The following is a 445840-nucleotide window of genomic DNA, read 5'->3' on the forward strand; positions in this document are numbered from 1 at the left end:
TGGTGGCTTCTTCAGCCGCATGGTGTCGGGCGGACTGGCCGGCATCATGGAAGCCTATCGTTCGCCCGGCGATATCGAGGCCGAATGGGAGTCGAAGAACCGTGCCGCCGAGGCACTCGCGCGCCGCGCCGAGACGATCGACGCCAGCGAGGCGAAATGGCTGGCCGATCGCATCGGCACCGACCGCCCGCTGCGTGACAATGAACGCGCGCTGCTGACGCTGATCAAACTCGCCTCGCCGGAGATACATCCGGCGCTCAAGCCACTGCTCGACAAGGTTGCTTAAGCCGCGCCGTTTTCTGCGACCGTTTTGCAGAGGACGATATTGGAGTGTCTTCAGGCCAATCGCCAAGTTCGGCCACGCGCTCGAAACCGGCTTCCTCAGGCAAGCTCGGTTCGGTCGGAGTCAGATCGTGCTCGGTCAGAATGCGAGGCCATCAAATCCCGCCATACCAGTCATAGCCATTGTCTTCCCAATAGCCGCCGCGGCCGCCGCCAATATTGGCAAAACTGTCGACGAGCTCGATCTTGTAGAGATACTTCGGCATCTTGTAGCCGAGCTGTCGTTCGACGCGCACGCGCAGCGGCGCGCCGTTTTCGACCGGCAGCGGCTTGCCGTTGAGGCCGTAGGCCAGGATCGTCTGCGGGTGGCGGGCATCGATCAGGTCGATGGTGCCGTAATATTTGATTTCCCCGGAGAGGCTGCGATCGATCGTATCGAGGCAGTGGAACATGACATAGCGGGCCTGCGGCTTGACCACAGCCTGGTCGAGCACCAGCGACAGCGGGGTGCCGGTCCATTTGGCGATGCAGCTCCAGCCTTCGACACAGTCGTGGCGGGTGATCTGCGTGCGGCTCGGCATGTTCTCCAACTGCTCGCGGCTGAGCGACAGCGGCTTTTCGACCAGGCCCGTTACCTCCAGCCGCCAGTCGGCGAAATTGTTGGCGAGCAGGCCCTTGTAGGTGTCATCGTCGGGCGCGGTGACGCCGTTCGGCCGCTGCGGCTGGCGGATGTCGGCCTCGGTGAATTCCGGCGCCAGAGCATCGCGGCCGGCAAGCCAGCGTTGCGCGCGGTAGGTCAGGCCATTGGCGTTTTCGAGGAAACTGCGCAGGCCGTCGCCCATGCCGAGCTGGCTGTCGAAGGCATCGCAGCCCGACAACATGATGCCGGAAACGCCGAGGCCGGCACCCGTCAGGAACTTTCGGCGGCTGATCGGGAATTTGGCCATCTCACGCACTCCTCTCGCTGTCGCCATGCGTTGGCGGATCCGTGCGGTACCAGCCGGTGATGATCGAGCGCAGTTCGTTGATCGGGCCGGCAGCGAGGATCATCATCATATGGACGATGAAAAAGCCGACCAGCAGCACCATCACCGTGAAATGGATGGTGCGCGCCGTCTGCCGGCCGCCGAGCACTTCGTTTAACCAGGGCAGCACCGAGTTCATGCTCGGTGACATGGCGAGGCCGGTGATGATCATGAGTGGCAACAGCACGAACAGCACGCCGCCATAGGCTATTTTCTGCAGCGTGTTGTATTCGCGTGTGTGGTGGAACCTGAGCTTGGCGTGCTCGATGATGTCCTGCGGCAGCCGCTTGAGATCGTCAAGGCGCGGCGCCAGATCGCGGCGCAGATGGCCGTTGACCAGGCTGGCGACCAGCCAGACGACCAGGGTGGTGGTCAGTATCCAGGCGAAGAAGAAATGCACGACGCGGGCGGTGCCGAGATCGTAATAGGACGGGATCGTCGCCCAGGAGGGGAAGGCGCGCGAGGTTTGCTGACCGGCCGGGCCCGACCAGCCGAGCACGCCGGTGGTGTCGAAGCGATGGCCGAAGATTTCGGTATAGCCGCGCGGGCCGGTGGCGGTGTTTTCGGCGCCGATGGCAAAGACGGTGTTGTTGTACTCGAAGCCGGATTGCTTGCCGATGTAGAGCTGCGGCCGGGCATTGAAGATCTGCAGGCCGGACAAAAGCATGAAGAACAGCGAGATCGCCCACAGCCAGTGCGTCAGGCGGGTCCAGCGCGATTGCCGGTAGATCAGCGTCGCATCCTTCGTTGAGGCGGCATCGACGCCTGCGCCGGGCTGACTCACGGTAATGGTTTCCATCTTTTCCTCGCCTCCGGCTGCGCGATCCTGGGATGGCCGCGCTCGTCCTTGTCCTCCCAATACGTCGCTATCGAAAGCGATGTTTCATGCGGTCACGTTTTTATTACGGGCACGGGTTTATCGCGGGCACGGATACTCAATTGCCGAGGCTCACCGCGAGATTGACGACGGCGGCGACGATGACGGCGTTGAAGAAGAACGACAGGATCGAATGGACAAGCACCACGCGGCGCATATGCGAGGTCGTGATCGCGGTGTCGGCGGTCTGCGCGGTCATGCCGATCACCGTCGCGAAATAGAGAAAGTCCCAACCGTCCGGCCGTTTGCTGCCGGGAAAATCGAGGCCGCCGACCGGTATCTTCTTCTTGGTTTCGGCATCGATCGCGTCGCCGTCCATCCAGTAGACATGCGCATAGTGGAGGGCGGCCATGGCATGGATGGTGAACCAGCCAAGCGGGATCGACAGCATGGCGAAGCCGAGTTCGATGGGGTCGCGATCCTTGTGATTGATCAAAAGGAACAGCAGGACAATGGCCATGGCGACGATGCCGAGCGTGATGGCAAAGATGCCCAGCACTGGGAGGTCCAGTTCGCGCGCGTTCTTGCTGAGATAGCGGCCGGACAGCAGCGGCATCTTGGCGATGACGAGCGCGATGAAGACGACGAAGAAGGAATCGGCGGCAATCGAGATCGAATAGGCAAGCCGCGTGGAGACGGGGAGCGATCCAATCAAAGGCAATACCGCGGCAAATACGACCAGACCGACGGCTAGCGACACAAAGAACTGCTTGTGCCGCTGCAAGGGGTTATTCGGCGATGTGTCGGCCATAGCCCGACCTCGGATGATGCTTCACGTCTGGTCGGGTGTGACGGATTTCAGAGCCCGCCGCAAGATACGGTCGAGCTCACCCAGGAAACGCGAGCGATCCTGTGGCGCAAAGCTGGCATTGTAGCCCTTGCTCTCGCCGGTTTCGCGCAGATGCTGCTTCAAATCGCGCATTGCAACCGCCATGCCGATGGTCTCCGGCGTGAACGGCCGGCCGGTTGGCCCAAGCACATGCGCGCCGAGCCCCACGGTGCGAGCGGCAAGCGGGATGTCGGCGGTGATCACGATGTCGTTGGGTTTTGCGTTCTCGACGATCCAATCGTCAGCGGCATCGGCGCTTTTAGAGACGACGACGTTGCGAATCATCGGATCGCGCGACGGACGCAGCCCGCCATTGGAGACGTAGGTGACGACCACGCCATGGCGCTCGGCGACCTTCTCGACCTCGGCTTTCACCGGGCAGGCGTCGGCGTCGACGTAGATGGCGGGTGCGGGCATTATCTCTCCAAAACGGACATGGGGCCGGCATGTTACCCGGCCCCATGCCAGAAATCTCGTACCGTCAGGCCGGCAGCGCGCCCGACTTCTTCGCCGTCCAGGTGGCTATGTAATCCATCAGGCCGGGGTTGAGACAGTCATAGGGTTCGAGGCCGATCGATTTCAACTGGCCGCGAATGCCGTCCATGCGCTTGGGGTCGACACCGGATTCGATGATCGACGAGACGAAAGCGGTGAAGCCCGGCGGTGACCAGCCGTCTTCCTCGAAGCGCTCGGGATGGATGAAGGACAGACCCTTGAACGGATGATCGCGCTCGACCGGGCCGTGCATGTGGACGCCGCAACCGGTGCAGGCATGGCGCTGGATCAATGCTGCCGGATCGACCACCTTCAGCTTGTCGCCATTCTCGGTCACGGTGACGTCGCCAGTGCCGGCGACCGCCACGACCGAGAACACCGCGCCGTCCGGTTTCCAGCATTTGGTGCAGCCGCAGGCATGGTTGTGGGCGATCTGGCCCTTGACCGTCACCTTCACCGGCTTGCTGGTGCAGGCACAGACCAGCGTGCCGCCGGCAAAGCTTGCGCTTTCCTTCGGCAGGCCATTGTCGATTTTCGGATGCAGTTTCTCAGGCATTATCTTCCTCCCTTGTTGAACCCATGCAACTACAGTCGCTGGCCCTTCGGTCGGCGGCTTCTTCTCCTCAATAAACGACGACGCTCCTGATCGACTTGCCCTCATGCATGAGGTCGAAGCCCTTGTTGATGTCTTCCAGCTTCAGCAAATGGGTGATCATCGGGTCGATCTGGATCTTGCCGTCCATGTACCAGTCGACGATTTTTGGCACGTCGGTGCGGCCGCGTGCGCCGCCAAAGGCGGTGCCCATCCAGGTGCGGCCGGTGACCAGCTGGAATGGCCTGGTCGAAATCTCCTGGCCGGCGCCGGCCACGCCGATGACGACCGACTTGCCCCAGCCGCGATGCGAGGCTTCCAGCGCCTGGCGCATCACCTTGGTGTTGCCGGTGCAGTCGAATGTGTAGTCGGCGCCGCCGATCTGGTCGGCGCCGCGCTTGGTCAAGTTGACGAGGTGAGGAACGATGTCGCCGTCGATCTCCTTCGGATTGACGAAATGCGTCATGCCGAAGCGCTCGCCCCATGCCTTCTTGTCGTTGTTGAGGTCGACACCGATGATCATGTCAGCGCCGGCGAGCTTCAGGCCCTGGATGACGTTGAGGCCGATGCCACCGAGACCAAAGACGACAGCAGTCGCGCCTTGCTCGACCTTGGCGGTGTTGATGACCGCGCCGATGCCGGTGGTGACGCCGCAACCAATGTAGCAGATTTTGTCGAAGGGCGCCTCGGGGTTGACCTTGGCCACCGCGATCTCGGGCAAAACGGTGAAATTGGAGAAGGTCGAGCAGCCCATATAGTGGAAGATCTTGTCCTTGCCGATCGAGAAGCGCGAGGAGCCATCGGGCATCAAGCCTTGGCCCTGCGTGGCGCGGATGGCGGTGCACAAATTGGTCTTGCGCGACAGGCAGGATGGGCACTGCCGGCATTCCGGCGTGTAGAGCGGGATGACGTGGTCGCCCTTCTTGACCGAGGTGACGCCCTTGCCGACATCGACGACAACGCCAGCGCCTTCATGGCCGAGGATTGCCGGAAACAGGCCTTCGGGATCGGCGCCCGACAGGGTGAACTCGTCGGTGTGGCAGATGCCGGTCGCCTTGATCTCGACCAGCACCTCGCCTTCGCGCGGTCCGTCGAGGTCGACCTCCATGATTACCAACGGCTTTCCGGCGGCGACAGCGACAGCGGCGCGGGTTTTCATCAGGCAATTCCTCCCAAGGCGATTGGTCTTCAGGCTTTCAGGGTTTTTATACTGTTTCAACCCGATTTGGCGACCAAATATGGCGCAAATCTTGGCCCAGTCGTCGGCGAGCCCAACCTTCGCCCCTCGGCACGGGCCTGGCGGGCCGGGAGTGTCTTGATGGGTGCGCTGCCGGCGGTGCTTGAGCCCGGCTGCCGAAGCCCATAAGAAGGACGAAAGACCGAGGAAACGCCTTCGATGTTCACGAAAATCCTGATCGCCAATCGCGGCGAGATTGCTTGCCGCGTCATCAAGACGGCGCGCAGGATGGGGATTGCCACCGTAGCGGTCTATTCCGACGCCGATCGCGACGCCGTGCACGTCGAAATGGCCGACGAAGCCGTGCATATCGGGCCATCGCCTGCCGCGCAAAGCTATCTCCTGCCTGAAAAGATCATCGCTGCCTGCAAGGAGACGGGCGCGCAGGCCGTGCATCCCGGCTACGGTTTTCTGTCGGAGCGCGCCGCCTTCTGCGAAGCGCTTGAGGCTGAGGGCATTGTCTTCATCGGTCCGAAACCCAAGGCGATCAAGGCGATGGGCGACAAGATCGAATCGAAGAAGTTCGCCAAGGCCGCTGAGGTGTCGACGGTTCCCGGCTGGCTTGGTGTCATCGAAAATGCCGACCATGCCGAAAAGATCGCCGGCGAGATCGGTTATCCCGTGATGATCAAGGCCTCGGCCGGCGGCGGCGGTAAAGGCATGCGCATTGCCTGGAGCCAGTCGGAAGTGCGCGACGGCTTCGACCGGGCGCGCTCGGAGGCGAAAAGCTCGTTCGGCGACGACCGCGTCTTCATCGAAAAGTTCGTCGTCGATCCGCGTCATATCGAAATCCAGGTGCTGGCCGACGCGCATGGCACCGCCCTCTATCTCGGCGAGCGCGAATGCTCGATCCAGCGTCGGAACCAGAAGGTGGCGGAAGAGGCGCCGTCGCCATTCCTCGATGCCAGGACGCGCAAGGCGATGGGCGAGCAGGCCGTGGCGCTAGCCAAGGCGGTCGACTACCAGAGCGCCGGCACCGTCGAGTTCATCGTCGATGCTGAAAAGAACTTCTATTTCCTTGAAATGAATACACGATTGCAGGTCGAGCATCCGGTGACGGAGCTTGTTACCGGCATCGACCTGGTCGAGCAGATGATCCGCGTCGCCGCCGGCGAGAAGCTGGCGATCGAGCAGAGCGACGTCACGCTGAACGGCTGGGCGGTGGAAAGCCGGCTCTATGCCGAGGATCCCTATCGCAATTTCCTGCCCTCGATCGGCCGGTTGACGCGCTACCGGCCGCCGGAGGAGGGCACGTTCGGCGATGTCGTCATCCGCAACGACACCGGCGTCACCGAAGGCTCCGAGATTCCGATGTTCTATGATCCGATGGTGGCAAAACTCTGCACCTGGGCGCCCACGCGTATCGAGGCCATCGATGCCATGTCGGAAGCGCTGGACAGTTTCGTCGTCGACGGCATCGAGCACAACATCCCGTTCCTGGCGGCGCTGATGCAGCATCCGCGCTGGCGCGAGGGGCGGATATCGACGGGCTTCATCGCCGAGGAATATCCTGACGGCTTCGCGCCGATCGTGCCCAATGGCGATGAAAAGGCAGTGCTGGCGGCGATCGCCACCGCGGTCGAGCTTCTGCGCCGCGATCGGCTTGACCGGCTGGGCGGGCGGCTGGCGCCGCATTCGGGCGCACTCAAGCGCGATTGGGTGGTGAAGCTCGGCGACGACTATCTCCAGGCTTCGATCATCGAGGGCATGATCTCCATTCCGATGGAAATCGATCTGTCGGTCGATGGCGGCAAAGCGCTGACCGTGGCGTCCGACTGGCGGCCGGGCGACCTCATCTGGCGCGGCACTGTCGGTGCCCGCAAGGTCACGGCGCAGATCAGGCCGCTGCCGAACGGCCTGCGCATTGCCTGGAAGGGCATGTCGGTGACGGCGCGCGCCATGCTGCCGCGAACGGCTGAACTGGAAAGGCTGATGCCGGAAAAGGTGGCGCCGGACACGTCCAAGATGCTGCTTTGCCCGATGCCGGGCCTGGTCGTGTCGATCGCGGTTGCCGAGGGGCAGGAGGTCAAGGCCGGCGAGACGCTGGCCGTGGTCGAGGCGATGAAGATGGAAAACGTGTTGCGCGCCGACCGCGATCTTGTCGTGTCGAAGCTCAACGCCAAGCCGGGTGACAGCCTGGCTGTGGATGCGGTGATCATGGAGTTCGCCTAGAGATTGTTTGGAAATTCTACTCCGGCGGCCATCTGAAGGCGGTTTCTGCGCTTCCCGTGCTCACGGACCAATGGCCGCTGCGCTCCGGTTCTCGAAACCACCATCATATGACTCGCCAGAGCGAATTTCGAACAATCTCTGAGCCGTGCGGCTGGGTACGGAAGCCTGTGGTCGGTGGTCATTTGTGCTGGACTGGCATCGCCCGGTCCGGGACAATACATCTCCATCGACTCAAAGCCCTTCGAGCAATTTGATACATCATGGCGGATGACAAACTTCCACGCGATCCCCTGAAGCGCGAAGCAGCGCTCGCTGCTGCGCGCCCTGAGGCACCGGCGCGGCGGTTCATCCATCTGCGCGTGCATTCGGCGTATTCGCTGCTCGAGGGAGCCTTGCAGGTCGCCGCCGTTGTCGGTCATGCCGTCAAGGACGAGTGCCCGGCAATCGCCGTCACCGACACAAACAATCTGTTCGGCGCGCTGGAATTTGCCCAGAAGGCGGTGAAGGAAGGCATCCAGCCGATTATCGGCTGCCAAATCGATCTCGCCTTTTCCGGCGAGACCAGTGACGCACAGCGCGACCGCCGCCGCAACGGGCCGGAGATGAACGCCGTGGTGCTGCTCGCCGCCACTGAGGTTGGCTATAGCAACCTCGTCAGGCTGGTCAGCCAGGTCTATCTGGAGACGCCGCCGGGCGAGCCCGTACATCTGACGTCAGCAATGCTGGAAGGCCATAGCGATGGCCTGATCTGCCTCAGCGGCGGGCCGCGCGGCCCGATCGGCCGGGCGCTGAAGGAGGATCGCCGAGATCTTGCCGAGACGCGGCTTCTGGCACTCAAGGCGCTGTTCGGCGACCGGCTCTATGTCGAACTGGACCGCGTTTCCGGCTATGACCGCGCCATCGAGAAATCATCGGTCGATCTTGCCTATACCCATGATCTGCCGCTGGTCGCCACGAATGAGGCGTTCTTCGCCGCCCGCGACGACTATGACGCGCATGATGCGCTGATCGCCATTGCCGAAGGGTCGGTCGTTGCCGCCGACAACCGCCGCCGCCTGACATCGGACAATTTCCTGCGCAGCCAGGCCGATATGGCAAGGCTGTTTGCCGACCTGCCTGAGGCGATCGACAACACCGTCGAGATCGCCCTGCGCTGTTCCTACTATCCCAAGACCCGCAACCCGATCCTGCCGCGCTTTACCGGCGGCGATGTCGCCGACAATGAGGTGGCGCTGAAGGCCGAGGCCGATGAACTGCGCCGGCAGGCCCATGAAGGTCTCGACGCCCGGCTGGCGGCGCATGGACCCACCGCCGGCTACACGGTCGAACAATACCGCGAGCGGCTCGATTTCGAGCTCTCCATCATCGAGAAGATGAAATTTCCCGGTTACTTCCTGATCGTGGCCGACTTCATCAAATGGGCGAAGGCGCAAGGCATTCCGGTCGGGCCGGGCCGCGGTTCTGGCGCCGGATCGCTGGTCGCTTATTCCACGACCATCACCGATATCGATCCGCTGCGCTTCTCGCTGCTGTTCGAGCGCTTCCTCAACCCCGACCGCGTGTCGATGCCCGACTTCGACATCGACTTCTGCCAGGACCGGCGCGAAGAGGTCATCCGCTACGTCCAGCAGAAATATGGCCGCGACCAGGTGGGACAAATCATCACCTTCGGTACGCTGCAGGCGCGCGCGGTGCTGCGCGACGTCGGCCGCGTGCTGCAAATGCCTTACGGCCAAGTCGACAAGCTCTCCAAAATGGTGCCGCAGAACCCGGCCAATCCGGTCAAGCTGGCGGATGCCATCGCCAACGAGCCGCGCTTTGCCGAGGAGGCCGAGAAGGAGCCAATCGTGCAGACGCTGCTCGATATGGCGCAAAAGCTGGAAGGGCTCTACCGCCACGCTTCGACGCACGCCGCCGGCATCGTCATCGGCGACCGGCCCTTGTCGGAACTGGTGCCGATGTACCGCGATCCGCGCTCCGACATGCCGGTCACCCAGTTCAACATGAAATATGTCGAACAGGCCGGGCTGGTGAAGTTCGACTTCCTCGGCCTGAAGACGCTGACCGTGCTGGAGACGGCGGTGAAGCTGATCCGCCGGCGCGGCATCGAGATCGACCTGGCGACGATCCCGCTCGACGATCCTGAAACCTACGCCATGCTGTCGCGCGGCGAAGTGGTCGGTGTGTTCCAGGTGGAAAGTGCCGGCATGCGCAAGGCGCTGATCGGCATGCGGCCCGACTGCATCGAGGACATCATCGCGCTGGTGGCGCTCTACCGTCCCGGCCCGATGGAGAACATCCCGACCTACAACGCCAGAAAGCATGGCGAAGAGGAGATGGCATCGATCCATCCCAAGATCGACCATCTGGTGAAGGAGACGCAAGGCGTCATCGTCTACCAGGAACAGGTGATGCAGATCGCGCAGGAACTGTCGGGCTATTCGCTCGGCGAAGCCGATCTGCTGCGTCGCGCGATGGGCAAGAAGATCCGCGCCGAAATGGACAAGCAGCGCGAGCGCTTCGTCACCGGTGCGGTCGAACGCGGCGTCGGCAAGCCGCAGGCCGACTTCATCTTCGACCTTCTGGCCAAGTTCGCCGACTACGGCTTCAACAAATCGCACGCGGCCGCCTACGCCGTCGTGTCCTACCAGACCGCCTATCTCAAGGCGCATTACCCCGTCGAGTTCCTGGCGGCGTCGATGACGCTCGACATGGGCAATACCGACAAACTCGCCGATTTCCGCCAGGATGCGCTGCGTCTCGGCATCGAGGTGGTGGCGCCGTCGGTGATGACCAGCTTCCGCAATTTCGAGGTCGGCGAGAACCGCATTTACTATTCGCTGGCGGCCCTCAAGGGCGTCGGCGACGCTGCGGTCGAGCACATCGTCGCCATGCGCGGCGAAAAGCCGTTCAAGAATCTCGCCGATTTCTGTGAAAGGGTCGATCCCAAGATCGTCGGCAAGCGCGTCTTCGAAAGCCTGATCATGGCCGGCGCGCTCGACTGCTTCGGCCACGACCGCGCCCAGATGATGGCCGGCGTCGAACGGATGATGGGGCTGGCTTCGCTGGCGCAGCAGAATGCCATTTCGGGCCAGCACGACATTTTCGGCGCGTCGCTCGGCGCGCAGCAGCAGGCGCTCAATTTGCCGCAGACCGATCCGTGGCTTGCCGCCGACCGGCTGCACCGCGAATTCCAGGTCGTCGGCTTCTATCTCTCGGCGCATCCGCTCGACGAGTACAAGGCGGCCCTGCAGAAGATGCGCGTGCAAAACTGGGGCGAGTTCTCGGCCGCGGTCAAGCGTGGCGCCGCCGCCGGCCGGCTGGCCGGCACGGTCACCACCAAGCAGGAACGCAAGACCCGCACCGGCAACAAGATGGGCGTCATCGCCTTTTCCGACACTTCTGGCCAGTATGAAGCCGTGCTGTTTTCGGAAGGGTTGGCGCAGTATCGCGATCTGCTCGAGCCTGGACGTTCGGTGGTGATCACCGTTTCGGCCGAGGATAGGCCCGAAGGGGTCAATCTGCGCATCCAGACGGTGCAGTCGCTGGAGGATGAGGCCAGCCGCATCCAGAAGGCGCTGCGCATCTTCGTGCGCGATGCGGCTCCGATCGGCATGCTGGCCGGCCAGCTTGCGGTGAAGGGCGAGGGCCAGGTCAGCTTCGTGCTGATCAAGGAGGCCGGGCAAGGTGAGATCGAGATCGAATTGCCCAATCGCTACCGCATCTCGCCGCAGATCGCGTCGGCCATGCGCGCGGTGCCGGGGGTGGTCGAAGTCGAGCTCGTCTAGGCTGCCCTGATATACACGGCAGTCGCATCGACGTCGGCCAGTGCATGACGGCCTAAGAATGCTCTGGGCCTGACATTGCAGCCGATAGGGCCAGCGTGCGGGGCGTGGTTGAACTGACCTTCCTTTGAACCACATGCGTTGAGCAGAAACTTCACAGGAACGCACAATCATGCCCAGCCGCGAACGCGTCGAAGCCTTCCTCAAGGAGGTGGTCGAAGGCAGCCACGTCAAGGCGATCGCCGACTTCTACCATGACGATGCCACCATGCAGGAAAATCTCGGCGTCCCGCGGCGCGGCAAGGAAACACTGATGGCGCATGAGCAGGCAGCACTCGACCGGATCGAGAAGATGCACACCCATCCTGTCCAGACATTCCTGGTCGATGGCGACAATGTCGCCATCCGCTGGACCTTCGACCGTATCGACAAGGCCGGCACCGTGCGCCGGCTGGAAGAGGTGGCCCTGCAGCGCTGGCGTGGTGACCGGATTGCGGAGGAGCGGTTCGTCTACGACACCGCCTCGGCCTGGCGCCTCGTGGGGCCGGACGGCAAGGTGGTGGAGGGCTGACGATCACCGGGGCCACTAGATCATGATGAGATTCGGTTGAAATCTCATCATGATCTAACCCTTTGTTGGAGCATGATCTTTTCCGCAAACCGGCACCCACTTTTTGGGATCATGCTCTAGACGACCCCGGCTGGGACCGTTACGCACTTGGTGATGAAAGCAGCCGAGAAGGACGGATTGCAGCAAAGCTCAGCGATGGCGCGGCTGCGTGACAGGCTGCGCAAGCTCTATCACGGACGCACGCCGGCGGCGTTCCGGTTTCAACTGGTGGCGGTCATCATCGACCTCACCATCGTCGCCTTCTTCGTTGCCACGCCGGTGCTCCAGGACAAGCCGTCATTCCTGTGGCTCGACTATACCGTCGCCGCATTGGTCGCCGCCGACCTGATTGCCCGACTGTTAGCCTCCAACGACATGTTGCGGCTGATGAAACAGCCGACATCCTGGGTCGATGTCTTCATCCTTTTGACGCTGCTGATGCCGACGGCGCTGGCAAATCTGGCGTTCCTGCGCATCCTGCGGCTGTGGTCGCTGTCGCGCAGCGGGTCGCTGTGGCGGCATTTCGAAATGCGTGGCTTGAGGCCCTGGCGCGAGGCGAGCCACGCGGTCATCAACCTGTTGACGTTCCTGTTCGTCATCACCGGCTTCGTCTACACCTTCTTCTTCCGCACCGGCGCCGGCCTCGAAAACTACATTGATGCGCTGTATTTCACCGTTGCCACGGTGACGACGACCGGTTTCGGCGACATCGTGCTGCCGGGGATCGCCGGCAAGCTGACCGCGATCGCCACCATGATCATCGGCATCTCGCTGTTCGTCAGACTGGCGACCGCGATTTTTCGACCCGCCAAGGTGTTCTTTCCCTGTCCGCAGTGCGGACTGCAACGGCATGAGCCGGACGCCGTGCACTGCAAGGCCTGCGGGCATCTTCTCAACATACCGGATGAGGGGAATTGACCGACCGCTACGAGGCCGCGGCCTCAGCCGGCTTTGGCGCCTTGCGCTGCAGGTTGAGCAGATTGCCCATCAGGATCAGCAGGGCGCCGCCGGCTGTAAAGATGTCGATCTGTTCGCTGTAGAGCAGCCAGCCGATCAGCGCTGACAGCGGCACGCGCAGGAAATCCATCGGTGAAATCACCGTAGCGTCGGCATAGGTGAGGGCACGCGCCATGCAGAAATGCGACGACATGCCGGTGAAGGCAATCAGCAGGATCCATGGCCAGAGTTCGAGCGGTGGGTTGCGCCATTCATAAAGCGCCGGGATCAGGCCGACCACCGACTGGATGATCAGCATCCAGAAGATGATGCGCACGACGCTGTCGGTGCGGGTCAGCGACTTGACCAACACCACCGATACGCCAAAGCACACGGCCGCGCCGAGAACGACGAGGTGACCCGGATCCATGGAGCCGACGGCGGGGCGAACGATGACCACCACGCCGATCAGGCCAAGCACGACCGCCGCAATTTTCGGGCGGGAGAGCCTTTCGCCAAGAAACGCCACCGCCAGGATCGCGGTCCAGATCGGCGTGGTGAATTCGACCGATATGAGGACCGCAAGCGGGATCAGCGTCAGCGCATAGAGCCATGCGGCCTGGCCCGTATAGTGGATGACATTGCGAGCGATATGGGCCAACGGGCGCTGCGTGCGCATTGCAGCGAATCCGCCGCTCATCATCACCAGCGGCAACAGGATGAAGAAGCCGATCACCGAGCGCAGTTCCAGCACCTGGAAGACGTTGAGCTCGGCGGTGGTTGCGCGGCCGGCGACCGACATCGCCAGAAACGAGGCGATCGACAGCGCCATCCAGAACGCGGCTTTGGGGATCGATGGGGAAGGTGCCATAGGCGCTATGTCGCAAGCCGGGACTTCTATCGCAACCGTTAGGCCACGCATTCGACTGGGCCAGACCCGTTGCAAAACAGCCATGCTGGACGTGGAACCTGACGCTACGGCAGGCGTTGGTTCCCGGTATTGGCCAATTGCTGGACGCATCGTTTCTTCAACATCAACGGGGGAGAGATTCCGATGAAATCATTCGCGCGGTCTCTGCTAGCCGGCTGCCTGCTAACTGCAAGCGCCACGGCCCATGCCGACGAGGCGAATTTTCTCAGCTCCTTGCAAGGGAATTTCTCCGGCAAGGGGACAGTCAAGGTCACCACCGACGCACCGACGGTGAATGTGTCCTGCACCTTCAATTCCGACGCGACCTCGAGTTCATTGTCGCTTGACGGCAATTGCCGTGGTCTTGTCGTGGTGACGCGCGCCATCAGCGCCAATCTGAAGGCCCGCGGGGCGAAGTATACTGGCGTCTATGTCGGGTCGCGCACCGGGCCGGCACAGCTCGCCGGCAGCCGTTCCGGGAACGCGATCAGTCTCGGCATTCGCTGGGCGGCGGAGGTCAATGGCGATCGCAAGGCGCGGTTGACGGTCGAGAAAACCAGCGGCGACGGAATGCGGTTGACCGTTACCGACGTCGATCCGAAAACCTGCAACAACGTGGTGACGAGCCGCATCGATCTCAAGCGTATCTAAGCCGTCTCACTCCTCGATCGGCTCCGGCGGGTTGGCGTTGCGGCCTTTACCGAAGGTGTAGCCGGTTTCCACCGCCTTCTTGCCGAACTTGTCGCGCAGCGTATCGATGGCGCTTTCGGCCATGGCGCGCTTGCGCGAGCCGACGTCGACGAGATCGGGCGGATCGGCTTTCTCGTCATCCGAGAGATCGCTGACACCGATGCCGAGCAGCCGGTACTTTGTCCCGTCCGCCTCCTTGCGCAACAGCTCGAGACCGGTCTGGAAAATACGGTCGGCCAATCTGGTCGGATCGCCGAGTTGGCGGTTGCGGGTACGCAGCTTGAAATCCTGCGTCTTCAGCTTCAGCACCACGGTGCGCCCGGCAATGCCTGACTTCTTCAGCCGCGCCGAGACCTTTTCCGACAATCCCCTCAGCACTGGAACCAGTTCGCCCATTTCAGCTATGTCGGTGTCGAAAGTGGTTTCGGCCGACACACTTTTCGCATCCTGGTCGGGATCGACACGGCGGTCGTCCTGGCCGCGCGAGAGATGGTAGAGCCGGGTGCCCATCACGCCATAGCGGCGCATAAGATCGGCGCGCTCCATGCGCTGCAACTGGGCGATGCTGCGGATGCCGTCGCGTTCGAGCGTTGCGGCAAAAGCCTTGCCTACGCCCCAGATCAGCGTCACTGGCTGTTCGGCCAGGAAACCCAGCGCCTCGGCTTCGCCGATCACCGAAAAGCCGCGCGGCTTGCGGAAATCGGAGGCAACCTTGGCCAGGAACTTGCAGTAGGAAAGGCCGGCCGAAACGGTGATGCCGATTTCCTTTTCGACGGTCTGCGCAAAGCGCGCCAGCACCACCGCCGGCGGCATGCCGTGCAGGCGCTCGGTGCCGGCAAGGTCGAGAAACGCCTCATCGATGGAGAGCGGCTCGACCAGCGGCGTGAGCGCCTGCATCAAGGCGCGGACATCGCGGCCGACGCGGACGTATTTCTCCATATTGGGCGGGATGACGACCGCTTCCGGACAGGCTTCGAGCGCCTTGAACATCGGCATTGCCGAGCGCACTCCCTTGATGCGGGCGATGTAGCAGGCGGTGGAGACGACGCCGCGCTTGCCGCCGCCGATGATCAGCGGCTTGTCCTTCAGCGCCGGATTGTCGCGCTTTTCGATCGCCGCATAGAAGGCGTCGCAATCGATATGCGCCAGATGCAGCTGGTAGAGCTCGGGATGGCGGGTGAGTCGAGGGCTGCCGCAACGCTCACAGCGCCTGGTATCGCTGCGCTGAAAGGTCAGGCAGTCGCGGCAAAAACCGTGCTCGGGATTGTTGACAGGGGCCGCCATCGCTGCGAACATAAAGAGAACAGATGCAATGGTACGCCAGGACGGAAGCCGCCACAAGCGGTTAGCCGGGAGAGAACTCATGAGCACCACCATAGCGCCGCTGGCGCCTGACCTGTGGGCGGATTTCGAGGATCTTTTTGGCAAGCAGGGCGCCTGTTACGGCTGCTGGTGCACGCATTTCCGGATGGCGCCGGCGGTCCGACGGGCCAGCGACAAGCAGCGCAACAAGGATCATATCAAGGCGCGTATCGAGGCCGGACCGCCGCCGGGGCTTTTGGCTTTCGAGGACGGCATAGCGGTCGGCTGGATGCAGATCGGCCCGCGCGCCGACGTGCCCGAATGGAACAATCGGGGCAGGGGCTCGGCGCCGGTCGATCCAACCGACGCCGTAGATCCCGGCGTCTGGGCCATCTCCTGCTTCTTCATCCGCGCCAGCGCGCGCGGCCGGGGCGTCAGCCACCGCCTGGTCGAGGGCGGCATCGCTTTTGCCCGCCAGAACAAGGCGCGGCTGGTCGAGGCGTGTCCGATCGACGTGTCGCGCGATTCGCGTTCGATCGGACTGTTCGTCGGCTCGTCGCGTGTGTTTGAAAAGGCCGGCTTCGAGCGGCTTGTCGAACGCAAGGCCGGACGGCCGCTGATGCGGCTGGTGTTGTAGTCTAATTACCCGTCGGCGTTTGTTGATGTCCTGTGGAAGCTGTAGGTTGGTTTCATAGCAGACGAACGAAGCGTTCCTTTTTGGTCAAATGGAGAATTTTGTGAACCGTGTCTTGCCGCTTGCTTTCCTTCTCGCCCTCAGCGCTCCTGCCTTTGGCCAGGCTGTCGATGCCCAAGGTGCCAAGCAACTTTCCGATGAGCTCTCTCGCTATGTCGGCAAACAGGCGCTCAATGAAGGCATTTTGAAGATCTCAGCCGAGGAGGGTGCCTACAAGATCACCTTCGATGTGATGGCGCTTGTGGCGAAGATGCCGAAGCAGGATCTGAAGCGGTTCGATTTCCCGCCCGTCACGCTGCGGGTCAAACCGCGCAGCGACGGAGGCTGGGATGTCGCCTCGGATTTCTCTACGACTGGGTCCATCGAGGTAAATGGCCCAAATGGCCTGAACACCGGGCAAATCGTTGTCAAGGATGGCAAGTTCACGGGCGTCTATGACCCGGAACTGGCGGCATTTACCAGCGGCACCAGTTCGATTGCGGGCATGACGATGACGTCGCGCCAAGTCAGTCAATTGACCGATTTGAGCGTGGGGCTGGGCTCTTCCAAATTTGACGCCAGGAAGTCGGCCAACGGCGGCGTCGATCTTAATTTCACACAGGCGATGGCGGACTTCGTCGAAACGGTCAAAATCGATGACCGGTCAATCGCAGCGCTCCGGGCACCGGAGCTCGCTGTGAACGTGACCGCTAAGGCCATTCAGACCAAGCCGCTTCTGGATCTTTTGGCGTTCGCCGTCGCCCATGAGGACGAGGCCCGGCTGAAGGCCGATCAAGCAGAGTTCAAAACGCTTCTGCTCGGTGCGCTGCCGCTATGGGAACGGATCGATGGGACCTACGCATTCAAAAACCTTGCCATTGAAACATATGCCGGCAATTTCGGCGCGGCGCAGCTGAACACCGTTGTCGGCATGGACGGCATCACCAAGGACGGCAAGATCAGCTACGCATTCAAGGTTTCCGGCCTGACAATACCGCAGCAGATGCTGCCCAGTTGGACCGTTGCGTTGCTGCCGACGGATCTCGACCTGAATTTCGGCGGCGCCAACATCGATCTCGACAGTATGGCCAGGAAAACCATCGACACCCTCGATTTCAGCAAGGATCCACCGCTGCCGCCAGATTTCGGCGACGAGATTTCCGCCAATTTCCTGGCCAAGATACCAAAATTCGTTCTCGGGCACAGCACGGTGAAGAACGGCGACATCGAGGTCGCGATGGAGGGCGAAATGACGTTCCCCGGCAAGAAGCCGGATGCGAGCGTGACCGTCGACGTAACCGGCTACGACAAGATCGTTGAAACCTTGCAGGCGGCGGCTAAATCTGACCCGGAGGCCTCGCAGGCTTTCACAGGGGCGCTTGCGATTAAGGGATTCGCCAAGACGCTGCCGGACGGCCGTATCGAATGGGTGATCAACGCCAGGCATGATGGGTCGGTGACGGTCAACGGCGCGATGCTGAAGGGGCCTGATCCGGTCGTGGAAGACAACGCCGATCCGGATGCGATCCCTGGGACAGCAACGAAGCCTTGAGCACTGACCTCGGGGGCGGCTAACTCAGAGTCCCAGCGCGCTAGCAATCTTTGGCGCGGCCTCGTGCCAGTCCTCGACGGAGATGATGTCGTCCGGCACCGGCGGCAGGAAGGCGCGCAGCGAATTGTCGGCCATCAGGTGGAAGAGGTGGGCGTCGGCAACCGAGTTGCGTGCCGAGATGAGATTGGCGGGCTGGTCGTCGACAAAGGCTACCGGCCGCCCTTTGCTACCACGCAACTTAGCCACCGCGGGTCCCTTGGCCATCTCCGTGGTCAACAGCGGATAGGGCAGCCCGAGCGCATCGAGATGAGCGCGGCGGGCGGCGCGATGCCGGTGCGGCATGGCGGTCAAAAGGACGATCTCGACGCGGTCGCTGAGGCTGGCAAGCGCTTGTTCGGCACCGTCGGTAACGCTCTGCCAGTCGGCCTGCGTATCGAAGAAATCTCCGAGAAGTGCCGTCACCTCCGGCTGTTCGATCAGCCGGCCGCTCGCCGTTTCGGCAATGTTGCCGGTGAGACGGAAGGAGGCCAGGGTCAGGCCGAAGCCGCGCGATTTCAGGAAATGCGGAAACGGCCGGATGAATTCGAGCACGACATCGTCGACATCGAGGATCAGCAGAGGCCGGTCGTCGGCTGCAAGTTCGGCGATCTGGCGTGCCGTCTCGGGATCGTCGCTCATATCGAATGCTCATGGTCGTCGCCGCCAAGAGGCAGCGCGCGCAACGCCTTGCCGACTGAGGCCGGCGGAGTGTCGGTTTCCTCGGCAAAGCGCAGCAAGGTCGGCTCGTGGGCGAGGATGAACTGCAGCACGCCGGCAAGGAATCCCGGTTGGGCCGCGGCGCGGCGGATGGCGGACGCCTCGATGCCGGTGAGGGCCAGGAAGCGCGGCAGGAGTTCGGGGTCGGCGGCGACGAAGCCCAGTGCCTTCACGGCAATGGTTTCCGCTTCCTCGCGCATTGACGCTGCGTTTGCCATCACTACTTTCTCGTTGCGGAAATGAGTCTCTTTTCCGCAGTAATCGCAAGCGTCGCCTGCGGCAAGCCACAGCCCCGATCCAATGTGGTTTTCGAGGTGGAATCCGAATGGCTTTTGCCGCTTCGAGTTTCCATTTCGTCAATCATATTGCCTTAAGAGTGGGCGAGGGTTTGGTGTGCTTCGACAAGGGCGCATAGCGGCAGGGCTTCGGGCAGAAGCCTGGCCGGGACGGGAAATCGATGCCTAAGAAGGTCATGATCGTCGAGGACAACGAGCTCAATATGAAGCTCTTTCGCGACCTCATCGAAGCCAGCGGTTATGAAACGGTGCGCACGCGCAACGGGCTCGAGGCGCTCGATCTGGCGCGCCAGCACAGGCCCGACCTGATCCTGATGGACATCCAGCTGCCCGAAGTGTCGGGGCTGGAAGTGACGAAATGGCTGAAGGAGGACGACGACCTCCATTCCATTCCGGTCATCGCCGTCACCGCCTTCGCCATGAAGGGCGACGAGGAACGCATTCGCCAGGGCGGTTGCGAGGCCTACATCTCCAAGCCGATCTCGGTGCCGCGTTTCATCGAGACCATCAAATCCTATCTCGGTGATGCCTGATGCCTTCAGCCGGAGCCTTGTGACATGACCGCGCGGATCCTCGTCGTCGACGACATCCCTGCCAATGTCAAACTTCTCGAGGTTCGGCTGCTGGCCGAATATTTCGAGGTGTTGACGGCCTCCAACGGGCCGGACGCGATCGAGATCTGCGAAAACGGCAAGGTCGATGTCGTGCTGCTCGACGTGATGATGCCCGGCATGGACGGGTTCGAGGTCTGCAAGCGGCTGAAAAGCGATCCGGCGACCGCGCATATACCGGTGGTCATGGTGACCGCGCTGGGCCACGTTGCCGACCGGGTGCGCGGCCTCGAGGCAGGCGCCGACGACTTTCTCACCAAGCCGGTCAACGATCTGCAGCTGATGACGCGGGTGAAGAGCCTGGTCAGGCTGAAGTCGCTGACCGACGAGCTGCGGCTGCGCGCATCGACCACCCGCAACATCGGCATCGATGCGCTGTTGAGCCGCAGCTTCGCGTCGGAGGACGCCACGCCGAAGGTGCTATTGATCGACGAGCGCAAATCGTCGGTTGAGCGCATCCAGAAAATGCTGCGCGGCAGCGCCGAGCTCGACATTGCGACCGATCCGCATGCCGGCTTCTTCCAAGCCGCCGAGGCGCTCTATGAGTGCGTGCTGATCTCGACCGGTTTTGCCGATTTCGATCCGCTGCGGTTGTGTTCGCAATTTCGTTCGCTCGACCGCACCCGCTTCCTGCCGATCATCCTGATTGCCGATGGAGGCGAGGAGGGGCGCATCATTCGCGGGCTCGAGCTCGGCATCAACGACTATCTGATGCGGCCGATCGACCAGCAGGAGCTGACGGCGCGGCTGCGCACGCAGGTGCGCCGCAAGCGCTACAACGACCAGCTGCGCGCCAGTGTCACCCAGACCATCGAGATGGCGGTGACCGACGCGTTGACCGGGCTGCACAACCGCCGCTACCTCGACAGCCATTTGCAGACGCTGTTCGACCGCGCCGTGGCGCGGCGGCGGCCTCTGTCGGTGATGATCACCGATCTCGACCGCTTCAAGACCGTCAATGACTCGCATGGCCATGATGGCGGCGACGATGTGCTGCGCGAGTTCGCAAGGCGGCTGCGCAAGAACGTCAGGGGCATCGACCTTGCCTGCCGCTTCGGCGGCGAGGAATTCGTCGTTGTGATGCCGGACACGGACGGCACGGTGGCGGAGAAGGTTGCCGAGCGCATTCGCGCCGAAATCGCCCAGCTGCCGTTTGCCATCGGTCCTGACGGCAAGGCGATCGAAGTCACGGTCAGCGTCGGCGTGTCATCGGTTCTGAAGGGCGCGGACACGGTCGCGGCGTTGATGAAACGTGCCGACGTGGCGCTCTACGAAGCCAAAAGTGGCGGCCGCAACCGGGTCGTCGCCAAGGCAGCGTAGGCTAGACCACCGATTATGCAGTCAATCGGACAGGGTTAGGAATTTACCTTAATCCAAGCGATTCGGCAGGCTTGGTTAAGAAACTATTGATTTTCAAACATTGTTGCGCAAATGTGCGGTGCAAGAACAAGGGCGATGCGGGCACGAGGGTAGACAGCCGCATCGCTTCGCCGAATACCCCATGATGCTCAGGTCCGCCGCATCTCCTGGGTCCGTGGGGTCGGCCGGCCGGCGCTGGCACATAGTGGCCTCCTCGTACCGCTGCCATACGCCGACCGGCCCCCTTTTTTGCCAAAACATGAGATGAGCACTTCGCGCCAAACAGCGGAGGGTTCTGGCTTTTCGGGGCCTTGAATCAAAAACGCCGCCCGAAGGGGCGGCGCTTTTGACAGAGCGTATGAAAACCAGATTACTTGATCTTGGTTTCCTTGAACTCGACATGCTTCTTGGCGACCGGGTCGTATTTGCGGAACGACAGCTTGTCGGTCTTGGTACGGCTGTTCTTGCTGGTCACGTAGAAGAAACCGGTGTCGGCGGTCGACAGAAGCTTGATCTTGATGTTTGCGGCTTTGGCCATTGTATCAGTCCGTTATGTTCGTGGGGTTTTGGCCGCTGGAGCGGGGGAAAACACCCGGACGCGGGAAACTTGGCGCGACACATAAAGAACGTGCCCGGAAAGTCAAGCCCGACGCCTTGCCATGTCGTAAGCACATGAGTTGTCCGGATTAGGTAGCACATGGTTGTCCGGTTTTATCACCGGCTCGATGGAGGCTGAGGCTCAGGGCGTTCGAATCTTGAAAAGCCAAGCAATTGGCTTTTCGTCCGCTACGAGGCCGCTTCTCACCCCACAAGGAGAGAAGGTAAGGTCGCTGTTGCTCGCCCTCTGCGGGGCCGGATTTCTAGGCTTCTTCCTTAACTGGAAGCGCTTTCTTCCAGTCCCCGGTGGTGTTCCACCGGCGATTCGGATTGGCGCGGTCGTCCAGGCCCTTGGAGCGGCTGGCGAGGATTGGCTGGATGCGGATCACCGGCTCCTGGTAGGAATGCGCCTGGAAAATCGCCTCGACGACGCGGGCGGCGAGCGCCTGGTCGTCGGGCAACTCGAACGAGACCTCGACGGTGCCGGGGCGGCGGCGCAGTTCGGTTTCGACGCCGGCGGCTGCACCTTCCAGCGGCCGGTAGCGTTCGATGCCGTGCGCCGTTTGATAGGCGTTGCGATCGTATTTTCCCATCGCCAGCGGCGCGATCGCGACCACGGCGTCCATGATGCGGTCGACATCGGCTGCCGGGGCCTGGAAGCTGACAAGCAGCAGAAGCGTCATGCGCAGAGATGTGGTTTCAAAGCCGCTGTCGATCATCGCCGTATCCTCAAACTCGGGTTTTTTGGGACACCCTTTTAGCTGAGGTCTCCTGACACGGTTCTGTCAGCAGCGGCGACATCCCGTCAGGATTGCGCAGGCTGGCGACGGACAGGCTACCAGATCTTGCGGACCAGCCTGGCGCTGACCAAGGCGATATAGGCGGCAAAGAACAGGCCGAGCGACCAGCCGAAGCCGGAGGGCCCGAAGGCATCCATGCCGATGCCGATCGCCTGCGGGCCAAGCACCATGCCGACGCCGTAGCAGAGCACGAAGGCGGCATTGGCCGAGGCCAGTTCATGGCCGGAGAGCTGCGAGCCCAGATGGGCAAGGCCGATCGTGTACATGGCGGCCACCACGCCGCCCCAGACGAACAGAAGCGCCGCCATCAGGTGCCAATTGCCGGCGGAGAACGGCATGAAGATGGTGCCGGCAAGTCCGACCGTGGCACAGGCCAAAAGCAGATAGCGGCGGTCTGAGACGCGGTCGCTGATCATGCCGATAGGGATCTGCAACAGCACGTTGCCGAGGCCGATCATGGTGAGCAGGAGGGCTGCATCCGCCTCGGAATAGCCGATGCGGTTGCCATAGACGGGGAACAGCGCAAAGCCGCCGGTCTCGACGGCGCCGAACACCAGCACGGCGGCGGTCGCTGTCGGCACCAGCCAGATGTAGCGCAGGAAGTTGCTGGTTTCGCCGTCAACCACGATTGTGGGACTTTCATTCCGTGCGGCCAGCACCGGGATTGCGGCCAGCGCGACCAGGACGATGATGACGCCAAACGGCAAGAAGCCGGTGCTGCCGATATGGGCGAAGATCCATGGCCCGGCGGCGAAGCCGAGCGACAGCACTGTGGCGTAGATGCCGAGCACCAGGCCGCGCCGGCGCGGCGGCGCCGAGGTGCTGATCCAGAATTCCGACAGGATGAACAGCACCGTCAGCGCGATGTGCAGCACGACGCGTAGTGGGAACCACATCCAGAAGTCCGGCGCGAAGTGGAAGCCGACAAAGGCGAGCGCGCCGGCGGCGATCATGGCGATCATCGTCCAGGCGACGCCGAAGCGCATCGCCAGCGGCGTGGCCAGCGGGGCGCCGGCGATCGAGGCAAGGCCGGCGACCGCGGTGTTGAGGCCGATCATCGATGCCGAGTGGCCGCGGCTCTCGAGAATAACGCTGAGCAGCGGCATGCCGAGGCCTATGGCGATGCCGACGACGCTGATCGACGAGATCGCGGCGATCATCGGTAGCCAATGTACGCGCTCGTCGCCCTCTTGCTGGGTATCGACCGTCATGTGATGCCTGAATACTCTGTCTGTTTGATATTGCGTAATTCCGGACGGAAAACCGCGTCACACTTTTCCTGGAATTGCTCTAAAGAATTTCGCGAACGAAGCGGTTGCGGACAAGCCGGTAGAACGGCACGGACCCACCGGGTCGCAGGCGCGGATCGCCGGCAAGCCGCGTCTCCAGCTCCTGCAAGATCGTTCGGGTGATCTCGGGGATATCGGCCTCTCTGGCCTTGGCGAGCGGCAGCCAGACCAGTTCTTCCAGCTCATTGGTCGGGCCGCCACCCGGCAGTTCCACGGCGACATCGCTGCGCCAGGCGCTGAAGAAGCGGGTGTCGAAACGACGCACGCGATTGGGCGGGGTGATGGCGCGGGCAATGAAGCGCAGCGGCGCCAGCGAAGGCTGGACGCCGTGCTCGACAAAGCCCTGCCAGTCGCGTTTGTCGGTTGCGAACGAGCCTTTGCGGCCGATGAGCAGGCCGGCTTCCTCATAAGTCTCGCGGATGGCCGAGAGCGCGATGGCACGGGCCCGCGACGGGCTGATGCGGCCGACGCCGGCGGTCAGCCTGGCTTCTTCCTCCGGAAGCAATGGGGTGGCAACGGCAATGCGGCTGTCGGCCGAATCAGTGCGGCCGCCGGGAAAGACGAACTTGCCGGGCATGAAGGCGTGGCCTGCATGGCGCCGGCCCATCAGCACCAGAATCTCGTCGCCCTCGCGGTCGAGCAGGATCAGGGTGGCGGCATCGCGCGGGCGTATGGGCAGGCCGCTGTGGGCGGCTGCGCCACGGTCCATCCTGCTGACTTCCGCCTTGGTCATACCTTCCATGCGCAGGACCTAGCGGAAACTTCTGGCAAACGAAAGTGGCCTTTCACGGTCGGCATGTTGCGCCAGGCGACATTGCCCTGACGCAAACTAGGTTCCGGGATGCGGCTCGGTGCCGTCTTTTTCGCCGCCGAAGCCGTGCATATAGAGCGCCCATTGCAGTCCGATGACGGCGCCCTTGACCGGTTGCAGCAGAGCGACCGACAGCACGATGGTCAACGGCACCCAAATGGCGATGTGCTGCCACATGGAGAGCGTCGACGTCGCCTCGACGCCCATGAAGGCGCCGAGAACGATGTGGCCGACGATGACGATGACGAGATAAGCGGGCAGGTCGTCGGCGCGGTGGTGGTGGAACTCCTCACCGCACGCGGCGCATTTGTCGACGCTTTTGGTGAAGCCGGCGAATAACCTGCCTTCGCCGCAATGCGGGCAGCGGCCAAGGGCGCCGCGCTTCATCGCCGTCCACAGCGGGCGGGCGACTCGGCCCGAATGATGTTCGCCGCCGAAAACCTGCTTCTGGATTCCCATTTCGCTTGCCATTATCGTCTCCTGCCGCGCGACCCCGGGCGCGATTGCGACGCGCGGGCGCGGCCTTTTGCCTTGTGAAACGACCGTTTGGAGCCGGGCAGGGGCTTCGGGTCGGTCAGCATCTCGAAACGCATCGCGCCGGCCATAGGCGCCACCTCGATCAGGCGAACCTCGACGCGGTCGGCAAGCTGATAGCCCTTGCCGGTGCGTTCTCCGAACAGCGATCGCGCGGTTTCGTCATATATATAGTAATCGCCATCCAGACTTGACACCGGGATGAAGCCATCTGCGCCAAACTGCGGCAATTGGACAAATAGTCCCGATTTGGTGACGCCCGAAATGCGGGCGTCGAAGCGGTCGTCGATGCGCTCGGCGAGGTAGGCAGCGATCAGCCGGTCGACGGTGTCGCGCTCGGCCGCCATGGCGCGGCGCTCGGTGCCGGAGATCAGCACCGCGACGTCTTCCAGCCGCGTCTCTTCGTCCTGCGTCAGCCCGCCAGGGCCGAGCCCAAGTGCGGCAATCAGCCCGCGATGCACGATCAGATCGGCATAGCGGCGGATCGGCGAGGTGAAATGCGCGTAGCGCTTCAGGTTGAGGCCGAAATGGCCGATGTTCTTGGGCGAATATTCGGCCTGACTCTGCGAGCGCAGCACCACTTCGTTGACCAGCCCCTCATTGTCGGCGCCACGCACGCGCTCGAGAATGCCGTTGAACTGGGCGGGCCGCATCTGCGCGCCACGCGCCAGCGACAGGCCGAGCGTCTGCAGGAACTCGCGCAGCGATTCCTGCTTGGCCAGCGACGGCGCATCGTGGACCCGGTAGACCAGCGCCTGCTTCTTCGCTTCCAGCGTTTCGGCGGCGGCGACATTGGCCTGGATCATGAATTCTTCGATCAGCTTGTGGGCGTCGAGCCGCTCCGGGACGATGACGCGGTCGACGGTGCCGTCCGGCTTGAGCAGGATCTTGCGCTCCGGCAGATCAAGCTCGAGCGGCTGGCGGCCATCGCGGCCGCGCTTCAGGATGGCGTAGGCGTCCCACAGCGGCTTCAGCACCGTATCGAGGATCGGGCCGGTCTTGTCGTCAGGAAGGCCGTCTATCGCGGCCTGGGCCTGCGGATAGGCGAGCTTTGCCGCCGATTTCATCATGACGCGGTGGAAGGTGTGACGCAGCTTGCGGCCATCGGCGGCAAAAATCATGCGCACGGCAAGCGCGGGACGGTCCTGGCCTTCGCGCAGCGAGCACAGGTCGTTGGAGATGCGCTCTGGCAGCATCGGCACGACGCGGTCGGGGAAATAGACAGAATTGCCGCGTTTCAGCGCCTCGCGATCGAGTGCGGTGCCATAGCGGACATAGGCTGCAACATCGGCGATCGCCACCGTGGCGATCACGCCGCCGGGGTTCTTCTCGTCGAGGTCGGGCGTGGCGAAGACGGCGTCGTCATGGTCCTTGGCGTCGGCCGGGTCGATGGTCACCAGCGGCAGGTCGCGCCAGTCCTCGCGGTGAGCAAGCGTCGCCGGTTTTACCGCCTCGGATTCGGCGATGACGTCGGCCGGGAAGATATGCGGAATGTCGTGCGCGTGGATGGCGATCATCGAGACCGCCTTTTCGCTGGTCAGCGAGCCCAGCACCGCCAGCACTTTTGCGCGCGGCAAACCATACCGGGAGGCCCGCGCGGGCTCGACCTCGACAAGGTCGCCGTTCCTGGCGCCGTTCTGGAATTCCTTGTCGACGATCAGTTCGGGCTGGCGACGTTCGACCGGCTCGATGCGGAAGGTGCCGTCCCTCAGGATCCGGAAGACGCCCAGCACGGCATCTGTCCGCTTCTCGAAAATCTTCATTACGCGGCCCGTATAGGCAGGCCCGGTCGCCTCGTCGGTCGGGAAGGTCTTGGCCAGCACACGGTCGCCAATGCCAGGCTGCGGGCCATTGCCGCCGCGGGAGACGCGGATCGAGATCACCGGCGGTTCGCCGGTGCCGACGGCCTCCGCCGGATGCGCCAGCAGAATACCGTCGCCGTCGCGGCCGAAAATGTCGAGCACGGCGACATGGGGCAGGGCGCCGACACGGGCCAGCCCTTTGCGCTCCTTGGTCAGGATGCCTTCGTCCTGCAGGTCGCGCAGAATGTCCTTCAGCCAGATGCGGTCGTCGCCGCGCAAGGCAAACGCCTTGGCGATGTCGCGTTTTCCCGCGCGGTCGGGGTTCTCGGCGATGTAGCGCAGGATTTCGTCACGCGAGGGCCTGTAGTCGTCCTTGACCTTGGCCCTCGTGTCGGCGGTGCGCGGATCGCCGTGGCTTCTACCGGTGATCCTGCGCGCCACGCTGCTATCCCTTTTTCTTCGCCGCCGGCTTCTTGGTCGCCGACTTCTTGGCTGTGGTTTTCTTGCCAGTGGTTGTTTTGGCAGTGGTTTTCTTGGCTGTGGGGGCCTTGGCGGCTGCCGCCTTGCGGAACGGCTTCTTGCCGCCGCCCTTGGCTTCCTTCTCGGCAATCAGCGCCACCGCGTCCTCGACGGTCACCGACTGCGGATCCTTGCCCTTGGGCAGTGTCGCGTTGACCTTGCCGTAGTTGACATAGGGCCCGTATTTGCCATCGCGCACGACGATCTTGCCGCCGCCATCGGGATGGTCGCCGAGTTCCTTCAGCGCCGCCGCAGTGCCGCCATTGCGGCCGCCCTTGCCCTTCAGCTGCTTCTCGGCGATCACGGTGACAGCGCGGTTGAGGCCGATCGAGAACACATCCTCTATGCTGTCGACATTGGCATAGGTGCCATCATGCAAAACGAATGGACCATAGCGGCCAAGCCCGGCGGAGATCATCTTGCCGGATTCAGGATGCTTGCCGATATCGCGCGGCAGCGACAGCAGCGCCAAGGCCTTTTCATGGTCGATCGAGTCGGGCGTCCAGCCCTTGGGCAGGCTGGAGCGCTTGGCTTCCTTGCCGTCGCCGCGCTGGATATAAGGACCGAAGCGGCCTGAGCGCAGCGTGATTTCCTCTGCCGTGTAGGGATCGTTGCCGAGGACCTTGGTGCCGTCCTCGCCGCCGCCATTCTCGCCATTCGGGTTGGCGGCGTCGCCGAGCTGGCGGGTAAAGGAACATTCCGGATAGTTGGAGCAGCCGACGAAGGCGCCGAACTTGCCGAGTTTCAGCGACAGATTGCCGGAGCCGCATTTCGGGCAGATGCGGGGATTCGAGCCATCCTCCCGCGCGGGGAACACCAGCGGCGCCAGTTCCTCGTTCAGCGCATCGAGCACGTCGGTGACGCGCAGTTCCTTGATGTCGGCGACGGCGCCGGAAAAATCTTTCCAGAAGTCGCGCAGCACGTCCTTCCAGGCGAGCTTGCCGTCGGAAATCTCGTCAAGCTTTTCCTCGAGTGAGGCCGTGAAGTCATATTCGACATAGCGCTCGAAGAAGCTTTCGAGGAAAGCCGACAGCAGCCGGCCCTTGGCCTGCGGCACCAGCCGGCGCTTGTCGATGGTGACGTAGTCGCGGTCTTCCAACGTCTTCAGGATCGCGGTGTAGGTCGACGGACGGCCGATGCCGAGCTCTTCCAGCTTCTTGATCAGCGACGCCTCGGAGTAGCGCGGCGGCGGCTCGGTGGTGTGCTGGGTGGCATTGATCGCCTGACGGGCCAGCTGCTCGCCGGCACGGATCTCGGGCAGACGACGGTTTTCCTCGTCTTCGGCGTCGTCGTCCTTCTGGTCGGTGTAGGCGGCGATGAAGCCGTCGAAGCGAACGACGGAACCGACGGCGCGAAGCTCCGCGGTGCGAGCGCCATTGACCGCCTCGATTTCGACCGTGGTACGCTCGATCTCGGCCGACTGCATCTGGCTGGCGATGGCGCGCTTCCAGATCAATTCGTAAAGCCGCAGCTGGTCGGAATCGAGATACTGCCTGACCGAAGCCGGCGTGCGCATGAAATCGGTCGGGCGGACCGCCTCGTGCGCTTCCTGGGCATTCTTGGCCTTGGCTGTGTACTGGCGCGGCTTTTCCGGGAGGTATCTTGGGCCGAATTCCTTGGCGATGGTGTCGCGGGCGGCGTCGATCGCCTCCGGCGCCATCTGCACGCCGTCGGTTCGCATATAGGTGATCAGGCCGGTGGTCTCGCCGCCGATCTCCATGCCTTCATAGAGGCGCTGCGCCACCTGCATGGTGCGCGTCGCCGAAAAGCCGAGGCCCGACGATGCCGCTTGCTGCAGCGTCGAAGTGGTGAAGGGCGGGCCAGGATTGCGCCGCGTCGGCTTGGCTTCCACCGACAGAGCCTTGAAGGTCGCGCCTTCGAGCATGCCCTTGATATCGTCGGCCTGCGCCTTGCTGGCGATGTCGAGCTTCTGCAGCTTCTTGCGCTCGAACGCGGTCAGCCGCGCCTCGAAGCTGTCGTTACGTGGCGTGCCGAGGAGGGCAGCGATCTGCCAGTATTCCTCGCGGACGAAACGTTCGATTTCGGATTCGCGGTCGCAGACCAGGCGCAGCGCCACCGACTGGACGCGGCCGGCGGAACGGGCGCCCGGCAATTTGCGCCACAGCACCGGCGACAGCGTGAAGCCGACGAGATAATCGAGTGCGCGGCGAGCCAGATAGGCATCGACCAATGGCGCATCGATCTGGCGCGGATTGGCCATCGCTTCCAGCACCGACGACTTGGTGATGGCATTGAAGACGACGCGGCTGACCGGCTTGTCCTTCAATACCCGCTTCTGCTTGAGCACCTCCAGCACGTGCCAGGAAATGGCTTCGCCCTCGCGATCCGGATCGGTGGCGAGGATCAGGCCATCGGCATCCTTGACCGCGTTGGCGATGTCGGTGAGACGCTTTCCGGAAGCGGTGTCGACCGCCCAGGACATCGCGAAGTCCTCGTCGGGACGCACCGAACCATCCTTGGCCGGCAGATCGCGGACATGGCCGAACGAGGCCAGAACCTTGAAGTTCTTGCCGAGATACTTGTTGATTGTCTTTGCCTTGGCCGGCGATTCGACGACGACGACGTCCATGAGGTCTCATATCAGCTGTGGGGCGGCAGAAGAATTCCGCTGCGTGACGCATTCAATTGGTCGCTCACATGGCCGCGCTTTTGCGATCGGTCAAGGGCAAGCGGCCAAAATGCGGAGGCGTGTGCCGCAATACACTCTTAGAGTGTATGGAGAAGATCACAAAATTTTTGTCTGGGACGGTTCGTGTTTCGAGCCACCGGGAAAGGCGCCGCGACCAGTTCGTGCTGCCCGTAAATGCCGAACTGGTCGCCGGGTCGCTTGGAGCCGGCGGCCAGCCGAGTCCCGCCGATGGGGTGCGGGATAGAGGTTCGGACGATCAGTCGGCCTTGACGATGTGCCAGACTTCGCCGACGCCGTCGCCGGTGATGTCACCGGCCTTCTTGTCCTTGATGAAGGTGTAGACCGGCTTGCCGTCATAGGCCCACATCTTGGTGCCGTCAGTGCGGTCGACGATGGTCCATTCGTCGTCCGCCTTGGCGCCGTCCTCGGCCTTCAGCGGCGGCCAGTTGGTGGCGCATTTGTCGTAGCAGTTGGTCTTGCCCTTCTCGTCCTTGTCATAGGTATAGAGCGTCATGCCATTGGCATCGGTGTAGATCTTGGTGCCACCGACTTCCGCTTCCTTCCACGCTTCGGCGGCGAAGGATGCGGCGGTGCTGAGCAGAAGGGCGGCCAGGCCGACGGTGATCGTTTTCATGGAAATCTCCCTGGTGATCCGACGAAGCGCGCAGAAATCGCGGCTTCGCTCTGTGAACGTTCCGCGAGGGATATTTCTTCCCCGGCTTGGTCAACTTGGGATTGGCCGACAACAATTCGTCCGGCCGGATCGTATCTGTAGCCAAATTCCACACGATGGTGATTGGCGAACACGATTTTGCGTCGCTATATCGGCGCCAGGGAATCTGGAGTTCTGGAATGCCATTGGACATCGGCTATGTCAGCGCGGTCGGAGCGGGGGCGATCTCGTTCCTGTCGCCTTGCGTGCTGCCGCTGGTGCCTCCCTATCTCTGCTACATGGCCGGCGTATCGGTCGACGATTTTCGCGGTGACGATGCTGGCGTCACGGCCAAGGCCGGCGCCCGCGGCGCGCTCATCTATTCCTCGCTCGCCTTCGTACTCGGTTTCTCCACCGTGTTCGTGGCGCTTGGCGCCGGCGCCTCGACCATCGGCCACTGGCTGCGCGTCTGGCAGGAGCCGCTGGCGATTGCGGCCGGGGTGCTGATCGTCCTGATGGGGCTGAATTTCCTCGGCATCCTGCGCATACCACTTCTGTCGCGCGAGGCGCGCTTTCAGTCGCAGGGCAAGCCTGCCAGCATGGTCGCCGCCTATGTCATGGGGCTGGCCTTCGCCTTTGGCTGGACGCCGTGCATCGGCCCGGTGCTGGGGCCGATCCTGACCTTGGCCGGCGGCCGCGAGACGGTGGGCGAGGGCGCTCTTCTGCTTGCCGCCTATTCGCTTGGCCTCGGCATTCCGTTCCTGATTGCTGCCCTGTTCTCCGGCGCCTTCATGCGCTTCCTCGGCAAATTCCGCGTCCATCTCGGCCGCGTCGAAAAGGCGATCGGCGCGCTGCTGGTCGTCGCCGGCGTGTTCTTCCTCACCGGTGGCGTGCAGACGGTGTCCTACTGGCTGCTCGAGAATTTTCCGGTGCTGGGCCGGCTGGGGTAGCGATCCGCTGATCGAGAGTGAACTGCCTCATCACCTCACCGGAATTTAACCCCATTGGTGCAGCATGACGCCAGATGCTACCACTCTGCGATTCCTGATCCCATTTCATACGGTTGTCCTTCCATGAGCCAGAGATCCTGCTTGTCCGTCATTCTCGCCGCCGGTGAAGGCACGCGCATGAAGAGCGCTCTGCCCAAGGTGCTGCACCAGATCGCCGGACTGCCGATGGTCGCCCATGTGGTGAAAGCGGCCGAGGCCGCCGGCGCCCGCAGCCAGGCGCTGGTGATCGGCCATGGCGCCGATGATATGCGCAAGGCGGCGGCGAAATTCGCGCCCAAGGCCGAGACCTTCGTGCAGGAGAAGCGGCTCGGCACTGCGCATGCCGTGCTGGCTGCGCGCGATGCGATATCAAAGGGTTATGACGATATTCTCGTGATGTTCGGCGACACGCCGCTGATCGATGCTGAAGCCCTGGTGGCCGCGCGGCAAAAGCTTGCCGATGGCGCGGTCGTCGTAGTGATCGGTTTCCGTCCGCCCAGCCCGACCGGCTATGGCCGGCTGATCGAAAAGGGCGGCAAGCTCACCGCCATCTGCGAGGAGAAGGACTGCTCCGCCGAGGAAAAGAAGATCGGCTTCTGCAATGCCGGCATGATGGCGGTGGCGGGCAAGCATGCGCTCGACCTGCTCGACCAGGTTGGCAACAAGAACGCCAAGGGCGAGTACTATCTCACCGACATCGTCGAGATCGCCAGTGCGAAAGGGCTCGATGTCGTTGCCACCGAAACCAGCTTCGAGAGTGCGCTCGGCATCAACAACCGAGCCGAACTGGCGCAGGCGGAAAACATCTGGCAGACGCGTCGCCGGCACGAGGCGATGCTGTCGGGCGTAACGCTGATCGCGCCGGAGACCGTGTATTTCTCGCACGACACCGAAATCGGCGCCGATACGATCGTCGAGCCCAATGTCTGGTTCGGACCGGGCGTGAAAATTGCAACCGGCGCCAAGATCCACGCTTTCAGCCACATCGAAGGCGCAACCATTGCCTCCAACTGCGATGTCGGGCCGTTCGCGCGGCTGCGGCCGGGTGCCGATCTTCGCAACAAGGCCAAGGTCGGCAATTTCTGCGAGGTCAAGCAGGCGGTCATCGAGGAGGGCGCCAAGGTCAATCATCTGACTTATATCGGCGATGCCCGTGTGGGCGCGGGGGCCAATATCGGCGCCGGCACCATTACCTGCAACTATGACGGCTACTCGAAGTTTTTCACCGACATCGGCGAGGGCGCCTTCATCGGTTCGAACTCGTCGCTGGTGGCGCCGGTTACGATCGGCAAGGGCGGCTACATCGCCTCGGGTAGCGTCATAACCGAAAGCGTGCCGGACGATGCGCTGGCCTTCGGCCGCGCCCGCCAGAAGACCATTCCCGGCAAGGGCAAGGAATTGCGCGAGCGCTTCGCGTCTGCCGCAGGGGCGAAGAAAAAGGCCGGCACCGGCCATTAACCGCCGAAGCAATTGAACAACCGAGGAATTGCGGTAACCGGATTGCAAGAGCGGTGTGTCATGGTGCATCGGGTTGAGAAGCGTTCCGTTACAGCAGACGAAACGCAAAGTGACTTTCGCGGCGGGCCGGCAATCCCTAGATAGCGCTGGTTTTCCATCGGGACTGGTTTTCCAGGTGAATCGGGGGCAGGCGCATGTGCGGTATCGTCGGAATTGTCGGCCAGAGCCAAGTCGCGCCGCTCATTGTCGATGCTTTGAAGCGGCTTGAATATCGTGGCTATGACTCCGCCGGAGTCGCCACCGTCGAGAAAGGTGCGCTCGGCCGCCGCCGCGCCGAAGGCAAGCTCATCAACCTCGAACGCCGGCTGAAGGAAGAACCGCTCGACGGCACCATCGGCATCGGCCACACGCGATGGGCGACCCATGGCGTGCCCAACGAGACCAACGCCCATCCGCATTTTTCCAACGGCGTCGCCATCGTTCACAACGGCATCATCGAGAATTTCGCCGAGTTGCGCGATGAGCTGATCCGCGACGGCTATTCCTTCTCGTCGCAGACCGACACCGAGGTCGTAGCACATCTGGTGGCGCGCGAACTCGCCAAGGGGTTGAAGCCGATCGAGGCGGCGCATCAGGCGCTGAAGCGGCTGGAAGGCGCCTTTGCTCTGGCCATCATGTTCACCGGCGACGAGGACCTCATCGTCGGCGCCCGCAATGGCCCGCCGCTGGCCGTCGGCCATGGCGATGGCGAGATGTTTCTGGGCTCCGACGCCATCGCGCTGGCGCCCTTCACCAATTCCATCACCTACCTTGAAGACGGCGACTGGGCGGTGGTGCGCCGCGATGGCGTCACCATCTTCGACATCGACGGCAAAGAGGTTGCCCGCAAGCGCCAGCAATCACTGTCGACCAGCTTCATGGTCGACAAGGGCAACCGCCGCCATTTCATGGAAAAGGAAATCCATGAACAGCCCGAAGTGATTTCGCATACGCTGGCGCACTATGTCGATTTCGTCTCCGGCGTGTCGAAGCCGCTGGAACTGCCGTTCGACTTCGCCAAGATCGGCCGGCTGGCGATCTCGGCCTGCGGCACCGCCTATCTAGCCGGCCTGATCAGCAAATACTGGTTCGAGCGCTATGCGCGGCTGCCGGTCGACATCGATGTCGCCTCGGAATTCCGCTACCGCGAAATGCCATTATCCGCTGATGATGCCGCCTTCTTCATCTCGCAGTCCGGCGAAACCGCCGACACGCTGGCCTCGCTGCGCTATTGCCGCAAGGCGGGCATGAAGATCGGCGCCATCGTCAATGTGCGCGAATCGACCATGGCGCGCGAATCCGACGTCGTGCTGCCGACGCTGGCCGGGCCAGAGATCGGCGTCGCCTCGACCAAGGCTTTCACCTGCCAGCTCTCGGTGCTGGCCTCGCTGGCGGTGCGCGCCGGCGTGGCCCGCGGCACGATCTCGAAGGATGAGGAAAAGACGCTGGTGCGCGCTCTTTCGGAGGCGCCGCGCTACGCCAACCATGTGCTCAAGCTCGAGGAGCAGATCGAGCGCATTGCGCGCGAAATCTCGCGCTACAAGGACGTGCTCTATCTCGGCCGCGACACCAATTTCCCGCTGGCCATGGAAGGCGCACTGAAACTCAAGGAAATCTCCTACATCCACGCCGAGGGCTACGCCGCGGGCGAGCTGAAGCATGGGCCTATCGCGCTGATCGACGAGAACATGCCGGTCATCGTCATCGCGCCGCATGACCGTATCTTCGAAAAGACCGTGTCGAACATGCAGGAAGTGGCGGCGCGCGGCGGCAAGATCATCCTGATCACCGACGCCAAGGGCGCGGCGCAGGTCAGCGTCAAGACGATGGAGACGATCATCCTGCCCGACGTGCCGGAAATCATCTCGCCGATCATCTACGCGCTGCCGATCCAGATGCTGGCCTACTACGCCGCCGTGTTCATGGGCACCGACGTCGACCAGCCGCGCAATCTAGCGAAATCGGTGACGGTGGAGTAGTCGGCGCTCATCGGGGGTCTTAAAAACTTCGCAGTTCCAAAGCGCCGTCCGCTTCACTAGTGTGGCGCTGCAACCCGCGCCCCCGGTGAACCATGTCCGATGCTCCCAGAACTTCCGGCATGACCCGGCTGAGGAACTATTTCCTCACAGGCTTTATCGTCTGCGCGCCGCTGGCGATCACCGCCTATATCGCCTGGTCGTTCGTCGGCTGGGTCGATTCCTGGGTGAAGCCGTACATTCCGGCGCGCTACAGCCCCGACACCTATTTGCCGTTTCCGGTGCCCGGCTTCGGCCTGATCGTGGCGCTCGTGCTGATCACGCTGATCGGCTTCATGACCGCCAACATCGTCGGCCGCGCGATCGTCAATTTCGGCGAACGGCTGCTTGGCCGTATGCCGCTGGTGCGCGGCATCTACGGTTCGCTGAAGCAGATATTCCAGACGGTGCTTTCGAACAAGGGTGATATGTTCCGCCAGGTCGGGCTGGTCGAATATCCGCGAAAAGGCGTCTGGTCGCTGGTGTTCGTCGCCAGCGAGAAGGAAACCGAGATCAACCAGAAGCTCGACCATGCAGGCGACCCGATGATCGCCGTGTTCATGCCGTGCACGCCGAACCCTACCACCGGTTTCCTGATGTACGTGCCGAAATCCGACATCGTGCTGCTCGACATGACGATTGAGGACGGCGCCAGGCTGATCGTCTCGGCCGGGCTGGTGGCGCCCGAAGTCAAGCCGAAAATGGTGACTATGAACGGCCAGCCGATCGACGGAGATCTCGCCAACCCGCCGCTTGGCGGGATGATCGCCGAGGGCGCTCAGCCGGCGCGCAAGAGCCGTACGGCCTCGTCGCGGCCGAACAAATAGAGCAGCAGGCGCAGCGCCTCGCCGCGCTCAGACTGTAGTTCCGGGTCGCGCGACAGGATCAGCCTTGCATCGTCGCGGGCTGCTTCGAGCAAGTCGGCGTGCACCTCGATGCGCGCCACCTGGAAGCCCGGCGTGCCGGACTGGCGGGTGCCGAGCAATTCGCCTTCGCCGCGCAGCTTCAGATCCTCTTCGGCGATCAGGAAACCGTCCTCGGTCTCGCGCATCACCGACAGCCGGCGCTTTGCCGTCTCGCCGAGCGGGTCCTTGTAAAGCAGCACGCAGGAAGAAGGCTTGTCGCCGCGCCCGACGCGGCCGCGCAGCTGGTGCAGTTGCGCCAGGCCAAAACGCTCGGCATGCTCGATGACCATGATCGTGGCGTCCGGCACGTCGACGCCGACCTCGATAACGGTGGTGGCGATCAGGATGCGGGTTTCGCCGGCCTTGAAGGCGCGCATCGCCTCGTCCTTTTCGGCGCCCCTCATGCGGCCATGGACGAGGCCGATGCGATCGCCGAACAAGGGCTGCAGCGAGGCAAAACGGTCCTCGGCCGACATCAGCTTGATCTCTTCGGATTCCTCGACCAGCGGGCAGATCCAGTAGATCTTCTGGCCGTCGGCAACGGCATCAAGCATGCGCCCGACCAGCTCGTCCAGCCGTTCCAGCGGCAGCGTGACGGTGCGGATCGGCTGGCGGCCAACCGGCTTTTCCGTCAGCTTGGAGACGTCCATGTCGCCGAAGGCGGTCAGCACCAGAGTGCGCGGGATCGGCGTCGCCGTCATCACCAGCATGTCGGGGGCGTCGCCCTTGGCGGTGATGGCAAGCCGCTGGTGGACGCCGAAGCGGTGTTGCTCGTCGACCACGGCAAAGACGAGGTCGTGATAGGTCACCGTTTCCTGGAACAGCGCATGGGTGCCGACGACGATGTCGATCTCGCCGCTGGCGAGACCTGATAGCGTTTCAGTGCGTTCGCGGCCCTTTTCGCGGCCGGTCAGGATAGCGACGCGCAGGCCGGCCTGTTCGGCCAGCGGCGTGATTGTCGCCAGATGCTGGCGCGCCAGGATTTCGGTCGGCGCCATCAAGGCCGCCTGGCCGCCGGCCTCGACTGCGCGCCCCATGGCCAGCAGCGCCACTACCGTCTTGCCGGAGCCGACATCGCCTTGCAGCAGGCGCAGCATGCGATCGGGGTCGGCCAGATCGGCATTGATTTCGGCAAGCGCGAATTCCTGGCTGCCGGTCAATGAATACGGCAGGGCTGCGCGCAGTTTCTCGACGATGCGACCGTCGCCGATGAGCGGCCGGCCCGACAGCCGGCGCACTTTTGCCCGCACCAATGCCAGCGAGACTTGGCCGGCGAGAAGCTCGTCATAGGCAAGGCGGCGCCATGCCACCCCCTCGATGGCGACATCGATCGGGTCCGCGGGATAGTGGATGCGGGCGAGCGCGTCGGCGAAGGCGGGGAAAGTCTGCTTGCGCATGAAGGCGCCGTCCTGCCATTCCGGCAATTCCGGCAGCCGGCCGAGCGCCTGGCCGATGGCGCGGCGCAGCACCTTGCCCGACAGGCCGGCGGTCAGCGGATAGACCGGTTCGACCAGCGGCAGTGTTTCCGCCTCGCTCACCAGGGCGATATGGTCGGGATGGACCATGGTCGGGCGGCCGTTGAACCATTCCATACGGCCGGAGACGACGACATGCTCGCCCACCGGCATCGCTTTTTCGAGATAGGCGGCATGGGCGTGGAAGAAGGTCAGGCCGATCTCGCCGGTGTCGTCATGGGCATAGACGCGGTAAGGCACCGACCGGTTGCCGCGCGGCGGCGGCTGGTGGCGGTCGATGCGCACGTCGAGCGTGACGATGGAGCCGGCCGGCGCAAGCGCGATGCCGGGACGATTGCGGCGGTCGATGACGGTGTGCGGCAGCACGAACAACAGGTCGCCGGCGCGCGCCGGCCGTTCGCCGAGATCGGCCGCCACCACCTTCTCGATCAGAGCGCCAACCTTGGGGCCGACGCCGGCAAGCGAAGTGATGGGCACGAAGAGAGGGTCGAGGAGGGAGGGGCGCATGGCTTTACCCTCCCCCCCGTGGGGAGGGTCGATCCGCGAAGCGGAGCGGGGTGGGGGTAGGTGCGCGTCTAACTTCAGAAGAAGGCGGCGCACCAGCGCAGCACCCCGTCTCACCCGCTTCGCTTTGCGATGCGTGCTCGCCGACCCTCCCCACAAGGAGGGTGAAGTGCGGGCGGTATCCGGCACCAGCGTTGTCAGGAGTGTTCTTCACACCTGGGATGTTTAGCCGCCCACCCGTGCGTTGCAAGGCTGACACCGCCCTCTATCCACGCTATATGCGCCGCACCAAGGAAGGATGCGGCACGATGACCGGGACGAAACGATCAAGCGAGGGGCTGGATATCAGGTGCCGCAAGCTGTTGTTCCGCTCCTGGCATCGCGGGATGCGCGAGATGGACCTTATCCTCGGTACGTTTGCCGACAACGAGATCGGCGCCTTGACCGGCGATGAAATCGACCAATATGAAAGGCTCCTCGACATCCCCGACACCGAATTCCTGCCCATGGTCACCGGCGAACGCCCGGTTCCCGGGAATATCGACTGTGCCGTCCTGCAAAAGATCCTGGCATCGCGCCGGACCATGACATTTTAAACGTGCAACCATGAGCCTCATTCCCAGAATCGGTCTGCCGAAAGGCCGCGCCGGCCAGTTCATCGTCGATGGCGTTGCCGATGGCTACGAAGCTTTTGCTCTGGTGCAGGCGATCCATGAGATCGCGCCGGACAGACCCGTGCTGTTCGTGGCGCGAGATGGCCAGCGCCTGCCGTCGATCATCGAGGCGCTGACCTTTGCCGCGCCCGGCCTGCCGGTGCTGGAGCTGCCGGCCTGGGATTGCCTGCCCTATGACCGCGTTTCGCCAGGCTCGGATGCCGCGGCCAAGCGGCTCGATGCGCTGACCGCGATGATCGCGCTGGCAAAAAAGCCGCATCGCGCGGTCATCTTGACCACTGCCAATGCGCTGCTGCAGCGCATTCCGCCGGCCGATCTGGTCGAAGCGCAGACTTTCCACGCAAAGCCCGGCAACCAGATCGACATGAACGCGCTGGTGTCCCGGCTGGAGATTTCCGGCTTCGAGCGGGTGCCGACGGTGCGCGGTATCGGCGAATTCGCCGTGCGCGGCGGCATCCTCGACCTCTACGCACCCGGCTGGACGGAAGCACTGCGGCTCGATTTCTTCGGCGACACGCTGGAATCGATCCGCGTCTTCGACGCCGCCACGCAGCGCACCACCGGCCAGCGCAAGTCGATGGCGCTGCAGGCGATGAGTGAAGTGGCGCTGACCCCCGAAACCATCAGCCGCTTCCGCCGGTCCTATATCGAAGCCTTTGGCGCACCGCAGCGTGACGACGGGCTTTATGCGGCGGTGAGCGAGGGCCGGCGCTTCGCCGGCATGGAGCATTGGTTGCCGTTGTTCTACGAGCGGCTGGAGACGGTATTCGATTATCTGCCTGATGCACCGGTGATCTTCGACCACCTGGCGCATGAGGCGCTGGCCGAACGCCACACGCTGATCCTCGACCATTACGAAGCGCGCCGCAAACAGGCCGACGCCGCGTTGAAGGACGCCGTGCCGTACAAGCCGGTGGCGCCGGACCTGCTCTATCTCTCGCCGGAAAACCTCGTGGCGTCGCTCGGACCGCGCGAAGCCATCGACTTCACTGCTTTCGATGCGCCGGATGTCGGGGCCAGGAAGGTCTTCCATGGCGGTTCGCGCCATGGCCGCAGCTTTGCCGAGGAACGGGCTGACCCAAACATCAACGTCTTCGATGTCGTCGTAAAACACATCGCCGACGAGCGCGCGGCGCGCCGGCGGGTCATCGTCGCCGGCTGGACCGAAGGCTCGCTCGACCGGCTTGGCCAGATCCTGGCCGAGCATCATCTCGGCAATCTCGTGCCGGTGGCGACGCTGGCCGAAGCCGAAAAGCTCGAGCCGGGCCAGGCCGCCCTTGCGGTGCTGCCGCTGGAATCCGGCTTCGAGACCGAACAGCTGGTTGTCGTCGCCGAGCAGGACATTCTGGGCGACCGGCTGATCCGCCGCTCGAAGCGCAAGAAGCGCGCTTCGGATTTCATTGCCGAGGCCTCGTCTCTGTCGGCCGGCGACATCGTCGTCCACGCCGATCACGGCATTGGCCGCTTCATCGGCCTGCGCACCATCGAGGCGGTCGGCGCGCCGCATGACTGCCTGGAAATCCACTATGCCGGCGACGACCGGCTGTTCCTGCCGGTGGAAAACATCGAGCTTCTGTCGCGCTACGGCTCTGACACAGCCGAGGCGACGCTGGACAAGCTCGGCGGCGGCGCCTGGCAGTCGCGCAAGGCGCGGCTGAAGAAGCGCCTGCTCGACATGGCCGGACAGCTGATCCGCATTGCCGCCGAGCGCCAGATGCGTACCGCGCCGCCCATGGTGCCGGCGGAAGGGCTTTACGGCGAATTCTCGGCGCGCTTTCCCTACGAGGAGACCGACGACCAGCAGGGCGCGATCGATGCCGTCGTGGACGATCTCGGCGCCGGCAAGCCGATGGACCGGCTGATCTGCGGCGATGTCGGCTTCGGCAAGACCGAAGTGGCGTTGCGCGCCGCCTTCATCGCGGCGATGGAAGGGTTCCAGGTCGCGGTCGTGGTGCCGACGACGCTGTTGTCGCGCCAGCATTTCAAGACCTTTTCGCAGCGCTTCTCCGGACTGCCGATCCGCGTCGGCCAGGCCTCGCGGCTGGTCGGCGCCAAGGAACTGGCGGAAACCAAGAAAGCCATCGCCGAGGGGCAGGTCGACATCGTCATCGGCACTCATGCACTGCTCGGGTCGGCGATCTCGTTCAAGAATCTCGGCCTGCTGATCATCGACGAGGAGCAGCATTTTGGCGTCAAGCACAAGGAACGGCTGAAGGACCTCAAGACCGACGTCCACGTGCTGACGCTGTCGGCGACGCCGATCCCGCGCACGCTGCAGCTTGCCTTGACCGGCGTGCGCGAACTGTCGCTGATCGCCACGCCGCCGGTCGACCGCATGGCGGTGCGCACCTTCATCTCGCCTTTCGACCCGCTGGTCATCCGCGAGACGCTGCTGCGCGAACGCTACCGCGGCGGCCATTCCTTCTATGTCGTTCCGCGCATCAGCGATCTCGCCGAAATCCATGATTTCCTGCGCGAATCCGTCCCCGAGCTGAAGGTGGCGGTGGCCCATGGCCAGATGCCGCCGGGCGAACTCGACGACATCATGAACGCCTTCTATGACGGCCAGTACGACGTGCTGTTGTCGACCACCATCGTCGAATCCGGGCTCGACATTCCGACCGCTAACACGCTGATCATCCATCGCGCCGATATGTTCGGCCTGTCGCAGCTCTACCAGCTGCGCGGCCGCGTCGGCCGTTCCAAGGTGCGGGCATATGCGTTGTTCACGCTGCCGGCCAACCGCAAGCTCACCGACACCGCCGAGCGCCGGCTGAAGGTGCTGCAGTCGCTCGACACGCTTGGCGCGGGCTTCCAGCTCGCCAGCCACGACCTCGACATCCGTGGCGCCGGCAACCTTCTGGGCGAAGAGCAATCCGGTCATATCAAGGAGGTCGGATTCGAGCTCTACCAGCAGATGCTGGAGGAGGCGGTGGCCGAGGTGAAGGATTCCGGCGAGGTCCAGGACGGCGGCTGGTCGCCGCAGATCGCTGTCGGCACGGCTGTCATGATCCCGGAAAGCTACGTGCCGGACCTTCAGCTCAGGCTGGCGCTCTACCGCCGCCTTGGCGATCTCGAAAACACCGAGGAGATCGATGCTTTCGGCGCCGAGCTGATCGACCGCTTCGGCCCGCTGCCGGAGGAAGTGAAGCATCTGCTCAAGATCGTCTTCATCAAGGCACTCTGCCGCAGGGCCAATGTCGAAAAGCTCGATGCCGGCCCCAAGGGCGTCGTCATCCATTTCCGCAAGCGCGAGTTTTCCAACCCGGTCGGGCTGGTCAAGTACATCGGCGAACAGGGCTCGCTGGCCAAGATCAGGGCCGACCACAGCGTGGTCTTCATCCGCGACTGGCCGACAGCCGAGAAGCGTCTGGCGGGCTCGGCTGTCGTCATGACCCAGCTGGCGCGGCTGGTGGAGAAGGCCGCATAGCCCGCCGGCTACCATTCGCCAGCGCTTGAATTCCGGTCTAGAATAGGAAATCGGCTTCGTGTATGGAGCCGCCATCCCCATATGGGGCGGGAATGGCGGGCAAAAGCCTGCTGGAAAGAGCGTTTGGGTGCAGCGATGACGAAATGGTCGCCGAATTCTTGGAGAGCAAAGCCGATCAAGCAGGTTCCTGCCTATCCGGACCTCGCCGCGCTGAAGAACACGGAAGCCCAGCTCGCCACCTTTCCGCCGCTGGTTTTTGCCGGTGAGGCGCGCAAGCTGAAGAAGCAGCTTGCGGCTGTCGCTGCCGGCGACGCATTCCTTCTGCAGGGCGGTGATTGCGCCGAGAGTTTCGCCGAACATGGCGCCGACAACATCCGCGACTTCTTCCGCGTCTTCCTGCAGATGTCGGTGGTGCTGACCTTTGCCGGCGCGCAGCCGGTGGTGAAGGTCGGCCGTGTCGCCGGCCAGTTCGCCAAGCCGCGCTCGTCTGACAATGAGACCAAGGGCGAGGTGACGCTGCCAAGCTACCGTGGCGACATCATCAACGGCATCGAGTTCGACCCGAAGTCGCGCATTCCCGACCCGGCCCGCCAGGAAATGGCCTACCGCCAGTCGGCGGCGACGCTTAACCTGCTGCGTGCCTTCGCCCAAGGCGGCTACGCCAGCCTGGAGAATGTGCATCGCTGGATGCTGGGCTTCGTCTCCGACAGCCCGCAAGGCGAGAAGTATGGCATGCTCGCCAACCGCATCACCGAGACGATGGACTTCATGAAGGCCGTCGGCATCACCTCCGAGACCAATTACGCGCTGCGCGAGACCGACTTCTACACCAGCCACGAGGCGCTGCTGCTTGGCTATGAAGAAGCACTGACCCGCGTCGATTCGACCTCCGGCGACTGGTACGCAACGTCGGGCCACATGATCTGGATCGGCGACCGTACCCGCCAGCCCGACCATGCGCATGTCGAATATTGCCGCGGCATCAAGAACCCGCTCGGCCTCAAATGCGGTCCGTCGCTGACGGCGGACGGCTTGCTGGAGCTGATCGACCTGCTCAATCCGGAGAACGAGCCGGGCCGGCTGACGCTGATCGCCCGCTTCGGCTCCGACAAGGTCGCCGACCATCTGCCGAAGCTGGTGCGCGCGGTGCAGAAGGAAGGCCGCAGCGTCGTGTGGTCATCCGATCCGATGCACGGCAACACGATCGAGGCAGCCGGCTACAAGACGCGGCCGTTCGACCGCATCCTCAAGGAAGTCCAGACCTTCTTCGAGGTGCATCGCGCCGAAGGCACGCATCCCGGCGGCATCCATGTCGAAATGACCGGCAAGAACGTCACCGAATGCACCGGCGGCGCCCGCGCCATCACCGCAGAGGAACTGCAGGATCGCTACCACACCCATTGCGACCCGCGCCTCAACGCCGACCAGGCGATCGAGCTGGCGTTCCTGGTGTCCGACCTCTTGAAGAAGACCCATCCGATCCAGCACAAGCAGGCCGTGAACGGCTAAAACGTGTCGCGTTTGAACGGATTCAGACGAAGCTGAGCGGATATCGCATTGCGGATGATATGCGCTTGCAGCCGATTATTTCACACCTTGGTTGCGTCTGACTGTTCGGCGCCACAGTACAACTTGCCCTGCCAGATAAATAATTGCCCAGACGAGCGGGACTGCCGGGAATATTCGCAACAAGCGCAGCATATAATTGAACTCATCGAATTCGGCTGAGACAAGCAGCAGCCCTGAGAGATAATGCGACAGAATTAGAATTTGGATGGTTCTGATTACCCGTGGGCGAGCAGGAAGCGCATCCAATGCACCGAAAATTGCCCAGATAACCGGCGCGCCGCCGAAAATTGCGATATAGGCGCCGATGTCGCCAAAGCGGGTCAAAACGCCGAGCGGCGCGGATGAAATCAGAAATGGAATGTAGGTGCCGTGCCCAGCCCCCATCGCGGCAAAGGCCAGAACTGCAAGAATGGACCCGTAGATAAATCCAATTATCGTTCCAGTAAAAATTCTACGCGGCTCGGCTTGCATCGTGCTCGGTTCCGGATTGGAATTCGAAGTCTTGTTCTTACCTATCAATGGCCGCGTCCCCAGCGCAGGCCGTTCAAGCGGGGATCATTGGCGAAGGCGGTTCTGGAAAACTCGATGCGCCTTTCCGGAAATTCGCAGATCGCCTGGACGCCGAGGGAGCCCAGCCGGATGTGCCATGTGTGCGGCTCCAGCGGCTTGGCCTTGGTAAAGCCGCGGCATGTCAGCAGCGCCACATTGACGCCCTTCGGGTCGCGCGCCGAACCGTAACGGATCGCCTCCAGCCCAGCCTCACGGGCGACATCGGCAATCGCCTGGCTGGCGGCATAGTCGGTAGGATGCGTCCAATGGGCCCGGTCGCGGTCGAGCGGCGGCCGCGTCAGGTCGATGGCTTTGTCGGCGCGGATCGCGGCAGCGAAGGCGGTGTATTCGGCTGCGTCGTGCGGCCATGGCGTGTCGGGCGAATCGGCAAAGAACAGCAGGCGGTAGAAAGCCATTTCGGCGACCGCGGTCATGATTGTCTCGGCCGCATAATAGACGCCCAGGGTGCGGCCGGCGCGGCGGAAGCGCGAGCCGTACGGATAGATCGACCCGTAGCGGAACGGCGTCGCCAGAAGGTAGTGGAGATGCCGGCATTCCATGGGGATTTGCGGTTTGGTCTCCTCGATCAGATCCTCGAGCAGCGCCTGTTCGTCCAGCGTGTCGACGATCTTAAGCGTCGAGACGCGGTGCTGCGCCTCGACCATGCGCCAGTATTTGCCGTCGAGCCGGACGGCTTCAGACGAGAGCGCGTCGGGAGTCCAGATAGGCAATGACATCGACAAGCCCGGTAATGGTGAGGATCTTTTCAAGCGGGCTGCCATCGAAAGCCGTGTTGGCATTCTTCAGCCATGCCCGGGCTATCGTCTCGTCACCGCCGACAATGGCATCGAGCGAACGGAACAGCCGCACGAACAGCACCGCGAGTTCGAACGGCTTGGTGCCGCGCTCCAGCAGGAATTCCTGCCTGCGCATGCGTGAAACCGTGGCTTCCGAGACGCCGATGATCGACGCAAGCACCCTGGCGGTTATATCCAAGAGTTCGGCGGCGCGCAGCGTGGCCTTGGTCAGAACCGCGTTTTCGGCCGCCTTCGCGGTCAGATCAGGGGCGGCAGCATTGGGTGGTGTAACAGACATGGCCTCTCTCTTTCCATGGAAAATATAGTCCACGGAAATTCATATGGAAAGAGGCGGGATCCGATAAATTTGCCTGTGCCCGGGAATTGGCTGCACGCCGAAGCGTCAGTCTTTCTTGTAGAGCAGCCAGTTCTTGCCGGTGCGGCCGGCCATTGTCGAGTGCCGGGTGACGCGGTTGCGCCCGCCAACCTTGGAGCGGTAGAGCGCCCGGTCCGCCTTGGTGTAAAGATCCTCCGGGCTTTCCGCTTCGGAAGCCATGCAGATGCCCATGGAAACGGTCACTGTGCCGTAATTGGCGCCGGTCTGGCTGCTGGTGAACGGCGTCTGTTCGATCAGCACGCGGATGCGTTCGGCGATCTCGTAAGTGGTATCCTCGCTGGCGCCCTCGACGATCAGCGCGAATTCCTCGCCGCCGGTGCGGGCAACGAACATGTCTTCACGGATGCTGGTCTGGAAGATGTCGGCGACGATCTGGATGATCTTGTCGCCGACCGGGTGGCCGTAGCGATCGTTGACACCCTTGAAATGGTCGATGTCGGCAAGGATCAGGGCGTTGAACAGGATCCCCTTGTTGGAGGTGTAAATCGCCGTGATTTGCTTGTCGAAGGCGCGGCGGTTCCAGATATGGGTCAAGGGGTCGGTGTCGGCGAGCCGCTTGTACTCCTCAAGCTTCGACTTGACGCTCTCCAGTTCCGCCGTCTTGTCGCTCAGCGTGGTTGCAACCTGCTTGCCGTGGTCGAGGGTCGAGTTGGTGGCCGCCGCCATGGCGCTGGCGACCTTCTGCAGCAGATCCTGCGAAAGCAGGCTGCGGTTGGCGAGGCCACTCGATGTCTCATCGAGGATCTTGCCGTATTTCTCGATATGGCTACGTTCGCTGCGCAGCAGCAAGGCGATGTCCTCGAGTTCCCTGGCCAGCACGTCGCGCGCCTGCTCGACAATGCCGGGACCGTGATGCTGGGCAAAGAAAGCGCGGCCGATGCGGTCGAGATCGTCCTGCGTCGGCTGGTTGCTCAGCGCGACGACGGCCAGGCCGAGTTCGCGATTGGTGCCTTTCAGTGCTTCGTAGAAGATTTCGTAATTGCGCGGCAGGCCAAGCACGCCGAGCTGACGCATGGTCGCCACAACGGCTGTTGCAATGTCGCTGTTTCGGTCGGTCTGGACGGCTGCCGGCTGCATGTTCTGTTCACTCTGCCTCTGGGAACCATCGCAGACCGTGCGAGATGCCGCCGACCGGAGAGTGCCAGCCGTATTTCGGATCATCCTGCGAAAGACACGTCCCCAATCGCGACATTCGCTTGGCAACGACCATAGATGCGCCGGCGCTAAAGTTTCCTTAATTTGCCGCCAGGTAACGCGTCCGTTCTACCGCAGGCTGCAGAAATGGTTTGCAAAGATCCTGAGGTCAGGTCCGAACACGCCCACCCCATGTCGCATTTGCCGGTGCCCGGCTGCGGCAAAACTGAAATCCTCTCGGCCAGCGGCGAAGCCGTGGACGATGGCTGGTGGAGGTAGGGATGAGCAACAACCACAGCGGATCTTGCCTGTGTGGAGCCGTGCGTTTCCAGACGCGAGGGCCGTTGCGCGGCGTCATTTATTGCCACTGTTCGCAGTGCCGCAAGCAGAGCGGGCATTTTTACGCCGCGACCAACGTCGCCGACGGCGACATCACGATAACCGGCGCCGACAACATCAGCTGGTACGAATCGTCTTCCTTTGCCAAGCGCGGCTTTTGCAAGATCTGCGGCTCGGTGCTGTTCTGGAAGCCGGGTCAGGATGCCTATGTCTCAGTTCTGGCCGGATCGTTCGACAACCCGACCGGGCTCGAAGGCCAATGCCACATCTTTGTCGGCGACAAGGGCGATTACTATACCATCGACGATGGACTGCCGCAGTTCGAGAAGTCGACGCCGACGATCAAGGTTGCGGAGGAGTGATTTTGCGGCGGCTGCCTTATTCCCTTGATCCAGCCATTGCGATATCCCCTGCCGGTGATTCGAAGGGGATGCGGCATGCAGCGGCTGATCGGTGCTTACTTCAATTCTGTGCGAGCCTTTCGCAAGCTCGCCGCCAGCGAAAGGGCATTTCAGCAGGAACTGATGCTGCTGGTGCTGGCGCTGCCGCTCGGCTGGTTCGTCTCGGTCTCGTGGCGCGGCTACGCGCTGTTGATCGGCGCGGTGCTGCTGCTCATCATGGTCGAAGTGCTGAACACCGGCATCGAGGCAGCCTGCGATGCCTTCAGTCGCGAGTTCAACGTCGACATCCAGCTCGCCAAGGACTGCGGCTCGCTGGCGGTGCTGATTTCGGTTGTTATCGTCGCCGGCGTCTGGGGAATCGCCCTCATCGAGCGCATCACGGGACTACCGATCTGATCTGAACGCTCCCATATGTTAGTCACCAAAGGAGACTGACGTCGTGGAAGCCAATTTTCTGCTGCTTGAAAGAGCCGGCCTGCCGGAAGACCTGCGCTGGCTGGCGGAAAAATATCCGCGCGAGACATGGCAGGGCCACGCCAACATCCACGGCATGGCAAACATGTGGCTGCAGCGGCACGACATGTTCCGAGAGCTGGGCGGCATGCTCACCAACGGCATTGGCGACTATCGCGAAGGCAGGCTGACGGCGCCGGATTTCGCGCGCTGGTTCGCGCCGCGGCTGAACCACTTTCTCGGCAATCTCGACGGCCACCACAATGTCGAGGACTACCAATATTTCCCGGCCTTCGCCAAGGCGGAGCCGCGCCTGAAGCGCGGCTTCGAAATCCTCGATGCCGACCATCACACCATTCATGAGGGGCTGGAGCGCAACGCCGAGACGGCGAACGCCTTCATCCGCACGCTCGAGGAGAGCGAGGACAGGCAGCGCTTCGCCGCCGACGCCTATGCGGACGAGAACAGCCGGCTGATCGCCATGCTGAAGCGGCATCTGGCCGACGAGGAAGATCTCATCATCCCGCTGATCCTCGATCGCGGCAACCGGGCTCTGGTCGAGGACGACGACTGAACCTTACGATGTGGTTTCGCTGTCGCGGGCGTCCTTGGCGCGCTCCTTGCCGGCGACGGTGCGGGCGATGAGCCAGGCAAGGATGGCGACACCCAGACCTATGGCAAGCGCGATCAGCAGCCGTTCGTGATGGAGCAGTGCCTTGCCTATCATCTGCTCGGCGCCGAGACCGAAGACGTAGCCGATGCCGCAGAACAAAGCCGCCCAGACCAGCGACGACACCGCGTTGAGGATAACGAAGCGCGCTACCGAAATGCTGGCGAAACCGGCCGCGATGCCGCCGACCAGGCGCAGGCCATAGATGTAGCGGTTGGACAGGACGAATATGTTGGGATGGGACGAGACGAGACGGTAGGCGTGGTTGAAGCCGGGCCTCGCCTTCAGTTTCAGCACCCTGGGATGGTCGGCAAAGCTGCGGCCGAGGACGAAGAAAAACGTGTCGCCGACGAAGGCGCCAATGGCGGCCGCGAGGAAAGCTTTCCAGAGGATGAAGACATGCTGATGGGCGAAGAAGCCGCCGAGGATGGCCGCACTTTCGCCTTCGGCGACACAGCCCAGGAAAACCGCGATCAACCCGTATTGCTCGATGAGGTGATGGACGATCCCGGTCATTGAGAGGTTTGCCGGCCCGACAGTTTTTCGTCTATGCGGTTCACCTGTTCGGCCAGGCGCGCAATGTCCTCGCGCGCGCCGATGATCTGGCTGTGGCGCAGTTCGTCCAGCTTTTCATGCAGAGCCATGATCTCGATCTCGGCCTTGAGGTTGACCTCATAGTCATGCGCGGCGTCGATGCGGTCGCGCGCGGCCTGGCGGTTCTGCGACATCATGATCACCGGCGCCTGCAGGGCGGCGATCATCGACAGCACGAGATTGAGGAAGATGAAGGGGTAGGGATCGAATGAGTCTCGTCCCAGCAGCCACCAATTGGCGCCGATCCACAGCACCAGGAAAGCAATGAAGGACAGGATGAACGTCCACGAGCCGCCGATGCGGGCAATGGCATCGGCGATCCGGTCGCCGGCGCCCTGAAGGCCGGTGAGGCTGTCGTTGATATCCTGCGAGATGGGCTTGCGGTCGACAGTGCTCTGCAACACCCGCCGCTCGAGCTCGCTGAGGGTTTCAGGCGTTCGCCTCAACCAGCGGTTGGCAAGTTCTGGCACGGTCTTGTGCATGGATGTCTCCATAGGAAAAGCGTCGGCTTGGCAGCCTTGTTTGCATATAGGAAGATGGCGTTTCGTCAAAAGCGCGGCGCGAGGATGCAGGATGCCCGATTTCGCGAAGATTCGCGCCCGTGCTGCAAAACGCAAAGGCGGCGACGCGGTGCTGACCTCGCTGCTCGGGCCGGCGCCTGACAATGCTGCTGTTTCCGACATTACGGACGATCGCATCCTGTCGACGATGGCCGAGCGGGTATTTGCCGCCGGCTTCGTCTGGCGCGTTATCGAACAGAAATGGCCCGGGTTCGAGGACGCGTTTCTCCATTTCGAGCCGAAACGGCTGTTGTTTCAACCTGATGACTTCTGGCACGACCTGACGGCTGATCAACGCATCGTGCGCAACCCGCAGAAGATCAAATCCGTCCGCGACAACGCCGCCTTCGTTGAGCGTGTGTCGAAGGAACATGGCGGTTTCGGCAAATTCCTCGCGGAGTGGCCTGACGACGACCAGGTCGGGCTGATGGCGTATCTCGGCAAGCATGGCAGCCGGCTTGGCGGCAACACCGGCCAGTATTTCCTGCGCTGGCTGCAATGGGACGCCTTCGTCATCTCGGCCGATATGGTCGCGGCTTTGCGTGACGCCGGCCTCGACATCGCCGAAAGTCCGACGTCGAAGAGGGATCTCGACAAGATCCAGGCGCAGATCAACAAATGGGCGCAGGAAACTGGCCTGCCGCGCCGGCACATTTCGCGCATCCTGGCGATGTCGATCGGAGAGAACCGGTCGCCGGAGGCGCTACGCGAATAATGGCGGACTAGACACGATCGAAATAGATCGGTCCGGGACATGATCGAATTCGATCAGTCCGGGGTGGTCCTAACGAACGCCATTGCCGGGGCAAATTTGCCGCGCTAAACCGCAAGCATGACCAAGAAGACCGCTCCTGACACGCTTCGCATTGCCGTTGCCCAGTTGAACCCGATCGTCGGTGACATCGCCGGCAATCTCGCCAAAGCGCGTGAGGCGAGGGCGGATGCAGCCCGGCAAGGTGCCGACCTCATCCTGTTCACGGAACTTTTCATCTCCGGTTATCCGCCGGAGGATCTGGTGCTGAAGCCGGCCTTTCTGGAGGGCTGCCTAAAGGCAACAGACGAGTTGGCGCGCGAAACTGCGGATGGTGGTCCCGGCATCATCATTGGATTCCCCCGGCAGGGCGAGAAGGGCAAGCACAATTCGGTCGCTGTGCTCGACGGAGGCAAAATCCTTTCGACCCGAGACAAGGTTGATCTGCCGAACTATGGCGAGTTCGACGAGAAGCGTGTCTTCTCGGAAGGTTCGATCTCCGGCCCCACCAATTTCCGAGGGGTGCGGATCGGTATCCCGATCTGCGAGGAGATCTGGAACGATTTCGGCGTCTGCGAAACGCTGGCTGAGAGTGGGGCGGAACTGCTGTTGGTGCCGAACGGCTCGCCCTATTATCGCGGCAAGCTCGATGTGCGCCATCAAGTAGCGCTGCGCCAGGTCATCGAAAGCGGTCTTCCGCTTCTGTTCGCCAATCAGGTTGGGGGGCAGGACGAACTCGTGTTCGACGGCGCGAGTTTCGCGTTAAATGCGGACAAGTCTCTCGCCTTCCAGATGAGCCAGTTCGAGGAAACGCTTGCCGTCACCGAGTGGAAGCGCACAGCTGACGGCTGGGTCTGCTCGGAAGGGCCGATGTCGAAAATCCCCGAGCGCGAGGAGGCGGACTACCGCGCCTGCATGCTCGGCCTGCGCGACTACGTCAACAAGAACGGCTTCAAGAACGTCGTGCTGGGTCTCTCCGGCGGCATCGATTCGGCGATCTGCGCCGCATTGGCCGTCGATGCGCTCGGCGAGGAGCGGCTGCGGGCGGTGATGATGCCCTACCGCTATACCTCGGAGGATTCGCTGAAGGATGCCGAGGATTGCGCCCGTGCGCTTGGCTGCCGCTATGACATCGTGCCGATCTTCGAACCGGTCGAGGGTTTTCTGCATACGCTGACGCAGCTTTTCGAGGGCACCAAGGAAGGCATTACCGAGGAAAATTTGCAGAGCCGCGCGCGCGGCACGATCCTGATGGCGATCTCCAACAAGTTCGGCTCGATGGTCGTCACCACGGGCAACAAGAGCGAGATGTCGGTGGGCTACGCCACGCTTTATGGCGACATGAATGGCGGCTTCAACCCGATAAAAGACCTCTACAAGATGCAGGTCTATGCGCTGTCGCGCTGGCGCAACAGCCATGTGCCGCCGGGCGCGCTCGGTCCCTCAGGCGAGGTGATCCCCAGGAATATCATCGACAAGGCGCCGTCGGCGGAATTGCGCGAGAACCAGACCGACCAGGATTCGCTGCCGCCCTATCCGGTGCTGGACGACATTCTGGAATGCCTGGTCGAGAACGAAATGGGCGTCGACGACATCGTCGCGCGCGGCCACGACCGGGCGACGGTGACGCGCGTCGAACATTTGCTCTACATTGCCGAGTACAAACGCCGACAAGCGGCGCCGGGTGTGAAGATCACCCGGAAGAATTTTGGCCGCGACCGCCGCTATCCCATCACCAACCGTTTCAGGGATCGCGGCTAAACATCTGATTGAATTGGTAAACCTTTGGGGGGCGCATGTTTATCAGCTATTTCAAGGGAACGCCTGAGTATCACATCCTGCGCTTCAAGAACGGCAAGATCAGGGAGCAGGGGCGCGGCATCTCCTTCTGGTACGGCACGTTCGGCACCACGATAGCGATGGTGCCGGTGACGTCGCTCGATAACCCCTTCATCTTCACCGAGACGACGGCGAATTTTCAGGATCTGGCAATCCAGGGGTCGGTCAGCTACCGCATCATCGATCCACTCAAGGCAGCCGAAGGTTTTGATTTCAGCGCCAAGCTCAGCCGTGCCGACGTCGTCGGCGACGGCCGGGAGAAGATCGCCGAGCGCCTGGTGCTTGCGATACAGAGCCGCGCCCGCGCGGTGGTTTCGAGCATGACGCTGGAACAGGCGCTGGCCGAGGTGACCAAGCTCGGTGGCAATCTCGCCGAACTCCTGCGCAACGATCCGATTGCCGCGACCGCCGGCCTGTCGATCGAGGAGGTTCACATCACCTCGGTCCAGCCGACGCCGGAGATCCGCAAGGCGCTCCAGACCGAATATCGCGAGGCGCTGCAGCGCCAGGCCGATGCCGCGATCTATGGGCGCCGTGCCTGGGGCGTGGAGAAGGAGCGCGAGATCAAGCAGAGCGAGCTGGCGACCGAAATCGAGCTTGCCGAACGCAACAAGCTGCTGGTCGATACCGAGGCGCGCAACAAGCTGACGCTTGCCGAGGCGCAAGCCAAGGCCCAACAGCTGGAACTGACCGTCTATTCGTCGGCGCCGGCGCACGTGCTGACGGCGATGGCTTTCAAGGCCTGGGCGGAAAAGGGCGGTTCGGTCGGCAATCTGTCGATCACGCCTGATATGCTCACCAGCGCGCTCAGCCAGCTTTCCACTCCGAAAGCCGGGTCCTGAAAGGCAAGCTCGGGTGGCAAGCGACCAGAGCGGCAGGCCGATCGACCGGGTGATCGTCGTCACCCGCAAGACCGAGCTGGAGGAGCTGACGACGCGCTTCAACACGCAGGGACAGGCGCGCTTTTATCTCCGGCAGGCCGGCATGAATTTCGACCCGGTCAAGGCGGCGCATGACGTCTATCACCAGGCGCTCGACCGGGTGATGGGTTCGCTTCCCCAAGGCCTCAAACAGTTGCGGCTCGACCGCGAACTGGTCCCGCAGTTCGAATTCGGCTCCGACGCGGTGATCGCGCTCGGTCAGGACGGGCTGGTGTCCAACACCGCGAAGTACCTCCCGTACCAGCCGCTGATCGGCATCAACCCGAACCCGGCGCTTTTCGACGGCGTGTTGCTGCCGTGGAATGCCGACGATACCGAAAAGGTCCTCGGCCTGACGATCGCCGGCAAGGCGAAGCGCCAGGCGGTGGTGATGGCCGAAGCGCGCTCCAATGACGGACGCCGGCTGATCGCCTTCAACGATCTGTTCGTTGGCGCCTCGACGCATGTCTCGGCGCGTTACGAGTTGACCTATGGCGGCAGGACCGAGCGCCAGTCGTCGAGCGGCATTATCATCTCCACGGGCGCCGGCTCTACCGGCTGGCTGCGCTCGGTTATGGCGGGCGCCGCGGGACTGGCCGCGGCCTATGGTGACAACTCCGTGCCGACCGTGCCGCCGCAAGGCTATGACCGCGAAGGCGAACAGCTGTTCTTTTCGGTGCGCGAACCGTTTCCGAGCAACACGACCGGCGTGTCGCTTGTGCATGGCGTCATCACCCGCGACCGGCCGCTGGTGGTTTCTTCGCGGCAGAGCAGGGGCGGCGTCATCTTCAGCGACGGGATGGAGCTCGATTTCGTCGAGTTCAATTCCGGCACCGACGTGACCATCGCGATCGCCGACCAGAAGGCCTATCTCGTGGTGCCATAAGCGCGCCACGTGGGCAGCCAAATCACCGGCCGGACTGAATTCGGCCGCCCTCCATTCTTTGCGAGGCACCGTGCCCGACTGTGAAATCAGCTTCGACATGTCACGGATCGATTTCCGGGCGACCTCCGATCTGTTGAGGGCGAGTTATTGGGGCGCCGGCCGCAGCGATGACTTTCATCGCCGCGCCTTTGCCAACTCGTTCTGCACCGCGGCCTATATCGACGGGAACCAAGTCGGTTTTGGCCGGGCCATCACCGACCGTACGGTGTTTGCCTATCTCGCCGACATCATCATCTGGCCGCAGCATCGCGGCCAAGGCATTGGCACGCAACTGGTGCGGGCGCTCATCGACCACCCTGAACTCAGCACGGTCTCGCACTGGAGCCTGTCGACCAGTGACGCGCATGGCCTTTATGAGAAGCTGGGCTTCAAGGGATCGACCGAAGGCCGCTACATGCGCCTCGATCGCAACCCGGAATGAGGCACAGGCGGGGGGTTGGCCGGCTGTTGTTGCAAAATAACCTCACTGGTTGGACCAGTTAAGCTTTGCCACGTGCCTGGCCTTGGCGATCCTTCATGGCGTCTCTATAAGGACCACTCCGCAAGTGTCTTGCGGGAGGTCCGAATGGCAGTATTTCACATGGTAATGCGAGGCCGCGAAGCCTAGGTCTCACCTGGCGTCCGGCGAAGGTTTGTCCTTCGCACTGATGCCGGGTCGAGCACAGGCTTCTGCCGATGCCGGTCGCCACCCGACAAATCGGGCGCGCCGCCACCTATGCCGAACCTCCGCAGCCCCGGGCGAATTGCCCAGCGCGGTTTTCAATTTCAGACCTTACCGGGACCGGGCAGATTTGCGCCCGGATGACATCATGGCTCGTTTCCGAATCGATCTGCGCGCGAGCGCCTTTCGCAGCGTTCTTGGCTTCACGCTCAGCCATTGGCGGCGCCAGCCGTGGCGGCTTTCGCTGATCATGGGCTGCTTCCTGCTGTCGACCCTGGCCGACGTTCTGACGCCGCTCTATTCCGGCCGGCTGGTCGACGCCGTCGCCAGCAATGCGGCGGCAGACGCTGTCGCGTGGAATGCGGCGATGGCGGCGTTCTTGGCGCTCATCGCTTTGGCGCTGACCGGCGTGGTGCTGCGCAACCTGGCTTTCATGGGCATTGTCGAGCTGACGCTGAAGATGATGGCCGACATCGCCGCCGACGCGTTCTATCGCGTGCAGCGCTTCTCAACCGACTGGCACGCCAACAGCTTTGCCGGATCGACGGTGCGCAAGGTCACGCGCGGCATGTGGGCTCTCGACCTGCTCAATGACACCATCCTGATTGCGTTGTTGCCATCGGTCGCCATGCTGGTCGGCTCGACGTTGCTGCTCGGCTGGTTCTGGCCACTGATGGGGCTGGTCGTGGCAGTCGGCTCGCTGCTGTTCATCACGGTGACGGCGCTGCTGTCGCTCGGCTATGTCGCGCCCGCGGCACGGCTCGCCAACAGCTGGGATACGCGGCTTGGCGGCTCGCTTGCCGATGCGGTGAGCTGCAATGCCGTGGTCAAGGGTTTCGGCGCCGAGACGCGCGAGGAAACGCGTCTTGCCAAGGTCCTCGCCAAATGGCGCGCGCGGACCAGCCGCACTTGGGTGCGCGGCACCATCAACGGCACGACGCAAGGCGCCATGCTGCTGGTGCTGCGGACGGCAGTGATTGGCCTGTCGCTGATGCTGTGGGCCTGGGGCCAGGCAAGTGCGGGCGATGTCGCCTTCGTGCTGACCTCGTTCTTCGTGCTGCAGGGCTACCTCAGGGACATCGGCACGCATATCCGCAATTTGCAGCGTTCGGTCAACGATATGGAGGAACTGGTCGATTTCCAGTCGCAACCGCTCGGCATCGAGGACCGGCCCGGCGCCAAGCCGATCCGGATCACGCATGGCCACATCGCCTTCGATAACGTCACCTTCCACTATGGCAGCCATCGCCTGCCGCTCTACCGCGGCTTTTCGGTGGAGATAGCGGCGGGCGAGCGGGTCGGACTGGTCGGTCATTCCGGCTCGGGCAAGACGACCTTCGTGAAGCTGATCCAGCGTCTCTATGATGTCAGCGGCGGCAGGATCCTGATCGATGGCCAAGACATCTCCCAGGTTGCACAGGCGTCGCTGCGCGCGCAGATTGCCATCGTCCAGCAGGAGCCCATCCTGTTCCACCGCTCGCTGGCGGAAAACATCGCCTACGCCCGTCCGGACGCCACGCAGGCCGAGATCGAGCATGCCGCCAAGCTCGCCAGCGCGCACGACTTCATCACCAGCCTGCCGAAGGGCTACGGCACGCTGGTCGGTGAACGCGGCGTGAAACTGTCGGGCGGCGAGCGCCAGCGGGTGGCGATCGCGCGCGCCTTCCTGGCGGATGCGCGCATCCTGATCCTGGACGAGGCGACATCGAGCCTCGATTCGGAATCGGAAGTGCTGATCCAGCAGGCGATGGAGCGGCTGATGGTTGGCCGCACGACGCTGGTCATCGCGCACCGTCTGTCGACGGTGCGGGCGCTGGACAGGCTGCTCGTGTTCGACCGTGGCAAGATCGTCGAGGAAGGCTCGCATGACGAGCTGATCCGGCTGAAGGGCGGCATCTACCGCCGCCTGTTCGAGCGGCAGGCGCTGGAACTGACCAAGGGCCTGGTGATCTGAGCTGAACGCAGAGCCCTATCCGAGGGATAGGGCTCTGCCTGGTTCATCCAGGCATTCGCTCGAATGGCTGAAGCGCTGGGTCGATCGTGTCCCAGACGTGGCCGCGCACGGTGTAGGTGACCGCCTGCGGGTCGAACTGGCCGGGATCGTCGAGGCTCGTGGCCTGGATCGCCGTCACCTCCGGCATGGCGACGAACGTTACGTAGACCGGCGTGCCGCAGGTCGGGCAAAAGGCCTGGGCTTTTTCATTGCCGCTGTCGGCGATCATCCGCCATGTGCTCGGCTCGCCGGTGATCTTTACGTCAGCGCGCCGGCCGAAGGTCACATAGGAACAATGGCCAGTACCGCTGCGCTTTTGGCAATCGAGGCATTGGCAGTGGTTCTGAAAGATCGGCTCGCCGGTGGCCTCATAGCGGATCGCGCCGCAGGTGCAGCCGCCGGTAAAGTGCCTGGTCATCGTCGTTCTCCGCGGTTGCTTCAGGCCGATTTCGGCTTGGCGAACAGGTCGATGCCTGTGCCGGTTTCGAGGAAGGATTTCATGCTGGACAGCACGGCCGGCCAGCCCTGGCTGATGCCCTTGGCCATGCCGCTGCCGGCTTCGAGCTCGTCATGGCTGACGGTCAGCTTGACCATGGTGTCGTATTCCTCGATGGCGAACGTCACCCGGCTATGCTTGGTCGGATCGTCGGCCTGCGAAGCGTTGGCCCAGCTCATGACCAGGCGGGTTGGCGGCGAGATTTCGACCACCTTGCCGACGAGTTCGACAGAGCGCTCCTCATTGGCGCGAATATGTTCCCATTTCGAGCCGGGCTTCCAGTCGGAGACGTTCTCGTGGCCCCAGTAGCGCTTGGCGATATCGGGCCTGGTGATGGCTTCGAACACCTTTTGTGGCGTCGATCTGATGTAGGTCACGTAGACAAAACTGGTGGTTTCCCGGGTCATTGGTCGTCTCCTTCGAGTTCTTGTTTCAGGTCGTGCAGCAGGCTCAGCCGCTGCCGTTCGAATTTTCGCACCCACCGCTCGTAGACTTCGTGCAGCGGCACGGGGTTGATGAAATGCAGCTTCTCTCGGCCACGCTTGACCGTGCTGATCAGATTGGCCGCCTCCAGAAGATCGATGTGCTGGGTCGCGGATTGCCTTGCCATGTCGAGGGTTTGGCAAAGCTCGCCGAGCGTCTGGCCGTTCTTCTCACACAGAAGATCGAGCAGCCTTCTGCGGGTCGGGTCGCCCAGCGCTTTGAAAACCTTGTCGGCGTCCATCGGTCTCACTCATCTTGAAGACACAATATGCAGGTAAATACCTGCATGTCAAGCTGTGGCTAAGCTTGGCCTGAAGGGGAGGGATTTATAGTGTCGGATTGCTGGCGCGCGGAGCGAAGCACCGAGCCCGGAATCGGGGCAAGAACCGGTGCGGGCGCGCAGGACTATGCAGCGGTGGCTGTGAGCTAGGCTCTAACGACGAACTTGTCGGGATCGGCGCAGAAATGGGCGATGATCTGGCAGAGGTCCGGCTCGTTGACCATGCGTACGGCCTCGGCCCCATTGACCCATTTGCGGGTGCGCGCGCGCTTTTCCTTCCAGCGGTCGGCAACGTGCTCGACCTGCAGCGGAAACACCAGCACTTCGCAAGGGACTTCCTCGCCGGACGCGAGGGCCTTGGCGTAGAAGTAACGACCGGCCTCGAAAAGCGAAATCTTGCCACGCAATCCGGCTTCCTCGCCCGCCTCGCGCGCCGCTGCCTCGCAGAGCGGCTCCCTGGCCTCGGGCCAGCCCTTCGGCAGCACCCAACGCCCGGTGTCTCGGCTGGTGATAAGCATGATCTCGACGCCGTCTTCGTTATTGCGCCATGGCAAAGCGGCAACCTGCAGGCGACAAGGCGAAGTGCCGAAGAGCTTGCGGACCCTTTCAGCCAGATGGTCGTGTGTCGCCGGTGTCGTCAGCATCAGTGAAAGCTACCCCAGCCCTCAGAATCGTTAGCCGCCGTATGAATCTTACCGACAAGTGTAAGTCTTAAAAGTAAAAAACATCACACCAACCGTCCAATCCGCCAACAGGCGTCGATTCGACAGAATAATGTGCCTTCCAGTGTCTGTTTTCATAGCAGACGGGGCGGGTTTGGTCGTCTGGGCAGAAATGGGGCTGGCGCGAATCAGCCGGCGTGATCGTCGGCGATCGGCTTCTGGTAGGTGAAACCCATGTCCCAGGGAAAGTAGATCCAGGTGTCCTGGCTGACTTCGGTGATGAAGGTGTCGACCAGCGGCCGGCCTTTCGGCTTGGCGTAGACGGTGGCGAAATGCGCCTTGGGCATCATGGCGCGCACGATGCCTGCCGTCTTGCCGGTGTCTGTGAGGTCGTCGATGATCAGCACGCCCGCGCCATCATCGGCGAGCAGCGCCGGCGTGATCTCCTTCAGCACCTGCAATTGCCCCTGGCTGGTGTAGTCGTGATAGGAGGCGACGCAGACCGTCTCGATGACGCGTATGCCGAGTTCGCGTGAGATGATGGCAGCGGGAACCAGGCCCCCACGGGTGATGCAGACGATGGCCTTCCACTGACCCTTGTTGGCGCCGGCAAGCCGCCAGGCGAGCGCCCGGGCATCGCGATGGAACTGGTCCCAGGAGACCGGAAAGGCTTTTTCGGGAAGGGACATTCTGCACTCCGCGCGCACCATTGTGGAATGCGCGCGGAATTAACTGGAAAGTCAGGGCATTGGCAAGGGCGGGCCAGTCTGTGGAGTTACCGCGACAAAAAGGCCGCCACCGGCACGCTGCGCAACACGGTGCGCGTGACGCCGCCGAACAAAAGCTGACGCAGCCAGGAATGGCTGTAGGCGCCGAGCACCAGAAGGTCGGCTCCGGTCTCGGCGATCCGGGTCTGGATAACGTCATCGACCGAAGCATTGCCCGATTTCTGCACCGACACGCTGACCGTTGCGCCATGCCTGGAGAGTGCCGCGGCGATCTCGGCGCCGGCGGCTTCCGGGTTGTCATCCAGCGTATCCGGCGGATCGATGACCAGAATGTCGGTTTTCTCGGCCTCGATGATGAAGGGCAGCGCGTCGAAGGCGGCACGCGCCGCCTCCTTGCTGCCGTTCCAGGCCAGCAGCACATGTTTGAATGTGGTGACCAATGGCCCCTCATGCGGCACCACCAGCACCGGCCGGCCGGCATCGTAAACCAGCGTGTCGACATCGGCGCTCGTGTCGCCCCCGGTCTCGCGCTGCGCGGCAATAATCAGATCGGCGGCGCGCACGCTGGAAATACCCGTCAGCGCGCTGTCGCCGGAAAAGCTCTCGAGGCTGCGCCATTCGAAGGAAAGGCCGGAATTCTCGATCCGCCCAACGAAAAGCGCCTGCAATTTCTCGGCTCGCTCGCGGTTCATGTCGGCGGAGACCTGAAGGAACTCGGTGTCGGGGAAGCCGGTTGCCGAGGTGTAGGGGACGGGCAGCGCTTCGGCATGGATGCCGATGAGATGGCTCTCGAACCGGTCGGCAAGCGGGATAGCGCAGTCGAGCACGCGTTCGGCGTCCTGTTCGTTCTGCAATATGGCGACGATGGTCTTGAAGCGCATGCGAAATCCCTCAAATCTGCCGGCGCGTGCTGCGCTCGAGGGAAAACGTGGGAGTGCGGTGCTTGGTTCCGGCCCGGCGATGGTCCGCGAACCCAGGGTCAATTGGCGGCGGTGAAGCCGGCCACCATCGCCTCGACGTCCTTGCGTGCCGAATCCAGCGCCTCCTGGCTGCGGGCGCGGACCACCAGCTCGGTCCAGAATTTGCCGTCGCCATATTTCGGATAGGAGCCGATGATGGTGTCGGGATGCGCCTTCTGGATATCGCCCAAGGGACCACCGATCAGGCCTTCGCCGAACGGGCAATGGACGGTGGCCGACAGCATCTTGGTGCCGGCCTTCAGCGTCGGCACGACATTGTCGAGCATGGCCTGGAAAATCGCCGGCACGCCGGCCATGACATGGACGTTGCCGATGCGAAAGCCGGGCGCGACGGAGACCGGATTGTCGATATGGTCGGCGCCGCGCGGCATGCGCGCCATGCGCTTGCGGGCCTCGGTGTATTCGATGCCGCGCGCGGCATAGCTCTCGCCCAGCATGGCATAGGCCTTGGCGTCGTATTCGCAGGGCACCCCAAAAGCCTTGGAAATCGAATCGGCGGTGATGTCGTCATGCGTTGGGCCGATGCCGCCGGTGGTGAAGACATAGGTATAGCGGGCGCGTACGGCATTCACCGCAGCGACAATCTCGTCCTCCTCGTCGGGAACGATCCGCACTTCCTTCAGGTCGATGCCGATAGCCGTCATGATATCGGCGAGGTGGCCGATATTTTTATCCTTGGTGCGGCCGGACAGAATCTCGTCGCCGATGACAAGCATGGCGGCAGTGACGATTTCAGGCATGGAAGGCTCCGGCAAACAGGCCCGTTGGCAGACAAGGTCGCCTGAGGCAGAAAGAAGGTCGCCTGAGATAGCGCGACATCGAACTGGCGGCAATGCCGACACAAGCCGCCATCTGCCTTGCCGAGCGTTCGTCAGTGGGTGATGGTGCGCGCCGGTCCGCTCCCGGGTGAAAACATGCTGGTATCGATTCTGCTGTGGCTTGTTGCCGGCCTGTCCGTGCTGGCTCTCGTCATCGTAGCCTGCCTGGTCGCGGCAACGCTCTGGATTGCCGCCAAGGCCGAAAGGCTGGTGCCGGCCGGCGGAAACTTCGTCGAGATCGACGGCAGCCGCGTCCATTATATCGAAACGGGCGAGGGACGGCCGATCCTGTTCGTGCACGGACTTGGCGCGCAACTCCACCAGTTTCGCCACACGCTGTTTGAGCGCTTTGGCCCTGGCTACCGCCTCATTGCACTCGACCGGCCGGGATCGGGCTATTCTGTTCGCGCGCGAGGAGCCACCGGCCGTCTGCCTGAACAGGTCGAGATCATCAGGCGCTTCATCGAAACACTCGGGCTGGAAAGGCCGCTCGTGGTCGGGCACTCGCTGGGGGGCGCCGTCGCGCTGACCCTGGCCTTGGAGCATCCCGGCGCGATTTCCGGCATCGCTTTGCTGGCGCCGCTGACGCATCTGGAAGCCGGCGCCCGCGAGAAAGCGGGCCTGCTCTATATCCGTTCGCGGCTTTGGCGCTGGATCATGGTCTACACCGTCGCGATACCGACAAGCCCCAGATATGCGCGGCAGACACTGGAGTTCATCTTCGCGCCGCAGGCCGTTCCCGCCGACTACATGATCGATGGCGGCGGATGGCTCGGGCTGAGGCCAAGCCATTTCCATGCAACCTCCACCGATTTCGTAGCGGTCGAACAGGATCTTGGCCGCATCGAAGAGCGCTATGAAGAGATCGCCATGCCGGCCGGCATTTTCTTCGGGACAGCCGATCGCGTCATCGCCATGCGCATACATGGGGAGCCGGTGAAGGACAGGATCGAAGGGCTCGATTTCGAGACGGTCGAAGGCCTCGGCCACATGCCGCAATTCGTCGAGCCGGACCGCGTCATCGCCTTCATCAAGCGCATTGCCGAGCGGACATTCGCCGGCCAAGACCTCACCACAGCCTCACAACAATTTCACTGAACCATTCGGCTGATATCCGGTTTTACCCCGTGTCGCACCCAAGGCGGCGGATACGGAGTAATTCAATGTACAGGAAAGTTTTTGCAGCATCCGTGCTGACGATCGGTCTTGCCACATCGGCGATGGCGCAGTCATCGGACAGCACGTATTCCAACCATCACAGCTGGTGGCCGTTCGGGAACGAGCAGTCATCGACCGTCGACCAGAGCACCACCGGCAGCATCAATGCCGACGGCAGCCAAGGCTATGGCGGCGCTACGGGGCCGTGCGCCTCCGACCCGTCAGGACCCTATGGAAATGTGAGGCCCAACGTGAACGATCAATATTGCGGCAAGTGATCAAGCCGCGGCTTCGACTGACCGGCAGGATGTCCCGCCTGTTTGTTTTGACACGCAATTCCCAAGGGAATTGCTTAGGCGAGCATCCATGGCCGGCAGCGAAAGCTGAGGGGCAAGGATCAGTCGGAAACTTCGGTCTGCGGCCGGTCGCGGCCGTCGGCCAGTTCGTCGTGCCACTTGCCTTCGGCATCCTCATACTGGATGCCGTCCGTGGCGCCGGCGATCTGCTGTTCGGCCGAGGCGATCTCGGCGGCGCGCAGCGCATCCTGGTGGGTCGGGAATGTCTCCGAGAATGTCGAACCGACCTTGTAGGCCCAGCCCCCGTCATGCTCGACGATCTTGTAAGTCAGCTTCGCCATGAAATCCTCCGGTTCGTCCGTCCGCTCAATGCGGCCCGTTATTCAATGCTATCTGGGCTTCAATGCAACTTGGCGTCTGGCAGCCGGTCTTCGGGAACCAGCACTTCCGATTCCTTGGCCGCTTCGATCAAAGCGCTGCGTGCATCGGCCGTCGAACGATAACCTTCCAGCACTTTGAGGCAAGTGTCGAGAGCATCACGATGGCGCGGGCCGCGATTGAGCGGCCACACCGTCATCAGACACTCCGCCGCTTCCTGGGTGCTGCGGATCTGGCGATATTTGCCGACATGGCCGAGTTCGACCACGACCGGGGTTTCAAAAGGTTTGTTATCCATGATGGCCGCAACGCAAAGCAGCCAATATGGTTGCAAAAGTGGCCGTCAGCCTGCGCCCAAACGTCTCACCAACCGGCAACTGGTACCAGGTCGAAATCGGCGGACGGACCGGCTGGGCCAACGCCCACTGGCTGCGCAACGACTGCGGTTACTGAGACCAACGATTGCGTCGGCGGTCGAAAATCTCCGTGTGGTCGCCGTTGAACAATTGCCCGATCATGCGCGACGACGAGTTCGGCCGTACGCGCACGGCGAGAAACCCGCTGCCGGTATCCAGATCGTAGTGCCTGGACAGGCCGTGCACCGTGCCTTCGCAATATTGCGCGCCGACCGGAGACGACGCGGCGAACGACAGTGCGACCACCAGAGCGGCTGCCGCCGGATAGATTGCCCTTGATGCCATGGACTTTGCTCCCAATCCGGCCGCCAAGGCGGCCTGCCCCCAGGGACTATAGCGGGCGGATTAAAGCGAAGCTGCGGCAATCTGTCCAGCAGATGCGTTTGGCGCATCCGTCGGCGCTGCCTGTTCAGCCCTTCGTCCAATGCTGCATCGTCGTCACCGAGCGGGCGAGCTGTGGCGCGGGATGGATTTTCTCGCCGAAGGTGGCGGCGGCGCGCCAGCCCCAGCGCGGATCGGCGAGGAAGGCGCGGGCCAGCGCCACCATGTCGGCGCGGCCGTCGGCGACGATCGCCTCTGCCTGCGCGGGATCGTCGATCAGGCCGACAGCCCGGGTCGGGATGCCGGCGCCCTTGCGCACCGCTTCGGCCAGATGCACCTGATAGCCGGGGCCGGTCGGCAGCTTCTGCAACGGCGAATTGCCGCCGCTCGAACAGCAGAGATAGGCAACATCAAGCGCCTTCAAGGCTTTGGCCACCTCGATCGCCTCGTCGACCTCGAAGCCGCCATCGACCCAGTCCTTTACCGACAGGCGGGCGCCAAGCATCAGGTTTGGAACTGCCTTCCTCACCGATTTGGCGATCTCGATGAGGAAACGCATGCGTTTTTCCAGCGAGCCGCCCCAGCGGTCGGTGCGCTGGTTGGAAAGCGGCGACAGGAACTGAAAGATCAGATAGCCGTGCGCGGCGTGCAACTCGAGGAAGTCGAAGCCGGCGCGCTCGGCCCGCCTCGCGGCTTGAGTGAAGCGCTCGATAAGCTGCAGGATTTCATCCTCCTCCAGCGCATGCGGCACATTCCAGCCGGTGTCATAGGCGATGGCCGAGGCCGAGACGGTCTGCCAGGGATCCTCGCCCGGCTGCAATGGGCCGCCGCCTTCCCAGGGCTTTCGGTTGGAGGCCTTGCGGCCGGCATGGGCAAGCTGAATGCCGAATTTCGTTTCCGGCGCGGCGACGCGCCTTGCTGCATCCAGCGTGCGCCGGGCGGCCGCCTCGTTGTCGTCGGAATAGAGGCCGAGGCAGCCATGGGTGATGCGGCCGCGCCGTTCGACGTCGGTCATCTCGACGGTGACCATGCCGGCGCCCGACATCGCCAGGTTCATCCAGTGATAGAGATGCCAGTCGCTGGCCGAGCCGTCTTCGGCGGAATACTGGCACATCGGCGCCACCGCGATACGGTTCGGAAAGGTCAGGCCGTCGAGGGCGATCGGCTGGAAAAGCGCTGCGGTCATCAAAAAACTCCGGAGAGGGACTGCAGCTATTTAGGCGATGGCAGTTGCCGGCACCAGACACGAGGCGGTGAAAGCTTCGCCGTTTCGGTTGCGCGCAAAACCGTTCGCGGTTACGCCATGGCGCCGACAGCTTGGAGCTCATCATGGAAGATCGTATCCGCATCCGCTCGGAGGAAGTCCTGTCCGACGACTGGGCGGTCCTGAAGAAGACCGTCCTCGATTATCGCCGGCGTGACGGGCAGTGGGAGACGCAGATTCGCCAGACCTACGATCGTGGCGACGGCGCGGTTATCCTGCCTTTCGATCCCGAGCGCCAGACGGTGCTTCTGGTGCGGCAGTTCCGCTACCCCGCCTACGTCACCGGCCACCGCGAACCGCTGATCGAGGCCTGCGCCGGCCTGCTCGACAAAAACGATCCCGAAACCGCCATCCTCAAGGAGGCCGAGGAAGAGCTCGGCTATCGCCTACAGAACATCGAGCGGCTGTTTTCCCCCTATATGAGCCCGGGCAGCGTCACCGAACGGCTGTGGTTCTTCGTGGCGCGCTATTCACCCGCCGACCGCATCTCGGCCGGCGGCGGCGCGGCCGACGAGGGCGAGGACATCGAGGTTCTGGAAATGCCTCTTGATGAAGCGCTGGCCGGCATTTCAGACGGCCGCATCATCGACGCCAAGACGATCATCCTGATCCAGCATTTGAAACTGTACCCGATGAAGGGCTAGCTCGGCGAAGCTCGACGTGCCTCACTGCTGCGGGCAGGGTGGCACGTCCACTTCGCGGATGAAGTTGCGCAGGTTGCAAGGACACCGGAATGGCGCGTGGCGCAAAGGCATGGCTGAAGCGAAACAGCGCGCGGGCATCTCTCCTGTTGCTGAACGCCGCGCTGCTTGTCCGCTACCGCCGGTTGACCCAGCGTTTCCTTGAGCGGATGCGGCATCTGCCGAATTTTGCAGCCCCGGTGACGTTCACGGAAAAGATCCACTGGCGCAAGATTTTCGATGACGATCCTCGCTTTGCCGGTCTTCTCGACAAGCTCAAGTCCAAGGAAATCGTCAGGGAGCGGCTTCCCGGGCTCGCCATCCCTGAGGTGCTGTGGCAGGGCGACGATCCGCGCCAGATCCCCTTCGATGACCTGAAAATCCCCTACGCCGTCAAATGCAACCACGGTTGCGCCATGAATGTCATCGTTCGCGATCCGGCCAACGCCGACCGGGAGGCGATCATTGCCGAGATGACGGAATACCTTGGCCAAACCTATGGCGCCCGCAAGCTGGAGCGCAGCTATGCGCACATAGAGCGGCGGGTTTTCGTCGAAGCACTTGTGGGCAAGGACCAGGGCTATGACCCGGTCGACTACAAATTCTGTGTGCTGGCTGGCCGCGTCGCCTACATCGTCGTCGTCGCCTTCCGTTCCACGGTCAAGAATACCGCCCACCTGGATCGCGATTGGCGCCCGCTGAACATTGCCCAGGGCGCGATCGACTCGAGCCTGGAAATTCCCCCTCCCAAGAGCCTGGCGCGGATGATCGAGGCAGCCGAGGCGCTCGGCAGCGAGTTCGACATGGTGCGTGTCGATTTCTACGAGGAGGAGGGGGAGCCGATCTTCGGAGAATTCACGGTCTACCCACGCAGCGGCTTGCTGCAATTCGACCCGGCTGCCTTCGACCGCGAACTGGGCGCGCATTGGGATATTGGCGCGTCAGCTTACCTCAGCCGTTTGCCCAGCCGATTTGCCCGGCGATACAAGGCAATGCTCGTCGCCGCCGGCTATCTCGACGTTTGACGGCTACTCGGTGGCCTGCCACCCCGAAGCTCGAAGAGCGAAGGGTGGTGCGGAGAACCCATACCATTAGAGATCGAGGGAAACTGATAGCTCAGCAGGTCAATAGCCGTGATTTCGAAGTGCTGCCTCAACTGAGCCGTAGCGGTCATAGCGACGCCGCAGTCTTCATCGAGCAAGTTTTCGGCGCGCTTCCTGCTGCGACTCGGCCGATTACCGCTAAGGTTACCGGCAAGCTCTCCCACGTCCCGACTGGGTCGAGATCATTTGAAGAACTCTTTCAGCTTGTTGAGTCGGCTGTCGCCAGAGGCCTTCCGGCCTTCAGGACACGCCGCCTCGCCGATCGTATCCTGCTGGATAAAGCGAGGTTCTCAGCCACCATTTTCTCGCTGAGTACCAGCGCGAACTCGGTCTGTTTGATGCGCTGCTGAGCATCAGCGAGTTGCATCGTGAAAAGATCGGTTGCCATTGTTGATCCGGGATCCGCGAGATTCATGTTTGCGTAACACATGGCGGGCGAAATCGTTCCTGATTGTCGGGCGAAGCCGGTGCCGCAAAGGGCGGCTGAGTTTGAACTTCCCACCCGGCCAGACGTCCGCGAGCGCCAAGGCATCGAGAGCCCAGTGATCGGAGGGCCACGACGAGCGGGCGCAACCCGACCACTTAAGTGATCAGCCTCGCTACAGCCTTGACAGGTACAGTCGCGGCCTCATCAAGGGGAGGTATCAATGGTCTCGGCGATTGGAAACCAACATCGGCAGGCAGCTGAAACTCGACCGAAACCCGCAAAGACAGAACCGGGCGAAGGATTTGCGCCAGGCAAAAGCGCAGACAGCGTAGGACATCGCGCCAAGGCAATGGCGGCAGAAAGTGGCGACACGGATTCTGGCGCCCAGGGGCGCGCCGCATCGACAATCGCCAGGATGGATATCACCGTTTTGGCTCCACAGAGCGAAGAGCCGCCTTTGGAGTAGCCCGGGCGGTCGTGCCGCTGCCTCAGTCCTTGTGCAGCACAACGCGCGCTGGCTACGCTCGGTGGACATTGTCGCCTCGAAACACTTCGGGCGTTGCACTGCCGCGAGCCGCCTTCGCTGCTGGTCGAGGGGCTGTAACCCTTGGTGAGGCCGGCATCGCCTCGCCGGTCGTTGCGAGCCCACGATCGGGCGGCCAAGCGACCTTCCCTGTGTCGGTCTCTATTTGATACTAGGGGACGGCGGTTTCATCACGGGCAATTGCAGCTGGTCAATGGTTGCGACGATGCCGGCGGCAATGGCTTCCGCCTCATGGATCAGTTCCGGACCATAGAGCCCATTGACCATCTCTTCGCTCGGCAGCACGCCAGGAGGACAGTGCTCTTCCATTGTGCGCCGGATGAGCGTCAGCGCTGCCCGGCATTGGTCGGCTTCGATCTTCATAGCCCTTCAAACATCCAATTCGTCTAAAATGTTCCGGAACTAATTTAGTGATAGCTAATTGAAGTCGCGGTTCTGCGAGTCAGTGCATGCGTCTGAAATTCATCAAGCCCATGGAACCCGAACTGGTCGACACGCCGCCGATGGGCGATGATTGGATTCATGAGATCAAATTCGATGGCTACCGCACCCAGGTCATCAAGGATGATGACGGGATTCGGCTGATCACCAAGAACGGTTATGATTGGACGGGCCGCTACATCCAACTTGCCGGTGAGGCGGAAGCGATCGAGGCGAAAGACTTCATCATCGACGGCGAGACCATTACGATCAATGAGGCTGGCCTATCCGACTTCCATGCGCATCAATCAGCCGCGACCAGCCGCAAGCCGTCGCGCGATCTGTATCTGCCAGCATTCGACCTCTTGCATCTGAACGGGCATGACTTGCGGAACACGCCGGTGGAAGACCGTCGCGAGATCCTCCGGGCGTTGATCCCGGACGGTGGCCGAATCCAGTTCAGCGAAGCGATGCCGGGCACTGGCGACGCCGTCTTTCATCTGGTCGACCAGGCTGGGCTTGAAGGTATCGTTTCAAAGCGGAAGGGCAGTAAGTATCGGTCGGGTCCGACGACGAACTGGCGCAAGATCAAGTGCTATGCCGAAAAGGAGATGGACATCATCGGCGTGCAGCGCGAGGCCGGCAAGCCTGCCATGGTGCTGATGGCCGACAAAGGCCACTATGCCGGCGGCGCCTTCGTCACCTTCAAGGCGGACAAGCGCCAGCGCCTATGGGACCGCGTGCAAGGCAAGATGGGCGGGCCGGCGCCGAAAGGGCTCAAGAGTGACAAGGCCGAATGGCTAAAGCCGGGCCTGGTCGGCCGCGTGCGGTTCCTGAAGGGCGAGGAGAAGCTTCGCCATGCCAAGCTGCTGGATTTCCGGGAGGAGACTTAGCCCGGAGGCTTGTCCCGGGGCTGTGCCGGTCCTGTCCCGTTCCACTGGATGAACTTCGCCCTCTGGCCGGTGATGGTCTCGATCGACTTCAACAGGGGTCCATGGACCTTACGTAGAGCTTGGTAGTGCTCGCCGTGGTACGCCAGGAGCGGCCCGACGATGCTCTTGTGCAGCGCTTCGGCTGCCGCCAGGAAGCGCTCGATTTCAGCCCGGGAAAGTTGTTCCGAAGGTTTGGTTCTGGCCACTGGCGCTCTCCATTGAGGGGTCGCCGCAACGAGGACTATAATCCTACATGCCGGACTGCCTGACAAGAGGGCTCGCCGGCCTTACCCCGCAGGTAGCAGTAGGGCGACGGCGCCAAGCGCAGCCATCAGGAGCAGCCACCAGCAAAGATGAGCAACGGCAGGCCCGGCGACCTCCTTTGGCACACGGGACAAACAAGAAGGTCGCCGAGCCTTACCGGCGCTGCTTTGTGAGGGAGACGACGCCGGATGAGATGAGAGTATGCGATCGTGCTAATCTCTGCGAACCATGCGAACGAAGGAAGCCTTGTGGCACCGACGTTGAGATCAAGGTCGGCGGGGCGCTGATCGCTGCGGCAGGATTCTTCCAAAGCGGTAGTGAGTCCAGAGCGGAACATTAGCGTCGGCTAACGGTTAATTCGGCAGTGTTCCGAACCGTGATTGGTAGAGCGATGGTGACGTTTCATCTTGTCTATTTTTCCGGCCTGACGGCAGACCAGCTGCTAGGCAGCGCCGTTTCTATCCTGGCGTGTTTGCTGCTTTATAACGCTCTGGCTTCGGACGCCTGACTGATAGGTCGGCCAGCGGCCCGGCATCCTTGGCAGCCGGCGATTGCGATCCCGATGCCAACTTCAAGACCTATCACGAGGCCAAAGACAAGCTTGCCGACGAAATCAATGGCGAGGGCCGGACAGGACGCCACACGTCCAGGCAGGGCTCTCTGAGGGCATTGGCGATGCCCGTTGCCTCAAGGTGGCGAGTTTTCGTTAATAGGCCTCCGCGCTGGGCAATCTGTTCCGAGAGCTTCTGTGATGCCTCTATGACGCGGCAAACCTTGGAAAAGGTTTCCGTGGCAGGACCGGGGTACGATTCTAACCAACTAGGGCTGTATAGGCCACTAGCGCCCGACGATCCGGCTAATCATGTCGTCGTCAGGTGCGCTGTCGGTGAATTCCCGTAGGAGCGCCTTCGCGTGGTCTACCCAATGCTCTTCAGCCAGGTTCAGCTCCCGAACGGATCTCCTGAAGGTCTCGCACACCACATCGAAATCGAAGGCGTCAATGCTGTAGCCTTCCTCGTCATGGTCCATCGGCAGCTCCCCCAATGGGGGAAACTGTACGGAATCGTACGAAGCAAGTGCAAGGGCATTCAAAAGCAATTGGCTGATGCCGCCCGATCGTTCCACAATGTGTTGCTAATATGCAGCACCGACTGAATCTCCGATCAGCGGCACTTGTGGTTGGTTCCAACAGCTGCACGTTGACGGCAAGATGCCAAAGCCAACGACATGCGGGCGACGAAGATGGACAAGCGACAAAACACAAGAAATGTTGAGTTGGTCGGTCTTCTGGCCGTGCCGTTGTCAGTTTTAATCACGCTGCTGATAGCTGGAATGATCCTTTGCTGAAATGTTTGAGTGGCAAAAGGCTGGGGCGGCGGGTTTTTCCCCTTTGAAAGAAGTCACGATGTCCCAATCCGTCGAACCCCCGATATTGCCAGAGGATAGCCCAGACCGTGAGGTGAACTGTGAAGTCGCATTAGAAGCCGCGTTTGCGGCCTTGGTGACTGCGTCAGAAGCGCAAGGTTGGACGCCACAGGAAACGGCTGCAACTCTTCTTAAAATCGCGACGGGGCATGCCCACCGGGTTGAGGCCGCTGCGGCCCCAGCCGGCTCCCGTTCTGCGGCCACATCCTGATCTCATAATGACCGTCAAGGCCGGACGACGGGTATTTCTCATGTCGGCCTTCATTGTAAGTTCCGGTACTTCGGAAGGCATCCTCGATGTCGACATGCTCCATAGGTATGAAGAGCTACCAGCACGCTTGTAATATTGCTTTTGATCGCTTCGATGTGGTCGACGTTCCGACCGTGGCACGTCGATGACTATGAACTCGGCGTTTTGGTCGGCATTCGATGCAAATCCAGCGACACGGATACCGTCGTTTTTCGGATGCAGTAGATCCCCAACTGCCGAGCTTACGACCGAAGGGGCTACAGGTTCGGGATTTGGCTCAAGCGCAGTTGCGCCGTCAGCCCCGTCACTGTTCTTACGGCAGCCAATACCGAACACCAAAACTCCAGCATGGCAGTTCCCGGCTTTGTATCCCGGCTCTACGGCTACCCGCGTCAGCCTTTTCTATGGTAGCCAGTGAGTTCTTACAGAACCAATCCTAAGCATTTCAATTTGGTGCGGACGACGGGAATCGAACCCGTACGATCAGAGATCGAGGGATTTTAAGTCCCTTGTGTCTGCCATTTCCACCACGTCCGCAGGCCAGCCCTTTTCAGACGCCAGCGAAAACCCGTCAAGCCATCTTTTGCCGAGTGTCGAACTCATGAAAGGTGGTTCGTGATTTCAAAACAATTGGTTGTGGCGAAAATCTCAGTCGCCGAGAACGCTCAGAATTTGTAGCTGAGATTGATACCGACCGCGTTCAGCTTCACATCCTGATCGCGATCGTTGAAGGGTTCCGCCACGTCATAGTGCTCGGAGCCGAAATCGTAATAGCGATATTGCGCGCCGACGATGAATTTGTCGGTCAGCGCGTAGTCGACGCCGGCACCCAAGGTCCAGCCGACATTGGTGCGTGTGCCGGCGAACGACGCGCCCGCGACTTGCGAAGTTTCGATGCCGGCAAAGGCGACGCCGCCGACGCCGTAGACCAGCACGCGGTCCATGGCGAAGCCCGCTTTGGCGTCGACAGATCCGAACCACTTGATGTCCGTGCGGAATGTGCTTCCAAGGCCTGATACGGCCGTACCGTCGACGGCGGAATAATTGAGCTCCGCCTCGGCGCCGAGCACTGCCTGGTCGAACTGCCACAGGCCGGCGACATGGGCCCCGACGAAACCGCCGTCAATGTCGGGCGAGATGGAAAACGGCGCGCCTTCCGTCACTGATATGTCGGACTGGCCCCAGCCGTAGCCGGCCTGCAGGCCGGCATAGTAGCCGGTCCAGTCGAAGCCTGGTTCGGTCATCGGCACCGCCATCGGGTCGGCGGCGAATGCCGGCGCGGCCAGAGCAATCAGAAATCCGGCACTGGCAATCGTCAGACAGCGCATCGAGTTCTCCGAAAAGGCGGTTCAGAAGGCGCCTTGTCGGAAGGTAATCCTATTCGCCGCAAAACGGAACCCATTGTTCAACAATCGGAATGCACCCGTTGCTGCGCTGGGTGCTCTAGCTGGGGGCGCTATTTGGCGTCAATGAAGTCCAGCGCCGCCTGACTATATTCGTCCGGCGCCTGCAGCATGGCGAAATGACTGGCGTTGGGCAGGATGATGAGCTTGGCGCCCGGAATGACGGAGGCCATGTATTCGGTGTGTTCGCGCTTGATCGCCTCGTCATGGTCGCCGGCAACGATCGCGGTCGGCGTGGTTATCTTGCCGAGCTGTTCCTTGGTCCAGGCCGGCTCCGACTCCCACATGTGGCTGATCTGCGCCACGAAGTCATCGTACTGGTCGGGAGTCTTCGACAGTTTCTTGTAGTCGCGGCCCGAGCGGTCGATGTAGGCGGCAAAGGTCTTGTTGGTCAGCACACCCGGATCGACGCCATCGGTGGTGACGTTGGCGGCCTGCGCAAAGAGCCGTGTCAGCCGCTCCGGATGATGCAGCGCGATGTCGATGCCGATAATGCCGCCGTCGCTCCAGCCGACAAGAGCGGTCTTGTCGATCTTGAGATAGTCGAGCAGCGCAAGATAGTCCGACGCCATGAGGTCAGCCGTAAGGCTGCTCGGTGCGGGCAGAGCGGCCATGGCCGCGGCTGTCGGCGATGATAACCTTGTGCGTCTTGGACATGGTCGCCACCTGGCTTGCCCAGATGTCGCCATGGCCAAGGCCGCCATGAATCAGGAGAATCGGATCACCGGCGCCGAAAACGGCATAGTACATCTGAATGCCGTTGACCGGCGCATATCCGCTCTGATCCGGTTTGGGCATCGCCGCCGGCTCCGGCAAGGTCTGCCAACGCTCCTCGGCGGATGCAAAGCCGGACGAGATCAGGAACAGGGTGACGAAGGCGAATGCTTTCAGGAACCGGATCATGACTTCACCTCAGGAGGTTTCGGGCTCATCACAACAAAAACCCGCCTCGCGGCGGGTCGTCGGCGCAAATCAGCACCATCGCCAGAATAGTAGCATAAGTGCCGGCACAAGCCAAACTGAATGACTGCACCGTTGATGCTGTCGTCGGGGTGAACAGGTGCAGCGCATCCGCCCGGGCGAGTTCTCATTGACCGGATTTCGTCCGCAATCGCTGGTCAAAACGTTGCCGGCTTGGCACAGTCGGGCAAACAGGAGTCTTTCATGGCCAAGCAGCCGTCGGCGACGAAACCCAAGCCCTGGACCGAGATGGCGACGCATCTGGTCGACGTCGCGACGGGGCGCAAGCCTGCCGATCTCGTCATTCGCAACGGCCGCTGGGTGAACGTGCACTCCGGCGAAATCATAGCCGGCACCGACATCGCCGTTGCCGGCGGCCGCTTCGCCTATTGCGGGCCGAATGCCAGCCATGCCATCGGCCAGGGCACCAAGGTGGTCGACGCCGGCGGCCGCTATCTCGTGCCCGGCCTGTGCGACGCGCACATGCATGTCGAGAGCGGCATGGTGACCGTCACCGAGTTCTGCCGCGCCGTGATCCCGCACGGCACCACCTCGATGTTCATCGATCCGCATGAGATCGCCAACGTGCTGGGCCTGCCCGGCGTGCGGCTGATGCATGACGAGGCCGTCGCCATGCCGATCAACGTGCACGTCCAGATGCCGTCCTGCGTGCCGTCGGCGCCGGGTCTGGAGCATGCCGGGGCCGAACTGACGGTCGCCGATGTCACCGAGGCGATGACCTGGGAAAACATCATCGGGCTCGGCGAAGTGATGAATTTTCCCGGTGTCGTGGCCAACGATCCGGTGATGTCGGGCGAGATCGCCGCCACGGTGCGAGCGGGCAAGACGGTCGGCGGCCACTATGCGTCGCGCGATCTCGGCCTGCCGTTCCATGGCTATGTCGCCGGCGGGCCGGAGGACGACCATGAAGGCACACGCGCCGAGGACGCAATCGCCCGTGTGCGCCAGGGCATGAAGGCAATGCTGCGGCTGGGCTCGGCCTGGTACGATGTTGCCTCGCAGATCAAGGCGGTGACCGAGAGCGGTCTCGACCCGCGCAACTTCATCCTGTGCACCGACGACAGCCATTCCGGCACGCTGGTGCATGAAGGCAATATGGACCGGGTGGTGCGCCACGCCATCCAACAGGGATTGAAGCCGGTGACGGCGATCCAGATGGCGACGCTGAATACCGCCCAGCATTTCAAGCTGGAGCGCGAGATCGGCTCGATCGCGCCGGGACGGCTGGCCGATCTGCTGATCGTCTCCGATCTTGCCGCCATGACCATCGACGAGGTCTATGGCCGCGGTATCAGGCTGGCCAAGGGCGGCAAGCTCGAGATCGACATCCCGGCCTATGATTACCCCAAATCGGCGAAGAACACCGTCAAGCTCGGCAAGAAGCTGAAGCCAGGCGACTTCGACATTGCGGCGCCCAAGGGCGCCAACGAGGTGCGGGTGCGGGTCATCGGCGTGATCGAAAACCAGGCGCCGACGCGGGCGCTGGAGGCCGACCTGCCGGTCGAGGACGGGCTGGTCGCCATGGACCGCCGCAACGACATCTGCCAGATCGCGCTGGTCGAGCGCCACCGCGGCACCGGCGGCGTCACCAATGCCTTCGTCTCAGGCTTCGGCTATATGGGCGACTGCGCCATTGCGTCGAGCGTCGCACATGATGCCCACCACATCATCTGCGTCGGCACCAACAAGGAAGACATGGCGCTGGCCGTCAACCGGCTGGGCGAGGTCGGCGGGGGCGTGGTGCTGTTTTCGAAGGGCAAGGAGCTTGCGCTTGTCGAAATGCCGATCGCCGGGCTGATGTCGGACGAGCGCGCCGAAATCGTGGCGGCCAAGGCCGAGAAACTCACCGAAGCAATGCGCAAGATGGGCTGCTCGCTCAACAACGCCTACATGCAGCACTCGCTGCTGGCGCTGGTCGTCATTCCGGAGCTCAGGATTTCCGATGTCGGCCTGATCGACGTGACGACGTTCCAGAAGGTCGGTTTGTTTATCTGAGATCAGCCCCGGTGCTTGGCTCTCATCCGCCGGTGGCGATGGTCAGCACCTTGAATGGCGTGGTGATGATGATCTCGGCGACGGATCCGACTGCCTTGCCGAGGCCTCGGCCGAGATTGTCGATCTGGCCCTGCGTGGGTTCGTCCGATGCCAGGCCGGCTGGAGCGCGCAGACGGTCGCCGAGCAATTGCACCAGGAACGGGTTGTCGGCGAATTTGGCGTGGTTCAGGCGGTCGCCGCCCTTGATCTGGCTGAGGTCGGCCACAACGACGCCGTAACTGGCAATGTCGGCGGCGTTGCCGTAGTCGCCGACGCGCGGCTTGTCGCCGGATAGCAGGCTGGACAGTCTCAGAGCACGGTCGTCGGCGGAAAGCAGGATGACGAACGGCCTGTCGGGCTTGCCGTAGCGGATCATCTGCTTCTTGAAGACGTCGACATCGATATCGGGCGATGCCAGGACGACACGGCCGAGCTTGCCGTCGAGATCGCGGTCGCCGGTGATGGCGAGCTGGCGCAGCGCTTCCATCGTCACCCAGGTTCCCATCGAATGCGCGATGATGTCGATGCTCTTGACCTTTGTCTTGGCGAGCATCCTGAGCGTCGCCTCGAGGTCGTCGCGCGCGGCGTTGGCGCTGTCCTTGTCGTAGATATAGCCCGTGGTCTTGCCGCTCGAAGCCCACGAAAACAGGATCGGCGTGCCGGGATATTCGGTGTCGTGGGCGATCTGCGTCAGCCGGTAGACCCCGTCGTCGAAGCCGTTGTTGAAGCCGTGGACGAAGACCAGCGCGCGGTCGCCATTCATGGTGATGTTGGCACCGACGGCCTTGGCGAATTGCGAGGCGTCGCCATAGTGGACGACGTCGGTGGCGGTGAATTGCTTGGCCGGGTTCGAATTTGCCGAGCCCTTGGCGCGCTCGATGGCGCCGACCTGGTGGACCTTCGGCACGGTGACGTCGACGCGGGCGTAGCTGGTGGTCAGCGAGCGATCGCCATCGAACACCTGGCGTGGGTCCTTGGTCGCCTGCTTGCGGGTGGTGGCGACGAAGATTTCGTGGGTGGCCGCGATGTCGGAGGCAGGCACCGAAACCGTCGTCTTGTTCAACAGGTCATGGGTGTTGGGGCCGGCGCAGCCGGCGGCAGCGAGCGCGAACGCAAGGACCAGGACAGTCTTCCAACGCTCGTTCACGCGGGCTCCCGCTGGCGCATTGGCGCCGATTTCAATGTCGTAGAGGCAGAGACCGGCCCGGTCCAGTTGAAAGTGATCGGGCCGAGCGGCATTCGCGACCTCACGCGCGACGGTCGCCGCAAGGCGACAGCCTCATTGTCCGAGCGCGCTGATACGGTCGGTCACCGTCTGGTCGCTGGCAAAGCCGTCATCCTCGCGCAGCCGCTGGCCGATCATCTTCACCAGTTCGGGATTGTCGGCGAATTTGGTGTGGTTGAAGCTGTCGCCTCCCTTGACCTTGGAGAGGTCGACCACGGTGACGCCATAAGCGGCGAGGTCGGCGGCATCCTTGTAGTCGCCGACGCGTGGCCGCGAGCCGGCGATCAGGCCTGAGAGCCGCAGCGCCCGGTCGTCGTTGGAGAGCAGCAGGATGAACGGCTTGTCCGGCTTGCCGTAGCGGCGCATCTGGCTCTTGAAGACGTCGACGTCGATGTCGGGAGAGGCCAGCACGACATCGCCGAGCTTGCCGCCGAGATCGCGGTCGCCGGTGATGGCCATCTGGCGAAGCGTTTCCATGGTCACCCAGGTTCCGAGCGAGTGGGCGACGATGTCGATGCGCCGCGCGCCGGACTGCTGCAGCATGCGCAATGTCACCTCCAGCTGATCGCGGGCGGCGCTGGCGCTTTCCTTGTCATAGACATAGTCGGTGGTTCTGGCGCCCGATGCCCAGGAAAACAGCACCGGCGTGCCGGGATAGCCGGAATCGTGGACGATCTGGGTCAGGCGGTAGACCGCGTCGTCGAAGCCGGTGTTGTAGCCATGCACGAAGACCATGACGCGGCCGCCGCGCGCGGCGATGTCGGCGTTGAGCGCGCTTGAGAATTGAGGCTGCGCATCGTAGCCGACGACCTCGGAAGCCATGAAGTATTTCGCCGGGTCGTTCGACTTGCCGCGCGAGCGGCGCTCGATCTGGCCGGTCTGGTGGACGCCGGGAACGGTGACGGTGACGCGGGCGTAGTTCAGCGTCGCCGAGCGTTCGCCGTCGAAAACTTTGTTGGGATCGTCGGATTTCTTGCGTGTGGTGGCAATGAAGATCGAGTGATTGCCCGAGATTTCGGTCACCGGCGTGGACATGACGGCGCTGCCGAGCAGTTCCTCGGTTTTGCGGCCGCCGCAGCCGGCGATCAACAGGGCAAGTGCAAGAATGCAAATCGTCTTCAAACGCACGTCAAAAATTCCACTCCGGCCAAAAGGCCCATATACCCCCGCGGCACCTCCCGGACAGTGAGAGTGCGGCAGAAGTAAGTCGTGTCCAGCCGAAATGTGGTCAGCGTCGAGCCACGGTCATCGCACTGTTGCGCGAAAGCCAGAATGGCGGCAGGAACGCAGGGATGTTGGAGAAGGGCAATACCTCGGGCTTGAGCCTGATGCCGAGCACATCGCCCATGAAGGCGCGGCGCGCCTCGATGCGGCGCCATGCCTCGGGATAGCGGGCCGCGATCTCCTCGCGCAGGGACTCATCGGCAAGCGCGATACCGTCTTCGATGTTGGTGGTGAAATAGCTGGTTCCGGTCGCCGGAATGATGTCGACCTGCAGCGCCATGCCCGATTGCAGCTTGATGTCCGAGCCGGAAAACACCGGCGAATGCATCCATTCGTCGATATGGACGAGATGGCCGGGATTGAGCGAGACGCCGAAGAACGGGTCGCCTATGCGGTCATGCACGGCTTTCCAAAGCGCTCCGCCGGCAACGCCTATGCCGATGGTCTCGTACCAGTCGACGACGGCGGCGAAATAGGGCGCAACCAGCTGTTCGACATAGTCGCTTATCTCGCGCGGCAGTTCGGCCGCGCTCTCGACCAGGAAGCCGGCGCGGGCGTTGAGCGAGCCCTGGATGCCATAGGCCATGGTGACGGGATCGCCGCGCTTGATGATGTCGAGGCGCGGGCTAGGCAAGCCGTAGGGCGCACGCCTGCCGGCGGACAGCATCGGGTGGCAGCACAGGGGCAGGCCGTTGATCCCCATCAGCCGCGCGGCCTGCAATTCGCTCATGCCGGGCTCAATATTCCCAAGCACGTTGCGCAGGCCCTGCGAGGAAAAGGTCGCGGCGAATTCGAAGGACGCCAATTGGTCTGCCTCGTTGATGGCGCGTAGGCCGTCGGATGGGTTCATCAACAGGTTGGCGGCGTTGACCACCGCGCCTCTGTCGCCGGCCAGTGTGCGCAGCGTATCGGCGATGAAGGACGGCAGGTCGAGCGTCGTCTCGCCAACGCCGCCATCGCCGGGCCCGAACGGCTTCCAGCCGATGGCGCCGATCTTCTGGCCGGCTTTCAGGCCGCAGGCGGCAAGCGTGTCGGCAAGCGAGGCGGAGCGGTCGCGTGGCTGCGCCGGCAGCGAGAAGGTCTGGTAAAGGACGCGCTCGTAAGGCCCGTCGCAGATTTCGGCATAGCCCCAACCCTCATTGCCGACGAGAAGTTTTGGCTGGCTGCCGGGGACGATGACCAGCAGCGTCTCCTCGAAACGCGGATCGTAACCACTGAGATGGGCGACATTGGCCGCGTGCTCGCGGTCGCCATAGACGGCGAAGGCATCGAGCCCGGCCTCGGCGCCGCGCGCCAGCAGAGCCTCGATGCGCGCTTCGTAGGTCCGCCGCTGAACCAGCGGCATCACTGTTGGCTCGCCGAATTCAGGCAGGTCTACGGTCTTCAGGGCGACAGCCGAAACAGGCATGAAGATGGCTCCAATGGATTTCCTGCTGGCGCGCCAAAGCGGCCGCGCCGCATCGGTGGCTGCAAACGGCGAATTGTGCAATAGGCTTCGCCTTCGAACCATTCGATCCAGAGGTGACGGCGCCATGAACAGTTTCTCCTCCCGTGTCGCCACCGCCGCAGCCGCGATCCGCGAGATCTTTCCCGAAACGCCGCTGCAGGAAAACGACTATTTGTCGAAGAAGACGGGGGCTCGGGTGCTCTTGAAGCGCGAGGATCTTTCGCCGGTGCGCTCCTACAAGATCCGCGGCGCCTTCAACTTTTTCCGCAAGGCGCTTGCCGCCGGCAACGAGGCCGAGCTGTTCGTCTGCGCCTCGGCCGGCAACCATGCGCAAGGCTTTGCCTTCGTCTGCCGCCATTTCGGCAAGAAGGGCGTGGTCTTCATGCCGGTGACGACGCCGCAGCAGAAGATCGACAAGACGCGGCTGTTCGGCGGCGATTTCGTCGAGATCAGGCTGGTCGGCGACTTCTTCGACGACTGCTACCGCGCCGCCTTCGAATTCACCGAAAGTTCCGGCGCGCATATGGTGCCGCCCTTCGACCACAAGGACATTATCGAGGGGCAGGCGACGGTCGCCTATGAGATCGCCGACCAGATGCCGGGCGCGCGCATGCCCGACATCATCATGCTGCCGGTTGGCGGCGGTGGCCTGGCGGCCGGGGTGACGCACTATTTCGCCGAGCAGCAACGTGACGCGCGCTACGTCTTTTGCGAACCGGCCGGTGCGCCGAGCCTGCATCAGAGCCTCGCCAGCGGCAAGCGCGTCCGGCTCGCCAATGTCGACAATTTCGTCGACGGCGCGGCGGTGGCCGAGATCGGCCGCGAGCCGTTGCGCCACCTCAAGGAGTTCGCCGCTCAGGCGGTGCGGCTGATCCCTGAGAACCGGCTCTGCGCCACCATGATCGAGATGCTCAACATCGAAGGTGTGGTGCTGGAGCCGGCCGGTGCCTTGGCGATCGACGCGTTGAAGGATTTTTCGCGCAAGGAAATCCGCGGCAAGACCATCGTCGCGGTGGTGTCGGGCGGCAATTTCGATTTCGAGCGGCTGCCCGACGTGAAGGAGCGGGCGCTGCGCTTCGAGGGGCTGAAGAAATACTTCATCATCCGCTTTCCGCAGCGGCCGGGCGCGCTGCGCGACTTCCTCGAACTGCTCGGTCCCGACGACGACATCGCGCGCTTCGAATATCTGAAGAAATCGGCGCGCAATTTCGGCTCTGTGCTTATTGGCATCGAAACCAAAGACCGGCGAAACTTCGATTTGCTGAGGGCGAATTTCGAGGCCGAGGGCGTCCACTATCAGGACATCACCGACAACGAGACCCTGGCCGGGTTCATCATATGAGCGGTACAGCCTGCCACCCGAAGCTCGAAGAGCGAAGGGTGGTCTTCGTCGCGCTGTTTTCCGGCATCAATGTCGGCGGCAACCGCATCGTCCAGATGGCGGAGTTGCGGGCGTTATTCGAGGCGCTAGGCTTCACCGATGTCGCCAGTTATGTGCAGAGCGGCAATGTCGTGTTCCGGACCAAGAAGGGCGACGCCGCCACGCTGGCGAAACAGATCGAAATGGCGTTCGAGAAAAAATGGGGCTTTCACTCGCGCATCATGGTGCGCGATCTCTCCTGGTTCGAACGGTTGGTGAAGGAGAATCCTTATCCGGAAGTCGCCGGCGATCCGACCAAGCTTCACGCCTACACGCTGGAGCGCCAGCCGACGGCGGACGAGATCGCCAGGCTTGCCGAAAAATGCACCGGCCCGGAAAGCTTCGAGGTCAGGGACGACGTGCTCTACCTCAAGGCGCCGGACGGGCTCGGCAAATCGGTGTTCGCCAATCTCATCCCGCGCGTGCTGAAAGTGCCCGGCACCGCGCGCAACTGGCGGTCGGTGCTGGCGCTGCTGCAGATGGCGCGTTCGCTTTGAATCGCTTAGATCTGCGTTGCGGTTGCGATGCTAATTAAGTCTCGGCTAAACAGTTGTTTTCTCCAACAATTTCCGATTTTCCGGCCTGGGCAGCTTAATGAATATTGCATGTCTGTGCTATGCTCTTTCCGACTGCATTGGGGAGTTTCATGAAACGTCTGCTTCTCGCATCCACTTTCCTGATTTCGGCTTGCGGCGCGACGTTCGCCGCCGACGTGATTGAGACCGTACCGGCAGGGTTTGTCTGGTCGGGTGGCTATGTCGGCATCAACGCCGGCTATGGCTGGGGACGCGGTGACGCGGTCGACCAGACGGATTCCTTCTTCGACGAGGAGCTTGGTCAGACCCATGACGTCGATACCGACGGCTTCCTCGGCGGCGTTCAGGCCGGTTACAACTGGCAGTCTGGAGCATTCGTCTATGGCGTCGAAGCCGATCTGGGCTATCTCGGCCTCGATGGCGACAGGACTATCGTCGAAGAGCCCGACAATTTCGGATCGGCGAAACTGGGCGTCTATGGCGATCTGACGGCACGTCTGGGCTACGCCACCGACAGGCTGGTGATCTACGCCAAGGGCGGCGCGGCGGCGACTCACTACAAATTGAGTTATGGCGATACTTTCGATTTTGACGGGGTGCCCGACCCGGACAGCAGCGCATCGAAGAGCGGAGGCCGCTTCGGCTATACGATCGGTGGCGGTGTCGAATGGGCCTTCGCCGACAAATGGACCACGAAGCTGGAATACCAGTACTTCGACTTCGGTAAGGTCCGTTTGACAGATATCGAGGGCAACGACGCAAAGGTGAAGATCGACGCCCATACGATCAAGATCGGCCTGAACTACAAGTTCTGATCGATCCGTCGTTCCGACGGTTCAGATGGCGTCGCAACCAAGTGACGCCATAACGTCGCCCGGGGCTGGCAGCTTCCGGCGTTCGGCGTTGCGGCTGACAGCAGATCAGGTCGCCGGAGCCTGCTTCCACTCGAAAGTCAGTTCCTCGCGGAAGGCAAAGCGCTTGATGTGATCGGCAACAACGCTCTCCATGCGCTCCAGCGATCCGCTTTCCTCCGTCGACACCGTGATATGCAGCGCTGCCGCATCGGCATCGAGAACCGTGCGGCCGAGCGACAGATCGATGGTGCCGTGGTTTGGATCGAACACGACGGGAAATTTGTGCGCCCAGTGCTTGCACAGCTGCTGCAAATAGCGGCTGGCATATGCGGTGGTGACATCGGCACGGCTGGTCGGCATAAATGAATTCTCCTGGATGAGGCACTGGCTTTGCTTGGCTGGCGCGACAGGCAGGTAAATAGGTGCCGTTGGTCGAAATGGCAAAGGCGGCCGGCTTGTCGGCGCGGCCGCCTCGCTCAAGATGGCGTGATCGCTACCAGGTGCCGGTGTTCGGCATCGATGCCCACGGCTCGGCCTTGGGTTTGGCCGGGCCCTTCTGCAGCAGTTCGAAGGAGATGCCGTCCGGCGACTTGACGAAGGCCATGTTGCCGTCGCGCGGCGGCCGGTTGATGACGACGCCATTGTCCATCAGATGCTGGCAGGTGGCGTAGATGTCGTCGACCTCATAGGCGAGATGGCCGAAATTGCGGCCGCCCTTGTACTCCTCCGGATCCCAATTGTAGGTCAGTTCGATCAGCGGCGCCTTCTCAGTGATGCCGCTTTCTACATCCTCGGAGGCGGCGAGGAAGATCAGCGTGAAGCGGCCCTGCTCGTTTTCGTAGCGGCGCACTTCCTTCAGGCCGAGCTTGTTGCAGTAGAAATCGAGCGAGACATCGACGTCGGCGACACGGACCATTGTGTGGAGGTAGCGCATGGGATTTCCTCGGGGATGTTTGGGTTGCGAGGCAACATAAGGTCCACCCCGTCGGAGGGCAACGAGCATCGGACTGGAAAAGTGATCACCGGTTTTTGGAAAATCAGGTTGCTCTGACAAAAGCGTCCGACCACAAGTGGTTGCCGATTTCGGCAAAATCCGATGCAAATTGCCGACCGGTTGACGGCCTTGACGGATCGCCATTGCAGCCGGCAGCGACGCCGGCAAACAACAAGTCAGCTATTCCTGTATTCAACCGTGAAAAAAGGCACGGCAGGTCTTGCACACCCCGGAAGCGGCGGTGTTAATCTAATGTCAAGAATCACTTGCGGTTTTCTTGAAAAAAGGGGGCGTTCTTATGGGGGATAAGGCCTCTTTCACGAGGCGGGATGAGAACCTTGACGACGCCCTGAAGCGCGACAGTGGCGGCGATAGCGCCGACCTTGTCGAAATCGCCGGCGCCATCAAATGGTTCGACGTGGCCAAGGGCTACGGTTTCATACTACCCGATGACGGTTCCTCGGGCGACATCCTCCTCCATGTCACCTGCCTTCGAAAGGACGGTTTTCAGACGGCATTGGAGGGCGCGCGTGTCGTGTGCCTTGTCAAGCATGGCGACCGTGGTTTGCAGGCTTTCCGGGTGCTGTCCATGGACACCGCCACCGCGGTCCATCCGGCCGAGATGCAGGAACAGCGCACCCATGTGGCGGTGACGCCGGAAAGCGGGCTCGAGCGGGCGCTGGTTAAGTGGTTCAACCGCACCAAGGGCTTCGGCTTTCTGACGCGCGGCGAGGGCACCGAGGATATCTTCGTCCATATGGAGACGCTGCGCCGCTATGGCATCACCGAGCTCAGGCCCGGACAGGTCGTGCTGGTGCGTTTCGGACGCGGTGACAAGGGCCTCATGGCTGCCGAGATTCACCCTGATATGGGCACCTTGCCGGTCGCGCATTAGGACGCGAGCCTTCCTGAGGAAGTCAGGACGGCGTTTTTCTTGGTTTCACCACGATCTTATCCGAATACCTGAGACCACTTTTAGGGATCATGGTCTTTGGTCGAGGATTTCCAATGGCGTACAGGAACTGGCTGACAGCGGGCGCGCTCTGCGTCATCGTTGCGGTAGCCGCAGGCGCTTACTTCTATTCCGGGCAGCCGACCGCATCCCAGCAGACGATCGCCGGCGGTCAGGCGATGATCCTTCCCGTCGATCCGACACCCTTGGTCGTGGCGACGAAAGGGGGCGATAAATCCTTTTCGATCGAAGTCGCCGACACCGACTCGGAACGCGAGGCCGGCCTGATGTATCGCCAGGATATGGCCGACAATCATGGCATGCTGTTCGTCTTCGAGATGCAGAAGCAGGTCGGCTTCTGGATGCACAACACGCCGATGCCGCTCGACCTGATCTTTGTTGGACAGGACGGCAAGGTCCGGGCCGTCAAGCACGGCACTCCATTGTCCGATGCAGTCATCTCGCCGGGTGTGCCAGTGCGCTTCGTGCTGGAGCTCAAGGCCGGCACCGCCGCCAAAAACGGCATCGACTATGGCGATCTGCTGCGCCATCCGGCCGTCGGCACGGTGTCCGGCCCCGGCATGCCGCCATCGGACAAGGGCAACGCGCCCACGCCCGGCGCCGGCTGAGCCGCTCCCGATGCAATTCTTCTCCCATGACGGGTTCGACTTCGCCTTCCTCGACCGCCAGCCGGCGTCGGGGGCGGGCGATCCGGTGCTGATGATCCACGGCTTTGCCTCCAGCCACTATGTCAACTGGGTATCGCCCGGCTGGTTCAAGACGCTGAACGATGCCGGCTATCGCGCCATCGCCTTCGACAATCGCGGCCACGGCTCGTCGTCGAAAAGCTATGACGAGGCCGACTACACCCCGGCCAAGATGGGCTCGGACGCGGCGGCCCTGCTCGACCATCTTGGCATCGGCCGCGCGCATGTCATGGGCTATTCGATGGGCGCGCGCATCGCGGCGTTCCTGGCACTGTCGGATCCCGACAAGGTGGCGACGCTTGTCTTCGGCGGGCTCGGGATCGGCATGGTCGACGGCGTCGGCGACTGGGATCCGATCGCCGAGGCGCTGCTGGCCAACGATCCGGCCGCCACCAGCCATCCGCGCGGTCGCTCGTTTCGCGCCTTTGCCGATCAGACGCGCAGCGACCGCCGCGCGCTGGCCGCCTGCATCGCCACGTCGCGCGAACTGCTCAGCGAAGACGACATGACGCGCATCGCCCAACCAACGCTGATTGCGGTCGGGACGACAGACGATATCGGCGGCTCGCCCGACGAGCTCGCCGCGCTGATGCCGAACGCCAAGGTGTTTCACATAGACGGCCGCGACCATATGCTGGCTGTGGGCGACAAGACCTTCAAGCAGCGGGTTTTGGAGTTTTATGCCGAAAATCCGCTTTAACCGGTAAGCGATTTTCGGGCGATATGGATTGGGCGGCCGGCGAGGGGTGGCAAACAATGGCACAATGGGGAAGAAGCGCCGACGCTCTGCCGGGCTCCGTCGTGACAAGCAAGTTCGGCAAGCGTTCCGTCATCCTGGCGCTGCTCGCCTTCGGTGCCGGTGTGATAGCGCTGACCACAATGGTGGCGCTGCCGACCCACGCATCCGAGCGTGCCCAGAACATCGCCACGGGTTTCTTCATGGCGGTTTTCCTGCTGGCAGGGCCGTTGGCGCATATTGCCGGATTGATTTTCGGGCTGATGGCGCTGGTGCGTTCGAACGATAGCCGCGCGCTTGGGGTCGTCGGCATCCTGCTCAACGGCGGCTCCCTGGCGGTTGGCTTCCTGCTGCTTGTGGCAATGGCATCGACGATAGGCGCTTTCACCTGATCGGGGACGAGTAATGGCCGGATGGGGAAGAAGCACGATAGCAATGCCCGGCGTGGTGGGGCGGAGCAGCTTGGGCAAACGCTCGGTGATCCTGGCCCTGCTGGCGTTCGCAATGGATTTTGCGGCGGTGGTCACGCTGGCGTTGATGCCAGGCGAGGCGTCGCTGGCCGCTCAAAACGTCCTCGGCGGGGTTTTTCTGGTGGTGTTTCTCGTTGCGGCGCCGCTGGCGCACATCACCGGCGTGGTTTTTGGCTTGATGGCACTGGGACGTTCAAACGACAATCATGTCCTCGGCATCGTGGGTATCCTCCTCAACGGGCTATCGTTGGTGATCGGCCTGTTCTTTGTTTGGGCGGCGACCAAGTCCGTTGGCGCCTTCAGGTGATCGATCTTCGTCTGGCTTGCAGCCGGAGGCGGTGCCGCTTTGGTTGATCTTCTCGTCACCTACATGGAGATGCGCCCGCGCGATTTGGCGCCTGCACGCGTCAGCCCTGCAGCAGCGACCACGGTGGCGCCGGAAAGGCTGGACTGCGCCGCTTACATCGACCTCTACCGCGCTGTCGGCGAGCCGGTGCAGTGGGACCAGCGGCTGCGCATGCCGGCGGAAGACCTCGAGCGCCTGCTGGCGCTGCCCTCGACACATATCCATGTGCTGCGCGTCGAGGGCGAGGCCGCTGGTCTGTGCGAATTCAACGGCGTCGGCCAGCCTGAGGTCGAGCTGGTTCATTTCGGGCTGGTTCCCGCCTTCCAGGGTCGCAGGCTCGGCCCGTTCCTGCTCGACCAGGCGCTTCGCGCCATCTGGTCGCGGGCGCCGCAAAGGGTCTGGCTTCATACCGACACATACGACCATCCGGCCGCGCAATCGGTCTACAGGCGCGCCGGTTTCAAAGCCTATGCGCAGCGCATGGAGACATTTCCGGATTAGGATTTGAGCGTTTCTAGAGACCGCGCCAGGTTTTGCCTGGCCTGGGGCTCGAACCTGTGGCGGAATTCCTGCGTGTGAAAAATATGCTGGCGCGCGAGGAAAGTCTTGAGAATCGCGCCGCGGCCGGCGCGCCACATAGGCTCCTCGACCCAGCCATATTCGCGTCGGACCGCTTGTTCATAGGCGTCGAAAGCGTCGGCTGACGCACCCAGTATCGCCAGGTCCATGTCGAGGAAAAGCGCCGCGTCGCGGAGGGCGTTCTCATCGGCAAGGCCCCGTGGTTGAAGGCTGGGCAGTTCATGCGTGGCAGTGGCGACGATCATCGCCGCGATGCGGCCGAGGCGCTCCGGATCGGTGCGGGCGGCAAGTTTGTCCTGCGCAAGTGCCGCACTCCTGGCCTCGTTGTCCTTGGCGCGGCTGTCATATATGGCGTCATGGAACCAAATTGCGGCTTCGACGGCGCCGGAATCATGCAGCGATGCTCGATATTCGTCCGCCAGCGCCAGCAACGCCTCGATATGGGCGAGGTTGTGATAGTGGCGATCCGGAGCTTGATAGAGCGCGGAGAGCGCGCGTTTCAGCGGAGCGTCGATCAAGGGTTCGTTTTCCATGGCGGCTTGAATTTCCGTGAACCAAATCCATTTCACCGAGCACTAAGGAAAATTGAGTTCAATCGTGCTATGATCTGGCTTATATGTGCCGCCGGAGAATAGGCAAGCGGCCAGGACGCAGGATAAGACGTCGATGAACAGCATCAGCATTTCCCGCCCCACAATGGTCCAGCCGGTCGATCCGATCTGGCGTTCGGTCCGCGACGAGGCGATGGAAGCGGTCAACCGCGACCCGCTTCTGGCGGCGTTCCTCTATTCGACCATCCTCAACCAGGAGAGCCTGGAGGAAGCTGTCATCCATCGGCTCGCCGAGCGGCTCGCGCATCAGGACATCGGCTCCGACCTCATCCGCCAGACGTTCAAGTCGATGCTGGCCGACGACAAGGAATGGTCTTCGATCGTGCGTGTCGACATCCAGGCCTATTACGACCGCGATCCGGCCTGCGACCGCTTCATCATGCCGGTGCTCTATTTCAAGGGTTTCCATGCGATCCAGACGCACAGGCTGGCACATTGGCTGTGGAATCAGGGCCGCAAGGATTTCGCGCTCTATCTGCAGAGCCGCTCGTCCTCGGTGTTCCAGACCGACATCAACCCGGCCGCGCGCATCGGCAAGGGCATCTTCATCGACCACGCCACCGGCCTCGTCGTGGGCGAGACGGCGGTGATCGAGGACGATGTGTCGATCCTGCACGGCGTGACGCTGGGCGGCACGGGCAAGACCGGCGGCGACCGCCACCCCAAGATCCGTTACGGCGTACTGATCGGCGCCGGCGCCAAGATTCTCGGCAATATCGAGATCGGCCATTGCTCGAAGATCGCGGCAGGCTCGGTCGTGCTGTCGCCGGTGCCGCACAACAAGACGGTTGCCGGCGTACCGGCCCGCGTCGTCGGCGAGACCGGCTGCGACCAGCCTTCGCGCCAGATGGACCAGCTTTTGCCGTCGCAATCGATGGACCAGGTCGTCAGCTTCGACATCTGATTTGCAACACCCGGCGCGCCGGACTGAAGTCCGGTTGCCGGCGCCGTTGCCTCTGAAGCATGATGCCGAAAAGTGTGAGGCGGTTTTCGGACGACATCATGCTCTACCTCCTTGATTTAGAGGCGGATTTGGATTCGACCTGAAATCATCCGGCCCCAGGGTTCGCGTTCTATCCAGCCGGCTTGCCTTTACATCGCCATTGTCGACGTGCCAGAAGCGCGTTCCAACGAGCAAGCCCGACGATCGGAGAAGACTTTTGAAGCCGGACGAAATCAGAAAGCTGGACGCCTATTTCAAGCGCGTCTTCCAGAATCCCAAACTCGAGGTGAAGGCGCGGCCGCGCAAGGAAGATTCGGCCGAGGTCTATGTCGGCGACGAGTTCCTCGGCATCGTCTTCAAGGACGAGGACGACGGCGACTATAATTTCTCGATGGCGATCCTCGACATCGATCTGGCCTGATCGCGGAACTGGGGATCGGAGTTGCCTATCTCCAACGAAGTGGGGAGATGAAGAGCAAGCCTCGGCGATCCTTCCCACCCCCCTCTGTCCTGCCGGACATCTCCCCGCAAGGGGGGAGATCGGCAGTTCCTCGGCTCTTCTTCTGCAACCTCGATAATTGGCGAAAGCAGTGATGGGGGCGTAATCTCCCCCTTGCGGGGGAGATGTCCGGCAGGACAGAGGGGGGTGCTGTCCCGCCAACGTTCGTAAACTTCTGCGCCGCTTCGCTTCGCCCGAACAGAGGCAGGCTAGCGCCCGGTCTTCAGGACGCGCGTGGCCTCGGCGACGATAGCGGCGTCAAGCGCCGGCCAGTTGCCCAGCAACTCCCGGGGAAAGCGGTAGGTCAGGCTGAGGCTGTCGCCGACCTGGATGTCCCGCTCGCAGGGCGCCAGCGATTCCTCGGCGCTCGGTCCGCTCAGGCAGCGGGCGACGAACGGGTCCTTGCCGGCCCGGCCGGCGACCGCGAGCACCTCGTTGAGATAGCCTGATTTTTCCGTAAAACCGTAAATCGTCGTGCCGCCGGGGCCGGGCGCGCCGGGCTGGCTGATGAGCGCGCTATAGATCGGCGCGAAACGGCCGCTCATGTCGCGCGACATCATCTGCGGTTCAAACGACAGGAAGATGATGTTTTTGGCGGCCCCCGTGTGGTTGAAATCGTCGCGGGCGGCTTCGCTGTAGCCGTCCATCTGGGGATAGCGCAGATAGAGGTCGAGGCGCGAAGCGATGCCGTCGCGCCGCGCCTGCAGGAAGCGGATGGCGTTGGCCGGCACGGCAATGACATTGTTGCCGATCACTACCCTGTGGACCGTGATGTCGTCGGTGTAGCCGGCCATGGCGATCGAGCGGCCGAACCATTTTCCGCCAAGGCTGATCGCCAGCGACAGCAGCGCCAGTGCGGCAAAAGCATAGAACACCCGCTTCATCAGCACGGAATCGACGACGTTGAACTCTTCTGCGGTCGCTGCCTGCTTCATCGCAATCCCCATAGTCGCCGCCCTCTGTCCCTAGGCGGCACACATGCCGCGGCATGGCTCTTGCTGCGCTGGACGCGACTGTGCGATTTCATGGTAAACGGAAGGTAAAGATGAGCCTGCTGCTACCCGTTCTCTTCGCTTTTGCCGTCGGGCTCACCGCCTGCGGGCTCGCTGGGTCCGTGATGGAACTGGCGGCGGGCCGCCGGCTTGCCTTTGCCGAGCCTTATGTGTCGCCGGAGTACATCCTGCGCTCGCTGGCCACGACCGCTTGCGCCGGGCCGTTCATGCTCGCCAACGATGCGCTCGATGCGCGGCGCGAGGGCCGCATTTCGACGCTGATGCTGATGTCCTGCGGCTGCACGGTGATCGCCTGGGCGCTGACGCTGGGCATCGTGCTGATCGCCATTGCCTCCTGGGGCATTGGCTCTCCTGGTGCGCTTCAGCTTTTGGTGGAATCGCTGGCGCGGTATTTGCCTTGAGGCAATTGCTGGGGGAAACCGCTACGCGGTTTTCGTAGGATTGTTCTAGGGTTTGTCCCGGCCTGCGACGAATCGGAGACTGCAAATGCCGACCTATGCAATCGACGGAAAAGCGCCCCGTTTCGATGATCCCGACAGCAACTGGATCGCGCCGGACGCGACGTTGATCGGCGACATCAGCGTCGGTCGCAATGCCGGCTTCTGGTTTGGCGTGGTCATCCGCGGCGACAACGAGGCGATCGTCATCGGCGCCGACAGCAATGTCCAGGAACACACGGTGATGCACACCGATCCCGGTTTTCCCCTGACGATCGGGCAGGGCTGCACGATCGGCCACCGCGCCTTGCTGCATGGCTGCACGATCGGCGACAACAGCCTGATCGGCATGGGCGCCATAGTGCTCAACGGCGCCAGGATCGGCAGGAATTGCCTGGTCGGCGCCGGCGCGCTAGTCACCGAAGGCAAGGAGTTCCCCGACAATTGCCTGATCGTCGGCTCGCCCGCGCGGGTGATCAGGACGCTGGACGATGCCGCTGTCGCCAGGCTGCGCGCCTCGGCCGCGCACTATGTCGCCAACGGCAAGCGCTTCAAGGCCGGGCTGAAGAAGGCCTGAACTCTATTCCTGTTTGACGATGATCTTTTCCGAACGGCAGGTCAGCGCAGCAAAAATCGTTTCTCGCTTTCGCTGACGCGGTCCTTCGGTTCGGGATCATGGTCTGAAATGGTGGAGCCGGCCAGGGGACGGGGCCGGCTCCTTAAAACCCGGTCGTTGGGGACGGGGAGGGTGGGGACTCGACCGGGCTTTCTCGTTAGGCACGTCGCATTATTCGATGTGCTTGACCTCTGTGATGGCGTTTTAGCGGACGCTGGCAACCGCGTCGGCGCGGCCGTCGTTGATCGTCACCCACACGCCGGAATTCTGGTCGGACTGGCGCTTCAGGTAGGTGTAGTCGGTGTCGGTCCAGGACAGCACCTTGGACTCCAGATTGTCGAGGATGAACTCGCCGAGGCTGGTGCGCACGGTCAGCACCGCGTGGCCGTCGCCATTTTGTTGGCGCGCCACGGTCATCAAGAGATTGCCGGCGGGAACGCCGAGCGCCATCAATTCGCGGCGCTTCTCCAGCGCATAGTCCTCGCAGTCGCCGAAGCCGCTGTCGGGATAGGACCAGACCTCTTCCTTGCCCCACATTTCCATATCGGTGCGCGGCACGATCCGGGTGTTGACAGAATTGTTGACGTCGACGATCGCCGCCCACAGCTTGCGCGTCAGTTCGACGGGCGCCTGCTTCGGCGTGCGCTGAGCGCATTCCTGCGGCAGCTTCTGGCAGAATTCGTAGTGACCGACCGGCTGTGTCGTGCGGCCGCCAGTGTGCATGTAGGCCGGTCCTGCTGCTTGCGCCGTTCCCCAAGCGGAAAGCTGCATCGCCATTGCCAAGAGCAACAGCTTGCCCCACGTCTTTGCCATTCGTCAGTCTCCCCGTTTGAGGAGACAATGACAGCGTTGGATTTATTTGACGCAAAAACCCGAAGTAGACATTGAGTAAAACCTCAATAGAATACGCGTAAAATTTGATCTATTTGAGTATAAAATCGTTCAGGGTCTCGGCGTAAAACCGCGGTGTCGGGGCGCGGATTTCCGGGTGGAGCCGTGGATTTGCTGCGTGCCGCTACAAGCTGCAGAGGCAGGCGGAACGCCGGCAACAAAAAACCGGCCGCGCAGGGCCGGTTCGTTTTTGCTGCCTGTTGCCGATCGTTCAGCCGCGCGGGGCGTTGAACTCGGAATCGAGCGTTTCCGGGCGTTGGATGACGGCGAATTCGATGGCGACGCCATCCTCGAAATGACGCACCACCTGGCCACGCATGGTGCCTAGCATCACCTGGATGCCGAGCGCCGGCTTGACGTCGATCTCGACCGCCGCGCCCGATAGCGACAGGTCGATGATGCGGCACTGATACTGGCGCCCATCGGTGAGCTGCAGCACGCTTGTCGGGTTGCGCGGCGCCACGCGTTCGTGGCGGCGGTCTTCCGGCAGGTCGAGTTCATGCTTGTTGGCGAGCCAGGTCAACTGCGCGGCCAGTTTGTCCTTCTTGCGATCCGAGGCAATGACGGTCATGGCAAAGCCGTCCTGCGAAGTGCGCGTCACCACGCCCTCGATGCGGCCGATATGATCGATATAGGCAATGATCTTTTCGCCCGGCATGCCGACGCGCTCGGTGCGCAACGCGACATTGCCCGGTGACATATCGACGACCTGGCAAGGGTGTTCGGTGCGGTCCTCCAGCATGAAGCGCCCGTAGATCTTGACCCGGACGCGCTGAAAGTTACGCCTTTCGGCGCGGGACGGCGCGTATTCGACCGCCGCTGACCTCATGACTGCCTACACCCCGTTGGCATTCCCGCGTCGTGCGTGGAATCTCGGCCAAAACTACAGCCAAGCAGGTTAACAAAGGAGAAAAGTGGGTCGCCGATAGTTAAGATTAGCGCCGGCTTGGAGACTATTGCTCGCGCCCGCCGTCGAACACGACGAGGTGGCGGATACGGCGCGACCGACCGAGCGCCGAGATGGTCTCCGGCGCTTCGAGTTCGGGAGCCAACGACGGAACGGATATTTCCGGCCGGTTTTTCAGGAACATCGGTTCCTTGTCGGGATCGATGACCCGGATGGCGTCGATCAGCGCGTCGGTGATCGGGTCGGCGCCCAGCCAGAACGGCTTTTCCACGGCGCTGATGACGCCGAGGCAGCGCGGGTTCTCGACGCCGCCGTCGAGCGGCAGCGCAAGCAACTCGAAGTGGTTGGACCGGCCGCTGCGGCTGAACCCCTCATAAGTGATCGACACCACGGATTTCTGCTCGAAAACGCCGTGAATGAGGCGCGACACCAGCCGCTGGTCCTTCTCGCGCCATAACGAGGGGAACGAAAAACCCTTGAGCTCGCGGCCGTAGCCGGCGCAAAGCCTGGTGCCGGCAAGCCGGAACACCGCTTCGCCGCGCGTATCCCTTTCCAGGATGAAGGTGTCGGCCAAAAGCGCCTTGATATCGGCTGGTTCGACTTCCGAACGCTTTGGGGCAGGACGTCCATGACGCAGGCGATTCCAATAATGGAACAGCGCGATTGATCCGTTCTGGTTCATGCTATGAAACTCCGCGCATTCTGCCGTCTGATGGTCCCATCGGTGAACAGAAAGGGCGCCCTCCGATGACCTACATGCGTTCCGGAGCAGGATGCGTGCCAGCGTCGTTAAGACTTGTTCACGGGTCGGGGGCGTTAAGGTTAACAAGTGGTTTACGTTGCGCGCGCAGGCTTGCCATGGCACACCAAAACCACTCCAGAAGCGGTCGTTTCGCGACGACCAACAGCACTTCGGTCAATAGTTTAGGGGAGCAGGGGGCTCGACCAGCCGTTCAAGGGAAACCTTGGACGGCTTCTTTTTGATTCGCGCCCCTGGTGATTCGCGGTTGTGATTCGTAGTTTGTGATTTGTCCGGGCATGGCCTAGATGCTCGCGACTACACGCAAATCCCTGGATCAGAGCATATGAGCGAACCGGCCGGCCCCTTGGAGACCGAACAGACCGCGGAGGCGCCGCCGCCGCGCCGCGAGCCGGTGTTCAACCTGCCACCGGTGGTGCTGGCGGTGATCGGCATCTGCGTTGCCATCTTCCTGCTGCAGCAATATGTGCTGACCGAAGAGCAGCAGATAACATTGCTCACCGACGGCGCCTTCATTCCGGTCCTCTATACCGGCCAATACGGTTTCGACTGGTTCCTCTTCACCCGTCCTTTCACCTATGCCTTCATGCATGGCGGCGTTGCCCACATTGCCATCAACATGGTTGCGCTGGCCGCCTTCGGGTCGCCGCTGGCCAACCGTCTCGGCTGGTTCTGGTTCGCCTTGTTTTTCGCCGCCACCGGGCTGGCCGCGGTGGTGCTGTTCTGGGCGGTCCATCCATACGGCGAAGCACCGCTGGTCGGCGCTTCCGGGGCGATATCGGGCATGATGGGTGCGGCGGCTCGCTTCGGGTTCCGTACCGACCGCTCCTCCGGCAGGGCGGCCTTTGCCGGTCCCGTGCTGCCGATCGCAATCGTTTTGCGCATGCGCGGCGTCGTCAATTTTCTCGGCGCCTGGATGGTCATCAATCTCGCCACCGGCCTTTACGGTCTCGGGCTCGGAGAGCCCGGCCAGATCGCCTGGGAAGCGCACATTGGCGGCCTCGTCGCAGGCTTCTTCGGGTTGCGCTGGTTCGACCGGCGCTGGCGGGCGCCTGAATGGGAGATCCCCGACGACCAGCGCACCCCCGACTAGCGCACTCTATTGGCGCAGCCCACTGGCACACCCCACTGGCACACTTGAAAAGCAACCGATCACGGCGCACGATGTTCACTCTTATGTGAAGCCGGTCAGGGCGGGAGCTGGCTAGCCAAGCAGGAGGAGGAGGACGCCATGACGGTTAAGGCAATTCTCGAGAGAAAAGGCCATGACGTGTTCACGCTCGGGCCGAATGTAAAGCTCAGCGAAGCCATTCGAATCCTGGCCGACCACAAGATCGGTGCACTGGTCATCACCAATGGCGATCGCAAGATCGTCGGCATCCTTTCCGAGCGTGACATCGTGCGGGTCGTCGCCAGGGAAGGCGCTGCCGCACTTGATATAACGGTACGCTCGGCGATGACGCCGAAAGTGAAGATCTGCAACGAGAACCACACGGTCAACGAGGTGATGGAGATCATGACCAAAGGCCGTTTCCGCCATCTGCCGGTGGAAAAGGATGGGCTGCTCGACGGCATCGTGTCGATCGGCGACGTGGTCAAGCGCCGCATCGAGGATGTCGAGCGCGAGGCCGACGAAATCAGGGCCTATATCGCAACGGCCTGACCTGACGAAGAAACCGCCGACCGAATACCGGCCGGCGGCGTTCATTCTATCGGTTGCCGAGCGGCCGAAAGGGGCTGAAAAGACCAGCCCGCTGCTCTGCGCTGCTTTGGGCGCTTGTCTCGCGAAGCGGTTTGCACTAGCGAAGACCGATACCCAAATTCGCGAAAATCGCAGTTTTCGCGAGCCAAAAGCGCAGGCCACCATGACCCTTATCGATACCCGCACGCCCGATGCCAAACGTTTTATTCCCGGCGCTACCGGCGATTGGGAGATCATCATCGGCCTCGAGGTTCATGCGCAGGTGACCTCGGAAGCAAAGCTGTTTTCCGGGGCGTCGACGACTTTCGGCGCGGCGCCCAACGCCAATGTCAGCCTGGTCGACGCGGCCATGCCCGGCATGCTGCCGGTCATCAATGAGGAATGCGTCAAGCAGGCGATCCGCACCGGCCTCGGATTGAAGGCGCAGATCAACCACAAGTCGGTTTTCGACCGGAAAAACTATTTCTATCCCGACCTGCCGCAGGGCTACCAGATATCGCAGTTCAAGCAGCCGATCGTTGGCGAAGGCACGATCGTCATTTCGGTCGGTCCCGACCGGCAGGGCGAGTTCGAGGATATCGAGATCGGCATCGAGCGCCTGCACCTGGAGCAGGACGCCGGCAAGTCGATGCACGATCAGCATCCCACCATGTCCTATGTCGATCTCAACCGCTCCGGCGTGGCGCTGATGGAGATTGTCTCCAAGCCCGACATGCGCTCCGCCGACGAGGCCAAGGCGTATGTCACCAAGCTGCGCACCATCGTGCGCTATCTCGGCACTTGCGACGGCAACATGGACGAAGGTTCGATGCGCGCCGACGTCAACGTCTCCGTTCGCAAGCCCGGCGGCGAATTCGGTACGCGCTGTGAGATCAAGAACGTCAACTCGATCCGCTTCATCGGCCAGGCCATCGAGTTCGAGGCGCGCCGCCAGATCGCCATCCTCGAGGATGGCGGCAAGATCGACCAGGAAACCAGGCTGTTCGACGCCGTCAAAGGCGAGACGCGCTCGATGCGCAGCAAGGAAGAGGCGCATGACTACCGCTACTTCCCCGATCCCGACCTTTTGCCGCTGGAGTTCGACCAGGCCTATGTCGACGCGCTGGCCAAGGAGTTGCCGGAACTGCCCGACGACAAGAAGGCGCGCCTGATCTCCTCACTTGGCCTGTCGACATACGACGCCTCGATCCTGGTGTCGGAAAAGCCGATCGCCGACTATTTCGAGCAGGTGGCCTCGGGCCGCGACGGCAAGCTTGCCGCCAACTGGGTCATCAATGACCTGCTCGGCCAGCTTAACAAGGCCGGCAAGGGCATTGAAAATGCTCCTGTAACACCGGAGCAGCTCGGTGCCGTGATCGACCTGATCAAGGAAGGCACCATCTCCGGCAAGATCGCCAAGGATCTGTTCGAGATCGTCTGGAACGAGGGCGGCGATCCGCGCCAGTTGGTCGAAAGCCGCGGCATGAAGCAGGTCACCGACACCGGCGCCATCGAGAAAGCGGTCGACGAGGTGATCGCCGCCAACCCCGACAAGGTCGAGCAGGCTCGCGCCAAGCCGACCATGGCCGGCTGGTTCGTCGGCCAGGTGATGAAAGCCACCGGCGGCAAGGCCAACCCGCAGGCGGTCAACGATCTGGTCAAGGCCAAGCTCGGTATCGAATAGAACAATGTTCGTCCGCACCGCCAGCGAACGTGACCTTGCCGCTGTCCGCGCGCTGCTGGTCGAAACCTGGCACGCAACCTACGACGCGATCTATGGCGCCCAGCGGGTGATCGAAATTACCGACGACTGGCATTCGATCGCCTCGCTCAAGGCGCGGCTGACAAGGCCGAACTCGGAATTCCTGGTCGCCGATGACGGCAAGCGTATCGGCGGCATGGCTTTTGCCGCCGCAACGACGGATGCGAAGATCGTGCTGCTGAACCAGCTCTATGTACTGCCGGCCTGCCAGCGGCAAGGCATCGGCCAGGCCTTGCTGGACGAGGTCGAAGCCAGCTTTCCCGAGACGAACAGGTTGCGCGTCGAGGTGGAAGAGGCCAACGTGCCGGCCATCGCCTTCTACCGTTCGAAGGGATTTTTGCCGGTCGGCAGCACCGCCGATTGCGGCGGCGGTTCGGGGTTGCCGGCGCTGATCTTCGAGAAACCGCTGGGATAGGCGCCCGACGAAACGCTCAGTGCTGTCCTTTCAGCACGACCAGATAGCCGCGTTCCACCGGCTGCCGGAAGGCGATCTGTTCGGATGTGCCCGGATCTTTCGATTGCTTTTCGATGACGTAGCCGCCGGGGTGAGACTTGAGCCATTCCTCAGGCTTGTCGGCGTTCTCGAATGGCTTCTCTATTCGCCCAAGGAAACCGACCTCGCCCTGATAGTCGTAAGCGACGGCCCAGTCGGCGTCCTTTCGTTCGTCGATGAAGCTCGCCAGCTGCGTGAGATCGTAGCGTTTGAACACGGTCGCCGAGGCGGCGGCGTGGCCGATGGCGAAAAGGGCAAGCATGACAAAGGCCGTCGCCCTCAGCCTGGCGACTGAAATCTCGGCCATGAAATAGCCCAGCAGAATGGTCGCGAACGGTAGTGCCGGCACGACATAGTGCGGCTGCTTGCCGGATATGGCGCTGAAGACCAGCAGCACCGCAATGAACGAGAACGACAGCAGGCGCAGGGCACGCAGATCCGGGGATTTGGTGTCGATCAGGCTGCGTATCCGGGCAACCGGCCTCAGCCGCCACACCGGGGGGATAAAGGCCCAGGGCACGAACATGAGCGGCAACAGCATCAGGTAAAAGTAAAACGGCCGGCCATGCGAATTGTGCAGGCTTCCGGTAACCCGACCTGCCGACTGGTTCCAGACGAGATCGTAGACGAAACTGCCCTTGGTCAGGATGGTCGCGGGCGCCAGCCATATAGCGACCGGGGCAAGGGCGGCGAGAATTGCCAGGCCGGCTCCGGCAAAGAACTGCAAAGGGGCAAGGCCGGCTCGCCGGTCACGCCAGAGGGGATAGAGCAGGACGGGCGCGCCGATGTGAATGAGCACGACCGGGCCTTTGGCCAGCACGCCGAGCCCGATGAAGAGACCCGCCAGCACCGCCTGCCAGCGGTTGCCGGTCCTGGCGAAGCCCAGCAACGCCAGCAGTGCGGCGACCACACAGGCCGTCAAAAGCATGTCGAACAGGATCAGGGTCGAATAGATGACAAAGACGGTGCTGCCGGCCACCAGCCAGGGGATGCGACTGGCGATTTCCGGGCGCTCGGGAAACAGGGTTTTGGCCAGAAGTGTCGTCAGCCAGATGACCAGCGACGAGGCAGCGAAGATGACGAGCATCGCCGCCGCGCGGCTCACACCGAAGATGTTCCAGACGAGATCGATGAGCCAGAACAACAGCGGCGGCTTCTGCAGATAGGGCGCAAAGTTCATCGTCGGTACGAAGACATGTCCACCGAGATACATCTCCCAGGCGACGCTGAGATAACGCGTCTCGTCGACCGGCAGTAGCGGACGGAAAGCGAGCGCGATGCAAAGCAGGGCCAGCAGGAAGAGGTAAGGCAGCAGCCGTTCAATTCGTGTCGGTATCAAGTTCGGGGACCGCCCAGGAAATGGTTTTCCACGTCCGGTCGTGCACGATGCACCGTCTCCGGACCGGAGCAGAACCGCACCATGATTTTGGCCGAATTGCAACGATGCCGGCTTGGTATTGTGGATTACGCCTGCGTACCGGCAAATAGTTGAAAAATTTGATGATTGGCTCCGAGTATGGCTTCAGGCCGAGCGCAGCGGCGGCGTCAATTCGCGCATCAGGAGTTCCAGCTCTCGCTGGTCGCCGGTGGCGGTCTTGTCGAAGATGGTTGCCAGCTGTGATTTGACGGTGCCGTCCGAGACGCCGCTGGCAGCCGCGATTTCACGCCGTGTCAGCCCGGCGGCGACATGGCCGGCGACACGCTTTTCCGCTGCGGTCAGTCCGAACAGCGCAGCGATCGCTTCCAGCGCCGGCACTGATGCGGCGCCGGCGGCGGCAATGAAGATGGCCGCGGCGGCGCGCGGCGACATGCGGGCCGAAATGTCGCGTCGCGCCAGAGGCATGACATGCGCCACCGCCGGAGACATGGCCTTCACCAGCGGAATGTTGATGCCGGACGGTCCGAGCGCGAATTCGTCGCGCGTGCCGAGCTGGATGGCGCGGCCGATGGCGGTGTTGGCGTTGGCATAAGCGAAGGACAGCTGGCCGCGCACCGAGGACACTGAGGCGGTTTCGGTGAGCAGGGCTTCGGCTGCCGGATTGGCGAAAATGATCTGCATATCGTCGGCGACGATCAGCACTGGATGGTCGAGGCTCTCAAGGATCGAGCGAAAGATGTCGGCCTTGCGCCGCTCGGCCTCGAACAGGTCGCCGATGGTCACCGCACGCCGGACATGGGGGGCGAGCCTGGACATCAGGTCGATATCCCTGGCTGAAATCTGGGGCCTGTCCTTGTCGGTAACCACCATCAGCGTGCCGGTGCGCGCCGGCTGCTTCATCAGCGCTACCCAGAAGAAATCGTCGAGACGGTTGGGTTCCACCCACTCGCGCACGATGCGGCTTTCGAGCCAGTTCTGGCGGGCGTCAGGGCCTTGCAGGGCGTAGACGCTGTCGACGGTCAACGGTATGTCGACTTCCATCTTCGGCACCGCCTTGAAAAAGGGCACCTCGCAGGCGTAGTCGCGCTGCAGCGGCTCAAGCAGAACCGGATCGCCGCAGGAAGTCGAAAACCGGGCCGAGTTTCTCGCCGTATCGACGACCGCCAGCATGGCAAGCCGGCCGAGCGCCAATTTGCAGATTGATTCAAGCGTCGATGGCCAACGGCCGACATCGACAATCGAATCGTAGATTGCCTCGACGATCTGCGGCAGGGCGCGACCGACTATGTTGGCCTGGACAGACACGTAGAGCCTCGTAAGGATTGCAGCGTAGTGGCAGGTCACACACTGTCTCTGCCTGGGGTCGCACACAACATAGCCGGCTTGGTTACGTCTGTGAAACGTCTCACAGCGGCGTTCGGTGTATCGTGAGCGCTTACGGGCTGGCCAGAACGTACCTGATGAGCCGTTGTCTAAGAGCGCTCGGGCCGCTCTGCGATACAAATCAAAGTGAACGGAATTGGAATTTTTCAGGGAATAAATGAGTAAACTTCCACATTGTCGATCAACCTGGTTCTGCCAAGCCACGCCGCGGCAAGCAGGCGGCCATCGCCGTCACGCCGCCACGAGGTGAGCGTCAGGCTCTCGCGCGCGGCGACATAGTCGACGCTGTCGAAGCCTGCCTCGAGAAGCGCGGCAGTGGCTTTACCGGTCACGCCGTTTTCATCGGCACCGGCCGCGAGCGCTGCCGCCGTCTGGCGCAAGATGACATTGAGCTGTCGCGCGACGTCGAGCTCGGCGGCGTCGAGATAGGCGTTGCGCGACGACATTGCCAGGCCATGCGCATCGCGCACGGTTGGCGCGCCGACGATTTCCACCGGAAGGTCAAGATCGCGGCAGAGCTTTCGGACGACGCAAAGCTGCTGGTAGTCTTTTTCGCCGAAGATGGCGTAGTCGGGCAGGGCTTGCAGAAAGAGCTTGGCCACGACCGTGGCGACGCCCTCGAAGAAGGTCGGCCTGAAATCCGATTCCAGGCCAGAAGACGGGCCGCCGACCGAAATCTTCGTCGCAAAGCCTGCCGGATACATTTCGGAAACCGTAGGCGTGAAGGCAAGCTGTGCGCCGGCCTCGGTCAGCCGGTCGAGATCGCGGGCCAGCTGCCGCGGATACTTGTCGAGATCTTCAGTGGGGGCGAACTGGGCCGGGTTGACGAAGATGGAGACGACGCAGCGATCGGCCGTTGCGAGCGCAGCCCCGACCAGCGAGATATGGCCGTCATGCAAAGCGCCCATGGTCGGCACCATGGCGACGCTCAGGCCTTCGCGCCGCCATTCGCGGATCTGCGCGCGAAGGCCGGGCACGGTGTCGACGACGAGCGGCTGGCGGATGGGGGGCCGGTTCATGCCTTGTCCTTGTCGCTCGCGGCTGAAAAGACGTGGCCCGGCCCGGGGAAGGTGCGGCTGCGCACCTCCGCCGCATAACGCGCCGCGGCATCGGCGACAGCGCTGCGCAAATCGGCGTATTCCTTGACGAATTTCGGCACCCGGTCGACCGTCAGGCCGACCATGTCGTCGATGACCAGGATCTGGCCGTCGCAATCGCGGCTGGCGCCGATGCCGATGGTAGGAATGGTAATGTGCCGGGTGAGGTCGGCGGCAACGGTCTCGACCGTGCCTTCGATGACCAGCGAAAACGCGCCGGCCTTTGCGACCGCGTCGGCGTCGCGCATGAGCGCGGCCACATTCTCCGGCGTGCGGCCCTTGATCTTGTAGCCACCGTCCTTTTCCACCGATTGCGGCTGCAAGCCGATATGGCCCATCACTGGAATGCCGGCCGTGACGATTGCGGCGATCTGGAGGGCGACTTCGACGCCGCCTTCCAGCTTCACCGCCTCGCAGCCGGTTTCCTCAGAGATGCGGCGCGCCGAGGCAAGGGCTTGCGCGGCCGAAGTCTCGTAGCTGCCGGCCGGCATGTCGACCACCACGCAGGCCTTTGACGAACCGCGCATCACGGCCTGGCCATGGGCGATCATCATCTCCAGCGAGGCGCCGAGCGTGGTCTTGTGGCCATGCAGCACCATGGCAACGCTGTCGCCGACCAGGAGAAGGTCGACATGATCGTCGAGCAGGCGGGCGACGGGATAGGTGTAAGCGGTAAGGCATACGACCGGCACGCCGCCCTTGCGGGCGCGTATTGTCTCCGCACTGATCCTGGCGACAGCTAAGGCCATTCCTCACCTCCCGCAGCCGGCGTTGACTACAGCGCCGCGCGTCCCGTGGACGCGCAAAGGACGCTGTAGCACTTTGGTTTGCGCATGATCCTTTCCGAAAATCGATTTCGATTTTCGGGGTCATGCGGCAGCGCCGGGCGATGAGAGCTTTAGGAAGACGCAGCCGGCTTGGCAAGCGTCGGTTCGCAGGTGCGAAATGGATCGGCCAATGACCGAGCGTTTCGGCATGCCGTCAGTGCCGCAGGCGCCGCAAAACCCTTGCCTTCGCCAAGGCCTGACGCCATAAGCAGGGAACAGCCACCGCCGCGCGCCCGCGAGGATCTGAATGAAAACTTTCCTTCTGCAGTTTTTCACCTGGTGGAACCGCCAGACGCTGGGAACCCGTTTTCACACCTGGCGCCACGGCAACAAGGTCGGCCAGGATGGGGCCGGCAATGTCTACTACGAAGGCGGCGTCGATTCGGAAGGCCGCACCCGCCGCTGGATCATCTACGCCAATTATTCGGAGGCGTCGGCGATCCCTCCGGGCTGGCACGGCTGGATGCATCATCGCGTCGATGTGGCGCCGCCAAGCGACGACTATCGGCCGCGCGAATGGGAAAAGGCGCATGAGCCGAACCTCACGGGAACACCGGCGGCTTATCGCCCGAAGGGTTCCGTGCTCACCAATCAGCACCGTCCGCAGGTGACGGGCGACTACGATGCGTGGACGCCTGGTTCTTGACCGCCGGCCGGTCCTTTGTCGCCACAATTGGCGTTTAGCTGCTTGCTGATATGACAACGGCGAATAGCCTTGGGCGTGACAGAATCACCCGGGCCCAAACCACCGGTATCTCCGCATGAACATTTTCAGCCTGACATCGATGGCCGGACTGGCGGCAATTGGCGCTGTCGCCATGTTCCCGACAGCGTTTGCCGCGGCGCAGGCGCCTGCGGCAGCACCCGCAATCTCCGATCGCATCACCAATCCGGTCGCCGAATTTGCCGGCATCGACAAGATCACCGGCCGGATCATCACCTTCGATGTCTACATCGACGAAACCGTGCAGTTCGGCGCTTTGCAGGTGACGCCGCGCATCTGCTATTCGCGGCCGGAGAATGAAGAGCCGAAGACCGATTCCTTCGTCGAAGTCGACGAAATCACGCTCGACCGCAAGATCCGCCGCATCTTCACCGGCTGGATGTTCGCCGAGAGCCCCGGCCTAAACGCCGTCGAGCACGCCGTCTATGACGTCTGGCTAAAGGGCTGCAAGCAGAAGTCGGATGTGCCGCCGCCCGACGCGGCCAATGCCGAGACGCCCAAGGTCGACACGTCCAAGCCAAAGCCCGCCGCTGCTCCGGCCGCCGAACAGCCGGACCCTACGGAACCTGACGCGACCAACACCAACTGATCCTCCGGAACCGTGGTGGCAACTATGCGTTGGGCCATGGACGATGACGCATTTATGCGCTTGGAGGATATTCTGATGTCGGACAGCAAACGGATCACGGCCAGCAAAGACGACCTGCTCGAACTCGAAAAGGGGTTCTGGACGGGCGACGAAGCTTACTACGCCGCCAATGTCGACACAGAATGCCTGGTAGCATTTCCTGAGATGGCACAGGCAATGGACAATGCCGATCTGGCCAAGACCGCGACCAAGCCCAACCGCTGGCGCGACCTTCAGATCGACCTCAAGGGTATCATCGAGCCCGGCAGCGACATTATCATGCTGACCTATGAGGCTCATGCGACACGAGAAAACGGCGAGCCCTACGCCGCGTTGGTTAGCACCGGCTATGTTCATCGTGTCAACGGCTGGAAGATGATGTTCCATTCGCAGACGCCGATGGAAACCACGAAGGGCTGACCCCTTTCACCGGTCGAGCCGGCTCGGCCGCTCGGTCTCCGGTCAGGGATAAAAAACGGCTTCGCCCTTCAGCGCGTCGGCCAACATCTTCTCGTATTTGACGCGCGGCACGTCGACCGCGCCGAAGCGTTTGAGATGCTCAGTGGTGAATTGCGTGTCGAGCAGGGCAAAGCCGCGCGCCTTCAGCCGCTCGACCAGATGATACAGGCAGGTCTTGGACGCGTCGGTTTCCCGGGCGAACATGCTTTCGCCGAAGAACACGCGACCGAGCGAGACGCCATAGAGGCCGCCGACCAGCCGTTCCTCGCGCCATGCCTCGACCGAATGGCAGTGCCCCAGACGGTGCAGCTCGATATAGGCTTCGCGGATCGGCGCGTTGATCCAGGTCGAGCGGCGCTCCTCGCGCTTTTCGGCGCAGCCGTCGATCGTCGCCTCGAAATCGAAATCGAAGCGGATGTCGAACGGGTGCTTGCGAATTGTCTTCCGCAAGCTCTTCGGCGTGTGGAAGCCATCGAGCGGTATGATGCCGCGCGTCTCCGGCCGCACCCAGAACACTTCCGGGTCGGAAGCGCTCTCGGCCATCGGGAAGACGCCCGAGGCATAGGCCTTGAGCAACAGGTCGGTCGGAATGCGATAGCCGGGAGCGTAAGGACGGGTCATCGCGGCATCATAGCGGCAAGTCGGGCGCTATTCCTCTTTGGCCAGATACTTTTCCAGCCAGTGGATGTCGTAGTCGCCATTGGCGATATCGGCATTGCCGACCAGGTCGCGAAACAGCGGCAGCGTCGTTTTGATGCCGTCAACGACGAATTCGTCGAGCGCCCGGCGCAGCCGCATCATGCATTCGACGCGGTTGCGGCCGTGCACGATCAGCTTGCCGATCAGGCTGTCATAATAGGGCGGGATCTTGTAGCCGGAATAGACACCGGAATCGACGCGGATGCCGAGACCGCCAGGCGTGTGGAAATGCGTAATCGTGCCGGGCGAAGGCGTGAAGGTGCGCGGGTCCTCGGCATTGATGCGGCATTCTATGGCGTGGCCGTTGAACTTGATGTCCTCCTGGCGCACCGAAAGCCCGCCGCCGGAGGCAACGCGGATCTGTTCGTGGACGAGATCGATGCCGGTGATCGCCTCCGTCACCGGATGCTCGACCTGCAACCGCGTGTTCATCTCGATGAAGTAGAACTCGCCATTCTCGTACAGGAATTCGATGGTGCCTGCGCCGGAGTAGCCGAGGTCGGCGATGGCCTTGGCACAGATATTGCCGATGCGGGCGCGCTCCTCGGCGTTGAGGGCCGGCGAGGGCGCCTCTTCCCAGACTTTCTGGTGGCGGCGTTGCAGCGAACAGTCGCGCTCGCCGAAATGCACGCCGCGGCCGGCGCCGTCGCCGAATACCTGCACCTCGATGTGGCGCGGCTTTTCCAAGTATTTCTCGATGTAGACGGCATCGTCGCCGAAGGCGGCTCCCGCTTCCGTGCTCGCTGTCTGCAAGGCGATCTCGAGGTCAGCCTCGGTAAGGGCGACCTTCATACCGCGCCCGCCACCGCCTGCCGATGCCTTGATGATCACGGGATAGCCGATCTCGGCGGCAATGCGCCTGGCTTCCTTTTGATCGGTGACGGCGCCGTCGGAGCCCGGCACAACCGGAATGCCGAGCCGCTTTGCGGTGCGCTTGGCCTCGATCTTGTCGCCCATGATGCGGATGTGGTCGCCCGACGGGCCGATGAAGGTGATGTTGTGGGCGGCGAGAATGTCGGCGAACTTGGCGTTTTCCGACAGGAAGCCATAGCCCGGATGCACGGCATCGGCGCCTGTGATCTCGCAGGCTGCGACGATCTGGTGGATGTTGAGATAGCTGTCGCGCGACGGCGGCGGACCGATGCACACGCTTTCGTCGGCGAGCCTGACATGCATGGCGTCAGCGTCGGCGGTCGAATGCACGACCACGGTCTGGATGCCGAGTTCCTTGCAGGCGCGCAGCACCCGAAGCGCGATTTCGCCGCGGTTGGCGATGAGGATCTTCTGGAACATCCGGCCCGCTCTACTCGATCACGACGAGCGGCATGCCGTACTCGACCGGCTGGCCGTCCTCGAACAGGATCGCCGTCACCGTGCCGGCGCGCGGCGAAGGGATCTGGTTCATCGTCTTCATCGCTTCGATGATCAGCAGCGTCTGGCCTTCCTTGACCTTCTGGCCGACTTCGATGAAGGCCTTGGCGTCGGGCGAGGGCGCGAGATAGGCGGTGCCGACCATCGGCGAGGGGACCGCGTTCTTGGACGGGTCGGCCACTGCTGGTGCGGTAGCCGCGCCCGCCGCGGGCTGCTGCGCTGCCGGAGCATAACCGGCCTGCGGTGCGGCGATGGCGTGGACGGCCGGCGCCTGGCGCGATACGCGCACCTTCAGGTCACCGAGCTCGACTTCGATCTCGGTGAGATTGGTGTCGTTCAGTATGCCCGCCAGATCGCGGATCAGTTGCTGGTCAACACCGGTCTTCTTTATCGACATTTTCGAGCCTTCTGTTTGTGGGCCGGTCATAGGCGTGCCGCCAGCCCCTGCAGCGCCAGCGAGTAGCCAAGCGGCCCGAACCCGCAGATCATGCCGACAGCGACCGGCGCGACCATGGAGATGTGGCGGAATGGTTCCCGCGCGTGGATGTTGGAGAGGTGAACTTCGGCGACGGGCAGCGGCGCGACAGCGCGGATGGCGTCGTGAATGGCAATCGAGGTGTGGCTGTAGGCACCCGGATTGATGACGATGCCGGCTGCCTTGTCGCCGGCTTCCTGGATCCAGTCGACGAGGTCGCCCTCATGGTTCGACTGGCGAAAATCAATCTCGAGGCCAAGCGCGGCGCCCGCCTGCTTGCAGTCGTCGGCGATCGCGGCAAGCGTCTTGCCGCCATAGATGCCCGGCTCGCGCTTGCCGAGCGCGTTCAGGTTGGGGCCGTTCAGGACGAAAATCGTTTTCAAAAATGCCGACCTTTTCCGACGCCGGCCTCAAGCCGGCGCGCAGGGCCTTCTATAATGGGCATAGCCGCCCGCGGAAAGAGCACAAGTGCGATCTTTCACTGTCCACAACAGGCGGAAATGTGCCCGTGAGAAATAGGCTCGCGTGCAAGATCAGAGTGCGGCTTTCGCCGCCTCGATCTTTTCAGCCAGCACTTCCTGGCCGAGCGCGCCGAACACCACTTCATTGCCGACGACATAGGACGGCGTTCCGGTGATGGCCAGCTTGTTGGCGAGGTCGAAGGTCTTGGAGAAGGCCTCGGTGATGGTCGGGTCCTTCATCTTCTCGCGCAATTTCGCCTCATCGGCGCCTAGCGACAGCGCAACCTTGATGGCCGCCGCCTCGGTGGCGCGGCCCTGGCCGCCGAGCAGGGCGTTGTGGAACTCGCCGTATTTCTCCGGATGCATCAGGTGGAAAGCCATCGAGACGACGCTGGCCTTTTGCGAATCCGGCCCGAGGATCGGGAATTCCTTGAGCACGAAGCGCAGCTCCGGATCGGCCTTTGTCAGAGCCTGCATGTCGTCGATGGCGCGTTTGCAGAAGCCGCAATTGTAGTCGTAGAATTCGACGATGGTGACCTTGCCCTTCGGATTGCCGACGACGCCGTCGAAGGTCGAGTTGAAAATCTCGGACTTGGCCTTCTCGATGACGCCGAGGCTGGCTATGCGCTGCTCTTCCTTCTGCTTGGCCTCGAGCGCCTCCTGCACTTCGAGCAGCACTTCGGGGTTCTTCAGGAGATAGTCGCGGATAATGCCCTCGACCTCAGTGCGATCGATCTTGGTGTCGGCAGAGGCGGTCTGCACGGTCTGCGCCGTGCCGGCCTTGGCCACCTGCGGACTGCCGGCAACGAACCCGAAAGCGAGCATGGCAAGAACAGCCGCCACTCCCGTCGTGCCGAGCAATATTGCCTTGTTCATCGTCTCATCCTCTTTACCGGTTCCGGTCTATCCTAGTCGCCGCGGGCGACCGGAAGGTTCATTTCTTGAGTTTGCCTGAAGGGTTGTAGTTTATGATGTCCTGCGCCCGAATCCAGCCGGGTTCGCCACGCTTCAAGTCCTTTTGCGCGCGCATGGCGAAAATTTTCGCATTCGTGTAATCGCCGGAATAGAAATGGCCCTCGGCGGTGGCGAGTTCCGCCGCCGGAATGTTGCCAAGCTCGCCATAGGCCTGGGCGAGATAGCGGTATCCGACCGTGTTTTCCTTGTCGCGCCCGAGGCCGTTGTTGATCTGCACCACCGCCTTCTTCAGCGAATCGGGCGTGCCGATGGCCATCAGCGCCTGGCCGAGAGAAACGGGCAACAGGCCCGACCTCACCGGATCGAGGCTGACTGCCTTGGCATAGGCGTCCGCGGCGTCCTTGGGCTTGTTGGCCTTCATCAGTATGTCGCCGCGCATTTCCTGGAAGTAGGGGTTCTTCGGCTGTTCCTTGATCAGTGCATTGGCCTTGGTCAGCGCCGCACCCAGATTGCCGTAGAGATAGGCCATCTGCGCTTCGCCATAGCGCGAGGCGAGGCTGCCCGGGGCCTTGCGGATCAGCCGCGTGGCCGCGGCCTGGCCGCCCATATAGGCGGCGATCTTGATGCGCATCATGTCGTGCCGCTGCTGCAGTGCCGGCGGATCGACCTTGTCGACGTTAGGGCTCTGCTTGACCAGCACTTCGAGATTGGCGATGCGCTCCTGCGGCATCGGGTGGCTGATGCGGTAGGGATCGACCTGCGTGCCGGAAAGCGACAGCGCGCTCTGGAAGCGGGCGAAGGTCTTCAGCATGCCCATGCCGGACTGGCCGGTGGCATTGAGATAGGTGATGGCAGAGCGGTCGGCGGTCGACTCTTCGGTGCGCTGGTAGGCAAGAATGCTGCGCTGCGCCATCTCGCCGCCGCCCGCGGCGACACCCATGCCGGCGCCGGCAAGGCCGCGGCTGTTGGTGGTGGCGCCGGCAACGATGGCGCCGGCGCCAAGCAGCGTGGCGATGATGGCCATGGTCTTGGCGCGCTCGAGCTGGTCGCGCAATTTCTGCTGATGGCCGCCTGCGATGTGGCCGGCCTCATGGGCGATGACGCCGATGATCTCGTTGGGCGTTTCGGCCTGCATCAGCGCGCCGGTGTTGATGAACAGCCGGCGCCCGGTAACGAAGGCGTTGAAGCTCTGATCGTTGACCAGAACGATATCGACACCGTCATTGGCAAGACCGGCCGCCTTGAAGATCGGCCGCGCATAGTCGCGCACCAGCGCCTCGATCTCGGCATCGCGCACGACCGGCACCGCCTGCGCGAAGGCCGTCACCGAGCCGGTGACAGCGACGGCGGCGGCAAGCAAAAGCGTCGCGAAGCCGCGCGCTGTCTTCCCGATGGAAGATTTGGACATCGTCGATTTGGGTCGGCTCAGCATGAGGTCCACTGGTAAACGAGCGGGCGAACGATGAAAAGTCACGGCACCGAAACTAGGCGAACTTGTGATCCTCACATCAATCGGGCATTTGTGCGGCGCTGCCGCCGGTTGATGGCTTCGAGCGGCGGGCCGGACGGAAAGATTGAGGTCAAATGGTAGTTTCGCTGTCGCGCCGCGGTGAAGTCGAGCCGTTTCACGCCATGGACATTCTGGCCGAAGCCAACCGGCTGAAGGCGACGGGCGTGCCTGTCGTGTCCATGGCCGTCGGCCAGCCATCCGATCCGGCGCCCGTGGGCGTGAGGGAAGCAGCCGCAAATGCGCTGAGGATCGGACGCATCGGCTATACCGACACGCTCGGTCTGGCGGATCTGCGTAAGGCGATCGCGACGCATTACGGCGACCATTACGGGATCGATGTCGCGCCGAACCGGATCGCCGTGACCACGGGATCGTCGGCCGCCTTCAATCTGGCATTCCTGGCGATGTTCGATCCCGGCGACCGCGTCGCCATCGCAGCACCCGGCTATCCGGCCTACCGCAACATCATGGCCGCGCTCGGTATCCAGATCGTCGAGATCGAGCTCGGCAGCGACGCCTATCTTCATGCCGAACATTTGAAATCGGCGCACCGGGAAAAACCGCTGAAGGGCGTGTTGTTCGCCAGCCCGGCCAATCCGACAGGTGCGGTCATTCCCGTCGACGAGTTGTCGGCACTGGTGAGGACAGCCGAAGAACTCGGCATCGCGGTGATATCGGACGAAATTTATCACCGGCTGGCCTATGCCGCGCCCGACACCACGGCGCTGGCCCATGGCTCAGGCGTGACGGTGATCAATTCCTTCTCGAAATATTATTGCATGACCGGATGGCGCATCGGCTGGATGGTGCTGCCGGAAGCTCTGGTGAGGCCGATCGAGCGCATCGCCCAGAGCCTCTACATCTCGCCGCCGGAACTGTCGCAGATCGCGGCGATCGAAGCCTTCAAGGCGACGCAAGAGCTGGAAGCGGTAAAGGCGCGCTACGCCTGGAACCGCGAGCTGTTGATGCGGCGCCTGCCGGAACTCGGATTTCCCTTGGCGGCGCCGATGGACGGCGCCTTCTACGCTTTCTGCGATGTTACCCGGCATACCAATGACAGCATGGCCTTTGCGCGCAAGATGCTGGCCGGGGCGCATGTGGCGGCGACGCCCGGCCGCGATTTCGATCCACTTCAGGGCCACCGCACGATGCGCTTTTCCTATGCCGGCAGCCATGACGACATGGTCGAGGCGATGGCGCGCATCGAGCGCTGGCTGAAAAGCGGGGACGAGCATGCCGGATCTTGAACAAGCGCTGGCCGATGTCGCCGCCGAGATGGCCGAGCGCACCGATTGCGGTGACGTCGCCACCTACATTCCGCAGCTCGGCAAGGTCGATCCGAAGAAATTCGGCATTGCCGCCGTGACCAATGACGGCCGCGTGCTGGTCGCCGGCGACGCCGACCAGGCGTTTTCGATCCAGTCCATCTCCAAGGTGTTTACGCTTACGTTGGCGCTCGGCAATGTCGGCGACGCGCTGTGGCAGCGTGTCGGACGCGAGCCGTCGGGCAATCCGTTCAACTCGATCGTGCAACTCGAGCATGAGAACGGCATTCCGCGCAATCCGTTCATCAATGCCGGCGCCATCGTCGTGTCCGACATACTGCTTGCCGGCCACCAGCCGCGCGAGGCGATCGGCGAAATCCTGCGCTTCATCCAGTTCCTTGCCGATGACGAAACCATCATCATCGACCGCGAGGTCGCGGCTTCCGAACGCGCCACCGGCTATCGCAACTTCGCGCTTGCCAACTACATGAAATCCTTCGGCAATCTCAACCATGCACCGGAGCTGGCGCTGGGCGTGTACTTCCACCATTGCGCCATCGCCATGAGCTGCCGGCAATTGGCGCTGGCCGGCCGCTTCCTCGCCAATGGCGGCAGAAACCCGGCAACCGGGCACTCCGTGGTGTCTGCCGAGCGGGCGCGGCGCATCGGCGCCATGATGCTGACCTGCGGCCACTATGACGGTTCCGGCGATTTCGCCTTCCGTGTCGGCATTCCCGGCAAAAGCGGCGTCGGCGGCGGCATATTGGGGATCGTGCCGGGTGTGGCTTCACTCGCCGTATGGTCGCCGGGCTTGAACGCCAACGGCAATTCCAAGCTGGGGTCGATCGCCTTGGAAAAACTGGCCAGGATGATGAACTGGTCGATTTTCGCCCCCTGACGCCTTCCGTCATTCGCGCATGCAAAAATCCCGCGCCGTGGTTTGAACGGCGCGGGATTTTTGTCAGGAACCTATCTTAATCGGCTGAATAGCTTAGAAAAAGCCCTTCCGCTGCCACCAGCCGGCGCGCTTCGGCTTTTCCTCGGCCTTTGCCTCGTCGGCAACGCTGGAGGAAACCACCGGCACCGCGGAGGTATCCGCGGCCACGGCTTTGCGCCGTGACGGGCGAGCCTTGGCGGGCTCGTCGTCGACGGTCGTTTCCGTGGCGGCATCGGCCGCAGCGGGGGCGGCAGCTTCGACGGCAGCTTCCGGTGCAGCCTCGGCCGCCGTCTCATCGGCGACTTCCACCACAGCCTTCTTTGCCCTTGAAGCGCGCTTCTTCTTCGGCTTTTCGGCTGGAGCGTCGTCGTTCGCCGCGGCGGGAGCCGCTGCTTCTTCAACCGCTACGGCTGCTACGGGCTCGCTTGCGGCCGTTCCGACTTCAGCGGCCTCGGCCACCGAGGCGGTTTCGCCGGCTTCGGTCTCCGTGCCGTCTTCGCGACGATTGCGCTTGCCGCCGCGCTTGCCGCGACGGCGCTTCTTGCCCTGGGCGTCATCTGATGCTTCCACCGTTTCGACGGCGCCAACCTGGGCTTCGTCTTGCTGTGTTGCATCGTCATCGCCTGGTTCAGCGGCAAAGTCGTCGCTTGCCGCCGAAACCGAAGCACCTTCGGCGCCATGCTCGCGATCGCCATGTTCGCGTTCGCGATCCTTGCCGCCGCGCCGCCTGCGGCGCTTGCGACGCTTGCGATCGCGGCCTTCGCCGTCCTCAGCCGATCTCGGCTGCTGCTGCTGCGACTGCGGCTGCGCCTGACGCGGCTGCTCTGCCTGTACCACAACCTCGTCGTCTTCCTCCTCGATGACGATCTCGTCCTCGGGCTCTTCCGGCTCGACATAGGCCGGGAAGGTTCGCGCTTCGACAAAGCCTTCCGGCTTTTCGGCAATGGCGCCGCGGAAGATCGCGTAGTGCTGCACACCGACCGTATCATCGGCCTCGACGGTGATGGTCAGGCCAAAGCGGCTTTCGAGTTCCACCAGCGTGCCGCGCTTGTGGTTGAGCACATAGAGAGCGGTCGCCGCCGGGGTCCGCACCGTGATGTGGCTGCGCGAATCCTTGAGCAGGAATTCCTCGATCGCCCGCACCACCATCAGCGCCACCGACGAATCGGAGCGCACATGGCCGGTGCCGCCGCAATGCGGGCAGGGCTTCATGGTCGATTCCAGCACGCTGGCGCGGATGCGCTGGCGAGACATCTCCATCAGGCCGAAATGCGAGATGCGGCCGACCTGGATGCGGGCTCGGTCGTTCTTGAGGTGATCCTTCAGCCGCTTCTCGACGGAGCGGTTGTTGCGGTTCTCCTCCATGTCGATGAAGTCGATGACGATCAGGCCGGCGAGATCGCGCAGCCTCAATTGCCTGGCGACTTCTTCCGCCGCTTCAAGGTTGGTGTGGAGAGCGGTGTCCTCGATCGAGTGCTCCTTGGTGGAGCGGCCCGAATTGACGTCGATGGCGACCAGCGCCTCGGTCTGGTTGATGATGATGTAGCCGCCGCTCTTCAGCGTCACCTGCGGCTGCAGCATGCGGTCGAGCTGCGCCTCGATGCCGTTGCGCACGAAGATCGGCGTCGTGTCGCGGAACGGCTGAACCACCTTGGCGTGGCTCGGCATCAGCATGCGCATGAAATCCTTGGCCTCGCGATAGCCTTCCTCGCCGGAGACAAGAATCTCGTCGATATCCTTGTTGTAGAGGTCGCGCACCGAGCGCTTGATCAGGCTGCCTTCCTCATAGACGAGGGCAGGGGCGGTGGATTGCAGCGTCAGATTGCGGACGTTTTCCCAAAGCCGCATCAGATATTCGTAGTCGCGCTTGATTTCCGCCTTGGTGCGGCTTTCGCCGGCGGTGCGCAGGATGACGCCCATCCCCTGCGGCACTTCGAGATCGGCAACGACCTCCTTAAGGCGCTTGCGGTCGACGGCACTGGTGATCTTGCGCGAAATGCCGCCGCCGCGTGCGGTGTTGGGCATCAGCACCGAATAGCGGCCGGCAAGCGACAGATAGGTGGTGAGCGCCGCGCCCTTGTTGCCGCGCTCCTCCTTGACCACCTGGACCAGTAGAATCTGCCGGCGCTTGATGACTTCCTGAATCTTGTACTGGCGGCGCACCGGCTTGCGGCGGCTGCGCACCTCTTCCAGCGCATCCTCGGCGCCTACGGATTCGATCTCGTGGTCGTCCGGATGCGAGGACTGCACCTCTTCCAGCATGCCGCGGTCATTGTCCCCGGAGGTGGCTTCGCCGCTTGCCTCGCTGGACGACCTTTCGTCACCCGGCTCCGCCGCAGGGACAGCTTCGGAGATCACATCCGCTTCGACGCTTGCCGCGATCGATGTCGGGCCGCCTTCCGACGGTTCGCTCCTGGATGTCTCGGCGTCGGAGGCTTCGCTGTCGCCATGCCCGGCATGATCGTCATGCCCGGCGGTATCGGCCGCGGCATGCTCGGAAGCAGGCTCTTCGGAGACGGCATCGCTGCCGGCATCGCCATGTTCGCCGTTTTCATCATCGGCGCCGGCGTCGCGCTTGTGTTCGCCTCGCTCACGACCCTTGCCGCCGCGCCGGCGGCCGCGCCGGCCGCGATCGCGGCTCTGGCGGTCGTCGCCGTCATTGTCCTCGTTCTCCTCGTCCTCGGCTTCCTGCGCTTCAGCGCGCAGCAAAGCCTGACGATCGGCGACCGGGATCTGGTAATAGTCGGGGTGAATTTCACTGAAGGCGAGGAAACCGTGACGGTTGCCGCCATATTCGACAAAGGCTGCCTGAAGGGAAGGTTCGACGCGCGTTACGCGGGCGAGATAGATGTTTCCTTTGAGCTGCTTCTTGTCCTGAGATTCAAAGTCGAATTCTTCAATACGGTTACCGCGGATAACGACAACGCGTGTTTCCTCCGGGTGGGAGGCGTCTATCAGCATTTTGTTGGGCATTATTTCGTTTCCTCCCGGCAGCCGTCAGCCGCAGCTTGCGAGGCAAAGCCCGCTGCTGCGTGTCTGGGATGTGGGTGCCGGATGTCTGAATGTCCGCCGGACGCCGCTTGAGCGCCATGGCGGTGCCGCCCGCAGCCACAATGGCGCGGTTTGATGCGGACCTTTCCATGATTGCGCTTGAAGCCAACGTCACCAGCAGAACCTTTTGAACCAAAGCCCGGACGAACCGGACCAGCTTGTTTGCTCATACAGAGCCGGCACGGGGACAAACCCGGCCGTTTTCCTCACGCAGGCGATTCCCCCGCCACGGGCGCACACCTGCGAAATTCGTCGCGATCACCTGAAGCCTTTTCGCGGGAAGCGAAAGGAGCCGCCTTTCATCTGACCTGTAGCAGGAAGCTGCGGGAGAAGCGGTTCCAGGATTGCAGTGATCCACCATCGCTTTTATGATTTGACGGGGTGGAAGGCAACCCCGATTTCGGATGCCGGCAAAAAGCAGTGCCGTAACGGAAGCACAGGCCTTAATCCTCAATGAAAAGGCTTGGTTAACCTTCTCTGGATACCAATCGTTAATCGAGTCTGCGGCCTGACCGGCATTTCGACCAACCACGCGGGCGCAAGGCGCCAAACCGGGAGCGACTGCAAAGAAATGGGACTGGCGGGCACCACAGACAAGGGCCATGGCCGTGCAGGCCGTTTCCTGCGCGCTGCCGGTGTGCTGTTGCTGCTGGCGCTTTGCCTTGCTTTTGCGCCGGTTTCACGCGCCGCCGATGCGCCACTCGGCGCCACCGCCTACAAGATGGCCGGCGACGCAACCAAGATGCGCATCGTCATCGATTTCGACCGCGAGCCCGACATCAAATGGTTCCTGCTGCGCGGCCCCAACCGGCTGGTCGTGGACCTCCCGCGCACCCGATTCGCCATTAGCGCGAAGGACGCCAAGGCCCGCGGCCTGGTCAAGGCGGTGCGTTATGGCGATCAGGGCGAGGGATCGCGGCTGATCCTGACCGGCAAGGGACCGTTCTCGGTCGACAAGCTCGAGGTGCTCAAGAACGAGGACGGCGCAGGCTATCGCATCGCCATCGACATGTCGGCAGCCTCCGACCGCGAGTTCGACGAAGCCCTTGCCAACCAGGCGCTGACCACTGGCTCGACCGTCTCCACCGACAAGGGCTCCAGGGTCGGCACAGGGCCGATCTCCAATCCCGGGCATCGCTTCACCATCGTCATCGATCCCGGCCATGGCGGCATCGACGGTGGCGCCGAAGGCCTCAACGGCACCATCGAGAAGAACGTGACGCTGGCCTTCGCCACCGAACTGCGCGACAAGCTCGCCGCCGTCGGCAACTACGACGTGTTCATGACGCGCGATGCCGACGAGTTCCTGCGGCTCGATGACCGCGTGCGCATCGCCCGTCAGCACGAGGCCGACCTTTTGATCTCGATCCATGCCGACACGATCAGCGTCAAGGGTATCAGAGGCGCCACCGTCTATACCGTCTCCGACAAGGCATCCGACCCGGAAGCGCAGGCGCTTGCCGACCGCGAAAACCTCTCCGACCAGTTCGCCGGCATGGTGATCAAGGACGACAACAAGGAAGTCACCGACATACTGATCGACCTGATCCGCCGCGAGACGCATAATTTCTCGATGAGCTTTGCCCACACTCTGGTCGGCCAGTTGTCCACCAGCGTCGGCCTGATCAACAATCCGCAGCGCTCAGCCGGCTTCAAAGTGCTGAAAGCGCCCGATGTTCCGTCGGTGCTGGTCGAACTCGGCTATCTCTCCAACGCCAAGGATGAGGCGCAACTGCTCGACGCCGACTGGCGCGGCAAGGCGGCGCAGAGCATCACCAATGCCGTCGCCCTGTTTGCCTCCGCCAAGATGGGAACGGGAACCGGAGGCTGAGATGGTCGCCGCCGCCCACAACCGGAGGCAGCGTTGCACGCCGACAACACCAGGCGCTTTTATTTCCGGTGGGGGATGCCGAAACCGGGCACTGCCGTATTTTGCCCACATGGTGGCGACATGGGTTTTCCATCACGGATCGGGACAGTTGCGAAGGCTTGCGCGAAAGGCGGCTTCGTCTAGGAAATTCCCGGACCTCGGACTGGAGCGGGCATGATTCGTCTTATCGGCTATTTCTTTGGTATCGGCACGACGCTGGCGCTTATCGTCGCCGCGGGCGTGGCGATATACATCAGCCATCTATCGAAAGACCTGCCCGACTACGAGGTTCTGGCCAAGTACGAGCCGCCGGTGACGACCCGCATCCATGCTTCCGACGGCTCGCTGATGGCCGAATATGCGCGCGAACGGCGGCTCTATCTGCCGATCCAGGCGGTTCCGGACCGGGTCAAGGCGGCGTTCCTGTCGGCCGAGGACAAGAATTTCTACAACCATCCCGGCATCGACATCACCGGGCTTGGCCGCGCCATCTACGTCAACCTGCAGAATCTGGGTTCGGGCAGGCGCCAGGTCGGCGCCTCGACCATCACCCAGCAGGTGGCGAAGAACTTCCTCTTGTCCTCGGACCAGACCTACGAGCGCAAGATCAAGGAGATGATCCTGGCCTTCCGCATCGAGCAGGCTTATTCGAAGGACCGCATCCTTGAGCTCTATCTCAACGAAATCTTCTTCGGTTTCGGCGCCTATGGCGTTGCGGGCGCGGCACTGACCTATTTCGACAAGTCGGTCAACGAACTCACCGTCGCGGAAGCCGCCTATCTGGCGTCGCTGCCGAAGGGGCCCAACAACTACCATCCCTTCAAGCATGCCGACCGCGCCATCGAGCGCCGCAACTGGGTCATCGACCAGATGGTCGAGAACGGCTACGTGACGCGCGAGGAAGGCGACAAGGCCAAGGCCGAGCCGCTCGGCGTGACTCCGCGCCGCAATGGCTCTTATTTGTTTGCGGGCGAATATTTCACCGAGGAAGTGCGCCGCCAGATCATCTCGCGCTATGGCGAGAACGCGCTCTATGAGGGCGGCCTTTCGGTGCGCACAACACTCGATCCGAAGATCCAGCTCATCGCCCGCAAGTCGATGCAGAACGGCTTGCTCAAATACGACACGCTGCGCGGCTATCGCGGACCGGTGACGCATATCGATGCTTCCGGCGACTGGGGCGTGGCGCTGGGCAACGTCAAGGGGCTGGAAGACGTGCCGGAATGGTCGCTTGCCGTCGTGCTCGACAGCTCGGCGACCGGCCTTTCCATCGGCCTGCAGCCGACGCGGCAGATTTCGGGCGATATCGTCAAGGAACGCGTCGAAGGCGCCGTCAGCAAGGAAGACATGAGCTTTGCCATGCGCCATGTGGTCGATGGCAAGACGGTCAAGGCCAAGTCTCCGGCCGATGTACTGCAGCCCGGCGACGTCATCTTCGTGCAGAAGAACGAAGGGTCGGAAGGCGCCTACACGTTGCGCCAGGTGCCGGAAGTGGAGGGCGGCCTGATCGCCATGGATCCACATACCGGCCGCGTGCTGGCCATGGTCGGCGGCTTCTCCTATGCGCAGTCGGAGTTCAACCGCGCCACGCAGGCGATGCGCCAGCCGGGATCGTCCTTCAAGCCGATCGTCTATTCGGCCGCGCTCGACAATGGCTATACGCCGGCCTCGGTTATCATGGACGGACCGATCACCATCCAGAGCGGCAACACGACCTGGACGCCGAAGAACTATGACGGCACGGTGGCCGGCCCCGCGACCTTGCGCTCCGGCATCGAAAAGTCGCGCAATTTGATGACGGTGCGGCTCGCCAACGACATGGGCATGAAGCTGGTGGTGGAATATGCCGAGCGTTTCGGCGTCTACGACCATCTGGCGCCGTATCTGCCGATGGCGCTGGGTTCCGGCGAGACGACGGTGATGCGCATGGTGTCGGCCTATTCGATCATGGCCAATGGCGGCAAGTCGATCAAACCCTCGCTCATCGACCGCATCCAGGACCGCTACGGCAAGACCGTGTTCAAGCAGGACGAGCGCGGCTGCGAAGGCTGCAACGCGCCCGAATGGAACAACCAGCCCGAACCGGAACTGGTCGACAATTCCGAGCAGGTGCTCGATCCGATGACGGCCTACCAGATCACCTCGATGATGGAAGGCGTGGTCCAGCGCGGCACGGGCGCCACCATCGCCGAGCTTGGCCGCCACATCGCCGGCAAGACCGGAACGACCAATGACGAGAAGGACGCCTGGTTCATCGGCTATACGCCGAACCTCGTCGTCGGCCTCTACATGGGTTACGACACGCCGCGCGGTCTCGGCCATGGCGCCACCGGCGGCGGTCTGGCGGCGCCTATCTTCAAGGACTTCATGCGCGTTGCGCTGGACGGCACGCCGAATGTCGACTTCAAGGTGCCGGAAGGCATGAACCTCGTCGCGATCAACCGCAAGACCGGCATGCGTGCCGCGTCGGGCGATCCCGGCACCATCATCGAAGCCTTCAAGCCCGGCACCGGCCCAGCCGACAGCTATTGGGTGATCGGCATGGGCGCCGACGGGTCCAACGGCGCCGGCGGACCGCTATCGCCGCAGGCTACGGAAGCCATCCAGGCACCCGGCGGCGGACTCTACTGACGACCTGATTTTTTACGTCGAGTGGGCTGGCTTGTTGAGCCGGCCCATTTCGCTTTACAGGCAGCAATGCCGTGCCTATGTATCGCGCCGACCCAAGCGCCACTTCAAAAACAGGACAGAACAACCAGCCATGCGCGCGGAAACGCAGAATATTGTCGACGAGATCAGGCAGGCGATCACCCTGCTGAGGAGGCATCTTTGACTGGGATCAGGCCATAAAGCGGCTTGAATACCTGAACGTGCGCGCCGAGGATTCCAGCCTCTGGAATGATCCGCTGGAAGCGCAGAAGCTGATGCGCGAGCGCCAGGGCCTCGAAGACGGGATCGCCGGCGTCAAAAGCCTGACGCAGGCGCTGGAAGACAATATCGGCCTGATCGAACTGGGTGAGGAAGAGGGCGATCAGAGCGTGATCGCCGAAGCGGAAGCAGCCCTCCGCTCGATGCAGGGCGAGGCCAAGGCCCGCCAGGTCGAGACGCTGCTGTCGGGCGAGGCAGACGCCAACGACACCTATCTCGAAGTCCATGCCGGCGCCGGCGGCACCGAGAGCCAGGACTGGGCCTCGATGCTACTGCGCATGTATACGCGCTGGGCCGAGCGTCGTCGTTTCAAGGTCGAAGTGCTCGAAGTCCATGACGGCGAAGAGGCCGGCATCAAGTCCGCCACGCTTCTGATCAAGGGCCACAATGCCTATGGCTGGCTGAAGACGGAGTCGGGCGTTCATCGCCTGGTCCGCATTTCACCCTATGACAGCAATGCGCGCCGCCACACGTCCTTCTCCAGCGTCTGGGTCTACCCGGTCGTTGATGACAGGATCGAGATCGACGTCTCGGAATCCGATGTACGCATCGACACCTACCGCTCATCCGGTTCGGGCGGCCAGCACGTCAACACCACGGACTCGGCGGTTCGCATCACCCATATCGCCACCGGCATCGCGGTTGCCTGCCAGGCCGAACGCTCGCAGCACAAGAACAAGGCGAAGGCCTGGGAAATGCTGCGCTCGCGCCTTTACGAGGAAGAGCTGAAGAAGCGCGAAGCGGTGGCCAATGCCACAGAAGCGTCGAAGAGCGACATCGGCTGGGGTCACCAGATTCGTTCCTATGTGCTGCAGCCCTACCAGTTGGTGAAGGACCTGCGCACCGGCGTCGAGAGCACCAGCCCGTCGAGCGTGCTCGACGGCGACCTCGACGACTTCATGGAAGCCTCGTTGTCGCAGCGCATCGAGGGCGGTGCCGGTGAAGCCGTGGCCGACCTCGACTAGGATATGTCCATATTCAGGTGAGGCCGGGCTGCGAATGGCTGATTCCTGCGCTTCCGCCACTCTCGACTCGGCCGACTTGAATCAGAAGGATCCCTGGGAGGGGGAGCGAAGGAGGAACCATGAGTCGCAGGCTCACCGGCAAATGCTTTTGCGGCGCGGTCCAGTATGAAGTGGCGGACGAGTTCGTCTATGCCGCCAACTGCCATTGTTCAAACTGCCGGCGCACCACAGGTTCCGCCTTCAAGCCTTTCGCCGGCATCGAGCGCGAGAAACTTGCCCTTGCCGAAGGGCATCACGGGCTCATCCATTTCGGCGATGACAGCGGCCACGATGCGCATTGCAGCCGCTGCGGCTCGTTGCTGTATTCGCTGGTCCGCGACGGCGCCTATGTCCACGTCGCCATGGGCACGCTGGTCGACGATCCAACGATCCGGCCGACCGCGCACATCTTCGTCGGCTCCAAGGCGCCATGGTTCACCATCGCCGACGACTTGCCGCAATATGAAGGGCATGTGATCGCCGGTCCAGGCGACGTATAGGCTGGAACCACATACGGCCAATCCCGTTGTTTCGTTGCCCGTCTGCCGGGAGTTGAGCCTGGCCTTGGATCTCGTCAGCGGTTGCAGATAGCGGCGTAGATGTGCGGCCTCGCGCAGCAACTTCTTGCGCCGGCCAAGGAATCAGCCCAGCATCCGAGGGCTGGAAGAGAAAAAGCATTTATGGCCGGACGCGGCATATCTGCGACCTGACGATCCGGCCACTGGGAAGACACGTTCCGGGAACGGGCAAGCGAAACGCTTGATGCTCGTTTGAAAGGAACGCTTCCATGTCTGCTGCCACTCTCCGATCGGCTAGAGCCGTTCAACCGGCTGGCCGACTCCTGTTTTCCTTGTTCGTCACCCCGATCTTTGCAATCGCGATGCTTGCTATGGCGGTGCTGACGGCACCCGCCTTCGCACATGACGCCAAGCCCACGGCGGCGAAGCCGCAAGGCTGGAGTTATCCCTTCGCCTGCTGCGCAAACTACGACTGCCGCACCACCCACACCGGCGAGGTGCTGGAAAAGCCGGAGGGCTATGTCATCGCCGGAACGGGGGAGGTCGTTCCGATGAGCGACAAGCGGGTCAAGGACTCACCCGACGGCGATTTCCACTGGTGCGCGCACCAGGCCGGCCTCGACGCAGGCAAGACGATCTGCCTGTTCGTGCCACCGCGTTCCTACTGAGTTCTGTTGGCAGTTCTCATCGGAAGGCCGGCCTTGGTGCTGAAGGCGCTTGCGTCAGACGGAAGCAGCGAGTGCTGAGGCGAAGTCGCGATACGGGCGCAGTGGGCGACCCAGAAGTGCCGTCAGGCGCTCGACGTCGCCGGCCTCGGGCAGCATCCCGTCGGTGAAGAAGCGCTCGCCCATCAGGCGCATGTCGTAGGCCATCCAGGCGGGCAGGAACTGCTTGAGATTTTGCTCAAAACCCTCCGTATTGTCGCCGCTGTAGCTGATCGGGCGGGCGAGTACGTCTGACCAGATTGCGGCAATATCCGTCCCGGTCAGTGTCTGCGGACCGACGAGGTTGATCCTCTCGAACGCAAGCGGCTCCTTGGACCGTTCGCGACGCAGCAGCTCAAGAGCGGCGACCTCGGCGATATCGCGGGCATCGATCATGGCGAGACCCTTGGGGCCGATCGGCATTGGGTAGGTGCCGTAGCCGGTGATGACGTCTTCGACCGTCAGATCGTTCTGGATGAAGTAGGCCGGGCGCAAGATCGTAGCTTTGAAGTCCATCTGCTCGATCATTCGCTCGACGCCGAACTTGCCCGCGAAATGCGGCACGTTCACATAGACGTCAGCGTGGATCACCGAGAGATAGACGATCCGCTCGATGCCGGCCGATCGGGCGACGTTCAAGGCGATCAAAGCCTGGGTGAATTCGTCCGGCACCACGGCGTTCAAGAGAAACAGCGTGGAAACGCCAGACATGGCTTTGCGCAGCGAATCGACATCGAGAAAGTCGCCTTGCACGACCGATACGCCTGCCGGAAAACTGGCTTTCGACGGATCGCGCACGAGAGCACGCACATCGGCGCCGCGCTTGGCGAGCTGTTCGACGACTTGGCGGCCGATATTGCCGGTGGCGCCGGTAACGAGAATGGTCATGGAATTTCTCCTGTTGGGTTGCTTGACAGTCCCAATATGTGTGGCTCACAAAGAGCCCAGTAGACGGCAATGTTAGACACGTCGTCTCACTGGTGGGACAGTCATGGATCTTTTAGCCCTTGCCGATTTTAACCTCGTGGCTCGCCATGGCGGCTTCGGCAAAGCGGCAAGGTCCACCGGCCGGCCCAAGGCAACGTTGTCCCGGCGCGTTGGCGAATTGGAAAGCAGTCTCGATCTGCGTCTGTTCGAACGGGGTGCGCGTAACCTGAAGCTGACCGAAGAAGGACGGGCGCTCTTCGAGCGGACGGGGGCGTTGCTTGCCGAGCTGGACGAGACGGCATCGGCGATTGCCTCGGGCGGTCAGAGACCCAAGGGCAGATTGCGGATCAGCGCGCCTTTGCATTTTTCGCAGACTGCAATGGGGAGGATCGCTGCGGGATTTGCCCTGAGGTATCCTGAGGTGAGGCTTGAAGTGACCACCGAAGACCGGCATGTCGACATGATCGAGGAAGGCTACGATCTGGTAATCCGGGTCAATCCGGATCCCGATGAAAGCCTGGTCGGACGGGCGTTTCTCCGCGACCGCCTGGTCGTTGTGGCGAGCCCGGACCTTCCTCGCCCGACCGATGGGCTCGCCGCTCCTGGCATTGCGCGCGGGACAGGCGAGCGGCAAACATGGCAGGTGAAGACACCAGGTGGCCGGGCAACACTTAGAATCGAGCCGGTCCTCGCCTTGTCGACGCTGATCATGGTCCGCGATGCGGTGCGAGCCGGCGTCGGCGCAGGACGGCTTCCCATTTCGTTGGTGGCCCACGACCTGGCTGACGGCACACTGGTGAATTGGGGGGATATTGACGGCCCCGAAATTTCTCTATGGACGCTCTACCCGTCGCGGCGGCTGCTCAGCGCGCGCGTGTCGGCGTTCCTGGATTTTCTGAAACAGGCTTTCCCAAACGGGACGCCGGACGAACTGGCCGCCTATATCGGCAGGTGACGACGATTGGGAGGTGACGACGGGTCCGCTTCGGCCAGAGCGCCGCTCGGCTCGATCGATCGGAGCCTGCTGACAGACAGTTGTCAGGAGCCTTCCTTTATGGTGCCTTGCCGCATGGGTGGCGGCAACGGAGAGGAAAGCTTTTCATGACCATCAAGGCCAGCTGTCATTGCAAGGCGACGACGTTCGAGGTTTCGCAGGCGCCCGAGACGGTAACACAATGCACCTGCTCGTTCTGCTCCAAGCGCGGTTCGCTGTGGGCTTACTACGTTCCGTCGCAATTCAAGCTCACCAGCTCGCCGGAAAACGTTTCCTTCTATCAATGGGGATCGAAGACCGTCAAACACGGGTTTTGCGCCATTTGCGGCTGCGGCACCTTCACCGAAACGCCGGACTGGTCAACCGGCAAACCGGACTTCGACAATCCCAAGATATCAGTCAATTCGCGGCTGTTCGACGATTTCGACCTCGATAAGGTCGAGGTGGTCGTCATTGACGGCAAGAACCTCTGGTAGGCCAGCACCAGCCACCGAAGCGGAAGAGTGGCGCGAGCGGGGAAAAGCCGCTTTCGCCGCTCGGTTTTTCGCCGCATTTCATGTTACAAGACCGGAGAAGGGCTTATATGCGCGAGCCGCAAAGGCCGCGCTTTGGAGAGGGACGATTCTATGAAAAAGACTGTGCTCGTCGCCGTTGCGACGGCTGTGCTGGTGAGTGCCTGCACCACGACCGATCCGTACACCGGCGAGCAGAAGGTTTCGAACACCGCAGCCGGCGCCGGCCTTGGCGCCCTGGCGGGTGCGGGCCTCGGCCTGCTTGCCGGCGGCAATGACCGCCGCAACGCGCTGATCGGCGCCGGTATCGGCGCGCTGGCCGGCGGCGCCATTGGCGCGACCATGGACCAGAACGAGGCTGAACTGCGCCGCCAGCTCGAAGGCACCGGCGTCAGCGTCACCCGCACCGGCGACCAGATCATCCTCAACATGCCGTCCGACATTACTTTCAACGTCGACCAGGATGCGGTGAAGCCCGGCTTCTACCAGGTGCTGAACTCGGTTGCGCTGGTGCTGAAGAAGTTCAAGCAGACCACGGTCGACGTGTTCGGCCATACCGATTCGACCGGTGGCGACGAACACAATTTCGATCTGTCGCAGCGCCGCGCATTGGCGGTCGCCAACTATCTCTCAGGCCAAGGTGTCGATTCGCGCCGCTTCGCCGTCACCGGATTCGGCAAGACCCGTCCGATCGCGTCCAATGGAACGGCGGCCGGCCGTGCGCAGAACCGGCGCGTCGAGATCCAGCTTTCGCCGCTGACCTGAATTGTTCGGCACCGAAATGCGAAGGCGGCCCCCGCAAGGGGCCGCTTTCTTTTTGGGCTCCTGTGGTCCGCCAAAAGGTCTAATGCATTAGAGATTTCTAATAATCCCTTTCCGGAGACCTTTGAAGGGATTAGCATTGGCGCGGTTCCAGAGGGGATGGGGCGATACAAACGGCCGCGCAGTCACTTAGTCGGCCCCGGTCCTGCACGGCCAGATAAGGAAATCTGGGAGGAATGCATGACAAGAACAGCTCGTCTTGGGCGCTGCGGCGTCCTCATTTTGACAGGTCTGGCCTCAGCTTGGTGCGCAGCCGCCACGGCTCGAGCCGAGGACGCCAACAAAGCCGACATCGAAGCTTTGAAGAAATCGCTCGCCAAATATGAGGACTACACGGTCGCCGTCCGCGACCTTTATCTGTCGACTGTCGGGTGTGTCTATTACAGCGGGGACAGGATCGAGGGCGCAATGGACTATCCGAAGGGCGCTATGGGCATCCATTTCGTCAACGTCCCGAGTGTCGGTCAGAAACTCGATCCGATGCGCCCCAATGTGCTGATCTACGAGCCGACCAAGAAAGGCTTGAGATTGGTTGGCGTGGAATGGCTGGTGCCCCTGACGCCAGACACCAAGGAACCTCCAAAACTATTTGGCCAGACCTTCATGGGACCGATGGAAGGGCACTATCCGCTCATTCCGAGGGAGTTCGTCCACTACGACCTTCATGCCTGGCTGTTCAGAGACAATCCGAACGGCATGTTCAGTCCGACCAACCCGAACGTGAAATGCAGCAAGGCAGAGTTTCCGATGCTGGAAAAACCGACCAAGATGATGCCCGGCCCGATGTGACGGACGGGCCAGGATAGAAGCTTGCCAAGGGTGCAAGCTGGCCGGCTGCATTTGAGAGCGCTCGGGATCAGGCTCGGACGACGATCGGCATGAGGGCCGGCGCGCATGAAGGCTGCCCGCATGAAGACAGGTATCTGGTCGCGGAAGTCGACAATGGCGCTGCGAGCCGTCAGTCGAAGGTAAAAGCGGCCCGCAAGGGCCGTTCTTGTTTGGCATGTCGGACTCCGTAATCAAGGCCTACGAGGTCGGCTGATCGATAATTGCCGCAACGATACGGCGCACGATCGGCAAGACCAGCAGCAGACTTGGAAAGCCCACTAGCCATGATGCTCCCCATGCATACGGCCAGGTCGCCACGAAACCGGTTGTCCAGCCCGCATTGATCAGCGTCGCTACCGCGGAAACAATGCACGACATCAGGATGGAAAGTACGAATGGCATTACCAGCGCATTGTAGGAGGCCGGTAGCTTCCTCGATTTCAAAACCTTGTGGGATGACGGTCGCATCACCTATCTCCTTCTCGAAAAGTGGAAGTATGCGCGGCTGGGCGCAGTCAGGCGGCCTGCGCCATTTGCTGGGCAAGGTTTCGAATAAAGCCGCGCAACGAACGCGGTTCGCGGCCCAGGGCGGCGCGCAATGTCAGACTGTTTCCGCCAAGGCCATAGTGGGCATAGTGGGCGTATATTTTGGCCAGCACCTGCATTTGGCGGTCATTGTAGGGAAGGCGTGCCTCGGCCGCCCACTCGCCAAATGTCGGCTCACCAGAAGAGATGGGTCTGCCAAGTTCCTCACTCATCATCGCAACGATGTCTTCCCGGCTGTGCATGCCGTCAGCGCACAGATCGAGGGTCGCGTAGGACAATCGCGCTTCGGTTAGGGCGATCGCCGCCACCTCAGCGACATCGCGGTAGTCGACGCGGGCCAGCTTCGCCGTCTTTGGAAACGGTTCCGAGAAAACACCATGTTCAACGACGGACGGCCAGGCCGCTGCGAGGTTCTGCATGAAATTGGCAGGGTGCAGAATCGTATATTCCATCGTCGTCGAGTAGAGAGCAGCCTCGACAGGCACCTTGCTGGCATGGTTCTTCAGTCGCGTATTGGTAGGCTGGATCACCGACGAGAAGACGAACTTTCGAACTCCTGCTCGCGTGGCGGCCTCAACCATGGCAACGCCCATGGCTGCTTCATCGGGAGCAAAAGCCGGCCCAATGTGAAAGACGCCGTCGACGCCCGCGACCGCCCTTTCGAGGCTCTGACGATTTCGCAAATCTCCTGTCGCAACCTCGGATGCCCCCACCTTCCGGGCCTTTTCGGCATTCGCAGGGTCGCGAACGAGCGCTCGAACATTGGCATTGCGGCGGACAAGTTCAGGCACGACAAGTCCCGCAACTCGGCCTGTGGCACCAACAACCAGAACAGTTGGATTGGCTACTTGCATGACGATTTCCTTCCATCAAGCCTGTCCTCGCGGGACAACTTGCAGAGAGGTACGACGTCGCAATTGTCGTTACAATTACCCGTTTTTGCGATATATTATGTCGAATGTCGGGAGAATGCATGAGCCGAATGGACGATTTCGAGGCTTTCATCGCGATCGTCGAGCATGGAAGTCTGACGACTGCCGCACATCGGCTGAACCGCTCGCTGCAGTCGGTCAGCCGGTCCCTGGCGGCACTGGAGCAATCAGTCGGCGTCGAGCTGATCCACAGGACAACGCGTCGCTCGACACCAAGTGAAGTCGGAGCAGCCTTTTTCAACCGGATCAAACCCGCGGTCGACGAAATAAACGACGCAAGACTTCAGGCGATCAATCAACGATCGGAGCCGGCAGGCGTCCTGCGCATCGGGGCGCCGGTTCTGTTTGGCCCGAACGTCCTGATGCCTGTCATCGCGGAATACATGCGGACATTTCCCCGGGTCGAGGTCGATCTTCAACTTTCCGATGGATTTGCCGATCTTGGCGCCGAAGGTCTCGACCTGGCAATACGCATCGGCGATTTGCCGGATTCCAACTTGAAAGCCAAACGCCTGGGAGCGTTGCGGCGCGTTGTGTTCGGCGCGCCTTCCTATTTCGCGCGGTGCGACCGGCCGGCCCATCCCTTCCAGCTGAGTGAGCACAGTTGCATCATCAGAACCGCTAACGAGCGTCCAGGTGAATGGACGTTTCAGATCGACGGGAAACCCCGGACCGTGAAGGTCGCAGGCGCTTTTCGCTCCAATCTGATGACCTCGGTCTATGCCGCCGCAATCCACGGACTGGGTTTGGGCTTCTCGCCTCTGTGGCAGATAAGACATTTGGTCGACGACGGTCTCGTCGAACTGGTTTTGACGGAATTCGAGCCGGCACCGGTGCCGATCCATGCCTTGTGGCAGGAAGGCCGGTCATCTTCGGCCAAGGTTCGGGCATTTCTGGATTTATTGGCATCCCGCCTGGAACTCAAAAGCCTGTAGCATCGACGGGTATTTGAAGCGCTCCAGGCCGGAAGAGATCGGGCAGATCGAGCCTGTCTTGCGATTACCGCGCATGGCGCTGATTGATCCTGAGCGGGCTCCAGATCTCGCATCCCAATCGCGTCCAGGAAAGCCGCGCGTCCTCGGGACGCCGCGGCTCATGGAATCAGACCTTGGCGACGATCTTCATGAAGGCCGGCATGTCGTCGCCGAAGCCGACGGTGCCGTCATTGTCTTCACCGCGGTTGTTGCCGCGGGCAGGGCGGCTGTTGCTGGCGCGCTGCGGCCTTGTGTCGCCGCGTTCCGGGGCGCGGTTCTCGTTGTTGCGATCGGAGACCTTGCGGTCGCTGTTTTCGGAGCGGATCGCTTCCTTGCGCTGATGCCGTTCGCCGATGTCGGCGACCGCGGCCTCGGCTACCACCGGCTGTTCCTCGCGCGCGGCATCTGCCGCCGGCGCGTCGTCGCTGCGCTTGGCATGGCGTTCGCGCGGCTTGCGCTCGCCACCCTCCTTGCGATCATGGGCCTTGCGGTCCTCGTCCTTGCGGCCGGCGCGGCGCGGAGCGCCACGGCCACGGCGGGGCGCTTCGTCCTCGCCGCCTTCGCTGGCGACCACGGTCGACAGGTCGCCGTCATGCCACTCGATCTTGTTGCCGATCAGCCGCTCGATGGCGTCGATGTATTTGGTGTCGGACTTGGTGGCGATGGTGAAGGATTTGCCCGAGCGTCCGGCGCGGCCGGTGCGGCCGATGCGGTGGACATAGTCTTCGGCGTGGATCGGCACGTCGTAGTTGAAGACGTGGCTGACGTCGGGAATGTCGAGGCCGCGCGCGGCGACGTCGGACGCCACGAGATAGCGCAATTTGCCATCGCGGAAATTGGCCAGCATCTGCATGCGGGCGCGCTGGTCCATGTCGCCATGCAGGGCGCCGGCGTCGAAATCATACTTCAGCAGCGAGCGGAACAGCTCCGCGACCTCGACCTTGCGGTTGCAGAAAATGATAGCGTTCTTCAGCTCGGCGTCTTCGGCCTTTATCAGATTGCGAAGCGTCTCGCGCTTGTCCCACGGCTTGGAGCCGGACTTGACCAGGCGCTGGATGATGTTGGTGGCAGCGGATGCCGCCTTGGAAACCTCGACGCGCACCGGCGCATGCAGGAACTTCTCGGTGAGCTTGGTGATCTCCGGCGGCATGGTCGCTGAGAAGAACAGCGTCTGCCTGGTGAACGGGATCATCTCGCAGATGCGCTCGATGTCGGGGATGAAGCCCATGTCCAGCATGCGGTCGGCCTCGTCGATGACGAGGATCTCGACGCCGTTGAGCAACAGCTTGCCGCGCTCGCGGTGATCGAGCAGACGGCCGGGCGTGGCGATCAGCACGTCGGCGCCGCGCTCCAGCTTCTTGTCCTGCTCGTCGAAGGAGACGCCGCCGATCAGCAGCGCGATGTTGAGCTTGTGGTTCTTGCCGTATCTGATGAAATTCTCTTCGACCTGCGCGGCGAGCTCGCGCGTCGGCTCGAGGATCAGCGTGCGCGGCATGCGGGCACGGGCCCTGCCTTTTTCGAGGCGGGTCAGCATCGGCAGCACGAAGGAAGCCGTCTTGCCGGTGCCGGTCTGTGCTATGCCCAGAATATCCTTGCCGAGCAAGGCATGCGGGATGGCGCCAGCCTGGATCGGCGTCGGCACGGTGTAGCCCGCATCGGTGACTGCGGAAAGGACCTTGGGCGACAGGCCGAGGTCTGAAAAGGTCAACGCTTCTAGAGCGGTCGTGGTGTCTGAGGACAAGAGTTGCTGTCTTTGGCTGGTTCGGGGAAGCGCAACGGCATCCGTCGCGGCAAGCACAGCGTGCCTGCAAGATTGGTATTGCGATTAGGCGCAAGCCCGCGATTTGTCAACAGAAACGGGCGGGATTGGCACGATTGTGAAAACGTAAGCTTAATCGCGATGCTTAATTAGGTAGTCACTCTTTGCGCCGGCTCAATAGCGGAACTGCTCGGCGAGAATGCGTTCGTTCCACGAATGGTTGGGATCAAACAGCAGCGTTGCCGTCGCAGTCGGCGATTCGCGGACCGTTACGGAAGCCACCGCCTTGACCTCGGTGTGGTCGGCGGCGGTGTTCACCGGGCGCTTTTCCGACTCCAGAATATCGAAGCGTACGGTCGCCTTGTTTGACAACAAGGCACCCCGCCAACGGCGCGGCCGGAACGGGCTGACCGGGGTCAGCGCGAGCAACGGCGCATCCAGCGGCAGGATCGGCCCGTGCGCCGAAAGATTGTACGCGGTGGAGCCGGCCGGCGTCGCGATCATCACGCCGTCGCAGTTCAGTTCCTCGATGCGGACCTGCTCGTCGACGGTGATGCGGATCTTTGCCGTCTGGTAGGACTGACGCCACAGCGCCACCTCGTTGATGGCGAGTGCCGAAACCGTCTCGCCCTCATGCGTCAACGCCAGCATTTCCAGCGGGCGGATCGTTTCGGCGACGGCGGCCGCGATGCGCTCGGTGAGGCCCCCGACGCGGTACTCGTTCATCAGGAAGCCGATGGTGCCACGGTTCATGCCGTAGACCTTCTTTCCCGTGCTCATCGTGTCGCGCAAGGTCTGCAGCAGGAAGCCGTCGCCACCCAGTGCCACCACCACCTGGGCGTCGTCGAAGGATGCCTGGCCATAGCGGGCCGACAGGCTCTCCATCGCCGCCTTGGCATCGGCAGTGTCGGAGGAGACGAAGGCGAGATTGGCTTTGCTCATGACATTCCGATGGCGGTCGGCCGATGGCGGTCGGCGGCGGTTGCGTGGGGTAGCATGGGCAAGCGCATCTGCAAAGGGAGGCATCGTCCGGGCCAGTTGCGGCCGCGGCGAAACGAAATCGGCGGCTCGCGCTTCATGTCGCCGGAACGGCGAATGTGATGGTTAAGTGCGAGCTTAAGCACTCGTAAAGCCTGATCGATCATGTTAGCCGACAGAGGATGGGTGGCTGGGGGGCTAGCCAGTCGAGACCTGTCTATTGCCGGTGACACGCCTGATTATCGTCTTCCTTGTGATGGGAAGTTTCGCCCTTCTCTTTGCGGAGCTTGTGCGGCAGTCCGAAGACATGAGCTCCAGGCCGATGGCCTCACGCTGCGGCGGCGCCGGCGTGCCATGCCCGCAAAACGCATTGTAGGCGAAGCCAATCCGCCAACGACGATCCGTCGCCTACTGCCCGACAATCCTCAGATTGGCGTTGCCGTAGAATGTGTAGGCGAGATAGGTCGGATCGCCGGTCCGGTAGAATTCTCTGCGGACATCCTGCAGGATCTCGGCCAGATAGACCGGCCCGTCCTTGATCCGCGTGCTGATGCCGCCATAGAAATCGGTCGAGAAGGCCGCTGCCGCGCGGTCGGTCAGTGGCCACATGCCGCCGATGAAGCCGGAAGCGCCGCCCGCCAGCACCGCCGGACCCCAGCCCTGCACGAAACCGCCGAGCATCTGCGAACGGCCGGTGTCGCAGGCGTTGAAAAAGTAGAACGGATTGCCCTTGCCATGCGCGGCCGCGACCAGCGCGGCCCATGTATCGGGGTCGAGCGACTGGTCGACGAGATCGATGGCAAAGACGGGCCGGCCACTGCTCGGCTGGTTGACCTCGCCATGACCGGAGAAATGAATGAAACCGGTCGAGACTTCACCGACCAGTTTCTCGAAAGAGGTGAAATCGCCATCGAAGCGGCGGTAGCCGTAAAGCTTGCTCAGCGCCGCGATCTCGTCCTGCTGAAAGCGCAGCGAGCGCTTGTCGAGATAGGAGGGCGCGACGGCCGCGACGCCGGTGAAGGTCATGCGGTCGAGCGGGTTGTCGACCTGTGAGGCACTGCTGCGCGGAGCCCAGCGCGCCAGCCGGTAGCCCATGCCGAGAAAACCGTCGGCGACGGCGCCGTCGGCGCTGCGCGGGCGGATCAATTCCCAGGGCAGCGTCGGGCTGTTCGAGGTGATCTGGATCGAATGGAGTTCGCCTTTGCCGCGCAGCGACCAGAACAGGTCCTTGAACGGTTTCGGCACATAGTCGCGGTAGAGCGCATCGCCAAAACCTTCGGCGGCGAGCGTGACAAAGCGCTTTTGCGCCCCCGTATCGCTGCTTGCGGCAGGCTGCTGCAGCGAAACGGCGCCGCGCAGGCTCAATCCGAGCTGCAGCAGGCGGCGGTATTCGGAGTCCAGCCATGCCGCCATCTCAGGTGGCGTCGAGAACGTATCGGTCACCGGACCGGCCAGATGCGGCGAATGGATGATGATCTGCCCCGAACCCAGCCCGCTCGGATCGTCATAGAGGATGGTCACGTCGAGATCGGGGACGTCATCGCCGGCTGCGCCGCCGAGCGTCACATTGCCAGTTACCGCCGGCTGCGGCGCCGCTGCGGCCAGCATCAGCATGGCAGGTGCTGCGGAGCGTTCGGCTGTGGCGCTCAGAGCGGCTGCCTCGACAGGCGCGGTGCGGCGAATGATAACCGACCGCGATGCCGATCCCAGGAACCTCCCGGCGCTGTAGATGCGCGCGATGAACTGGGCCGGCTTGCTGTCCTTGGCGATCGGCCGCGCCTTGACGTCGAAGCGGACGAAGTCGCTGTCGCCCTGGCGGTAGAGCGTCGTCCGTCGGCTCCATTTGCCGCCGTCAGCGAGATCGAAGCCGGAGGCGAACAGATCGATATCGATCGGCCATTGCTCGGTTCCCGCCGGCATCGCCATGGCCAGGGCGCCATCTTCCGTCACCGACGAGCCCGGCGCTGCCTTCACCTTCACTTCGGGCGTGAATTGCTCTTCGGTAAGGGCGATCGAAACGGTCACCGTCTCGCCGGCGACAATCTCATCCGGCGCATCGATGGTTGGATGGCGCACCACCTCGACAGCGCCCGTCTCGGGTTGTGGAAGGGCGCCGCCGGAAGGAGGGCTTTGCGCCTGGTCGATGGGCGGCGGCGCTGGTTTCGGTGGCGCCTGCGCCTCCGGCGGACTTTCGGCGCCGGTCGCGGGTGGCGGGGCCGATGTCATGCCGTCCTCAGGGGGGATCCCTGCCTTATCGGGGGGCGGTTCGGCGCCGGTGGCTCCGCCATCCTGCGGATAGGTCCCGCCGAGATTGTTCTGGGCAGCGGCCACAGCTGCGTCTTCAAGACGTTGCTTTTCCTCTTCGTATCGTTGCCGAGCCTGCTCTTCCTGCAATTGGCGCTGCTGTTCCTGGCGTTTGTATTCCTCGTAGAGCGCCGCCTCCTTGGCGCTGTCGCCCATCGCGGCATCGGGACTGCCGGAGCCCGGTGCAACGTCCATGGGGTAGGGCTCCTGACCGCTGCCATCGGCGTAGTCGCTGCCATCAGGCTCCCAACCGCCACTCCCGGAGATGTAGCCGCCGCTCGCCATCGCCGGCGGTGCCGGTTCCGGCACAAGCGGCAGCGCCGGTGCCGCGCCGGCCACCTGGTCCGGCGTCAGCACAAAGGCAGCGTCTGCCGAGCGGCCATATGCCATCCATGGCCACTGGGCGCCTGACGTTTTGTCGATAGTGGTTTGCCTGACCGAGGCGAGGATGATGGCTATGTCCGCGCCGCGCTTGACCAGCGCAGCGGTGAGCGCATCGGCAAATACGGTGACGGGGCGGGCTTCGCCCAGTGCAACGGTTCCGGGTTTGGCCGACAGAGCGACGATGGCGTGGGTGAGGGGATCGACCGCCGCCAGACCCTGCATCACGCCGGAAGTAGGGTTGTGGCCATCGCCGGGATTGTCGAGCAGAACCACCTTCAATGTCGGGGTTGCCTCGAGCGCCTGCATGAACAGATCGAGGGGCAATGCCGTCTGGTCGACCGTTTCCTTTGAATCGATCCGGGTGCCGCGCGTCAGTAAATAGTTCCTGCCGTTGGCCTGCGCGGTGTGGCCGACATAGTAGAAGATGCCGACGGAGTCCGGTTTGGCCAGGGATTGGGCGAAATCATGCATGGCGCGCGCGACATCGGCGCGGTCGCCATCCGACACCTGCCGGACGGTGAAGCCAAGCGATCGTAGTGTCGCTGCAACGAGTTCGGCACTGAGGTCGGCGTTGGCGATTGCCGGTGAGCCCTCAGAGGCCGGATTGGCGACAACCAGCGCTATCCGCTCTTCGCCGCGCGCAGCGGAGAAGAGCGCCATGGTCATCAGCAGCACGACCGCCAGAAAAAGGCGCATGACCGTGATCCAAGCCCTGCAGGCTGCGGCGCTCACGCCACGGCTTGCCCCAATTCATCAATGGCCCAACCTTGACCATATCATGTCGGCTTCGCCGGCGCACTGCCGGTGCCGATGATGCAGTTGTGTCGCTAAAAGATATTGACTGTATGTTTAGTAATTAATACCGTTGCCCGAGATACCGAGTTGGTCAGCCGGCATTCGCCGGTGAATGATCACCAGGACGAAGGGAACTTAGGGACTCGAGGCGCAATCCCGCCGGTCCCAACAATGGGAGACACAAGCATGCAGTTGAAATCGACCGCCACGGCGCTCGGCCTGTCGCTGCTGGCGATGACCGGCATTGCCCGCGCCGAGGGCGAACTCCAAATCTACAATTGGGGCAACTACACCAGCCCGGACCTGATCAAGAAGTTCGAGGAAACCTACAAGGTCAAGGTTACCGTCACCGACTACGACTCCAACGACACGGCTCTGGCCAAGGTCCGCCAGGGCGCTTCCGGCTATGACATCGTCGTTCCATCGGCCAGCGTGATGCCGATCTGGATCAGCGAAGGCCTGCTCTTGGAAACCGATCCCAACACGATGGAGAACTTTAGAAACGTCGATCCGAGATGGGTCGACGTGCCGTTCGACCCCGGCCGCAAATATTCGGTGCCGTGGCAATGGGGCACGACCGGCATCTCGGTCAACAAATCGGTCTATGCGGGCGATCCGAACACCTCGGCGATTTTCCTCGATCCGCCGCCGGAACTCGTCGGCAAGATCAATGTCGTGCCCGAAATGGGAGACATCATGTTCCTCGCCATCGCCTATGAGGGTGGCAAGTACTGCACCGACGACAAGGTGCTTTTGAAGAAGGTGCATGACAAGCTCATCGAGGCGAAAGCGAAATGGCTGTCGCTCGATTACGCTGCCGTTGACGGTCTCGGCAGGGGCGACATTGCCGCCGGCGTCAACTGGAACGGCATATCGCTGCGCGAGCGGCTGGAGAACGACAAGATCGTCTACGGCTATCCCAAGGAGGGCTTTCCAATCTGGATGGACAATGTCGCGGTGCTCAAGGATGCCAAGAACGTCGAGAACGCCAAGCTCTTCCAGAATTTCATCATGGACCCCAGGAATGCAGCGATGATCTCGGCCTTCGCGCACTACGCCAACGGCATCAAGGGCTCCGAGCCCTTCCTGCCGGCCGATATGAAGGGCGCGCCCGAAGTGGATGTTCCGGCCGAATTTGCCGACAAGGGCCAATTCATGCCGGCCTGTCCCGCAGACGTCCAGGCGCTCTACACCAGGATCTGGACCGATCTGCAGAAATAGCGGCCCCGCCAGCCGAAGCTGACCACCAAACATCGGGCCGCGGATCGCGGCCCTGCCATCGCCAATGCCAGATGCCGTAAAGCCGCCGCGGGAGATTTTCGATGTCCGATCTCGACCTTTGCTACATGCCGGCCAGCGAGGCGTTGCGGCTGTTCAAGGCGAAGAAACTGTCGCCTGTGGAACTGATGCAGGCCACCATCCGCCGCGCCGAGGCGACGAAAGAAACGATCAATTGCCTCACCTTCACGCATTTCGACGAGGCGATGGATCTCGCCAGAAAAGCCGAGGCGAAATACGCCAGAGGCGCCAGGACCGGCGCGCTCGAGGGCCTGCCGATCGGCATCAAGGATGAGAGCTACATCAAGGGCAAGCCGACCTCGCATGGCTCGCTGCTGTCCGGGGACGCGCTTGGCGGCCATACCTCGACGATGAACGAGCGTGTCATGAAGGCCGGCGGCATCGTCCACGCCCGCACGGCGACGCCCGAATTCAGCTGCGCCGGTTATACCTGGTCGAAGCGCTGGGGCGTCACGCGCAACCCCTGGAACCCGGATTTCACGCCGGGCGGTTCGTCGGGAGGTTCGGCGGCAACGCTGGCCTCCGGCACGTCGTCGATCGCAACCGGCTCGGACATAGCGGGCTCAATCCGCATCCCTGCCTCGGCCTGCGGCCTGGTCGGCTTCAAGCCGCCTTACGGCCGCAATCCCGATGAGCCGCCGTTCAATCTCGATTTCTACTGCCACACCGGGCCCTTGGCCCGAAACGTCGGGGATGCGATCCTGCTGCAGAACGTCATGGCCGGGCCGAGCCCGCTCGACATCGCCACGCTGCGCCCGAAACTGCGCCTGCCGCTCGACTACAAGCCGATCAAGGGTTGGAAGATCGCATTCTCCATGGATCTCGGGTCCTTCGAGGTGGATGCGGACGTGCGCAAGAACACGCTCGCTGCCTGCGATGTGTTCCGCTCGCTCGGCGCCACCGTCGAGGAGGTGGACCTCGGCTGGGGCGACGAGGTGCTCAAGGCCGGCATGGCCTATCTCGAACATCTCTTCGGCGCCTCGCTGTCGCCGCTGCTCGCCAAGCACGGCAAGGACATGACCAGCTATGCCAGGCAGTTTGCGCAGGACGGCCAGAAGTCGAAGGCCACGGACTTTGTCGCAACTTTGGACGTGGCGGCCAGGATGTACCAGACGCTGGGGCCGTTGCTGGAAAAATACGATGTGCTGATCTGCCCGACCAATGCGCTTCCCGCAGTGCCGGCGGAATTCGATCAGACCAAAGGCAAGGTCGAGATCAATGGACGAGAGGTGAACCCGTCGCTGGGCTGGGTGATGACGACGCCGTTCAACATGCTGAGCCGCTGCCCGGTTCTGTCGATCCCGTCGGGCCGCGCCGCCAACGGCGTGCCGACAGGCATCCAGATTGTCGGCCGCACCTATAGCGACGCTGACGTGTTCCGGGCGGGTATGGCCTATGAGACGGCTCGTGGTCAGTGGTACACGAATGCCGGGACACGCCCGACGCTGTGAGTCCGCAGGGCGCCGGCATGCCAAGGCAGCGGCGGGATGTTTCGGCCGCCGGGGAAAGGCCTGACGACAATGGCGCAACGCATAGCCACTCCGGATGCGGGAAAAAGCAAGGCGGCCAAGGGTGCGGCGAACGACGCCGCGCCCAAGGACCGCCGGCGCGAGCGCGGCGAAGCGAGCGTCCAGCGCATCATCGACGCCACCATCGAGCTCATCGCGGAGGAGGGGCTGGCCAGCGTCACCATGCAGCGCATTGCCGGGCATGTCGGCTCGTCCAACGCACTGGTCGTGTTTCATTTTCGCAGCAAGGAGAACCTGTTTCGGGCCGTCCTGCAATATCTCAGCGACCAATATGACGCGGTGTGGCTGACGCTGGTGCGGGCGCCCGGCCTGTCGCCGGTAGAGCGGGTGTTGGGCGCGGTCGATTGCGCGCAGCGCTTTGCCCGGCAGCATCCAAAATGGGTTTCGGTCTTCGTCGTCTTTTCCAGCGACCGCAAGAGCATGCAGATCTACAATGAAATCGGCCTGCCGAGCGATCTCGCCTACACGGCCGAAGCGCGCGAACTGCTGATCGAGATTTCGCGCAGCGGCGGTTACACCGGCGTCGACATAGACACGCTGTCGGAGAGCCTGAATTATCTGGTTCACGGCGCCTGGTATTGGGACCATCTCAACCCGTCCAGCCGCGACACCGACGTGCTGCGCAAGACCATGCTGCTCCTGCTGCACCAGGCCTTTCCGCGGCATTTTTGACTTGGGGTGAGATGCGGCCATTGCGAGCGACGGAAAGCGTCCTCTGCAAACCTAAACCCGAAAATCTCTACGATGCCTTGATCTCTGTAAAAATGCTTGCACAATCCAGAGGTGCGATTTAAACAACCTAAGGATGCATTCGAGGGTGGGTAGATGTGGCATTGGCTGATACTTCTGTTGCTGATTGGTGTGCCGGTTTTCTTCGCCGTCCGGTCGTCGCGCAAATCCTCACAGAGCCCAGATGACCTCGTGGGGTTCGGCGGCTGGCTGATCCTGCTGGCGATCAGTCTGTCCCTTTCGCCGTTGCGCACACTTATCGATATGGCCAGTCTGGTCAAAACCTACCAACAGCTTGTTACAGTGCCCAACGGGGCCTTGGCCATCTATGGCGAGGCAGCCCTCAATCTGGCATTTCTGGTGCTTCAGCTGGTCGTGCTTGTTTCGATGCTGCGGCGAAGCCACCGCTTCCCGCAGCTGTTCATATGTCTGTGGTTTGCGATCCCTCTCTTGTTCATACTGGACGCAGTTTGGATATCGATTGTGCTTGGTGTCCCGGTAAACCGTTTGCTTGCCGGAGGGGCTCTGGTTACACCTTTGGCATCCTTCATAGTCACAGGGATCTGGGCCGCCTACGTCTACAGGTCGGTTAGGGTGAGAAACACGTTCGGCGATACGGCGGCCATACAGGCCGCGACATTTTCCTAGAAGGTCCGACGGCTGCGAGTTGGCCTGATGTCGTGCTGCCAGCTCCGCCGAATAGATCCGTCGGCAGTCCTCCTTCGTCTAACGAGCTTTGGGTGGCCTGCCACCCGAAGCTCGAAGAGCGTGAGCGGCCCGAGACATAGGTGACGATTTGTACCGGACACATGGGTAACACTTTTGGCTTTTGGCCGGAGGTGTTGATGCCGTGGAAAGAGTGTTCGGTGATGGAGGAACGTCTTCGTTTTGTGGCTCGTCTTCTCGACGGGGAAGGCATGAGCGATGTGTGCCGCGAGTTCGGCATCTCGCGCAAGACCGGCTACAAGATCTTCAACCGCTACAAGGAGGACGGGCTGGATGCGCTCACCGACCGCTCGCGGCGGCCGGTGCGCTACGCCAACCAGCTTCCCGACCAGATCGAGCGGCTGATCGTGGAGAGCAAGCGGGAGAAGCCGCACTGGGGTGCCAGGAAGATACGCGAGCTGCTGGTGCGCAGGCTGGCCGGCGACGTCCGCATCCCGGCCAGGAGCACCGTTCATGCCGTGCTCGATCGCCACGGCCTTGTGAGCCAGGCCCGCAAGAGGAACCGAGCGAACAAGGCCGTGGGCACGCAACTGTCCCAGGCGGTTGTGCCCAACGATCTGTGGTGCGCCGACTTCAAGGGCGAGTTCAAGCTCGGCAACCGCCAATACTGTTACCCCCTGACGGTCACCGACCAGGCCTCGCGCTACCTGCTGGCCTGCGAAGCCCTTGAATCGACAAAGGAGGTTCCGGTCCTCGAGGCTTTCGTCCGGCTCTTCAAGGAACGCGGCCTGCCGGAAGCGATCAGAAGCGACAATGGCCTGCCCTTCGCCAGCCCCAACGGCCTTTACAACCTCTCGAAGCTGTCGGTCTTCTGGCTCAGGCTCGGCATCGCCGTCGAGCGCATCAAGCCCGGTCACCCGCAGCAGAACGGCCGCCATGAGCGCATGCACCGCACCCTGAAGCAGGAGACCACGCGGCCGCCGGGCATGAACGCCCTCCAGCAGCAGGCCCGGTTCGATGCTTTCATGAGCGAATTCAACGACGAGAGGCCCCACGAGGCGATCCAAATGAAAGTGCCAGCCGAGCTCTACAGAGCTTCTTCAAGAGCCTATCAAGGCCTCCCCGAGCTGGACTACCCCTTCCATGACAAGGACATTCTCGTCACCGCCTGCGGCCGCATCTGCATGCACAGGAAGAAGATCAACATCTCCACCGTGCTCGCCGGCCAAAGGCTCGGAATCACCGAAGTCGACGACGGCATTTGGCTCATCAGCTTCATGCACTATGATCTCGGATATATCGACCTGGAACAAAGGACCTTGCAAACCATCGACAACCCGTTCGGCACGAGGTTGTCACCCATGTCTTAGGTACAGAATGTTACCCATGTCTCCGGGCCGTACAGCGAAGGGGTGGTGCCCCCGGACGGAATCGAACCGCCGACCTTCGGTTTACAAAACCGCTGCTCTACCAGCTGAGCTACAAGGGCACGGCGCTCCGGTTAGCATATTTGGTGCGCCAGTAAAGACAAAACTCCGTTTTCGATCGCTGATGGACGCCGCCGAGGTGGGCGGGCCGCCATGCTGAAAACCGCCAATGCGATCCCTACATATCTCTCAGGTGCAAACGCATCGAACGGGGTGTCGCATGATCAGACTTGTCATCATCCTGCCGCTTGTCGTCATCGCCTGGTTTCTCGTGGTGAAGCTCATCAAGGATGTGAAGAGCGCCAAGATCGACTGGACCGGCGTCGCCACCATCATCGGCTTCATCGTGCTGGCCTTCTGGCTGCGGCACGTTACGGGCATGGGGTGACGGGAGCGAATAGCGAATAGGGAGTAGCGAATAGGGAAGTCTTAACTCCCGAAAGCCATTTCGCTACTCGCTACTCGCTACTCGCTGAAACCTTCGAACCTTTCGCCGCACCGCGACGACTGATCTCCAGAGGCGAATGGTCGCCTCGACCAGGGAGATCATCATGTTGAAGCGCACTCTTACGTCAGGCCTCGTCGCCATTTTCGTCGCCACCGGCGCGCTCGCCGGCACCGTGCAGTCATCCTCCGCTCACAGCCATCATCACCACCATCATCACAAGCACCACGACAAGCCCTGGTGGTGGTGGAACCATCAACACAAGCACCATCACCACAAGCATCATCATGGCAAGGTGATCATCTTCCTTTGAGCGAGACGACCGCCTCGCGGAAAGGGCGGCTTCGGCCGCCCTTTTTTGCTTGGCCTCGATAGCGATGAAACCGGCACGCAGCAGATTTTTGCCGGACCCGAGAAGAAATCTCAAAAACCTTCGAACCTTTTTTCTCGTCGCGACGACCCATCATCAAGAGGCGGATGGATCGCCTCTCGCAACGAAACAAGGAGATCGTCATGTTCACGCGCAAAATCGCTTCCGCTCTTATCGCCAGCACTGTCGCCGCCACCTCGCTGGTCGGCACCGTCCAGCCGTCGGCCGCCCACAGCCATCACCACAACCGCGAAATCGGCATCGGCATCGCCGCCGGCGTCGGCGGGTTCGTGCTCGGCAGCCTGCTCAACCAGCAGCCCCGCACCGTCTATGTCGACGACGAGGGTGGCTCCTGGCACGTCCGCCGCTGCGCCAACCGCTACGCCAGTTACGATCCGTACTCCGACACCTATGTCGGCTATGACGGCTACCGCCACTATTGCCGCCTTTAGGAGGAGGCACCCCCACACGGAAAGGAGGGGCTGTACGCAGCCCCTCCTTCCTGATTTGAGCGCGCCGCGGTGCGGGCTACGGTTCGGAGATCGGCAATCCCGCTGCACGGCAGATGCGGGCAACACTCGCATTTTGCGATTGATCGCCCATGGCGATGAGTTCGAAGCTGCTTCCTTCATCCGGATAGATCTTGGCGGCGAACGGTTGGTCTGTTGTATGACCACCGGACGACGTCTTTGCAGCGACATGGCCGCAGACCAGGATTTCGCGGCGGCCGTCGAGCGTTCGCTCGCCGGCACGCATCGTCCCGAATTTGGCGGATACAGGATCCTGCAAATGCTGGCGAATGCCGATCGTGATTGTCTCCTCCAAAGCGAGCGAGATCGGAATCTCGCTGACTTGCTGGGAGACAGGGGCGGGTTCGGGCGCCGTCGCCACGCATCCGCACAGTGAAGCGGCGAGCAAAAGCTGCAGCGTTCTCCGCATTATAATCGGAACCCGCCGATCATCCTCGTCACCTCAGCAGCGGCGTCGCGCACCAGCGGCCCGATCTCGTCCAGCCGCTCCATCGTCACCCGCACCGTCGGTCCGGAGACCGAGACACCGCCGATCGGCTCGCCGAACTCGTTGAAAATGGCGGCGGCCACGCAGCGCATGCCGGGATGCCGCTCCTCGTCGTCGACCGACCAGCCGCGGTGCTTGATGACGGCCAGATCATGGGCCAGCGCCGAAATGTCCGACAGCGTCTTGTCGGTGAAGCGCTGCAGGCCCGACTTGCGCAGGATGGCGGCAACGCGTTCCGGCTCGAGTTGCGCCAGCACCGCCTTGCCGATGCCGGAGGCATGGAACGAGCTGCGCGTGCCCGGGCGGAAGAAGGCGCGGATTGCCTGATGCGTCTCGACCTGGCTGACGAAAACGACGCAATCGTCCTCGGCGACGCCGAGATTGGCTGTCTCGCCGGTCTTCTCCATCAATTCCTGCATGACCACGCGGGCGCGATCGACCAACTTGCGGCGGCGCAGGAAGGCGGCACCCATGCGGTAGGTCTCGACGCCGATCGACCACAGCTGGTCCGATGTATCGAATTCGACCATGCCGTGGTTCTGCAGCGTCGTCAGCATGCGATAGGCGGTGGACGCCGCAAGCTCGCTACGCGCCGAAATCTCGCTCAGCGACAGGCCGCTGCCTTCGGCGACGATGGCCAGGATGCGCAAGGCCCGGTCGAGCGACTGCACAGAACCGGCCTCGGACGGACCGTTGAAAGCGCGCGGCCGGCCGCGCTGGCGTTTTTCGCTGGTTTCCATGGCGGCATTGTCGCCGGTTTCGCCGAAATCGCAATGAAAAACTTTTTCATTGATTTTGATGGCCGGATTCATGGAAAACGAAAAAGCCAGTGGAATCAGTGTATACAAGGGGTTTTCTCGAAATGAAAAATTATTCTGAAAAAATTGAAAAATGAAAACGACACTGGCATTGTCAACCAACCAACAATCTTGAGGAGGCCGGACATGGCCAGGATGCGCGCTGTCGATGCAGCGGTTCTCGTTCTCGAAAAGGAAGGCATTTCCTGCGGCTTCGGCGTGCCGGGCGCGGCGATCAATCCGTTCTATTCGGCGCTGAAGGCGAGGGGCTCGATCCGCCACATCCTGGCGCGGCATGTCGAGGCGGCCTCGCACATGGCCGAAGGTTATACGAGGGCCAAGGCGGGCAATATCGGGCTTTGCATCGGCACATCCGGCCCCGCCGGTACCGACATGATCACCGGGCTTTATTCGGCGGCGGCGGACTCCATCCCGATCCTGTGCATCACCGGTCAGGCGCCGCGGGCACGGCTCAACAAGGAGGATTTCCAGGCGGTCGATATCGCCGCCATAGCCGTACCCGTCGCCAAATGGGCGGTCACGGTCATGGAGCCCTATCTCGTGCCGATGGCGCTGCAGAAGGCGTTTCACCTGATGCGCTCGTCGCGGCCTGGTCCGGTGCTGATCGACCTGCCGGTCGACGTGCAATTGGCCGAGATCGAATTCGATATCGATGCCTATGAACCGCTGGTCCCGTTCAAGCCGGCAATGTCGCGCGCCCAGGCCGAAAAGGCCTTGGCGATGCTCAATGCCGCGGAAAAGCCGCTGATCGTCGCCGGCGGCGGCATCATCAACGCCGATGCGTCGGATCTGTTGATCGAATTCGCCGAGATAACGGGCGTGCCGGTCATCCCGACGCTAATGGGCTGGGGCGCGATCCCCGACGACCACCGGCTGATGGCCGGCATGTGCGGGCTGCAGACCTCGCATCGCTACGGCAATGCGACGATGTTGGAAGCCGATTTCGTCTTTGGCATCGGCAATCGCTGGGCCAACCGCCACACCGGTTCGGTCGATGTCTACACCAAGGGCAAGAAATTCATCCATGTCGACATCGAACCGACCCAGATCGGCCGGGTGTTCGCGCCGGATCTCGGCGTCGTCTCGGACGCCGGTGCGGCACTAAAGATGCTGCTCGACGTCGCCACCGAATGGAAGACGGCAGGAAAGCTGCGCGACTGGTCGGGCTGGGCGAAGGAATGCCAGACCCGCAAGAAGACGATGAAGCGCAAGACGCATTTCGAGCAGGTGCCGCTGAAGCCGCAGCGCGTCTATGAGGAGATGAACAAGGCGTTCGGCCGTGACACCACCTACGTCACCACGATCGGCCTCTCGCAGATCGCCGGGGCGCAGTTCCTGCATGTCTACAAGCCGCGCAACTGGATCAATTGCGGCCAGGCCGGCCCGCTCGGCTGGACGCTGCCGGCAGCGCTTGGCGTGCGCGCCGCCGATCCGGATCGCACCATCGTGGCGCTGTCGGGCGACTACGACTTCCAGTTCATGATCGAGGAACTGGCGGCCGGCGCACAGCACAAACTGCCGTATATCCATGTCGTCGTGAACAATGCCTATCTCGGCCTGATCCGCCAGGCGCAGCGCGGTTTTGCGATGGATTTCGAGGTGAGTCTGGCCTTCGAGAACGTCAACCGCGCCAACGATCCGGAGGCCGGCTACGGCGTCGACCATGTCGCGGTCGCAGAAGCGATGGGGTGCAAGGCGGTCCGGGTGCGCAAACCGGAAGAGTTCGCCGGCGCGTTCAAGGAAGCGCAGCGGCTGATGAAGGAATACCAGGTGCCGGTGGTGCTCGAATTCATCCTCGAACGCGTCACCAACATTTCCATGGGCACGGAAATCGACAAGATCACCGAATTCGAGGACCTTGCCGAAAGCCATGAGGATGCGCCGACGGCGATTGTGTTGCTCGATTAGGCGCGCCGATATTCAGGTGAGACAGGCCTGCAAACGGCGCCTTCCTGCGCTTCCGGTGCTCACGTACAGAAAGTACGTTCCGCTCCGGTTCTCGAAAGTCACCGTTTTCGACTCTGCCCGACCTGAATCTCAACACGCCTAGGGCCAAGCAGAAGAAGGAGAAAGAATGCCGCGTTTTTCAGCCAATCTGTCGATGCTCTTTGGCGAGCATGAGTTCCTCGATCGTTTCGATGCCGCAGCCCGCGCCGGCTTCAAGGGCGTCGAATATATCGGCCCCTATGATCATACGCCTGACGTGGTCGCGGCCCGGCTGAAGAAGAACGGCCTGAACCAGGTGCTTTTCAACCTGCCGGCCGGCGACTGGGGCAAGGGCGAGCGCGGCATCGCGGTGCTACCCGACCGCGTGCCGGAATTCCGGCAAGGCATCGCCAAGGCGATCAGCTATGCCCATGCGCTGGGCTGCGAGCAGGTCAATTGCCTCGCCGGCATCGCGCCGCAGGGTGTCGATCATTCGGTGCTGGAAAATACCTTTGCCGAAAACCTGGCGTTTGCAGCCGAGAAACTGGAGCAGGCCGGCATCCGGCTTTTGATCGAGCCGATCAACACGCGCGATATCCCGGGCTTCTTCCTGAACTATTCGAACCATGCGCTGGCGATGATCGACCGCGTCGGCTCGAAGAACCTGTTCCTGCAATACGACATCTATCACATGCAGATCATGGAGGGGGATCTCGCCCGTACCATCGAGGCCAACCTCGGCCGCATCGCGCATATCCAGCTTGCGGACAATCCCGGCCGTCACGAGCCGGGGACGGGCGAGATCAATTATCCCTTCCTCTACGAGCATATCGACAGGATCGGCTATTCCGGCTGGGTCGGAGCGGAATACAAACCGAAGGCGGGGACGGAGGCTGGGCTGGGGTGGTTTCGGGAGCTTAACGGGCAGGGGAGTGCCGCGGCTTAGCTGTTACGATTGAAGTCGCGTTCCTTCGCGCCCCCCTCTGGCCTGCCGGCCATCTCCCCCACAGGTGGGAAGATCAGACGTCATCCCGGCTTTCGTCAATTCCCAACATTGCAGGGTGAGCGAGGCGCCGGAACTGCCAATCTCCCCACAAGTGGGGGAGATGGCCGGCAGGCCAGAGGGGGGCGCGAAGGAACTCAGCCTCAACAAGGGAGAAAACAATGGAAACCATCGGCTTCATCGGCCTTGGCATCATGGGCGCGCCGATGGCGGGGCATCTCCTGGATGCCGGCTACACCGTCATTGCCAGCGACCACCGCTCGAAGCCGCCGGCCGATCTCGTCGCCAAGGGCTTGAGAAGCATCACCGGCCACGCGGCAGTGGCGAAAGCCGCCGATATCGTCATCACCATGGTTCCCGACACCCCGCAGGTTGCCGAGGTGCTGTTCGGCAACAATGGTGTTGCATCCGGCCTGAGCAAGGGCAAGCTCGTCATCGACATGAGCTCGATCTCGCCGATCGAGACCAAGACCTTTGCCAAAAAGATCAACGATCTCGGCTGCGACTATCTCGACGCGCCGGTGTCGGGCGGCGAGGTCGGCGCAAAGGCGGCGTCGCTGACCATCATGGTTGGCGGCGAGGACAAGGCGTTCGAGCGAGCCAAGCCCGTGTTCGAAAAGATGGGCAAGAACATCACGCTTGTCGGCCCGAACGGCGTCGGCCAGACCACCAAGGTTGCCAACCAGATCGTCGTGGCCCTGACTATCGAGGCGATCGCCGAGGCGCTGGTCTTTGCCTCAAAAGCCGGCGCCGACCCCGCCAAGGTCCGGCAGGCGCTGATGGGCGGGCTGGCGGCATCGCGCATCCTCGAAGTGCATGGCGAGCGCATGATAAAGCGCGCCTTCGCGCCGGGCTTCCGCATCGAACTGCACCAGAAGGATCTCAATCTGGCGCTGGAAGGCGCCAAGGCACTCGGTGTCTCGCTGCCCAATACGTCGACGACGCAGCAGCTGTTCAACTCATGCTCGGCGAATGGCGGGGCAAAAGAGGATCACTCAGCGCTGGTTCGTGCGCTGGAGCGGATGGCGGGGCATGAAGTGGGTGAATAGTGAATGGTGAATAGTGAATAGTGAATGGTGACGGTAAGAACGCTTTTCCATTCACTATTTCACCATTCACCCTCCAAGGAATTTCCGTGCCGCATAAAGGCTCACCGCCGCCGCATTCGACACGTTGAGCGAGCGGATGGCGCCGGGCATGTCGAGGCGGGCGAGTTTCGTCACCGTCTCGCGCGTCTTCTGGCGCAGTCCCTTGCCTTCGGCGCCGAGCACCAACGCTATCTTTTCGCCTGAAAAACCCGTTTCGAGTTCGGCCGGCCCGTCCGAATCGAGGCCGATGGTCTGGAAGCCGGCATCGTGCAGCTGTCCCAGCGCGTCGGCCAGGTTCTTCACCTCGATCTGGTCGATATGCTCCAGCGCGCCGGAGGCCGATTTTGCCAGCACGCCGGATTCCTGCGGGCTGTGGCGGGCGGTGGTGATCAGTGCGCCGGCGCCGAAGGCGACCGCCGAGCGCAGGATGGCGCCGACATTGTGCGGGTCGGTGACCTGGTCGAGCACCAGCACCAGTTTCGTGTCGCCGAGCGTGTCGAGGCGCTTTGGCTTCAACGGTTCGGCTTCGATCAGCACGCCCTGGTGGACGGCGTCCGAACCGGTGATCTTGTCGATCTCCTTCGGCTCGACCAGTTCGGCCTTGAACGGCAAAGCGGCGAGGTCGGCGATCGCCAGCCGCTCGGCGGCATTGCGCGTCACCAACATCTTTCTGATCCGCCGGCGCGGATTGTCGAGCGCGGCGCGCACCGTGTGCAGGCCATAAAGCCGCACCAGCCCGTCGGCGGCGTTCTCGCCCGGCGGCACCGGCTGGCGCGGCCGGAAGGCAGGCGCGCCGCCGGCCTTCTCGTCGCGATGGGCGCGACGCAGCTTGGCGTAGTGGGTGTCTTTGGCGGTCTTGGGCGTGTTGTCATTGCTCATGACCGGCTTCTATAGCCGCGTCGCCGGGCCATGGATACAGGCAGAAAGCCGGCTTGCCGGGTGAGCTGTCAAAATCAGCGCATTTTGCCTTGCGGTGCGGTTGACACCCACTGGCCTTGCCGCCATAAGGCGCTTCGCTGATTTCGGACAAAACCCCGGTTTCGACCTGATCGGCGAGAATGCCTCGTTGCAAGGCTTCGACGGCAGGCTGGAGAGGTGCCCGAGTGGTTAAAGGGGACGGACTGTAAATCCGTTAGCTTAGCTTACGTTGGTTCGAATCCAACCCTCTCCACCACTGCCAGCCCGCGAACCTTGAGGACGATGCGGGTATAGCTCAGTGGTAGAGCAGCAGCCTTCCAAGCTGAATATGCGGGTTCGATTCCCGCTACCCGCTCCAAACACTCATCAGATCTCTGCGAATATCTCGACAACGTTGCCGTCCGGATCGCGGAAGAACACTGTCCTGTGGCCCCATTCCTGGTCGGTGAGCGGCAGGACCGGCTGCACGCCCTTGGCCTGAAGCGCCTCGGCGCAGGCAGCGACCATCTCCGGCGCCACCCGGAATGCCAGCTGCAGCGACAGCGCATCCCGCTGCTGCGGCGTGTCGTTGAACATCATGCCGAGGCTGGTCAAGGCCAGCGTGTTCGGGCCGACCCGATATTCGATCCACCTGTCGCCGAGTTCGCGCTGCGGCTCAAATTCCATCACGTCCCCGTAGAAGTGCCGCATGGCGGCCATGTCGCGGGCGAAGATGACGGTGTAGTCGATCTGACGGATTTCATTGAGCGCGTTCATTGTCGAAGTTCCGTGGCTGATGTTGCGATCGCTCGCAATCTAGCTTGCCTTTAAAGGGGTACAAGACTACCGCTTATACTGGTATTGACGGTGACAGAATGACGTATGACGGCCCACGGCGCGACGAGCTTGCCCGCTTCCTGCGCGAGCGGCGGGACCGCTTGCCGCGGATCGATGGCGCCAATGGCCGCCGCCGGGCACCGGGCCTCAGGCGCGAAGAGGTCGCCGCCGAGGCGGGGATCAGCACCACCTGGTACACCTGGCTCGAGCAGGGACGGGAGGTGAACGCGTCGCCGCAGGTGCTTCGCTCGCTAGCGCGGGTGCTGAAGCTGAGCCGGTCCGAGCAGGCCTATCTGTTCCAATTGGCGCGGCCCGATCTCGACTGGCGAAACCGGCTCGGCGAGCAAGGCCTGCCCAGCGCGCCGTTGCTCAGCCTGCTCGACGGGCTGGCGCCGCACCCGGCATATGTCGTCAATCGCTATTGGCAGGTCGTCGCCTGGAACCACCCCGCGGCGGTGCTGCTCGGGGATTTCGAGACGGATGATGAGTGGTCCGGCAGCCTGCTCGCCCGGCTGTTTCTCGACCTGGAATGGCGGCAGCGCTTTGTCGACTGGCCGGAGGTTTCGCGCTCGGCGGTCGCGCAGTTCCGGCTTGCCACTGTTGCCATGACTCGCGATCCGGTGCTGGCCGCCCTGGTTTCGTCACTGGAAGCGGCAAGCGAAGCGTTCGCCACGTGCTGGAACAGCCACGACATCGCCGAGCCACCGATCTGGCGGAAATCCATCCGGCACCCTCTCGTCGGCGCAATGGCGTTCGATTTCGCCACGCTGCAGCCGGGCGGCCGCGACAGTGATTTCTCGGTTTCCCTCCACACGCCGGTCGATGCGTCGACTGCCAGGCGGTTCGCGGCGCTGGTCGAAGCAACGCCCGACAGCCGCAAGGCGGTGCCGGGCGTGTTTGCGCGTGATGCAGGCGCAGAAGTCTAGCTGTTGAAGGCGGACGCGACCTGGTGTTGCTGCGGCACCTGTCCGTTCGGCGTCAGTCTGTCGACAATGCCTGGCAGGGCTGTGGACAATTGCTTGAGCAACTCCTGCTCGTCCAGTCCGGTCCTTTGCGCGATCTCTCGAATGACCTGCGGGCCGATCGCCTTGCCCAGATCATTGGCGTTGATCGGCTGGTTCTGTCCGGTGCCGACCCAGGAGTCAGCGACATTGCCTTGGCCGGCAGTCTTGAGCTTGTCGAGCAGTCCGCCCAGTCCGCCAAGCAGGCCGCCATCCCCTGAGGCCGTGGTTCCGGTGGGGGCTGGCGTTTGAGGCTGGGCGGGCTCGCCCGTCTCTTCGGCACTCGTCTGTTCGGCGCTTCTGCCGCTCAGCATCTTTCCCACCAGCAGCGCGCCGAGCGCGATCATCAGCGGTTTGGTGATGTTGCCGCCGGGTACGGCGTTGTCAAAAAGTCCCATAGGTCAATCCTCCATAACGGCCAAGCCCGTCCCGCCGGCTACAATGGAGCATGCGGGCGGAAATTCAAGTTGGCTTGAGCTTTTGACAATCATGTGACCATGATCGGCCGGCGGGGGAATGGAGAGGAAAAATGGGCATTATCAGCTGGATTATCCTCGGCGTCATCGCCGGCTTTATCGGCAGCAAGATCGTCAATAAGACCGGCCAGGGCCTGATCATGGATATCGTGCTCGGCATTGTCGGCGCCATCGTCGGCGGGCTGATCTTCAGCGCCTTTGGCGCCACGGGCGTGACCGGCCTCAACATCTGGAGCCTGATCGTCGCCGTCATCGGCGCGGTGGTCGTGCTGTGGGCCTATCACCAGTTCTCCGGCAAGCGAACGCTTTAGGCGCCAGTCTGCCGACTGGCTGACCGCAGGACGGCCAAACCTGCTTCGACGCGTTGACTTGAAGGTCAGGCGACGACGGTCAGCCTGCGTTTGCGTTCATCAAGCGAGACGATGGTCAGCCCGCTCGCGACCACCAGCAGGATGCCGCAGACCGCCAGGGCATTCGGGAACTGCCCGAATACCAGCACGCCTGAGATGACCGCCCAGACGGTAAAGCAGTAGTAGAACGGCGCCACCACGCCGGTCGGACCGACGCGATAGGCCATGAAGATGAAGAAATGGCCGAAGATCAGGAAGAATCCGGCGCCGGCCATGAGCAGCAGGTGCCGGGCTTCCGGCATCACCCAGCGCTCGGAAACGAGATGCGCGGCGCCCGCGCCGATCAGCACCACCACGACGGCGGAAATGGCGACGATCATGCCCGGCACCTCGGCCGCGACCCGCCTGCCGGCAAGATCGCGCGCCGCCGCCAATGCCGCGTTGCCGATCGCCAGCAACGCATAGACCGAGATGCCCTGCATGGTCGGCTGGGCCACCATAAGCGCACCGATGAAGCCGAGCCCGATCAGCGCCATGCGCACGCCGCCGATCCGTTCGCCGAACAGGATGGAGGAGCCGACCAGCATCAAAAGCGGGGTGATCTGCCCGAGCGCGGTCGAATCGGCGATCTGCATGTTGGCCAGCGCCACGACGTAGCAAAGGATGGCCGCCAGCTCGAGCAGGTTGCGGCGCAGCACGCGTTTGTCGAAGATCAATGGGATCTGCCTGCCATAGCCCAGCAGGAACAGCAGCGGCATGCCCCATAGCGTGGCCGCGACCCCGCGCAGGAACAGCACTTCATAGGACGGCAATCCCGCTGTGGCGAGCTTCATCATCGTGTCGTTGACGAGGTACGACCCCGTCGAAACGATCATGAACAGCGGGCCGCGTATGGAGGTCGGTATGAATTGCATGGGGCAACCAAAATCAGACCGCCGCCGCAGCGGCAATGGGCCAGGCGCCGGCTGCACATCCGGCAGGCAAAGGCCAGGACATGGGCGGGACAGGACATGAGCGGGAATAGCAAACAGGTGCTGGAGCCCGCAGCCCCCATTTCATTTCCGTTCGCGCGTTCCTATATCAGTGCCACATCCCCGCAATCGGATCATCGGTTCGCACCGAGTGGACAGCGCACCCGGCCACAAGGCACTTGTGTTTTTCGGCCGTAGTCGCTAATCGCCCCGCATTCGACTGAACTGAAGGTCAAGGCCGTCCAAGGAAAGAGACTATGGCAAAAGGTAAATTCGAGCGTAACAAGCCTCATGTGAACATTGGCACGATTGGCCATGTCGATCATGGCAAGACGTCGCTGACGGCGGCGATCACGAAGTATTTTGGCGAGTACAAGCGCTACGACCAGATCGATGCGGCGCCCGAAGAGAAGGCCCGCGGCATCACGATTTCGACGGCGCACGTCGAATACGAGACGGCAGCGCGCCACTACGCCCATGTCGACTGCCCCGGCCACGCCGACTATGTGAAGAACATGATCACGGGCGCCGCGCAGATGGACGGCGCGATCCTGGTCGTGTCGGCCGCCGACGGCCCGATGCCGCAGACCCGCGAGCACATCCTGCTTGCCCGTCAGGTCGGCGTTCCGTCGATCGTGGTGTTCCTGAACAAGGTCGACCAGGTCGACGATGCCGAGCTGCTCGAACTGGTCGAGCTCGAGGTTCGCGAGCTTCTGTCGAAGAACGAGTTCCCCGGCGACGACATTCCGATCGTCAAGGGTTCGGCGCTGGCTGCTCTGGAAGACTCCAACAAGACCATCGGCGAAGACGCGATCCGCGAGCTGATGGCTGCGGTCGATGCCTATATCCCGACGCCGGTTCGTCCGTTGGACAAGCCGTTCCTGATGCCGATCGAAGACGTGTTCTCGATCTCGGGCCGTGGCACGGTCGTCACCGGCCGCGTCGAGCGCGGCATCGTCAAGGTCGGCGAGGAACTGGAAATCATCGGCATCCGTCCGACGACCAAGACGACCTGCACGGGCGTCGAGATGTTCCGCAAGCTGCTCGATCAGGGCCAGGCCGGCGACAACATCGGCGCGCTGCTGCGCGGCGTTGATCGTGAAGGCGTCGAGCGCGGCCAGGTTCTGGCCAAGCCCGGTACGGTGAAGCCGCACAAGAAGTTCGTGGCCGAAGCCTACATCCTGACCAAGGACGAAGGTGGCCGTCACACGCCGTTCTTCACCAACTACCGTCCGCAGTTCTACTTCCGCACGACCGACGTGACCGGCATCGTGTCGCTGCCGGAAGGCACGGAAATGGTTATGCCCGGCGACAACATCACGGTCGATGTCGAGCTGATCGTGCCGATCGCCATGGAAGAGAAGCTGCGCTTCGCCATCCGTGAAGGCGGCCGTACCGTCGGTGCCGGCATCGTCGTCACCATCAAAGAGTAATCGAGCCCGGCATCGCCGGATCGAAACGGATAGGGGCGGCCCTCGGGCCGCCCTTTTTCGTTGGCCAGATGTGCCTGTTTGGGGTCCCAATCTCTGTTGCAAGTCTGTGAGCCTCTACAGTATAGATTGGGTTGAGGGCTTGGTCGGATGGTTCCACAGCACCGTTTGCATAGTCGGCCATGGTTGGCACTGGGGCTGATCTGCCTGGTGTCGATGCTTGCCGTGGGCAGCGCCGCCTTCGCGGCCGAGACAAAAAATTCAGAGCCGGATCCGGATCCGCCGATGCGGTTCGTCGTCGTGCGTAGCGACGCGGCGGGCTGTGAGCCGACCTGTCCGGAATGGATATCGGCCGAGGGTGCGATATCGGCCAAGTCGCCGGCGCTGCTCAAGGCTGCCCTGAAAACGCTCGGCGGCCGCAAATTGCCGATCGTCATCAACTCTCCGGGCGGCGATGTCGATGCGGCCATCGCCATGGGCCGGATGATACGCAAGAACAAGCTCGACATCGCGGTCGGCAGGACGTGGTTCGTCGGCTGCGAGCCGGGGATGAAAAACTGCAAGGAGAACGACGCCAGAGGCGCGCACTATATCGGCAGCCCCTATGTGCTCGGCAGCTATTGCGCGTCCGCTTGTCCAATGATGCTGGCCGGCGGCACCAGGCGCCTGGTCGGGCCGCTGGCCTATCTCGGCGTCCACCAGATCACGACCACGATCGTGCAGATGAACGTGCAATATCAGGTCCGCTACCGGATCGTGAAAGGCAAGAAGCGGGTCATCAGCAAGAAGGTCGTCAGCCGCAAGAACACCGGCAGCTACAAGACCTACGAGATGAGCAAGGGGGTGGAGCGCAAGCTGTCCGCCTATTTCAAGGAGATGGGTGTCGACCTCAGCATCATCGAGACGATGAAGAGCACGCCGGCCAGCGACATCCAGCAGATCGACCTCAGCGACATGCTGACAATGAAGCTGGTCACCAGCGACGACGCTGCAGATTTGCTGACCAGCGCAAGCCTGTGCAGGCTGAACCTTCCGGCTCCGAATTGCCGGGAGATACCGGCGAACAAGCCAGCCGGCGGCCTGCCGGACGTGGCAAAGGCTGCGCCGCTGCCGGTGAAGCCGGAGAGCGCGCCGCACGATGACGGCATGCGCTTTGTCGTGGTTCGCGGCAGCAACCCGCTCTGCAATCCCGACTGCCCGGAATGGATTGCAGCGCAAGGCGCGATTACGCCCCAGACGCCGCAGAAACTCAGCCAATTGCTCGCCACGCTTGGCAACCGGCGGCTGCCGGTGGTGATCAGCTCGCGAGGCGGCGACCTCTCCGGCGCCCTGGCGGCGGGCCGGATCATCCATGAAAAGAAGCTCGACGTTGCCGTTGCCCGCACCGATTTCGTCGGCTGCGACCCGGCAGAGTGGAATTGCCTGGCCAGGGAAGGCGCCTATGCCGGGCTGAGCGTCGATGGCGACGGCGACTGCGATTCGGCCTGCGCGCTCATGCTGGCCGGTGGCGCCAGGCGGCTTGTCGGTACCCAGGCGCGGCTCAGCCTCTATCTGATGGGGCAGAAGCAGGCGGTCAAGTCCTACCTCGACGAGATGGCGATCAGCCCCGCTTTGTTCAGGGCGCTCCAGGGCAGTTCGGTCGAGCGCCAGCTCGAACCCGACATGATGCTGAAGGTTGGCCTGACGACCGGGCGCCAGTCGGTGGATGCGCTGACGGGTTCCAGCATCTGCAGATCGGCGCCGAAACCTGAGAATTGCCGCGTCGTGCCGTCGTCCAATGGCTGATCGTGCCTATCGCATGAAAGAGACGCCTTGCTTCGCGTTCCGTGAAGGGCCCCGCACCGTCGTGCCGGCGTCGTCATCACCATCGAGAAATAGTCGAGCAGGTGTCAGCCGGATGGACCAGGAAAGGGCGGTCTTTGGGGCTGCCTTTTTGTTTCCGGCGTTGCGCGGCACAAGTATTGCACGATTGTTTCAAAGCTATTGCAAGCACCGTCGCCGCAACTATTATGGATTGCATTGAGGGGTTTGCCGGGCGTGGTTTTGGGACAACGTTCAGACACTGTGGGACGGTGGCGGCGCGGGCTGGTCCGGCTGTCGACGGTGGCCGCGATGGCGATGGCTGCCTTCGCCGCGAAGGCCGAGGATGCCTCCCCCGGGACATGGCAGACAGTACCCCCTCTGCAGGGAGTGCTCTATCCGACCGATCCGACGATATGGACCGACGATCGCTCGGAGATGCAGTTTGTCGTCACGCGCAGCAGCGCACCTGGCTGCGAGCCCAATTGTCCGGAGTGGATCTCCGCCGAAGGCGACATCTCAGCCGGCACGCCAGCCTTGCTCAAGCGTACCTTGAAGAAGCTTGGCAGCCGCAAACTGCCCATCATCGTCAATTCCTTTGGCGGCAACGTCAATGCAGCGCTCGAACTTGGCCGGATAATCCGCAAGAACAAGCTCGATATCGCCGTAGGCAAGACCGAGTTTTCCGACTGTTGGCCCGGGACGGATGGTTGTGGTTTTAGTTACGGCAAAGGTTCCGCCTATCTCGGCCGGGCGTCTGATGGCGCCAGCTGCAACTCCGCCTGTCCGCTGATGTTTGCCGGTGGCGTCCGCCGCGTGGCCGGCGGCTGGAACTATCTGGGTGTTCATCAGATCACCACCACCTGGTTCCCCTCCACAACGCACTACCGGACCACATATCGCGTCAAACGGGGCAAAAAATATCGGGTCACCACGCAAACGGTCACTCAAGGTGAAAGCTACAAGACCTATGAGATGAGCAAGGGGTACGCGAGAAAGATCTCGGCCTATCTCCGAGAGATGGGTATCGGGCAGGGCGTGCTGGACTTGATGAAGGCGACGCCGGCCAGCGACATCAGGCAGATCGGCCTCCACGATATGCTGACGATGAAACTGGCGACCAGCACGGACACTCTGGACCTGTTTACCAGAGCAAGTTTGTGCATGTTCGACCCGCCGGCTCCGAACTGCCGGGAAATACCGGGAAACAAGCCAGCCGGCGGACAAACGCCCGTGGCCAAGCCGGCCGTGGTGGCTGCGATCAAGGCAAAGACCGGCCCCCCACTTTCTCAGGCGGCCAAGGCTCCAGCTCCCAAGCCGTTGCAGGCAGCGCCAGGGAATTCGACGCCAGATATGCGCTTCGTTGTCGTTCGCGGCAGAGACTCGCTCTGCAATCCCGATTGCCCGGAATGGATCTCGGCGGAAGGCGCGATGACGCCTCAGACCCCGCAAAAGTTGCGCCAGTTGCTCGACACCCTTGGCAACCGGCGGCTGCCGGTGGTGATCAGCTCACAGGGGGGCAGCCTGTTCAGCGCTCTGGCCGCGGGAAGGCTTATCCATGAACGGAAGCTCGACGTCGCCGTCGCTCGCACCACTATCGTCGGCTGCGACCCGCCCGAGGCAGGCTGCTTGGCCGATAACGGTGCCTATGTCGGGCTGATTAGCGATTTTGGAGTGGAGTGCGATTCGGCCTGCGCGCTCATGCTTGCCGCCGGCGCCAAAAGGCTGGTCGATCCCAAGGCGAGGCTCAGCATGTCCTCGAGGGGACAGACGCAGTTGGTTAAAGCCTACCTGGAGGAGATGGAGATGGACCCAGCTCTGTTCGCCGCGATAGGCTCGGTCGAGCGTCAGCTCGAGCCCGACATGATGCTCAAAGTCGGGCTGACAACCGGGCCGGAGTCGGTGGAGGCGCTAACTGGCCCCGCTATTTGCAAAACCTCACCCAAGCCCGACAACTGTTTGCTTCCGCCGACAGCCAAGGCCGAGTCGCCCGCCAAACTGTAGGCATCGCAGAAACTGGCCATCGAGGCAGGTTGAGCCATGCCCGATTTCTCCGCTATCGTCGTGGCAGGCGTCGCCCGGGGGAGGATCGAGAATGAGCCAGGATATCCCGACACTCTACGAATGGGCCGGCGGCATCGAAGCCCTCAATCGGCTGACGGAAACCTTTTACGACAAGGTGTCCCGCGACCCGGTGGTCGGCCCGGTGTTCAAACACATGTCGCCGGATCATCCCGCGCATGTCGCGGCCTTTATCGGCGAGGTTTTTGGCGGGCCGAAGACCTACAGCGAGAAATTTGGCGGTCACCGCGAGATGGTCATGCATCATCTCGGCAAGCATTTGACGGAGGAACAGCGCCGCCGCTGGATCAGCCTGCTTGCCGATGCCGCCGATGCGGTCGGGTTGCCGGACGATCCCGAATTCCGCTCCGCCTTCATCGGCTATGTCGAATGGGGATCGCGGCTGGCCAAGATGAACTCTGCCCTCGGCGAGACTTGCGACCCGCAGACCGAACCGATGCCGGCCTGGGGCTGGGGCGTGCCGGGCGGGCCGTACAAGCCGCCGGCCGGGGGCTGAGCGCCGGCATGCGGCTTCAGGCAGGCGAAAAATCGAGATAGGCAGGGACGGGCTGGTCATCACCTATCCGGATTTCCGGCAAAGGATCTGAAAGCGCGTCAGACAACTCTTTACAGCGCGCCCGGAAGCTTTTAGGAAGCGCCTGCGCTGAAACGCGCGTACGGGCATAGCTCAGTTGGTAGAGCGGCGGTCTCCAAAACCGCAGGTCGTAGGTTCGAGCCCTGCTGCCCGTGCCATTTTCCTCGTTGGAATCCGGCATTTTAGACGCCTTGTTTTGGCTCCTCGTTTGGTTGGGCTGAAGCCGCGTACTCGACGAGCGACGTTCCGAAGGCATGCGCAGAGCGAGAGCGCTGATGCGCAATGCCGAAGTGGGCGTATTTCCACGAACCGATTTCCTTGATCCAACTGCCATTGGCGAGCCAATTGCCATTTGCGTTCACAATTCAGAATAGGCATATTTTGCTGCCGCCGGCTGCTTTTCAGCGGCTGCGAATTATTGGAAGCGGGATGCTGGCCTGGCTTCTGAAATTTTCTGAACAGGGCTCTTGAACCCGTTTTCGGCCCTTCCTAATTCGTTTCGCGCCGAGGCCGATTGGCTTGGCAAAAGACGGCGCTGCTGGGCGGCGCCCTTGTACCCATGTTGCTTCAAGGAGGATGTGGCTATGAGAACCTTTGATACTCTCTATCGGACCACCGTCGGTTTCGACCGGCTTTTCGACATGCTCGACAGCGGCACGCGTCCAGACTGGCCGCCCTATAACATCGAGAAGGTCGACGAGAACGATTACCGTATCTCGATGGCCATCGCAGGCTTCAGCCAGGATGAGGTTGAGCTGACCCAGCATGGACCCGAACTGGTCGTGGTAGGCCAGAAGGCTGATGATCAGAGCGGACGCCAGCTGCTGCACCAGGGCATCGCCTACCGCAGTTTCAGGCAGACGTTCAAGCTTGCCGACCACATGAAGATCAAGGCAGCAAACCTTGAGAAGGGTCTCCTGACCATCGACATCGTCCGTGAGATTCCCGAAGAGCTGAAGCCGCGCCGCATCAGCATCGGGGCCGGCGACGCTCAGGTGGGCGGCAAGCAGATCGCCCAGGATACGGAACGCACCCGCAAAGCGGCCTGATCGTATCGATTCAGTTATCCCTGCGGTCCGCCTCCCGGCTTCGGCCGGGAGGCCCAGATTGCGGAGAATGGAGATGGACAACTTCTACGAGACACCGACACTTTCTGCGGCACGCTCGGGCAAAATTGAAACTTCTTTGTGCCTGCTCGACAATCCAGACGACGTCATCAACCATCCACGCCTCAGCCGTGGAGAAAAGCGGGCACTGCTTTCCTCGTGGGCGTCCGATGCCTGCGCGGTGGAAAACCAGCCTGCCTTGCGCCGCCTGGACAACGGCACGGTAATCCCTGTCGACCAGATTCTGAGGGCGTTGAAGGCTCTGGATGAGAAACCCACGCTGGGGAAAGAGACTTCAGGCCGGTGCTGCCTTGGCGACCCTCCTCGCGCCGCAGCGGTCTCAAAGCTTGGCGGCGTCGTGGCCGTTCTTTCGGCCCCGACGATGACGACGACCCGCCCCCGTGCCCGGCAGCGATCGCGCCGCGCCCACGCCCACCATGCGGAATGGGCGCAGTGGCCGGGGTCGAACTCGCCTGTGCCTAACTAACCCTGGGTTGATCCAGCTGCCTCGGCATGGGCAGCTGGATTCCAATCTTGCGTGCGCTTCATTTGGTTTCCAAAACAGCAGGTCGCAGGTTCGTCCGCAACGCCATTTCCTCGAACTTGTAATCGCGTGCCTGATTTCCGGATCCACCTCCTGGAATTGGGGTCCGGCATTGAAAAAGGGCAGGTGGCTTGCCATATTGGGCGAACTGAGGCATAAGGCCCCGATAGCCGGGACGGGACGACTGGATGGTTCCGAGGCGGCGTTTGGTCATAAAGCGGACACTTGCCACTTGCGTGGATCAAGAATCGGTTTTATGTAGACACAACAGACACGCGACGCGTGGAGCTGGGAAGCCGGCTTTACGCGTCCGATTTGCATGGGCGAAATGGCGCTGATTTGGCGCCGACTTGAACCCAGGCGGCACGTCCCGGCCAGCGGGATCATCCAGGAGACCCGGCCAACGGGTCTTGAAGACAGAGCGGCATATGGCTTCGAAAACCACAAATCCTTTCGTCTTTCTCCAGCAGGTTCGCGCGGAAACCGCCAAGGTGACTTGGCCGTCGCGCCGGGAGACGATGATCTCGACGGTGATGGTGCTCGTATTCGCGGTCATCGCGATGATCTTTTTCTTCACCGCCGACGTGGCCATGGGCTACGCGATCGAGCGGTTACTGAGCCTCGGCCATTAAGTCCGGCGATTACGGAGAAGTCTTGAAATGACCGCGCGCTGGTACATCGTCCACGCCTATTCGAACTTCGAAAAGAAGGTCGCTGAGGACATTGAGAACAAGGCCAAGCAGAAGGGCCTGTCCGCCGATATCGAACAGATCGTGGTGCCGACCGAGAAGGTCGTCGAGATCCGCCGCGGCCGCAAGGTCGATGCCGAGCGCAAGTTCTTTCCGGGCTATGTGTTGCTCAAGGCCAATCTGACCGATGCGGTGTTCTCGCTGGTCAAGAACACGCCGAAGGTCACCGGCTTCCTCGGTGACTCCAAGCCGGTGCCGATCACCGAAGCCGAGGCGCAGCGCATCCTGAACCAGGTTCAGGAAGGCGTCGAGCGGCCGAAGCCCTCGGTCACTTTCGAGATCGGCGAGGCGATCCGCGTTTCGGATGGCCCGTTCGCCTCGTTCAACGGTTTCGTCCAGGAAGTGGACGAGGAGCGGGCGCGGCTCAAGGTGGAAGTATCGATCTTCGGGCGCGCCGTGCCGGTCGATCTGGAATTCGGACAGGTCGAAAAGGGCTGATCCGAAAACCCTGCGCCGGTTCGCCGGCAAGGGGAGGCGGCGCGGAAAGCGCGCGGCCATGAACGGGTGGGAGGCGAATGCGGCTTTAGCCGGCCGCGCGGACCGCACCACCAGACTGCAACCGCCGGTGTTCCCGATACTGGGGCCGGCATGAGATAAAGGCAGGAAAGAGATGGCTAAGAAAATTGCAGGCCAGCTCAAGCTCCAGGTCAAAGCGGGATCGGCTACGCCGTCTCCGCCGATCGGCCCGGCACTTGGCCAGCGCGGCATCAACATCATGGAATTCTGCAAGGCGTTCAACGCGCAGACCCAGGAAATGGAAAAGGGATCGCCGATCCCGGTCGTCATCACCTATTACCAGGACAAGTCCTTCACCTTCGTCATGAAGACGCCGCCGGTGAGCTACTTCCTGAAAAAGGCGGCGAACTTGACGTCAGGTTCGAAAGAGCCGGGCAAGATCAAGGCCGGCACGATCGGCCGCGACAAGGTGCGCGCCATCGCCGAACAGAAGATGAAGGATCTGAACGCAAACGACGTCGAGGCGGCCATGCGCATGGTCGAGGGCTCCGCCCGCTCGATGGGTCTGGAAGTGGTGGGCTGAGATCATGGCAAAGATTGCAAAGCGTGTATCGAAGTCCCGTGACGGCATCGACCCCAACAAGGCCTATGCCCTTGGTGAGGCGCTGAAGCTGCTCAAGGACCGTTCGACGGTGAAGTTCGACGAGACCATCGAAGTGGCGATGAACCTCGGCGTCGACCCGCGCCATGCCGACCAGATGGTCCGCGGCGTGGTCAACCTGCCGAACGGCACCGGCCGCTCGGTCCGCGTCGCCGTGTTCGCACGTGGCGGCAAGGCCGATGAGGCTCGCGCCGCCGGCGCCGACATCGTCGGTGCCGAGGATCTGGTCGACATCGTCCAGAAGGGCACGATCGACTTCGATCGCTGCATCGCCACGCCGGACATGATGCCGCTGGTCGGCCGTCTGGGCAAGGTGCTGGGCCCGCGCGGCATGATGCCGAACCCGAAGGTCGGCACCGTCACCACCGACGTCGCCGCCGCCGTCAAGGCATCGAAGGGCGGCGCTGTCGAGTTCCGCGTCGAGAAGGCCGGCATCGTTCATGCCGGCGTCGGCAAGGTCTCGTTCGACGTCAAGGCGCTGGAAGAAAACGTCCGCGCCTTCGCCGATGCCGTGACCAAGGCAAAGCCGGCTGGCGCCAAGGGCAACTACGTCAAGAAGGTGTCGGTCACCTCGACGATGGGCCCGGGCCTCAAGCTCGACGTCTCGACGCTCGCAGCGTCTTGATACGAACATCTGGATCGGCTGCCAAGGCGCTGATCCGCAAGTGAATTCCGGGCCTCCGACTTGTCGGCGGCCCGGTACCGGAAGTCGAGAGGCTTCCGGACATCCTGTCCGAGATTGCAGGCGGCCCAGAAGCCTTAATTGAATTGGGCCTGCATGAGACGGGTGAAAACCGGACAACGGAGCGACAAGCTCCAATGAAAGGTTCGAACCGTGTTTGCCTTTTGTCTGCGCATCTCCGGCTTGCCGTCGATGTGGCGAAAGGGGGCAGGATCCTCGAGCGTCGTTCGGGAGATCTGTAATGGATGGCCCGGCCGGCAAAAAGGCAACCCGACGCCTGTCCCACTAGCGGGGCAGGGGTCAACTGGAGATAGGCAGTGGACAGAGCGGAAAAACGCGAACTCGTCACGGGCCTGAATGGTGCTTTTGCAGGCGCTGGTTCAGTCGTCGTGGCCCACTACGCCGGTATCACCGTCGCGCAAATGAACGACCTTCGGTCGAAAATGCGCGCTGCCGGTGGCACCGTCAAAGTCGCGAAGAACCGTCTCGCCAAAATCGCTCTTCAGGGCACGGACTCCGCATCGATCATCGACCTGTTCAAGGGACAGACGCTGATCGCTTATTCGGAGGATCCGATTGCGGCGCCGAAGGTCGCGTCCGATTTCGCCAAGGGAAATGACAAGTTGGTCATTCTCGGCGGCGCAATGGGCACCACCTCGCTCAACGCCGACGGTGTGAAGGCACTCGCCACACTTCCGTCGCTCGATGAGCTGCGCGCCAGGCTGGTTGGCATGATCGCCACGCCGGCAACCCGGATCGCCCAGATCGTCAATGCGCCAGCGGCTTCGGTCGCGCGCGTAATCGGCGCTTACGCCCGGAAGGACGAGGCGGCATGAGGCCGTTCCTCGCTATCACAAACACACGTTCGAACCTGATGAAGGAATACAACAATGGCTGATCTGGCAAAGATCGTAGACGACCTTTCGAAGCTGACCGTCCTCGAGGCGGCCGAGTTGTCGAAGCTTCTGGAAGAAAAGTGGGGCGTTTCGGCTGCTGCTCCGGTGGCGGTTGCCGCTGCCGGCGGCGCTGCCGCTGCTGCTGCTCCGGCTGAGGAAAAGACGGAATTCGACGTCGTCCTCACCGAGGCAGGCGCTCAGAAGATCAACGTCATCAAGGAAGTCCGCGCCATCACCGGCCTGGGCCTCAAGGAAGCCAAGGATCTGGTCGAAGCAGCTCCGAAGCCGGTCAAGGAAGCCGTTTCCAAGGCTGACGCTGAGAAGTTCAAGGCCCAGCTGGAAGCAGCCGGCGCCAAGGTCGACCTGAAGTAAGCGTAAAAGCGGCGGGCGGCCTCGCGCCGTCCGCCACTCCCTTCATCAGAGGGGAGGATGCGTAGCGCGAGATGTACGAGAACCTCTTTCCTGAGGGCCGAAACCGGCCTTCAGGAAACGGGTTTTCTCCCGTTTTAGCCGTCGCCGCCAGGCGGCGGGAAACAGATCAGGGGCCGCCGCCGAGGTGGCCGCGCATGCAAGGTGAGCCGCGGCGAGGCTCGCCCCGAGTTTATAGCTAAGGAGCGACGATGGCCCAGACCCAGACTTTCAATGGCCGCAGACGCGTACGCAAGTTCTTCGGAAAGATTCCGGAAGTTGCGGAGATGCCGAACCTGATCGAGGTTCAAAAAGCATCCTATGACCAGTTCCTGATGGTGGCGGAGCCCAAGGGTGGGCGTCCGGACGAGGGACTGCAGGCCGTTTTCAAGTCGGTTTTCCCGATCTCCGATTTCTCCGGCTCCTCGATGCTGGAGTTCGTGAAGTACGAGTTCGAAGGACCGAAATTCGACGTTGACGAATGCCGTCAGCGCGACCTGACCTATGCCGCGCCACTCAAGGTGACGCTGCGCCTCATCGTGTTCGATATCGACGAGGATACCGGCGCAAAGTCGATCAAGGACATCAAGGAGCAGGACGTCTATATGGGCGACATGCCGCTCATGACGCTCAACGGCACCTTCATCGTCAATGGCACGGAGCGCGTCATCTTCTCGCAGATGCACCGTTCGCCGGGCGTCTTCTTCGACCATGACAAGGGCAAGTCGCACTCCTCGGGCAAGCTTTTGTTTGCGGCGCGCGTCATTCCCTATCGCGGTTCGTGGCTCGACATCGAGTTCGATTCCAAGGACGTCGTGCATGCCCGCATCGACCGCCGCCGCAAGATTCCGGTGACGTCGCTCTTGATGGCGCTCGGCATGGACGGCGAAGAGATCCTGTCGACCTTCTACAACAAGATCACCTACAAGCGCGCCGGCGACCACTGGCGCATCCCGTTCAACGTCGAGCGTTTCCGCGGCCTCAAGGCCGTTGGCGACCTCGTCGATGCCGACACAGGCGAAGTTGTCGTCGAGGCCGGCAAGAAGATCACCGCCCGCCAGGCAAGGGCGCTTGGCGAAAAGGGTTTGAAGGCGATCAAGGCGACCGACGAGGATCTGCTCGGCAATTACCTGGCCGAGGACATCGTCAACTACGGCACCGGCGAGATTTTCCTCGAAGCCGGCGACGAGATCGATGAAAAGACGCTGAAGGTGCTGCTCGGCACGGGCGAAAGCGAGATCAAGGTTCTCGACATCGACCACGTCAATGTCGGCGCCTACATCCGCAATACGCTCAACGTCGACAAGAACGAGAGCCGCCAGGACGCACTGTTCGACATCTACCGTGTCATGCGCCCGGGCGAGCCGCCGACGCTTGAAACCGCCGAAGCCATGTTCAACTCGCTGTTCTTCGACTCGGAGCGCTACGACCTGTCGGCCGTCGGCCGCGTCAAGATGAACATGCGCCTCGAGCTCAAGGCTGAGGATACCGTGCGCGTGCTGCGCAAGGACGACATCCTGGCCGTGGTCAAGACGCTGGTCGAGCTGCGCGACGGCAAGGGCGAGATCGACGACATCGACAATCTCGGCAACCGCCGCGTGCGTTCTGTCGGCGAGCTGATGGAGAACCAATACCGCGTCGGCCTGCTGCGCATGGAGCGCGCGATCAAGGAACGTATGTCCTCGATCGAGATCGATACGGTGATGCCGCAGGACCTGATCAACGCCAAGCCGGCGGCTGCCGCCGTGCGCGAGTTCTTCGGTTCCTCGCAGCTGTCGCAGTTCATGGATCAGACCAACCCGCTGTCGGAGATCACCCACAAGCGCCGCCTGTCGGCACTTGGCCCGGGCGGTCTGACCCGCGAGCGCGCCGGCTTCGAAGTGCGCGACGTGCACCCGACGCATTACGGCCGCATCTGCCCGATCGAGACGCCGGAAGGCCCGAACATCGGTCTGATCAACTCGCTGGCGACCTTCGCGCGCGTCAACAAGTACGGCTTCATCGAAAGCCCGTACCGCAAGATCGTCAATGGCAAGCTGACCAATGAGGTCGTCTATCTCTCCGCTATGGAAGAGTCCAAGCACCACGTTGCGCAGGCCAACGCCGAGCTCGACAAGAATGGTGGTTTCGTCGACGAATTCGTCATTTGCCGCAGCGCCGGCGAAGTGATGATGGCGCCGCGCGAAAACGTCGATCTCATGGACGTGTCGCCCAAGCAGATGGTGTCCGTGGCCGCGGCGCTGATCCCGTTCCTCGAGAACGACGACGCCAACCGCGCGCTAATGGGCTCCAACATGCAGCGTCAGGCCGTGCCGCTGGTGCGCGCCGAAGCGCCGTTCGTAGGCACCGGCATGGAGCCGATCGTTGCCCGTGACTCGGGTGCCGCCATCGGCGCCCGCCGCGGCGGCATCGTCGACCAGGTGGACGCGACGCGTATCGTCATCCGCGCCACGGAAGATCTCGATCCCGGCAAGTCGGGCGTCGACATCTACCGGCTGATGAAGTTCCAGCGTTCGAACCAGAACACCTGCATCAACCAGCGTCCGCTGGTGCGCATGGGCGACCGCGTCAACAAGGGCGACATCATCGCCGACGGTCCGTCGACCGAGCTCGGCGATCTGGCGCTCGGCCGCAACGTGCTGGTCGCGTTCATGCCGTGGAACGGCTACAACTACGAGGACTCGATCCTGCTCTCCGAGCGCATCGTGGCCGACGACGTCTTCACCTCGATCCACATCGAGGAATTCGAGGTCATGGCCCGCGACACCAAGCTTGGACCGGAGGAAATCACGCGCGACATTCCGAACGTTTCGGAAGAAGCGCTGAAGAACCTCGACGAAGCCGGCATCGTCTATATCGGCGCGGAAGTGCAGCCGGGCGACATCCTGGTCGGCAAGATCACGCCGAAGGGCGAAAGCCCGATGACGCCGGAAGAAAAGCTCCTGCGCGCCATCTTCGGTGAAAAGGCGTCCGACGTTCGCGACACCTCGATGCGCATGCCTCCGGGCACCTTCGGCACCGTCGTCGAAGTGCGCGTCTTCAACCGCCACGGCGTCGAGAAGGACGAGCGCGCCATGGCGATCGAACGCGAGGAGATCGAACGCCTCGCCAAGGACCGCGACGACGAGCAGGCGATCCTCGACCGCAACGTCTATTCGCGCCTTTCCGACGTTCTCGTCGGCAAGGAAGCGATTGCCGGGCCGAAGGGCTTCAAGAAGGGCTCGAAGCTGTCGAAGGACACGCTGGACGAGTATCCGCGTTCGCAGTGGTGGCAGTTTGCGGTGGAGAACGAAAAGCTCCAGAGCGAACTGGAAGCCCTGCGTGGCCAGTACGACGATTCCAAGAAGGCGCTCGAGCAGCGCTTCATGGACAAGGTCGAGAAGGTGCAGCGCGGCGACGAAATGCCTCCGGGCGTCATGAAGATGGTCAAGGTCTTCGTGGCCGTGAAGCGCAAGATGCAGCCGGGCGACAAGATGGCGGGACGTCACGGCAACAAGGGTGTCGTCTCGCGGATCGTTCCGGTCGAGGACATGCCTTTCCTCGAGGACGGCACGCATGCCGATATCGTGCTCAACCCGCTGGGTGTGCCGAGCCGCATGAATGTCGGCCAGATCCTGGAAACGCATCTGGGCTGGGCATGCGCGGGCATGGGCAAGAAGATCGGCGAGCTTATCGACGCCTACAAGACGGCTGGAGACATCAAGCCGTTGCGCAAGACGCTCGAGAGCTTCATCCCGGCCAACGACCGCAACGAGCCGGTCCGCGAATATGACGACGAGAGCATCGTTCGCCTCAGCGAGCAGATGCGCCGCGGCGTCTCCATCGCGACACCGGTGTTCGACGGCGCGCATGAAGTCGACATCAACATCATGCTGGAGCAGGCGGGCCTGCACACCAGCGGTCAGTCGCAGCTCTATGACGGACGCACAGGCGAGCCGTTCGATCGCAAGGTGACGATGGGCTATATCTATATGCTCAAGCTTCACCACCTGGTGGACGACAAGATCCACGCGCGTTCGATCGGTCCCTACTCGCTCGTTACCCAGCAGCCGCTGGGCGGCAAGGCGCAGTTCGGTGGCCAGCGCTTCGGCGAAATGGAGGTCTGGGCGCTGGAAGCCTATGGCGCCGCCTACACGCTGCAGGAAATGCTGACGGTGAAGTCGGACGATGTCGCCGGCCGCACCAAGGTCTACGAGGCGATCGTGCGCGGCGACGACACGTTCGAGGCCGGCATTCCCGAGAGCTTCAACGTGCTCGTCAAGGAAATGCGGTCTCTCGGCCTCAATGTCGAGCTGGAGAATACCAAGCTCGACGACAACCCTGTCCGGCTGCCAGATGCTGCCGAATAGGGGCGCGGCCGAGTAAGCAAGACATCCGGTCGCGGAACGCCGCGACCGGATGCAACAAATTCTACGGCCAGTGGGCCGACCACTCAGCGGGCATTTGGCCCGCGTTAGATGCAAGGGGTTTTCGAGGACCCCGAAAAGGAGAACGGCATGAACCAAGAGGTCATGAATCTCTTCAATCCGCAGGCGCCGGCGCAGGTGTTCGATTCCATCCGGATATCGCTCGCCAGCCCTGAGAAGATTCTGTCCTGGTCGTTCGGCGAGATCAAGAAGCCGGAGACCATCAACTACCGCACCTTCAAGCCGGAGCGTGACGGTCTGTTCTGCGCGCGCATTTTTGGCCCGATCAAGGACTATGAATGCCTGTGCGGCAAGTACAAGCGCATGAAGTACAAGGGCGTCATCTGCGAAAAGTGCGGCGTCGAAGTCACGCTGTCGCGCGTTCGCCGCGAACGCATGGGCCACATCGAGCTGGCGGCACCTGTCGCTCACATCTGGTTCCTGAAGTCGCTGCCGTCGCGCATCGGCACACTGCTCGACATGACGCTGAAGGACATCGAGCGCGTCCTCTACTTCGAGAACTACATCGTTACCGAGCCTGGCCTCACCGCGCTGAAGGAGCACCAGCTGCTCAGCGAGGAAGAGTACATGATCGCCGTCGACGAATATGGCGAGGATTCGTTCACCGCCATGATCGGCGCCGAGGCCATTCATGACCTTCTGGCCGGCATGGACCTGGAGAAGATCGCCGGCGACCTGCGTTCGGAACTGGCTTCGACCACGTCCGAGCTGAAGCAGAAGAAGTATCTGAAGCGACTCAAGGTCGTCGAGAACTTCATGGAGTCCGGCAACCGTCCGGAATGGATGATCATGAAGGTGGTTCCGGTGATCCCGCCGGACCTGCGCCCGCTGGTTCCTCTGGATGGTGGACGTTTCGCGACGTCCGACCTGAACGATCTCTATCGCCGCGTCATCAACCGCAACAACCGTCTGAAGCGGCTGATCGAGCTGCGCGCCCCCGGCATCATCGTGCGCAATGAAAAGCGCATGCTGCAGGAAGCCGTCGATGCGCTGTTCGACAACGGCCGTCGCGGCCGCGTCATCACCGGCGCCAACAAGCGTCCGCTGAAGTCGCTGTCCGACATGTTGAAGGGCAAGCAGGGCCGGTTCCGCCAGAACCTACTCGGCAAGCGCGTCGACTATTCGGGCCGTTCGGTCATCGTCACCGGTCCGGAGCTCAAGCTGCACCAGTGCGGCCTGCCGAAGAAGATGGCGCTCGAACTGTTCAAGCCGTTCATCTACGCCCGCCTCGACGCCAAGGGGTTCTCCTCGACCGTCAAGCAGGCCAAGAAGCTGGTCGAGAAGGAGCGTCCGGAAGTCTGGGATATCCTCGACGAGGTCATTCGCGAGCATCCGGTGCTGCTGAACCGTGCGCCGACGCTGCACCGCCTGGGCATCCAGGCGTTCGAGCCGATCCTGATCGAAGGCAAGGCGATCCAGCTGCATCCGCTGGTCTGCACGGCCTTCAACGCCGACTTCGACGGCGACCAGATGGCCGTTCACGTGCCGCTCTCGCTGGAAGCGCAGCTTGAAGCCCGCGTGCTGATGATGTCGACCAACAACATCCTGCACCCGGCTTCCGGCGCGCCGATCATCGTGCCGTCGCAGGACATGGTCCTGGGTCTCTACTATCTCTCGATCGTCAATCAGAACGAGCCGGGCGAAGGCATGGTGTTTGCCGACATGGGCGAACTCCAGCACGCGCTCGAGACCAAGGCGGTGACGCTGCACTCCAAGATCAAGGGTCGTTTCCGCACGGTCGACGCCGAAGGCAAGGTCGTGTCGAAAATCTACGACACCACGCCTGGCCGCATGATCATCGGCGAGCTGCTGCCGAAGAACGTCAATGTGCCTTACGAGACGGCCAACCAGGAGATGACCAAGAAGAACATCTCCAAGATGATCGACACCGTCTACCGCCACTGCGGTCAGAAGGAGACGGTCATTTTCTGCGACCGCATCATGGCCCTCGGCTTCAGCCACGCCTGCCGCGCCGGCATTTCGTTCGGCAAGGACGACATGCTGATCCCGGACGCCAAGATCAAGCTGGTTTCCGACACCGAGGCTTTGGCCAAGGAGTACGAGCAGCAGTACAATGACGGCCTGATCACGCAGGGCGAGAAGTACAACAAGGTCGTCGACGCCTGGGCGAAGTGCTCGGAAAAGGTCGCCGACGAGATGATGGCCCGCATCAAGGCCGTCGAGTTCGAGGACAGTGGCCGTCAAAAGCCAATGAACTCGATCTACATGATGTCGCATTCGGGTGCGCGTGGTTCGCCCACCCAGATGCGTCAGCTCGCCGGCATGCGCGGCCTGATGGCAAAGCCCTCGGGTGAAATCATCGAGACGCCGATCATCTCGAACTTCAAGGAAGGCCTGACCGTGCTCGAGTACTTCAACTCGACCCACGGCGCCCGCAAGGGTCTGGCCGACACCGCCTTGAAGACGGCGAACTCGGGTTACCTCACCCGTCGTCTGGTCGACGTGGCGCAGGACTGCATCGTCAACTCCGTGGATTGCGGCACCGACAAGGGCCTCACCATGCAGCCGATCGTCGATGCCGGTCAGGTCGTTGCTTCGGTCGGTCAGCGCGTGCTGGGCCGCACCTCGCTCGACGACATCACGCATCCGGTTTCGGGCGAAGTTCTGGTCAAGGCCGGAACGCTGATGGACGAACGTGACGTGGAAAAGATCGAAAAGGCCGGCGTGCAGTCGGTCCGCATTCGCTCGGCACTGACCTGCGAGGTCAGGATCGGCGTGTGCGCGGTCTGCTACGGACGCGATCTTGCCCGCGGCACCCCGGTCAACCAGGGCGAAGCCGTCGGCGTCATCGCGGCGCAGTCGATCGGCGAGCCGGGCACCCAGCTCACCATGCGTACCTTCCACATGGGCGGTACGGCGCAGGTGGTGGACAGCTCGTTCCTTGAAGCCTCGTATGAGGGCAAGGTCGAGATCCGCAACCGCAACGTGGTGCGCAACTCGGACGGCCAGCAGATGGTCATGGGCCGCAACATGGCGGTGCTGATCCTCGACGAAGCCGGCAAGGAGCGTGCCTCGCATCGCCTTACCTATGGTTCGCGCATCTTCGTGGACGATGGCGACAAGGTGAAGCGGGGCCAGCGTATCGCCGAATGGGATCCCTATACCCGCCCTGTCCTTACCGAAATCGAAGGCAAGGTGTCGTACGAGGATCTGGTCGACGGCATTTCCGTTCAGGAAACGGCCGACGAATCGACCGGCATCACCAAGCGCGAGGTCATCGACTGGCGCTCGACGCCACGCGGCAACGACCTCAAGCCGGCGATCGCCATCCTTGACCCCAAGGGCAAGGTCGGCAAGCTGTCGAAGGGCGGCGACGCCCGCTTCCTGCTCTCGGTCGAGGCCATTCTTTCGGTCGAGCCGGGTTCGCAGGTTCGTCCCGGCGACGTTTTGGCGCGTATCCCGATGGAAAGCGCGAAGACCAAGGACATCACCGGCGGTCTGCCGCGTGTTGCCGAGCTGTTCGAGGCACGTCGTCCGAAGGATCACGCCATCATCGCCGAGATCGATGGCACGATCCGCTTCGGCCGCGACTACAAGAACAAGCGCCGCATCATCATCGAGCCGCATGACTCGACGCTTGAGCCGGTCGAATACCTGATCCCGAAGGGCAAGCCGTTCCATCTCCAGGACGGCGACGTCATCGAGAAGGGCGACTACATCCTCGACGGCAATCCGGCGCCGCACGACATCCTGGCGATCAAGGGCGTGGAAGCACTTGCTTCCTACCTCGTGAACGAAATCCAGGAAGTCTACCGTCTGCAGGGCGTGTCGATCAACGACAAGCACATCGAGGTGATCGTTCGCCAGATGCTGCAGAAGGTTGAGATCACGGTACAGGGCGACTCGACCTACATTCCGGGCGACCACGTCGACGTGATCGAACTGGAAGAGGTCAACGAGCGCCTGGTCGAGGACGGCAAGAAGCCGGCCGAAGGCCAGCCGGTGCTGCTGGGCATAACCAAGGCCTCGCTGCAGACGCCTTCCTTCATCTCGGCCGCCTCCTTCCAGGAGACGACCAGGGTGCTGACCGAAGCTGCGGTTGCCGGCAAGACCGACATGCTGCAGGGCCTGAAGGAAAACGTCATCGTCGGCCGGCTGATCCCGGCCGGTACCGGCGGCACGATGAGCCAGATCCGGCGCATCGCCACCTCGCGCGACGAACTGATCATCGACGAGCGCCGCAAGGCGTCCGGTGTCGAGGTCGCCGAGCCGATGCTGACCGACATGGTCAACGCCGCGCAGTAAGCGCGGTAGGACGAGAAGAAGGAAGGGGGCCCCAGTGGCCCCTTTTCGCGTTTTGACCCCCAATCGAATCGAGGAAAACATGAGCAAGAAGGTTTGGACTGACGTCGACGACTACATCGTTTCCTCTCTCTTCGAGGCAGATCCCATCCTCGAAGCGGTGCTTGCGGCCAACCGCGACCAGGGCCTGCCGGCCATCGACGTATCGCCGGCGCAGGGCAAGCTGCTGTCGCTGCTGGTCCGCATCAGCGGCGCCAGGAAGGTGCTGGAGATCGGCACGCTTGGCGGCTACTCGACCATCTGGATGGCAAGGGGATTGCCCGTCGGCGGCAAGATCGTGACGCTCGAACTCGAGCCGCATCATGCAAAAGTCGCGCACTCGAATCTCGAGCGGGCAGGGGTGCCGGACAAGGTCGAGCTCAGGATCGGCCCCGCGCTTCAGTCGCTTGAGACGCTGGCTGCCGAAAATGCCGGTCCGTTCGATCTGATCTTCATCGACGCGGACAAGCCGAACAACCCGAATTATCTGTCATGGGCCATGCGCCTGTCGCGGCCGGGGACGGTCATCATCTGCGACAACGTCATCCGCGACGGCACCGTGCTCAACGACGATGGCCGTGACGCGTATGTCGAAGGCGCACGCGGTGCGTTTTCCTTCATCGGCGGCGACAAGCGCCTGGACGGCACCGCCATCCAGACCGTCGGCGCCAAAGGCTATGACGGCTTTGCGATTGCGATCGTCGAGTAAGGCTGCATGGTGAGTGTCCGGACTGCGGTCCGGCAGAACTCATCGTTCAATCGAAGAACGCTCCCACCACATTGCGCTTGCCGAGCATGAAGGCGTCGGCCACGTGCTGCAGGGGTGCCAAATCGACATCGGAGACGCCGGCGCGTACGATTTCAGCGAAGCGCCGGTAAAGCTGGGGATATTCGGCCTCCGGCTCGTCGTGAACCACCTTGCCGTCGATGGCGAGCTTGGTGCCGCCGCCGGACAGCACCATCTTGCCCTTGTCGGTGTCGGCCAGGATGTCCCAGCTCTGTGGTCCCGTCTGCAGCCAGTCGAGCTCCATGGTCACCGGCAACCCATCCGAGGTACGGAAGGTCACGTGGGCCGCCACAGGCGAGGCGCGGTTTTCCGGGAAGTCGAGGACGGCCGAGGTGATGAACATCGCCGGCAGGATGTGGGTTGCGATCGACAGTGCGTTTATGCCGGGATCGAAGACGCCGAAACCGCCCGGCGCCCAGATCCAATCCTGGTTCGGATGCCAGCGGCGGACATCTTCCTTCCAGGCGATGGCAGCCGAGTTGACCTTGGCCGACGCTAGGAAGGCGCGCGCGGCCTCCACTGCCGGTGCGTAGCGCGAATGCCAGCTGGCGAACAGTGAAACGCCATTGGCTGCCGCCAGCTGCTTCAGGTCCTCGACCTCACTGACCGTAGCGCCCGGCGGCTTCTCCAGGAAAACATGCTTTTTCGCCATCAGCGCGGTGCGTGCCGCGTCGTAGCGGAACTGCGGCGGCATGCACAGCGACACGGCCTCGAGTTCCGGCACCGCGTCGAGCATCGCCTCGATGGTCGGAAAATTCGGGATGCCGTCCACCTTGCCGTGCCGGCTGGCGGCGGCGATGAGGCGGTAGTTCGCATCCTTGGCCACTGCCGGCAGATGCTGGTCGCGCACGATCTTGCCGACGCCGACGATGCCGAGCTTGATGGGACCATTGTTCGAGGGCATGGGAACTCCGCGGATTCGAATTTGGCTGGTTAAGTCGCCCGGTTCTTAGCAGAGAACCGGTGCCGGGCAAGCCGGCGCGGTGACAGGCGCAAGCAGCCGGCGACGCTCAGAGCGGAACCTCGAACGTAACGATCGACACTTCGCCTTCGAGCGCGCCCTGGAAGGCCGACAGATGCGGCTCCTCGTCGGGTACGCCCTCCATATCGCCGATCTGGTCGAGCTCAGCTTCGGCATAGCCTTCGGCGGCGAGCGATTCGAGCGCCCGGCGCACGGCCGAATCGTCGTCGGGCGCGACCAGCATCACATGCACGCCTTCCGGCTTGCCGCCCTTCTTTTTCCAGACGCGGCCGGTGATGATGGTGACCGGGCGCTCCTCATTGTCGTTCACGGGCTGATTCCTTTTGAGACGGGTGCGGGCGAGGGGATTTGCGCTGTCCATGGCGCCTTTTGCCATGAAGAACCCGCGCATGACAGCCAAAAGCCGGTCACTTTCTTGTCTGCGCGGGTCACTTTCTTCCTCTGCCTTGCAAAATGAAGAAAGAAAATTACATGCGTCTTTCACATGGCTGCCAAGCCGTCGTCAGCGCGCAATATTTGGCGTGCCGGGGTTGACGGTTCACGGTCTTGCGAGTAGAAGCCGCCCAGTCAGAACCGATGTGAGGCTCTCCCTTCCGAAGCGACACGCTTTGGAGTTTGCCTCAAACAGGGTTCGTTTTACGAGCGAAAAGACATTTCCGGCGCGCATGAAGCGGTTCCCGCTTCCTCTGCATTTTGTTCGGGCAGGACCGCGAGGCGCGGTTTATGGCCCGAATTTGCGTATGGAATTGGCGCTTTGAGCGGCCCTGACCGGGCGAGACACGGAATTGAGAGACAAGAGGGTTTAATGCCTACCGTCAACCAGCTGATCCGCAAGCCGCGCATTGCGCCGGTGAAGCGCAACAAGGTCCCGGCCATGCAGCAGAACCCGCAGAAGCGGGGCGTCTGCACGCGCGTCTATACAACGACGCCGAGGAAGCCGAACTCGGCACTGCGCAAGGTGGCCAAGATCCGCCTGACCAACGGCTTTGAAGTGATCGGCTACATCCCCGGCGAAGGCCACAACCTTCAGGAACACTCCGTGGTCATGATCCGCGGCGGCCGCGTCAAGGATCTTCCGGGCGTGCGCTACCACATCATCCGCGGCGTGCTCGACACGCAGGGCGTGAAGAACCGCAAGCAGCGCCGTTCGAAGTACGGCGCCAAGCGTCCGAAGTAAGGGGCGTCCGAAGTAAGATTTTCCGGCCCTGGCGCTGCTTGAATGCGTCGGGCTACGAGATTGAGAGACAAAAGCCATGTCGCGTCGTCACAGTGCAGAAAAGCGTGAGATCAATCCGGACCCGAAGTTCGGCGATCTGATCGTCACCAAGTTCATGAACGCCGTCATGTATGACGGCAAGAAGTCGGTTGCCGAGACCATCGTCTACGGTGCGCTCGACCAGGTTCAGTCGAAGACCAAGCAGGAGCCGGTCACCGTCTTCCATCAGGCGCTCGACAATGTCGCGCCGCATGTGGAAGTCCGGTCGCGCCGCGTCGGCGGCGCTACCTACCAGGTTCCGGTCGATGTGCGCCCCGAGCGCCGCCAGGCCCTGGCGATCCGCTGGCTGATTGCAGCTGCGCGCAACCGCAACGAGACCACCATGGTCGACCGCCTCTCCGGCGAGCTGATGGACGCGGCCAATAACCGCGGCACCGCCGTGAAGAAGCGTGAAGACACCCACAAGATGGCAGAAGCCAACCGCGCTTTCGCACACTACCGCTGGTAAAGCGCGAACGAGACTGAGAAGGCATCCAAGATGGCCCGCGAATATAAAATCGAAGACTACCGCAATTTCGGTATCATGGCGCATATTGACGCCGGCAAGACGACGACCACCGAGCGCGTCCTCTATTACACGGGCAAGTCGCACAAGATCGGCGAAGTCCACGACGGCGCTGCCACCATGGATTGGATGGAGCAGGAGCAGGAACGCGGCATCACGATCACGTCCGCCGCCACCACGACCTTCTGGAAGGGTCGCAGCGGCAAGATGTACCGCTTCAACATCATCGACACTCCCGGACACGTCGACTTCACCATCGAGGTCGAGCGTTCGCTGCGCGTGCTCGACGGCGCCATTGCGCTGCTCGATGCCAATGCCGGTGTCGAGCCGCAGACCGAGACTGTCTGGCGCCAAGCCGACAAGTATAAAGTTCCGCGCATGATCTTCTGCAACAAGATGGACAAGATCGGCGCCGACTTCTACCGCTCGGTCGAGATGATCGGCTCGCGTCTTGGTGCGCATGCCGTCGTCATGCAACTGCCGATCGGCGCTGAGACCGAGTTCAAGGGTGTCGTCGATCTCGTCGAGATGAACGCGCTGGTCTGGCGCGACGAGACGCTGGGCGCTGCCTGGGACGTCGTCGAGATCCCTGCCGACCTTCAGGCCCGGGCCGAAGAATACCGCGAGAAGATGATCGAAGCCGCCGTCGAAATGGACGAGACGGCCCTCGAGAATTACCTCGAAGGCAAGATGCCGTCGAATGACGAGATCCGCGCGCTGATCCGCAAGGGCACCATCGCGGTCAAGTTCTACCCGATGTTCTGTGGCTCGGCCTTCAAGAACAAGGGCGTGCAGCCGCTGCTCGACGCCGTCGTCGAATACCTGCCGTCGCCGGCCGATGTTCCCGCCATCAAGGGCGTCGACGCCAAGACCGATGCCGAGATCGAGCGTCATGCCGACGACAACGAGCCGCTGTCGATGCTGGCCTTCAAGATTATGAACGACCCGTTCGTCGGTTCGCTGACCTTTGCCCGCATCTATTCGGGCAAACTGACCAAGGGCATCTCGGTCGATAACACCGTCAAGGGCAAGAAAGAGCGCATCGGCCGCATGCTGCAGATGCATGCGAATTCGCGCGCCGACGTCGAAGAAGCCTTTGCCGGCGACATCGTTGCTCTGGCTGGCCTCAAGGACACGACCACCGGCGACACGCTCAGCGATCCGCTGCACCCGGTCATCCTCGAGCGCATGGAATTCCCCGATCCGGTCATCCAGATCGCCATCGAGCCGAAGACCAAGAACGACCAGGAAAAGATGGGCCTCGCCCTTCACCGCCTGGCCGCCGAGGATCCGTCCTTCCGCGTCAAGACCGACGAGGAAAGCGGCCAGACCATCATTTCGGGCATGGGCGAACTTCACCTCGACATCATCGTCGACCGCATGCGCCGCGAGTTCAAGGTCGAGGCCAATGTCGGCGCGCCGCAGGTGGCTTACCGCGAGACCATCACCCGCAGGCACGAGCAGGACTACACCCACAAGAAGCAGACCGGCGGTACCGGTCAGTTCGCTCGCGTCAAGATCGTGTTCGAACCGAACCCGGAAAGCTCGGAGTTCGAGTTCGAGACCAAGATCGTCGGCGGTGCGGTTCCCAAGGAATACATCCCGGGTGTCGAAAAGGGCATCAACAGCGTCATGTCGTCGGGTCCGTTCGCGGGCTTCCCGATGATCGGCGTCAAGGCGACGCTTATCGACGGCGCTTACCACGATGTGGACTCCAGCGTCCTGGCGTTCGAAATCGCCGGCCGCGCCTGCTTCCGTGAAGCTGCACCCAAGCTTGGCGTGCAACTGCTCGAGCCGATCATGAAGGTCGAAGTCGTGACGCCGGAAGACTATGTCGGCAGCGTCATCGGCGACCTGAACGGCCGTCGTGGCCAGATCCAGGGCCAGGAAGCGCGTGGCGTGGCTGTCGTCATCAACGCGATGGTGCCGCTGGCCAACATGTTCAAGTACGTCGACAACCTGCGCTCGATGAGCCAGGGCCGCGCTGCCTACACGATGCAGTTCGATCACTATGAGCCTGTGCCGACCGCGGTCGCCCAGGAAGTCCAGAAGAAATACGCGTAACCCCAGCGGGTTGCATCGGTAACTTAATTCAAGTCCCGTACGGGCGAGCAGATTGGAGACATCACATGGCAAAAGGTAAATTCGAGCGTAACAAGCCTCATGTGAACATTGGCACGATTGGCCACGTCGATCATGGCAAGACGTCGCTGACGGCGGCGATCACGAAGTATTTTGGCGAATACAAGCGCTACGACCAGATCGATGCGGCGCCCGAAGAGAAGGCCCGCGGCATCACCATTTCGACGGCGCACGTCGAATACGAGACGGCTGCGCGCCACTACGCCCATGTCGACTGCCCCGGCCACGCCGACTATGTGAAGAACATGATCACCGGCGCCGCGCAGATGGACGGCGCGATCCTGGTGGTGTCGGCCGCCGACGGCCCGATGCCGCAGACCCGCGAGCACATCCTGCTTGCCCGTCAGGTCGGCGTGCCGTCGATCGTGGTGTTCCTGAACAAGGTCGACCAGGTCGACGACGCCGAGCTGCTCGAACTGGTCGAGCTCGAGGTTCGCGAGCTTCTGTCGAAGAACGAGTTCCCCGGCGACGACATTCCGATCGTCAAGGGTTCGGCGCTGGCTGCTCTGGAAGATTCCAACAAGACCATCGGCGAAGACGCGATCCGCGAGCTGATGGCTGCGGTCGATGCTTACATCCCGACGCCGGTTCGTCCGCTGGACAAGCCGTTCCTGATGCCGATCGAAGACGTGTTCTCGATCTCGGGCCGTGGCACGGTCGTCACCGGCCGCGTCGAGCGCGGCATCGTCAAGGTCGGCGAGGAACTGGAAATCATCGGCATCCGTCCGACGACCAAGACGACCTGCACGGGCGTCGAGATGTTCCGCAAGCTGCTCGATCAGGGCCAGGCCGGCGACAACATCGGCGCGCTGCTGCGCGGCGTTGATCGTGAAGGCGTCGAGCGCGGCCAGGTTCTGGCCAAGCCCGGTACGGTGAAGCCGCACAAGAAGTTCGTGGCCGAAGCCTACATCCTGACCAAGGACGAAGGTGGCCGTCACACGCCGTTCTTCACCAACTACCGTCCGCAGTTCTACTTCCGCACGACCGACGTGACCGGCATCGTGTCGCTGCCGGAAGGCACGGAAATGGTTATGCCCGGCGACAACATCACGGTCGATGTCGAGCTGATCGTGCCGATCGCCATGGAAGAGAAGCTGCGCTTCGCCATCCGTGAAGGCGGCCGCACCGTCGGTGCCGGCATCGTCGTCACCATCAAAGAGTAATTTGGACTTAAACCGATCTGTCGCGGGCGCAGGATTTGCCCGCGCCGCGCCAGAACAAGGAAGTGACGCATGAACGGACAGAATATCCGCATCCGCCTGAAGGCGTTTGATCACCGCGTGCTCGACGCCTCGACGAAAGAAATCGTGTCGACGGCCAAGCGCACCGGAGCAAACGTCCGCGGCCCCATTCCGCTGCCGACGCGGATAGAAAAGTTCACGGTCAACCGGTCGCCTCACGTCGACAAGAAGAGCCGCGAGCAGTTCGAGATGCGCACGCACAAGCGTCTGCTCGACATCGTCGATCCGACCCCGCAGACGGTCGATGCTTTGATGAAGCTCGATCTGGCCGCCGGTGTCGACGTCGAGATCAAGCTCTAAGGGAATGAGAGCGCGGTAAGGGGCGGTGCCCCTGGCCCGGAACTCTAAAGGAATTGAACCGATGCGTTCAGGTGTGATTGCAAAGAAGGTGGGAATGACCCGCATCTATAATGATGCCGGGGAACATGTTCCCGTCACCGTTCTCCAGATGGAGAACTGCCAGGTCGTGGCTCAGCGCACGCAGGAGAAGAACGGCTATACCGCCGTCCAGCTCGGCGTTGGCCTTGCCAAGGTGAAGAACACGTCGAAGGCGATGCGCGGCCATTTCGCGACCGCTTCCGTCGAGCCGAAGGCGAAGGTCGCCGAGTTCCGCGTCTCCGCCGACAACATGATCGATGTCGGCGCCGAGATCACCGTCGAGCACTTCGTCGCCGGCCAGAAGGTCGATGTGACGGGCACGACGATCGGCAAGGGTTTCCAGGGCGTTATCAAGCGCCATCACATGGGTGGTGGCCGCGCGACGCACGGTAACTCGGTTTCGCACCGTACGCACGGTTCGACCGGCCAGCGTCAGGATCCGGGCAAAGTGTTCAAGGGCAAGCATATGGCTGGCCACATGGGCGACACCCGCGTCACCACACAGAATGTCGAGATCGTTTCGACCGACGCCGATCGCGGCCTGATCCTGATCCGCGGTGCGGTTCCCGGATCGAAGGGCGCCTGGATCCTGGTCCGCGATGCGGCCAAGGTGGCACTGCCGGCCAATGCGCCGAAGCCTGCCGCGATCCGCCCGGTTGCTGCAGCGAGCGCTGCCACGAACGAGGCTCCGGCCGCAGAGGGAGCAGAATAATGGATCTCAAGATCACAACGCTTGGCGGCAAGGACGCCGGCAAGGTGAAACTCTCCGAGGAGATTTTCGGCCTTGATCCGCGCGAGGACATCCTGCAGCGCGTCGTGCGCTGGCAGCTGGCCAAGCGCCAGCAGGGCACGCACAAGGCCAAGGGCCGCGCCGAAATCGCGCGCACCGGCGCCAAGATGTACAAGCAGAAGGGTACGGGCCGCGCCCGTCACCATTCGGCACGCGCTCCGCAGTTCCGCGGCGGCGGCAAGGCCCACGGCCCGGTCGTTCGCAGCCACGAGCACGATCTGCCGAAGAAGGTGCGCGCTCTGGGCTTGCGGCATGCTCTCTCGGCCAAGGCCAAGAGCGCGTCGATCATCATCATCGACGAGCTGAAGCTGACCGAGGCCAAGACGAAGGCGCTGATCGCGAATTTCGCGACGCTAGGCCTGACCAACGCCTTGGTGATTGGCGGTGCCGAGCTAGACCAGAACTTCAAGCTGGCGGCGACCAACATCCCGAACATCGACGTGCTGCCCATCCAGGGCATCAACGTCTACGACATTCTGCGCCGCGGCACGCTGGTCCTTTCGAAGGCCGCCGTCGAGGCTCTCGAGGAGCGCTTTAAATGACCGACCTCCGTCATTACGACGTGATCGTCTCGCCGGCGATCACCGAAAAGTCGACCATGGCTTCCGAGAACAACCAGGTTGTTTTCAACGTCGCCAAGAAGGCGTCGAAGCCGGAAATCAAGGCCGCTGTCGAAGCGCTGTTTGGCGTCAAGGTTACGGCCGTGAACACGCTTGTCCGCAAGGGCAAGATCAAGCGCTTCCGCGGCACGATCGGCCGCCAGAGCGACGTCAAGAAGGCGATCGTGACGCTGGCCGACGGCCAGTCGATCGACGTCGCGACGGGTCTCTGAGCTAGGCCGCGAGGACAGGACAATGGCACTTAAAAAATTCAACCCGGTAACGCCGAGCACCCGCCAGCTGGTCATCGTCGACCGCTCGGGCCTCTACAAGGGCAAGCCCGTCAAGGGCCTGACCGAAGGCCTGACCAAGTCGGGCGGCCGCAACAATCACGGCCGCATCACGGCCCGCTTCATCGGCGGCGGTCACAAGCGTTCGTACCGCATCATCGACTTCAAGCGCCGCAAGTTCGACGTCGTCGGCACGGTCGAGCGCATTGAATACGATCCGAACCGCACCGCCTTCATCGCGCTGATCAAGTATGACGATGGCGAGCTGTCCTACATCATCGCTCCGCAGCGCCTTGCCGCCGGCGACAAGATCGTGGCCGGTGAATCGGTCGACGTGAAGCCAGGCAATGCGATGCCGCTGGCCTCGATGCCGGTCGGCACGATCGTCCATAACATCGAGCTGAAGCCGGGCAAGGGCGCCCAGGTTGCCCGCTCGGCAGGTGGCTACGGACAGCTGGTCGGTCGCGACCAGGGCATGGCGATCCTGCGCCTCAACTCGGGCGAGCAGCGGGTCGTTCACGGCTCCTGCATGGCCACCGTCGGCGCCGTGTCGAACCCCGACCACGGCAACATCAACGACGGCAAGGCCGGCCGCACGGTCTGGCGCGGCAAGCGCCCGCACAATCGCGGCGTGACCATGAACCCGGTCGACCATCCGCATGGCGGTGGTGAAGGCCGCACCTCCGGTGGCCGTCATCCGGTCAGCCCGTGGGGCAAGCCGACCAAGGGCAAGAAGACGCGGTCCAACAAGGCGACCGACAAGTTCATCCTGCGCTCGCGCCATCAGCGCAAGAGCTAAGAAGAGGTAACGCCAAGTGACTCGTTCTATTTGGAAAGGCCCCTTCATCGACGGCTACCTTCTCAAGAAGGTGGACAAGGTTCGTGAAGGTGGTCGCAATGAGGTGATCAAGATGTGGAGCCGTCGCTCCACCATCCTGCCGCAGTTCGTCGGCTTCACCTTCGGTGTCTACAACGGCCAGAAGCATGTTCCCGTCTCGGTGAACGAGGACATGGTCGGTCACAAGTTCGGTGAATTCGCTCCGACCCGGACCTATTACGGTCACGGCGCGGATAAGAAGGCGAAGAGGAAATAATCATGGGCAAGGCCAAAGCTCCGCGCAGGCTTGCTGACAACGAAGCGCGCGCCGTTCTGCGCACGATCCGTATCAGCCCGCAGAAGCTGAACCTGGTTGCCGCGCTGATCCGCGGCAAGAAGGTTGCGACAGCGCTTTCCGATCTCGAATTCTCGGCCAAGCGGATTTCCGGCACGGTCAAGAAGACGCTGGAATCGGCGATCGCCAACGCGGAAAACAACCACGACCTCGACGTCGATGCGCTGATCGTGGCGGAAGCCTATGTCGGCAAGTCGATCGTCATGAAGCGGTTCCATGCTCGTGGCCGCGGTCGCGCCAGCCGTATCGAGAAGCCGTTCTCGCACCTCACGATCGTCGTTCGTGAAGTCGAAGAAAAAGGGGAGGCCGCATAATGGGTCAGAAAGTCAATCCGATCGGTCTGCGCCTCGGCATCAACCGTACCTGGGATTCGCGCTGGTTCGCGAACACCGGCGAGTACGGCAAACTGCTGCATGAGGACATCAAGATCCGCAAATATCTTGAAAAGGAACTCAAGCAGGCTGCGATTTCGAAGGTCGTGATCGAGCGCCCGCACAAGAAGTGCCGCGTCACCATCCATGCGGCGCGCCCGGGCCTGATCATCGGCAAGAAGGGCGCCGACATCGAAAAGCTTCGCAAGAAGCTGATGGAGATGACGAAGTCCGAGACGCACTTGAACATCGTTGAAGTGCGCAAGCCGGAAATCGACGCGACCCTGGTCGCCCAGTCGATCGCCCAGCAGCTCGAGCGTCGTATCGCGTTCCGCCGCGCCATGAAGCGCGCCGTTCAGTCGGCCATGCGCCTGGGCGCCGAAGGCATCCGCATCAACTGCGCCGGCCGTCTCGGCGGCGCCGAGATTGCGCGCATGGAATGGTACCGCGAAGGCCGCGTGCCGCTGCATACGCTGCGCGCCGATGTCGACTACGGCACGGCCGAAGCGCATACGGCTTACGGCATCTGCGGCGTCAAGGTCTGGGTGTTCAAGGGCGAAATCCTCGAGCACGATCCGATGGCTTCGGAGCGTCGCGCGACCGAGGGTGATGCTGCGCATGGCGGTGGTGGTGATCGCGAACGCGGTCGTCGTCGCGAAAACGCCTGATTATTTAGGAATTTGGAGTTAGAACGATGCTGCAGCCAAAGCGCACAAAGTTCCGCAAGCAGTTCAAGGGCCGTATCCATGGTACCGCAAAGGGCGGCACCAACCTGGATTTCGGTGGTTTCGGGCTGAAGGCGCTTGAGCCGAACCGCGTCACCGCGCGTGAGATCGAGGCGGCCCGCCGCGCGATCACTCGTGAGATGAAGCGTGCCGGCCGCGTGTGGATCCGTATTTTCCCTGATGTGCCGGTGACGTCGAAGCCGACCGAAGTGCGCATGGGCAAGGGCAAGGGCGCTGTCGATTACTGGGCGGCGCGCGTCAAGCCGGGCCGCATCATGTTCGAGATCGACGGCGTCAACGAAGAAACCGCCCGTGAGGCGCTGCGTCTCGGCGCGGCCAAGCTCTCGGTCAGGACGCGCTTCGTACAGCGCATCGCAGAATAAGGACGGGCTGATCATGAAAGCCGAAGACATCCGGACGAAGACCCAGGACCAGCTGACCGACGATCTGGCCAGCCTGAAGAAGGAGCAGTTCAACCTGCGCTTCCAGAAGGCCACCGGCCAGCTCGAGAAGACCGCGCGCGTGCGGCAGGTTCGCAAAGACATTGCGCGTATCAAGACCATCGCTGCGGAAAAGTCCGCGGCCAAGAAGGCTTAAGGACGAAAATCATGCCAAAGCGCATTCTGCAGGGCACTGTCGTCAGCGACAAGAACGAGAAGACGGTAGTCGTCAAGGTCGAACGGCGCTTCACGCATCCCGTGATGAAGAAGACCGTGCGCATGACCAAGAAGTACAAGGCGCACGACGAGAACAACGCCCACAAGGTCGGCGATCAGGTGTTCATCCAGGAATCGAAGCCGATTTCCAAGGACAAGCGCTGGATCGTCGTGTCTTCGGACCAGGCGTAACAAACCGAATTTTGGACAGACCGGGGAGGGGCTTTGAGCCCGTCCCGTTAGAAGAGAAGAAGGCGGCCAGTCATGATTCAGATGCAAACAAACCTCGACGTCGCGGATAATTCCGGCGCCCGTCGTGTCATGTGCATCAAGGTGCTGGGCGGCTCGAAGCGGAAATACGCTTCCGTAGGCGACATCATCGTGGTGTCGATCAAGGAAGCCATTCCGCGCGGCCGCGTTAAGAAGGGCGATGTGATGAAGGCGGTCGTGGTTCGCACGGCCAAGGACATCCGCCGCCCGGACGGCAGCGTGATCCGTTTCGACAAGAACGCGGCCGTTCTCGTCGACAACAAGAAAGAGCCGATCGGCACGCGTATCTTCGGACCGGTTCCGCGCGAACTCCGCGCCAAGAACCACATGAAGATCATCTCGCTCGCGCCTGAAGTGCTGTAAGGAGCCGGACCAATGCAAAAGATTAGAAAAGGCGACAAGGTCGTCGTGCTGGCCGGTAAGGACAAGGGCCGTTCGGGCGAAGTCCTCTCGGTTCAGCCGAAGGAAGACACCGCGCTGGTGCGCGGCGTCAACATGATCCGTCGTCACCAGAAGCAGTCCCAGTCCCAAGAGGGCGGGATCATCACCAAGGAAGCGCCGATCCAGCTGTCGAACATCGCGCTGGCCGACCCCAAGGATGGTAAGCCGACCCGCGTCGGCTTCATCTTCCAGAAGGACGGCAAGAAGGTGCGCGTCGCCAAGCGCTCGGGAGAAGTCATCAATGGCTAAGGCTCAAACCACGAAGCCCAAGGCTGAAAGCAAACAGTCCAAGGCCCAGAACACGCCGCGCCTCAAGCAGGTCTACAACGAGACCATCCGCAAGGCGCTGCAGGAGCAGTTCGGCTACGAGAACGAGATGCAGGTTCCGCGCATCGACAAGATCGTGCTGAACATGGGCGTCGGCGAAGCGACCGCGGATTCGAAGAAGCCTTCGATCGCGGCCGAAGACCTGGCGATGATCGCCGGCCAGAAGGCCGTCGTCACCCGCGCCCGTAATTCGATCGCCGGCTTCAAGGTCCGCGAGAAGATGCCGATCGGCGCCAAGGTCACGCTGCGCAAGGAACGCATGTACGAGTTCCTCGACCGTCTCGTGAACATCGCACTGCCGCGCGTCCGCGACTTTCGCGGACTGAATCCGAAGAGCTTCGATGGCCGTGGCAACTACGCCATGGGCATCAAGGAACACATCGTGTTCCCGGAGATCAACTACGACAAGGTTGATCAGATCTGGGGCATGGACGTCATCGTTTGTACGACTGCGAAGACGGACGACGAAGCCAGGGCATTGCTCAAGGCCTTCAACTTCCCCTTCCGCCAGTAACGGCAGCGAGAAAAGGAAAAATCTGAAATGGCAAAGACCAGCTCAGTCGAGAAGAACAACAGGCGCCGCAAGCTTGCCGACCAGTACGGTCCCAAGCGCGCTGCCCTGAAGGCGATCATCATGGATCAGTCCAAGCCGATGGAAGAGCGTTTCCGCGCTCAGCTGAAGCTTGCTGCCCTGCCGCGCAACTCGGCCAAGATCCGCATCCGCAACCGCTGCGAAGTTACCGGCCGTCCGCGCGCCTATTATCGCAAGCTCAAAGTATCGCGCATCGCGCTTCGTGATCTCGGCAATAACGGCCAGATCCCGGGCCTGGTCAAGTCGAGCTGGTAAGGAGGACATAACATGTCATTGAGCGATCCTCTCGGCGATATGCTGACCCGCATCCGCAACGCGTATGGCCGCAAGAAGTCGAGCGTTTCGACGCCGGCCTCGCGCCTGCGTACCCGCGTCCTCGACGTGCTGAAGGCTGAAGGCTATATCCGCGACTACAGCCAGACCGACTTCGACAACGGCAAGTCCGAAATCGAAATCGAGCTGAAGTATTTCGACGGTGCTCCGGTAGTGCGCGAAATCGCCCGCGTCTCGAAGCCTGGCCGCCGCGTTTACGTCTCGGCCAAGTCGATCCCGCACGTCGCCAACGGCCTCGGCATCGCCATCCTTTCGACGCCGAAGGGCGTGATGGCCGATCACGAAGCACGCGAACAGAATGTCGGCGGCGAAATCCTCTGCCAGATTTTCTAATTCGGCAGACCTGAAACAAGAGAAGTGACGAGGACAACCAAATGTCTCGTATTGGAAAGAAACCCGTTTCGCTGCCGCAGGGCGTGACCGCGACCGTCAACGGCCAGACCGTGACGGCGAAGGGCCCCAAGGGCGAGCTGAAGTTCGTGGTGAACGACGAAGTGCTGGTCAAGATGGAAGGCAGCGAAATCGCTGTCCAGCCGCGCGACCAGACCAAGGCCGCCCGCTCCAAGTGGGGCATGTCGCGCACGCAGATCGTCAACATCCTGCAGGGCGTCAAGGACGGTTTCGAGAAGAAGCTCGAGATCACCGGCGTCGGCTATCGCGCGGCACTCCAGGGCAAGAACCTGCAGCTGGCGCTTGGCTTCAGCCACGACGTCGTTTACGAGACGCCGGCCGGCATCACGATCACTGTGCCGAAGCCGACGGAAATCACCGTGACCGGCATCGACAAGCAGCAGGTCGGCCAGGTTGCAGCCGAGATCCGCGAGTATCGCGGTCCCGAGCCCTACAAGGGCAAGGGTGTCCGCTATGCCGGCGAGAAGATCGTCCGCAAGGAAGGCAAGAAGAAGTAGTAGGCCTGGCCCCGAAAAGTTGCAGACTCTTCGGAAAAGGCCAGGCCAAAGAAGTGCAACGCCGCGGGGAGCAGTCGCGGGAGGCGCTTTCGCCTACCGCACATGGCGGCCCCCGTTTTTTGAAGGCAAGGAAGACTATCATGGCTACCAAGGAATCCATCCAGCGCCGCGCGCAGCGCGTCCGCCGCCAGATCAAGAAGGTCGCCGGCGAACGTCCGCGTCTCTCGGTTCACCGCACGTCGAAGAACATCTACGTGCAGGTCATCGACGACGCCAAGGGCCATACCATCGCGGCTGCATCGACACTCGAGAAGGACCTCAAGGGTTCGCTCAAGACCGGCGCCGACACCGAGGCAGCAGCCGCTGTTGGCAAGCTGATCGCCGAGCGCGCTTCGAAGGCCGGCGTTAAGGAAGTCGTCTTCGACCGCGGCGCCTACATCTATCACGGCCGCGTCAAGGCGCTGGCCGAGGCTGCCCGTGAAGGCGGTCTGAGCTTCTAATTGCCTGTTCCGAACCGAAGGTCAGCGCAGCAAAAAGTTGCAGACTTTTCGGTCAAGATCATGCAAGGAAAAATAATTCGCCCCCGGTGACCCAAAGAGGCGCACCGGATCTTATCAGCAACCGTGCTTCCGGAAAAGAACAAGGAACAGGATATGGCACAGGAACGTAGGGATGGCGGCCGCGGCCGCGATCGTGAAGAACGCGATGACGGCATGGTGGACAAGCTCGTCCACATCAACCGCGTCGCCAAGGTCGTCAAGGGCGGCCGTCGCTTCGGTTTTGCAGCACTCGTCGTCGTCGGCGACCAGAAGGGCCGTGTCGGCTTCGGTCACGGCAAGGCGCGCGAAGTGCCGGAAGCGATCCGCAAGGCAACCGAATCGGCCAAGCGCGACATGATCTTCGTGCCGCTGCGCTCGGGCCGCACGCTGCACCACGACGTCGAAGGACGTTGGGGCGCTGGCCGCGTGCTTCTGCGCGCTGCCAAGCAGGGTACCGGCATCATCGCCGGCGGCCCGATGCGCGCTGTCTTCGAGACGCTCGGCATGCATGACGTGGTCGCCAAGTCGATGGGTTCGTCGAACCCCTACAACATGGTTCGTGCCACATTCGACGCGCTGAAGAGCCAGATGCATCCCAAGGATGTGGCTGCTGCGCGCGGCATCAAGTATTCGACCCTTCAGGCCCGCCGCGGCACCGCCGTTGCGGCTGAAGAATAGTCGATCTGACCAGGGATTTTGACCATGGCCAAGAAAGCAACCAAGACCGTCACCGTTGAGCAGATCGGTTCGCCGATCCGCCGCCCGAAGGAACAGCGCGCAACGCTGGTCGGCCTCGGCCTCAACAAGATGCACAAGCAGCGCACGCTGGAGGACACTCCCTCGGTGCGCGGCATGATCGCTGCCGTTCAGCATCTCGTCCGCGTCGTGGACGAGGGCTGAGCAAAAGCGCAGGAGAACCCAGATGAAACTCAACGATCTGCGTGACAAGGACGGCGCGACGCACTCCAAGAAGCGTCTCGGCCGTGGCATCGGCTCCGGCTCGGGCAAGACCGGCGGTCGCGGCGTCAAGGGCCAGAAGGCGCGCTCCGGCGTTGCCATCAACGGCTTCGAGGGCGGCCAGATGCCGCTCTATCGGCGCCTGCCGAAGCGTGGCTTCAATAACATCTTCGCCAAGAGCTTTGTCGTCGTGTCGCTGGCTCGTATCCAGACGGCGCTCGATGCCAAGAAGCTCGACGCCAAGGCGACCGTGACGGCCGAGGCACTCGTTGCCGCCGGCGTCATCCGCCGCGTCAAGGACGGCGTGCGCATCCTCTCGGACGGCGAGCTCAAGGCAAAGCTTGCCTTCGACGTCGCCGGCGCCTCCAAGGCCGCGATCGAGAAGATCGAAAAGGCCGGCGGTTCGGTCAAGCTGCCGGAAGCGGCAGCGGAGTAACGGCAATTTGAAGCGCGGCCGGCAGGAACGGTATCCGTTTTTGTTCACGATTGCGCTTTGATCCAATCAATTAGGCGGCCGCGTCAACGCGGCCGCTTGCATGTTTAGAGCCCGGAGCTTATCTCGTGAGCTTCGGTGCCACGCGCCGCCTGAGCTGCGGGCATCGAGCGTGACATACAAATCAAAGAAGTAGCGCATGACGTTGTCCGAAAACCGCTTCACACTTTTCGGCATCATGCTCTAGCGGAGAATCAGGCATGGCTTCGGCTGCTGAACAACTAGCCTCGAATCTGAATTTTGCGGCTTTCGCCAAGGCGGAGGACCTGAAGAAGCGAATCTGGTTCACCGTCGGCGCGCTGCTCGTCTATCGCCTCGGCACCTATATCCCGCTGCCCGGCATCAATCCGGATGCATTCGCGCAGGCCTTCTCTTCGCAGGCCAAGGGCGTGCTCGGCATGTTCAACATGTTCGCCGGCGGCGCCGTGCAGCGCATGGCGATCTTCGCGCTCGGCATCATGCCTTATATCTCAGCCTCCATCATCATGCAGCTGATGACCTCGGTCATTCCGTCGCTGGAAGCGCTGAAAAAGGAAGGCGAGCAGGGCCGCAAGGTCATCAACCAGTACACGCGCTACGGCACGGTACTCCTGGCGCTGGTGCAGGCCTACGGCATTTCAGTGGGCCTGGAAGGCGGCAACGGCATCGTCAACGATCCCGGCATGTTCTTCCGCATCTCGACCGTCGTCACGCTGGTTGGCGGCACCATGTTCCTGATGTGGCTGGGCGAGCAGATCACCGCCCGCGGCATCGGCAACGGCATTTCGCTGATCATCTTTTCCGGCATCGTCGCCGGCCTGCCGCGCGCCATCTCCGGCACGCTGGAGCTCGGCCGCACCGGCGCCCTATCGACCGGGCTGATACTCGCGATCATCGTGCTGGCCATAATCGTCATCGCGCTGATCGTGTTCTTCGAGCGCGCGCAGCGCCGCCTGCTGATCCAGTATCCGAAGCGCCAGGTCGGCAACCGCATGTTCCAGGGCGATACCTCGCATCTGCCGCTGAAGCTCAACACGTCGGGCGTCATTCCGCCGATCTTCGCGTCGTCGCTGCTTTTGCTGCCGGCAACGGTCGCCGGCTTCTCGCAGACGACAAACCTGCCGGCCTGGGCAAGCACCGTGCTCGCTTCGCTCGGCCACGGCCAGCCGCTCTACATGCTGTTCTATGCGGCAATGATCGTGTTCTTCGCCTTCTTCTACACGGCCATCGTGTTCAATCCGAAGGACACCGCCGACCAGCTCAAGAAGCATTCCGGCTTCATTCCGGGCTACCGTCCGGGTGAGCGCACTGCCGATTACATCGACTATGTCCTGACGCGCATCACCGTCGTCGGCGCCATCTATCTGGTGCTGGTGTGCCTGCTGCCCGAGTTCCTGATTTCGGCGACTGGCGTACCATTCTACCTCGGTGGCACATCGCTTCTGATCGTGGTCAGTGTAACCCTCGATACGGTGGCGCAGATCCAGGGTCACCTGATCGCGCACCAGTATGAGGGCCTGATCAAGAAGTCGAAGCTGCGCGGGGGGAAGAAGGCCAGATGAGATTGATATTGCTTGGGCCGCCAGGAGCGGGCAAGGGGACGCAAGCACAAAGACTGGTAGAAAAATACGGCATACCGCAGCTGTCGACGGGCGACATGCTGCGGGCCGCCGTACAGGCCGGCACTGAAGTCGGCAAGCGCGCCAAGGCGGTGATGGATGCCGGCGAGCTGGTTTCCGACGCCATTGTCAACGCGATCGTGGCCGAGCGCATCGACCAGCCCGATTGCACCAACGGGTTCATCCTCGACGGATATCCGCGCACGCTGGTGCAGGCTGATGCGGTTGAATCGATGCTCGCCGAGCGCGGCATTGGCCTCGATGCCGTGATCGAGTTCGTCGTCGACGACAAAGCGTTGGTCGGCCGCATCGTCAAGCGCGCCGACGACGCCAAGGCCGCCGGACAGCCGGTGCGCAAGGACGACAATCCGGTGGTGTTCGAAGAGCGCCTGCGGGAATATTACAAGAAGACGGCGCCGCTGATCGGCTATTATTACGCCAAACGCTCGCTTAGGAGTGTCGACGGCATGGCTCCTGTCGACACCGTGACGGCGGAGATTGAAGCGCTGCTCGCGGCGGTGACGCGGGAGACCGTTACGGTAAAGTAAAGATTGCGCTTGACTGGAACGGTTCGCTGGGTTATGGCGGCCCGTCTTCCTATCAGGCATGAGGCTTGCTTGTCCGCAAGGGCAAGGCAGCCGCATTGAAACTAGGGAACTCCCGCAAGGGCCGGCCTCCACCGGACGCGGGGTAATTTGAACAGCGCCGCGCATGCCTTGTTTTGAAGGCCGGCCGGTCCCACATGGAGAAGAGAAGAATATGGCTCGTATAGCCGGCGTCAACATTCCGACCAACAAGCGCGTCGTCATTGCGCTTCAGTACATTCACGGCATTGGCAAGAAGTTCGCCCAGGAGATCGTCGACAAGGTCGGCATCCCGGCCGAGCGCCGCGTCAACCAGCTGACCGACGCGGAAGTGCTGCAGATCCGCGAGACCATCGACCGCGACTACCAGGTCGAAGGCGACCTGCGCCGCGAAGTGTCGATGAACATCAAGCGTCTCATGGACCTCGGCTGCTACCGCGGCCTGCGTCACCGCCGTTCGCTGCCGGTTCGCGGCCAGCGCACGCACACCAATGCACGCACCCGCAAGGGCCCGGCCAAGTCGATCGCCGGCAAGAAGAAGTAAGTGAGCGAATAGCGAGTAGCCATTAGCGAGTAGGGGTCCCCTATTCGCTAGTCCCTGCTCACTACTCGCTTTCAAAGGTGGAGCCGCTGGCATTACGGCGGTGTAGAGATCAACTGAAAGGACTATCATGGCCAAGGAAGCCGCTCGTGTTCGCCGTCGCGAACGCAAGAACATCTCGTCGGGCGTTGCCCACGTCAATTCGACCTTCAACAACACGATGATCACCATCACCGACGCGCAGGGCAATTCCATTGCCTGGTCGTCGGCCGGTGCCCAGGGCTTCAAGGGTTCGCGCAAGTCGACCCCGTTCGCCGCCCAGATGGCTGCCGAAGACGTCGCCAAGAAGGCCCAGGAACACGGCATGCGCATGCTCGAAGTCGAGGTCTGCGGACCCGGCTCCGGTCGTGAATCGGCGCTTCGCGCCCTGCAGGCGGCCGGCTTCACCATCACCTCGATCCGTGATGTGACGCCGATCCCGCACAATGGCTGCCGCCCGCGCAAGAAGCGCCGCGTCTAAGACATACCGAACGCCGCGTGAGCGCCTCAAGGCGCTCCTCCACGGCACTCCAGGTCGCCCGCCACGATTGGATGGTGGTGGGTCAACGGAAGGAAAGCATCATGATCCAGAAAAATTGGCAGGAACTGATCAAGCCGAACAAGATCGAGTTCTCGTCGAAGAAGAAGACGCTGACCACGCTGGTCGCCGAGCCGCTCGAACGCGGCTTTGGCCTGACGCTCGGCAACGCGCTGCGCCGCGTGCTTCTGTCTTCGCTGCGCGGTGCGGCTGTGACCGCCGTGCAGATCGACGGCGTTCTGCATGAATTCTCGTCGATTGCCGGCGTGCGTGAGGACGTGACCGACATCGTCCTCAACATCAAGGAAATCGCCATCCGCATGGAAGGCGATGGCCCCAAGCGCATGGTCGTTCGCAAGCAGGGCCCAGGTGCGGTTCTGGCTGGCGACATCCAGACGGTTGGCGACGTCGAGATCCTCAACCCCGACCACGTCATTTGTACGCTGGACGAGGGCGCTGAAATCCGCATGGAATTCACCGTCGACACCGGCAAGGGTTACGTGCCGGCCGACCGCAACCGCGCCGAAGACGCGCCGATCGGCCTGATCCCGGTCGACAGCCTGTATTCGCCGGTCAAGAAGGTCTCCTACAAGGTCGAGAACACCCGCGAGGGCCAGGTTCTCGACTATGACAAGCTGACCATGACCATCGAGACCGACGGTTCGATCTCGGGTGAAGACGCGGTGGCATTCGCTGCCCGCATCCTGCAGGACCAGCTTGGCCTGTTCGTCAACTTCGACGAGCCGCAGAAGGAAGTCGCCACCGAGGCCGTCACCGAGCTCGCCTTCAACCCGGCGCTGCTCAAGAAGGTGGACGAGCTCGAGCTTTCGGTGCGTTCGGCCAACTGCCTGAAGAACGACAACATCGTCTACATCGGCGATCTCATCCAGAAGACCGAAGCCGAGATGCTGCGCACCCCGAACTTCGGCCGCAAGTCGCTGAACGAGATCAAGGAAGTGCTCGCGGCGATGGGCCTGCACCTCGGCATGGAAGTGCCGGACTGGCCGCCGGAAAACATCGAAGACCTCGCCAAGCGTTACGAAGACCAATATTGAGCATGAATTTCCAAGGATCGGCGGCGTGAGCCGCTCGATCCGACGGTCATGCGGAAAACCATCAGAGGCCACGGCCTCTTGAACAACTGAAGAAGGAAAAGAGCCATGCGCCACGGTTTTAAAGGCCGCCGCTTCGCCCGAAGCATTAGCCATCGCAAGTCGATGTTCGCCAACCTCGCCGTGTCGCTGCTCGAGCATGAGCAGATCGTCACCACCCTGCCGAAGGCGAAGGATTTGCGTCCGATCGTCGAGAAGCTGGTGACGCTCGGCAAGCGCGGCGACTTGCATGCGCGCCGCCAGGTCATTGCCCAGATCGGCAATGAAGGCGTCGTCAAGCGTTTGTTCGACACGATTGCGCCGCGCTACGCCGACCGCAACGGCGGCTATCTGCGCATCATGAAGGCGGGCTTCCGCCACGGCGACAATGCCGCCATGGCGGTCATCGAGTTCGTCGACCGCGACACCGACGCCAAGGGCGCCGGCGACCGCGCCCGCCTCGAAGCCGAAGGCGCCAACGAGGAAGCCACTGCCGCATAAGGCTCGGTTTTTCAGGAATGACTTCAAGGGGCCTTCGGGCCCCTTTTTGTTACCGGCGTCCTACGTTTAGCGTGTCTTACGTTTAGCGAGTAAGCATCAGGTAGTCGCGACCGCTAAGCAGATTCCAATTGAAGGCGCCGGGGATCTCTTCGAACGCCGGTTGGGGATAGGAATAGATACTGTCGAGGGTGGCGCGGGAATCTATATCGCTGACCACTCGCGACACGTTGGAATTGGTCAGGTATTTTTGGGCGTCCCCATCTTCGATGAAGTCTGTATCGACTCGGAAATGAATCTGAACGGGACCCGCGCAGATGTTCAGCAATATTTCGTCGCTCAAGGCGGCGTAGAACACCGCTGCCTCTTCTGGAGCCCAAAGGCCGGCAGTCAAGAATTCCGAAGGTGTCGTCTCTCCACTGAACCCATCCAATGAGAGCACAAGGCGATCGGTGAGAACCTCAAAATCACCTTCGAGATAGCCCGCTTCTTCGATCTGAAACCAGTTCATCCAATGAGGTGCTTCTTCATCAAAGGAAATTTCGAGCTTTCCGAAAGTCCAATAGACCGGAATCGTCTCTGCATGTTCCGTGATCCAGCCGTCAGGCGGACCTAGCATACCGGCGATGTCGATCATTTTCAGAGAAGGGAAAACAGGCCCAAAAGTGCCGGTCTTCAAAAAGTCACGGAATGACAGGAGTTGTTTTTTCATGAGGGCCGACGAAGGTTTTCAGTTTCAAGTCGACCTATAGCTGCTTTGATGCCCAAAATAATCGTATTTCAGCGGCTTAGCCTTTCATTTTGCACAATCGTCGGGACAATGCCCCCGAACTTGCCTTGGAGGATTCGCGAATGCGCGCCAACCGACTGTCTCTTGTTCTGCTCTTCGCCATGATGGCGTTCGCAGCCGCGCCGACAGTCAGGCAGGCTCTGGCCGAGGACGCCGCCAAGCCAGCCGATCCGGGGCTCTCCGATGTGCTGACCGACCTCCTGCATGGCGTCGAAGGCGAGAACGGCACCTCCGGTCCCGACAAGCGGGTGCCGTTCGGCCGCGAAGAGGTACAGCTGTCGTTTGCGCCCCTGGTCAAGCAGACGGCGCCGGCGGTGGTCAATGTCTATGCTTCGCAGACGGCCAAGGTCACGTCGCCCTTCGACGGCGATCCTTTCTTCGAGGAATTCTTCGGCCGCGCGCAGCCGCGCGCGCAATCCTCGCTCGGCTCGGGCGTGCTGGTCGATCCAAGCGGCGTCGTCGTCACCAATTTCCACGTGATCAAGGATGCCGACGAGGTCAAGGTCGCGACCGCCGACGGGCGCGAATTCACCTCGAAGGTCATGCTCAAGGACGAGACGCTTGACCTCGCCGTGCTCAAGATCAACTCCGACAAGCCCTTTCCGGTGATCGCCATCGGCGATTCCGACGCGCTCGAGGTCGGCGACCTGGTGCTGGCCATCGGCAATCCGTTCGGCGTCGGCCAGACCACCACCAGCGGCATCGTGTCGGCGCTTGCCCGCAGCCATATCGGCGTTTCGGATTCGGGCTACTTCATCCAGACCGACGCCGCCATCAATCCCGGCAATTCCGGCGGCGCGCTGATCAACATGGGCGGCCAGCTGGTCGGCATCAACACCGCCATCTACAGCCGCAGCGGCGGCTCGATCGGCATCGGCTTTGCCATCCCGGCCAACATGGTGCGCGCCTTCGCCGACGCGGCCAAGGCCGGGCTCGATTTCTTCGAGCGGCCTTATATAGGCGCCGAGTTCGAAGCGGTCACACCGCAGATCGCCGAATCGCTTGGCATGGAGAAGCCGACCGGCGCGCTGGTGTCGTCGGTTGAGGAAGCCGGACCGGCGGCCAAGACAGGGCTGAAGCCCGGCGATGTCGTGCTGCAGCTCAATGGCACGACGGTCGAAGGCATCGAGGCGCTGGATTACCGCATGGCGACCCTGTCGATCGGCACCAAGGCGACCTTCGCCATCCTGAGCAAGGGCCAGCAGGCGACGATGGAGATCGCACTGGAGCGCGCGCCGGAAGGAGCTAAGGCTTCGGAAGTGACGCTGCATGGCCGCAGCCCGTTTTCCGGCGCCAAGGTCGCGGAACTGTCGCCCAGGCTCGCCCAGCGCCTCGGCCTGCGCACCGACCTCAAGGGCGTCACCGTGGTCGACATCAACCGCGATTCGCCGGCCGCCGATTTCGGCTTCCAGCCGGGCGACATCGTGCGCGAGGTGAACGGCACGACGGTCGATACGGCGGCGACACTGGCGCAGCTTGCCCAGCAGGATACACGCTGGTGGCGCTTTACCGTCGAGCGCGGCGGGCAGATACTGCGCCAGGTGTTGCGTTACTGAGGCGATCTTCCCATTTCTGAGGATCGTGCTCCAACCAGAAGACCTAGATGGCCGATCTGTTCAGCGTCGATGAACCGGAAAGAGCGCCGCCCGGCCGGCCTTTGGCCGATCGGCTGCGTCCGAAAAACCTCGGCGAGGTTGTCGGCCAGGAGCATTTGACCGGGCCGGACGGCGCGCTGACGCGGTTGATCAACTCCGGTTCGCTCGGCTCGATGATTTTCTGGGGGCCACCCGGCACCGGCAAGACCACGGTGGCGCGGCTGCTGGCCGGCGAGACCAGCCTTGCCTTCGAGCAGATCTCAGCGGTGTTTTCCGGCGTTGCCGATTTGAAGAAAGTGTTCGAGGCGGCAAAGCTGCGTCGCACCAATGGCCGCCAGACGCTGCTGTTCGTCGACGAGATCCATCGCTTCAACCGCGCCCAGCAGGATTCGTTTCTCCCGGTCATGGAGGACGGCACCGTCGTGCTGGTTGGCGCCACGACCGAAAATCCGTCCTTCGAGCTGAACGCCGCGCTTCTGTCGCGCGCGCGGGTGCTGGTGTTTCACTCGCTGGGCGAGGACAGCATTGCCAAGCTGATGACGCGCGCGGAGGAGACGGAGGGCAGGGCGCTGCCGCTCGACGACGAGGCGCGGGCGATGCTCATCCGCATGAGCGATGGCGACGGCCGGGCCTCGCTGACGCTGGCCGAGGAAGTCTGGCGCGCCGCCAAACCCGGCGAGGTTTTCGATCCCGAAGGGCTGCAGCGCATCGTCCAGCGCCGCGCGCCGATCTATGACAAGGGCCAGGACGGTCACTACAATCTGATCTCGGCGCTGCACAAATCGGTGCGTGGGTCCGACCCGGACGCGGCGCTTTATTATCTTGCCCGCATGTTCGACGCCGGCGAGGATCCGCTCTATCTCGGCCGCCGGCTGGTGCGCATGGCGATGGAGGATATCGGGCTGGCCGACCCGCAGGCGCTGGTTATCGCCAACGCCGCCAAGGACGCCTACGACTATCTCGGCTCGCCCGAAGGCGAACTGGCCTTCGCCGAGGCCACCGTCTATCTCGCCACCGCGCCCAAATCCAACGCCGTCTATACCGCCTTCAAGGCAGCCACGCGGGCGGCGAAGGAGTTCGGTTCGCTGCTGCCGCCCAAGCACATCCTCAACGCGCCGACCAAGCTGATGAAAGAGGAGGATTACGGCGCCGGCTACCGCTACGATCACGACCAGCCCGATGCTTTTTCCGGCCAGGACTATTTCCCCGAAAAGATGGGCCGGCAGACCTTTTATGATCCGCCCGAACGCGGCTTCGAGCGCGATATCAAGAAACGGCTGGACTATTGGGCAAAGCTGCGCAGCGAGCGGGAAAAATAGGCGCGCGGGACAAACGGGACGAACTCGGCCTGCCCGCGATGAACTGAAATTCTGCCCCCGCCAGTCACAGCAGTGTGATTGTACCGCATGACAAAAAGCCCTATCACGTCGCATGACTCGGCCGGGAGGCTGCCAGGACGGGCGATAATTCGGAACGGGGACAGCGCGCGGCGCGAACAGAAATGACAAAATCCCTTCGCAAAACGCTTCGCCAGGCTGTGATTGCTGTCCCGCTGCTCGCGCTCGGCTTCTATTTCATTCCGATCCTGACCACGATCTGGATCGTCTGCGGCCTGATCGATGTGCTGCGCAACGCCAGCAAGGATCTGTCGCTGTTGCGCGGCTATTTCCTCGGCAATGGCATCTTCACCTGGCTGCTGTCGCCCTTCAATCTGCTGGTGGACCTCGTTTGCTACCGCAACCCGGGTGTGTGGAAGCTGGAGCAGTTTCCTGCCGATTATCAGCGCGAGGTCAACGAGGTTCTTGACGTCTTCAAGGCGCGCAAGGACGAGATCATCGCCGATATCGACGCCAATTTCGGCACCGGTCGTCGCGGCATGTATGTCTATCAGTGGTACGGCAAGCACCGGATCGACAATGTCGCGGAGTTCAACAAGGATTTCAAATACATCAAGACCATTGCCGTATCTGTCTTCAGAGGCAAGGAATCGACTTCCTGGCATTTCGGACCGCTGCGGCTCAGCCTGCGCATCCTCTACAATCTCTTGCCGGTGAAGGCAGAGGTTTTCGTCGAATGCAACGGCGCGAGGAATTACTGGCACGACAACCCGCTCTATATTTTCGACGACACGCTGCTGCACCGCTCGGTCAACGAGTATGACGGACGCCGCTACTGCGTGTTCATGGACATCATCCGCCCGTCGCCGTTCCCCGGCTTCATCGCCGGACTTCTGGCCATCGTTTCGGTAACCGTCGAGCGCATCAATTCCATGTTCTACAAGAACTGGAAGATGATCGGCTCGAGCAAGGCAAAGAAGGTCGAGACGACCTGAGGCGTTGGTCTGAAGGGATTGACCGCACTGCCTTGGCCGGGCAGTAAACGGGCATGTTCAATCTGCTTCTTGTTGTGGTCGGCGGCGGCATCGGCGCCGGCATCCGCCACCTGACCAACATCGGCGCCTTGCGCCTAGTCGGTCCCAACTACCCCTGGGGGACGATGGCGATCAACATCGTCGGCTCCTTTGCCATGGGGCTGTTCATCGCCGCGCTGATGCGGCGCGGCGGTTCCAATGAGCTCCGGCTGTTCGTCGCCACCGGCATCCTTGGCGGCTTCACCACCTTCTCCGCCTTTTCGCTCGATTTCGCGACCCTGTGGGAGCGCGGAGCGACGCTGCCGGCGTTGGGATATGCGCTGGCCAGCGTCGTTGGCGCCATTATCGCCCTGTTTCTGGGACTTTGGCTCGCAAGAACCGTTTCATAGTGTTATTGCCCCGACCTGGAGCACGCCGCATCCTCTGGACGCGCTGCAGAAACTTTGATCTTGCGCATGATCCTTTCCGAAAGCCGGAGTAGATTTTCGGGGTCACGCGCTAGAAACGGATAAAGCGAAAATCATGGCAGGCGTAGAACAGATCACGGTGGAGGCCGGCGAGGCGGGCATGCGGCTCGATCGCTGGTTCAAGACCCATTTCCCCGGTCTCGGCTTTGGCCATCTGCAGAAGTTGCTGCGCTCGGGCCAGATCCGCGTCGATGGCGGCCGGGTCAAGGCCGACAGCCGTGTCGAGCCCGGCCAGGTGGTGCGTGTGCCGCCGCTCGAGGTCGACAAGAAGGGCGAGAGTGCGCTTACGGGTTACTCGATCCGCAACCAGGGCGACGCCGATGTGCTGGCCAAGATGCTGATCCACGAAGATCCAAAAGTCTTCGTCTTCAACAAGCCGGCGGGCCTGGCGGTGCAAGGCGGCTCGGGCGTCACCCGCAATGTCGACGACATGCTGGAGGCCTGGCGCAGCCAGAAGGGCGAGAAGCCGCGCCTGGTGCACCGGCTCGACCGCGACACGTCGGGCGTGTTGGTGGTTGCCCGCACCAGGCTTGCGGCGATGAAGCTTTCCGAGTCATTCCGGGCGCGCGAGACCAAGAAGACCTATTGGGCGCTGGTCAAGGGCGTCCCGCCCAAGCGTGAGGACAAGATCTCGACCTGGCTGATCAAGGAACCGACCGAGGACGGCGACCGCGTGCGCGTGGCAGCCCATGGCGAAAAGGGCGCCGACCACGCCGTGTCCTACTACCGCATCATCGAGCAGGCGGCTCAGACGATGACCTGGCTGGAAATGGAGCCGTACACTGGCCGCACCCACCAGCTGCGCGTTCATGCCGCCTATATCGGCTGCCCGATCCTTGGCGACCCCAAATATTTCGAGGCCGACACCAACTGGGACTTTCCGGGCGGCATTCAGAACCGCCTGCATCTGCATGCGCGCCGCATCGTCATTCCGCACCCGGACAAGGGCGTCATCGACGTCACCGCGCCGATGCCGCCGCATATGCGCCAGAGCTGGAACCTGATCGGCTTCGACGACGCCAGCGCGGAGGACTGACATTGGCCGTTGCCTCGGCATTGGATCGCCGCGATGCGGTCGATCTGGCGGCTGCTTCCATCATGGTCGGGCTGACCTTTTCCTGGGGGCTGAACTATGTCGCCGCCAAGATCTCCTATGCCGGCTTCGATCCGGTTTTCGTCTCGATCGCACGTTCGATCATCGGCGGGCTCTGTGTGCTCGGCTGGTGCTGGCTGCGCGGCATCAGGCTGTTTAAGGCCGACGGGTCGCTTGTCGCCGGCATCATCGTCGGCGTGCTGTTCGGCGTCGAGTTCCTGTGCCTCTATATCGGGCTGGAATACACGACCGTTGCCCGCAACACGCTGCTGGTCAACACCATGCCGTTCTGGGTCCTGATCGGCGGCCATTTCCTGCTCGGTGAGCGTATCAACGCGCGCAAGCTTGGCGGGCTCGTTCTCGCCTTCTGCGGCCTGGTGGCGGTGTTTTCCGACGGGATTGCCGGCGGCACCGAGATGACCTTGATGGGCGATCTGCTCAGCCTCGGCTCCGGTATCCTGTGGGCGGCGACCAGCATCGTCATCAAGCGTTCGAAACTGGTCGAGACCAGTGCCGAGAAATTGCTGCTTTATCAGTTGGCCGGTGCGGCCATTGTCGGTGTCCTGGTGATGCCTTTCGCCGGCCCGCCGATCCGCGCGGTCAGTGCCTTGCCGGCATTGGCGCTGCTGTTCCAGTCGCTCTATATAGTTGCCTTCACCTATGTGCTGTGGTTCTGGCTGCTCAGGCGCTATCCGGCATCGGCCCTGTCGAGCTTCGCTTTCCTGTCGCCGGTGTTCGGCGTCCTCTGCGGCGCTATCATTCTGGGCGAGGCGCCTACGACCAGGATCTTTGTGGCGCTTGGGCTGATCGCTGTCGGCCTGATCATCGTCAACCGGCCGGCGCGCAAGCAGGTACCTGGATAGAAAGTTCGACCATGCGTGACATCCTCAACGACCTCGAAGCGGGAAAGCATCTGTCCGATCCGGATCCGGTCCGCCGCGCCCAGATCCAGATGAAGACGCACCTGCCGAAGCGCTTCTACAAGGACGTGTCGGTCGTAGCTGTGGAGGACGGTTTTGCCGTCCACCTCGATGGCAAGCCGGTGCGCACGCCGGGCAAGGCGCTGCTGGCGCTGCCGACCGAAAACGCCGCCGCCCTGGTCGCCAATGAGTTCGCTGCACAGGGCGAGACCATCGACCCGGTCACGATGCCGGTGCTGCGTCTGGTCAACACCGCCATCGACGGCGTCGCCAGCGGCCCGCAGGCGGTGCTGGAGGACGTCTTGCGCTTCGCCTCGTCCGATCTGACCTGCTACCGCGCCGACGCGCCACAGGGGCTGGTCGAGCGGCAGAACCAGCATTGGGATCCGGTGATCGACTGGGCGAGGGTGACATTAGGGGCTCGATTCAACCTCGCCGAGGGCATTATCCATGTCGAACAGCCGCGCGAGAGCATCGCAGTGCTCGGCGCTCATCTTGCCCAGCGTGCCGAGCCGCTGCGGCTGGCCGCAATCCATGTCATGACTTCGCTGACCGGGTCGGCGCTGCTGGCGCTGGCGGTCGATTACGGCGCGCTCGATGGCGACGCGGCTTGGGCCGCCGGCCATGTCGACGAGGACTGGCAGATCGAGCATTGGGGCCAGGATGCCGAGGCTGTCGCACGCCGCTCGGCCCGCAAACGCGACATGATGGCGGCCGTCGGCCTGCTCGATGCGCTGAAGACCTGATCCTCGGCCTTTGCCGCACTGCACCTAATACCAAAGTCATAAACCCAAGGTCTGTCTGCCTCCGGCGGTCGCTTTCTGTCATTTTTTACGCTGATGGCTGGTTTGAGTCGCGTTCAGAGGGAACGCCGACGATGACGCCCAGCGTCGAAGGCAGACGATTCACGGGAGGACAGTTCAATGGCATTGGCATCGACCGCCGGCGGAGCCAGTCGCGGCATGACACGAGAGGAGAAGAAGGTCATCTTCGCCTCCTCGCTGGGCGCGGTTTTCGAATGGTATGATTTCTATCTCTACGGAGCGTTGGCCGGCGCGATCGGCTTGACCTTCTTCAACTCGTTTCCCGAAAGCACCCGCTACATCTTCACGCTGCTGGTCTTCGCCGCCGGCTTCATCGTGCGCCCGTTCGGCGCGCTGGTGTTCGGCCGCATCGGCGATCTCGTCGGCCGCAAATACACATTCCTTGTCACCATCATGATCATGGGTCTGTCGACTTTCCTTGTCGGCCTGCTTCCGGGTTCAGAGACACTGGGCATTCTGGCGCCGATCCTGTTGATCGCGCTGCGCATGCTGCAGGGCCTGGCGCTTGGCGGTGAGTACGGCGGCGCCGCGACCTATGTCGCGGAACATGCGCCGGATGACCGTCGCGGCTTCTACACGTCATGGATCCAGACGACGGCGACGCTCGGCCTTTTCCTGTCGCTGATTGTCATCCTGCTGGTGCAGAATTCGGTAAGCAAGGACGCCTTCAACGCCTGGGGATGGCGCATTCCGTTCCTGGTCTCGGCCATCCTGCTCGGCATTTCGGTCTGGATCCGGCTGTCGCTTTCGGAATCGCCGACCTTCCTGCGCATGAAGGAGGAGGGCAAGAGTTCCAAGGCGCCGCTGTCGGAAGCCTTCGGCCAGTGGAAAAACGCCAAGATCGCCATCCTGGCGCTGTTCGGCCTCACCGCCGGTCAGGCCGTGGTCTGGTACAATGGTCAGTTCTACGCACTGTTCTTCCTGGCCAATGTGCTCAAGGTCGACGCGCAGTCGGTGAACATCATGATCGCCATTGCGCTGGCACTCGGTACGGGCTTCTTCGTCTTCTTCGGCTGGCTGTCCGACAAGATCGGCCGCAAGCCGATCATCATGGCCGGCCTTGCGCTGGCGGTCGTCACCACCTTCCCGCTGTTCAAGGCGTTGACCTGGGCCGCCAATCCGGCGCTCGCCACCGCACAGCAGAACACGCGCGCCACGGTGACGGCGGCTCCGGGAGACTGCAACTTCCAGTTCAATCCGACCGGAACACGCGTACCGGTGAGTTCGTGCGATATCGCGACCGATTTCCTTGCCAAGAACTCGGTGCCTTACGACATCGTCTCGACGGCGGCGGCGGGGACCCCGGCGAGTGTCATGATCGGCAGCGAAACCGTGGCGTCTTATGATGCCAAGGCCGCGGGCGACAAGAAGGCTGCCAACGACGCTGCCTTCAAGAAGGGTATCAACCTCGCGCTTCAGAGTGGCGGTTATCCGCTGAAGCGTGCTGCCGCCAAGGTTGCCGACCAGAAGCTCGACGCCTTTGTCGCGGCCAATCCTGAACTGAAGCTCGACGCGGCAGCCATCCGCGCCGGCGAAAAGACTGCGGTCCCGACCGAACAGGCGATCAAGGACAAGGTGCTGACCAAGGACGAAGCCGCGGGCGCCACCGAGGTGACCGTCTACAGCGTTCCGGCAGCGGGCGCGTTCGCGATGTTTGCCGACCCCGCACAGGTCAACTGGGCCAAGGTCATCGGCATCCTGTTCATCCTGGTCCTCTACGTGACCATGGTCTACGGGCCGATCGCGGCGATCCTGGTCGAGATGTTCCCGACACGCATCCGCTACAGCGGCATGTCACTGCCCTATCACATCGGCAATGGTTGGTTCGGCGGCCTGCTGCCCGCGATCGTGTTCGCGTTCAGCGCCTACAAGGGCGATATCTACTATGGCCTTTGGTATCCGGTGGTGATCGCGGCGGTGACGCTGATCATCGGCATGATCTTCGTCAGGGATACGCTCGGCACCGACCTGCATACCAAGCAGTAGCCGACGGCCCTGTATCAAACAAAAAACCCGGCGCGAGCGATCGCGCCGGGTTTTTGATTTGTGGGCCTGTTCGATCTATCAGCGCGGAAGACGCCTAGCTCTTGCGAGGCTGTTCGGCCTCCGCAATGGCGGCCTCATGATACCAGGCCTCGCCATGGGCAAGCGGGTGATCGCGCAGCGAAGCAAGCTCTGCCGCAAACTTGGCCTTTACGCCTAAATTTGAGGCACCCGCACGCGCTGCCACCGGGAACATCAGGATTTTGGCCGACGGACGGGCTGAGGTGATTTCCATGGTCGGTCTCCTTTCTTCTGGAGAGGCTCTTCGATTCATCTTTCCATCAAGGTAGGTCCTGCAATCCTTTTAGGCAAGATGCCTAAAGAAAGATCGGCATTTGCCTGTTATTTAAGCAAATTCTGCCTTTGATTGATCCGGGCGCATTGCTTAGGCGGCTTGCCATCACCGGCGGGATGAAAGGGCATTTTTGCCGCACCCTGACCAACTGAAGTGGCACACGATTTGCATTTTATCGACCGGCAGCTGGGCTGCTGGATGGCTCGGCGCGCCGGCGTCATCCAGGTTCGGTGATCAAGCAATGAGAGGCTCTAGAATGACGAAATACAAGCTCGAGTATATCTGGCTCGATGGTTACACGCCGGTCCCCAATCTTCGCGGCAAGACCCAGATCAAGGAGTTCGCCGAGTTCCCGACGCTCGAGCAGCTGCCGCTGTGGGGCTTCGACGGTTCTTCGACGCAGCAGGCCGAAGGCCACAGCTCCGACTGCGTGCTGAAGCCGGTCGCCGTATTCCCGGACCCGGCCCGCAGCAATGGCGTGCTGGTGATGTGCGAAGTGATGATGCCAGATGGCGTGACGCCGCATGTGTCCAACAAGCGCGCCACCATCCTCGACGACGAGGGCGCCTGGTTCGGCTTCGAGCAGGAGTATTTCTTCTACAAGGACGGCCGTCCGCTCGGCTTCCCCGAGAGCGGCTATCCGGCGCCGCAGGGCCCGTACTACACCGGCGTCGGCTATTCGAATGTCGGCCCGATCGCGCGCCAGATCGTCGAGGAGCATCTCGACCTTTGCCTCGCAGCAGGCATCAACCATGAAGGCATCAACGCCGAAGTGGCCAAGGGCCAGTGGGAATTCCAGATTTTCGGCAAGGGCTCCAAGAAGGCCGCCGACCAGATGTGGATGGCCCGTTATCTCTTGCAGCGCCTGACCGAAAAATACGAGATCGACATCGAGTATCACTGCAAGCCGCTTGGCGACACCGACTGGAACGGTTCGGGCATGCACGCCAACTTCTCGACCGCCTATATGCGCGAAGTCGGCGGCAAGGCCTATTTCGAAGCGCTGATGGCTCAATTCGACAAGAACCTGATGGACCACATCGCCGTCTACGGCCCGGACAATGACAAGCGCCTGACCGGCAAGCATGAGACCGCGCCGTGGAACCGCTTCAGCTACGGCATCGCCGACCGCGGCGCCTCGATCCGCGTGCCGCATTCCTTCGTCAACAATGACTACAAGGGCTACCTGGAAGACCGCCGCCCGAACTCGCAGGGCGACCCCTACCAGATCGCTTCGCAGATCCTGAAGACCATCGCGGAGGTTTCGACCAGCGCCCAGGTTTCGGCGGCCGCCTAAGCATCTATAGCGGCGCAGGCTTCGTAAGCCTGCGCCGTAGCCTGCTGCTACCACGTCTACGGTCTGCTATTGGTCAAACAAAAACCCCGGCGTCTGAACTGACGCCGGGGTTTTTCCTTGTCGCTGAGGCTTATCGTTCAGACCGAATAGTACATGTCGTATTCGACCGGATGCGGGGTCATTTCGAAGCGCATCACTTCGGCCATCTTGAGCTCGATGTAGGAGTCGATCTGGTCGTCGTCGAAGACGCCGCCGGCTTTCAGGAAGCCGCGGTCCTTGTCCAAGCTTTGCAGCGCTTCGCGCAGCGAACCGCAGACGGTCGGGATCTTCTTCAGTTCCTTCGGCGGCAGGTCGTAGAGATCCTTGTCCATCGGCTGTCCCGGGTGGATCTTGTTCTTGATGCCGTCGAGGCCGGCCATGAGCATGGCGGCGAAAGCGAGGTAGGGGTTCGCGCCCGGATCGGGGAAACGGACCTCGACGCGCTTGGCTTTCGGCGACGAGCCGAACGGAATGCGGCAGGAGGCCGAACGGTTGCGCGCGGAGTAGGCGAGCAGAACCGGGGCTTCATAGCCAGGCACAAGGCGCTTGTAGGAGTTGGTCAGCGGGTTGGTGAAGGCGTTGATCGCCTTCGCGTGCTTGATGATGCCGCCGATGTAGAACAGGCACGACTCCGACAGGCCGGCATATTCATTGCCGGCGAAGGTCGGCTTGCCGTTCTTCCAGATCGACTGGTGGACATGCATGCCCGAGCCGTTGTCGCCGAAAATCGGCTTCGGCATGAAGGTGGCCGTCTTGCCATAGGCGTTGGCGACCTGGTGCACGACATATTTGTAGATCAGCATCTTGTCGGCGTTGCGGACCAGCGTGTCGAACTTGATGCCGAGCTCGTGCTGGGCAGCGGCAACCTCGTGATGGTGCTTTTCGACGCGCACGCCCATTTCGGCGAGCACGGTCAGCATTTCGGAGCGCATGTCCTGCGCGCTGTCGATCGGCGGCACAGGGAAGTAGCCGCCCTTGACGCGCGGGCGGTGGCCGAGATTGCCGGTCTCGTAGTCGGTGTCGTCGTTGGACGGCAGTTCGGTCGAGTCCAGCTTGAACCCGGTGTTGTAGGGATCGGCCTTGTACTTGACGTCGTCGAAGACGAAGAACTCGGCTTCGGGGCCGACATAGATGGTGTCGCCGATGCCTTCGGCCTTCATGTAGGCCTCGGCCTTCTTGGCGGTGCCGCGCGGATCGCGGTTGTAGGATTCGCCGGAGACCGGATCGAGAATGTCGCACAGGATGACCATGGTCGACTGGGCGAAGAACGGATCCATGTGGACGGTGTCCGCATCGGGCATCAGCACCATGTCGGACTCGTTGATCGCCTTCCAGCCGGCGATCGAGGAGCCGTCGAACATGACGCCGTCGGCGAACATGTCTTCCTCGACCTCGATGACATCCATCGTCACGTGCTGCAGCTTGCCCTTCGGATCGGTGAAGCGCAGGTCGACGAATTTCACGTCGTTGTCCTTGATCTGCTTCATGATGTCTTTGGCTGTCGTCATGTCGTTTCTTCCCTGTGTGATGACGTTTCGAGGAGACGTTAATCTGAAATCAGAAAGCTCAGACGGCGTCCATCCCCGTTTCGCCGGTACGGATGCGAACGACCTCCTCGATGTTGGAGACGAAGATCTTGCCGTCGCCGATGCGGCCGGTCTGCGCCGCCTTGCGGATGGCTTCGATGGCGCCTTCAACGGCGTCGTCGCCCAGCACGACTTCGATCTTCACCTTGGGCAGGAAGTCGACCACATATTCGGCGCCGCGATAGAGTTCGGTATGGCCTTTCTGGCGGCCAAAGCCCTTGGCCTCGGTCACGGTAATGCCTTGCAGACCGGCCTCCTGAAGCGCTTCCTTCACTTCGTCTAGCTTGAACGGCTTGATGATCGCTTCGATCTTTTTCATGTAAAAAGTGGCCTCCACTGCCAAAAAAACGGGTTGTGCGCCCCGCTTGCGCCTCCATCAAGCACGAACTGTGCCAATTTCAGCCCACGCGAAGCGGTTTCGCGCAATTCCAATGCCGCGCCGCGCCGGGATGCACATTCGCGTCATCCTCTGCTTCGGCTGCGGCAAAGCTGCCCGAAGCCTACACATTGCCGCTTCGGGCGTCTGCACGATAATTAGGCAGATTGCGCATTTTGCAGGCCCGCGCGGATCCGTGGCACCAGTCTGCGAAAGGATTGGCCGCACGCCAACGCAGCACCTGGCCGTTTGCTTCGAATCCGAAACTGGACAATGCTCGATAGGGACAAAGGGGTCGGCCTTGAACGAAATGCGGGATCGGCAATCCATGAGCAATGAAGTCCTGTCGCCGGCCGAGATGGGCGAGGCCGACCGGCTGGCGATCGCGGCCGGTCCGCTCGACGGCTATGGCCTGATGCAGCGCGCCGGCGAAGCGGTCGCTGCTGTGGTCCTGGCACGCTATCCCGCAGCAAGCCGCGTGCACGTGCTGTGCGGCCCCGGCAACAATGGTGGCGACGGCTATGTTGTAGCGCGGTTGCTGGCCGAGGCTGGTGTGAATGTGGCGCTCTGGGCCGAAGGCAAGCAGAAGCCCGGGAGTGATGCGGCGCGAGCTTCCGAGGCCTGCAATCTGCCGGTCGAGCACATCGGACACTGCTACCCGGAACCGGGTGAAGTCGTCGTGGACGCGCTCTATGGTGCGGGATTGTCGAAGAAGATATCCCTGCATGCCTCTGCCGTCTCAGGATTGGCCGCGGCGGAGCGCGTGCCTGTGGTGTCAATCGACCTGCCTTCTGGCGTGTCGGGCGAGACCGGCTTGAGCAACGCTTATTTCAAGGCCGACGTGACGGTGACGTTCGTGCGGAAAAAGCCCGGCCATCTGCTGATGCCGGGGCGCAGCCTCTGCGGCGAGATCATCGTCGCCGATATCGGCATTCCGGATGCGATCGTCGATGAGTTCAAGATCAAGACGTTCGAGAACACGCCTGACTTCTGGCTATACAGTTTTCCGAAAACGGCGGTCGATACACATAAGTATAAGCGCGGCCACGTCAGCGTCTTTTCCGGCGGGCCGAGCGCGACAGGTGCGGCGCGGCTGTCGGCGATGGCTGCAGCCAGAGCCGGGACAGGGGCGGTGACCGTGCTCTCGCCTGAAAATGCCATGCAGGTAAACGCCGCGCATCTGACATCGATCATGCTGCGCGAGGCCGGTTCGATGGAGGAAGTGCAGGAATTTTTGTCGGCGAGGCACCCCGAAGTACTTGTGTTCGGACCAGGGCTCGGGCCGAAACCCAAGGTGGGGGATTTCGCGTTGCAATTGATCGCGACGGTCGCTGACCTAAACCGCACGTCGACGAGTTCATTCGGAATTCAGCGCCCTGCCATTGTCTTGGATGCTGACGCCATCACGTCATTGGCGCATCAGCCTCAGGCCCTGTTCGACGCCGCGCTGCTCCCGTTGGCGCCGGTTTTGGTGCTGACGCCGCATGAAGGCGAATTCGCCAGACTTTTTCCCGACATCGCGAAGGACAAGAAGCAGTCGAAACTCGCCAAGGCGCGCGCAGCCGCTGAACGAGCCAACGCCATCATGGTCTACAAGGGCGCCGACACCGTCATCGCGGCGCCGGACGGCCGCGCGGTGATCAACGCCAATGGTGCACCATGGCTCGCCACCGCCGGTTCCGGCGACGTGCTGGCGGGCATTGTCGCCGCGCTGCTGGCGCAGGGCATGCAGGCATTCGAGGCCGCCTGCGCAGCGGTCTGGATCCATGCCGAGGCCGGCAGCCGCTTCGGACCGGGTCTGATCGCCGAGGATCTGCCGCTGGCGCTGGTGCCGGTGCTGCGTGAACTTGTCGAGGCACGGCAGAAGGTGCCGATCGGATGAAGCGTTTCGCGCTCGCCATTGCAGCCATCATCGCGCTGTTCGCCTCGCATGGCGTGCGCGCTGAGCAGCCGGTGACCATCGTCGACGATCCGGCGGTGCTCGCCGCCCTCGATGCCAAGGGGTTTGGCTTCGCCGGCATTTTCGCCGTCGACGGCGCGGACGATCTGAAGACGCTCTACAGTGAGGTGCCGGCCTATCGTGCTGTTGTCGACATGGTGGCGGCCGATATTGCCACGCTGCGGGCCGAGATAAAGGCCGGCGGGCGCACGCTCTACGAGGTGACCGACGGCAATGTCGGCCGCATCATGGATATGCGCTGGCTGAAGACCGAGGCCGCGCGCTTCCGCCTGGTCGGCGTCGTCAACCGGCTGGACCGGCGTGACTTCACCGCGCTGCAAGGCGACAAGAGCTGTGGCGAGGTGCGCTTCATCTATCGCCTGGCCTACAGTTTCCGCAAGAACGGCAAGGTTTTGGCATCGCGGCTGCCATTCAATTTCAACGCCGTCTACAGCGTGGCGCCGGATGCCGATGGCGGCTGCGTCGGCGTTGCCGGGCGCTGGACACCGCAGATCGACGAAAACGTCGATGCCGGCTGGCTGGCCGGCGGGCCGCTGGCACCGGAGGAACTGACTTTCAAACAGCTCGAACTCAACGCGCAAGTGGTGCGCTTTCCCTCGGGCCAGGAGACCGAGTTCGGCGGGCAGGCGGCCTATCTCATGCGGATCTTCGGCATCGATGGCGCTACCGTCAGCGAGAATCCGCTGGAGAATACGCCAGACGTCGCGCGGCTCTCCGACGATGCTGCACTCAAGAAAAGGCTCGCCGACTATGTCATCGCCAATGTCGCGGCGGTCGATCTCGGCGTCTACGAAATCCCCGACGAATTCCTGGCGAAGAAAATCATTTCGTGGTCGACCTTCGGCAGCGCGAGACAGGCCAACCATCCGTTCACGCCGCTGTTCCAGCCAGCGGATTTCGCCGGCCTGGACTATGCGGCGCTGAAACTGGTGCGGACACCGGAGGCGCTGGTCGAGCGGCTGGACAATGGCGCCTGCCAGGGCTGCCACCAGGCGGGCTCGACGGCCGGCTTTCACTTCATCGGCCTCGACGACAAAACGACGTCGCCTCTCAACCGGATCGAGGTCGGCATCTCGCCGCATCTCCATGCCGAGATTGCGCGACGTGAGGCCTGGCTGCGCGCGACCGAAGAAGGCAAGGAGCCGAACCGCTACCGGCCGCTGTCCTTTGCGCCGCCGGCGACATGGACCGATGCCGGCGATGTCGACTACGCCCCGGCCGAGATGGCGATGACGTGCCTGATGCCGGATGATGCAAAACGCTTCGGCGCGACCTGGCAATGCGGTGGCGGCACCGTCTGCACGCCGCTGGCGACGGCCTCAGGCGTGCGCACCACGCTGGCGCAATGTCTGTTGCCCAAGGACAGTCCAAAGATGTTTTCGGGCCATCCCTGCCTGACCGGGTCGATCGCCAGCAACCCGTCTCAGCCGTTCAACGACCGCTACAAGATCACCGGCCAGTTCGCTGCTTTTGCGCCGACCTTTTCGCGGACCGCCTACACCTGCCGGCCACCGAAAATCGGCGTACCGGCAGGCATCGCTTATCGCGCCTGCGACGACAAGGACCGCAGCTTCGCCGCATTCAAGACGGGCAAGCCGATGCCATCGGAAATTTGCGGCATGGTCGGCGGCAAGAAATTCGACACCTGCGTCGCCACCAACAATTTCGACCAGTGCCTCGGCGGCGCGGTCAACCGCGGCAACCGTCCAGCCTGCTCGGCTGATCATTTCTGCCGCGAGGACTATATGTGCCAGTCGCTGCCGCCGGACACGCCGGGTGCTGCCAAGGTGAAAGGCATCGGCTACTGCTCGCCGACCTATTTCATCTTCCAGATGCGCATCGATAATCACGCGACGCCCTGGGCGAGCGCGACCAGCGCCCCCAGGGATGCGGGGTTCGGGGCGGCGGAAGAGGAGTGAGCCTGCGAGTTGGGCGACCACCAGTTCAGCGCTGGAGATAGTCTTCCATCCGCGCAGTCCATTTGGTGTCGAATTCCGAAATGTGGCGCTGTGCTACGCTCGAGTTCAGCAGCGTCGAGAGCGCGGTCACGGCGATCGGTTCCAGGTCGGGCGGCTCCGTGTAGCCAAGCGCCGCCAGCCGTTGAGCCCATGATGGATGGGTGGACTTTGCGTCATCCGGGCTTGCCAACGCCTTGCGGGCGCAAACATTAAGGCAAATGGGTTCTCGCAGCTGGCCGGCAGCTTCCAGCATGCGCTCGAGCGGCGGTCGCGGCGGACGCAAAGCACCTCGCAATTCATGCTGCAAAGGGTCATAGACCGTCTCCGTGAAATGCACGTCTGCCGTGGCAAGAAGCAACAGCGCGCGTGCGGCGTGCTCGGCGTCGCCGGAGGATGCCGCGTGTCGATCTGCCTTGATCTCCGCTTCGCGCGAAAGCCGGATTTCTTCCCGCTCGAACGATTGCGACAGCCAGCCGATAGCGGCGTGGAGCAGGCTGCCTGTGATCGTGGTTCCGGGCGGGGCATACTCGAAGACAAATCCGAAACCGTTTTCGAACTCAGCGAGATTGAGGCTGCCATTGGTATCCTTGTTGCGCACATGCGCGTCCTCATGGGCAAGGATCGCGGCAAGCGCTCTTTCATCGGTCACTGCGAGGAGAGGGATGCCAATGGTTAGAAACAGCCGATTGCCGAGAAGGCCGAGAAGCGTGCGCTCTTCGCGCACGCTGGCGTTCAGGTTGCCCTCTAGTATGACAACCGTGCGCGCAGCACGGCGCGGTCCGGCGACGCTCCGCCACAGCGCCCACAGGCCGGGCGCTTCTGCTTCACTGACGCCTTTGATCTTGCTGCGTCGGAAGCCCGCAAACAATGTGCCGAACAGAAATGCCAAGGCCGTGGTGGCGATCGGCATGACGACGAAGCCGCTGGCGATAAACCAGATTGGATGGTTGTCGAGCAGGGACATCCAGACGCAGAAGATGATGAGAGCGGGAACAACGAAAAACAGGACCGTGAACCTGCCAAACCGCCGACCGGCGCTGATGATCAGTCGCGACATTGGATGTTACAACGGGATGTTGTCGTGCTTCTTCCAAGGGTTCTGCATGTCCTTGTTGCGCAGCATGCGCAGCGCGCGGGCAATGCGGCGGCGGGTCGAATGCGGCATGATCACCTCGTCGACATAGCCGCGTTCGGCGGCGACGAAGGGCGACAGGAAGCGGTCTTCGTAAGCCTTTGTGTGAGCTGCGATCTTTTCGGCGTCGCCAATATCCTTGCGGTAGATGATCTCGACCGCGCCTCTCGCCCCCATCACCGCGATCTGCGCCGTCGGCCAGGCATAGTTCATATCGCCGCGCAGATGTTTTGAGGCCATCACGTCATAGGCGCCGCCATAGGCTTTGCGGGTGATGACGGTGATTTTCGGCACGGTCGCCTCGGCGTAGGCAAACAGGAGTTTCGCGCCATGCTTGATCAGGCCGCCATATTCCTGCGCGGTGCCGGGCAGGAAGCCGGGGACGTCGACGAAGGTGACGATGGGAATGGAAAAACAGTCGCAGAAGCGCACGAAGCGCGCCGCCTTGCGGCTTGCGTCGGAATCGAGCACGCCGGCCAGCACCATCGGCTGGTTGGCGACGAAGCCGACGGTGCGGCCTTCGACGCGGCCGAAACCGGTGACGATGTTCTTGGCAAAGTTCTGCTGGATCTCGAAGAAATCGCCTTCATCGGCAACTTTGAGGATCAGCTCCTTGATGTCGTAAGGCTTGTTGGCGTTGTCTGGGATCAGCCGGTCGAGCGACAGATCATGGTCGGTGACCGACTGGTAGCATTCGATCTCAGGAAGCTCCGACGTATTTGACGCGGGCAAAAGGTCTACCAGCCGGCGCATCTGCAACAGCGCCTCGACGTCATTGTCGTAGGCGCCGTCGGCAATCGACGATTTGGTCGTGTGGACGGACGCGCCGCCAAGGCTCTCGGCCGTCACCGTCTCGTTGGTGACGGTCTTCACCACATCCGGCCCGGTGACGAACATGTAAGAGGTGTCGCGGACCATGAAGATGAAGTCGGTCATGGCCGGCGAATAGACGTCGCCGCCGGCGCAAGGGCCCATGATCACGGAAATCTGCGGAATGACGCCGGAGGCCAGCACATTGCGCTGAAAGATCTCGGCATAGCCGCCAAGCGCCGCCACGCCTTCCTGGATGCGGGCGCCGCCGGCGTCGTAGAGGCCGATGATCGGCGCGCGATTACGCAGCGCCATCTCCTGCACCTTGATGACCTTTTCGGCGTGCGCCTCCGACAGCGAGCCGCCGAAGACGGTAAAGTCCTTGGCGACGAGATAGACCGGACGGCCATTGACGGTGCCCCAGCCGGTGACGACGCCATCGCCGGCGATCTTGGTCTTCTCCATGCCGAAATCGGTCGAGCGATGCTCGACATACATGTCGAACTCCTCGAACGAGCCTTCGTCGAGAAAGACCTCGATGCGTTCGCGCGCCGTCAGCTTGCCCTTCTTGTGCTGGGCGTCGATGCGGGCCTGGCCGCCACCCATGCGGGCGATCTCGCGGCGGCGCTCGAGTTCCTTCAGCACGTCCTTCATCGCTCGGTCTCCAGAAATGGCAGCTGCATTTGTGGTAATGATGCCTGCAGGCGTGTGCAAGCGCCGCTTTCGGCCTCGATTATTGCGCTGCAACATGTGGCCCCTTGCATTCCGGAGCGAACTCAGCCATATGCAGCCCATAGGCGCTTGGGCCGGAGATTCCGGCCTTCTCGACAAATGAGACTGGTTGCGTCTGTTTTCCCTCTTTCCGGTATATCGGCCTCTCTTTCCGATACATCACGAAGTGGCGAAAGAGCCCCGTGGCATGACGCCTGCGGGCACGACAGCGCAGCCGAGTGGACGTTACCGTCCGCCCGCCTTGTCGTTTCATATCAAATTTTTCGACGGCAGGTTGCGCCCTGCCGCCATCGATGTTTGCGGCCAAGACCGCGTGAAAGAAGACTATTTTGACCAACGAAAACACCTCAGCCGGTAACGCGATCTCGACCGGCACCACTGCGGACCTTACCGGTTTCGCAGCTCTTGGGATCACCGGCGCGCTGCTCAAGGCGACGCATGGCGCCGGCTTCACCGAGCCGAAGCCGATCCAGACGCAGGCGATCCCGCCGCAGATGGAAGGCCGTGATATCTTCGGCATCGCCCAGACCGGCTCCGGCAAGACCGCGGCCTTCGCGCTGCCGATCCTGTCGAAGATCATCGCGCTCGGCACCAAGCGCCGGGCCAAGACCACCCGTGCGCTGATCCTGGCGCCGACGCGCGAACTCGCCGTCCAGATCGAGGACACCATCAAGATCCTCGCCAAGGGCGCGCATGTCTCGACCGCTCTCGTGCTTGGCGGCGTCTCGCGCTTCAGCCAGGTGAAGAAGGTTGCGCCCGGCGTCGACATCCTGATCGCCACGCCCGGCCGCCTGACCGACCTGGTGCGCGAGGGCGACTTGATTCTCTCCGACACCAAATGGCTGGTGCTCGACGAGGGCGACCGCATGCTCGACATGGGCTTCATCAACGACGTCAAGCGGATCGCAAAGGCGACCGCGCCCGACCGTCAGACGGTGCTGTTCTCGGCCACCATGCCCAACGAAATCGCCGAACTGGCGAAGGGCCTGTTGAAGAACCCGATCCGCGTCGAAGTCGCGCCGCAGAGCACCGCGGCCGCCGAGATCGTGCAGGGCGTCGTCTTTGCCCGCACCAAGCAGAAGCGCCAGGTGCTGTCGACGATGCTCGCCGACGAGGCAATGAAGTCCGTCATCATCTTTTCGCGCACCAAACATGGCGCCGACCGGGTGACCAAGGACCTCGAGCGCGACGGCTTCAAGGCCGCCGTCATCCACGGCAACAAGTCGCAGAACGCCCGCCAGAAGGCGCTCAACGATTTCCGCGAGGGTTCGGTGCGCATTCTCGTCGCGACCGACATCGCGGCGCGCGGCATCGACGTCCCCGGCATCAGCCATGTGGTGAATTTCGACCTGCCGGATGAGGCCGAAAGCTATGTCCACCGCATCGGACGTACCGGCCGTAACGGCATGGACGGCATCGCCATCACGCTTTGCGATCCTTCCGAAAACAGCAAGCTGCGTCAGGTCGAGCGCATCATCCGCAGCAAGCTGCCGATCGTTGCCGACCATCTCGGCAGCCCGGATCCGGTGCGCAATCCGGCCGAAAAGAACGAGCGCTTCGAGCCCGCCAACGATCGCAACGACCGCAATGGCCGTCGCGACGGCAGGCGGCCCGGTGGCCAGAACAACGGCTTCGCCAAGAAGCGTTTTGGTGACAAGCCGGCCTTTGCGGGTGCAAGCGAGCGCAAGCCGGAAGGCGCCAAGGCCTTCAAGGGCAACAACAAGCGCCGCTTCGGCGGCAAGCGGCCCGCGGCGCGGGCTGCCTGATCAGACGAACCGGTCAGGCTCGTCGAGCCTGGCTTGATTGCTGACGATTGAATATGAGGACGGCCGGGGCAATGCTTCGGCCGTCCTTTTTCGTTTAGGGCTGCCCGGTAATTGCCTGAACCCACACGACGATCCGCTGCGCCAGGAATGCCGTGGTCGAGGGCGACAGCGCGTCGCCGGCAATGACGTGGTTGTCGGGATCGCCATTGTCGTCGACGGGCACCAGTTCATGCGGTGCGCCCCAGCGGCCGGCGATTTCGCGGGTGCGATCCTGGCGCACCACCTTGTCGGAATCCGAGAAGATGAACAGCGCCGGTATGGTTGCCTTCTCCACAGGCGCTGCGTAGGCAAGGTTGGTCAGCGCCGCCATCGGCAGCACGGCTGCCATTGGATATGTGTGCGTCCAGAGTTTCTCGTGCAGCGCATTGCGGGTCGGAAAGCTGCGCTCCTTGCCGCCGACGAACTCGGCGATCTGCCTGCCCCAGGGCAGGGTCAGCAGCTCGGCGCCTGAAGCCCTGATGCCGAAATTCGGCGAGATGAATGCGATTGCAGCGACGCCGTCCGATGCGCCAGGCTCAGTCGCCGCCCATGCCGCCAGCGATCCACCGGTCGAGGTGCCGATGACGATCACCTTGTCGCCGATGGCCCGGCCGATGGCGAGCGCCTCCTCATAGTCGTTGATCCAGGCATTGACGCTGCCTTGCGCCATCGAGGCGCCGTCCTGCCCATGACCGGTGAGGCGGGTGTAGAAAAGGTTGGCGTCGAGTTGGTCGGCGACCTCGTCGGCCAGCGGGCGAACCTCGCCCTTCGATGCCGAAAAGCCATGGATATAGACGATCGCCAATGGCGTCCTGGCGTGAACCATCGGATCGGCCCAGATGATTTCTTTCTCGAGCGCGTCGCGGACGTTGGGCACGGCAGCCTCTTCGCGCGCGATATACGCTTGCGGATCGTCGCCGATCACCTTGGGGTCGAATCTGATGGTTGTGTCGACGGGAACGCGCGGACCAAGCAGGAAGGCCAGGACAAGGATGATGACGACGCCCAGCACCGCAAGCACGATCCGCCGCCCCATCTCAGACTCCACGACAATTCTAAAGCTATGGCGGCCGGTGCAGTCAGGCAACAGCCGGGCTGTGGACAGCTATTCGTTCGGCGGCTTGCGGTCGAAATTCAGCGGCCGCCCTGTCCAGCGGGTCGCCGTGCTGATGAACCACCGGCAGACTGGCCTTGGCAGCAGTGCCAGCAGCTTCAGCCCCCAGCTCAGCCGGTGAGGGAAGGTGACCTCGAAGCCGCCATGCTCGATGCCGCGCAGCATGCGGCGCGACGCGCGGTTGACCGGCATCAGTCCCGGCATCGGCAGCATGTTCTTTTCGGTCAGCGGCGTGTCGATGAAGCCCGGATTCATCACCTGGATGCGTACATTCATCTTGTCGAAATCGTATTTCAGCGACTCGGCCAAGATGTTGATCGCCGCCTTCGAGCCGCCATAGGCCGCCGTGGTCGGCCAGCCGAAATAGGCGGTGACCGACCCGACAAGCACGATATGGCCGCGCGCACGGATGCGCATGCGCTCCATGAGCGGGACGAGGCCATTGATGATACCGAAATAGTTGACCTCGAAGGTCTGGCGAAAGTCGCGGACCCTGAGGTCTTCGCCGGGCGTGGCGATGTAGTTGCCGGCGTTGAAGACGGCGAGCACGATCGGCCCGAGCTCCTTTTCAATCGCTGCCACCGTGCTTGCCATGCGCGGCTCATCGATGACGTCGCAAGGGTAGGCCACGACACGTCCCGGCATCTGCGCCGTCTCGACGATGAGCGCGTCGAGTGGGTCGCCGTCGAGTGCGGTGACCGCGACGACAAAGCCCTTTGCCGCGAGGTCCTTTGCCAGCGCACGGCCGATGCCGCTGCTGCCGCCGGTTATCCAGGCGACGCCGTGCTTCGGGTTGGCCCGGTAAAGTGTCATTCTGCGCCCTGCCGATCTGTCATTAGTGCTCTAGCGGTGAAAAAATCGAATGAAAAGAGCGCTTTTCCTTACTGGTTGAAATGATCGTCATCGCGCGTTGTCCGGCCGCGGGAGATTGCAGTGCCCGAAATGCGACTGGACCAGGCGAATTCTTGCCTTGAAACGCAAGCTTCGGGTTTCTAGGGTCTCGCCGCAGCTACATAAGGAATCCCGGATGCCCCGTTCTGTGATCGAAGCGATCGGCAACACGCCCCTGATCCGCCTCAACAAGGCCTCGGAGCAGACCGGCTGCGAGATCCTGGGCAAGGCCGAGTTCATGAACCCCGGCCAGTCGGTCAAGGATCGCGCCGGCCTGTTCATCATCCGCGACGCCGAACAGCGCGGGCTGTTGAAGCCGGGCGGCGTCATCGTCGAGGGCACGGCAGGCAATACCGGCATCGGCCTGACGCTGGTCGCCAAGGCGCTGGGCTATCGCACAGTGATCGTCATTCCCGACACCCAGAGCCAGGAAAAGAAGGACACGATCAAGCTGCTTGGCGCCGAGCTGATCGAAGTGCCGGCGGTGCCTTACAAGAACCCCAACAATTACGTGAAACTGTCGGGGCGGTTGGCCGAGCAGATGGCGAGGTCGGAGCCGAACGGCGCGATCTGGGCCAACCAGTTCGACAACGTTGCCAATCGCGACGGCCATATCCGCACCACGGCGGAAGAAATCTGGACGCAGACCGGCGGCAAGGTCGACGGTTTCGTCTCGGCGGTGGGTTCGGGCGGAACGCTGGCCGGCGTCGCCTTCGGGCTGAAGGCCAGGAGCAGCAACGTCAAGATCGCACTCGCCGATCCGCTGGGTGCGGCGCTCTATTCCTTCTACACCAGTGGCGAATTGAAGTCCGACGGCAGCTCGATCACCGAAGGGATAGGGCAGGGGCGCATCACGGCAAATCTCGATGGGTTCACGCCGGACTTCTCGTTCCAGGTGCCGGACGAGGAAGCGCTGCCGATCGTCTTCGACCTGATCCAGGAAGAAGGCCTGTGCGTCGGCGGTTCGACCGGCATCAACATTGCCGGCGCGATCCGGCTGGCGCGCGAGCTTGGCCCCGGCCACACCATCGTGACCATCCTTGCCGACTATGGCACGCGCTACCAGTCGAAGCTGTTCAACCCGGAATTCCTGCGGGATAAGAACCTGCCGGTGCCGGGCTGGATGGATGAGCGCAGCACAATTTCGGTGCCGTATGAGAAGGTCGCCTGATGGCGCACAGAACAGAAGCGCTGTTTCGCGACGACGCCTATCTCAGAGCGGCTGACGCCACCGTTGTCACCATCAACGAGCGCGGCGGCATCATTCTCGACCGGACCATCTTCTATGCCACATCGGGCGGCCAGCCTGGCGATACCGGCACATTAGAGCGCGCCGACGGCAGCCGCATCGCCATTGCCGCCACCATCACCGGCGAGACCAAGGACGAGATCATCCATGTACCGGCGCCGGAGCAGCCGGCACCCGAGGTCGGCGAGCGGGTGAAACTCGCCATCGACTGGGAGCGGCGGCATCTCCTGATGCGCATGCACGCAGCTTGCCATTTGCTCACCGTAGTCTGTCCGTTTCCGATTACCGGTGCTGCGGTTTCCGAAGATGACAGCCGGGTCGACTTCGACGCTCCCGATGCCGGCTTCACCAGGGAAGACGTCACCGCCGGGCTGATGGAGCTGGTGCGAGCCGATCATCCGATCTTCATCAGGCTGATCACCGACGAGGAACTGGCAGCCAATCCTGGCCTGGTGAAATCCAAGAATGTCCGGCCGCCCGCAGGCACCGGCAAGATCCGCCTGGTCTGCATCGGCGACAACGCTTCGATCGACAGCCAGCCCTGCGGCGGCACCCATGTCAAAAGCACCGGCGAAGTCGGTGAAATCCATATCGGCAAGATCGAGAAGAAGGGCCGCGAAAACCGGCGTTTTCGCATTCGCTTCGGACCGCCGCCGGTAGCTTGAACGAACCATGATCCCGAAAAGTGGAAGCCGGTTTTCGGGGACGATCATGGTCAACAGGAAGCAATGCCTCGCCAAGGCGGAGCAGGAGAAGAACAATGGCCGATGACAGCCCTTTCACCGTCGATGCGGACTGGTTGCAGAGCCGTCTTGGCGAGCCCGGCCTGACGATCGTCGATGCATCCTGGTATCTGCCGGCGCAGAAGCGCGATGCGCGCGCCGAGTATGAGGCTGCGCATATTCCGGGCGCGCGATTCTTCGATCATGATGCGGCCTCCGATCCTGATGCCAAGCTGCCGCACACGCTGCCCTCGCCACAGCATTTCGCGCAATATGTCGGCGCCATGGGAATTTCGGCCGACGACACCATTGTCGTCTATGACGGTCCGGGTTTCTTCTCGGCGCCGCGCGCCTGGTGGATGTTCCGCGTCATGGGCGTGTTCCAGGTCTATGTGCTCGACGGCGGCTTCGACCGCTGGAAGGCGGCGGGCCGGCCGGTGACGGCGGAGCTGACCAAGATCGCGCCGAATGTGTTTCATGCCGATTTCGATGCCGCTCGCGTCGCCAGCCTTGCCGACATGCGCCGCATCGTCGAGACTGGCGAGAGCCAGATTGCGGACGCCCGAGGCGCGGGCCGCTTCACCGGCGCCGAGCCAGAGCCCCGCGCGGGTGTTCGCTCCGGCCACATGCCCGGCGCGCACAATTTGCCTTATTCGGCGCTGTCACAGGACGGCGCGCTGTTGTCGAAGGACCAGTTGCGCAAGGCCGTTGAGGATGCCGGTATCGATCTGTCGAAACCGGTCGTCACCTCTTGCGGTTCCGGCATCACGGCGGCTGTCGTCACTCTGGCGCTGGAGACGCTCGGCCACACCGACAACCGGCTCTACGACGGCTCATGGACGGAATGGGGCGGGCTGGCAGACACGCCCGTGGTGACGGGCAAGGAATGATGGCGATGGAAAATGGCGCGCTGGACGACATCGAGGTTACGGTCACGTTTCTGGAAATGCATGTGCCGCCGGCCTATTCGCCGCCGTTGCCCTACAACAGGCAGATCGCGCTGCTCAGGACCAAGGACATTCCGCTGCATTTCTACCGCTATCTGATGGATCGGGTCGGACGCAAATGGCACTGGGTCAATGTGCTGAGGCTGGACGATGACGAGCTTGCCGCCGGCATCCACCGCGAGGACCGCGACATCAGGGTGCTTTATCTCGACGGCGCGCCGGCCGGGTTCTTCGACCTCAAGCCGCATTTGCCAGAGGAAGTCGAACTCGCTTATTTCGGCATGATGGAACATGCGACCGGGCAAGGCATTGGCCGTTGGTTCCTCGGTGCGGCGATCGCCGCAGCATGGTCGTATGGGCCGAAACGGGTGACGGTGCAGACCTGCACGCTCGACCATCCGGCTGCCTTGCCGCTCTACCAGAAGCTCGGTTTTGCGCCGGTGGCGCAAAAGAAGGAGACCGTGCATCCGCTGTCGTTCGCCGAGCGCTCGGCCAGCGTCATGCGGCCGTGACTTTCTCCGACTGAAGGCCGAACCGACCGTTCATGGCGAGGAATTCCTGCTCGTGCGGACTCAGGACGAGAACTGGCGCAGCCGCCGGGTGACGCTGCGCCGCTTCGACGATTTCATCCGCTGAGCCGGCGCGGGACCTGCCCAATGCCGAAGCAGTCCGGCCTGAGACTGGCCGGGCTGCTGACAGTTGACAGGAATCGGGTGGGAAGCACCTCGGCGGGGGCATAATTTCCGGTCAACCACACCGGAGATTTAGCCATGACCGTCCAGTTCAAAGCCTTGCCGACTGAAGATGTGAGAGCGCTGCAGCGCGGCGGGGCGGACGCCTATGGCCAAACGCCGGAGCGGAAGGTTTCCGATGGCGACGGCGTGCCGTGCCGGCATTGCCTGAGAAACGTCGCCGAAGGCGATGGCTATCTGATCATGGCCTATCGGCCGTTTCCGGCGTTGCAGCCTTACGCCGAGACAGGGCCGATCTTCCTGCATGCGCAGGAATGCGAACGCGCAGCCGAGACGGAAGCGCTTCCAGAGATCCTTGAGAGCAGCGACTATATCGTGCGCGGCTATGGTGCGGACGACCGCATCGTCTATGGCAGCGGCGGCGTCATTCCGACTGGCGGCATTGCGGCGCGGGCAGAGACGCTGTTTGAGCGCGACGACATCGCCTATGTCCACGTCCGCTCGGCGCGCAACAATTGTTATCAGTGCCGCATCGAGCGTTTCTGACAAAAAGATGCCCGCCGGTGGTCTGGCGGGCAGTTGGGAACCGTGTGACGGCTCGATCCGTCAAGTTGGCATCCCTGTCTGCGCATGTTTTTCGAATGGCTGATGTGAAGCACTTCACATAAGCGCCGCGATCGTCGCCGGCGTGGTGGCGCGCCGATTGCCGGTGAGCTGTCGCACTCCCGTCGCATTCGTCCATTAAAAGACGAGTGTCGATGGATTTGCCGACCGCGGATGAACCGGCGGGGATCTCGACAACCGAGGAAGCGGGGCTTTGGCTCCGCTTTTTGTTGTCCGCCGGCCTGTTCAATGCCGATGTCAGGTTTTGCGCAAAGAAAAAGCCCGCCGGAATTGACCGACGGGCTTCGACCGTTGCCGGAGCGGCTTTAGTTGAATTTATACTTCGCGCCGAGGCGAACGGTCTGGAAGGAAGGCTCGTCGGTCAGGAAGCCGCCCGAACCGAAATCCTCTTTCTCATACTGCGAATAGCGGTATTCGAGACCAAGCGTCATGTTGCTGGAGACGGCCGTTTCCAGGCCGCCGCCGACCGAGAAGCCGCTTGAGCCCCAGTCGGTGATGTCGCCGCCAGGCGAAGCATGCAGGTCGAAATGCTGCCAGCTGTAGCCACCGAGGACATAGGCCAGCGTCGATTCGTTGACCTTGGCGCCGATGCGGGCCAGGGCATCGAAGCCATAGTCGGCATCGCCTTTGATCGACCCACCCGGAATGTCCAACTTCGAGCGTATGCCGGAATAGCGGGCGTCGACCAGAACGCCGGCGACCCAGCCGCCGAAATCATGGTCGTAACCGATGCTCGCCTCGCCGAACACGCCTTCGCCGCCGATGCCATCCAATTCGAGGGCGCTGGCGAGCGTCAGGTCATGCACCACGGTGCCGGCGCCAAGCGCGCCGCCGACATAGAAGCCGGTCCAGTTGTAGGTCGGAGCAGCAAACGAGGCACCGCCGCCATTCTGGGCGCCGAAGCGGTAGTTGGCCGCGATGTGGAAGGTGTGGCTGGACGGCTCGACATCCAGAGAGGTTCCCGGGCCGCCGATAATGCCGAGGTCAGCCACCGAGTCGTCGCCATAGTTGGCGTAGCGGTACTCGGTCTTAATCGTCCAGTTGCCGCGCAGCACGGTTTCCATGCCAACGCCGACGACATAGCCGCCACGGTTCTCCGTGAAATCAAGACCGTCGGCAAAGCCCGAACCCTCGAGCTTGAAATGGTTCCAAGTGTAGCCGCCGAGCACATAGCCGAGCGTATCGGGGTTCAGGAGATAGCCGGCGCGCAAGCCGACGTCGAAGCCATAAGCGTTCGTCAGGTCGATATCAGCGCCCGGAAGGCTGATCGACGGACCGATATTCCCGATGTTGGCGTCGATGAAGCCGCCGAGCAGGAAGCGCTCGGAGACCATATAGTCGTAGCCGGCGGTGATTTCGCCAAACACGCCGTTGCCGCCGATCCCGTTGAAGTCGATCACCGGGTCGACGCTGATGCGATGCACGGTGGCGCCGAAGCCGCCGCCGATGCCGACATAGGCGCCGCTCCAGTTGAAACCGGCAGGTTCTTCCACCGGCTGCACAACATCGGCGGCATGCGCTACCGATATCAAAGCCATTGCCGAAACGGCCCCGAGAAGAACGGATTTAGCAGAGATGAACATTTTAGCCCCTTAGCATAAGAACAAACCCGTCCGTGTTCTAACAGGACGCTCGCCAATATTGGAATGACAAAAATGCCACATCGGCAGGCAAAAGCACCGCCAAGCCGGGCCGTTTCGCCGTGATGTCGCCTTAGAGCCCGCAATTTGTGAGCACGCGGCCAATAAAAAACCCGCCGGCGCAACCGGCGGGTGAGGGAGGCAGAACTGCTTGAGTCGATTAAGGCGTCTGGTCAGGCAGCCAGAACCACTTTCGGTTCGACCAGCTCATAGCCGAGTGCTTCGGCGACGGCGCGATTGGTGATCTTGCCCCTGTGGACATTGAGGCCGTTGCGCAAATGATGGTCGTCGACCAGCGCCTTCAGGCCCTTGTCGGCCAGCTGCAGACCATAATGCAGCGTCGCGTTGTTGAGCGCGTGCGCCGAGGTCACCGGCACGGCGCCCGGCATGTTGGCGACGCAGTAATGGATCACGCCGTCGACCTCATAGGTCGGCTCGGCATGGGTGGTGGCGTGCGAAGTCTCGAAGCAGCCGCCCTGGTCGATAGCGACGTCGACCAGCACCGAGCCTTTCTTCATGCCCGACAGCATTTCGCGGGTCACCAGCTTGGGTGCAGCAGCACCCGGGATGAGCACGGCGCCGACGACGATGTCGGCCGAGAAGCATTCTTCCTCAAGCGCCTCGACTGTGGAGTAGCGGGTGTGGACGCGGCCTGTAAAGAGGTCGTCCAGCTGGCGCAGGCGCGGGATCGAGCGGTCGATGATGGTGACGTCGGCGCCGAGGCCGACCGCCATGCGGGCGGCATGCAGGCCGACGACGCCGCCGCCGAGCACGGTGACCTTGCCGGGCAGTACGCCGGGCACGCCGCCGAGCAGCACGCCGCGGCCACCATTGGCCTTCTGCAGCGCGGTCGCGCCGGCCTGGATCGACAGGCGGCCGGCAACTTCCGACATCGGCGCCAAGAGCGGCAGGCCGCCGCGGTCGTCGGTTACGGTCTCATAGGCGATTGCGGTGACGCCGGACGCGAGCAGGCCCTTGGTCTGCTCCGGATCCGGGGCCAGGTGCAGATAGGTGTAGAGGATCTGGCCGTCGCGCAGCTGCGCCCATTCGTTGGGCTGCGGCTCCTTGACCTTGACGATCATGTCGGACTTGGCGAACACGTCGGCGGCGGTCCTGGCGATGATGGCGCCGGCGGCGCGATAGGCATTGTCATCGGCGCCGATGCCGGCGCCGGCGCCGCTTTCGACCAGCACTTCATGGCCATGCGCGACATATTCGCGGACGGAGCCCGGCGTCAGGCCGACGCGGTATTCGTGGTTCTTGATTTCCTTGGGGCAGCCGACGCGCATAGTCTTCTCCTGATCCGGCCCTTCGGGCGTTCCCTGTATCAACCGATTGAACCACGAATCGTTGCGCAGGTGTTTGCGAATGCGCTTGCGCGGGGTCACGCGTTTCGATAATCGTTGCGCGAAATCAAGGAAATTTCGCAGGAATCACGAGAAATGCCGCTCGACAGGATCGATATCGCCATTCTCGAGGCTCTGCAGAAGGATGGGCGCATACCCAATGCGGCGCTCGCCGAAAGGGTCGGCCTGTCGCAGTCGGCCTGTTCGCGCCGGCTCGACAATCTGGAGAAATCCGGCACCATCCGCGGCTATCACGCCCGGCTTTCGAATGCCGCGCTCGGCCACCAGATGACGGCGATCGTGCACATATCGCTGTCGGGCCAATTCGAAAAGACGCTGTCGGATTTCGAGGCGGCGATCAAGCGCTGCCCGAATGTGCTGTCGTGCCACCTGATGTCGGGCGAATACGACTATATCCTGCGCATCGCCGCCAAGGATCTGGTCGACTATGAGCGCATCCACAAGGAGTGGCTGTCGGCGATGCCGCATGTGACCAAGATCAATTCATCCTTTGCCCTGCGCGAGATCGTCGATCGCACGGCGATGGGGATGAAGCCGGAACTGGCCTAGCCCTGAGCAGCCTCGGTCACCAGCCTATCCATCGGAATATCGTGCGGCTGCGGGTAAATGGTGGCGATGCGCTGCAGTTCGTAGCCGACGCCGATGACCAATGGCTTGAACGGCATGGCAGCCAGCGTGCGGTCGAAGAAGCCACCGCCATAGCCCAGGCGGTAGTTTCGCGGGTCGATGCCGACGATCGGCGAGATGACGATGTCGGGCAGCACCGGCTCGCCTTCGGCCGGGATCGGGATGTTCCAGATGCCTTTTTCCAGCCGGTCGCCGGGTACATAAGCGCGGAAGATCAGCGGCTGGCCTTTCTCGATCACGATGGGCAGCGCCGTGCGGCCGCCGCGTTCGTTGATCGACGCCATCCACGGCCGCAGGTCCGGCTCGCCGCGAAACGGCCAATAGAGGCTGACCATGCGGCCGGCAATGTCGCCGATGGCCGCGTCGAGCCCTTCGGCGATAGCCCGCGACATCGCCACCCGCGCATCGGCGGAAACCGCCAACCGTGCCGCGATCAGACGCTCGCGCTCGGCCTTGCGCCAACGGCGCACATCGGTCCAGTCGGTCAATGGCGCGCGAAATTCCGGATCGAGTTCGTGCATGAAGCAAGGCGGCGAAGAATATTGCGCCCGCCCTTTGCGATCTTTGTCATCGCCGTTGGCCATGCTTCACTCCCCTGGTTCCAGCCCCTGCAAGGCTATACCCGTCCAGGCTTGCCGACATAGGCATTCGCGACATCCGGCGACGAGTCCTGGGCAGCCTTACGCGCGGCAGTCTAGCGCGCCGCGACATTGTTGCGGTGCACAAAAATCACTAGATAAAGAGAGACAAACAGGGGTGAATGCGATGAGTGAAACCAGCCATCATGTCGTTGTCGTCGGCGCAGGGTTCGGCGGTCTTGAACTCACCCGGGCGCTGGCCGGCGCACCCGTGCGCATCACCATGATCGACAAGCGCAACCATCACCTTTTCCAGCCGCTGCTCTACCAGGTGGCGACCACCTCGCTGGCGACCTCGGAAGTTGCCTGGCCGATCCGTCATCTGCTGCGCAAGCGCGAGGACGTGACGACTCTGCTCGGCAACGTCACCGGCGTCGACCGTCCAGGCAAACGCGTGCTGCTTGAGGACGGCAGTTCTGTTCCCTACGACACGCTGGTGCTCGCCACCGGCGCGCGTCATGCTTATTTCGGCCACGACGAATGGGAGCCTTTCGCGCCTGGGCTGAAGACGCTTGAAGACGCAACCACCATTCGCCGGCGCATCCTGCTCGCCTTCGAGCAGGCCGAGCGCGAGACCGATCCGGCCAAGCGCCAGGCACTGCTGACACTGGTCATCGTCGGCGGCGGCCCGACCGGCGTGGAGCTTGCCGGCACCATTGTCGAACTCGCGCACGAAACGCTGCGCGGCGAATTCCGCAACATCGACACGCGTGAGGCGCGTGTGGTGCTGGTCGAGGCCGGAGACAGGATCCTCGCCAATTTCGCGCCAAAGCTGTCCGACTATGCGCGCAAGGCGCTGGAGCGGCGGGGCGTCACGGTCGAGCTTGGCCGCGCCGTCACGCGCCTCGATGCCGAAGGCGTCGTCTTTGGCGATACGCATCTGCCGGCGCGAACCATCCTGTGGGCCGCCGGCGTAGCGGCTTCGCCCGCGGGAGAGTGGCTGGGCGCGCCGGTGGACCGGGCGGGCAGGGTTATGGTCGAGCCCGATCTGACCGTGCCGAACAGTCCGGAGATCTTCGTCATCGGCGACACAGCGCATGTCTTGCGGCCGGACGGCAAGCCGGTGCCAGGCGTGGCGCCCTCGGCCAAGCAGGAGGGCAAGCATGTTGCCGCGACGATCAGGGCGCGGCTGGCCGGCGATAGCGCGCCGCGCCCTTTCCGCTACAAACATGCCGGCGACCTGGCGACGATCGGAAAGTGGGCAGCCGCGATCGATTTCGGCCGGATCAAGCTCACGGGATGGCTTGCCTGGTGGCTGTGGGGCGTGGCGCATATCTACTTCCTGATCGGTTTTCGCAACCGGCTCTCGGTGTCGCTTAGCTGGCTATGGATCTATTTCACCGGCCAGCGCAGCGCGCGGCTGATCACCCAGGGCGACGATGACAAGGGCTGAGGTTCTCAACCGCGGCCAAGGATATTCATCCAGCCGTCACCTTTTGCTGATCGACTGACTTCCCGATGGACATGGCCGGTTTTCGGCGCGAAGCTTCCGCCCGGGGCTGGGATCTTGTCACGTCGCTGGGAAGGAAAACCAATGCCGCATCTCAATTACCCCGTCTCCCGCCGTAGTTTTCTTGCCGGTACGGCCGCCAGCGGGGCGCTGATCATGCTCCATCCGTTTTCCGCCCGCGCGCAGGCCAATCAGGCGCATCTGAGGATCATGGAGACCACCGACATCCATGTGAATGTGCTGCCTTACGACTACTACGCCGACAAAGCCAACGACACGATGGGCCTGTCACGGACGGCCTCACTGATCGCGGCGGTGCGCAAGGAAGCCACCAATGCGATGCTGATCGACAATGGCGATCTTTTGCAGGGCAATCCGATGGGCGATTACATCGCCTATGAGAAGGGCCTCAAGGAAGGCGATCTGCATCCGATCATGAAGGGCATGAACCTGCTGGGCTATGAATGCTCGACGCTCGGCAATCACGAGTTCAATTACGGCCTGTCGTTCCTCGACAAGGTGCTGGCCGGAGCCAATTTCCCCTTCGTCTGCGCCAATCTGATCCGCGGCACCGAGCTTGCCGCCAAACCGCGCGACGACAAGCTCTACCTCAAGCCCTATGTCATCCTCGACAAGAAGATCAAGGACGGGTCGGGCGCCGAGCAGCCGATCAAGATCGGCATCATCGGCTTTGTGCCGCCGCAGATCATGGTCTGGGACCTGAAGAACCTGGAAGGCAATGTCAGGACGCGCGACATCGTCGAGGCGGCCAGGGCATGGGTGCCGCAGATCAAGGAGGAGGGCGCCGACATCGTCATCGCGCTCTCGCATTCCGGCATCGATATCAAGCAGGGCGACGGCATGGAGAACGCCTCCTTCTTCGTCGCCGGCGTCGAAGGCATCGATGCGGTGTTCACCGGCCATCAGCATCTCGTCTTCCCCGGCAAGAAGGATTTTCAGGCGCTCGAAGGCGTCGACACCGAGAAAGGCACGCTGCAGGGCAAGCCCGCCGTGATGGGCGGTTTCTGGGGCTCGCATATGGGACTGATCGATCTGCTTCTGGAACGGGACGGATCGAAATGGCGCGTAGCCTCGGCCACATCGGAGGCAAGGCCGATCTACCAGCGCGTCGACAAGGCAAACAAGCCGACGGTGGCGGACGACCAGCGCGTCGTCGATGCGCTGAAGGCGGACCATGAGGCGACACTTGCCTATGTCCGCCGACCGGTCGGCAAGACCTCGGCGCCGCTCTATTCCTATTTCGCGCTGGTCGCCGACGATCCGTCGGTGCAGATCGTCAACCAGGCGCAGAGCTGGTACCTCAAGGACATATTGAAGAGCACGCAGTGGAAGGATGTGCCGCTGCTGTCGGCGGCAGCACCCTTCAAGGCCGGCGGGCGCAACGGCGCCGACTACTATACCGACGTGCCGGTGGGCGACATCGCCATCAAGAACGTCGCCGACCTCTATCTCTATCCGAACACGGTGCGCGCCGTCGAAATCACCGGCGCGCAAGTGAAGGAATGGCTGGAAATGTCGGCCGGCATTTTCAGGAAGATCGAGCCGGGCAAGGCCGACCAGGCGCTCATCGACACCGAATTCCCGTCCTACAATTTCGATGTGATCGATGGCGTCAGCTACGGAATAGACCTGTCGCAGCTGCCGAAATACGATGCCAAGGGTGGCGTCGCCAATGCCGGCTCGAACCGCATCGTCGGCCTCAGCTTCGACGGCAAGCCTATTGATCCGGCAGCGAAATTCGTCGTCGCCACCAACAATTACCGCGCCGGCGGTGGCGGCAATTTCCCCGACATCAATGCCTCGAAGATCATCTACGAGGCGCCGGACACCAACCGCGACGTGATCGTGCGCTACGTCGTCAGCGAAGGCACGATCAATCCCTCGGCCGACGACAATTGGTCGTTCACGCCGCTGCCCGGCACCAGCGTCGTGTTCGAGACCGGCCCCAAAGCGAAGGATTTTATATCGGGAGTGAAATCGCTCAAGATCGAGCCGGCCGGCGAGGGCGAATCCGGGTTTGCGAAGTATCGCATCCTGCTTTGAGGCAACGTGCAGCTAACAGGGAAAACGAGCGGGCATACGCCCGCTCAATCACGCTTCGGATCAGGCTTTGTAGACCACTTGGCGCACGTCGATGTAGCTGGCTCTAAAGCCGGCTTCGCAATAGTGGAGATAAAATTCCCAAAGCTTCTTGAAGCGGTCGTCGAAGCCGAGCGGGACGATCTTTTCCCACGACGCCCAGAAGCGGTTGCGCCATTCGGCAAGCGTGCGGGCATAGTCGTCCGGAAAGACGCGCTCGCGCAGATGGGCAAGGCCATGGTCGCTGCCCAGCGTCTTCAGGATCGACGGCGTCGGCAGCATGCCGCCTGGGAAGACATAGCGCTGGATGAAATCCGGCCTCGCCCGATAGGTGTCGTAGGCGGCCTCGTTGATGGTGATGATCTGCAGGCCGGCGGTGCCGCCGGGCCTCAAGCACGCCTTCATCTTGCCGAAAAATACCGGCCAATATTTTTCGCCGACCGCCTCGAACATCTCGATCGAGGCGATGCGGTCGTAAGTGCCCGTTTCGTCTCGGTAATCCTGCAGCTTGATGTCGACCTTGTCAGACAGTCCCGCCTTCTGGATGCGCGCCTTGGCGAAATCGTGCTGTTCGCGGCTGATGGTCAGGCCGGTGACGCGGCAGCCGATCTCGCGCGCGGCAAATTCGGCAAAACCGCCCCAGCCGCAGCCGATCTCGAGCACATGGTCCTTCTTGCCGATGCCGGTATCCTTGGCCAGCGCGCGGTATTTGGCGGCCTGAGCGCTTTCCAGGTCGTTGGCGCCGGTCGCATAGAGCGCCGACGAATAGGTCATGCTGGGATCGAGCCATTGCTTGTAGAAGGCGTTGCCGAGATCGTAATGCGCCGAGATGTTGCGCTTCGAGCCGGTGCGGGTGTTTTCGTTGAACCAGTGGCGGATGCGCTGGACCGTGTTGATGAGCCAGTTGGCGCCGCCGGCAATGCGTTCCCCAACGGCCGAGTTGACGACGAACAGTTCGAGGAAGCTGGTTACATCAGGGCTTTCCCAGTCGCCGTCCATGTAGGATTCGGCAACGCCGATGGTGCCGCCGGAAAAGGCACGGCCGGGCAGGCGCCAGTTCTTCAACACCAGCTCGGCATCCGGCCCGGGTCCGTTGCCGCCGACAAGCACCGCCCGGCCATCCGGCATCCTCACCTTCAGCGAACCGCGCGGCAATTTCATCGCCGCCGACAGCACCATGCGCGCCTTGGCCGGCAGGCCCTTGACGATCTCGGCGAAATTGAGTTCGTCCAGCCTGATGGCGTCGCCGATGCCTTTGTATTCCCTGACAGCCATCTCACACCCCCCTGGACTTCCGCGGGGGCGGCGCAAGATCTGCCGGCCTCCACATCCTCCACTTTCATTCGCCAGGCGCGAACGCCGTAGCCTGCTTAAATTTTCGCCACAATCTTCCACCGCATCGACCGGAACTTCAAGAGGCAAGCCGTGCCCGGCACTGGCCCAGGTGGCGTGCCTGGGGCCAGAATCGGTGAGGGCGAGCGACCGCCGGTGAAATCGCTATGGTTAGGAACAGCCACATACGTTAGTTTCAGCCATGCGTTACGTCATCGTCATCACCGCCATCGCCTTTTTCCTGATCTGGGATGGCCTCTACAATCAGGGCCGCTATCTCGACACGACGGTCAGGGAGATGTCGCGCGTCGTGCGCTACGTCACCGGCAAAGCCTAGCTTTTTGCGCCTCTGCAAAGTCGCCTGCCGGCATTGCCGGGCGCGACATCGTGGCGGTTGACGCGACGGTCCCGCTCACACAAAACATGCCGCAAATCGAACGTGGAGGCAGGCGTGATCCGGCATATCGTTTTCTTCAGCGCGCGGCGCAAGGACGATGTCGAGGCCGTGCGCACGGGCTTGCTCACACTGGGCAAGATCCCGCATTCAAGCCTCTTCGAGGTGACGCTCAACACCAAGGTCGATCCGCTGTCGGATGCCATCGACGTGGTCGTCTATGCCGAGTTCGAGGATGAGGCCGCGCTTGCCGCATACAAGGCGCACCCGCTCTATGCCGAGACGACCAGCCGAGTCAAACCCTTGCGCGAATTGCGCTATTCGGCCGATATCGTGGCGACGGCCTGATCGGGCCGGCAAGAGGCCTTGAACCAATTTCGGGAATGATGCACACCGCGCCGGCATGACCAGCACGACCCATCCGCTTGACCATCTGGTGCTGCCGACGGCGAGCCTCGCCGTGGCGCGGGCGCGGCTGACATCGCTTGGCTTCATCGTCGCGCCAACCGGCATTCATCCCTTCGGCACCGAAAATTGCTGCGTCTTCCTTGCCGACGGCACCTATCTCGAACCGCTGGCGGTTGGGAATGAACAGGTGGCAGCGAGTGCGATCGCCGGCGGCAATGTCTTTGTCGCCCGCGACCGGCTCTATCGCGCCAGCCTGGGCAATGAGGGCTTTTCCGCCGTGGTGCTGGCCACCGATGATGCCGATGCGGATCATGCGCGCTATGTCTCGGCCGGTCTGTCGGCGGGGGACGTGCTGAGCTTTTCCCGCGCCTTCACCGACACGGCCGGAAAGAGCGACATGGCATCGTTCAAACTGGCTTTCGCCGCCGGCGCCGAGACGACGGACGCCTTTCTGTTCGCTTGCGAGCGGATCAACGCCCCTCAAATCGACCGTACGGCACTGCAGGCCCATGCCAACGGCGTGACCGGCATTGCCGAAATCGTCGCGGTCAGCGGCGTGCCATCCGAAAAGCGCCACCTGATCGAGACAGCGACGGGTTCGAGGCAGAGGAGCAGCACGGCGTTCGACCTGGCGAACGCGCGTTTGAGCGTTCTCGAGCCCGCGGCTTTCGCTGAGCGCTTCGGCATGTCGGCTGGCGCGCCGACGGACCTTCGCTTCGCCGCGATCGTCTTTTCGGCCCGCAGTGTCGGCGCTGTCGCGAGGCTGCTTGCAGACAACGCCGTCGGGCACGATATAGCGGGCAACGAAATCGTCGTGCAGCCGGCATCCGGACAGGGCGCGGCTTTCATCTTCCGGGAGACCCCATGAGCAAGCCGCAAGGGCTCAATTCGCTGGCGCCGAATTCGTCGGTAACCGTCGGCAACGTCGTCTTCGACAACAGCGGGCCCTTGGCGTTGATCGCCGGCCCGTGCCAGTTCGAATCGCGCCAGCACGCTTTCGACATGGCCGGCGCGCTGAAGGAACTGACCGGCAAGCTCGGCATCGGCCTCGTCTACAAGACCAGCTACGACAAGGCCAACCGCACCTCGCTGTCGGCAACGCGCGGCGCCGGCATGGACGCGGCGCTTCCGGTGTTCGACGAGTTGCGCAAGGAATTTTCGGTTCCCATTCTGACCGATGTCCACACCGAGGAGCAGTGCGCGATCGTCGCACACCATGTCGATGTGCTGCAGATTCCGGCCTTCCTGTCGCGCCAGACCGACATGCTGGTCGCCGCCGCCAAGACCGGCAAGGTGATCAACGTCAAGAAGGGGCAGTTCCTGGCGCCCTGGGACATGAAGAACGTGGTGGCCAAGATCACCGGCTCCGGCAACCCCAATGTGCTGACCACCGAGCGCGGCGCTTCCTTCGGCTACAACACGCTGGTGTCGGACATGCGGGCTTTGCCCGTGATGGCCGAGATCGGCGCGCCGGTGATTTTCGACGCCACCCATTCGGTGCAGCAGCCGGGCGGGCAGGGCGGTTCCTCCGGTGGCGAGCGCCGCTTTGTCGAGACGCTGGCGCGGGCTGCCGTTGCCGTCGGCGTCGCCGGCGTGTTCATAGAGACCCACCAGGATCCCGACAATTCGACCTCCTCCGACGGGCCCAACATGCTGCCGCTGAAGGACATGCCGGCGCTGCTCGAAAGACTGATGGCATTCGACCGCATCGCCAAGAATGCTGCTGACCTGAACCGAGGCTGATGGTTTCGGCTATGGCGCGCGCGCTGCCCTGCTTGTGGAAGGCATAAGCCGGCTGTAGGCTCGCTGCTGCAAATGAGCGTCTTGGCAGGAGGAAGCCATGTCCGTCGCCCGCGTCACCGAAATCACGTCGTCGTCGAAAAAGAGCTTTCAGGACGCCATCGAGAAGGGGATTGAGCGCGCCTCAAAGACCCTGAAGAACGTCGAAGGCGCCTGGATCCAGGACCAGAAGATCGTCGTCGAGGACGGCAGGATCGCGGCCTATCGCGTCAACATGAAGGTGACGTTCATCCTCGCGGAGTAACCGCCCGCCGCTCGAAAAAACGGGAACTTTCGCCCGCGCCCCTCATTGTCAAAGTATCGATCAACGACATGAGGAGCAGCAGCCATGACCACCCAGACAGGCCACACCGAAGCCATCGCCGCTTCGCGCGTCATCGGCACGTCGGTCTACAACACCGAAGGCACGAGCATCGGCAGCATCGAGGACATCATGCTCGACAAGACGTCGAACGGCATCATGTTCGCGGTGATCGGGTTCGGTGGATTTCTCGGCATTGGCGAGAAGTATCACGCCATTCCGTGGGCGAGCCTCGACTATGACGAGGACAAGGGCGGCTATGTCGTGCCGTTCTCGAAGGAGCAGCTGAAGGCAGCACCCGCCTATTCGATCAATGAACTGGCCGGCGCCGATGGCGAGGCCGCGCGTGATGCTTCCTATGATTACTACAAGGTCACGCCGTATTGGCATTGATCAGCTGCGCTGACGCCTGACGTGAAAAGGCCCCCGAATTCCGAAACGGGGGCCTTTTCAGTGCAACCCGACAGTTTCTAAATTATTCTGCCGCATGAAACGTGGACAGCTGCGTCACCGCCCTTGGCGGCTGCTGCGTATCGCAGGACGTCAGGAACGCCGCCGCGATCAGGAACAAACTCACGATACCGCTCAACTCGGACATGGCGAAACTCCTCCTGTTTCGCCCCGCGCATCACCATCCTAGTCGACACAGAGATTGTTATCTCTGAATTATGATGACGTGGTGTTGTCGAACGTGATCCGAGGCATGCTCAGCCGAGGAGTCCGGCATTCTTCACCGCCTTGAAAACCTTTTCGTGCCAGGCGATCCGATCCGCTTCGCCATTGGCCTGCGTGGCGGAATTGGCGTTGCCGACGTTGATCGCGCGCGAGATCTTTTTGATCAGGCCGGCATCGGCAAAGGCATTGCAGCCTGACCCTTTCCATTCGGCGCAAGCTGCGAGCAGCGAAGTCTGCGGATCCTCGATCAGTTCAGGATGATTGGCGAGGTCAACCTTGGCGAGCTTGCCCTTGGCCGTGTACGCGTCGCGCCCGGTGGTCTGGAACGTGCCGCCGCCGCGGAAATTGAAGCCGTCCAACGTTCCTTTCACATTGCCCATGCGGCCGCCATAGGCCCAGTCGCCCAGGGCTTGCGGCTTGCGCAGCAGGTTGTCCCCGATCCACTGATCGGTCTTGCCCGCGGCTCGCGACCTCCATGCGTTCCGGATTGCCGCCACGGTCGTGTAGGTCAGGGATTCGCGAATGAGGGTGAAGCCACCGGTTTCCATCGCCGCTTGAGCGAAGAAATGCATCAGCCGATCATAATTGTTGCACACGCCATGATCGCCAAGTGTCTTGAGGCCCTTGTCGGAGGTAAAGGCGCCGATGTAACCGTCATAGATTGTTCGCTTGGAACCGCTTGCCGGTCTCGGCGCGAATTTCTGGAAGACCGCTGCCGGCAAACCCTTGTTCGGATCGCCCGCAACCGCTTCGAGCACGCTCTCGACACTCTCGGTCGACAGCACCGGTTCGCCTTCGACGACCACCGAAGCATTGGGAATTCGCTTGCCGTTGCTTTTCGGGAAGCCACCGCCGGCAAAGGTTTTCAGATCGTCGATGAGGGCGATTACGCGTGTCCGGCTCTCCGTGAAATCCATGTCGGAAAGCGGACCGCTCACCTTCTTCGTCGGGTTGATGCATCCGACGCTGGACAGGAAATTGACGCCCGGATGGATCAGGATTTCGGTGCGCTTGTTGGTCTTCAGCAGTTCGAGTCCAGGTTTGGGTGGCGTCTTGGCGCCAGTGTAGCCGATCGTCACATATTTGCCTCCGGCCTGTGTCGCCAGCGGATAGGTGCCGGGCTCGATGCGCCTGCCATTGTCTTCTTTGGAATTGTCGCCTGGGCCGCGAGATTCACACACGAACCCCGATAGACCCGTTACTGCCGTGCCGTTGTGAAAGACTTTATAGGTACCAACTGTCCTGCGTCTGGTGCCCCTCATATGCTCGACTTTGCGGCTAATAAGAAGTTCCCAGCCAGTACCTGAAATCGCTGCCATTGCCGCCTCCCCAAAGAGTTCAAGTTTGTTGATTTCACTGTGGTCGCCAAATAGTTCGCGTTGTAGATGTGACCCTAACATCTTCGAATTCTCTGCATTGTGAAGTTTGTCACGTTGGCGGTAGCCTCTTTTGAAGCATCGGGTGGAGTTTGTGTGCCGCCTGGTTTCGTGACAAAGGCATTGCCGCAGGGGCGGGGCACCCACCCCATGCCGCGCCAGACATATGACGTCAGGGCGGGCTGTTTGCGTTCAGATGGCGTCGCCCATGCCCCACGGCCTGAGCGCATGGGGCGACTGTCACCATTATTTCATGCCATTCCTGATTGCCTTTTGCGGCACTTTGGCTAAGAGGGGCGCGACGCTTTCAATCGATCAATCGGGGACATCGCAATGACCGCCATCATCGACATTGTCGGGCGTGAAATCCTGGACAGCCGTGGAAATCCGACCGTCGAGGTCGACGTCGTCCTCGAAGACGGCTCGATGGGCCGCGCCGCGGTGCCGTCGGGCGCGTCGACCGGCGCGCATGAGGCCGTCGAACTGCGCGACGGTGGCGCCCGCTATCTCGGCAAGGGCGTGCTCAAGGCGGTCGAGGCCGTCAATGGCGAGCTGTTCGAGGCGATCGGCGGCTTGGAAGCCGAAAACCAGATCCACATCGACCAGACCATGATCGAGCTCGACGGCACGCCCAACAAGAGCCGGCTCGGCGCCAACGCCATCCTCGGCGTCTCGCTGGCGGTCGCGAAGGCCGCGGCGGAAGCCGCCGGCCTGCCGCTCTACCGCTATGTCGGCGGCACCAAGGCGCATTTGCTGCCGGTGCCCATGATGAACATCATCAATGGCGGCGCGCATGCCGACAATCCGATCGATTTCCAGGAATTCATGATCCTGCCGGTCGGCGCGCCGACGCTGCGCGAAGGCGTGCGCTGGGGCTCGGAAATCTTCCACACGCTGCGCAAGAAGCTCAAGGATGCCGGCCACAACACCAATGTCGGCGACGAAGGCGGCTTCGCGCCCAATCTGAAGAGTGCGCCGGTGGCGCTCGATTTCATCATGGAATCGATCGAGAAGGCCGGCTTCAAGCCGGGCGAGGAGATCGCGCTTGGTCTCGACTGTGCGGCGACCGAATTCTTCAAGGACGGCAATTACGTCTATGAGGGCGAGAAGAGGACCCGCGATCCCAAGGCGCAGGCCAAGTACCTGGCCAAGCTTGCCGCCGACTATCCGATCATCTCGATCGAGGACGGCCTGGCCGAGGACGACTGGGAGGGCTGGAAGTACCTGACCGACCTGATCGGCAACAAGACGCAGCTGGTTGGCGACGACCTCTTCGTCACCAACACGGCGCGGCTGCGCGACGGCATCCGCATGGGTGTCGCCAATTCGATCCTGGTCAAGGTCAACCAGATCGGCTCGCTCACCGAAACGCTCGACGCTGTCGAGACCGCGCACAAGGCAGGCTACACAGCCGTCATGTCGCACCGTTCGGGCGAAACCGAGGATTCGACCATCGCCGACCTCGCCGTCGCCACCAATTGCGGGCAGATCAAGACCGGTTCGCTGTCGCGCTCGGATCGCATGGCCAAGTACAACCAGCTGATCCGCATCGAGGAAGAGCTCGGCAAGCAGGCGCGCTACGCCGGCAAGTCGGTGGTCAAAGCTTAAATTCTGCCGAACTGGCGAAAACGACGAAGGGCGGGATTTTCCCGCCCTTTTTCGTTGCGGCCGCTGGCTAATGCACCTGTCCGTAACCGTCCATTAAGCACAATCGAGCGACAAATGGCGGTCAAAGGATTGCGACCATGTGGACACGCCAGCACAAGCAGAGAAACACCGGCCGGCTGATCATCCCGTCGCTTTGCGTGGCGTTCCTGGCCTATTTCGGCTTCCATGCCTATCATGGCGAGTTCGGCATCAATTCCAAATATCAGCTCGAAGCGCAGACCATCGAATTGCAGGCCAAGTACGATGCCATCAAGGCGCGCCGGATCGATCTGGAGCGGCGCGTCCAGCTGATGCATGAGGGCACGCTTGAAAAGGATATGCTCGACGAGCAGGCACGCCGGGCGCTCAATCTGTCCCAGCCCGATGAAATCACCATCATGCTGCCGGCCAATTCGAAATAATCGAATTTCGGTTAATCGCTGTTATCTCTAACGATTCTGGGCGTTTAGGCGCATGCCAGCCATGCGTTTTTCTGCATGGCGAAACGCGGTCTCGCATGTTAGCTTCCTTCCAATCGGTGGGGAGGAGCTGATCCTCCCCGGAGCAGACATGGTCTGCTTTAGTGTCCGCGAAGAGACGCCAACAGGGAGTGATGCATGGCCACCGCCGCCAAAAAAGCGCCTGCCAAATCCGTTAAATCGACATCCGCCAAATCAACGGGGCTTTCCGCCCCCAAGCCGGCCGACTTCACCAAGGACGAGGAGCTTGCCGCCTACCGGCACATGCTGCTTATCCGTCGCTTCGAGGAAAAGGCCGGCCAGCTCTACGGCATGGGCTTTATCGGCGGCTTCTGCCACCTCTATATCGGCCAGGAAGCGGTCGTCACCGGCATGAAGATGTCGCTGATCAACGGCGACCAGATGATCACCGCCTATCGCGACCATGGCCACATGCTGGCGATGGAACTGTCACCGCGGGGCGTCATGGCAGAGCTGACCGGACGCCGTGGTGGCCTGTCGAGGGGCAAGGGCGGCTCCATGCACATGTTCTCCAAGGAGAAGCATTTTTACGGCGGCCACGGCATTGTCGGCGCGCAGGTCTCGCTCGGCACCGGTCTCGCCTTCGCCAACCGCTACCGCGACAACAACAATGTGTCGCTGACCTATTTCGGCGATGGCGCTGCCAATCAGGGTCAGGTCTATGAAAGCTTCAACATGGCCTCGCTGTGGAAGCTGCCGGTGATCTACATCATCGAGAACAACCGCTACGCCATGGGCACTTCGGTGTCGCGCTCGTCGGCCGAAACCAATTTTTCGCATCGCGGCGCCTCGTTCAAGATTCCCGGCATTCAGGTCGACGGCATGGATGTGCGTGCGGTCAAATCCGCCGGCGATCAGGCGACCGAATGGTGCCGTGCCGGCAACGGTCCGATCATCCTCGAGATGCAGACCTATCGCTATCGCGGTCACTCGATGTCGGATCCGGCAAAATACCGCTCCAAGGAAGAAGTGCAGAAGATGCGCTCGGATCATGATCCGATCGAGCAGGTCAAGGTGCGGCTGACGGCCAAGAAGTGGGCGACCGAGGACGAACTCAAGAACATCGACAAGGAAGTCCGCGACATCGTCGCCGACGCCGCCGAATTTGCCCAGCACGACGCAGAGCCGGATCCGTCCGAGCTCTGGACCGACATCGTATTGTAACGGGAGGGCAAGGACATGCCGATCGAAATTCTCATGCCCGCTCTCTCGCCGACCATGGAAGAGGGCAATCTTTCCAAGTGGTTGAAGAACGAGGGCGACAAGGTCGTCGCCGGTGATGTCATCGCCGAGATCGAAACCGACAAGGCGACCATGGAAGTCGAAGCCGTCGATGAAGGCACGATCGGCAAGATCGTGGTTCCCGCCGGCACCGAAGGCGTCAAGGTCAATGCGGTGATCGCCGTGTTGCTGCAGGACGGGGAAAGTGCAGGCGACGTCGAAAAGAGCGGCAAGCCTGCCTCCACCCAGGATGCCATTTCCGCTGGCGGTCAGCGGACCGATGCAGCCGAGGAAGGCTCAAAGGCGGCTCCCCAGGATGCCGGCGAGGCTCCGAAGGCAGTTCCCGCCGCTCCGGCAGCCAAACCTGCCGCCGATCCGGATATTCCCGCCGGCACCGAGATGATCTCGACTACGGTGCGCGAGGCCTTGCGCGATGCCATGGCCGAGGAAATGCGCCGCGACGGCGATGTCTTCGTCATGGGCGAGGAGGTCGCGGAATACCAGGGCGCCTACAAGATCACGCAAGGGCTGCTGCAGGAATTCGGGCCGCGCCGCGTCGTCGACACGCCGATCACCGAGCACGGCTTTGCCGGCGTCGGCGTCGGTGCGGCGATGGCCGGCCTGAAGCCGATCGTCGAGTTCATGACCTTCAACTTCGCCATGCAGGCGATCGACCAGATCATCAACTCCGCGGCCAAGACGCTCTATATGTCGGGCGGCCAGATGGGCGCACCGATCGTGTTCCGCGGACCGAACGGTGCGGCCGCCCGCGTCGGCGCCCAGCATTCGCAGTGCTATGCCGCCTGGTACAGCCATATTCCCGGGCTAAAGGTGGTGATGCCGTACACGGCTGCCGACGCCAAGGGCCTGCTCAAGGCGGCGATCCGCGATCCGAACCCGGTCATCTTCCTTGAAAACGAAATCCTCTACGGCCAGTCCTTCGACGTGCCGAAGCTCGATGATTTCGTGCTGCCGATCGGCAAGGCGCGCATTCACAAGCAGGGCAAGGACGTCACCATCGTCTCGTTCGGCATCGGCATGACCTACGCCATCAAGGCGGAAGCCGAACTGCGCGGCATGGGCATCGATGCCGAGATCATCGATCTCAGGACCATCCGTCCGCTCGACCTCGACACCGTCATTGCCTCGGTGAAGAAGACCAACCGCTTGATCGTGGTCGAAGAAGGTTTCCCGCAAAGTTCGGTCGGCGACCACATCGCCAACCAGGTTTCGCAGCGCGCCTTTGACTTCCTCGATGCGCCGGTCATCACCATCGCCGGCAAGGACGTGCCGATGCCTTATGCGGCGAACCTCGAAAAGCTGGCCTTGCCCAATGTCGGCGAGGTCATCGAGGCCGTCAAAGCCGTCACGTATCGCTGAGCCGGTCGGGAGGACATCATGCCAATCAACATCACCATGCCGGCGCTGTCGCCCACGATGGAAGAGGGCAATCTTTCCAAGTGGCTGGTCAAGGAAGGCGACAAGGTTTCGCCGGGCGACGTGATCGCCGAGATCGAGACCGACAAGGCGACGATGGAAGTCGAGGCCGTCGATGAGGGCACGGTCGCCAAGCTGGTCGTTCCGGCCGGCACCGAAGGCGTCAAGGTCAATGCGCTGATCGCCATTCTCGCCGGCGAAGGCGAGGATGCAGGGGCGGCGGCAAAGGGTGGTGGCGATGCCGCGCCCGCGAAAGCCGATGCCAAGCAGGATAAGGCGTCAATCTCCCCACCCGTGGGGGAGATGTCGACGAAGTCGACAGAGGGGGGCGCTGCCCCGCCGACCTCTCAGTCTGTCGCGCCCCCCTCTGGCCTGCCGGCCATCTCCCCCACAAGGGGGGAGATCAGCCAATCGTCAGGCGAGCGCACCTTCGCTTCGCCGCTGGCTCGTCGCATCGCCAAGGATGCCGGAGTCGACGTGTCCGCCGTAACCGGCACCGGCCCGCATGGCCGTGTCGTCAAGGCCGATGTCGAGGCGGCGATTGCCGGCGGTGGCGCCAAGGCTGCACCGGCCGCGAAAGCCGCACCTGCCGGCGCTCCGGCACCTGCGGCTCCGGCTGCGGCACCCAAGGCGATGTCGGACGAACAGGTGCTGAAGCTGTTTGCCGAAGGGTCCTATGAGCTCGTCCCGCACGACAATATGCGCAAGACCATTGCGCGCCGCCTGGTCGAGGCCAAGACAACCATCCCGCATTTCTACCTGACGCTCGACTGCGAGCTCGATGCGCTGCTGGCGCTGCGCACACAGATCAATGCGGCGGCTCCGATGAAGAAGACCGACAAGGGCGAAGTGCCCGTCTACAAGCTGTCGGTCAACGACATGGTGATCAAGGCGATGGCGATGGCGCTGATGGCGGTGCCGGATGCCAATGCGTCGTGGACCGAAAGCGCCATGGTCAAGCACAAGCACGCCGATGTCGGCGTTGCCGTGTCGATCCCCGGCGGCCTGATCACGCCGATCATCCGCCACGCCGACGAAAAGACACTGTCCACTATCTCCAACGAGATGAAGGATCTGGCGAGCCGTGCCCGCAGCCGCAAGCTGAAGCCTGAGGAATATCAGGGCGGCACGACGGCTGTCTCCAATCTCGGCATGTTCGGCATCAAGGACTTTGCCGCCGTCATCAACCCGCCGCATGCGACGATCCTGGCGGTGGGTGCCGGCGAGCAGCGGCCGGTGGTCAAGAATGGCGAGATCAGAATCGCCAATATCATGTCGGTGACGCTGTCGACCGATCACCGCGCCGTCGACGGTGCGCTCGGCGCCGAACTTCTGGTCGCCTTCAAGCGCATGATCGAAAACCCGATGGGCATGCTGGTCTAGGAAGGAAAAAGGCTGTGCGGAAATTCGTCACCAGCCTTTTCGCCCTGATCCTTTCCGGCCTGGCCGGCGGGCTGGTGGCGCTGTGGCTGGCAATCGTCACCAATGCGAATTCCGAATACATCCTGGTCTTCATGCTTTCGGCGCTGGTCACCATCGTTGCGACCGTGGCGTTTTTCATCGCGCAGTTCGTGCCAAACCCGCAAAGGGCGATAAACCTGACGGGGCTTGTTGGGGTTTCGTTGTTCGTGCTGGCCGGAATCGGGCTGATTGCCTGGACCTTCTCGCAGCCGCCTGGCAAAGCCCAGTGGTCGGGCGATCTCCCCGTTGTCGCCGGTCTGTTTTTGCCAAGCATCGCCACGGTTATCGTGCAGTGGCTGTTCGTGGGATGGCGCGTGCGGCGCGGGCTTAGGGCGGAGGCGGGTGCGGGTGCATGAAGACGATCCTCTGCTACGGCGATTCCCTGACCTGGGGCTATGACGCGGCGAGCCTCGGGCGTCATGCGCTGGAAGATCGCTGGCCGAGCGTGCTCAAGGCGGCGTTGGGCGACGATGATATCGAAGTCATTGCCGAAGGTCTGAACGGCCGCACCACGGCTTTCGACGATCACCTGGCTGGTGCCGACCGCAATGGCGCCAAGGTGCTGCCGACGATCCTGACCAGCCATGCGCCGCTCGACCTGATCATCATCATGCTCGGCGCCAACGACATGAAGCCCTGGATCCACGGCAATCCGGTCGCGGCCAAGCAGGGGGTGCAGCGGCTGATCGACATCGTGCGCGGCCACGATTATCCGTTCGACTGGGCCGCGCCGCAAATCCTGATCGTCGCGCCACCAGCGGTCAGCCGCACCGACAATGCCGAATTCAAGGAAATGTTTGCCGGCGGCGACGAGGCCTCGAAGCGGCTGGCGCCGCAATATTCCGCGCTCGCCGACGAGGCCGGCTGCGGCTTTTTCGATGCCGGCACGGTGGCCGAGACCACACCGATCGACGGCGTCCATCTCGATGCCGAAAACACGCGCAATATAGGTGAGGCATTGGCGCCATTGGTGCGCGTGATGCTGGAACTCTAGAGAAAAATCAGGGAGAAACCCCGTGGCTGAATCCTACGACGTGATAATCATCGGCTCAGGCCCCGGCGGCTATGTCACGGCGGTGCGCTCCGCCCAGCTCGGCTTCAAGACTGCCATCGTCGAGCGCGAGCATCTCGGCGGCATCTGCCTCAACTGGGGCTGCATCCCGACCAAGGCGCTGCTGCGCTCGGCCGAGATCATGCACTATTCCGATCATCTGAAGGACTACGGCCTGAAGCTCGAAGGCGGCAAGGTCAGCGCCGACACGGCCGCTGTCGTCGACCGCTCGCGCAAAGTGTCGTTGAGGCTCAATGGCGGCGTCGCCTTCCTGATGAAGAAGAACAAGGTCGACGTTATCTGGGGCGAGGCCAAGCTCTCCAAGCCGGGTGAAATCGTCGTCTCCAAGACGGCCAAGAAACCGATGGAGCCGCAGCCGCCGGTGCCCAAGGGCGTCAAGGGCGAGGGCACCTATACCGCCAAGCACATCATTCTGGCCACCGGCGCCCGGCCGCGCGCGCTGCCCGGCATCGAGCCGGACGGCAAGCTGATCTGGACCTATTTCGAGGCGATGGTGCCGAAGGAGATGCCGAAATCGCTGTTGGTCATGGGTTCGGGCGCCATCGGCATCGAGTTCGCCTCCTTCTATCGCACCATGGGTGCCGAGGTGACGGTGGTCGAGCTGTTGCCGGCGGTGATGCCGGTCGAGGATGCCGAGGTCTCGAAATTCGCGCAGAAGCAGTTCGAGAAGCAGGGCATGAAGATCATTCTTGAGGCCAAGGTGACCAAGGTCGAGAAGGGTGCCAACTCGATCACTGCCCACGTCGAGATGAAAGACGGCAAGGTCGAGAAGATCACCGCCGACCGCATGATCTCGGCCGTCGGCGTGCAGGGCAACATCGAGAATCTCGGCCTCGAGACGCTCGGCGTGAAGACCGATCGCGGCTGCGTCGTCATTGACGGCTATGGCAAGACCAACGTTCCCGGCATCTACGCCATCGGCGATGTCGCCGGACCGCCTATGCTTGCCCACAAGGCCGAGCATGAAGGCGTGGTGTGTATCGAAAAGATCGCCAGTTTCCCGGGCGTGCATGCGACAGACAAGCTGAAGATCCCGGGCTGCACCTATTGCAACCCGCAGGTCGCCTCGGTCGGGCTCACCGAAGCCAAGGCCAAGGCGGAAGGCAAGGACATCCGCGTCGGCCGTTTCCAGTTCGGCGCCAACGGCAAGGCGATCGCGCTTGGCGAGGACCAGGGCTTCATCAAGACCATTTTCGACAAGAAGACCGGCCAGCTGCTCGGCGCGCATATGGTCGGCGCCGAGGTGACGGAGCTGATCCAGGGCTTTGTCGTGGCGATGAACCTGGAGACCACCGAGGAAGAACTGATGCACACCATCTTCCCGCATCCGACGCTGTCGGAGATGATGAAGGAAAGCGTGCTCGATGCCTATGGCCGTGCGCTCAACGCGTGATAAATTGGTGCCGCGAGACTCAGACGCATGCGCCGGAGGAACCTTACGGCAAGACAGTTCGTTTCCGGATGCATTTTCACCTGACACTGGAGGAGTTGGCATATGGACGTGAATGGCGTGGGCTGGATTGCGGCCATCATCATCGGCGGTTTGGCCGGGTGGCTGGCCGAGATGGTCATGAAGAGCAATACCGGCGTCTTGATGAACATCATTATGGGCATTGTCGGCGCGGTGGTGCTGAACGCAATTCTCAGGGCGCTCAACATCGAACCCTTCGGAGTCGGCTGGCTCGCCTACCTGATCACCGGCTTCATCGGCGCCTGCCTGCTGATTTTTGCCGGGCGGCTCATTCGCCGATAAAACGGCTCGCCGTTTTATCTCGTTCTTCTGACGCAATTCCGGACGGAACACCGTGTCACACTTTTCCTGGAATTGCTCTGGATCCCCGCTATGCGAAAAAGGCTGTGGCGGCATGCGCCGCCGCAGCCTTTTTCTTTGCACCGAAAAGCCCTAGATGACGCCAGAAGGGCGAATGCCGACGGGCAGACGCCAACAAGTCAGGTTTGAGATGGTCACTGTTCTCGACACGATCGCCAACGCGCCGCGCCTGCGGCACCCCGAGAAGGCACACAAGCCTGATCAGGACGTGCTGCGCAAACCCGACTGGATCCGCGTCAAGGCGCCGATGTCGAAGGGCTATGCCGAAACTCGCGAGATCGTGAAGTCGCACAAGCTGGTCACGGTGTGCGAAGAGGCCGGCTGCCCCAATATCGGCGAGTGCTGGGAAAAGAAGCACGCCACCTTCATGATCATGGGCGAGATCTGCACGCGCGCCTGCGCCTTCTGCAATGTCGCCACCGGCATTCCGACCGCGCTCGATGCCGATGAGCCGGCGCGTGTCGCGCATGCCGTCAAGCAGATGGGGCTGACCCATGTCGTCATCACCTCGGTCGACCGCGACGATCTCGCCGATGGCGGCGCGCAGCATTTCGCCGAGGTTATCCGGGCGATCCGGGCAGCGACACCTCTGACCACGATCGAAATCCTGACGCCCGATTTCCTGCGCAAGGAAGGCGCGCTGGAGATCGTCGTGGCGGCCAAGCCCGATGTCTTCAACCACAATCTCGAAACCGTGCCGTCGAACTACCTGACGGTGCGGCCGGGTGCCCGCTATTTCCACTCGATCCGGCTGTTGCAGCGGGTCAAGGAGCTCGATCCGTCGATCTTCACCAAGTCCGGCATCATGGTCGGCCTCGGCGAAGAGCGCAACGAGATCCTGCAGCTGATGGATGACCTGCGCTCGGCCAATGTCGACTTCATGACCATTGGCCAGTATCTGCAGCCGTCGAAGAAGCACCACCCGGTGATCCGCTTCGTCACGCCGGAGGAATTCAGCTCCTTCGCGACGATCGGCAAGACCAAGGGTTTCCTGCTGGTGGCGTCGAACCCGCTGACGCGCTCCTCGCACCACGCCGGCGACGATTTCGCCAGGCTGCGGGCCGCGCGTGAGGCGCAGCTCAAAAAAGCCAGTTAAATCCTGCTTCAATGCCGAAATTCGAAGCCACACGCCGCGTTGCCCACACGCCAGAGCAGATGTTTGCTCTGGTCGCCGATATCGAGACCTATCCGCAATTTCTGCCGCTTTGCGAGGCGCTGACGGTGCGCTCGCGCAAGGAGCGTGACGGCCGCACCATTCTCCTCGCCGATATGAGCATCGGCTACAAGGCGATCCGCGAGACCTTTACGACGCAGGTGCTGTTGAAGCCGGACGAGAACACAATCGATGTCAAATACATCGATGGACCGTTCAAATATCTCAGCAATATCTGGCGCTTCGAGCCGGCCGACGGCGGCGGCTGCAACGTCCGCTTCTTCATCGACTACGAGTTCAAGAGCCGCATCCTCGGCGTGGTGATGGGCACCATGTTCGATCGCGCCTTCCGCATGTTTTCCGAAGCCTTCGAAAAACGTGCGGACGTCATCTACGGAACGACGCCCATCTCATGAGTGTCGCCGAGCGCGCGCAGCCCGATCTCCAGCGCATGCTTGACCGTCTCGCGGCGGATGAAGTCGCGGCCATTGTCGGCAAACATATTGAGCTCGGCAGCCACCGGCCCACGTCTTAGGGCAACTCCGAACCAGACGAGGCCGACCGGTTTTTCCGGCGAACCTCCGCCTGGGCCGGCAATGCCGGTGACGGCAAGCGCCAGCCCGGCGCGCGAGCGCGCCAGAGCGCCCGCCGCCATCTCCAGAACCGTTTCGCGCGAGACGGCGCCATGCGCCTCGAGTGTGGCGGGCGATACGCCGAGCATCTCCATCTTTGCTTCATCGGAATAGGTGATGAGGCCGCGATCGACGACAGCGGACGAGCCGGCAATGTCGGTCAGTGCCGAGATGATCATGCCGCCGGTGCAGCTCTCGGCCGTCGCCAGCATGATGCCGCGCTGCTGGCAGACCTGGAGCAGGGCGTTGGCAAGATCGCTGTTGTTCATGCGGGAACCTCCCCGGGGAAGACGACACTGGCTGTGGCGATGGCGGCGATGCCTTCCTCGCGGCCGACAAAGCCGAGTTTTTCGTTCGTCGTCGCCTTGATCGAGATGCGATCGCTGGAAATGCCCAGCATCGCCGACAGCGCATTGGTCATGGCCCCGCGATGCGGGCCGACGCGCGGCGCCTCGCAGATCAGCGTGATGTCGGCATTGGCGATGCGGCCGCCGCGTTCGCGCACCAACCTGGCCGCATGCTCGACGAAGATCTTTGACGCCGCGCCCTTCCATTGCGGATCGGAAGGCGGGAAATGCGTGCCGATGTCGCCGGCGCCGCAAGTGGCGAGCAGCGCATCGGTCAGCGCGTGCAGGCCGACATCGGCATCCGAATGGCCGGAAAGCTTCTTGCCGTGCGGAATGGCGACGCCGCACAGGGTGACATGGTCGCCGGCCTCGAAGGCGTGCACGTCATAGCCATTGCCGGTGCGAATGTCTGGAAAACGCTCGCCAGTAAGCCGTTGATCCGCCATCGCGATATCCCTTGCCCAGGTCAATTTGACATTGTCCGGCGACCCCTCGACGATTTTTACCGGAATATGCGCCCATTCGGCGATCGCGGCATCGTCGGTGAAATCCGCCTTGCCGAGATGATGGGCCTTTTCATGCGCGGCGAGCAACGGCCAGAACGGAAAGCCTTGCGGCGTCTGGGCGGCATGAAGGCCGGCCCTTGGCACCGTCTCTTCGATCATGCCGGTCGTCGACTCGCGCTTCAGCGTATCGGCGACGGGCAAAGCGGGCAGCGCGCCCTGCCGCTCGCCAATGGCGGCGATGGTACGGTCGATCAGGGCCGCGTCGACAAAGGGCCGCACCGCGTCATGGACAAGGACACGGCCGGGCGTACGGTCCCTCAGCGCCAGCAGGCCGAGCCGGACCGATGCCTGGCGCGACTCGCCACCGACCACGGCGGTAACCCGCTCGGCATACAGGCCGGCTGCCTTGTCGAAAAGCGCGCGGTCATCGGCATGGATGGCGACGACGACGGGGCCAATTTTGGGATGCGCCAGGAACGTCTCCAGCGTGCGCGCGATAACGGCACGGCCGCCGATGCGCTGATATTGCTTCGGCCCGTCGGCCTGTCCGGCACGCGCGCCGCGGCCGGCTGCAACGATGACCAAGCCGACCTTGTCGGTCGTCGCCTCGGCCGGTTTTTCGCTTGCGTCTGTCATGCCGAGAGGCTTAGTCGCGGCTTATGGCGAAGGCCAGCATTTTCCCAAATGCGCCGCAATGTGACGTCATTGCGCGTTGCACAATGCCTTTCTTATGGCTAGAGAATGTGCAGCAATCCGATATGCTTGGTTTTTGTGCATGCCTGAAGTGACAAAATTGGCTTCGCCGCTCGACGTTGGCGGCGTGACGATCCGCAACCGCGTCTTCCTCGCGCCCATGTCGGGAATAACGGACGAGCCGTTCCGGCAGCGCGCCGACGCGCATGGCGCGGGCCTGGTCGTGTCGGAAATGGTGGCGAGCGGCGAGCTTGCCAAGGGCAGGGTCGGATGCGACCTGCGCATCCGTCATTCCGGGCTGCCCGTCCATATGGTTCAGCTTGCCGGCCGCGAGGCCGAGCACATGGCCGAGGGCGCGCGCATCGCTGCCGGCGAGGGCGCCGACATCATCGACATCAATATGGGCTGCCCGGCCAAGAAGGTGACCGGCGGCTATGCCGGCTCGGCGCTGATGCGCGATCTCGACCACGCGCTGTCGCTGATCGAAGCGGTGATCGGCGCGGTCCAGGTGCCGGTCACGGTCAAGATGCGGCTCGGCTGGGACGACAATGCGCTCAATGCACCCGTCTTGGCGCGCCGCGCCGAAGAGGCCGGTGTTAAAATGGTGACCGTGCATGGGCGCACGCGCTGCCAGTTTTATCAAGGCAAGGCCGATTGGCGCGCCATCGCCCGCATCAAGGACGTCGTCTCGATCCCGGTCGTCGCCAATGGCGATGTGGGCTCGCCCGCGGAGGCCGCCGAAATCCTTGAACAGTCGGGCGCCGACGCGGTGATGATCGGCCGCGCGCATTATGGCGCGCCATGGACGGCGGGCCACATCGCGGCAACGGCTGCGGGCGACGCGCCCTCCGGCGTGCCGGAAAGCCCGCAAGCCATGGCGGACTACATCGTTTCCCACTACGAAGACATGCTGACGCTTTACGGCGTCGAAAGTGGCTTGCGCCAGGCGCGCAAGCATCTCGGCTGGTATCTCGACCGCCACTCTGCTGGCGTTTCCGATGAGCGGCGGAAAGCCATCCTCACCTCTTTCGAACCCGCCCGCGTCATTGCCTTGCTGCATGAGGTGTTTTCCGGCGAAGCCACGCCCTTGCGGAGCGCCGCATGAACGCCACCGTCACACCGAGCTCCGACATGGCGGATGCCGCCAGTATCGTGCTGAACACCATCCGCCGTCCGGTCATCATGGTCGATCCGGACGGGTTCATCACCTACGCCAATGCCGATGCGGAAGACTTCTTCCGTTCAAGTGCCAACATGCTTGCCCGCAACACACTGTCCAAGCTGATCCCGTTCGGCAGCCCGTTGCTGCAGCTGGTCGATCAGGTGCGCGAGCGCCGTGCGCCGGTCAACGAATACCGTGTCGACGTGTCGTCGCCGCGTCTCGGCATCGAGAAGGTCGTCGATCTCTATGTCGCGCCGGTGCCGGAATTCCCAGGCTCGATCGTGGTGATGTTCCAGGAACGCTCGATGGCCGACAAGATCGACCGGCAGATGACACACAGGGGTGCCGCGCGTTCGGTCACCGGCCTTGCCGCCATGCTGGCGCATGAGATCAAGAACCCGCTGTCCGGCATTCGTGGCGCCGCACAGCTGCTCGAACTCTCGGCGTCCGACGAGGATCGCGCGCTGACCCGCCTCATCACTGACGAGACTGATCGCATAGTCTCCCTGGTCGACCGCATGGAGGTGTTTTCCGACGAGCGGCCGATTGACCGCTATCCCGTCAACATCCATGTCGTGCTGGACCATGTGAAGGCAATCGCGAAGAACGGTTTTGCCAAGAGAATCAGGATAATGGAGGACTATGATCCATCATTGCCTCCGGTTTTCGCCAACCGCGACCAACTGATCCAGGTGTTCCTCAACCTGGTCAAGAACGCCGCCGAGGCCATCGGCGGCGACCCACAGGGGGAGATCGTGCTGTCGACCGCGTTCAGGCCGGGCATCCGCGTGTCCGTTCCCGGAACCCAGGACCGCGTGTCGCTGCCGCTTGAATTCTGCGTGCGCGACAATGGTTCGGGCGTTTCGGAAGACATTCTGCCGATCCTGTTCGATCCGTTCATCACCACCAAGCCGAACGGGTCGGGGCTCGGCCTGGCGCTGGTGGCGAAAATCGTCGGCGAGCATGGCGGCATCATCGAATGCGATTCGACGCCGCGCGGCACCACCTTCCGAATCCTGATGCCGGCTTGGAAAGAAACACCCATCGACACTGCCGATGATGAAGGCGAAGGAGACCGCAAATGACGGTTCGCGGCAATATTCTCGTCGCCGACGACGATGCGGCCATCCGCACCGTGCTCAATCAGGCGCTGTCGCGGGTCGGCCATGAGGTGCGCGTGACCTCCAACGCCTCGACGCTGTGGCGCTGGGTGGCGGCGGGCGAGGGCGATCTGGTGATCACCGACGTTGTCATGCCGGACGAGAACGCCTTCGACATGCTGCCGCGCATCAAGAAGGCGCGGCCCGAGCTGCCGGTCATCGTGATGAGCGCGCAAAACACGTTCATGACGGCGATTCGTGCTTCCGAAACAGGTGCTTACGAGTATCTGCCGAAGCCGTTCGACCTGACCGAACTGCTCAATATCGTCAACCGGGCGCTGTCAGAGCCGCGCCGACCTAAGATCGATACGCGACCGGAAGAACAGCCTGACGCGATGCCGCTGGTCGGCCGGTCGGCCGCCATGCAGGACATCTACCGCATGCTGGCGCGCATGATGCAGACCGACCTGACGGTGATGATCTCGGGCGAGTCCGGCACCGGCAAGGAATTGGTGGCGCGCGCGTTGCACGAATATGGCCGTCGCCGCGGCGGTCCGTTCGTCGCCATCAACATGGCGGCGATCCCGCGCGATTTGATCGAATCGGAGCTGTTCGGCCACGAGAAGGGCGCCTTCACCGGCGCACAGAACCGCTCGACCGGCCGCTTCGAGCAGGCCGAGGGCGGCACGCTGTTCCTCGACGAGATCGGCGACATGCCGATGGAGGCGCAGACGCGGCTGCTGCGCGTGCTGCAGCAGGGCGAATACACAACGGTCGGCGGGCGCACCCCGATCAAGACCGATGTGCGCATCGTCGCCGCCACCAACAAGGATCTGCGCACGCTGATCAACCAGGGGCTTTTCCGCGAGGATCTGTTCTATCGCCTGAATGTCGTGCCGCTTCGGCTGCCGGGTTTGCGTGAGAGATCGGAAGACATTCCCGATCTGGTGCGGCATTTCTTCAAGATCGGCGCCAGCGAAGGCTTGCAGACCAAGCGCATTTCGACCGGCGGCATCGAATTGATGAAGCGCTATCCGTGGCCGGGAAACGTGCGCGAGTTGGAAAACCTGGTGCGCCGGCTTGCGGCGCTCTATTCGCAGGACGAAATATCAGCCGAGATCATTGAAGCCGAGCTGAAGACAGGCGAAAGACCGGTCGTTCCCGGCGGCGGCAATTTGATCCCGGACGATCTGTCCATCGGCCAGGCGGTGGAGCACTTCCTGCAGCGCTATTTCGCCTCTTTTGCCGGTGATTTGCCGCCGGCAGGTCTCTATCAACGCATCTTGTCGGAGGTCGAATATCCGCTGGTGCTCGCTTCCATGACGGCAACGCGCGGCAACCAGATCAAGGCCGCCGAACTGCTGGGCCTCAACCGCAACACGTTGCGCAAGAAGATTCGCGAGCTGGGTGTCAACGTGTACAAATCGTCGAGATCATGAGCGCCTGCTGCCCGAAGTGACGCGAGGTCATCCCCTTTTCAGGGGATCGGCGGCCGAAAGATTTCCGTCACGGCCACACTTGTTGCATAATCGCCACAATGCGTTGCATACATCCAACGCAATCACTGGCTCTTAGACGGCGACATGGCTTCGCAAGCTCTCACATCAAACGAACCGCTTTTCAGCAGACCCGGCCAGAGGGATGGACGGCGGCTGCTTGCGTTGCCTGGCGTTGTGGCAATTGCCGGCGCGCTGGTTACGGCGGCAATCTCGTTTGCGATTCTTGTCGGCGCCACGCCGATCACGCCAGACGCAAACACAACGCTGACGCTGATTGCGGCCAATGCCTTATTTGTGCTGGCGCTGATTGCTCTGGTCGGCCGCGAGGTGCATCGCATCACCATGGCGCGCCGGCACGGCAAGGCGGCGTCACGGCTGCATGTGCGCATCGTGACGATGTTTGCGCTGGTCGCGGCCATCCCCGCCATCATGGTGGCCATCATTGCCTCGATCACGCTCGATATCGGCCTCGACCGCTGGTTCGAAATCCGCACCAAGGCGATCGTCAACTCGTCGCTGTCGATCGCCGACGCCTATGTGCAGGAAAACGCTCGTAATCTTCAGGGCACGACGCTGTCGATGGCCTATGATCTCGACGCCTCGCGCACGCTTTACGGCCTCGATCGAACCGGCTTTCTCGACCTGATGAACAAGGAAGCCGTGGGCAGGAGCCTGGTGCATGCGGCGCTGGTCAGGGAAGACGGCTCCTTTGTCATGAGCGCGAAGACCGATGCGGATTTCTCTATGCCGCCACCGCCGGAGGGCGCGGTCAGCGCCGCGGCCGACGGCAAACCGGTGCTGATCGAGCCGAAGACGCGCAACATCATGGGCGCCATCATCAAGCTGCGGGAGATCGAAGGCCTCTACCTCTACACCAATCGCCTGGTCGACCCCGAAGTGATCAAGGCGAGGGCGATCGTCCAGTCCAACACCGCCGAATATCGCGGCCTGGAAGACAACAGGCGGACGTCGCAGGTGGCGTTCGCGCTGCCCTATCTGTCACTGACGCTGATCATCATCCTGTCGGCCATCTGGACCGGCATAGCGGTGGCCGACCGTCTGGTGCGGCCCATCCGTCAACTCATCGGCGCGGCTGACGAGGTTGCGACCGGCAATCTCGATGTCGCCGTTCCGGTACGGCCTTCCGACGGCGATGTCGCCTCGCTTGGCGATACGTTCAACAAGATGCTGCTGGAGCTTAAATCGCAGCGCAACGAGATCCTGTCGGCCAAGGATTTGATCGACGAACGGCGTCGTTTCTCGGAAGCGGTGCTGGCCGGCGTCACCGCCGGCGTCATCGGCGTCGATCCCTACGGCATCGTCTCCATCGTCAACAAATCGGCCGAAACGATGCTGGCCATATCGGCCACGGCGGCGCTGGGGCAGAACCTGTCCGCCGTGCTACCGCATGTCGGGCGTGTCTTCGAGATCGGCCGCAAATCCGGCAAGCCGGTCTATCGCGAGCAGGTCACCTTCTATCGCACCGGCGCCGAGCGTACCTTCAACGTGCAGATCACCATCGAGGCCGGCGACGACGGCGAGGAGGAGAAATCCTACGTCGTGACGGTCGACGACATCACCGATCTCGTCCAGGCACAGCGCTCGTCGGCCTGGGCGGATGTGGCGCGGCGTATCGCACATGAAATCAAGAACCCGCTGACGCCGATCCAGCTCTCGGCCGAGCGCATCAAGCGACGCTTCGGCAAGGTCATCACCGAGGACCGCGAGATTTTCGACCAGTGCACCGACACGATCATCCGGCAGGTCGAGGATATCGGCCGCATGGTCGACGAGTTCTCGGCTTTCGCCCGCATGCCCAAGCCCGAGATGAAAGCCATCGATCTGCGTGAATCGCTGCGCGAGGCGTCGTTCCTGGTCGAAGTCAGCCGCGCCGACATTGCTTTCGAACGCGTGTTCGGCAACGAACCGCTCAAGGGCACGTTCGATAGCCGATTGATGGCGCAGGCTTTCGGCAACGTCATCAAGAACGCGGCCGAGGCGATTGACGGGCTGGAACAAAAGGACGGTTCGCACGGCATAATCCGGATTCAAGCTGCCCGGCAGAATGGCGCGATCAGAATCGACGTCATCGACAATGGCAAAGGCTTGCCGCGCGAGAACCGCCAAAGGCTGCTCGAGCCCTACATGACGACGCGCGAGAAGGGCACCGGGCTCGGTCTCGCCATCGTCAAGAAGATCGTGGAGGACCATGGCGGGCGGCTCGAATTGCACGATGCGCCCGCGGATTTCCACGGTGGACGCGGCGCGATGATCTCGATCATCCTGCCGCCAGCTGCCGCAACCGCGCCGCCACGCGGTCAAGGCGAAACGGAACACGAACGAGAAACTGAAAAGGTCGGTAATGGCGTCTGATATTCTCATCGTCGATGACGAGGAAGACATCCGTGAACTCGTCGCGGGCATATTGAGCGACGAAGGGCATGAAACCCGCACGGCATTCGATGCCGACAGCGCGCTCGCGGCAATCGCCGACCGGGCGCCGCGGCTGATTTTCCTCGACATCTGGTTGCAGGGCTCGCGCCTCGACGGGCTGGCGCTGCTCGACGAGATCAAGACGATGCATCCGAGCCTGCCGGTGGTGATGATCTCCGGCCACGGCAATATCGAGACAGCGGTGTCGGCCATCCGCCGCGGCGCCTATGATTTCATCGAGAAGCCGTTCAAGGCCGACAGGCTGATCCTGATCGCCGAGCGGGCGCTCGAAACCTCGAAATTGCGGCGCGAGGTGTCCGACCTCAAGCAGCGCAGCGGCGAAACCTTCGACCTGATCGGCATGTCGTCGGCGATGAGCCAGCTGCGCCAGACCATCGAGCGCGTGGCGCCGACCAACAGCCGCGTCATGATCATCGGTCCGTCCGGCTCGGGCAAGGAGCTCGCCGCGCGCGCCATCCACACGCTGTCGACGCGCAAGGGCGCGCCCTTCGTGACGCTGAGCGCGGCCAACATCACGCCCGAGCGCATGGAGATCGAGCTGTTCGGTACCGAATCGAACGGCACCGAGCGCAAGGTCGGCGCGCTTGAAGAGGCGCACCGCGGCATTCTCTACATCGACGAAGTGGCCGACATGCCGCGCGAGACGCAGAACAAGATTTTGCGCGTGCTGGTCGAACAGCAGTTCGAGCGGGTCGGCGGCACCAAGCGGGTCAAGGTCGACGTCCGCATCATCTCCTCGACCTCGCAGAACCTGGAGGCGATGATCGCCGACGGCCGTTTTCGCGAAGACCTCTATCACCGCCTGGCGGTGGTTCCGGTCATGGTGCCGGGCCTGGCCGAGCGGCGAGAGGACATTCCCTATCTCGTCGACAATTTCATGAAGCAGATCGCTCGCCAGGCCGGCATCAAGCCGCGCCGCATCGGCGACGATGCGCTTGCCGTGCTGCAGGCGCACAACTGGCCGGGCAATGTCCGCCAGCTGCGCAACAATGTCGAACGGCTGATGATCCTGGCGCGTGGCGACGATATCGATGCGCCGATCACCGCCGACCTGTTGCCGTCGGAGATCGGCGATGTCATGCCGCGCACGCCGAACCAGTCCGACCAGCACATCATGGCGCTGCCGCTGCGCGAGGCGCGCGAACAGTTCGAGAAGGACTATCTGATCGCCCAGATCAACCGTTTCGGCGGCAACATCTCGAAGACGGCGGAATTCATTGGCATGGAGCGCTCGGCGCTGCACCGGAAACTGAAGTCGCTGGGGGTCTGATCCCCATTGTTGTTGGTCCAGCGGGCCGTGGCCCGTGCAATTGCCGGTTACGGCAGCGGCGGAATCGCCTAGAAATAGCGAGACTGTTCTGAGGGATCACCCATGCCGCGCATTACCTATGTGAACGGGCGCTATGTCGCCCATGCCGACGCTGCCGTGCATATCGAGGATCGCGGCTATCAATTCGCCGACGGCGTCTACGAGGTCTGCGAGGTGGCGCAGGGCTTTATCGTCGACATGCCGCGCCATCTTGCCCGGCTGAGCCGCTCCCTTAGCGAATTGTCGATCGACTGGCCGGTCACCAAGGGTGTGCTGCCGCTTCTTCTGCGCGAAATCGTCCGGCGCAACCACGTCGTCAACGGCCTGGTCTATGTCCAGGTTACGCGCGGTGTTGCCAGCCGCGACTTCGTTTTCCCCGCCGATACACCGTCATCGCTAGTGATTACGGCCAGAAAGGCCGACCCGGCGGCGGCCGCCAAGCGAGCCGAGGCGGGCATCAAGGTCATCACCGTGCCGGAAAACCGTTGGGACCGGGTCGACATCAAGAGCACCGGCCTGCTGCCCAACGTACTGGCCAAGCAGAAGGCCAAGGAGGCCGGCGCCCAGGAGGCCTGGTTCGTCGACACCGATGGCAACGTCAAGGAGGGCGGCTCGTCCAACGCCTGGATCGTTACAAGGGACGGCGTTCTGGTCACCCGGCCGGCGGAGCATGGCATCCTGCGCGGCATCACCCGCACGACCATGTTCGAAGTGGCGGCAAAGCTCGGGTTGACGATCGAGGAGCGCGGTTTTTCAGTCACTGAAGCCAAGGCTGCGCGAGAAGCTTTCATCAGTTCGGCAACGACAATCGCCATGCCGGTCGTGGCAATCGACGGTGCCGCGGTCGCCAATGGGCACCCCGGTTCGATAACACTTTCATTGCGGCAAGCCTTTTTTGACGTTGCGGAAAAAAGTCCAGCCTGATAACCGCACAGACGGACTGCACATCAATATATCTCGTTCTGCTTGTCGTTACTGACGGCAAGGGGGTGTTTGCAAGCTTGACATGTGCCCGCTAATTTGGCGCATTAGCCTGCAAACCGAAGGGGATCGGCGAAAGACAAGAACAATGGCGGAACGATCGCAAAACCTTCAGGACCTGTTCCTGAATTCTGTTCGCAAGAGCAAAAATCCACTCACCATCTTTCTCATCAACGGCGTCAAGCTGACCGGCGTGGTCACTTCCTTCGACAATTTTTGTGTTCTGCTGCGCCGTGACGGCCACTCCCAGCTCGTCTACAAGCATGCCATTTCCACGATCATGCCGAGCCAGCCGGTTCAGATGTTCGATGGCGAGGAAAGCCAGGGCGCCTGATTGGCACGTGAAAAAGACGCGGACCGCGGCGTCCGCGGGAAACCAGCACATAATTCCGGGACGGAAGCCACAGGTCCGACCCGGGCGGTTGTCATTGTGCCGGTGCTTACCCGGCATCAGCGCAACGATGACGAAACGAACCGTCCACGGCTGACGCGTTCGGCGGATGCGCGCCACGACGAAGCGGTCGGCCTTGCCCGCGCCATCAACCTGGATCTGATCCACACGGCGGTGGTCACCGTCAACGATCCACGCCCGGCAACCTTGCTCGGCAGCGGCAAGGTCGCGGAATTCGCCGAGATCGTCAAAGAGGGTCACGCGGAGGTGGTCATCGTCGACCATCCGCTGACGCCGGTGCAGCAGCGCAATCTCGAAAAAGAAATGAATGCCAAGGTGCTCGACCGCACCGGATTGATCCTGGAGATTTTTGGCGAGCGCGCGCGGACCAAGGAGGGCACGCTGCAGGTCGAACTTGCCCATCTCAACTACCAGAAGGGCCGTCTGGTGCGGAGCTGGACCCACCTTGAACGCCAGCGCGGCGGAGCCGGCTTCCTCGGCGGCCCCGGCGAAACCCAGATCGAGTCGGACCGGCGGCAGCTGCAGGAAAAAATCATCAAGCTCAAGCATGAGCTGGAAACGGTGCGCCGCACCCGCGACCTGCACCGCGCCAAGCGCAAGAAGGTGCCGTTCCCGGTGGTGGCGATTGTCGGCTACACCAATGCCGGAAAGTCGACGCTGTTCAACCGGCTGACCGGGGCCGACGTGCTGGCCGAAGACATGCTGTTTGCAACGCTCGACCCGACGCTGCGCCGCGTGCGCCTGCCGCACGGCACGCCGATCATCCTGTCGGACACAGTCGGCTTCATTTCGGACCTGCCGACGCATCTGGTCGCCGCCTTCCGCGCCACGCTGGAAGAGGTCGTCGAGGCCGATCTGGTCATCCATTTGCGTGATATCTCAGATCCGGATACGGCCGCCCAGGCCGAGGACGTCGAGCGCATCCTTGCCGATCTCGGTGTCGACGCTGGCGATGCGAACCGGGTCATCGAGGTGTGGAACAAGGTCGACCTTCTCGACGACGGCAACCGGGAGCGCCTGCTCGCCGACGGCACTGACGCCAACAAGGCGCCGCCGATCGCCATCTCGGCGGTCACCGGCGAAGGCATCGATGCGCTGAAGGCGCTGATCGAGACCAGGATGTCGGGCGAACTCGAGGAATTGACGGTGACGATCGAACCGCCGCAGTTCGGCCTTGTCGACTGGCTATACCGCAATGGCGACGTCGTTTCGCGGGTAGACAATGAGGATGGCAGCGCGACCATCGCACTCAAGGCCACGCACACCGCCCGGCAAGAGATCGAAAGCCGATTGCACCGCAAAAACAGGCAGTAAGCCTGATTATTTCACGCCCTTGGCCTGCTGCCAGAGCACTTCCATCTCGTCCAGCGTGGCTTTTTCGAGCGTGCTTCCCGATGCATCGATCGCGCGCTCGACATAGTGGAAGCGCGAGCGGAACTTTTCGTTGGTGCCGCTAAGCGCCGCTTCCGAATCGAGCTTGAGGTGACGCCCCAGATTGACGACGGCAAACAGCATGTCGCCGAATTCGTCCTTGATCTCAGCCGTTTCGCCCTTAGCCAGTGCCTCGCGCAGCTCGCCGATCTCTTCCTCGATCTTGTCGAGGATGGGTGCTGCCTCGCTCCAGTCGAAACCGACACGCGCTGCCTTTTCCTGCAGCTTCAGCGCACGAGTCAAAGCGGGCAGGGCGACGGGCACGCTGTCCAGGAAACCCTTGCCATGGTCTTCGGGGTCGAGGCCGCGGGCGAGGCGCGCACTTCGCTTTTCGGCTTTTTCCTCAGCCTTGATCTTTTCCCACATGCCCTTTGCCATGCCGGCGTTGCGCGCCTTCTCGTCGCCGAAGACATGCGGATGGCGCCGGATCATCTTGGTGGTGATGGCCTCGACCACATCACCGAAGGCAAAATCGCCGGCTTCCTCAGCCATCTGCGCGTGGTAGACGACCTGCAGCAGGAGATCGCCTAATTCGTCGCGCAGATCGTCGAGATCGCCGCGCGCAATGGCGTCGGCCACCTCATAGGCTTCCTCGATCGTATAGGGCGCGATGGTCGAGAAATCCTGCTCGATGTCCCAGGGACAACCGGTCTTCGGCGCCCTGAGCGCCGCCATGATCTCGATCAGCCGGGAAATGTCGCGCGAAGGTTTCATGCGGCGAATGCTATCCCGCTGCCTGTCGTGCGGCCAACGGCGTCAGCCGGAGAGGGGAGATTGTCCACAGCGAGCTTCAGCCGAGTACCGACACAACCGCCTTGGCGAGGTCATCCATGCCGTCCTCGGGCAGGCCGGCGACGTTGATGCGGCTGTCGCCGACCATGTAGACGCCATACTCGGCACGCAGCCGCTCGACTTGCGCCTCGGTCAGGCCAAGCCTGGAAAACATGCCGCGATGGCTGGCGATGAAGTCGAAGCGGTCGGAGTTGGACTGCCGGCGCAGCGCGTCGGCGAACTGGACGCGCAGCCTCAGCATGCGCAGCCGCATCTCCTCCAGCTCCGCCTCCCAGTCGGCGCGAAGGCCATCATCTTCCAGCACCATGCGCACGGCGGCGGCGCCATGGTCCGGCGGCATCGAATACATGGCGCGCGCCGCCGCCAGCATCTGGCTCATCGCCACATCGGCTTGCGCACCATCCTTCGCCAGGATCATCGCCGCGCCGACGCGGTCGCGGTAGACGGCAAAGTTCTTCGAGCAGCTCGAGGCAACGACCATTTCAGGCACCTTGCCCGCGAGAAGGCGCAAGCCGGCCGCATCGGCGTCCAGGCCTTCGCCAAAGCCCTGATAGGCAATGTCGACAAAGGGCAACAGCCCGCGCTCGACGACAAGATCGGTGACGCTGGCCCATTGCGCGATATCGAGATTGGCGCCGGTCGGGTTATGGCAGCAGCCATGCAGCAGCACGATATCGCCGGGCTCGGCTGCGCCAAGCGTTGCCAGCATCTCGTCGAAGCGCACCGCGCCGGAAACGGCATCGAAATAGGGATAATCGCGCACCTTGAGGCCGGCCCCGCGCATCACCGGCGGATGGTTCGGCCATGTCGGGTCCGACAGCCAGACGGTTGCGTCGGGGCGGGTCCGCTTCAACAGCTCCGCCACCAGCCGCAGCGCGCCGGAACCGCCAGGCGCTTGCGCGGCGCGGATGCGCGTCATGTCGGCAGCGGGGCCGAAGGCCAGCTTGACCATCGCCGTGTTGAAGCCGGTGTCGCCGGCAAGGCCGAGATAGGTCTTGGTGTCCTGGTCCTGCAGCAACCGCTTCTCGGCCTCGCGCAGGGCGCGCATGACCGGCGTCCTGCCGTCGCGGTCCTTGTAGACGCCGACGCCGAGATCGATCTTGCCGGGGCGCGGATCGGCGCGATAGAGGCCGATCAAGGCGATGATCTTGTCAGCCGGGGCAGGTTGCAGGGTCTCGAACATCAATACGGCTCCAATGGCGGCGGAGTAATACGCAAAGCGGCCGCGTTTCGCCAGTGCTTCCATCTGCGCCAGTCCGCTAGCGTACTGGACCGTTACGCCAAGCTTTGTCTGTACGGCAGGGGTCGGCGGCTATGGCGACGGGTTCATTCCAATCCGCCGGATAAGCACCCGTCCAATCACGGCGAGACCGATGCCGGTCAGCAGGGAGAAACCGCCGAGCATGCCGGCCAGCCCGGCAAGGAACCAGCGTCCGGCGAAGCTGTCGACGGAGGCATTTTGCGGATTGGTTGGGTCGTAAGCGACAGGGACGCTGTCGCCATCACCCCAGAACGAGCTGTGGACGGCATTGTTGAAGCGGATGACGGTGCCGTCGGCGGTCGAGAACTCGATGCGGGGATTGTATTCGGCTGCGACAATCCTGCCTGTCGCCGAAGCGGTACGAGGGCCGTACATCTCGACGATGGCCAGCACGCCGGAAGCGATCAGTCCGACAATGCCAAAGATGATGAACACCCTGCCGACGATCGGCAACGCTGCAAAACCCGTTACACGACTACCATTGGCCATCTTTTGCTCCTAGGACAGACGGATAAGGCTAGACTTCATCCATAAAGCAAACATCTGCCGCACGGGAGATGGGTAAGTGCGCAGCGAACTTCTGATTGCATGATGCCTATTGTGGCGACGCAAAAAAGTTTTGGTGGCGATGGATTAAGATCCCCGCCTGTTTCGTAAACGGGGCATGAAACGGTCGATGCCACGCTTCGATATTGTCGGACAGCTGGGTTCGCTCAGGCGCTACGCACGTTCGCTGACGCGCGACGGCACTGACGCCGAGGATCTGGTGCACGATGCGCTGGTGCGCGCCTACGAGCGGCGCGACACATTCCGCTCGGGCGGCAATCTGCGGGCATGGTTGCTGTCGATCGTCCACAACGCTTTTATCGACAAGATGCGCTCGCGCCGGTCGGAAGCAGCGCGTGTCGAGCAGGCCGGCTATCTCACCGATGCCAGCACGCCGGCGCCTCAGGAACATTCCGTGCGACTGGCGCAGGTGCGCGAGGCCTTTTTCAGTCTGCCGGAGGAGCAGCGTTCGGCGCTGCATCTGGTCGCCATCGAGGGCCTTTCCTACCAGCAGGCCGCCGACGCCAGCGGGGTGCCGCTGGGCACGCTGATGTCACGCATCGGCAGGGCGCGCGCAGCACTGCGCGAGATGGAAAACGCTGCACCTTCGCCGGCCAAAAGCCATCTGAGGATCGTGGGAGACCCGTCATGACCGACCTGTTGCGGGACCCGGTGACCAATACCGATCTCGATTCTTATGTCGACGACCAGCTGGATGTCGCGCGCCGCATTGAGGTCGAGGCGTTCCTGTCGGCTCGTCCGGAGGCAGCGGCCCGGGTGATGTCCGATTTGAGGACGCGCGACGAGCTGCGTCTGGCGCTGGCCGCATCCACAGGAATGGCGCGGCCCGCGACGACTGAAGTCGCGCGCCGGCTGGGCAGGGGGCTGGCCAGTCGCCGCGTCTTCGCCGTGCTGCAGCGGGCGGCGGCGGTCGCCATCTTTGTCGCTGCCGGCTGGCTGGCGAACGGCCTCTTCGGGCCGCTGCTGGTGACCAAGGTTGTGGCTTCGCCGCCGCCGCCCGCCTATGTCGAAGAAGCGATCCGGGCGCACAAGACGACGCTCATGCGCGAGGCGATGCCCTCGCAGCTGGAGGCGCCCAACTACAATGGCGACGAAATCCGCGCCGCCACCGCAATCGTCATGCCATTGCTGCCCAAGGACTGGAAGGTCCGCGACGTGCAGATCTATCCGTCGCGCTTCGGGCCGAGCGTCGAGGTGGCGCTGGAGACGAAGGATATGGGGCTGGTCTCGCTGTTTGCGATCCGGCCCGGAACCTTCGACGTGGTCAAGCCTGCCATCGCGCCCTCCGGCGACATCTCCTCTGCCTATTTCCAGATCGGCGAGGTCGCGTACGCGGTCGTCGCGCGCAGCGATGTCCACGACCTCGACCGCGCCGCCGAGACGCTTGCCAAGACACTTTACTGATCAGGACACTTTACTGAGACCACATAAGGAGAACCCGCAATGAATACCCCTGACCTCGGATACCGCATGGGCACTGGCGCGCGCGCCGGCGCCGTCTATGACGAGGGCCTGCGCAGCCACATGCTGCGTGTCTATAACTACATGGGCATCGGCCTCGTCGTCACCGGCATCGTCGCCATGGTGGTCGCTTCGACGCCGGCCCTCTACGTGCCGATCTTTTCCAGCCCGCTGAAATGGGTGGTGATGCTGGCGCCGCTCGCCTTCGTGCTGCTGTTCTCGTTCAAGATGCAGACGATGTCGGCGGCGAGCGCCCAGGCGATGTTCTGGGCCTTCTGTGCGGTGATGGGGCTGTCGCTGGCTTCGGTGTTCCTGGTCTTCACAGGCACCAGCATCGCGCGCACCTTCTTCATCACCGCCACCATGTTCGGCGCCACCAGCCTCTACGGCTACACGACCAAGCGCGACCTGACCCAGTTCTCGTCCTTCCTGATCATGGGCCTGATCGGTGTGGTGATCGCCAGCGTCGTCAACATCTTCCTTGGCTCGACCGCGCTGCAGTTCGCCATCTCGGTGATCGGCATTGCCGTCTTTGTCGGCCTGACCGCCTGGGACACGCAGACGATCAAGGAACAGTATGCGGAGAATTTCGACGCGGAATCGCAGCAGAAGCTCGCCGTTTTCGGCGCGCTGTCGCTGTACCTGAACTTCGTCAACATCTTCCAGCTGTTGCTGAATTTCACCGGCGAGCGCGAATAGTCGAACCGTAGCAAGGCAACAATCTCGATCTCGCAGTGGCCGGAGGAGAATCTCCGGCCACTGTCGTTTTGCCGTGGAGACATCGCTCCGCTATCAGCGCGATGTCGCTGCGCCCTTGAGTCCATGCGGGCTTTTGCTAACCTGCCGCTCGCACGCAGCTTTCCGCGAGAACGCATGGAACAAGTGACGCTTCACGGCGACGGCATCTCGGCAACCATTGTCGGGCAGGGGGCCGAGCTCGTCTCCTTGCGCAATGCCGAGGGTCTGGAGTTTTTGTGGCAGGCCGGGCCGGAATGGCGGCGGCATTCGCCGGTGCTGTTTCCGATCGTCGGCCGGCTGAAGGGGGACCAGCTTCGCCATCGGGGCCGGGTCTATCCCCTGACGCAGCACGGATTTGCCCGCGACAAGCCATTTGTGTGGGCTGACGCGAGCCCCCGATCCTGCACGCTGGTGTTGACCGACGATGCCGATACACGCACGCGCTATCCGTTCGCCTTTCGCCTTGCCATCACCTACACCCTCGAGCGTCGCGAACTTGGTGTGAGCTTCGAGATTGCCAACACCGGCGACGAGACGCTGCCAGCCTCCATCGGTGCACATCCGGCTTTCAATTGGCCATTGCAGCCGGGGCTCGCCAAGACAGACTACCACCTGACCTTTGCCCAGGACGAGCCGGCGCCGATCCGCCGGCTGAAGGATGGCCTGGTGCTGGCTGCACCGCGGCCGACGCCTATCGAAGGCAAAACGCTGGCGCTTTCCGAACAGCTGTTCGAGGCAGACGCCGTGATCCTCGACCGGCCGGCCAGCACCAGCGTGCGCTATGCCGCCGCGAACGGTGCGGCGATCGAGATGTCGTGGCAGGGTTTTAAGGAATTGGGCATCTGGTCGAAGCCGGGCGGCGCTCCGTTCCTGTGCATCGAACCCTGGCACGGGCTTGCCAGCCCCGTGGATTTCGATGGCGAGTTCGCGGACAAGCCGGGCGTGATGCTGATCGCGCCCGGTGAAAAGCGCGTGCTGAGCTATCAGGTACGGCTCGAGCATGCGCCGCTGTGACCGATGAACCAGAGACAGGCGCGATGAAACTTGGCTTCATCGGCACGGGTGCCCTTACAGCGGCCATTGTCAGCGGGCTCAAATCCGTCGCGGATAACTCCGTCTCCGTGCTGCTGTCGCCGCGCAATGAAGAGATCGCCGCAGAGCTGGCAGCCCGTTATCCGGATGTGCGTATCGCTGATGACAATCAGGCGGTTCTCGATCAATGCGACCTGGTCATGCTGGCTGTCCGGCCGCAAATTGCGCATGACGTCCTGCCGGGTTTGCGGTTTCGGCGCGAGCATCACCTCATCAGCTTGATCGCCACGCTGCCGCGCGAGGAGATTGCCCGCTTGACCGCACCCGCGCACCAGGTGACGAAAGCGCTGCCCATGCCGATGATCGCCCACCGGCTGGGGGCAACGATCATCTGCCCGCCGGATGCCACTGTCGCTGCCTTGTTCGGCAATCTGGGGAAAGTGATCGAGGTCGAGAACTCAGCCGAATTCAACGCGTTGAGCGTGGCCACCGCAACCTATGCCAGCTACTTCAGATATCTCGATACGATCAACAGCTGGCTCAAGAGGAATGGCGTGGAGGAAGGGAAGGGGCGCGATTACATCGCCTCGCTTTTCAAAGCCTTGGGAAGCGCTCCTGATATGTCGCCGGATGCCGACTTCATGCATCTGGCGCAGGACTATGCGACGCGCGGCGGCATCAACGAACAGGTTCTTCGCGAACTGACGGCGCGAAACGTGTTCGAGGCGCTCACCGAGAGCCTGGACGGCGTACACCGGCGCATCGTCGGCGATACGCCTTGATGGGCGGCACCTTGAAGTTCCCTGATGATCAGGAGTATGGCTCCAACGGATGTTCCGGACCGTTTCGGGAGGGTCGGCGGGTGCCTGGATGCTTGAAATTGGGCTTTGTGGCAGCGGCGCTGGCTGTGCTGATTGTCTTTCCGGTCGCTGCCGCCGACATCGACCGCGCCAGCATCTACCGCGCGCAGTCGGTGACCAGCGGCACTGGCGAGGAGAACCGGGCGTGGGGCCTGGCGCCGTGCCTTGAAGAGGTGCTGGTCAAGGTTTCCGGCGACCCGCGGCTGATCGGCGACCCGCGTGTTGCGGACATGAGCCGGCACGCGGCCGACTATGTCACTGGTGTCGGCTACCGCGACCTGCTCAACAACCGCCCGCCGCATGACGAGCAGGGCACCCACGACCGGCCGCATTACATCACCGCCGATTTCGACCCGGACAAGATCGATGCCTTGCTGGCGTCGCTCGGGCGCAAACCGTGGGCGGTGCCGCGGCCAAAAATCGTCGCACTGCTGGATGTAAGGCCGATGAAAGGCGACGGCTTCACGCTGGTGCGCGATGGCGGCGGCGAGCTTGCGGCGGATATGCGCGTTGCGCTGGCGGACGCGGCGCACCGGACCGGTTTGCCGCTGGAGTTGCCTCGGCCGTCCGACGTCGCGCTCGCCGACGTGGCCAACACGCTGGATGGGGACGCCCTGCTTGCCGGCACTTTGGTATGGCGCCAGGAAGCGCTGGGCTGGGTCGGCGACTGGCGGCTCAGCTTCAAGGATAAGGACTATCGCTGGCAGGTACGTGGCGTCAGTTTCGACGATGCGTTCCGCAACGCCACGCGCGGAACGCTGCAGATCCTGTCGGGGAATGGACAGCCGGAAGCCGTCACGCCCTGACTTCAAGGGAACCTTCTTGCCGGAGCACCGTAAACAAAGTGGCGGGCAAGCTTTGAGCAAGGAGGTAGAATTGCAACATCGCCGGATCGACATTGACGGAAACAGCATCTTCTATCGCGAAGACGGCCCGCCTGATGCTCCCGTCCTTCTCCTGCCGCACGGCTATCCGTGCTCGTCCTATCAATTCCGACGGTTGATGCCGGCACTTGCCGATCGCTGGCATACATTCGCGCCGGACTTTCCCGGCTTTGGCTATAGCGCCACGCCCGAAATGTTGCCTATGCCGAGTTTCTGACAGCTTTCGCCGATGCGCTCGGCATGTCGCGCTATGCTCTCTGGCTGCACGATTATGGCTCGCAGATCGGACTGCGCCACGCCATCGCACATCCCGAGCGCATCGCGGCACTCATCATCCAGAACGGCGATATATACCAGGATGTTCTCGGGCCGAAATACGCTGGGATAAAAGCCTATTGGAAGGAAAAGACGCCCGAAAAGCACCGGCCGTTGGAAGAGGCGGTGAGCGAGGAGGGGTTCCGGCACGAGTTTGTCGGAGAGGTGGATTACGCTGTAGCCGAGCGCGTGCCTCCCGATCTTTGGAAACTCCACTGGCCTTTGATGGACACGCCGATCCGCCGGCGGCTCGCGGTCGGCCTGATGGAGAAGCTGGAGGCGAACCTCGGCTGGTTCCCGCGCTATCAGAGCTATCTGCGCGAGCACCAACCGCAGACGCTCATTGTCTGGGGCCCCGAGGATGGTTACATGCCGGCACAATCGGCGCATGCCTACCACCGCGATTTGCCGGAAGCAGAACTTCATCTCATCGGCGGCGCCGGCCACTGGCTGCTCGAAACCCATTTCGATGAGGCGCTTCCCCTGGTGCGCGATTTTCTGGCGCGCGTCCACAGTCAGGAAGCGAAAGGGACGGGCCGGGCGGCCGGCCGGGCGTAGACCCCTCCGTTGCGGCCACCCGATCAATCTGCAACCATGGCGTCATGATGGAGAAGTCTGCCGCGCCCTGGGCTCTGCTGCAAATCGCGATCGAGCCGAAGTCGCGGGCCGATCAGGAGAATCTGCTTGTCACTTCGTCCAAGCTCGCGCCTGACGACCGCGACCCACCGGCCGCCATGGCCATGGCCAGATGACGTCGCCAAAATTCTCCTCGCGGGCAGGGTTCCTTGTCGGCCTCGGCATCACGCCCGTCGCCTTTTTCCTGGCGCTCTATTCGGCCGGAGCCGGGCATGGCGACTATGGGCTGGCGCGACTTCTCTATCCGGTCCCCATGCTGGCAACGCTTTTGACCAACACAACGATCACCAGCCTTTCCATCGGATTGGCTGCGCTGCAGTTTCCTGCCTATGGGGCATTTGTTGCGGGCGCGGGCGGCTCCAGATGGCTGGCCCTTGGCGTCTTCCATCTTGTTGCAGTCGCAGCAGCCTTCAGCGGCCTCCTGGAAAGCTTTTCGGGATGACGCTCCTGTTCGTTATCCCGGCGCGGGCCGGTCGAGCAGGAAGTCGAGGCCTTTGCGAAAGGCGCCATCCCTTGAGAAATGAAGACCACGCCAACTCATTTCGCCACTGCTTCGTCAACGTTCCTCCCGCCAAGCAATCAGAGCCGCCGGCCTGCATCTCAGTCAGCAGGGCGTATATTGGCACGCCCCTAATGGAAGCAGCAGCCACTATGAAAAGTCGCATAAGATAGATTATGGAACTTATGCATCAGGTTGCAGCTGGGAAATGACGCGGATTTCATGGCATGACCGACGCGTGTTGCCTTGAGCCGTTGGCCAACGCTACGCTGTGTCGATGACGACAGGAAAGCGTGACATCGAAGCGGCGATCGAAGTGTTCGTGCACGGCTTCAGTACCGACAAGAGCCGTTCCTTTCCCTACGAAGCCAGCCGCGTCGGACCCTTGTGGCTGATGCGCGATGCCGAGCGCAAGAATGCACGCGACTACCGTGGCGAAGAATGGATCGTCCATGACGTCGCCGCCGAGGAAGCCGATGCCATCGTGCGGCAGCATGCGCGGCCAAGCTTTGCCGTTTCGGTCGTGATCGCGAATGACGGCCCGGACGAACCGACGCGAACTGCCTACAAGGCGCTCGGCTACCGGCTGCTGCGGACGGAAGGCTTTTTCGTCCAGTCGCTGCGCCAAATTCCAGACCCGCCAGCAATCGTCTCTATCGAACGCGTGAGGACGGCTGAACGCGCTGCACAACTGGGAAAGGTCATACGCAGGCGGCCACTTCCAGACGATCAACTCGGCGACGATGCGCCGTTTCGCCAGTATGTGGCGCTCGATGGCGACGCCATCGTCGGGCGTGTGCGCAGCATAGACGCCGTCGGCGCCACATGGTGCTCGGCAATGTTTGTCGAGCCTTCGCACCGGCGTCGAGGCATCGGCCAGGCGCTGATGGCCAAAATGCTGCATGACGACAAAGCGCATGGGTCGCGGTGCTCGATGCTGTTGGCCACGCGTGCCGGAGCGCTGCTTTATCCCCGCATGGGCTATGAGCGGATTGGAACGCTGCTGATCTTCGCGCCGAAGAACCGAACGTCCTTATAAAGATCTGCTCGTATCATGCTGTCTCATAAAGGGATTTCGATCACCATGCCGTCATAGGCCGGAGTGACGTTGGCCGGCACCTCGGCCTTCACCGTGGCATAGTCGAGCGGCACATGCATATGCGTCAGCACGGCCTGTTTCGGCGCCAGTTTTTCAATCCAGCCAAGCGCCTGACCGAGCGACAGATGACTGGGATGGGTATGGTACTGCAAGGCATCGATGACCAGCATTTCCAGGCCGCGCAGCCGCTCGGCGGTGGCATCCGGGAAGTCGCTTATATCGGGGCAGTAGGCCAGCCCGCCGATGCGGAAGCCGAGCGAAATGATGTCGCCATGGATCTGCGGCAGCGGCTCGAGGGTGAGGGCACCGCCCTCGCCTTCGATCGTCACCGCCCTTGCGTGATCGATGATGTGCGGCCTGACGATCGGCGGATAGGAACTGCCAAACGGCGTCTCGAAGCAATAGCCGAACGCTTCGCGCAGCCTGAGCATGGTCGGCTGGTCGGCATGGACATCGATCAAATGGCGCTGCTCCAGCACGTAGCCGCGCAGATCGTCGATGCCGTGGATGTGGTCGGCGTGCGGATGCGTATAGACGACGGCGTCGATGCGCCGGACGGCCGCCATCAGCATCTGCTCACGGAAATCAGGCCCGGTGTCGATGACGACCGTGGTTCTGGCGCCGTTGGCTGCTATCCGCTCGACGAGCGCGGCTGAGCGTGTACGCCGGTTTTTCGGATTGGCCGGGTCGCAATTGCCCCAATCGCCGGTGATGCGCGGCGTGCCAGGTGACGAGCCGCAGCCGAGGATGGTGAGGCGCAGCCGGTCGCTCATGCGTCAGAGCCCGGCGGGCCGCGGCATCTTGCCGAACAGCCGGAAGAAGTTCGCCGTCGTCAGCGTCGCGATCTCGGCTTCGCCAACGCCGACCGTCTCCGCCAGCACCTTGGCTGTATGCGCGACATAGGCCGGCTCGTTGCGTTTGCCGCGGAACGGCACCGGCGCCAGATACGGTGCGTCGGTCTCGACCAGCAGCCGGTCATGCGGCACATCGGCTGCGATGGCGCGTAAATCGGCTGAGTTCTTGAAGGTCAGTATGCCCGAGAAGGACACATAGCCACCAAGCTTGACGCCCACGTCGGCCAGCCGTCGCCCCGACGAAAAACAATGCAGGATGAAGGGGAAGGCGCCCTTCCCTGTTTCGTCTTCGAGGATGGCAGCCATGTCGTCATCGGCATCGCGCGAATGGATCACCAGCGGCAAGCCGGTCTCGCGCGCGGCCGCTATGTGAGTACGAAAGCCCTGCGCCTGCGCATCGCGTGGCGCCTTGTCGTAAAAATAGTCGAGCCCGGCCTCGCCGATCGCCACCACCTTCGGGTGCGCGGACAGGCGCACAAGGTCCTCAGCCGTCACATCCAGCTCTTCGCCGGCATTGTGAGGATGAGTGCCGACCGAGCAATAGATTTCGTCGAAACTCTCGGCAATCTCAAGCACTTGCGCAAACCGCTTCACGCGTGTCGAGATGGTCACCATGTGACCTATACCGGCAGCCTTGGCGCGGGCGACGATGGCCGCCCGCTCCTCGGTGAAATCCGGAAACTCGAGATGGCAATGGCTGTCGACCAGCATCAGGCGCTCGCCTCAGGGTTTTCGACATAACGCGGAAACACGCCCTCCGGCGCGGGCAGCGCCGTGCCGGGCACCAGCGCATAGTCGGCATGGACATGCGCGAAGTCGCGCGTGTCCGCCGGCACCGCCAGCAGATCGAGCAGCTTGCCGGCCGACCCCGGAATGTAGGGCTGGCACAGCAATGCCACGCGCCGCACCAGTTCGGCGGTCGTCCACAGCACCGTTTCCATGCGCGCCGGATCGGTCTTCTTCAGCGCCCAGGGTGCCTGCGAGGCGAAGTAGCGATCCGCTTCCGCCACAACGCCGAAGATCGCCGCCAACGCGAGATGGATGCCCTGTTCCGCCATCGCCTGGCGCGCGGTACCCAGCGCTTCCACCGCCTGGTCGAGGATCGCGCTGTCGGCTTCGGTCAGCTCGCCGCGATGCGGCACCACGCCGCCGCAGTTCTTGGCGATCATCGACAGCGAGCGCTGCGCCAGATTGCCGAGACCGTTGGCGAGATCGGCATTGGTGCGGTTGACGATCGCGTCATGGCTGTAGCTGCCGTCCTGGCCGAATGGCACCTCACGCAAGAAGAAATAGCGCACCTGGTCGAGGCCGTAGTGCTCGACCATGGTGAAGGGGTCTACGACATTGCCGACCGACTTCGACATTTTCTCGCCGCGGTTGAACAGGAAGCCATGCGCGAAGACGCGCTTCGGCAGTTCGATGCCGGCCGACATCAGGAAAGCCGGCCAGTAGACGGCATGGAAGCGGACGATGTCCTTGCCGATAATGTGCGTGGCCGGCCAGTAGCGCCATTGCTCGGCCTTGGTGTCGGGATAGCCGGCAGCGGTGATGTAGTTGGTCAGGGCATCGACCCAGACATACATCACATGCTTGTCGTCGCCCGGCACCGGCACGCCCCAATTGAAGGTCGTGCGCGAGATCGAGATATCCTTGAGGCCGGACCTGACGAAGCTCATCACCTCGTTGCGACGCTCGGCCGGACCGACGAAATCGGGCTGGCTTTCGTACAGCGCAAGCAATTTGTCCTGATAGGCGGAAAGCCTGAAGAAGTAGCTTTCCTCCTCATTCCATTCGACCGGCGAGCCAAGTGGCTCGCGGCGCACGCCGTCGTCGCCGAGCGTGGTTTCGCTCTCTTCGAAATAGGCTTCCTGGCGGACCGAATACCAGCCGCTATAGCGGTCAAGATAGATGTCGCCATTGGCCGCCATAGCCTTCCAGATCGCCTGGCACGACTCGTAGTGGCGTGGTTCCGTCGTGCGGATGTAGTCATCATTCGAGCCGCCCAGGACCTCTGTCATCGAACGGAAGATCGCCGAGTTGCGGTCGGCAAGCGCGAGTGGCGTTATGCCTTCCTTCTCGGCCGTCTGCTGCATCTTGAGGCCATGTTCGTCGGTGCCGGTGAGGAAGAGCACGTCCTTGCCGTCCAGGCGCTGGAAGCGGGCCAGCGCGTCGGTTGCAATGACTGTATAGGCGTGGCCGATATGCGGCTTGCCGTTCGGATAGAAAATCGGTGTTGTGATGTAGAATGTGTCGCGTGACATGAATTAACCGTCATGAATGGCCGAATGAATGTGAGCGGTGGATATCGCATCGAGACGGCGATTGCCATCCCGCCCCAATGCCGAAACCGGTCACATTCGCATTGCGGAATTCAGGCGGTCGATCATGGTCAAGGCGTGCTGCTTCTTGTCAAGATTGTAGGTATCGGTCTCAGATATGGCGTTCAGCGCCTCGTGCCAAGTGTCGGACAGCGTTTTCGCCCGCGCGAGATCCCCAGCCAGCGCGGCTTCACTGGCGCCGGTGGAGAGCAGATCGAGCGCGCGGCGGTTGAAGATGTCGAACTGGATCGCCTGGTCGCGGCCGGCGACGGCCTCGGCAAGGCGATAGGCGCCGGCGATGTCGCTCTTGCCCGACGTGACCAGGGCGTCGAGGGTGCCGGCAATCTCCAGCCCGCCATATTGGGTCAGAAGGATCGCATTGCGGGCGCTGCCCCCTGCCCGTTCCGCTAGTGCCGCGCGCGCAGCAGGATCGGAAGGTGGCGGCGGCTCGACGGTCTCCAGAACACTCATCAGGCTGCCGGCATCGAGCGGCGTCAGCCGCACCATCTGGCAGCGCGAACGGATGGTCGGCAAAAGGCTGCCCGGCGCATGCACGATGAGGATGAACAGCGTGCGGCTCGGCGGCTCCTCGAGGTTCTTCAGCAAGGCATTGGCGGCGTTGGTGTTCATGTCGTCGGCCGGATCGACGATCACCACCCGGTAGCTGCCGTCATGCGAGGTCAGCGACAGGAAGCGGTTGACCTTGCGGATCTCGTCGACGGTGACGACGGTCTTGAAACTCTTGGTCTTGTCGTTCAGCGGCCGGGTCAGGTGCAGCACGCCGGGATGCGCCCCGGTGGCGATCTGGCGAAACAGCGGTGAGGCCGGATCGGGAACGGCAAACGTGTCCGGCGCCTGGTCGAAGGCCGGATGCTTCAACAGATGGTGCGCCAGGTGAAAGGCAAGCGTCGCCTTGCCGATGCCGACCGGCCCGGCAAAGATCAACGCATGCGGCAGTTTTCCCGAGCGATAGGCGGCAGCGAGCATCGCGGCCGCCTGCTCATGGCCGACCAGGCGCAGCGTCTCGGACGGCTCCGGTACACCGTCCAGCGTGTCGTGCTGCTCGGGAGCGATGCGTTCGAAGATCATGCGGGCGCCGCCTGTCGGTTGCGCGCGGGCGCCCTCGCCTCAAGTGCGGCGAACACCACCGCGGTGATGACATCCTCCACCGCAGCGGGAGGCGCCGACGCGTCGATCACGATGCAGCGGTCCGGCTCGGCCGCTGCGATCGCCAGGAAGGCGTCACGGCGGCGCTGGTGGATGTCCAGCGTCTCCTTTTCGAAGCGGTCCGGACCGTCCTCGGCGCCACGCCGCGCGGCGGCGCGCCGCAAGCCCTCGGCGGGGTCAATGTCAAGGATCAGCGTCATGTCCGGCATCATGCCGTTGATGGCGACCTCCTCCAGAGCTTCCATGAAAGCCGGATCGAGGCCGCCGGTGACGCCCTGATAGACGCGCGACGAATCCAGGAAACGGTCGCAAAGCACGATGGAGCCGCGCTCCACCGCCGGCCGGATGACCTGCTCGACATGGTCGGAGCGTGCGGCGGCAAACAGCAGCGCCTCCATCTTCGGCCCGAAAGGCTCGGCGGCGCCGGACAGGAGCACGTGCCTGACCGCCTCGGCGCCGGGTGACCCCCCGGGTTCGCGGGTGAGGAGGACATCGTATTTCTTGGCGCGCATCTTCTGGGCCAGCCGCTCGATCTGCGTCGACTTGCCGGCGCCCTCGCCGCCTTCGAAGGTGATGAAAAATCCGCTTGCCAATCGAAAGGCCTTTGTCCTGCTTTGCGCTGGTGTCTTAGTCCGCGCCCGAGAAAAGGTCCACGCCGCAGGAACTCAACGCAGCCAGCCTACGGCCAGTTCCCTGGCGGCATCAAACGCTCGTTGCGGCAGTGTGCCGACGCCAACCGATTCGGCGGCGAAAAGCGGGGTTTCCTGGCTCAGCGTGTCGCCGATCCAGACGCGCAGCGCGCCGACGGGCTGTCCCTCCTCCACCGGCGCCGATACCGGCCCCTGATAGACGATCCTGGCGGTCAGCTTGTCGCGGTTGGCGATCGGCAGCAGGACGTCGATGGGCGCCTTTGCCTTCAGCGCTACGCTGGATTTGGCGCCGCCGAACACCTGGGCCTCGCCGACCACTTCGTTGCTGGCGAAAATCTCGGTCTTCTCGAAGGAGCGGACGCCCCATTCAAGCAGCTTGCGCGCTTCCTCGGCGCGCTCGCGGTCGTTGGCCAATCCGCTCATCGCCGCGATCACCCGCGTCCCGTCATGGCTGACCGAGCCGACGATGCCGAAACCGCCCGCCTCACTCGACCCGACCGCCAGCCCATCGGCACCGATGCCCATGGCCAGCAATGGGTTGCGGTTCTTTTGCGAGATCTTGTTCCAGGTGAAATCGGCCCGGCCGTAATAGAGATAGAGATCCGGATATTCGCGCCATATATGCAGGCCAAGCTGCGCCAGTTCGCGCACCGTCGTCTGCTGGCCGTCGGCCGGCAGGCCGGTCGAATTGACGAATGTCGATTTCGCGAGCCCGATCTGGCGGGCGCGATCGTTCATCTGCGCCGCGAAATTCTCTTCCGAACCGGCCATGCCTTCGGCCAGCACCATGCAGCCGTCATTGGCGGCCTGTATGGTGACCCCCTGGATCAGATCCTCGACCCGGATCGCCGATTTGAGCTTGGCAAACATGGTCGACGTTCCCGAAGGCGCACCGCCCTTGCGCCAGGCATTTTCCGAAACCACGAAGGTGTCGTCGAGGCTCATGCGCTTCGACTTGATGGCGTTGAAGACCATCTCCATCGTCATCAGCTTGGCCATCGAGGCCGGCGGGATCGGTTGGTCGGCATCCTTGGAAAACAGCACCGTGCCGGTTTCGGCATCGATCATGAAAGCCTGCGTGGCCTTGGTCTCAAAAAGCTGCGCGTTGGCCGGAACCAACGCGGCAAGCAAGAAGCCAAGGCCAAAAAGCCCGGCAAAAGGGTGGAAAAGGCGAAATCGCATGAAGAGGCTCGACTGTTAGCCGGCAGAAACTTGCCGCAACGCTATCAGGCTTCTTCCCGGCGGATCAACCGCGCAATGACAAAACCGGCGTGCCTTTGTTGGTCAGTTGCGCACAGCCAGCGCGTCCGGCGCGCCATGCGACCATGCCGCGCGCAAGAGGTCGTCGACATTGCCATGGCCATCCGGATAGAGATTGACCGCGTACCAGTCATTGCCGTCGAGCTCGGTGCTCTGGATTTCTATCCTGCCGAAGGGTTTTAGGGCCGCAGCCACCCGCTTTGCCTCGGCGGCATCGTCGAAGGAGCCGGCGGCGACATAGTCGGAAACGGCAGGCGATGCCTGCGGGTTGGATTTCTTCCACGATTGCAGGATGTCGGCTGGCGACATGCCCTGGCCGTCAAGCGCTGCAAAGACGTCGGCGCGCTGTACGCGCTCATCCGCATAGGAGAGCGAAGCCATGGCAAAGGGCGATTCCGGGCGCTGAGGCACGATCGGCCCGAATTCAGGCAGCGTCACATCGCTTGAGGCCGGTGCCTGCATCGACATCACTGGCTGTGTGTCGGAATTCGTCAACTGACCAGGAAACGGCACTGCGGCAGGTGGTGCGCCAACAGATAGGCTCGGCGAAGGTCCGTTCATCGCCACCATGACGCCGGTCGGCAAGCCATCGGACGGGTCCGGGCGGTTGCCTGGGCGGTAGGAGGCGACCAGATATTGGTCGTCGTCGCCGTCGAGCGGTGCGCGGCCAATATATTCCACCTTGACCCTGGCCGTGCCGACCTTGGCATAGTCGAGCATTTGCGCGGCGCGTTCCGAGACATCGATGATGCGTCCCTCGTGATAGGGGCCGCGGTCGTTGACGCGCACGATGACCGAGCTTCCGGTCTCGGTGTTGGTGACACGGGCGTAGCTTGGCAGCGGCATGGTCGGATGCGCCGCCGTCAGATGGGTCATGTCGTAGACTTCGCCATTGGCTGTGAGACGACCGTGGAAGGCATCGCCATACCAGGAGGCGAGACCGACCTTGGCGTAGCGCTTGTCTTCCTTGGGGTAATACCACTTGCCGCGCACCTGATAGGGCTTGCCCAACTGGTCGCGGCCGCCGCCGCGCCGCATGTACTGAACGCGCGGGCTGGCCTTCACACCGTATTCGGTCTCGGGAAAATATTCCTTCGAGCGAGGCTTCTTGTAGACCATGGCTTTCGGCTCGGACTGCGGCGACGCGCACGCGGCCAGCAACGCAGCCGAAAGAGCGCACAATACCAAAGCAGGAGCGCGACGAAGACGCCGATGCGTCGTGGTCTGCATGTTTTCCGATGTCCCCTACCGTCTCGACACAGGCGCCGCTTCTAGAATTTCGGCGGAGCCAGATGAGCAATGCCTGCGACGCGCCAATCCCCATCCCTTGTGCGCAGGAATTGTTTATCAGCGTATTAATCGATTGTGTCCGGAACCGGGCAGGAATGTGGCGGCCAGGTCCCGGGCTGGCCGGGCGCCTGTGAGGAGGCATCCGAGACCTCTGTCCTTTGGAGTCTGGAAGTGAACCTGTGGCATGAAGCGCGGCTGCCTGGAACCGACCGACCCGAGATACGTTCTGCGCCTCATGGATGAATTCATTGAACGTTTCGGGCAACAGACGTGGCTGCCCTTTTCCGTAATTTCAGCCAGGCTTTTGCTCGCGGCCGTCCTTGGCTCCATCGTTGGGATCGAACGCGAATGGCGTAACCGACCGGCCGGATTGAGGACACACATCCTGGTCTGTGTTGCGACGGCTCTAATTGCTATCCTCACGATCGAGATTACTCATTTTCACGTCTTCGATGGTCAGGAAATCGCCATTGATCCTATCCGCTTGATCGAAGCCACGACTGCCGGCGTGGCATTTCTGGCCGCGGGCTTGATCTTCTTCTCCAAGGGCGAGGTTCAAGGGCTTACCACTGGGGCGGGCATGTGGCTGGCAGGCGCCATAGGCCTGGCGGTTGGGCTCGGGTTCTGGCAGATCGCGGCTTTGGCTACCTTGCTCGCACTTGTCGTGCTGGGTCTTCTGCAACTTGTGCAGGTCGGCAGCAAGGATCGCAATTAGATCCCGGCTCCTTCGAAAACGGGTTCGCAGCTCCGTTCGGGTAACGAACGCCACCCCCTATTATCCATGGCAGCGCCGATGGTTGACTTGGCGATGGGCAACGCTCTAGAGAAATGAACCGCAAGCTGGTCCGGAAGGATAGGTATCATTCGATACCAACTGTCGTTCACTGGGTCGGTTGATGTTCCTAGATGATTGAAAAGTCACGTTGGAGGGATGGCCGAGCGGTTTAAGGCACCGGTCTTGAAAACCGGCGTGGGTGCAAGCCCACCGTGGGTTCGAATCCCACTCCCTCCGCCAGATATTTGGCTGTACGGCCCGGAGACATGGGTAACATTCTGTACCTAAGACATGGGTGACAACCTCGTGCCGAACGGGTTGTCGATGGTTTGCAAGGTCCTTTGTTCCAGGTCGATATATCCGAGATCATAGTGCATGAAGCTGATGAGCCAAATGCCGTCGTCGACTTCGGTGATTCCGAGCCTTTGGCCGGCGAGCACGGTGGAGATGTTGATCTTCTTCCTGTGCATGCAGATGCGGCCGCAGGCGGTGACGAGAATGTCCTTGTCATGGAAGGGGTAGTCCAGCTCGGGGAGGCCTTGATAGGCTCTTGAAGAAGCTCTGTAGAGCTCGGCTGGCACTTTCATTTGGATCGCCTCGTGGGGCCTCTCGTCGTTGAATTCGCTCATGAAAGCATCGAACCGGGCCTGCTGCTGGAGGGCGTTCATGCCCGGCGGCCGCGTGGTCTCCTGCTTCAGGGTGCGGTGCATGCGCTCATGGCGGCCGTTCTGCTGCGGGTGACCGGGCTTGATGCGCTCGACGGCGATGCCGAGCCTGAGCCAGAAGACCGACAGCTTCGAGAGGTTGTAAAGGCCGTTGGGGCTGGCGAAGGGCAGGCCATTGTCGCTTCTGATCGCTTCCGGCAGGCCGCGTTCCTTGAAGAGCCGGACGAAAGCCTCGAGGACCGGAACCTCCTTTGTCGATTCAAGGGCTTCGCAGGCCAGCAGGTAGCGCGAGGCCTGGTCGGTGACCGTCAGGGGGTAACAGTATTGGCGGTTGCCGAGCTTGAACTCGCCCTTGAAGTCGGCGCACCACAGATCGTTGGGCACAACCGCCTGGGACAGTTGCGTGCCCACGGCCTTGTTCGCTCGGTTCCTCTTGCGGGCCTGGCTCACAAGGCCGTGGCGATCGAGCACGGCATGAACGGTGCTCCTGGCCGGGATGCGGACGTCGCCGGCCAGCCTGCGCACCAGCAGCTCGCGTATCTTCCTGGCACCCCAGTGCGGCTTCTCCCGCTTGCTCTCCACGATCAGCCGCTCGATCTGGTCGGGAAGCTGGTTGGCGTAGCGCACCGGCCGCCGCGAGCGGTCGGTGAGCGCATCCAGCCCGTCCTCCTTGTAGCGGTTGAAGATCTTGTAGCCGGTCTTGCGCGAGATGCCGAACTCGCGGCACACATCGCTCATGCCTTCCCCGTCGAGAAGACGAGCCACAAAACGAAGACGTTCCTCCATCACCGAACACTCTTTCCACGGCATCAACACCTCCGGCCAAAAGCCAAAAGTGTTACCCATGTGTCCGGTACAAATCGTCACCTATGTCTCGGGCCGCTCAGGCTACCGTGCTGAATTGCCTCTGTATTTTCAAAGAGGGCCAAATCTTTCCTAAGTTATTCCAAACTTCCTAAAACGAAGAAGCCTGCCACCGCGAGGCAGCGGACCAGCGTGAGCGCAAACGTTGCGCCAGCCTCAGGATCAACGTTCGTCCTGGCGATAGAGCCGTTTGGTCGCGCGGTCGCTTTCCATGCGTTCTGCAGGACCACGGTGGCGTCGGGTCATAAGAACGTATGCCATCAATAGGGCCAGCAACAGTGGCCCACCAGCAACGACGATCAACCACATCACACTTTCAAACATGAGGCATCTCCTTCACGTCACAACCGTCAAGGAGAAGAACCGTTCCGTTCAAAGTTACAGCAACACCAGCACCTCCTGCGACTGAGGGCCGTTTTCCCATGTGACCGTTTCGGAAATCCGGGCTCCGCTGCAACAAAAGGCTGCGGCTGCACGTTGCGGTTGATCATTCAACCAGGAGCAAAGCAAATGGCCGACGACAAAACGAAGACGGACTTCCGCGATCGGGACCGCGTCTCTGCCGATGAGGATTATGAAGTCGAGTATTTCGCCACCAAGGCCGGCATCACCCCGCAGCAGGTCAAGGAATTGATCGCGAAGCACGGCAACCGACGCGAGACGCTGGAGCGGGAAGCGAAGGCTCTGGGGAGCGGTAGGTAGGCCGGCATGCCAGAGTACCAGGTGGAAGAGTGGCATGGAGAGGAGTGTGTCTCAACTCAGGCCACGAGCGCCGATGATCCGTTATCTGCGGTAGAGAAGGTCACGGGCCAAAGGGTGTCGCCTAGAGCGCTTCAGGAGCATTGGTTTCGTGTGGTCGATGAAGATGCGCGAAGCACGCATGAATTCAGCCTTGAGGACGGCGGCCCGGCTGGAGATTTCGCAAAATAGCCATGACCAGAATCTCGGACCTGCATTGGGACCAACGCTGCAGATAGGCGAGAAAGGTGCAGCCGCCGGGCGGACCCGACGGCTTATCGTCGATTGGATCGCTGCCGCCGCATAGGGCCTTAAGGCGCGGCCGGCGCCAGCTTGGCGGCTACTTGGTCGATCTTGTCGGCAAGTACGCTATTGGCCCAATCTGTCACCTCAGGGTCAACGGGCTTGTTGGCCATTTGGGCAAGGGCTGCATCGATCGATGGGACGTTGGCAGCGGCAGCTGTGGCGGCGGTCTGAGCAGCGGCCGCATCCTGGGTGGCGTCATCGAGCGCTGCCTGTGCTGCATCGAGGTCGGCCTGCGTCGGGACATCTTCGGGCAGGGTATTCGGGTCAGCCGCTTTCGCATTCAGCGCGTCGAGCGCCGCTTTGGCGTCGGTAACCGCCTGATTAGCAGCATCGAGCTCCGATTGAGCGTTCTTGGCTATTGCCGACTGTGTCACAAAAGCCTGCACGCCAGCGAAGTTCTTGCTCTTGGAGTGCATAAAGGCGTTGGCGTTGCGCTGCAGCGAGTTCAACCGGCCGAGCTTGGCATGGATATTCTTTTCCTTGGACACAGAAGGGGTAGCGGCCTTGGCGACCTGGCCCTTAGGGGCCTGGCCCTTGGCGGATGCCGACTTGCCGACCGAACCGCCGCCTCCGCCATTGCCGCCAGCATTACCGTTTCCTCCGCTATTGCCATTGCCGTTACCATTGCCATGGCCGTTACCATGGCCGTTGCCACCAGCAGCAGCCAGGGCCGGCGACACCAGAAGCGAGAACACCGCAAATGCAGCAAAAAGGGTCTTTCGGGATGTCATAACTACCTCCGAGATTGCCACCGCCACTAACCGCTATAGCGGGCAACATGAGGAATCGCTAACACAAAGGGTAAACTTAGATATAGATGTGTTTTCATTGCGAGAACGAAGCGGCCGGCCGGCGAAACGCCAACCAGCATAACTCTTTGAAATTGCTGAAGTAGATCACCCTCCTTGGAACCGGCCGGCCTTCCGAACTCAAAGGTCCTAGACCGCTCGGACCAAGGTCTTAAGCCGTGGTTTCGGCCGCGACTCAGAAGTCGTGACGGCGCGGCGACCTTCGGTAGTCGGCACCTATCGGCCTGAGGCCGAGCTCGACATCGATCCGCTGCAGTGTTCCCAAACACCGCCTAAGTGGTTGTATTCCCTGTCTTTTGATATAAGCGCTAGTCTGAGGTAAATTTCGACCGGCATCTGGCGGGCTTACGTTATGCAGCATCGAACGTTCTTTGGCGGCAAGGTCACCGAGATCCCCACTTCGTTACATTGCGATCCCAGGGGAATGCTGACCGCTATCGAGTTCAGCGGTTACAATTTCCAAGCCGTGCGGGCGTTCGTCGTCACCGCGCCGCGCGGCACGTCGCGGGGCGGACATGCACACGGCTCGGGCCGGCAATTGATGATGCAGCTGTCGGGCGAGATCGGCATCGAATTTCGCTATCAGGAACAGATCGAACGGCTGACGCTCACCGCATCGAACCGCGCGGTGCTGGTCGATGCCCCGGTGTGGGCGCTGCAGACCTATGAAGGCGAGAACCCGTCTTTGCTGGTTTTCTGCGATACCGAATACGACCCTGAAAACTACGTATCGAACCCCTGATGACACTCATCGGGAAAGGAGAGGCCGCGATGCGCGCCAGGACATGACAGCGCCTCGCGGCAGAATGGCTATTCTCGGCGCCGGCATCATGGGCGCCAGCCTCGCTCTCATGATGGCCCGCAGAGGCTACGCGGTGTCCCTCTTCGACAAGGAGAGCGAGCCGATGGCCTGCGCCAGCCGTTGGAACGAGGGCAAGATTCATCTCGGCTATCTCTACGGGAACGATCCCTCGCTGCTGACCGCCCGGCATCTGCTTTCGGGAGGACTGTGTTTCGGCAGGCTTGTTTCCGAGCTGATCGGAAGCAATCTGGAAGCGCACACGACCTTTTCGGAAGACCTTTATCTGGTCCATCGCAACTCGATCGTCGCTGCCGAGGCGCTGGGGGCGATCTTTGAACGTGTGGATGTATTGGTGCGCAGCCACGCTGACGCCACCAGCTACCTTGCCGACGTATCGGCGGCGCGGTCGAAACGGCTTTCCAGAACTGAATTGGCCGATGTCACCAACTCGGACCAGATCGTCGGCGGCTTCCAGGTGCCGGAGCGATCCATCAACACGCGATGGGTTGCCGACCGGCTTTGCGCCGTGCTTCGGGGTGAACCCAACATCAGCTTGCGAATGGCGGCCAAAGTCCTGTCGGCAAAGCCGGTGGACGGAATTGACGGGAAATGGCGCGTGGCGGTCGCAGGCGAGAAAAGCGAGGCGTTCGACATTGTCGTCAATTGCCTATGGGAGGGGCGGCTGGCTGTCGACCGCACGGCCGGCATCGAGCCGGTTCCCGGATGGTCGCACCGCTACCGGCTTTGCCTGTTCGGCCGCACCAGCCAGCCTGTCGATGTGCCGTGCGCGGTCGTCGCCCTTGGCCCATTCGGCGACATAAAAAACTATGACGGGCGTAACTTCTATCTCTCCTGGTATCCGAGCGGGTTGCTTGCGGAGAGTGGCGTATTGTCGATTGAAACGCCACAAGCGCTCGATGCCGACGCACGACAGCGGTTCATCGGCGACGTTCGCGCCACGCTCACCCGGTTGGTGCCCAGTGTTTCCAGCATGTTCGACGATGCCGAGGAGCTTGAGGCGCGCGGCGGCTTCGTGTTTGCGCAAGGGCGTGGTTCGCTCAGCGACCCGAAAGCCACGATCCATTGCCGCGACCAATTCGGGATCAACCGCCTGGGCAACTACATCTCGGTCGACACAGGTAAATATTCGACGGCGCCGTGGCTTGCCGACAGGCTGGCGCGGCAAATCTGCGGGATCGAATGATGGGTGAGACAGAACAGGGCGGCGCGAAGCAGGTAGCGCAGAAACAAATCCAGCTTCGATCCGGCTGGCGGCCGAAGGTCACCGCGCTGGTGCCATGCTACAATTCGGCGGCATTCATTTCGCGTACGCTGGACAGCCTCGCCGCGCAGACCTGGGACAATATCGAGATCCTGGTCGGCGAGGACAATTCGACCGACGCGACATTCGAGATCGTTTCGGCCTTCGCCGGCGGCCGCGACGATGTCCGTATCCTGCGCCGGGACAAAAACCTGGGATGGCTGAAGAATTCCAACGATCTGATGGCCAATGCCAGCGGCGAATTGATGTTCTTTGCCTTCCATGACGACGTCATCGATCCAACCTATATCGAGGCGTTGGTGCGGGCGCTCGATGCCAATCCCGAGGCCGTACTGTCGTTCAGCGATGTCGAAGTGATCGAAGTAAGCGGCGAAAGTGCCACGTGGAAGTTCGACCTGCTGGAGAGCTTGCAGGACGGTTTTGCGCGTGGCCGGGCGATGGCGCGCCAGCCGCATGGATGGTGGGTCCCCAACCGTGGGGTATTCAGGGCCTGGGCGTTCCACCGCAGCGGCGGGATCAAGCCCAACAGCCAAGGCGAATTCAGCGCCGACTGGACCTGGCTTCTGCATCTGTCGCTGCTCGGCGGCTTTGTCCGCGTGCCGCAAGTGCTCTGCCACAAATACTATCGGGCGGGCAGCATCAGCCGGCGCTGGGACCGCAACAGCACCCAACGAAGGGCCTTGCGGGCGGCGGGGATAAGGGAGGTCTGGCACAGCGAGGCCGGCCTTGCACAAAGAGCCTTCCTCGCTGTCTATATCGCCTTGCGGCCGTGGCGGTGGGTGCCGCGATCGCGAGAAGCGCAAAGACGGCGAAACAGGCAATCGGTGCATGGCAGCCCGGACAAATAAGAATGGCGCCGGCGACGTATCAAAGCGGCTGCGCCTGCCCGGCTAACGATTCCAGGCATATCCGGCTGCCCCAAAATGGCACTCCGGTTGATTTTTCACGCGAGTTATGGTCGTTCTCCCGTCCATGAAAAAACTATTCCTTGCGGCGCTGGCCTCGGTGACGCTGGCTTTACCCGCCCACGCGATGGACGCCGCCCTGCGCGCCGGCCTGCTGAAACTCGACCCGGAGACCCGGCTGGAGCAGAGATGCGACGCCGAAGTGCTCGACCGCATCAGCCATGACGACCACAAGTACAAGGCAGACCGCGTCGTCGCCTACGCCTTCGCTACGCCGGAAATGAAGGCCGATGCAATCCGCAGCCCGGGTGCTGCGTTCCGCAGCAAGGGGCAGTGGTACCGGCTGAAGTTCAAATGCGAGACGGCGCCGGACCATATGGAGGTCCTGCAGTTCCGTTACCGCATCGGCGACGAGATTCCGGAAGCCGACTGGGCGAAGTACAATCTCTACGACTGAATTGCGACCAGAATTCTCTCTGGCAGAACGGCCTTCCCTATTCCCGTGGCTTTCAGCGTCGGCCGTTGGAGCGGTTCAGCTTTTTATAGAGCAGCTGACCCACCTAAAGCGCGTCGCGTTTGAACGGACTCAGGCGACGCGCTTTAGGTCTTTGTTTTTATGCATGTCGTTGTCTCAAAACCGGGGCCACTTTTGAGCGACATGCACTAACTCTTTGTTTTTGCATAATTCCGGACGGAAAACCGCTACGCACTTTTCCTGGAATTGCGCCGGCAGTCTCTTGACGCGCGGGAACCATACACGTTAGGGCGTCGGCATATCCGACGACGAACACGCCGATACAGCAAGGGGGCTCCGGTCGATGGACATTTTCAGCGCAGCAAGCATGACGGCCCTCCTCCAGGTCATCGCCATCGATCTGGTGCTTGCCGGCGACAATGCCATCGTCATCGGCCTTGCCGCCGCCGGTCTGCCGGTCGAGCAGCGCAAGAAAGCCATCCTGATCGGCGTGTTGGCGGCGACTGTGCTGCGCATCCTGTTTGCCGCCGTCACCGTCAAGCTTCTTGCCATTGTCGGCCTGCTGCTGGCCGGCGGCATCCTTTTGTTGTGGGTGTGCTGGAAGATGTGGCGCGAGCTGCGGACGTCGCATGCCGACGAGTTCGAGGCGACCGAGGCGCTCTCCGATTCCGACCTCAACAGCGACAGAACGGTGGGTGGCAAGGCGCCGCGCAAGACGCTCGGCCAGGCGGCCCTGCAGATCGTCGTCGCCGATGTTTCGATGTCGCTGGACAATGTGCTGGCGGTCGCCGGTGCGGCGCGCGATCATTTTCCCGTGCTTGTCATAGGCCTGGTGCTGTCGATCGCCTTGATGGGCTTGGCCGCGAGCTTCATTGCCAAGCTGCTGCATCGCCACCGCTGGATCGCCTATGTCGGCTTGCTGATCATTCTCTACGTCGCGATCGATATGGTCTATCGCGGCGTTGTCGAGGTCTGGCCGCATGTCAGTCCTGTGGTGAGCTGACGCTGCCGGTCCCACAGCTTCTGTAGCAGCATGGGTATCTGCCGGAGGCAGTGGTCGCGTTCGCCGCAGCCGCTGCCCATACCAATGCCGCAATAAGTGTGGTACTGGCCGCCGATCCCGAAAAACCCCGGATGTTTTCTCATGTCTGCGCCTCGCGTCAGTTTCGTCAGCCTTGGATGCCCGAAGGCGCTTGTGGATTCCGAGCGCATCATCACGCGCCTGCGCGCCGAAGGCTATGAGATCGCACGCAAGCATGACGGCGCCGACCTTGTCGTCGTCAACACCTGCGGCTTTCTCGATTCGGCCCGCGACGAATCGCTCAACGCCATTGGTTCGGCGCTTTCGGAAAACGGCCGGGTGATCGTCACCGGCTGCCTCGGCGCCGAGCCGGACGTCATCCGAGAGAAGCACCCCAACGTCCTCGCCATCACCGGCCCGCAGGCCTATGAGAGCGTGATGGCCGCGGTGCATGAGGCGGCGCCGCCCAGCCACGATCCCTATATCGACCTTCTGCCGCCGCAAGGCGTCAAGCTGACGCCGCGCCACTACGCCTATCTCAAGATTTCCGAAGGCTGCAACAACCGCTGCACCTTCTGCATCATTCCCGCACTGCGCGGCGACCTCGTCTCGCGCCCGGCGGCCGATGTGCTGCGCGAGGCCGAGAAGCTGGCCAAGGCCGGGGTCAAGGAATTGCTGGTCATCTCGCAGGACACCAGCGCCTACGGCATCGACATCAAGTACCAGACGTCGATGTTCGGCGACCGCGAAGTGCGGGCGAAATTCCTCGACCTGTCGGAGGAGCTGGGCAAGCTCGGCATCTGGGTACGCATGCACTATGTCTACCCCTACCCGCATGTCGCCGATGTCATCCCGCTGATGGCGGATGGAAAAATCCTTCCCTATCTGGACATCCCCTTCCAGCACGCCTCGCCGCAGGTGCTGAAGAACATGCGCCGTCCAGCCCATGGCGAAAAGACGCTGGAGCGCATTCGCGGCTGGCGCGAGGTGTGCCCGGATCTGGCGATACGCTCGACATTCATCGTCGGTTTCCCCGGCGAGACCGACGAGGATTTCGAGATGCTGCTCGACTGGCTGGACGAGGCCAGGATCGATCGCGCCGGCTGCTTTAAATACGAGCCGGTCCGCGGCGCCCGCTCCAACGATCTCGGCCTCGAACAGGTGCCCCAGGAGATCAAGGAAGCGCGCTGGCATCGCTTCATGCAGCGCCAGCAGAAGATCTCGGCGACGCAGCTGGCCAAGAAGGTCGGCAAGCGCCTGCCCGTGCTGATCGACGAGGCGCATGGCACGTCTGCTAAGGGCCGGACAAAATACGACGCGCCCGAGATCGACGGTTCGGTGCATATCCAGTCGCGCCGTCCGCTGCGCCAAGGCGACATCGTCACGGTCAAGATCGACCGCGCCGACGCCTACGACCTTTACGGCTCGGCGGTTTAGAAAATCACCAAAAAGGCGCCTCCCCGGCGCCCTCGGATTTTTGGCACGGCCCTCGGCGCGGTTTCGCAGTCGAGGCGTGCAGCCCGCGAAATGAAAAGGGGCGCCGCGCGGCGCCCCTTCTCTTTTGCGTTTCCGATACTTACTGCGGCAACTTGTCGTCGACGCCCTTCACATAGAAGTTCATGCCGAGCAGCGTGCCGTCGTCGGCGACTTCGCCGTCCTTGAGCCACGGCGTGCCGTCCTGCTTGGCGACCGGTCCGGTGAAGGGGTTCCAGCCATCTGCGATTTTCTTCGCGGTTGCCTCGGCCATCGCCTTCACATCGTCCGGCATGTTGGTGAAGGGCGCCAGCTTGACGGCGCCGTCCTTGATGCCGAGCCAGACATTGTCCGGCTTCCAGGTGCCGTCGAGCGCTGCTTGGACGCGGCTGATGTAGTACGGCCCCCATTCGTCTGTCAGCGAGGTCAGCTGCGCGTTCGGCGCGAACTTGATCATGTCGGAGGACTGGCCGAAGCCGTGCAGCTTGCGCTCTTCCGCCACCTGCAGTGCCGCAGTGGAATCGGTGTGCTGGACGATGATGTCGGCGCCCTGGTCGAACAGCGCCTTGGCGGCGTCGGCTTCCTTGCCCGGATCGAACCAGGAGTTCACCCAGACGATCTTGGCCTTGAAGTTCGGGTTGACCGACTGCGCGCCGAGCATGAAGGAGTTGATGCCCATCACCACTTCGGGGATCGGGAAGGAAACGATATAGCCGGCGACCCCTGCCTTCGATTCCTTGGCAGCGATCTGGCCGAGCACGTAGCGGCCTTCATAGAAGCGCGCATTGTAGATGCCGAGATTGTCAGCGGTCTTGTAGCCGGTGGCGTGCTCGAACATCACTTTGGGGAACTTCTTGGCGACCTTCACTTCCGGGTCCATGAAGCCGAAAGAGGTGCCGAAGATGATCTTGCAGCCTTCGCGCGCCAGACGCTCGAAAGCGCGGTCGGCATCGGGACCTTCCGAGACGTTCTCGAGATAGGCGGTTTCGACCTTGTCGCCGAGCGCCTTCTCCACCTCGAGGCGGCCCTGGTCGTGCTGGTAGGAATAGCCGAAATCGCCGATCGGGCCGGTGTAGACCCAGCATGCCTTCAACTTGTCGGCGGCCTGTGCGGACGCCGCCAGTGACATGGCGGCGGTCGTGGTCATCAACGCGATAAGCAGTTTTTTCATTGTGTTACCTCTCTGAGTTTAGCCTTGGAGCTTCCCGTTTGTTTTTGTTGTCAACGATCCGGAACGAATGGCTGCCCCAAGGAAGCCGGCGTGTTCATCATCGTCAGACGCTTGTTGCGCGAGATTAGAACGAGAACCACGACGGTTGCCAGATAGGGCAGAGAAGAAAGCAGCTGCGAAGGCACCGGAATGCCAAATGCCTGTGCATGAAGCTGGCCGATCCACACCGCGCCGAAGATGTAGGCGCCGGCCAGCACGCGCCACGGACGCCAGGAGGCGAAGACGACCAGCGCCAGCGCGATCCAGCCGCGGCCCGCGCTCATGTTCTCTACCCATTGCGGCGTGTAGACCAGCGACAGGTGGCCGCCCGCAAGGCCGGCGCAGGCGCCGCCGAAGATGACCGCGAGATAGCGGTAGCGGATGACTTTGATGCCGAGCGCATGTGCCGATGTGTGGCTGTCTCCGATCGAGCGCAGGGTGAGGCCGGTGCGGGTCTTGAACAGGAACCACATGACGGCCGCCGTCAGCGCGATCGAGATGTAGAAGATTGGGTCCTGGCCGAACAACAGCCTGCCGACGACGGGAATGTCGGTGAGCACCGGAACGTAGAGGTTTGGCAGCCGCTCGCCCGGCTGGCCGACGAAGCTGGTCCCCATCATGCCGGACAGGCCGAGGCCAAGCAGCGTCAACGACAGGCCGGTCGCCACCTGGTTGGTGGCGAGCGACAGCGTCATCACCGCAAACAGCAGCGAGAACACGGCACCCATGGCGATTGCCGCCAACAGGCCGATCCAGGGCGATCCCGTGAGATAGCCGGCGCCGAAGCCGCCGACGGCGCCCATGATCATCATGCCTTCGACGCCGAGGTTGAGCACGCCGGAGCGCTCGACCACGAGTTCGCCGATTGCCGCTATTAAAAGCGGCGTTGCCGCCGTGGCGATGGTCAAAAGGATGTTGACGGCGATGTCCATCAGCGGGCTTCCTTCAACTTCGGCGCGGCTTCAAGCTTCGCCGCGCTTTTCGTCAGCGCCATGCCGACCAGGCGAATGCGGTAATGGATGAGCGTGTCGCAACCGAGCACGAAGAACAAAAGCATGCCCTGGAACACACGCGCCACCTTGTCGGAAATGCCGAGCGCGCTTTGCACCGCCTCGCCGCCGAGATAAGTCAGCGCCAGCACCAGGCCGGCGGCGACGATGCCGAGCGGATTGAGCCGGCCGAGGAACGCCACAATGATCGCTGTGAAGCCGTAGCCGGGCGAGATCACCGGTTGCAGCTGGCCGATGGCGCCGGAGACTTCCGAAATGCCGGCAAGCCCGGCCAGCGCGCCTGACAGCAGGAAGGCGAAGAAGACCATGCGGTTGAGGCCGAAGCCGGCGAAGCGCCCTGCCCTCGGGCTGGAGCCGAGCACGCGGACCTCAAAACCCTTGAGCAGGCGGCTCATTAGCACCCAGATCAGCACGGCTGCAACAAGCGCGAAGACAAAACCCCAATTGGCACGGCCGGCGTCCGGCATCAGTTCCGGCAGGACCGCCGAGTCGTTGAACTGGATCGTCTGCGGAAAACCATGGCCCTGCGGATCGCGCCAGGGGCCGCGCACCAGCCAGTCGAGGAAAAGCTGGGCGACGTAGACCAGCATCAGGCTGGTCAGGATTTCGTTGGTGCCGAAGCGCGTCTTTAGGAGAGCAGGGATTGCCGCATAGGCGGCGCCGCCGACCATGCCGAACAACAGCATCAGCGGCAGCACAAGCGGGCCTTCGAACCCGGGAAACAGCACCGGAATGGCCGAGCCGAAAATGCCGCCGAGGATGAACTGTCCCTCAGCGCCGATGTTCCAGATGTTGGCCTTGTAACAGACCGACAGGCCGACCGCGATCAGGATCAAAGGTGCGGCCTTGATCGCCAGTTCATGCAACTGCCAGACCTGGCTGATCGGCTCGATGAAATAGATCTCGAATGCGCTCAGCGGGTTGACGCCGAGCAACGCGAACAGAACCGCGCCGGCGATGATCGTCAGGGCGAAGGCGATGAAGGGCGACAGCGCGGAAAACAGCATCGAGCGCTGCGGGCGTTTGACGAGTTCGAGGCGCATCATGCCGTCTCCAGACCATGTTCGGCGTGGCCGGGCTCGGCGCCGCCCATCAACAGGCCGATCTTTTCGAAAGTTGCCTCGGCGATCGGCAGCGGTTTCGACAATTCGCCATTGTGCATGACCGCGATCGCGTCCGAAATCTCGAACAGCTCATCGAGGTCCTGGCTGATGACCAGAACCGCCGAGCCGCTGCGCGCCAGTTCGATCAGCGCCTGGCGGATGTGGGCGGCGGCACCGGCGTCGACGCCCCAGGTAGGTTGGTTGACGACCATGACGGCAGGGCTGCGGTCGAGTTCGCGACCGACGATGAATTTCTGCAGATTGCCGCCCGAAAGGGCCGCAGCTTCCGGATCGGGCGCGCTCTTGCGCACATCCATTGCCACGATGATGCGCTGGGCGGCGGCATAGACCGCACCGCTTTTGACGGCGCCGCCGGCGCCGACAAAAACCTTGCCGTCGGTGGCGTGCCGCGACAGAAGCAGGTTTTCCGAAAGCTTCATGCGTGGCGCCGCGCCATGGCCGAGGCGTTCTTCCGGCACGAAGGCAGCGCCCATCAGCCGCCGGCCTGTGATCGAGAGCGAGCCGGCATCCTTGCCGCGGATGCGCACGGATGCGGCGTCCTGCTGCAGCACCTCGCCGGAGACGGATTCGAAGAACTCGCCCTGGCCGTTGCCGGCGACACCGGCAATGCCGATCACCTCGCCGGCGCGCACAGTGAGGTTGATATTCTTCAGCGGAATCGAAAACGGCGTTGCCGGCTTGCGGCTGAGGGCGCGGATTTCGAGCAGCGGCTGCGCGGTCTCGATGCCTTCGGCCGGCGCACGCACCACGGCCTTCACCTCGTTACCGACCATCATGCGGGCCAGCGACGAAGCCGTTTCCTCGCGCGGATTGCAATGGCCGACGACCTTGCCGTGACGCAGCACGGTGGCGCGGTCGCAAATGCGTTTGACCTCTTCCAGCCGGTGCGAAATGTAGAGGATGGATTTGCCCTCGGAGCGCAGGCGCTCCAGCGTCTCGAACAGCTTGTCGGCTTCCTGCGGCGTCAGCACCGAGGTCGGCTCGTCGAGGATGATGAGCTGCGGCGTCTGCAACAGGCAGCGGATGATCTCGATGCGCTGGCGTTCGCCGACCGAGAGATCGCCGACCAGCGAGTCCGGATCGAGCGGCAGGCCATAGCTGAAGGAAAGCGCCCTCGCCTTGGCCGCGATCGAGCTGATCGGTGAGCCGTCATCCAGAGACAGAGCGATATTCTCGGCCGCGGTCAGCGCCTCGAACAGCGAAAAGTGCTGAAACACCATGCCGATGCCGAGCTTCTTCGCCATGCCCGGACTGGTGATCCGCACCGCTTCCCCGTTCCAGAATATCTCGCCGGAATTGGGCTCCAGCGAGCCGAACAGCATCTTGACCAGCGTCGACTTGCCGGCGCCGTTTTCGCCGAGCAGCGCGTGGATCTCGCCTTTGGCGATGTTGAGGTCGATATGATCGCACGCCGTCAACGTGCCGAATATCTTGGTCAGGCCACGAACCTCAAGCAGGTTCGCTCCATCATGATCTGCACTCACAGTGCCTCCCATCCGGTTCCCGGACATGTTCTGTGTTCCCGCCAGCATGGTATGCGCTGGCCGCTCTCGTGCGAAAGCAGCACCCACCTTGAAAGAGCTTCAAGAATTTCAGCGGAAACTCAAGGGGTAAAGATTGACCTGCTTCGCACAACAAACCGATCGCCCGGTTTTTCGGGTAAACAGTGCCTCGCGTCGCGGCAAAACGCTGAAAGCAAGGCAGCTCACGGGATCAGTATGGTCGTGCCCGTGGTCTTGCGCCCTTCGAGATCGGCTTGCGCCTTGCCCGCGTCCTTCAGCGCATAACGCTGGTTGATCTTGATCTCGACCGCACCGCTCAACACCACGTCGAACAATGCCGCGGCGGAGACTTCGAGGTCTTCACGCTTGGCGTTGTAGACGAACAAAGTCGGCCTGGTAGCGAACAGCGAGCCCTTCTGCGCCAGCAGCGACATCGAAAATGGCGGGATCGGTCCAGAGGACTGACCGAAAGAGACGAACATGCCGAGCGGCTTCAGACAGTCGAGCGAGGCCGGGAATGTGTCGTTGCCGACCGAATCGTAGACGACGTCACATTTCTTGCCGCCGGTGATGGCGGCGACCCCGGCGACGAAATCCTGCTCCTTGTAGTTGATGACATGGCCGAAGCCATGCGCCTTGGCGAGCTCGATCTTGTCGGTTGAGCTTGCCGTGCCGATCACGGTGGCGCCGAGATGTTTTGCCCATTGTCCCAGGATCAGCCCGACGCCGCCGGCGGCGGCATGAAACAGGATGGTGTCGCCTGCCTTCACCTTGAAGGTCCGGCGCAACAGATACTCCGCCGTCATGCCTTTAAGCATCATGCCGGCGGCCTGTTCGTCGCTGATGCCGTCCGGCACCTTGACGACGCGGTCGGCGGCGACGACGCGCTGTTCGGCATAGGCGCCGACATTGACGGCATAGGCGATGCGGTCGCCCGGCTTCAGCCAGTCGATGCCTGCGCCGACCTCGAGAACCACACCTGCCGCCTCGCCGCCCGGGATCAGCGGGAAGCCGCCGGGCGGCGGATAGAGGCCGATGCGGTGATAGACATCGATGAAATTGAGGCCGATCGCGGTGTGCCTGACCAGGATCTGCCCGGCGCCGGGTTGTCCCGGATCGGCGTCTTCATAGGTCAGGACTTCCGGACCGCCATGGGCGTGGATACGGACTGCTTTGGACATTGTGGGCTTTCCTGCGGTCAGGCTTTCTTAGTGTCCGGCTTGGCGCCGAGTTTGGGGAAGAACTGCATGATACCGCCGATGCAGGCGAGGTAAAGTCCGGTGATGGTGATGCCGACCTTGGTAAAGACGCTGACCTGTTCGCCCAAAACGCCGATTTGGTCGTAGAAGGCGGCAAGGGCCGCCTGCGCCAGCGCCAGCGCACCGAAAGCACACCAGAGCAGCGTCATGCCAAGATTAATTGGCCGCAGCCGCACCACCCGCACGGGGTGAATGAAGTTGATCGGCACGAAGGTGAGGATGCCGGCCGCCACGACGACGCCGAAGGACACCCACTGTCCGGGCTCGATGACGAACAGCGTGAACACGACCATGTTCCAAACGACCGGAAAGCCTTTGAAGAAGTTCTCCTTCGTCTTCATTCCGGTGTCGGCATAATAGATGGCGCTGGACACCACGATGATGGCCGCCGACAGGAACGACAGCCCTTCGCCCATGAAGCCGCGCTGGTAGAGTGCGAAGGCCGGGATCAGCACGTAGGTGACATAGTCGATGATGTTGTCGAGGAGTTCGCCCGACCAGGTCGGCAAAATCTCCTTGACCTCGAGCTTGCGGGCGATCGGCCCGTCTATGCCGTCGACGAACAGCGCCAGCCCCAGCCACCAGAACATCGCCGTCCAGCGTTGCTCGCTTGCCGCCACCAGCGACAGGAAGGCCAGGAACGAGCCAGACGCGGTCAACAGATGCACCGAGAATGCCCGCGCCTGCGGCCAGGTGACCTTTTTCTTCGGCCTGGGTATCCGGTCGGTGATCTTTTTGGCGGCATTCCTGGCGGTTGTGTTCTTGCTCACGGGCCCCGCCAATCCAGTTTGCAGATTTCGGCCGAGCGGCCGGCAAAGTTCCAGTTGCGGCCGAAAGCCCGCATCTTGCTTTTGTCGGACCTGGCCACGATGATCTCCGGCGCGATCCAGTATTCCGAGTTGCCGATCACGGTATCCTTCTCGCGATCCTTGCCGGGAATCGGTGTGACCGCCCCGTCGATGATCTTCGGTATCTGGAAAATACGGGTCTTGTCACGCGTCTCGTAGGTGATCGGCACCTGCTCGACGCCGAGGAACTTGCCGACAAGGATCGACAACAGCGAGGTTGTTCCGCCGGCCTTCCCGGTGAAGATCCTGGTCAGCGCTTTCACCGCATAGACGGAGGCGCGCTTATCGATGAACAGGCCTGCGGTCCAGTTGCCGCGGCTCATATAGCCGGGGATTTCCATGACCAGACCGAGATTGAGGCCGGACAGGTCGACCTCGCCGAAATGGCCTGCGTCGATGCGGAAGCCCGCCCAGGTCTGGCAATAACCCTCCGTCGGCGGATGGCTGCCAAGCGACAGCACGCAAGGACAAAAAACCGTGCAATTGCAGGAGAGTACGAGCTCTCCTTTCATTGCCCAGCCTTGCTCTGCCATGGAATTCTCCCCCGTCATTCCGAGACTACTAGCAGGGCGACTACCCAGACAAGCAGTATCGCACCGGCCACTCGGGTTGGAAGGCTGCCGGTGGTCTGTTTTTCGATCAAGGTGAACAGGCCGATCAGCGCCATCCAGAACACGTTCATCGCGCCGACGGCAAACATCACCAGCATCAGCGCCCAGCAGCAGCCGAGGCACCACAGGCCCTGCTTCAGCCCTAGCCGGAAGATGCCACCCGGCTCCGCGCTCCAGTTGGAAAACAGTGTCGAGAACGGGTTCCGGCATTTTGTCAGGCAGGCCTGCTTGAGGCTGCTGAACTGGTAGAGGCCGGCAACCAGCAGCGCGGCCGCCGCGGCAAGGCCGCTCACCGGATCGAGCAATCGAGCGGAGGACGCAAATGCGTGGACGAGCAACGTCAGCACCGCGAAGCCGATAGAGGCGACAAGCCATGTCGAGAGGTAGCCGGCAACCAGGACCAGCGGGTGGGCCACCGGCTCGCCCTTGATGCGGGCGGTGTCGGCGATTTCACAATAGGTACGGATCATCGGCGCCGCCGACGGCAGCATCGTCGCCACGGCCATCAAAAACCACATCACGATCAGCGCCAGAACCGGTGCGCCGCCGGCATCAAGTGGTGCGGGCGTCAGGCACATGCCGAAGAAGCGGTCGAGGACATCCGGCAGCGGCAGTTGCGGCAGATATCGCAGGACCACATCGCCTGGTACGCCGGGGAGCCGGCCTTCGGCGCCGCGGATCGCCATGGCGCCGAGAATGAACCAGGCGAGCAGAATGCCGCCGGCGATGGCGATGTTGACCGTCAGGCGGGGGCTGCGGGCCAGGCTTGCCGTGGCGCGGCCGGCGCGGTCGAGATGGCTGAAATCGTCCTGCTGGCCGGTCATGACAACCGAATGAGCCTAATCGCCGCGTTGATCAAGCCGCATGGTCTGACCTATATCCATGGGTAGACACCTGCATCGCAAACTGGAAGTCCAATTTGGATCATCGCGAGACAGCACGGATACTGGTAGCCGGCAGCGGCCCTGCCGGACTGATCGCGGCGCTCGGTTTCGCCGAGGCGGGCTTTCCGGTAACCCTGGTCGGACCCGAAGCAGGCGGGCCCGATGGCCGGACCACGGCGCTGATGAACCCTGCTCTCAAGGTTCTCGATCGGCTGGGCGTGCTGGCCGAACTTGCGCCGAAGGCCGCGCCGCTGAAGGTCATGCGCATCGTTGATGCGACCAGCCGGCTGATCCGCAGCCCGGTGGTGACTTTTCGCGCCATGGAGATCGGCGAGGAGCAGTTCGGGCTCAACCTGCCCAACAGTGCGCTGAACCCGACGCTGGCCAAGTCCGTCGCGGCCCATCCCGGCATCGAATGGCTGACGTCGATGGTCGAGAGTTGGCGTCTGGACGCCGATCAGGCGCATGCCGTCTTGACTGATGGTCGCGAAGTCTCGGCCGCGCTTGCGGTCGCTGCCGATGGGCGCCTGTCGCCGGCGCGCGAGGCGGCAGGCATAGTGGCCTCGGTGCGATCCTACGGCCAAGCGGCGCTGGTGCTGAATTTTGGCCATCGCAGCGAACACGGCTTCACCTCGACCGAGTTCCACACAGAGACCGGGCCGTTCACCCAGGTGCCGCTGCCCGGCAACCGCTCCAGCCTCGTCTGGGTGGTGAAACCGGAGACGGCGAAGGACCTCGCCGCACTCGATGACGCGACGCTTTCCGAGCGTGTCGAGCAGCAGATGCAGTCGATGCTGGGCCGGGTGTCGGTCGAGCCCGGCCGACAAATTTACCCGCTTTCAGCGGCATCACCGGGGCGCTTCGCGCAAAACCGTGTGGCGCTGGTCGGCGAGGCTGCACATGTATTCCCGCCGATCGGAGCCCAAGGTCTCAACCTCGGCATCAGGGACATCGAGGATCTGACTGGAATCGCTGGTGAAAATCGCGGCGACCCCGGCGCCGCGAAGGCCCTGGCCGCCTATGATTCCAGGCGCCGTCCCGACATTCTGGCGCGTTCTGGCGCGGTCAATCTGCTCAACATGTCGCTGCTTTCGGACATGCTGCCGGCGCAGATGGCACGCAGCGCCGGCCTCAATGTGCTCGGCAGTTTCGCGCCGCTGCGCGCCTTTTTCATGCGCGAAGGCTTAAGGCCGGGCAGCGGCTTTGCGGCGCTTACCGGCGGTTCAGGGAAACAGGTCCGGCGGTAAGATGCCGTGGCGGATCATGTAGAGCAGCCCGGTCACCGTCAGCACCGAGAGGCAGGTGGTGATCAGCACGCTGGCCGAGGCGCGTTGCACCCAGACGCCATATTGCTGGGCGATGACGAAGACGTTGGTTGCGGTCGGTAATGCCGCCAAAAGCACGGCTGAAAAAACCCAGATTTCAGAAAAGTTCCCGATCCAGCTCAGCACGACGTAGCAGAGCGATGGATGCAGGGTCAGCTTCAGCGCCGCGATCGACGCCAGCTCATGCGGCACGCGGTTGAGCGGCCGGAGCGCAAGCGTCACGCCCATGGCAAACAGGGCGCAAGGGGCGGCTGCCCGCGAAAGATATTCAAGCAGGCGACCGACCGGCTGCGGTGGGTGAAAGCCGAGATAGGCGGCGCCGACGCCAAGCGCGGTCGCGATGATGAACGGGTGCAGGACGATTTTCCTGACTACGCCGAGGATGAGCCGCCACGGCGATGTCTTGTCGTCGCCCGACAGCGCCATCATCATCGGCGCGATGGCGAAATGCATGATATTTTCGAAGCAGAAGATCAGCGCGACGGGAACCGCCGCTTGTTGGCCGAAGGCGAGCAGCGCCAGCCCCGGCCCCATATAGCCGATATTGCCGTAGGCCGCGGCCAGCGCCTTGATCGTCGACTGGGCGATCTCGCCGCGCGACGCCGTCACCGACCATACGAACATGATCGAGAAGATCGTGTAGGTGGAAAATACCGAGCCGAAGATGAAGCGCCATTCGGTCAACTGTTCGAACGGCGTGCGGGCCAGCAATTGGAAGAACAGGGCAGGAAGCGCGACATAGACGATGAAGGTGTTCATCCAGCCAAGCGCTTCCAGCGGCTGCCTGGTGATGCGCGCGACCAGAAAGCCGATGAAAATCAGCCCGAAGAACGGAAGAACAAGACCGACAATGTCAGACATTTTTGCCCTGGCCCGAACCCCCGGGACCGGGCTAGCCCGTAGCTTCATCGGGCGTCAAGCGCTTCGGCATTGAACTGACACGCTTTCTGCGCCAAATAAAGCCTGATCCCAGACCTAAGTCGGGCTCGATTTTTGGCCACGGTGTGTGTAAATTCAAAGTCTTAGAGCGCTCTTCGCACATTCGAGGGGACGCCGGGCGCTCTAGAGGCTTAGTGGTGAGTATGATGAAAACGGCCAAATTTTCGATCGGACAGGTGGTTCGTCATCGGCTGTTTCCGTTCCGCGGCATCATTTTCGATGTCGATCCGCAATTTGCCAACACCGACGAATGGTACGAAGCCATCCCGGCCGACGTGCGGCCGCGCAAGGACCAGCCGTTCTATCACCTGCTCGCCGAGAATTCGGAAACCGAATACATCGCCTATGTCTCCGAGCAGAACCTGCTCGAGGATCAATCGGGCGAACCGGTCCGGCATCCACAGATCGGCGAGATGTTCGACAAGCGGCCCGACGGACGCTATGAGCCAAAACGCCAGTCGAGACACTGACATCACCTTGCATCGACGTGACGACAACAAAAAAGCGGGGCATGACCCCGCTTTTTGTCGCTCCGGTATCTGTCCCGGCGATTAGTTGGCGGCTTTGGCCTTGGCCTGCTCGTCCTTGAGCTTCTTGGCGAAGTCCTGGTTGTTCTTGACGACGAAATCCTGAAGTTTTTTCTGCCGATCCTCGATGTCCGACTGCTGCAGCGGCGCGCCGTCAAAGGCGCCGCTGAAGCCGGTCAAGGCAACCTTGATTGGATTTGGCTGACTCTGGAAGTTGATCGAGGTCAGCGTGATCGCCTGTCCCTTCTTGAAGGACGCGACGAGCGCGTCGGTCAGCGGCACTTCGGCAACGCAACGGTCGGCGAAGCAAATGACATAATCCAGCTTCGTCGCCTTGCCGGCGTCTATCTGCAGGGCGATGCCGGGGGGCACCAGGCGACCTGGGGGAACCGTGACCTGGAAGACCTTGCGGTTTACCTTGCCCTTCAACTCGATCAGGCTGACCCCGGTGACGAACTGGCCGTTGCCGGCAGTGATGATGTTCTGGACATTGCAGATGTCGACATCTTCCTGCTTGGTGCAGGCCTTGAACCAACCCTGCGGAATCTGTTGCTGTGCCGAAGCGGTGGGAAGTCCGGCGCCCAGAAAGCCGACCACGCCCGCGGCCAGGACCGAAAGGCGGTATGCGTTGCTGTTCAGGCTCGTCATGTCGTGCATTTCCTCTCAAATGATCCCGGGACCGGCTTCTTCGCGCCGTGTGGTCCTGCTACCTGTTGCCGAATTGAGGCAACAGAATGACTTCGGAGCGCGTGTTACACTGCATGAGCAGCCGAATCCAGCCCGCCGCCTGCAATTCTTGGCCTCGCAATTTGGGTCGTGCGATTTGGGTTGATGTATCTGGCCGGAGCGCCGCGGCGCCATGTTAGGGTGCACTCCGAATCATCAAGCCGCCCAGTAAGGAGACGGTCATGGGCCGCATTCTTGTTTGGCTGATCGCCGCAATTTCGTTCTTCGCCTTTGCACCCGGCGTGGCGATGTCGGAACCGAAACATGCCATCGCCATGCAGGGCGAGCCGGCGCTGCCAGCCGACTACCAGCATTTCGACTACGTCAATCCCGATGCGCCCAAGGGCGGCAACATCACTTACTGCGTCGTCGGCAGCTTCGACAATCTGAACCCGTTCATCCTGAAGAGCCTGCGCACCACGGCGCGCGGCATGCAGGACCTCATTTTCGGCAATCTCGTCTTCGAGCCGTTGATGATGCGCAACTACGACGAGGCCTTCAGCCTCTATGGCCTGCTCGCAGACACAGCCGATATGGATCCCGAGCGCAAGTGGATCGAGTTCCATCTCAACCCAAAAGCGAAGTGGTCGGACGGTGAGCCGGTGACGCCGGATGACGTGCTGTTCACCTACGATGTCTTCACCGACAAGGGCCGCCCGCCCTACAGGGATCGCATGAGCCTGATCGCCAAGCTCGAAAAGACCGGCGATCACAGCGTACGCTTCACCTTCAACGACAAGGCCAATCGCGAGACCCCCTTGATCATCGCGCTGACGCCGATCATCCCAAAGCACGCCTTCAACAAGGATACCTTCGACAAGACGACGCTAAAGCCGGTGATCGGCAGCGGTCCCTACACCATCGACAAGGTGCAGCCGGGACAGCGCATCGTCTTCAAGCGCAATCCGAATTACTGGGGCAAGGACATCCCTTCCAAGCGCGGCTTCGACAATTACGACCAGATCACCATCGAGTACTTCCTCAACGCCAATGCCAAGACGGAAGCGTTCAAGAAAGGCATCTGCGCCATTTACGATGAGGGCGATCCGGTCAAGCGCGAGCGCGATATCGATTTTCCCGCCTTCCATCGCGGCGAGGTGATCGCCGAGACCTTCGACACCGGCATACCGCCCGTGGTGACCGGGTTCCTGTTCAACACGCGGCTGGAGAAGTTTTCCAATCCGGAGGTGCGGCGCGCGCTCGGCATGCTCTACGACTTCGAATGGGCCAACAAGAACCTGTTCGGCGGCAAGTACACGCGCACGATGAGCTACTGGCAGAATTCCGAACTTTCCGCGCTCGGCCATCCCGCCAGCGACAGGGAAAAGGCGCTGCTGGCGCCCTACCCCGGCCGCGTGCCGGCCGATGTCATGGACGGCAGCTGGCGCCCGCCGGTGAATGACGGCACCGGCCAGGACCGCAAGGTGATGAAGGTGGCGTTCGACCTGCTGAAGAGTCAGGGCTACGCCGTTAGGGATGGTGTCCTGCTGGACCCAAAGGGAACTCCCTTCGGTTTCGAGATCCTGACGGCGTCGCAGGACGAGGAACGCTTTGCCGCCATCTATCAGCGCTCGCTGGAAAAGATCGGCATCGCGGTGACCATCCGCAGCCTCGAGGCCGACCAGATCCAGTCGCGCAAGCAGCGTTTCGACTTTGAGGTTCTTGTCGGGTCGAGCGGGTTCAGCAACTCGCTGTCTCCCGGTATGGAGCAGAACCTTCGCTGGGGTTCTTCAGAGGCCAAAAGAGAAGGTTCATTCAATCTGGCCGGCGTCGCCGATCCGGCGGTCGACGCGGCGATCGACGCGATGCTGAGAGCACGGACCAAGGAAGACTATGTCGCCGCCGTGCGCGTGCTCGACCGATTGCTGATCTCCGGCAATTACATGGTGCCGATGCAGTACAACGCGCAGCAATGGCTCGCTTACTGGAATTACCTGGACCATCCCAAAAAGACGCCCATATTCGGTTATCAATGGCCGACCTGGTGGCGCAAGCCGAACTGAGCGTGGCCGAGATCGGTCTCGCTGAAACGTTCGGCTGCAGGAGATCAAGATGAGCGATGACAATTCCATTACCGTCGACGTGGTTTCCGACGTCGTCTGCCCCTGGTGCTTCGTCGGCCAGAAGCGGCTGGATAAAGCGATTGCCGCTGCCGGCGACGTTGAGGTTCATGTGCGCTGGCGGCCGTTCCAGCTCGACCCGACCATCCCGCCCGAGGGCAAGGACCGGCGCGAATACATGCTGGCCAAATTCGGCAGCGACGAGCGCATCCGTCAGATGCATGCCCGCGTAGAGCCGCTCGGCGAAGCCGAAGGCATCGATTTCGCTTTCGACGCCATCAAGGTCGCCGCCAACACGCTGGACGCGCATCGTGTCATCCGCTGGGCCGGTGCCGCCGGTGAAGCCGTGCAGAACCGGCTCGTGCGCCGGCTGTTCCAACTGTATTTCGAGAAAGGCGGCAATATTGGCGACCACGCCGTGCTGATCGATGCCGCCCGCGAGGCCGGCATGGACGCTGCCGTGGTCGAAACGCTCCTGCCGACCGATGCCGACGTCGAGGAGGTGCGCACAGAAATCGCCACGGCATCGCGGATGGGGATCACTGGCGTGCCGTGCTTCCTGCTCGAAGGCAAATACGCCGTCATGGGCGCGCAGGACGCCGACACGCTGACTGATGCCATCCGCCAAGTCGCGGCCGCAAAGGCCAAGGGCGAGCTGGAAAAGGCCGGCTGACCGAAGTTATTTCACCGTCACCTTGGCTTTGCTGAGGAAGAAGCCATGCCCGTTGCTGCCCGTGCAGGTCAGTCCCTTGGTTGACGACTGGCAGGTAAACGGCCCTTTGCTCCAGCTGTTGCCATAGGCCAGCTTCGCGACATCGCTGCAGCAGCCCTGCTCTCCCGGATTCTTGATCAATGTCGCCGGGCCGTTCGGCCCAAGGATCACGGTGACGTAGCTGGGCTCGACGCGCGAACAGCTCAGTTCCGGACCGCCATCCTGTGGTTCGTAGGTGCTGGTGCCGCCCTTCGGCGTGTAGATGCAGCCGATGTTGCCGGACGGAGCATTGAACTCGATTTGCCCTTCGGCGCTTGCCGGAATGGTCTGGCTGACGGCATGCGCAAGAGGCAGCCAGGCAAAGAGCGTCACCATTGCGGGAACGGCTGCGCGTGCAAGCATTGGGGAGCTTCCTTGTTGGGGACCGGACATGCATCGGTGCCGACAGTGCCCGGCAAGGTTCATTCCAGTGCGCTTGATTGTCAAACGGTGTTGAGCTGCAGCTAAAAAGCGCGTGCCCCCTCATGAACAGTCGCTTTACAGGAGCGACGATCTTGCGTGCCCAACCGTGATGGCCGGTGAAATGATTCGGGCGACCTGGGGCGATCACGGACGGCAATTTTTCGGGCGATCCGGTTAGCGCGCGGTGGGAAAACCGGCCGACGGGCAGGCCTTTTGGTCACAAAGCCGTGTATGAGCCTTCCCTCAGGGAATATTTTCGCACATCTGAGCGTTCTCGCAACACATTGAAACAAAGGACAAATTCGGCCCAAAGACGGCGGTCTCGCAGCACCAACTGTTGCCTCATGGCAACGGGGGTGGGCTGCCTCACATTCGTCGGCATAAAATTCATAGAAAATGATCAATTGGTGTTACTATCCGTAACAAAACTAAAAAAGGTTTGGGCGGGATTGTGATTCGGGTCGACAGACCGCGACGTTCAATATCGGCACTTTGGAACCGCGACGCCCCCGCCGGGCCGTCGCCCCTGACGCCAGTATCATCGATGCGGACCTTCTGGGGACTGATGCGGGCCTACTGGTTCTCGGACCGGTGGAGAGAGGCCTGGGCTCTTACCGTCGTCCTCGCACTCATCATAGCCCTGTCGAGCAAGGCCGACGTCTGGTTTACCGTGTTGGCGGGCGAACTGGCAGCCTCAATCGCTTTTTTTCACGACGCCGCGAATACCACGCCCCTTGAATCGGTGCTTACCAATGCCGGCCTGCTTGTGCTGCTGGTCGTGTTCAAGGACATGGGAATCATAGGCGCCTGCAAATTTGTATCGGCGACATTGCATCGCAAATGGCGCGCCTGGTTGAACGCGCGTTTCAATGCGGCGCTGCTCGATACCAACCATACGCACTACCACGCTCAGAATGGCTCGCCAGATGCGCCAGCGCCCGACAACATCGATCAGCGCGTGCAGGAATCGATCAAAGACATGGCGGGCGGCGCCATCGGGCTTGCCCAAGGTGTCTTCGGCGTCTTCACCTCACTTTATTTTGTCGGCGGCGCTTTGCTGGCGAATTCCGTGGAGGTAAAAGGCCTGGATGCCCTCGGCAGCTATGGCAGCGCCGTCCTCGCTCTGCTGGCGGTTGCCATCTATGTGCCCGTCAATACCTGGATCGCGATCAAACTCGGCGGAATGCTGGAGTGGCTCAATGTCAGGATGCAGAAGGCCGAAGGCACCTATCGCAGCGAGCTGATCACCTTGTTGCGCCGCAGTTTCCATGTGTCGGCGTCGCAAGGCGAAGACGTGCAAAAGACGATACATGGACGGCTCTATCTGGATATCGATACCACCTGGTCGAAGCTCAACATCGTCAACACCCTCTATGCGGGATTCGAATCGGTCTATAATTTCGTCGGGGCCAAAGTTGTCGCCTACGGACCTGGTCTGGTGCCGTTCATCCACAACGGCGTCGACCTCAAGGGCTACATAACCGGTTCCGAGCAGGTCAACGCGCTGATCAGCAAATGTTCCTGGTTCATCCATGTCATGCCGAGTCTCGCCACCTTGCGGGCCAACAGCCAGCGCGTCATTGAATTGGCGCACGCCATTGAAAACGTCCAACAGCCGCAGGAATTCTACAGCCAGACCGGCCGTTCCGATTTCCACTATGCCAGCCAGAACCCGGTCTTCGGCCTGACCATCCAGAAGCTTGAACTGGCGCATCAGGGTGAAGACGCCACGCCGTTCCTGAGCGCAGCCAATCTGCGCTTTCGGCGCGGCGAGTGGGCATTCCTCAAGGGCGAATCCGGCTGCGGCAAGACTTCGCTGATCAAGGCGATCAACGGCTTGTGGCCTTATGGCCGCGGCACCATCGTCTTCCCTGACGGTGTGAGGAGCTTCTATGCCGCCCAGGAGGTCAAGCTGCAGCAGGTGTCGCTGAAGCAGCTGGTGTGCCTGCCCGGCTCCGAGGACGACTATGGCGATGCGCAGGTCGCGGCAGCCCTGCACAAGGCCGGCCTTGGCGATTTCATCGAACACATGGCCGATGAAAGCCGCGAGGGAAAGATCTGGGACCAGCTGCTGTCCGGCGGCCAGAAGCAGAAGCTGGTGGTGGCCCGCATCGTGCTGCAGCAACCGGGACTGCTGTTCCTCGACGAAGCGACCGGCGCGCTCGATCCGGATGGCAAGATCGCCTTCCACCAGGCCATCAAGGACAACTGTCCCGATGTCACGGTGATCAGCATCATGCATGAGGCGGTGGCGCCACGCTCGGCCTCGGGCGAGGAATTCTACCACAGCGTGGTCGCGATCGCCGACGGCGTCGCCACCAAGAGGCCGCTTGTTCCGAACCTTCCGCGCGAGCTCACCACCATCCTTACGCAGCCGCGGCCGGTCGAGGACAAATGGATGCGTTTTTCACGCCGGCTGAAGCAGAAATAGCAGCCACGCCGAAGCGCGTTCCGCCACTGGCGGCGGGGCACTCGCTCCCTCCCCCTTTAATAATCATCACAGTCTCGCGATTGGGCGGCTCCCGGCTGTTTTCCGCCACCCCCGCGATTGACTCGCCAAGATGCGCTCCTATGTTGCGCCCGCTCGCTGAATTCCAACTCGAACCCGCGAGCAGAAAGGTCACCGCGCCATGCCTGGCGACAGTAGTCGAACGCAACCGCCGTCCGCCTCGATGTGACCTCTAACGGCTCACGTCCCGCCGGACGGCAAGGAGTGAGCCATGAACGAATTTACCCCCGTCGTAGCAAGCGACGATGCCGTCGCTATCGCGCGTATCCTTGCCAATGATCACGTCGCCGATGTCGTCGAGGCCCTGAACCGGGAATCTCGCGATACCGCGATAGAACTGCTTTGCGAAATGCCGTTCGAGCGGCTGGTCGAGATCTTCGACCAGCCTGAACTCGACGGCGCCTCCGATCTGGCCGAGGCGCTGCCGCGCGCCAAAGCGTGCAAGCTCCTGACCGCCATGTCGGTCGACCGCGCCGCCGATATCCTGCGCGAACTGGACGAACCGGCGAGCTCCGAGCTGCTCGGCGGGTTGGTCCCGCCGCTGCGGGCAACGCTGCTTTCCATTCTCGGCTATCCCGAAGGCAGCGCCGCCTCGATCATGACGACCGAATTCGTCAGCGTGCCGTCGGACTGGTCCGTCGGGCGCACGCTCGACTACATCCGCAAGGTGGAGCGGACGCGGGAGACCGTCTACGCCATCTACATCGTCGATCCAGACACGCATGTGCTGGTGCGCTCGACCGGCCTGCGCCGGCTGATCACCGGCGAGCCGGACGATCCGATCCTGTCGGTGGCGCCGGATCGCGCCCCGGTGACGGTGACGCCGCTGACCGATCGCGAGACACTGGCGCAGACGATCTCCAAATATGACCTGCTCTCGGTTCCCGTCGTCGACGACGGCAAGATCCTCGGCATCGTCACCATCGACGACATCATCGACATCATGATCGAGGAGACGACCGAGGACGCGCACCGTTTCGGCGGCATGGAGGCGCTCGACGAGCCCTACATGAAGATGAGCTTTCTCGCGATGATCAAGAAGCGCGGCGGCTGGCTGTGCGCGCTGTTCATCTCGGAGATGCTGACCGCCAACGCCATGCAAAGCTATGAAGGCGAACTGGAGAAGGCGATCGTGCTCACTCTGTTCATTCCGCTGATCATGAGCTCGGGCGGCAATTCCGGTTCGCAGGCGACCTCGCTCGTCATTCGCGCGCTGGCGCTGCGCGAGATCGGCCTTCGTGACTGGTGGCGGGTGGCGTTGCGCGAATTGCCAACCGGCCTGGTACTCGGCGCCATGCTTGGCGTGGTCGGCATCTGCCGCATCGCGCTCTGGCAGTATATGGGCTTCTACGATTATGGGCCGCATTGGCCGCTGATCGCGGCGACCGTGGGGGCAGCCCTTGTCGGTATCGTCACCTTCGGCTCGCTGTCGGGGTCGATGCTGCCGTTCGCGCTGAAACGGATCGGCTTCGATCCGGCGAGCGCCTCGGCGCCGTTCGTCGCCACGCTGGTCGATGTCACCGGCCTGGTGATCTATTTCTCGGTGGCGCTGGTCATCCTGCGCGGCACTTTGTTGTAATAAGCTTCAGGCCTCCCATCGCGGTGGCACAGCGGCTGCCATGGGGGGTTCTTCAAGATCGAGCGCGCGGGCGTCAATCGACCCGCACGCCGTTCTTCACGCGGTAGGTGGGCTTGTACATGGTGACCAGTTCCTCCGCTGCCGTCGGGTGGACGGCCATGGTGCGGTCGAAATCATCCTTGGTGACGCCGGCCTTCAGCGGAATGCCGAGCAACTGCGCCATCTCGCCGGCGTCCGGCCCGAGGATGTGCGCGCCGAGCACTTTTCGCGTGGCGCCATCGACCACCAGCTTCGTCAGCATCCTTTCGTCGCGGCCCGACAGCGTGTGCCGCATCGGCCGGAATGTGGCGCGGTAGATTTCGATATCGGCGTAGCGCTTGACGGCATCGTCCTCGGACAGCCCGACGGTGCCGATCTCCGGCTGTGAGAAGACGGCGGTCGGAATGGTGTCGTGGTCGGGCGCGGTCGGATTGCCCTTGAATGCGGTCTCGATGAAACACATGGCCTCGTGGATCGCCACCGGCGTCAACTGCACGCGGTTGGTGACGTCGCCGATCGCCCAGATGTTGTCGATGTTGGTGCGGGAATATTCGTCGACAACGATGGCGCCGGTTATGCCGAGCTCGATACCGACGCCTTCCAGGCCCATATTCTCAGTGTTTGGGAGGCGGCCGATGGCGAGCATGACCTGGTCGATCGTCAGTACCTTGCCGCCGGTGACCAACGCATCCAGCCTGCCGTCCGGCCGTTTGCGGACCCATTCCGACACGGCGTGGCAGAGGATCTTGATCCCCTTCCTTTCCATGGTTTCGTGCAGCATGTGCCGCAGGTCCATGTCGAAGCGTGACAGTATCTCCTTGCCGCGATAGACCAGCGTGGTGTCGACGCCCAAGCCATGGAAGATATTGGCGAATTCGACGGCGATGTAGCCTCCGCCCTCGATCATGATCGCCTTCGGCAGTTGCTTGAGGTCGAAAACCTCATTGGAAAAGATGCAATGCTCGTGACCGGGCAGCGCCGGGTGCGGCGCCGGCCGGCCGCCGGTGGCGATCAGGATCTGGTCGGCGGTGACGGTGCGGTCATCGCCCAGGAGATGCACGACATGCGGGTCGACCAGCATGGCGCGCGAGTGGAACGTCTCGCCGCCGGCGCCTTTCACGTTCTTTTCGTAGATCGCTTCCAGACGGGCAATCTCGCGGTCCTTGTTGGCGACCAGCGTCGGCCAGTCGAAGCTCGCCTCCGGCACCGTCCAGCCATAGCCGGCGGCGTCGGCAAAATGCTCGGGAAATTGCGAGGCATAGACATAGAGTTTTTTCGGCACGCAGCCACGGATGACGCAGGTGCCGCCATAGCGGTATTCCTCCGCGATGCCGACACGCTTGCCGAGCGCTGCCGCCACGCGCGCCGCTCTCACCCCGCCGGAGCCGCCGCCGATCACGAAGAGATCGTAGTCGTAACCGCCCATGCTGCTGTTCCTTGCCTCAAGAAATGTTTGAGACAGGTAGGCCGCATGAAGCCAAAAGAAAAGCCCGATTTCCACCGGGCTTTCTGGTCCAGCGGCAAGGATGCCGGTGGCGAAATCAGACGTCTTAGTTCTTCGGCGCTTCCGGCTGGTCACCGTCTGCGGGCGCATCGCCGTCGGCAGGTGCAGCGCCATCGGCAGGTGCAGCGCCATCGGCGGGGGCAGTTGCGTTATCCGGCGCAGGCGCGGCCGGAGCAGCGGCCTTCGCGGCTGCTGCCAGCGTTTCGCCGACCTGCTGGGCGAGATCGCGCGCCAGGCCGTTCTGCCAGATGTCGGCGGCCTTGACCAGTTCGCGCGTCACGTTGGGGCCGTTGTCGAGCAGCTTCTTGCCGGCATCGGAATTGTAGAAGGCGGCGATGTCGGTGAGATCCTTCTCGGAGAACACCTTGGCATAGGCGAGCGCTGCTTCCTTCTCCAGATCGGCACGGCGCGAGGCCAGCGCCAGTGCCTTCTCGCTGACGGTCTTGCCGATCAGCTCCTGCATATCAGGGTTCTTCTGGATGAGCTGCTGCTCGAGCGAGGCCGCTGCTTGCGGCAGGATGTTGTCGAACGAGTCGGTCGCGTGGATTGCCGTGACCGCCGCCCGTGCCGCCTTCAGATGCGATTCCGTGATCTCCTGCGAGAACGCCGGGGAAGAGAAGGCGAAAACGGCCGAAGCCGCCAGAACGGCGCAAAGATTGCGAACCCGGTTATGCAACATCATGATCGGTAGAACTCCCTGGTTTTCGGGCGGCATGGACGGTTTGGATGCCGTCGCCGCCGGCGATGATGGCCGCTGACGCCAGCCCGATGAAAAGACCATGCTCGACCACACCAGGAATGGCATGGAGAGCATTCGAAAGCGCTCTTGTATCCGGAATGCGGCCAAAAGATGCATCGAGGATAAAATGGCCGCCGTCTGTAACAAAAGGCTGGCCCCCCGTCATCCTCAATGTAACCGGGCCGGAAAGGCCGAGACTTTTGGCCGCTGCCGCGACCGCGATTTCAGTGGCGCGCAGGCCAAATTGGTTGACTTCGATCGGCAACGGAAACTGGCCAAGGGTGTCGACCATCTTCGAGCGATCGGCAATGACGATCATGCGCTGAGATGCCGCCGCGACGATCTTTTCGCGCAGCAGCGCGCCGCCGCCGCCTTTGATCAGCGTCAGCGCCGCGTCGATCTCGTCGGCGCCGTCGACGGTGAGGTCGAGCTCGGGCGTTTCCTCAAGCGTCGACAGCGGCACGCCGAGTTCGCGGCAAAGGGCTGCAGTGCGCTCCGACGTCGGCACGCCGATGACGGACAAGCCGGTGGCGATCTTTTCGGCCAGCAGCCGCACGAATTCGTCGGCCGTCGTCCCGGTGCCGATGCCGATGCGCATGCCGTCACTGACATGGGCAAGGGCAGCCCGCGCGGCCTCGACCTTCAACTGCCTCGCATCCATGCTCGCCCCGGGGATTTGGCTTGGTTCTGATTTTTCTGGATGCGCGCTCCTAGCACTTTTGCCCGCAGGGTCAAAGACTTTGGCTCGCACCGGCTTGCCTGAAAGAAGCGCAGCCGCTATCGCCTGCCTGCAATGCATCAGCCACAGGACAGGCCATGACCCAACCGATCATCGTGTTCGACCTCGACGGGACGCTGATCGACACGGCGCCGGACCTGCTCGACAGCCTCAACCACAGCCTTGCCGCCAGCGAGCTTGCCGCTGTCGACGAGGCAGGCTTCCGGCGTTTTGTCGGCCAGGGCGGACGGGTGATGATCGAGCGCGCGCATACCGCGCAGCAGAAATCCTTGGCAGTGGACGAGCACGACCTGCTGCTCAAGCTGTTCCTCGACCATTACACACTCAACATCCCCGGCAAGTCGCGCCCCTACCCCGGCGTGGTCGAGGCGATCGCCCGCTTCGAGAAGGCCGGCTATCTGCTTGCCATCTGCACCAACAAATACGAGGCGAATTCGAAAGCGCTGATCGAGGCGCTCGGCCTGACAAGGCATTTCGCAGCGATCGCCGGCCAGGACACGTTCGCCTTCCGCAAGCCCGATCCGCGCCATCTCACCGAAACCATCCGGCTCGCCGGCGGCGACCCGCACCATGCGCTGATGGTCGGCGATTCACAGACCGACATCGACACGGCCAAGGCCGCCGGCATTCCGGTTGTCGCCGTCGATTTCGGCTACACCGACCGCCATGTCCGCGAATTCGAGCCCTCGGCGGTGATTTCGCATTTCGACGCGCTGACACTCGACCTGGCGGAACGGCTGATTGCAGCGGCGGCCGGCTGAACGAAACGGGCGATTGCGCGGCAGCGCCTGCCCTCGCCTATTTCAGGCATAGAAGGCAGGCGCATCGCCTTGACTTCACAACCCTGCCTCCCTTATATCGCGGCTCGCTTGGCCTTCGGGCAACGAGCGGGCGATTAGCTCAGCGGGAGAGCACACCCTTCACACGGGTGGGGTCGCAGGTTCAATCCCTGCATCGCCCACCATCTACCTTCAGAACCGGTTGGATGATTTGACCCGCACAGCTTTCTCACAAAAGAGCTGCTGGGGCGTAGGTGGTTTGGATTCACGCCCTAAGTCTCCTTCGTTCATTTCTCGATTTGGTGGGCAAGGAATTCCTCTCGGTCTACCTTGGGCGATTCTATTCAGCGGCGCAGATGCCACAAAGGCGCAAGGCTCAAAGCGCGATGGCGGCAAGGAACATGATCCCACCTTCGACACGTTGTCGGATGGTGAGTAACTTGGCGAACCCGTATTTACCGGCCGCTCCGTGCGTCGCCTCGTTGAACACATGGAACAGTTGAAGAATGTCGTCGATGTCCTTCTCAACGAATCCCAGCATTTCCGGCGAGTCGGCCCCCTTCTTTTTGAGTAGGTATCGAATTTTGGCGCGTCTCGAAGGAGTGGTTCCGTTAGGCGACATCTCGCACGCGCCGTCTGCGGCAATAACGTCTTCGTTTTCCGCCCATCTTTCCAGAATCTCTGTGAAAATTTCCCGCACACTCGTGCAGAAATGGCGGCCAGCATCGGTATTGGCCGGATTGAGCGCGAAAAGCGCACCTTTCCATCGGTCGGAGAGATCTTGAGAGAAACCCGCAAGATATTCGAGGATACCGCTGTCGGAAATGGCGTCGGGGTCGGTAGGAGTTGCAGAAGTGAACGCTTCCGCAACGGTTGCGCTATTGCTGGCCTCGCGTTCGGAGAGGGCCAAAAGATCTGCGACCCCCGATGATCGCTGAGTGTCACGCTCAATCCGATCGTACCGCTCGTTCAAATCATACGTTGATGTTCTGACTTCGACGTATGTAGTGGTCGTTTGGTTTCTTAGAGCGGCAATCTGGCGACGCCGTTGCTGTTCGACTTGGGCGTTGTGCGTCCGAACCCATTGATTATACTTATTGACCGCAGCTCTGGCGTTTTGGTTGTGCTGTCGAATGGCACGGTTGAAGTCGTCAGTGACCTTTTTGTTGTGCCGGTTCACACGGTCGAGCTCTGCCTTGTTGGCACGGTTGACGCGATTGACCTCATTTTGAATTTTCGCATTCTGCTGCCGCGCCCAACTGTTATACTGTGAAGGCGTCATTTTTCGAGCCATCAGTAGAACTCCCTTCCCCTAGCTTAGGTGCAAATAAGTGGGCACCGTCGCAAAAGCAAACAAGGTTGTATTTGATTGATGCGGCAAACGATGGCGCACTCCACGCTAGACTTGCCATCGTCACCCTCCGTGACGCTGACACCCATCAACGGCGGTTAGGACGGTTGACCGCCATCCTGGATTTGTGGGCATCGCTTGGGCGCCGCTACGCGCTGCGTTGAGCCGCGGGCAACAGCCAAACTTAGGGAATATTCTCCCTGAGCCAGGCTGTCGCTTCTGCGTCGGCTTGTCCCTCTGAATACGCCTCGCAGTGCGACACCACTTGCTTTCTCATGTTGAAGGTAATGTGGACGCCCAGAGTGTAGTGGTAGCCGCCGCCTTCGGCCGTCATACCCTCCAGTTTCCAAACGTCATCGCCGTCGTCGACATTTGGGTGGCGCTTGGCTTCCACCACAAGGACGTTCTCATCTTGTGCGCCGACCTTATGCACGATGATATCTGGAATGATAGGCGCCTCCTTCATCGCGCCGCCCTTCAGGTAGTTGAGCCTTTTCTGAATGGATTCCCGGCGGTCATAGAGGTGGCTGACACGCAGGCCGGGATAAAGTTCGTACATGTGGCGAAAGAGTTCGCTCGTCAGAACTGGTTCTCCTGGGTTTGTCTTGATGAAATCCTCGTCCGCTAAGAGCTGAAGCACCGCTTTGATAAACGGGGCCAGGATTGCCTTCTTCTCTTCAAGAGTGGCCACATCACCCTCCCAGCCTGCCTCCAATTTCTTCTTCGAAAATCATACTGTCCGACGCATAGATAGCGGCTATACAAATACCATACGCTTAGGGACAGTGACCTGAGCCAGACATGCCATCATCCCGGCGACATCTATCAGGTAGTGAGCTCAATCCAGTTGTCAGAACAAAAACGAGAGAATCGCAGAAGCTCCGCTAGGCTCGTGTATGCCTCGACTTCAGAAATAGTCGTTTTCATCCCATGTGCAGCATCATCGCGCCAATATTGAAGCACGGACATTGCCGCGTGCAGCGGGCGCGTTAGGTGCTCAGGTAGCCCGTGGACTGCCATCGTCATTACGCGGCTCCGCCCCTTGGAACCGGCATATGCGTCTAATACTTTTGTTTCGTTTTTCACTTTTCCGATGGCGACAGCCAGGAGCACCGACTCTGCTGCTGCGCCCGCCAAAACGCACGTTGCGAGATAGTTGCCGTTACGGTGACAGCTTATTGCTTCCGTAGATCGTTGCTCGAACCCTTCGCCTAGGAGTTTTGAGAAAGAGCGAAAAATGGTTGCCATCCGGCTAGGGTCAATCGCGCTACGACGTTGATCGTTCTTTAGCCACTCATACCCCAGCGTGGTAATCGAATAGCCGTCCGCGCGCAGACCGTCCATTGAAACGCCAGCAGCGGAATGCTGCCCCGGACGAAGCACGCCAATTCGGCAAAGTTCCCAGGCCGCGTCATAGAATGGGACGTATCGCTCAGGCTCTATCGGCGAGGTCTCCCGGTAGTGTCTTTGAACGATATGGGCGACCCATATGTCGCATTGATACGTGTTTGTCCGCGCAGAGCCGATTTGGTGACCAGTCAGATTGGCGAGCGCTGGAGCAATCGCAGCGCAATGGTCAACGACAATGCCAAATGCCTCGTCAAAACCCATTGTCAACCCCAAAGCACCTTTCTAGCACAAGTTCGGAATTTTGGAGCGCCTCGCCAAGTAACGTCCCTCCCTGCATCCCCCACGATCTGCTCCCTCGACACTGCACTCCAAGCCCTAACAACTACAGCTCGCCCCCTCACCCCCAAAATTCTTCTGCGCGAAGTTCAGCGCGCTTGAGTAGCTGGTATAGCTCTGGAACTGGCAGACATCGGAGCCATTGCGCACCTTCATCTGCTCGAGATCCCAGAACGAAACCTCGATGTGATCGTTGGCGCAATAGACCGTGTATTTTTCAGGCTCCAGCGCGCTGGCTTTCTGCAGCGGCATGGAGACGGCAGGAATGGAAAGTGCTGCAAATGCAAGCATGACGGCGTGGCGTGTGCGCATGAAAAACCCCTGAGTGAAACCGGCCCGTATTATCGCCGCTATTTTGAAACGCTGCATCACGGCTTTTTGACGAACGACTTTCTTTCCGATGCTCGGCTCGCAGCCGGCAAACTCCCTGTTTGACGCAATTCCCAAGGGAAAGCGCTTCGCGCTTTTCCCGGGAAAACCGTTTCACACTTTTCCTGGAATTGCTCAGATGCTGATCCAGATCTCCAGCGTGTTGGCGCCGATAACCGGTACCGCCTGGGCGGTCACTTTCTGGCCGGCAGCAGTGAGGTCGGCGGCCAGCAGCTCGGCGGCGCGGCGGTCGGCGTCGACATCCGGATTGTAGCGCACCTCGTTCTTGCCGGCGGCGGCGGCGACCCGTTCTTCGCCGGGCTTCGGTATGCCCCAGCCCAAAGCGCGCATTTTTGCGGAAAGCGCCTCGGCGTCCTCGCGCGCCATTCCGGCGAACTGGACGTAAACCGTCTGCGTGCTCGGCTGGATATGGAGCCGCTCCTTCAGAGTGTTGAGCGCGTTGCGATCCTGGTCGCCGATGATCGTCTGGGGCCCCGCTGCCGACACGATGAGATCGGCAACCGCCCGACGCGCCCCGGCGAACACAGGCACCCAGTCCGGGCGTGCCCAGAATTCAGTCGGAACCCCGAGCAAGGCGTCAAGCACATTGCTGCGCCCCGCTTGTGTCAGCCCGGTCATGCTCTGGAGACCTGCCATCCCGACAAGGGCCGCCACAACCTTGCGTTTTTCGGACACAGGGAGATCCGGATTGCCAAGCACGGAGGTCAGTTCGTCACGCACTGCCTGCGCATCGTTGGCGCTGTCGAGCAACTTGAGGCGTGCGGCCAGATTGTCGGCTGCGGTTCCATTCGGGCCGGGATGCGTGTCCGACCATTCGATAAGATAGCCAAAATTGAGGCCAGTGCGGTTTTCGAGCTCAGCGACCGGGACACGGTACCGATCAGGGTCGAACTCATCTGTAGCATCGCCCGGAATGAGGAACGCATCAACGACGAATTGCGGCTCCCTCACCTCACCCTTCACAGCAGCAGACACGGACGAGACGGCGAGTTTCCAATAGGCATAGGGGACCGGCACGCCATCGATCGGGTGGCTGGTGGGCTTGAAGATGGTGCCGCTGAAGATGGTCACCTTGTTGGCCAGCGGGTTGTGCAGCGTGCGCACCCAGTTTTCGAGCGGCGCCCACCTTGTTTCGTAAAAAGCGCCGGACTGCGGCATCGTGTTGGGCAGGACATAGGTATACTGCGCCAGTCTGAGCGCCGCCGTTGCCGGATCTCCCGTGAATTCGGGGCCCCAGGCGATGTCGCTGGCATTCGCCAATCGCGCCGGCAGCCACCGCCGGTCCGGCCTGAGGTACCAGGCACGATCCGGCTGCAAATCGTGCAGCAGCCGACTATCATACCTCAATCCACCTCCGGTGACCTGCAGGGTCATCCTTTGCGACCGATCCAGATTGACCGCTGAATAGATGGCTATGCGGTGACTACGGCCCATGACCAGCGAATAGTTGATGTAGTCCAGCGGTGTGGCCGATGCGTCGCGAGCCAAATCGCCGGTCAGCCGGGGCAAGCCGATCTTGGCCTGGATGAAATCGACCTTGTAGCCTGTTGAACTGCTGGGCTGCTTGTCGATAGCTTGGCCGAGCAGCGGTTCAAGCGCACTCTGCAACGGCACCGGCAATTGGCTGATTGAGACCTCGCCGTTCTTGACCTGACCGGCCAGTTCGACAAGCACGGCCTGCCGTAAATCGGGTGTCAGTTCGTCTATGGCCATTTTGCCGAGTTTGAGCTGTTGGACCACCAGCACGATCGCGGACCGTAACGTGGCCTGCGTAGCTTGTTGCTCGGCGAGCCTCTTGGCCGCGTCGTCGGCATTCTTCAAGGCAACATCACGTGCTGCCTCAGCTTGCGCACGCGCATTTTCTGCGTCTTTCAGGGCGGCGTTAAGCTTGTCGTTGAGCTTCTCGATCTGGACTGCCTTCCTCCCGGCCCTCTCGCCTTCCGCAAAAGCATCATCTCTTTGAAGGAAGGCGAAATAGGTTGTTGCGGCCAGGATCAGGGCTGCCAGGCCGAACACGGCGATCAGCAGGTTCTTGCTGCGATCGCGCTGCTTCTGGCTGTCGGTCTCCGCCTTGGCGCTCGCCTCGACGAACTCGGCGATGTCCGGCCCCTGCGGCAGCTCCGCCGCCTCCTTCAGCGCTTCGCCGCGCAGGAGATAGCCGGGATAGCCGGTGTTCTTCCATTGCCGGGCCTGGGCGGCCACGCGAATGCGAAAGCGCTCGGTCAGTTCGTCCGAACTCAGTTCGTCGTCGGATGCGAAGCCGTCGCCGGATACGGCACCGTCTTTGGTCGTCACGACTACAGATTCAGGGACAGCGATGGCGATCGCCCCGGAATCGGTGATTTCACGCGATGCGGATTCGTCGTCGGCCGCAACGGCAACTGGCTCGGCTGTTTCGAGCCCACCACCGCCGGCGAAAGCGGCAAGACGTACCGGGCTGATGTCGGCCGAGGTGATGCCGGGACGCGTGACCAGTTCGGCGGACCAATAGTCGAGTATGCGCTGCGCCGCGCGCCGGTCGGATTCCCGTTCGATAGTGCTGCCCGCGCGCCGCGCCTTGGCCAGGAAGTCGCGGATGGTCCGGGCATCGGGGACAGTGTTGTCGATGCTGGCTTCCGTCGTCCCTGCGCCGGCCTTGTCGCTGCGCTTCATCGAGGGATCGACGGCTTCGTTGGCGCTTGCCATGCGCATCAGCTCGAGATGCGCAATACGAATGTCGCTCAGCGAGATAAAATCGGCCGATGTTTCGGTTTCGGCGCCTGTGGCTGTTTCATCGCTCATGACCCGAGGTCCTCAATGATCCTGTGCAAAGGCGTGGAGACGCGGACGATCGAAGCGCATTCCGTTTTCAGCGCCAGATCGACCTGGACGAAGCGTTGCTGGGCCTCGTCCCTATAGGCTTCGAAGGCAAGGATGAAGGCGGTGTCGACAGTCTCACGCGACAGCTGGTCGTTGACGTCGGTGGAGTACCCAGCGAGCATGCCCCGCCACTGCCCGTTGGGATCGAGATCGGCGAGAACCTTGACCTTCACTTCCAGGATTCGCCACAGCGGCGAGAACTGGAATGGCAGCGACTTGTCAGCCGCCGCGTCTGGCGCGCCTTCGACCGGCTCGATCATGTCGGTGAGGCTCACCAGCTTGTTGTCGACGTCCTGCCAGAGCTTGTGCTCGACGACGCGCGCATAGATGGTCGAGGACAAAACCTGGATCGCGTCATACGCGGCCCTTATCAAAGGGACTGACGGGTCATTGGTGGGAAGCTTTCCAGCGATCGTGTCCAGACCAGCCGCCAGAAGCCCGAAAGGCAGCTTCTTTGCCGTGACGAAGATCTGCTGATTGAGCCGCGACGGCCAGACGCGCAGCACATCGTACACCTCCAACAAGGCATCGTAAGCGTCACCGGATGTGTCCGGGATTGCGCTCTGCAGCTTCGCCGCCGCCTGCACGAGTTCATCGAGCCACGACTGCTCCATGTCGCGAAGCGTCGGCCCGGCGGGCAAAAGTGCGACCTTTTCGCTGGCGGATGCGCAGAAAAGCCTCAGCCGGTTGAGGAATTTACGCAGGACGCGAACCTGATTGAGATCAGAGCCCATGTCGCGACTTGCAATCATGAGGCTTTGGAGACTGCCGATGCCATATTGGAAGCTCTGCAGGCCATCATGCAGGTCTTTGTAGGCCCTGAGGACGTCGATCTGGCTGGTGACGGTGGTTAGCTCGTCGCCGGCAGCAAGTGCTGCTTGAATGTCCTTGGTCTGCAGGTTGACGGCGTCGAAGCCGGCAACCGCGGTGTTGACCCGATCGTCGGTAGTCAGGCCCGGCAGTTCAGGCGTCGGTTTCTCGCCCGCTGCGAGTTCTTCTAAATACGCTTTGCAGATGGCCGCGCATTGCGGATTTTGCTCCGCGATCTTGTCCATAAGCGGCTTCGACAAACGATTGGCCAAGGCATAGTCAAGGATACCGAACCATACTGTGAGAGCCGACCCCTGCAGGTTGATCGCGCCGGCGAGAATACCGGCGTCCTTGGTTACCCTCAACCAGTCGGGAGGCAATGGGTAGAGATCAGCCAGTTGAAGCCGGAGGTCGAAATAGGCGCTGATCTCTGAACTCCCCTGGCGTTCGGTGGCTATCTCTTTGGTTGACGCAACTCCGGACGGAAAACCGTTTCACACTTTTCCTGGAGTTGCTCTAAAGCGCGTCGCGCTGAGACGGATTCATGCGACGCGCTTTAAGTTTTTGTCTTGATGCATGTCGTTCTCTCAAAACCGGGGCCACTTTTGAGCGACATGCATTAAAATCCGTCACATCCGAAAGAATTCAAATGGCATAGTCTCAAATCGCGGCTGATATCGATACGCCGTCGGTCTGCGCACACCACCATTACACGGGCTTGGCCGCGAGGTCCTGAATGATGGTGTCGATCGCGATGCCTTCGTTGCGATAGTACGTGCTTTTGGTCGCCGCGTTGGGCTCGGTGAGCCAGCCTCCGCTGTGATGCAGCGCAATCAGGTTCCAGTCGGCGTCGAAGACCGGCGAGCCCGAGGAACCCGGCAGCGTGTCGGTCAGATACTGGACGCGGCCGCCGCCGACGTAGGCCACGACATTGGCGACGAATGAAATCTGCTTTTGCGCGCCGCCGGGATGCTGGATGATGTTGACGTGGTCGCCGATCTTGACGGCCATGGGTTTCAATTCCAGCTCGCCCCATTTGGAGGCGTCGCCCTTGATGCGGACGGCTGACCAATCATTGTCCTTGGAGGTACGAAGAGGCACGGCGGTGTCGATGTCGAACTGGTCGAGCGGCGCGTCGAGCCCGGCAACGGTGCGCTGATAGTTGAACTGGACCACCGTGCCCGCCAATGAAGCGTCATCAGGCAAGACATGGTTGTTGGTGATCAGTATCCCGCCGGTGGTCATGAAGCCGGTGCCGGAGCTGCCATCCGCACGCTTGATGCGCACCACCGATCTTGCCCTGATGAGGCCAAGTTCTAGATAGCTGATCGGCACCAGCGTGCTCTTGTCACCAAGGATTTTTTCGAGCTGGGCCGGCGCCGTCGCGCCGCTCCAATTGGCGGTCGCGGGGCCTTCGACCGGTGGCGGCGGGGCGTGCTGCTTTGCCTGCAGCAGTGCCTGGTCGCCGGGATTCTCATCGAGTGCAAAGGCGACGAGGTCGTCGGCCCTGGTCTCCTGCTTTGCGCGCTGGACAATCGCAAACCAGTTGTTGATCGCCTTGTTGTCAAAGGCGATCTGGGCCGTCGAAAGACCGACACCTTTGGCAACACGCACGCCGTCGCCGATCATCGGGTAGAGGTTGGCGAGGATGCGGTTGAGACTGTTCAGTTCGGATTGCGTCCATTCGGTCATGGGATTCCCTCCGACCCTAAGCCTTCTTCTTCCGCTTGCGCGACCCTGCCCGCATCGCAATTTCGGTGCCGCGCACCGTTTCGTACTGGTCGGCGTCGATCAGCGACTGATCGAAGGTGACACCGCTCATTTCGGAGATTTCGGTCAGTGGGTACATTGCGCCGACGAACTCGTCGGGAACGGCAAACTCCAGCTCCGTGTCTGACAGATCCTGTTCGAGCACGAAGCCGTAGCTGGCGATCCCGTCACTGACGCGGGCGACCACCACCTTCCAGAAACGGCGCGGCACCGGCGCGCGAAGACTGGTGCCTTTGGGCCCCTTGCCGGCAAAGGTCCGGTCATCATCGGCGAGGACCGGTCCGGCGAAGACGCAAAGCCGCTCGCTCGCCGCCTCGGACAGGACGTGGTTCTCAAGATCACCCCAGTTCTTCTCGCCGCTGTCGGAGCGGTTGTAGCCTTCGACCTGGGGTGAGCAGTTGGTGACATGGAAGGAGCAGACATTGCCCCTGAGCAGAAGCTCGAAGGTGCTGCCCCAGGCCACGTCATCGCGCCTGACGATATGGCCCTTGTCGAAGGCGCCCTGATCCTGGGTGTAGAAGACATCGGGGATCTGGTACTTGTCGTCGAGCCGCAGATCCGGGAACCAGCGCTCGCTGAACAGGCCGCCTCGCGAATAGTTGCGGCCCTTTTCCGGCTCGCGCAGGTTGCTCTCCTCGGTGACGTTGGAGGCGGTGAACAGCGCCAGCCGCCGCTTGGCGTGCATCTTGAGCGAAAAATTCTGGTAGTCCAGCCGCGTGCCCCCGTCCCTAAGTGGCGCCAGCACGGAGAGGTCGGTGGCCTCAGGCATGGGCACAATGACCGGTGCGAGTTTAGTGCCGCCAGAGAGAAATTTCTCGTCGTAGCCCTTATAGCCGGCATAGTCCGCGACCGTTTTGGGAACGAATGCGCCGCCTGGAGGGGTCGGCTTGGCCGCTTCGAGTTCGACCGATTCCGTGACCGCTTCATGGGCAGGCGTTGCGCCGAGCGAGACGGTGATGCGCAACGGCACTTCGAAGGTGACGCTGCCGCCCGGCGAAACGACGACGCCTCCGGATGAAGGCGTCTGGGTGGCGACGCCCGGGATCTGCTTGACGCCGCCGACTTCAACCAGGTTTACGCCCTCGGCCGGCGACCCACTGTCCGCCTTGTTCCACCATGCGCCCCAATCGTTGGGGCCGCCGCTGGCGGCGCCGGCGAAATTGAGGCCGAGGTCGACGACACGCTGGTCCTTGGCGAGCGCGCCGGTGGGCACGGCGTAGTTGCGCTCGAGATAGCGGCCGGCGAAATGCAGCGCCACGACCTCGCCGGTGGCGAGGTTGATCATGGCGGTGCCGGAGTTGCCGCCAGTGGTCGAGCAATCATGTGTCGCCGCGCTGACGATCTTGCCGAAACTCTCCGTATCGAAGCCGCCCTGCAGCATGCCCGGTTGCAGGCGCTTGACCTGGAAACGATTGCGCATGAGCTCGTTCTGGACATCGACCGCGTTGCGATTGTCGAACGCGGGATAGCCGATGGCGACGACTTCCTGGCGCAGCATATCGCGCGCGTCGGCGACCGCGAGCGACAGCGGCGTGATGTTGTCGGGCAGGCCTTCGACTTCGAGGATCGCCATGTCCCAATAGGGATGGATCATCCGGACATTGCGGATCTTGAAGACGTTTCCCGCCGCCGAATCGCGCTTGAAGTCGATGCCGGCGGCGCGGCCGTTGATGAATTGCAGATTGCGGTCGCCAAGGCCGTCCGCAAATATCTGCGCCACATGACGATTGGTCATCAACAGGTTGCGGCCGACGACGAAGCCCGTGCCGCCGTAAGGGATATTGGTGTTCCACAACAGTTCGATACGCCCGATCGCCGGCAGGGCGGCTTCGATGCGCTGCTTCGATGCGGCCTCGCTGGTAAGCTTCGTCCACAGCGAATGGCCAGGTGTCGGAGCGCCGTCGAAAGTCAGCGTCGTAAAGGTGCCATCCTTGATGTCATAGACCGGTCGCAACTCCGGGATGATTATGGCTTCCAGATCGGAAAGCTGCTCGGGCGCGACTTCGGCGCCCCGCGCGAGGCTCTCCATGCCAGCGCGCGCCGATTCAAACGCCGCCTCCGCCTTGCCGGCTTCCGCAGGCGCAAGGGATTCCAGAGCGCCGCCTGCCATCGTCTCCACGTTGCCGAGGACCGATTCAGTCCCCTCGCCCCCGGTGACGAGATCGAGATATTGACGGATTCGCTGCTCTCTGCTGACCGGCATAGTCGCCCCCAAAGGTTCTGTCCAAGTAAAGAACTGTATTGCCCCATTTTAGACTGGTGCAATTCTGACCGGCAGGCAAGGAAACAAATCAACTCGCGTCGAAGATGACCGGAGCGCAACGTCGGCATGTCTGTTTGCCCGCAGTCGCTCGCGCGATGTATGACGCTCGCATTATTTCAGCGATGCCGTATGTGATCTCCGTCACAGACGCTCACGCTGTTTGCGCCCAGCTATCGCAACAGGCGGAAAGGCCATTGCGGCCGCTCGGTTTTACAGAAATTTTATCACCTAACCATTTTAATCAGTTGGCGCCTGCACGCGCGGCTCCTCCCGCCGCGCGTGCAGACGGCTTTCCGCCCGGCACGAGCCAGGCACTGGGCGCGACCACTGCCTTTAGACTAGAAGGCGTAATCGCAAGGGATGAACGCCGGCCTTTGACGCGGTGCACTCTTGCCTTAGACTTCGGCCCTTAAACTTCGCCGATTGCGGCAATTGGGAATTTGGAACATGGCTTTTGGCGGCCCAAACGACAGAAACGATCTGCCGCGGCTGGCACGCATCGATCCAAAGCTGTTCGATATCCTGTTCAGCGGCTGCAAGGTCGAGCGCTACGCCGCCGGCCAGCATCTGTTCGTTCAGGAAGATGCCGCCGACCGGATCTACGGGGTCATGAGCGGCACGGTGGAAATCTCGATCTATTCGCCCGGCGGGCAGAAGCTGGTGGCCAATATCGAGCTGTCGCGCAGCCTCGTCGGCGAGATCGGCGCGCTTGACGGGCGGCCACGCACCGCCACCGCCATCTGCCTGACCGCTTGCGAGCTGGTTTCGCTCAGCAGGACACAACTCTTTGATCGCATTGAGAAAAATCCACCGCTGGCACGCGCGATGATCGAACTTCTGTGCGCCCGGCTGCGCTGGGTCAGCGGCGAACTCGGCGACCAGGCCTTCTTCGGCATCGAGGCGAGGCTCGCCAAACGCCTGGTCTTCCTGGCCAAGGTGATGGCCGACAGCGCCGGCTGGATTCCGATCTCGCAATCGGAACTCGGAGAGTTCCTCGGCGCCACGCGCGAGTCCGTCAACAAGACGCTCAACGACTGGCGCAACCGCTCGTTCATTGCCATCAAACGCGGCGGCCTGCGCATTACCGACACCGGGGCGCTGCGCCATATCGCCGAATCGCAGGACGACGACTGACGCCGAATCAGAGCCGCGAAATCAGATATCGCAACGCCGAGCGGCTGGGCATGAAGAAATACCCACCCCCCTTGGTGGTGACGAATTGCGGCATGTCACGGAGCGTCGTGACCTTTTCCCATGACGGAATGGTGAACCTGCCATCGCCGCCGCGCGAACCAATCGTCGGGTCCTTTTCAGCGACGAGGCCCTGGAACGTGGCCGACGAAACCCAGGTCTGCTGAATGAATTCGTACTGGCGCTCTATGTCGGCGTTGAGGCACATGAACAGCAGCCCCTTTTCGACCTTGCCATTCTTGCCGTCCTGCTTCTCATAGGTGCGGCCGACCCGCAGGATACGATGGCGCTTGCCGATATTGATCTGCGTATCGCGGTCCTCACCCAGCGAGTCGCGTGGGTTGGAACGGCGAATGTGGGCACCAAGCGGGCAGCGATGGCCTTGCGGATCCTCGGCGCCAGCGGCGAAGTTGTTGTCGATGACGCGTCCCGGATGATCCGGGTTGCGCACCAGCGAGCTTCCGTTCTGCCAGCGGCCGAGCATCTTGGCGGCAATCCAGTCTTGCGTGATGGCTTGGTTGCCGAGTTGGCTCGCGACCAAGGCTGCAGCCTTTTTGCAGTAGTTGTTGAAGACGTCGACGTGCTGCTCGAACTGGCGAATAACGAGGAATGAACCGTTGCGCCCGAAATCGCGCGGCGGTGGCGGCAGGCCCGGAATCAGCCGGCTACGGCGCACCTGCGAAAGGATTCCGGTCCGATCGCGTGATGCGCTTACCGAGGGCGAGGCTGGATAGAACCCATGCTCATCACGATAGCCGAACAGGAACTCGCCGGGCGCGACCAGATGCATGGGCGCGGCGCCCCTGCTGGCGCGGGTCGTGCCCCGGACAATCGGCTGCGAAATCCCGTCCGCGAAACCGAAATGCTCGTAGGCTGGCCCACGTTCCGATCGATCGTCACGCTTTGCCCCGTCGGACGATTTCGTCTTCGTGTCGGTCGGACCCCGGTTTACGGCGAGCGGCAGTTCGGCGACGACCTTCATGCCTGCACCGGTCGTCTTTCGTCTCACTGTGGCAATCTCGGTCTTCAACCGTCCCGGGTCTTCGGCATAGCAGACGATGACCAGGTCCACAGGGTTCTCCAACGACCCCCACTCCCATTCGTCCGGGCCGTCGCGGCCTCGGTCGTCCAGTATGCGCCCACGCTCGGGATTGCCCATGCCATGGCGAAAGGCGATCGGAAATGTTTCCAGTGGATCGCCCTCCACACCCTCGTCGAGCCCAAACTGCCGCAGGCCACCGGGACCAAAGGCGACTATCATAGCGCGCCCGGCGGGCCTGCCTTCGCCGAAACTCGTCTGCTCGACAACGAAATCGAGCCAGGCTCTGCGCTTGGGCGCCGGCAACTTGTCCGGCACCCGGATCGCAAGCATATGCGAATAAGCGAGCGGGCCGAGCGGGCCGAAGAAGATGGACTGGATCTCGCCGGTTTCCAGCTGCTGTTCGAGAGGCGCCGGAAAGGCAGAGCTGATATTGGCCAGCAGCGAAGTGGTCTTTTGAACGGTGGTTGTTTCGCTCGCCGGGCGCCGTAGCGAACCGAACAAGCTCAGCCAGTCGCGCGCCTCGTTGCCGACGGCGGAAGCAATGCCGCGCCTGACCTGGGAATTGATCCGGATGCGCTCTGTGTTGATTTGGGGATAGGCGGAGTACCAGAACAGGGTCGGCACCTGCTGGCGCCGCGCCCAGCGCTTGAAACGATCGCCGTCGCGCGCGCCGTCCAGGAACAGCCATCGTGTGCGTGGATAGCCCACGGTGTTGCTCCACACGCCGGTGAGGCCAGCGGACGCCTTGGCGATGAAGTCCTCAAGATAGCTTTCCCAGCTGCCGCCGTAGTTGGAGAAGAACATCAATCGGTTGGAGCCGGGCAGCAGTATCCAGCGGGCGAAATGGATGGTGTTGATGGTGTTGAGGAAGCCTGGCTTGAATACCTTCTGGGCAGCTATCGAGATCAGGTAGAAGGAAAACCTGAGCGCCAGCCGCCGCAGAATGCCGGCCTTCATCGTCGAAATCGCAGTCAGATGGTTTTGTGCCGCGTGGCCCTCCTTGACGAGTATCGCGTTCAATTCAGATATGCCGATCGATGTGCTTTCCGGCCGATCCCTGTCCTCGCGGCGTCGCAGCGCCAGCAAGCACGAAAACGCCAGCAGCGCCGCTGCCACCAACACTCCAAGTCCCGACAACAGAAGTGAGGTGATTGCTACGGCTATGGCGGTGAAGGAGATTTCCTGGGAACTGATGTCGATAGATCTGCCGAACACCACACCGTAGGTCATATACCAGCAAGCAGCCCAGATGATCGCCACCGTGACGAAGACCGGCGGTACCAGCAACGTCGTCATCAGGGCACGGCCCCAATGACCCGGCGGCTTTTCCAGCAGGCTCTCGGCCGGCTCGAACGCCCAGGCAAACGTCCGTAATGACTGGACATGCTGGCGAACTTCAGCGAGCACGGCAGGAGCGTTGCCGGCGCCTTTGCGTGGCCGCTCGACGATGTCGCGCACGGCTTCGAAAAGCTGCTGCTCGGCCTTGATACGCTGGACCGAGTGCCCCGGCGTGCCCGAAAACACCAGTCCGGCATTGCTGCCGAAGGACGGCGATATGTCGACATTGTGCTTGCGCAGGAAATCGTTCAATGCGCCGCCATCGCGCAGATCGCAGACATCCTTGAAGATCGGCCGCAGCCGGTGCCCGATGGCGTGCGTGACCGCATCGATGACATCGTCGATGCTGCCGTCACCGGAAATCTCGAGAACCAGAGCTCCTTTTTCCTGACCGGAATCAGCGCCGATCTCGCCGGTGCCGACCACGGTCAGGCTGGTGAAGTGGACGGTGCCGGCAATGTCGAGCGCGGTGCGGATATCTTCGACGGCCGGGTTGCCGAGGCTGGCAACCTTGTCGCGGACAGCATCCAGCGACGCGGATCGGGTGACCGGGCAGACCACCGTCACCATAGACTGCGTTACGGTGCGGCAGAGTTCTGCCCGTTCGAAATCGACCTTGAGCGTTTCGGGATAGGCGCCGATGCGGGTCATCCGCCCGGCCTTGCCGGGCATGCGGCGCACGCCCTGCTTCTGGAACAGGGCGCGCAGGCTTTCGCCGATCTGGATCCTGGCGATCTCGGCGCCGATGCACTGATGAATGCCGTGGCCGAACACCATGTAGTCGCGATGCGGGCGCGATGTGTCGAACTGGTCCGGGTTCTGCACGGCGTCCGCATCGAACATCGCCGACAGCGTCGCCGGCATCACCACCGTGCCGGCTTTCACCAGGCGCTCGCGGCGCGTGCCCTTGCCGATGATCGCGTCGCGGGCCGTGTAGCGCCAGGGGCCGACCCAGATCGGCTTGAAGCGCATGGCTTCAAGGACGGCCCTGTCGAGCTTGGCGGTATCGTTTTCGGCCAATGCGGCATCGATAGCCTGCCGTGCGTCGGGCCGCGACAGGATCACGTCGAGGCAATTGCCGGCGGCCAGCACATTGGTCGGGACGAAGCCGGCGATCATGCCCAGCATGATCGAATTGAGGTCATCCCGCGACAGGCGGCCCTGATCCATCTGGACAACCAGCCTCGCCAGCGGTTGCTCGGCCTTCAAGCCCCGGTCCCTAGCCGACTGGATGGAGCGATCGATGACTTTGAGAAGACGGTCGCCCGCCACCACTGCGAGTTCGCGCATGACGGGGCTCGCCGTCGGGTCCGAAAAGAACAGCGCACTCAGCGCGATCGCCCAGTCGGCGAATTCGGATTCATCGTCCATCTCGACGCCGAAATAATCGCGGCAGATGTGCACCGGGACGATCTTCATCAACCTGGAGATCGCATCGAAGCCGGGGCTGGCGCGCGTCATGATCTCTTGCGAATGACGCGCCGCGATCGGCCTGACGGCGGCTTCGACCTCGGCCGGCGGGAATGCACTCAGCACCGACGATTTCATGCGCCGGTAGTCGGCGCCGTCCTGCATGCCGAGGATGAAGTTGGATCCCCGGGCAAGCTCGGTCATTTCCGGGCCGTATGGGGTCTGGAATTCGTCGCCGCGCTCCAATATGTCGCGGACATCGGCGTTCTTGGTGACCACGAGAACACCGAAGAGCTTGCCGGTCGGCCGGAAACGCCGCAACAAGGAAAGCGCCCAGCGGGGGTCTTCGGCCAGAGACCCGACGATGCGCGCAATCAGCCCTGTCTTCCGGATCCGGCCGAGATCGAAGGGCGGCATTTCCGACAGCGGGCGCTGGTTTTTCTGGGCCGCGCGAATAGCGTCGAAATACTTCAGTTCGGTCATGCGCGTTCAAGCCCCCCGGCTATCCACGTTATTGCGATGCCGGCCGTTCAACGCCTAGGTTTGCATCGGTTGCACGTATGTGAATCTTTTCACAGTTGGTCCATGTTCCAGCCAGCATTGACGCCATGTTCATTTGGCCAGTCGGAAATTGGCGACGAGGATCTCGTTCGCGGCCTTGTCGGTGAACGGTATCCAGCGCACACGCTGTTCTGAAAAATCGGGATGCCGGGTGGTGAAAATGGTCATCTCGCGCCGCGCCTGTTCCGGCCGGCCGCTTCGCATCAGCGCGCCGATCTTCAGGAACCTGGAATAGAAATAGCCGGGAGACAGGTTGAGCGAGCGGTCAGCGGCAGCGATCGCCGCCGGCCAGTTCTCGACCAAACAATAGGCCGCCGTCAGTTCCCCCAGATTGTGGAAGCGGTAGAGGTCGAACGGGCTCAATCGCTCGGTATCGAGAAAGAACGGTATCGCGGTCGCGGCATTGCCGAGCAGCAGCTGGGCGCTGCCCATGGCCGAGCGCGCGAAGGCAAAGCTCGGATTGATGTGGATCGCTTCCTCGAGATGGTCGACGGCCGACCGCGGTTCGCCGCGCATGATGTCGACGGCGCCGAGATGGGCGTGCGGGCGCGCATCCAGGCTGTCCACCAGCAACGCCTTGCGGGCAAACTGCTCGACCTTGTTCAAATCGTCGCTGTCGCCGAAACGCAGCCATGCCCGCCAGAAATACCACCACGCCAGTTCGTTGAGCACGGCGCTCGAGTTGGCGTCCTCGCGGTAGGCCTTCTGGAAGAACTCGAGTGCGGTTTCGGTGTCGCCGCGGGTGCGCCGGTTCATGTGCCAGCGGCCCCGTCGCACCAGTTGCCAGGTCTCCAGGCTTTCCCAGGGAACCTGGAAGGTGCGTGCCTGTTCCGCCCGGTCGACCTCCTTGTCGAGGATCGAAACGATCTCAGCGCCGATCTGGTCGCGCAGGTTGAAGATGTCGACCAGATCGCGATCGAAGCGCTGCGACCACACCAGCCGCCCGTTGGACGCGTCGGCCAGCGAGGTGTTGAGGCGGATCTGGCCACCATTGCGCATCAGCGTGCCGCTGACGATGTAGCGCGCGCCGAGCGCGTTGCCGATCACCCGCGTGCCCAGCGTGTCGTCGCGGAACTGGAAGCTGGAGCCCTTGGCGATGACCGAGAGCCATCTGGTGTTGGATAGACCATAGATGATGTCCTCGGCGATGCCGTCGGCCATGTAGCCGATGTCATGCTCGCCGCCATCGGCGTGGAAGGGCAGGACGGCGATCGCCGGCGGCCCCTTGGACGACAGCTTCTGCTGCGCATTGGCCTGGGGAATGGCCGCGAACGACGCCGCCGGCGAGGATCCGTTGCCGCTGCGGCCGGCGATCAGAACGCGCACCGGCAAGGCGATGTTCTTCAGCATGAATTCGCCGAGATCGGTGAAATCGGCCGCCGTCTTGTCCTTCACATGGTGCCAGGTCGTCTCCGAAACGGCGAGACCGTTGCCCGGCGCGAATTCCTGGATTCTCGCCGCGATGTTGACGTCGTCGCCGTAGAGGCGGCCACCACGCACGATGACGTCGCCGGTGTTGATGCCGGCGCGAAACGGCATGCGCATATCGTCGGCAACCTCGGCGTTGAGGGCGACGATGCGGCCCTGGAAATCAAAGGCTGCGCGCAACGCCTCGATCGGATTGCCGAACTCGGCCATGATGCTGTCGCCGGCGTCGCCGAACGTGCGGCCGCCAAATGTGCCACAGCTGTCGGCGATGATGTCGCGCCGTTCCTCGAATGCCGCGACAGCAGACTCGTCGTCGATGCCCATCAGCCGCGAGAACCCGACGGCATCGATAGAAATGATTGTCGCCAGCTGACGGGTGTAGTTCCGTACAGCCATGTTCGAGCCCCCGCTCCCTTTCTGGTTCTGGTCCAGCACAGGCGACGACCCGTTCCTGAAACACTTCGCCGCGCGCTGAGAGATGAAGATTCCGGCGGGGTTGGCGCGCCATGCCACCCCGCCAGGACCAGAAGTCTAGCAGGGTCTTGGGCAAAGCTCTACCACCATCGGGTTGTCCAGCGCGGGCCGTGGCAGCACTCATGGTTGGCCGGCGGTTGGCGCAAATATTGGCGTGCCGTAGCTCTGAGCGCGGCGATCCAGGGCTTCACGGAACCTGCGCGACGTCAGCACTCGGAACAAACTGTGCTGCCTGCGAGTTTCCGGTGCGGTTCATACCAACGTGAAATGAGGGTAATCATGCGAAATCTTGTTCTGGCGACCGGCGTCGTCGTTCTTCTGGCCGGCTCGACGGCCTTTGCCGCGGATGACAGCCCACTGCCGCCGACGAATGCCCAGAAACTGTCGGCAATCATCGCCAAGGTCGAGCAGCGCGACGGCTTTCGCTATGTGAAGGAGGTCGACTGGGACAAGGACGGGTACACCGTCACCTATTACACCGCCGACAAGGCGAAAGTCGAAATCACCTTCGATCCCGTAACAGCCGAACCGAAATAGCGCTGATACCGCACCGCTTCGGCAATTCCGTCCGCCGCGTTTTTTGCCTACGATGGTGGCAGTTGTCGGACAACGGGGCGACCATGCTTTCTTCCAATCGAATTGCCAACGCGCTTGCGCTTGTCGTTGCACTGGCTGGCGCGGCGGTCTGCCTTGGTCCAGCGCGTGCCGACGGGCCATCCTTCGACTGCCGCAAAGCCAGCCTGCCGGTGGAAAAGGCGATCTGTGCCGACCCGCAACTGTCGGCAATTGATGCCTTGGTCGCCAAGGCCTTTACGGGTTTCGAGCCAGCCTTTGGCCGCGACAAGCGCAAGATCGCCCGTGCGCTCATCACTGACAGGAACGCCTGCGGGCAGGATGCCGCCTGCATCGTCAGCGCCCAGAACAATGCGCTGCAGACCTACGGCAATGCGCCGTCCTGGGTGCAGGATTACAACATCGCCCTGATCGGCAAGAAGGCGCTCGACACCGCAGCCCGCCATCCAGGCAGCCCCGACCAGCCCCTGCCCTCGTCGATCGGGCAATGCGCCTTCACCCACATCACGGCGCTGACGACGCGGCTCGGCGACGACCCGCTGGAAACGGCCAGTCCTGAAGCCGGCAGTGTGACGCGGTTCAGCAATGGCGGCGCCGGGGTTTCCTACGAGCGGGAGCCTGGCCTTGCCAGTTCGAAAGCCGGCGATCCTGTCGTCATGTGCCTGATATCGATCCCGAGGGATTGTCCGCAGGGCGACGAGCGCGGGCGGGTCTATTACGGCGTCGACCTCACGATAAAAGGCACATGGATTTTGCCGGATTCGCAACATCTATGCGGCGGCGCCTGAAGATTTGCCGCAAAGCACTGCTGGATGCACTCTTGCGCCGATCCGCCTTTGATGGCTGAGTGCGCGTAACAGTTGCAGGGCACGGGGGTGCATGGCCATGGTTAAGCATGTTTTGAAGCGCATCCTGATGATGCTTGCCGGCTATTTCGTTTCGGTGCTGATCGGATTGTTCGCGGTCGTGGCGATATATTGCGCACTCGCCGTATTGCCCAACGCGCCGGACTATTTCGGCGCCATGCAATTTTCGCCCATTGTCGTGCTGCTGTGGCCGCCGCTCGGCATGGTCGTCTATTTCTTGACGATCGTGCTGACCGGCCTGCAGACGCTGATCTTCGCGCTGCTCGCCGAATTCTTTGCCCTGCGCAATTTCCTGGTGCACATGCTGTTTGGCGCCGCTGCCGCTGCAGCCGGCTTTTTCCTGGTCTGGCCGGCCGCGGAAGAGGATGCCGGACGCTGGGCCGATATCGGCATCATCGCCGCCGCCGGCCTCGTAGCCGGTCTGGTCTATTGGCTGATCGCGGGCCGCGACGCCGGCTTCCGGCGTCCGCTCATCCAGCGCTGATCGCAGGAAACGGGCGACCGTCCATCGGCCAAAAATCTAATAAAACCAGAGAGACAAAGTGAGTTCCTCGTTCGTTGAACGAGGAACTCCGCTGGTTTCAGCTCGTCGGCGAGCGCACCGCTTCAGTCGCTTCCAGCGCCTGCATCAGCCGCGTGTCGCGGTCGTAGACATCGTTGAAATATTCGACTTTGCCGGACAGGTCCGGCCAGGCAGTGAAGTAGGAGACATAGACGGGAATCGTGCGTGTCACGTCTTCGCTGGCATGGCCGTGCTTGAGCTTTTCGGCGATGTCGTCGACCGAGACGCCGAGCACCGCCGCCGCCATCCCACGCGGATCCTGAAGGCGAATACAGCCATGGCTGAGCGCCCGCATATCGCGCTGGAAGAAGGATTTTTGCGGCGTGTCGTGCATGTAGATGGCGTGCTTGTTGGGGAACAGGATCTTCAGTTCGCCCAGCGCATTGGCTTCGCTCGGCTGCTGGCGCACGCTGTAGGGAATGTTGGCGCCGTAGGCGCCCCAATTGACCGAGGAAGAGGGAACCCGCCTGCCGCGCGAATCGGTCACCTCGTAGCCGGCACGGTCGAGATAGCCCGGATCGCCACGCAGCCTTGGCAGCATCTCGTTGACGATGATCGACTGCGGCACGCCCCAATAGGGATGGAAATCGACCTGCTTGATCTCCTTGAAGAAGAAGGCGGTCTGGTTGGTGGTCCGGCCGATGACGACGCGGGTCTTCAGCTTCTCCTCGCCATTGTCGATATAGCTGGCGGTGAAGGCGGGCTGGTTGATGAAGACCCGCGGGCTGCCGAGATCGGACGGCATCCAGCGCAATTCTTCCAGCGCGACCTGCACCTTCTGCAGCCTGTCGGCCTTGGACGTGCCGGCGAGCGAGGCGACGGTGCGCGGGCCGATGACCCCATCGCCCTTCATGCCGGCCTTCACCTGCACGGCCTTGATGATCGGAACCAGTTCGGGAACATAGACATCGCTGGTGCCGAGACGAGACAGGATCTCGCCATAGGCGCCGCCCATCTCGTCGTCGAGATTGCGCGCGATCAGCGTCAGCAGCTTCGGCAGTTCGGCGCTGGTCTCGCCGGGCTTCAGCAACAGCTTGGGATCGACGACGATTTCGTTTTCGGCGCTCGCCTGCAGCGATTCAAGTTCGACGCGCAGCGCCTGATATTCCGCGTTCTGCGGGTGCCGCGATTCGAGGTAGGTGCGCACTTCCTGGGTGTGAGCCAGCGTCTTGAGCGCGCCTTCCATGTCGACCGGCTTCGGCGGAAATTCATAGTAGCCGGTGATGCGATTGGGATCGACGCGCCCGCTCTGGGCGTCACGGGCATAGCGCAGTACGCGCGCCGACAGCGCCATCTCGAAGCGGACGAGTTCCTTCAGATGGGCGTCGGCATCGACTGCCGATGCGTTGGCTGCCGGCACCTCGACCGTGTAGTCGGCCGACGTGAGACCATAGCTTGCGGCTTCGCCAAGCACCCGCACCGCATCCTGGGCGCGGGCATTGGGATTGCCCTCGTTCACCCAGATGAAATCAGGATTGGCAGAGTAATAGGCAATCAGTGCCTTGGCGATATCGGGCTCGGCATAGAGTTCATAGTCACTAAGGCCTGCAACGGCTTCGCGGAAGGCAGTGCTGGTCGCCGACGGCACAAAGGCGGCGTCTTCAGCTGTTGCCACCTGGGGAGGTGCTGCCACCAACGCGGCAAAGTCGACGCGCACCAGCCGGTCGGCCTTGTAGGTGTAGTAGGACGGGCTGCTGATCCTGGTGCCGCCGCCCGATACGGCGGGCTTCGGCTTGCGCTTCGGCGGCGGCGGGAATTCGCCTTGCGGCCTGTGCTTGACGCCACCGCCGAACAGCATGTCGAACAGGCCTTGCGCGCTTGCCTGCGGCACACCGAAGGCCAGTGCTGCCGCCACTGCAAGCGGCATCACGGTGGCTTTATTTCCGAGGAATTTCATTAATCACCCGCTCCGGCTGCAAGCCGGCTCCCGTTCCGCGCCGCTAGACGATCTTGCCAACCGCATGGCGGATGTAAGGCGCTACTATACCGATTCATACCGATTTCGTTAAGCTTCCATAAATTTCCGCAGGCCTGTTGCAGAACGGTTTCACAACATCGTGACGTCTGGAGCGGCGTTGCCGCTCCAGACCGGTCAAAGCGGCCGCTGCTTCAGGCGTTGGCGCCACCGTCGATGGTGAGCGCGGCGCCGGTGACGAAGCGCCCTTCCGGACCGGCGAGCCAGGCAACCATGCCGGCGATCTCGTCAGCCTTGCCGAAGCGGGGCGTCGCCATCTTCCGCCGCTGGTGTTCGGCATGCGGGCCTTCGGCCGGGTTCATGTCGGTGTCGGTCGAACCGGGATGAACGACGTTGGCGGTGATGCCGCGCGGACCGAGGTCTCGCGCCAGCGCCTTGGTCAGGCCGACCAGCGCAGCCTTGCTGGTCGAATAGGCGCTGAGGCTGGTGTCGGTGACGCGCTCGGCCAGATTGCTGCCGATCGAAATGATGCGGCCGCCCTCGCCCATGTGAGCCGCTGCCGCCTTCGAGGCTACGAACGGCGCTCTCAGATTGACCTCAATGGTCTCGTCAAAGTCGGCCAGCGACATCTGTTCGATGGGCGCCGCGCGCCAGATGCCGGCGCTGTTGACCAGGATGTCGAGCCGGCCGAAGGCATTCACCGCCTCGGTGACCGAGCCTTCGATGGCGGCAGCGTCGCGATTGTCGGCTTGGATGGCGATCGCGCGACCACCTGCCGCTATAATCTCGGCGACGACAGCTTGGGCCGGCGCCGAGCTGTTGACGTAGGTGATGGCGACGTCGGCGCCATCGGCCGCAAGCCGTTTTGCTATCGCAGCACCTATGCCGCGGCTGCCGCCGGTGACCAGTGCTGCCTTGCCGTTCAATCCGTTCGCTGACATGTCATTTCCCCGTTATGTAACGATCGATACATAAATATCTGGCAACCTTGCCTGGCGATGTCAAGTGAATTATGTATCGATCAACACAGAAAGATCGTCATGCCGGAAAGAGGCCGCCCCCGCACCTTCGATCGAACCGCCGCCTTGCGGCAGGCGATGGAGCTGTTCTGGGCCAAAGGCTATGAGGGCACCTCGATCGCAGACCTGACCGCGGCGATGGGGATCAGCTCGCCCAGCCTCTATGCCGCCTTCGGCAGCAAGGAGGCGCTGTTTCTGGAAGCGACCGAGTATTACACCCGCAACGAAGGCACCGAGATCTGGAGCGCGCTGGACGAAGCGCCGACGGCATGCCAGGCGATCGAGAATTTCCTGCGTCAGACGGCAAAAGCGTACTCTCAGGACGACCGCCCGCAGGGCTGTCTCATCGCACTGGGCGCACTGCACCAGGATTCAAGCAGCGGCGCGATCTGCGATGATTTGCGCCGCCGCCGCGCCGAAAACCACACCCTCTTGCTGAGACGGCTGGAACGCGGTGTGGCGGAAGGCGAATTGCCGGCGGGCTTCGACAGCAACGCGGCGGCGACCTTCTATGCGACGGTCCAGCACGGCATGTCGATTCAGGCCCGCGACGGCGCCTCGTGCGACGCGCTCATGGCCACAGTGGCCGGAGCGATGGCGGCGTGGCAGGGGCTGGTCGGAACAGCGTGACAAAGCGCGGAGCTTGTGCTGGAAATCCAGTCGGCGGCGAAATGCGCCGGGAGGGATCATCCGTGAAAAAAGGGTATCGCGAGTTGCTCGACGAGGCCAATGCCGAGATCGAGGTGGTCTCGCCCGAGGAAGCGGCCGGGCTGCTCGACGACGAGGACACCATCTTCGTCGACCTGCGCGATCCACGCGAGATCGAGCGGGACGGCCAGATCCCCGGCGCCAAACATGTCACTCGCGGCATGCTGGAATTCTGGATCGATCCCGAAAGCCCCTACCACAAGCCGTTCTTCGCCTCGGGCAAAAGCTTCGTCTTCTTTTGCGCCGGCGGCTGGCGCTCGGCGCTGGCCACCAAGACGGCGCAGGATATGGGGCTGTCGCCGGTCAAGCACATCCTTGGCGGCTATACCGCCTGGAAGGCGGCCGGATTGCCCGTCGAGCCGGGCGGCAAGAAGAACGGTTAGCTCACCGCTCCGGCGTTGTCGGAGTCGACAATACACCCATTGGAATCAATGCAGTATCGGCTCGCGCTCGTTTTTGACAAAAGTCACAGCGCGTTCGACAACACCTTTGTCGGCGAGAATGCGACGGTGGCCGAGCCCATCGGCCCAGTGCAGCCGCACATGGCTGCCGGCGCCGGCATAACGTGTGGCATGATCGGCGGGGACTTCGCGGTCGTCCGGCGCGTGGATGACCAGCGTCGGCACCGGCGCCTCAGCCAACTGGCGGTCGCCGGTGAATTCATGCAGCGGCCGGCCCGACAGCCTTTTCACCTGATCGGCCATGGAAACCTGCGAACGCGGACCGACATTGAGCATGCGGCTGAAGTCGGCGAAGATCGCCGGCAGGGAACTTGGCGCGGCGACCAGCACCAGCCGCTCGGCCGCGACGGGCTGGATACCCTTGATCGAACCGGCAATGGCATTGGCGGCGACGGCGCCACCGAAGGAATGGCCGACTATCGCCTTGAACGGACCGAACCATTCGCCGGCGACCCTGACCGCCTCGACCGCATTGACCATGTTGAGATGACGGCCCAGCGACTGGCCATGGCCCGGCAGGTCGAGCGAGGCGACCCGGTAGCCCGCATCGCGAAAGCCTTCGATCAGAGCGCGCATATATTCCGTGCGCGAACGCCAGCCATGGACGACCAGCACCGTGCCGGCGGACGCCCTGCCCGGCTCGGGCCGGAATTCGTGCACCATGACGCAGCCGGCCTTGGTCGTAAGCCGATGATGGCGCGCCTCGGCCATGAAGCCGGCGGCGCGGTCGACCGCACGCCGCTCGCCGTCACTGAGCGCCTTCACGCTCGGCGTGCGGCAGAACAGTTCGAAGGCGGCGCGCCCGCTCAGGCGGGGCGCCACATGCTCGGCGGCGCGGAACACGCCCCGGATGACCTTCAGTCCAAATGATGCCATAGTGGCGATCCATCCATTCCGTTCAAGCATGAACATAATAGTTCAAACATGAACATTAAACAAGAGCTGCCCTGGGACAACCCGCGCTTTCGCAACTGGGTCGCGGTGGCGCGCGCCTGCCATGTGCTGGAGCGTACGCTGGCGGTAAAGCTGGCGCCGCTGGATCTCAAGCCGGCGCAGCTCGACGTGCTGATGAACCTCTATCGCCATCCCGGCATGTCGCAGCACGATCTCGCCCGCAAACTGCTGGTCGGCCGCTCCAACATCACCATGCTGTTGCCGCAGCTCGAGGCGCGCGGCCTGCTGCGCCGCGAAGGCGATGAGAAGGACAAGCGCGTGCTGCGGCTGACGCTTACCGAGGCCGGCACGGAGCTCCTGATGAAAGCGCTGAAGGTGCATATGGCGCTGATCGAAAAGGCGATGAGCCAGTCGACAGCGGAACAGTGCGACATGATCGGCGAACAGATGCGCAAGATCTATGACGTGCTGAAGGATACCTGAGCCGTTCGATCCACGCGCCTCCCACCTCACCACATCGTCTTCTTCGCCCGCTCCGGCCATTCCTTGTCGTAAGTACCGGCATCGATATTCTTGCGGCTGGTGACTTCCAGGATTGTTCCGGGTGTCGGCAGCGATTTCGGGTCGACGTGCTTTGCCGGGTTCCACAGCTCCGAGCGAACGATGGCGCGGGCGCACTGGAAATAGACCGAATCGACATCGACCACGGTGACCGAGCGCGCCGGCTTGCCTTCGACGGCGAAGGAGGCGCAAAGCGCGGCGTCGGTGGTGATGCGGGCGCGGCCGTTGACGCGCAGCGTCGTGCCCGAACCCGGCACAAGAAACAGCAGCCCGACGCGAGGATCGCGGATGATGTTCTTAAGCGAATCGGCGCGGTTGTTGCCGCGCCTGTCCGGCATCATCAGCGTTTTCGGGTCATGCATGCGCACAAAGCCGGCGAGATCGCCGCGCGGCGAACAGTCCAGCCCTTCCGGCCCGCTCGTCGCCAGGGCGACAAAAGGCGAGGCTTCGATGAAGGCGGCATATTCGGGAATGACGTGGTCGAGTTCCTTGACCGTCGACGCTTCGCCGGGCAGGCCGTAGAGGGCTTCGAGCTGTTCGACCGTGGTGATGTCAGACATTTTCCCGTCTCCGAACCGTTGCCAGCGTTACCCCCAGTCAATGACGTTTTGCCGACAGTGCCGAACTAGCGGTCGCGGCTCAGTCCCTTCTCCTGGAGCTCGGCGAGATAGGCATTCCAGCGCGCGTCCTTTTCGTGGCCAAGCGTGTGCAGGTAATTCCAGGTGAAGATGCCGGTGTCGTGGAAATCGTCGAAGGTGATGCGCACGGCGTAGTTGCCGACCGGCTCGATCTTCAGGATAGCAACGTTACGCTTGCCGGGAACCGTCACCCGCTGGTCCGGCGAATGGCCCTGCACCTCGGCCGAGGGTGAAGCGACGCGCAGCAGTTCGGCCGGCAGTTCGAACGGCCGATGATCGGGAAAGGTGACGGACAGCAGTTTTCTGTCCTTCGAGACCCTGAGTTCCTTCGGCGCCGTCATTGTTCTGCATCCCGCATCAATCCGCCCTTCCCTACGCTGCTTCGCGCGAGCGGAAAAGGCCATTTGGACCCGGCCGACATCGGATGTCGGCCAGGGAATGTCACCAAAGATCGAGAGCGGCTATCTTGAATGGCGGGTTGGATCGTATCACATAGCCGTATATAACGGCACCACTCGCAGCATTGGAAACGCTTGAACGCATGGACATGATCGATCCCTTCGGTCGCACGATCAGCTACTTGCGCGTGTCGGTCACCGACCGCTGCGATTTCCGCTGCACCTATTGCATGGCCGAGGACATGGCGTTCCTGCCCAAGAAGGACCTGCTGTCACTCGAGGAACTCGACCGGCTCTGCACCGTCTTCATCGAAAAGGGCGTGCGCAAACTGCGCCTCACCGGCGGCGAGCCGCTGGTGCGCAAGAACATCATGCATCTGGTGCGCCAGCTGTCGCGGCACCTGAAGAGCGGCGCGCTGGAAGAGTTGACGCTGACCACCAATGGCTCGCAGCTGTCGCGCTTTGCCGCCGAGCTTGCCGATTGCGGTGTCGAGCGCATCAATGTCTCGCTGGATACGCTCGATGCCGACAAGTTCCACGCCATCACCCGCTGGGGCCATCTCGGCAAGGTCATGCAAGGCATCGATGCCGCGCAGGCGGCGGGGCTGAAGGTGAAGCTCAACGCCGTTGCGCTGAAGGACTTCAACGACGTCGAGCTGCCGGAGATGATGCGCTGGGCGCATGGCCGCGGCATGGACTTGACCGTCATCGAAACCATGCCGATGGGCGAGATCGACGCCGACCGGACCGACCAGTATCTGCCGCTATCGCTGCTGCGCGCTTCGCTCGAGCGCCAGTTCACGCTGAGCGACATCCCCTACAAGACCGGCGGTCCGGCCCGCTACGTCCATGTCGCAGAGACCGGCGGCAGGCTGGGCTTCATCACGCCGATGACGCATAATTTCTGCGAAAGCTGCAACCGCGTGCGGCTGACCTGCACCGGCACGCTCTATATGTGCCTGGGTCAGGAGGATGCCGCCGACCTGCGCGCGCCGTTGCGTGCCTCAGAAGGCAACGAGCTGGTCGCTGCTGCCATCGACGAAGCGATCGGCCGCAAGCCGAAAGGCCATGATTTCATCATCGACCGCCGCACCAGCCGCCCGTCGGTGTCGAGACATATGAGCGTCACCGGCGGCTGATTTTCTCCGCGATTGGTGCAGAATGCTTCCGTTGGAAGCGAGGGGGATTTCCATGCAGCGTGTTTGCCAAACCGGGCTGTCAGCGCTGGTCGTGGCCCTATCATTGGCGACCACAGTGGCGCTCGCAAAGCCGTTCACCTACATCAATGCGCGCTATGGCACGGTGTGCACGTTCCCGAGCCAGATTTTCAGCAAGCCGATGGCTGAGTCCCTCAATGGCGACGGTCGAAAATGGCTTAGCCCCGATGGTGCGAGCTTGTCCTGTTACGGCGGATACAAGCTGACGGAAGATACGCCCGACAGTCTGGTTGAAAAGGAAAAAGCCGACCCTGACTCTGGGGAAAAGGTCACTTACAGCAAAACCGGTAAGAACTGGGCAGTGGTCTCAGGCACCAAAGGCGACAAGATCTTCTATACCCGAATCGTCTTCGAAAAAGAGGATGCAATCCATACAGTCTGGATCGAATATCCCGCCTCGCTCAAGGCCAAGTACGACCCACTGGTCGGCGCTATCGGCGACAGCCTGCATGGGGCTGAGCAACACTGGGAATAAATCGCTCTCGACGCTGCAAACCCGATTTACCGCCATCGCGTTCCGCCCTAAATTTCGGCCTATAGCGGCTCGTCGCTCGGTTTGGGGGAATACGACATGCGCACATTCTTACTTTCTCTTGCAATGCTTGGGTTTGCCGTCGCGCCGGCAGCAGCACAGTCCATCGGTGGCAGCTACACCGTTGCGGGCACCAATTTCGACGGCTCGAAATATGGCGGCGAAGCCACCATCACACTGACCAGCGAGACCACCTGCACCATCCATTGGGAGACGGGCGGATCATCGTCGGACGGCATCTGCATGCGCAACGACGATGCCTTCTCCGCCGGCTATGTCATGGGCAAGGAAATCGGTCTCGTCGTCTACAAGGTAGAAGATGACGGCTCGCTGCACGGCCTGTGGACCATCGCCGGTAAGAACGGCAGCGGCACCGAGGTGCTGACGCCGAAATGAGCCTGCCGGTCATCGGCCAGCCCTCTCAGGGATTTCTATGGGTCACGGGTGAAAATCCGTGGCCTATTTCTTTGACGTTGCTGTCTTGCCGCCGGCTGCTACAGGCTTGAGCGGTTCACCGTTTCGCCGAAACGTCGAACCGCTTTATTCTTTGTTTTCACGCAATTCCGGACGGAAAACCGTTTCACACTTTTCCTGGAATTGCTCTTGCAAAACCGGTAACGCCCTTGCCTCTTTCCCCAAACATTCGCGGCGCGCTGTGCATGATGGTGGCCATGATCGGCTTCACCCTCAACGACGCCATCACCAAGTTCTCGTCGGAATCGATGAACATGGCGCAGGTGATGCTGGTGCGCGGCGCCTTTGCGTCGCTGCTCGTCGGCCTGCTCGCCTGGCAGCAAGGCGCGCTCGCGCGACCGAGGTCGATGCTGCAGCCGCTGGTGGCGCTTCGCGTGGTCGCCGAGGCCGGCGCCACCGTCGCCTTCCTTGTGGCATTAGCGCATCTGCCGATCGCCAATGTCTCGGCGGTGCTGCAGGCGCTGCCGCTGGCGGTGACGATGGGGGCGGCACTCGTATTCAACGAAGCGGTCGGCTGGCGGCGCTGGCTGGCGATCGCGGTCGGCTTCGGCGGCGTGCTGATCATCGTGCGGCCAGGCTTCGAAGGCTTCAGCGTCTATTCGCTGTACGCACTCGTCAGCGTCGCCTGTTGCGCAGTACGTGACCTCGCCACCAAGCGCATCCCGAGCGCTATCCCGACCTTGCTGGTGTCGACGGCAACGGCAATCGCCATGACCATCGTTGGCGCCGTGCTCCTGTCGCCGATGGGCGGCTGGACGCCGATGTCCGGCAAAGGCACGGCACTTTTGGCATTGGCGGCGGTGCTGGTGCTGATCGGCTACCAGTTCATCATCATGGCAATGCGGGCCGGCGACATCTCCTTCATTGCGCCATTCCGCTACACCGCCCTCTTTTGGTCGATGCTGCTTGGCCTCATCATCTTCGGCGATGTCCCCGACCTGCCGATGATCGTTGGCTCCGCAATCATCATCGGCTCCGGCCTCTACGCGCTCTATCGCGAGCGGGTCGTCGGCCGGCAGAAGCCGGCGGCCGAAAGCGCTGGACCCGACATGGCGCCGGACGGCATATAGGTTGGCCATGAGCCAAGACATTGCAGGAATTATCCTGGCCGGAGGCCTGTCACGGCGCATGGGCGGCGGCGACAAGACTTTGCTGGCGCTTGGCGGGCGTCCGCTTCTCGACCATGTCGTTGCCCGCCTGGCGCCGCAGGTCGGATCGCTGGCGCTCAGCGCCAATGGTGACCCGGCGCGCTTCGCCGCGGCCGGTCTTCCGGTTCTCGCCGATGCGGTCGAAGGCTATGCCGGACCGCTTGCCGGAATCCTCACCGGCCTCGAATGGGCGGCAGCGAACACCGCTTGCACGGCATTGGCGACGGCCGCCGGCGACACGCCGTTTCTGCCGGTGGATCTGGTCGAGAGGCTGGCTGCGGCTGTTGACGAGCGACCAGGCTCCATCGCTGTTGCCAGTTCCGGCGGCAGGCGGCATCCGACCTTTGCGCTGTGGCCGCTCGGGCTGCGTGAGGCCTTGCGCCATTTCCTGATCGAGGACAACAGGCGCGTCTCCGCCTTCATCGAGCGGCACGACTGTGTCAAAGTGGCATTTCCGTTGCTGACCCACGGCAGTGACGAGATCGACCCGTTCTTCAACATCAACACACCGCCCGACCTTGCGGTGGCCGAGCGTCTGTTGCAGAGCATCGGCCCATGAACATCTTCGGCATCACCGGCTGGAAGAATTCCGGCAAGACCACACTGACCGAGAAGCTGGTCACAGAGCTCGTCCGGCGCGGCTGGACAGTGTCGACGGTCAAACACGCCCATCATGAGTTCGACATCGACAAGCCTGGCGCCGACAGCTTTCGTCACCGCCAGGCGGGCGCCACCGAAGTCGCGGTGGTGTCGGGCAAACGCTGGGCGCTGATGCATGAATTGCGCGGTGAGGACGAGCCGACGCTGGAGACGGTCCTGTCGCGGTTGGCCCCGTGCGACATCGTGCTGGTCGAAGGCTACAAGCGCGAGGCGCACAAAAAGATCGAGACCCGGCGGCGGGAGGCCAAGGACCGCTCGCCGCTGTCGGCGAACGACGGACATATCGTGGCGATTGCCGCCGACTTCGCGGTTACCGGCGAAAGCCTGCCTGTGTTCGATCTCGACGACACGGAAGGGATAGCCGACTTCATCGAGCGCATGACCGGCCTCAAACCTTGAGGCCCCTGCCCTCGCCCGGGTCAGCCGCCCTCTTCAGCCGTTGCATTGTCTAAGCGCGTCGCGCCTGAACGGCCTCATGCGACGCGCTTCAGGTTGTTTTATTTATGCATGTCGTCGTCCCAAAACCGCTGCGCACTTTTGGGCGACATGCATTAACCCGGCGTCGGCATTGGCTGGACCCGCAAATCCCGCAAGCAACGGTTTTACAGTTGCTTTTCTCCCGAAAACAGTGGGAGTATCGCGCCAGCGGGCGGTCAAAAGCACCGCCCCACAGAGCCGTTCCGGAACGACGGCCGGGAGCCATAAAGAGAGGACTATCATGCGTATTGCACTGCGTATCGCGCTCGCCGCATCGGCTGCGCTGCTGACGCTCGGCGTCGCCCAGGCTCAGGAAACGACCCTGAGAATCGGCACCGAAGGCGCGTACCCCCCATTCAACAACCTGACCTCCGACGGCCAGCTCGTGGGCTTCGACATCGACATCGCCAAGGCGCTCTGCGACGAGATGAAGGTCAAGTGCACCTTCGTCGCCCAGGATTGGGACGGCATCATTCCGGCCCTGCAGGCCGGCAAGTTCGACGCCATCGTCGCCTCGATGTCGATCACGCCGGAGCGCGCCGAGAAGGTCGACTTCACCCACAAATACTACAACACGCCGTCGGCGATCGCGGTACCCAAGGATTCGACCCTCAAGGGCGTGACCAAGGAAGACCTGGCCGGCAAGACCATCGGCGTCGCAACCACCACGACGCATTTCAATTATGCCTCGAAAACCTATACGGACAGCACGGTCAAGGGCTATCCGAGCAGCCCCGAAGAGCAGGCCGATCTCGCCAATGGCCGTCTCGACGCGATCGAGGACGATATCGTCGTGTTGCAACAGTTCCTGGATTCGCCTGATGGCGCCTGCTGCAAGATTCTCGGCCAGCCTTCGCCGCAGCCGGTCGATATCTTTGGACCGGGCGCCGGCATCGCCGTGCGCAAGGGCGAGACGGATCTGGTCAACAAGTTGAACAGCGCCATCGACGCAATCCGCGCCAACGGAAAGTACAAGGCAATCAACGACAAGTACTTCAAGTTCGACGTCTTCGGCGCCGAGTCCTGATCGTCTGAAACAAGGCGGCAGGGGAAGTTTCCTGCTGCCGCCTTGGCCTGACAGAAGTGGAGACAAGACCCGTCAATGCCAAGCCAGAACATATGGATACTTCTCACTTGGGGACCCGATGGCTGGATTGACGATATTGCCTATGGCGCACTGGTCACGATTGCGCTCGCGCTGGCGACACTGCCGATCGGCCTGACGATCGGCTTTTTCGTCGCCTGGGCAAAACAATCCGAAGAGCCGTCGCTTCGCGTGGCTGCCAACATCTACACCACGGTGTTTCGCGGACTGCCGGAACTGGTGACGCTTTTCCTGTTCTTCTTCGGCATGCCGATCCTCTTGCAGTATGTCATCCGTCTGTTCAGGCCGGAAGCGACGGTCGATGTCGACAGCTTCCTCGCCGGCATGATCGTGCTGTCGCTGATCTTTTCGTCGTATTCCAGCGAAGTCTTCCTGTCGGCCTTTCGCGCCATTCCGAAGGGCCAGTACGAGGGCGGCTATGCGATCGGGCTGTCGAAATGGCAGACGATGCGCAAGGTGATCCTGCCGCAGCTGCTGCGCATCGCCTTCCCCGGCCTTGAGAATTGCTGGCTGAGCCTGCTCAAGGACACGGCCCTGGTGTCGGTCGTCAACCTGGCTGAAACCTTGCGCAACGCCGGCGTGGCGGCCCGTGTCACCAAACATTCCTTCCTGTTCTACAGTGTCGCGGCGATGGTGTTTCTCATCCTTGCCATCCTGTCGTCGATCGCCACCGGCTTCATCCTGCGTTCGCTCGGGCGGAGGGAGGCACGATGAGCGTCGTGACGCGCGCCGCCGTCGACATCGAGAAGCCACCACCACGGGCGCGGGGCTGGCCGCGGGCCCGTGTCGTCGGCTATGCACTGGTCGGCTTCTGGATCCTGTTCGGCATCGGCATCGCCGTCTATCTGGTTTACGCCTGGAATGGCGAGTTCTTCGCCAGATACGCGCCTGCCTATCTGCAGGGCTTGGGAACCACGCTTGCGTTGGTGGCCATCTCGATGGTGCTCGGCGCGCTCTTTTCGCTGCCCGTCACCTATGCCCGCATGTCAACGAACCGCTATTTGTCTGTCCTGGCCTATTGCTACGTCTATTTCTTCCGCGGCACGCCACTGCTCGTCCAGGTCTATCTCGTCTATTACGGCCTGGGCTCATTCCGGGTGCAGCTCGAATCCGTCGGACTGTGGTGGTTCTTCCGCGACGCCTTCAATTGCGGTGTGTTCGCCTTCGCGCTCAACACCGCCGCCTACCAGGCCGAAATCCTGCGCGGCGCCATAGAAAGTGTTCCGAGGGGCCAATGGGAGGGCGCTGCTTCGCTCGGCCTGCACAAATTGCAGACGCTGCGCAAGGTCGTCCTGCCGCAGGCCTTTATCGTCGCGCTCCGGCCCTACGGCAATGAACTCGTCTTGATGATCAAGGCTTCCGCCATCGTTGCCATCATCACCGTCTATGATTTGATGGGCAACGCGAAGCTGGCCTACGCCAAGTCCTTCGACTTCCAGGCCTATGTCTGGGTCGCCATCGTCTATCTGGTGATGGTCGAGATCCTGCGCCACGGCGTCGAATGGATCGAGCGACGGATCACCATTCATCTGATCCGCTGAGCGGTCGGCTGTACCAGTCGATCGGCTCATGCGCGTCTTGACGAATGGCGCGTAGAGCCTAGAGCTTTCCAAGACAATTCCGTTCCGTCTGAAGGGCAAACTCATGGCATCTGTGGCATTTCTCGGTCTTGGCGTGATGGGCTATCCCATGGCCGGGCACCTCAGGAACAAAGGCGGCCACGACGTCACCGTCTACAACCGCACCGCGGCGAAAGCCGAGCAATGGGTTGCCCAGCATGGCGGCAAGTCTGCCGCGACGCCGGCGGAGGCCGCAGAGGGCCAGGACTTCGTCTTCTCCTGCGTCGGCAATGACGACGATCTGCGCTCGGTGACGACCGGGGCCCATGGCGCCTTCGCCGCGATGAAAAAAGGCTCCGTCTTCATCGACAACACCACGGCTTCGGCCGAAGTGGCGCGCGAACTGGCCGACGCCGCCGAAAAGGCCGGTTTTTCCTTCCTCGACGCCCCGGTTTCCGGCGGCCAGGCGGGCGCCGAGAACGGCGTGCTGACGGTGATGGTCGGCGGCGAGCAGGCTGCCTTCGACAAGGCCAGGCCGGTCATCGACGCCTTCGCCCGCATGGTCGGGCTGATGGGTCCGTCGGGCGCCGGCCAGCTCACGAAAATGATCAATCAGATTACCATTGCCGGGCTGGTTCAGGGACTGGCCGAAGGCATCCATTTCGGCAAAAAGGCCGGGCTCGACATCGAGAAGGTCATCGAGGTGATTTCCAAGGGCGCTGCCGGGTCCTGGCAGATGGAGAACCGCCACAAGACGATGAATGCCGGTAAATATGATTTCGGCTTTGCCGTCGACTGGATGCGCAAGGATCTCGGCATCTGCCTCGATGAAGCCGACCGCAATGGCGCGAGACTGCCGGTGACCGCCCTTGTCGACCAGTTCTACAAGGATGTGCAGGCGATGGGCGGCAAGCGCTGGGACACCTCGTCCCTGCTGGCGCGCCTGGAAAAATAGGCGTTCGCAATGGCCGAGCTTTCGCCCCAATCGAGCGCCGATGAGATCGTCGCCCATTTGCGCTCGATCGGCTCGGAGGACAATCGCCGCGGTATGCTGCGCTACGGCATCAAGATCGAGCGCGCGCTCGGCATCTCGCATGGCATGCAGCGGCAGATCGCCAAAAAGATCAAGCGCAACCACGAGCGTGCTTTCGAGCTTTGGCAGACCGGCATCATGGAGGCGCAGTTCATCGCTTCCGTCACGGCCGACCCGAAGCGCTTCTCAGCCGCGGATGCACGACAATGGGCCGCGTCCTTCGATTCCTGGGATATCGTCGACGGCGTCTCCGATCTCTTCGTCGACACGGACGCCTGGAAGGAGCTGATCGAAGAGTTCGCGGCGGACGAGCGCGAGTTCGTTCGACGCACGGCCTTTGCCATGATGGCGTGGTCCGTCGTGCACCGGAAGCAGGAGCCGGTGGCGACTTTCCTCGGCTTCCTGCCGATCATCGAAGGGCATGCCGCCGACAGCCGCAATTTCGTGAAGAAGGCGGCAAACTGGGCGCTTCGTTCGATCGGCAAGCGATCGTTGGAGATGCACGGTGCTGCCCTTGCCGTGGCCGAACGGCTGGCCCAGTCGACCGACAAGACGGCTCGCTGGATTGGCAAGGACGCCGTACGGGAACTCACCAATGCCAAGATCATCGAGCGGATCGCCGCCAGAAAAGGCTGACCTAGCCAACGTCCGGTTCACCGAGGTGACGCGGCAGACGCGCGCCGATTTCGAAGGCCTCTTCGAAGCGCAAGGCGGTCCGAAGTATTGCTGGTGCATGGCCTGGCGGCCCCTGCCCGGCCGCCGCGAGCATGTCCAGCACGCCGAGTTGAAACGGGCCATGATGGCGCTTGTCGAGGCCGGTACGCCGGTCGGAATCTTGGCCCAGATTGACGGCAAGACCGTCGGCTGGTGCTCGGTCGCGCCGCGCCAGACCTATCGGAAGCTGACGTCGCAACAGGACGATGACGAGACCGGCATCTGGTCGATCGTCTGCTTCTATGTGCCAAGGGCGCTGCGCGGCGGCGGGCTGGCGGCAGCGCTGCTTGACGCTGCCATAAATCACGCCTTTGCCAAGGGCGCCGGCGTGATCGAGGCCTACCCGATCGACGAGGCATCGCCGAGCTACCGTTTCATGGGGTTTCGCGACATGTTCATCGCTCGCGGGTTCCATGAGGTCGGCATGGCCGGCTCTCGCAGACATGTGATGCGGCTCGAGCGTTGACCCGATCGGCCGCGGCGTCTTTACTCCTGCACAAAGGAAGCGGCCGATGAGCAGTCCTCTCAAATCGACCTTGGCGCTTGCAGCCGCGTTGTTGGTGTTCACCGCTACCAACGCCTCAGGCCAAACCGCGCACATCTTCTGGAAAGATCTGCGTCCGGCGACGCAGGCGGTGGCCGAAGATGCCGGCCTGCCGATGATTGCGGCAAAACTGCCCGATCGTGGCGAGACATTGTCGCTCAACCTGCAGGACAAGATGGTGCAATTAGCCGGCTATGCATTGCCGGTCGACCGTGATGGCGATCTCGTCTACCAGTTCCTGCTGGTGCCGTGGACAGGCGCTTGCAGCCACATGCCGACGCCGCCGCCCAACCAGATCGTGCTGGTGACGCCGGCCCGTCCCTACAAGATGTCGCAGGCCTATGAGTCGGTTGCCGTGACCGGCGCCTTGCGGCCCGGCTTGGAGAAGAGCCAGTTGTTCATTCTCGACGGCGTCAGCATCATCCAGTCCGGCTACACCGTACGCAAAGCCGATGTGGTGGCAGTCGACACGGTGCCGGACACGATCACGCTGCCGGTCAACTCGCCCTGGAGTTTCCTCAACAAAAAGAAAAACTAAGCGCCGCCTGCTTGTGCAGCGTCACCACCCAGTCACGGACAACCGCGCTCAGGCCGCGTTGGCGCCGGATTCCTTGTCCAGCAGCATGTAGTCGAGCGGCATTTCGGTCGTGTACTTGATCTGCTCCATGGCGAAGGACGACGACACGTCGCGGATCTCGATCTTGGCGATCAGCCGCTTGTAGAAGGCGTCATAGGCGGCGATATCGGGCACCACGACGCGCAGGAGATAGTCGACGTCGCCGCTCATGCGGTAGAATTCGACAACTTCGGGAAATTCCTGGATGACTTCCGAGAAACGCCGCAGCCATTCATGGCTGTGCGAATTGGTGCGGATCGACACGAAGACGGTGACGCGCACATTGACCTTTTCGTGGTCGAGGATGGCGACCCGCCGCTTGATGACTCCCTCTTCCTCCAGCTTCTGGATGCGGCGCCAGCACGGCGTCGTCGACAGGCCGACTTTCTTGGCGACATCGGCAACCGCGAGCGTCGCGTCCTCCTGCAGGAGGCGGAGAATTTTTCTGTCGAGGCGATCCATTAAGGTGCTCCTGGTGCAGGCCGCGTTCCCTCGGGCGCGACGCGCTTTGGGAATAGATTGGCTATACTCCCTCTTATTTCGACCTTTCACAAGAAAGAAATTCTGCCGGATGGCACAAAAGCGAGTGATATCTTGCTTAAAGTCTAATCTATGCGATAGCGGATTTCCGATCTCAGAAACGGCAGCAAATCCATTTCAAACCATGGATTCTGCTTCAGCCATCCTGAGTTGCGCCACGACGGGTGTGGCAGCGGCAGCACTTTCAGGCTGGCCGGCGCATCCCAGATGGTGCGCCAGTCCTTCACGGTTTCGGTCAGCGACGGCCGGCGCGTGGCGCCCATATGCCAGGATTGCGCGTAGGAGCCGATTGTCAAAACGAGGTCGATCTGCGGCATCAGCGCCATCAGCGGCGCGCGCCAGGCCAGCGCGCATTCTCGGCGCGGCGGCAGGTCGCCGCCCTTTGCGTCCTGGCCGGGGAAGCAGAACCCCATCGGCACGATGGCGAATTTATCCGTGTCGTAGAATTCCTCGCTGGTTACGCCCAGCCAGCTTCGCAGCCGGTCGCCGGACGGGTCGGTGAACGGCATGCCGGACGAATGCACCTTTGTGCCTGGCGCCTGGCCGGCGAGCAGGATGCGGGCGCTGGATGATGGCAGCAGCACCGGGCGCGGCTCGTGCGGCAGTGGCCTGCCGACCGGAGTGTCGACGCAGATGCGGCAGGCGCGGACCTTTGCCGTCAAGCGTTCGAGTTCCGCCTCCATCAGGCGGAAGCGCTCGGACGGCTGGAGACGGCGCTGTACCAGCGCAGCACGTTTGTGCACTCGTCCGGCACTTTGATGCGCGCTGGTTTCATGAAATCCATGGCGATCATGCCGGTGATATCGGCGATCGAATAGGCGTCACCGGCGGCGAATTCGCGGTTTGCCAGTTCGGGGTCGAGCAGTTTCAGGAATTCGACCGCTTTCGCCTTGTTGGCCTCGCCCCATTCGGGGATCTGCGGAATTTCCCATTCCTTCATCGCCGGATGGATGTGGCGAAAAGCCTGGGCGACGCAGCTGAGCAGATTGAACTCCATGCGCCTTTGCCACATCTCGACCTTGGCCTTGCCGAGCGCGCCTTGCCCGAACAGCGCCGGTTCGGGATGCAGTTCCTCGAAATAGCGGCAGATGGCGACGGATTCGGTGAGGATGGTGCCGTCGTCGAGCTCGAGCACCGGCAGCCGCTGCAGCGGGTTGCGCGACCTGACCGGCTCCTGCTTGTGCCCCATCGCACCCATGTCGACCGGCACCAGCGGCACTGCGATGCCCTTTTCGGCGAGGAAAACCCGCACGCGCCGCGGATTGGGGGCGCGGCCGCCGTCGAACAGTTTCATGCTTATCCTCCCGATCTGGTCCTTCAACTATAGTGCTCGTCACCAGAAGCGAAACATCTCTCGCAAGGCGTCACCGACCGAAGCCAGGGTGCCGTGCTTTCTTTCGAGCGGGCCGCCGTGGTGGCTTTCGCGCCAGTCTTGCGGCTCATCGAACGTGCCGGCCCAAATGCCAACCTTGCCGGCGCGGGCAATGGCCTGCTCGGTGTCGAAATCGCCATAGGCAATGGCCCAGCCGGCCTCAACCTGGGCCCGGTTGAGATCCTTGCCGCCGGCCTTGCAATCGCCGAGCAGGCGGCCGTAGCGGTCGCGCTGCCAGCCGCTGCAGGTCACCGGATTTCCTGATATCAGCCGCACCAGCGCCTGGCGCGCCAGCCTGCCGCAGGCGTAGTCTGCGCCATCCCTACGGCAGATCTGCTGGTATTCCGGAGCGTCGATGCCGCGCATGCGGATACGTTCGGTGCCAAGAGTGAGTGAATCGCCATCGTTGACGATCGCCGCCCCTTGCGCCTTGCGCGTCTCGAAATGGTCGAGGCGTGCGGCGAGCAGGATCAGCAGGCCGAGCAGAATGACCGTCAGCGCGTAATCCAGCAGCTTGCGCCACAGGCTTCGCGGCGGCGGCGGATAGTATCGCCGGCGCGGCCTTGGCGACCACGAACGGCTCATATGGCAAACAGTCTCTTAATCATTCGAACGTAGCTTAACGAATTGAGATCGCTGCGCGCATAAATCGAAGTTTCCATGCCTCTGCTACGCTCGAACACAGCGGATAAATTCATTGTGGACCGCCGGAAACCGCACCGCAACAGCGATGTGGCGCGCGCGGTGCGCAAGACGCGCGACCGTCTTTCGCAGCAGGTTGGCAATCTCGACTTCGACCGTGAACTGCTGAAGCTGCATGCCGGGACCATGGTGCGCGGCGCAGCCGTCATCCCACTGCTGGTGTTGGCGGTCGCGGCGGCCGGGCTGCTGGCCGGTGTGGACAAACAGATCAGCGTCTGGGCGCTGTTCACCCTGATCTGCTATTCGATCGTCGCCTTCATGGCGCGGCGCGTCGGCCGCACCGAAGCTGCCGAGCTCAACCCTGTTCGCACCCGCAGGGATTTTCTGATCGGCCATTCGCTGTGCGGGCTCGGCTGGGCGTGGTTCGCCTGGCTCGGCTGCGCCACCTGCCAGATCGACCAGTTCCAGGTGGCCAAGGCGGTGGTGCTGCTGCTGGCCATGGCGACGACCGCTATCATGGCGTCGTCCTTGCGCGGCTCGCTGCTTGCCACCTTCGTCGTTCCGGTGGCGGTCTATGCCTATGCCGAAACGAAATTTTGGGTGCCGGTCGGGACGATCATGGTCGCCCTGCTGGTCGCGGCATTGCCGTTCTTTGCCTATATCGCGCGCCATCTCAACCGCTCGTCGCTGATACTTCTGTCCTTCCGCTCCGAAAAGGATGCGCTGCTCGCCGAGGTGGAGACCGCGAAATCGATGTCGGACGAAGCTCGTCGGCGGGCCGAAGACGCCAATCTGGCGAAGTCGCGCTTCCTTGCTTCTATGAGCCATGAGCTCAGGACGCCCCTCAACGCCATTCTCGGTTTTTCCGAGGTGATGGCCAATGAGGTGCTCGGGCCGATGAGCAACCCGACCTATCGCGACTACGCCGGCGACGTGCACGATTCCGGCCAGCATCTGCTCGACCTGATCAACGAAATCCTCGATCTGTCGCGCATCGAGGCCGGCCGCTATCAGCTCAACGAAGAGCCGGTGATGCTGCTCAACATCGCCGAAGATTGCTGCCACATGATGGAATTGAAGGCGCGCAACAAGGACATCCGCATCGTCCAGGATTTCGAAAGTGCCCTGCCGCGGCTGTTCGCCGACGAGCGCGCGGTGCGGCAGATCACGCTCAACCTCCTGTCCAACGCCATCAAATTCACCGCCACCGGCGGCGAAGTTCGCGTGCGCGTCGGCTGGACGGCGGGCGGCGGCCAGTACATTTCGGTCAAGGACAATGGGCCGGGCATACCGGAAGACGAAATCCCGATCGTGCTGTCCGCCTTCGGCCAGGGCTCGATCGCCATCAAGAGCGCCGAACAGGGCACCGGGCTCGGACTGCCGATTGTGCAGGGCCTGCTCGCCATGCATGGCGGCGAATTCGAACTTCAGTCGAAATTGCGCGAAGGCACCGAGGCAATCGCCATCTTCCCGCTCGCCCGAGTGATGGAGGAACTGCCGGCGCTGCCGACAAAGGCGGTCGAGGCGGCTCGCCGACGCTGACAGCTTGTTCTAGGCTTTGACCGCCGCCGCCATGCCCGAACTGGTAAGCGCCGCCGCCTTGACCAGACCGGCGGCAAGGGCGGCCCCTGCCCCTTCGCCGTGGCTGATGCCGAGATCGAACAGCGGCCTGAGGCCGAGCCGCTCAGCGGCAAGCCTTTGGCCGGACTCCGGCGACAGACTGGCCAGCAGGCAATGGTCGAGCGCACCCGGGTTGGCGGCGTGCAGCACGGCAGCGGCGGCGGTCGCGGCGAAGCCGTCGAGCAGCACCGGGATTTTCTGCATCCGGGCGGCGAGGATAGCGCCAGCAATGGCCGCGAATTCGCGGCCGCCGACCCGGCGCAGTGCTTCCAGGGGGTCCTTCAGAGCCGCACCATGCAAGGCGACGGCTTTATCGACTACATCAGCCTTGCGCGCCTGCATGGCCGCGTCGGCGCCCGAGGCGGGGCCGACCCAGTCGGCGCCGCTGCCACCGAACAGGGCAGCGCACAAGGCCGCCGCAACGGTGGAGTTGCCGACGCCGAGATCGCCAAGGCAAATCAGATCGGCGCCACCGGCGATGGCTTCCATGCCGAAGGCCATGGTGGCGGCGCAGCCGCGTTCGTCGAGGGCGGCGTCCTCGGTGATGTCGGCGGTCGCAATGTGCAGCGCCAGGTCGAACACCTTGAGGCCAAGATTGTTGGCGACGCATATCTGGTTGATTGCCGCACCGCCGGCGGCGCACAGCTCAACGGCGTTGGCGGTCGCAGCGACAGGGCGCGGCGAGATGCCGTGGCGGGTGACGCCATGGTTACCGGCGAAGATCGCCACCAGGGGCCGGTTCACCGCCGGCGGGGCGCGCCCGCTCCAGGCAGCAAGCCATGCGGCGATGTCCTCGATGCGGCCAAGCGAGGCTTTCGGCTTGTCGGCCTTGGAAAACAGGGTGCGCACCCTGTTTTCCGCGACTGTATCGGCAGGCGGCAGGCTCGCCAGCAGATTGCGAAAATCGTCGAAGGGCAGCGCGCTGGTCATGTCGGTCCTGATCATCCCTTGTGGTTGATCAGCGGCATAACCGCCTTGCCCGGCTGGCACAACCTCCCCGACATTGGCGCGAAAGCGGTTGCCCGCGCCGCATTCCGAAGGGCTTGCATTGGCTTTGCCGTTGCACCATGTGGGGATGGAACGAGGGATTCCGGACGGAACCTTCAAGAGAAAGTCATGACGGCCATCGAATCCCCGTGCATCCTGGTCTGTTCGATCGACATGAAAACCGGCTTCTGCTTCGGCTGTGGCCGCACGCGCGATGAAATCGGCGCCTGGATGGGGATGACGCCGGAGGTACGCCGCAGCGTCATGGCCGAGTTGCCGGCCCGATTGGAAACGGTCGAGCGCCGGCCGCGCCGGGAAACACGCCGCAGCCGCATGGCGCGCGAGCGCGACGTCCTCTCTTGAAACGGCAGGTCCAATGAACCGACTGTTCTGGATCGTGATGGCGGCAATCGGCCTCGGGCTGGTGCTGCTGATGATCAACAACGACGCCGGCAGCACGTTCGGCATCGAGAATTACGATTTCAGCCGTCTGGTCTGGCTGGGGGCGATCGGCTTGCTGGTCAGCGCCGGCCTTGTCCGGTCCGGCAGGCCGCTGGGCGTCATGGCCCGCAATCTCGGCAAGTGGGCCGTGATCGTGTTGGCGCTCGTCGCCGGCTACCAGTACCGCTACGAGTTGCAGGATTTCGCCAACCGGGTGACGGCGGGCCTCGTTCCCGGCAGCCCGCTGGCGCTCGGCGTCGAGGACGGCCATGCCACCGTGACCCTGGACAAGGCCGACAGCGGCCATTTCGAGGCCCGCATCACGATCAACGGCGCACCGATCCGCACCGTCGTCGATACCGGCGCGACCAGTACAGTGCTCACCGCCGAAGACGCGCAGGCCGCCGGCTTCAATCCGGCCGCGCTGAGCTTCACCGTCCCGGTCTCGACCGCCAATGGCATGGCGCGCGCCGCTTCGGTGCGCACCGACGAACTGGCGATCGGCGGCATCGTGCGCAAGAACATGCAGGTCATGGTCGCCGCGCCCGGCGCGCTCAGCCAGAGCCTGCTCGGCATGAATTTCATCGGTTCGCTGTCGGGTTTCGACGTGCGCGGCAACCGGATGATTCTGCGCGACTGAACTGCTTAAGCGGCCTTTTCAACACGGTCGAAATCGACGGCAGCGAACGCTGCCTTCAGCACATCCGGTCCGGCGCCGGGTTTCGTCGCGTCGGTGGACAGTATCTGCCGGAAGCGGCGCGCGCCCGGCAGGCCGTGGAACAGCCCGACCATGTGGCGAGTGACGTGGCCGAGCCGCCCGCCCTGCTCGATATGCCGCGCCGCATAGTCGGCCATCGTGTGGATCAGCGCGGCAAAATCGTAGGCGCCGGCCTTGCCGCCGTAGAATGCCGCGTCGACGCCGGCCAGGATGCCTGGCGTGTGGTAGGCGGCGCGGCCAAGCATGGCGCCATCGACATGATCGAGGTGGCGAGCCGCCTCTTCGAGCGATTGAACGCCGCCATTGATGCCGATGAATTTGTTCGATTTTCCCGCCTTGAGGCGATAGACCCTGTCATAGTCGAGCGGCGGGATGTCGCGATTTTCCTTCGGGCTCAGACCCTCCAGCCAAGCCTTGCGCGCATGCACCCACAGCGCGTCGGCGCCGGCCGCGAAAACGCCGTCGGCCAGCGCGTCGAGCGCGGGCTCCGGATCCTGCTCGTCGACGCCGATGCGGCATTTGACCGTCACCGGGATTTTCACCGCCGCCTTCATCGCCGCCACACAATCGGCGACGAGGTCAGGCACTTTCATCAGGCAGGCGCCGAACGTGCCGGACTGGACGCGGTCGGACGGACAGCCGACATTGAGATTGATCTCGTCGTAGCCGAAGCCCTCGCCGATGCGCGCCGCCTCGGCCAGCTTTTGCGGATCGGAGCCGCCGAGCTGCAGTGCCACCGGATGTTCGGTCTCGTCAAAACCAAGCAGCCGCTCGCGCGCACCATGGATGACAGCGTCCGCCACCACCATTTCGGTGTAGAGCAGCGCACGCTGCGTCAACTGGCGGTGGAAGAACCGGCAATGCCGGTCGGTCCAGTCCATCATGGGTGCAATAGCCAGTCTATGATCTTGATTTTTCAGCATTTTTTCTTTAACATCAAATCGTTAGAGCAGCCCGAGTGCACGCGAATTTACGCCAGAATACGACCCTTTTCGCCACGTTTCGATCTCTCAGTGCACACGGAGCGCACACGAGAAAATGGCCACCTACACAAAACTCTCGTCCGGTTCATGGCGTGTCCAAGTCCGTCGCAAGGGTCGCTACGTTAGCGAGACCTTTCTGCGCCGAGACGACGCCAGGCGCTGGGCAACCTAAACCGAGCGCCAAGTCGATCGCGGTGAGACGCCGACCAAGTCCGTATAGCGCGCCTGAAAACTTTCGGCGAACCCATCGACCTTCATATCGACGACATGTGCGATGTAGGCAAGTCCCCTCGCCGCTCCAAGGCCGCAGCCCTCGATATGCTCCAAAGACATCTGGGGAAGTGCAACATAGCTGCCCTTGATCGCGAACGGCTCATTCGTTTTGGTCGCGACCGGGCCGCCCAAGGTGCCGGACCGATGACGCTCGGCATCGACATTGGCTTTGTAAAACTCATTCTGGCTCATGCCGCTGCGGTGCACGGTCTGCCCGTCAAGGTCGAACCGGTTGATCTCGCGCGTATTGCCCTGAAGAGGCTTCGCGTGGTTGGAAAGGCCATCAGCGCGACAGGCGCCCGACGCAGGATGAACTCGACAGGCTCATCGGTCACTTCGTGTCACCATGACGACGTTTCAGATAGCCCATTTAGATGGACCCGTTGCCATCCGATGATTTAGCGGGCTTAGGTTATACTGGCCCGAAGGTGGAGGAGCGCATGCCGGGGCAGTTTGCAATCGGGGTCATCGGCTACGCTGTCGCGGTAAACTTGCTGGCTTACGCCACCATGTCGTTCGACAAGGCTAAGGCCAAAAACGGTGCCCAACGCATTCCAGAGTCGACGCTTCTTACACTCGCCATCATTGGCGGTAGCATCGGGACTGTGATCGCGCAAAAGACGATCCGGCACAAGACGCGCAAGGAGCCGTTCCGCTCCAGCCTCGCTCGCATCGTCCTGCTCCAAGTCCTCGCGGTAATCGCGATTGAAGTGGGATTGCTCTTTCCGGGATTGCCCGAAGCGCTCTCGCAATTACTGACATTCGGAGGCGAATTCGGGGGCCTCTAGTTTCAAGGGTGTCAAGAGCGGACGTTCAAGCGGCACCGGATCAGCGATGAATGCCGGCGCGCGCCCTACCGGAACCGACCCCGACTGCTGGCCATCAATGCGCGGCTAGCGTCAACCTTCGCGAAAAAGGGACGAGCATCGGCACCTTTCGCGAGTACGCGTCGTATTCTGGAAAGGCGGCCAAGGACAAGACGCGTACTTCGTTCAACATCCGCCGGTATTGAATTGCAAAATTCACTGCGAGGAGCCAAGAATCGCGATCGTGGTTACCCGGTAGCCAGGCCATTGGAACCAGTTCGCGAATTCGGCGTTGCGAGCGGATGATCAGAAGTTTCGCTTACGCTCTTATCCTCGTCCAGGTGTCCATGGCGACCGCGCTGGCTACACAGGTATTCCTGTCGACCGCCGAGGAAGCCCGTAGCTCAGAACTCTCGCTGGCGCCGGCGCCAGGCGAAGAGGGATGCGCCAAGGCGATGTGGCCCAATATTCCGGAACGATGTCTGCAACGAGTCGAGCCGAAGGTGGTGACGCTCGTGCTCAGCCAAAACAACTATTGGCGCATGGCGCTTTCTGATATGCAGCTGGCTTGCGCCGCTGGCTGCGCTGCCGCAGGACCACCAACGCTCCGTTAAGCCTCGCTCAATCTTTGCAAGCTATCTTGTTGCCAGTTTGTCGAGGGTGACATGAAGCGCAAGTCGATAATGCTCTTTGCCTTCCCAGCTCTGATCCTGCTTATCTTGGCAGGGGAGCGCATGGCGACTTTCTTGCTGGGAGCATATCCGGCCAGTCCCACAATGTGGCGGTTTTGGCTTGAACTAAGGCCGCTGTCGACCATGTTCTGGCAACAGGTCGATCTTTATCTCGGGTCGTCGATGGTTTTTGATGCCTTGATGCTGGCCGCCGCGTCGACCGCTTGCTGGATGGCGTGCCGCACAAGAAGGTCGGCCGCGTTCTTCTTCCTTGCCAACCACGTCGCCCTGCTTTTCGCCGGGTTGATGATCGCTGTCACCAGCCATTCCGAAACAGCCAGCACGATCGCCTCTTTCACGGTACCCGGCGGCCTTCCGTTCCAACTAACGGTCGATTTCACCTTGAAGAACAGTCTTGTGCTGTTTCTGGGCGTGACGGCATGCGCCTACTGCCATGTCATCTTCCTCAGCGAAACCCGACAGCGGTCCGAAGCGCTGGCCGCTAGGCTCGTTGCTCTGCAGCGAGATCTCTAGGATAGCCCCACCTTTTTCCGGCGTTAGTTGATCTTCCGGTAGTAAACCTTGCCGTCGGCCTGCTCTATGCGCTGGTAGTCGGGGCTTGGGGCAGGCGCTGCAGCTGCAATCCTCCTTTTGGGCGGACGCGGTGTATCGACGACGCTGGGCTCGGTCGCGTCTTCACCATCGAGAACAGCAGGCGCCTCCGCCATGCTGCTGGTCGTGTCGACGGAAGGTTCCGCTGCGCTCGACGTGATTTCGTCATGGACAATAGGCTGGTTCTGTTCCAGCCGGGCTATGCTCCGGTTGATTTCGCCAAAGCTGCTCTGCAGTTGAGTGTCCAGTTTTTCAAATCGGCTCTGAAAACCGTTGTTGACCGTGTCCAGCCGGCCCCCGATTCGTTGTTCAAACGTCCCGAGTTGTTCCAGGCGCCCTTCCAGAAAGCGCATATCGCTGATGCCGCGGTATAGATAAACCGCGGCTACCATATTCACCAAAGTGAGCAGGGACGTGCCGATGATGACCGCGCCGATAATGCTTTTGTCGCTCGGTTTCACAACGGCAGCTTGCTCTCCGGTGCGGGCTGCTGTCCCAATCTCGATTGCCGGCATGTCCGGTTCGCTGATCATCGTCATTGAACCACCACCTTTGCGCCGATCGCGACGCGCTTGAAGAGATCGATCACATCGGTGTTGGTAAGGCGAAAACACCCCGATGTTCCGTCGAAGCCAACACCCTTGGGATCGTTGGTTCCGTGTATCCGATAGAGCGTGTCACGCCCGTCCCGAAGCAGATAGAGCGCCCTGGCGCCGAGTGGGTTGTAGGGACCGGCAGGCACCATTTGCGGCAGGTCCGGCTGGCGGGCGCGCATTTCGCGGGGTGGGCGCCATTCCGGCCATTCGGTCTTCGCCCCCACCTTGACGACCCCGGTCCAGCCAAATCCGTCGCGTCCGACGCTGATCTGATAGCGAAGCGCCTGGCCCTGTCGGGTCACCAGGTAAAGCGCTTTCTCGCCCTTGCGGATAACGATTGTTCCGGGCTGTTCTGTCGTCTCGAAGGCAACTGTCTTGCGCAGGCTGGGGCCCATTGCCGGCAGCGGCGGCCGATCCGAAAGTGCCGATCGCGCGCTGGCAAAATCCTGGACCGACATCGCCAGCGCCATGCCCATGGCGCAGACCAACCCAAGGACGATCCGATACCTATTTGGCAGCAGCGTCATCGAGCCGCTCTTTGAACATCCGCTTCAGGTCCTTGTTGAAGCGCGCACGCCCATCCACCTCGGCAGGCAGGATAGCACGGTTCAACGCATCGGTGAGGAGCGCATTGTCCAGCGCGACCGACTTGATGTGCGGCGCCTTGAAGATCTTTTCGAGTTCGCTGCGCGAAAAATGGTTGCCGAACCATTTGCGCTTGTGCTTGTTGGCGACCAGCGTGATGCTGACAGCATTGCCACGCAACTCACGGATCTTCTTGTAGAGCCGTTTGCCTTGCCGCAGCGAGGCGACGTTGAGTTCGAAGACGATGAATATCTCATCGCTCGTCGACAGCACGGAATTGTGCCAAGGCGTCTCGATGTTCGGCAGGTCGATGACGATGTCGTCAAACCGGTAGGCGACGAGGTCCAGCAGCCGGAAGACAAAATCACTGCCCTGCGGTTCGAAAGGCAATTGCGGCCTCTCGAAGGAATAGAGCGTCAGCCCGGACGGGCGAGAGAGCTTGATGACATCCATCAGCTCGACGTCGAGCCTCTCCGGCTGGCCGATGATGCCGCCGAGGTCGAACTGGTTGAACTGGTTGAGATAGGCGCCGCAATTGGCGCTCTGGAAATCTAGGTCGACCAGACAGGTGGAAGCCGCCCGCTCTTTCGACTTCGATGACAGGAATTCGGCCGCCGAGAGAGCGAGCGTCGTCGCGCCGGCGCCGCCGCTCGCACTGATGAAGGTGATGATACGGCTTTTGGTTCCCTGGTTGCCGGTGTCGTGGAAGGTCACCGCATTGAGCAGTTCCTTGCCGTCGAGCGGCTTGTGCAGCCAGTCCGAAGCGTTCATGCGCACCAGCACACGCGTCTGCTCCGACGACAGTTCGTCCGAGACCGCGATAAGCGGCACGGTTGCCCAAAGGGCGCGCAGTTCGACGATGCCCGGCCTGCCGAGCAACTCGCCATTGCCGAGGTCGAGGATGACGATGCCGGGGCGCGTGTCCGCGGGCGGCCCTTTAAGGAAGTCACCGGTCTCGGAAATCCGGACATCATAGATCGCCAGCGCGTCGAGCCGCGTCGCCACATCGCGCTTGAAATTCGCATCCGACGAGAACAGGGCGACCTGCTTGCGTTTGGTCGGTGTAACCTTGGTGTTGATGGCGTTCATGGGTAGCTACTCTTCATGTCTTCGCCCGTAACCGTGCTCAGCATCGACGGCATGGTGAGATTGTCGAAACCTAGCAGTCCGCCGAGGAAGAAGAACTGGAAGGTCACGTTCTGCAAGCTGACGGTGATTGTCGGTACCGGTCCGCCTGGGCGGGTCTGGTAACCAAGCCCGGTGGCCGTATATCTGACGATCACATTGGCTGGCTGGAGCATTGGAAAGAAATGACACATGCCTGGCCGTCGTCCCGCACTAAGCGGCGGGCAGGTGCCCGCGCCCGTCGCGTCGCCTCGAAAAATGCGATTGAAGTTGGCGGCAGTAAAAGTTCCGGCCACGCATCCCGAACCGGAGCAACTGCACACGCTGGTGGCGCCATTGCACGTGTAGTCGTAGTTGCCGACGGGAATCGGATCGCCTGGCGTCGTCGCGGTTCCTGCTGCCGCAATCGTTGGCGCAATCGGCGTCGAAATCGACGCTAGGCGTGCGCCGATCTCGACGGCTTTGGTCGCGGCATTCCATTGGTACCATGCATATCCAAAGTCTACGAAGCCGAGGGTAAGTGTCAGGAGCAGGGTCATGCTGATGGCGAACTCCACCATCACAGCGCCAGTCTCATCTTTCCTGAACAGGGCTAATGCGCGCATTTCACCACCCGTTGTAACGTTCTTCGTGGGCGGCGGAAAAGGTAACAGGCCCCAGGCCGAGAAAAGTGAGAAGGGAGGCGCCGGTATATGTGAAAGAGGTCTCAAGTCGCACTACCCGGACATTGGCTGTCGCGCTGTGGTAGTTGGCCAAGCCAGTATTGGGGTCGATAGTCACCGGTATGACGAGGTGATTGAGATCGACCGTGACAGCCGCCGGCAGCCAACCGGTGACCCGGCTTGCAACATTGCAATTTCCACCACAGTTGTACGATCCTGTGGCGGCGATGTTCCGCGCATAGGTGACACAGTTGAGCGCCGTGTTAAACGTTTGATTACAGCGTGCGGCGTAGCGAGCCCCGTCATTGAGGCCAGCTTCGATTAGCAGCTTTTGATGGAGAAGATTGCCGAACTCGAAGACGCCCGCCGAAAGGCTGATCATCAATGGCGTGATCAAGGTCATTTCGACGAGAACCGTGCCTCGCTCCTCGAGGCCAAAACTGCGTAAAATAGACCTCAGCGAAGTCAGCATCACATCACCTGTAAAGCTGCGGTTCGTCACGCACGAAATTGTCGAGCGTTCCCTGTCCGCCTGCGGCGATGTCGACCAACTCGACCATGACGGAGGCATCGTCCGATGCCGATAGGACAGGCTCGGTCAGGAAGAAGCTGGCGAACGATTCGACGGGAAGATTCTCGCTGTGGCCAGACAGGTCATTGCCCAATGCTGAAAGAGCTTGGCAGTTGAGAATTGCCCCATAGAGTAACCTGCGGTCGACTGTCGTTATCGGGGCTTGACACGAATTCACAGGCGTTCCCCTCTCCCCTCCGGTCGATGCGGTTCCAACAAGGCCTGCCGAAATCTCGTAGCGATAGACCTCATAGCGTGTCGGCTTGGTTGTTGCCCAACTGGCCGGCTTGGCGGCGGCTCCGAAATTGGTGCTCCAGTAAGTGTTTAGATCCCAGTTCCCGTCACCTAGCCGAGAATTGATCTGCCCGGCATCCCGAGGCAGCCCCTGAGTGCCGGGCAGATTGAAGGTCAACTGGTTAAAGCTGGGGCACTGGCCCGCGCCTCCCTGAGTCTTTAGGGCGCCCTTTCGGACGTTGGCGGCAGGACCGTATTCTGCAGTGTTGAAGTGACCGCCGGTCGTCCTTATGCCAAACCGGACGTTGAATGCGTCCTGTACTGGGCCAGCGTTCTGCCCGGTTTTGGTGGTGACGTTGTTGTTTCCGTAGCAGCCTATCGGATTTGATGTCGCAATGGTTTGGGCGAGCGCCTGCGCACCGTTGCCGATGCCTTGGGGAGGCTCCAGGAAACCGAAATTGCCCGGCCCGGCGGCGGCGCCATTCCCGACTTTGCGGAGTTCGATCAGTCGGCGGCGCAGGTTCCGATCGGCTGCGGCTTGCTGCAGGGTTACGCCGCCCGGTGCGAGTTCGTACGGGTTGCACATAAATACTGGGGTGAAGTGGCATACGGCACTCTTGAAGCCTGCGACCGAAACCGCACCGATATCGAAGCCGTTTGTTGAGCTACCGACAAAAGTGGCGGGGAACATTGCCGCGAAACCAACCGGTGTGACGGTCACCTCAACGAATTTGGCTGCGGTCGGATCGGTAGTCACATTCGCGGGAACGATGGGATCGCTGTCATTAGTTGGGAGGCTACTCAGGTAGCGCCATGTCACTCCAGCTGCTGCTAGCGCTTCCGCGCCAGGCGGATCGCCGGCAGCTGGCTCAGCGAAACGGTACGTGTTGAAGACAAGCGTTGCGAGGGCGTTATTGCCGCGGGTGATCGCGTCCGACTTGCCATCGAGCTCCGCTGCGGTGGCCAACGCGAAAGCATCGGCGCCCTTCTGCAAGTCGTTGTGCAGACTGTTCGCCCGGCTCATGTCGATCACAAGCAACGCAAAACCAACGATCACAGGCAGCATGATTGCGACAAGGATCATCGCTATGCCGCGTTGATCGTCCCAGAACGCCCTAATGGTCCCCAACATGACCTTACTCTCTGCTTCCTTGCACCAGGTCCCTCGCTCACCCGGCGCAGTGCGACCGCATCCTTCTGTTCAATTCGCTCCGTTGGTCACACCCGGCCCGCCGACATTCACCGTTATCGCAGGCGGTGGCGGTGGTGGCGGTGGAAATTTGTAGCCCTGTGCAACAGCGGCTGCTCGGGCGCCGTCGCCTTCGATATGTGTGTTCTTCGCGTTCGGATTGAACGGATCGACCGCCTGCAGCAGCGAATTGTATTTCTGCGTATCGCCGGCGGCCAGGGTCACCGAATCGTAGTGGTTCAGATAGTCGGCGGCGCAGCCCGATAGCGCACCGGCGCACAGCAACAGGACCAAGGCGCTATTTCTTGACATAGAGCATCTTGTCCTTCGATTTGAAGTCCAGCATGTGGCCATAGGGGCCGGTCACACCGTCTCCTGTTTCATATTTGCGGATCATATCCTTGTTCACCTCGAGCTGACCGAGGATGAAGAACTCCGGATCGTTGGCCGGCCTCGTCTTGTCGAAAGGCGTCGCCAGTTGCTCGCCGGGTTTCACCGGCCGGACGATATGCGGCGTGACGATCACGACGAGTTCGGTCTCTTCCTTCTGGTTGCTCGAATTGCGGAACAGTGAGCCGATGACCGGAACCTGGCCGAGCCACGGCACCTGGTTCTGCAGCTTGGTGGTCTTGCTGGACAACAACCCGCCGACAGCGAAACTCTGGCCGTCGCGCAGTTCGACGACGGTCGCCAGCTTGCGGTTGGTGAAGATCGGGTCGCCGGCGGTGGTGAAACCGGTCAGGTCGCTCACCTCCGGCGCCAGCTTCATATGGATCTTGCCGTCGTCGAGTACGACCGGCGTGAACAGCAGATTGACGCCGAATTGCTTGTACGTGATGGTTACCTCACCATCGGTGCCGACGACACGGATAGGCACTTCGCCCCCGGCGTTGAAGCTGGCCGGCTCACCGGACAGCGTGGTGAGATTGGGCTCAGCCAGCGTGCGCACAGCCCCCTTGGCCTCAAGCGCTTCAATGATCAGGTCGACCTTGATGTTGCTGTCGATGACGCGGGTGATCAGCGCCGCGAAGGGACTACTGTTCGACAGTAGACCGCTAAGCAGACCGCCCGGTCCAAGCACCACATCGTCTTCGTCGACAGCGGCAATGCCGGTTCCGGTGCGTGACGTGCCGCTACCGTTTGTGCTCCTGATCGACACACCGAGGTCGCGCCCGGTATTGCGCTTTGCCTCGAGCACACGCACCTCGAGATTCACCTGCTGGCTGTCGTCGACGATGACGGAATTTATGATGGCGTCGGGGCCATATTGCTGCACCACCTCAAGGATCGATGCCAGCGTGGCGCCGTCCTTGACATGGCCGCCAAGCCTCACCTTGCCGTTGATCGAACCGATCTCGATGCGCGCCCGAGGCGCCACCTGACGGATCGCCTGCGCCATGTCGCTGACATCGACACCGACTTCGATCTGGACGACGCCCAGCGAACGCTTTTCCGGGGAGAAGAGATTGACCGTGGTGGTGCCGGCGCTCTTGCCTATGACATAAAGCGTCCGGTCGGTCATCGGCTGGGCATCGGCGATCTTTTCGTCGCCGACGACGATATCGCCGAGATTGGCGCTCACCTGGAGCGTCACCGACTGTGACATCGGCAGGAAGACGCGATGGACGCTGGGGTTCGACACGTCGATGAAACGGTCAGCCGCATCGGCCGCAAGGCCCGATAGCACCAGCGCAGCCAGACCGGACAACGCGGCCGCCCCCATCCTAGCCCAAATCCCCTGCATCCTATCTCCCCAATCACTGCCGCCGGCAGCCCTCGATTGCCGCGTGTCTGCTATGGTTGTCGCGGCACATCGTAGGATTCGAGCTTCACGCCGCGAAACACGCCCACTGTAACATTCTTCGGCGGTTCCGGCTGTACGTATTTTACCACTTCCTTAACGACTTCCCGGACTTCCGGCGCGGACGCCACGGCCGGAGCCGGCTTCACTTTGCCCAACTCGTCGAGGCGGCTTCCCACTCTGTCCACCGCCTGGGTCAATCCGGCAATCGTGTCGTCGGCGCGCTTGCGCTCAGCCGCGGCCGCAGCGTCGACCGCCGCCTGCTTATCGAGTTCGGCCTGCCTCTTCGCGACATCCGCAGGCGTCTCGCCGCTCAGGTCAGACAATGTCACGCGTTCGGTCGCCTCGCCTTTGCTTGCGGCAGCCTGGCGAAGGGCCAGCGACAATTGGCCTGCCCCGGCCGCTAATGTCAGCTTCTGGGCGTCCTTGGTGCTGGCCTCTAGCGTCACCGACTTCACAACCGTCGGGCTGTCCTTGCTTTCATCCGCCACCTGGTCGATGGCGAGCACCTTCATGCTCTGCAGCAGCACGTCGACAAAACTCTGGTCCGCGCCGCCATCGCCGCGCACCGTGCGCGTCAGCAGCACATCGACCCGGTCTCCGGGGAAAACGAAACCAGCTACCCCGAGCACATCATTGACCCTGATGGAAACGGCTTTCATGCCCTCACCAAGCACCGCCGAAAGTGTGGCGCGCTGGCCTGGGCCGGTGACCTTGGAGGAAAGTACGGGCTCGTTGGCGCCGATCGCCTGCAGTGCCTGCTTCGGAGCTTCGCCGGCCAAAATCTCTTTCGTTGTCCTGAAGGCACCGGCCGGAACCGCGCCAGCCGGCCACGCGATTTCGCGCAACTTGTCAGCCGACAGCGTATCGCCGAATTTCAAAGACACTGCGGCTACCACCACAGTGTCGCGCTGCAGGCCATTAGCCTCAGCCAGCGCGCTACGCTGACTGGCCAGCCAGAAGTTTACAAGAACCACCGCCAGCACGCCGAATACGCCAGCGAGTACGATCATGATAAGCGTGTTGGCGCGCATGTCCCAAGCCCCAAGCCCCGATGCGGGATTCGCCCGCTGCGATCGGATTCAGGCCCGGCTCGAACGATCCGGGCCTGAATGTAGTCAGGCGATCAGCTGCCTGTGCCGGCGGCCGCGTTGCAGGTGCCAGTCGGGTGCCCGTCGAGGGCGGTGCAGAGCGCCGAGAAACGACCGTTCACCCATCCGCCGATGGCGAGGACAGTCAGGATCGATGCCACGGCGATGATGCCGATGAGGATGGAATATTCGACCATGGCAGCGCCGTTTTCGTCGTCGCGGAACTGCCGGGTCATCGTCATGAGCTTCTTCATGTCAATTTCTCCCTGTGGAGGTTGGAACCCGACGAGACAGAGCCAAGGATGAACCCCATACCCAAGCATCCCCCGTCACCTCGATCCTAGGTCGCACGAAAAAGCAGAGTCAAACGGATTAACGGTTCCTTAACCTTCCAATACCTGAACTTGCGAACGCAAGAGCCATTTGAATTATAACAAGAGCTTGATTCGGCTGGATTTTCAACCGTCCTTAACCATTCGTTCACAATTTGGCCGCAGCCAACGCAAAACGACAGTCGTATTAGCAAAACTGCATATTCCTTTATATCTAACGGTTTACGGGGATCTTTCACCCGCATCTCATTTGTTGCGGTATTGAAAGGTCCCGTGAGCCGGAAGTTTGGGAGAGGGCTAAGCGCGCGGCGTCGAAATAAAACGATATTTTTCTGGCGTCCTCCTTAACTATGTTGAAAGCATTGGCCTCACGTGAGACCCTCCAGCGCTTGTGCCTCGCTTGGTTAACGGTTAGTTTCCGCTAATAAGGGCTAGCGGGGTATAAGGGATTATGCTGGGGCGGTTTATCAAGGGACCAAGCGAGCAGCAGGCCGCGGTAAGGGCGGAGCAGCCGACGGTGCTGCCTGCCGCTCCGGCCCTTTCGCCGGCCGCTGATGTTGAATCCCGCGGCGACGATTTCCTGACGCTCAAGGTCGAGATCCACAGTCACCTGATCGACCGGTTCAATCTTGCCGCGCTTGAAACGGCATCGAAAGATGAGATCCTGAACGAAATTCGGCCGATTGTGCGCGAATTCGTGCGCGGCCGAAGTGTGCCGCTGAATGCGCGTGAACTCGACCAGTTGACCAGTGACACGGCCGACGAGATGCTCGGGCTCGGGCCGATCGAGCCGCTGCTCAAGGACGACTCCATTACCGACATCCTGATCAATACCCACAAGCGTGTCTTCATTGAGCGGCGTGGCCTGGTTGAAGAGACGGCCATCCGGTTTCGTGACGAGGCGCATCTGCTGCGCGTCATCAACAAGATCGTTTCGGCTATCGGCAGGCGTGTCGATGAATCGTCGCCGATGGTTGACGCCCGCCTGGCGGACGGCTCGCGCGTCAACATCGCGGTGCGGCCGATCTCGGTGGACGGTCCGCTGGTATCGATCCGCAAATTCTCCAAGAACCCTTATTCGCTCGAGCGTTTGATGGCATTTAATTCGATCCGGCCGCCGATGATCGAGCTGCTACGGATCGCCGTCCAGGCGCGCAAATCGATCCTGGTTTCGGGCGGCACCGGCAGCGGCAAGACCACCTTGCTCAATGCGCTGTCGAGTTACATACCATCGAAGGAACGACTGATCACCATCGAGGATGCGGCCGAGTTGCAGCTGCAGCAGCCGCATGTCGGCCGGCTGGAGACGCGCCCCCCCAATGTCGAGGGCAAGGGCGAGGTGCGCCAGCGCGAATTGCTGAAGAACGCGTTGCGCATGCGGCCGGACCGCATCATCGTCGGCGAGGTGCGCGGCGAGGAAGCCTTCGACATGCTGCAGGCGATGAACACCGGCCATGAGGGGTCGATGACCACCATCCATGCCAACACGCCGCGCGACGCGATCTCGCGGCTTGAACAGATGGTCGGCATGGCCGGCATGCCGATGACGCATGATTCAATCCGGGCGCAGATTGCCTCCGCCATTGACATCATCGTCCAGACACAGCGTCTTTCGGACGGCGGCCGGCGTGTCACCTCCATATCGGAGCTGACTGGCATGGAGGGTAATGTCGTCCAGCTTCAGGAAATCTATCATTTCGTCCGCCGTGAGGTCACAGCCGAGGGCAAGGTCATCGGAGACTTTCGCGCAACCGGCGTCCGCCCGCGGTTCGCTCCGGAGGCCGCAACCCTGGGGCACCATTTTGCCAAGGACGCCTTCAACCCGCAGGTTGCCCTCTGATGCTAACGGGTCAAGCTCTGCTGTATTTCATCTATATGCTGGCGGCGGCCTCGGTCATTCTCGCCGGTGAAGCCCTTTATCTTTCCTTTGCCGGCCGCCGCTCCCGGTCTATGGCAGTCAATCGCCGGCTGAAGCGACTCGCTGGCGACGTTCCGGCCGAACAAACGCTACAGGGGTTGCTGCGAGAGCGCGGTCTCACTGAATCCGGCGACTTTCTTTTTGGAATGGTCTGGCTGAACAGGCTCTATACCCAGTCCGGCATTACCGGAAATCCGTTGACCTTCGCCGCAACATTTCTGCTTGCAGGGCTGGCGATGGCGTTGCTGCTGGTTCTCTTCAATTTTTCCGCCTTGGCATCGCTCATTATCTTTCTGGTCATAGGGCTTGTCCTGCCGCTTCTCGTCCTCCGGCGTGCCCGCAACAAACGAATCCGGAAGTTCGCTAAACAGCTGCCGGATGCACTCGACATGATTGTTCGCTCGCTGCGGGCCGGACACCCTGCTTCGGTCGCGATCGGTCTGGTCGCGCGCGAAATGCCCGATCCGCTCGGCACCGAGTTCGGCATCGTCTCCGACGAGATCACCTTTGGTCTCAGCATCGAGCAGGCCGTGCGAAAGCTTTCGCAGCGTGTGGGCTTCGAGGGCCTTCAGCTGCTGTCGGTATCGCTGTCGATCCAGGCCAAGACGGGTGGCAATCTTACTGAAATTCTGGCCAATCTTTCCTCGGTTATGCGTGAACGGCAGAAATTGCGAATGAAAATCAGGGCGCTTTCGGCCGAAGGTCGTGTCTCCGCGTGGATCATCTCCTTGTTTCCTATTGTGATGTTCTTCACGCTTCAAATCCTTTCCCCAGCCTATTACGGCGCCGTCTGGGGCGACCCGCTCATCTTCCCGGTATTCCTGCTTTTTGGGTTGTGGGCGCTGCTTGGCGACTTCATCATGTACCGGATGGTTACTTTCGATTTTTGACTGGGGGCGACGAAAGAAATTGTTTTCGAACATTCAGGACCTGGGCTTCTTGGTGTCTATTGCCGTCTTTGTGGCGGCGGTGTCCTTCTTCCTGTTCGGTGCGCTTGTCTTCTTGCCGGCTCTGCAGACACGAAAGCTCGTTGCGCAGAGCCTGATGGGCGAAAGGATTACAGACCGCCGATCGATGCTCGGACAAGACCAGCTTGCCAAGCTTGCGGCGCAACGGCCGGTCGATGCCTACTTCAAATCGATCGAGAGGGAGCGGGAAGAGCCAAACGCCTTGGAAGCGAAGCTGTTTCGCGCCGGCTTTTACCAATCAAGCGCGCCGCTGATTTATACGCTATCCCGTCTTGTCGCAGTCTGCGTCGGTTTTCTGGCAATGTATGCACTCCTGTCACGGGTTCTGCCGCCGCACCTGCCAGGTTTTATCACCCTTGCTGGCTCTGCCCTCTTCGGCCTGGCCTGCATGGTAATTCCCGCCATTCTGCTCGACCGTTTCGAGAACAGCCAGAAACAGATCTATCGTCGAGCCTTCCCCGACTTCATGGATATGATGATCACCTGCGCCGATGCCGGCATGAGCCTGGAGGGGGCGGTCGAACGCGTCAGCCATGAAATGGCCGCCACCCACAAATGGCTGGGAATACAGCTGTCGATCATGAATTTGCAACTGCGCGCCGGCAAACCCTTGCGGGAAGCGCTACGCGAACTCTCCGATCGCATCGGACTTGACGAGGCGCGGGCACTGGCTGTCCTGTTCCGTCAATCGGAAGAACTCGGCACCAGCCTTACCGACGCCCTGCGCGTCTACAGCGCGGAGATGCGCAGCCAGAGGATTCTGCAGGCGGAAGAGCGCGCCAATTCCTTGCCTGTCAAAATGATGATCCCACTGGGACTCTGCATCTTTCCTGTGGTGATGATGGTAATCATGCTGCCGGTGGTCATTCGCATGAAGGGGATTTTCTTCTAGTTGCGCACATGCTTTGGTCCTAATATGGGTCGGGGGACTCACGGGGAGATTGTATGAAAAGGCCAATTGCAGTCGTGGCCTGCCTGTTCATGGCGGCACTTGCCGGCTGCCAGACGAACGGGGCGGACGGTGTCGTTCGAACCAACGAGCCGTCGAAAGGCGACTTGACGTCATTTGGCGACGCTTTCGACGGATTGAAGACAGTTGGTGACGTCGAATATTATGCCTCGGATCAGGCTGTTGCCGAGGCCAAGAACCAGTTCCGCGCGGAAAATTACGGCAATGCCGGCGCCCTGTTCTTCAAGGCGACGCAGCTTGCCCGCAATGATGGTGGCGCCTGGATGGGACTGGCCGCCTCCTGCGACCGGATCCATCGCTTCGACCTTGCCGATCGGGCCTATGGCCGGGCCTTCAAGCTGTTGGGTGCGACGCCCGAATATTACAACAATATCGGCTATTCCTATCTGCTGCGCGGCAAGCTGCAGGACGCGCGCAGCAATTTCCTCAAGGCCTACGAACTGGCGCCCAATGATCCGACCGTGGTCAACAATCTGAAGCTGCTATCGTCCAGCGTGCAGAACGTCGAACGGTAGAGCGCCTGTATGTTGTTTGCCGCTTCGCTGCTGCTGAAGGCGTTTGCGATCCCTCTGCTGGCATGGGTCGCCTGGATAGACTTCTCGTCCCAGAAGATATCCAACCGTCATGTGCTGCTGCTTTTGTGTCTCGGGCTGGGATCGCTTCAGCTTGTTTCCATAGCAAGCCGATCGTGGTGGGATATGGGATTGAGCGTGATCGCCGGAATTTTGCTGTTCGTCGCGCTCTTCCCGTTCTGGATTTTGCGCAAGGTCGGAGCCGGAGACGTCAAGCTGATTGCGGTCGTCCCGTTTCTGACCGGTGGAAGCGGTCTCGCCATGTTCTCGGTGCTCCTATTGGTTTTCGCCGTCGCCACGGTGGCGGTCATGAAAAACCCGTTCCTGCTGCCGGCGGGCGCGTTTCGCGTCTATGTCCAGCATATGGACAGGAAGGGCGTCGTTCCTTTTGGCGTGCCAATTTCGGCAGCTGCGATTGGCGCTATCGGTTTCCAGATTTACGGGAGTTGGGTGGTGGCGAGCAGCTCAGGAATCCTGGATCAGCTTAATTGAACCTCGGCAGTCCGCTTTGCTGCACGAAGCGCGCACCGACGTAATCTTTGCTTAGTGCCGAACTGGCAGTCTATCTGCCTATTGAGGGTGCGCTATGATACAGGATTACCGGTCGACAGTTGCCTGGTTGGCGGCTGGATTGATTGTTGGTGCCGTGGCGTTCCCGTTTGCGGCTGTCGTCAACAAACCGGCGACACCAACAATTATCAGCGCCGAACCGCCACCGCTCCCAATCATCAAAAAGACGTTCGTCCGAAAATGGCGCCGTACATAGCGATCAGTGGTGCCTGTCCCCAATACCGCGCACCGTCTGCAGCCAGGCCGGATTGGACGGATCGCGCTCGATCCTGCGGTGCAGGGGGTTGATCTGGAGTCGATGGTGCGCTCACCGACTTCGGAATCGTCACCGGCGAGTTCATAACGCGGCATGGTTTCGCCGACCCGTGCGGCGAAGACCGCCAGGGTCTCCTGCTCGCGGCCGCGCCCGCCGCCCCGCCTCAGTTCGCGCCTGCACAGCGTGCCATGCGTTCCCCAGCGCTCCTAACGACATTGGCACGATCATCGAAGGTTGCTTTAATGGCAGGTTCCAGACCGAAAAAAGGAAGAGAAGAAGAAGTTTCGTGTGCGCTTTCTGCACACAGTCTCCCAAACTATCTGCTTTTGCAGGAGTCGGCTGGTGATGATCTGCCTCGGGAGCCGGCGATCGGCGCGGAGGCGACCATTCCTGGCAAAAAAATTTCCGGCTTCGCATGACCTTCCGCCGCAACACGGACAAGACGCTGCCGGCAAGGGGCTGAGCAATAAAAAGCCCGCCACCGTGAGGCAGCGGGTTCTCTTTCGGAAATGATGAGCTGCCTTTTACGGCCGGCCTTCATGGGGCGGGGTTGCAGATGCCTCTGGCCGGACATTCGACGTCATTGAAGCGAGGCACTCTTCCAGACGTTCCAGCCGCGCCTTCTGGCATCGCAGTGTGTGCGCGACGTCATGCAGCCTGGATTTACCCTGAGAGTTGGCGGCAGCGATCAAGTCTATTTGGAGCCGACTGATCTCGCTCCGCAGATCGCGAGCGTCAGCTTCCATCAGACCCCTGATCCATCCAGCCCCGCGCATTCCAGCACACCATCCACCGAGACCTGCGTCGCACGATAGCAGCGAGTTTGCTAACAACCATGCCATGAACCTTCTCGAATTTTATGCATTGCTAATATATAAAAGGCCCGCCACCGTCAGGCATCCGGGGAGTTTTTGCCCCGTCGGATCGGACTGTGAGGTTTGTCACGGACGAATCGACGTATCGGCGTAGGCTACGTGCAGTTTCCTGCAGGGGTAAAGGGAGTGGTCCCGATGCTTGTGAACCTTCCTATGCTTGTGAATCTTCGTCTTGTCGCAGTTGGTCCCCTTGCCGATTGGGTCCGTCATCGAGCCGAGCAGAAGGCGCTGTTGAAGGCGACGGACGAGTTGAGCAAGTCACCAGACGACATGCTCAGCGACATCGGGATTTCCCGTGACGACATCACGACGTTTGCGTTCCGCAGCCCGGCGTCGAGACGTTGGGGCTGAGCAACAAAAAAGCCCGCCACCGTGAGGGAGCGAGCCAAATTATTCGAGAAGCAAACTGGATCGTTCCAGGTTCTGTAGCGCGGGAAGCGCCGCCGGTAGCCGAACACCCGGCCGAGGATGCGAATGCAAGAAGATGGCCCTCGTCCGCACACCATGGAATCGAGAAGGAACGTCTCGTGCAGACTTCCCTTGGCGGCAAAGCGGCCCCCATAGCCTCGCCCGTGATTGTTGCGCCAGCTCATGGTTTGCGGATGACCGCCTCCAAACATGGCGACCACAACGCACCCGTCCTCCAGTTCCGCGTCTGGATCAATGATAAGGCTTTCAGCCCGAAGCTCGGGGTAGGTGTCTGTCACCGCAAACACGTTGTAGGCCCACTTGCTGGCGGCACTGCGAGGCAAAACTGCTGCCCCAGGGTCACGTGACCGTGCCGAGACGATCGCGGGCTATCAGATGCCGTCGACGTTCTCTTGAGCCGCGACCGAAATTCGGCTAGTCGAGTCAGCCGCTTCCGATGATCGCCAGTATATCAAGCAAACGACCAGCCCGGCGTACCCGACTTGCAGAACGATCAGCGCAAGGACCGCACAGCCGAGCGCGGTCCAAATTGAACCGGCTTCGATGTAGGTCCAGATCGCCACAATGATCGCAGTGGCAGACATGCCGACCAGAAACTGTGGAAAATACATTCCTCCGCGTTTCATTAATTTAGCGATTGCGCAATTAGCCGATTCTAAAATATCGCTGCAGCATGATGTCGCATCGGCTAGCACTACCCATCCACAGAAATGGTCGCTGCAGTCTTCGGGTGTGGGGCCGCACCGGCCACCGCGCGTTGCCTAAGATATACTCATATTAGCGATCGCGCAATTAAGCATGTAGGCGCTCCCAATCCGAAACTCAGGGAATCCCTCTTGAAGGCTCAAACGAGAGGACAAGCTAATACCGTTGAGAGTCGCGGGCATGGACGACGGTATGGGCGGAGCATCTTGGGTTTTCGACCTTGACGCTTTGCGCAAGGCTTTCCTCGAGTTCGTAGAGGAGCATAAGACCACGGATCATCCTGAGTGGGGCGAACTCGCCAAGCTGTTCCTCGAAAAAGAACGAGAGCGGCACCAAGAACCGGACCCTGCCCAGCCGGAGGGGTGAACGCACCAGCGCTGTGTGACCCGACCGGCGCAGAAGCCATGACCAGAACAAACCGGGGATTCACGGATTCGCGGTGTCGATCTACATTTGCTCTGAGATGGCATTGGCGTGGCGCTGGCCGGTTAGGTAAGCGAGCCCCTTGTCAGGCAGTCCGGCATGTAGGACATGACCGGCACGTCGGGGAAGCCTCAGGCTAAGTCCACCCTTTCGGCGACACGACGATTCACTTCGATAATCAATTCGAAGACGCTTTCAAGCTCGCCGTTGATCTCGTCGGCAGGAATCCCGGCCTTCTCGGCAGCTGTCATCAACTGGTCTTTCAAGTCGCCAACCGAGATGGGGTCTCCCCGCGCCACAATGGGCAGTTGTTTGGCTACCCACTTATCGAGAAACCTCAGGCCACGGACGCTCATTTGTTAGCAACCTCTCATCCTTGACACTGCACCCGCCTGCGGCCGGGTGACACCCGATGGCATAAGCGCGACGATTCCCTCCTATGACTTCCCGCATGCGGTTGTCGATTCGACTTCGAAGGCCGTGATCGGCCAGATATGGAATTAGTCGGCCCGGTCACGCGCATCGACGGCGACAAGGTAACCGTCAGCCTGCGGCCACTGGTGACTGTCGACGCCGAGCACGTGCGCGTTGTTGAGAGCCATGTGGGGTCGCCACGGCGAAAAAAGCCGATTGTTGACAAAGCCTAACGGCGCTGCTTGAGGAGATCAAAGGCCTCGTCGCAGGGGCAGCCGCCGGAAAGAATGGGATTCGGGCCGCTTTGGATTATTATGCGGTTCCCGAGCCAGCACGGCGACAAGTACCGAGCAGTCGAGTTCCTCGTTGAACGAAAAGTGCGGGTCGGCCTCTGGCAAGATCTGAGCCAAGCGTAGCGATTTCAACCTGGCTGTCTTGGCGGCACGTTCTGTGCATTCAACCTCATTGATCGCTTTCGCGGACCGCACTGCACCTCGGCGTTCTCCCAGCCAACACATTTCCTGGTAGCCTCATTCTCACCTCCCCCCAACGCAAATTTCTACATTCGGATGAACCATGTCGCCCTTCATTCTGATGAAGCCCAAGCTGAAGCAGCGGACCAGATGGCCCGCGATTGTGGGCTCGCACCGCCCGGCGAGGTGACGCGAGCCCGGCCGAGTCTTGCGGGACCTCGACCAGCAGCGAACACCCACTCGCTGCCGTTCTATCAACAAAGCCCCCAAATTTCAGGTTCCGCTTATATACAAAAAGCCGGCCTCCTTTCGGCAGCCGGCCAGTTCCAACAGAACAAGGGAACGTGCACTGATGGGGCAGTGCAACGCCCGAAGTGTTCGAGGCCACAATGTTCCAAGGGTGAGAATAACGAGGCAGCCTAGCTAGCGGTTGGTGCCAGCCGCATGGCTTGCCCCCTCCGCCCTCTTGACTGCCCGAGCGGGTTAGGTACCTTCACTGCGTGCCTTGAGAGAAGCGGCCCGGGCACCTTTGGAAATCAAGCCGCGTGATAACCGACGAGGGGGGAGCCCTTACGTCGTAGACAACGAGCAGCACGGCTGCCCAAGCACAACTCCAAACAACAACAATCCGGCTTCCGCGCCCATGGCGGCGTTGCGGCCACTAAAAAACATGGAGCAAAGTGATGACCAAAATTGTCGAATATCAGGATAGTAACGTGACGGTGGTATCGCGGAATCCATTGCGAGGCGCACTGGAACTGGTGACCGATGACGACCACACAACCTTCCTCGAACTGGACAGGGACAGCGCCGAGTGGCTGGTGTCGGCGCTCCTCGACTTCCTCATGGAAGGCAAACACCCAGAAACACCAAAGATGACTGTTGAACCGGCCGCTGACGCCGCCAGAGGCCGCGACCAAGTTCTAACCGCCATTTTTGAAGGCATAGCAGCAGCCTATCAAGCCACGCTCTATGAAAACAATGATCCTTTGGACAATTGCGCGACCTTTGCAGAGACGGCACTAGCGTGGCTGGAGTCGAGTGGCTTAAGAGTGGTGCGTTAAGCCACCTTTGCTGCCTGCACGGTTTCGGGCGAACCGTGCAGGTTGCCCAATGGGGGCGAAAGTGGAACAAACAGGGGATTCACATTCCCGGAGTTCCGATCTAGAATCATTCCATGGAAACGGTGTTCGATGATATCGCCAACGCCCTCAGAGAGCCCCGCTCAGACGTGTGGCGCCCAGTCCGCGCCTTCGCCCTCGATCTTGCCGCCAAGCTGTTCCTTGGCCTCGCTGTCGGCCTAGGCGTTTGCTTTGGAATGGCGCTGGCTGGTTAGCTATCTCGCTGCGGCCGACTGAAGTGCGACAGCAGCAAAATCTGCCGTTGAGTTTCCCGAAAACGTAGCAGTCTCTGATTCAGCGGAGGTCGAACTTGTTGATGCATGGATGCCAAGGAAATCCTTTCCACAAAGGGCACTAAAATCTTCGGTGACATTGCTCATGGACCCGGAGGTGGTGCCGGAAGCGATGAGCGAGATAAAAGCGATGCCATCGGCTGGAATGGTGATGGTAATCCTGTCGCCGCTTTCTGCAGCTATCGCGGCAGGTATCTCAGAAGCTCCAACCACTCTGTAAATCTGCGCCGTGACAGACGGGTTGCCGCCATCAAAAGTGAACCCGATGTCGGTCGACGTTGTGTTTTCCAATATGTCGCCGCTGCCGGCTGATATGAACCAGATCTCGGAATTGGCGCTTGAGGGCACATCATGACTGCGCACCAGGCGCCTTGCCCGAAGGTCGCCGACAGTTACGGTATCCAGCGTCCGCAACTCCCCGAAAAACTTCCATGAGACTTCGAGCCAGATATCCCTACCGGTAGCAACAGCACCAAGGTTTTTCGAGGGCGCCTTAACCGTGGGGCCAGGGACGAGCCCCCCACTATTAAAGGCCGAGACAGCCGAGACCATGATCGGTGACGAGCGCTGTAAATTCTGAAAGCCAATGATCGCCGCCGTGATCGCCAACGCCGCCAGGACAAGGGCAATCGCTATCCAAACAACTGACCGGCGTCGATTTCGCATCGTTGCCCCAACCCTAGGGGAAATATCAACGTATTAGCAACTGCTTGTATTTCTCGTGAACCAGGATCATTCTTGCCGCACGGAGGCCACCAGTAACGATGGAAAAGGGGAACGTCATGGAATCCGTTTGCTACGCCCAAAGCTCGATCTGTTTGCTGTCGCTCTTAGTCAACACCACGATGGCGCTTATTGTCTTGACGCCATTCGCAGCGACGCGCCTGCTGGTGTTGAGGATGCGCGCGGACTCGGGCCGAAACCTTCAACTCGCCTAAGGCGCCGTGGGCAAACCACGTTACCGAGGCGCAGATCATGCGAATATTTCTGTTGATCCTTGCCGCTGTCGCCGTGTTCTACATCTGGGGCAACGTGGCGAACAAAGGGCTGTACACTGCCCAGATTGAACGCAGCGTGGGTCTAGTCGCAGGCTTCGAACTCATAAACTAGCGCATCGCGATTGGTTGCACATCATGGCCAGAAGGTTGCCGCAACCATCAGACTGCACCGATGTGGGCCATGAAATCGGCAATGACGGTGTCACTCTCGGGTGCGCTCGGTACCGTCGAGAACGTTGCAAGCTCAAAAATCTGCGGTCGAGATAGCCGCCAACCGATTTGCCGAGGCACATCTTGCGCGTCGTCAAATCGTTGATGGTATTACCCGACGCCACGGACGCCTCGATGCCGCCATTGACGGAGAATAGAGGCTCCCGCCTTCGTGGCGCCATGTCGTCACCACAGGCACGCCGGTCGAAATGGCAGTACTGGGAACCTGCCAAGGGTACGACACGAAATTCGATCCTTGGCCAATGGGCCCCGGGATAGAAGTGCCATTTGCAAATAACCAGCGTCGTCACCCCACAGGATGTCATTGTTAGCGGCGTTGCCTGCGCCAGTGTTGTTGGTGTTGTTGGTGTTGATGGCATCGATGTAGCCCGAACAGATCACAAAGCCGGACGACAGCCTCACGAAATTGGAGATGCTCGCGCCTATCAGTTGGCTGGTGATGCCGTTGAAATCGGCGCATGTCCGGCTGATTGGACCTGCAGTTGTAACGGCCGGCTGCGCACTGGTGACCCCAATCTTCTCGAAGTGCCGGCCGCCGCCGGTCTGGTCCTTGAAGGAATCGGTGCCGGGCGTCGGAATCTTCGCCCTGGAAGGGTTGTCGATGTTGGCTTCGATCTTCAGTGCTTCGAGCCTGCCGCTCAGACTCCGCCGAGCGTCGGTTCTTTGCGGTAGGCATTTTCCGCCGCGACGAATTCCGAGGTCGGTCTCGGGAGCTTCAGTGCTGATCTGAAGTAAGCGGCGCTGGCCGTTTTCGAAGAGCGAGATATCTTGGCAGCGATGTTCATTGCCATTATGTCCATCGCAAACGCGATGCGTCCCGTCGCGTTTGTCACGTTTGCCGAAAATATTCCCGCCTAGCCGCTACCTCGGCTTTCCATCTGCCGCCGACGCGCCGGCCGAAACCTTTCCGATCTTCTGGCTGAGAGCCTCGGCGGCAACCGCCGTCTCGACCCAATCTCCAGAACTCCGATCCTCGAACTCCGTTTCGATCTCAGCGACGAGCGCCGCTATTTGCGCGAGTTGGCGTCTGATCGCTGCGAGTTTGCGCACGGTGCTCATGGGCACGTCTCGATCGATGCCGGAACCAAAGTCGTTGAGCAAAGTTTCCTTACCGAAGGGCGTTTTAGGTTTTTGGAGAACTCGAAATGAAGACCATCATCCTTGGCGCATTGGCGCTTTGCTTGGCTGCGCCTGCGGTCGCGTCCGCAGAAGAAGGCATCGTCGTCCAGACCCAGCGACATCACCACCGCCATTATTGGGACGACAACAATAACGACCGTGTGGTCATCTATCGGAACGGACACCGTCTCCATCGCCGCCATCATGGCGAGCAGGCGTTTTACGACAATGGCGAGCGCGCCTGGCGCCGGCATCATCACCGGTCCAGCGACTTTGTGGTCACCGGATCGATCAACCGTCCGATGCATCACCGCCGTCACGTCGTCATTCAGCAGGACGACAACAACGATTATGACACCGACTATTGATCGCAGTCTAACGGCCCGGCCTTCGACGAGAGCCGGGCACCGGAGGGGAGGGGTTTCGCCATGACGATGCTGTTTCAATCCTTGGACTTGGACGGTCACAAGCGCAGCGAGCTTTACCATGCGGCGCGGTTGTCGATGCTCCAATGTCGTGTGTTGACGCGCTTCGATCGGGTCGAAGAGGCTGCCGATAAGGTGCAAGCAGCGGCTGAGTTGTTCGCTGAGGCGGCTCGACGTGTCGGAAGCGCTCAAACGCTCGGTATGTGAGCGCCAAGTCGGCGGCGGAACCGGCAGGCGGCAACGCGCGTTGCCTTTGCATGGTCGACTATCTCAAATCGGTACTGAAGGAACTGTGTCCTGCCTGGCTCATGCGGAAGGCGGGCGTCGTAGACGTTCGCCCTGTTGAGCAGCAGCCAGCCATAAGCGATCTAATAGGGTGCGGCGCCGCCGACGCGATATCGTGGGCCGGTGCGGTCCGAGCCTCCCGACCACAGGCTTAACGAGTCCATAAGCAAGCGCAATTCGGGCTGACCCGCGACGCAGGAAGTTCCAAAAGCTTCCAGGAACCCCAGCAAACTGGACGACGCAATCGTCGGCAAAAGAGGGTCCGAAAAGGCCTTTCGGCAGCTCCCTCGTAGGAACGAGAAAAGAAGAGAAGCGGAACTTGCGTGTGCAGTATTGCACACGAACCCTCATAAACATTTGATTTGATTTTTCAGCATCTGTTTAACATCATAACCTTCTGCCGCACACGCTGCGTCAGCGAGACCTTCCTGCAACGCGACGTCGCGCGGCGCCGGGGCACCGACACCAAGTCGATCGCAGTGAGACGCCGACAAAGCCCTGTTAGCGCGCCTGAAGCCTTCGGCGAACTCATCGACCTCCATATCGACGACATGTGCGATGTAGGCAAGTCCCCTCGCCGCTCCAAGGCCGCAGCCCTCGCTATGCTCCGAACATCTGGGGAAGTGCAGCATCGCCACCCTCGATCGCGAACGGCTCGTTCGCTTCGGTCGTGATCGAGCCGCCCAGGGTGCCGGACGATGAGTCTCGGTATCGACATCACCTAGGGAAAGTCGTTGAGCGTCGTTCCTGGATGATCTGCCTGGTCGTGATCGACAGCCGCTGGCGAGAGCCGCCAAACACGCATGAGATTGTCTGAAGCGGAGGACCATCCATGGAAGGACCCATTTCGAGCTATTTTGCATCGATTGAACCCGTGGGCCCCTGACGTTTTTCTGGACCGCTTGCTGCATCCGGCGCGGATTTCAAACATCCCCACGACGTTTTGGCCGATGTTGCCCTGGACGCTCAGGAGAAGCGCGCCATTCTTTCGTCATGGGCATCGGATGCCTGCGCCGTAGAATCCGTGCCAGCGCTTCGCATGCTGCCGCGAGCGGGTGAACCGGTCACCTTCGACACGATCATGGATGCGTTGCAACAGTTGGATCAATCGGATGAGCGTGCCGGTCCTGACTGCAGTGACAGCGCGGCAGTGGCCGCGTTCATACCATTCGTCGATCGGATTTAAGGGCGACGTCGTTGTTCTTGCGCCATGGACCCGTCGGCGAGTGACCCCGCCGGCGGAAGGGGTGGCATTGGTGCGTTCGCCCAGATTGCCGATGAAAATTTTCCTATTCTTGCTCTTGAAGGTGTAAGTCGCGATTCTAAATTGATGGTCGCCGGCAGCCTAATGGGGCCGGCAACACCAGGAGGCGGCAAGGCTCTTGGCGCCTTCTGTTGTCCATGTTGCTCAAAGGAGGATGTGGCTATGAAGACAAACCTCGATTTTACCCCTCTATACCGGTCCAGCATCGGCTTCGACCGCATGGTCGACATGCTTGAAAGTGCGAGCCGTGTGGCCTCGTTCGACAACTGGCCGCCCTACGATATCGCCAAGGTTGATGATGATCAGTATCGCATCACGATGGCGGTCGCCGGTTTCTCGCAGGACCAGCTGACCGTCACCCACCAGCCCAACATGCTGGTTGTGAGCGGGTCGCAATCCGGCGATGAGAACGGCCGGTATCTGTACCGTGGCATCAACGGGCGCGCTTTCGAGCGTCGGTTCGAACTGGCCGATCATGTCAAAGTCGAGGGCGCCAGCCTTGAGAACGGGCTGCTGAGCATCGATCTCAAGCGCGAGGTTCCCCAGGAGATGAAACCGCGCAAGATCGAAATCTCCAGCGGGGCTCCCATGCCGAAGATCGAGGCGCCCAAGGTCGAGACCGACAAGCTGGCCGCCTGAGCAATCCACCATGAAGGCTTTCGCTTGAGCCGGGCGTCCCGCCCGACTCAGAGACCTACAAAAGGAGAAAGACAATGAGCGTACGTGACTTGATCCCATGGGGCCGGGGCAACGGAAACTCGGCGCCCAGTCTCTTCCCCGACGGAGATCGAGACCCCTTCGTCTCCCTCCACCGGGAGGTAAACCGGCTGTTCGATGACGCCTTCCGCAGCTTTGGCGCCAGACTGCCGGCCTTCGGTCCCTCTTTCGCCGCCAATTGGCCGAGTGTCGAAATCTCCGACACGGACAAGGAAGTCCGCGTCACGGCGGAAATACCTGGCCTGGACGAGAGCGACATAGAAGTCCTGCTGGAAAATGGGGCGCTCAAGCTTAAAGGCGAGAAGCGTTCCGAGACCGAGGACAAGGACCGGCAGTTCTCCGAGCGCTTCTACGGTCGCTTCGAGCGCCTCATTCCGCTCGGCTACGAGGTTGAAGAAGACAAGGTCAACGCCGCCTTCAAGAACGGGGTGCTGACCGTGACGTTGCCCAAGACCGAGCGGGCGCAGGCGAAGGCCAAGCGGATCGCAATCAACGGGAAGAACTGACGGATGCAGTATGGGTGGCGGCCCTTACGGCCGCTGCCCGTGCGACCCTTCATAACGGGAGGGACAGGCAATGGAGACAGTTCAAAGCAGCGACAACAGAAACCTAACCAAGACGTCCGTCCGGCCGGACAATGACAATCGGCCTCGTCTAGACGGGCCGGCTTTGTCAATGGGACGGTCAGTGTTTCCGGAGGGCGCAGTGGCGCGGATCTACCAGCCCTGCCGCTCGGCCATGACCTCGGCAAAGCCCCACAGGGACTGGCGATTGGTCTTCGAACGCCGCACAGCCCCGTTCATCGAGCCGCTGATGGGCTATACCGGTGGCCGGGACACCCTGACCCAGGTTGAACTGAACTTTCCGACGCTGGAAGCGGCGATCCGTTATGCCGAGCGTCAAGGCCTCAATTACGTGGTGCAGGCGGCACCTCCTGCTTCCCCGGCCAAGATCAGGAGACAACATGTATCGGAGGAAAAACAGGCCTTTTCCGACCTGGTTTGGCAGCGGCTGCAGTTGGCTTGGCTCCAGGCAAGTCACGGCTATGGCGCCGGTGCACAGACAGCGCACATACAGACGGCGCTTTCGGAGCCCGAGACATTCTACGCCTCTCCGATGGAGGTCGTGGACGACCCGGTGCTCGCACCCGACGAGAAACGCGCCGTGCTCAAGAACTGGGCCTGGAACGAGTATCTGATCGACCTGGCCACCGCCGAAGGCATGCCGGAAAATGCACGCCCGTCGCGATTGGACGAGGTCGAACTCGCCTTGCTGGCCTTGGAAGTCCGAAACCGGGGCTTCCAGACCAGAACCAGCCCGGTGCACTCCCGGATAGCCGCATGATAAGGCAAGAAGGAACCCACTGATCGTCTTCGACGCCCAACGGACCATCCCGAAACCCTTCCCGCTTGCGGTCGCGGCAGCGGGCGGGCGCGCGCCGACAACTTTCCCAATGCGTGGGCGCCCGATTGCGCCTCGGCAGAACTCGGCCCAGTTGTTAGGATCGCGCTGATATGGACTCCAATGAATTGGCGACAGAGGTTCCTATGTATCAATCCTTCAACGGCTCCGCCCATCCCCTGGCACCGAAAGAGATCGCGATCGCTGCCGTCCCCGAAGACGAGCGTGTCTGGGTCCCACAGGCTAAGGGCGTGTGGTTCCGACCACTTATGCTCAACACAATGCAAGGCCAGTGGTGCAATCTGCTCCGCGTACGCCGGGCCGGGATATTAAGCCGTCATCTGCATCCGGCCCCCGTGCATGGCTATGTGATCAAGGGGCGTTGGCACTACCTTGAACACGACTGGGTGGCAGAGACCGGATCTTACGTTTTCGAGCCGCCCGGTGAAATCCACACGCTCACGGTCCCAAGCGACGTGCCCGAGATGATCACCTTCTTCAACATCTCCGGCTGCATGGTTTACCTGGACAAGGATAACAAGCAGATTGGTTTCGAGGACGTTTTCACCAAGATCGACATGTGCAGAAGCCACTATGCGAGCGTGGGTCTCGGGGACGATTTCGTCGATCAATTCGTGCGGTAGACATCCGCCCGTTTGTCTTCCGCTGCGGTAAGTTCGCGCTCCGCCACAGAGGCGAAACGAGGAGATCTTGGTGACCGATTCCATATGGGCGATGCCCTTCTTCGCGGGCAAGACCGTCGTCATTACCGGAGGCACGACAGGCATCGGAAACGGCATCGCCATGGCGTTCGCCGGGGCCGGGGCAATCGTCCACGCGACGGGGGCCACGGCCGCCGAGGTAGCGGCCGCTCGTGCATGCGGCACCCCCGTCTCGTATTCAGTACTCGACGTCCGGGACATGACTGCGGTCGAAGGATATTCCAGTCAGTTCACATCCGTTGCAGCGCTCGTAAATTGCGCAGGGGTAAACCTGCGCGCCGCCGAATTCACTGTCCAGGGTTTCGAAACGGTGGTCGATATCAATCTCACCGGCTCCATGCGGAGTGCGAGCGCGTTCCGAGGGGCACTCTCGAACGGGGGCGCCATCGTCAACATCGCCTCGATGTTCGCGTTTTTCGGCGCGGCTCATGCGCCGGCTTACGCCGCATCCAAGGGCGCCATCGTGCAACTTACCAAGTCGCTCGCCATCGCCTATGCCGGGGATGGCATCCGCGTAAACGCATTGGCGCCTGGCTGGATCGAGACCGCCATGACCGCCGCGCCACGGGCCGATCCAGCTCGCAACGCGGAATTGATGAAACGCACTCCGATGGGTCGCTGGGGTACGCCGGGCGACCTGACCGGCCCCGCCTTGTTCTTGTGTTCGCCGCTCGCGGGATTCATCACTGGGGCAATTTTGCCGGTTGACGGTGGCTATCTCATTGCGTGAGGCGTTGGCTATGCTGCGCGACCGATCTCCAAGCCTGTGTCGTCGAGATCAAGATCGAACGCGACCAATCGACCATGCCTGACCGCAATTGCCGCCACCAACTCCGCAAGCTCGCCATCCGTATGCTCGCAAAAAGCTGCCTGTTTCCTGACAATCGTGACCGCATCCCGGGTCGATACGACAGAGAACGGCCTCCGGGATCTCACGAATGATTCCGCAACCTCCGCGACGGATGAAGCTCGGTCAAAATTATCTTGCATACTTGCACCTCTGTACGACGCTAGCCCAAGCTCGGCCCGCGCAAATTGTTCCCATTGGCCTAATGCAGCCTGGTTGGCGTCCGGCTTGGGCTCCTTTGTGAGCGAAGGCCGGGAGCAACGCGACATGGCCGTCGCCGTCTGCCTTAGACAGTCGGCTGGACGCATTCGTCTCCGAATGCGGACACGGGGCCGGACGCCTAAAAACGAGGAGGATCAGATGTGTCCAAGCCGCTCGCCAAAGTTTCCGATCCTGGGACCACCGCAGTTCGGCGCAACAAGTCGCCGGGAGATCTGCTTGCTCGCGTTGATTGCGGTCGACTGACTCCTGGCTCATTCGCCGCCTCGTCGGCTGGCTCCGGTCGGCCGGCCTCGTCCGTCTTCGTCATCGCTGGCCGGCGGACGATCCAATCCACCAAACCGGCTTCGGTCTCCTCGCAGGCCACGAATTCGCGCACCAGACTTCGCGCCAGCTCGCGCCATTGACACTCGGGCACGTTCATCTCCGCGATCAGATCTCGGCATGCAGCGCGTATGATGTCGGCATCGAAGGCTGACACGGCGACAGGACCACGGTCTGCATTCTTTGCTCGAGCAGTGTCGTCGCCCTGACGTTCGCGAAAGCGCCTCAGCACCTCGCGCGATGCGGCGATCGCTTGTCGGGTTTGACTCATAGCCTCGTAAAATCCAACTTCGCGGACCAGTGAGCGGTGCCGCGATAGAATGAAGTCCTCCATAACCGCATGCGCAGTGTCCGTACGCGTTGCAACCATCGCCGCCTCCCTGCAGGCGCACCCAATGCTTGCAGCTTCTGCCGGTGTTCGGGCGGCCGCCTGCATTTGTCGTGTCGCTGCTATGATCGCGTGAGTTAAAGCCGGTGAAGCGTCGCTGCAATTACAAATGTAAGTGTGGCATCCGATAAGCGGTATGCCCGCTGGCTGCGGCGGCGGCGAATTCGTTCTTCAGACGGTCGAAGTCTTCCTGTCGAAGGGCTCTCCGCGTTGCCGGAACGAGGAATCAGGATCCGGACAAAATGCATGCGGCCGTGCCGCCGTTCAGGGGGCGCTATTGGCGAAAATCCGCCAATTTGCGCCAGTCGAAGACAACGCCCACTCCAGGCTCGTCGGGTGCTATCGCCAAACCATCCTGAAGCCTAAGCGGCTCGGTGGTGTAAAGGTCAATATCGAAACTATGCGCCTCCACCCAGCCGGCATTTGTCTGACCTGCAACGAGACTGACATGAAGTTCCTGCATCCCGTGACTGCAGACCGGAATGCCAGCCTTGCGTGAGAGCGCCGCCACGCGCAGCCAGCCTGTGACCCCGCCGCAGTTGGAGGCGTCGGGTTGGATGTAGCTGAGATTCGACCAAGCGAAGGCATGCTCGAACTCCTCGATGACATGCAGGTTTTCTCCCATTGCCAGGGGCATTCCGGTCGCCTTGGCAATGCTGGCGTAACCCTCATAGTCGTCGGGTATGATGGGCTCCTCGAACCACAGCAGATCGTAGGCGGCGAATGCTCTCGCTGCCTCGATCGCTCGCGGGACGTCGAGCGCGTAGTTAGCGTCAACCATAAAGGTGACATGAGGTCCTATGCGCTCGCGAACTGCCTTCACCCGGGCCACATCCTCGGCCAGGTCGTCCTTGCCGACCTTGATCTTCACCCCGGTGAAGCCGCCATTGAGATAGGAATCGATGCTGGCCAAAAGCTGATCGAGGGTAAAGTTTAGGTCGATGCCGCCGCGATAGGCCTTGGCGCTCTTCCCGGCCCCGCCCGCCATCTGCCAAAGCGGCAGGCCGCTACGCCGGCCCTTGAGGTCCCACAACGCGATGTCGATCGCCGAAATCGCGAAAGAAGCGATGCCGCCGCGCCCGACATAGTGGATGTGCCAGAGCATGCCGTCGTAAATCGTGTCGATCTGCGTCGTGTCGCGAGCCTTGAGGAACGGCGCGAGGTCGTGATCGATCATTGCCTTGATCGCATAGCCGCCCCTGCCGCCGGTGTAGGTGTAGCCTGTGCCCTCGGTGCCGTCGGCAAGCCTCAGCGTGACGGTGACCAGCTCGAAATGCGTGTGCGCGCCGTGCTTGGCATCGGTCATCACCTCACGCAGTGGGACCCGGAACAGCCGGGTCTCGACTTCCTTGATTTCGGTGCGGCTCATGCTGCGCTCCATTCAGGTTTTTTCATCGGACCATAATTGCACCGGCAGCGCTGACTAGCAACAATGTGGTTGATCTTTCAGCGATTCTGAAGCCAGTCTGTCATTTTTGGTCCTACAAAAGCATCAAACCGCTTGTGCTTTGGTCCGATTTACCTTCTAATAACAGGACCATCTGGGAGGAAAAGGCTTGCTGGATACGGAAGAGCGTCCTGAGATGCCCGCGGCTATTCTCGCCGCCCGCGCGGCCGACGCGATGGTGGCCGGCATAGAGGCCGACATCACGTCCGGAAGGCTTGGCGACGGCAGCTACCTGCCGGCCGAGCGCGAACTGATGATCGAGTATGGTGTCGGCCGGGGCGTTGTGCGTGAGGCGATTGCGCGCCTGGCCAGCCGCGGCCTGGTGGAAGCGCGTCCGCGGTTCCGGCCCGTGGCGCGCCGGCCTGGCCTGGATGCCGCGCTCGGCGCCCTCGACGGCATTGTAGGACATCTGCTGAGCGACCAGGCGGGCGTGAAGAACCTCTACGACATGCGCGTCTTCCTCGAGGCGTCGCTGGCGCGCAACGCCGCCATCCATGCCCGCAAGGATGACGTCACAGCCCTGAGGGCGGCGCTGGCGATGAACGAGGCGGCCATCCCGGATTCCGAGAAATTCTATGCGACGGACGTGGCGTTCCACGCAGCGCTCTATGACATCGCGCGCAACCCGGTGCTGCCTGTCGTGCACAAGGCATTTACCGCATGGCTGTCGCCGCATTGGATGCGCATGCCACGGTCGCCCGAGCGCAACCGCGTGAATTTCCTCAGCCATCGTGAAATCTGCACGGCCATCATTGAGCGAGATCCTGACGGCGCCGAGCGGGCGCTGCTCAACCACCTCTCGGCGGCCTGGGAGTATGTCCGCGGTACATTCGAAAGCCGTGAGGCGCCGGAAGCATGACGCAGTCCTACGACCATATCGTGGTGGGCGGCGGAGCAGCCGGCTGCGTCGCGGCGGCAAGGCTTGTCAAAGCGGGACGGCGAACCCTGCTGCTGGAGGCCGGCCATTCCCATCATCATCCCTTGCTCGACATGCCGCCCGGCATCTTCAAGATGATCAACGGCTCGAAATTCATGCGCTATCACCGCACCGAGCCGCAGGCCCATCTCGACGGCCGCGTCCATGAAATCTCGCAAGGCAACGTGCTGGGCGGCGGCACCTCGGTCAACGCCCAGGTCTACATGCGAGGCCGCTCGGCCGATTATGAGGAGTGGGACGAACTGCTGCGCGGCAACAATGCCGGCGTGCGCTGGAACTGGCAGGCGGTGCTGCCGCATTTCACCGGCATGGAGGGAAACAACCGCCTCGGCGGCGAACTGCATGGCAGCGAAGGTCCGCTGCTGGTCTCGGATCCAGGCCACATCGATGATGTTTCCCGTTGGTTCGTCCAGGCCGTCCAAGGCCTTGGATTGCCGTACAACCATGACTTCAACGGACCGTCGCAGCGCGGGGTCGGCTTCTACCAGTTCATGAACCGGCGGGGAAAGCGCAGCAGCGCCGCCTATGCCTTCATCGAGCCGCTGACGAATGATCCCAAGCTGACGCTGAAACTCAATTGCACAGTCAGCCGGCTGCTGATCGAAAACGGTCGGGTCACCGGCGTCGTCTATTCGGATGCGTCGGGCGCCGAGCATACCGTCCATGCAGATGCCGACGTGATCGTCTCGTCCGGTGCCCTCGTCTCGCCGAAACTGCTCATGCTGTCCGGCATCGGCCCCGCCGAGGCGCTTGCCGGGCACGGCATTTCCTGCGTCGCCGACCTGCCCGGGGTCGGCGAAAACCTGATCGACCATCCGGAGGTGCCGATCATCGCCACCGCAAACGGCCCATACGGCTATTTCAGGCAGGGCCAAGGCTGGAGGATGATCAGGAACGGCCTGCATTTCAAGCTCTTCGGCACCGGCACGATCCTGTCAGCGGGGGTGGAGGCCGGAGCCTTCGTCAATCCGGCCGATCCCGAGGGCGAACCGACGATCCAGGCCTTCTGCGTACCGCACGTCTATCTGGACCGCGATATCCTGACCTTGGTCGAGAACACCTATGGGCTTACCGTGACGACAGTGGTGGTGAAGCCAAAGTCGCGCGGTTTCGTGAGGCTGCGTTCGGCGGATCCGAAGGACATGCCGATCGTTTCGCCGAACCTCCTTAAACATCCCGACGACATGAGGGAAATGATCTCCGGCCAGCGTTATTTCCTGCAGGTTTTTCAGACCAAGCCGCTCGCCGATCGGGTCAAGGCCATTGCCGTGCCAAGCCAGGATGATCTCAGCGACGAAGCCATGACAAAGCATTGCAAGCGCTTTGTGAAGACCAACTACCATCCGGCCGGGACATGCCGGATGGGCTCGGACAGCGACCGGATGGCGGTGCTGGACGCGGCGCTGCGCGTGCGCGGAATAGACAATCTGCGGGTTGCCGACATGTCGGCCTGCCCCAACATCAATGCCGGCAATACGGCGGCGCCCGCCATGATGCTGGGCGACCGCTGCGCCGACTTTATTTTGGAGGCGGCATAGCGCCGGATCCAGCTTGCCGACGGCGTCATCGCCGAAGCCGTCTGGGCCGATATCGTGAGGAAATTACACAGTCGCTGAAAGCGACAATAAAGGAGGAAAGAGCATGATCATTACCCGTCGAAAACTACTGGTTGGCTCCGCCGCCGGCGCGGTCGCGCTGACACTCGGCTCACGCGCCTTCGCGGCGCTCCCGCCACTCGCCAAGAAGGACAAGTACAAGGTCGGTTTCGCCCAGACGGAAAGCAACAATCCGTGGCGCCTTGCCGAGACCAAGAGCATGCAGGACGAAGCCGCCAAGCTCGGCCATCAGCTGGTCTACACGGATGCCGCCGGTTCGTCGGCCAAGCAGGCCTCCGACGTGAACTCGATGATCGCGCAGGGCGTCGACGCAATCTTCCTGCCGCCCCGCGAAGACAAGCCCCTGGTGCCGGTCATTCTTGCCGCGCGCGATGCCGGCATACCGGTGTTTCTGGTCGACCGCGACGTTGATCACACCATGGCCAAGCCGGGCGAGGATTATGTCTGCTTCATCGGTTCGGATTTCATCGAGGAGGCGACCCGCGTCGGGGAATGGCTGATCAAGAACGCCAATGGCAAGTCGAAGATCATCGAGCTGGAAGGCACGACCGGAGCCTCGGCCGCTACCGACCGCAAGAAAGGCTTCGACGATTTCATCGCCAAGCACTCGCAGTTCACCATCCTGGCGTCGCAGTCCGGCGACTTCGCCCGTGACAAGGGCCGGCAGGTCGCCGAGACGCTGCTTCAGGCGCACCCTGATGCGGATATCATCTACGCGCACAATGATGAGATGGCGCTGGGCGCCATCGCCGCTCTGGAAGCCGCCGGCAAGACCCCGGGCAAGGATGTGCTGATCTTGTCGATCGACGGCGAGAAGGAAGGCGTTCAGGCGATCATCGACGGCAAGATCGGCGCTATCTGCGCTTGCAGCCCGCTGTTCGGGCCGAAGGCCTTCGCAACGATGGCCGACTATGCGGCCGGCAAGAAGATCCCGCCGTTCATCAAGAACGAGGATGCCTTCTTCGACGCCACGAACGCGAAGAAAGACTTCGATATTGCGTTCTGATATCCACTCTCTTTCCAGCTGCCCTACCCGCTCCGGCGGGTAGGGTTTGGGAGTTTGACGATGACCGCTCAGCCGGACCAAGCCGCGCTGCTCCTGGACATGCGTGACATCCAGAAGCGTTTTGCCGGCATCCCTGCCCTGGCCGATGCCTCGCTCCAGGTTCTTCCGGGCGAGATCCACGCACTCATCGGCCAGAACGGTGCGGGCAAATCGACACTTATCAAGGTGCTCACCGGCTATTACCGCCGGGATGCGGGGCAGGTGCTGTTCGAACGGAAGCCGTTCGAGGTTGGGTCTCCGCATCAGGCGCAGGTCAGCGGTATCAGCACCATCTACCAGGAGATCAATCTCGTACCGCTGCGCTCGGTCACCGAGAACATCTGCCTTGGACGCGAGAAGCGCCGCCGCAGCCTGCTCGACTGGAGCGCGATGCATGCGGAAGCCGAGCGCCTGCTCAGCCGCTTCTCGATCGGCATCGACGTGCGCCGCCCGCTCAGCGATTTCAACACCGCCACGCAGCAGATGGTGGCGATCGCCCGCGCCATCGGCTTTTCCGCCCGCCTGGTCATCATGGATGAGCCGACCTCCTCGCTGGACGAGCGTGAAGTCTCGGTCTTGTTCAGCGTTATCCGTCAGCTCAAGGCCGACGGCGTCTCCGTTCTGTTCGTCAGCCACAAGCTCGACGAGTTGTACGAGGTCTGCGACCGGGTCACGATCATGCGTGACGGCCGCACGGTGCGAAGCGCGGCGATGAGCGACATCGGCAAGCTGGAGCTGGTCGCGGCCATGCTCGGCCGCGACGTCGCAGCCGTCGAAGGCCACGCGACCGCGTTCGGCGAACGCGATCGGTCGAGGATCGGTGATGTGCTGTTTACCGCGCAAAGGCTGGCAGCCGGCCAGTTGGTCCGTGACGTGAGCTTCGACCTGCGCCGCGGCGAGATCGCCGGCTTTGCCGGCTTGCTCGGCGCCGGCCGCACCGAAACAGCCCGCCTCGTATTCGGCGCCGACCGCCGGAGCGCAGGCGAGATGACGATGGAAGGCGCGTCCTACCATCCCGCACGTGCCGCTGATGCCATCGCCGCAGGGATGGGCTTCTGCACCGAGGACCGCAAGGCCGAGGGCATCGTGCCGGAAATGACCGTCGCGGAGAACATAACACTGGCACTGCTGCCGAAAATCAGCCGCAATGGCATCCTGAACGAGGCCCGGCAGAAGGAGATCGTCGAGCGCTTCATTCGTGAACTCGACATCAAATGCTCGGGGCCTAACCAGAAGGTCCGCGAGCTGTCGGGCGGAAACCAGCAAAAGGTACTGCTTGCCCGCTGGCTGGCGATGAACCCGAAGCTGCTCATCCTCGATGAGCCGACACGCGGCATCGATGTCGGGGCCAAGGCCGAGATCCAGCGCCTAATCCGCAAGCTTGCCGATGACGGGCTCGGCGTGCTGATGATCTCCTCGGAACTCGAGGAAGTGATGGAAGGAGCCGACCGCATATTCGTGCTGCGCGAAGGAGTGAGGGTGGCCGAACTGGAAGGCCAGGCAGCCAACGAGGAGGACGTGCTCGCGGCGATGGCGCATGGCGGCGCGGCGAAGGAGGCAGCGTGAGCGATCTGGCCACACCATCCGCAGCCAACGACGCTGGAAACCGCCGCTTTGATGTGTTCGGTTTCCTGGCGCGCTACGGCACGGTGATCGCGCTTGTGCTGCTGGTCGTCTTCAACCTTGCCTATACGCGCAATTTCGCGACGCTGCAGACACTCAACGTCAACCTGACCCAGGTCTGCACGATTGTGATCGTCGCGGTGGGGATGACCCTGGTGATCGCCACCGGCGGCATCGACCTGTCGGTTGGGTCGCTGATGGCGATCTCCGGCGCATTGGCGCCGATGATCTTCATGGGCACGATCTTCCCGGTCGGAAACATCTATCTGGCGGTAGCCGTCGCGATGGTTGCCTCGATCCTCGTCGCCGGCCTGTTCGGGCTGTTCAACGGCTGGTTGGTCTCGCGTTTCCGCATCCAACCGATCGTCGCAACGCTCGTGCTGTTCATCGCCGGGCGCGGGATCGCGCAGGTCATGACCAACGGCAATCTGCAGACCTTCCGCGTGCCGCAATTCCAGTGGATCGGACTTGCCCGCCCGCTCGGCATTCCCGCGCAGGTCATCATCATGGCCGTGCTGGTTGCGGCGGCCGCTTGGGCCCTTCACCGCACGGTGTTCGGGCGAAGCATCCTGGCGGTCGGCGGCAATGAAAAGGCCTCTGAACTCGCCGGCATCGCCGTATCGAGGATCAAGCTCGCTGTCTATGCGATCAGCGGCCTGTGCGCGGGGCTAGCCGGTCTCGTCGTCATTGCGATCAACTCCTCCAGCGACGCCAATCTCGTGGGGCTGGGCATGGAACTCGACGCCATCGCGGCGGTCGCGGTGGGCGGCACGCTGTTGAGTGGCGGAAAGGCCACAATCATCGGCACCCTGCTGGGCGCACTGACCATCCAGTTGGTGCGCTACACGCTGCTCGCCAATGGCGTGCCCGACGCCGCTGCGCTCGTCGTCAAGGCCGGCATCATCGCATTCGCCGTCTGGCTGCAGCAGCAACACCGGGTGTAATCCATGAACAGCGCCAGACTGGTTCGCATCATCGGCACTTACGGTGTCGTCATCGCGCTTGCAGCCCTCGTCCTGTTCGGATTCCTGCGCTACGACCGCTTCCTCGGCCTCTTCAACGTGATGAGCGTTCTGCGCTACAACTCGATGTTCGCGCTCGTCGCGCTCGGCATGTGCTTCGTGATCATGACCGGCGGCATAGACCTGTCCGTCGGCTCCGTCGCCGCCTTGGGCAGCGTCGCGTCGGCCCTGGCGAGCCCGCACGGCATCGTGGCAGGCCTTGCAGCGGGCGTTGGCGCCGGCCTGGCAGCCGGGCTGATCAACGCGCTCCTGGTTACGCGCGGCAACCTGATGCCATTCATCGCCACGCTTGCGACCATGCTGGCCGCAAGCGGCTCGGCGCTGCTTCTGGCCGGCAACCAGACCGTTTCGGTGTCTTACGATTCGGGTTTCACCGCCATCGGCCAAGGGAATTTCTGGATTTTCCCGATTCCGGCAGTCATCGCCCTGGTTGCCTATGCGGTCGGCTCAGTGGTCCTGAACTACACCAGCACGGGACGGACGGTGCTGGCCATCGGCGGTGGCGAGGATGCCTCGCGGCTGATGGGGCTGCGCACTGACCGCGTCAAATTTCTCGTCTATGTCGCAAGCGGGTGCCTGGCCGGGCTCGCCGGCGTCGTCCTCGCTTCTCAGTTCGGCGCAGGCCAGCCGATCGAGGGCGTCGGCTGGGAGCTGTTTGCCATCGCAGCCGTGGTCGTGGGCGGGACGCTGCTGACCGGCGGCTCGGGCTCGGTGTTGACCACGCTGGCCGGCGTGCTCTTGCTCGGGATCCTTTTCAACGTCCTGAACTTCGAAAACGGCATGGGTTGGATTTCGCTGTCAGCCTACTGGCAGTCGGTGATCCGCGGGCTGTTTTTGCTCGTCGTCGTCCTTCTCCAGGCACGGCTTACGGCAAGGCGCGAAACTGCCTGAGGATGGCGAGCACACTCGAGCACGACGAGCTCAAAAGAGCTCTGACGCTGCAGAATAAGTGCGCGTTGCGCGCCTGGCCAATGAGCGCATCCCGCAAACTTTCTGCGGCGATGCTTCCCCGTTGCACCTGGGCTCCGGCGCCTTTGGAGCGGATCCGCAAGCGGATCGTGGTGCAGTCACATGGCCGTCCTGGAGACGGTCATTTCCCGGCGACCGCCACGAACACGGACTGCCCCTGCCTTTCCAGCCGAAACAGGATGGGCTTGCTCTGCCGGCGAGAGTTCGCCCACTCCTCGACGATATCCGAAGGCTCCGTCACGCGGCGATCGTTGGCCGATATGATGACATCGCCGGGCTGCAATCCGCTCCGGGCGGCAAGGCCATCGGGAACCACTTCCACGACGAAGACGCCGGTTGTTCCTGATTTGATGCCTAGCTGCTGACGCGCCTGATCCGGAATCGGGCTGAGGGATAGGCCGAGGCCTTCGGCCGCCGACTTCTTGTCGGGAACAGCGCCGGTCTTCACCTCCGCATCCTTGCGCTCACCGATGACAAGCGCGATCTCCTGGTCCTTGCCGCCGTTACTCCGTGTCAGAGTGGCCTTGCTGCCAGGCTTCTGGCTAGCCGTCGCAAGCGTGAGGTCATGGACACCCTCAATGCCCTTGCCGTTGAACCGGGTGATCACGTCACCCGGCTTCAAGCCGGCTTTCTCCGCCGGGCTGCCGGGCTCAACCGAAGCAACCAGCGCGCCCTTGTCATCCCTAAGCCCGAGGGCCTCAGCCAGCGACGGCGTGATGTCCTGCAGGCGGACCCCGATGAAGCCGCGCTCGATCCGGCCGGTTCGGATCAGCTGGTCGGCGATGCTCTGGGCGGTGCGCGATGGCACCGCAAACCCGATTCCGATGCTGCCGCCCGACGGCGAGACAATGGCGGTGTTGACGCCGATCACCTCGCCACGTGCGTTGAACAGCGGACCGCCCGAGTTGCCTCGATTGATCGACGCGTCCGTCTGGAGAAAATCGTCGTACGGCCCGGCTTGAATGTCTCGCGAGCGGGCCGAAAGGACGCCGACAGTGACTGTCCCTCCGAGCCCGAAGGGACTGCCGATCGCGATTGTCCATGCGCCCGGCTGCATTGCATCCGAGTCGCCCCATTTGGTCGTGGTCATGTTGGGCCGCGGGTCGACCTTCAGCACCGCTATATCGGTGGCGGGGTCACGGCCGACCAATTGCGCCGGCGCCGTTTCCTTGTCGGAAAATACGACATGGATCTCTGTCGCATCGGCAACGACATGGTTGTTGGTGACGATGTAGCCGTCGGCACTGATCACAAATCCGGAGCCAAGCGCCTCCCTCACCTGCGGCTGAACGGGTCCGAGGCCCTGGCCGTCGAACGGACTTGTAAAGTCGCCCGCCGTCGTCTGGTCCTGGACAACCTCCCGGGTCGTGATCGCGACCACGGCCGGCAATTTCTGCTGGATGATCGCTGTGAAGTCGGTCGGGGTATCCTGGGCCAGGACAGGCGCCACGCCACTGGCCGAGAGCATCAGCGCAATCGCGATCAAGCGCGTTGCAAATCGTCTTTGCATATCGTGAGACATTGCTGGACCTCCTGCCGGACAGCCCCGGCCGCTCGGCCGCGCCGCGCGGAGCCGGTGCTCCGGACGCTAGAACTGCCAACAAAGCTGTTTGTTTCAGCCCCCCGGAAAAATGGCACGGCCAGGAAAAATAGCCCGACCGCGGGGGTCCGGAAGGCAGCAGCCGGGAACCATTGAGGCCGTCGAGTTGAACCGTCCACAGGACTGGTCCCGGACGTGGCAGAAATCAGCAAAGCGACTGCGTCAGCTCCGGCAAATGCCCGATATGCCCATGGAGCCAACCTAGCGGCTGAGGTGCCTCTACCGGGCCTGGTGCGAAAAGGATCTGCAATGAAAGAGGGAGCTCCACAGCCGCCGAGAGACGCGGCTGTGATCACCACCGCTCGAACTCCCTCAAGGGAACAAAAGGGTACCAACTAAGTTCGGCCCCCATAATGAGGATGCCTATATGGACCTGTTGCCCCAGTCTGCCGAACACACCGTCTCCCCGCCGCCCGCTCCAGACCTTCACCGGCTTTTGTTCGATCCAAACTTGCGTATACACGGCTTGATTGATGACACTGTCGTCACCAAAGCCTTGGACGATTTGAAAGCCGTGCGTTCCGGGGAAGACGATCTCTACGTTGAAATCGACACGCCCGGAGGCGACGCCGACGGCGCGCGACGTCTAGCTCTAGAGTTCAAACTTTTTCTGAAACACTCGGGCCGCAACGGCTACATCATTGGCAAGAATACGGTTTACTCTGCCGGGGTAACGGTCCTTGCCGCTTTCCCGAAAGCCTGCAGGTTCCTTTGCCCGCAAGCAGTCCTGCTGATTCATGAAAGAAGGCTTGAGAAAGACTTGGTTCTGAATGGACCAATTCGAAGCTGTCTTCAGATCGTTCGCGAACAACTTGCGCTGTTGGAAACGGCAGAGCGACTCGAGAATGAAGGGTTCGCCGATCTCGTCGAAGGTTCTCGAACATCGCTGGAAGAGCTGCGCGACCATGCCCTGAACAGCTGCTACCTGGTGGCAGCAAGAGCTTTGGAGCTAGGCCTTGTTGAAGACATTGCCCATTAACTTGATGCCTCGATGCAAACGGCAGAGCGGAGTCAAACACGCTTGCCTCACTCATGTCGGCGGCGACCATGAACGACGAGTTTGACAAGATAGAGCGGGCCGGCGGCTGTCTTTGCGGGTCTGTGAGGTATGTTGTCACCGGCGCGCCGTTGCGCGTTGGCTTGTGTCATTGCCAGGATTGCAAGCGAACTAGCGGCAGCACCTACAGTGCCTTTGCCGTGTGGCCGCGGTCGGCTTACCAGTGCAAGGGCGAGCTTGCGGCGTTCAACGGCAGAGGTTTTTGTCCGGCATGCGGGTCGCGCGTGGTGAATCTCCGCGACGACGAAGCCGAGATCATGATCGGCACTCTCGACGATGCGCCAAACGACCTTCTCCCGACATACGAGCTTTGGACCCCCCGGCGCGAAGCCTGGCTCCACAACCTGCCTTGGGCTGACCAATTCGCGGGCGATCGCACCGAAGAAGGCCAAAATTGGCGCGAGGCCCGACGAGTATGATCATGCTCGAATGGCCCTCCACCCCTTGAACCGTGAAAGTCAGCTTGATGCGCGATGAATCACTCAAGTTCTTGAAGGAAATTGTGGCGACCCCGTCGCCGAGCGGCTTTGAGCAACCCGTAGCGGAGCTTTTCCGCGAGTATGTTCGTCCGTATGCCCACAGGTTGACGACGGACGTCATGGGCAATGTCACGGCGATCATCAATCCTGAGGCGTCTGTGCGCTTCATGTATGCCGGGCACATGGATGAGGTCGGCTTCATCGTCCATTACATCGACGATGACGGCTTTCTTTTCTTCAGCACCATAGGTGGAACGGACGTTGCCACTGAAATCGGCCAGCGTGTCTGGGTGCACGGCAAGGAGCCGATCCTGGGCGTCGTAGGTCGCAAAGCAATCCAGACGTTCAAAGCCTCTGACACATCTCAAACTCCCTCGCTGATGGAACTATGGATCGATATCGGCGCGAGTTCGCGAGAGGAAGCGTTGAAGGTCGTAGAGGTCGGCAGCGCGATCACTATCCACGGCGAGTTTGCGGCGCTACAGGGCAACCTTGCTGTCGGACGAGCGTTCGACAACAAGGTTGGCCTCCTCATCGGCGCCGAGGTCCTGCGCTGCCTCTCCGAGGAGGGAGGCGTTCACCCCGGCGTGGGCCTCTATATCCTGGGTACGGTTCAAGAGGAAATTGGGTCCCGAGGCGCGATGACCTCAGCGTTCAACATCGCACCTCGAACCGGCCTCGCAATCGATATGGGCGTGGCGATGGACTATCCGCGCGCTCGCGCCGAGGATCAGGGCAAACTGGACCTTGGGAAAGGGCCGGCAATCACTCAAGGCGCGAACACCAACCCGGTGGTGTTCAATCTGCTGAAGTCGGTGGCCGAGAAAGAGGGCCTACCTTATCAGCTTCAGGCGGTGGGCAGCTCAAGCCCTACCGACGCGCGTGTCATGCAGCAGAACCGAGGCGGCGTGGCAAGTGGAGTGCTCTCCGTGCCTTTGCGTTACATGCATACCCCGTCCGAAGTTGTTTGCCTGGATGATGTGCAAACGACGATTGACCTTGTTTGTGCATATTGCCGGCAATTGACGCCGGAGATCGACTTCACGCCAAGATGATCGCGGCGGGATTGATTGTGGAAGTCCTAGCTCCAACAGTCGCTGATCTGGTGCCTGTCGGCCACCGCCTGGTGCGTCGGTCACCGCGCACCTGAGAAAACCCAACTGCAGTCCACTGGGGAGCGCGCCTCAGGTCACCCCCACCGCTTCCACCAAACGCCTGAGGAAGTCCGTCAGACCGGCTTCAGGATCATCACCTGCGCCAACGAGCACCGAAATACCCCAGCGCCCAAGCACGGCCTCCTCCACAGGGTTGCGGCTGGGCATGAAGATGAACGAAGGGGGACGATCTTTCTCATATCCAGACCGGTGCCAGGTCTGCCAAAGCCGGTGCAACAGCAGCCGGATGTTTGGATCGGAGAGGCTATAGCCAATGAACAGGATCGTGCTGCCGAGAGCATCGGAGCGAAAGCGGACATCAAGGGGAGAATTGAAGGACAGGCGGTCAAGATAGTCGGTTTCGGTGAGGACAAGGGAAGAGTCCTCGTCAAAGTCGCCGTGAAATTTCACGATGTGCGTTACGCCTCGACGGGCCTGCGCAACGTGCCGTGCGTTGGCCACTTTCACGTACTCTCGACCGTGGATTTCAAAAGCGAGTTCCAGGTTCCGGTCATAGTTCGTCGTATAGATGACGGGAAAATCGAGCGTCACGATGAGTCGGTGCAATTCCGATTTCTCGATCCGTTCCTTGGCGACAGACCAGTTTCTGTCCATCCAACTGCGAAGTGGTCCGATACTGCCATGCTTGATCCGATAGTATTCGGCCAAGGTCTGAAAACGATCGCGTCGCGTGGAAAATTCATCGTCGACGCCGAGCTCCTTTGCCATTCGCTCGATGAGTTTCTCCCAAGACGGAAGTCCGACGCTGATCGATACCCCCGCCCCCACAAACAAAATTGCGCTGCGATGACGAATTGCATTGGCGAGCGAATCTATAGGATCATCATCGTTCATGGATAGGTCCTCCGAAGCCACTCGCGTGGGCCGGACCTAAAGGTGCGTGCCCCGTGCGCGAATCTTGGACTTGGTCCCGCAATTCGAGCCAGCACGGCGCACTGCGGGAGCATCGTGCCCCGCCGTCATCGACTAAATCGGATCGACCGTGCACCAGCCAGCCCAGAGGGGGCGGCCCTTGCAGTCCTGCCGAGCCGCTTGCCACCCGAACCGAGGTAGCGGCCGCGAGGACACTGGCTGTGAACTGGAACCGGCGGTGTTGCGGTTTACTGGCCACGTTGATTCAGTTCTGCGCCAGCCATATTGCGCAAAACGCTATCGAGTTTCGCATTCACCAAGAGGTTGCGCCGCTTCGCGCCGATAAAGATGGCGAGAGAGTAAATCATTGTAAGAACAGAGATCATCGTCATTCCGGCCTAAACATCAGCGGCCGGAGATGTTCCATGCGCCCGGAAATATTCCAGTGCAGGTGTTTTTAAATCGCCGAAGCTACGCGCTCAATGCGCGGTTGGTTTCGTGTCCAGGGCGGACGAATTAGCGCAAGGCGGTATTCATCCTCCTACATCGGCGGCGGACTGAAGCGAAATGCTGGTTGTTGTCCCCCAGAATTGCAATGAAACGCCGATGCTTTGCATGCGGCCCGGAACAAATGCTCGCTTGCACAGTTCGAGCCATGCAGCGGTCGACCCCCGCGCTGCAAGATCGGTAGCCCGATCGCCCGCGCCGGCCCCTCCCACGGCGCGGGCTTTCGTTTGAATTCACGCTGTCGGGGTTGGAGTCGCTCCGCCGTTGTCGCGAGCCGGCTGATATACGCGCTGTCTGGGGCTCGCGCGGTGTCGGCGACATCGGCATTCGCGCAGTCCGGCAGGTCAGCCCATGCACGGGAACAACGCGGCACTGTGATGGTTTGGTGGCCTCGGAAGGTGGCAGAGAACGATGGGCAAAAAGCCCAAACAGCACGCAAAATCCACGGCGGATCGCGAAAAGGCGATCGAGGCGCTCTACTTCGCGCGCAAGTGCGGCCTTACGAAGGAAGAGGCACTCAAGATGCTCAGGGAAGCCCCGATCGGGATCGATGATGAAGCCGAAGAGCGCTCCGGCAGTTAGAGGCGACCGCCAATCGCGCATCGCAGCCGGCCGCGGCGCATGATCTTCTTCACTTCCGATACGCATTTCAACGATCCGCGCATTCTGCGCCTCGACCGGCGTCCCTTCGCCTCGTTGGTCGAGCATGACCAGGCGCTGGTTGCGTTTTGGAACGAAACGGTTGGCCCGAACGACGAGGTCTGGCACCTCGGCGATTTCGCCAAGGGTCCAGCCGAGACTGTCTCTTCACTGCTGTCGTCTCTTAACGGGTCCAAGCACCTGATTATTGGCAACAATGACAGCGCCGCCACCATTGGCGACCCGGCCTGGGCGAGCGTGCACCACTACATGGAGCTTCTTGTCGAGGGCCGCTTGCTGGTTCTGTGTCACTATCCTTTTCGCACCTGGAACCAGATCGGCAAGAGATCGGTAAACCTGCACGGTCATTCGCACGGTCGTCTGAAGCCGATGACGCGCCAGCATGATGTCGGCGTCGACGCCTGGGGGTTTCGTCCGGTAACCTTTGCTGCCATTCAGGCCAGTCGCCGGCGGGGTTAGCCCGGCAGAACGCCGGGCGAGCGAAGGTCTCAGCTTTGCGGGATTCGAGCCGACGAGAGGCCGTCTGTAATCCTGCCGGGCCTGCCACAACGCGACAATCCTGGTTGGGCGACTTCAAATAGGAGAACTGCTTCATATATGCGGTTTTCGCGGTACGCGGACCGCGCCACACCATCAGCTTGAGTGTGGCGAAGTCTTACGGAAGCCCCACCGGCCGTCGCAGCGCGAGATCGAACGCATCGCCTGAGCTCAGCACGTGAACCCTCAGATCATGAATCGAAAGGGCGGCATCAGGCTCACCTTCCGCGATGTTGGAATGGGTCACGCCGGCTGCATCGACCAGATAGACAGCGCCGCTGCCGATGACCTTGAACATCTCGCCCTTCACCACGATCGCCGTGTCTTCATCGATGCCGATGCCGAGGACGCGCGGGTTCTGCGACACCGCCCCGATGAGCCGCCCAATGCGGCCCCGTTCCGCAAAGTGCTGGTCGATGATGACATTCGGCAGCAGGCCCAGTCCCGGCGCCATCCGAATGTGGCCGATCCGAAAGGACGCTGCGTTCGGCCCCTTCACCATCATCGTGTCGCTCATGACCGACGCGCCCGCGGAGGTGCCGGCAATGACGCCTCCGGCTTCATAGATTTCGTGCACCCGCTCGTCGATGGGCGTGTCGCCGATCTGGCTGGTGATCCGGAGCTGGTCGCCGCCGGAGAAGAACACCGCACTCACGTCTGCGAGCGCACTTATTTTCGTTTCATGAGCTGCCTCGAGGCGGTCGTTGACGTAGAGCTCGATGACATCCTTGATGCCCAGTTCACCGAAGGACCTCTGATACTTCTCGAGATAGCCATCCGGCTCATGAGACGCGATGGTGGCAAGCACCAGGCGGCCGTTCGGAACCAGGCTCGCCACCTCCTTCAAGATGACACGATCGCCATCATGGTCCTCGTGGCCGCCGATGATGACGAGCGTTCCGGCTTTACCGTTCGAGGATCGTTTTTTCTTCTTGTCGGTCATTTGTCCACGTCTTTCTTGCGCAGGAAAACGTGTGGGTGGTTGTCCTCGCTGGTCATGAATGCGACTGCGAACTCCCTGCTGTTATGCGCCCATCCAGACACGCCGGTCGCGGTAAGCACGATGGCTCCGGCTTCGCCGCCGATCGCCTCGACTTCCTTGAGCGCGGGATTCAGCACCTGCTCCAGGCCGCCTTCAGCCTGCCCCGAGGACAATGCCTGCCGCGCCGAGAGTGCCTGCATGACACGGGCCGCGAGAGCCTTTCGCGCAATATGCTCACCGTCTCCCGAGAAGGCGACGGCTCCCAATTGGTTGTCGGCATAGTAGCCGCAACCGGGTTGCGGAGAATCCCCCACACGACCCGGAGCACTGCCGTCCAGTCCGCCGGTCGAAGTGCCCACGGCGATGTCCCCGTACTGATCCAGGGCAACCACACCGATCGTATCCTTCGCCTCCGACTTGCTGGAGGCGTCGCGCTGCTGCGGCGTGATCAAATCCGCCGGATCGCAAAGCTCCAGCTGCTTGTCGGCGGCGAAACGCCGGGCCCCCTCCGACGCCAGCAGGATCGGCTCCTCATGCAGCATGGCCTTCGCGACACTGATTGGATGGCGCACGCCCTTGATCACTGCGACGGCACCTACATTGAAGTCCCTGCCCTCCATCAGGCCAGCGCACATCTCGACCTCGCCGTCCGAATTGAGGGCACTTCCATATCCCGCATTGAATGTCGGGTCGGCCTCGAGGACGCGACCGGCAGCTTCCACGGCATCGACCGCCGTTCCGCCGCCGGCCAGGACGGCCCGACCTGCCTCGAGCGCCTCGATGCATCCGTTGCGATGCGCCTCCTCCTCTTGCGGATCGATCTCCTTGGCGCCGCCGTGCAGGATCAGCGACCACATCAGCCAGCCCTCAGATGGCGAATATGGGTCTGATCGGGCCCTCCCCTCGAAGGCGTCGCGCCTCCGAAGCCGGTTACTTGCCGCCACACGGCTTCAACGTCGTCGACGGTCAGCACGACAAGGTCGTTTTCCCGTGCAAGCCGGAGACACACGTCGACGGCCTCCTTCTCGGGACAGACGGCGTGAATGCGGCCTGGGGCGCAGCCGGCGTTCAAGGCACCTTCCCGCAGCAAGCCGGCGATCGCTCCGGGGGCTCGGCCGCGCAGCTCCTGCTCATCCTCCTTGAAGACGATGACGTCGAATATCCGCGAAGCGATCGCGCCCATCTCGCGGATGTCGCAATCGCGGCGGTCGCCCGGTATGGCGACCAGGCCGATCGTGCGCTGATAGCCGCGCCTCATGTGGGAAACGAGCTTTCCGAGCGCCCTCAGCCCCTCCGGATTGTGCGCATAGTCGACGATCGTGCGGAAACCATGCCCGTCGAAGACGTTGAGGCGACCGGGAGATTGCTCGAACGAGGTGCCAAACTCCGCCAGCGCCGCCCGGATCGTTGCCGCCGGAACGTCGTGGCAATGCGCCATAGCGACGGCTGCCAGGCTGTTGGCAACGTTGAATTCGGCCGAACCCTCGAAGGTCGCGGGAATTTCGTCGACGCTCATCAGGAACATCGATTCCCCATCCTCGTGGATGAAAATGTCCCAGCCGTCGCTGCTGGGCTCCCGCGTCACGGCGCGGCCGCCTTCCGCCAGGTGGCTGCGCAAGAAACCGGGCCACTCGCTCCTGCTCGCCAGCGAGAAGTAGCAGATCCTGCCGCCGGCATCTCGCGACATTGCGGACGTGTGGACGTCGTCGGCATTAAGAATGCTCCATCCGCCGCGGCGGACGGACTCGACCACGACCGATTTCACCTCCGCCAGGTCCTCGATCGTGTCGATGCCCCTCAGCCCGAGATGGTCGCCGTGGACGTTCAGAACCGCGCCAACATCGCATGCATCGAAGGCAAGCCCTTCGCGCAGGATGCCGCCGCGCGCACATTCCAGCACCGCGACATCGACACCCGGCTCGCGCAGCACGATCCTGGCGCTCTGCGGACCGGAGCAGTCCCCTGTCATGATCCGCTCGCCGTTCAAGTAGACGCCGGTGGTGGAGGTGAGCCCGACGGTTGCCCCATTCGCCTGCAGGATGTGCGCCAGCATCCGGGCAGTGGTCGACTTGCCGTTGGTTCCCGTGATCGCGAAGATCGGAATCCGGCCGTCCTTGCCGCCTTTGAAGAGAAGATCGAGCACGGGCCGTGCGACGTTGCGGGCGCGCCCCGACGAGGGTTCGAGATGCATGCGAAAGCCAGGACCGGCATTCACCTCTATGATGCCGCCGCCGGTTTCGCTCACCGGCCGTGAGATGTCGGGACAGACGAAGTCGATCCCGGCAATGTCGAGGCCGACGATCTGTGCCGCCCGCCTGGCGATCAGCGCGTTTTCGGGATGGATTTCTTCCGTTCGGTCGATCGCGGTCCCACCGGTGGAGAGATTGGCGGTGGGCCGCAAGAGCACCATTTGACCCGGCGCTGGAACGCTCGCCAGGGTGAGCTGCGATTTTGACAGGAAATGCTCGACACATTCGTCGATCTCGATGCGGGTCAATACCGAGGAATGGCCCTCTCCCCTTCGTGGGTCGCGGTTCGTCTCCTCGACGAGCTCGGCGACAGAACTCCGGCCATCGCCGACCACATGGGCCGGAACCCTCTCGGCAAGCGCCACCACCTTTCCGCCGATCACCAGGATCCTGTGGTCCGAGCCGACGAAATGCTGCTCGACGATAACGCTACGGCTGTGTTCTCGCGCCTGTTCGAAGCCCCAGCGGACCTCGTCTTCTGTTGCCAGACCGATGTTGACGCCGCTTCCATGATTGCCATCGAGTGGTTTGGTGACCACGGGGTAGCCCAGCCGTGCTGCCGCCGCGACTGCGTCCTGCGCCGATCGCACCAGCTCCCCGCGTGGCACCGGCAGGCCGGCCTGTTGCAGCAGGAATTTGGTCAGGTCCTTATCCGAGGCGATCTCGGTCGCAATCTCGGAAGTGAGGTCGCTGCAACTGGCGCGGATGCGCTTCTGATGCTTTCCGTGACCAAACAGCACGAGGCTGCTGTCGTCGATCCGCGCCGCCGGAATGCCTCGCCTCTCGGCCTCGCGCACCAAGGAAGCAGTCGTAGGCCCCAAGGCACGCTCGGCGGCCAGAAGCTTGAGCTGCTGCAGCCTGGCTGCGAACTCGAATGGCCCCTGCGTTTCCGCAATGTCGCCGAGCCCCTCGACACCATGCAGATTGGCCGGCAGCAGGCTGTCCACCAGTTCGAGCGCGACGCGTCCGGCGAGCAGCCCGACAAGCTCATCCTTGTAGGCGAACATGACGTTGTAAGTGCCGGGACTGCCTTTGACCGACCGTGTCTTTCCTCGTGTTACTCGGTGACCGAGCATGCTCTGCAGTTCCAGGGCGACATGCTCGACGACGTGGCCGAGCCAGGTTCCTTCCTGCATGCGGCGGACGAAGCCGCCGGCGGCGCCATAGCTACAGCCATGGCCCGCAAGGCCGGGCAACAGTCGGACGATTTGTTCGGAAAACCCAGGCAGTTTGTCTGTCGGGAACGCCTCAAGTGCTCCGAGGTCGATCCGAATCTGGACCATTGGCGTCATGCTATAGAGGTGCGGCCCGCGAAACACACGGGCGTCCACGACGCGGATAGGGCGAAAACGCGAGGCGCCCCGATGAATTTCTTTGTCCGACATAGTCCGTTTCTCCTGACTAACTCCGCAACATCCGGAGGATCGGTTAGTTCCCGGCCTTTCAGCCCAAATATTTTTGCAGGAGAGAGAAACAAAAGTGGCCGTTAACATATGTTGGCCCAAGAACACCCTCTGGTCATCTCGGCCACGTGCGGTCGCTGTTCTGAGGGCTACTTATCTCTCGGGACGAGGCGGGCCAAGCATTCGCTCCTCTTCACAATCATTCGCCGGGCACACCGCGGCCGTTGAGCTAGTGCCCGGCTTTGCTCATGGCGACCCATTGTGCGGGTGCAGCACTGAGGCATTAATCTTCAGCACGCCTTCGGCACCCGGGAACATTTCCAGACGCGTCAGGTTTGGAACCATCCTTGCACCGGAACTACAGCCATGCAGAGTCGAAAATCGGTGAAGGCCGCGCTTGTCAAGGAGATCGACGCGGTCCGCCTTCGTATCTCGCTGCTTGAAAGCGAGCTATGCAGAGATGGCAGACCCAGGCAAATTGGATGGCGTTCAGGATACGAACTGAACGCCCACAAAGCCCGCCTTGCTCGACTGGAGACCGTGCTTGCCCAATATCCGTCGGCACCGACGGCCCGGGCATCGAAACAGCAACAGCTTGAGTTGCGCGCAAGGCAACCAAGTAGTTTTGGGGAAACGCCATGGCTGACAGACCCTCAATCAGAACTCCGCTAGCTCGAGTGCGGGGCCTTGGATCGGCGAAACACGGAACCGAAACGTTCATGCTGGAGCGGCTGACATCTGCTGCCCTGTTGATCCTTGTCATTTACATCGTCGCGATCGTTATAATGCTGGTCGGTGAGCCTCGAGACGCCGTCCTCAGCGTCGTAGGATCGATCTATGTCGCGCCAGCCCTTATTGGCTTCATTCTCGTAAGCTGCGTTCACATGCGGCTTGGAATGCAATCGATCATCGAAGATTACTGCCATGCCACCGTGCTCAAATCGCTTCTTCTGATCGCCAATTGGTTGTTCTGCTGGGCAGTCGCGCTCGCAAGCTTGTTCGCTGTGCTGTTAATCAGCTTCAGATAGCGATCCGGTTCTCAGCTGCAGCCAGCGTCTGCCACCGGCAGGCTGAAGTTCGCCTCAGCGGCGAACCGGGCTTGCTTGCGCAAAGGAGTTCGACAACCCGGCCTCATCTGATTTGCGGCAGCCTGTCCCATTGATGGAAAGGGGGTGGAGAGGTCAGCTCCCACTCCAATGTGGTAGCTCCTGGCCCCCATGGGTTCATGCCGGCGGCTCTTTGCCGGTAGAAAGCTTCCAAGATGCCGAAGAGGAAAATCACGACACTCGCGGCCGACAGGTACGATCCATACGAGGACACCATGTTCCAGCCGGCGAATGCGTCGGGATAGTCGACATAGCGACGCGGCATGCCCGCCAATCCAAGGAAGTGATGGGGGAAGAAGACGAGGTTCACGCCGACGAAGGTCGTCCAGAAATGGACCCCAGCCAGAAGCGGATTGTAGAGATATCCCGTCATTTTCGGAAACCAGTAATACCAGCCCGCGAAGATGCCGAAGATCGCTCCCAGTGAAAGTATGTAGTGGAAATGCGCGACGACGAAGTATGTGTCGTGCAATTCACGGTCGAGGCCGGCATTTGCGAGTTGAACGCCCGTCACCCCGCCCACGGTGAACAGGAATATGAAGCCGAGGGCCCAGAGCATCGGCGTCCGCAGGCTGACCGAACCGCCCCACATGGTTGCAATCCAGGAGAACACTTTTATCCCGGTCGGCACTGCGATCACCATCGTGGCGAAGGTGAAGTAGCGCTGCGTGTCGAGGCCTATCCCGCTGGTGTACATATGGTGGGCCCAGACGACGAAGCCGATCACCCCGATCGCCACGATTGCGTAGACCATCCCGAGATACCCGAAGATCGGCTTTCGCGAGAAGGTCGAGATCACCTGGCTGACGATGCCGAACGCCGGCAGGATCATGATGTAGACTTCCGGGTGGCCGAAGAACCAGAAGAGATGCTGGTACAGCAGCGGGTCGCCTCCGCCGTCCGGCGCGAAGAACGTGGTTCCGAAATTGCGATCGGTCAGGAGCATGGTGATGGCGCCGGCCAGCACCGGCAGAGCCAGCAGCAGCAGGAAGGCGGTGATGAGGATCGACCACACAAACAGGGGCATCTTGTGCAGGGTCATCCCCGGCGCGCGCATGTTGAAGATGGTGGTGATGAAGTTGATGGCTCCCAGGATCGAGGAGGCGCCCGCAATGTGCAGAGACAGGATGACCAGATCCACGGCGGGACCGGGATGGCCGGAGGTCGACAGCGGCGGGTACAGGAACCAGCCGGTCCCAGGGCCATAGCCGCCGGGGACGCTGGGCATGAAGATCGACAATAAAAGCAACATCAATGCCGGCGGCAGCAGCCAGAACGAGATGTTGTTCATGCGCGGGAAGGCCATGTCGGGGGCGCCGATCATGATCGGAACCATCCAGTTGGCGAAGCCGCCGATCAGGGCGGGCATCACAGTGTAGAAGATCATGATCAGCGCGTGGGCCGTGGTGAAGACGTTGTAAAGCTGCTTGCCGGCGTCGATCGCCGCGTCGCCCTGGTAACCGTAGATCATCGACGCCAGTCCGGGGAAAAACTGGATCCCGGGTTGCTGCAGCTCGATTCGCATGCTCACCGACAAGAGCATGCCGATCACCCCCGCGATGAAAGCGAAGACCAGATAGAGTGTGCCGATGTCCTTGTGGTTGGTCGAAAACAGCCATCGGGTGATGCCGGTCGGCTGGTGGCTGTCGAGACCGTCCGGATCTGCCGCCGTATATTCGTTCATGACCTTCTCCGCTTGAGCCGTCCGTCGCCAGCATCGAACCGTGCTGGAACTTGATTGTTCCCTCCACCGAACCGGCGGTAGGAACATTCCACGGAAGCCGCGGTTAGGTTCCGCGCGGCCGACCCTGCGCGGCTGAGGATCGACGTCCATGCTGGCGATAATTGCTGCGACACTGGTTCTGACTACGGTGGTTGGTGGGCTGATATCCGCCTTCTGGCTCGAGGCGCGTCATGGTCTCCATGACCCCATGCCGCCGGACATGTCGGTGCCCAGGCAACTGAACGCCCCGGCCTGGAGCCGGTGGTCCTGACATGGACGCGATCACCGCGACACTCGACCCGAGAACGCGAGCCGGCTGGCTGCTGCTCGGCTTCGCGCTCGGCGGTTTCTTCGACGGCATCGTCCTGCATCAGATCCTGCAATGGCATCATCTTCTCTCGGGCGTCGCCGATCCGGTGGGTTCCGACCTGCGCTTCCAGATCATGGCCGACGGCCTCTTCCATCTTTGCATGTATGTGCTCGCCGTCGCCGGCACGGTGCTGCTGGTGGCCGCGAGGGCGGCCGGCGCGCGGCCCGGGACCACCACGGAGATCCTGCGGCTCGCCTTCGCCGGGTTCGGCGTCTGGCATGTCGTCGATGCCGTCGTGTTTCACTGGCTGCTGGGTCTGCACCGGATCAAGATGAACAGCGACTTGCCGCTCGCCTGGGATATTGCGTGGCTGGTCATCTTCGGCATCGTGCCGCTTGTGTTGGTGCTGGTGCTGCCCAACCGCGGCGGACCGGCACGCGGTGCTTCGGCAGCGCTTACCAGCATCGTCCTGCTTGCGGGACTGGCAGCCGGCGCCGGCCCGTTCTTCAACGGTGCCGCCAATTCCATCATCGTCTTTCGGGCCGGGATGGAACCGGCGGCGATGATGCGGGCCGTTGAAGTCGCCGACGCCCATCTCAAATGGGTCGACGCCAGCGGCACCATCTGGGCGGTCGACCGCGTCTCATGGCGCGGGTTGGTAGCTCTTCACGCGCGCGGCGCCCTTGTGGTCAGCACGACGCCTGTCATTGCCGGATGCCTTGCCTGGACCGATGCCGCCGGAGTGAGCAGCAGCTCCAGCCGGCAGCGAGGCACTCCTGCCAGGCTATGACTTCCGGACAGGGATAGGGGAGTATCAAGCATGCAATTCGCCACCGAGAGCAGCCACGGCCGGAGCCTGACACCGCGCATCGTCGTGGTCGGCGGAGGCTTTGCCGGTCTGGAGGTTGCCAAGGCGCTCGGCAAGGCGGAAATCGGGGTGACGATCATCGACCGCCACAATCACCACCTGTTCCAGCCCTTGCTCTATCAGGTTGCAACCGCCGCCTTGTCGGCGCCTGATATCGCCGAGCCAATCCGCAAGATCCTGGGCCGCTATCCCTCGGTTCAGGTCCTCTTCGGCGATGTCACCGAGATCGTCACCGAGGCCAGGATACTGGTGCTCGCCGATGGGACCACGGTCCCCTACGACATCCTGGTCTTGGCCACCGGTTCGCAGCCATTCTATTTCGGCCAGGAGAGCTGGGCTCGGGTTTGTCCCGGCTTGAAGACCATCGAGGACGCGCGCACGATCCGGTCACGGCTGCTGCTATCGTTCGAGCACGCGGAACGGACCACCGATCCAGTCGAGCAATCCCGGCTGATGACGATCGCCATTATCGGCGGCGGCCCGACCGGTGTCGAACTGGCGGGCTCGATCGCCGAACTCAGCCGGCACACACTGGCGCGCGACTTCCGCAACATCCGGCCCAAGAAGACAAGGATCATACTGGTAGAAGCCGGCGAGCGTCTGCTCGCCGGATTCGCCCCGGAGCTTTCCAGATATGCACGTCTGCGCCTTGAAAGCCTGGGCGTCGAGGTCGCGCTCGGCAACCGGGTCGAGGCGATCGAAGCGCATCAGATCACCGTCGGCGGCCAGGTGATCCCGGTGGCCTTGACGCTCTGGGCCGCCGGGGTGGCGGCTTCTCCGCTGGTCGCCCAGCTTGGTGTCGGGCTCGACCGCGGCGGTCGGGTGAAGGTCGAATCCGACCTGCAGGTCGTCGGCCATCCCGATGTCTTCGCGCTTGGCGACGTCGCACTGGTCCTCGATGGGAACGGCCAGCCATTGCCGGGTCTTGCCCAGGTCGCCAAGCAGCAGGGCGAGCACCTCGGCAAGGCACTGGCACGCCGGATAGATGCTGGCGATACGCTGCCCGCTTTTGTCTTCAGCAATCGAGGCAACACGGCCATTGTCGGCCGCCACGCTGCCGTGTTCGAATCGGGTAGGCTGAAACTGAAAGGCTGGTTCGCCTGGTCTGCCTGGGCGCTCATCCATGTCTACCTGCTCGTCGGTTTTCAGCACCGCGTTCAGGTCTCGATCCAGTGGCTCTGGCGCTACCTGACCTATGAGCGTGGCGCCCGGCTCATCGCCGAGGAGCGAGTCGAACCGGGTTCGAAATCATCGCCGGGAGCGGCCCCGAGAGAGCCGCTGCCAACCAAGGCAGACGCCGCCCCGGCATTGCACGCCCGCACTGACTAGATTGCCGGGTGCTCAGTTCGGAGACAGTGGCGATGCGGGCGTCAGCTCTGGATTCCGCCACGGCCCGTCGTCCCACGGCAGCCCGAACCTCGATAGTTGAGGCGGGTGGTTCCCAGCTTGTATCCGGTGCCGGCCTGATGGATCCGGATGGCACCAACGACGTTGCGTCCCTATATGAACAAATGAACACAGGCTCCTCGAAACGGGATCTGTTGAACCCCTCCTCTTCAGAGACAGCTCGTCATGACGTCACCTGCGACTGCTGAACAACCCCCGGTCATTCAGACGGGGCTTCCCGCCCTGAGCAACAGCTATGCGCAATTGCCGGAGCGCTTCTTCGCGCAAACAGATCCGAAGCCGGTGTCCGAACCGCGGCTGATCCGGTTCAACCGGCCCCTCGCGGAGGAACTCGGGCTCGATGCCGACCAGCTTACCAGCCCGGATGGAGTGGCGATGCTTGCCGGCAACAGATTTCCGGAAGGGTTGCAAGCAATCGCCCTGGCCTATGCGGGCCACCAGTTCGGAAACTTCGTGCCTCAGCTTGGCGACGGGCGCGCCCTGCTGCTTGGCGAAGTGGTGGACGTCAACGGCGTTCGCCGTGACATCCAGCTGAAAGGATCGGGACCAACGCGGTTCTCGCGCAACGGCGACGGCCGCGCCGCACTCGGCCCTGTCCTGCGCGAATATGTCGTCAGCGAAGCGATGGGGGCGCTCGGCATTCCGACGACGCGAAGCCTTGCGGCGGTGCTCACCGGCGACCCGGTCTATCGCGAGGTCCGGCTGCCCGGCGCCGTCCTGACACGGGTGGCGGCAAGCCATATCAGGATCGGCACGTTCCAATATTTCGCCGCGCGCCACGACACCGAGGCGCTCAAGATACTGGCCGACTATGCCATTCAGCGTCACTTCCCACAGCTGGCGGGGGAAGCACGGCCATACCGGGCTTTGCTGGAGGCCGTTGTCGCCGCACAGGCGGACCTGGTGGCGCGCTGGATGCTGGTCGGCTTCATCCATGGCGTCATGAACACCGACAACATGTCGATCTCGGGCGAGACGATCGACTATGGCCCATGCGCCTTCATGGACGCTTACGACCCCAGCGCGGTGTTCAGTTCGATAGACCGCGCCGGTCGCTATGCCTATGCCAACCAGCCTCGTGTCGCCACATGGAACCTTGCGCGCTTTGCCGAGACCCTGCTGCCGCTCATGAGCACGGACGAGAATGAAGCAGTGTCTGAAGCGGAAGAGGTGCTGAGGTCGTTCCAGGCCTCCTATGAGGCTGTGTTGCAGCGCGGCTTCCGCAGAAAACTCGGACTGCTGACCGAAGCGGAAGGCGACTTGCAGCTCGCTGCCGACTTTCTGGATGTGCTGGCTCGCGGCGAAGCGGATTTTACGCTCGGCTTCCGGCGCCTGGGCGATGACCTCGACGCTGCGGACGGCCAAGGCACGGCGCGGCAGTTGTTTAAGGATCCAGGCTCATTCGATGCCTGGTCGGCGCGGTGGCGCCAGCGCATTGCAAGCGAAGCAGCCGACACGGCCACGCGCCGGGCAGCCATGCAATCCGTCAATCCCAAATTCATCCCCCGCAATCATCGCATCGAGGCGATGATCCAGGCGGCGTTGGGCGGCGACTTCACACCGTTCGAGGAGATCTTGACGGTCGTCAGCCGTCCCTTCGATGAGCAGCCGGGAATGGAACGCTATGCTGAGCCGCCACGCCCGGATGAGCGCGTCCTGCAGACATTCTGCGGTACCTGAGACATTCGTGATGGTCGCTTAACATGTGCAAATGCGGAAGACCCATTTGCAAGCTATCGTCACGGGTACTCTCGTAAGGGCTGAGCTATGACGATCATAGAATTGGCATTCGAATTGCTGGCACGGAAGCTCGTAGACCGTACCGGAATATCAGACGAAGATGCTCGAGACCTTGTCGCAGCCATGGGAGCTGACTGGTCATCGCTCGTGCGAGCAGCGAGGGCGATCAAAGAGACTTAGGTCTTTTGACGTCGTTTTAGCTGCCATCAGCTGCAGGGAGAGCGGACCTGAGGCTGCTGCCGCGATCCAGGCGCGACACCATCACCGATCATGTCAGCAACGTGGTCAAGCACTGTATTTCGGTCGCTCGAAATCGACCGGATACAACACGCTGCTCTCCTGAAAGCCACTGAAGCCCGCTACGCAAGTCGCCGGAAGCTCGCAATAAACTGCGATAGCAGCCCAGTCTTGAGGTTTATATTGCAGGCCCGCATCACTGGCGGGGCGACGCGGGCCTGCCCAGAGATTGCCTGTCCTCGACAAGCAACGCAGGCCCTGCCGTTCGTTGAAATCCGCGTTGGGAGTCAGATTCCGTCGGCACCGAAATCACAGGTGCTGACGAAGCAGACGGAACTTCCCCCCACGATCACGGTTTGGAGTCACGAGACCAACCAAGGAGATGCAGATGTCGAGCAAAATGCCGCCCGTGCCGCCTGAGAACCAGAGCCAGAAGGGTCGAGGAGAAGGGCGACAGATTAGCCACGATGATGCCCAGCACGGCACTCACGGAGCGCCGGATCCGGAGCGCCAAGGGCAGCAAGCCAACACCAAGGTCAACACCACTCATCAGGGCCGTCAGCAGGATCGGTGATCATGTCCACATCGAAGAAACACCCGAACACGATCCGGCAGGGCGGGCCAGGCGCATCGCACGAGAACGCCAGAAAACCCTTACAGATCAACAAGCCCCCGGCGGATGAAGACCGTCGATCCAAAAGCCGAGTTTCAGGGGGTGGCGGTGAAAAGGACAGTCATCATTCGCACAATCCAGCCAAGAAGGGTAGCAACAGTTGAACCCACGGCTTTGTGAATGATTGTGCTAAAGCGCGCCGCGTGTGCATGTCATTGTCTCACAACCGAGCCTTTTTTTGAGTGACATGCATTAGCCGGACCAGGGTGAGGATCAGCGAGTCGAGACGCCCGGAAAAACCGGAGGCCGTGGGCCCGCACCACTGGCGGAGCGATGCGGGCCCGGCCAAGGGTTACGGCCCTCGACCAGCAGCGAGGGGCTCGCTGCCGCATGCAGAACAAGCCCCGTAATTTCAGGTTCCGCTTATATACAAAAAAGCCGGCCACCTTTCGGCAGCCGGCCAGTTCCAACAGAACAAGGGAACGTGCACTGATGGGGCAGTGCAACGCCCGAAGTGTTTCGAGGCGACGATGTTCCACCGGAAATCCACAGATTCGCCGTTTCGATCTACATTGGCCGGATTGAAAGATCTTTGACGATCTCTCCCAAGTTCTCGCGGAGCCCGGTCCGACGTGTGGCGCCCTGTCTGCGCCTTGGCTCTCTATGCGGCCAGCAAGCTCGTCCTTGAAGAATGCCCGCCGCGGCTGCCGCGCGCGTCAAACACCGGCGTGCAATTGGTCGAGCGCGCGGCAGACCGGGGACGCGTCAAGTCGAGCGTCGGTCGACGTAGGTGTAGACGCCGGCCCCAATGGCGACCGCGCCGACCGTGATCACGATCGATGGCGCGCCCATCAAACTGGCAAAGACCGCCCAGATGAGGGCGATGACGATAGCGCCGAGTGTTCCCAGGATCAGTCTCGGCATTGTCTACCCCTCCACGTTCGGGCCGCCTGTGGATGGTCGTCACCCACCGGTCATGCGAAACGCCGCATGAAAGCACAGTGTGGCCCATGAGGTGAAGGGCCGCGCCGGAATACTCCGGTGCGGAAAAGATGATGCCCGCGCCGCCAAAGCCCGGGTGTTCAATAGCCAAATGGCTGGACCGGCGCCTAGCGCCTCAGCGCGTGGACTTCCGCCATGCTTTCGCCGCCCATCGGCAGGGCCATGTCATCATCGAGCAGCCGGGTGATGCGGGCAAAGCCCGTAAACGCCTTCCTGGCTGCTTCGGCCGACATTCTGCCCGACAGGGCCGCGGAGCAGCAATTCACGGCGCACTGATACACAGGCCCACGCCGTCCCAATGGCCATTTCTGCAAAAAGACCATCGCTTCGGCAACGCTATCGACTTCCTCGACGGGGTGTCCCTGCCCGCGCGCAATGCGCACGGGCGTAAAGAAATGCAAGCGGTCCATTTTGTTCTCTCCCTGGTCGGCCGCAGCGCGAACCAACCCTACTAAATTCGCGGATGGCGCGTTTGTTCCGCTTATTGCAAAAAAATCTGCGCTGGTGGGCTTGGGTTGCCGACGCCCGCTTTTGTCCGGAACGTTAGGCCGGCTGATGCATTTCGCTCTCGTGATTGCCTTGAGGGACACGTTCAAACCATGCGCATAGCCCATGTCGCCCCTTTGCACGAATCGGTGCCACCCCTTCTCTATGGCGGCACCGAGCGCATCGTTTCCTATCTGACCGAAGGGCTGGTCGAACTCGGCCATGAGGTGACGCTGTTCGCCAGCGGCGACAGCCGGACGTCGGCCAGACTGATACCAGGTCGCGAACGCGCGCTACGCCTCGATCCGCGCCCGCTGAAATCGGACACGGCGGCGCATCTTGCGATGCTTGCCGATGTGAGGAACCGAGCCCACGACTTTGATATCATTCATTTTCACCTCAGCCATCTCCTGCATTTCTCGTTCTTCGAGACCATGCCGGACAAGACGGTGACGACGCCTCATGGCCGGCTCGATTATGTCGATCTGGCGCCAGCCTATGAGCGTTTTCCGCGCTTTCCGCTGATCTCGATCTCGCATAGCCAGAAGACCGGGCTTGCGAATGCCAATTGGCTGGCCACCATCCATCACGGGCTGCCGACGGGTCTCTATCAGCCGACCTTCGAGACGGCGGCAGGCGAACCATACCTCGCCTTTCTCGGCCGGCTTTCGCGCGACAAGCGGCCGGACCGGGCCATCGACATCGCCTTGCGCTCGGGCATGAAACTCAAGCTGGCGGCCAAGATCGGCGACGATGATCGCGCCTATTTCCATGAGACGATCGAGCCGTTGATCGATGGCGACCGCATCGACTATGTCGGCGAGATCGCCGAGAGTGAGAAGACTGAATTCCTCGGCAATGCCGCTGGTCTGCTGTTTCCGATAGACTGGCCCGAGCCGTTCGGCCTTGCCGCGATCGAGGCGATGGCGTGCGGTACGCCAACCATCGGCTGGAACTGCGGTGCGTTGCCGGAAGTCATCGACCATGGCGTTACCGGATTTGTCGTCGATTCTCTCGACGCCGCGGTCGCCGCGGTGCCGGCCTTGCTGCAACTCGACCGGCGAAAGGTGCGCGCCGTCTTCGAAAGTCGGTTCTCCGCCAACAGGATGGCGCGCGACTATCTCACTGCCTATGCGCGTCTCATCGGCGCCCCGGCTGAATCGAAAGCGTCGTGAACGACGGCGGACGTTCCGAGCCCGAAACAGAGATTTGTGACTGATGACCGAACTTGACGAGCGCAAGCTCGACCCTGCCGTGGCCCTTGCCTCCCTGGACGAAACCGCGCCGCGCGAGCCGCACCGGCTGTTTGCCCTAAAGCAAGGCGACTGTTTTGCCGTGGCCGATGCCTACGGCGATATCAGGGGTGCGGGCGACGGTTTCTTCCGTGACGACACCCGGGTGCTGTCGGAGTTCAGGCTCACCGTCGGCGGCCGGCAGACATCGCTGCTCGGCGCCTCCCTCAGCCAGGACAATGTGCTGTTCACCAGCAATATGACCAATTTGCCGATGCAAAGCGTCGGTGGCCGCGACATCCCGCAGGGCGCCATCCATATCGAGCGCGTCAGGCTGTTGTGGCAGGACCGGCTGTTCGAGCGCATCACCCTTTCCAACTACAGCCAGGAGCATTCGGCAATCCGCGTCTCGCTGCATTTTGCCGCCGATTTCCGGGACATGTTCGAGGTCCGCGGTTCGACCCGGCCGAAGCGCGGAATGGCGCATGCAGCGGAGATCGAGCCTGCCTCGGTGCTGCTGCGCTATGACGGACTGGACGGGCTGGCGCGGGTGTCGGCGATCTCGTTCTCTCAGCCGCCGGACCAGTTGAGCGCCGAGCGCGCGGATTTCCTCATCGCAGTGACCAAGCGCAGCAGCAAGATGCTTTACGTCGAGGTCGGCGCGGAACTGACCGAAACGCCCGACCGCGACCGCTTCCGGGCGGCCGCGGCGCGCGCCCGTTTCGGCATGCGGGCCAAGCGCCGCCATGGCGCGACGGTGCACAGTTCGGGTCGCGTCTTCAACGATTGGGTCGAACGCGCCCGCGCGGATGTCGCCTTGCTGACCACCGAGTTGTCGACCGGCCCCTACCCCTATGCCGGCATCCCCTGGTTTTCGACGGCCTTCGGCCGTGACGGCGTCATCTCGGCGCTGCAGATGCTATGGCTCAACCCCGGCCTGGCGCGCGGCGTGCTTGCCTTCCTCGCCCAGCACCAGGCGACCGAGACATCGCCTTTCAGCGACTCGCAGCCCGGCAAGATCATGCACGAGACGCGCAAGGGCGAGATGGTGGCGCTGCAGGAACTGCCTTTCGGCCGCTACTATGGCGGCGTCGATACCACGCCGCTCTACATCCACCTCGCCTGCGCCTATGCCGAACGCACCGGCGACATGGACTTCATCGCCAGCCTGTGGCCGTCTCTCTGCGCCGCCGCCAAGTGGACGGAAGAGGCGAGCCGCGCAACCGGCTTCGTCACCTATCAGCGCGCTGCCGAATCCGGCCTTGCGAACCAGGGCTGGAAGGACAGCTTCGACTCCGTCTTCCACGCCGACGGGCGCATTCCCAAGGGGCCGATCGCGCTGGTCGAAGTGCAGGGTTATGTCTTCGCCGCCTTCAGGGGCCTTGCCGCTCTCGCCCGCCGCCGGGGCGAGTTCGCGCAGGCCGAGCACTGGGAAAATCGCGCCGAAGAGATGCGGATCGCCGTCGAGCGTGATTTCTGGCTGGACGATCTCGGGTTCTATGCGCTGGCGATCGACGGCGCCGGAGAGCCGTGCAAGGTGCGCACCTCGAATGCCGGACACCTGCTCTATGTCGGCCTGCCCGAACCGGCGCGGGCTAAGATGGTCGCCGACCAGTTGCTTTCGGCTTCCTTCCACTCCGGCTGGGGGGTGCGAACGCTTTCCGACGATGCTGTGCTGTTCAACCCGATGTCGTACCACAATGGTTCCATCTGGCCGCATGACACGGCGATGTGCGGCGCCGGCCTGGCGCGGTTCGGCGAGCGTGACAGCGTGGTGCGGCTGATGAGCGGTACGTTCGAATCGGCAGTGCATTTCAACATGCGACTGCCGGAACTGTTCTGCGGTTTCACCCGCTCGCCGGGCGAAGCGCCGATCGCCTACCCCGTCGCCTGCCTGCCGCAAGCGTGGTCGGCAGGCTCGGCCTTCATGCTGATGCAGGCGTGCCTCGGTCTGGAAATCGACGGCTGGAACGGCGAAATCCACGTCACTCGACCCCGTTTGCCGATCGGCATCGATACGCTGACGCTCAGGCATCTGGGTGTCGGCGAAAAGAGGGTCGATCTTACCTTCCAGCGCGTCGGCGACCGCGTCGTCGCCTTTCTCGCCGACCGCCATGAAGGGCTGGTTCCGCTGATCGTGCGGACATGATCTGAACGGCCTTCAACGGGAACCGAACCCAGGGTTTGTGCGTTGCGAAAAACACAGGTTCTCACGGGCGATCGTCGGCTGCGAACACTCAAATCGAACCATGAAGAAAAAGGCCCTGGCGGCCAAAATTGAGTTGGAATTGGAATGACTGATTATGGCATGGCCCTGCTCTGGGTCTTGATCCTTGCAAGCCTTGGCCTTTCGATTCTAGCCGTTATGTTATCGATCTCCAGGCAACGTCGTAGCCATAGCTTGACGGTTGCACCGACTGCCGGCGAGGACGTCGCATCGGAAGCGACGCGCAAGGTCTTGCGGGAGTTCGAGAAGAACGGACAATCTCCCGACGCGGCGCTGGTGAACTGGTCGCCCGACACCTTGCGCAAGATACTTGCCGACGACCTGCCGGACGCGCAGGTCATCGTCGTCTCGAACCGAGAACCCTATATCCACAACATCAAGGACGACGGCGTCGAGCTTCTGGTGCCGGCCAGCGGCCTGGTGTCGGCGCTTGAGCCTATCACCCGCGCCTGCAGCGGCACCTGGATCGCCTATGGCGGCGGAACGGCGGATCGTCTGACGGTCGATAGCAACGATCGGGTTCAGGTGCCGCCGGACAATCCGTCCTATACGCTGCGCCGCGTGTGGCTGAGCGACGACGAATATCAGGGCTACTATCTCGGCTTTGCCAATGAAGGGCTTTGGCCGCTCTGCCATATCGCCTTCACCCGGCCGGTCTTCCGTGCCTCGGACTGGGAGGCCTATGAGGCCGTCAACCGCAAATTCGCCGATATGGTGGTTGCCGAGGCGCGCAATGAGCGGCCGATCGTGCTGGTTCAGGATTACCATTTCGCGCTCCTGCCGCGCATGATCCGCGAGCGCCTGCCGGAGGCGATCATCATCACCTTCTGGCACATCCCGTGGCCGAACTCCGAAGTGTTCAGCATCTGCCCATGGCGCGAACGCGTTCTTGATGGACTGCTCGGGAGCTCGATCATCGGCTTTCACACCCAGTTTCATGCCAATAATTTCACTGAAAGCGTAGACAGGTTCCTGGAAAGCCGCATCGAGCGCGCCGACGCCGCGATCTCGTATGGCGGGCGGACGACCCTGGTGCACGCCTATCCCATCTCCATCGAATGGCCGGCCGAACTCCTGGCCAAACTGCCACCGGTCGAGGAAAGCCGCGCCCGCCTGCGTGAGCGGTTCGGCCTGTCGGCGGACGTCAAGCTGTGCGTCGGCGTCGAGCGCCTGGACTACACCAAGGGCATCCTCGACCGCTTCCATGCGCTGGACGAATTGTTTACGCGCCACCCCGAGTGGATCGGCAAGGTAGTGTTCCTGCAGATTGCTGCCCCAAGCCGCGGCACGCTGCCGGCCTACCAGCAATTGCACGATGAATGCCTGCGTTATGCCAACGAGCTCAACCAGCGCTACGGTCATGACGGCTACAAGCCCGTGGTCATGGTGGCTGAGCACCATTCGCAGCAACAGGTCTATGAGATCTATCGCGCCGCCGACATCTGCATGGTCACCAGCCTGCATGACGGCATGAACCTCGTAGCCAAGGAATTCGTCGCCGCGCGTGACGACGAACAGGGCGTGCTGTTGCTCAGCACGTTTGCCGGCGCGTCGCGCGAACTGCTGGAAGCACTGATCGTCAATCCTTACGACGCGGCGATGATGAGCCAGGTGCTGCTGCAGGCGCTGACCATGTCACCGGACGAACAACGCGAGCGCATGCGCCCGATGCGCGAAATAGTGCGCGACAACAATGTCTTTCGCTGGGCCGGCAGCATGCTGCTCGATGCGGCGCGCCTGCGCAAACGCGGCGACCTCGAAAGAGCGACAAGTGTCGCCGAGCGGCCCGCAAACACCGGCAGCAACATCGTCTCACTGTTCGACCGCATGCGGAAGGTGGCGTCATGAATAGCCTGTCGAAAGCACCGGGCCTGCCAACCGCACCCGACCTGCCGGAAGGACAATGGGCGCTTTTCCTCGATATCGACGGCACGTTGCTGGAGCACGCGGCGCACCCCGACGCCGTGTCCGTAAGCGACGAACTGCGCAACCTCCTCGGCGTCGTCGATGAACGGCTGGACGGCGCTGTCGCCTTTATCACCGGCCGCTCGGTCGAAGGCGCCGACCGCCTGTTTCATCCGTTGAAGCTGCGTGTTGCCGGTCTCTATGGGCTGGAACACCGGCTGACGCCGGACGGCCCGGTCGTTACCGCCGATGCTCCCGCCGATATCGCTGCCCTTGCCGACGCCATCGAGGCCGAACTGGATGACGGCCTTGTTCATATCGAGCGCAAGGGTCCGATCCTCGCCATCCATACGCGTGCGGCGCCGCATCTGCTGGCCAGGGCAACGCATCTTGCCGAACAGGCATTGACCGAGCTTCCCAAGGGCTATCGGGTTATCCCGGGCAATGCCGGCGTCGAACTCATGCCGCTCGAAGCAGCCAAGGGCGCTGCCGTGCGGCGTTTCATGGCAATCCCGCCCTTTGCCGGACGGCGGCCGGTCTTTCTCGGCGACGACACCGCCGACGAAAACGGTTTCGAGGCGATCAACGAGGCCGGCGGCATCTCGATCCGGGTCAAGCCGCGTGGGCCGACCGTGGCCCAATACAGGCTCGATGATGTCACCTGCGCGATAGCTTGGCTTGCCGCCAATTTCGACGCATCACCGGCCCTCAACCGCAAAGCGTCCTGATCGCTGCCGTCTGCGGGTCGAATCAAGATCGCCGCGATTGCGCCGACCTTCGCCAAAAGCCGATCGATAAGCGCTGTTCTCATTGAATATCTTTAAGGCCAAAGCCGGCAAATGGATTGCTTGCCGGTTCCCCTGCGTCAGGCATAACCTGCGCAGTCGACGCGTGAGGGCGCGTGCGGCATCAAGGGGAGGACATCGCAATGACCATACAAGGCGCATCACCCGATCTATACAATGAGGATTTGGCTCCGGCCAAAGTCCGAAACTGGGGGCCGTTCTCGATCTTCAACGTCTGGACGTCGGACGTCCACAGCCTCTGGGGCTACTATCTCGCCGCAAGCCTGTTCCTGTTTTGCGGCGGCTTCGTCAATTTCATCATCGCCATCGGCATCGGTTCGCTGATCATCTACGCGCTGATGAACATGGTCGGCTATGCCGGCGTGAAGACCGGCGTGCCCTACCCCGTGCTGGCGCGCGCGTCCTTCGGCATCTGGGGCGCCAACATTCCGGCCCTGGTGCGCGCCATCGTCGCCTGCTTCTGGTACGGCGCGCAGACGGCAGCGGCATCGGGCGCGATCGTGGCGTTGCTGATCCGCTCGCAATGGTTCGCCGATTTCAACGCCAACACGCATTTCCTCGGCCATACGGGTCTGGAAGTGATCTGTTTTGTGGTCATCTGGGCACTGCAATTGCTGATCATCCAGAACGGCATGGAAACGGTGCGACGCTTCCAGGATTGGGCCGGACCGGCGGTGTGGGTGATGATGTTGATCCTGGCGATCTATCTCTGTGTAAAATCCGGGAGATTTGCCTTCACCAGCGACATCCCGATGGATGTGCTGCTCGACAAGACAAAGGATGCCGGCGTACCCGGAACCCCTGGCTCCTGGACGTCGCTGTTTGCGGTGGCCGCGATCTGGGTCACCTATTTCTCGGCGCTCTATCTCAATTTCTGCGATTTCGCCCGCTATGCCCCAGACAAGGCATCGCTGCGCAAGGGCAATATCTGGGGCCTGCCGATCAACCTCATCCTGTTCTCGCTGGTCGCCGGCGTGACCACCATCGCTGCCTTCGATGTGTATGGCGAAGTGCTTCTGCATCCCGACCAGATCTCGGCGAAATTCGACAGCTGGTTCCTGGCAGCGCTTGCAGCCCTGACTTTTGCCGTGGCGACGCTCGGCATCAATGTGGTGGCAAACTTCGTCTCGCCGGCCTTCGACTTCTCCAACGTCTTTCCCCGGCAGATCGACTTCAAGAAGGGCGGCTATATCGCGGCCGTGATCGCGCTGGTGCTTTATCCCTTCGCGCCGTGGGAAGGCAGTGCCGCGTCTTTCGTCAACGTCATCGGCGCGACGATGGGGCCGATCTTCGGGGTGATGATGGTCGACTACTATCTGATCCGGAAGGGCGAGGTCGACGTCGAGGCACTGTACCGCGAAGGTGGCGAGTTCCGCTTCCAGGGCGGCTGGCACGTCAACGCCTTCATAGCCGCCGGCATCGGCGCCATCTTCTCCTCGGTCCTGCCGAACTTCACCAATTTGCTGCCGGCATGGTGGGGCGTTTATGGCTGGTTTTTCGGCGTCGGCATTGCAGGGGTCATCTACTACGTCCTTCGCACCGCCGCCCTTGGCGCAGGGGCCAGGACGGCGAAGGCGTGAAATGAGAGATAGGGAGTAGTCAGTAGTCAGTAGTCAGTAGTCAGTAGTCAGTAGGGAATAATATACCCCTACTCCCTACTCCCTACTCCCTACTCCCTACTCCCTACTCCACCATCTCAGCCAACCTCCGCACCGTGTTCCAGTTGCGTGCGGTGCCGATGCCCATGCGCTTGTGGTTCATGGCAGCGAGCAGCCGCGAGCTTGGTCGCTGGCGCGAAAAGACGACCCAGATGTCACCGTCGACCGAAGCCACCTTCTCGTCCTCGGCGGCATAGGCCTGGAGCGCGGCCACACCATCCGCTGGCGCTGGCTCGCGCATCACCCGCACGGCCACCTGATCGCCTGCCTCGGCAGAGTCGGCCGGGAATGGGTTGCCGGCGGCAAGTTTCAGCCAATCCTCGGCAGTGCGCACGATGATGACGACATTGCGGCCGAAGGTTTTTTCGAAGGCCGTTTCCAACCGCTGTTCCAGCTTGGCGATGCCAGTCGCCCGTGTCTCGAAGACCAGATTGCCGGTCGCCACCAGGGTGCGCGGGTTCTTCAGCCCAAGCTGTTCAGCCATCGCCTTGAGGTCGGCCATGACGACCCGGCGGCCTTCGCCGAGGATAATGCTGTAGAGCAGCGCAACATAGGTCTGCATCAGCTGCGAAACCTCACCGTGGCCCTAGACCAGTCGCGACTGGTCCACCGCGGCCGAGATGAAGCTGGCGAACAGGGGATGCGGCTCCAGCGGCCGGCTCTTCAGCTCCGGATGGTACTGGACGCCGATGAACCAGGGATGGTCGGGGTATTCGACCGTTTCCGGCAGCACGCCGTCGGGCGACATGCCGGCAAACACCAGGCCGCAATCTTCCAGCCGCTCCTTGTAGTCGATATTGACCTCGTAGCGGTGGCGATGGCGCTCGGAAATCTGGGTGTCGCCATAGATGTCGGCGATCTTCGAACCCTCGGCGAGTTCAGCCTGATAGGCGCCAAGCCGCATGGTGCCGCCGAGATCGCCCGTTTCGCGGCGCTTCTCCAGCATGTTGCCTTTCAGCCATTCGGTCATCAGGCCGACGACCGGCTCGTCGGTCGGACCGAATTCGGTCGACGAGGCGTGTTCGACGCCGGCCAGCGAGCGCGCTGCCTCGATGCAGGCCATCTGCATGCCGAAGCAGATGCCGAAATACGGCACCTTGCGCTCGCGGGCGAATTTCGCCGCCAGGATCTTGCCTTCCGAGCCGCGCTCGCCGAAGCCGCCAGGCACCAGGATGCCATGCACCTTTTCCAGCCACGGCGTGGGGTCTTCCTTCTCGAAAATCTCGCTCTCGATCCAGTCGAGCTTGACCTTGACGCGGTTGGCCATGCCGCCATGCGACAAAGCCTCGATCAGCGATTTGTAGGCATCCTTGAGGCCGGTGTATTTGCCGACAATGGCAATCGTCACCTCGCCCTCCGGATTGTGGATGCGGTTGGACACCGCCTGCCAAGGCTCCATGCGCGGCTTCGGCGCCGGATCGATACCGAAGGCGGCCAGCACTTCCGAATCGAGCCCTTCCTTGTGGTAAGCCATCGGCACGTCATAGATGTGGGGCACGTCGAGCGCCTGGATGACGGCACTTTCGCGCACATTGCAGAACAGCGACAGTTTTCTGCGCTCTTCCTTGGGGATGGCGCGGTCGGCGCGGACCAGCAGGATATCGGGCGCGATGCCGATGCCGCGCAGTTCCTTGACCGAATGCTGGGTCGGCTTGGTCTTCAACTCGCCGGCCGTGGGGATGTAAGGCATCAAGGTCAGGTGGACATAGACGGCGTTGTTGCGCGGCAGATCGTTGCCGAGCTGGCGGATCGCCTCGAGAAACGGCATCGCCTCGATATCGCCAACCGTACCGCCGATCTCGCACAGCACGAAATCATAGTCGTCATTGCCGTCGAGCACGAAATTCTTGATCTCATCGGTGACATGCGGAATGACCTGCACGGTGGCGCCGAGATAGTCGCCGCGCCGTTCGCGCTCGATGATGTTCTTGTAGATGCGGCCGGTGGTGATGTTGTCTTGCTGGTTGGCCGAGCGGCCGGTGAAGCGCTCGTAATGGCCAAGATCGAGATCGGTCTCGGCGCCGTCATCGGTGACGAAAACCTCGCCATGCTGGTAAGGCGACATCGTTCCGGGATCGACATTGAGATAGGGATCGAGCTTTTTGATGCGTGCGCGATAGCCTCGCGCCTGCAAGAGAGCCCCAAGGGCCGCTGCAGCGATGCCTTTTCCAAGTGAGGAAACCACGCCGCCTGTGATGAATACATATCGCGCCATGGGAGTCATCGCTTAACGCGGCCGAATTGATTCCGCCAGAGAAAAAACCGCCGCTGAGGCTTTTTCCAGAGAAGGCGCGATAGTCCCGAGGTTCGAGACCGGTGTTTTGGTCAAAACAAAAGGGCCGGCAAAAGCCGGCCCCTTTCGGCAGGTTTGTGAAAGCGTCAGATGATGACGACCTTGGTGCCGACCCTGACGCGGCTGTAGAGGTCCATGACGTGCTCGTTGATCATGCGGAAGCAGCCATTGGAGGCGCTGGTTCCGATCGACTGCGGCGCGATGGTGCCGTGGATGCGCAGATGCGTGTCCTTCTTGCCGTCGTAGAGATAGATGGCGCGGGCGCCGAGCGGGTTCTGGCCGCCGCCGGGCATGCCGTCCTTGTACTGGCCATAATGCTTGGGTTCGCGCTTCTGCATGTCGAGCGTCGGGATCCAGCGCGGCCATTCCTGCTTGTCGCCAACGGCAACCTTGCCCTTGAACTGCAGGCCTTCGCGGCCGACCGCGATCGCATAGCGGCGGGCGGTGAAAGCCGATTCGACGAGGTAGAGGCGGCGCGCGCTGGTATCGATGACGATCGTACCCGGCTCATAGCCGCTGAATTCGACGTCCTGCGGCACGAATTCCGGCTTCACCTTGAACTGTTTCTTGGCTTGCCGCTTGGCGAGAGCCTGGTCGAGCGCGCGTGTTTCGGGGAGATAGGCAATCGACGAGGCAGAGGACGTGCCGCCGAACAGGCCGGCGAACAGTCCGCCACTCGTCGGCTTCTGGCCCGGGGCCTCGCTGCGCAATTCGCCATTGTTGCCGGTCAGCGCGATATTCATCGCTTCGGCCGGAAGCGGTTCAGCCGATTCGATCGGCTCGATCGGCGCGATCGGGTCAACCGGAGCGATGATCTTGGTGGTCTTCTTGCCTGGCTTGGCGTCGGCAACCACGACCGGCTTGCCCTTGCTTGCCAGGAACGCCTGGCGCTGGGCATCGGCCCTGGCTTTCGCCGCATCGCGCATCGCCAGCTTGCGGGCCTCGAGCGCCTTGACGCGGGCGAGATCCCTGTCGGCGGCGATCTTGTCTTCGAGCTTGCTGATCTGAGCCAGATCATCCGGGCTCGGGTTTTTCTTCTTCTTGAGAAGCTTCAGCTGCGTCGCATCGCTCTTGGCGGCGACGTTGATGACAGCGGTTTTGCCAACCGCCTGCGGTGAGGTCATTGCCGGAGTGCCGGCGAAGACCGCGGAGCTCATGCCGAATACGGCACAAAACCCCATGAAAATGAAGCTGCGAAGCTGCATGGCGAAGATCCGATCGTTCAATGCTTGTTGCCCACGGCGTCGCCCGGCGCCCCCCAAGGGCGCAGAAAGTGCCGCCGGCAATCTATAATCGAAGTGGCGTACGGGCCTCAAGCACGGGGTGCGGTCGAATCTTCGTGATCGTGTGCCATTTGCCGCGACTGTGTTGAAACAACAACAGATCGCGGCATCTGACGCTACCGACTACTGGTTCGGAACCTGCGGTGTCACCGGCAAGGTAACGCCATTGGTAGCCGGCGGCGTAGCCGAATCGGTTGCAGGTGGCGTCGCCGGAGATGGAGCCGTCGCCGGGGCCGTGGTGGCGGGCGGCGTGGTGGCGGCGCCGTTGGCCGCGGGCGCGGCCGGTGCGGTGTTGCCCGAAGGCGGCGTCGGCGCCGTCGTGCCGGGCAACTGATTGAGCACGCCGTTGCCGCTGTCGGCCGGCACGCGGTCGAGAATGTCGATCGGTTTTTCGCCATAGCGGGCAACGATCGAGAGTGTCAGCGACGTCACGAAGAAGGCCGCGGCCAGGATCGCCGTCGCCCGCGTCAGCGCATTGGCGGCGCCACGCGCGGTCATGAAACCGGAACCGCCGCCAATGCCGAGACCACCGCCTTCGGAGCGTTGCAGCAGCACCACGCCGACAAGGGCGAGCACGACCATGAGGTGGATGACGATCAGTACGGTTTCCATATTTTATCCTGGCAAGCCCTGCCGCTCCCTGGCGATCAGGGCCGGTGATTTGGAGGCGGCTCCATACAATGCTTTAACGGCATTTCCAAGCCCGTGGCCGGAATATGGGAAGCAATGCGCCCTTTGCAACGATTTCCGCCGAACTGCTGCGTTCATAAGTCTATGACCGAACTGGTCGGCAACGAAATTCCGGGGCCTACGAGATATTCTGGTATGCCTCGGCGATGGCGAGAAAGTCGGACGCCTTCAGGCTGGCGCCGCCAACCAGCGCGCCATCGACGTTTTTGACGCCTAGCAGTTCGACAGCGTTGGACGCCTTGACCGAGCCGCCATAGAGGATGCGCATCTTGCCGGCCACGGCTGCGCCGAGCGCTTCCGCCAGTTTTTGGCGGATATGCGCGTGCGCCTCCGCCACGTCTTCGGCGGTCGGCGTCAGGCCGGTGCCGATAGCCCATACCGGCTCGTAGGCGATAACGGTGTTGGCGGGCGTTGCGCTCGGTGGCACCGAGCCGGCGACCTGGCGCGATAACACGTCGAGTGCTGTGCCCGCTTCGCGCTCGGCCTTGGTCTCGCCGATGCAGATGATGGCGACGAGCCCTGCCCGCCACGCCGCCGAGGCCTTGGCGAGGACGATGGCATCGTCCTCGCTGCGCTGTTCGCGGCACTCGGAATGGCCGACAATGACGTGGCTGGCGCCCGCATCCTTCAGCATCTCGGCTGAGACGCAGCCGGTGAAGGCGCCGCTTTCCTTGATGTGGCAGTCCTCGCCACCGGCCCGCACCGGCGTGCGCGACAGGATTTCGACGGCGCGCGACAGTAAGGTCGCCGGCACGCAGACCAATGCTTCGGTCTCTGCGTCGAGCCCGCTCATGAAGCCGTTGCCGATCATCCTGAGCTCGTTCAGCGAAGCGCTGGTGCCGTTCATTTTCCAGTTGCCGGCAACGAGCGGTCGAATTCCTGGCGTCATGGGGATCTGGTTCTCCGGGCGACATTGGGGTCTCGCCCTCCCTATCAAAATCAGGCCACAAAGCAATCGACAGTGAGCCGGAAGGGCGCTATTGCGCTTGTTTCAGACTCGGGCGCACGCAAAACTGCGCAAAAATCGGAAGTAACAATGCTTGGTATATTGAGAAGCGCGGCAGGGACCTGGGTCGCGAAAGCCCTGCTGTCGCTGCTGGTGTTGAGTTTCCTTGCCTGGGGCGTCACCACGCGGATGACGGGCGGCTTCCTGGCTGGCCATCATGCGGTGATCACCGCCGGCAGCACCACCGTGTCGATCACCGAGTACCGCCTCGCCTACGATCGCCAGATCGCCATGCTGCAGCAGCAGATCGGCCAGCGCATCAGCCGCGACCAGGCCAAGGCCTATGGCATCGACAACCAGGTGCTGGCTCAGTTGGTGTCCGGCGCCGTCCTTGACGAACAGGCGCGCAAGCTCGGGCTTGGCTTCTCCAAGGACAGGCTGGCCGAACTGACGCGGCAGGAACCCGCCTTCCAAGGCCCGAATGGCCAGTTCGACCGCCGGCTGTTCGAATCCCGGCTGCGCGAACTGGGAATGCGGCCGGAGGATTATCTGAAGAACCGGGCTCAGGTGGCGGTGCGCCAGCAGATCGTCGAAGCGGTTTCGGACGGCCTCAAGGCTCCGGACACCTTCTTCAAGGCAGTTGCGCTCTATCGGGGCGAAGACCGCACCATCGACTATCTGATCTTGCCAAAGGCGTTGGTGGAGCCCATCGAGGCGCCATCCGACAGCGTGCTTCAGGCTTATTTCGAGGCCAACAAGAAAACCTACGCGGCGCCAGAATACCGCAAATTCTCCTATGTCCGGCTCGAGCCCGAAGACATCATGGATGTCAGCGCCGTAACGGACCAGCAGGTCAGCGACGACTACAACAAGAACAAGGGCCGCTACACCACGCCGGAAATGCGCACCATCGAACAGCTGGTGTTCCCTTCCGCGGACGCCGCCAAGGCGGCATCCGATTCGCTGAAGACGGGCGCCACTTTCGACAAGATCGTCACCGCGCAGGGCAAGACCCCGGCCGACACGCTGCTCGGCACGCTCTCCAAGGATAAGATCACCGACAAGGCGGTCGCCGATGCCGCATTCGCGCTTGCCGTCAACGAAGTCAGCCCGGTCGTCCAGGGCGCGTTCGGTCCGGTGCTTTTGCGCGTCACCGAGATCAAACCGGAAACGGTGAAGCCGCTGGCGGAAGTGTCAGACCAGATCCGAAAGGATCTGGCGCTCGGCGAAGCAAGCCGCATCCTGCTCGACGTGCACGACAACTACGAAGACACCCGCGCCGCCGGCAGCACGCTGGCCGAAGCCGCCGCCAAACTGAAGCTCAAGGACGTCACCGTCGAGGCCATAGACCGCACCGGCCTCAAGCCGGACGGCACCATCATCAAGGACCTGCCGGCATCGCCGGACCTGATCAAGGCGGTGTTCGAGGCCGAGCCCAACACCGAGAATCAAGCCCTGACCACGCCTAACAACGGCTTCGTGTTCTATGAACTGACATCGATCACGCCGGCTCGCGACCGCACGCTGGACGAAGTCCGCCAGCGCGTGGTGGCGGACTGGACGACAGAGGAAACGACCAAGCGGCTGACCGCGAAAGCAGACGAACTCGACAAGCGCCTCCAGGCTGGCACCACACTCGACGTCATCGCCGGCGAACTGAAGCTTGAAAAGCAGACCAAGCGCGGCGTGAAGCGCGAGGCCGACGATGTCGATTTCGGCAAGGAGGGTGCTGCTGCGATGTTCGGGGTCGGCGAAGGCGGCACCGGGCTGATCCCCTCGCCCATCGGCGACGGCCAGATCCTGTTCAAGGTCGCCGAAGTGTTCGAGCCGGCCGGAGCCGACGCCAGCTCGGTACCCGACGATGCGCAAAAATCCTTCACGCAAGGCATGTCCGACGATCTGCTCGACCAGCTGGTGGCGCAGTTGCAGACGCAGTACGCCGTCAGCGTCGACCAGGCCGCCGTTTCCCAAGCCCTCGCCCAATGAATGGCCTTAGCCCAATGAACGTCTTGGCCCAATGAGCGCCCTGAAGACCCATATCGCCAAGGTCGCCACGGGAACCGGGCTTACCTTCGAGGAAGCGCGCGAAGCTTTCGACATCATCATGTCTGGCGACGCGACGCCGGGCCAGATCGGCGGCTTCCTGATGGCGTTGCGCGTGCGCGGGGAGACCGTGAGCGAGATTTCCGGCGCCGTCGCCACCATGCGTGCCAAGATGCTGCGCGTCGAAGCTCCTGAGGGCGCCATCGACATTGTCGGCACGGGCGGCGACAATTCGCATTCAGTCAACATCTCGACCGCTTCGGCCTTCGTCATTGCCGGCTGCGGCGTGCCGGTCGCCAAGCACGGCAATCGCGGCCTGTCGTCGCTGACGGGCGCTGCCGATGTGCTGGTCGCGCTCGGCGTCAAGATCGATATCCTGCCAGAGGTGATCGGCCGCTGCATCCAGGAGGCCGGCGTCGGCTTCATGTTCGCGCCGGCGCACCACCCTGCGATGAAGCATGTCGGCCCGACCCGCGTCGAGCTCGGCACGCGTACCATCTTCAACCTGCTCGGACCGCTGTCCAATCCGGCTGGCGTCAGCAGGCAGATGGTCGGCGTGTTCCTGCCGGAATGGATCGTGCCGGTGGCCGAGACATTGAAGGCGTTGGGCACCGAGCATGCCTGGGTGGTCCATGGGGATGGCTATGACGAAATCACCACCACCGGCGAAACGCAGGTGGCGGAACTGGCCGGCGGCGAGATCCGCCATTTCACGCTCACCCCGGAAGCCGTCGGCCTGCAGCGCCACACCAAGGACGAGTTGCGCGGCGGCGACGCCGCCTACAATGCCACGGCGTTGCGCGACATGCTGAGAGGTGCTGCCGGGGCCTATCGCGATACGGTGCTGATGAACGCCGGCGCCGGCATGGTGGTGGCCGGCAAGGCGACGACGCTTGCCGACGGCATGGCCGCGGCCACACAGGCCATCGACAGCGGCCGGGCGCTGGGCGTGCTCGACAGGCTGGTCGAGATTTCGAACGGATGAGCCGTGGCTGACATTCTGCGCAAGATCGAGGCCTACAAGCGCGACGAGATCGCGGCGGCGAAGGCGCGGATACCGTTGGCCGAGATCAAGGCGCGAGCCAAGGATGCCGACGCACCGCGTGGCTTTCGGAGGGCGCTTGAGGCGAAGCGCAGATCGGGCAGCTTCGGCCTGATCGCCGAGATCAAAAAGGCAAGCCCATCCAAAGGCTTGATCCGTGCCGATTTCGACCCGCCCGCACTGGCGCAGGCCTATGAGAAAGGCGGTGCCGCCTGTCTTTCGGTGCTGACCGATGCGCCATCCTTCCAGGGCGCGCCGGAATTTCTCACCAATGCACGGAAGGCAGTGTCCCTGCCCGCGCTGCGCAAGGATTTCCTGTTCGACCCTTACCAGGTCTACGAGGCTCGCGCATGGGGCGCCGATGCCATCCTGATCATCATGGCCAGCGTCGATGATGCCTTGGCGAGCGAATTGGAAGCGACCGCGTTCGAACTCGGCATGGACGCGCTGATCGAGGTGCATGACGAGGCCGAGACGCAGCGCGCGGTAAAACTCTCGTCGCAGCTGATCGGCATCAACAACCGCAATCTCAGAACATTCGAGACCAGCCTCGAGACCTCGGAACGGCTGGCATCGATGGTGCCGGGCGGCCGATTGCTGGTCAGCGAGAGCGGAATTTTCACCCACGACGATTGCTTCAGGATGCAAAAGACCGGCATCAGCACCTTCCTCGTCGGCGAGAGCCTGATGCGGCAAGAGGATGTCGCTGCGGCAACGCGGCTGCTTTTGACAGGCAAGGCGAAAGCAGAGGCCATCTGAGGATGGCAGCCGCCCTCACCCATCTCGGCGCCAAGGACGAGGCCAACATGGTCGATGTCGGCGAGAAGGCGGAGACGACGCGCACGGCGGTCGCCGAGGGCTTTGTCTCGATGCGGGCCGAAACCCTGAAGATGATCCTCGACGGCGACGCCAAGAAGGGCGATGTGCTGGGTACCGCGCGCATTGCCGGCATCATGGCTGCCAAGAAAACGCATGAGCTGATCCCACTCTGCCATCCGCTGCTTTTGACCAAGGTGTCGGTCGACATCGAACCGGACACCACGCTGCCCGGCCTCAGGGTCACCGCGCTCGCCCGCGTCACCGGCAAGACCGGGGTCGAGATGGAGGCGCTGACCGCGGCATCTGTCGCGTGCCTGACCATTTACGACATGGCCAAGGCGGTCGACCGCGCCATGGTGATTTCCGGTATAAAGCTGGTGGAAAAGACCGGCGGCAAGTCCGGCGACTACAAGGCGGGTTCGTAAATGGCGCTGGTTCCGGTCGCCGAGGCGCTTCAACGCCTACTCGACGGCGCTGTGGCGTTGCCCGGTGAAAGCGTCGCGCTGGCGGATTCGGCCGGCCGGGTGCTGGCGGAGCCGGTCGTGGCGCTGCGTACCCAGCCGCCTTTCAATGCATCTGCCATGGACGGCTATGCCGCACGGGCGCGGGATGTGGCGACCCTCCCGGCGAGGCTTTCGGTGATCGGCAAGGCGCCTGCAGGGCGAGGCTTTGACGGCGCTGTAGGTAAGGCGGAAGCTGTGCGCATCTTCACCGGCGCGCCGCTGCCGGAAGGCGCAGACACCATCGTCATCCAGGAGAATGTCCGCGATCTCGGCGGTGGCCGGATCGAGGTCACCGAACCGACGGCGAAGAACCGTAACATCCGCCGCCTTGGACTGGATTTTGCCCAAGGCGACGTGCTGCTGGAGAAAGGCCGCGTGCTCGATCCGGCTGCATTGTCGCTGGCGGCGTCGGCCAATCATCCCCGGTTGAACGTGGTGCAACGGCCGCTGGTCGCCATCATCGCCACCGGCGACGAATTGCTGCCACCGGGTAGCGAACCTGGCCCCGACCAGATCATCTCGTCCAACGCCTATGGCGTCGCTGCTGTGGCGCAGTCGGTCGGCGCTCGCGCGCTCGATCTCGGTATAGCGGCCGATCGCAAGGAAGCGATCGCGGCGCTGGTGAAAAAGGCGGTCGATGCGAAAGCCGACGTCATCGTCACGCTCGGCGGCGCCTCGGTCGGCGACCATGATCTCGTCCATGACGTGCTGACCGGCGAAGGCATGAACCTCGACTTCTGGAAGCTCGCCATGCGCCCGGGCAAGCCGCTGATGTTCGGGCGGCTGGGCGATATCAGGTGCATCGGCCTGCCCGGCAATCCGGTGGCGAGCCTGGTCTGCTCGCAATTGTTCCTGAAGCCGTTATTGGCGCAGCTCGGCGGCCGTCCCCACCGGCAGGACATCCGCCAGGCTCAGCTTGGCGCCGCGATGCCGGCCAATGATCTAAGGCAAGACTATGTGCGCGCCGTGGTCCGGGAAGAAGCCGGCGCATTGGTGGCGACGCCGTTCGGCATCCAGGATTCCTCGATGCTGAGAATGCTGGCCGACGCCACCGGCCTGATCGTGCGCGAGCCCTTCGCTCCGGCGGCAGAAGCAGGCGCTGCTTGCAGCGTTCTGATGTTGCGCTGAAGGTCGCGGATCCAAGCCGTTAATTCCAAGAGATAAGACTGGTTGTTACTCCGCCAGCAATGTCCGCGTCAGCGGATGTGTCGGATCGGCAAGCCCGTCGACGATGCTGAAATGATGCCGGTCCGGCTCGACCACTGTGCTGGTCGTGGCGCCGAGGCCGATCCAGATGTTGGCAAGCAGCGCATTCTGGCGCAGGAACTCCGCCCGCTCGCCGCCGCCGGCCCAGCAGGTGATGCGCGCGCCCTGCATGGGGCGCAGCAGAACCGGGCTTTCGGCCAGTGCTTCCGCTTCATCGATGGCCAGTGTCGCGTTCATCCCCGTCCGCATGATCGGCCGCAGATCATGAACCCCGGAGATCGAGACGACATTGCGTATGCGGCCGGCCACATCGGCGGCCAGAGGCGTCGTTGTCGTCACCATCCTGGAGGCGAGATGGCCGCCGGCGGAATGCCCGGTCAGGATCACCGGCCCGCCGACCATCGTCGCCGCCTTGCCGATCGCCGCCGCGATTTCCCTGACGATGCCGGAAATGCGTATGTCGGGACAAAGCGTGTAAGTCGGCATTGCCACGGCAAAGCCATTGGCAACCGCGCCGTTGGCCAGATGCGACCATGGCTTGTTGTCGAACGCCTTCCAGTAACCGCCATGGATGAAGACGACGAGCCCTTTGGGCATGACATCGGGAAGGAACAGATCGAGCCTGTTGCGCGGGCTGTCGCCATAGGCGATGTCGAGCTTGGCCCGACCGGACGCCGACATTGTGTCGCGAAAAGCCTGTGCCGGTGTGTCCCATGCGGCCGGCCAGCGATTGCTGCCGGCAATGTTGTCGCCGTTGGCGTAGGCATTGTCCCAATCGGCAACACGATGTTCGAGCATCTGCATCCCTCCCGGATGGCTTCAGTTCAGTCGACAGGAATGGCCGCCGAACAGGGCGGCGTCAATGCTGCGACCTAAAAACATTTTAGGCTTGAAACAAATTTCGACTGGTGCGATCCTGCGCCTTGTTCAGCCATGGGCGCGAGGCAGACAGGGGCAGCCGAAAATGCTTGGGCCATCAGCGCATATCGACACATTCACGCGTGACAACCTGCCGCCGCCGGAGCAATGGCCGGAGTTTTTGCTCGACGGCTTCGACTATCCCGACCACATAAATGCCGGCGTCGAATTGACCGACAGGCTGGTCGAAAAAGGGTTCGGCGACCACACCGCGCTGATCGGCAATGGCCGCCGCCGCACCTACAAGGAACTGTCCGACTGGACCAACAGGCTCGCCCATGCCCTGGTCGAGAATTATGGCGTCAAGCCGGGCAACCGGGTGCTGATCCGCTCGGCCAACAACCCGGCCATGGTCGCCTGCTGGCTGGCCGCCACCAAGGTTGGCGCGGTGGTCGTCAACACCATGCCGATGCTGCGCGCCGGCGAACTCGCCAAGATCGTCGACAAGGCGGAAATCACGGTTGCGCTTTGCGATACAAGGCTGATGGACGAGATGACCGCCTGCGCCAAGGGCAGTGCGTATCTCAAGCAGGTCATTGGCTTCGACGGCACGGCCAACCATGACGCGGAACTCGACCGCGCCGCCCTCGACAAGCCGGTCACCTTCACTGCCGTCAACACCGGCCGCGACGATGTCGCCCTGCTCGGCTTCACCTCCGGCACCACCGGCGTGCCGAAGGCGACGATGCATTTCCACCGCGACCTGCTGATCATCGCCGACGCCTATGCCCGCGAAATCCTGGAGGTGACGCCCGACGACATCTTCGTCGGCTCCCCGCCCCTTGCCTTTACCTTCGGTCTTGGCGGGCTCGCCATCTTCCCGCTGCGCTTCGGCGCCGCGGCGACGCTGCTGGAACAGGCGACGCCACCCAACATGATCCACATCATCGAGACCTACAAAGCGACCATTTCCTTCACCGCTCCAACCGCCTATCGGGCCATGCTCAAGGCCATGGATCAAGGCGCTGACTTGTCCTCGCTGCGCGTCGCGGTTTCGGCGGGCGAGACGCTGCCGGCGCCTGTCTTCGAGGAATGGACTGAGAAGACCGGCAAGCCGATCCTGGATGGAATCGGCGCCACCGAGATGCTGCATATCTTTATCTCCAACCGCTTCGAGGACATGAAGCCGGCCTCCACCGGCAAACCCGTCGACGGCTATCAGGCACGCATCGTCGATGACGAGATGCGGGAGCTGCCGCGCGGCTCTACTGGCCGGCTGGCGGTGCGCGGCCCGACCGGCTGCCGCTACATGGCCGATGCCAGGCAAAAGGACTATGTCCGCGATGGCTGGAATCTCACCGGCGATACGTTCACGCAGGACGAGGATGGCTTCTTCCACTTCGCCGCGCGTTCCGACGACATGATCGTCAGCGCCGGCTACAACATCGCCGGCCCCGAGGTCGAAGCGGCGCTGCTCTCGCATCCCGACGTCGCCGAATGCGCGGTGACCGGCGCCGAGGACGGTGAACGCGGCCAGATCGTCGAGGCGCATATCGTGCTTGTGCAAGGTGTTTCGCCGGACGCATTGACCGTCAAACGCCTGCAGGACCACGTCAAGGCAACGATCGCGCCCTACAAATATCCGCGTTCGGTGAAGTTCATCGACGCCTTGCCCAAAACCCAGACCGGCAAGATCCAGCGCTTCCGGTTGCGCGCGGAGAAGAGCAATTGATTAAGCCGCACGATCCGGCGTCCGATGGCGCGCAGATGTCGTTCAAGGAGCGGATGTCCTACAGCGACTATCTGCAGCTGGACAAGGTGCTCGATGCGCAGGCGCCGCTGTCTTCGGCCCATGACGAGATGCTGTTCATCATCCAGCATCAGACATCGGAATTGTGGATGAAGCTCGCTTTGCACGAGATCGGCGCCGCGATCCGCTCTATCCGCGCCGACCGCCTCGAACCGAGCTTCAAGATGCTGTCTCGCGTCGCGCGCATCTTCGAGCAGCTCAACAATGCCTGGGACGTGCTGCGCACGATGACGCCAAGCGAATACACCGAGTTTCGCGACGCGCTCGGCCAATCCTCGGGCTTCCAGTCGTGGCAGTACCGCGCTATCGAGTTCATGGCCGGCAACCGCAACCTAGCCATGCTCGGGCCGCACAAGCACCGGCCCGATCTTACGGACAGGCTGGAAGCGATCCTGGCCACGCCGTCGCTGTACGACGAGGCGCTTCTGCTTTTGGCGCGCAATGGCTTCGACATCGGCGCCGATGCCGGGCGCACGGACTGGCGCGAGACGCGCGTCGAGAACGAAGACGTGCTGGCTGCCTGGCAAACCGTCTACCGCGACCCGCAGCGCTACTGGATGCTCTACGAACTGGCCGAGAAGCTGGTCGACTTCGAGGATTACTTCCGCCGCTGGCGCTTCAACCACGTCACCACGGTCGAGCGCATCATCGGCTTGAAGCGCGGCACGGGCGGCACCTCAGGCGCCTCCTATCTGAAGAAGATGCTGGAGGTTGTGCTGTTTCCGGAGCTCTGGACGGTCCGCACCCGGCTCTAGAGCATTTCACCGTTTAACGTAAACGGCGAAATGCTCTAGCTCTTTGATTTGACGCAATTGCGGACGGAAAACCGCTTCACACTTTTCCTGAAATTGCTCTAGTTCCTCAGGTGACCGCGGTCTTCACCGCGAAGCGGGCGTCCTGCCAGGCGCCGGTGCGCAGAATATCCTCCAGGACTTCGACCGCCTGCCAGACATCGCCATATCCGACATAGAGCGGCGTGAAGCCGAAACGGATGGTCGACGGCGCCCGGAAATCGCCGATCACGCCGCGCTCGATCAGCGCGCGCATCACCTGATAGCCATGCGGATGGAGGAACGACACCTGGCTGCCGCGCTGGCTGCCGTCGCGAGGACTTTCCAGTTCAAGCCCGTAGGCGCCGCATCTGGCTTCGACGAGCTGGATAAACAGGTCGGTCAGCGCGATGCTTTTTCTGCGCACCGCCGCCATATCGACGTCGTTCCAGATATCGAGCGCGCCCTTGAGCGCCCGCATCGACAGCACCGGCTGCGTTCCGCACAGGAAGCGGCGAATGCCGCTGCCGACGGCAAAGCCCTGCTCGAAGGCAAACGGCCGCGCATGGCCCCACCAGCCGCTGAGCGGCTGGCTGATATCACCATGGTGGCGCTCGGCCGCGTAGATGAAGGCCGGCGAGCCCGGGCCGCCATTGAGGTATTTGTAGGTGCAGCCGACAGCGAAATCGGCATTGGCACGGTCGAGTTCGACCGGCAAGGCGCCGGCGGTGTGGCAGAGATCCCAGATGATCAGCGCGCCGGCGTCATGTGCCTTGCGCGTCAGCGCCGCCATGTCGCGCAACTGGCCGGATTTGTAGTTGACGTGGTTGACCAGGATGACGGCAACGCTGTCGTCGATCAGGTCCTCGATTGCGGCCGCGTCGACGCCCTCCAGCCGCAGCCGCGTTCCCGGCCGGGTCGAGGCGACGCCTTCGGCCATGTAGAGGTCGGTCGGGAAACTGTCGCCCTCGGCAACGATGACCGACCGATTCGGCCGCATGCCGAGCGCGGCGTGCAGCAGCTTGTAGATGTTGATCGAGGTTGTGTCGCAGACCACCGTCTGCCCGTCAGCCGCGCCGATCAGTCGTCCGAGCTGATCTCCCAGTTCCACCGGCATGTTGAACCAGCCAGCCGTGTTCCAGGCGCGAATGAGGTCGTGCGCCCATTCCTGCGTGGCGGCCTGTTGCAATTCGCTGAAGACGGCTGGTGACGCGGCACCCAGCGAATTGCCGTCGAGATAAATCACGCCTTGCGGTAAGACAAAGCGTCCACGCATGGAGCGCAGCGGATCGGCGGCATCCATTGCTTCGATTGCAGCGAGATCGGGTGTCATCATGATCCGGCGCCCCTCCATGGACAAACGCGCGCGGCGGAGCCTGCCCGCCCAAACATGCCGGCGATCTTGAGTGGTCGCCCTTGAGCTGTCAAACATTATATATAATTCACCCATTGAAAGGCTTTGATATATAATACTCAGCCGAGCGTTTATGTCTGATGGATCACGATGCTGGATGACGAGCAGACCTCGAAGACGGAAGTGGCCTATCGCCTGCTCAGGCGCGATATTCTTGCGACCCGGCTGGCGCCTGCCGCGCCGTTGAAGCTGAGCACGCTGCGCAACACCTACGGCATCGGCTGGACGCCGTTGCGCGAGGCGCTGTCGCGGCTGGAGGCGGAACGGCTTGTGACCGCCATCAGCAACCGCGGGTTTGCGGTCGCTCCCGTCTCTCGGGCGGAGCTCGAGGATTTGGCGCGTGCGCGGCTGGTGGTCGAACTGCCCCTGCTGGTGGAATCGGTCGAGAAGGGCGACCGCGAGTGGGAAGACGCGGTCGTTGCCGCCCACTATCGTCTCTCACGGTGCGGGTCTGTTCTCGACGATCCATCGGATGATGCGGTCGACGCGTGGTACGAAAAACACGAGGCCTTCCATGCGGCGCTGCTCAGTGCCGCGACATCCAGCTGGCTGCTGCGCTTCAATGCAACGATTTCCGACCAATTGCATCGCCATCACCGCTTTCTGGGTTTGGCCCCGACGCTGCGCGCCGCCGCCGGCCGCACGGATGGGCACCGGAAGGCCGTGGCGGCCCTGCGCGACGCCGTGGCGATCGAACACCATACCGCCCTGATGGAAGCGGCCCTCGATCGCGACGTCGAACGTGCGAAAACTCTGATGACCGCTCACATCGGCTACACGCTGCGGGTCTATGCCCAGAGCGAACCCGGCGCGGATGCTGCGCAGCCCCGTCCGAAAAGGAAGCGGCGATCGTAGCCGACGACGCAGGCCACTTGTCTTCGTTTCACCCCGTTGCTGGCAACTGGGCGCAGGCGGCGCTCGCAGCGCCGAACGTTACGCTGAACAAAACGTCAACACATTCATTAAACTTTAAAAGGTTGCGGAACACAACTGGAACAGATAGTGTTTGTTCTGGGTTTGTTTTTTCTGATTCTGGTTTCAGAACCCTTGGGGGCCGCGATGCTGACGCGCAAACAACATGAGCTTCTGATGTTCATCCATGAACGCCTGAAGGAGAGCGGAATCCCGCCGTCCTTCGACGAGATGAAGGAAGCGCTCGACCTCGCCTCCAAGTCCGGCATCCACCGACTGATCACAGCGCTTGAGGAGCGCGGTTTCATTCGCCGGCTGCCGAACCGGGCGCGCGCGCTGGAAGTGCTGCGGCTACCCGACTCGATCGCACCAGGCCTCAACGCGGCGAGGAAGTTTTCGCCGAGCGTCATTCAGGGCAGTCTTGGTCAAGCCGGCCAAGGGCAAGGCGGCCAGGGACAAGGCGGGATGGGCCAAGGCGGTCTCGGCCGCCAGATCAGGCCGGGCTCGCCGTCGCGTTCGATGTCTGCCGGCAATGACGATGCCGTTTCCTCGATTTCAATCCCGGTGATGGGACGCATCGCCGCCGGCGTGCCGATCGACGCCATCCAGCATCAGACCCATTCGATCTCGGTGCCGCCCGACATGATCATGGGCGGTGAACACTACGCGCTCGAGGTCAAGGGCGATTCGATGATCGAGGCCGGCATTTTCGATGGCGACACGGTCATCATCCGCAATGCCGACACAGCCAGCCCCGGCGAGATCGTGGTGGCGTTGGTCGACGATGAGGAAGCGACCCTGAAACGCTTCCGCCGCAAGGGCGCCTCGATCGCCCTGGAAGCCGCCAACCCGGCCTACGAGACCCGCATTTTTGGACCGGACAGGGTGAAGGTGCAGGGCAAGCTTGTCGGATTGATCCGGCGCTACTGAGCCGGCTTGGGTTTGTACTTTTCACGCTGGTTGTAAGGCGGCAGGCCGCGCGCGTCGCGGGAGAAGCGGCGTTGCTCCTGCCAGGGGCGATACGGCTTGTCGACGGCGAACCGGATGGTTGGCGCTGCCGCTGCCGATTGCGGATCGAAGAAGACGGCGGCGCTGCCGTCGCGGGCCAGCTGTTTCTTCGTCACGACCAGGACCAGCGGGTCGCGGCACGGATTGTAGGCGGTGGCGTCATCGATGACGATCAGGCTCGCGAAGGCACAGGCCGGCCGCGCCGTCTTGCGGTCTTTCGCAAGAGCTACAATGGCTCCGGAAGGGTGTCGAGCGATACAGAGATCGCCGGTGCAATAGAAGGGCGAGCCGGGCGGCAGATCGAGCGGATCGAGATCGAACCGCGTATCTGTTGCCTCGAAAATCTCGGGCGGGACAATGGTTTCGGCCCGCAGCGCCCGTTTCCAATTGTCCGTGGTGAATTCGTTGGAGCGTTCGCGGTTGAGGGCGAGTTCGCCGCCACCGATCGGCATGGCCACCAAATGTGCGTCCTCGGATATGAGCACGTCGGGCGTAAGCACCTGCGGCACCGTCAACAGGCCGGCCAGCGCGAAAGGCACGGCCGCCAGCCTGAGCCAGGTGGTGGCCATGGTGGCGATGACGAGGGCGACTGCCACCAACAGCACCGAGCGGATGGAGATCAGCCCGACGGCGTCGACCGGCGAGCGCTCGGAAATCCAGGCCGATATAGCGATCATCGCCATCAGACCCTTGCCCATCACATAGAGGAACGGCCCGTCGGCGCCGAACGGCATCGCCAGTGCGCTGAGCACGGCAAAGGGCATGACGATCAACGAAACAATCGGCATCACGGCCAGATTGGCGATCAGGCTGAGCGGCGACACACGCTGAAAATGCCAGATGGCGAACAGCAAGGTTGCACTGCCGGCGATGATCGAGGTCATGGCGAGGCCGCCCATGGCCAGCGCGAATTTTCGCGACAGGAAGCCGACGAAGGAGCGCTTTGCCAGCGGCGTTCTCACCTTGTCGGCGCGGTAATCGGCCCAGCCGGCATAGGCGCCGACAAGGGCGGCTGTGGCGGCAAACGACATCTGGAAGCTGGGACCGACCACCTCGTGCGGCGACACCAGGATGACGGCAATGGCGGAGATCGCCAGATTGCGCATGGTGAGCGCGGCACGATCGAAGAGTACCGCGACCAGCATGACCGCTAGCATGATGAAACTGCGCTCGGCGGCGACCACGATGCCTGAAATGACGAGATAGGCGGCGATGGAGACGAGTGCTGCCACTGCTGCATATTTCTTGACTGGGCGGCGCGAAGAGAAATCGGGAAACAGCGCAAAGGCGCCACGCAGCAACGCCATGATGGTGCCGGCAACCAGCGCCATGTGCAGGCCGGAGATGGAGATGATGTGGTAGATGCCGGTGCGCCGCATCGCTTCGTTGACCTCGTCCGGGATGCCGGCGCGCACCCCGACAATCAACGCCGCGGCAATCTCGCCTTCGGCGCCGCCGATCTTGCCCCTGATATGGTCGGCAATGTTTTCGCGCGCGTTCTCGATTGCCGAGGAGAGCCGCGCGGTCAGCGGCGGCGGTCCCTGCGTAGCAATGGTTTTCGGATTGCCGAGAAAGAAGCCGCTGCCGCCGATACCGGTGAAATAGCTGTCGAAGGAGAAATCGTAGCTCTCCGGCCGCACCGGACCGGTCGGCGGCAACAGCCTGGCATAGCCGGTGATCAGGGAGCCGGCGGTCATATCGGCGGGAACGGTCCGCGCCGAGAGCCTGACCCGCTCCGGGGCGTAACGCAGCTCGGGGTAAGCGGTCGAAACCACGTCGAGCGTCAGCCTGATGCGGCCGCTTTCCATCTGTTCGAGACTGACGACGCGGCCGGTCAGCCGTGTCTGAATCTCGGAGCCGAGCATCTGCGTTCCGGCGCGCCAGGTCTCGACTTTGGCGGCGACGACGCCGAGCGCGCACAGCATCGCGGCCATGCAGAACAGATGCGTCCTCGGCCGCGATCGCGTGGCGACAGCGCAACATGTCGCCAGCACCACAATGGCGATTGGCTGCGCAAAGCCCGGCTCGCCGGCCAGCGAGAAATAAATGATGACGCCGGCCGCCAGGAAAACCGGCACCAGCAGGAAGGCGACGCCCCGGTCGAGCTCCGTGTTGGCGGCCACGGCAAGGCTGCGGCGGAGCGCGGGCCATGACGGACGGCGAAGCCGTCTGCGCAGACGGGCGATAGATCCGGGCGCTGTGACTTGCGCCGGCAACGCGTGACCGGGCAGCGCAGGCGCGACGCCGGGATGCGGCTCAGGGAGCGCGAGGGGCAGCGGCTCGGCATAGGGACTATCGGCAAACAGCGAGCGTTCGCTGACGCTTGCCTCGGCGCCTTCGCCTTCCTTCGTGCCCCGGCCACGTCCAGCCATCGGGTCTGCCCCTTGCGCCCCAGACCCCTATGCTACATGAACGCGCAAAGCGCGAAAGTCCGCGTGATCGCGTCCACCGCGCCGGAATTGACCATCACTCGCCAAGGACGCTCAATCCTCAATCATATCCCGGCCCTCCGCCCTCAGGCGAGCAAGCCCATCGTGCATTGCCTTCAATTGTTCGGGTGTATGACCCTGCCATTCAGCGAGCTCCCCCAGGATGAGTAACGGATCACGGGAGCGGTAGGATTTCGTCGGATTACCGGGAAATTTTTTATCGGTCAGGTTAGGGTCATCCATGAAAAACCCCGTCGGCTTTACGATGTAAATCCTTTGACGACCGTCACCCGTTGCAAGCTCTGCTCCCCAGATGGCGGCTTCCAGTGTCTGGGTGAAATAGATCCATGACAGTGGTTTACCTCTGAAATTGGAAGGGTGGCCGACGCTCAGCAGATCCCCGGGTTTCAAATCCGCCCGGGTGCCATGGTAGAACGGATCACCCTCCGTATGGTCGGCGTTTCTGGTCATCGGTAGTCCTTCTTTCAATCATGCTTCCTTAGTGGCGAGACCGGACTGCACACAGTTGCGGTGTTCACGATAATGATTGCAGAAAGGTCAATATGCGTGACCAAGCCAACGCTGTCACGGCGGCTTTGTAGTCGGGCAGTGCCGCCTCCGTGAAGAAATGTCCGCTCGTCAGAGGAGGCTACCACCGTCGCAGCGATGTTCCAGGCACTGTGACGGACGCTGCAGCCGAATGAAACCCAGACATTGACGCTGCTGCCAAACGAGGTTGCGCGGAGGTGCGAACAGATTTTGTGCTACAAGGCTCCGGCGCCCGTTGACGCAACCGATAATTGGCGACGTGCCCCGGCCTCATCCAGCCATCGGGTCTGCCCCTTGCGCCCCAGACCTCCTATGCTACATGAACGCGCAAAGCGCGAAAGCCCGCGCGATCACGCCCCGCTTTCCAAGGTTCCCGAGAGTTCCATGTCCGACACGGTCGTCACCCGTTTTGCCCCCTCGCCCACCGGCTATCTGCATATAGGCGGCGCGCGCACCGCACTGTTCAACTGGCTGTACGCCAAGCACACCGGCGGCACGATGGTGCTGCGCATCGAGGACACCGACCGCGAACGCTTCAACGAGGCGGCGACACAGGCCATTCTGGATGGGCTGACCTGGCTCGGCCTTTCCTGGGACGGTGAGGCCATATCGCAGTTCGAGCGCGCGCCACGCCACCGTGAGGTGGCCGAGGAGCTGGTGCGCCTGGGCAAGGCCTATTACAGCTACGAGACCCCTGCCGAGCTCGAGGCGATGCGCGAGGCCGCACGCGCCAAGGGCTTGCCGCCGCGCTACAATGGCGCGTGGCGCGATCGTGCCCCCTCGGAGGCGCCTCCCGGCGTCAAGGGCGCCATCCGCATCAAGGCGCCGACCGAGGGCGAAACCGTGGTGCACGACCGTGTGCAGGGCGAGGTGCGCTTCCCCAACAAGGACCTCGACGATTTCATCATCCTGCGCTCGGACGGCAATCCGACCTACATGCATGCCGTCGTCGTCGACGACCATGACATGGGCGTCACCCACATCATCCGTGGCGACGACCATCTGACCAACGCCGCGCGCCAGACGGTGATCTACAACGCGATGGGCTGGGACGTCCCGTCGATGTCGCATATCCCGCTGATCCACGGCGCCGACGGCGCCAAGCTGTCGAAGCGGCACGGCGCACTCGGTGTCGAGGCTTATCGCGCCATGGGCTATCTGCCCGAGGCACTGCTCAACTATCTGGCGCGGCTCGGCTGGAGCCATGGCGACGACGAGATCATGTCGATCAAGGACATGATTTCGTGGTTCGACATCGGCGATGTCAACAAGGGTGCGGCGCGTTTCGACTTCGCCAAGCTCGAGTCAATCAACGGCGCGCATATGCGCAAGATGGCCGATACCGAGCTGTTCGACATTTTCGTCGCCACTCTGCCATACCTCGAAGGCGGATCTGCTATCGCCGCCCGTCTCGACGACGCCAGGAAGGCGCAGCTGCTGGCCGCCTTGCCGGGCCTGAAAGAGCGCGCCAAGACGCTGGTGGAACTGGCCGATGGCGCGGCCTTCCTGTTCGTCGAGCGGCCGCTGCCGATCGACGAGAAGGCGGCAGCACTGCTCAGTGCCGACGCGCGCGCGATCCTGCGCGGCGCACATGCCGCTTTGCAGACTGTTTCGGGCGATTGGTCGGCTGCCGCGGCTGAAGCCGCGGTGCGCGAGTTCGCAGCGGCCGGCGGCCACAAGCTCGGCGCCGTGGCCCAACCGCTCCGGGCGGCCCTTACCGGCCGTAGCACCTCGCCCGGCGTGTTCGACGTGCTTGCCGTGCTTGGCCGCGAGGAAAGCCTGGCGCGGATTGCGGATCAAATCGATTAGGAGCGAGCTGGCCCAAAAAGATTGGCATTGAAAGGCGGGTTTCGCAGTGCAACATTAGGCCTTGGCCCAATCAGGCACGCACCTCCCAAAATGCGGTGGCGAGTTCGCGCATTCCGGTGATTTCGACGTGTCGTTTGCAGGAATTGCCTTGCCGGCATGAGGAACATGAAGGAGTTTGAGAATGAGCGAAGCTGCGACAAGACTGGAAACCGGCAGCAAGACGACGCACCCGTCGACTGCCACGCTCGAACTGGCCGGCAAGACGCATGAATTCAAGGTGCGAAGCGGGTCGGTCGGGCCCGACGTCATCGACATCGGTGCGCTCTACAACACCACCGGCGCCTTCACCTACGATCCCGGCTTCACTTCGACGGCGAGCTGCGAGTCGGCGATAACCTTCATCGACGGCGATGCCGGCATCCTGCTTCACCGCGGCTATCCCATCGACCAGCTGGCCGAGCATGGCGACTTCCTCGAAGTCTGCTACCTCCTGCTCTACGGCGAACTGCCGACCAAGGCACAGAAGGACGATTTCGACTACCGGGTGACGCGCCACACCATGGTGCACGAGCAGATGTCGCGCTTCTTCACCGGCTTCCGCCGCGACGCGCATCCGATGGCTGTGATGTGCGGCGTGGTCGGCGCGCTGTCGGCCTTCTATCACGACTCCACCGATATTTCGGACCCGTATCAGCGCATGGTCGCCTCGATGCGGCTGATTGCCAAGATGCCGACGATTGCGGCCATGGCCTACAAATACCATATCGGCCAGCCCTTCATTTACCCGAAGAACGAGCTGAACTTCGCCGCCAACTTCCTGCATATGTGCTTTGCGGTGCCGTGCGAGGAATACAAGATCAATCCGGTGCTGGCGCGCGCCATGGAGCGCATCTTCATTCTGCATGCCGACCACGAACAGAACGCCTCGACCTCGACCGTGCGGCTTGCAGGCTCGTCGGGCGCCAATCCGTTCGCCTGCATCGCCGCCGGCATCGCCTGCCTGTGGGGCCCGGCGCATGGCGGCGCCAATGAGGCGGCGCTCAACATGCTGGGCGAGATCGGCCATGTCGACCACATCCCGGAATTCATCGCCCGCGCCAAGGACAAGAACGATCCGTTCCGGCTGATGGGCTTTGGCCATCGCGTCTACAAGAACTACGATCCTCGTGCGAAAATCATGCAGAAGACGGCGCATGAAGTGCTGGGCGAACTCGGCATCAAGGACGATCCGCTGCTCGACATCGCCATGGAGCTGGAAAAGATCGCGCTGACCGATTCCTACTTCATCGAAAAGAAGCTCTATCCGAACGTCGATTTCTATTCCGGCATCACGCTGAAGGCGCTGGGCTTCCCCACCACCATGTTCACCGTGCTGTTCGCGGTCGCGCGCACCGTCGGCTGGATCGCGCAGTGGAAGGAAATGATCGAGGATCCCCACCAGAAGATCGGCCGTCCGCGCCAGCTCTACACCGGCGCGCCGGAACGCGACTACGTGCCAATTGCGAAAAGGTGAAAGAGAGTGAATGGTGAATGGTGAATGGTAAGTAGTGAATAGCAGGTAGTAAGTAGCAGCTTGATTATAGGTGAGAGCGCGTTAATCCTATTCACTATTCACTATTCACTATTCACTATCCACTATCCACTAAGCCCTATTCGCTCTCCCGATGTGGCGAAGAACGACATCGGCGGCGATGTCGCCGGAGGGTCTGTCCGTGGCCATGCGTCTGGCAACCTCGGCAAAGCCACCCTTTTGCCAGGCGCGGTAGGCGGTGTCTGAGAACAGTGCCTCGAGCTGCCGCGCCAGATAGTGCGGCCGCACATACTGGTTGTAGCTTTCCGGCACGACCGGCCGGTCGGCAATAAGGTTGGGCAAAGCAGCGCTCCACACCGTGATCAGGCTCTGCGCCATCAGCATGATCGGATCGAACTTGTAGCAAGAGATCATCGGGACACCCGACATCGCCAGTTCCAGTGACACCGTTCCAGACGCGATCAGCGCCGCATCGGCCTTGCCGAAGGCCTGCCACTTGCGCTCGGGATCGAGGATGACTTCCGGCTCCTGATCCCAGCGCGCCACCGATGTTTTGACCAGTTCGGCGACATGCGGCACCGTCGGCAGCAACAGCCGCAGCCGGTGGCCACGCGCGCGCAGCGCCGACACCGTCTCGCCGAACGGACCGATAAGCCGGCTCACCTCGCCGCGCCGCGACCCTGGCAGGACCAGCAGCGTCTTGACGTGATCGGCAGAGAGATCGCGTGGCTGGGCTTGCGCCCTGGCCGCGCCCTGCACGCCTGGATCATGCGTGAGGCGATGTCCGACGTAAGTGCCAGGCGGGCCGCCGAGACGGCTGAGCTCCTTTACCTCGAAAGGCAGGATGCACAGTATGTGGTCGACATAGGGCTTCATCGCGGCCGCCCTACCCGGCCGCCACGCCCAGACGCTCGGGCAGACATAATGGACGATCGGGATCGACGGATCGGTGGCGCGGACCTTTTTGGCGACGCGCAGCGAGAAATCGGGGCTGTCGATGGTGATCAGACAGTCGGGTTTTTCGGCGGCGACAGCACTTGCCGTCTGGCTGATCCGCCGCATCAGGCGCGGCAGGTCACGCAGGATCGCGCTGAGCCCCATCAGCGCG

General features: G+C 62.2%; 444 protein-coding genes, 7 tRNA genes and 4 pseudogenes (2 of these 455 only partly in view). 275 read left to right on the forward strand and 180 right to left on the reverse strand.

Annotated elements, in window-relative coordinates:
* A protein-coding gene (locus ACYG9R_RS24115) for a hypothetical protein (RefSeq protein ID WP_023735311.1) crosses the window boundary here: on the forward strand, positions 1 to 286 show its final stretch. It extends 716 nt beyond the left edge of the window; 286 of the gene's 1002 nt are visible here — the last part of the coding sequence; its start codon lies off the left edge, out of view; it ends in the stop codon at positions 284 to 286.
* 151 nt (positions 287 to 437) lie between these two features.
* On the opposite strand, the gene ACYG9R_RS24120 is transcribed toward ACYG9R_RS24115, so the two are convergent.
* The 6 genes from ACYG9R_RS24120 to ACYG9R_RS24145 form a co-directional block, all read right to left on the reverse strand.
* A complete protein-coding gene (locus ACYG9R_RS24120) occupies positions 438 to 1229 on the reverse strand; it encodes a molybdopterin-binding protein (protein WP_023822981.1) in 792 nt (263 codons plus the stop codon).
* A 1-nt stretch (position 1230) separates the two neighbouring features.
* Positions 1231 to 2106, reverse strand: a complete 876-nt coding sequence (locus ACYG9R_RS24125; RefSeq protein ID WP_023822980.1) for a cytochrome b/b6 domain-containing protein — start codon at positions 2104 to 2106, stop codon at positions 1231 to 1233.
* A gap of 136 nt (positions 2107 to 2242) precedes the next feature.
* Entirely contained in the window at positions 2243 to 2935 is a 693-nt protein-coding gene (locus ACYG9R_RS24130) for a DUF1345 domain-containing protein (RefSeq protein ID WP_023688301.1), read from the reverse strand.
* 21 nt (positions 2936 to 2956) lie between these two features.
* A complete protein-coding gene (locus ACYG9R_RS24135) occupies positions 2957 to 3430 on the reverse strand; it encodes a YaiI/YqxD family protein (protein WP_023691149.1) in 474 nt (157 codons plus the stop codon).
* A gap of 64 nt (positions 3431 to 3494) precedes the next feature.
* Positions 3495 to 4064: an S-(hydroxymethyl)glutathione synthase gene (gfa, locus tag ACYG9R_RS24140; protein WP_023691150.1), complete on the reverse strand. Its 570-nt coding sequence runs from the start codon at positions 4062 to 4064 to the stop codon at positions 3495 to 3497.
* Between the two features lie 67 nt (positions 4065 to 4131).
* Entirely contained in the window at positions 4132 to 5259 is a 1128-nt protein-coding gene (locus ACYG9R_RS24145; RefSeq protein ID WP_023695437.1) for an S-(hydroxymethyl)glutathione dehydrogenase/class III alcohol dehydrogenase, read from the reverse strand.
* Between the two features lie 237 nt (positions 5260 to 5496).
* On the opposite strand from ACYG9R_RS24145, the gene ACYG9R_RS24150 reads away from it, so the two are divergent.
* The 4 genes from ACYG9R_RS24150 (at position 5497) to ACYG9R_RS24165 (ending at position 12822) form a co-directional block, all read left to right on the forward strand.
* Positions 5497 to 7509 carry an acetyl-CoA carboxylase biotin carboxylase subunit gene (locus ACYG9R_RS24150; RefSeq protein ID WP_023695436.1) on the forward strand — a complete coding sequence of 671 codons (2013 nt, stop codon included), beginning with the start codon at positions 5497 to 5499 and terminating at the stop codon, positions 7507 to 7509.
* Positions 7510 to 7769: 260 nt separating this feature from the next.
* Positions 7770 to 11297, forward strand: coding sequence for a DNA polymerase III subunit alpha (gene dnaE, locus ACYG9R_RS24155; protein ID WP_023822979.1), 3528 nt, complete (start codon positions 7770 to 7772; stop codon positions 11295 to 11297).
* 169 nt (positions 11298 to 11466) lie between these two features.
* On the forward strand, positions 11467 to 11865 hold the full coding sequence (locus ACYG9R_RS24160) for a nuclear transport factor 2 family protein (protein ID WP_023710634.1): 399 nt from the start codon (positions 11467 to 11469) through the stop codon (positions 11863 to 11865).
* 153 nt (positions 11866 to 12018) lie between these two features.
* A complete protein-coding gene (locus ACYG9R_RS24165; protein WP_023710633.1) occupies positions 12019 to 12822 on the forward strand; it encodes a potassium channel family protein in 804 nt (267 codons plus the stop codon).
* A 7-nt stretch (positions 12823 to 12829) separates the two neighbouring features.
* Here the strand turns inward: ACYG9R_RS24165 and ACYG9R_RS24170 are convergent, their stop codons facing one another.
* Complete coding sequence (locus ACYG9R_RS24170; protein ID WP_023822978.1) at positions 12830 to 13711, reverse strand: DMT family transporter; 882 nt, start codon at positions 13709 to 13711, stop codon at positions 12830 to 12832.
* Positions 13712 to 13894: 183 nt separating this feature from the next.
* Between ACYG9R_RS24170 and ACYG9R_RS24175 the strand changes: the two genes are divergently transcribed.
* Complete coding sequence (locus tag ACYG9R_RS24175) at positions 13895 to 14401, forward strand: hypothetical protein (RefSeq protein ID WP_023822977.1); 507 nt, start codon at positions 13895 to 13897, stop codon at positions 14399 to 14401.
* Between the two features lie 6 nt (positions 14402 to 14407).
* Here ACYG9R_RS24175 and ACYG9R_RS24180 read toward each other — a convergent pair whose 3' ends face one another.
* The gene (locus ACYG9R_RS24180; protein ID WP_023734461.1) at positions 14408 to 15736 is read right to left on the reverse strand and encodes a DNA polymerase IV; all 1329 of its coding nucleotides are present in this window, start codon (positions 15734 to 15736) and stop codon (positions 14408 to 14410) included.
* A gap of 67 nt (positions 15737 to 15803) precedes the next feature.
* Between ACYG9R_RS24180 and ACYG9R_RS24185 the strand changes: the two genes are divergently transcribed.
* Together ACYG9R_RS24185 and ACYG9R_RS24190 are read left to right on the forward strand one after the other, a co-directional pair.
* Positions 15804 to 16379 carry a GNAT family N-acetyltransferase gene (locus ACYG9R_RS24185; RefSeq protein WP_023822976.1) on the forward strand — a complete coding sequence of 192 codons (576 nt, stop codon included), beginning with the start codon at positions 15804 to 15806 and terminating at the stop codon, positions 16377 to 16379.
* A 100-nt stretch (positions 16380 to 16479) separates the two neighbouring features.
* Positions 16480 to 17967, forward strand: coding sequence for a hypothetical protein (locus tag ACYG9R_RS24190; protein WP_023822975.1), 1488 nt, complete (start codon positions 16480 to 16482; stop codon positions 17965 to 17967).
* A 24-nt stretch (positions 17968 to 17991) separates the two neighbouring features.
* Here the strand turns inward: ACYG9R_RS24190 and ACYG9R_RS24195 are convergent, their stop codons facing one another.
* Both ACYG9R_RS24195 and ACYG9R_RS24200 read right to left on the reverse strand, forming a co-directional pair.
* Positions 17992 to 18645 carry a hypothetical protein gene (locus ACYG9R_RS24195; protein WP_023822974.1) on the reverse strand — a complete coding sequence of 218 codons (654 nt, stop codon included), beginning with the start codon at positions 18643 to 18645 and terminating at the stop codon, positions 17992 to 17994.
* Positions 18642 to 18941 carry a DUF3572 domain-containing protein gene (locus ACYG9R_RS24200; RefSeq protein WP_023822973.1) on the reverse strand — a complete coding sequence of 100 codons (300 nt, stop codon included), beginning with the start codon at positions 18939 to 18941 and terminating at the stop codon, positions 18642 to 18644. The genes ACYG9R_RS24195 and ACYG9R_RS24200 overlap by 4 nt, the downstream gene beginning before the upstream one ends.
* 239 nt (positions 18942 to 19180) lie before the next feature.
* On the opposite strand from ACYG9R_RS24200, the gene ACYG9R_RS24205 reads away from it, so the two are divergent.
* Positions 19181 to 19552: a response regulator gene (locus ACYG9R_RS24205; protein ID WP_023667574.1), complete on the forward strand. Its 372-nt coding sequence runs from the start codon at positions 19181 to 19183 to the stop codon at positions 19550 to 19552.
* Positions 19553 to 19576: 24 nt separating this feature from the next.
* The gene (locus ACYG9R_RS24210) at positions 19577 to 20950 is read left to right on the forward strand and encodes a PleD family two-component system response regulator (RefSeq protein ID WP_023822972.1); all 1374 of its coding nucleotides are present in this window, start codon (positions 19577 to 19579) and stop codon (positions 20948 to 20950) included.
* A gap of 409 nt (positions 20951 to 21359) precedes the next feature.
* Here the strand turns inward: ACYG9R_RS24210 and rpmG are convergent, their stop codons facing one another.
* The 8 genes from rpmG to ACYG9R_RS24250 all read right to left on the reverse strand — a co-directional run bounded on the left by rpmG (position 21360) and on the right by ACYG9R_RS24250 (position 30625).
* The gene (rpmG, locus tag ACYG9R_RS24215; RefSeq protein WP_006201775.1) at positions 21360 to 21527 is read right to left on the reverse strand and encodes a 50S ribosomal protein L33; all 168 of its coding nucleotides are present in this window, start codon (positions 21525 to 21527) and stop codon (positions 21360 to 21362) included.
* A gap of 322 nt (positions 21528 to 21849) precedes the next feature.
* The gene (locus ACYG9R_RS24220; RefSeq protein ID WP_023681571.1) at positions 21850 to 22305 is read right to left on the reverse strand and encodes a YqfO family protein; all 456 of its coding nucleotides are present in this window, start codon (positions 22303 to 22305) and stop codon (positions 21850 to 21852) included.
* A 116-nt stretch (positions 22306 to 22421) separates the two neighbouring features.
* The gene (locus tag ACYG9R_RS24225; protein WP_023822971.1) at positions 22422 to 23597 is read right to left on the reverse strand and encodes an MFS transporter; all 1176 of its coding nucleotides are present in this window, start codon (positions 23595 to 23597) and stop codon (positions 22422 to 22424) included.
* A 79-nt stretch (positions 23598 to 23676) separates the two neighbouring features.
* A complete protein-coding gene (locus ACYG9R_RS24230) occupies positions 23677 to 24417 on the reverse strand; it encodes an NUDIX hydrolase (protein WP_023822970.1) in 741 nt (246 codons plus the stop codon).
* A gap of 87 nt (positions 24418 to 24504) precedes the next feature.
* Complete coding sequence (locus tag ACYG9R_RS24235; protein ID WP_027050375.1) at positions 24505 to 24957, reverse strand: DUF983 domain-containing protein; 453 nt, start codon at positions 24955 to 24957, stop codon at positions 24505 to 24507.
* Positions 24957 to 27263 (reverse strand): ribonuclease R, encoded by a 2307-nt coding sequence (rnr, locus tag ACYG9R_RS24240; RefSeq protein ID WP_023822969.1) that lies wholly within the window; start codon positions 27261 to 27263, stop codon positions 24957 to 24959. The genes ACYG9R_RS24235 and rnr overlap by 1 nt, the downstream gene beginning before the upstream one ends.
* 4 nt (positions 27264 to 27267) lie before the next feature.
* A complete protein-coding gene (gene topA, locus ACYG9R_RS24245) occupies positions 27268 to 29931 on the reverse strand; it encodes a type I DNA topoisomerase (RefSeq protein ID WP_023822968.1) in 2664 nt (887 codons plus the stop codon).
* Positions 29932 to 30247: 316 nt separating this feature from the next.
* Positions 30248 to 30625 (reverse strand): COG4315 family predicted lipoprotein, encoded by a 378-nt coding sequence (locus ACYG9R_RS24250; protein WP_023725729.1) that lies wholly within the window; start codon positions 30623 to 30625, stop codon positions 30248 to 30250.
* A 218-nt stretch (positions 30626 to 30843) separates the two neighbouring features.
* On the opposite strand from ACYG9R_RS24250, the gene ACYG9R_RS24255 reads away from it, so the two are divergent.
* The 4 genes from ACYG9R_RS24255 to ACYG9R_RS24270 all read left to right on the forward strand — a co-directional run bounded on the left by ACYG9R_RS24255 (position 30844) and on the right by ACYG9R_RS24270 (position 35971).
* Positions 30844 to 31593, forward strand: coding sequence for a cytochrome c biogenesis CcdA family protein (locus tag ACYG9R_RS24255; protein ID WP_023822967.1), 750 nt, complete (start codon positions 30844 to 30846; stop codon positions 31591 to 31593).
* A gap of 123 nt (positions 31594 to 31716) precedes the next feature.
* A complete protein-coding gene (gene glmU / locus ACYG9R_RS24260) occupies positions 31717 to 33090 on the forward strand; it encodes a bifunctional UDP-N-acetylglucosamine diphosphorylase/glucosamine-1-phosphate N-acetyltransferase GlmU (RefSeq protein ID WP_023822966.1) in 1374 nt (457 codons plus the stop codon).
* Positions 33091 to 33284: 194 nt separating this feature from the next.
* Entirely contained in the window at positions 33285 to 35108 is a 1824-nt protein-coding gene (gene glmS / locus ACYG9R_RS24265; protein WP_023822965.1) for a glutamine--fructose-6-phosphate transaminase (isomerizing), read from the forward strand.
* Positions 35109 to 35200: 92 nt separating this feature from the next.
* Positions 35201 to 35971, forward strand: a complete 771-nt coding sequence (locus ACYG9R_RS24270; RefSeq protein ID WP_031199028.1) for a DUF502 domain-containing protein — start codon at positions 35201 to 35203, stop codon at positions 35969 to 35971.
* Here ACYG9R_RS24270 and recG read toward each other — a convergent pair.
* A complete protein-coding gene (recG, locus tag ACYG9R_RS24275; protein ID WP_023822963.1) occupies positions 35923 to 38031 on the reverse strand; it encodes an ATP-dependent DNA helicase RecG in 2109 nt (702 codons plus the stop codon). The two genes, ACYG9R_RS24270 and recG, sit on opposite strands and share 49 nt — an antisense overlap.
* 305 nt (positions 38032 to 38336) lie before the next feature.
* Between recG and ACYG9R_RS24280 the strand changes: the two genes are divergently transcribed.
* The 3 genes from ACYG9R_RS24280 (at position 38337) to ACYG9R_RS24290 (ending at position 43641) form a co-directional block, all read left to right on the forward strand.
* Complete coding sequence (locus ACYG9R_RS24280) at positions 38337 to 38624, forward strand: succinate dehydrogenase assembly factor 2 (RefSeq protein WP_023704554.1); 288 nt, start codon at positions 38337 to 38339, stop codon at positions 38622 to 38624.
* A gap of 10 nt (positions 38625 to 38634) precedes the next feature.
* Positions 38635 to 42132, forward strand: a complete 3498-nt coding sequence (mfd, locus tag ACYG9R_RS24285; protein ID WP_023822962.1) for a transcription-repair coupling factor — start codon at positions 38635 to 38637, stop codon at positions 42130 to 42132.
* A gap of 135 nt (positions 42133 to 42267) precedes the next feature.
* Entirely contained in the window at positions 42268 to 43641 is a 1374-nt protein-coding gene (locus tag ACYG9R_RS24290; RefSeq protein WP_023681558.1) for a class II 3-deoxy-7-phosphoheptulonate synthase, read from the forward strand.
* Between the two features lie 75 nt (positions 43642 to 43716).
* On the opposite strand, the gene ACYG9R_RS24295 is transcribed toward ACYG9R_RS24290, so the two are convergent.
* From ACYG9R_RS24295 to ACYG9R_RS24310, 4 genes are all read right to left on the reverse strand, one after another.
* On the reverse strand, positions 43717 to 44172 hold the full coding sequence (locus ACYG9R_RS24295; RefSeq protein WP_023822961.1) for a hypothetical protein: 456 nt from the start codon (positions 44170 to 44172) through the stop codon (positions 43717 to 43719).
* 44 nt (positions 44173 to 44216) lie between these two features.
* A complete protein-coding gene (locus ACYG9R_RS24300; protein ID WP_023822960.1) occupies positions 44217 to 44987 on the reverse strand; it encodes an RES family NAD+ phosphorylase in 771 nt (256 codons plus the stop codon).
* Positions 44947 to 45345 (reverse strand): MbcA/ParS/Xre antitoxin family protein, encoded by a 399-nt coding sequence (locus ACYG9R_RS24305; protein ID WP_023701176.1) that lies wholly within the window; start codon positions 45343 to 45345, stop codon positions 44947 to 44949. The genes ACYG9R_RS24300 and ACYG9R_RS24305 overlap by 41 nt, the downstream gene beginning before the upstream one ends.
* 105 nt (positions 45346 to 45450) lie before the next feature.
* Positions 45451 to 46521, reverse strand: coding sequence for a GGDEF domain-containing protein (locus tag ACYG9R_RS24310; protein ID WP_023822959.1), 1071 nt, complete (start codon positions 46519 to 46521; stop codon positions 45451 to 45453).
* Positions 46522 to 46859: 338 nt separating this feature from the next.
* On the opposite strand from ACYG9R_RS24310, the gene ACYG9R_RS24315 reads away from it, so the two are divergent.
* The 3 genes from ACYG9R_RS24315 to ACYG9R_RS24325 all read left to right on the forward strand — a co-directional run bounded on the left by ACYG9R_RS24315 (position 46860) and on the right by ACYG9R_RS24325 (position 48345).
* The gene (locus ACYG9R_RS24315) at positions 46860 to 47279 is read left to right on the forward strand and encodes a GFA family protein (protein WP_023667555.1); all 420 of its coding nucleotides are present in this window, start codon (positions 46860 to 46862) and stop codon (positions 47277 to 47279) included.
* A 75-nt stretch (positions 47280 to 47354) separates the two neighbouring features.
* The gene (locus ACYG9R_RS24320) at positions 47355 to 47714 is read left to right on the forward strand and encodes a diacylglycerol kinase (protein ID WP_023667554.1); all 360 of its coding nucleotides are present in this window, start codon (positions 47355 to 47357) and stop codon (positions 47712 to 47714) included.
* A 43-nt stretch (positions 47715 to 47757) separates the two neighbouring features.
* The gene (locus tag ACYG9R_RS24325; RefSeq protein WP_081726774.1) at positions 47758 to 48345 is read left to right on the forward strand and encodes a hemerythrin domain-containing protein; all 588 of its coding nucleotides are present in this window, start codon (positions 47758 to 47760) and stop codon (positions 48343 to 48345) included.
* Between the two features lie 3 nt (positions 48346 to 48348).
* Here the strand turns inward: ACYG9R_RS24325 and ACYG9R_RS24330 are convergent, their stop codons facing one another.
* Both ACYG9R_RS24330 and ACYG9R_RS24335 read right to left on the reverse strand, forming a co-directional pair.
* Positions 48349 to 48957, reverse strand: a complete 609-nt coding sequence (locus ACYG9R_RS24330) for a DedA family protein (RefSeq protein ID WP_023695416.1) — start codon at positions 48955 to 48957, stop codon at positions 48349 to 48351.
* Positions 48954 to 49517: a DUF1003 domain-containing protein gene (locus tag ACYG9R_RS24335; protein WP_023822957.1), complete on the reverse strand. Its 564-nt coding sequence runs from the start codon at positions 49515 to 49517 to the stop codon at positions 48954 to 48956. Before ACYG9R_RS24335 ends, ACYG9R_RS24330 begins: the two co-directional genes overlap by 4 nt.
* A gap of 91 nt (positions 49518 to 49608) precedes the next feature.
* Here ACYG9R_RS24335 and ACYG9R_RS24340 point away from each other — a divergent pair, with 91 nt between their 5' ends.
* The 6 genes from ACYG9R_RS24340 to ACYG9R_RS24365 all read left to right on the forward strand — a co-directional run bounded on the left by ACYG9R_RS24340 (position 49609) and on the right by ACYG9R_RS24365 (position 56666).
* Positions 49609 to 50310: a DNA-3-methyladenine glycosylase I gene (locus tag ACYG9R_RS24340; RefSeq protein WP_023822956.1), complete on the forward strand. Its 702-nt coding sequence runs from the start codon at positions 49609 to 49611 to the stop codon at positions 50308 to 50310.
* Between the two features lie 117 nt (positions 50311 to 50427).
* Entirely contained in the window at positions 50428 to 52107 is a 1680-nt protein-coding gene (locus ACYG9R_RS24345) for an NAD+ synthase (RefSeq protein WP_023688333.1), read from the forward strand.
* Positions 52108 to 52142: 35 nt separating this feature from the next.
* Entirely contained in the window at positions 52143 to 53027 is an 885-nt protein-coding gene (locus tag ACYG9R_RS24350; RefSeq protein ID WP_023701171.1) for an SPFH domain-containing protein, read from the forward strand.
* Positions 53028 to 53040: 13 nt separating this feature from the next.
* On the forward strand, positions 53041 to 53991 hold the full coding sequence (locus tag ACYG9R_RS24355) for a diacylglycerol kinase catalytic domain-containing protein (protein WP_027050400.1): 951 nt from the start codon (positions 53041 to 53043) through the stop codon (positions 53989 to 53991).
* 70 nt (positions 53992 to 54061) lie between these two features.
* Entirely contained in the window at positions 54062 to 54472 is a 411-nt protein-coding gene (locus tag ACYG9R_RS24360; RefSeq protein WP_023822955.1) for a GNAT family N-acetyltransferase, read from the forward strand.
* A gap of 388 nt (positions 54473 to 54860) precedes the next feature.
* Positions 54861 to 56666, forward strand: a complete 1806-nt coding sequence (locus ACYG9R_RS24365) for an ABC transporter ATP-binding protein (RefSeq protein ID WP_023822954.1) — start codon at positions 54861 to 54863, stop codon at positions 56664 to 56666.
* A 43-nt stretch (positions 56667 to 56709) separates the two neighbouring features.
* Here ACYG9R_RS24365 and ACYG9R_RS24370 read toward each other — a convergent pair whose 3' ends face one another.
* The 7 genes from ACYG9R_RS24370 to ACYG9R_RS24400 form a co-directional block, all read right to left on the reverse strand.
* On the reverse strand, positions 56710 to 57123 hold the full coding sequence (locus tag ACYG9R_RS24370; RefSeq protein ID WP_023822953.1) for a GFA family protein: 414 nt from the start codon (positions 57121 to 57123) through the stop codon (positions 56710 to 56712).
* Between the two features lie 20 nt (positions 57124 to 57143).
* Entirely contained in the window at positions 57144 to 57608 is a 465-nt protein-coding gene (locus tag ACYG9R_RS24375) for an SRPBCC family protein (protein WP_023821395.1), read from the reverse strand.
* Positions 57605 to 57925 (reverse strand): ArsR/SmtB family transcription factor, encoded by a 321-nt coding sequence (locus ACYG9R_RS24380; protein ID WP_023822952.1) that lies wholly within the window; start codon positions 57923 to 57925, stop codon positions 57605 to 57607. The genes ACYG9R_RS24375 and ACYG9R_RS24380 overlap by 4 nt, the downstream gene beginning before the upstream one ends.
* A gap of 185 nt (positions 57926 to 58110) precedes the next feature.
* Positions 58111 to 58608 (reverse strand): NUDIX hydrolase, encoded by a 498-nt coding sequence (locus ACYG9R_RS24385; RefSeq protein ID WP_023667541.1) that lies wholly within the window; start codon positions 58606 to 58608, stop codon positions 58111 to 58113.
* Between the two features lie 206 nt (positions 58609 to 58814).
* Positions 58815 to 59315 (reverse strand): xanthine phosphoribosyltransferase, encoded by a 501-nt coding sequence (gene gpt / locus ACYG9R_RS24390; RefSeq protein ID WP_023667540.1) that lies wholly within the window; start codon positions 59313 to 59315, stop codon positions 58815 to 58817.
* An 86-nt stretch (positions 59316 to 59401) separates the two neighbouring features.
* Positions 59402 to 60235 carry a universal stress protein gene (locus ACYG9R_RS24395; RefSeq protein WP_023681540.1) on the reverse strand — a complete coding sequence of 278 codons (834 nt, stop codon included), beginning with the start codon at positions 60233 to 60235 and terminating at the stop codon, positions 59402 to 59404.
* Positions 60236 to 60333: 98 nt separating this feature from the next.
* Entirely contained in the window at positions 60334 to 61074 is a 741-nt protein-coding gene (locus tag ACYG9R_RS24400; RefSeq protein ID WP_023815366.1) for a competence/damage-inducible protein A, read from the reverse strand.
* 174 nt (positions 61075 to 61248) lie between these two features.
* Between ACYG9R_RS24400 and ACYG9R_RS24405 the strand changes: the two genes are divergently transcribed.
* Both ACYG9R_RS24405 and ACYG9R_RS24410 read left to right on the forward strand, forming a co-directional pair.
* Positions 61249 to 62250, forward strand: coding sequence for an alpha/beta fold hydrolase (locus ACYG9R_RS24405; RefSeq protein WP_050590503.1), 1002 nt, complete (start codon positions 61249 to 61251; stop codon positions 62248 to 62250).
* Between the two features lie 65 nt (positions 62251 to 62315).
* Positions 62316 to 62588: a hypothetical protein gene (locus tag ACYG9R_RS24410; protein ID WP_023688343.1), complete on the forward strand. Its 273-nt coding sequence runs from the start codon at positions 62316 to 62318 to the stop codon at positions 62586 to 62588.
* Between the two features lie 119 nt (positions 62589 to 62707).
* Here the strand turns inward: ACYG9R_RS24410 and ACYG9R_RS24415 are convergent, their stop codons facing one another.
* Both ACYG9R_RS24415 and ACYG9R_RS24420 read right to left on the reverse strand, forming a co-directional pair.
* Positions 62708 to 62947 carry a DUF2188 domain-containing protein gene (locus ACYG9R_RS24415; RefSeq protein ID WP_023667535.1) on the reverse strand — a complete coding sequence of 80 codons (240 nt, stop codon included), beginning with the start codon at positions 62945 to 62947 and terminating at the stop codon, positions 62708 to 62710.
* 59 nt (positions 62948 to 63006) lie between these two features.
* Entirely contained in the window at positions 63007 to 63285 is a 279-nt protein-coding gene (locus ACYG9R_RS24420) for a DUF982 domain-containing protein (protein WP_032885501.1), read from the reverse strand.
* Between the two features lie 23 nt (positions 63286 to 63308).
* Here ACYG9R_RS24420 and ACYG9R_RS24425 point away from each other — a divergent pair, with 23 nt between their 5' ends.
* Positions 63309 to 63437, forward strand: a complete 129-nt coding sequence (locus ACYG9R_RS24425; protein WP_280800218.1) for a hypothetical protein — start codon at positions 63309 to 63311, stop codon at positions 63435 to 63437.
* Here the strand turns inward: ACYG9R_RS24425 and ACYG9R_RS24430 are convergent.
* Together ACYG9R_RS24430 and ACYG9R_RS24435 are read right to left on the reverse strand one after the other, a co-directional pair.
* Complete coding sequence (locus ACYG9R_RS24430) at positions 63431 to 63685, reverse strand: SH3 domain-containing protein (RefSeq protein WP_155923147.1); 255 nt, start codon at positions 63683 to 63685, stop codon at positions 63431 to 63433. The two genes, ACYG9R_RS24425 and ACYG9R_RS24430, sit on opposite strands and share 7 nt — an antisense overlap.
* A 124-nt stretch (positions 63686 to 63809) precedes the next feature.
* On the reverse strand, positions 63810 to 64907 hold the full coding sequence (locus ACYG9R_RS24435) for an NADH:flavin oxidoreductase/NADH oxidase (RefSeq protein WP_023704571.1): 1098 nt from the start codon (positions 64905 to 64907) through the stop codon (positions 63810 to 63812).
* A gap of 143 nt (positions 64908 to 65050) precedes the next feature.
* Between ACYG9R_RS24435 and ACYG9R_RS24440 the strand changes: the two genes are divergently transcribed.
* Both ACYG9R_RS24440 and ACYG9R_RS24445 read left to right on the forward strand, forming a co-directional pair.
* Positions 65051 to 65629, forward strand: a complete 579-nt coding sequence (locus ACYG9R_RS24440) for an NUDIX domain-containing protein (RefSeq protein WP_023667531.1) — start codon at positions 65051 to 65053, stop codon at positions 65627 to 65629.
* 89 nt (positions 65630 to 65718) lie between these two features.
* Positions 65719 to 66690 (forward strand): ATP-grasp fold amidoligase family protein, encoded by a 972-nt coding sequence (locus ACYG9R_RS24445; RefSeq protein WP_023704572.1) that lies wholly within the window; start codon positions 65719 to 65721, stop codon positions 66688 to 66690.
* 277 nt (positions 66691 to 66967) lie between these two features.
* Here ACYG9R_RS24445 and ACYG9R_RS24450 read toward each other — a convergent pair whose 3' ends face one another.
* Together ACYG9R_RS24450 and ACYG9R_RS24455 are read right to left on the reverse strand one after the other, a co-directional pair.
* On the reverse strand, positions 66968 to 67156 hold the full coding sequence (locus ACYG9R_RS24450) for a hypothetical protein (RefSeq protein ID WP_023704573.1): 189 nt from the start codon (positions 67154 to 67156) through the stop codon (positions 66968 to 66970).
* 724 nt (positions 67157 to 67880) lie between these two features.
* Positions 67881 to 68102, reverse strand: a complete 222-nt coding sequence (locus ACYG9R_RS24455) for a hypothetical protein (protein ID WP_023681532.1) — start codon at positions 68100 to 68102, stop codon at positions 67881 to 67883.
* 86 nt (positions 68103 to 68188) lie between these two features.
* Between ACYG9R_RS24455 and ACYG9R_RS24460 the strand changes: the two genes are divergently transcribed.
* Positions 68189 to 69052, forward strand: coding sequence for an ATP-dependent DNA ligase (locus ACYG9R_RS24460; RefSeq protein ID WP_023708468.1), 864 nt, complete (start codon positions 68189 to 68191; stop codon positions 69050 to 69052).
* Here the strand turns inward: ACYG9R_RS24460 and ACYG9R_RS24465 are convergent.
* From ACYG9R_RS24465 to ACYG9R_RS24485, 5 genes and pseudogenes are all read right to left on the reverse strand, one after another.
* Entirely contained in the window at positions 69049 to 69297 is a 249-nt protein-coding gene (locus tag ACYG9R_RS24465) for a hypothetical protein (protein WP_023695401.1), read from the reverse strand. The two genes, ACYG9R_RS24460 and ACYG9R_RS24465, sit on opposite strands and share 4 nt — an antisense overlap.
* Before the next feature lie 895 nt (positions 69298 to 70192).
* Positions 70193 to 70384, reverse strand: coding sequence for a hypothetical protein (locus ACYG9R_RS24470; protein WP_023667524.1), 192 nt, complete (start codon positions 70382 to 70384; stop codon positions 70193 to 70195).
* Positions 70385 to 71481: 1097 nt separating this feature from the next.
* A tRNA-Leu gene (locus ACYG9R_RS24475) sits at positions 71482 to 71567 on the reverse strand.
* Positions 71568 to 71695: 128 nt separating this feature from the next.
* Complete coding sequence (locus tag ACYG9R_RS24480) at positions 71696 to 72358, reverse strand: outer membrane protein (RefSeq protein WP_023695400.1); 663 nt, start codon at positions 72356 to 72358, stop codon at positions 71696 to 71698.
* A 128-nt stretch (positions 72359 to 72486) separates the two neighbouring features.
* A pseudogene (locus ACYG9R_RS24485) lies at positions 72487 to 73336 on the reverse strand (alpha/beta fold hydrolase).
* Between the two features lie 261 nt (positions 73337 to 73597).
* Between ACYG9R_RS24485 and ade the strand changes: the two are divergent.
* Positions 73598 to 75409, forward strand: coding sequence for an adenine deaminase (gene ade / locus ACYG9R_RS24490; RefSeq protein ID WP_023822948.1), 1812 nt, complete (start codon positions 73598 to 73600; stop codon positions 75407 to 75409).
* 22 nt (positions 75410 to 75431) lie between these two features.
* Here ade and ACYG9R_RS24495 read toward each other — a convergent pair whose 3' ends face one another.
* From ACYG9R_RS24495 to ACYG9R_RS24505, 3 genes are all read right to left on the reverse strand, one after another.
* Positions 75432 to 76595 carry an alpha/beta hydrolase gene (locus ACYG9R_RS24495; RefSeq protein ID WP_023734424.1) on the reverse strand — a complete coding sequence of 388 codons (1164 nt, stop codon included), beginning with the start codon at positions 76593 to 76595 and terminating at the stop codon, positions 75432 to 75434.
* 132 nt (positions 76596 to 76727) lie between these two features.
* Positions 76728 to 77801: an alpha/beta hydrolase gene (locus ACYG9R_RS24500; protein WP_023822947.1), complete on the reverse strand. Its 1074-nt coding sequence runs from the start codon at positions 77799 to 77801 to the stop codon at positions 76728 to 76730.
* Positions 77802 to 77901: 100 nt separating this feature from the next.
* Entirely contained in the window at positions 77902 to 79305 is a 1404-nt protein-coding gene (locus ACYG9R_RS24505; protein WP_031199025.1) for a hypothetical protein, read from the reverse strand.
* A gap of 124 nt (positions 79306 to 79429) precedes the next feature.
* Here ACYG9R_RS24505 and ilvA point away from each other — a divergent pair, with 124 nt between their 5' ends.
* The 3 genes from ilvA to ACYG9R_RS24520 all read left to right on the forward strand — a co-directional run bounded on the left by ilvA (position 79430) and on the right by ACYG9R_RS24520 (position 82115).
* Positions 79430 to 80686 carry a threonine ammonia-lyase IlvA gene (gene ilvA / locus ACYG9R_RS24510; protein WP_023822945.1) on the forward strand — a complete coding sequence of 419 codons (1257 nt, stop codon included), beginning with the start codon at positions 79430 to 79432 and terminating at the stop codon, positions 80684 to 80686.
* Positions 80683 to 81261, forward strand: coding sequence for a DUF1697 domain-containing protein (locus ACYG9R_RS24515; protein ID WP_023691202.1), 579 nt, complete (start codon positions 80683 to 80685; stop codon positions 81259 to 81261). Before ilvA ends, ACYG9R_RS24515 begins: the two co-directional genes overlap by 4 nt.
* Before the next feature lie 149 nt (positions 81262 to 81410).
* A complete protein-coding gene (locus ACYG9R_RS24520) occupies positions 81411 to 82115 on the forward strand; it encodes an outer membrane protein (protein ID WP_023691203.1) in 705 nt (234 codons plus the stop codon).
* 105 nt (positions 82116 to 82220) lie between these two features.
* On the opposite strand, the gene ACYG9R_RS24525 is transcribed toward ACYG9R_RS24520, so the two are convergent.
* Positions 82221 to 82514 carry a DUF2218 domain-containing protein gene (locus ACYG9R_RS24525; protein WP_023744840.1) on the reverse strand — a complete coding sequence of 98 codons (294 nt, stop codon included), beginning with the start codon at positions 82512 to 82514 and terminating at the stop codon, positions 82221 to 82223.
* A 133-nt stretch (positions 82515 to 82647) separates the two neighbouring features.
* Complete coding sequence (locus ACYG9R_RS24530) at positions 82648 to 83088, reverse strand: VOC family protein (RefSeq protein WP_023681520.1); 441 nt, start codon at positions 83086 to 83088, stop codon at positions 82648 to 82650.
* 358 nt (positions 83089 to 83446) lie between these two features.
* Here ACYG9R_RS24530 and ACYG9R_RS24535 point away from each other — a divergent pair, with 358 nt between their 5' ends.
* The 6 genes from ACYG9R_RS24535 to ACYG9R_RS24560 all read left to right on the forward strand — a co-directional run bounded on the left by ACYG9R_RS24535 (position 83447) and on the right by ACYG9R_RS24560 (position 86860).
* On the forward strand, positions 83447 to 84043 hold the full coding sequence (locus tag ACYG9R_RS24535; protein ID WP_027050415.1) for a cold-shock protein: 597 nt from the start codon (positions 83447 to 83449) through the stop codon (positions 84041 to 84043).
* A gap of 113 nt (positions 84044 to 84156) precedes the next feature.
* Positions 84157 to 84729 carry a DUF192 domain-containing protein gene (locus tag ACYG9R_RS24540; RefSeq protein WP_023681518.1) on the forward strand — a complete coding sequence of 191 codons (573 nt, stop codon included), beginning with the start codon at positions 84157 to 84159 and terminating at the stop codon, positions 84727 to 84729.
* Positions 84730 to 84739: 10 nt separating this feature from the next.
* Positions 84740 to 85507 carry an alpha/beta fold hydrolase gene (locus tag ACYG9R_RS24545; protein ID WP_023681517.1) on the forward strand — a complete coding sequence of 256 codons (768 nt, stop codon included), beginning with the start codon at positions 84740 to 84742 and terminating at the stop codon, positions 85505 to 85507.
* 101 nt (positions 85508 to 85608) lie between these two features.
* Complete coding sequence (locus tag ACYG9R_RS24550) at positions 85609 to 85935, forward strand: hypothetical protein (protein ID WP_352852918.1); 327 nt, start codon at positions 85609 to 85611, stop codon at positions 85933 to 85935.
* A gap of 70 nt (positions 85936 to 86005) precedes the next feature.
* Positions 86006 to 86320, forward strand: coding sequence for a hypothetical protein (locus tag ACYG9R_RS24555; RefSeq protein WP_023822943.1), 315 nt, complete (start codon positions 86006 to 86008; stop codon positions 86318 to 86320).
* Positions 86321 to 86359: 39 nt separating this feature from the next.
* A complete protein-coding gene (locus tag ACYG9R_RS24560; protein WP_023822942.1) occupies positions 86360 to 86860 on the forward strand; it encodes a GNAT family N-acetyltransferase in 501 nt (166 codons plus the stop codon).
* On the opposite strand, the gene ACYG9R_RS24565 is transcribed toward ACYG9R_RS24560, so the two are convergent.
* Positions 86857 to 87471, reverse strand: coding sequence for an HD domain-containing protein (locus tag ACYG9R_RS24565; protein WP_023822941.1), 615 nt, complete (start codon positions 87469 to 87471; stop codon positions 86857 to 86859). The genes ACYG9R_RS24560 and ACYG9R_RS24565 overlap by 4 nt on opposite strands.
* 133 nt (positions 87472 to 87604) lie before the next feature.
* On the opposite strand from ACYG9R_RS24565, the gene cysE reads away from it, so the two are divergent.
* Both cysE and ACYG9R_RS24575 read left to right on the forward strand, forming a co-directional pair.
* Positions 87605 to 88453 carry a serine O-acetyltransferase gene (gene cysE / locus ACYG9R_RS24570; protein WP_023822940.1) on the forward strand — a complete coding sequence of 283 codons (849 nt, stop codon included), beginning with the start codon at positions 87605 to 87607 and terminating at the stop codon, positions 88451 to 88453.
* 256 nt (positions 88454 to 88709) lie between these two features.
* Positions 88710 to 88913 (forward strand): DUF3126 family protein, encoded by a 204-nt coding sequence (locus ACYG9R_RS24575; RefSeq protein WP_006200852.1) that lies wholly within the window; start codon positions 88710 to 88712, stop codon positions 88911 to 88913.
* A 287-nt stretch (positions 88914 to 89200) separates the two neighbouring features.
* Here the strand turns inward: ACYG9R_RS24575 and ACYG9R_RS24580 are convergent, their stop codons facing one another.
* A complete protein-coding gene (locus tag ACYG9R_RS24580; protein ID WP_023805266.1) occupies positions 89201 to 89926 on the reverse strand; it encodes a hypothetical protein in 726 nt (241 codons plus the stop codon).
* Positions 89927 to 90036: 110 nt separating this feature from the next.
* On the opposite strand from ACYG9R_RS24580, the gene ACYG9R_RS24585 reads away from it, so the two are divergent.
* Together ACYG9R_RS24585 and ACYG9R_RS24590 are read left to right on the forward strand one after the other, a co-directional pair.
* On the forward strand, positions 90037 to 90405 hold the full coding sequence (locus ACYG9R_RS24585; RefSeq protein ID WP_023822939.1) for a DUF6949 family protein: 369 nt from the start codon (positions 90037 to 90039) through the stop codon (positions 90403 to 90405).
* 85 nt (positions 90406 to 90490) lie between these two features.
* Complete coding sequence (locus ACYG9R_RS24590; protein ID WP_023695382.1) at positions 90491 to 91018, forward strand: gamma carbonic anhydrase family protein; 528 nt, start codon at positions 90491 to 90493, stop codon at positions 91016 to 91018.
* A 243-nt stretch (positions 91019 to 91261) separates the two neighbouring features.
* On the opposite strand, the gene ACYG9R_RS24595 is transcribed toward ACYG9R_RS24590, so the two are convergent.
* The 3 genes from ACYG9R_RS24595 to ACYG9R_RS24605 all read right to left on the reverse strand — a co-directional run bounded on the left by ACYG9R_RS24595 (position 91262) and on the right by ACYG9R_RS24605 (position 93537).
* The gene (locus ACYG9R_RS24595; RefSeq protein ID WP_023695381.1) at positions 91262 to 91870 is read right to left on the reverse strand and encodes a transglutaminase-like cysteine peptidase; all 609 of its coding nucleotides are present in this window, start codon (positions 91868 to 91870) and stop codon (positions 91262 to 91264) included.
* Between the two features lie 289 nt (positions 91871 to 92159).
* Entirely contained in the window at positions 92160 to 92777 is a 618-nt protein-coding gene (locus tag ACYG9R_RS24600; protein WP_023822938.1) for a PilZ domain-containing protein, read from the reverse strand.
* 124 nt (positions 92778 to 92901) lie between these two features.
* Entirely contained in the window at positions 92902 to 93537 is a 636-nt protein-coding gene (locus ACYG9R_RS24605) for a PAS domain-containing protein (RefSeq protein ID WP_023725762.1), read from the reverse strand.
* A gap of 403 nt (positions 93538 to 93940) precedes the next feature.
* Here ACYG9R_RS24605 and ACYG9R_RS24610 point away from each other — a divergent pair, with 403 nt between their 5' ends.
* From ACYG9R_RS24610 to ACYG9R_RS24625, 4 genes are all read left to right on the forward strand, one after another.
* Entirely contained in the window at positions 93941 to 94708 is a 768-nt protein-coding gene (locus tag ACYG9R_RS24610; protein WP_023695379.1) for a rhomboid family intramembrane serine protease, read from the forward strand.
* 138 nt (positions 94709 to 94846) lie between these two features.
* The gene (locus tag ACYG9R_RS24615; RefSeq protein WP_023667498.1) at positions 94847 to 95278 is read left to right on the forward strand and encodes a CBS domain-containing protein; all 432 of its coding nucleotides are present in this window, start codon (positions 94847 to 94849) and stop codon (positions 95276 to 95278) included.
* A gap of 202 nt (positions 95279 to 95480) precedes the next feature.
* Positions 95481 to 96980: an Asp-tRNA(Asn)/Glu-tRNA(Gln) amidotransferase subunit GatB gene (gatB, locus tag ACYG9R_RS24620; protein ID WP_023688375.1), complete on the forward strand. Its 1500-nt coding sequence runs from the start codon at positions 95481 to 95483 to the stop codon at positions 96978 to 96980.
* Positions 96981 to 96984: 4 nt separating this feature from the next.
* Positions 96985 to 97473, forward strand: coding sequence for a GNAT family N-acetyltransferase (locus tag ACYG9R_RS24625; protein WP_023738941.1), 489 nt, complete (start codon positions 96985 to 96987; stop codon positions 97471 to 97473).
* A gap of 16 nt (positions 97474 to 97489) precedes the next feature.
* On the opposite strand, the gene ACYG9R_RS24630 is transcribed toward ACYG9R_RS24625, so the two are convergent.
* The 4 genes from ACYG9R_RS24630 to panB form a co-directional block, all read right to left on the reverse strand.
* Complete coding sequence (locus ACYG9R_RS24630) at positions 97490 to 98890, reverse strand: ArnT family glycosyltransferase (RefSeq protein WP_050588894.1); 1401 nt, start codon at positions 98888 to 98890, stop codon at positions 97490 to 97492.
* Positions 98891 to 99073: 183 nt separating this feature from the next.
* Positions 99074 to 100234, reverse strand: a complete 1161-nt coding sequence (locus ACYG9R_RS24635; RefSeq protein WP_023822937.1) for a helix-turn-helix transcriptional regulator — start codon at positions 100232 to 100234, stop codon at positions 99074 to 99076.
* A 224-nt stretch (positions 100235 to 100458) separates the two neighbouring features.
* Positions 100459 to 101331, reverse strand: coding sequence for a pantoate--beta-alanine ligase (gene panC / locus ACYG9R_RS24640; protein ID WP_444849040.1), 873 nt, complete (start codon positions 101329 to 101331; stop codon positions 100459 to 100461).
* Complete coding sequence (gene panB, locus ACYG9R_RS24645) at positions 101328 to 102158, reverse strand: 3-methyl-2-oxobutanoate hydroxymethyltransferase (protein WP_023681501.1); 831 nt, start codon at positions 102156 to 102158, stop codon at positions 101328 to 101330. Before panB ends, panC begins: the two co-directional genes overlap by 4 nt.
* A gap of 325 nt (positions 102159 to 102483) precedes the next feature.
* Between panB and ACYG9R_RS24650 the strand changes: the two genes are divergently transcribed.
* The 3 genes from ACYG9R_RS24650 to ACYG9R_RS24660 all read left to right on the forward strand — a co-directional run bounded on the left by ACYG9R_RS24650 (position 102484) and on the right by ACYG9R_RS24660 (position 104008).
* The gene (locus tag ACYG9R_RS24650) at positions 102484 to 102882 is read left to right on the forward strand and encodes an NADH:ubiquinone oxidoreductase subunit NDUFA12 (RefSeq protein ID WP_023710575.1); all 399 of its coding nucleotides are present in this window, start codon (positions 102484 to 102486) and stop codon (positions 102880 to 102882) included.
* 115 nt (positions 102883 to 102997) lie between these two features.
* Positions 102998 to 103549, forward strand: a complete 552-nt coding sequence (locus ACYG9R_RS24655; protein ID WP_023681499.1) for a DUF2155 domain-containing protein — start codon at positions 102998 to 103000, stop codon at positions 103547 to 103549.
* Between the two features lie 75 nt (positions 103550 to 103624).
* Positions 103625 to 104008, forward strand: coding sequence for a hypothetical protein (locus ACYG9R_RS24660; protein ID WP_023822936.1), 384 nt, complete (start codon positions 103625 to 103627; stop codon positions 104006 to 104008).
* 42 nt (positions 104009 to 104050) lie between these two features.
* Here ACYG9R_RS24660 and aat read toward each other — a convergent pair whose 3' ends face one another.
* The 6 genes from aat to ACYG9R_RS24690 form a co-directional block, all read right to left on the reverse strand.
* On the reverse strand, positions 104051 to 104668 hold the full coding sequence (gene aat / locus ACYG9R_RS24665; protein WP_023681498.1) for a leucyl/phenylalanyl-tRNA--protein transferase: 618 nt from the start codon (positions 104666 to 104668) through the stop codon (positions 104051 to 104053).
* A 27-nt stretch (positions 104669 to 104695) separates the two neighbouring features.
* Complete coding sequence (accC, locus tag ACYG9R_RS24670; RefSeq protein WP_023681497.1) at positions 104696 to 106039, reverse strand: acetyl-CoA carboxylase biotin carboxylase subunit; 1344 nt, start codon at positions 106037 to 106039, stop codon at positions 104696 to 104698.
* 10 nt (positions 106040 to 106049) lie between these two features.
* Positions 106050 to 106514 (reverse strand): acetyl-CoA carboxylase biotin carboxyl carrier protein, encoded by a 465-nt coding sequence (accB, locus tag ACYG9R_RS24675; RefSeq protein WP_023734408.1) that lies wholly within the window; start codon positions 106512 to 106514, stop codon positions 106050 to 106052.
* Positions 106515 to 106540: 26 nt separating this feature from the next.
* Positions 106541 to 106975, reverse strand: coding sequence for a type II 3-dehydroquinate dehydratase (gene aroQ, locus ACYG9R_RS24680; RefSeq protein ID WP_023822935.1), 435 nt, complete (start codon positions 106973 to 106975; stop codon positions 106541 to 106543).
* Positions 106976 to 107125: 150 nt separating this feature from the next.
* Positions 107126 to 107929 carry a DsbA family protein gene (locus ACYG9R_RS24685; protein ID WP_023822934.1) on the reverse strand — a complete coding sequence of 268 codons (804 nt, stop codon included), beginning with the start codon at positions 107927 to 107929 and terminating at the stop codon, positions 107126 to 107128.
* A 58-nt stretch (positions 107930 to 107987) separates the two neighbouring features.
* Positions 107988 to 109400: a M48 family metalloprotease gene (locus ACYG9R_RS24690; protein ID WP_023691221.1), complete on the reverse strand. Its 1413-nt coding sequence runs from the start codon at positions 109398 to 109400 to the stop codon at positions 107988 to 107990.
* Positions 109401 to 109552: 152 nt separating this feature from the next.
* Between ACYG9R_RS24690 and ACYG9R_RS24695 the strand changes: the two genes are divergently transcribed.
* A complete protein-coding gene (locus ACYG9R_RS24695) occupies positions 109553 to 110725 on the forward strand; it encodes a pyridoxal phosphate-dependent aminotransferase (protein ID WP_023691222.1) in 1173 nt (390 codons plus the stop codon).
* Positions 110712 to 111641: a glutaminase gene (locus ACYG9R_RS24700; RefSeq protein WP_023691223.1), complete on the forward strand. Its 930-nt coding sequence runs from the start codon at positions 110712 to 110714 to the stop codon at positions 111639 to 111641. Before ACYG9R_RS24695 ends, ACYG9R_RS24700 begins: the two co-directional genes overlap by 14 nt.
* Before the next feature lie 93 nt (positions 111642 to 111734).
* On the opposite strand, the gene ACYG9R_RS24705 is transcribed toward ACYG9R_RS24700, so the two are convergent.
* On the reverse strand, positions 111735 to 114653 hold the full coding sequence (locus ACYG9R_RS24705) for a ribonuclease E/G (RefSeq protein WP_023822933.1): 2919 nt from the start codon (positions 114651 to 114653) through the stop codon (positions 111735 to 111737).
* A gap of 649 nt (positions 114654 to 115302) precedes the next feature.
* On the opposite strand from ACYG9R_RS24705, the gene ACYG9R_RS24710 reads away from it, so the two are divergent.
* The 5 genes from ACYG9R_RS24710 (at position 115303) to ACYG9R_RS24730 (ending at position 121719) form a co-directional block, all read left to right on the forward strand.
* Entirely contained in the window at positions 115303 to 116562 is a 1260-nt protein-coding gene (locus ACYG9R_RS24710; protein ID WP_023822931.1) for an N-acetylmuramoyl-L-alanine amidase, read from the forward strand.
* Between the two features lie 213 nt (positions 116563 to 116775).
* Positions 116776 to 119232, forward strand: a complete 2457-nt coding sequence (locus tag ACYG9R_RS24715; protein ID WP_023695364.1) for a penicillin-binding protein 1A — start codon at positions 116776 to 116778, stop codon at positions 119230 to 119232.
* 130 nt (positions 119233 to 119362) lie between these two features.
* Positions 119363 to 120494 (forward strand): peptide chain release factor 2 gene (gene prfB / locus ACYG9R_RS24720; protein ID WP_155922402.1). Its coding sequence is split into 2 segments (ribosomal slippage): positions 119363 to 119428 and positions 119430 to 120494, totalling 1131 coding nucleotides; the frame shifts between segments, so codons are not numbered across the junction.
* Positions 120495 to 120613: 119 nt separating this feature from the next.
* Positions 120614 to 121033 (forward strand): GFA family protein, encoded by a 420-nt coding sequence (locus tag ACYG9R_RS24725; RefSeq protein ID WP_023805259.1) that lies wholly within the window; start codon positions 120614 to 120616, stop codon positions 121031 to 121033.
* Positions 121034 to 121320: 287 nt separating this feature from the next.
* A complete protein-coding gene (locus ACYG9R_RS24730) occupies positions 121321 to 121719 on the forward strand; it encodes a hypothetical protein (protein ID WP_023708478.1) in 399 nt (132 codons plus the stop codon).
* Positions 121720 to 121773: 54 nt separating this feature from the next.
* Here ACYG9R_RS24730 and ACYG9R_RS24735 read toward each other — a convergent pair whose 3' ends face one another.
* A complete protein-coding gene (locus tag ACYG9R_RS24735) occupies positions 121774 to 122643 on the reverse strand; it encodes an NmrA/HSCARG family protein (RefSeq protein WP_023741412.1) in 870 nt (289 codons plus the stop codon).
* A 103-nt stretch (positions 122644 to 122746) separates the two neighbouring features.
* Between ACYG9R_RS24735 and ACYG9R_RS24740 the strand changes: the two genes are divergently transcribed.
* The 4 genes from ACYG9R_RS24740 to ACYG9R_RS24755 all read left to right on the forward strand — a co-directional run bounded on the left by ACYG9R_RS24740 (position 122747) and on the right by ACYG9R_RS24755 (position 125799).
* Positions 122747 to 123637: a LysR family transcriptional regulator gene (locus ACYG9R_RS24740; protein WP_023822929.1), complete on the forward strand. Its 891-nt coding sequence runs from the start codon at positions 122747 to 122749 to the stop codon at positions 123635 to 123637.
* 146 nt (positions 123638 to 123783) lie between these two features.
* Positions 123784 to 124152 carry a GFA family protein gene (locus ACYG9R_RS24745; protein WP_023667471.1) on the forward strand — a complete coding sequence of 123 codons (369 nt, stop codon included), beginning with the start codon at positions 123784 to 123786 and terminating at the stop codon, positions 124150 to 124152.
* 150 nt (positions 124153 to 124302) lie between these two features.
* Entirely contained in the window at positions 124303 to 124953 is a 651-nt protein-coding gene (locus ACYG9R_RS24750; RefSeq protein ID WP_023667470.1) for an OmpA family lipoprotein, read from the forward strand.
* A 237-nt stretch (positions 124954 to 125190) separates the two neighbouring features.
* Positions 125191 to 125799 (forward strand): hypothetical protein, encoded by a 609-nt coding sequence (locus ACYG9R_RS24755; RefSeq protein ID WP_023702468.1) that lies wholly within the window; start codon positions 125191 to 125193, stop codon positions 125797 to 125799.
* 237 nt (positions 125800 to 126036) lie between these two features.
* Here the strand turns inward: ACYG9R_RS24755 and ACYG9R_RS24760 are convergent, their stop codons facing one another.
* Positions 126037 to 126306, reverse strand: coding sequence for a DUF2798 domain-containing protein (locus ACYG9R_RS24760; RefSeq protein WP_023822928.1), 270 nt, complete (start codon positions 126304 to 126306; stop codon positions 126037 to 126039).
* A 47-nt stretch (positions 126307 to 126353) separates the two neighbouring features.
* On the reverse strand, positions 126354 to 127238 hold the full coding sequence (locus ACYG9R_RS24765; RefSeq protein WP_023691232.1) for an NmrA/HSCARG family protein: 885 nt from the start codon (positions 127236 to 127238) through the stop codon (positions 126354 to 126356).
* Between the two features lie 119 nt (positions 127239 to 127357).
* Between ACYG9R_RS24765 and ACYG9R_RS24770 the strand changes: the two genes are divergently transcribed.
* A complete protein-coding gene (locus ACYG9R_RS24770; RefSeq protein WP_023691233.1) occupies positions 127358 to 128251 on the forward strand; it encodes a LysR family transcriptional regulator in 894 nt (297 codons plus the stop codon).
* 166 nt (positions 128252 to 128417) lie between these two features.
* On the opposite strand, the gene ACYG9R_RS24775 is transcribed toward ACYG9R_RS24770, so the two are convergent.
* From ACYG9R_RS24775 to ACYG9R_RS24785, 3 genes are all read right to left on the reverse strand, one after another.
* Positions 128418 to 130031, reverse strand: a complete 1614-nt coding sequence (locus ACYG9R_RS24775) for a DEAD/DEAH box helicase (RefSeq protein WP_031196539.1) — start codon at positions 130029 to 130031, stop codon at positions 128418 to 128420.
* Between the two features lie 192 nt (positions 130032 to 130223).
* Complete coding sequence (locus tag ACYG9R_RS24780; RefSeq protein ID WP_023681482.1) at positions 130224 to 130991, reverse strand: NAD kinase; 768 nt, start codon at positions 130989 to 130991, stop codon at positions 130224 to 130226.
* Positions 130992 to 131435: 444 nt separating this feature from the next.
* The gene (locus ACYG9R_RS24785; RefSeq protein WP_023822927.1) at positions 131436 to 134411 is read right to left on the reverse strand and encodes a caspase family protein; all 2976 of its coding nucleotides are present in this window, start codon (positions 134409 to 134411) and stop codon (positions 131436 to 131438) included.
* Between the two features lie 285 nt (positions 134412 to 134696).
* Between ACYG9R_RS24785 and ACYG9R_RS24790 the strand changes: the two genes are divergently transcribed.
* The 5 genes from ACYG9R_RS24790 (at position 134697) to ACYG9R_RS24810 (ending at position 140103) form a co-directional block, all read left to right on the forward strand.
* Positions 134697 to 135731, forward strand: a complete 1035-nt coding sequence (locus ACYG9R_RS24790; RefSeq protein ID WP_023707000.1) for an extracellular solute-binding protein — start codon at positions 134697 to 134699, stop codon at positions 135729 to 135731.
* A gap of 101 nt (positions 135732 to 135832) precedes the next feature.
* Positions 135833 to 137260 (forward strand): amidase, encoded by a 1428-nt coding sequence (locus ACYG9R_RS24795; RefSeq protein WP_023822926.1) that lies wholly within the window; start codon positions 135833 to 135835, stop codon positions 137258 to 137260.
* Between the two features lie 69 nt (positions 137261 to 137329).
* Positions 137330 to 138010 carry a TetR/AcrR family transcriptional regulator gene (locus ACYG9R_RS24800; RefSeq protein ID WP_031199020.1) on the forward strand — a complete coding sequence of 227 codons (681 nt, stop codon included), beginning with the start codon at positions 137330 to 137332 and terminating at the stop codon, positions 138008 to 138010.
* Positions 138011 to 138163: 153 nt separating this feature from the next.
* A complete protein-coding gene (locus ACYG9R_RS24805; RefSeq protein WP_023822925.1) occupies positions 138164 to 138715 on the forward strand; it encodes a DUF2569 family protein in 552 nt (183 codons plus the stop codon).
* Positions 138716 to 138912: 197 nt separating this feature from the next.
* Positions 138913 to 140103 carry an IS481 family transposase gene (locus ACYG9R_RS24810; RefSeq protein WP_023823369.1) on the forward strand — a complete coding sequence of 397 codons (1191 nt, stop codon included), beginning with the start codon at positions 138913 to 138915 and terminating at the stop codon, positions 140101 to 140103.
* A 43-nt stretch (positions 140104 to 140146) separates the two neighbouring features.
* On the opposite strand, the gene ACYG9R_RS24815 is transcribed toward ACYG9R_RS24810, so the two are convergent.
* Positions 140147 to 140222 (reverse strand) — tRNA-Thr (locus ACYG9R_RS24815).
* Between the two features lie 158 nt (positions 140223 to 140380).
* Here ACYG9R_RS24815 and ACYG9R_RS24820 point away from each other — a divergent pair.
* From ACYG9R_RS24820 to ACYG9R_RS24830, 3 genes are all read left to right on the forward strand, one after another.
* Positions 140381 to 140548 (forward strand): hypothetical protein, encoded by a 168-nt coding sequence (locus ACYG9R_RS24820; RefSeq protein ID WP_023710564.1) that lies wholly within the window; start codon positions 140381 to 140383, stop codon positions 140546 to 140548.
* 163 nt (positions 140549 to 140711) lie between these two features.
* Complete coding sequence (locus tag ACYG9R_RS24825; protein ID WP_023824972.1) at positions 140712 to 140918, forward strand: hypothetical protein; 207 nt, start codon at positions 140712 to 140714, stop codon at positions 140916 to 140918.
* A gap of 200 nt (positions 140919 to 141118) precedes the next feature.
* On the forward strand, positions 141119 to 141427 hold the full coding sequence (locus tag ACYG9R_RS24830; protein WP_023667455.1) for a BA14K family protein: 309 nt from the start codon (positions 141119 to 141121) through the stop codon (positions 141425 to 141427).
* A gap of 76 nt (positions 141428 to 141503) precedes the next feature.
* Here the strand turns inward: ACYG9R_RS24830 and ACYG9R_RS24835 are convergent, their stop codons facing one another.
* Positions 141504 to 141866 carry a hypothetical protein gene (locus ACYG9R_RS24835; RefSeq protein ID WP_245259986.1) on the reverse strand — a complete coding sequence of 121 codons (363 nt, stop codon included), beginning with the start codon at positions 141864 to 141866 and terminating at the stop codon, positions 141504 to 141506.
* A gap of 47 nt (positions 141867 to 141913) precedes the next feature.
* Positions 141914 to 142732 (reverse strand): HTH-type transcriptional regulator BhcR, encoded by an 819-nt coding sequence (gene bhcR / locus ACYG9R_RS24840; protein WP_023681470.1) that lies wholly within the window; start codon positions 142730 to 142732, stop codon positions 141914 to 141916.
* A gap of 204 nt (positions 142733 to 142936) precedes the next feature.
* Between bhcR and gcl the strand changes: the two genes are divergently transcribed.
* From gcl to ACYG9R_RS24855, 3 genes are all read left to right on the forward strand, one after another.
* On the forward strand, positions 142937 to 144718 hold the full coding sequence (gcl, locus tag ACYG9R_RS24845; RefSeq protein ID WP_460221850.1) for a glyoxylate carboligase: 1782 nt from the start codon (positions 142937 to 142939) through the stop codon (positions 144716 to 144718).
* A gap of 166 nt (positions 144719 to 144884) precedes the next feature.
* Entirely contained in the window at positions 144885 to 145682 is a 798-nt protein-coding gene (gene hyi / locus ACYG9R_RS24850) for a hydroxypyruvate isomerase (protein ID WP_023688406.1), read from the forward strand.
* 218 nt (positions 145683 to 145900) lie between these two features.
* Positions 145901 to 146788: a 2-hydroxy-3-oxopropionate reductase gene (locus tag ACYG9R_RS24855; RefSeq protein ID WP_023824971.1), complete on the forward strand. Its 888-nt coding sequence runs from the start codon at positions 145901 to 145903 to the stop codon at positions 146786 to 146788.
* A gap of 66 nt (positions 146789 to 146854) precedes the next feature.
* Here ACYG9R_RS24855 and ACYG9R_RS24860 read toward each other — a convergent pair whose 3' ends face one another.
* Positions 146855 to 147706 carry a TrmH family RNA methyltransferase gene (locus ACYG9R_RS24860; protein ID WP_023824970.1) on the reverse strand — a complete coding sequence of 284 codons (852 nt, stop codon included), beginning with the start codon at positions 147704 to 147706 and terminating at the stop codon, positions 146855 to 146857.
* A 210-nt stretch (positions 147707 to 147916) separates the two neighbouring features.
* On the opposite strand from ACYG9R_RS24860, the gene ACYG9R_RS24865 reads away from it, so the two are divergent.
* A tRNA-Tyr gene (locus tag ACYG9R_RS24865) sits at positions 147917 to 148001 on the forward strand.
* 28 nt (positions 148002 to 148029) lie between these two features.
* Positions 148030 to 148103, forward strand: a tRNA-Gly gene (locus tag ACYG9R_RS24870).
* A gap of 8 nt (positions 148104 to 148111) precedes the next feature.
* Here ACYG9R_RS24870 and ACYG9R_RS24875 read toward each other — a convergent pair.
* Positions 148112 to 148501, reverse strand: coding sequence for a VOC family protein (locus tag ACYG9R_RS24875; RefSeq protein ID WP_023695300.1), 390 nt, complete (start codon positions 148499 to 148501; stop codon positions 148112 to 148114).
* A gap of 98 nt (positions 148502 to 148599) precedes the next feature.
* Here ACYG9R_RS24875 and ACYG9R_RS24880 point away from each other — a divergent pair, with 98 nt between their 5' ends.
* Positions 148600 to 149487 carry a helix-turn-helix transcriptional regulator gene (locus tag ACYG9R_RS24880; protein ID WP_023824969.1) on the forward strand — a complete coding sequence of 296 codons (888 nt, stop codon included), beginning with the start codon at positions 148600 to 148602 and terminating at the stop codon, positions 149485 to 149487.
* Here the strand turns inward: ACYG9R_RS24880 and ACYG9R_RS24885 are convergent.
* Positions 149484 to 149960, reverse strand: coding sequence for a YidB family protein (locus ACYG9R_RS24885; protein WP_023681465.1), 477 nt, complete (start codon positions 149958 to 149960; stop codon positions 149484 to 149486). The genes ACYG9R_RS24880 and ACYG9R_RS24885 overlap by 4 nt on opposite strands.
* A 131-nt stretch (positions 149961 to 150091) precedes the next feature.
* Between ACYG9R_RS24885 and ACYG9R_RS24890 the strand changes: the two genes are divergently transcribed.
* Positions 150092 to 150349: a GlsB/YeaQ/YmgE family stress response membrane protein gene (locus tag ACYG9R_RS24890; protein WP_023667446.1), complete on the forward strand. Its 258-nt coding sequence runs from the start codon at positions 150092 to 150094 to the stop codon at positions 150347 to 150349.
* 65 nt (positions 150350 to 150414) lie between these two features.
* Here ACYG9R_RS24890 and ACYG9R_RS24895 read toward each other — a convergent pair whose 3' ends face one another.
* Complete coding sequence (locus ACYG9R_RS24895; RefSeq protein ID WP_023713250.1) at positions 150415 to 151302, reverse strand: DMT family transporter; 888 nt, start codon at positions 151300 to 151302, stop codon at positions 150415 to 150417.
* 314 nt (positions 151303 to 151616) lie between these two features.
* Here ACYG9R_RS24895 and tuf (ACYG9R_RS24900) point away from each other — a divergent pair, with 314 nt between their 5' ends.
* From tuf (ACYG9R_RS24900) to ACYG9R_RS24975, 16 genes are all read left to right on the forward strand, one after another.
* Positions 151617 to 152792, forward strand: a complete 1176-nt coding sequence (gene tuf, locus ACYG9R_RS24900; protein WP_023723394.1) for an elongation factor Tu — start codon at positions 151617 to 151619, stop codon at positions 152790 to 152792.
* Between the two features lie 282 nt (positions 152793 to 153074).
* Complete coding sequence (locus ACYG9R_RS24905; RefSeq protein ID WP_348528126.1) at positions 153075 to 154574, forward strand: COG3904 family protein; 1500 nt, start codon at positions 153075 to 153077, stop codon at positions 154572 to 154574.
* A 327-nt stretch (positions 154575 to 154901) separates the two neighbouring features.
* Positions 154902 to 156593, forward strand: coding sequence for a COG3904 family protein (locus ACYG9R_RS24910; RefSeq protein ID WP_348528127.1), 1692 nt, complete (start codon positions 154902 to 154904; stop codon positions 156591 to 156593).
* Between the two features lie 91 nt (positions 156594 to 156684).
* The gene (locus ACYG9R_RS24915) at positions 156685 to 157167 is read left to right on the forward strand and encodes a group II truncated hemoglobin (RefSeq protein WP_023823284.1); all 483 of its coding nucleotides are present in this window, start codon (positions 156685 to 156687) and stop codon (positions 157165 to 157167) included.
* A gap of 160 nt (positions 157168 to 157327) precedes the next feature.
* Positions 157328 to 157403 (forward strand) — tRNA-Trp (locus ACYG9R_RS24920).
* Between the two features lie 426 nt (positions 157404 to 157829).
* The gene (locus ACYG9R_RS24925) at positions 157830 to 158294 is read left to right on the forward strand and encodes an Hsp20 family protein (RefSeq protein ID WP_023695292.1); all 465 of its coding nucleotides are present in this window, start codon (positions 157830 to 157832) and stop codon (positions 158292 to 158294) included.
* 73 nt (positions 158295 to 158367) lie between these two features.
* Positions 158368 to 158838, forward strand: coding sequence for a hypothetical protein (locus ACYG9R_RS24930; RefSeq protein WP_155923355.1), 471 nt, complete (start codon positions 158368 to 158370; stop codon positions 158836 to 158838).
* 485 nt (positions 158839 to 159323) lie between these two features.
* On the forward strand, positions 159324 to 159527 hold the full coding sequence (gene secE, locus ACYG9R_RS24935; RefSeq protein WP_023667439.1) for a preprotein translocase subunit SecE: 204 nt from the start codon (positions 159324 to 159326) through the stop codon (positions 159525 to 159527).
* Positions 159528 to 159554: 27 nt separating this feature from the next.
* Positions 159555 to 160082: a transcription termination/antitermination protein NusG gene (gene nusG / locus ACYG9R_RS24940; RefSeq protein ID WP_006333333.1), complete on the forward strand. Its 528-nt coding sequence runs from the start codon at positions 159555 to 159557 to the stop codon at positions 160080 to 160082.
* Positions 160083 to 160254: 172 nt separating this feature from the next.
* Positions 160255 to 160683 carry a 50S ribosomal protein L11 gene (rplK, locus tag ACYG9R_RS24945; RefSeq protein WP_006333334.1) on the forward strand — a complete coding sequence of 143 codons (429 nt, stop codon included), beginning with the start codon at positions 160255 to 160257 and terminating at the stop codon, positions 160681 to 160683.
* Positions 160684 to 160687: 4 nt separating this feature from the next.
* A complete protein-coding gene (gene rplA / locus ACYG9R_RS24950; RefSeq protein ID WP_023667438.1) occupies positions 160688 to 161386 on the forward strand; it encodes a 50S ribosomal protein L1 in 699 nt (232 codons plus the stop codon).
* A gap of 374 nt (positions 161387 to 161760) precedes the next feature.
* Positions 161761 to 162279, forward strand: a complete 519-nt coding sequence (gene rplJ / locus ACYG9R_RS24955) for a 50S ribosomal protein L10 (protein WP_023667437.1) — start codon at positions 161761 to 161763, stop codon at positions 162277 to 162279.
* A gap of 54 nt (positions 162280 to 162333) precedes the next feature.
* Positions 162334 to 162711, forward strand: coding sequence for a 50S ribosomal protein L7/L12 (gene rplL, locus ACYG9R_RS24960; protein ID WP_023667436.1), 378 nt, complete (start codon positions 162334 to 162336; stop codon positions 162709 to 162711).
* A gap of 248 nt (positions 162712 to 162959) precedes the next feature.
* A complete protein-coding gene (gene rpoB / locus ACYG9R_RS24965; protein WP_460221851.1) occupies positions 162960 to 167096 on the forward strand; it encodes a DNA-directed RNA polymerase subunit beta in 4137 nt (1378 codons plus the stop codon).
* Between the two features lie 147 nt (positions 167097 to 167243).
* Positions 167244 to 171440: a DNA-directed RNA polymerase subunit beta' gene (gene rpoC / locus ACYG9R_RS24970; protein ID WP_023667434.1), complete on the forward strand. Its 4197-nt coding sequence runs from the start codon at positions 167244 to 167246 to the stop codon at positions 171438 to 171440.
* A gap of 79 nt (positions 171441 to 171519) precedes the next feature.
* Positions 171520 to 172185, forward strand: a complete 666-nt coding sequence (locus ACYG9R_RS24975) for an O-methyltransferase (RefSeq protein WP_023667433.1) — start codon at positions 171520 to 171522, stop codon at positions 172183 to 172185.
* Between the two features lie 46 nt (positions 172186 to 172231).
* Here the strand turns inward: ACYG9R_RS24975 and ACYG9R_RS24980 are convergent, their stop codons facing one another.
* Both ACYG9R_RS24980 and ACYG9R_RS24985 read right to left on the reverse strand, forming a co-directional pair.
* On the reverse strand, positions 172232 to 173167 hold the full coding sequence (locus tag ACYG9R_RS24980) for a Gfo/Idh/MocA family protein (RefSeq protein WP_023825188.1): 936 nt from the start codon (positions 173165 to 173167) through the stop codon (positions 172232 to 172234).
* A gap of 106 nt (positions 173168 to 173273) precedes the next feature.
* Positions 173274 to 173555, reverse strand: coding sequence for a transcriptional regulator (locus ACYG9R_RS24985; RefSeq protein ID WP_023713029.1), 282 nt, complete (start codon positions 173553 to 173555; stop codon positions 173274 to 173276).
* Positions 173556 to 174050: 495 nt separating this feature from the next.
* Between ACYG9R_RS24985 and rpsL the strand changes: the two genes are divergently transcribed.
* From rpsL to rplQ, 31 genes are all read left to right on the forward strand, one after another.
* On the forward strand, positions 174051 to 174422 hold the full coding sequence (rpsL, locus tag ACYG9R_RS24990) for a 30S ribosomal protein S12 (protein WP_027062687.1): 372 nt from the start codon (positions 174051 to 174053) through the stop codon (positions 174420 to 174422).
* 76 nt (positions 174423 to 174498) lie between these two features.
* A complete protein-coding gene (rpsG, locus tag ACYG9R_RS24995; protein ID WP_008875664.1) occupies positions 174499 to 174969 on the forward strand; it encodes a 30S ribosomal protein S7 in 471 nt (156 codons plus the stop codon).
* 30 nt (positions 174970 to 174999) lie between these two features.
* A complete protein-coding gene (fusA, locus tag ACYG9R_RS25000; protein WP_023667430.1) occupies positions 175000 to 177090 on the forward strand; it encodes an elongation factor G in 2091 nt (696 codons plus the stop codon).
* A 65-nt stretch (positions 177091 to 177155) separates the two neighbouring features.
* Positions 177156 to 178331 carry an elongation factor Tu gene (tuf, locus tag ACYG9R_RS25005; RefSeq protein WP_023723394.1) on the forward strand — a complete coding sequence of 392 codons (1176 nt, stop codon included), beginning with the start codon at positions 177156 to 177158 and terminating at the stop codon, positions 178329 to 178331.
* A 69-nt stretch (positions 178332 to 178400) separates the two neighbouring features.
* Complete coding sequence (rpsJ, locus tag ACYG9R_RS25010) at positions 178401 to 178709, forward strand: 30S ribosomal protein S10 (RefSeq protein WP_010909272.1); 309 nt, start codon at positions 178401 to 178403, stop codon at positions 178707 to 178709.
* 61 nt (positions 178710 to 178770) lie between these two features.
* Complete coding sequence (rplC, locus tag ACYG9R_RS25015) at positions 178771 to 179499, forward strand: 50S ribosomal protein L3 (RefSeq protein ID WP_023691244.1); 729 nt, start codon at positions 178771 to 178773, stop codon at positions 179497 to 179499.
* Positions 179499 to 180119 carry a 50S ribosomal protein L4 gene (gene rplD / locus ACYG9R_RS25020; RefSeq protein WP_023672750.1) on the forward strand — a complete coding sequence of 207 codons (621 nt, stop codon included), beginning with the start codon at positions 179499 to 179501 and terminating at the stop codon, positions 180117 to 180119. The genes rplC and rplD overlap by 1 nt, the downstream gene beginning before the upstream one ends.
* Entirely contained in the window at positions 180116 to 180409 is a 294-nt protein-coding gene (locus ACYG9R_RS25025) for a 50S ribosomal protein L23 (protein WP_023672751.1), read from the forward strand. The genes rplD and ACYG9R_RS25025 overlap by 4 nt, the downstream gene beginning before the upstream one ends.
* A gap of 22 nt (positions 180410 to 180431) precedes the next feature.
* Positions 180432 to 181265 (forward strand): 50S ribosomal protein L2, encoded by an 834-nt coding sequence (gene rplB / locus ACYG9R_RS25030; RefSeq protein ID WP_023706515.1) that lies wholly within the window; start codon positions 180432 to 180434, stop codon positions 181263 to 181265.
* A 16-nt stretch (positions 181266 to 181281) separates the two neighbouring features.
* A complete protein-coding gene (gene rpsS / locus ACYG9R_RS25035; RefSeq protein WP_006205463.1) occupies positions 181282 to 181560 on the forward strand; it encodes a 30S ribosomal protein S19 in 279 nt (92 codons plus the stop codon).
* A 2-nt stretch (positions 181561 to 181562) separates the two neighbouring features.
* Positions 181563 to 181952: a 50S ribosomal protein L22 gene (gene rplV, locus ACYG9R_RS25040; RefSeq protein WP_006205462.1), complete on the forward strand. Its 390-nt coding sequence runs from the start codon at positions 181563 to 181565 to the stop codon at positions 181950 to 181952.
* Positions 181952 to 182677, forward strand: a complete 726-nt coding sequence (gene rpsC / locus ACYG9R_RS25045) for a 30S ribosomal protein S3 (RefSeq protein WP_023672753.1) — start codon at positions 181952 to 181954, stop codon at positions 182675 to 182677. Before rplV ends, rpsC begins: the two co-directional genes overlap by 1 nt.
* A gap of 26 nt (positions 182678 to 182703) precedes the next feature.
* A complete protein-coding gene (gene rplP / locus ACYG9R_RS25050; protein WP_006205460.1) occupies positions 182704 to 183117 on the forward strand; it encodes a 50S ribosomal protein L16 in 414 nt (137 codons plus the stop codon).
* A 13-nt stretch (positions 183118 to 183130) separates the two neighbouring features.
* Positions 183131 to 183331: a 50S ribosomal protein L29 gene (rpmC, locus tag ACYG9R_RS25055; RefSeq protein WP_006205459.1), complete on the forward strand. Its 201-nt coding sequence runs from the start codon at positions 183131 to 183133 to the stop codon at positions 183329 to 183331.
* 11 nt (positions 183332 to 183342) lie between these two features.
* Positions 183343 to 183582, forward strand: a complete 240-nt coding sequence (rpsQ, locus tag ACYG9R_RS25060) for a 30S ribosomal protein S17 (protein WP_010909280.1) — start codon at positions 183343 to 183345, stop codon at positions 183580 to 183582.
* Positions 183583 to 183654: 72 nt separating this feature from the next.
* Positions 183655 to 184023, forward strand: coding sequence for a 50S ribosomal protein L14 (gene rplN, locus ACYG9R_RS25065; protein ID WP_006205457.1), 369 nt, complete (start codon positions 183655 to 183657; stop codon positions 184021 to 184023).
* 12 nt (positions 184024 to 184035) lie between these two features.
* Entirely contained in the window at positions 184036 to 184350 is a 315-nt protein-coding gene (gene rplX, locus ACYG9R_RS25070) for a 50S ribosomal protein L24 (protein WP_013531428.1), read from the forward strand.
* Complete coding sequence (rplE, locus tag ACYG9R_RS25075; protein ID WP_023672755.1) at positions 184343 to 184942, forward strand: 50S ribosomal protein L5; 600 nt, start codon at positions 184343 to 184345, stop codon at positions 184940 to 184942. The genes rplX and rplE overlap by 8 nt, the downstream gene beginning before the upstream one ends.
* Positions 184943 to 184969: 27 nt before the next feature.
* Positions 184970 to 185275 carry a 30S ribosomal protein S14 gene (gene rpsN, locus ACYG9R_RS25080; RefSeq protein ID WP_010909282.1) on the forward strand — a complete coding sequence of 102 codons (306 nt, stop codon included), beginning with the start codon at positions 184970 to 184972 and terminating at the stop codon, positions 185273 to 185275.
* A 12-nt stretch (positions 185276 to 185287) separates the two neighbouring features.
* The gene (gene rpsH, locus ACYG9R_RS25085) at positions 185288 to 185686 is read left to right on the forward strand and encodes a 30S ribosomal protein S8 (protein WP_006205453.1); all 399 of its coding nucleotides are present in this window, start codon (positions 185288 to 185290) and stop codon (positions 185684 to 185686) included.
* 41 nt (positions 185687 to 185727) lie between these two features.
* Positions 185728 to 186261, forward strand: coding sequence for a 50S ribosomal protein L6 (gene rplF, locus ACYG9R_RS25090; protein ID WP_023688413.1), 534 nt, complete (start codon positions 185728 to 185730; stop codon positions 186259 to 186261).
* Between the two features lie 140 nt (positions 186262 to 186401).
* A complete protein-coding gene (gene rplR / locus ACYG9R_RS25095) occupies positions 186402 to 186761 on the forward strand; it encodes a 50S ribosomal protein L18 (protein WP_023682602.1) in 360 nt (119 codons plus the stop codon).
* Between the two features lie 153 nt (positions 186762 to 186914).
* Complete coding sequence (gene rpsE / locus ACYG9R_RS25100; RefSeq protein WP_006333394.1) at positions 186915 to 187478, forward strand: 30S ribosomal protein S5; 564 nt, start codon at positions 186915 to 186917, stop codon at positions 187476 to 187478.
* A 24-nt stretch (positions 187479 to 187502) separates the two neighbouring features.
* Positions 187503 to 187700 carry a 50S ribosomal protein L30 gene (gene rpmD / locus ACYG9R_RS25105; protein ID WP_023736690.1) on the forward strand — a complete coding sequence of 66 codons (198 nt, stop codon included), beginning with the start codon at positions 187503 to 187505 and terminating at the stop codon, positions 187698 to 187700.
* Positions 187701 to 187722: 22 nt separating this feature from the next.
* The gene (gene rplO, locus ACYG9R_RS25110; protein ID WP_023672760.1) at positions 187723 to 188193 is read left to right on the forward strand and encodes a 50S ribosomal protein L15; all 471 of its coding nucleotides are present in this window, start codon (positions 187723 to 187725) and stop codon (positions 188191 to 188193) included.
* Positions 188194 to 188450: 257 nt separating this feature from the next.
* Positions 188451 to 189791, forward strand: coding sequence for a preprotein translocase subunit SecY (secY, locus tag ACYG9R_RS25115; protein WP_023672761.1), 1341 nt, complete (start codon positions 188451 to 188453; stop codon positions 189789 to 189791).
* On the forward strand, positions 189788 to 190396 hold the full coding sequence (locus ACYG9R_RS25120; protein WP_023701778.1) for an adenylate kinase: 609 nt from the start codon (positions 189788 to 189790) through the stop codon (positions 190394 to 190396). The genes secY and ACYG9R_RS25120 overlap by 4 nt, the downstream gene beginning before the upstream one ends.
* A gap of 211 nt (positions 190397 to 190607) precedes the next feature.
* On the forward strand, positions 190608 to 190976 hold the full coding sequence (gene rpsM / locus ACYG9R_RS25125; RefSeq protein ID WP_006205445.1) for a 30S ribosomal protein S13: 369 nt from the start codon (positions 190608 to 190610) through the stop codon (positions 190974 to 190976).
* A 127-nt stretch (positions 190977 to 191103) separates the two neighbouring features.
* A complete protein-coding gene (gene rpsK / locus ACYG9R_RS25130; protein ID WP_006205444.1) occupies positions 191104 to 191493 on the forward strand; it encodes a 30S ribosomal protein S11 in 390 nt (129 codons plus the stop codon).
* A gap of 101 nt (positions 191494 to 191594) precedes the next feature.
* Positions 191595 to 192605: a DNA-directed RNA polymerase subunit alpha gene (locus ACYG9R_RS25135; RefSeq protein WP_023682599.1), complete on the forward strand. Its 1011-nt coding sequence runs from the start codon at positions 191595 to 191597 to the stop codon at positions 192603 to 192605.
* Positions 192606 to 192710: 105 nt separating this feature from the next.
* Positions 192711 to 193142, forward strand: a complete 432-nt coding sequence (gene rplQ / locus ACYG9R_RS25140) for a 50S ribosomal protein L17 (RefSeq protein ID WP_023691248.1) — start codon at positions 192711 to 192713, stop codon at positions 193140 to 193142.
* Between the two features lie 82 nt (positions 193143 to 193224).
* Here rplQ and ACYG9R_RS25145 read toward each other — a convergent pair whose 3' ends face one another.
* A complete protein-coding gene (locus ACYG9R_RS25145) occupies positions 193225 to 193851 on the reverse strand; it encodes a hypothetical protein (RefSeq protein ID WP_023752307.1) in 627 nt (208 codons plus the stop codon).
* A 140-nt stretch (positions 193852 to 193991) separates the two neighbouring features.
* On the opposite strand from ACYG9R_RS25145, the gene ACYG9R_RS25150 reads away from it, so the two are divergent.
* The 8 genes from ACYG9R_RS25150 (at position 193992) to ACYG9R_RS25185 (ending at position 203185) form a co-directional block, all read left to right on the forward strand.
* Positions 193992 to 195485 carry a DegQ family serine endoprotease gene (locus ACYG9R_RS25150; protein ID WP_023824966.1) on the forward strand — a complete coding sequence of 498 codons (1494 nt, stop codon included), beginning with the start codon at positions 193992 to 193994 and terminating at the stop codon, positions 195483 to 195485.
* A gap of 47 nt (positions 195486 to 195532) precedes the next feature.
* Positions 195533 to 196843: a replication-associated recombination protein A gene (locus ACYG9R_RS25155; protein ID WP_023682595.1), complete on the forward strand. Its 1311-nt coding sequence runs from the start codon at positions 195533 to 195535 to the stop codon at positions 196841 to 196843.
* A 182-nt stretch (positions 196844 to 197025) separates the two neighbouring features.
* The gene (locus ACYG9R_RS25160; RefSeq protein WP_023682594.1) at positions 197026 to 197856 is read left to right on the forward strand and encodes an aspartyl/asparaginyl beta-hydroxylase domain-containing protein; all 831 of its coding nucleotides are present in this window, start codon (positions 197026 to 197028) and stop codon (positions 197854 to 197856) included.
* A gap of 53 nt (positions 197857 to 197909) precedes the next feature.
* Positions 197910 to 198284 (forward strand): fluoride efflux transporter CrcB, encoded by a 375-nt coding sequence (gene crcB / locus ACYG9R_RS25165; protein ID WP_023688419.1) that lies wholly within the window; start codon positions 197910 to 197912, stop codon positions 198282 to 198284.
* Positions 198285 to 198417: 133 nt separating this feature from the next.
* Entirely contained in the window at positions 198418 to 199398 is a 981-nt protein-coding gene (locus ACYG9R_RS25170; RefSeq protein ID WP_023672769.1) for an RluA family pseudouridine synthase, read from the forward strand.
* 62 nt (positions 199399 to 199460) lie between these two features.
* Positions 199461 to 200318 (forward strand): DMT family transporter, encoded by an 858-nt coding sequence (locus ACYG9R_RS25175; protein WP_081726945.1) that lies wholly within the window; start codon positions 199461 to 199463, stop codon positions 200316 to 200318.
* A gap of 11 nt (positions 200319 to 200329) precedes the next feature.
* Entirely contained in the window at positions 200330 to 201121 is a 792-nt protein-coding gene (locus ACYG9R_RS25180) for an ATP12 family chaperone protein (protein WP_023714165.1), read from the forward strand.
* Between the two features lie 177 nt (positions 201122 to 201298).
* Complete coding sequence (locus ACYG9R_RS25185; RefSeq protein WP_023824965.1) at positions 201299 to 203185, forward strand: MFS transporter; 1887 nt, start codon at positions 201299 to 201301, stop codon at positions 203183 to 203185.
* 94 nt (positions 203186 to 203279) lie between these two features.
* On the opposite strand, the gene ACYG9R_RS25190 is transcribed toward ACYG9R_RS25185, so the two are convergent.
* On the reverse strand, positions 203280 to 203477 hold the full coding sequence (locus tag ACYG9R_RS25190) for a DUF2735 domain-containing protein (protein WP_023682589.1): 198 nt from the start codon (positions 203475 to 203477) through the stop codon (positions 203280 to 203282).
* A 316-nt stretch (positions 203478 to 203793) separates the two neighbouring features.
* Here ACYG9R_RS25190 and ACYG9R_RS25195 point away from each other — a divergent pair, with 316 nt between their 5' ends.
* A complete protein-coding gene (locus ACYG9R_RS25195) occupies positions 203794 to 204834 on the forward strand; it encodes a glutamine synthetase beta-grasp domain-containing protein (RefSeq protein WP_023691256.1) in 1041 nt (346 codons plus the stop codon).
* A 137-nt stretch (positions 204835 to 204971) separates the two neighbouring features.
* Here ACYG9R_RS25195 and glnA read toward each other — a convergent pair whose 3' ends face one another.
* A complete protein-coding gene (glnA, locus tag ACYG9R_RS25200; RefSeq protein ID WP_023672775.1) occupies positions 204972 to 206381 on the reverse strand; it encodes a type I glutamate--ammonia ligase in 1410 nt (469 codons plus the stop codon).
* A gap of 58 nt (positions 206382 to 206439) precedes the next feature.
* A complete protein-coding gene (locus tag ACYG9R_RS25205; RefSeq protein WP_006205430.1) occupies positions 206440 to 206778 on the reverse strand; it encodes a P-II family nitrogen regulator in 339 nt (112 codons plus the stop codon).
* Between the two features lie 385 nt (positions 206779 to 207163).
* Between ACYG9R_RS25205 and ACYG9R_RS25210 the strand changes: the two genes are divergently transcribed.
* Complete coding sequence (locus tag ACYG9R_RS25210; RefSeq protein WP_023824964.1) at positions 207164 to 208717, forward strand: bifunctional ADP-dependent NAD(P)H-hydrate dehydratase/NAD(P)H-hydrate epimerase; 1554 nt, start codon at positions 207164 to 207166, stop codon at positions 208715 to 208717.
* Positions 208714 to 210714 carry a hypothetical protein gene (locus ACYG9R_RS25215; protein WP_023824963.1) on the forward strand — a complete coding sequence of 667 codons (2001 nt, stop codon included), beginning with the start codon at positions 208714 to 208716 and terminating at the stop codon, positions 210712 to 210714. The genes ACYG9R_RS25210 and ACYG9R_RS25215 overlap by 4 nt, the downstream gene beginning before the upstream one ends.
* Positions 210715 to 210739: 25 nt before the next feature.
* Here ACYG9R_RS25215 and ACYG9R_RS25220 read toward each other — a convergent pair whose 3' ends face one another.
* Together ACYG9R_RS25220 and ACYG9R_RS25225 are read right to left on the reverse strand one after the other, a co-directional pair.
* Entirely contained in the window at positions 210740 to 211717 is a 978-nt protein-coding gene (locus tag ACYG9R_RS25220; RefSeq protein ID WP_196813627.1) for a M48 family metallopeptidase, read from the reverse strand.
* A 99-nt stretch (positions 211718 to 211816) separates the two neighbouring features.
* The gene (locus ACYG9R_RS25225) at positions 211817 to 213349 is read right to left on the reverse strand and encodes an acyl-CoA carboxylase subunit beta (protein ID WP_023824961.1); all 1533 of its coding nucleotides are present in this window, start codon (positions 213347 to 213349) and stop codon (positions 211817 to 211819) included.
* A gap of 407 nt (positions 213350 to 213756) precedes the next feature.
* Here ACYG9R_RS25225 and ACYG9R_RS25230 point away from each other — a divergent pair, with 407 nt between their 5' ends.
* Positions 213757 to 215193: a DEAD/DEAH box helicase gene (locus ACYG9R_RS25230; RefSeq protein WP_023672782.1), complete on the forward strand. Its 1437-nt coding sequence runs from the start codon at positions 213757 to 213759 to the stop codon at positions 215191 to 215193.
* A 94-nt stretch (positions 215194 to 215287) separates the two neighbouring features.
* On the opposite strand, the gene ACYG9R_RS25235 is transcribed toward ACYG9R_RS25230, so the two are convergent.
* Positions 215288 to 216268, reverse strand: coding sequence for an alpha/beta hydrolase (locus tag ACYG9R_RS25235; protein WP_023824960.1), 981 nt, complete (start codon positions 216266 to 216268; stop codon positions 215288 to 215290).
* Between the two features lie 69 nt (positions 216269 to 216337).
* The gene (locus tag ACYG9R_RS25240) at positions 216338 to 217159 is read right to left on the reverse strand and encodes an SDR family oxidoreductase (protein WP_023736675.1); all 822 of its coding nucleotides are present in this window, start codon (positions 217157 to 217159) and stop codon (positions 216338 to 216340) included.
* 214 nt (positions 217160 to 217373) lie between these two features.
* Here ACYG9R_RS25240 and ACYG9R_RS25245 point away from each other — a divergent pair, with 214 nt between their 5' ends.
* The 6 genes and pseudogenes from ACYG9R_RS25245 to ACYG9R_RS25270 all read left to right on the forward strand — a co-directional run bounded on the left by ACYG9R_RS25245 (position 217374) and on the right by ACYG9R_RS25270 (position 221393).
* Entirely contained in the window at positions 217374 to 218408 is a 1035-nt protein-coding gene (locus tag ACYG9R_RS25245; RefSeq protein ID WP_023682581.1) for a cysteine synthase A, read from the forward strand.
* A complete protein-coding gene (locus tag ACYG9R_RS25250) occupies positions 218408 to 219151 on the forward strand; it encodes an alanyl-tRNA editing protein (protein WP_023824959.1) in 744 nt (247 codons plus the stop codon). The genes ACYG9R_RS25245 and ACYG9R_RS25250 overlap by 1 nt, the downstream gene beginning before the upstream one ends.
* A gap of 95 nt (positions 219152 to 219246) precedes the next feature.
* Positions 219247 to 220098, forward strand: coding sequence for a 3-mercaptopyruvate sulfurtransferase (gene sseA, locus ACYG9R_RS25255; RefSeq protein ID WP_023824957.1), 852 nt, complete (start codon positions 219247 to 219249; stop codon positions 220096 to 220098).
* Positions 220099 to 220103: 5 nt separating this feature from the next.
* Positions 220104 to 220667 carry a GNAT family N-acetyltransferase gene (locus tag ACYG9R_RS25260; protein WP_023682574.1) on the forward strand — a complete coding sequence of 188 codons (564 nt, stop codon included), beginning with the start codon at positions 220104 to 220106 and terminating at the stop codon, positions 220665 to 220667.
* 19 nt (positions 220668 to 220686) lie between these two features.
* Positions 220687 to 220791 (forward strand): annotated as a pseudogene (locus ACYG9R_RS25265) (OmpA family protein); the annotation flags it as partial.
* Positions 220792 to 220925: 134 nt separating this feature from the next.
* Positions 220926 to 221393: a DUF1203 domain-containing protein gene (locus ACYG9R_RS25270; protein WP_023824955.1), complete on the forward strand. Its 468-nt coding sequence runs from the start codon at positions 220926 to 220928 to the stop codon at positions 221391 to 221393.
* A 383-nt stretch (positions 221394 to 221776) separates the two neighbouring features.
* On the opposite strand, the gene ACYG9R_RS25275 is transcribed toward ACYG9R_RS25270, so the two are convergent.
* Together ACYG9R_RS25275 and ald are read right to left on the reverse strand one after the other, a co-directional pair.
* A complete protein-coding gene (locus tag ACYG9R_RS25275; protein WP_460221852.1) occupies positions 221777 to 223009 on the reverse strand; it encodes an outer membrane protein in 1233 nt (410 codons plus the stop codon).
* A 275-nt stretch (positions 223010 to 223284) separates the two neighbouring features.
* Positions 223285 to 224400, reverse strand: a complete 1116-nt coding sequence (gene ald / locus ACYG9R_RS25280) for an alanine dehydrogenase (RefSeq protein WP_023824953.1) — start codon at positions 224398 to 224400, stop codon at positions 223285 to 223287.
* 153 nt (positions 224401 to 224553) lie between these two features.
* Here ald and ACYG9R_RS25285 point away from each other — a divergent pair, with 153 nt between their 5' ends.
* Entirely contained in the window at positions 224554 to 225027 is a 474-nt protein-coding gene (locus ACYG9R_RS25285; protein WP_023668897.1) for an Lrp/AsnC family transcriptional regulator, read from the forward strand.
* On the opposite strand, the gene ACYG9R_RS25290 is transcribed toward ACYG9R_RS25285, so the two are convergent.
* On the reverse strand, positions 225024 to 225626 hold the full coding sequence (locus tag ACYG9R_RS25290) for a 5-formyltetrahydrofolate cyclo-ligase (protein ID WP_032887087.1): 603 nt from the start codon (positions 225624 to 225626) through the stop codon (positions 225024 to 225026). The two genes, ACYG9R_RS25285 and ACYG9R_RS25290, sit on opposite strands and share 4 nt — an antisense overlap.
* A gap of 244 nt (positions 225627 to 225870) precedes the next feature.
* Here ACYG9R_RS25290 and ACYG9R_RS25295 point away from each other — a divergent pair, with 244 nt between their 5' ends.
* Entirely contained in the window at positions 225871 to 227136 is a 1266-nt protein-coding gene (locus tag ACYG9R_RS25295; protein ID WP_023824952.1) for an NAD(P)/FAD-dependent oxidoreductase, read from the forward strand.
* A gap of 141 nt (positions 227137 to 227277) precedes the next feature.
* Complete coding sequence (locus tag ACYG9R_RS25300) at positions 227278 to 229257, forward strand: bifunctional 2',3'-cyclic-nucleotide 2'-phosphodiesterase/3'-nucleotidase (protein ID WP_023668903.1); 1980 nt, start codon at positions 227278 to 227280, stop codon at positions 229255 to 229257.
* Between the two features lie 60 nt (positions 229258 to 229317).
* On the opposite strand, the gene ACYG9R_RS25305 is transcribed toward ACYG9R_RS25300, so the two are convergent.
* A complete protein-coding gene (locus ACYG9R_RS25305) occupies positions 229318 to 230568 on the reverse strand; it encodes an SAM-dependent methyltransferase (RefSeq protein WP_023668904.1) in 1251 nt (416 codons plus the stop codon).
* A 259-nt stretch (positions 230569 to 230827) separates the two neighbouring features.
* Here ACYG9R_RS25305 and ACYG9R_RS25310 point away from each other — a divergent pair, with 259 nt between their 5' ends.
* From ACYG9R_RS25310 to ACYG9R_RS25335, 6 genes are all read left to right on the forward strand, one after another.
* The gene (locus ACYG9R_RS25310) at positions 230828 to 230962 is read left to right on the forward strand and encodes a hypothetical protein (protein WP_023668905.1); all 135 of its coding nucleotides are present in this window, start codon (positions 230828 to 230830) and stop codon (positions 230960 to 230962) included.
* Positions 230963 to 231076: 114 nt separating this feature from the next.
* Entirely contained in the window at positions 231077 to 231367 is a 291-nt protein-coding gene (locus ACYG9R_RS25315; RefSeq protein WP_023701748.1) for a Dabb family protein, read from the forward strand.
* A gap of 55 nt (positions 231368 to 231422) precedes the next feature.
* Positions 231423 to 232295 carry a VOC family protein gene (locus ACYG9R_RS25320; protein WP_023824951.1) on the forward strand — a complete coding sequence of 291 codons (873 nt, stop codon included), beginning with the start codon at positions 231423 to 231425 and terminating at the stop codon, positions 232293 to 232295.
* A complete protein-coding gene (gene kdsA, locus ACYG9R_RS25325; RefSeq protein ID WP_027050832.1) occupies positions 232292 to 233170 on the forward strand; it encodes a 3-deoxy-8-phosphooctulonate synthase in 879 nt (292 codons plus the stop codon). The genes ACYG9R_RS25320 and kdsA overlap by 4 nt, the downstream gene beginning before the upstream one ends.
* Before the next feature lie 97 nt (positions 233171 to 233267).
* Positions 233268 to 233471 (forward strand): dodecin family protein, encoded by a 204-nt coding sequence (locus tag ACYG9R_RS25330; RefSeq protein ID WP_023668908.1) that lies wholly within the window; start codon positions 233268 to 233270, stop codon positions 233469 to 233471.
* A gap of 84 nt (positions 233472 to 233555) precedes the next feature.
* Positions 233556 to 233921: a PRC-barrel domain-containing protein gene (locus ACYG9R_RS25335; protein WP_023668909.1), complete on the forward strand. Its 366-nt coding sequence runs from the start codon at positions 233556 to 233558 to the stop codon at positions 233919 to 233921.
* Positions 233922 to 234003: 82 nt separating this feature from the next.
* On the opposite strand, the gene ACYG9R_RS25340 is transcribed toward ACYG9R_RS25335, so the two are convergent.
* Together ACYG9R_RS25340 and ACYG9R_RS25345 are read right to left on the reverse strand one after the other, a co-directional pair.
* Complete coding sequence (locus ACYG9R_RS25340; RefSeq protein ID WP_023696089.1) at positions 234004 to 234126, reverse strand: hypothetical protein; 123 nt, start codon at positions 234124 to 234126, stop codon at positions 234004 to 234006.
* Between the two features lie 109 nt (positions 234127 to 234235).
* Positions 234236 to 235726 (reverse strand): glycoside hydrolase family 19 protein, encoded by a 1491-nt coding sequence (locus ACYG9R_RS25345; protein ID WP_196813626.1) that lies wholly within the window; start codon positions 235724 to 235726, stop codon positions 234236 to 234238.
* 186 nt (positions 235727 to 235912) lie between these two features.
* On the opposite strand from ACYG9R_RS25345, the gene eno reads away from it, so the two are divergent.
* The 11 genes from eno (at position 235913) to ACYG9R_RS25400 (ending at position 246317) form a co-directional block, all read left to right on the forward strand.
* On the forward strand, positions 235913 to 237187 hold the full coding sequence (gene eno, locus ACYG9R_RS25350; protein WP_023701745.1) for a phosphopyruvate hydratase: 1275 nt from the start codon (positions 235913 to 235915) through the stop codon (positions 237185 to 237187).
* A gap of 137 nt (positions 237188 to 237324) precedes the next feature.
* Positions 237325 to 237648, forward strand: coding sequence for an FtsB family cell division protein (locus ACYG9R_RS25355; RefSeq protein ID WP_023682560.1), 324 nt, complete (start codon positions 237325 to 237327; stop codon positions 237646 to 237648).
* Between the two features lie 195 nt (positions 237649 to 237843).
* Entirely contained in the window at positions 237844 to 238890 is a 1047-nt protein-coding gene (pdhA, locus tag ACYG9R_RS25360) for a pyruvate dehydrogenase (acetyl-transferring) E1 component subunit alpha (protein WP_023668914.1), read from the forward strand.
* Between the two features lie 15 nt (positions 238891 to 238905).
* Positions 238906 to 240327, forward strand: coding sequence for a pyruvate dehydrogenase complex E1 component subunit beta (locus tag ACYG9R_RS25365; protein ID WP_023668915.1), 1422 nt, complete (start codon positions 238906 to 238908; stop codon positions 240325 to 240327).
* An 18-nt stretch (positions 240328 to 240345) separates the two neighbouring features.
* The gene (locus ACYG9R_RS25370) at positions 240346 to 241767 is read left to right on the forward strand and encodes a pyruvate dehydrogenase complex dihydrolipoamide acetyltransferase (protein ID WP_023824950.1); all 1422 of its coding nucleotides are present in this window, start codon (positions 240346 to 240348) and stop codon (positions 241765 to 241767) included.
* Positions 241768 to 241781: 14 nt separating this feature from the next.
* Positions 241782 to 242201 (forward strand): hypothetical protein, encoded by a 420-nt coding sequence (locus ACYG9R_RS25375; protein WP_023824949.1) that lies wholly within the window; start codon positions 241782 to 241784, stop codon positions 242199 to 242201.
* Positions 242198 to 242839 (forward strand): SGNH/GDSL hydrolase family protein, encoded by a 642-nt coding sequence (locus tag ACYG9R_RS25380; RefSeq protein WP_023748668.1) that lies wholly within the window; start codon positions 242198 to 242200, stop codon positions 242837 to 242839. The genes ACYG9R_RS25375 and ACYG9R_RS25380 overlap by 4 nt, the downstream gene beginning before the upstream one ends.
* Positions 242840 to 242861: 22 nt before the next feature.
* Positions 242862 to 244310 carry a dihydrolipoyl dehydrogenase gene (gene lpdA / locus ACYG9R_RS25385; RefSeq protein WP_023824948.1) on the forward strand — a complete coding sequence of 483 codons (1449 nt, stop codon included), beginning with the start codon at positions 242862 to 242864 and terminating at the stop codon, positions 244308 to 244310.
* Between the two features lie 102 nt (positions 244311 to 244412).
* The gene (locus tag ACYG9R_RS25390; protein ID WP_023668920.1) at positions 244413 to 244670 is read left to right on the forward strand and encodes a GlsB/YeaQ/YmgE family stress response membrane protein; all 258 of its coding nucleotides are present in this window, start codon (positions 244413 to 244415) and stop codon (positions 244668 to 244670) included.
* A 208-nt stretch (positions 244671 to 244878) separates the two neighbouring features.
* The gene (lipA, locus tag ACYG9R_RS25395; RefSeq protein WP_023745034.1) at positions 244879 to 245844 is read left to right on the forward strand and encodes a lipoyl synthase; all 966 of its coding nucleotides are present in this window, start codon (positions 244879 to 244881) and stop codon (positions 245842 to 245844) included.
* 11 nt (positions 245845 to 245855) lie between these two features.
* A complete protein-coding gene (locus ACYG9R_RS25400) occupies positions 245856 to 246317 on the forward strand; it encodes a type II toxin-antitoxin system RatA family toxin (protein WP_023682552.1) in 462 nt (153 codons plus the stop codon).
* Here the strand turns inward: ACYG9R_RS25400 and ACYG9R_RS25405 are convergent.
* Together ACYG9R_RS25405 and ACYG9R_RS25410 are read right to left on the reverse strand one after the other, a co-directional pair.
* Complete coding sequence (locus tag ACYG9R_RS25405; protein WP_023682551.1) at positions 246293 to 246802, reverse strand: CinA family protein; 510 nt, start codon at positions 246800 to 246802, stop codon at positions 246293 to 246295. The genes ACYG9R_RS25400 and ACYG9R_RS25405 overlap by 25 nt on opposite strands.
* Positions 246799 to 248022: a bifunctional 2-C-methyl-D-erythritol 4-phosphate cytidylyltransferase/2-C-methyl-D-erythritol 2,4-cyclodiphosphate synthase gene (locus tag ACYG9R_RS25410; RefSeq protein ID WP_023696096.1), complete on the reverse strand. Its 1224-nt coding sequence runs from the start codon at positions 248020 to 248022 to the stop codon at positions 246799 to 246801. Before ACYG9R_RS25410 ends, ACYG9R_RS25405 begins: the two co-directional genes overlap by 4 nt.
* Positions 248023 to 248161: 139 nt before the next feature.
* Here ACYG9R_RS25410 and dusB point away from each other — a divergent pair, with 139 nt between their 5' ends.
* The 8 genes from dusB (at position 248162) to hflX (ending at position 258310) form a co-directional block, all read left to right on the forward strand.
* Positions 248162 to 249184, forward strand: coding sequence for a tRNA dihydrouridine synthase DusB (dusB, locus tag ACYG9R_RS25415; protein ID WP_023824947.1), 1023 nt, complete (start codon positions 248162 to 248164; stop codon positions 249182 to 249184).
* Entirely contained in the window at positions 249181 to 250326 is a 1146-nt protein-coding gene (locus ACYG9R_RS25420) for a two-component system sensor histidine kinase NtrB (RefSeq protein WP_023668926.1), read from the forward strand. Before dusB ends, ACYG9R_RS25420 begins: the two co-directional genes overlap by 4 nt.
* Entirely contained in the window at positions 250323 to 251780 is a 1458-nt protein-coding gene (gene ntrC, locus ACYG9R_RS25425; RefSeq protein WP_023691281.1) for a nitrogen regulation protein NR(I), read from the forward strand. Before ACYG9R_RS25420 ends, ntrC begins: the two co-directional genes overlap by 4 nt.
* A gap of 144 nt (positions 251781 to 251924) precedes the next feature.
* Complete coding sequence (locus ACYG9R_RS25430; protein ID WP_023668928.1) at positions 251925 to 254213, forward strand: sensor histidine kinase NtrY-like; 2289 nt, start codon at positions 251925 to 251927, stop codon at positions 254211 to 254213.
* The gene (gene ntrX / locus ACYG9R_RS25435; RefSeq protein ID WP_023668929.1) at positions 254203 to 255564 is read left to right on the forward strand and encodes a nitrogen assimilation response regulator NtrX; all 1362 of its coding nucleotides are present in this window, start codon (positions 254203 to 254205) and stop codon (positions 255562 to 255564) included. The genes ACYG9R_RS25430 and ntrX overlap by 11 nt, the downstream gene beginning before the upstream one ends.
* Positions 255565 to 255666: 102 nt before the next feature.
* Entirely contained in the window at positions 255667 to 256527 is an 861-nt protein-coding gene (locus ACYG9R_RS25440) for a D-amino-acid transaminase (RefSeq protein WP_023701734.1), read from the forward strand.
* A gap of 145 nt (positions 256528 to 256672) precedes the next feature.
* Positions 256673 to 256918, forward strand: a complete 246-nt coding sequence (gene hfq, locus ACYG9R_RS25445; protein ID WP_006202172.1) for an RNA chaperone Hfq — start codon at positions 256673 to 256675, stop codon at positions 256916 to 256918.
* Entirely contained in the window at positions 256919 to 258310 is a 1392-nt protein-coding gene (gene hflX / locus ACYG9R_RS25450) for a GTPase HflX (RefSeq protein ID WP_023708495.1), read from the forward strand.
* Between the two features lie 6 nt (positions 258311 to 258316).
* Here the strand turns inward: hflX and mazG are convergent, their stop codons facing one another.
* The 3 genes from mazG to ACYG9R_RS25465 all read right to left on the reverse strand — a co-directional run bounded on the left by mazG (position 258317) and on the right by ACYG9R_RS25465 (position 260969).
* On the reverse strand, positions 258317 to 259141 hold the full coding sequence (gene mazG / locus ACYG9R_RS25455; RefSeq protein WP_023691283.1) for a nucleoside triphosphate pyrophosphohydrolase: 825 nt from the start codon (positions 259139 to 259141) through the stop codon (positions 258317 to 258319).
* A 76-nt stretch (positions 259142 to 259217) separates the two neighbouring features.
* The gene (locus tag ACYG9R_RS25460) at positions 259218 to 260402 is read right to left on the reverse strand and encodes an amino acid aminotransferase (protein WP_023691284.1); all 1185 of its coding nucleotides are present in this window, start codon (positions 260400 to 260402) and stop codon (positions 259218 to 259220) included.
* Between the two features lie 129 nt (positions 260403 to 260531).
* Complete coding sequence (locus ACYG9R_RS25465) at positions 260532 to 260969, reverse strand: DUF3592 domain-containing protein (protein WP_023706554.1); 438 nt, start codon at positions 260967 to 260969, stop codon at positions 260532 to 260534.
* Positions 260970 to 261144: 175 nt separating this feature from the next.
* On the opposite strand from ACYG9R_RS25465, the gene ACYG9R_RS25470 reads away from it, so the two are divergent.
* The 10 genes and pseudogenes from ACYG9R_RS25470 to ACYG9R_RS25515 all read left to right on the forward strand — a co-directional run bounded on the left by ACYG9R_RS25470 (position 261145) and on the right by ACYG9R_RS25515 (position 268511).
* Positions 261145 to 261678 (forward strand): sigma-70 family RNA polymerase sigma factor, encoded by a 534-nt coding sequence (locus ACYG9R_RS25470; protein WP_023688465.1) that lies wholly within the window; start codon positions 261145 to 261147, stop codon positions 261676 to 261678.
* The gene (locus ACYG9R_RS25475; RefSeq protein WP_023824946.1) at positions 261675 to 262451 is read left to right on the forward strand and encodes an anti-sigma factor family protein; all 777 of its coding nucleotides are present in this window, start codon (positions 261675 to 261677) and stop codon (positions 262449 to 262451) included. The genes ACYG9R_RS25470 and ACYG9R_RS25475 overlap by 4 nt, the downstream gene beginning before the upstream one ends.
* A 39-nt stretch (positions 262452 to 262490) precedes the next feature.
* Positions 262491 to 263207, forward strand: coding sequence for a Bax inhibitor-1/YccA family protein (locus tag ACYG9R_RS25480; protein WP_023824945.1), 717 nt, complete (start codon positions 262491 to 262493; stop codon positions 263205 to 263207).
* A 174-nt stretch (positions 263208 to 263381) separates the two neighbouring features.
* Entirely contained in the window at positions 263382 to 264260 is an 879-nt protein-coding gene (locus ACYG9R_RS25485; protein ID WP_023824944.1) for an aldose 1-epimerase family protein, read from the forward strand.
* Between the two features lie 23 nt (positions 264261 to 264283).
* Positions 264284 to 265060, forward strand: a complete 777-nt coding sequence (locus ACYG9R_RS25490) for a pyrroline-5-carboxylate reductase (RefSeq protein WP_023710519.1) — start codon at positions 264284 to 264286, stop codon at positions 265058 to 265060.
* Between the two features lie 107 nt (positions 265061 to 265167).
* Entirely contained in the window at positions 265168 to 265944 is a 777-nt protein-coding gene (locus ACYG9R_RS25495; protein ID WP_245260129.1) for a DUF2066 domain-containing protein, read from the forward strand.
* A gap of 52 nt (positions 265945 to 265996) precedes the next feature.
* Positions 265997 to 266895, forward strand: a pseudogene (locus ACYG9R_RS25500) (alpha/beta fold hydrolase).
* Between the two features lie 44 nt (positions 266896 to 266939).
* Positions 266940 to 267089: a hypothetical protein gene (locus ACYG9R_RS25505; protein ID WP_023748655.1), complete on the forward strand. Its 150-nt coding sequence runs from the start codon at positions 266940 to 266942 to the stop codon at positions 267087 to 267089.
* On the forward strand, positions 267086 to 267415 hold the full coding sequence (locus ACYG9R_RS25510; protein WP_023824942.1) for a hypothetical protein: 330 nt from the start codon (positions 267086 to 267088) through the stop codon (positions 267413 to 267415). Before ACYG9R_RS25505 ends, ACYG9R_RS25510 begins: the two co-directional genes overlap by 4 nt.
* A 334-nt stretch (positions 267416 to 267749) precedes the next feature.
* Positions 267750 to 268511, forward strand: a complete 762-nt coding sequence (locus ACYG9R_RS25515; RefSeq protein WP_023824941.1) for a GNAT family N-acetyltransferase — start codon at positions 267750 to 267752, stop codon at positions 268509 to 268511.
* Positions 268512 to 268534: 23 nt separating this feature from the next.
* Here the strand turns inward: ACYG9R_RS25515 and ACYG9R_RS25520 are convergent, their stop codons facing one another.
* The 7 genes from ACYG9R_RS25520 to ACYG9R_RS25550 all read right to left on the reverse strand — a co-directional run bounded on the left by ACYG9R_RS25520 (position 268535) and on the right by ACYG9R_RS25550 (position 276050).
* A complete protein-coding gene (locus ACYG9R_RS25520) occupies positions 268535 to 269344 on the reverse strand; it encodes an MBL fold metallo-hydrolase (protein ID WP_023688471.1) in 810 nt (269 codons plus the stop codon).
* A 3-nt stretch (positions 269345 to 269347) separates the two neighbouring features.
* Complete coding sequence (locus ACYG9R_RS25525) at positions 269348 to 270136, reverse strand: TatD family hydrolase (protein WP_023805223.1); 789 nt, start codon at positions 270134 to 270136, stop codon at positions 269348 to 269350.
* Positions 270136 to 271686: a methionine--tRNA ligase gene (gene metG / locus ACYG9R_RS25530; protein ID WP_023824940.1), complete on the reverse strand. Its 1551-nt coding sequence runs from the start codon at positions 271684 to 271686 to the stop codon at positions 270136 to 270138. Before metG ends, ACYG9R_RS25525 begins: the two co-directional genes overlap by 1 nt.
* Positions 271687 to 271776: 90 nt before the next feature.
* Positions 271777 to 272832 carry a DNA polymerase III subunit delta' gene (locus ACYG9R_RS25535; RefSeq protein ID WP_023668948.1) on the reverse strand — a complete coding sequence of 352 codons (1056 nt, stop codon included), beginning with the start codon at positions 272830 to 272832 and terminating at the stop codon, positions 271777 to 271779.
* Positions 272829 to 273503, reverse strand: a complete 675-nt coding sequence (tmk, locus tag ACYG9R_RS25540; RefSeq protein WP_023668949.1) for a dTMP kinase — start codon at positions 273501 to 273503, stop codon at positions 272829 to 272831. The genes ACYG9R_RS25535 and tmk overlap by 4 nt, the downstream gene beginning before the upstream one ends.
* A 72-nt stretch (positions 273504 to 273575) precedes the next feature.
* Positions 273576 to 274742, reverse strand: a complete 1167-nt coding sequence (locus ACYG9R_RS25545; RefSeq protein ID WP_023668950.1) for a D-alanyl-D-alanine carboxypeptidase family protein — start codon at positions 274740 to 274742, stop codon at positions 273576 to 273578.
* Between the two features lie 102 nt (positions 274743 to 274844).
* On the reverse strand, positions 274845 to 276050 hold the full coding sequence (locus ACYG9R_RS25550; protein ID WP_023824939.1) for a septal ring lytic transglycosylase RlpA family protein: 1206 nt from the start codon (positions 276048 to 276050) through the stop codon (positions 274845 to 274847).
* Between the two features lie 295 nt (positions 276051 to 276345).
* Here ACYG9R_RS25550 and ACYG9R_RS25555 point away from each other — a divergent pair, with 295 nt between their 5' ends.
* Entirely contained in the window at positions 276346 to 276825 is a 480-nt protein-coding gene (locus ACYG9R_RS25555) for an MgtC/SapB family protein (protein ID WP_031199830.1), read from the forward strand.
* A 210-nt stretch (positions 276826 to 277035) separates the two neighbouring features.
* Positions 277036 to 277125, forward strand: a tRNA-Ser gene (locus ACYG9R_RS25560).
* A gap of 44 nt (positions 277126 to 277169) precedes the next feature.
* Here the strand turns inward: ACYG9R_RS25560 and ACYG9R_RS25565 are convergent.
* Complete coding sequence (locus tag ACYG9R_RS25565; protein WP_023823369.1) at positions 277170 to 278360, reverse strand: IS481 family transposase; 1191 nt, start codon at positions 278358 to 278360, stop codon at positions 277170 to 277172.
* Between the two features lie 216 nt (positions 278361 to 278576).
* Positions 278577 to 278738 carry a hypothetical protein gene (locus tag ACYG9R_RS25570; RefSeq protein WP_023691300.1) on the reverse strand — a complete coding sequence of 54 codons (162 nt, stop codon included), beginning with the start codon at positions 278736 to 278738 and terminating at the stop codon, positions 278577 to 278579.
* A 186-nt stretch (positions 278739 to 278924) separates the two neighbouring features.
* On the opposite strand from ACYG9R_RS25570, the gene ACYG9R_RS25575 reads away from it, so the two are divergent.
* The gene (locus ACYG9R_RS25575) at positions 278925 to 279116 is read left to right on the forward strand and encodes a DUF3606 domain-containing protein (protein ID WP_023668952.1); all 192 of its coding nucleotides are present in this window, start codon (positions 278925 to 278927) and stop codon (positions 279114 to 279116) included.
* Between the two features lie 347 nt (positions 279117 to 279463).
* Here ACYG9R_RS25575 and ACYG9R_RS25580 read toward each other — a convergent pair whose 3' ends face one another.
* The gene (locus tag ACYG9R_RS25580; RefSeq protein ID WP_023745051.1) at positions 279464 to 280189 is read right to left on the reverse strand and encodes a hypothetical protein; all 726 of its coding nucleotides are present in this window, start codon (positions 280187 to 280189) and stop codon (positions 279464 to 279466) included.
* 430 nt (positions 280190 to 280619) lie between these two features.
* On the opposite strand from ACYG9R_RS25580, the gene ACYG9R_RS25585 reads away from it, so the two are divergent.
* The 6 genes from ACYG9R_RS25585 (at position 280620) to rimO (ending at position 286189) form a co-directional block, all read left to right on the forward strand.
* The gene (locus ACYG9R_RS25585) at positions 280620 to 281009 is read left to right on the forward strand and encodes a sugar 3,4-ketoisomerase (protein WP_023696117.1); all 390 of its coding nucleotides are present in this window, start codon (positions 280620 to 280622) and stop codon (positions 281007 to 281009) included.
* Between the two features lie 43 nt (positions 281010 to 281052).
* Positions 281053 to 282273, forward strand: coding sequence for an FAD-dependent oxidoreductase (locus ACYG9R_RS25590; protein WP_196813625.1), 1221 nt, complete (start codon positions 281053 to 281055; stop codon positions 282271 to 282273).
* Positions 282273 to 283199, forward strand: coding sequence for a glycosyltransferase family 2 protein (locus tag ACYG9R_RS25595; protein ID WP_027050892.1), 927 nt, complete (start codon positions 282273 to 282275; stop codon positions 283197 to 283199). Before ACYG9R_RS25590 ends, ACYG9R_RS25595 begins: the two co-directional genes overlap by 1 nt.
* 106 nt (positions 283200 to 283305) lie before the next feature.
* Positions 283306 to 283713: a DUF930 domain-containing protein gene (locus tag ACYG9R_RS25600; RefSeq protein ID WP_032887044.1), complete on the forward strand. Its 408-nt coding sequence runs from the start codon at positions 283306 to 283308 to the stop codon at positions 283711 to 283713.
* A 361-nt stretch (positions 283714 to 284074) separates the two neighbouring features.
* Positions 284075 to 284734 carry a TerC family protein gene (locus tag ACYG9R_RS25605; protein ID WP_023668959.1) on the forward strand — a complete coding sequence of 220 codons (660 nt, stop codon included), beginning with the start codon at positions 284075 to 284077 and terminating at the stop codon, positions 284732 to 284734.
* Positions 284735 to 284875: 141 nt separating this feature from the next.
* On the forward strand, positions 284876 to 286189 hold the full coding sequence (gene rimO, locus ACYG9R_RS25610; protein WP_023691314.1) for a 30S ribosomal protein S12 methylthiotransferase RimO: 1314 nt from the start codon (positions 284876 to 284878) through the stop codon (positions 286187 to 286189).
* A gap of 139 nt (positions 286190 to 286328) precedes the next feature.
* On the opposite strand, the gene ACYG9R_RS25615 is transcribed toward rimO, so the two are convergent.
* The 8 genes from ACYG9R_RS25615 to ACYG9R_RS25650 form a co-directional block, all read right to left on the reverse strand.
* On the reverse strand, positions 286329 to 287396 hold the full coding sequence (locus ACYG9R_RS25615) for a BMP family ABC transporter substrate-binding protein (RefSeq protein WP_023682527.1): 1068 nt from the start codon (positions 287394 to 287396) through the stop codon (positions 286329 to 286331).
* Between the two features lie 50 nt (positions 287397 to 287446).
* Positions 287447 to 288367 (reverse strand): ABC transporter permease, encoded by a 921-nt coding sequence (locus ACYG9R_RS25620; protein WP_023668962.1) that lies wholly within the window; start codon positions 288365 to 288367, stop codon positions 287447 to 287449.
* On the reverse strand, positions 288367 to 289491 hold the full coding sequence (locus ACYG9R_RS25625; protein ID WP_031193354.1) for an ABC transporter permease: 1125 nt from the start codon (positions 289489 to 289491) through the stop codon (positions 288367 to 288369). The genes ACYG9R_RS25620 and ACYG9R_RS25625 overlap by 1 nt, the downstream gene beginning before the upstream one ends.
* Positions 289488 to 291065, reverse strand: a complete 1578-nt coding sequence (locus tag ACYG9R_RS25630; protein WP_023816059.1) for an ABC transporter ATP-binding protein — start codon at positions 291063 to 291065, stop codon at positions 289488 to 289490. Before ACYG9R_RS25630 ends, ACYG9R_RS25625 begins: the two co-directional genes overlap by 4 nt.
* 209 nt (positions 291066 to 291274) lie before the next feature.
* Positions 291275 to 292252 carry a quinone oxidoreductase family protein gene (locus ACYG9R_RS25635; protein WP_023824935.1) on the reverse strand — a complete coding sequence of 326 codons (978 nt, stop codon included), beginning with the start codon at positions 292250 to 292252 and terminating at the stop codon, positions 291275 to 291277.
* Positions 292253 to 292269: 17 nt separating this feature from the next.
* Positions 292270 to 293100 (reverse strand): phosphatidylcholine synthase, encoded by an 831-nt coding sequence (gene pcsA, locus ACYG9R_RS25640; protein ID WP_023668966.1) that lies wholly within the window; start codon positions 293098 to 293100, stop codon positions 292270 to 292272.
* Complete coding sequence (locus ACYG9R_RS25645) at positions 293097 to 293711, reverse strand: DUF1326 domain-containing protein (RefSeq protein WP_023824934.1); 615 nt, start codon at positions 293709 to 293711, stop codon at positions 293097 to 293099. Before ACYG9R_RS25645 ends, pcsA begins: the two co-directional genes overlap by 4 nt.
* A 14-nt stretch (positions 293712 to 293725) precedes the next feature.
* Positions 293726 to 294613 carry a DUF2182 domain-containing protein gene (locus tag ACYG9R_RS25650; protein ID WP_023824933.1) on the reverse strand — a complete coding sequence of 296 codons (888 nt, stop codon included), beginning with the start codon at positions 294611 to 294613 and terminating at the stop codon, positions 293726 to 293728.
* Between the two features lie 95 nt (positions 294614 to 294708).
* Here ACYG9R_RS25650 and ACYG9R_RS25655 point away from each other — a divergent pair, with 95 nt between their 5' ends.
* Positions 294709 to 295920, forward strand: a complete 1212-nt coding sequence (locus ACYG9R_RS25655) for a UbiH/UbiF family hydroxylase (RefSeq protein ID WP_023824932.1) — start codon at positions 294709 to 294711, stop codon at positions 295918 to 295920.
* On the opposite strand, the gene ACYG9R_RS25660 is transcribed toward ACYG9R_RS25655, so the two are convergent.
* Positions 295897 to 296859 carry an AEC family transporter gene (locus ACYG9R_RS25660; protein WP_023824931.1) on the reverse strand — a complete coding sequence of 321 codons (963 nt, stop codon included), beginning with the start codon at positions 296857 to 296859 and terminating at the stop codon, positions 295897 to 295899. The genes ACYG9R_RS25655 and ACYG9R_RS25660 overlap by 24 nt on opposite strands.
* Before the next feature lie 224 nt (positions 296860 to 297083).
* Between ACYG9R_RS25660 and hspQ the strand changes: the two genes are divergently transcribed.
* On the forward strand, positions 297084 to 297407 hold the full coding sequence (hspQ, locus tag ACYG9R_RS25665) for a heat shock protein HspQ (protein WP_023668971.1): 324 nt from the start codon (positions 297084 to 297086) through the stop codon (positions 297405 to 297407).
* An 81-nt stretch (positions 297408 to 297488) separates the two neighbouring features.
* Here hspQ and ACYG9R_RS25670 read toward each other — a convergent pair whose 3' ends face one another.
* A complete protein-coding gene (locus tag ACYG9R_RS25670) occupies positions 297489 to 298112 on the reverse strand; it encodes an invasion associated locus B family protein (protein ID WP_023668972.1) in 624 nt (207 codons plus the stop codon).
* Between the two features lie 260 nt (positions 298113 to 298372).
* Here ACYG9R_RS25670 and ACYG9R_RS25675 point away from each other — a divergent pair, with 260 nt between their 5' ends.
* Both ACYG9R_RS25675 and ACYG9R_RS25680 read left to right on the forward strand, forming a co-directional pair.
* Positions 298373 to 300193 carry an extracellular solute-binding protein gene (locus ACYG9R_RS25675; protein WP_023820743.1) on the forward strand — a complete coding sequence of 607 codons (1821 nt, stop codon included), beginning with the start codon at positions 298373 to 298375 and terminating at the stop codon, positions 300191 to 300193.
* Positions 300194 to 300242: 49 nt separating this feature from the next.
* Positions 300243 to 300923: a DsbA family oxidoreductase gene (locus tag ACYG9R_RS25680; protein WP_023688489.1), complete on the forward strand. Its 681-nt coding sequence runs from the start codon at positions 300243 to 300245 to the stop codon at positions 300921 to 300923.
* Positions 300924 to 300929: 6 nt separating this feature from the next.
* On the opposite strand, the gene ACYG9R_RS25685 is transcribed toward ACYG9R_RS25680, so the two are convergent.
* Entirely contained in the window at positions 300930 to 301364 is a 435-nt protein-coding gene (locus tag ACYG9R_RS25685) for a hypothetical protein (protein WP_023682515.1), read from the reverse strand.
* 604 nt (positions 301365 to 301968) lie between these two features.
* On the opposite strand from ACYG9R_RS25685, the gene ACYG9R_RS25690 reads away from it, so the two are divergent.
* Together ACYG9R_RS25690 and mgtE are read left to right on the forward strand one after the other, a co-directional pair.
* Positions 301969 to 303855, forward strand: coding sequence for an ABC transporter ATP-binding protein/permease (locus ACYG9R_RS25690; RefSeq protein ID WP_023682514.1), 1887 nt, complete (start codon positions 301969 to 301971; stop codon positions 303853 to 303855).
* A 289-nt stretch (positions 303856 to 304144) separates the two neighbouring features.
* Positions 304145 to 305512: a magnesium transporter gene (mgtE, locus tag ACYG9R_RS25695; protein ID WP_023820742.1), complete on the forward strand. Its 1368-nt coding sequence runs from the start codon at positions 304145 to 304147 to the stop codon at positions 305510 to 305512.
* A 73-nt stretch (positions 305513 to 305585) separates the two neighbouring features.
* Here the strand turns inward: mgtE and gor are convergent, their stop codons facing one another.
* The 3 genes from gor to rpiA all read right to left on the reverse strand — a co-directional run bounded on the left by gor (position 305586) and on the right by rpiA (position 308455).
* Positions 305586 to 306977: a glutathione-disulfide reductase gene (gene gor / locus ACYG9R_RS25700; protein ID WP_023820741.1), complete on the reverse strand. Its 1392-nt coding sequence runs from the start codon at positions 306975 to 306977 to the stop codon at positions 305586 to 305588.
* Between the two features lie 124 nt (positions 306978 to 307101).
* Entirely contained in the window at positions 307102 to 307737 is a 636-nt protein-coding gene (locus ACYG9R_RS25705; RefSeq protein ID WP_023820740.1) for a DUF2059 domain-containing protein, read from the reverse strand.
* The gene (rpiA, locus tag ACYG9R_RS25710; RefSeq protein ID WP_023710501.1) at positions 307724 to 308455 is read right to left on the reverse strand and encodes a ribose-5-phosphate isomerase RpiA; all 732 of its coding nucleotides are present in this window, start codon (positions 308453 to 308455) and stop codon (positions 307724 to 307726) included. Before rpiA ends, ACYG9R_RS25705 begins: the two co-directional genes overlap by 14 nt.
* 155 nt (positions 308456 to 308610) lie before the next feature.
* Between rpiA and ACYG9R_RS25715 the strand changes: the two genes are divergently transcribed.
* Both ACYG9R_RS25715 and ACYG9R_RS25720 read left to right on the forward strand, forming a co-directional pair.
* Entirely contained in the window at positions 308611 to 309294 is a 684-nt protein-coding gene (locus ACYG9R_RS25715) for a phosphoglycolate phosphatase (RefSeq protein WP_023824929.1), read from the forward strand.
* A gap of 128 nt (positions 309295 to 309422) precedes the next feature.
* A tRNA-Val gene (locus ACYG9R_RS25720) sits at positions 309423 to 309497 on the forward strand.
* A 191-nt stretch (positions 309498 to 309688) separates the two neighbouring features.
* On the opposite strand, the gene ACYG9R_RS25725 is transcribed toward ACYG9R_RS25720, so the two are convergent.
* From ACYG9R_RS25725 to ACYG9R_RS25760, 8 genes are all read right to left on the reverse strand, one after another.
* On the reverse strand, positions 309689 to 310606 hold the full coding sequence (locus tag ACYG9R_RS25725; protein WP_023824928.1) for a pPIWI-associating nuclease domain-containing protein: 918 nt from the start codon (positions 310604 to 310606) through the stop codon (positions 309689 to 309691).
* Positions 310607 to 310847: 241 nt separating this feature from the next.
* The gene (locus ACYG9R_RS25730; protein WP_155923324.1) at positions 310848 to 311354 is read right to left on the reverse strand and encodes a hypothetical protein; all 507 of its coding nucleotides are present in this window, start codon (positions 311352 to 311354) and stop codon (positions 310848 to 310850) included.
* A 134-nt stretch (positions 311355 to 311488) separates the two neighbouring features.
* Positions 311489 to 312274: a hypothetical protein gene (locus ACYG9R_RS25735; RefSeq protein WP_023824926.1), complete on the reverse strand. Its 786-nt coding sequence runs from the start codon at positions 312272 to 312274 to the stop codon at positions 311489 to 311491.
* A 114-nt stretch (positions 312275 to 312388) separates the two neighbouring features.
* On the reverse strand, positions 312389 to 312661 hold the full coding sequence (locus tag ACYG9R_RS25740; protein WP_460221853.1) for a hypothetical protein: 273 nt from the start codon (positions 312659 to 312661) through the stop codon (positions 312389 to 312391).
* Positions 312662 to 312853: 192 nt separating this feature from the next.
* Positions 312854 to 315520, reverse strand: coding sequence for a DNA/RNA non-specific endonuclease (locus ACYG9R_RS25745; RefSeq protein ID WP_023824924.1), 2667 nt, complete (start codon positions 315518 to 315520; stop codon positions 312854 to 312856).
* Positions 315517 to 316788: a hypothetical protein gene (locus ACYG9R_RS25750; protein WP_196813624.1), complete on the reverse strand. Its 1272-nt coding sequence runs from the start codon at positions 316786 to 316788 to the stop codon at positions 315517 to 315519. The genes ACYG9R_RS25745 and ACYG9R_RS25750 overlap by 4 nt, the downstream gene beginning before the upstream one ends.
* A 328-nt stretch (positions 316789 to 317116) precedes the next feature.
* Entirely contained in the window at positions 317117 to 318100 is a 984-nt protein-coding gene (locus ACYG9R_RS25755) for a trypsin-like peptidase domain-containing protein (protein WP_023824922.1), read from the reverse strand.
* 16 nt (positions 318101 to 318116) lie between these two features.
* Positions 318117 to 320381, reverse strand: coding sequence for a DNA/RNA non-specific endonuclease (locus ACYG9R_RS25760; RefSeq protein WP_460221854.1), 2265 nt, complete (start codon positions 320379 to 320381; stop codon positions 318117 to 318119).
* Positions 320382 to 320888: 507 nt separating this feature from the next.
* Between ACYG9R_RS25760 and ACYG9R_RS25765 the strand changes: the two genes are divergently transcribed.
* Positions 320889 to 321575 carry a Crp/Fnr family transcriptional regulator gene (locus ACYG9R_RS25765; protein ID WP_023682508.1) on the forward strand — a complete coding sequence of 229 codons (687 nt, stop codon included), beginning with the start codon at positions 320889 to 320891 and terminating at the stop codon, positions 321573 to 321575.
* 7 nt (positions 321576 to 321582) lie between these two features.
* Here the strand turns inward: ACYG9R_RS25765 and ACYG9R_RS25770 are convergent, their stop codons facing one another.
* Together ACYG9R_RS25770 and ACYG9R_RS25775 are read right to left on the reverse strand one after the other, a co-directional pair.
* On the reverse strand, positions 321583 to 325905 hold the full coding sequence (locus ACYG9R_RS25770) for a cytochrome P450 (RefSeq protein ID WP_023824920.1): 4323 nt from the start codon (positions 325903 to 325905) through the stop codon (positions 321583 to 321585).
* Positions 325906 to 326034: 129 nt separating this feature from the next.
* On the reverse strand, positions 326035 to 327807 hold the full coding sequence (locus ACYG9R_RS25775; protein WP_023726586.1) for an adenylate/guanylate cyclase domain-containing protein: 1773 nt from the start codon (positions 327805 to 327807) through the stop codon (positions 326035 to 326037).
* Between the two features lie 357 nt (positions 327808 to 328164).
* Between ACYG9R_RS25775 and ACYG9R_RS25780 the strand changes: the two genes are divergently transcribed.
* From ACYG9R_RS25780 to ACYG9R_RS25790, 3 genes are all read left to right on the forward strand, one after another.
* Positions 328165 to 328422: a PepSY domain-containing protein gene (locus ACYG9R_RS25780; protein WP_023668990.1), complete on the forward strand. Its 258-nt coding sequence runs from the start codon at positions 328165 to 328167 to the stop codon at positions 328420 to 328422.
* Positions 328423 to 328505: 83 nt separating this feature from the next.
* A complete protein-coding gene (locus ACYG9R_RS25785; RefSeq protein WP_031199825.1) occupies positions 328506 to 329246 on the forward strand; it encodes a lysozyme inhibitor LprI family protein in 741 nt (246 codons plus the stop codon).
* A gap of 91 nt (positions 329247 to 329337) precedes the next feature.
* Positions 329338 to 329808, forward strand: coding sequence for a hypothetical protein (locus ACYG9R_RS25790; protein WP_023668992.1), 471 nt, complete (start codon positions 329338 to 329340; stop codon positions 329806 to 329808).
* 97 nt (positions 329809 to 329905) lie between these two features.
* Here ACYG9R_RS25790 and ACYG9R_RS25795 read toward each other — a convergent pair whose 3' ends face one another.
* Both ACYG9R_RS25795 and ACYG9R_RS25800 read right to left on the reverse strand, forming a co-directional pair.
* Positions 329906 to 331783, reverse strand: a complete 1878-nt coding sequence (locus ACYG9R_RS25795) for a L,D-transpeptidase family protein (RefSeq protein WP_023824918.1) — start codon at positions 331781 to 331783, stop codon at positions 329906 to 329908.
* Positions 331784 to 331995: 212 nt separating this feature from the next.
* Positions 331996 to 332742 (reverse strand): 3-oxoacyl-ACP reductase family protein, encoded by a 747-nt coding sequence (locus tag ACYG9R_RS25800; RefSeq protein WP_023688499.1) that lies wholly within the window; start codon positions 332740 to 332742, stop codon positions 331996 to 331998.
* Positions 332743 to 332841: 99 nt separating this feature from the next.
* Between ACYG9R_RS25800 and ACYG9R_RS25805 the strand changes: the two genes are divergently transcribed.
* Positions 332842 to 333450 carry a TetR/AcrR family transcriptional regulator gene (locus ACYG9R_RS25805; protein ID WP_023668995.1) on the forward strand — a complete coding sequence of 203 codons (609 nt, stop codon included), beginning with the start codon at positions 332842 to 332844 and terminating at the stop codon, positions 333448 to 333450.
* Between the two features lie 62 nt (positions 333451 to 333512).
* On the forward strand, positions 333513 to 333911 hold the full coding sequence (locus tag ACYG9R_RS25810) for a rhodanese-like domain-containing protein (protein ID WP_023688500.1): 399 nt from the start codon (positions 333513 to 333515) through the stop codon (positions 333909 to 333911).
* Between the two features lie 45 nt (positions 333912 to 333956).
* Here ACYG9R_RS25810 and ACYG9R_RS25815 read toward each other — a convergent pair whose 3' ends face one another.
* Positions 333957 to 334865, reverse strand: coding sequence for an alpha/beta hydrolase (locus ACYG9R_RS25815; RefSeq protein WP_023668996.1), 909 nt, complete (start codon positions 334863 to 334865; stop codon positions 333957 to 333959).
* A gap of 48 nt (positions 334866 to 334913) precedes the next feature.
* Between ACYG9R_RS25815 and ACYG9R_RS25820 the strand changes: the two genes are divergently transcribed.
* Entirely contained in the window at positions 334914 to 335366 is a 453-nt protein-coding gene (locus ACYG9R_RS25820) for a MarR family winged helix-turn-helix transcriptional regulator (RefSeq protein WP_023682500.1), read from the forward strand.
* A 26-nt stretch (positions 335367 to 335392) separates the two neighbouring features.
* Here the strand turns inward: ACYG9R_RS25820 and ACYG9R_RS25825 are convergent, their stop codons facing one another.
* Complete coding sequence (locus ACYG9R_RS25825) at positions 335393 to 336004, reverse strand: pyridoxamine 5'-phosphate oxidase family protein (RefSeq protein ID WP_023696145.1); 612 nt, start codon at positions 336002 to 336004, stop codon at positions 335393 to 335395.
* 65 nt (positions 336005 to 336069) lie between these two features.
* On the reverse strand, positions 336070 to 336423 hold the full coding sequence (locus ACYG9R_RS25830) for a gamma-butyrobetaine hydroxylase family protein (RefSeq protein ID WP_023668999.1): 354 nt from the start codon (positions 336421 to 336423) through the stop codon (positions 336070 to 336072).
* Between the two features lie 200 nt (positions 336424 to 336623).
* On the opposite strand from ACYG9R_RS25830, the gene moaA reads away from it, so the two are divergent.
* The 13 genes from moaA to ACYG9R_RS25895 all read left to right on the forward strand — a co-directional run bounded on the left by moaA (position 336624) and on the right by ACYG9R_RS25895 (position 346481).
* On the forward strand, positions 336624 to 337619 hold the full coding sequence (gene moaA / locus ACYG9R_RS25835; RefSeq protein WP_031193366.1) for a GTP 3',8-cyclase MoaA: 996 nt from the start codon (positions 336624 to 336626) through the stop codon (positions 337617 to 337619).
* A gap of 52 nt (positions 337620 to 337671) precedes the next feature.
* On the forward strand, positions 337672 to 338172 hold the full coding sequence (locus ACYG9R_RS25840; RefSeq protein WP_023696147.1) for a hypothetical protein: 501 nt from the start codon (positions 337672 to 337674) through the stop codon (positions 338170 to 338172).
* A gap of 96 nt (positions 338173 to 338268) precedes the next feature.
* The gene (locus ACYG9R_RS25845; protein WP_023696148.1) at positions 338269 to 338625 is read left to right on the forward strand and encodes a hypothetical protein; all 357 of its coding nucleotides are present in this window, start codon (positions 338269 to 338271) and stop codon (positions 338623 to 338625) included.
* A 227-nt stretch (positions 338626 to 338852) separates the two neighbouring features.
* Positions 338853 to 339773, forward strand: a complete 921-nt coding sequence (locus ACYG9R_RS25850) for a DMT family transporter (RefSeq protein ID WP_023696149.1) — start codon at positions 338853 to 338855, stop codon at positions 339771 to 339773.
* 7 nt (positions 339774 to 339780) lie between these two features.
* Positions 339781 to 340410, forward strand: coding sequence for a molybdenum cofactor guanylyltransferase MobA (mobA, locus tag ACYG9R_RS25855; RefSeq protein ID WP_023702271.1), 630 nt, complete (start codon positions 339781 to 339783; stop codon positions 340408 to 340410).
* Entirely contained in the window at positions 340407 to 340910 is a 504-nt protein-coding gene (gene mobB / locus ACYG9R_RS25860) for a molybdopterin-guanine dinucleotide biosynthesis protein B (RefSeq protein WP_023682492.1), read from the forward strand. The genes mobA and mobB overlap by 4 nt, the downstream gene beginning before the upstream one ends.
* Positions 340911 to 341229: 319 nt before the next feature.
* Entirely contained in the window at positions 341230 to 342015 is a 786-nt protein-coding gene (locus ACYG9R_RS25865; RefSeq protein WP_023682491.1) for an ABC transporter substrate-binding protein, read from the forward strand.
* A gap of 75 nt (positions 342016 to 342090) precedes the next feature.
* Positions 342091 to 342807, forward strand: coding sequence for an ABC transporter permease (locus ACYG9R_RS25870; RefSeq protein WP_023669007.1), 717 nt, complete (start codon positions 342091 to 342093; stop codon positions 342805 to 342807).
* Positions 342804 to 343634, forward strand: a complete 831-nt coding sequence (locus ACYG9R_RS25875; RefSeq protein ID WP_023696151.1) for an ABC transporter permease — start codon at positions 342804 to 342806, stop codon at positions 343632 to 343634. Before ACYG9R_RS25870 ends, ACYG9R_RS25875 begins: the two co-directional genes overlap by 4 nt.
* Positions 343635 to 343737: 103 nt before the next feature.
* Entirely contained in the window at positions 343738 to 344607 is an 870-nt protein-coding gene (locus tag ACYG9R_RS25880; protein WP_023682488.1) for an NAD(P)-dependent oxidoreductase, read from the forward strand.
* A 9-nt stretch (positions 344608 to 344616) separates the two neighbouring features.
* A complete protein-coding gene (locus tag ACYG9R_RS25885; protein ID WP_023682487.1) occupies positions 344617 to 345321 on the forward strand; it encodes a DNA alkylation repair protein in 705 nt (234 codons plus the stop codon).
* Positions 345281 to 345865: a GNAT family N-acetyltransferase gene (locus ACYG9R_RS25890; RefSeq protein WP_023824917.1), complete on the forward strand. Its 585-nt coding sequence runs from the start codon at positions 345281 to 345283 to the stop codon at positions 345863 to 345865. Before ACYG9R_RS25885 ends, ACYG9R_RS25890 begins: the two co-directional genes overlap by 41 nt.
* A 46-nt stretch (positions 345866 to 345911) precedes the next feature.
* On the forward strand, positions 345912 to 346481 hold the full coding sequence (locus tag ACYG9R_RS25895) for a DUF3299 domain-containing protein (RefSeq protein ID WP_023669012.1): 570 nt from the start codon (positions 345912 to 345914) through the stop codon (positions 346479 to 346481).
* Positions 346482 to 346529: 48 nt separating this feature from the next.
* Here the strand turns inward: ACYG9R_RS25895 and ACYG9R_RS25900 are convergent, their stop codons facing one another.
* From ACYG9R_RS25900 to ACYG9R_RS25915, 4 genes are all read right to left on the reverse strand, one after another.
* The gene (locus ACYG9R_RS25900) at positions 346530 to 347021 is read right to left on the reverse strand and encodes an Lrp/AsnC family transcriptional regulator (RefSeq protein ID WP_023669013.1); all 492 of its coding nucleotides are present in this window, start codon (positions 347019 to 347021) and stop codon (positions 346530 to 346532) included.
* Between the two features lie 143 nt (positions 347022 to 347164).
* Positions 347165 to 347782 (reverse strand): uracil-DNA glycosylase family protein, encoded by a 618-nt coding sequence (locus tag ACYG9R_RS25905; protein WP_023688514.1) that lies wholly within the window; start codon positions 347780 to 347782, stop codon positions 347165 to 347167.
* Positions 347782 to 348393, reverse strand: a complete 612-nt coding sequence (locus ACYG9R_RS25910; RefSeq protein WP_023708349.1) for a glutathione S-transferase — start codon at positions 348391 to 348393, stop codon at positions 347782 to 347784. Before ACYG9R_RS25910 ends, ACYG9R_RS25905 begins: the two co-directional genes overlap by 1 nt.
* 39 nt (positions 348394 to 348432) lie before the next feature.
* Positions 348433 to 349056 (reverse strand): thermonuclease family protein, encoded by a 624-nt coding sequence (locus ACYG9R_RS25915; protein ID WP_023824916.1) that lies wholly within the window; start codon positions 349054 to 349056, stop codon positions 348433 to 348435.
* Positions 349057 to 349131: 75 nt separating this feature from the next.
* Between ACYG9R_RS25915 and ACYG9R_RS25920 the strand changes: the two genes are divergently transcribed.
* A complete protein-coding gene (locus ACYG9R_RS25920) occupies positions 349132 to 350655 on the forward strand; it encodes a sensor histidine kinase (RefSeq protein WP_023824915.1) in 1524 nt (507 codons plus the stop codon).
* Between the two features lie 9 nt (positions 350656 to 350664).
* Here the strand turns inward: ACYG9R_RS25920 and ACYG9R_RS25925 are convergent, their stop codons facing one another.
* Positions 350665 to 351663: a nicotinate-nucleotide--dimethylbenzimidazole phosphoribosyltransferase gene (locus tag ACYG9R_RS25925; protein WP_023816085.1), complete on the reverse strand. Its 999-nt coding sequence runs from the start codon at positions 351661 to 351663 to the stop codon at positions 350665 to 350667.
* A gap of 186 nt (positions 351664 to 351849) precedes the next feature.
* Between ACYG9R_RS25925 and ACYG9R_RS25930 the strand changes: the two genes are divergently transcribed.
* Positions 351850 to 352083: a DUF1289 domain-containing protein gene (locus ACYG9R_RS25930; protein ID WP_023824914.1), complete on the forward strand. Its 234-nt coding sequence runs from the start codon at positions 351850 to 351852 to the stop codon at positions 352081 to 352083.
* A 13-nt stretch (positions 352084 to 352096) separates the two neighbouring features.
* Positions 352097 to 352801 (forward strand): TIGR02281 family clan AA aspartic protease, encoded by a 705-nt coding sequence (locus ACYG9R_RS25935; RefSeq protein WP_023824913.1) that lies wholly within the window; start codon positions 352097 to 352099, stop codon positions 352799 to 352801.
* 5 nt (positions 352802 to 352806) lie between these two features.
* Here the strand turns inward: ACYG9R_RS25935 and dusA are convergent, their stop codons facing one another.
* Positions 352807 to 353802: a tRNA dihydrouridine(20/20a) synthase DusA gene (gene dusA, locus ACYG9R_RS25940; protein WP_023824912.1), complete on the reverse strand. Its 996-nt coding sequence runs from the start codon at positions 353800 to 353802 to the stop codon at positions 352807 to 352809.
* A gap of 228 nt (positions 353803 to 354030) precedes the next feature.
* Positions 354031 to 354327, reverse strand: coding sequence for a hypothetical protein (locus tag ACYG9R_RS25945; protein ID WP_023726601.1), 297 nt, complete (start codon positions 354325 to 354327; stop codon positions 354031 to 354033).
* Between the two features lie 248 nt (positions 354328 to 354575).
* On the opposite strand from ACYG9R_RS25945, the gene ACYG9R_RS25950 reads away from it, so the two are divergent.
* The 3 genes from ACYG9R_RS25950 to ACYG9R_RS25960 all read left to right on the forward strand — a co-directional run bounded on the left by ACYG9R_RS25950 (position 354576) and on the right by ACYG9R_RS25960 (position 356146).
* Positions 354576 to 354923 (forward strand): DUF1294 domain-containing protein, encoded by a 348-nt coding sequence (locus ACYG9R_RS25950; protein WP_023726602.1) that lies wholly within the window; start codon positions 354576 to 354578, stop codon positions 354921 to 354923.
* 320 nt (positions 354924 to 355243) lie between these two features.
* Positions 355244 to 355555 carry a hypothetical protein gene (locus ACYG9R_RS25955; RefSeq protein WP_023824911.1) on the forward strand — a complete coding sequence of 104 codons (312 nt, stop codon included), beginning with the start codon at positions 355244 to 355246 and terminating at the stop codon, positions 355553 to 355555.
* Between the two features lie 51 nt (positions 355556 to 355606).
* The gene (locus tag ACYG9R_RS25960; RefSeq protein WP_023726603.1) at positions 355607 to 356146 is read left to right on the forward strand and encodes a hypothetical protein; all 540 of its coding nucleotides are present in this window, start codon (positions 355607 to 355609) and stop codon (positions 356144 to 356146) included.
* A 23-nt stretch (positions 356147 to 356169) separates the two neighbouring features.
* Here the strand turns inward: ACYG9R_RS25960 and ACYG9R_RS25965 are convergent, their stop codons facing one another.
* The 10 genes from ACYG9R_RS25965 to ACYG9R_RS26010 form a co-directional block, all read right to left on the reverse strand.
* Entirely contained in the window at positions 356170 to 356763 is a 594-nt protein-coding gene (locus ACYG9R_RS25965) for a hypothetical protein (protein ID WP_023824910.1), read from the reverse strand.
* Positions 356760 to 357347: a L,D-transpeptidase gene (locus tag ACYG9R_RS25970; protein ID WP_023689303.1), complete on the reverse strand. Its 588-nt coding sequence runs from the start codon at positions 357345 to 357347 to the stop codon at positions 356760 to 356762. Before ACYG9R_RS25970 ends, ACYG9R_RS25965 begins: the two co-directional genes overlap by 4 nt.
* On the reverse strand, positions 357328 to 358494 hold the full coding sequence (locus ACYG9R_RS25975; protein ID WP_023824909.1) for an AAA family ATPase: 1167 nt from the start codon (positions 358492 to 358494) through the stop codon (positions 357328 to 357330). Before ACYG9R_RS25975 ends, ACYG9R_RS25970 begins: the two co-directional genes overlap by 20 nt.
* Entirely contained in the window at positions 358491 to 359135 is a 645-nt protein-coding gene (locus tag ACYG9R_RS25980; RefSeq protein WP_023824908.1) for a TadE/TadG family type IV pilus assembly protein, read from the reverse strand. Before ACYG9R_RS25980 ends, ACYG9R_RS25975 begins: the two co-directional genes overlap by 4 nt.
* Before the next feature lies 1 nt (position 359136).
* A complete protein-coding gene (locus tag ACYG9R_RS25985; RefSeq protein WP_023824907.1) occupies positions 359137 to 359664 on the reverse strand; it encodes a TadE/TadG family type IV pilus assembly protein in 528 nt (175 codons plus the stop codon).
* Positions 359665 to 359668: 4 nt separating this feature from the next.
* On the reverse strand, positions 359669 to 361129 hold the full coding sequence (locus ACYG9R_RS25990; protein ID WP_023824906.1) for a pilus assembly protein TadG-related protein: 1461 nt from the start codon (positions 361127 to 361129) through the stop codon (positions 359669 to 359671).
* Between the two features lie 69 nt (positions 361130 to 361198).
* A complete protein-coding gene (locus ACYG9R_RS25995; RefSeq protein WP_352653324.1) occupies positions 361199 to 361480 on the reverse strand; it encodes a hypothetical protein in 282 nt (93 codons plus the stop codon).
* Between the two features lie 4 nt (positions 361481 to 361484).
* Entirely contained in the window at positions 361485 to 362930 is a 1446-nt protein-coding gene (locus ACYG9R_RS26000; RefSeq protein ID WP_023824904.1) for a type II and III secretion system protein family protein, read from the reverse strand.
* Positions 362931 to 362980: 50 nt separating this feature from the next.
* The gene (gene cpaB, locus ACYG9R_RS26005; RefSeq protein WP_023824903.1) at positions 362981 to 364021 is read right to left on the reverse strand and encodes a Flp pilus assembly protein CpaB; all 1041 of its coding nucleotides are present in this window, start codon (positions 364019 to 364021) and stop codon (positions 362981 to 362983) included.
* A gap of 92 nt (positions 364022 to 364113) precedes the next feature.
* Positions 364114 to 364332, reverse strand: coding sequence for a Flp family type IVb pilin (locus ACYG9R_RS26010; protein ID WP_023824902.1), 219 nt, complete (start codon positions 364330 to 364332; stop codon positions 364114 to 364116).
* Positions 364333 to 364861: 529 nt separating this feature from the next.
* Here ACYG9R_RS26010 and ACYG9R_RS26015 point away from each other — a divergent pair.
* From ACYG9R_RS26015 to ACYG9R_RS26035, 5 genes are read left to right on the forward strand one after another with little or no spacing between them, the layout of a single operon-like run.
* Positions 364862 to 366250: a CpaF family protein gene (locus ACYG9R_RS26015; RefSeq protein ID WP_023734684.1), complete on the forward strand. Its 1389-nt coding sequence runs from the start codon at positions 364862 to 364864 to the stop codon at positions 366248 to 366250.
* Positions 366250 to 367218, forward strand: a complete 969-nt coding sequence (locus ACYG9R_RS26020; protein WP_023734683.1) for a type II secretion system F family protein — start codon at positions 366250 to 366252, stop codon at positions 367216 to 367218. Before ACYG9R_RS26015 ends, ACYG9R_RS26020 begins: the two co-directional genes overlap by 1 nt.
* Before the next feature lie 19 nt (positions 367219 to 367237).
* The gene (locus ACYG9R_RS26025; protein WP_023734682.1) at positions 367238 to 368188 is read left to right on the forward strand and encodes a type II secretion system F family protein; all 951 of its coding nucleotides are present in this window, start codon (positions 367238 to 367240) and stop codon (positions 368186 to 368188) included.
* Positions 368189 to 368241: 53 nt separating this feature from the next.
* Positions 368242 to 368781 carry a tetratricopeptide repeat protein gene (locus ACYG9R_RS26030; RefSeq protein WP_023734681.1) on the forward strand — a complete coding sequence of 180 codons (540 nt, stop codon included), beginning with the start codon at positions 368242 to 368244 and terminating at the stop codon, positions 368779 to 368781.
* Between the two features lie 9 nt (positions 368782 to 368790).
* Complete coding sequence (locus ACYG9R_RS26035; RefSeq protein WP_023824901.1) at positions 368791 to 369330, forward strand: prepilin peptidase; 540 nt, start codon at positions 368791 to 368793, stop codon at positions 369328 to 369330.
* A 277-nt stretch (positions 369331 to 369607) separates the two neighbouring features.
* On the opposite strand, the pseudogene ACYG9R_RS26040 reads toward ACYG9R_RS26035, so the two are convergent.
* A pseudogene (locus ACYG9R_RS26040) lies at positions 369608 to 369846 on the reverse strand (winged helix-turn-helix domain-containing protein); the annotation flags it as partial.
* Positions 369847 to 369906: 60 nt separating this feature from the next.
* On the opposite strand from ACYG9R_RS26040, the gene ACYG9R_RS26045 reads away from it, so the two are divergent.
* Complete coding sequence (locus tag ACYG9R_RS26045) at positions 369907 to 370083, forward strand: hypothetical protein (RefSeq protein ID WP_196813631.1); 177 nt, start codon at positions 369907 to 369909, stop codon at positions 370081 to 370083.
* Positions 370084 to 370745: 662 nt separating this feature from the next.
* Here the strand turns inward: ACYG9R_RS26045 and ACYG9R_RS26050 are convergent.
* Entirely contained in the window at positions 370746 to 371246 is a 501-nt protein-coding gene (locus tag ACYG9R_RS26050) for a hypothetical protein (protein WP_155923321.1), read from the reverse strand.
* A 93-nt stretch (positions 371247 to 371339) separates the two neighbouring features.
* Positions 371340 to 371579 carry a hypothetical protein gene (locus ACYG9R_RS26055; protein WP_023706903.1) on the reverse strand — a complete coding sequence of 80 codons (240 nt, stop codon included), beginning with the start codon at positions 371577 to 371579 and terminating at the stop codon, positions 371340 to 371342.
* A 274-nt stretch (positions 371580 to 371853) separates the two neighbouring features.
* Between ACYG9R_RS26055 and ACYG9R_RS26060 the strand changes: the two genes are divergently transcribed.
* Positions 371854 to 372039 carry a hypothetical protein gene (locus tag ACYG9R_RS26060; RefSeq protein WP_023824900.1) on the forward strand — a complete coding sequence of 62 codons (186 nt, stop codon included), beginning with the start codon at positions 371854 to 371856 and terminating at the stop codon, positions 372037 to 372039.
* A gap of 188 nt (positions 372040 to 372227) precedes the next feature.
* Here the strand turns inward: ACYG9R_RS26060 and ACYG9R_RS26065 are convergent, their stop codons facing one another.
* Positions 372228 to 372452 carry a DUF768 domain-containing protein gene (locus ACYG9R_RS26065; protein ID WP_023741142.1) on the reverse strand — a complete coding sequence of 75 codons (225 nt, stop codon included), beginning with the start codon at positions 372450 to 372452 and terminating at the stop codon, positions 372228 to 372230.
* Positions 372453 to 373666: 1214 nt separating this feature from the next.
* Between ACYG9R_RS26065 and ACYG9R_RS26070 the strand changes: the two genes are divergently transcribed.
* Positions 373667 to 374047, forward strand: a complete 381-nt coding sequence (locus tag ACYG9R_RS26070; RefSeq protein ID WP_023824899.1) for a hypothetical protein — start codon at positions 373667 to 373669, stop codon at positions 374045 to 374047.
* A 272-nt stretch (positions 374048 to 374319) separates the two neighbouring features.
* Here ACYG9R_RS26070 and ACYG9R_RS26075 read toward each other — a convergent pair whose 3' ends face one another.
* Positions 374320 to 375063, reverse strand: a complete 744-nt coding sequence (locus ACYG9R_RS26075) for a hypothetical protein (RefSeq protein WP_023824898.1) — start codon at positions 375061 to 375063, stop codon at positions 374320 to 374322.
* Positions 375064 to 375893: 830 nt separating this feature from the next.
* Between ACYG9R_RS26075 and ACYG9R_RS26080 the strand changes: the two genes are divergently transcribed.
* Complete coding sequence (locus ACYG9R_RS26080) at positions 375894 to 376298, forward strand: hypothetical protein (protein ID WP_155923320.1); 405 nt, start codon at positions 375894 to 375896, stop codon at positions 376296 to 376298.
* 189 nt (positions 376299 to 376487) lie between these two features.
* Here the strand turns inward: ACYG9R_RS26080 and ACYG9R_RS26085 are convergent, their stop codons facing one another.
* Positions 376488 to 376685 (reverse strand): hypothetical protein, encoded by a 198-nt coding sequence (locus ACYG9R_RS26085; protein WP_023824896.1) that lies wholly within the window; start codon positions 376683 to 376685, stop codon positions 376488 to 376490.
* 86 nt (positions 376686 to 376771) lie between these two features.
* Between ACYG9R_RS26085 and ACYG9R_RS26090 the strand changes: the two genes are divergently transcribed.
* From ACYG9R_RS26090 to ACYG9R_RS26120, 7 genes are all read left to right on the forward strand, one after another.
* Entirely contained in the window at positions 376772 to 377113 is a 342-nt protein-coding gene (locus ACYG9R_RS26090) for a hypothetical protein (protein WP_023734669.1), read from the forward strand.
* A gap of 60 nt (positions 377114 to 377173) precedes the next feature.
* Positions 377174 to 377377: a hypothetical protein gene (locus tag ACYG9R_RS26095; protein ID WP_023824892.1), complete on the forward strand. Its 204-nt coding sequence runs from the start codon at positions 377174 to 377176 to the stop codon at positions 377375 to 377377.
* A 1504-nt stretch (positions 377378 to 378881) separates the two neighbouring features.
* Entirely contained in the window at positions 378882 to 379358 is a 477-nt protein-coding gene (locus ACYG9R_RS26100) for an Hsp20 family protein (RefSeq protein ID WP_023824891.1), read from the forward strand.
* Positions 379359 to 379432: 74 nt separating this feature from the next.
* Positions 379433 to 379942, forward strand: a complete 510-nt coding sequence (locus ACYG9R_RS26105) for an Hsp20/alpha crystallin family protein (RefSeq protein WP_023714223.1) — start codon at positions 379433 to 379435, stop codon at positions 379940 to 379942.
* A gap of 70 nt (positions 379943 to 380012) precedes the next feature.
* Positions 380013 to 380780, forward strand: coding sequence for an NADH dehydrogenase ubiquinone Fe-S protein 4 (locus ACYG9R_RS26110; protein ID WP_023714224.1), 768 nt, complete (start codon positions 380013 to 380015; stop codon positions 380778 to 380780).
* Between the two features lie 203 nt (positions 380781 to 380983).
* Positions 380984 to 381481, forward strand: a complete 498-nt coding sequence (locus tag ACYG9R_RS26115) for a 2,4'-dihydroxyacetophenone dioxygenase family protein (protein WP_023752250.1) — start codon at positions 380984 to 380986, stop codon at positions 381479 to 381481.
* A 70-nt stretch (positions 381482 to 381551) separates the two neighbouring features.
* A complete protein-coding gene (locus tag ACYG9R_RS26120; RefSeq protein ID WP_245260122.1) occupies positions 381552 to 382289 on the forward strand; it encodes an SDR family NAD(P)-dependent oxidoreductase in 738 nt (245 codons plus the stop codon).
* Positions 382290 to 382746: 457 nt separating this feature from the next.
* Here the strand turns inward: ACYG9R_RS26120 and ACYG9R_RS26125 are convergent, their stop codons facing one another.
* Positions 382747 to 383319, reverse strand: a complete 573-nt coding sequence (locus ACYG9R_RS26125; RefSeq protein WP_196813622.1) for a hypothetical protein — start codon at positions 383317 to 383319, stop codon at positions 382747 to 382749.
* 292 nt (positions 383320 to 383611) lie between these two features.
* On the reverse strand, positions 383612 to 384706 hold the full coding sequence (locus ACYG9R_RS26130) for a mandelate racemase/muconate lactonizing enzyme family protein (RefSeq protein WP_023745094.1): 1095 nt from the start codon (positions 384704 to 384706) through the stop codon (positions 383612 to 383614).
* Positions 384707 to 384893: 187 nt separating this feature from the next.
* Between ACYG9R_RS26130 and ACYG9R_RS26135 the strand changes: the two genes are divergently transcribed.
* The 6 genes from ACYG9R_RS26135 (at position 384894) to ACYG9R_RS26160 (ending at position 391918) form a co-directional block, all read left to right on the forward strand.
* Entirely contained in the window at positions 384894 to 385643 is a 750-nt protein-coding gene (locus ACYG9R_RS26135; protein WP_023682469.1) for an FCD domain-containing protein, read from the forward strand.
* Positions 385640 to 387259 carry a GMC family oxidoreductase gene (locus ACYG9R_RS26140; RefSeq protein ID WP_023672663.1) on the forward strand — a complete coding sequence of 540 codons (1620 nt, stop codon included), beginning with the start codon at positions 385640 to 385642 and terminating at the stop codon, positions 387257 to 387259. The genes ACYG9R_RS26135 and ACYG9R_RS26140 overlap by 4 nt, the downstream gene beginning before the upstream one ends.
* A 103-nt stretch (positions 387260 to 387362) precedes the next feature.
* Positions 387363 to 388343 carry an ABC transporter substrate-binding protein gene (locus ACYG9R_RS26145; protein WP_023682467.1) on the forward strand — a complete coding sequence of 327 codons (981 nt, stop codon included), beginning with the start codon at positions 387363 to 387365 and terminating at the stop codon, positions 388341 to 388343.
* Between the two features lie 60 nt (positions 388344 to 388403).
* Complete coding sequence (locus ACYG9R_RS26150; protein WP_023824889.1) at positions 388404 to 389948, forward strand: sugar ABC transporter ATP-binding protein; 1545 nt, start codon at positions 388404 to 388406, stop codon at positions 389946 to 389948.
* A complete protein-coding gene (locus ACYG9R_RS26155; protein WP_023726632.1) occupies positions 389945 to 390949 on the forward strand; it encodes an ABC transporter permease in 1005 nt (334 codons plus the stop codon). Before ACYG9R_RS26150 ends, ACYG9R_RS26155 begins: the two co-directional genes overlap by 4 nt.
* A 3-nt stretch (positions 390950 to 390952) precedes the next feature.
* Positions 390953 to 391918 carry an ABC transporter permease gene (locus ACYG9R_RS26160; RefSeq protein WP_023672667.1) on the forward strand — a complete coding sequence of 322 codons (966 nt, stop codon included), beginning with the start codon at positions 390953 to 390955 and terminating at the stop codon, positions 391916 to 391918.
* Between the two features lie 199 nt (positions 391919 to 392117).
* Here ACYG9R_RS26160 and ACYG9R_RS26165 read toward each other — a convergent pair whose 3' ends face one another.
* Positions 392118 to 393518 carry a Do family serine endopeptidase gene (locus ACYG9R_RS26165; protein ID WP_023824888.1) on the reverse strand — a complete coding sequence of 467 codons (1401 nt, stop codon included), beginning with the start codon at positions 393516 to 393518 and terminating at the stop codon, positions 392118 to 392120.
* Between the two features lie 445 nt (positions 393519 to 393963).
* Between ACYG9R_RS26165 and ACYG9R_RS26170 the strand changes: the two genes are divergently transcribed.
* From ACYG9R_RS26170 to ACYG9R_RS26180, 3 genes are all read left to right on the forward strand, one after another.
* A complete protein-coding gene (locus tag ACYG9R_RS26170) occupies positions 393964 to 394575 on the forward strand; it encodes an ATP-dependent Clp protease proteolytic subunit (RefSeq protein WP_023824887.1) in 612 nt (203 codons plus the stop codon).
* 68 nt (positions 394576 to 394643) lie between these two features.
* Entirely contained in the window at positions 394644 to 395072 is a 429-nt protein-coding gene (locus ACYG9R_RS26175; protein WP_050590559.1) for a GFA family protein, read from the forward strand.
* A 47-nt stretch (positions 395073 to 395119) separates the two neighbouring features.
* Positions 395120 to 396187 (forward strand): M42 family metallopeptidase, encoded by a 1068-nt coding sequence (locus ACYG9R_RS26180; RefSeq protein WP_023824886.1) that lies wholly within the window; start codon positions 395120 to 395122, stop codon positions 396185 to 396187.
* A gap of 129 nt (positions 396188 to 396316) precedes the next feature.
* On the opposite strand, the gene ACYG9R_RS26185 is transcribed toward ACYG9R_RS26180, so the two are convergent.
* On the reverse strand, positions 396317 to 397141 hold the full coding sequence (locus ACYG9R_RS26185; RefSeq protein WP_023696169.1) for an SIR2 family NAD-dependent protein deacylase: 825 nt from the start codon (positions 397139 to 397141) through the stop codon (positions 396317 to 396319).
* A 936-nt stretch (positions 397142 to 398077) separates the two neighbouring features.
* Here ACYG9R_RS26185 and ACYG9R_RS26190 point away from each other — a divergent pair.
* The gene (locus ACYG9R_RS26190; protein WP_023672674.1) at positions 398078 to 398248 is read left to right on the forward strand and encodes a hypothetical protein; all 171 of its coding nucleotides are present in this window, start codon (positions 398078 to 398080) and stop codon (positions 398246 to 398248) included.
* A 39-nt stretch (positions 398249 to 398287) separates the two neighbouring features.
* A complete protein-coding gene (locus ACYG9R_RS26195; protein WP_023738740.1) occupies positions 398288 to 398785 on the forward strand; it encodes a hydrolase in 498 nt (165 codons plus the stop codon).
* 196 nt (positions 398786 to 398981) lie between these two features.
* Here ACYG9R_RS26195 and ACYG9R_RS26200 read toward each other — a convergent pair whose 3' ends face one another.
* Genes ACYG9R_RS26200 through cphA form a run of 3 tightly spaced genes read right to left on the reverse strand, consistent with a single transcriptional unit; the run spans position 398982 to position 403587 of the window.
* Positions 398982 to 399806: a cyanophycinase gene (locus ACYG9R_RS26200; protein ID WP_023824884.1), complete on the reverse strand. Its 825-nt coding sequence runs from the start codon at positions 399804 to 399806 to the stop codon at positions 398982 to 398984.
* The gene (locus tag ACYG9R_RS26205) at positions 399803 to 400702 is read right to left on the reverse strand and encodes an isoaspartyl peptidase/L-asparaginase family protein (protein ID WP_023738739.1); all 900 of its coding nucleotides are present in this window, start codon (positions 400700 to 400702) and stop codon (positions 399803 to 399805) included. Before ACYG9R_RS26205 ends, ACYG9R_RS26200 begins: the two co-directional genes overlap by 4 nt.
* A complete protein-coding gene (gene cphA / locus ACYG9R_RS26210) occupies positions 400702 to 403587 on the reverse strand; it encodes a cyanophycin synthetase (RefSeq protein WP_245260121.1) in 2886 nt (961 codons plus the stop codon). Before cphA ends, ACYG9R_RS26205 begins: the two co-directional genes overlap by 1 nt.
* 548 nt (positions 403588 to 404135) lie before the next feature.
* Here cphA and sdhD point away from each other — a divergent pair.
* The gene (sdhD, locus tag ACYG9R_RS26215) at positions 404136 to 404525 is read left to right on the forward strand and encodes a succinate dehydrogenase, hydrophobic membrane anchor protein (RefSeq protein ID WP_023688545.1); all 390 of its coding nucleotides are present in this window, start codon (positions 404136 to 404138) and stop codon (positions 404523 to 404525) included.
* Positions 404526 to 404628: 103 nt separating this feature from the next.
* Here the strand turns inward: sdhD and ctaD are convergent, their stop codons facing one another.
* Complete coding sequence (gene ctaD / locus ACYG9R_RS26220) at positions 404629 to 406287, reverse strand: cytochrome c oxidase subunit I (protein WP_023693467.1); 1659 nt, start codon at positions 406285 to 406287, stop codon at positions 404629 to 404631.
* A gap of 311 nt (positions 406288 to 406598) precedes the next feature.
* On the opposite strand from ctaD, the gene ACYG9R_RS26225 reads away from it, so the two are divergent.
* The 5 genes from ACYG9R_RS26225 to ACYG9R_RS26245 all read left to right on the forward strand — a co-directional run bounded on the left by ACYG9R_RS26225 (position 406599) and on the right by ACYG9R_RS26245 (position 411665).
* Positions 406599 to 407426 carry a DUF2243 domain-containing protein gene (locus ACYG9R_RS26225; protein WP_352444208.1) on the forward strand — a complete coding sequence of 276 codons (828 nt, stop codon included), beginning with the start codon at positions 406599 to 406601 and terminating at the stop codon, positions 407424 to 407426.
* Positions 407427 to 407456: 30 nt separating this feature from the next.
* On the forward strand, positions 407457 to 408833 hold the full coding sequence (locus ACYG9R_RS26230; protein WP_023824881.1) for an NAD(P)/FAD-dependent oxidoreductase: 1377 nt from the start codon (positions 407457 to 407459) through the stop codon (positions 408831 to 408833).
* A gap of 243 nt (positions 408834 to 409076) precedes the next feature.
* Positions 409077 to 410591 carry a protein adenylyltransferase SelO gene (locus tag ACYG9R_RS26235; RefSeq protein WP_023824880.1) on the forward strand — a complete coding sequence of 505 codons (1515 nt, stop codon included), beginning with the start codon at positions 409077 to 409079 and terminating at the stop codon, positions 410589 to 410591.
* 685 nt (positions 410592 to 411276) lie between these two features.
* A complete protein-coding gene (locus ACYG9R_RS26240) occupies positions 411277 to 411462 on the forward strand; it encodes a hypothetical protein (RefSeq protein ID WP_023682450.1) in 186 nt (61 codons plus the stop codon).
* Between the two features lie 2 nt (positions 411463 to 411464).
* A complete protein-coding gene (locus tag ACYG9R_RS26245) occupies positions 411465 to 411665 on the forward strand; it encodes a hypothetical protein (RefSeq protein WP_081726098.1) in 201 nt (66 codons plus the stop codon).
* A 601-nt stretch (positions 411666 to 412266) separates the two neighbouring features.
* Here the strand turns inward: ACYG9R_RS26245 and ACYG9R_RS26250 are convergent.
* Both ACYG9R_RS26250 and ACYG9R_RS26255 read right to left on the reverse strand, forming a co-directional pair.
* Positions 412267 to 412425: a hypothetical protein gene (locus tag ACYG9R_RS26250; RefSeq protein ID WP_023672685.1), complete on the reverse strand. Its 159-nt coding sequence runs from the start codon at positions 412423 to 412425 to the stop codon at positions 412267 to 412269.
* A gap of 185 nt (positions 412426 to 412610) precedes the next feature.
* A complete protein-coding gene (locus tag ACYG9R_RS26255) occupies positions 412611 to 413117 on the reverse strand; it encodes a DUF982 domain-containing protein (RefSeq protein WP_373432840.1) in 507 nt (168 codons plus the stop codon).
* Between ACYG9R_RS26255 and ACYG9R_RS26260 the strand changes: the two genes are divergently transcribed.
* From ACYG9R_RS26260 to ACYG9R_RS26280, 5 genes are all read left to right on the forward strand, one after another.
* Positions 413103 to 414164 (forward strand): glycosyltransferase family 4 protein, encoded by a 1062-nt coding sequence (locus ACYG9R_RS26260; RefSeq protein WP_023738733.1) that lies wholly within the window; start codon positions 413103 to 413105, stop codon positions 414162 to 414164. The genes ACYG9R_RS26255 and ACYG9R_RS26260 overlap by 15 nt on opposite strands.
* 43 nt (positions 414165 to 414207) lie before the next feature.
* The gene (locus ACYG9R_RS26265) at positions 414208 to 416370 is read left to right on the forward strand and encodes an amylo-alpha-1,6-glucosidase (protein WP_023688553.1); all 2163 of its coding nucleotides are present in this window, start codon (positions 414208 to 414210) and stop codon (positions 416368 to 416370) included.
* 144 nt (positions 416371 to 416514) lie between these two features.
* Positions 416515 to 418296 (forward strand): alpha,alpha-trehalose-phosphate synthase (UDP-forming), encoded by a 1782-nt coding sequence (locus tag ACYG9R_RS26270; protein ID WP_023824879.1) that lies wholly within the window; start codon positions 416515 to 416517, stop codon positions 418294 to 418296.
* A complete protein-coding gene (gene otsB, locus ACYG9R_RS26275) occupies positions 418293 to 419081 on the forward strand; it encodes a trehalose-phosphatase (protein WP_023672690.1) in 789 nt (262 codons plus the stop codon). Before ACYG9R_RS26270 ends, otsB begins: the two co-directional genes overlap by 4 nt.
* A gap of 200 nt (positions 419082 to 419281) precedes the next feature.
* Entirely contained in the window at positions 419282 to 420739 is a 1458-nt protein-coding gene (locus ACYG9R_RS26280) for an NCS1 family nucleobase:cation symporter-1 (protein WP_023824878.1), read from the forward strand.
* Positions 420740 to 420842: 103 nt separating this feature from the next.
* On the opposite strand, the gene ACYG9R_RS26285 is transcribed toward ACYG9R_RS26280, so the two are convergent.
* From ACYG9R_RS26285 to tpiA, 5 genes are all read right to left on the reverse strand, one after another.
* Positions 420843 to 421379 (reverse strand): DUF1697 domain-containing protein, encoded by a 537-nt coding sequence (locus ACYG9R_RS26285; protein ID WP_031199802.1) that lies wholly within the window; start codon positions 421377 to 421379, stop codon positions 420843 to 420845.
* A 24-nt stretch (positions 421380 to 421403) separates the two neighbouring features.
* Positions 421404 to 423041, reverse strand: a complete 1638-nt coding sequence (locus ACYG9R_RS26290; RefSeq protein WP_081726938.1) for a CTP synthase — start codon at positions 423039 to 423041, stop codon at positions 421404 to 421406.
* 155 nt (positions 423042 to 423196) lie between these two features.
* Entirely contained in the window at positions 423197 to 424315 is a 1119-nt protein-coding gene (locus tag ACYG9R_RS26295) for a L,D-transpeptidase (RefSeq protein WP_023693456.1), read from the reverse strand.
* 201 nt (positions 424316 to 424516) lie between these two features.
* Positions 424517 to 425005 carry a preprotein translocase subunit SecG gene (gene secG, locus ACYG9R_RS26300; RefSeq protein ID WP_023693455.1) on the reverse strand — a complete coding sequence of 163 codons (489 nt, stop codon included), beginning with the start codon at positions 425003 to 425005 and terminating at the stop codon, positions 424517 to 424519.
* A 196-nt stretch (positions 425006 to 425201) separates the two neighbouring features.
* Positions 425202 to 425972, reverse strand: a complete 771-nt coding sequence (tpiA, locus tag ACYG9R_RS26305) for a triose-phosphate isomerase (RefSeq protein ID WP_023688559.1) — start codon at positions 425970 to 425972, stop codon at positions 425202 to 425204.
* Between the two features lie 147 nt (positions 425973 to 426119).
* Here tpiA and ACYG9R_RS26310 point away from each other — a divergent pair, with 147 nt between their 5' ends.
* Genes ACYG9R_RS26310 through ACYG9R_RS26330 form a run of 5 tightly spaced genes read left to right on the forward strand, consistent with a single transcriptional unit; the run spans position 426120 to position 431564 of the window.
* Complete coding sequence (locus ACYG9R_RS26310) at positions 426120 to 428015, forward strand: peptidylprolyl isomerase (protein WP_023824876.1); 1896 nt, start codon at positions 426120 to 426122, stop codon at positions 428013 to 428015.
* A gap of 31 nt (positions 428016 to 428046) precedes the next feature.
* The gene (trpD, locus tag ACYG9R_RS26315; protein ID WP_023684712.1) at positions 428047 to 429057 is read left to right on the forward strand and encodes an anthranilate phosphoribosyltransferase; all 1011 of its coding nucleotides are present in this window, start codon (positions 428047 to 428049) and stop codon (positions 429055 to 429057) included.
* Between the two features lie 3 nt (positions 429058 to 429060).
* The gene (gene trpC / locus ACYG9R_RS26320) at positions 429061 to 429873 is read left to right on the forward strand and encodes an indole-3-glycerol phosphate synthase TrpC (protein ID WP_023684711.1); all 813 of its coding nucleotides are present in this window, start codon (positions 429061 to 429063) and stop codon (positions 429871 to 429873) included.
* A 2-nt stretch (positions 429874 to 429875) separates the two neighbouring features.
* Positions 429876 to 430358, forward strand: a complete 483-nt coding sequence (moaC, locus tag ACYG9R_RS26325; RefSeq protein ID WP_023824875.1) for a cyclic pyranopterin monophosphate synthase MoaC — start codon at positions 429876 to 429878, stop codon at positions 430356 to 430358.
* Positions 430359 to 431564 (forward strand): molybdopterin molybdotransferase MoeA, encoded by a 1206-nt coding sequence (locus ACYG9R_RS26330; protein ID WP_023693454.1) that lies wholly within the window; start codon positions 430359 to 430361, stop codon positions 431562 to 431564.
* A 45-nt stretch (positions 431565 to 431609) separates the two neighbouring features.
* On the opposite strand, the gene ACYG9R_RS26335 is transcribed toward ACYG9R_RS26330, so the two are convergent.
* Entirely contained in the window at positions 431610 to 432440 is an 831-nt protein-coding gene (locus ACYG9R_RS26335; RefSeq protein WP_023693453.1) for an alpha/beta hydrolase, read from the reverse strand.
* Positions 432441 to 432606: 166 nt separating this feature from the next.
* Here ACYG9R_RS26335 and ACYG9R_RS26340 point away from each other — a divergent pair, with 166 nt between their 5' ends.
* Both ACYG9R_RS26340 and kynA read left to right on the forward strand, forming a co-directional pair.
* Entirely contained in the window at positions 432607 to 434232 is a 1626-nt protein-coding gene (locus ACYG9R_RS26340; protein WP_023824874.1) for an AMP-binding protein, read from the forward strand.
* On the forward strand, positions 434229 to 435065 hold the full coding sequence (kynA, locus tag ACYG9R_RS26345; RefSeq protein WP_023748414.1) for a tryptophan 2,3-dioxygenase: 837 nt from the start codon (positions 434229 to 434231) through the stop codon (positions 435063 to 435065). The genes ACYG9R_RS26340 and kynA overlap by 4 nt, the downstream gene beginning before the upstream one ends.
* 106 nt (positions 435066 to 435171) lie before the next feature.
* Here the strand turns inward: kynA and kynU are convergent, their stop codons facing one another.
* Positions 435172 to 436416, reverse strand: coding sequence for a kynureninase (gene kynU, locus ACYG9R_RS26350; RefSeq protein ID WP_023824873.1), 1245 nt, complete (start codon positions 436414 to 436416; stop codon positions 435172 to 435174).
* 168 nt (positions 436417 to 436584) lie between these two features.
* Between kynU and ACYG9R_RS26355 the strand changes: the two genes are divergently transcribed.
* On the forward strand, positions 436585 to 437349 hold the full coding sequence (locus ACYG9R_RS26355; RefSeq protein ID WP_023824872.1) for a GntR family transcriptional regulator: 765 nt from the start codon (positions 436585 to 436587) through the stop codon (positions 437347 to 437349).
* 204 nt (positions 437350 to 437553) lie between these two features.
* Positions 437554 to 438336 carry a transcriptional repressor LexA gene (gene lexA, locus ACYG9R_RS26360; protein ID WP_023712350.1) on the forward strand — a complete coding sequence of 261 codons (783 nt, stop codon included), beginning with the start codon at positions 437554 to 437556 and terminating at the stop codon, positions 438334 to 438336.
* Here the strand turns inward: lexA and ACYG9R_RS26365 are convergent.
* Together ACYG9R_RS26365 and arr are read right to left on the reverse strand one after the other, a co-directional pair.
* Positions 438330 to 440786, reverse strand: a complete 2457-nt coding sequence (locus ACYG9R_RS26365) for a ComEC/Rec2 family competence protein (RefSeq protein ID WP_023824871.1) — start codon at positions 440784 to 440786, stop codon at positions 438330 to 438332. The two genes, lexA and ACYG9R_RS26365, sit on opposite strands and share 7 nt — an antisense overlap.
* A 111-nt stretch (positions 440787 to 440897) precedes the next feature.
* Complete coding sequence (gene arr, locus ACYG9R_RS26370; protein ID WP_023696562.1) at positions 440898 to 441314, reverse strand: NAD(+)--rifampin ADP-ribosyltransferase; 417 nt, start codon at positions 441312 to 441314, stop codon at positions 440898 to 440900.
* Positions 441315 to 441776: 462 nt separating this feature from the next.
* Here arr and gltX point away from each other — a divergent pair, with 462 nt between their 5' ends.
* Complete coding sequence (gene gltX, locus ACYG9R_RS26375) at positions 441777 to 443201, forward strand: glutamate--tRNA ligase (RefSeq protein WP_023696561.1); 1425 nt, start codon at positions 441777 to 441779, stop codon at positions 443199 to 443201.
* A 181-nt stretch (positions 443202 to 443382) separates the two neighbouring features.
* Complete coding sequence (gene gltA / locus ACYG9R_RS26380; RefSeq protein ID WP_023671037.1) at positions 443383 to 444714, forward strand: citrate synthase; 1332 nt, start codon at positions 443383 to 443385, stop codon at positions 444712 to 444714.
* A gap of 129 nt (positions 444715 to 444843) precedes the next feature.
* On the opposite strand, the gene lpxB is transcribed toward gltA, so the two are convergent.
* Positions 444844 to 445840: the 3' portion of a lipid-A-disaccharide synthase gene (gene lpxB, locus ACYG9R_RS26385; protein ID WP_023824870.1), read on the reverse strand. It continues 182 nt past the right edge of the window; the window shows 997 of its 1179 coding nt (coding positions 183-1179); its start codon lies beyond the right edge, outside the window — the gene reads right to left on this strand; the stop codon is at positions 444844 to 444846.

Source organism: Mesorhizobium sp. RSR565B (assembly GCF_054719465.1).

Excerpts from the sequence above, each read along its gene's own strand:
- secY (WP_023672761.1), top strand. The coding sequence starts at position 188,451 with ATGGCTTCGGCTGCTGAACAACTAGCCTCGAATCTGAATTTTGCGGCT.
- ACYG9R_RS25390 (WP_023668920.1), top strand. The coding sequence starts at position 244,413 with ATGGACGTGAATGGCGTGGGCTGGATTGCGGCCATCATCATCGGCGGT.
- rpsN (WP_010909282.1), top strand. The coding sequence starts at position 184,970 with ATGGCAAAGACCAGCTCAGTCGAGAAGAACAACAGGCGCCGCAAGCTT.
- ACYG9R_RS24755 (WP_023702468.1), top strand. The coding sequence starts at position 125,191 with ATGACAAGAACAGCTCGTCTTGGGCGCTGCGGCGTCCTCATTTTGACA.
- ACYG9R_RS25960 (WP_023726603.1), top strand. The coding sequence starts at position 355,607 with ATGAAGCGCAAGTCGATAATGCTCTTTGCCTTCCCAGCTCTGATCCTG.
- ACYG9R_RS24280 (WP_023704554.1), top strand. The coding sequence starts at position 38,337 with ATGACCGGGACGAAACGATCAAGCGAGGGGCTGGATATCAGGTGCCGC.
- ACYG9R_RS25310 (WP_023668905.1), top strand. The coding sequence starts at position 230,828 with ATGCGTTACGTCATCGTCATCACCGCCATCGCCTTTTTCCTGATCTGG.
- trpD (WP_023684712.1), top strand. The coding sequence starts at position 428,047 with ATGAGCGCCCTGAAGACCCATATCGCCAAGGTCGCCACGGGAACCGGG.
- gltA (WP_023671037.1), top strand. The coding sequence starts at position 443,383 with ATGAGCGAAGCTGCGACAAGACTGGAAACCGGCAGCAAGACGACGCAC.
- ACYG9R_RS25330 (WP_023668908.1), top strand. The coding sequence starts at position 233,268 with ATGTCCGTCGCCCGCGTCACCGAAATCACGTCGTCGTCGAAAAAGAGC.
- ACYG9R_RS24855 (WP_023824971.1), top strand. The coding sequence starts at position 145,901 with ATGGAAACCATCGGCTTCATCGGCCTTGGCATCATGGGCGCGCCGATG.
- ACYG9R_RS24650 (WP_023710575.1), top strand. The coding sequence starts at position 102,484 with ATGAAAACTTTCCTTCTGCAGTTTTTCACCTGGTGGAACCGCCAGACG.
- ACYG9R_RS25880 (WP_023682488.1), top strand. The coding sequence starts at position 343,738 with ATGGCATCTGTGGCATTTCTCGGTCTTGGCGTGATGGGCTATCCCATG.
- hyi (WP_023688406.1), top strand. The coding sequence starts at position 144,885 with ATGCCGCGTTTTTCAGCCAATCTGTCGATGCTCTTTGGCGAGCATGAG.
- ACYG9R_RS26235 (WP_023824880.1), top strand. The coding sequence starts at position 409,077 with ATGACGTCACCTGCGACTGCTGAACAACCCCCGGTCATTCAGACGGGG.
- ACYG9R_RS25550 (WP_023824939.1), bottom strand. The coding sequence starts at position 276,050 with ATGCAGACCACGACGCATCGGCGTCTTCGTCGCGCTCCTGCTTTGGTA.
- ACYG9R_RS24975 (WP_023667433.1), top strand. The coding sequence starts at position 171,520 with ATGAGCAAGAAGGTTTGGACTGACGTCGACGACTACATCGTTTCCTCT.
- ACYG9R_RS24375 (WP_023821395.1), bottom strand. The coding sequence starts at position 57,608 with ATGACCCGGGAAACCACCAGTTTTGTCTACGTGACCTACATCAGATCG.
- ACYG9R_RS25515 (WP_023824941.1), top strand. The coding sequence starts at position 267,750 with ATGACGACAGGAAAGCGTGACATCGAAGCGGCGATCGAAGTGTTCGTG.
- rpsJ (WP_010909272.1), top strand. The coding sequence starts at position 178,401 with ATGAACGGACAGAATATCCGCATCCGCCTGAAGGCGTTTGATCACCGC.
- ACYG9R_RS24800 (WP_031199020.1), top strand. The coding sequence starts at position 137,330 with ATGGCGCAACGCATAGCCACTCCGGATGCGGGAAAAAGCAAGGCGGCC.
- ACYG9R_RS24615 (WP_023667498.1), top strand. The coding sequence starts at position 94,847 with ATGACGGTTAAGGCAATTCTCGAGAGAAAAGGCCATGACGTGTTCACG.
- rplN (WP_006205457.1), top strand. The coding sequence starts at position 183,655 with ATGATTCAGATGCAAACAAACCTCGACGTCGCGGATAATTCCGGCGCC.
- ACYG9R_RS25170 (WP_023672769.1), top strand. The coding sequence starts at position 198,418 with ATGGCAGGCGTAGAACAGATCACGGTGGAGGCCGGCGAGGCGGGCATG.
- ACYG9R_RS24175 (WP_023822977.1), top strand. The coding sequence starts at position 13,895 with ATGAAATCATTCGCGCGGTCTCTGCTAGCCGGCTGCCTGCTAACTGCA.
- ACYG9R_RS25635 (WP_023824935.1), bottom strand. The coding sequence starts at position 292,252 with ATGTCCAAAGCAGTCCGTATCCACGCCCATGGCGGTCCGGAAGTCCTG.
- ACYG9R_RS24830 (WP_023667455.1), top strand. The coding sequence starts at position 141,119 with ATGTTCACGCGCAAAATCGCTTCCGCTCTTATCGCCAGCACTGTCGCC.
- ACYG9R_RS26270 (WP_023824879.1), top strand. The coding sequence starts at position 416,515 with ATGACTGATTATGGCATGGCCCTGCTCTGGGTCTTGATCCTTGCAAGC.
- ACYG9R_RS26105 (WP_023714223.1), top strand. The coding sequence starts at position 379,433 with ATGAGCGTACGTGACTTGATCCCATGGGGCCGGGGCAACGGAAACTCG.
- ACYG9R_RS25840 (WP_023696147.1), top strand. The coding sequence starts at position 337,672 with ATGCAGCGTGTTTGCCAAACCGGGCTGTCAGCGCTGGTCGTGGCCCTA.
- ACYG9R_RS24365 (WP_023822954.1), top strand. The coding sequence starts at position 54,861 with ATGGCTCGTTTCCGAATCGATCTGCGCGCGAGCGCCTTTCGCAGCGTT.
- kdsA (WP_027050832.1), top strand. The coding sequence starts at position 232,292 with ATGAGCAAGCCGCAAGGGCTCAATTCGCTGGCGCCGAATTCGTCGGTA.
- ntrX (WP_023668929.1), top strand. The coding sequence starts at position 254,203 with ATGGCGTCTGATATTCTCATCGTCGATGACGAGGAAGACATCCGTGAA.
- ACYG9R_RS25735 (WP_023824926.1), bottom strand. The coding sequence starts at position 312,274 with ATGGGTTTTGACGAGGCATTTGGCATTGTCGTTGACCATTGCGCTGCG.
- ACYG9R_RS25865 (WP_023682491.1), top strand. The coding sequence starts at position 341,230 with ATGCGTATTGCACTGCGTATCGCGCTCGCCGCATCGGCTGCGCTGCTG.
- ACYG9R_RS24505 (WP_031199025.1), bottom strand. The coding sequence starts at position 79,305 with ATGCCTGTTTCGGCTGTCGCCCTGAAGACCGTAGACCTGCCTGAATTC.
- ACYG9R_RS24790 (WP_023707000.1), top strand. The coding sequence starts at position 134,697 with ATGCAGTTGAAATCGACCGCCACGGCGCTCGGCCTGTCGCTGCTGGCG.
- ACYG9R_RS25245 (WP_023682581.1), top strand. The coding sequence starts at position 217,374 with ATGCCCCGTTCTGTGATCGAAGCGATCGGCAACACGCCCCTGATCCGC.
- ACYG9R_RS25420 (WP_023668926.1), top strand. The coding sequence starts at position 249,181 with ATGAACGCCACCGTCACACCGAGCTCCGACATGGCGGATGCCGCCAGT.
- ACYG9R_RS24150 (WP_023695436.1), top strand. The coding sequence starts at position 5,497 with ATGTTCACGAAAATCCTGATCGCCAATCGCGGCGAGATTGCTTGCCGC.
- ACYG9R_RS24910 (WP_348528127.1), top strand. The coding sequence starts at position 154,902 with ATGGCGATGGCTGCCTTCGCCGCGAAGGCCGAGGATGCCTCCCCCGGG.
- ACYG9R_RS24585 (WP_023822939.1), top strand. The coding sequence starts at position 90,037 with ATGAGCCTGCTGCTACCCGTTCTCTTCGCTTTTGCCGTCGGGCTCACC.
- ACYG9R_RS24525 (WP_023744840.1), bottom strand. The coding sequence starts at position 82,514 with ATGCCGACCAGCCGTGCCGATGTCACCACCGCATATGCCAGCCGCTAT.
- rpmD (WP_023736690.1), top strand. The coding sequence starts at position 187,503 with ATGGCCAAGAAAGCAACCAAGACCGTCACCGTTGAGCAGATCGGTTCG.
- ACYG9R_RS25820 (WP_023682500.1), top strand. The coding sequence starts at position 334,914 with ATGAACATTAAACAAGAGCTGCCCTGGGACAACCCGCGCTTTCGCAAC.
- ACYG9R_RS25460 (WP_023691284.1), bottom strand. The coding sequence starts at position 260,402 with ATGTTCGAGACCCTGCAACCTGCCCCGGCTGACAAGATCATCGCCTTG.
- ACYG9R_RS24320 (WP_023667554.1), top strand. The coding sequence starts at position 47,355 with ATGCAGCGGCTGATCGGTGCTTACTTCAATTCTGTGCGAGCCTTTCGC.
- ACYG9R_RS24450 (WP_023704573.1), bottom strand. The coding sequence starts at position 67,156 with ATGGCAACCGATCTTTTCACGATGCAACTCGCTGATGCTCAGCAGCGC.
- ACYG9R_RS25910 (WP_023708349.1), bottom strand. The coding sequence starts at position 348,393 with ATGAAACTGTTCGACGGCGGCCGCGCCCCCAATCCGCGGCGCGTGCGG.
- ACYG9R_RS25440 (WP_023701734.1), top strand. The coding sequence starts at position 255,667 with ATGCCGCGCATTACCTATGTGAACGGGCGCTATGTCGCCCATGCCGAC.
- rplR (WP_023682602.1), top strand. The coding sequence starts at position 186,402 with ATGGCTACCAAGGAATCCATCCAGCGCCGCGCGCAGCGCGTCCGCCGC.
- ACYG9R_RS25160 (WP_023682594.1), top strand. The coding sequence starts at position 197,026 with ATGACAAAATCCCTTCGCAAAACGCTTCGCCAGGCTGTGATTGCTGTC.
- ACYG9R_RS26205 (WP_023738739.1), bottom strand. The coding sequence starts at position 400,702 with ATGTGGTCGCTGATCCTGCACGGCGGCGCCAAGGAGATCGATCCGCAA.
- crcB (WP_023688419.1), top strand. The coding sequence starts at position 197,910 with ATGTTCAATCTGCTTCTTGTTGTGGTCGGCGGCGGCATCGGCGCCGGC.
- ACYG9R_RS25965 (WP_023824910.1), bottom strand. The coding sequence starts at position 356,763 with ATGACGATGATCAGCGAACCGGACATGCCGGCAATCGAGATTGGGACA.
- ACYG9R_RS24380 (WP_023822952.1), bottom strand. The coding sequence starts at position 57,925 with ATGGACGCCGACAAGGTTTTCAAAGCGCTGGGCGACCCGACCCGCAGA.
- ACYG9R_RS25670 (WP_023668972.1), bottom strand. The coding sequence starts at position 298,112 with ATGACGAGCCTGAACAGCAACGCATACCGCCTTTCGGTCCTGGCCGCG.
- sdhD (WP_023688545.1), top strand. The coding sequence starts at position 404,136 with ATGGCTGACAGACCCTCAATCAGAACTCCGCTAGCTCGAGTGCGGGGC.
- ACYG9R_RS25685 (WP_023682515.1), bottom strand. The coding sequence starts at position 301,364 with ATGCTTGCACGCGCAGCCGTTCCCGCAATGGTGACGCTCTTTGCCTGG.
- ACYG9R_RS25770 (WP_023824920.1), bottom strand. The coding sequence starts at position 325,905 with ATGACCGAACTGAAGTATTTCGACGCTATTCGCGCGGCCCAGAAAAAC.
- ACYG9R_RS25555 (WP_031199830.1), top strand. The coding sequence starts at position 276,346 with ATGGATGAATTCATTGAACGTTTCGGGCAACAGACGTGGCTGCCCTTT.
- ACYG9R_RS25740 (WP_460221853.1), bottom strand. The coding sequence starts at position 312,661 with ATGCGCACACGCCACGCCGTCATGCTTGCATTTGCAGCACTTTCCATT.
- ACYG9R_RS25355 (WP_023682560.1), top strand. The coding sequence starts at position 237,325 with ATGTGGACACGCCAGCACAAGCAGAGAAACACCGGCCGGCTGATCATC.
- gfa (WP_023691150.1), bottom strand. The coding sequence starts at position 4,064 with ATGCCTGAGAAACTGCATCCGAAAATCGACAATGGCCTGCCGAAGGAA.
- ACYG9R_RS25025 (WP_023672751.1), top strand. The coding sequence starts at position 180,116 with ATGACCGACCTCCGTCATTACGACGTGATCGTCTCGCCGGCGATCACC.
- ACYG9R_RS25755 (WP_023824922.1), bottom strand. The coding sequence starts at position 318,100 with ATGACCGAATGGACGCAATCCGAACTGAACAGTCTCAACCGCATCCTC.
- ACYG9R_RS26365 (WP_023824871.1), bottom strand. The coding sequence starts at position 440,786 with ATGGCTGGACGTGGCCGGGGCACGAAGGAAGGCGAAGGCGCCGAGGCA.
- ACYG9R_RS24330 (WP_023695416.1), bottom strand. The coding sequence starts at position 48,957 with ATGACCGGGATCGTCCATCACCTCATCGAGCAATACGGGTTGATCGCG.
- ACYG9R_RS24750 (WP_023667470.1), top strand. The coding sequence starts at position 124,303 with ATGAAAAAGACTGTGCTCGTCGCCGTTGCGACGGCTGTGCTGGTGAGT.
- ACYG9R_RS26000 (WP_023824904.1), bottom strand. The coding sequence starts at position 362,930 with ATGCAGGGGATTTGGGCTAGGATGGGGGCGGCCGCGTTGTCCGGTCTG.
- mazG (WP_023691283.1), bottom strand. The coding sequence starts at position 259,141 with ATGAAACCTTCGCGCGACATTTCCCGGCTGATCGAGATCATGGCGGCG.
- ACYG9R_RS25410 (WP_023696096.1), bottom strand. The coding sequence starts at position 248,022 with ATGACAGACGCAAGCGAAAAACCGGCCGAGGCGACGACCGACAAGGTC.
- ntrC (WP_023691281.1), top strand. The coding sequence starts at position 250,323 with ATGACGGTTCGCGGCAATATTCTCGTCGCCGACGACGATGCGGCCATC.
- ACYG9R_RS24690 (WP_023691221.1), bottom strand. The coding sequence starts at position 109,400 with ATGCTGAGCCGACCCAAATCGACGATGTCCAAATCTTCCATCGGGAAG.
- ACYG9R_RS25900 (WP_023669013.1), bottom strand. The coding sequence starts at position 347,021 with ATGGATCGCCTCGACAGAAAAATTCTCCGCCTCCTGCAGGAGGACGCG.
- ACYG9R_RS24200 (WP_023822973.1), bottom strand. The coding sequence starts at position 18,941 with ATGGCAAACGCAGCGTCAATGCGCGAGGAAGCGGAAACCATTGCCGTG.
- ACYG9R_RS25485 (WP_023824944.1), top strand. The coding sequence starts at position 263,382 with ATGGAACAAGTGACGCTTCACGGCGACGGCATCTCGGCAACCATTGTC.
- ACYG9R_RS24410 (WP_023688343.1), top strand. The coding sequence starts at position 62,316 with ATGTACAGGAAAGTTTTTGCAGCATCCGTGCTGACGATCGGTCTTGCC.
- mobB (WP_023682492.1), top strand. The coding sequence starts at position 340,407 with ATGAACATCTTCGGCATCACCGGCTGGAAGAATTCCGGCAAGACCACA.
- ACYG9R_RS26330 (WP_023693454.1), top strand. The coding sequence starts at position 430,359 with ATGGCGCTGGTTCCGGTCGCCGAGGCGCTTCAACGCCTACTCGACGGC.
- rplF (WP_023688413.1), top strand. The coding sequence starts at position 185,728 with ATGTCTCGTATTGGAAAGAAACCCGTTTCGCTGCCGCAGGGCGTGACC.
- ACYG9R_RS25365 (WP_023668915.1), top strand. The coding sequence starts at position 238,906 with ATGCCGATCGAAATTCTCATGCCCGCTCTCTCGCCGACCATGGAAGAG.
- ACYG9R_RS24805 (WP_023822925.1), top strand. The coding sequence starts at position 138,164 with ATGTGGCATTGGCTGATACTTCTGTTGCTGATTGGTGTGCCGGTTTTC.
- ACYG9R_RS25915 (WP_023824916.1), bottom strand. The coding sequence starts at position 349,056 with ATGAGCCGTTCGTGGTCGCCAAGGCCGCGCCGGCGATACTATCCGCCG.
- ACYG9R_RS24595 (WP_023695381.1), bottom strand. The coding sequence starts at position 91,870 with ATGGCAAAGACGTGGGGCAAGCTGTTGCTCTTGGCAATGGCGATGCAG.
- panB (WP_023681501.1), bottom strand. The coding sequence starts at position 102,158 with ATGGCCTTAGCTGTCGCCAGGATCAGTGCGGAGACAATACGCGCCCGC.
- ACYG9R_RS25465 (WP_023706554.1), bottom strand. The coding sequence starts at position 260,969 with ATGGCCAATGGTAGTCGTGTAACGGGTTTTGCAGCGTTGCCGATCGTC.
- ACYG9R_RS26150 (WP_023824889.1), top strand. The coding sequence starts at position 388,404 with ATGACCGCTCAGCCGGACCAAGCCGCGCTGCTCCTGGACATGCGTGAC.
- ACYG9R_RS24210 (WP_023822972.1), top strand. The coding sequence starts at position 19,577 with ATGACCGCGCGGATCCTCGTCGTCGACGACATCCCTGCCAATGTCAAA.
- ACYG9R_RS24600 (WP_023822938.1), bottom strand. The coding sequence starts at position 92,777 with ATGAGGTCAGCGGCGGTCGAATACGCGCCGTCCCGCGCCGAAAGGCGT.
- ACYG9R_RS24655 (WP_023681499.1), top strand. The coding sequence starts at position 102,998 with ATGAACATTTTCAGCCTGACATCGATGGCCGGACTGGCGGCAATTGGC.
- ACYG9R_RS25575 (WP_023668952.1), top strand. The coding sequence starts at position 278,925 with ATGGCCGACGACAAAACGAAGACGGACTTCCGCGATCGGGACCGCGTC.
- ACYG9R_RS25535 (WP_023668948.1), bottom strand. The coding sequence starts at position 272,832 with ATGATCTTCGAACGCATCGCTCCCGAGCAGCACGACACGCTGGACGGT.
- glmS (WP_023822965.1), top strand. The coding sequence starts at position 33,285 with ATGTGCGGTATCGTCGGAATTGTCGGCCAGAGCCAAGTCGCGCCGCTC.
- ACYG9R_RS26170 (WP_023824887.1), top strand. The coding sequence starts at position 393,964 with ATGGACCTGTTGCCCCAGTCTGCCGAACACACCGTCTCCCCGCCGCCC.
- ACYG9R_RS24530 (WP_023681520.1), bottom strand. The coding sequence starts at position 83,088 with ATGCGCTACCTCCACACAATGGTCCGTGTCGCCGACGTCGATGTCTCG.
- ACYG9R_RS24290 (WP_023681558.1), top strand. The coding sequence starts at position 42,268 with ATGACGAAATGGTCGCCGAATTCTTGGAGAGCAAAGCCGATCAAGCAG.
- ACYG9R_RS24220 (WP_023681571.1), bottom strand. The coding sequence starts at position 22,305 with ATGATCGACAGCGGCTTTGAAACCACATCTCTGCGCATGACGCTTCTG.
- ACYG9R_RS24300 (WP_023822960.1), bottom strand. The coding sequence starts at position 44,987 with ATGTCATTGCCTATCTGGACTCCCGACGCGCTCTCGTCTGAAGCCGTC.
- ACYG9R_RS24710 (WP_023822931.1), top strand. The coding sequence starts at position 115,303 with ATGGGACTGGCGGGCACCACAGACAAGGGCCATGGCCGTGCAGGCCGT.
- ACYG9R_RS26090 (WP_023734669.1), top strand. The coding sequence starts at position 376,772 with ATGAAGACCATCATCCTTGGCGCATTGGCGCTTTGCTTGGCTGCGCCT.
- ACYG9R_RS25620 (WP_023668962.1), bottom strand. The coding sequence starts at position 288,367 with ATGGACATCGCCGTCAACATCCTTTTGACCATCGCCACGGCGGCAACG.
- ACYG9R_RS25225 (WP_023824961.1), bottom strand. The coding sequence starts at position 213,349 with ATGAAGGACGTGCTGAAGGAACTCGAGCGCCGCCGCGAGATCGCCCGC.
- cpaB (WP_023824903.1), bottom strand. The coding sequence starts at position 364,021 with ATGCGCGCCAACACGCTTATCATGATCGTACTCGCTGGCGTATTCGGC.
- ACYG9R_RS24165 (WP_023710633.1), top strand. The coding sequence starts at position 12,019 with ATGAAAGCAGCCGAGAAGGACGGATTGCAGCAAAGCTCAGCGATGGCG.
- ACYG9R_RS26160 (WP_023672667.1), top strand. The coding sequence starts at position 390,953 with ATGAACAGCGCCAGACTGGTTCGCATCATCGGCACTTACGGTGTCGTC.
- gatB (WP_023688375.1), top strand. The coding sequence starts at position 95,481 with ATGACCCTTATCGATACCCGCACGCCCGATGCCAAACGTTTTATTCCC.
- ACYG9R_RS25340 (WP_023696089.1), bottom strand. The coding sequence starts at position 234,126 with ATGTCCGAGTTGAGCGGTATCGTGAGTTTGTTCCTGATCGCGGCGGCG.
- rplO (WP_023672760.1), top strand. The coding sequence starts at position 187,723 with ATGAAACTCAACGATCTGCGTGACAAGGACGGCGCGACGCACTCCAAG.
- ACYG9R_RS25400 (WP_023682552.1), top strand. The coding sequence starts at position 245,856 with ATGCCGAAATTCGAAGCCACACGCCGCGTTGCCCACACGCCAGAGCAG.
- ACYG9R_RS24605 (WP_023725762.1), bottom strand. The coding sequence starts at position 93,537 with ATGAACCAGAACGGATCAATCGCGCTGTTCCATTATTGGAATCGCCTG.
- ACYG9R_RS25145 (WP_023752307.1), bottom strand. The coding sequence starts at position 193,851 with ATGAAAAAACAACTCCTGTCATTCCGTGACTTTTTGAAGACCGGCACT.
- ACYG9R_RS24345 (WP_023688333.1), top strand. The coding sequence starts at position 50,428 with ATGACCAAGAAGACCGCTCCTGACACGCTTCGCATTGCCGTTGCCCAG.
- ACYG9R_RS24810 (WP_023823369.1), top strand. The coding sequence starts at position 138,913 with ATGCCGTGGAAAGAGTGTTCGGTGATGGAGGAACGTCTTCGTTTTGTG.
- ACYG9R_RS25195 (WP_023691256.1), top strand. The coding sequence starts at position 203,794 with ATGACGAAATACAAGCTCGAGTATATCTGGCTCGATGGTTACACGCCG.
- ACYG9R_RS25970 (WP_023689303.1), bottom strand. The coding sequence starts at position 357,347 with ATGACGCTGCTGCCAAATAGGTATCGGATCGTCCTTGGGTTGGTCTGC.
- ACYG9R_RS24625 (WP_023738941.1), top strand. The coding sequence starts at position 96,985 with ATGTTCGTCCGCACCGCCAGCGAACGTGACCTTGCCGCTGTCCGCGCG.
- ACYG9R_RS25220 (WP_196813627.1), bottom strand. The coding sequence starts at position 211,717 with ATGTCCCTGCTCGACAACCATCCAATCTGGTTTATCGCCAGCGGCTTC.
- ACYG9R_RS25715 (WP_023824929.1), top strand. The coding sequence starts at position 308,611 with ATGACCCAACCGATCATCGTGTTCGACCTCGACGGGACGCTGATCGAC.
- secG (WP_023693455.1), bottom strand. The coding sequence starts at position 425,005 with ATGGAAACCGTACTGATCGTCATCCACCTCATGGTCGTGCTCGCCCTT.
- secE (WP_023667439.1), top strand. The coding sequence starts at position 159,324 with ATGGCTTCGAAAACCACAAATCCTTTCGTCTTTCTCCAGCAGGTTCGC.
- ACYG9R_RS24875 (WP_023695300.1), bottom strand. The coding sequence starts at position 148,501 with ATGAACGCGCTCAATGAAATCCGTCAGATCGACTACACCGTCATCTTC.
- ACYG9R_RS25295 (WP_023824952.1), top strand. The coding sequence starts at position 225,871 with ATGAGTGAAACCAGCCATCATGTCGTTGTCGTCGGCGCAGGGTTCGGC.
- ACYG9R_RS25510 (WP_023824942.1), top strand. The coding sequence starts at position 267,086 with ATGACGTCGCCAAAATTCTCCTCGCGGGCAGGGTTCCTTGTCGGCCTC.
- ACYG9R_RS25250 (WP_023824959.1), top strand. The coding sequence starts at position 218,408 with ATGGCGCACAGAACAGAAGCGCTGTTTCGCGACGACGCCTATCTCAGA.
- ACYG9R_RS24315 (WP_023667555.1), top strand. The coding sequence starts at position 46,860 with ATGAGCAACAACCACAGCGGATCTTGCCTGTGTGGAGCCGTGCGTTTC.
- pdhA (WP_023668914.1), top strand. The coding sequence starts at position 237,844 with ATGGCCACCGCCGCCAAAAAAGCGCCTGCCAAATCCGTTAAATCGACA.
- rplC (WP_023691244.1), top strand. The coding sequence starts at position 178,771 with ATGCGTTCAGGTGTGATTGCAAAGAAGGTGGGAATGACCCGCATCTAT.
- cphA (WP_245260121.1), bottom strand. The coding sequence starts at position 403,587 with ATGTTAACGGCCACTTTTGTTTCTCTCTCCTGCAAAAATATTTGGGCT.
- rpoC (WP_023667434.1), top strand. The coding sequence starts at position 167,244 with ATGAACCAAGAGGTCATGAATCTCTTCAATCCGCAGGCGCCGGCGCAG.
- ACYG9R_RS26195 (WP_023738740.1), top strand. The coding sequence starts at position 398,288 with ATGATCTTCTTCACTTCCGATACGCATTTCAACGATCCGCGCATTCTG.
- ACYG9R_RS24385 (WP_023667541.1), bottom strand. The coding sequence starts at position 58,608 with ATGCTGACGACACCGGCGACACACGACCATCTGGCTGAAAGGGTCCGC.
- ACYG9R_RS26030 (WP_023734681.1), top strand. The coding sequence starts at position 368,242 with ATGAAAAGGCCAATTGCAGTCGTGGCCTGCCTGTTCATGGCGGCACTT.
- gltX (WP_023696561.1), top strand. The coding sequence starts at position 441,777 with ATGTCCGACACGGTCGTCACCCGTTTTGCCCCCTCGCCCACCGGCTAT.
- ACYG9R_RS25815 (WP_023668996.1), bottom strand. The coding sequence starts at position 334,865 with ATGGCATCATTTGGACTGAAGGTCATCCGGGGCGTGTTCCGCGCCGCC.
- ACYG9R_RS26060 (WP_023824900.1), top strand. The coding sequence starts at position 371,854 with ATGGACGACGGTATGGGCGGAGCATCTTGGGTTTTCGACCTTGACGCT.
- ACYG9R_RS26085 (WP_023824896.1), bottom strand. The coding sequence starts at position 376,685 with ATGAGCACCGTGCGCAAACTCGCAGCGATCAGACGCCAACTCGCGCAA.
- ACYG9R_RS26285 (WP_031199802.1), bottom strand. The coding sequence starts at position 421,379 with ATGCAGACCTATGTTGCGCTGCTCTACAGCATTATCCTCGGCGAAGGC.
- ACYG9R_RS24545 (WP_023681517.1), top strand. The coding sequence starts at position 84,740 with ATGCAATTCTTCTCCCATGACGGGTTCGACTTCGCCTTCCTCGACCGC.
- ACYG9R_RS24725 (WP_023805259.1), top strand. The coding sequence starts at position 120,614 with ATGAGTCGCAGGCTCACCGGCAAATGCTTTTGCGGCGCGGTCCAGTAT.
- mfd (WP_023822962.1), top strand. The coding sequence starts at position 38,635 with ATGAGCCTCATTCCCAGAATCGGTCTGCCGAAAGGCCGCGCCGGCCAG.
- ACYG9R_RS26070 (WP_023824899.1), top strand. The coding sequence starts at position 373,667 with ATGACCAAAATTGTCGAATATCAGGATAGTAACGTGACGGTGGTATCG.
- ACYG9R_RS24700 (WP_023691223.1), top strand. The coding sequence starts at position 110,712 with ATGCCGGATCTTGAACAAGCGCTGGCCGATGTCGCCGCCGAGATGGCC.
- ACYG9R_RS25600 (WP_032887044.1), top strand. The coding sequence starts at position 283,306 with ATGGTCGTTCTCCCGTCCATGAAAAAACTATTCCTTGCGGCGCTGGCC.
- dnaE (WP_023822979.1), top strand. The coding sequence starts at position 7,770 with ATGGCGGATGACAAACTTCCACGCGATCCCCTGAAGCGCGAAGCAGCG.
- ACYG9R_RS25615 (WP_023682527.1), bottom strand. The coding sequence starts at position 287,396 with ATGAAAAAACTGCTTATCGCGTTGATGACCACGACCGCCGCCATGTCA.
- dusA (WP_023824912.1), bottom strand. The coding sequence starts at position 353,802 with ATGCTGAAAAATCAAGATCATAGACTGGCTATTGCACCCATGATGGAC.
- rpsQ (WP_010909280.1), top strand. The coding sequence starts at position 183,343 with ATGCCAAAGCGCATTCTGCAGGGCACTGTCGTCAGCGACAAGAACGAG.
- tuf (WP_023723394.1), top strand. The coding sequence starts at position 177,156 with ATGGCAAAAGGTAAATTCGAGCGTAACAAGCCTCATGTGAACATTGGC.
- ACYG9R_RS24905 (WP_348528126.1), top strand. The coding sequence starts at position 153,075 with ATGCGGTTCGTCGTCGTGCGTAGCGACGCGGCGGGCTGTGAGCCGACC.
- ACYG9R_RS24520 (WP_023691203.1), top strand. The coding sequence starts at position 81,411 with ATGAAACGTCTGCTTCTCGCATCCACTTTCCTGATTTCGGCTTGCGGC.
- glmU (WP_023822966.1), top strand. The coding sequence starts at position 31,717 with ATGAGCCAGAGATCCTGCTTGTCCGTCATTCTCGCCGCCGGTGAAGGC.
- ACYG9R_RS24400 (WP_023815366.1), bottom strand. The coding sequence starts at position 61,074 with ATGCCTGAAATCGTCACTGCCGCCATGCTTGTCATCGGCGACGAGATT.
- ACYG9R_RS25545 (WP_023668950.1), bottom strand. The coding sequence starts at position 274,742 with ATGCGATTTCGCCTTTTCCACCCTTTTGCCGGGCTTTTTGGCCTTGGC.
- ACYG9R_RS24695 (WP_023691222.1), top strand. The coding sequence starts at position 109,553 with ATGGTAGTTTCGCTGTCGCGCCGCGGTGAAGTCGAGCCGTTTCACGCC.
- ACYG9R_RS24610 (WP_023695379.1), top strand. The coding sequence starts at position 93,941 with ATGAGCGAACCGGCCGGCCCCTTGGAGACCGAACAGACCGCGGAGGCG.
- ACYG9R_RS25120 (WP_023701778.1), top strand. The coding sequence starts at position 189,788 with ATGAGATTGATATTGCTTGGGCCGCCAGGAGCGGGCAAGGGGACGCAA.
- ald (WP_023824953.1), bottom strand. The coding sequence starts at position 224,400 with ATGCGCGTCGGCTGCCCCAAGGAAATCAAGAACCACGAATACCGCGTC.
- otsB (WP_023672690.1), top strand. The coding sequence starts at position 418,293 with ATGAATAGCCTGTCGAAAGCACCGGGCCTGCCAACCGCACCCGACCTG.
- ACYG9R_RS25980 (WP_023824908.1), bottom strand. The coding sequence starts at position 359,135 with ATGCGCGCATTAGCCCTGTTCAGGAAAGATGAGACTGGCGCTGTGATG.
- moaC (WP_023824875.1), top strand. The coding sequence starts at position 429,876 with ATGGCAGCCGCCCTCACCCATCTCGGCGCCAAGGACGAGGCCAACATG.
- rplQ (WP_023691248.1), top strand. The coding sequence starts at position 192,711 with ATGCGCCACGGTTTTAAAGGCCGCCGCTTCGCCCGAAGCATTAGCCAT.
- ACYG9R_RS25885 (WP_023682487.1), top strand. The coding sequence starts at position 344,617 with ATGGCCGAGCTTTCGCCCCAATCGAGCGCCGATGAGATCGTCGCCCAT.
- ACYG9R_RS25825 (WP_023696145.1), bottom strand. The coding sequence starts at position 336,004 with ATGTCTGACATCACCACGGTCGAACAGCTCGAAGCCCTCTACGGCCTG.
- ACYG9R_RS24780 (WP_023681482.1), bottom strand. The coding sequence starts at position 130,991 with ATGAGCAAAGCCAATCTCGCCTTCGTCTCCTCCGACACTGCCGATGCC.
- ACYG9R_RS26055 (WP_023706903.1), bottom strand. The coding sequence starts at position 371,579 with ATGTATTTTCCACAGTTTCTGGTCGGCATGTCTGCCACTGCGATCATT.
- panC (WP_444849040.1), bottom strand. The coding sequence starts at position 101,331 with ATGAACCGGCCCCCCATCCGCCAGCCGCTCGTCGTCGACACCGTGCCC.
- ACYG9R_RS25590 (WP_196813625.1), top strand. The coding sequence starts at position 281,053 with ATGACAGCGCCTCGCGGCAGAATGGCTATTCTCGGCGCCGGCATCATG.
- ACYG9R_RS24765 (WP_023691232.1), bottom strand. The coding sequence starts at position 127,238 with ATGCAAGTAGCCAATCCAACTGTTCTGGTTGTTGGTGCCACAGGCCGA.
- ACYG9R_RS26115 (WP_023752250.1), top strand. The coding sequence starts at position 380,984 with ATGTATCAATCCTTCAACGGCTCCGCCCATCCCCTGGCACCGAAAGAG.
- ACYG9R_RS25585 (WP_023696117.1), top strand. The coding sequence starts at position 280,620 with ATGCAGCATCGAACGTTCTTTGGCGGCAAGGTCACCGAGATCCCCACT.
- ACYG9R_RS26290 (WP_081726938.1), bottom strand. The coding sequence starts at position 423,041 with ATGACTCCCATGGCGCGATATGTATTCATCACAGGCGGCGTGGTTTCC.
- aat (WP_023681498.1), bottom strand. The coding sequence starts at position 104,668 with ATGACCCGTCCTTACGCTCCCGGCTATCGCATTCCGACCGACCTGTTG.
- gor (WP_023820741.1), bottom strand. The coding sequence starts at position 306,977 with ATGGGCGGTTACGACTACGATCTCTTCGTGATCGGCGGCGGCTCCGGC.
- ACYG9R_RS26165 (WP_023824888.1), bottom strand. The coding sequence starts at position 393,518 with ATGTCTCACGATATGCAAAGACGATTTGCAACGCGCTTGATCGCGATT.
- ACYG9R_RS24180 (WP_023734461.1), bottom strand. The coding sequence starts at position 15,736 with ATGTTCGCAGCGATGGCGGCCCCTGTCAACAATCCCGAGCACGGTTTT.
- ACYG9R_RS24925 (WP_023695292.1), top strand. The coding sequence starts at position 157,830 with ATGAGAACCTTTGATACTCTCTATCGGACCACCGTCGGTTTCGACCGG.
- ACYG9R_RS24460 (WP_023708468.1), top strand. The coding sequence starts at position 68,189 with ATGCGTCTGAAATTCATCAAGCCCATGGAACCCGAACTGGTCGACACG.
- rpiA (WP_023710501.1), bottom strand. The coding sequence starts at position 308,455 with ATGGATGCGAGGCAGTTGAAGGTCGAGGCCGCGCGGGCTGCCCTTGCC.
- ACYG9R_RS25565 (WP_023823369.1), bottom strand. The coding sequence starts at position 278,360 with ATGCCGTGGAAAGAGTGTTCGGTGATGGAGGAACGTCTTCGTTTTGTG.
- ACYG9R_RS26255 (WP_373432840.1), bottom strand. The coding sequence starts at position 413,117 with ATGGGCTATGCGCATGGTTTGAACGTGTCCCTCAAGGCAATCACGAGA.
- ACYG9R_RS25800 (WP_023688499.1), bottom strand. The coding sequence starts at position 332,742 with ATGTCAGCGAACGGATTGAACGGCAAGGCAGCACTGGTCACCGGCGGC.
- sseA (WP_023824957.1), top strand. The coding sequence starts at position 219,247 with ATGGCCGATGACAGCCCTTTCACCGTCGATGCGGACTGGTTGCAGAGC.
- ACYG9R_RS26020 (WP_023734683.1), top strand. The coding sequence starts at position 366,250 with ATGCTAACGGGTCAAGCTCTGCTGTATTTCATCTATATGCTGGCGGCG.
- ACYG9R_RS26140 (WP_023672663.1), top strand. The coding sequence starts at position 385,640 with ATGACGCAGTCCTACGACCATATCGTGGTGGGCGGCGGAGCAGCCGGC.
- ACYG9R_RS25845 (WP_023696148.1), top strand. The coding sequence starts at position 338,269 with ATGCGCACATTCTTACTTTCTCTTGCAATGCTTGGGTTTGCCGTCGCG.
- ACYG9R_RS26130 (WP_023745094.1), bottom strand. The coding sequence starts at position 384,706 with ATGAGCCGCACCGAAATCAAGGAAGTCGAGACCCGGCTGTTCCGGGTC.
- ACYG9R_RS25875 (WP_023696151.1), top strand. The coding sequence starts at position 342,804 with ATGAGCGTCGTGACGCGCGCCGCCGTCGACATCGAGAAGCCACCACCA.
- ACYG9R_RS25290 (WP_032887087.1), bottom strand. The coding sequence starts at position 225,626 with ATGCACGAACTCGATCCGGAATTTCGCGCGCCATTGACCGACTGGACC.
- ACYG9R_RS25650 (WP_023824933.1), bottom strand. The coding sequence starts at position 294,613 with ATGACCGGCCAGCAGGACGATTTCAGCCATCTCGACCGCGCCGGCCGC.
- ACYG9R_RS24350 (WP_023701171.1), top strand. The coding sequence starts at position 52,143 with ATGTTTATCAGCTATTTCAAGGGAACGCCTGAGTATCACATCCTGCGC.
- ACYG9R_RS24130 (WP_023688301.1), bottom strand. The coding sequence starts at position 2,935 with ATGGCCGACACATCGCCGAATAACCCCTTGCAGCGGCACAAGCAGTTC.
- rpmG (WP_006201775.1), bottom strand. The coding sequence starts at position 21,527 with ATGGCCAAAGCCGCAAACATCAAGATCAAGCTTCTGTCGACCGCCGAC.
- ACYG9R_RS25370 (WP_023824950.1), top strand. The coding sequence starts at position 240,346 with ATGCCAATCAACATCACCATGCCGGCGCTGTCGCCCACGATGGAAGAG.
- ACYG9R_RS26075 (WP_023824898.1), bottom strand. The coding sequence starts at position 375,063 with ATGCGAAATCGACGCCGGTCAGTTGTTTGGATAGCGATTGCCCTTGTC.
- ACYG9R_RS25645 (WP_023824934.1), bottom strand. The coding sequence starts at position 293,711 with ATGGCAGAGCAAGGCTGGGCAATGAAAGGAGAGCTCGTACTCTCCTGC.
- ACYG9R_RS25300 (WP_023668903.1), top strand. The coding sequence starts at position 227,278 with ATGCCGCATCTCAATTACCCCGTCTCCCGCCGTAGTTTTCTTGCCGGT.
- ACYG9R_RS24820 (WP_023710564.1), top strand. The coding sequence starts at position 140,381 with ATGATCAGACTTGTCATCATCCTGCCGCTTGTCGTCATCGCCTGGTTT.
- ACYG9R_RS25905 (WP_023688514.1), bottom strand. The coding sequence starts at position 347,782 with ATGGAGGCGGAACTCGAACGCTTGACGGCAAAGGTCCGCGCCTGCCGC.
- ade (WP_023822948.1), top strand. The coding sequence starts at position 73,598 with ATGGCCAAGCAGCCGTCGGCGACGAAACCCAAGCCCTGGACCGAGATG.
- ACYG9R_RS24235 (WP_027050375.1), bottom strand. The coding sequence starts at position 24,957 with ATGGCAAGCGAAATGGGAATCCAGAAGCAGGTTTTCGGCGGCGAACAT.
- rplX (WP_013531428.1), top strand. The coding sequence starts at position 184,036 with ATGCAAAAGATTAGAAAAGGCGACAAGGTCGTCGTGCTGGCCGGTAAG.
- ACYG9R_RS25320 (WP_023824951.1), top strand. The coding sequence starts at position 231,423 with ATGACCAGCACGACCCATCCGCTTGACCATCTGGTGCTGCCGACGGCG.
- ACYG9R_RS24740 (WP_023822929.1), top strand. The coding sequence starts at position 122,747 with ATGGATCTTTTAGCCCTTGCCGATTTTAACCTCGTGGCTCGCCATGGC.
- ACYG9R_RS25335 (WP_023668909.1), top strand. The coding sequence starts at position 233,556 with ATGACCACCCAGACAGGCCACACCGAAGCCATCGCCGCTTCGCGCGTC.
- ACYG9R_RS24195 (WP_023822974.1), bottom strand. The coding sequence starts at position 18,645 with ATGAGCGACGATCCCGAGACGGCACGCCAGATCGCCGAACTTGCAGCC.
- ACYG9R_RS24580 (WP_023805266.1), bottom strand. The coding sequence starts at position 89,926 with ATGAAGCAGGCAGCGACCGCAGAAGAGTTCAACGTCGTCGATTCCGTG.
- recG (WP_023822963.1), bottom strand. The coding sequence starts at position 38,031 with ATGCGCCCCTCCCTCCTCGACCCTCTCTTCGTGCCCATCACTTCGCTT.
- ACYG9R_RS24565 (WP_023822941.1), bottom strand. The coding sequence starts at position 87,471 with ATGGAAAACGAACCCTTGATCGACGCTCCGCTGAAACGCGCGCTCTCC.
- rpmC (WP_006205459.1), top strand. The coding sequence starts at position 183,131 with ATGAAAGCCGAAGACATCCGGACGAAGACCCAGGACCAGCTGACCGAC.
- glnA (WP_023672775.1), bottom strand. The coding sequence starts at position 206,381 with ATGACGACAGCCAAAGACATCATGAAGCAGATCAAGGACAACGACGTG.
- ACYG9R_RS25605 (WP_023668959.1), top strand. The coding sequence starts at position 284,075 with ATGGACATTTTCAGCGCAGCAAGCATGACGGCCCTCCTCCAGGTCATC.
- ACYG9R_RS24250 (WP_023725729.1), bottom strand. The coding sequence starts at position 30,625 with ATGAAAACGATCACCGTCGGCCTGGCCGCCCTTCTGCTCAGCACCGCC.
- ACYG9R_RS25625 (WP_031193354.1), bottom strand. The coding sequence starts at position 289,491 with ATGATGCGCCTCGAACTCGTCAAACGCCCGCAGCGCTCGATGCTGTTT.
- ACYG9R_RS24160 (WP_023710634.1), top strand. The coding sequence starts at position 11,467 with ATGCCCAGCCGCGAACGCGTCGAAGCCTTCCTCAAGGAGGTGGTCGAA.
- ACYG9R_RS25135 (WP_023682599.1), top strand. The coding sequence starts at position 191,595 with ATGATCCAGAAAAATTGGCAGGAACTGATCAAGCCGAACAAGATCGAG.
- ACYG9R_RS24135 (WP_023691149.1), bottom strand. The coding sequence starts at position 3,430 with ATGCCCGCACCCGCCATCTACGTCGACGCCGACGCCTGCCCGGTGAAA.
- ACYG9R_RS25475 (WP_023824946.1), top strand. The coding sequence starts at position 261,675 with ATGACCGACCTGTTGCGGGACCCGGTGACCAATACCGATCTCGATTCT.
- rplB (WP_023706515.1), top strand. The coding sequence starts at position 180,432 with ATGGCACTTAAAAAATTCAACCCGGTAACGCCGAGCACCCGCCAGCTG.
- ACYG9R_RS24170 (WP_023822978.1), bottom strand. The coding sequence starts at position 13,711 with ATGGCACCTTCCCCATCGATCCCCAAAGCCGCGTTCTGGATGGCGCTG.
- gcl (WP_460221850.1), top strand. The coding sequence starts at position 142,937 with ATGGCCAGGATGCGCGCTGTCGATGCAGCGGTTCTCGTTCTCGAAAAG.
- kynU (WP_023824873.1), bottom strand. The coding sequence starts at position 436,416 with ATGATGACACCCGATCTCGCTGCAATCGAAGCAATGGATGCCGCCGAT.
- ACYG9R_RS24770 (WP_023691233.1), top strand. The coding sequence starts at position 127,358 with ATGAGCCGAATGGACGATTTCGAGGCTTTCATCGCGATCGTCGAGCAT.
- ACYG9R_RS24395 (WP_023681540.1), bottom strand. The coding sequence starts at position 60,235 with ATGCGCTTCAAGACCATCGTCGCCATATTGCAGAACGAACAGGACGCC.
- ACYG9R_RS24715 (WP_023695364.1), top strand. The coding sequence starts at position 116,776 with ATGATTCGTCTTATCGGCTATTTCTTTGGTATCGGCACGACGCTGGCG.
- ACYG9R_RS24895 (WP_023713250.1), bottom strand. The coding sequence starts at position 151,302 with ATGCAATTCATACCGACCTCCATACGCGGCCCGCTGTTCATGATCGTT.
- ACYG9R_RS25175 (WP_081726945.1), top strand. The coding sequence starts at position 199,461 with ATGGTCGGGCTGACCTTTTCCTGGGGGCTGAACTATGTCGCCGCCAAG.
- mobA (WP_023702271.1), top strand. The coding sequence starts at position 339,781 with ATGAGCCAAGACATTGCAGGAATTATCCTGGCCGGAGGCCTGTCACGG.
- lexA (WP_023712350.1), top strand. The coding sequence starts at position 437,554 with ATGCTGACGCGCAAACAACATGAGCTTCTGATGTTCATCCATGAACGC.
- ACYG9R_RS26015 (WP_023734684.1), top strand. The coding sequence starts at position 364,862 with ATGCTGGGGCGGTTTATCAAGGGACCAAGCGAGCAGCAGGCCGCGGTA.
- ACYG9R_RS26095 (WP_023824892.1), top strand. The coding sequence starts at position 377,174 with ATGACGATGCTGTTTCAATCCTTGGACTTGGACGGTCACAAGCGCAGC.
- ACYG9R_RS25930 (WP_023824914.1), top strand. The coding sequence starts at position 351,850 with ATGACGGCCATCGAATCCCCGTGCATCCTGGTCTGTTCGATCGACATG.
- ACYG9R_RS26260 (WP_023738733.1), top strand. The coding sequence starts at position 413,103 with ATGCGCATAGCCCATGTCGCCCCTTTGCACGAATCGGTGCCACCCCTT.
- rpsG (WP_008875664.1), top strand. The coding sequence starts at position 174,499 with ATGTCGCGTCGTCACAGTGCAGAAAAGCGTGAGATCAATCCGGACCCG.
- ACYG9R_RS24415 (WP_023667535.1), bottom strand. The coding sequence starts at position 62,947 with ATGGCGAAGCTGACTTACAAGATCGTCGAGCATGACGGGGGCTGGGCC.
- moaA (WP_031193366.1), top strand. The coding sequence starts at position 336,624 with ATGGACATGATCGATCCCTTCGGTCGCACGATCAGCTACTTGCGCGTG.
- ACYG9R_RS24685 (WP_023822934.1), bottom strand. The coding sequence starts at position 107,929 with ATGAACAAGGCAATATTGCTCGGCACGACGGGAGTGGCGGCTGTTCTT.
- ACYG9R_RS25430 (WP_023668928.1), top strand. The coding sequence starts at position 251,925 with ATGGCTTCGCAAGCTCTCACATCAAACGAACCGCTTTTCAGCAGACCC.
- rimO (WP_023691314.1), top strand. The coding sequence starts at position 284,876 with ATGTCTGCGCCTCGCGTCAGTTTCGTCAGCCTTGGATGCCCGAAGGCG.
- ACYG9R_RS26180 (WP_023824886.1), top strand. The coding sequence starts at position 395,120 with ATGCGCGATGAATCACTCAAGTTCTTGAAGGAAATTGTGGCGACCCCG.
- ACYG9R_RS25480 (WP_023824945.1), top strand. The coding sequence starts at position 262,491 with ATGAATACCCCTGACCTCGGATACCGCATGGGCACTGGCGCGCGCGCC.
- ACYG9R_RS25780 (WP_023668990.1), top strand. The coding sequence starts at position 328,165 with ATGCGAAATCTTGTTCTGGCGACCGGCGTCGTCGTTCTTCTGGCCGGC.
- ACYG9R_RS26185 (WP_023696169.1), bottom strand. The coding sequence starts at position 397,141 with ATGAACGATGATGATCCTATAGATTCGCTCGCCAATGCAATTCGTCAT.
- rpsM (WP_006205445.1), top strand. The coding sequence starts at position 190,608 with ATGGCTCGTATAGCCGGCGTCAACATTCCGACCAACAAGCGCGTCGTC.
- ACYG9R_RS24310 (WP_023822959.1), bottom strand. The coding sequence starts at position 46,521 with ATGCAGCCGGCAGCCGTCCAGACCGACCGAAACAGCGACATTGCAACA.
- ACYG9R_RS24480 (WP_023695400.1), bottom strand. The coding sequence starts at position 72,358 with ATGCGCTGTCTGACGATTGCCAGTGCCGGATTTCTGATTGCTCTGGCC.
- ACYG9R_RS24705 (WP_023822933.1), bottom strand. The coding sequence starts at position 114,653 with ATGCCCAACAAAATGCTGATAGACGCCTCCCACCCGGAGGAAACACGC.
- ACYG9R_RS26110 (WP_023714224.1), top strand. The coding sequence starts at position 380,013 with ATGGAGACAGTTCAAAGCAGCGACAACAGAAACCTAACCAAGACGTCC.
- ACYG9R_RS24125 (WP_023822980.1), bottom strand. The coding sequence starts at position 2,106 with ATGGAAACCATTACCGTGAGTCAGCCCGGCGCAGGCGTCGATGCCGCC.
- lipA (WP_023745034.1), top strand. The coding sequence starts at position 244,879 with ATGGTCACTGTTCTCGACACGATCGCCAACGCGCCGCGCCTGCGGCAC.
- ACYG9R_RS25785 (WP_031199825.1), top strand. The coding sequence starts at position 328,506 with ATGCTTTCTTCCAATCGAATTGCCAACGCGCTTGCGCTTGTCGTTGCA.
- ACYG9R_RS25765 (WP_023682508.1), top strand. The coding sequence starts at position 320,889 with ATGGCTTTTGGCGGCCCAAACGACAGAAACGATCTGCCGCGGCTGGCA.
- ACYG9R_RS25150 (WP_023824966.1), top strand. The coding sequence starts at position 193,992 with ATGCGCGCCAACCGACTGTCTCTTGTTCTGCTCTTCGCCATGATGGCG.
- ACYG9R_RS25790 (WP_023668992.1), top strand. The coding sequence starts at position 329,338 with ATGGCCATGGTTAAGCATGTTTTGAAGCGCATCCTGATGATGCTTGCC.
- ACYG9R_RS25520 (WP_023688471.1), bottom strand. The coding sequence starts at position 269,344 with ATGAGCGACCGGCTGCGCCTCACCATCCTCGGCTGCGGCTCGTCACCT.
- ACYG9R_RS25275 (WP_460221852.1), bottom strand. The coding sequence starts at position 223,009 with ATGGCTTTGATATCGGTAGCGCATGCCGCCGATGTTGTGCAGCCGGTG.
- ACYG9R_RS24430 (WP_155923147.1), bottom strand. The coding sequence starts at position 63,685 with ATGGCATCAAGGGCAATCTATCCGGCGGCAGCCGCTCTGGTGGTCGCA.
- metG (WP_023824940.1), bottom strand. The coding sequence starts at position 271,686 with ATGTCACGCGACACATTCTACATCACAACACCGATTTTCTATCCGAAC.
- rplP (WP_006205460.1), top strand. The coding sequence starts at position 182,704 with ATGCTGCAGCCAAAGCGCACAAAGTTCCGCAAGCAGTTCAAGGGCCGT.
- ACYG9R_RS24785 (WP_023822927.1), bottom strand. The coding sequence starts at position 134,411 with ATGCGCCTTTTTCTGGCGGTCGTGCTGCTGATGACCATGGCGCTCTTC.
- bhcR (WP_023681470.1), bottom strand. The coding sequence starts at position 142,732 with ATGGAAACCAGCGAAAAACGCCAGCGCGGCCGGCCGCGCGCTTTCAAC.
- ACYG9R_RS24445 (WP_023704572.1), top strand. The coding sequence starts at position 65,719 with ATGGCGCGTGGCGCAAAGGCATGGCTGAAGCGAAACAGCGCGCGGGCA.
- ACYG9R_RS25975 (WP_023824909.1), bottom strand. The coding sequence starts at position 358,494 with ATGAACGCCATCAACACCAAGGTTACACCGACCAAACGCAAGCAGGTC.
- hspQ (WP_023668971.1), top strand. The coding sequence starts at position 297,084 with ATGAAAACGGCCAAATTTTCGATCGGACAGGTGGTTCGTCATCGGCTG.
- ACYG9R_RS25675 (WP_023820743.1), top strand. The coding sequence starts at position 298,373 with ATGGGCCGCATTCTTGTTTGGCTGATCGCCGCAATTTCGTTCTTCGCC.
- ACYG9R_RS26265 (WP_023688553.1), top strand. The coding sequence starts at position 414,208 with ATGACCGAACTTGACGAGCGCAAGCTCGACCCTGCCGTGGCCCTTGCC.
- ctaD (WP_023693467.1), bottom strand. The coding sequence starts at position 406,287 with ATGAACGAATATACGGCGGCAGATCCGGACGGTCTCGACAGCCACCAG.
- ACYG9R_RS26355 (WP_023824872.1), top strand. The coding sequence starts at position 436,585 with ATGCTGGATGACGAGCAGACCTCGAAGACGGAAGTGGCCTATCGCCTG.
- ACYG9R_RS26310 (WP_023824876.1), top strand. The coding sequence starts at position 426,120 with ATGCTTGGTATATTGAGAAGCGCGGCAGGGACCTGGGTCGCGAAAGCC.
- ACYG9R_RS26035 (WP_023824901.1), top strand. The coding sequence starts at position 368,791 with ATGTTGTTTGCCGCTTCGCTGCTGCTGAAGGCGTTTGCGATCCCTCTG.
- rplV (WP_006205462.1), top strand. The coding sequence starts at position 181,563 with ATGGGCAAGGCCAAAGCTCCGCGCAGGCTTGCTGACAACGAAGCGCGC.
- ACYG9R_RS24295 (WP_023822961.1), bottom strand. The coding sequence starts at position 44,172 with ATGCAAGCCGAGCCGCGTAGAATTTTTACTGGAACGATAATTGGATTT.
- ACYG9R_RS25680 (WP_023688489.1), top strand. The coding sequence starts at position 300,243 with ATGAGCGATGACAATTCCATTACCGTCGACGTGGTTTCCGACGTCGTC.
- rplK (WP_006333334.1), top strand. The coding sequence starts at position 160,255 with ATGGCTAAGAAAATTGCAGGCCAGCTCAAGCTCCAGGTCAAAGCGGGA.
- ACYG9R_RS24930 (WP_155923355.1), top strand. The coding sequence starts at position 158,368 with ATGGACAACTTCTACGAGACACCGACACTTTCTGCGGCACGCTCGGGC.
- ACYG9R_RS24255 (WP_023822967.1), top strand. The coding sequence starts at position 30,844 with ATGCCATTGGACATCGGCTATGTCAGCGCGGTCGGAGCGGGGGCGATC.
- ACYG9R_RS24225 (WP_023822971.1), bottom strand. The coding sequence starts at position 23,597 with ATGACGGTCGATACCCAGCAAGAGGGCGACGAGCGCGTACATTGGCTA.
- accB (WP_023734408.1), bottom strand. The coding sequence starts at position 106,514 with ATGTCGATAAAGAAGACCGGTGTTGACCAGCAACTGATCCGCGATCTG.
- ACYG9R_RS24825 (WP_023824972.1), top strand. The coding sequence starts at position 140,712 with ATGTTGAAGCGCACTCTTACGTCAGGCCTCGTCGCCATTTTCGTCGCC.
- ACYG9R_RS25745 (WP_023824924.1), bottom strand. The coding sequence starts at position 315,520 with ATGAGCGATGAAACAGCCACAGGCGCCGAAACCGAAACATCGGCCGAT.
- ACYG9R_RS24860 (WP_023824970.1), bottom strand. The coding sequence starts at position 147,706 with ATGAGCAATGACAACACGCCCAAGACCGCCAAAGACACCCACTACGCC.
- ACYG9R_RS24730 (WP_023708478.1), top strand. The coding sequence starts at position 121,321 with ATGTCTGCTGCCACTCTCCGATCGGCTAGAGCCGTTCAACCGGCTGGC.
- ACYG9R_RS24660 (WP_023822936.1), top strand. The coding sequence starts at position 103,625 with ATGTCGGACAGCAAACGGATCACGGCCAGCAAAGACGACCTGCTCGAA.
- ACYG9R_RS26010 (WP_023824902.1), bottom strand. The coding sequence starts at position 364,332 with ATGAAGAAGCTCATGACGATGACCCGGCAGTTCCGCGACGACGAAAAC.
- ACYG9R_RS25270 (WP_023824955.1), top strand. The coding sequence starts at position 220,926 with ATGACCGTCCAGTTCAAAGCCTTGCCGACTGAAGATGTGAGAGCGCTG.
- ACYG9R_RS25490 (WP_023710519.1), top strand. The coding sequence starts at position 264,284 with ATGAAACTTGGCTTCATCGGCACGGGTGCCCTTACAGCGGCCATTGTC.
- tpiA (WP_023688559.1), bottom strand. The coding sequence starts at position 425,972 with ATGACGCCAGGAATTCGACCGCTCGTTGCCGGCAACTGGAAAATGAAC.
- ACYG9R_RS24980 (WP_023825188.1), bottom strand. The coding sequence starts at position 173,167 with ATGCCCTCGAACAATGGTCCCATCAAGCTCGGCATCGTCGGCGTCGGC.
- ACYG9R_RS26200 (WP_023824884.1), bottom strand. The coding sequence starts at position 399,806 with ATGACCGACAAGAAGAAAAAACGATCCTCGAACGGTAAAGCCGGAACG.
- ACYG9R_RS25470 (WP_023688465.1), top strand. The coding sequence starts at position 261,145 with ATGAAACGGTCGATGCCACGCTTCGATATTGTCGGACAGCTGGGTTCG.
- ACYG9R_RS26045 (WP_196813631.1), top strand. The coding sequence starts at position 369,907 with ATGGCAGGTTCCAGACCGAAAAAAGGAAGAGAAGAAGAAGTTTCGTGT.
- ACYG9R_RS24880 (WP_023824969.1), top strand. The coding sequence starts at position 148,600 with ATGACGTATGACGGCCCACGGCGCGACGAGCTTGCCCGCTTCCTGCGC.
- ACYG9R_RS24305 (WP_023701176.1), bottom strand. The coding sequence starts at position 45,345 with ATGTCTGTTACACCACCCAATGCTGCCGCCCCTGATCTGACCGCGAAG.
- rplD (WP_023672750.1), top strand. The coding sequence starts at position 179,499 with ATGGATCTCAAGATCACAACGCTTGGCGGCAAGGACGCCGGCAAGGTG.
- ACYG9R_RS25570 (WP_023691300.1), bottom strand. The coding sequence starts at position 278,738 with ATGTTTGAAAGTGTGATGTGGTTGATCGTCGTTGCTGGTGGGCCACTG.
- ACYG9R_RS25955 (WP_023824911.1), top strand. The coding sequence starts at position 355,244 with ATGATCAGAAGTTTCGCTTACGCTCTTATCCTCGTCCAGGTGTCCATG.
- tuf (WP_023723394.1), top strand. The coding sequence starts at position 151,617 with ATGGCAAAAGGTAAATTCGAGCGTAACAAGCCTCATGTGAACATTGGC.
- ACYG9R_RS26065 (WP_023741142.1), bottom strand. The coding sequence starts at position 372,452 with ATGAGCGTCCGTGGCCTGAGGTTTCTCGATAAGTGGGTAGCCAAACAA.
- ACYG9R_RS25185 (WP_023824965.1), top strand. The coding sequence starts at position 201,299 with ATGGCATTGGCATCGACCGCCGGCGGAGCCAGTCGCGGCATGACACGA.
- ACYG9R_RS25890 (WP_023824917.1), top strand. The coding sequence starts at position 345,281 with ATGCCAAGATCATCGAGCGGATCGCCGCCAGAAAAGGCTGACCTAGCC.
- ACYG9R_RS24120 (WP_023822981.1), bottom strand. The coding sequence starts at position 1,229 with ATGGCCAAATTCCCGATCAGCCGCCGAAAGTTCCTGACGGGTGCCGGC.
- ACYG9R_RS25705 (WP_023820740.1), bottom strand. The coding sequence starts at position 307,737 with ATGATGTTGCATAACCGGGTTCGCAATCTTTGCGCCGTTCTGGCGGCT.
- ACYG9R_RS25235 (WP_023824960.1), bottom strand. The coding sequence starts at position 216,268 with ATGGGGCGGCGGATCGTGCTTGCGGTGCTGGGCGTCGTCATCATCCTT.
- ACYG9R_RS26125 (WP_196813622.1), bottom strand. The coding sequence starts at position 383,319 with ATGGTTGCAACGCGTACGGACACTGCGCATGCGGTTATGGAGGACTTC.
- ACYG9R_RS26100 (WP_023824891.1), top strand. The coding sequence starts at position 378,882 with ATGAAGACAAACCTCGATTTTACCCCTCTATACCGGTCCAGCATCGGC.
- ACYG9R_RS24185 (WP_023822976.1), top strand. The coding sequence starts at position 15,804 with ATGAGCACCACCATAGCGCCGCTGGCGCCTGACCTGTGGGCGGATTTC.
- ACYG9R_RS24885 (WP_023681465.1), bottom strand. The coding sequence starts at position 149,960 with ATGGGACTTTTTGACAACGCCGTACCCGGCGGCAACATCACCAAACCG.
- ACYG9R_RS24795 (WP_023822926.1), top strand. The coding sequence starts at position 135,833 with ATGTCCGATCTCGACCTTTGCTACATGCCGGCCAGCGAGGCGTTGCGG.
- ACYG9R_RS25260 (WP_023682574.1), top strand. The coding sequence starts at position 220,104 with ATGGAAAATGGCGCGCTGGACGACATCGAGGTTACGGTCACGTTTCTG.
- ACYG9R_RS26340 (WP_023824874.1), top strand. The coding sequence starts at position 432,607 with ATGCTTGGGCCATCAGCGCATATCGACACATTCACGCGTGACAACCTG.
- ACYG9R_RS24590 (WP_023695382.1), top strand. The coding sequence starts at position 90,491 with ATGCCGACCTATGCAATCGACGGAAAAGCGCCCCGTTTCGATGATCCC.
- ACYG9R_RS25580 (WP_023745051.1), bottom strand. The coding sequence starts at position 280,189 with ATGACATCCCGAAAGACCCTTTTTGCTGCATTTGCGGTGTTCTCGCTT.
- eno (WP_023701745.1), top strand. The coding sequence starts at position 235,913 with ATGACCGCCATCATCGACATTGTCGGGCGTGAAATCCTGGACAGCCGT.
- ACYG9R_RS24440 (WP_023667531.1), top strand. The coding sequence starts at position 65,051 with ATGGAAGATCGTATCCGCATCCGCTCGGAGGAAGTCCTGTCCGACGAC.
- ACYG9R_RS25155 (WP_023682595.1), top strand. The coding sequence starts at position 195,533 with ATGGCCGATCTGTTCAGCGTCGATGAACCGGAAAGAGCGCCGCCCGGC.
- ACYG9R_RS24370 (WP_023822953.1), bottom strand. The coding sequence starts at position 57,123 with ATGACCAGGCACTTTACCGGCGGCTGCACCTGCGGCGCGATCCGCTAT.
- ACYG9R_RS25805 (WP_023668995.1), top strand. The coding sequence starts at position 332,842 with ATGCCGGAAAGAGGCCGCCCCCGCACCTTCGATCGAACCGCCGCCTTG.
- ACYG9R_RS26250 (WP_023672685.1), bottom strand. The coding sequence starts at position 412,425 with ATGCCGAGACTGATCCTGGGAACACTCGGCGCTATCGTCATCGCCCTC.
- mgtE (WP_023820742.1), top strand. The coding sequence starts at position 304,145 with ATGAACGAATTTACCCCCGTCGTAGCAAGCGACGATGCCGTCGCTATC.
- nusG (WP_006333333.1), top strand. The coding sequence starts at position 159,555 with ATGACCGCGCGCTGGTACATCGTCCACGCCTATTCGAACTTCGAAAAG.
- hfq (WP_006202172.1), top strand. The coding sequence starts at position 256,673 with ATGGCGGAACGATCGCAAAACCTTCAGGACCTGTTCCTGAATTCTGTT.
- ACYG9R_RS25760 (WP_460221854.1), bottom strand. The coding sequence starts at position 320,381 with ATGCCGGTCAGCAGAGAGCAGCGAATCCGTCAATATCTCGATCTCGTC.
- ACYG9R_RS25935 (WP_023824913.1), top strand. The coding sequence starts at position 352,097 with ATGAACCGACTGTTCTGGATCGTGATGGCGGCAATCGGCCTCGGGCTG.
- ACYG9R_RS25925 (WP_023816085.1), bottom strand. The coding sequence starts at position 351,663 with ATGACCAGCGCGCTGCCCTTCGACGATTTTCGCAATCTGCTGGCGAGC.
- ACYG9R_RS26175 (WP_050590559.1), top strand. The coding sequence starts at position 394,644 with ATGAACGACGAGTTTGACAAGATAGAGCGGGCCGGCGGCTGTCTTTGC.
- ACYG9R_RS24340 (WP_023822956.1), top strand. The coding sequence starts at position 49,609 with ATGCCCGATTTCGCGAAGATTCGCGCCCGTGCTGCAAAACGCAAAGGC.
- ACYG9R_RS25595 (WP_027050892.1), top strand. The coding sequence starts at position 282,273 with ATGGGTGAGACAGAACAGGGCGGCGCGAAGCAGGTAGCGCAGAAACAA.
- gpt (WP_023667540.1), bottom strand. The coding sequence starts at position 59,315 with ATGTCCCTTCCCGAAAAAGCCTTTCCGGTCTCCTGGGACCAGTTCCAT.
- ACYG9R_RS25190 (WP_023682589.1), bottom strand. The coding sequence starts at position 203,477 with ATGGAAATCACCTCAGCCCGTCCGTCGGCCAAAATCCTGATGTTCCCG.
- ACYG9R_RS25870 (WP_023669007.1), top strand. The coding sequence starts at position 342,091 with ATGCCAAGCCAGAACATATGGATACTTCTCACTTGGGGACCCGATGGC.
- ACYG9R_RS24470 (WP_023667524.1), bottom strand. The coding sequence starts at position 70,384 with ATGGACCATGACGAGGAAGGCTACAGCATTGACGCCTTCGATTTCGAT.
- ACYG9R_RS26145 (WP_023682467.1), top strand. The coding sequence starts at position 387,363 with ATGATCATTACCCGTCGAAAACTACTGGTTGGCTCCGCCGCCGGCGCG.
- ACYG9R_RS24405 (WP_050590503.1), top strand. The coding sequence starts at position 61,249 with ATGCTGGTATCGATTCTGCTGTGGCTTGTTGCCGGCCTGTCCGTGCTG.
- rplE (WP_023672755.1), top strand. The coding sequence starts at position 184,343 with ATGGCTAAGGCTCAAACCACGAAGCCCAAGGCTGAAAGCAAACAGTCC.
- ACYG9R_RS24230 (WP_023822970.1), bottom strand. The coding sequence starts at position 24,417 with ATGGAAGGTATGACCAAGGCGGAAGTCAGCAGGATGGACCGTGGCGCA.
- rpsE (WP_006333394.1), top strand. The coding sequence starts at position 186,915 with ATGGCACAGGAACGTAGGGATGGCGGCCGCGGCCGCGATCGTGAAGAA.
- rpsL (WP_027062687.1), top strand. The coding sequence starts at position 174,051 with ATGCCTACCGTCAACCAGCTGATCCGCAAGCCGCGCATTGCGCCGGTG.
- rpsC (WP_023672753.1), top strand. The coding sequence starts at position 181,952 with ATGGGTCAGAAAGTCAATCCGATCGGTCTGCGCCTCGGCATCAACCGT.
- ACYG9R_RS25285 (WP_023668897.1), top strand. The coding sequence starts at position 224,554 with ATGCCGCTCGACAGGATCGATATCGCCATTCTCGAGGCTCTGCAGAAG.
- dusB (WP_023824947.1), top strand. The coding sequence starts at position 248,162 with ATGCCTGAAGTGACAAAATTGGCTTCGCCGCTCGACGTTGGCGGCGTG.
- ACYG9R_RS25775 (WP_023726586.1), bottom strand. The coding sequence starts at position 327,807 with ATGGCTGTACGGAACTACACCCGTCAGCTGGCGACAATCATTTCTATC.
- ACYG9R_RS25525 (WP_023805223.1), bottom strand. The coding sequence starts at position 270,136 with ATGCTGGTCGACAGCCATTGCCATCTCGAGTTTCCGGATTTCACCGAG.
- ACYG9R_RS25690 (WP_023682514.1), top strand. The coding sequence starts at position 301,969 with ATGCGGACCTTCTGGGGACTGATGCGGGCCTACTGGTTCTCGGACCGG.
- arr (WP_023696562.1), bottom strand. The coding sequence starts at position 441,314 with ATGACCAGAAACGCCGACCATACGGAGGGTGATCCGTTCTACCATGGC.
- accC (WP_023681497.1), bottom strand. The coding sequence starts at position 106,039 with ATGTTCCAGAAGATCCTCATCGCCAACCGCGGCGAAATCGCGCTTCGG.
- ACYG9R_RS26230 (WP_023824881.1), top strand. The coding sequence starts at position 407,457 with ATGCAATTCGCCACCGAGAGCAGCCACGGCCGGAGCCTGACACCGCGC.
- ACYG9R_RS26295 (WP_023693456.1), bottom strand. The coding sequence starts at position 424,315 with ATGCAGCTTCGCAGCTTCATTTTCATGGGGTTTTGTGCCGTATTCGGC.
- ACYG9R_RS24515 (WP_023691202.1), top strand. The coding sequence starts at position 80,683 with ATGAGCGGTACAGCCTGCCACCCGAAGCTCGAAGAGCGAAGGGTGGTC.
- rpsK (WP_006205444.1), top strand. The coding sequence starts at position 191,104 with ATGGCCAAGGAAGCCGCTCGTGTTCGCCGTCGCGAACGCAAGAACATC.
- ACYG9R_RS24455 (WP_023681532.1), bottom strand. The coding sequence starts at position 68,102 with ATGAAGATCGAAGCCGACCAATGCCGGGCAGCGCTGACGCTCATCCGG.
- ACYG9R_RS24890 (WP_023667446.1), top strand. The coding sequence starts at position 150,092 with ATGGGCATTATCAGCTGGATTATCCTCGGCGTCATCGCCGGCTTTATC.
- ACYG9R_RS24915 (WP_023823284.1), top strand. The coding sequence starts at position 156,685 with ATGAGCCAGGATATCCCGACACTCTACGAATGGGCCGGCGGCATCGAA.
- ACYG9R_RS24760 (WP_023822928.1), bottom strand. The coding sequence starts at position 126,306 with ATGCGACCGTCATCCCACAAGGTTTTGAAATCGAGGAAGCTACCGGCC.
- ilvA (WP_023822945.1), top strand. The coding sequence starts at position 79,430 with ATGAACAGTTTCTCCTCCCGTGTCGCCACCGCCGCAGCCGCGATCCGC.
- ACYG9R_RS25240 (WP_023736675.1), bottom strand. The coding sequence starts at position 217,159 with ATGACACTTTACCGGGCCAACCCGAAGCACGGCGTCGCCTGGATAACC.
- ACYG9R_RS25180 (WP_023714165.1), top strand. The coding sequence starts at position 200,330 with ATGCGTGACATCCTCAACGACCTCGAAGCGGGAAAGCATCTGTCCGAT.
- ACYG9R_RS26240 (WP_023682450.1), top strand. The coding sequence starts at position 411,277 with ATGTCGAGCAAAATGCCGCCCGTGCCGCCTGAGAACCAGAGCCAGAAG.
- ACYG9R_RS25380 (WP_023748668.1), top strand. The coding sequence starts at position 242,198 with ATGAAGACGATCCTCTGCTACGGCGATTCCCTGACCTGGGGCTATGAC.
- ACYG9R_RS26190 (WP_023672674.1), top strand. The coding sequence starts at position 398,078 with ATGGGCAAAAAGCCCAAACAGCACGCAAAATCCACGGCGGATCGCGAA.
- ACYG9R_RS25950 (WP_023726602.1), top strand. The coding sequence starts at position 354,576 with ATGCCGGGGCAGTTTGCAATCGGGGTCATCGGCTACGCTGTCGCGGTA.
- ACYG9R_RS24435 (WP_023704571.1), bottom strand. The coding sequence starts at position 64,907 with ATGACCGCAGCGCTTTTCCAGCCGATCGCCCTCGACGGCCTGACCTTT.
- rpoB (WP_460221851.1), top strand. The coding sequence starts at position 162,960 with ATGGCCCAGACCCAGACTTTCAATGGCCGCAGACGCGTACGCAAGTTC.
- ACYG9R_RS25660 (WP_023824931.1), bottom strand. The coding sequence starts at position 296,859 with ATGTCTGACATTGTCGGTCTTGTTCTTCCGTTCTTCGGGCTGATTTTC.
- ACYG9R_RS25945 (WP_023726601.1), bottom strand. The coding sequence starts at position 354,327 with ATGAGCCAGAATGAGTTTTACAAAGCCAATGTCGATGCCGAGCGTCAT.
- ACYG9R_RS26280 (WP_023824878.1), top strand. The coding sequence starts at position 419,282 with ATGACCATACAAGGCGCATCACCCGATCTATACAATGAGGATTTGGCT.
- topA (WP_023822968.1), bottom strand. The coding sequence starts at position 29,931 with ATGGACGTCGTCGTCGTCGAATCGCCGGCCAAGGCAAAGACAATCAAC.
- ACYG9R_RS24745 (WP_023667471.1), top strand. The coding sequence starts at position 123,784 with ATGACCATCAAGGCCAGCTGTCATTGCAAGGCGACGACGTTCGAGGTT.
- ACYG9R_RS25795 (WP_023824918.1), bottom strand. The coding sequence starts at position 331,783 with ATGAAATTCCTCGGAAATAAAGCCACCGTGATGCCGCTTGCAGTGGCG.
- ACYG9R_RS26245 (WP_081726098.1), top strand. The coding sequence starts at position 411,465 with ATGTCCACATCGAAGAAACACCCGAACACGATCCGGCAGGGCGGGCCA.
- ACYG9R_RS25725 (WP_023824928.1), bottom strand. The coding sequence starts at position 310,606 with ATGGCTCGAAAAATGACGCCTTCACAGTATAACAGTTGGGCGCGGCAG.
- ACYG9R_RS25505 (WP_023748655.1), top strand. The coding sequence starts at position 266,940 with ATGATGGAGAAGTCTGCCGCGCCCTGGGCTCTGCTGCAAATCGCGATC.
- ACYG9R_RS24540 (WP_023681518.1), top strand. The coding sequence starts at position 84,157 with ATGGCGTACAGGAACTGGCTGACAGCGGGCGCGCTCTGCGTCATCGTT.
- ACYG9R_RS25630 (WP_023816059.1), bottom strand. The coding sequence starts at position 291,065 with ATGGGAGGCACTGTGAGTGCAGATCATGATGGAGCGAACCTGCTTGAG.
- fusA (WP_023667430.1), top strand. The coding sequence starts at position 175,000 with ATGGCCCGCGAATATAAAATCGAAGACTACCGCAATTTCGGTATCATG.
- ACYG9R_RS25990 (WP_023824906.1), bottom strand. The coding sequence starts at position 361,129 with ATGTTGGGGACCATTAGGGCGTTCTGGGACGATCAACGCGGCATAGCG.
- ACYG9R_RS25830 (WP_023668999.1), bottom strand. The coding sequence starts at position 336,423 with ATGACGGCGCCGAAGGAACTCAGGGTCTCGAAGGACAGAAAACTGCTG.
- rpsH (WP_006205453.1), top strand. The coding sequence starts at position 185,288 with ATGTCATTGAGCGATCCTCTCGGCGATATGCTGACCCGCATCCGCAAC.
- ACYG9R_RS25205 (WP_006205430.1), bottom strand. The coding sequence starts at position 206,778 with ATGAAAAAGATCGAAGCGATCATCAAGCCGTTCAAGCTAGACGAAGTG.
- ACYG9R_RS25895 (WP_023669012.1), top strand. The coding sequence starts at position 345,912 with ATGAGCAGTCCTCTCAAATCGACCTTGGCGCTTGCAGCCGCGTTGTTG.
- ACYG9R_RS25985 (WP_023824907.1), bottom strand. The coding sequence starts at position 359,664 with ATGCTGACTTCGCTGAGGTCTATTTTACGCAGTTTTGGCCTCGAGGAG.
- ACYG9R_RS25215 (WP_023824963.1), top strand. The coding sequence starts at position 208,714 with ATGAAGCGTTTCGCGCTCGCCATTGCAGCCATCATCGCGCTGTTCGCC.
- ACYG9R_RS25305 (WP_023668904.1), bottom strand. The coding sequence starts at position 230,568 with ATGGCTGTCAGGGAATACAAAGGCATCGGCGACGCCATCAGGCTGGAC.
- cysE (WP_023822940.1), top strand. The coding sequence starts at position 87,605 with ATGAACAGCATCAGCATTTCCCGCCCCACAATGGTCCAGCCGGTCGAT.
- ACYG9R_RS24535 (WP_027050415.1), top strand. The coding sequence starts at position 83,447 with ATGGGGGATAAGGCCTCTTTCACGAGGCGGGATGAGAACCTTGACGAC.
- rplL (WP_023667436.1), top strand. The coding sequence starts at position 162,334 with ATGGCTGATCTGGCAAAGATCGTAGACGACCTTTCGAAGCTGACCGTC.
- ACYG9R_RS24335 (WP_023822957.1), bottom strand. The coding sequence starts at position 49,517 with ATGCACAAGACCGTGCCAGAACTTGCCAACCGCTGGTTGAGGCGAACG.
- ACYG9R_RS24735 (WP_023741412.1), bottom strand. The coding sequence starts at position 122,643 with ATGACCATTCTCGTTACCGGCGCCACCGGCAATATCGGCCGCCAAGTC.
- ACYG9R_RS24270 (WP_031199028.1), top strand. The coding sequence starts at position 35,201 with ATGTCCGATGCTCCCAGAACTTCCGGCATGACCCGGCTGAGGAACTAT.
- rplA (WP_023667438.1), top strand. The coding sequence starts at position 160,688 with ATGGCAAAGATTGCAAAGCGTGTATCGAAGTCCCGTGACGGCATCGAC.
- ACYG9R_RS24145 (WP_023695437.1), bottom strand. The coding sequence starts at position 5,259 with ATGAAAACCCGCGCCGCTGTCGCTGTCGCCGCCGGAAAGCCGTTGGTA.
- ACYG9R_RS25210 (WP_023824964.1), top strand. The coding sequence starts at position 207,164 with ATGAGCAATGAAGTCCTGTCGCCGGCCGAGATGGGCGAGGCCGACCGG.
- ACYG9R_RS25920 (WP_023824915.1), top strand. The coding sequence starts at position 349,132 with ATGCCTCTGCTACGCTCGAACACAGCGGATAAATTCATTGTGGACCGC.
- ACYG9R_RS26335 (WP_023693453.1), bottom strand. The coding sequence starts at position 432,440 with ATGCTCGAACATCGTGTTGCCGATTGGGACAATGCCTACGCCAACGGC.
- ACYG9R_RS24425 (WP_280800218.1), top strand. The coding sequence starts at position 63,309 with ATGGTTGCAAAAGTGGCCGTCAGCCTGCGCCCAAACGTCTCACCAACC.
- ACYG9R_RS25405 (WP_023682551.1), bottom strand. The coding sequence starts at position 246,802 with ATGAACAACAGCGATCTTGCCAACGCCCTGCTCCAGGTCTGCCAGCAG.
- ACYG9R_RS24205 (WP_023667574.1), top strand. The coding sequence starts at position 19,181 with ATGCCTAAGAAGGTCATGATCGTCGAGGACAACGAGCTCAATATGAAG.
- ACYG9R_RS26225 (WP_352444208.1), top strand. The coding sequence starts at position 406,599 with ATGGACGCGATCACCGCGACACTCGACCCGAGAACGCGAGCCGGCTGG.